Annotated in this window: 383 protein-coding genes, 1 other RNA gene and 6 pseudogenes (2 of these 390 cut by a window edge); 200 read left to right on the forward strand and 190 right to left on the reverse strand. The window is 69.2% G+C overall.

Annotated features, from left to right (window positions below):
- Positions 1 to 585, reverse strand: the 5' portion of a protein-coding gene (gene deoC, locus OZ403_RS30105) for a deoxyribose-phosphate aldolase (RefSeq protein WP_268782389.1). The gene continues 237 nt to the left of window position 1, outside the view; 585 of the gene's 822 nt are visible here — the first part of the coding sequence; its start codon is at positions 583 to 585; its stop codon lies beyond the left edge, outside the window.
- Between the two features lie 115 nt (positions 586 to 700).
- On the opposite strand from deoC, the gene OZ403_RS30110 reads away from it, so the two are divergent.
- The 3 genes from OZ403_RS30110 to OZ403_RS30120 are packed head-to-tail and all read left to right on the forward strand — an operon-like array spanning position 701 to position 3493.
- Positions 701 to 1897 (forward strand): ComEC/Rec2 family competence protein, encoded by a 1197-nt coding sequence (locus tag OZ403_RS30110; protein WP_140800790.1) that lies wholly within the window; start codon positions 701 to 703, stop codon positions 1895 to 1897.
- Positions 1894 to 3234 carry a ComEC/Rec2 family competence protein gene (locus OZ403_RS30115; protein ID WP_140794736.1) on the forward strand — a complete coding sequence of 447 codons (1341 nt, stop codon included), beginning with the start codon at positions 1894 to 1896 and terminating at the stop codon, positions 3232 to 3234. The genes OZ403_RS30110 and OZ403_RS30115 overlap by 4 nt, the downstream gene beginning before the upstream one ends.
- Positions 3235 to 3247: 13 nt before the next feature.
- Positions 3248 to 3493: a DUF3006 domain-containing protein gene (locus tag OZ403_RS30120; protein ID WP_140794737.1), complete on the forward strand. Its 246-nt coding sequence runs from the start codon at positions 3248 to 3250 to the stop codon at positions 3491 to 3493.
- Positions 3494 to 3497: 4 nt separating this feature from the next.
- Here the strand turns inward: OZ403_RS30120 and OZ403_RS30125 are convergent, their stop codons facing one another.
- Complete coding sequence (locus tag OZ403_RS30125; RefSeq protein ID WP_140794738.1) at positions 3498 to 5237, reverse strand: AgmX/PglI C-terminal domain-containing protein; 1740 nt, start codon at positions 5235 to 5237, stop codon at positions 3498 to 3500.
- A gap of 148 nt (positions 5238 to 5385) precedes the next feature.
- Between OZ403_RS30125 and OZ403_RS30130 the strand changes: the two genes are divergently transcribed.
- Positions 5386 to 5679: a TIGR02300 family protein gene (locus tag OZ403_RS30130; protein WP_140794739.1), complete on the forward strand. Its 294-nt coding sequence runs from the start codon at positions 5386 to 5388 to the stop codon at positions 5677 to 5679.
- 87 nt (positions 5680 to 5766) lie between these two features.
- Here the strand turns inward: OZ403_RS30130 and OZ403_RS30135 are convergent, their stop codons facing one another.
- Both OZ403_RS30135 and OZ403_RS30140 read right to left on the reverse strand, forming a co-directional pair.
- Positions 5767 to 5934 carry a hypothetical protein gene (locus OZ403_RS30135; RefSeq protein WP_020478388.1) on the reverse strand — a complete coding sequence of 56 codons (168 nt, stop codon included), beginning with the start codon at positions 5932 to 5934 and terminating at the stop codon, positions 5767 to 5769.
- 142 nt (positions 5935 to 6076) lie between these two features.
- The gene (locus tag OZ403_RS30140) at positions 6077 to 6901 is read right to left on the reverse strand and encodes a hypothetical protein (protein WP_140799676.1); all 825 of its coding nucleotides are present in this window, start codon (positions 6899 to 6901) and stop codon (positions 6077 to 6079) included.
- Positions 6902 to 7007: 106 nt separating this feature from the next.
- Between OZ403_RS30140 and OZ403_RS30145 the strand changes: the two genes are divergently transcribed.
- Genes OZ403_RS30145 through OZ403_RS30155 form a run of 3 tightly spaced genes read left to right on the forward strand, consistent with a single transcriptional unit; the run spans position 7008 to position 9445 of the window.
- Positions 7008 to 7739: a zinc ribbon domain-containing protein gene (locus tag OZ403_RS30145; protein ID WP_140794741.1), complete on the forward strand. Its 732-nt coding sequence runs from the start codon at positions 7008 to 7010 to the stop codon at positions 7737 to 7739.
- An 18-nt stretch (positions 7740 to 7757) separates the two neighbouring features.
- Positions 7758 to 8396: a ribonuclease HI family protein gene (locus OZ403_RS30150; RefSeq protein ID WP_268782390.1), complete on the forward strand. Its 639-nt coding sequence runs from the start codon at positions 7758 to 7760 to the stop codon at positions 8394 to 8396.
- 29 nt (positions 8397 to 8425) lie between these two features.
- Positions 8426 to 9445 carry a restriction endonuclease gene (locus OZ403_RS30155; RefSeq protein ID WP_268782391.1) on the forward strand — a complete coding sequence of 340 codons (1020 nt, stop codon included), beginning with the start codon at positions 8426 to 8428 and terminating at the stop codon, positions 9443 to 9445.
- 15 nt (positions 9446 to 9460) lie between these two features.
- Here OZ403_RS30155 and OZ403_RS30160 read toward each other — a convergent pair whose 3' ends face one another.
- On the reverse strand, positions 9461 to 10789 hold the full coding sequence (locus OZ403_RS30160; RefSeq protein ID WP_268782392.1) for a reverse transcriptase family protein: 1329 nt from the start codon (positions 10787 to 10789) through the stop codon (positions 9461 to 9463).
- 284 nt (positions 10790 to 11073) lie between these two features.
- Here OZ403_RS30160 and OZ403_RS30165 point away from each other — a divergent pair, with 284 nt between their 5' ends.
- The 3 genes from OZ403_RS30165 to OZ403_RS30175 all read left to right on the forward strand — a co-directional run bounded on the left by OZ403_RS30165 (position 11074) and on the right by OZ403_RS30175 (position 13427).
- Positions 11074 to 12354 carry an RNA polymerase sigma factor gene (locus OZ403_RS30165; RefSeq protein ID WP_268782393.1) on the forward strand — a complete coding sequence of 427 codons (1281 nt, stop codon included), beginning with the start codon at positions 11074 to 11076 and terminating at the stop codon, positions 12352 to 12354.
- 71 nt (positions 12355 to 12425) lie between these two features.
- Positions 12426 to 12821, forward strand: an RNA gene (gene rnpB / locus OZ403_RS30170) — RNase P RNA component class A.
- A gap of 99 nt (positions 12822 to 12920) precedes the next feature.
- Complete coding sequence (locus OZ403_RS30175; protein ID WP_268782394.1) at positions 12921 to 13427, forward strand: hypothetical protein; 507 nt, start codon at positions 12921 to 12923, stop codon at positions 13425 to 13427.
- A 33-nt stretch (positions 13428 to 13460) separates the two neighbouring features.
- Here OZ403_RS30175 and OZ403_RS30180 read toward each other — a convergent pair whose 3' ends face one another.
- Positions 13461 to 14018 (reverse strand): hypothetical protein, encoded by a 558-nt coding sequence (locus OZ403_RS30180; protein WP_171445472.1) that lies wholly within the window; start codon positions 14016 to 14018, stop codon positions 13461 to 13463.
- Between the two features lie 69 nt (positions 14019 to 14087).
- Between OZ403_RS30180 and ftsY the strand changes: the two genes are divergently transcribed.
- Entirely contained in the window at positions 14088 to 15653 is a 1566-nt protein-coding gene (gene ftsY, locus OZ403_RS30185) for a signal recognition particle-docking protein FtsY (protein WP_140794748.1), read from the forward strand.
- Positions 15654 to 15662: 9 nt separating this feature from the next.
- Here the strand turns inward: ftsY and OZ403_RS30190 are convergent, their stop codons facing one another.
- Entirely contained in the window at positions 15663 to 17555 is a 1893-nt protein-coding gene (locus OZ403_RS30190) for a M1 family aminopeptidase (protein ID WP_268782395.1), read from the reverse strand.
- A 53-nt stretch (positions 17556 to 17608) separates the two neighbouring features.
- Here OZ403_RS30190 and OZ403_RS30195 point away from each other — a divergent pair, with 53 nt between their 5' ends.
- A complete protein-coding gene (locus tag OZ403_RS30195) occupies positions 17609 to 18205 on the forward strand; it encodes a hypothetical protein (protein ID WP_140799680.1) in 597 nt (198 codons plus the stop codon).
- A 52-nt stretch (positions 18206 to 18257) separates the two neighbouring features.
- On the opposite strand, the gene OZ403_RS30200 is transcribed toward OZ403_RS30195, so the two are convergent.
- Complete coding sequence (locus OZ403_RS30200) at positions 18258 to 19307, reverse strand: PEGA domain-containing protein (RefSeq protein WP_140799681.1); 1050 nt, start codon at positions 19305 to 19307, stop codon at positions 18258 to 18260.
- 83 nt (positions 19308 to 19390) lie between these two features.
- Here OZ403_RS30200 and OZ403_RS30205 point away from each other — a divergent pair, with 83 nt between their 5' ends.
- Positions 19391 to 19933, forward strand: a complete 543-nt coding sequence (locus OZ403_RS30205) for a hypothetical protein (protein ID WP_268782396.1) — start codon at positions 19391 to 19393, stop codon at positions 19931 to 19933.
- 68 nt (positions 19934 to 20001) lie between these two features.
- Here the strand turns inward: OZ403_RS30205 and OZ403_RS30210 are convergent, their stop codons facing one another.
- From OZ403_RS30210 to OZ403_RS30255, 10 genes are all read right to left on the reverse strand, one after another.
- A complete protein-coding gene (locus OZ403_RS30210; protein ID WP_011555691.1) occupies positions 20002 to 21525 on the reverse strand; it encodes a cellulose synthase family protein in 1524 nt (507 codons plus the stop codon).
- 325 nt (positions 21526 to 21850) lie between these two features.
- Positions 21851 to 22831, reverse strand: a complete 981-nt coding sequence (locus OZ403_RS30215) for a D-alanine--D-alanine ligase (RefSeq protein WP_140799683.1) — start codon at positions 22829 to 22831, stop codon at positions 21851 to 21853.
- A gap of 238 nt (positions 22832 to 23069) precedes the next feature.
- On the reverse strand, positions 23070 to 23423 hold the full coding sequence (locus tag OZ403_RS30220) for a hypothetical protein (RefSeq protein WP_140794754.1): 354 nt from the start codon (positions 23421 to 23423) through the stop codon (positions 23070 to 23072).
- A 2-nt stretch (positions 23424 to 23425) separates the two neighbouring features.
- On the reverse strand, positions 23426 to 25258 hold the full coding sequence (locus tag OZ403_RS30225) for a PEGA domain-containing protein (protein WP_140799685.1): 1833 nt from the start codon (positions 25256 to 25258) through the stop codon (positions 23426 to 23428).
- 69 nt (positions 25259 to 25327) lie between these two features.
- Entirely contained in the window at positions 25328 to 26704 is a 1377-nt protein-coding gene (locus tag OZ403_RS30230; RefSeq protein ID WP_140794756.1) for a S41 family peptidase, read from the reverse strand.
- A 58-nt stretch (positions 26705 to 26762) separates the two neighbouring features.
- A complete protein-coding gene (locus tag OZ403_RS30235) occupies positions 26763 to 27623 on the reverse strand; it encodes an alpha/beta fold hydrolase (RefSeq protein ID WP_140794757.1) in 861 nt (286 codons plus the stop codon).
- Between the two features lie 69 nt (positions 27624 to 27692).
- Positions 27693 to 28826 carry a murein hydrolase activator EnvC family protein gene (locus OZ403_RS30240; protein ID WP_442929639.1) on the reverse strand — a complete coding sequence of 378 codons (1134 nt, stop codon included), beginning with the start codon at positions 28824 to 28826 and terminating at the stop codon, positions 27693 to 27695.
- Entirely contained in the window at positions 28823 to 29725 is a 903-nt protein-coding gene (locus OZ403_RS30245) for a cell division protein FtsX (RefSeq protein ID WP_140794759.1), read from the reverse strand. The genes OZ403_RS30240 and OZ403_RS30245 overlap by 4 nt, the downstream gene beginning before the upstream one ends.
- Positions 29722 to 30414: a cell division ATP-binding protein FtsE gene (ftsE, locus tag OZ403_RS30250; protein ID WP_140794760.1), complete on the reverse strand. Its 693-nt coding sequence runs from the start codon at positions 30412 to 30414 to the stop codon at positions 29722 to 29724. Before ftsE ends, OZ403_RS30245 begins: the two co-directional genes overlap by 4 nt.
- Before the next feature lie 162 nt (positions 30415 to 30576).
- The gene (locus tag OZ403_RS30255) at positions 30577 to 31143 is read right to left on the reverse strand and encodes a hypothetical protein (protein ID WP_090490308.1); all 567 of its coding nucleotides are present in this window, start codon (positions 31141 to 31143) and stop codon (positions 30577 to 30579) included.
- 226 nt (positions 31144 to 31369) lie between these two features.
- On the opposite strand from OZ403_RS30255, the gene carF reads away from it, so the two are divergent.
- Positions 31370 to 32215: a plasmanylethanolamine desaturase gene (gene carF, locus OZ403_RS30260; protein WP_140794761.1), complete on the forward strand. Its 846-nt coding sequence runs from the start codon at positions 31370 to 31372 to the stop codon at positions 32213 to 32215.
- Between the two features lie 71 nt (positions 32216 to 32286).
- Here the strand turns inward: carF and murI are convergent, their stop codons facing one another.
- Both murI and OZ403_RS30270 read right to left on the reverse strand, forming a co-directional pair.
- Positions 32287 to 33102, reverse strand: a complete 816-nt coding sequence (gene murI, locus OZ403_RS30265) for a glutamate racemase (protein ID WP_140799686.1) — start codon at positions 33100 to 33102, stop codon at positions 32287 to 32289.
- A 115-nt stretch (positions 33103 to 33217) separates the two neighbouring features.
- Positions 33218 to 34168: a hypothetical protein gene (locus tag OZ403_RS30270; RefSeq protein WP_225888078.1), complete on the reverse strand. Its 951-nt coding sequence runs from the start codon at positions 34166 to 34168 to the stop codon at positions 33218 to 33220.
- A gap of 245 nt (positions 34169 to 34413) precedes the next feature.
- Here OZ403_RS30270 and OZ403_RS30275 point away from each other — a divergent pair, with 245 nt between their 5' ends.
- The 7 genes from OZ403_RS30275 (at position 34414) to OZ403_RS30305 (ending at position 41181) form a co-directional block, all read left to right on the forward strand.
- Positions 34414 to 35124, forward strand: coding sequence for a MotA/TolQ/ExbB proton channel family protein (locus tag OZ403_RS30275; protein ID WP_011555704.1), 711 nt, complete (start codon positions 34414 to 34416; stop codon positions 35122 to 35124).
- 12 nt (positions 35125 to 35136) lie between these two features.
- On the forward strand, positions 35137 to 35604 hold the full coding sequence (tolR, locus tag OZ403_RS30280; RefSeq protein ID WP_140794764.1) for a protein TolR: 468 nt from the start codon (positions 35137 to 35139) through the stop codon (positions 35602 to 35604).
- A gap of 3 nt (positions 35605 to 35607) precedes the next feature.
- Positions 35608 to 36396: an energy transducer TonB gene (locus OZ403_RS30285; RefSeq protein WP_140799687.1), complete on the forward strand. Its 789-nt coding sequence runs from the start codon at positions 35608 to 35610 to the stop codon at positions 36394 to 36396.
- Positions 36393 to 37685, forward strand: a complete 1293-nt coding sequence (tolB, locus tag OZ403_RS30290; RefSeq protein WP_140794766.1) for a Tol-Pal system beta propeller repeat protein TolB — start codon at positions 36393 to 36395, stop codon at positions 37683 to 37685. The genes OZ403_RS30285 and tolB overlap by 4 nt, the downstream gene beginning before the upstream one ends.
- A gap of 96 nt (positions 37686 to 37781) precedes the next feature.
- Positions 37782 to 38966, forward strand: coding sequence for an aminotransferase class V-fold PLP-dependent enzyme (locus tag OZ403_RS30295; RefSeq protein WP_140794767.1), 1185 nt, complete (start codon positions 37782 to 37784; stop codon positions 38964 to 38966).
- A gap of 14 nt (positions 38967 to 38980) precedes the next feature.
- The gene (locus OZ403_RS30300) at positions 38981 to 39916 is read left to right on the forward strand and encodes a Ppx/GppA phosphatase family protein (protein ID WP_140799690.1); all 936 of its coding nucleotides are present in this window, start codon (positions 38981 to 38983) and stop codon (positions 39914 to 39916) included.
- Positions 39913 to 41181 (forward strand): spinster family MFS transporter, encoded by a 1269-nt coding sequence (locus tag OZ403_RS30305; RefSeq protein WP_140794769.1) that lies wholly within the window; start codon positions 39913 to 39915, stop codon positions 41179 to 41181. The genes OZ403_RS30300 and OZ403_RS30305 overlap by 4 nt, the downstream gene beginning before the upstream one ends.
- Here OZ403_RS30305 and OZ403_RS30310 read toward each other — a convergent pair.
- From OZ403_RS30310 to OZ403_RS30450, 29 genes are all read right to left on the reverse strand, one after another.
- The gene (locus tag OZ403_RS30310; protein WP_268782398.1) at positions 41172 to 42491 is read right to left on the reverse strand and encodes a lysophospholipid acyltransferase family protein; all 1320 of its coding nucleotides are present in this window, start codon (positions 42489 to 42491) and stop codon (positions 41172 to 41174) included. The genes OZ403_RS30305 and OZ403_RS30310 overlap by 10 nt on opposite strands.
- Before the next feature lie 22 nt (positions 42492 to 42513).
- The gene (locus OZ403_RS30315) at positions 42514 to 43029 is read right to left on the reverse strand and encodes a hypothetical protein (RefSeq protein WP_237077554.1); all 516 of its coding nucleotides are present in this window, start codon (positions 43027 to 43029) and stop codon (positions 42514 to 42516) included.
- 17 nt (positions 43030 to 43046) lie between these two features.
- Positions 43047 to 46130 carry a POTRA domain-containing protein gene (locus OZ403_RS30320; protein ID WP_268782399.1) on the reverse strand — a complete coding sequence of 1028 codons (3084 nt, stop codon included), beginning with the start codon at positions 46128 to 46130 and terminating at the stop codon, positions 43047 to 43049.
- A gap of 14 nt (positions 46131 to 46144) precedes the next feature.
- Positions 46145 to 50074, reverse strand: a complete 3930-nt coding sequence (locus tag OZ403_RS30325) for a translocation/assembly module TamB domain-containing protein (protein ID WP_268782400.1) — start codon at positions 50072 to 50074, stop codon at positions 46145 to 46147.
- 5 nt (positions 50075 to 50079) lie between these two features.
- The gene (locus tag OZ403_RS30330; RefSeq protein ID WP_140799693.1) at positions 50080 to 51024 is read right to left on the reverse strand and encodes an ExeA family protein; all 945 of its coding nucleotides are present in this window, start codon (positions 51022 to 51024) and stop codon (positions 50080 to 50082) included.
- Positions 51025 to 51051: 27 nt separating this feature from the next.
- Positions 51052 to 54222, reverse strand: a complete 3171-nt coding sequence (sgmX, locus tag OZ403_RS30335; RefSeq protein ID WP_268782401.1) for a type IV pili formation protein SgmX — start codon at positions 54220 to 54222, stop codon at positions 51052 to 51054.
- A gap of 189 nt (positions 54223 to 54411) precedes the next feature.
- Positions 54412 to 55797 carry an acetyl-CoA carboxylase biotin carboxylase subunit gene (gene accC, locus OZ403_RS30340; protein WP_140794776.1) on the reverse strand — a complete coding sequence of 462 codons (1386 nt, stop codon included), beginning with the start codon at positions 55795 to 55797 and terminating at the stop codon, positions 54412 to 54414.
- A 73-nt stretch (positions 55798 to 55870) separates the two neighbouring features.
- A complete protein-coding gene (accB, locus tag OZ403_RS30345; protein ID WP_268782402.1) occupies positions 55871 to 56464 on the reverse strand; it encodes an acetyl-CoA carboxylase biotin carboxyl carrier protein in 594 nt (197 codons plus the stop codon).
- Between the two features lie 43 nt (positions 56465 to 56507).
- Entirely contained in the window at positions 56508 to 57086 is a 579-nt protein-coding gene (gene efp / locus OZ403_RS30350; RefSeq protein ID WP_268782403.1) for an elongation factor P, read from the reverse strand.
- Positions 57087 to 57221: 135 nt separating this feature from the next.
- Positions 57222 to 57584 carry a roadblock/LC7 domain-containing protein gene (locus OZ403_RS30355; protein ID WP_140794779.1) on the reverse strand — a complete coding sequence of 121 codons (363 nt, stop codon included), beginning with the start codon at positions 57582 to 57584 and terminating at the stop codon, positions 57222 to 57224.
- 59 nt (positions 57585 to 57643) lie between these two features.
- The gene (locus tag OZ403_RS30360; RefSeq protein WP_268782404.1) at positions 57644 to 58306 is read right to left on the reverse strand and encodes a hypothetical protein; all 663 of its coding nucleotides are present in this window, start codon (positions 58304 to 58306) and stop codon (positions 57644 to 57646) included.
- A gap of 39 nt (positions 58307 to 58345) precedes the next feature.
- Positions 58346 to 61063 (reverse strand): type IV pilus secretin PilQ, encoded by a 2718-nt coding sequence (pilQ, locus tag OZ403_RS30365; protein ID WP_268782405.1) that lies wholly within the window; start codon positions 61061 to 61063, stop codon positions 58346 to 58348.
- A gap of 61 nt (positions 61064 to 61124) precedes the next feature.
- Positions 61125 to 61688 (reverse strand): pilus assembly protein PilP, encoded by a 564-nt coding sequence (locus tag OZ403_RS30370; protein WP_268782406.1) that lies wholly within the window; start codon positions 61686 to 61688, stop codon positions 61125 to 61127.
- Between the two features lie 43 nt (positions 61689 to 61731).
- Positions 61732 to 62358, reverse strand: coding sequence for a type 4a pilus biogenesis protein PilO (locus OZ403_RS30375; RefSeq protein ID WP_268782407.1), 627 nt, complete (start codon positions 62356 to 62358; stop codon positions 61732 to 61734).
- Positions 62359 to 62372: 14 nt separating this feature from the next.
- On the reverse strand, positions 62373 to 63050 hold the full coding sequence (locus OZ403_RS30380; protein ID WP_268782408.1) for a PilN domain-containing protein: 678 nt from the start codon (positions 63048 to 63050) through the stop codon (positions 62373 to 62375).
- A gap of 27 nt (positions 63051 to 63077) precedes the next feature.
- On the reverse strand, positions 63078 to 64160 hold the full coding sequence (gene pilM / locus OZ403_RS30385) for a type IV pilus assembly protein PilM (protein ID WP_090490332.1): 1083 nt from the start codon (positions 64158 to 64160) through the stop codon (positions 63078 to 63080).
- 214 nt (positions 64161 to 64374) lie between these two features.
- Positions 64375 to 65796: a sigma-54-dependent transcriptional regulator gene (locus OZ403_RS30390; RefSeq protein WP_268782409.1), complete on the reverse strand. Its 1422-nt coding sequence runs from the start codon at positions 65794 to 65796 to the stop codon at positions 64375 to 64377.
- 73 nt (positions 65797 to 65869) lie between these two features.
- Positions 65870 to 66991: a sensor histidine kinase gene (locus tag OZ403_RS30395; RefSeq protein ID WP_268782410.1), complete on the reverse strand. Its 1122-nt coding sequence runs from the start codon at positions 66989 to 66991 to the stop codon at positions 65870 to 65872.
- 16 nt (positions 66992 to 67007) lie between these two features.
- Positions 67008 to 68015, reverse strand: a complete 1008-nt coding sequence (locus tag OZ403_RS30400; protein WP_268782411.1) for a prepilin peptidase — start codon at positions 68013 to 68015, stop codon at positions 67008 to 67010.
- 23 nt (positions 68016 to 68038) lie between these two features.
- Positions 68039 to 68806: an ABC transporter permease gene (locus OZ403_RS30405; RefSeq protein WP_268782412.1), complete on the reverse strand. Its 768-nt coding sequence runs from the start codon at positions 68804 to 68806 to the stop codon at positions 68039 to 68041.
- Positions 68806 to 69786, reverse strand: coding sequence for an ABC transporter ATP-binding protein (locus OZ403_RS30410; RefSeq protein ID WP_268782413.1), 981 nt, complete (start codon positions 69784 to 69786; stop codon positions 68806 to 68808). Before OZ403_RS30410 ends, OZ403_RS30405 begins: the two co-directional genes overlap by 1 nt.
- Positions 69783 to 70694, reverse strand: a complete 912-nt coding sequence (locus tag OZ403_RS30415) for an ABC transporter (RefSeq protein WP_268782414.1) — start codon at positions 70692 to 70694, stop codon at positions 69783 to 69785. Before OZ403_RS30415 ends, OZ403_RS30410 begins: the two co-directional genes overlap by 4 nt.
- A 102-nt stretch (positions 70695 to 70796) precedes the next feature.
- Positions 70797 to 71444 carry a type IV pilin protein PilA gene (gene pilA, locus OZ403_RS30420; protein WP_268782415.1) on the reverse strand — a complete coding sequence of 216 codons (648 nt, stop codon included), beginning with the start codon at positions 71442 to 71444 and terminating at the stop codon, positions 70797 to 70799.
- A gap of 185 nt (positions 71445 to 71629) precedes the next feature.
- The gene (locus tag OZ403_RS30425; RefSeq protein ID WP_268782416.1) at positions 71630 to 73066 is read right to left on the reverse strand and encodes a sigma-54-dependent transcriptional regulator; all 1437 of its coding nucleotides are present in this window, start codon (positions 73064 to 73066) and stop codon (positions 71630 to 71632) included.
- A complete protein-coding gene (locus tag OZ403_RS30430) occupies positions 73063 to 74595 on the reverse strand; it encodes a two-component system sensor histidine kinase NtrB (protein WP_268784914.1) in 1533 nt (510 codons plus the stop codon). Before OZ403_RS30430 ends, OZ403_RS30425 begins: the two co-directional genes overlap by 4 nt.
- Positions 74596 to 74656: 61 nt before the next feature.
- Complete coding sequence (locus tag OZ403_RS30435; RefSeq protein WP_268782417.1) at positions 74657 to 75910, reverse strand: type II secretion system F family protein; 1254 nt, start codon at positions 75908 to 75910, stop codon at positions 74657 to 74659.
- 57 nt (positions 75911 to 75967) lie between these two features.
- Positions 75968 to 77086 (reverse strand): type IV pilus twitching motility protein PilT, encoded by a 1119-nt coding sequence (locus tag OZ403_RS30440; RefSeq protein WP_140794794.1) that lies wholly within the window; start codon positions 77084 to 77086, stop codon positions 75968 to 75970.
- A 43-nt stretch (positions 77087 to 77129) separates the two neighbouring features.
- Positions 77130 to 78830 (reverse strand): type IV-A pilus assembly ATPase PilB, encoded by a 1701-nt coding sequence (gene pilB / locus OZ403_RS30445; protein WP_011555739.1) that lies wholly within the window; start codon positions 78828 to 78830, stop codon positions 77130 to 77132.
- Positions 78831 to 79034: 204 nt separating this feature from the next.
- Positions 79035 to 79961, reverse strand: coding sequence for a bifunctional riboflavin kinase/FAD synthetase (locus tag OZ403_RS30450; RefSeq protein WP_140856703.1), 927 nt, complete (start codon positions 79959 to 79961; stop codon positions 79035 to 79037).
- A 75-nt stretch (positions 79962 to 80036) separates the two neighbouring features.
- Between OZ403_RS30450 and trmB the strand changes: the two genes are divergently transcribed.
- The 6 genes from trmB (at position 80037) to OZ403_RS30480 (ending at position 86981) form a co-directional block, all read left to right on the forward strand.
- Positions 80037 to 80657, forward strand: a complete 621-nt coding sequence (gene trmB, locus OZ403_RS30455; protein WP_140794796.1) for a tRNA (guanine(46)-N(7))-methyltransferase TrmB — start codon at positions 80037 to 80039, stop codon at positions 80655 to 80657.
- 111 nt (positions 80658 to 80768) lie between these two features.
- The gene (locus OZ403_RS30460) at positions 80769 to 81812 is read left to right on the forward strand and encodes a diguanylate cyclase (RefSeq protein ID WP_140794797.1); all 1044 of its coding nucleotides are present in this window, start codon (positions 80769 to 80771) and stop codon (positions 81810 to 81812) included.
- Positions 81813 to 81868: 56 nt separating this feature from the next.
- Positions 81869 to 82288, forward strand: coding sequence for a hypothetical protein (locus OZ403_RS30465; RefSeq protein WP_140794798.1), 420 nt, complete (start codon positions 81869 to 81871; stop codon positions 82286 to 82288).
- Positions 82289 to 82595: 307 nt separating this feature from the next.
- Positions 82596 to 83501 (forward strand): hypothetical protein, encoded by a 906-nt coding sequence (locus tag OZ403_RS30470; RefSeq protein ID WP_268782418.1) that lies wholly within the window; start codon positions 82596 to 82598, stop codon positions 83499 to 83501.
- Positions 83502 to 83546: 45 nt separating this feature from the next.
- Positions 83547 to 83957: a cupredoxin domain-containing protein gene (locus tag OZ403_RS30475; RefSeq protein WP_140794800.1), complete on the forward strand. Its 411-nt coding sequence runs from the start codon at positions 83547 to 83549 to the stop codon at positions 83955 to 83957.
- Positions 83958 to 84014: 57 nt separating this feature from the next.
- A complete protein-coding gene (locus OZ403_RS30480) occupies positions 84015 to 86981 on the forward strand; it encodes a helicase C-terminal domain-containing protein (protein WP_268782419.1) in 2967 nt (988 codons plus the stop codon).
- A 13-nt stretch (positions 86982 to 86994) separates the two neighbouring features.
- Here OZ403_RS30480 and OZ403_RS30485 read toward each other — a convergent pair whose 3' ends face one another.
- On the reverse strand, positions 86995 to 87732 hold the full coding sequence (locus OZ403_RS30485; protein ID WP_011555747.1) for a hypothetical protein: 738 nt from the start codon (positions 87730 to 87732) through the stop codon (positions 86995 to 86997).
- Complete coding sequence (locus OZ403_RS30490) at positions 87729 to 88478, reverse strand: HEAT repeat domain-containing protein (protein ID WP_268782420.1); 750 nt, start codon at positions 88476 to 88478, stop codon at positions 87729 to 87731. Before OZ403_RS30490 ends, OZ403_RS30485 begins: the two co-directional genes overlap by 4 nt.
- Before the next feature lie 682 nt (positions 88479 to 89160).
- Between OZ403_RS30490 and OZ403_RS30495 the strand changes: the two genes are divergently transcribed.
- The 4 genes and pseudogenes from OZ403_RS30495 to OZ403_RS30510 form a co-directional block, all read left to right on the forward strand.
- Positions 89161 to 89670: a hypothetical protein gene (locus OZ403_RS30495; RefSeq protein WP_237077558.1), complete on the forward strand. Its 510-nt coding sequence runs from the start codon at positions 89161 to 89163 to the stop codon at positions 89668 to 89670.
- Between the two features lie 858 nt (positions 89671 to 90528).
- A pseudogene (alaS, locus tag OZ403_RS30500) lies at positions 90529 to 93224 on the forward strand (alanine--tRNA ligase).
- Positions 93221 to 93874 carry a hypothetical protein gene (locus OZ403_RS30505; RefSeq protein WP_268782421.1) on the forward strand — a complete coding sequence of 218 codons (654 nt, stop codon included), beginning with the start codon at positions 93221 to 93223 and terminating at the stop codon, positions 93872 to 93874. The pseudogene alaS and the gene OZ403_RS30505 overlap by 4 nt, the downstream one beginning before the upstream one ends.
- Positions 93871 to 94119: pseudogene (locus OZ403_RS30510) on the forward strand (TIGR02266 family protein); the annotation flags it as partial. The gene OZ403_RS30505 and the pseudogene OZ403_RS30510, both read left to right, overlap by 4 nt.
- 1151 nt (positions 94120 to 95270) lie before the next feature.
- Here the strand turns inward: OZ403_RS30510 and OZ403_RS30515 are convergent.
- Entirely contained in the window at positions 95271 to 95972 is a 702-nt protein-coding gene (locus tag OZ403_RS30515; protein WP_268784937.1) for a hypothetical protein, read from the reverse strand.
- Positions 95973 to 96369: 397 nt separating this feature from the next.
- On the opposite strand from OZ403_RS30515, the gene OZ403_RS30520 reads away from it, so the two are divergent.
- A complete protein-coding gene (locus tag OZ403_RS30520) occupies positions 96370 to 98010 on the forward strand; it encodes an Hsp70 family protein (protein WP_268784915.1) in 1641 nt (546 codons plus the stop codon).
- Positions 98011 to 98128: 118 nt separating this feature from the next.
- The gene (locus OZ403_RS30525) at positions 98129 to 98797 is read left to right on the forward strand and encodes a hypothetical protein (protein ID WP_140794807.1); all 669 of its coding nucleotides are present in this window, start codon (positions 98129 to 98131) and stop codon (positions 98795 to 98797) included.
- Positions 98798 to 98809: 12 nt separating this feature from the next.
- Here OZ403_RS30525 and OZ403_RS30530 read toward each other — a convergent pair whose 3' ends face one another.
- Positions 98810 to 100147 carry a glutamate--cysteine ligase gene (locus tag OZ403_RS30530; protein ID WP_140794808.1) on the reverse strand — a complete coding sequence of 446 codons (1338 nt, stop codon included), beginning with the start codon at positions 100145 to 100147 and terminating at the stop codon, positions 98810 to 98812.
- A gap of 58 nt (positions 100148 to 100205) precedes the next feature.
- Here OZ403_RS30530 and OZ403_RS30535 point away from each other — a divergent pair, with 58 nt between their 5' ends.
- The 3 genes from OZ403_RS30535 (at position 100206) to OZ403_RS30545 (ending at position 105539) form a co-directional block, all read left to right on the forward strand.
- Positions 100206 to 101024: an EI24 domain-containing protein gene (locus OZ403_RS30535; RefSeq protein ID WP_140799708.1), complete on the forward strand. Its 819-nt coding sequence runs from the start codon at positions 100206 to 100208 to the stop codon at positions 101022 to 101024.
- Positions 101025 to 101238: 214 nt separating this feature from the next.
- Positions 101239 to 104463 (forward strand): MXAN_5808 family serine peptidase, encoded by a 3225-nt coding sequence (locus OZ403_RS30540; protein WP_140876948.1) that lies wholly within the window; start codon positions 101239 to 101241, stop codon positions 104461 to 104463.
- Between the two features lie 179 nt (positions 104464 to 104642).
- Positions 104643 to 105539, forward strand: coding sequence for a hypothetical protein (locus OZ403_RS30545; protein WP_174258932.1), 897 nt, complete (start codon positions 104643 to 104645; stop codon positions 105537 to 105539).
- Positions 105540 to 105542: 3 nt separating this feature from the next.
- Here OZ403_RS30545 and OZ403_RS30550 read toward each other — a convergent pair whose 3' ends face one another.
- Positions 105543 to 106268, reverse strand: a complete 726-nt coding sequence (locus tag OZ403_RS30550; RefSeq protein ID WP_268782422.1) for a glycerophosphodiester phosphodiesterase — start codon at positions 106266 to 106268, stop codon at positions 105543 to 105545.
- 69 nt (positions 106269 to 106337) lie between these two features.
- Here OZ403_RS30550 and OZ403_RS30555 point away from each other — a divergent pair, with 69 nt between their 5' ends.
- Positions 106338 to 106607 carry a twin-arginine translocase TatA/TatE family subunit gene (locus OZ403_RS30555; protein ID WP_011555762.1) on the forward strand — a complete coding sequence of 90 codons (270 nt, stop codon included), beginning with the start codon at positions 106338 to 106340 and terminating at the stop codon, positions 106605 to 106607.
- Between the two features lie 30 nt (positions 106608 to 106637).
- On the opposite strand, the gene OZ403_RS30560 is transcribed toward OZ403_RS30555, so the two are convergent.
- The 3 genes and pseudogenes from OZ403_RS30560 to OZ403_RS30570 form a co-directional block, all read right to left on the reverse strand.
- On the reverse strand, positions 106638 to 107432 hold the full coding sequence (locus tag OZ403_RS30560) for a hypothetical protein (protein ID WP_140876952.1): 795 nt from the start codon (positions 107430 to 107432) through the stop codon (positions 106638 to 106640).
- 6 nt (positions 107433 to 107438) lie between these two features.
- Positions 107439 to 109241: a hypothetical protein gene (locus OZ403_RS30565; protein WP_268784938.1), complete on the reverse strand. Its 1803-nt coding sequence runs from the start codon at positions 109239 to 109241 to the stop codon at positions 107439 to 107441.
- Between the two features lie 513 nt (positions 109242 to 109754).
- Positions 109755 to 109814, reverse strand: a pseudogene (locus OZ403_RS30570) (zinc-ribbon domain-containing protein); the annotation flags it as partial.
- A gap of 166 nt (positions 109815 to 109980) precedes the next feature.
- On the opposite strand from OZ403_RS30570, the gene OZ403_RS30575 reads away from it, so the two are divergent.
- Positions 109981 to 110658 carry a polyhydroxyalkanoate synthesis regulator DNA-binding domain-containing protein gene (locus tag OZ403_RS30575; protein WP_140794815.1) on the forward strand — a complete coding sequence of 226 codons (678 nt, stop codon included), beginning with the start codon at positions 109981 to 109983 and terminating at the stop codon, positions 110656 to 110658.
- 10 nt (positions 110659 to 110668) lie between these two features.
- On the opposite strand, the gene OZ403_RS30580 is transcribed toward OZ403_RS30575, so the two are convergent.
- Together OZ403_RS30580 and OZ403_RS30585 are read right to left on the reverse strand one after the other, a co-directional pair.
- Positions 110669 to 111469, reverse strand: coding sequence for a ParA family protein (locus tag OZ403_RS30580; RefSeq protein WP_140799714.1), 801 nt, complete (start codon positions 111467 to 111469; stop codon positions 110669 to 110671).
- A 50-nt stretch (positions 111470 to 111519) separates the two neighbouring features.
- Positions 111520 to 111825, reverse strand: coding sequence for a hypothetical protein (locus OZ403_RS30585; protein WP_020478456.1), 306 nt, complete (start codon positions 111823 to 111825; stop codon positions 111520 to 111522).
- A 168-nt stretch (positions 111826 to 111993) separates the two neighbouring features.
- Between OZ403_RS30585 and OZ403_RS30590 the strand changes: the two genes are divergently transcribed.
- The 4 genes from OZ403_RS30590 (at position 111994) to OZ403_RS30605 (ending at position 116664) form a co-directional block, all read left to right on the forward strand.
- Positions 111994 to 112908, forward strand: a complete 915-nt coding sequence (locus OZ403_RS30590; RefSeq protein ID WP_026113791.1) for an ArsA family ATPase — start codon at positions 111994 to 111996, stop codon at positions 112906 to 112908.
- On the forward strand, positions 112905 to 114020 hold the full coding sequence (locus tag OZ403_RS30595; RefSeq protein WP_268782423.1) for an ArsA family ATPase: 1116 nt from the start codon (positions 112905 to 112907) through the stop codon (positions 114018 to 114020). The genes OZ403_RS30590 and OZ403_RS30595 overlap by 4 nt, the downstream gene beginning before the upstream one ends.
- A 277-nt stretch (positions 114021 to 114297) precedes the next feature.
- Positions 114298 to 115410, forward strand: a complete 1113-nt coding sequence (locus OZ403_RS30600) for a tetratricopeptide repeat protein (RefSeq protein ID WP_174260661.1) — start codon at positions 114298 to 114300, stop codon at positions 115408 to 115410.
- A gap of 60 nt (positions 115411 to 115470) precedes the next feature.
- Complete coding sequence (locus OZ403_RS30605; RefSeq protein WP_268782424.1) at positions 115471 to 116664, forward strand: M48 family metalloprotease; 1194 nt, start codon at positions 115471 to 115473, stop codon at positions 116662 to 116664.
- 128 nt (positions 116665 to 116792) lie between these two features.
- Here OZ403_RS30605 and OZ403_RS30610 read toward each other — a convergent pair whose 3' ends face one another.
- A complete protein-coding gene (locus OZ403_RS30610; protein WP_140794821.1) occupies positions 116793 to 117314 on the reverse strand; it encodes a tetratricopeptide repeat protein in 522 nt (173 codons plus the stop codon).
- 6 nt (positions 117315 to 117320) lie between these two features.
- Positions 117321 to 118793, reverse strand: a complete 1473-nt coding sequence (locus tag OZ403_RS30615; protein WP_268782425.1) for a hypothetical protein — start codon at positions 118791 to 118793, stop codon at positions 117321 to 117323.
- A 202-nt stretch (positions 118794 to 118995) separates the two neighbouring features.
- On the opposite strand from OZ403_RS30615, the gene ruvX reads away from it, so the two are divergent.
- The gene (gene ruvX, locus OZ403_RS30620) at positions 118996 to 119451 is read left to right on the forward strand and encodes a Holliday junction resolvase RuvX (protein ID WP_140794823.1); all 456 of its coding nucleotides are present in this window, start codon (positions 118996 to 118998) and stop codon (positions 119449 to 119451) included.
- 31 nt (positions 119452 to 119482) lie between these two features.
- Here the strand turns inward: ruvX and OZ403_RS30625 are convergent, their stop codons facing one another.
- Together OZ403_RS30625 and OZ403_RS30630 are read right to left on the reverse strand one after the other, a co-directional pair.
- A complete protein-coding gene (locus OZ403_RS30625) occupies positions 119483 to 121069 on the reverse strand; it encodes an ArnT family glycosyltransferase (protein WP_268782426.1) in 1587 nt (528 codons plus the stop codon).
- Positions 121070 to 121149: 80 nt separating this feature from the next.
- Positions 121150 to 121995: a hypothetical protein gene (locus tag OZ403_RS30630; RefSeq protein WP_268782427.1), complete on the reverse strand. Its 846-nt coding sequence runs from the start codon at positions 121993 to 121995 to the stop codon at positions 121150 to 121152.
- An 846-nt stretch (positions 121996 to 122841) separates the two neighbouring features.
- Between OZ403_RS30630 and OZ403_RS30635 the strand changes: the two genes are divergently transcribed.
- The 4 genes from OZ403_RS30635 (at position 122842) to OZ403_RS30650 (ending at position 128962) form a co-directional block, all read left to right on the forward strand.
- Positions 122842 to 124905 carry a PrkA family serine protein kinase gene (locus tag OZ403_RS30635; protein ID WP_140794826.1) on the forward strand — a complete coding sequence of 688 codons (2064 nt, stop codon included), beginning with the start codon at positions 122842 to 122844 and terminating at the stop codon, positions 124903 to 124905.
- A gap of 22 nt (positions 124906 to 124927) precedes the next feature.
- Entirely contained in the window at positions 124928 to 126037 is a 1110-nt protein-coding gene (locus OZ403_RS30640; RefSeq protein ID WP_090490373.1) for a DUF444 family protein, read from the forward strand.
- 35 nt (positions 126038 to 126072) lie between these two features.
- Positions 126073 to 127566, forward strand: a complete 1494-nt coding sequence (locus OZ403_RS30645) for a SpoVR family protein (RefSeq protein WP_140794827.1) — start codon at positions 126073 to 126075, stop codon at positions 127564 to 127566.
- 217 nt (positions 127567 to 127783) lie between these two features.
- A complete protein-coding gene (locus OZ403_RS30650) occupies positions 127784 to 128962 on the forward strand; it encodes a M23 family metallopeptidase (protein ID WP_268782428.1) in 1179 nt (392 codons plus the stop codon).
- 39 nt (positions 128963 to 129001) lie between these two features.
- Here OZ403_RS30650 and OZ403_RS30655 read toward each other — a convergent pair whose 3' ends face one another.
- On the reverse strand, positions 129002 to 129586 hold the full coding sequence (locus OZ403_RS30655; protein WP_140794829.1) for a TIGR02265 family protein: 585 nt from the start codon (positions 129584 to 129586) through the stop codon (positions 129002 to 129004).
- A gap of 225 nt (positions 129587 to 129811) precedes the next feature.
- Between OZ403_RS30655 and OZ403_RS30660 the strand changes: the two genes are divergently transcribed.
- Both OZ403_RS30660 and OZ403_RS30665 read left to right on the forward strand, forming a co-directional pair.
- Positions 129812 to 132316: a glycogen/starch/alpha-glucan phosphorylase gene (locus OZ403_RS30660; RefSeq protein ID WP_140799720.1), complete on the forward strand. Its 2505-nt coding sequence runs from the start codon at positions 129812 to 129814 to the stop codon at positions 132314 to 132316.
- Positions 132313 to 132789, forward strand: coding sequence for a YybH family protein (locus tag OZ403_RS30665; RefSeq protein WP_268782429.1), 477 nt, complete (start codon positions 132313 to 132315; stop codon positions 132787 to 132789). The genes OZ403_RS30660 and OZ403_RS30665 overlap by 4 nt, the downstream gene beginning before the upstream one ends.
- Positions 132790 to 132807: 18 nt before the next feature.
- Here the strand turns inward: OZ403_RS30665 and OZ403_RS30670 are convergent, their stop codons facing one another.
- A complete protein-coding gene (locus OZ403_RS30670; protein WP_268782430.1) occupies positions 132808 to 133086 on the reverse strand; it encodes a hypothetical protein in 279 nt (92 codons plus the stop codon).
- A 423-nt stretch (positions 133087 to 133509) separates the two neighbouring features.
- Between OZ403_RS30670 and OZ403_RS30675 the strand changes: the two genes are divergently transcribed.
- Entirely contained in the window at positions 133510 to 134403 is an 894-nt protein-coding gene (locus tag OZ403_RS30675; RefSeq protein WP_268782431.1) for a lipase secretion chaperone, read from the forward strand.
- 15 nt (positions 134404 to 134418) lie between these two features.
- On the opposite strand, the gene OZ403_RS30680 is transcribed toward OZ403_RS30675, so the two are convergent.
- From OZ403_RS30680 to OZ403_RS30690, 3 genes are all read right to left on the reverse strand, one after another.
- Complete coding sequence (locus tag OZ403_RS30680; RefSeq protein WP_268782432.1) at positions 134419 to 136371, reverse strand: M3 family metallopeptidase; 1953 nt, start codon at positions 136369 to 136371, stop codon at positions 134419 to 134421.
- Between the two features lie 156 nt (positions 136372 to 136527).
- Positions 136528 to 142092, reverse strand: a complete 5565-nt coding sequence (locus OZ403_RS30685) for a lamin tail domain-containing protein (RefSeq protein WP_268782433.1) — start codon at positions 142090 to 142092, stop codon at positions 136528 to 136530.
- Between the two features lie 167 nt (positions 142093 to 142259).
- Entirely contained in the window at positions 142260 to 143063 is an 804-nt protein-coding gene (locus OZ403_RS30690) for an SDR family oxidoreductase (protein WP_140794836.1), read from the reverse strand.
- Between the two features lie 118 nt (positions 143064 to 143181).
- On the opposite strand from OZ403_RS30690, the gene OZ403_RS30695 reads away from it, so the two are divergent.
- Entirely contained in the window at positions 143182 to 145818 is a 2637-nt protein-coding gene (locus OZ403_RS30695; RefSeq protein ID WP_268782434.1) for a U32 family peptidase, read from the forward strand.
- An 18-nt stretch (positions 145819 to 145836) separates the two neighbouring features.
- Here OZ403_RS30695 and OZ403_RS30700 read toward each other — a convergent pair whose 3' ends face one another.
- The 3 genes from OZ403_RS30700 to dnaE all read right to left on the reverse strand — a co-directional run bounded on the left by OZ403_RS30700 (position 145837) and on the right by dnaE (position 151362).
- On the reverse strand, positions 145837 to 146874 hold the full coding sequence (locus OZ403_RS30700; protein WP_140856743.1) for a prephenate dehydrogenase/arogenate dehydrogenase family protein: 1038 nt from the start codon (positions 146872 to 146874) through the stop codon (positions 145837 to 145839).
- A gap of 81 nt (positions 146875 to 146955) precedes the next feature.
- Positions 146956 to 147783 (reverse strand): crotonase/enoyl-CoA hydratase family protein, encoded by an 828-nt coding sequence (locus tag OZ403_RS30705; protein WP_140794839.1) that lies wholly within the window; start codon positions 147781 to 147783, stop codon positions 146956 to 146958.
- Between the two features lie 21 nt (positions 147784 to 147804).
- Positions 147805 to 151362 carry a DNA polymerase III subunit alpha gene (gene dnaE, locus OZ403_RS30710; RefSeq protein WP_140794840.1) on the reverse strand — a complete coding sequence of 1186 codons (3558 nt, stop codon included), beginning with the start codon at positions 151360 to 151362 and terminating at the stop codon, positions 147805 to 147807.
- 382 nt (positions 151363 to 151744) lie between these two features.
- Here dnaE and OZ403_RS30715 point away from each other — a divergent pair, with 382 nt between their 5' ends.
- Together OZ403_RS30715 and OZ403_RS30720 are read left to right on the forward strand one after the other, a co-directional pair.
- Positions 151745 to 152188 carry a Spy/CpxP family protein refolding chaperone gene (locus tag OZ403_RS30715; protein WP_237079906.1) on the forward strand — a complete coding sequence of 148 codons (444 nt, stop codon included), beginning with the start codon at positions 151745 to 151747 and terminating at the stop codon, positions 152186 to 152188.
- Between the two features lie 93 nt (positions 152189 to 152281).
- On the forward strand, positions 152282 to 153079 hold the full coding sequence (locus OZ403_RS30720) for a M14 family metallocarboxypeptidase (protein ID WP_140794842.1): 798 nt from the start codon (positions 152282 to 152284) through the stop codon (positions 153077 to 153079).
- A gap of 27 nt (positions 153080 to 153106) precedes the next feature.
- Here the strand turns inward: OZ403_RS30720 and OZ403_RS30725 are convergent, their stop codons facing one another.
- Positions 153107 to 154312, reverse strand: a complete 1206-nt coding sequence (locus OZ403_RS30725) for a substrate-binding domain-containing protein (RefSeq protein ID WP_140799726.1) — start codon at positions 154310 to 154312, stop codon at positions 153107 to 153109.
- 169 nt (positions 154313 to 154481) lie between these two features.
- Between OZ403_RS30725 and OZ403_RS30730 the strand changes: the two genes are divergently transcribed.
- The gene (locus tag OZ403_RS30730; RefSeq protein ID WP_237077564.1) at positions 154482 to 155327 is read left to right on the forward strand and encodes a hypothetical protein; all 846 of its coding nucleotides are present in this window, start codon (positions 154482 to 154484) and stop codon (positions 155325 to 155327) included.
- A 67-nt stretch (positions 155328 to 155394) separates the two neighbouring features.
- Here OZ403_RS30730 and OZ403_RS30735 read toward each other — a convergent pair whose 3' ends face one another.
- From OZ403_RS30735 to OZ403_RS30745, 3 genes are all read right to left on the reverse strand, one after another.
- Positions 155395 to 156255 carry a WGR domain-containing protein gene (locus tag OZ403_RS30735; RefSeq protein ID WP_268782435.1) on the reverse strand — a complete coding sequence of 287 codons (861 nt, stop codon included), beginning with the start codon at positions 156253 to 156255 and terminating at the stop codon, positions 155395 to 155397.
- Between the two features lie 3 nt (positions 156256 to 156258).
- Positions 156259 to 157254, reverse strand: a complete 996-nt coding sequence (locus tag OZ403_RS30740) for an NAD-dependent epimerase/dehydratase family protein (RefSeq protein ID WP_140794846.1) — start codon at positions 157252 to 157254, stop codon at positions 156259 to 156261.
- A gap of 77 nt (positions 157255 to 157331) precedes the next feature.
- Complete coding sequence (locus OZ403_RS30745; protein WP_268782436.1) at positions 157332 to 158513, reverse strand: GNAT family N-acetyltransferase; 1182 nt, start codon at positions 158511 to 158513, stop codon at positions 157332 to 157334.
- Positions 158514 to 158753: 240 nt separating this feature from the next.
- On the opposite strand from OZ403_RS30745, the gene OZ403_RS30750 reads away from it, so the two are divergent.
- The 16 genes and pseudogenes from OZ403_RS30750 to OZ403_RS30820 all read left to right on the forward strand — a co-directional run bounded on the left by OZ403_RS30750 (position 158754) and on the right by OZ403_RS30820 (position 179053).
- Complete coding sequence (locus OZ403_RS30750) at positions 158754 to 158948, forward strand: hypothetical protein (RefSeq protein WP_140794848.1); 195 nt, start codon at positions 158754 to 158756, stop codon at positions 158946 to 158948.
- Positions 158945 to 161917: an ATP-binding protein gene (locus OZ403_RS30755; RefSeq protein WP_268782437.1), complete on the forward strand. Its 2973-nt coding sequence runs from the start codon at positions 158945 to 158947 to the stop codon at positions 161915 to 161917. The genes OZ403_RS30750 and OZ403_RS30755 overlap by 4 nt, the downstream gene beginning before the upstream one ends.
- Positions 161914 to 163296, forward strand: a complete 1383-nt coding sequence (locus OZ403_RS30760) for a sigma-54-dependent transcriptional regulator (RefSeq protein WP_268782438.1) — start codon at positions 161914 to 161916, stop codon at positions 163294 to 163296. The genes OZ403_RS30755 and OZ403_RS30760 overlap by 4 nt, the downstream gene beginning before the upstream one ends.
- Positions 163297 to 163432: 136 nt before the next feature.
- Positions 163433 to 164260 carry a hypothetical protein gene (locus OZ403_RS30765; protein ID WP_140794851.1) on the forward strand — a complete coding sequence of 276 codons (828 nt, stop codon included), beginning with the start codon at positions 163433 to 163435 and terminating at the stop codon, positions 164258 to 164260.
- 154 nt (positions 164261 to 164414) lie between these two features.
- A complete protein-coding gene (locus tag OZ403_RS30770; protein ID WP_237079908.1) occupies positions 164415 to 165521 on the forward strand; it encodes a hypothetical protein in 1107 nt (368 codons plus the stop codon).
- Positions 165522 to 165549: 28 nt separating this feature from the next.
- Positions 165550 to 167514 (forward strand): acetate--CoA ligase, encoded by a 1965-nt coding sequence (gene acs, locus OZ403_RS30775; protein WP_140856761.1) that lies wholly within the window; start codon positions 165550 to 165552, stop codon positions 167512 to 167514.
- Positions 167515 to 167530: 16 nt separating this feature from the next.
- Positions 167531 to 167815 carry a DUF485 domain-containing protein gene (locus OZ403_RS30780; RefSeq protein WP_140794854.1) on the forward strand — a complete coding sequence of 95 codons (285 nt, stop codon included), beginning with the start codon at positions 167531 to 167533 and terminating at the stop codon, positions 167813 to 167815.
- A gap of 7 nt (positions 167816 to 167822) precedes the next feature.
- On the forward strand, positions 167823 to 169457 hold the full coding sequence (locus OZ403_RS30785; protein WP_140876978.1) for a sodium:solute symporter family transporter: 1635 nt from the start codon (positions 167823 to 167825) through the stop codon (positions 169455 to 169457).
- A gap of 43 nt (positions 169458 to 169500) precedes the next feature.
- Complete coding sequence (locus OZ403_RS30790; RefSeq protein ID WP_140794856.1) at positions 169501 to 170328, forward strand: ion transporter; 828 nt, start codon at positions 169501 to 169503, stop codon at positions 170326 to 170328.
- Between the two features lie 181 nt (positions 170329 to 170509).
- Entirely contained in the window at positions 170510 to 172933 is a 2424-nt protein-coding gene (locus tag OZ403_RS30795; RefSeq protein ID WP_268782439.1) for a protein kinase domain-containing protein, read from the forward strand.
- 105 nt (positions 172934 to 173038) lie between these two features.
- Positions 173039 to 173242 (forward strand): annotated as a pseudogene (locus OZ403_RS39835) (DUF6444 domain-containing protein); the annotation flags it as partial.
- A gap of 97 nt (positions 173243 to 173339) precedes the next feature.
- A complete protein-coding gene (locus OZ403_RS30800; protein WP_268782440.1) occupies positions 173340 to 173780 on the forward strand; it encodes a transposase in 441 nt (146 codons plus the stop codon).
- A 151-nt stretch (positions 173781 to 173931) separates the two neighbouring features.
- On the forward strand, positions 173932 to 174300 hold the full coding sequence (locus OZ403_RS30805; RefSeq protein ID WP_268782441.1) for a hypothetical protein: 369 nt from the start codon (positions 173932 to 173934) through the stop codon (positions 174298 to 174300).
- Positions 174301 to 175218: 918 nt separating this feature from the next.
- Positions 175219 to 176376, forward strand: a pseudogene (locus OZ403_RS30810) (IS4 family transposase).
- Between the two features lie 438 nt (positions 176377 to 176814).
- Positions 176815 to 178383 carry an HsdM family class I SAM-dependent methyltransferase gene (locus tag OZ403_RS30815; RefSeq protein WP_268782442.1) on the forward strand — a complete coding sequence of 523 codons (1569 nt, stop codon included), beginning with the start codon at positions 176815 to 176817 and terminating at the stop codon, positions 178381 to 178383.
- A gap of 115 nt (positions 178384 to 178498) precedes the next feature.
- The gene (locus OZ403_RS30820; protein WP_268782443.1) at positions 178499 to 179053 is read left to right on the forward strand and encodes a superoxide dismutase family protein; all 555 of its coding nucleotides are present in this window, start codon (positions 178499 to 178501) and stop codon (positions 179051 to 179053) included.
- Positions 179054 to 179108: 55 nt separating this feature from the next.
- On the opposite strand, the gene OZ403_RS30825 is transcribed toward OZ403_RS30820, so the two are convergent.
- Positions 179109 to 181388 (reverse strand): glutamine amidotransferase, encoded by a 2280-nt coding sequence (locus OZ403_RS30825; protein WP_268782444.1) that lies wholly within the window; start codon positions 181386 to 181388, stop codon positions 179109 to 179111.
- Positions 181389 to 181415: 27 nt separating this feature from the next.
- Positions 181416 to 182174, reverse strand: a complete 759-nt coding sequence (locus OZ403_RS30830) for a DUF4159 domain-containing protein (protein ID WP_011555815.1) — start codon at positions 182172 to 182174, stop codon at positions 181416 to 181418.
- A gap of 57 nt (positions 182175 to 182231) precedes the next feature.
- Here OZ403_RS30830 and OZ403_RS30835 point away from each other — a divergent pair, with 57 nt between their 5' ends.
- The 4 genes from OZ403_RS30835 to OZ403_RS30850 all read left to right on the forward strand — a co-directional run bounded on the left by OZ403_RS30835 (position 182232) and on the right by OZ403_RS30850 (position 186333).
- Positions 182232 to 182495 (forward strand): molecular chaperone DnaJ, encoded by a 264-nt coding sequence (locus OZ403_RS30835; RefSeq protein WP_140799739.1) that lies wholly within the window; start codon positions 182232 to 182234, stop codon positions 182493 to 182495.
- A gap of 32 nt (positions 182496 to 182527) precedes the next feature.
- Entirely contained in the window at positions 182528 to 183232 is a 705-nt protein-coding gene (locus OZ403_RS30840; protein ID WP_140794863.1) for a hypothetical protein, read from the forward strand.
- Between the two features lie 79 nt (positions 183233 to 183311).
- Complete coding sequence (locus OZ403_RS30845) at positions 183312 to 184745, forward strand: hypothetical protein (RefSeq protein ID WP_140794864.1); 1434 nt, start codon at positions 183312 to 183314, stop codon at positions 184743 to 184745.
- A 19-nt stretch (positions 184746 to 184764) separates the two neighbouring features.
- On the forward strand, positions 184765 to 186333 hold the full coding sequence (locus tag OZ403_RS30850) for a beta-ketoacyl synthase N-terminal-like domain-containing protein (protein WP_140876987.1): 1569 nt from the start codon (positions 184765 to 184767) through the stop codon (positions 186331 to 186333).
- A 21-nt stretch (positions 186334 to 186354) separates the two neighbouring features.
- On the opposite strand, the gene OZ403_RS30855 is transcribed toward OZ403_RS30850, so the two are convergent.
- Together OZ403_RS30855 and OZ403_RS30860 are read right to left on the reverse strand one after the other, a co-directional pair.
- Positions 186355 to 186906, reverse strand: a complete 552-nt coding sequence (locus OZ403_RS30855; protein WP_140794866.1) for a hypothetical protein — start codon at positions 186904 to 186906, stop codon at positions 186355 to 186357.
- Between the two features lie 90 nt (positions 186907 to 186996).
- Complete coding sequence (locus OZ403_RS30860) at positions 186997 to 188103, reverse strand: sigma-70 family RNA polymerase sigma factor (protein WP_140799741.1); 1107 nt, start codon at positions 188101 to 188103, stop codon at positions 186997 to 186999.
- A gap of 68 nt (positions 188104 to 188171) precedes the next feature.
- On the opposite strand from OZ403_RS30860, the gene OZ403_RS30865 reads away from it, so the two are divergent.
- Positions 188172 to 190601, forward strand: coding sequence for a DEAD/DEAH box helicase (locus tag OZ403_RS30865; RefSeq protein ID WP_140799742.1), 2430 nt, complete (start codon positions 188172 to 188174; stop codon positions 190599 to 190601).
- A gap of 4 nt (positions 190602 to 190605) precedes the next feature.
- On the opposite strand, the gene OZ403_RS30870 is transcribed toward OZ403_RS30865, so the two are convergent.
- Positions 190606 to 191118 (reverse strand): helix-turn-helix domain-containing protein, encoded by a 513-nt coding sequence (locus tag OZ403_RS30870; RefSeq protein ID WP_140794869.1) that lies wholly within the window; start codon positions 191116 to 191118, stop codon positions 190606 to 190608.
- Positions 191119 to 191189: 71 nt separating this feature from the next.
- Between OZ403_RS30870 and OZ403_RS30875 the strand changes: the two genes are divergently transcribed.
- The 4 genes from OZ403_RS30875 (at position 191190) to OZ403_RS30890 (ending at position 201641) form a co-directional block, all read left to right on the forward strand.
- Complete coding sequence (locus tag OZ403_RS30875) at positions 191190 to 192419, forward strand: Glu/Leu/Phe/Val family dehydrogenase (RefSeq protein WP_140794870.1); 1230 nt, start codon at positions 191190 to 191192, stop codon at positions 192417 to 192419.
- Between the two features lie 114 nt (positions 192420 to 192533).
- Positions 192534 to 193751, forward strand: coding sequence for a threonine ammonia-lyase (ilvA, locus tag OZ403_RS30880; protein WP_140794871.1), 1218 nt, complete (start codon positions 192534 to 192536; stop codon positions 193749 to 193751).
- A gap of 58 nt (positions 193752 to 193809) precedes the next feature.
- Positions 193810 to 195201 carry a peptidase MA family metallohydrolase gene (locus tag OZ403_RS30885; RefSeq protein ID WP_174258934.1) on the forward strand — a complete coding sequence of 464 codons (1392 nt, stop codon included), beginning with the start codon at positions 193810 to 193812 and terminating at the stop codon, positions 195199 to 195201.
- Positions 195202 to 195347: 146 nt separating this feature from the next.
- Entirely contained in the window at positions 195348 to 201641 is a 6294-nt protein-coding gene (locus tag OZ403_RS30890; protein ID WP_268782445.1) for a DUF6982 domain-containing protein, read from the forward strand.
- Positions 201642 to 201747: 106 nt separating this feature from the next.
- Here OZ403_RS30890 and OZ403_RS30895 read toward each other — a convergent pair whose 3' ends face one another.
- Entirely contained in the window at positions 201748 to 202371 is a 624-nt protein-coding gene (locus OZ403_RS30895) for a YceI family protein (RefSeq protein ID WP_140794874.1), read from the reverse strand.
- Between the two features lie 31 nt (positions 202372 to 202402).
- On the reverse strand, positions 202403 to 203278 hold the full coding sequence (locus tag OZ403_RS30900; protein ID WP_140794875.1) for a dioxygenase family protein: 876 nt from the start codon (positions 203276 to 203278) through the stop codon (positions 202403 to 202405).
- A gap of 142 nt (positions 203279 to 203420) precedes the next feature.
- On the opposite strand from OZ403_RS30900, the gene OZ403_RS30905 reads away from it, so the two are divergent.
- On the forward strand, positions 203421 to 205058 hold the full coding sequence (locus OZ403_RS30905) for a sigma-54-dependent Fis family transcriptional regulator (protein ID WP_140794876.1): 1638 nt from the start codon (positions 203421 to 203423) through the stop codon (positions 205056 to 205058).
- A gap of 18 nt (positions 205059 to 205076) precedes the next feature.
- On the opposite strand, the gene OZ403_RS30910 is transcribed toward OZ403_RS30905, so the two are convergent.
- The 7 genes from OZ403_RS30910 to OZ403_RS30940 all read right to left on the reverse strand — a co-directional run bounded on the left by OZ403_RS30910 (position 205077) and on the right by OZ403_RS30940 (position 212925).
- Positions 205077 to 205805, reverse strand: coding sequence for a DUF1751 domain-containing protein (locus OZ403_RS30910; RefSeq protein WP_140794877.1), 729 nt, complete (start codon positions 205803 to 205805; stop codon positions 205077 to 205079).
- 149 nt (positions 205806 to 205954) lie between these two features.
- Entirely contained in the window at positions 205955 to 206152 is a 198-nt protein-coding gene (locus OZ403_RS30915) for a hypothetical protein (protein ID WP_013938428.1), read from the reverse strand.
- Positions 206153 to 206315: 163 nt separating this feature from the next.
- Positions 206316 to 206531, reverse strand: coding sequence for a hypothetical protein (locus OZ403_RS30920; RefSeq protein WP_013938427.1), 216 nt, complete (start codon positions 206529 to 206531; stop codon positions 206316 to 206318).
- Between the two features lie 29 nt (positions 206532 to 206560).
- A complete protein-coding gene (locus OZ403_RS30925) occupies positions 206561 to 207757 on the reverse strand; it encodes an acetyl-CoA C-acetyltransferase (protein WP_140794878.1) in 1197 nt (398 codons plus the stop codon).
- 76 nt (positions 207758 to 207833) lie between these two features.
- Positions 207834 to 208481 carry a hypothetical protein gene (locus OZ403_RS30930; protein ID WP_140794879.1) on the reverse strand — a complete coding sequence of 216 codons (648 nt, stop codon included), beginning with the start codon at positions 208479 to 208481 and terminating at the stop codon, positions 207834 to 207836.
- A 136-nt stretch (positions 208482 to 208617) separates the two neighbouring features.
- On the reverse strand, positions 208618 to 209274 hold the full coding sequence (locus tag OZ403_RS30935; RefSeq protein WP_268782446.1) for a 2-hydroxychromene-2-carboxylate isomerase: 657 nt from the start codon (positions 209272 to 209274) through the stop codon (positions 208618 to 208620).
- A gap of 66 nt (positions 209275 to 209340) precedes the next feature.
- Positions 209341 to 212925 (reverse strand): protein kinase domain-containing protein, encoded by a 3585-nt coding sequence (locus OZ403_RS30940; RefSeq protein WP_268784916.1) that lies wholly within the window; start codon positions 212923 to 212925, stop codon positions 209341 to 209343.
- A 441-nt stretch (positions 212926 to 213366) separates the two neighbouring features.
- Between OZ403_RS30940 and OZ403_RS30945 the strand changes: the two genes are divergently transcribed.
- The 4 genes from OZ403_RS30945 (at position 213367) to OZ403_RS30960 (ending at position 215536) form a co-directional block, all read left to right on the forward strand.
- Entirely contained in the window at positions 213367 to 213963 is a 597-nt protein-coding gene (locus OZ403_RS30945) for a S1 family peptidase (protein ID WP_268782447.1), read from the forward strand.
- A 119-nt stretch (positions 213964 to 214082) separates the two neighbouring features.
- Complete coding sequence (locus OZ403_RS30950) at positions 214083 to 214418, forward strand: hypothetical protein (RefSeq protein ID WP_228565456.1); 336 nt, start codon at positions 214083 to 214085, stop codon at positions 214416 to 214418.
- A 150-nt stretch (positions 214419 to 214568) separates the two neighbouring features.
- Positions 214569 to 214982: a response regulator gene (locus OZ403_RS30955; protein WP_174258935.1), complete on the forward strand. Its 414-nt coding sequence runs from the start codon at positions 214569 to 214571 to the stop codon at positions 214980 to 214982.
- 134 nt (positions 214983 to 215116) lie between these two features.
- Entirely contained in the window at positions 215117 to 215536 is a 420-nt protein-coding gene (locus OZ403_RS30960; RefSeq protein ID WP_140799747.1) for a DUF488 domain-containing protein, read from the forward strand.
- Positions 215537 to 215565: 29 nt separating this feature from the next.
- Here OZ403_RS30960 and uraH read toward each other — a convergent pair whose 3' ends face one another.
- Genes uraH through OZ403_RS30985 form a run of 5 tightly spaced genes read right to left on the reverse strand, consistent with a single transcriptional unit; the run spans position 215566 to position 220272 of the window.
- A complete protein-coding gene (gene uraH, locus OZ403_RS30965; protein ID WP_140794884.1) occupies positions 215566 to 215910 on the reverse strand; it encodes a hydroxyisourate hydrolase in 345 nt (114 codons plus the stop codon).
- Entirely contained in the window at positions 215907 to 216419 is a 513-nt protein-coding gene (gene uraD, locus OZ403_RS30970; protein WP_140794885.1) for a 2-oxo-4-hydroxy-4-carboxy-5-ureidoimidazoline decarboxylase, read from the reverse strand. The genes uraH and uraD overlap by 4 nt, the downstream gene beginning before the upstream one ends.
- Positions 216416 to 217438, reverse strand: coding sequence for an allantoicase (alc, locus tag OZ403_RS30975; RefSeq protein ID WP_140794886.1), 1023 nt, complete (start codon positions 217436 to 217438; stop codon positions 216416 to 216418). Before alc ends, uraD begins: the two co-directional genes overlap by 4 nt.
- Positions 217439 to 217459: 21 nt before the next feature.
- A complete protein-coding gene (gene allB / locus OZ403_RS30980) occupies positions 217460 to 218830 on the reverse strand; it encodes an allantoinase AllB (protein ID WP_268782448.1) in 1371 nt (456 codons plus the stop codon).
- Positions 218827 to 220272 (reverse strand): FAD/NAD(P)-binding protein, encoded by a 1446-nt coding sequence (locus OZ403_RS30985; RefSeq protein ID WP_268782449.1) that lies wholly within the window; start codon positions 220270 to 220272, stop codon positions 218827 to 218829. Before OZ403_RS30985 ends, allB begins: the two co-directional genes overlap by 4 nt.
- Positions 220273 to 220442: 170 nt before the next feature.
- Here OZ403_RS30985 and pruA point away from each other — a divergent pair, with 170 nt between their 5' ends.
- Positions 220443 to 222098 (forward strand): L-glutamate gamma-semialdehyde dehydrogenase, encoded by a 1656-nt coding sequence (pruA, locus tag OZ403_RS30990; protein WP_140794889.1) that lies wholly within the window; start codon positions 220443 to 220445, stop codon positions 222096 to 222098.
- A 7-nt stretch (positions 222099 to 222105) separates the two neighbouring features.
- Positions 222106 to 222954, forward strand: a complete 849-nt coding sequence (locus OZ403_RS30995; protein WP_268782450.1) for an aldose epimerase family protein — start codon at positions 222106 to 222108, stop codon at positions 222952 to 222954.
- A gap of 130 nt (positions 222955 to 223084) precedes the next feature.
- Here OZ403_RS30995 and OZ403_RS31000 read toward each other — a convergent pair whose 3' ends face one another.
- The gene (locus tag OZ403_RS31000) at positions 223085 to 223990 is read right to left on the reverse strand and encodes a LysR family transcriptional regulator (RefSeq protein WP_140794891.1); all 906 of its coding nucleotides are present in this window, start codon (positions 223988 to 223990) and stop codon (positions 223085 to 223087) included.
- Positions 223991 to 224049: 59 nt separating this feature from the next.
- Here OZ403_RS31000 and OZ403_RS31005 point away from each other — a divergent pair, with 59 nt between their 5' ends.
- The 4 genes from OZ403_RS31005 to OZ403_RS31020 are packed head-to-tail and all read left to right on the forward strand — an operon-like array spanning position 224050 to position 227898.
- On the forward strand, positions 224050 to 225285 hold the full coding sequence (locus OZ403_RS31005; protein ID WP_268784917.1) for an acyl-CoA dehydrogenase family protein: 1236 nt from the start codon (positions 224050 to 224052) through the stop codon (positions 225283 to 225285).
- Positions 225286 to 225290: 5 nt separating this feature from the next.
- Positions 225291 to 226115, forward strand: coding sequence for an SDR family oxidoreductase (locus tag OZ403_RS31010; protein WP_268782451.1), 825 nt, complete (start codon positions 225291 to 225293; stop codon positions 226113 to 226115).
- Positions 226116 to 226132: 17 nt separating this feature from the next.
- Complete coding sequence (locus OZ403_RS31015) at positions 226133 to 227206, forward strand: phosphotransferase family protein (protein WP_268782452.1); 1074 nt, start codon at positions 226133 to 226135, stop codon at positions 227204 to 227206.
- Positions 227206 to 227898 carry a histidine phosphatase family protein gene (locus OZ403_RS31020; RefSeq protein ID WP_140799754.1) on the forward strand — a complete coding sequence of 231 codons (693 nt, stop codon included), beginning with the start codon at positions 227206 to 227208 and terminating at the stop codon, positions 227896 to 227898. Before OZ403_RS31015 ends, OZ403_RS31020 begins: the two co-directional genes overlap by 1 nt.
- Here OZ403_RS31020 and OZ403_RS31025 read toward each other — a convergent pair.
- Entirely contained in the window at positions 227885 to 228745 is an 861-nt protein-coding gene (locus tag OZ403_RS31025) for a methylated-DNA--[protein]-cysteine S-methyltransferase (protein ID WP_268782453.1), read from the reverse strand. The two genes, OZ403_RS31020 and OZ403_RS31025, sit on opposite strands and share 14 nt — an antisense overlap.
- 166 nt (positions 228746 to 228911) lie before the next feature.
- Between OZ403_RS31025 and OZ403_RS31030 the strand changes: the two genes are divergently transcribed.
- Entirely contained in the window at positions 228912 to 229280 is a 369-nt protein-coding gene (locus OZ403_RS31030; protein WP_237077572.1) for a nuclear transport factor 2 family protein, read from the forward strand.
- A gap of 366 nt (positions 229281 to 229646) precedes the next feature.
- Positions 229647 to 230966 carry an alpha/beta fold hydrolase gene (locus OZ403_RS31035; protein WP_268782454.1) on the forward strand — a complete coding sequence of 440 codons (1320 nt, stop codon included), beginning with the start codon at positions 229647 to 229649 and terminating at the stop codon, positions 230964 to 230966.
- Here OZ403_RS31035 and OZ403_RS31040 read toward each other — a convergent pair.
- From OZ403_RS31040 to OZ403_RS31060, 5 genes are all read right to left on the reverse strand, one after another.
- The gene (locus OZ403_RS31040) at positions 230938 to 232035 is read right to left on the reverse strand and encodes a potassium channel family protein (RefSeq protein ID WP_140794898.1); all 1098 of its coding nucleotides are present in this window, start codon (positions 232033 to 232035) and stop codon (positions 230938 to 230940) included. The two genes, OZ403_RS31035 and OZ403_RS31040, sit on opposite strands and share 29 nt — an antisense overlap.
- A 13-nt stretch (positions 232036 to 232048) precedes the next feature.
- Positions 232049 to 233254 carry a twin-arginine translocase subunit TatC gene (gene tatC / locus OZ403_RS31045; protein ID WP_140794899.1) on the reverse strand — a complete coding sequence of 402 codons (1206 nt, stop codon included), beginning with the start codon at positions 233252 to 233254 and terminating at the stop codon, positions 232049 to 232051.
- A 48-nt stretch (positions 233255 to 233302) separates the two neighbouring features.
- Entirely contained in the window at positions 233303 to 233851 is a 549-nt protein-coding gene (locus OZ403_RS31050) for a Sec-independent protein translocase subunit TatA/TatB (protein ID WP_140794900.1), read from the reverse strand.
- A gap of 132 nt (positions 233852 to 233983) precedes the next feature.
- The gene (locus OZ403_RS31055; RefSeq protein ID WP_268782455.1) at positions 233984 to 235261 is read right to left on the reverse strand and encodes an MFS transporter; all 1278 of its coding nucleotides are present in this window, start codon (positions 235259 to 235261) and stop codon (positions 233984 to 233986) included.
- A 10-nt stretch (positions 235262 to 235271) separates the two neighbouring features.
- Positions 235272 to 237320, reverse strand: coding sequence for a methyl-accepting chemotaxis protein (locus OZ403_RS31060; RefSeq protein WP_140794902.1), 2049 nt, complete (start codon positions 237318 to 237320; stop codon positions 235272 to 235274).
- A 111-nt stretch (positions 237321 to 237431) separates the two neighbouring features.
- Here OZ403_RS31060 and OZ403_RS31065 point away from each other — a divergent pair, with 111 nt between their 5' ends.
- Genes OZ403_RS31065 through pyrF form a run of 3 tightly spaced genes read left to right on the forward strand, consistent with a single transcriptional unit; the run spans position 237432 to position 240167 of the window.
- A complete protein-coding gene (locus tag OZ403_RS31065; RefSeq protein ID WP_237077575.1) occupies positions 237432 to 238457 on the forward strand; it encodes a histone deacetylase family protein in 1026 nt (341 codons plus the stop codon).
- Positions 238458 to 238507: 50 nt separating this feature from the next.
- On the forward strand, positions 238508 to 239269 hold the full coding sequence (locus OZ403_RS31070) for an SDR family oxidoreductase (RefSeq protein ID WP_140794904.1): 762 nt from the start codon (positions 238508 to 238510) through the stop codon (positions 239267 to 239269).
- A 31-nt stretch (positions 239270 to 239300) separates the two neighbouring features.
- On the forward strand, positions 239301 to 240167 hold the full coding sequence (gene pyrF, locus OZ403_RS31075; RefSeq protein ID WP_140799757.1) for an orotidine-5'-phosphate decarboxylase: 867 nt from the start codon (positions 239301 to 239303) through the stop codon (positions 240165 to 240167).
- On the opposite strand, the gene OZ403_RS31080 is transcribed toward pyrF, so the two are convergent.
- Positions 240148 to 242721, reverse strand: coding sequence for a penicillin-binding protein 1A (locus OZ403_RS31080; protein WP_140794906.1), 2574 nt, complete (start codon positions 242719 to 242721; stop codon positions 240148 to 240150). The genes pyrF and OZ403_RS31080 overlap by 20 nt on opposite strands.
- Before the next feature lie 26 nt (positions 242722 to 242747).
- Positions 242748 to 243704 carry an RluA family pseudouridine synthase gene (locus tag OZ403_RS31085; protein ID WP_268782456.1) on the reverse strand — a complete coding sequence of 319 codons (957 nt, stop codon included), beginning with the start codon at positions 243702 to 243704 and terminating at the stop codon, positions 242748 to 242750.
- Between the two features lie 44 nt (positions 243705 to 243748).
- On the opposite strand from OZ403_RS31085, the gene OZ403_RS31090 reads away from it, so the two are divergent.
- The gene (locus OZ403_RS31090) at positions 243749 to 245215 is read left to right on the forward strand and encodes a pentapeptide repeat-containing protein (protein WP_174257122.1); all 1467 of its coding nucleotides are present in this window, start codon (positions 243749 to 243751) and stop codon (positions 245213 to 245215) included.
- Positions 245216 to 245312: 97 nt separating this feature from the next.
- Here OZ403_RS31090 and OZ403_RS31095 read toward each other — a convergent pair whose 3' ends face one another.
- The 4 genes from OZ403_RS31095 to OZ403_RS31110 all read right to left on the reverse strand — a co-directional run bounded on the left by OZ403_RS31095 (position 245313) and on the right by OZ403_RS31110 (position 249074).
- Entirely contained in the window at positions 245313 to 245906 is a 594-nt protein-coding gene (locus OZ403_RS31095; RefSeq protein ID WP_140794909.1) for an MOSC domain-containing protein, read from the reverse strand.
- Between the two features lie 37 nt (positions 245907 to 245943).
- Complete coding sequence (locus tag OZ403_RS31100) at positions 245944 to 246921, reverse strand: MBL fold metallo-hydrolase (protein WP_140799758.1); 978 nt, start codon at positions 246919 to 246921, stop codon at positions 245944 to 245946.
- Positions 246922 to 247040: 119 nt separating this feature from the next.
- Entirely contained in the window at positions 247041 to 248096 is a 1056-nt protein-coding gene (locus OZ403_RS31105; RefSeq protein ID WP_140877013.1) for a DMT family transporter, read from the reverse strand.
- Positions 248097 to 249074: a GNAT family N-acetyltransferase gene (locus OZ403_RS31110; protein WP_140856806.1), complete on the reverse strand. Its 978-nt coding sequence runs from the start codon at positions 249072 to 249074 to the stop codon at positions 248097 to 248099.
- A gap of 189 nt (positions 249075 to 249263) precedes the next feature.
- On the opposite strand from OZ403_RS31110, the gene OZ403_RS31115 reads away from it, so the two are divergent.
- On the forward strand, positions 249264 to 249782 hold the full coding sequence (locus OZ403_RS31115) for a cytochrome c oxidase assembly factor Coa1 family protein (RefSeq protein ID WP_237077578.1): 519 nt from the start codon (positions 249264 to 249266) through the stop codon (positions 249780 to 249782).
- A gap of 77 nt (positions 249783 to 249859) precedes the next feature.
- Here the strand turns inward: OZ403_RS31115 and OZ403_RS31120 are convergent, their stop codons facing one another.
- From OZ403_RS31120 to fsa, 4 genes are all read right to left on the reverse strand, one after another.
- Positions 249860 to 250825: an electron transfer flavoprotein subunit alpha/FixB family protein gene (locus OZ403_RS31120; protein ID WP_011555870.1), complete on the reverse strand. Its 966-nt coding sequence runs from the start codon at positions 250823 to 250825 to the stop codon at positions 249860 to 249862.
- Between the two features lie 36 nt (positions 250826 to 250861).
- On the reverse strand, positions 250862 to 251659 hold the full coding sequence (locus OZ403_RS31125; protein ID WP_011555871.1) for an electron transfer flavoprotein subunit beta/FixA family protein: 798 nt from the start codon (positions 251657 to 251659) through the stop codon (positions 250862 to 250864).
- A gap of 117 nt (positions 251660 to 251776) precedes the next feature.
- The gene (locus tag OZ403_RS31130) at positions 251777 to 252913 is read right to left on the reverse strand and encodes an acyl-CoA dehydrogenase family protein (protein WP_140799761.1); all 1137 of its coding nucleotides are present in this window, start codon (positions 252911 to 252913) and stop codon (positions 251777 to 251779) included.
- A 189-nt stretch (positions 252914 to 253102) separates the two neighbouring features.
- Entirely contained in the window at positions 253103 to 253774 is a 672-nt protein-coding gene (gene fsa, locus OZ403_RS31135) for a fructose-6-phosphate aldolase (RefSeq protein ID WP_140794915.1), read from the reverse strand.
- Between the two features lie 366 nt (positions 253775 to 254140).
- On the opposite strand from fsa, the gene OZ403_RS31140 reads away from it, so the two are divergent.
- Positions 254141 to 254965: a KpsF/GutQ family sugar-phosphate isomerase gene (locus OZ403_RS31140; RefSeq protein ID WP_442929824.1), complete on the forward strand. Its 825-nt coding sequence runs from the start codon at positions 254141 to 254143 to the stop codon at positions 254963 to 254965.
- A gap of 83 nt (positions 254966 to 255048) precedes the next feature.
- Here OZ403_RS31140 and OZ403_RS31145 read toward each other — a convergent pair whose 3' ends face one another.
- The 9 genes from OZ403_RS31145 to mutM all read right to left on the reverse strand — a co-directional run bounded on the left by OZ403_RS31145 (position 255049) and on the right by mutM (position 263679).
- Positions 255049 to 256389, reverse strand: a complete 1341-nt coding sequence (locus OZ403_RS31145; RefSeq protein WP_140799762.1) for a tetratricopeptide repeat protein — start codon at positions 256387 to 256389, stop codon at positions 255049 to 255051.
- Positions 256386 to 256910: a 2-amino-4-hydroxy-6-hydroxymethyldihydropteridine diphosphokinase gene (folK, locus tag OZ403_RS31150; protein WP_140794918.1), complete on the reverse strand. Its 525-nt coding sequence runs from the start codon at positions 256908 to 256910 to the stop codon at positions 256386 to 256388. The genes OZ403_RS31145 and folK overlap by 4 nt, the downstream gene beginning before the upstream one ends.
- Positions 256907 to 257677 carry a fumarylacetoacetate hydrolase family protein gene (locus tag OZ403_RS31155; protein WP_140799763.1) on the reverse strand — a complete coding sequence of 257 codons (771 nt, stop codon included), beginning with the start codon at positions 257675 to 257677 and terminating at the stop codon, positions 256907 to 256909. Before OZ403_RS31155 ends, folK begins: the two co-directional genes overlap by 4 nt.
- A complete protein-coding gene (dapB, locus tag OZ403_RS31160; RefSeq protein ID WP_140799764.1) occupies positions 257674 to 258489 on the reverse strand; it encodes a 4-hydroxy-tetrahydrodipicolinate reductase in 816 nt (271 codons plus the stop codon). Before dapB ends, OZ403_RS31155 begins: the two co-directional genes overlap by 4 nt.
- Before the next feature lie 39 nt (positions 258490 to 258528).
- On the reverse strand, positions 258529 to 259416 hold the full coding sequence (dapA, locus tag OZ403_RS31165; protein WP_140794921.1) for a 4-hydroxy-tetrahydrodipicolinate synthase: 888 nt from the start codon (positions 259414 to 259416) through the stop codon (positions 258529 to 258531).
- A gap of 16 nt (positions 259417 to 259432) precedes the next feature.
- Positions 259433 to 260674 (reverse strand): diaminopimelate decarboxylase, encoded by a 1242-nt coding sequence (gene lysA / locus OZ403_RS31170; protein WP_140799765.1) that lies wholly within the window; start codon positions 260672 to 260674, stop codon positions 259433 to 259435.
- Positions 260671 to 260919: an LPS translocon maturation chaperone LptM gene (gene lptM, locus OZ403_RS31175; protein ID WP_174259358.1), complete on the reverse strand. Its 249-nt coding sequence runs from the start codon at positions 260917 to 260919 to the stop codon at positions 260671 to 260673. The genes lysA and lptM overlap by 4 nt, the downstream gene beginning before the upstream one ends.
- A gap of 2 nt (positions 260920 to 260921) precedes the next feature.
- Entirely contained in the window at positions 260922 to 262730 is a 1809-nt protein-coding gene (locus OZ403_RS31180; protein WP_140799767.1) for a TIGR04551 family protein, read from the reverse strand.
- A 76-nt stretch (positions 262731 to 262806) separates the two neighbouring features.
- Positions 262807 to 263679 carry a bifunctional DNA-formamidopyrimidine glycosylase/DNA-(apurinic or apyrimidinic site) lyase gene (gene mutM / locus OZ403_RS31190; RefSeq protein WP_140794925.1) on the reverse strand — a complete coding sequence of 291 codons (873 nt, stop codon included), beginning with the start codon at positions 263677 to 263679 and terminating at the stop codon, positions 262807 to 262809.
- Positions 263680 to 263884: 205 nt separating this feature from the next.
- On the opposite strand from mutM, the gene OZ403_RS31195 reads away from it, so the two are divergent.
- Positions 263885 to 264709, forward strand: a complete 825-nt coding sequence (locus OZ403_RS31195; protein WP_140856814.1) for a M48 family metallopeptidase — start codon at positions 263885 to 263887, stop codon at positions 264707 to 264709.
- Positions 264710 to 264719: 10 nt separating this feature from the next.
- On the opposite strand, the gene OZ403_RS31200 is transcribed toward OZ403_RS31195, so the two are convergent.
- Positions 264720 to 265766: a YihY/virulence factor BrkB family protein gene (locus OZ403_RS31200; RefSeq protein WP_140856816.1), complete on the reverse strand. Its 1047-nt coding sequence runs from the start codon at positions 265764 to 265766 to the stop codon at positions 264720 to 264722.
- Between the two features lie 123 nt (positions 265767 to 265889).
- On the reverse strand, positions 265890 to 266777 hold the full coding sequence (locus tag OZ403_RS31205; protein WP_140794928.1) for an MTAP family purine nucleoside phosphorylase: 888 nt from the start codon (positions 266775 to 266777) through the stop codon (positions 265890 to 265892).
- 93 nt (positions 266778 to 266870) lie between these two features.
- Here OZ403_RS31205 and OZ403_RS31210 point away from each other — a divergent pair, with 93 nt between their 5' ends.
- Positions 266871 to 267701, forward strand: a complete 831-nt coding sequence (locus tag OZ403_RS31210) for a hypothetical protein (protein WP_140856818.1) — start codon at positions 266871 to 266873, stop codon at positions 267699 to 267701.
- Positions 267702 to 267707: 6 nt separating this feature from the next.
- Here OZ403_RS31210 and OZ403_RS31215 read toward each other — a convergent pair whose 3' ends face one another.
- The 6 genes from OZ403_RS31215 to OZ403_RS31240 all read right to left on the reverse strand — a co-directional run bounded on the left by OZ403_RS31215 (position 267708) and on the right by OZ403_RS31240 (position 272142).
- On the reverse strand, positions 267708 to 267983 hold the full coding sequence (locus OZ403_RS31215) for a hypothetical protein (protein WP_268782457.1): 276 nt from the start codon (positions 267981 to 267983) through the stop codon (positions 267708 to 267710).
- A gap of 112 nt (positions 267984 to 268095) precedes the next feature.
- The gene (gene alkB / locus OZ403_RS31220; protein ID WP_268782458.1) at positions 268096 to 268749 is read right to left on the reverse strand and encodes a DNA oxidative demethylase AlkB; all 654 of its coding nucleotides are present in this window, start codon (positions 268747 to 268749) and stop codon (positions 268096 to 268098) included.
- Between the two features lie 9 nt (positions 268750 to 268758).
- A complete protein-coding gene (locus tag OZ403_RS31225; protein ID WP_268782459.1) occupies positions 268759 to 269526 on the reverse strand; it encodes a 2OG-Fe(II) oxygenase in 768 nt (255 codons plus the stop codon).
- A gap of 81 nt (positions 269527 to 269607) precedes the next feature.
- Positions 269608 to 270576 carry a DMT family transporter gene (locus tag OZ403_RS31230; RefSeq protein WP_140856823.1) on the reverse strand — a complete coding sequence of 323 codons (969 nt, stop codon included), beginning with the start codon at positions 270574 to 270576 and terminating at the stop codon, positions 269608 to 269610.
- Entirely contained in the window at positions 270549 to 271568 is a 1020-nt protein-coding gene (queG, locus tag OZ403_RS31235) for a tRNA epoxyqueuosine(34) reductase QueG (RefSeq protein WP_268782460.1), read from the reverse strand. The genes OZ403_RS31230 and queG overlap by 28 nt, the downstream gene beginning before the upstream one ends.
- A 13-nt stretch (positions 271569 to 271581) precedes the next feature.
- The gene (locus OZ403_RS31240; protein ID WP_140794933.1) at positions 271582 to 272142 is read right to left on the reverse strand and encodes a cob(I)yrinic acid a,c-diamide adenosyltransferase; all 561 of its coding nucleotides are present in this window, start codon (positions 272140 to 272142) and stop codon (positions 271582 to 271584) included.
- Between the two features lie 130 nt (positions 272143 to 272272).
- Between OZ403_RS31240 and OZ403_RS31245 the strand changes: the two genes are divergently transcribed.
- The 7 genes from OZ403_RS31245 to OZ403_RS31275 all read left to right on the forward strand — a co-directional run bounded on the left by OZ403_RS31245 (position 272273) and on the right by OZ403_RS31275 (position 277946).
- Positions 272273 to 273067: a thymidylate synthase gene (locus tag OZ403_RS31245; protein ID WP_268782461.1), complete on the forward strand. Its 795-nt coding sequence runs from the start codon at positions 272273 to 272275 to the stop codon at positions 273065 to 273067.
- Positions 273064 to 273543 (forward strand): dihydrofolate reductase, encoded by a 480-nt coding sequence (locus OZ403_RS31250; protein WP_140877029.1) that lies wholly within the window; start codon positions 273064 to 273066, stop codon positions 273541 to 273543. The genes OZ403_RS31245 and OZ403_RS31250 overlap by 4 nt, the downstream gene beginning before the upstream one ends.
- 121 nt (positions 273544 to 273664) lie before the next feature.
- Positions 273665 to 273898, forward strand: coding sequence for a hypothetical protein (locus tag OZ403_RS31255; protein WP_268782462.1), 234 nt, complete (start codon positions 273665 to 273667; stop codon positions 273896 to 273898).
- 97 nt (positions 273899 to 273995) lie between these two features.
- Positions 273996 to 274355, forward strand: a complete 360-nt coding sequence (locus OZ403_RS31260) for a hypothetical protein (RefSeq protein ID WP_140856835.1) — start codon at positions 273996 to 273998, stop codon at positions 274353 to 274355.
- Positions 274356 to 274422: 67 nt separating this feature from the next.
- Positions 274423 to 276282 (forward strand): cytochrome c/FTR1 family iron permease, encoded by a 1860-nt coding sequence (locus OZ403_RS31265; RefSeq protein ID WP_268782463.1) that lies wholly within the window; start codon positions 274423 to 274425, stop codon positions 276280 to 276282.
- Between the two features lie 37 nt (positions 276283 to 276319).
- Positions 276320 to 277084 (forward strand): GlsB/YeaQ/YmgE family stress response membrane protein, encoded by a 765-nt coding sequence (locus tag OZ403_RS31270; protein WP_268782464.1) that lies wholly within the window; start codon positions 276320 to 276322, stop codon positions 277082 to 277084.
- Between the two features lie 181 nt (positions 277085 to 277265).
- The gene (locus OZ403_RS31275; protein ID WP_268782465.1) at positions 277266 to 277946 is read left to right on the forward strand and encodes a hypothetical protein; all 681 of its coding nucleotides are present in this window, start codon (positions 277266 to 277268) and stop codon (positions 277944 to 277946) included.
- Here the strand turns inward: OZ403_RS31275 and OZ403_RS31280 are convergent.
- Complete coding sequence (locus OZ403_RS31280; protein ID WP_268782466.1) at positions 277943 to 279472, reverse strand: MBL fold metallo-hydrolase; 1530 nt, start codon at positions 279470 to 279472, stop codon at positions 277943 to 277945. The genes OZ403_RS31275 and OZ403_RS31280 overlap by 4 nt on opposite strands.
- Positions 279469 to 280764 (reverse strand): HD domain-containing protein, encoded by a 1296-nt coding sequence (locus OZ403_RS31285; protein WP_140794942.1) that lies wholly within the window; start codon positions 280762 to 280764, stop codon positions 279469 to 279471. The genes OZ403_RS31280 and OZ403_RS31285 overlap by 4 nt, the downstream gene beginning before the upstream one ends.
- A gap of 134 nt (positions 280765 to 280898) precedes the next feature.
- Here OZ403_RS31285 and OZ403_RS31290 point away from each other — a divergent pair, with 134 nt between their 5' ends.
- The 3 genes from OZ403_RS31290 to OZ403_RS31300 all read left to right on the forward strand — a co-directional run bounded on the left by OZ403_RS31290 (position 280899) and on the right by OZ403_RS31300 (position 283920).
- The gene (locus tag OZ403_RS31290) at positions 280899 to 281978 is read left to right on the forward strand and encodes a D-alanine--D-alanine ligase family protein (protein WP_140796660.1); all 1080 of its coding nucleotides are present in this window, start codon (positions 280899 to 280901) and stop codon (positions 281976 to 281978) included.
- Positions 281890 to 282357 (forward strand): GNAT family N-acetyltransferase, encoded by a 468-nt coding sequence (locus tag OZ403_RS31295; protein WP_140794943.1) that lies wholly within the window; start codon positions 281890 to 281892, stop codon positions 282355 to 282357. The genes OZ403_RS31290 and OZ403_RS31295 overlap by 89 nt, the downstream gene beginning before the upstream one ends.
- Positions 282358 to 282420: 63 nt before the next feature.
- Positions 282421 to 283920 carry a transglutaminase-like domain-containing protein gene (locus OZ403_RS31300; RefSeq protein ID WP_268782467.1) on the forward strand — a complete coding sequence of 500 codons (1500 nt, stop codon included), beginning with the start codon at positions 282421 to 282423 and terminating at the stop codon, positions 283918 to 283920.
- A gap of 22 nt (positions 283921 to 283942) precedes the next feature.
- On the opposite strand, the gene OZ403_RS31305 is transcribed toward OZ403_RS31300, so the two are convergent.
- The gene (locus tag OZ403_RS31305; RefSeq protein WP_140799773.1) at positions 283943 to 286033 is read right to left on the reverse strand and encodes a thioredoxin domain-containing protein; all 2091 of its coding nucleotides are present in this window, start codon (positions 286031 to 286033) and stop codon (positions 283943 to 283945) included.
- A 199-nt stretch (positions 286034 to 286232) separates the two neighbouring features.
- Here OZ403_RS31305 and OZ403_RS31310 point away from each other — a divergent pair, with 199 nt between their 5' ends.
- Together OZ403_RS31310 and OZ403_RS31315 are read left to right on the forward strand one after the other, a co-directional pair.
- Positions 286233 to 287531 (forward strand): glycosyltransferase family 39 protein, encoded by a 1299-nt coding sequence (locus OZ403_RS31310; protein WP_328285555.1) that lies wholly within the window; start codon positions 286233 to 286235, stop codon positions 287529 to 287531.
- Between the two features lie 175 nt (positions 287532 to 287706).
- Entirely contained in the window at positions 287707 to 288786 is a 1080-nt protein-coding gene (locus OZ403_RS31315; protein WP_140856848.1) for an aquaporin, read from the forward strand.
- Here OZ403_RS31315 and OZ403_RS31320 read toward each other — a convergent pair.
- Genes OZ403_RS31320 through OZ403_RS31330 form a run of 3 tightly spaced genes read right to left on the reverse strand, consistent with a single transcriptional unit; the run spans position 288783 to position 291366 of the window.
- The gene (locus OZ403_RS31320; RefSeq protein ID WP_140856850.1) at positions 288783 to 289490 is read right to left on the reverse strand and encodes a TenA family transcriptional regulator; all 708 of its coding nucleotides are present in this window, start codon (positions 289488 to 289490) and stop codon (positions 288783 to 288785) included. The two genes, OZ403_RS31315 and OZ403_RS31320, sit on opposite strands and share 4 nt — an antisense overlap.
- Positions 289460 to 290380 carry a GNAT family N-acetyltransferase gene (locus OZ403_RS31325; protein WP_140856853.1) on the reverse strand — a complete coding sequence of 307 codons (921 nt, stop codon included), beginning with the start codon at positions 290378 to 290380 and terminating at the stop codon, positions 289460 to 289462. Before OZ403_RS31325 ends, OZ403_RS31320 begins: the two co-directional genes overlap by 31 nt.
- Positions 290377 to 291366: a DUF3419 family protein gene (locus tag OZ403_RS31330; RefSeq protein WP_140856855.1), complete on the reverse strand. Its 990-nt coding sequence runs from the start codon at positions 291364 to 291366 to the stop codon at positions 290377 to 290379. Before OZ403_RS31330 ends, OZ403_RS31325 begins: the two co-directional genes overlap by 4 nt.
- A gap of 25 nt (positions 291367 to 291391) precedes the next feature.
- Between OZ403_RS31330 and OZ403_RS31335 the strand changes: the two genes are divergently transcribed.
- Genes OZ403_RS31335 through OZ403_RS31360 form a run of 6 tightly spaced genes read left to right on the forward strand, consistent with a single transcriptional unit; the run spans position 291392 to position 295674 of the window.
- Positions 291392 to 292324 (forward strand): fatty acid desaturase family protein, encoded by a 933-nt coding sequence (locus OZ403_RS31335; protein WP_268782469.1) that lies wholly within the window; start codon positions 291392 to 291394, stop codon positions 292322 to 292324.
- Positions 292317 to 293198: a phosphatase PAP2 family protein gene (locus tag OZ403_RS31340; protein WP_268782470.1), complete on the forward strand. Its 882-nt coding sequence runs from the start codon at positions 292317 to 292319 to the stop codon at positions 293196 to 293198. The genes OZ403_RS31335 and OZ403_RS31340 overlap by 8 nt, the downstream gene beginning before the upstream one ends.
- A 19-nt stretch (positions 293199 to 293217) precedes the next feature.
- A complete protein-coding gene (locus OZ403_RS31345) occupies positions 293218 to 293667 on the forward strand; it encodes a S41 family peptidase (protein WP_174258577.1) in 450 nt (149 codons plus the stop codon).
- The gene (locus tag OZ403_RS31350) at positions 293606 to 294214 is read left to right on the forward strand and encodes a CAP domain-containing protein (protein WP_268782471.1); all 609 of its coding nucleotides are present in this window, start codon (positions 293606 to 293608) and stop codon (positions 294212 to 294214) included. Before OZ403_RS31345 ends, OZ403_RS31350 begins: the two co-directional genes overlap by 62 nt.
- A gap of 12 nt (positions 294215 to 294226) precedes the next feature.
- Entirely contained in the window at positions 294227 to 294817 is a 591-nt protein-coding gene (locus OZ403_RS31355) for a DUF350 domain-containing protein (RefSeq protein ID WP_140794954.1), read from the forward strand.
- Entirely contained in the window at positions 294814 to 295674 is an 861-nt protein-coding gene (locus OZ403_RS31360) for a hypothetical protein (protein ID WP_268782472.1), read from the forward strand. The genes OZ403_RS31355 and OZ403_RS31360 overlap by 4 nt, the downstream gene beginning before the upstream one ends.
- Positions 295675 to 295686: 12 nt before the next feature.
- Here OZ403_RS31360 and OZ403_RS31365 read toward each other — a convergent pair whose 3' ends face one another.
- On the reverse strand, positions 295687 to 296454 hold the full coding sequence (locus OZ403_RS31365; protein ID WP_140794956.1) for a tRNA(His) guanylyltransferase Thg1 family protein: 768 nt from the start codon (positions 296452 to 296454) through the stop codon (positions 295687 to 295689).
- Entirely contained in the window at positions 296444 to 296914 is a 471-nt protein-coding gene (locus OZ403_RS31370; protein WP_140794957.1) for an ATP-binding protein, read from the reverse strand. The genes OZ403_RS31365 and OZ403_RS31370 overlap by 11 nt, the downstream gene beginning before the upstream one ends.
- A 267-nt stretch (positions 296915 to 297181) precedes the next feature.
- Here OZ403_RS31370 and OZ403_RS31375 point away from each other — a divergent pair, with 267 nt between their 5' ends.
- Complete coding sequence (locus OZ403_RS31375; protein ID WP_140794958.1) at positions 297182 to 299488, forward strand: S8 family serine peptidase; 2307 nt, start codon at positions 297182 to 297184, stop codon at positions 299486 to 299488.
- 79 nt (positions 299489 to 299567) lie between these two features.
- Here the strand turns inward: OZ403_RS31375 and OZ403_RS31380 are convergent, their stop codons facing one another.
- Positions 299568 to 300644 carry a DNA gyrase subunit B gene (locus OZ403_RS31380; RefSeq protein WP_140799783.1) on the reverse strand — a complete coding sequence of 359 codons (1077 nt, stop codon included), beginning with the start codon at positions 300642 to 300644 and terminating at the stop codon, positions 299568 to 299570.
- A gap of 95 nt (positions 300645 to 300739) precedes the next feature.
- On the opposite strand from OZ403_RS31380, the gene OZ403_RS31385 reads away from it, so the two are divergent.
- The 5 genes from OZ403_RS31385 (at position 300740) to OZ403_RS31405 (ending at position 308497) form a co-directional block, all read left to right on the forward strand.
- On the forward strand, positions 300740 to 302659 hold the full coding sequence (locus OZ403_RS31385) for an AAA domain-containing protein (protein WP_268782473.1): 1920 nt from the start codon (positions 300740 to 300742) through the stop codon (positions 302657 to 302659).
- 213 nt (positions 302660 to 302872) lie between these two features.
- Complete coding sequence (locus OZ403_RS31390) at positions 302873 to 303052, forward strand: hypothetical protein (RefSeq protein WP_225888111.1); 180 nt, start codon at positions 302873 to 302875, stop codon at positions 303050 to 303052.
- A gap of 77 nt (positions 303053 to 303129) precedes the next feature.
- The gene (locus tag OZ403_RS31395; RefSeq protein ID WP_140794961.1) at positions 303130 to 303984 is read left to right on the forward strand and encodes an alpha/beta hydrolase; all 855 of its coding nucleotides are present in this window, start codon (positions 303130 to 303132) and stop codon (positions 303982 to 303984) included.
- 230 nt (positions 303985 to 304214) lie between these two features.
- Positions 304215 to 307211, forward strand: a complete 2997-nt coding sequence (locus OZ403_RS31400; RefSeq protein WP_140799786.1) for a choice-of-anchor D domain-containing protein — start codon at positions 304215 to 304217, stop codon at positions 307209 to 307211.
- Between the two features lie 80 nt (positions 307212 to 307291).
- Entirely contained in the window at positions 307292 to 308497 is a 1206-nt protein-coding gene (locus OZ403_RS31405; RefSeq protein WP_140799787.1) for a serine/threonine protein kinase, read from the forward strand.
- 8 nt (positions 308498 to 308505) lie between these two features.
- Here OZ403_RS31405 and OZ403_RS31410 read toward each other — a convergent pair whose 3' ends face one another.
- The 4 genes from OZ403_RS31410 to ttcA all read right to left on the reverse strand — a co-directional run bounded on the left by OZ403_RS31410 (position 308506) and on the right by ttcA (position 311427).
- The gene (locus OZ403_RS31410) at positions 308506 to 308868 is read right to left on the reverse strand and encodes a GFA family protein (protein ID WP_174258939.1); all 363 of its coding nucleotides are present in this window, start codon (positions 308866 to 308868) and stop codon (positions 308506 to 308508) included.
- A 64-nt stretch (positions 308869 to 308932) separates the two neighbouring features.
- Positions 308933 to 309757: a phosphate/phosphite/phosphonate ABC transporter substrate-binding protein gene (locus OZ403_RS31415; RefSeq protein ID WP_140794965.1), complete on the reverse strand. Its 825-nt coding sequence runs from the start codon at positions 309755 to 309757 to the stop codon at positions 308933 to 308935.
- A gap of 12 nt (positions 309758 to 309769) precedes the next feature.
- Positions 309770 to 310594, reverse strand: a complete 825-nt coding sequence (locus OZ403_RS31420) for a TerB family tellurite resistance protein (RefSeq protein WP_140794966.1) — start codon at positions 310592 to 310594, stop codon at positions 309770 to 309772.
- Complete coding sequence (gene ttcA, locus OZ403_RS31425; protein ID WP_011555929.1) at positions 310573 to 311427, reverse strand: tRNA 2-thiocytidine(32) synthetase TtcA; 855 nt, start codon at positions 311425 to 311427, stop codon at positions 310573 to 310575. Before ttcA ends, OZ403_RS31420 begins: the two co-directional genes overlap by 22 nt.
- Before the next feature lie 65 nt (positions 311428 to 311492).
- Here ttcA and OZ403_RS31430 point away from each other — a divergent pair, with 65 nt between their 5' ends.
- Positions 311493 to 312662: a ribonuclease D gene (locus OZ403_RS31430; protein ID WP_140794967.1), complete on the forward strand. Its 1170-nt coding sequence runs from the start codon at positions 311493 to 311495 to the stop codon at positions 312660 to 312662.
- 88 nt (positions 312663 to 312750) lie between these two features.
- Positions 312751 to 315483, forward strand: coding sequence for a M1 family metallopeptidase (locus OZ403_RS31435; protein ID WP_268782474.1), 2733 nt, complete (start codon positions 312751 to 312753; stop codon positions 315481 to 315483).
- A gap of 2 nt (positions 315484 to 315485) precedes the next feature.
- On the opposite strand, the gene OZ403_RS31440 is transcribed toward OZ403_RS31435, so the two are convergent.
- Complete coding sequence (locus OZ403_RS31440; protein WP_140799789.1) at positions 315486 to 316127, reverse strand: O-methyltransferase; 642 nt, start codon at positions 316125 to 316127, stop codon at positions 315486 to 315488.
- A 99-nt stretch (positions 316128 to 316226) separates the two neighbouring features.
- Between OZ403_RS31440 and OZ403_RS31445 the strand changes: the two genes are divergently transcribed.
- Positions 316227 to 316580 carry a hypothetical protein gene (locus OZ403_RS31445; RefSeq protein WP_225888113.1) on the forward strand — a complete coding sequence of 118 codons (354 nt, stop codon included), beginning with the start codon at positions 316227 to 316229 and terminating at the stop codon, positions 316578 to 316580.
- A gap of 1 nt (position 316581) precedes the next feature.
- Here the strand turns inward: OZ403_RS31445 and OZ403_RS31450 are convergent, their stop codons facing one another.
- The 5 genes from OZ403_RS31450 to OZ403_RS31470 form a co-directional block, all read right to left on the reverse strand.
- The gene (locus tag OZ403_RS31450; protein ID WP_268782475.1) at positions 316582 to 317196 is read right to left on the reverse strand and encodes a hypothetical protein; all 615 of its coding nucleotides are present in this window, start codon (positions 317194 to 317196) and stop codon (positions 316582 to 316584) included.
- A gap of 160 nt (positions 317197 to 317356) precedes the next feature.
- Positions 317357 to 319609, reverse strand: a complete 2253-nt coding sequence (locus OZ403_RS31455) for a tetratricopeptide repeat protein (protein ID WP_268782476.1) — start codon at positions 319607 to 319609, stop codon at positions 317357 to 317359.
- Positions 319610 to 319773: 164 nt separating this feature from the next.
- Complete coding sequence (locus OZ403_RS31460; protein ID WP_268782477.1) at positions 319774 to 321117, reverse strand: hypothetical protein; 1344 nt, start codon at positions 321115 to 321117, stop codon at positions 319774 to 319776.
- Between the two features lie 454 nt (positions 321118 to 321571).
- Positions 321572 to 322144: a hypothetical protein gene (locus OZ403_RS31465; RefSeq protein WP_140799793.1), complete on the reverse strand. Its 573-nt coding sequence runs from the start codon at positions 322142 to 322144 to the stop codon at positions 321572 to 321574.
- 125 nt (positions 322145 to 322269) lie between these two features.
- Entirely contained in the window at positions 322270 to 323763 is a 1494-nt protein-coding gene (locus tag OZ403_RS31470) for a carboxypeptidase M32 (RefSeq protein WP_268782478.1), read from the reverse strand.
- Positions 323764 to 323833: 70 nt separating this feature from the next.
- Here OZ403_RS31470 and OZ403_RS31475 point away from each other — a divergent pair, with 70 nt between their 5' ends.
- Entirely contained in the window at positions 323834 to 324376 is a 543-nt protein-coding gene (locus tag OZ403_RS31475) for a hypothetical protein (RefSeq protein ID WP_174258940.1), read from the forward strand.
- 10 nt (positions 324377 to 324386) lie between these two features.
- Here OZ403_RS31475 and OZ403_RS31480 read toward each other — a convergent pair whose 3' ends face one another.
- The 3 genes from OZ403_RS31480 to OZ403_RS31490 form a co-directional block, all read right to left on the reverse strand.
- Positions 324387 to 325721 (reverse strand): sensor histidine kinase, encoded by a 1335-nt coding sequence (locus OZ403_RS31480; RefSeq protein WP_268782479.1) that lies wholly within the window; start codon positions 325719 to 325721, stop codon positions 324387 to 324389.
- Positions 325718 to 326116, reverse strand: coding sequence for a hypothetical protein (locus tag OZ403_RS31485; protein WP_237078485.1), 399 nt, complete (start codon positions 326114 to 326116; stop codon positions 325718 to 325720). Before OZ403_RS31485 ends, OZ403_RS31480 begins: the two co-directional genes overlap by 4 nt.
- A 138-nt stretch (positions 326117 to 326254) precedes the next feature.
- The gene (locus tag OZ403_RS31490) at positions 326255 to 327880 is read right to left on the reverse strand and encodes a peptide chain release factor 3 (RefSeq protein ID WP_140794977.1); all 1626 of its coding nucleotides are present in this window, start codon (positions 327878 to 327880) and stop codon (positions 326255 to 326257) included.
- A 113-nt stretch (positions 327881 to 327993) separates the two neighbouring features.
- On the opposite strand from OZ403_RS31490, the gene OZ403_RS31495 reads away from it, so the two are divergent.
- The 5 genes from OZ403_RS31495 to OZ403_RS31515 all read left to right on the forward strand — a co-directional run bounded on the left by OZ403_RS31495 (position 327994) and on the right by OZ403_RS31515 (position 332563).
- Entirely contained in the window at positions 327994 to 328389 is a 396-nt protein-coding gene (locus OZ403_RS31495; protein ID WP_140794978.1) for a RidA family protein, read from the forward strand.
- 70 nt (positions 328390 to 328459) lie between these two features.
- Positions 328460 to 329422: a hypothetical protein gene (locus OZ403_RS31500; RefSeq protein WP_268782480.1), complete on the forward strand. Its 963-nt coding sequence runs from the start codon at positions 328460 to 328462 to the stop codon at positions 329420 to 329422.
- Between the two features lie 43 nt (positions 329423 to 329465).
- The gene (locus tag OZ403_RS31505; protein ID WP_237080697.1) at positions 329466 to 330155 is read left to right on the forward strand and encodes a response regulator transcription factor; all 690 of its coding nucleotides are present in this window, start codon (positions 329466 to 329468) and stop codon (positions 330153 to 330155) included.
- Positions 330152 to 331543 (forward strand): sensor histidine kinase, encoded by a 1392-nt coding sequence (locus tag OZ403_RS31510; RefSeq protein ID WP_268782481.1) that lies wholly within the window; start codon positions 330152 to 330154, stop codon positions 331541 to 331543. Before OZ403_RS31505 ends, OZ403_RS31510 begins: the two co-directional genes overlap by 4 nt.
- A gap of 117 nt (positions 331544 to 331660) precedes the next feature.
- Positions 331661 to 332563: a helix-hairpin-helix domain-containing protein gene (locus OZ403_RS31515; RefSeq protein WP_174259361.1), complete on the forward strand. Its 903-nt coding sequence runs from the start codon at positions 331661 to 331663 to the stop codon at positions 332561 to 332563.
- 12 nt (positions 332564 to 332575) lie between these two features.
- Here OZ403_RS31515 and OZ403_RS31520 read toward each other — a convergent pair whose 3' ends face one another.
- The 3 genes from OZ403_RS31520 to OZ403_RS31530 form a co-directional block, all read right to left on the reverse strand.
- A complete protein-coding gene (locus OZ403_RS31520; protein ID WP_140794982.1) occupies positions 332576 to 333691 on the reverse strand; it encodes an esterase/lipase family protein in 1116 nt (371 codons plus the stop codon).
- Positions 333692 to 333862: 171 nt separating this feature from the next.
- Positions 333863 to 335890: a kelch repeat-containing protein gene (locus OZ403_RS31525; RefSeq protein WP_268782482.1), complete on the reverse strand. Its 2028-nt coding sequence runs from the start codon at positions 335888 to 335890 to the stop codon at positions 333863 to 333865.
- 453 nt (positions 335891 to 336343) lie between these two features.
- The gene (locus OZ403_RS31530; protein ID WP_268782483.1) at positions 336344 to 336550 is read right to left on the reverse strand and encodes a hypothetical protein; all 207 of its coding nucleotides are present in this window, start codon (positions 336548 to 336550) and stop codon (positions 336344 to 336346) included.
- Between the two features lie 302 nt (positions 336551 to 336852).
- Here OZ403_RS31530 and OZ403_RS31535 point away from each other — a divergent pair, with 302 nt between their 5' ends.
- Entirely contained in the window at positions 336853 to 337809 is a 957-nt protein-coding gene (locus tag OZ403_RS31535; protein ID WP_268782484.1) for a siderophore ABC transporter substrate-binding protein, read from the forward strand.
- A 70-nt stretch (positions 337810 to 337879) separates the two neighbouring features.
- Here OZ403_RS31535 and OZ403_RS31540 read toward each other — a convergent pair whose 3' ends face one another.
- From OZ403_RS31540 to OZ403_RS31550, 3 genes are read right to left on the reverse strand one after another with little or no spacing between them, the layout of a single operon-like run.
- Entirely contained in the window at positions 337880 to 338686 is an 807-nt protein-coding gene (locus OZ403_RS31540) for an ABC transporter permease (RefSeq protein WP_140794985.1), read from the reverse strand.
- A 1-nt stretch (position 338687) separates the two neighbouring features.
- Entirely contained in the window at positions 338688 to 339491 is an 804-nt protein-coding gene (locus tag OZ403_RS31545) for an ABC transporter permease (protein WP_140794986.1), read from the reverse strand.
- Positions 339488 to 340495, reverse strand: coding sequence for an ABC transporter ATP-binding protein (locus OZ403_RS31550; RefSeq protein ID WP_140794987.1), 1008 nt, complete (start codon positions 340493 to 340495; stop codon positions 339488 to 339490). The genes OZ403_RS31545 and OZ403_RS31550 overlap by 4 nt, the downstream gene beginning before the upstream one ends.
- A 125-nt stretch (positions 340496 to 340620) precedes the next feature.
- Here OZ403_RS31550 and OZ403_RS31555 point away from each other — a divergent pair, with 125 nt between their 5' ends.
- A complete protein-coding gene (locus OZ403_RS31555) occupies positions 340621 to 341841 on the forward strand; it encodes a small ribosomal subunit Rsm22 family protein (RefSeq protein ID WP_268782485.1) in 1221 nt (406 codons plus the stop codon).
- A gap of 51 nt (positions 341842 to 341892) precedes the next feature.
- Here OZ403_RS31555 and OZ403_RS31560 read toward each other — a convergent pair whose 3' ends face one another.
- Entirely contained in the window at positions 341893 to 342081 is a 189-nt protein-coding gene (locus OZ403_RS31560; RefSeq protein ID WP_268782486.1) for a hypothetical protein, read from the reverse strand.
- 230 nt (positions 342082 to 342311) lie between these two features.
- Here OZ403_RS31560 and pip point away from each other — a divergent pair, with 230 nt between their 5' ends.
- Positions 342312 to 343280, forward strand: coding sequence for a prolyl aminopeptidase (gene pip / locus OZ403_RS31565; protein ID WP_140794990.1), 969 nt, complete (start codon positions 342312 to 342314; stop codon positions 343278 to 343280).
- Between the two features lie 7 nt (positions 343281 to 343287).
- Here pip and OZ403_RS31570 read toward each other — a convergent pair whose 3' ends face one another.
- A complete protein-coding gene (locus OZ403_RS31570) occupies positions 343288 to 344169 on the reverse strand; it encodes a YhfC family intramembrane metalloprotease (RefSeq protein ID WP_140794991.1) in 882 nt (293 codons plus the stop codon).
- Between the two features lie 148 nt (positions 344170 to 344317).
- Between OZ403_RS31570 and OZ403_RS31575 the strand changes: the two genes are divergently transcribed.
- Positions 344318 to 345856: a carbohydrate-binding protein gene (locus tag OZ403_RS31575; protein WP_268782487.1), complete on the forward strand. Its 1539-nt coding sequence runs from the start codon at positions 344318 to 344320 to the stop codon at positions 345854 to 345856.
- 44 nt (positions 345857 to 345900) lie between these two features.
- Here OZ403_RS31575 and OZ403_RS31580 read toward each other — a convergent pair whose 3' ends face one another.
- From OZ403_RS31580 to OZ403_RS31590, 3 genes are all read right to left on the reverse strand, one after another.
- Complete coding sequence (locus tag OZ403_RS31580; protein ID WP_268782488.1) at positions 345901 to 348966, reverse strand: serine/threonine-protein kinase; 3066 nt, start codon at positions 348964 to 348966, stop codon at positions 345901 to 345903.
- Entirely contained in the window at positions 348963 to 349859 is an 897-nt protein-coding gene (locus tag OZ403_RS31585; RefSeq protein WP_140856894.1) for a transcriptional regulator, read from the reverse strand. Before OZ403_RS31585 ends, OZ403_RS31580 begins: the two co-directional genes overlap by 4 nt.
- A gap of 79 nt (positions 349860 to 349938) precedes the next feature.
- Complete coding sequence (locus OZ403_RS31590; protein ID WP_268782489.1) at positions 349939 to 351339, reverse strand: M20/M25/M40 family metallo-hydrolase; 1401 nt, start codon at positions 351337 to 351339, stop codon at positions 349939 to 349941.
- A gap of 82 nt (positions 351340 to 351421) precedes the next feature.
- On the opposite strand from OZ403_RS31590, the gene OZ403_RS31595 reads away from it, so the two are divergent.
- From OZ403_RS31595 to OZ403_RS31605, 3 genes are all read left to right on the forward strand, one after another.
- On the forward strand, positions 351422 to 351796 hold the full coding sequence (locus OZ403_RS31595; RefSeq protein WP_002635842.1) for a response regulator: 375 nt from the start codon (positions 351422 to 351424) through the stop codon (positions 351794 to 351796).
- A gap of 16 nt (positions 351797 to 351812) precedes the next feature.
- Entirely contained in the window at positions 351813 to 352883 is a 1071-nt protein-coding gene (locus OZ403_RS31600) for a TIGR02266 family protein (protein WP_237079919.1), read from the forward strand.
- A 239-nt stretch (positions 352884 to 353122) separates the two neighbouring features.
- Complete coding sequence (locus tag OZ403_RS31605) at positions 353123 to 354751, forward strand: sensor histidine kinase (RefSeq protein ID WP_268782490.1); 1629 nt, start codon at positions 353123 to 353125, stop codon at positions 354749 to 354751.
- On the opposite strand, the gene OZ403_RS31610 is transcribed toward OZ403_RS31605, so the two are convergent.
- Positions 354729 to 355619 (reverse strand): oxidoreductase, encoded by an 891-nt coding sequence (locus tag OZ403_RS31610; protein WP_268782491.1) that lies wholly within the window; start codon positions 355617 to 355619, stop codon positions 354729 to 354731. The two genes, OZ403_RS31605 and OZ403_RS31610, sit on opposite strands and share 23 nt — an antisense overlap.
- Before the next feature lie 223 nt (positions 355620 to 355842).
- Here OZ403_RS31610 and OZ403_RS31615 point away from each other — a divergent pair, with 223 nt between their 5' ends.
- The 4 genes from OZ403_RS31615 to OZ403_RS31630 all read left to right on the forward strand — a co-directional run bounded on the left by OZ403_RS31615 (position 355843) and on the right by OZ403_RS31630 (position 359946).
- Complete coding sequence (locus OZ403_RS31615) at positions 355843 to 356595, forward strand: lysophospholipid acyltransferase family protein (RefSeq protein WP_268782492.1); 753 nt, start codon at positions 355843 to 355845, stop codon at positions 356593 to 356595.
- Positions 356596 to 356629: 34 nt separating this feature from the next.
- Positions 356630 to 357781 carry a THUMP domain-containing class I SAM-dependent RNA methyltransferase gene (locus OZ403_RS31620; protein WP_268782493.1) on the forward strand — a complete coding sequence of 384 codons (1152 nt, stop codon included), beginning with the start codon at positions 356630 to 356632 and terminating at the stop codon, positions 357779 to 357781.
- Positions 357782 to 358095: 314 nt separating this feature from the next.
- Positions 358096 to 358257 (forward strand): hypothetical protein, encoded by a 162-nt coding sequence (locus OZ403_RS31625; RefSeq protein ID WP_268782494.1) that lies wholly within the window; start codon positions 358096 to 358098, stop codon positions 358255 to 358257.
- A 9-nt stretch (positions 358258 to 358266) separates the two neighbouring features.
- The gene (locus tag OZ403_RS31630) at positions 358267 to 359946 is read left to right on the forward strand and encodes an RluA family pseudouridine synthase (protein WP_268782495.1); all 1680 of its coding nucleotides are present in this window, start codon (positions 358267 to 358269) and stop codon (positions 359944 to 359946) included.
- A gap of 846 nt (positions 359947 to 360792) precedes the next feature.
- On the opposite strand, the gene OZ403_RS31635 is transcribed toward OZ403_RS31630, so the two are convergent.
- Positions 360793 to 361815, reverse strand: a complete 1023-nt coding sequence (locus tag OZ403_RS31635; protein ID WP_442929648.1) for a class I SAM-dependent methyltransferase — start codon at positions 361813 to 361815, stop codon at positions 360793 to 360795.
- Complete coding sequence (locus OZ403_RS31640) at positions 361725 to 362291, reverse strand: NifU family protein (protein WP_140795003.1); 567 nt, start codon at positions 362289 to 362291, stop codon at positions 361725 to 361727. The genes OZ403_RS31635 and OZ403_RS31640 overlap by 91 nt, the downstream gene beginning before the upstream one ends.
- A 156-nt stretch (positions 362292 to 362447) precedes the next feature.
- Here OZ403_RS31640 and OZ403_RS31645 point away from each other — a divergent pair, with 156 nt between their 5' ends.
- From OZ403_RS31645 to clpA, 5 genes are all read left to right on the forward strand, one after another.
- Positions 362448 to 362984, forward strand: a complete 537-nt coding sequence (locus tag OZ403_RS31645) for a DUF2378 family protein (RefSeq protein WP_140799809.1) — start codon at positions 362448 to 362450, stop codon at positions 362982 to 362984.
- Between the two features lie 27 nt (positions 362985 to 363011).
- On the forward strand, positions 363012 to 363452 hold the full coding sequence (locus tag OZ403_RS31650) for a hypothetical protein (protein ID WP_174258945.1): 441 nt from the start codon (positions 363012 to 363014) through the stop codon (positions 363450 to 363452).
- 67 nt (positions 363453 to 363519) lie between these two features.
- Positions 363520 to 364680, forward strand: a complete 1161-nt coding sequence (locus OZ403_RS31655) for a GNAT family N-acetyltransferase (RefSeq protein WP_268782496.1) — start codon at positions 363520 to 363522, stop codon at positions 364678 to 364680.
- A gap of 40 nt (positions 364681 to 364720) precedes the next feature.
- The gene (locus tag OZ403_RS31660) at positions 364721 to 365044 is read left to right on the forward strand and encodes an ATP-dependent Clp protease adaptor ClpS (RefSeq protein ID WP_011555974.1); all 324 of its coding nucleotides are present in this window, start codon (positions 364721 to 364723) and stop codon (positions 365042 to 365044) included.
- Positions 365045 to 365047: 3 nt separating this feature from the next.
- Positions 365048 to 367345 carry an ATP-dependent Clp protease ATP-binding subunit ClpA gene (clpA, locus tag OZ403_RS31665; RefSeq protein WP_268782497.1) on the forward strand — a complete coding sequence of 766 codons (2298 nt, stop codon included), beginning with the start codon at positions 365048 to 365050 and terminating at the stop codon, positions 367343 to 367345.
- A gap of 97 nt (positions 367346 to 367442) precedes the next feature.
- Here clpA and OZ403_RS31670 read toward each other — a convergent pair whose 3' ends face one another.
- The 8 genes from OZ403_RS31670 to fabI all read right to left on the reverse strand — a co-directional run bounded on the left by OZ403_RS31670 (position 367443) and on the right by fabI (position 376349).
- Complete coding sequence (locus tag OZ403_RS31670) at positions 367443 to 369038, reverse strand: methyl-accepting chemotaxis protein (RefSeq protein ID WP_140795008.1); 1596 nt, start codon at positions 369036 to 369038, stop codon at positions 367443 to 367445.
- A 76-nt stretch (positions 369039 to 369114) separates the two neighbouring features.
- The gene (locus OZ403_RS31675) at positions 369115 to 370182 is read right to left on the reverse strand and encodes a chemotaxis protein CheB (RefSeq protein WP_268782498.1); all 1068 of its coding nucleotides are present in this window, start codon (positions 370180 to 370182) and stop codon (positions 369115 to 369117) included.
- A complete protein-coding gene (locus OZ403_RS31680; protein WP_268782499.1) occupies positions 370179 to 372323 on the reverse strand; it encodes a hybrid sensor histidine kinase/response regulator in 2145 nt (714 codons plus the stop codon). Before OZ403_RS31680 ends, OZ403_RS31675 begins: the two co-directional genes overlap by 4 nt.
- Complete coding sequence (locus OZ403_RS31685; protein WP_140795011.1) at positions 372313 to 372861, reverse strand: chemotaxis protein CheW; 549 nt, start codon at positions 372859 to 372861, stop codon at positions 372313 to 372315. The genes OZ403_RS31680 and OZ403_RS31685 overlap by 11 nt, the downstream gene beginning before the upstream one ends.
- A complete protein-coding gene (locus tag OZ403_RS31690; RefSeq protein ID WP_268782500.1) occupies positions 372858 to 374090 on the reverse strand; it encodes a CheR family methyltransferase in 1233 nt (410 codons plus the stop codon). The genes OZ403_RS31685 and OZ403_RS31690 overlap by 4 nt, the downstream gene beginning before the upstream one ends.
- Positions 374087 to 374953: a response regulator gene (locus OZ403_RS31695; RefSeq protein ID WP_140795013.1), complete on the reverse strand. Its 867-nt coding sequence runs from the start codon at positions 374951 to 374953 to the stop codon at positions 374087 to 374089. Before OZ403_RS31695 ends, OZ403_RS31690 begins: the two co-directional genes overlap by 4 nt.
- Positions 374954 to 374958: 5 nt before the next feature.
- Entirely contained in the window at positions 374959 to 375345 is a 387-nt protein-coding gene (locus tag OZ403_RS31700) for a response regulator (RefSeq protein ID WP_011555982.1), read from the reverse strand.
- 185 nt (positions 375346 to 375530) lie between these two features.
- Positions 375531 to 376349: an enoyl-ACP reductase FabI gene (gene fabI, locus OZ403_RS31705; RefSeq protein ID WP_140856904.1), complete on the reverse strand. Its 819-nt coding sequence runs from the start codon at positions 376347 to 376349 to the stop codon at positions 375531 to 375533.
- Between the two features lie 210 nt (positions 376350 to 376559).
- On the opposite strand from fabI, the gene OZ403_RS31710 reads away from it, so the two are divergent.
- From OZ403_RS31710 to OZ403_RS31720, 3 genes are all read left to right on the forward strand, one after another.
- Positions 376560 to 379448 carry a 2-oxoglutarate dehydrogenase E1 component gene (locus tag OZ403_RS31710; RefSeq protein WP_140795015.1) on the forward strand — a complete coding sequence of 963 codons (2889 nt, stop codon included), beginning with the start codon at positions 376560 to 376562 and terminating at the stop codon, positions 379446 to 379448.
- Positions 379438 to 380631, forward strand: a complete 1194-nt coding sequence (gene odhB / locus OZ403_RS31715) for a 2-oxoglutarate dehydrogenase complex dihydrolipoyllysine-residue succinyltransferase (protein ID WP_140795016.1) — start codon at positions 379438 to 379440, stop codon at positions 380629 to 380631. Before OZ403_RS31710 ends, odhB begins: the two co-directional genes overlap by 11 nt.
- A 157-nt stretch (positions 380632 to 380788) precedes the next feature.
- Positions 380789 to 380995, forward strand: a complete 207-nt coding sequence (locus OZ403_RS31720) for a cold-shock protein (protein ID WP_011555986.1) — start codon at positions 380789 to 380791, stop codon at positions 380993 to 380995.
- Between the two features lie 103 nt (positions 380996 to 381098).
- Here OZ403_RS31720 and OZ403_RS31725 read toward each other — a convergent pair whose 3' ends face one another.
- Entirely contained in the window at positions 381099 to 383303 is a 2205-nt protein-coding gene (locus OZ403_RS31725; protein WP_140795017.1) for a S9 family peptidase, read from the reverse strand.
- Between the two features lie 121 nt (positions 383304 to 383424).
- Here OZ403_RS31725 and OZ403_RS31730 point away from each other — a divergent pair, with 121 nt between their 5' ends.
- On the forward strand, positions 383425 to 384201 hold the full coding sequence (locus tag OZ403_RS31730) for a hypothetical protein (RefSeq protein ID WP_268782501.1): 777 nt from the start codon (positions 383425 to 383427) through the stop codon (positions 384199 to 384201).
- Between the two features lie 13 nt (positions 384202 to 384214).
- Here OZ403_RS31730 and OZ403_RS31735 read toward each other — a convergent pair whose 3' ends face one another.
- A complete protein-coding gene (locus tag OZ403_RS31735) occupies positions 384215 to 385999 on the reverse strand; it encodes a BamA/TamA family outer membrane protein (protein WP_268782502.1) in 1785 nt (594 codons plus the stop codon).
- A 292-nt stretch (positions 386000 to 386291) separates the two neighbouring features.
- On the opposite strand from OZ403_RS31735, the gene OZ403_RS31740 reads away from it, so the two are divergent.
- Complete coding sequence (locus OZ403_RS31740) at positions 386292 to 387398, forward strand: endonuclease (RefSeq protein WP_268782503.1); 1107 nt, start codon at positions 386292 to 386294, stop codon at positions 387396 to 387398.
- Here the strand turns inward: OZ403_RS31740 and OZ403_RS31745 are convergent.
- Positions 387395 to 388264, reverse strand: coding sequence for an ABC transporter substrate-binding protein (locus OZ403_RS31745; RefSeq protein ID WP_140795021.1), 870 nt, complete (start codon positions 388262 to 388264; stop codon positions 387395 to 387397). The two genes, OZ403_RS31740 and OZ403_RS31745, sit on opposite strands and share 4 nt — an antisense overlap.
- A gap of 269 nt (positions 388265 to 388533) precedes the next feature.
- On the opposite strand from OZ403_RS31745, the gene OZ403_RS31750 reads away from it, so the two are divergent.
- From OZ403_RS31750 to OZ403_RS31765, 4 genes are all read left to right on the forward strand, one after another.
- On the forward strand, positions 388534 to 390135 hold the full coding sequence (locus OZ403_RS31750) for a serine/threonine protein kinase (protein WP_268782504.1): 1602 nt from the start codon (positions 388534 to 388536) through the stop codon (positions 390133 to 390135).
- 38 nt (positions 390136 to 390173) lie between these two features.
- A complete protein-coding gene (locus tag OZ403_RS31755; RefSeq protein ID WP_140858552.1) occupies positions 390174 to 392648 on the forward strand; it encodes a TonB-dependent receptor domain-containing protein in 2475 nt (824 codons plus the stop codon).
- The gene (locus tag OZ403_RS31760) at positions 392645 to 393859 is read left to right on the forward strand and encodes a hypothetical protein (protein ID WP_268782505.1); all 1215 of its coding nucleotides are present in this window, start codon (positions 392645 to 392647) and stop codon (positions 393857 to 393859) included. Before OZ403_RS31755 ends, OZ403_RS31760 begins: the two co-directional genes overlap by 4 nt.
- 86 nt (positions 393860 to 393945) lie before the next feature.
- Positions 393946 to 394422: a response regulator gene (locus tag OZ403_RS31765; RefSeq protein ID WP_140795024.1), complete on the forward strand. Its 477-nt coding sequence runs from the start codon at positions 393946 to 393948 to the stop codon at positions 394420 to 394422.
- A gap of 30 nt (positions 394423 to 394452) precedes the next feature.
- Here OZ403_RS31765 and OZ403_RS31770 read toward each other — a convergent pair whose 3' ends face one another.
- The 4 genes from OZ403_RS31770 to OZ403_RS31785 form a co-directional block, all read right to left on the reverse strand.
- A complete protein-coding gene (locus OZ403_RS31770; RefSeq protein ID WP_268782506.1) occupies positions 394453 to 395079 on the reverse strand; it encodes a protein-methionine-sulfoxide reductase heme-binding subunit MsrQ in 627 nt (208 codons plus the stop codon).
- Positions 395080 to 395090: 11 nt separating this feature from the next.
- On the reverse strand, positions 395091 to 396080 hold the full coding sequence (msrP, locus tag OZ403_RS31775; protein ID WP_140795026.1) for a protein-methionine-sulfoxide reductase catalytic subunit MsrP: 990 nt from the start codon (positions 396078 to 396080) through the stop codon (positions 395091 to 395093).
- 33 nt (positions 396081 to 396113) lie between these two features.
- Positions 396114 to 396902, reverse strand: a complete 789-nt coding sequence (locus OZ403_RS31780; RefSeq protein WP_140795027.1) for a fatty acid desaturase — start codon at positions 396900 to 396902, stop codon at positions 396114 to 396116.
- A gap of 78 nt (positions 396903 to 396980) precedes the next feature.
- Positions 396981 to 398675 (reverse strand): dipeptidyl-peptidase 3 family protein, encoded by a 1695-nt coding sequence (locus tag OZ403_RS31785; protein ID WP_140795028.1) that lies wholly within the window; start codon positions 398673 to 398675, stop codon positions 396981 to 396983.
- 138 nt (positions 398676 to 398813) lie between these two features.
- On the opposite strand from OZ403_RS31785, the gene OZ403_RS31790 reads away from it, so the two are divergent.
- From OZ403_RS31790 to OZ403_RS31800, 3 genes are all read left to right on the forward strand, one after another.
- The gene (locus OZ403_RS31790; RefSeq protein ID WP_257792552.1) at positions 398814 to 398939 is read left to right on the forward strand and encodes a hypothetical protein; all 126 of its coding nucleotides are present in this window, start codon (positions 398814 to 398816) and stop codon (positions 398937 to 398939) included.
- A 98-nt stretch (positions 398940 to 399037) separates the two neighbouring features.
- Positions 399038 to 401002: a molecular chaperone HtpG gene (gene htpG / locus OZ403_RS31795; protein WP_268782507.1), complete on the forward strand. Its 1965-nt coding sequence runs from the start codon at positions 399038 to 399040 to the stop codon at positions 401000 to 401002.
- Positions 401003 to 401188: 186 nt separating this feature from the next.
- The gene (locus tag OZ403_RS31800) at positions 401189 to 402652 is read left to right on the forward strand and encodes a hypothetical protein (protein ID WP_140795030.1); all 1464 of its coding nucleotides are present in this window, start codon (positions 401189 to 401191) and stop codon (positions 402650 to 402652) included.
- Between the two features lie 114 nt (positions 402653 to 402766).
- Here OZ403_RS31800 and OZ403_RS31805 read toward each other — a convergent pair whose 3' ends face one another.
- Positions 402767 to 404143 carry a HAMP domain-containing sensor histidine kinase gene (locus tag OZ403_RS31805; RefSeq protein WP_140795031.1) on the reverse strand — a complete coding sequence of 459 codons (1377 nt, stop codon included), beginning with the start codon at positions 404141 to 404143 and terminating at the stop codon, positions 402767 to 402769.
- Positions 404144 to 404394: 251 nt separating this feature from the next.
- Here OZ403_RS31805 and OZ403_RS31810 point away from each other — a divergent pair, with 251 nt between their 5' ends.
- The 5 genes from OZ403_RS31810 (at position 404395) to OZ403_RS31830 (ending at position 409770) form a co-directional block, all read left to right on the forward strand.
- Complete coding sequence (locus OZ403_RS31810) at positions 404395 to 404862, forward strand: (2Fe-2S)-binding protein (protein WP_140795032.1); 468 nt, start codon at positions 404395 to 404397, stop codon at positions 404860 to 404862.
- Positions 404859 to 407072, forward strand: a complete 2214-nt coding sequence (locus OZ403_RS31815) for a xanthine dehydrogenase family protein molybdopterin-binding subunit (RefSeq protein WP_140795033.1) — start codon at positions 404859 to 404861, stop codon at positions 407070 to 407072. The genes OZ403_RS31810 and OZ403_RS31815 overlap by 4 nt, the downstream gene beginning before the upstream one ends.
- Before the next feature lie 173 nt (positions 407073 to 407245).
- On the forward strand, positions 407246 to 408658 hold the full coding sequence (nhaA, locus tag OZ403_RS31820; protein ID WP_140795034.1) for a Na+/H+ antiporter NhaA: 1413 nt from the start codon (positions 407246 to 407248) through the stop codon (positions 408656 to 408658).
- 37 nt (positions 408659 to 408695) lie between these two features.
- Entirely contained in the window at positions 408696 to 408818 is a 123-nt protein-coding gene (locus OZ403_RS31825; RefSeq protein WP_268782508.1) for a hypothetical protein, read from the forward strand.
- Positions 408819 to 408891: 73 nt separating this feature from the next.
- Positions 408892 to 409770 carry an alpha/beta hydrolase gene (locus tag OZ403_RS31830; RefSeq protein WP_268782509.1) on the forward strand — a complete coding sequence of 293 codons (879 nt, stop codon included), beginning with the start codon at positions 408892 to 408894 and terminating at the stop codon, positions 409768 to 409770.
- Positions 409771 to 409831: 61 nt separating this feature from the next.
- Here OZ403_RS31830 and OZ403_RS31835 read toward each other — a convergent pair whose 3' ends face one another.
- From OZ403_RS31835 to OZ403_RS31850, 4 genes are all read right to left on the reverse strand, one after another.
- The gene (locus tag OZ403_RS31835) at positions 409832 to 410251 is read right to left on the reverse strand and encodes a VOC family protein (RefSeq protein WP_140795036.1); all 420 of its coding nucleotides are present in this window, start codon (positions 410249 to 410251) and stop codon (positions 409832 to 409834) included.
- Positions 410252 to 410345: 94 nt separating this feature from the next.
- The gene (locus tag OZ403_RS31840; RefSeq protein WP_268782510.1) at positions 410346 to 411323 is read right to left on the reverse strand and encodes a sigma-70 family RNA polymerase sigma factor; all 978 of its coding nucleotides are present in this window, start codon (positions 411321 to 411323) and stop codon (positions 410346 to 410348) included.
- A 33-nt stretch (positions 411324 to 411356) separates the two neighbouring features.
- A complete protein-coding gene (locus OZ403_RS31845) occupies positions 411357 to 412013 on the reverse strand; it encodes an Isoquinoline 1-oxidoreductase subunit (RefSeq protein ID WP_140795038.1) in 657 nt (218 codons plus the stop codon).
- Positions 412010 to 413260: an NAD(P)/FAD-dependent oxidoreductase gene (locus tag OZ403_RS31850; protein WP_268782511.1), complete on the reverse strand. Its 1251-nt coding sequence runs from the start codon at positions 413258 to 413260 to the stop codon at positions 412010 to 412012. Before OZ403_RS31850 ends, OZ403_RS31845 begins: the two co-directional genes overlap by 4 nt.
- Positions 413261 to 413466: 206 nt before the next feature.
- Between OZ403_RS31850 and aroF the strand changes: the two genes are divergently transcribed.
- From aroF to OZ403_RS31900, 10 genes are all read left to right on the forward strand, one after another.
- Entirely contained in the window at positions 413467 to 414492 is a 1026-nt protein-coding gene (gene aroF / locus OZ403_RS31855; RefSeq protein WP_140795040.1) for a 3-deoxy-7-phosphoheptulonate synthase, read from the forward strand.
- A gap of 3 nt (positions 414493 to 414495) precedes the next feature.
- A complete protein-coding gene (trpD, locus tag OZ403_RS31860; protein WP_268782512.1) occupies positions 414496 to 415512 on the forward strand; it encodes an anthranilate phosphoribosyltransferase in 1017 nt (338 codons plus the stop codon).
- Entirely contained in the window at positions 415509 to 416297 is a 789-nt protein-coding gene (locus OZ403_RS31865; RefSeq protein WP_268782513.1) for an indole-3-glycerol phosphate synthase TrpC, read from the forward strand. Before trpD ends, OZ403_RS31865 begins: the two co-directional genes overlap by 4 nt.
- Positions 416294 to 416932 (forward strand): phosphoribosylanthranilate isomerase, encoded by a 639-nt coding sequence (locus OZ403_RS31870; RefSeq protein WP_268782514.1) that lies wholly within the window; start codon positions 416294 to 416296, stop codon positions 416930 to 416932. Before OZ403_RS31865 ends, OZ403_RS31870 begins: the two co-directional genes overlap by 4 nt.
- A gap of 5 nt (positions 416933 to 416937) precedes the next feature.
- Positions 416938 to 418143 (forward strand): tryptophan synthase subunit beta, encoded by a 1206-nt coding sequence (gene trpB / locus OZ403_RS31875; protein WP_268782515.1) that lies wholly within the window; start codon positions 416938 to 416940, stop codon positions 418141 to 418143.
- Positions 418140 to 418931 carry a tryptophan synthase subunit alpha gene (gene trpA / locus OZ403_RS31880; protein ID WP_140799831.1) on the forward strand — a complete coding sequence of 264 codons (792 nt, stop codon included), beginning with the start codon at positions 418140 to 418142 and terminating at the stop codon, positions 418929 to 418931. Before trpB ends, trpA begins: the two co-directional genes overlap by 4 nt.
- Positions 418932 to 419212: 281 nt before the next feature.
- Positions 419213 to 423598, forward strand: coding sequence for a CARDB domain-containing protein (locus OZ403_RS31885; RefSeq protein WP_268782516.1), 4386 nt, complete (start codon positions 419213 to 419215; stop codon positions 423596 to 423598).
- 402 nt (positions 423599 to 424000) lie between these two features.
- Positions 424001 to 425650: a DUF6923 family protein gene (locus OZ403_RS31890; protein WP_268782517.1), complete on the forward strand. Its 1650-nt coding sequence runs from the start codon at positions 424001 to 424003 to the stop codon at positions 425648 to 425650.
- 14 nt (positions 425651 to 425664) lie between these two features.
- The gene (locus OZ403_RS31895) at positions 425665 to 426195 is read left to right on the forward strand and encodes a hypothetical protein (protein ID WP_268782518.1); all 531 of its coding nucleotides are present in this window, start codon (positions 425665 to 425667) and stop codon (positions 426193 to 426195) included.
- A 62-nt stretch (positions 426196 to 426257) separates the two neighbouring features.
- Positions 426258 to 426863 (forward strand): histidine phosphatase family protein, encoded by a 606-nt coding sequence (locus OZ403_RS31900; RefSeq protein ID WP_140795049.1) that lies wholly within the window; start codon positions 426258 to 426260, stop codon positions 426861 to 426863.
- Here OZ403_RS31900 and OZ403_RS31905 read toward each other — a convergent pair whose 3' ends face one another.
- Positions 426864 to 427427: an anthranilate synthase component II gene (locus tag OZ403_RS31905; RefSeq protein ID WP_140799834.1), complete on the reverse strand. Its 564-nt coding sequence runs from the start codon at positions 427425 to 427427 to the stop codon at positions 426864 to 426866. It lies immediately after the preceding gene.
- Entirely contained in the window at positions 427424 to 428917 is a 1494-nt protein-coding gene (locus OZ403_RS31910; protein ID WP_268782519.1) for an anthranilate synthase component I family protein, read from the reverse strand. Before OZ403_RS31910 ends, OZ403_RS31905 begins: the two co-directional genes overlap by 4 nt.
- A gap of 179 nt (positions 428918 to 429096) precedes the next feature.
- On the opposite strand from OZ403_RS31910, the gene OZ403_RS31915 reads away from it, so the two are divergent.
- The 17 genes and pseudogenes from OZ403_RS31915 (at position 429097) to OZ403_RS31995 (ending at position 448583) form a co-directional block, all read left to right on the forward strand.
- The gene (locus tag OZ403_RS31915; RefSeq protein WP_442929650.1) at positions 429097 to 430149 is read left to right on the forward strand and encodes a ligase-associated DNA damage response exonuclease; all 1053 of its coding nucleotides are present in this window, start codon (positions 429097 to 429099) and stop codon (positions 430147 to 430149) included.
- 3 nt (positions 430150 to 430152) lie between these two features.
- Positions 430153 to 431748: an ATP-dependent DNA ligase gene (locus OZ403_RS31920; RefSeq protein ID WP_268782521.1), complete on the forward strand. Its 1596-nt coding sequence runs from the start codon at positions 430153 to 430155 to the stop codon at positions 431746 to 431748.
- Complete coding sequence (locus tag OZ403_RS31925) at positions 431735 to 434317, forward strand: ligase-associated DNA damage response DEXH box helicase (protein WP_268782522.1); 2583 nt, start codon at positions 431735 to 431737, stop codon at positions 434315 to 434317. Before OZ403_RS31920 ends, OZ403_RS31925 begins: the two co-directional genes overlap by 14 nt.
- Positions 434287 to 434940 carry a ligase-associated DNA damage response endonuclease PdeM gene (gene pdeM, locus OZ403_RS31930; protein ID WP_140799839.1) on the forward strand — a complete coding sequence of 218 codons (654 nt, stop codon included), beginning with the start codon at positions 434287 to 434289 and terminating at the stop codon, positions 434938 to 434940. Before OZ403_RS31925 ends, pdeM begins: the two co-directional genes overlap by 31 nt.
- A 1-nt stretch (position 434941) precedes the next feature.
- Positions 434942 to 435307 (forward strand): HNH endonuclease, encoded by a 366-nt coding sequence (locus tag OZ403_RS31935; RefSeq protein ID WP_268782523.1) that lies wholly within the window; start codon positions 434942 to 434944, stop codon positions 435305 to 435307.
- Positions 435308 to 435708: 401 nt separating this feature from the next.
- Positions 435709 to 436371, forward strand: coding sequence for a cytochrome c3 family protein (locus OZ403_RS31940; RefSeq protein WP_140795057.1), 663 nt, complete (start codon positions 435709 to 435711; stop codon positions 436369 to 436371).
- Entirely contained in the window at positions 436368 to 439562 is a 3195-nt protein-coding gene (locus OZ403_RS31945; RefSeq protein WP_140858554.1) for a TAT-variant-translocated molybdopterin oxidoreductase, read from the forward strand. Before OZ403_RS31940 ends, OZ403_RS31945 begins: the two co-directional genes overlap by 4 nt.
- A 3-nt stretch (positions 439563 to 439565) precedes the next feature.
- Positions 439566 to 441005 carry an NrfD/PsrC family molybdoenzyme membrane anchor subunit gene (nrfD, locus tag OZ403_RS31950; protein ID WP_011556029.1) on the forward strand — a complete coding sequence of 480 codons (1440 nt, stop codon included), beginning with the start codon at positions 439566 to 439568 and terminating at the stop codon, positions 441003 to 441005.
- Between the two features lie 5 nt (positions 441006 to 441010).
- Entirely contained in the window at positions 441011 to 441556 is a 546-nt protein-coding gene (locus OZ403_RS31955) for a DUF3341 domain-containing protein (protein ID WP_011556030.1), read from the forward strand.
- Positions 441553 to 442146 carry a c-type cytochrome gene (locus OZ403_RS31960; RefSeq protein ID WP_140795058.1) on the forward strand — a complete coding sequence of 198 codons (594 nt, stop codon included), beginning with the start codon at positions 441553 to 441555 and terminating at the stop codon, positions 442144 to 442146. The genes OZ403_RS31955 and OZ403_RS31960 overlap by 4 nt, the downstream gene beginning before the upstream one ends.
- Entirely contained in the window at positions 442143 to 443387 is a 1245-nt protein-coding gene (locus tag OZ403_RS31965) for a hypothetical protein (protein WP_140795059.1), read from the forward strand. The genes OZ403_RS31960 and OZ403_RS31965 overlap by 4 nt, the downstream gene beginning before the upstream one ends.
- The gene (locus tag OZ403_RS31970) at positions 443384 to 443839 is read left to right on the forward strand and encodes a hypothetical protein (RefSeq protein WP_140795060.1); all 456 of its coding nucleotides are present in this window, start codon (positions 443384 to 443386) and stop codon (positions 443837 to 443839) included. Before OZ403_RS31965 ends, OZ403_RS31970 begins: the two co-directional genes overlap by 4 nt.
- 36 nt (positions 443840 to 443875) lie before the next feature.
- Positions 443876 to 444757 (forward strand): SCO family protein, encoded by an 882-nt coding sequence (locus OZ403_RS31975; protein ID WP_268782524.1) that lies wholly within the window; start codon positions 443876 to 443878, stop codon positions 444755 to 444757.
- A pseudogene (coxB, locus tag OZ403_RS31980) lies at positions 444754 to 445801 on the forward strand (cytochrome c oxidase subunit II). Before OZ403_RS31975 ends, coxB begins: the two are co-directional and overlap by 4 nt.
- Complete coding sequence (gene ctaD / locus OZ403_RS31985) at positions 445785 to 447455, forward strand: cytochrome c oxidase subunit I (protein WP_140795063.1); 1671 nt, start codon at positions 445785 to 445787, stop codon at positions 447453 to 447455. The pseudogene coxB and the gene ctaD overlap by 17 nt, the downstream one beginning before the upstream one ends.
- Positions 447445 to 448113, forward strand: coding sequence for a cytochrome c oxidase subunit 3 family protein (locus OZ403_RS31990; RefSeq protein ID WP_140795064.1), 669 nt, complete (start codon positions 447445 to 447447; stop codon positions 448111 to 448113). The genes ctaD and OZ403_RS31990 overlap by 11 nt, the downstream gene beginning before the upstream one ends.
- 14 nt (positions 448114 to 448127) lie before the next feature.
- Positions 448128 to 448583: a cytochrome C oxidase subunit IV family protein gene (locus OZ403_RS31995; protein WP_140795065.1), complete on the forward strand. Its 456-nt coding sequence runs from the start codon at positions 448128 to 448130 to the stop codon at positions 448581 to 448583.
- A gap of 80 nt (positions 448584 to 448663) precedes the next feature.
- On the opposite strand, the gene OZ403_RS32000 is transcribed toward OZ403_RS31995, so the two are convergent.
- Entirely contained in the window at positions 448664 to 449656 is a 993-nt protein-coding gene (locus OZ403_RS32000; RefSeq protein ID WP_140795066.1) for a DUF481 domain-containing protein, read from the reverse strand.
- 249 nt (positions 449657 to 449905) lie between these two features.
- Here OZ403_RS32000 and OZ403_RS32005 point away from each other — a divergent pair, with 249 nt between their 5' ends.
- From OZ403_RS32005 to OZ403_RS32025, 5 genes are all read left to right on the forward strand, one after another.
- Complete coding sequence (locus tag OZ403_RS32005; RefSeq protein WP_140856936.1) at positions 449906 to 450184, forward strand: hypothetical protein; 279 nt, start codon at positions 449906 to 449908, stop codon at positions 450182 to 450184.
- 76 nt (positions 450185 to 450260) lie between these two features.
- Complete coding sequence (locus tag OZ403_RS32010) at positions 450261 to 451217, forward strand: N-acetyltransferase (protein ID WP_268782525.1); 957 nt, start codon at positions 450261 to 450263, stop codon at positions 451215 to 451217.
- Between the two features lie 21 nt (positions 451218 to 451238).
- Positions 451239 to 452381 carry a hypothetical protein gene (locus tag OZ403_RS32015; protein ID WP_140877147.1) on the forward strand — a complete coding sequence of 381 codons (1143 nt, stop codon included), beginning with the start codon at positions 451239 to 451241 and terminating at the stop codon, positions 452379 to 452381.
- Complete coding sequence (locus tag OZ403_RS32020; RefSeq protein WP_140795069.1) at positions 452378 to 452725, forward strand: YkgJ family cysteine cluster protein; 348 nt, start codon at positions 452378 to 452380, stop codon at positions 452723 to 452725. The genes OZ403_RS32015 and OZ403_RS32020 overlap by 4 nt, the downstream gene beginning before the upstream one ends.
- Positions 452726 to 452780: 55 nt before the next feature.
- Complete coding sequence (locus tag OZ403_RS32025; protein WP_268782526.1) at positions 452781 to 453767, forward strand: hydrolase; 987 nt, start codon at positions 452781 to 452783, stop codon at positions 453765 to 453767.
- 15 nt (positions 453768 to 453782) lie between these two features.
- On the opposite strand, the gene OZ403_RS32030 is transcribed toward OZ403_RS32025, so the two are convergent.
- The 3 genes from OZ403_RS32030 to OZ403_RS32040 all read right to left on the reverse strand — a co-directional run bounded on the left by OZ403_RS32030 (position 453783) and on the right by OZ403_RS32040 (position 456077).
- On the reverse strand, positions 453783 to 454385 hold the full coding sequence (locus tag OZ403_RS32030) for a hypothetical protein (protein WP_140795071.1): 603 nt from the start codon (positions 454383 to 454385) through the stop codon (positions 453783 to 453785).
- A gap of 821 nt (positions 454386 to 455206) precedes the next feature.
- Positions 455207 to 455614: a response regulator gene (locus OZ403_RS32035; protein ID WP_140795072.1), complete on the reverse strand. Its 408-nt coding sequence runs from the start codon at positions 455612 to 455614 to the stop codon at positions 455207 to 455209.
- Positions 455615 to 455627: 13 nt separating this feature from the next.
- Entirely contained in the window at positions 455628 to 456077 is a 450-nt protein-coding gene (locus tag OZ403_RS32040; RefSeq protein ID WP_140795073.1) for a DMT family transporter, read from the reverse strand.
- Between the two features lie 105 nt (positions 456078 to 456182).
- Here OZ403_RS32040 and OZ403_RS32045 point away from each other — a divergent pair, with 105 nt between their 5' ends.
- Both OZ403_RS32045 and OZ403_RS32050 read left to right on the forward strand, forming a co-directional pair.
- Positions 456183 to 457562, forward strand: a complete 1380-nt coding sequence (locus OZ403_RS32045; protein WP_140799845.1) for a DEAD/DEAH box helicase family protein — start codon at positions 456183 to 456185, stop codon at positions 457560 to 457562.
- Position 457563: 1 nt separating this feature from the next.
- On the forward strand, positions 457564 to 458039 hold the beginning of the coding sequence (locus tag OZ403_RS32050) for a DUF790 family protein (protein ID WP_268782527.1). Its footprint extends 730 nt past the window's final position; 476 of the gene's 1206 nt are visible here — the first part of the coding sequence; the start codon lies at positions 457564 to 457566; its stop codon lies beyond the right edge, outside the window.

Here is a 458039-nt window from a genome sequence, read left to right on the forward strand (position 1 = left end):
GGAGAGCGAGCAGGCGATGACCTTCTCCTCGTCCGTCAGCAGGGCCGTCTCCAGGATGACCTTCACCGGCACGGGCCGGCTGGCATCCACCACCGCGGCGATGTCCTGGTGCACCAGCGCGTAGTCGTGCGCCTTGAGCGCGCCGACGTTCAGCACCATGTCGATTTCCCGCGCCCCGGCGCGGATGGACTCCCGGGCCTCGAAGGCCTTGGCGGACGGCAGCGAGGCGCCCAGCGGGAAGCCCACCACGGCGATGGGCAACGTGGACGTGCCGGCCAGCACCCGCGCCGCGGTGGCCACGTGCGTGCTGTTCACGCAGACGGTGGCGAAGCCGTACTGGCGGGCCTCCTCGGCCACCTTCACCACGTCCTCGGCGCGAGCCTCGGGCTTGAGCAGCGTGTGGTCGATGTACGGCGCGAGGTCCGCGTGGGAGCGCACCGTCTCCATGGCCACCCGGGCGGTGGACGGGCCCGACGCGGGAGCACTGCCCCCGGGCGTGTGCCCCTCCTTCCACGCCTCGAGCCGGCGGCGCGCCTGGTTGGCAATGTCCTCGACGAAATGGAAGAGGTCTTCGGAGTCGGACATGCCCGGCCCCTTAGCCCACTTCCAGTCCCTCGGGAAGCGCTCGCGGGAGAAGCTCGCATCATCCGATGCCCCTGGGTGCCAGGGGGGGGGACGGAGCGGTAGAGTCCGCCTCGTGATGTCCTTTGTCCGGTGGCTCGCACTCCTCGTCCTTCTCCTCGCCTCGATTCCAGGCCTGGCGCTGGCCCAATCGGCCGGCCAGCCGCTCACGGTGCATTTCTTCGACGTGGGACAGGGGGACGCCGCGCTCATCATCTCCCCCACCGGCAAGACGGTGCTCATCGACAGCGGCCCGCCCGACGCGCGACACCGCCTGGAGCAGCGGCTGCGCGAGCTGGTGAAGGAGCCGCTGGACCTCGCCATCCTCACGCACCCCCACCTGGACCACCTGGGCGGCATGTCCACCGCGCTGCGCTCGGTGGGGGCCCGGCGCTTCATGGACCCGGGCTTCGACCACCCGAGCGAGGCGTACCGCGACCTGCTCAACGTCGTGGGTGACGAAGTGGGCCAGGTGATGACGCCCGTTCCCAATCCCCAGGACCCGCGCTCCCTGGTCACCATCGGCCTGGGGGATGGCGCGGCCCTCACCGTGCTATGGCCGCGCGTGCCGGAAGACCCCTTCCTCACGGGCACCCGCTCGGACCCGAACTCCAACTCCATCGTCGCCAAGCTGACCTACGGCAAGACGGCCTTCCTCTTCACCGGGGACGCCGAACCGGACACCGAAGCCACGCTGCTGCGCAAGCCCATCAACCTCACCTCCACCGTGCTGAAGGTGGCCCACCACGGCGGGCGGCACTCGTCCACCGCGGACTTCCTGGCCGCGGTGAAGCCCCAGGCCGCCGTCATCTCCGTGGGCGCGAAGAATGACTACGGCCACCCTACCTCCGCGGTGCTGGAGCGCCTGCGCGCGGTGAAGGCCACCGTGTTCCGCACCGACCAGGACGGCGAGGTGGTGGCGACCAGCGACGGCAACGTCGTCTCCCTGCGCGCGGAGAAGCGCGGAGGGGCGTCGGAGCTGGTTCCCGGAGGACTGAAGCCGGGCCCGGTCGCGCTCGGGCCCATCACCCGGGGAACGCGCCGGACCAGCACGCCCCGTGGGCGCGGCGCCGCGTCCGCCCCGGCGGAGGCCCCCGGCACCGACACCACGCAACGCGGCGCGGACGCGTCCCGATACTTCAGCCTCAAGGGCAGCAAGGTGTTTCACAAAGAGAGCTGCCGGACCCTGAAGCGCTCCAAGTCGGACCGCACCGCCTATTCGAGCCGCGCCGAAGCCATGCGCGAGCGCCGCCCCGCCGAGGACTGCCATCCATGAGCTTCCGCCCGCGCTTCGTCCTCGCCGTCCTGCTGGCTCTGGCGGCCTGCAAGGAACCGCCGCCACCTCCCCCGCAGCCGACGGTCACGCGCCCGGCGGAGCCCCCTCGGCGCTACTTCGGTGGCACCCCGGACGGGAAGCTCCACGTCTACTTCTTCGACGTGGGCCAGGGCGACGCCGCGCTCATCGTGTCGCCAGACGGGTATACGGCGCTGGTGGACACAGGCCCCGCTTCCGCGGCGGAGCACCTGGTGAACCGGCTGCCCGAGCTGCTCACGCAGCGGCTGGACCTGGTGGTGCTCACCCACCCGCATTCGGACCACCATGGCGCGCTGGAGCCGGTGCTGAAGCGCGTGGGCGCCAGGCAACTGCTGGAGCCGCAGCTGGGCGCCACGCCCAAGGCCTATGACGCCCTGCTCGGCGCCGTGGCCAGCCAGGGCGTGGAGTTCATCTCTCCGTCCCCCTCCCCCGCTACGCCCAACGCGCTCCAGCGGCTGCCCCTGGGCGCGGGCGTGTCCCTCACGGTACTGTGGCCGCGCGCGCCCACCGAGCCGCTGCTCGACGTGCCCGAGGCCGCGCTGGAGGCCAACTCCGTCATCCTCCGGCTCACCTATGGGGACACCGCGGTGCTCTTCATGGCGGACGCGCATGCCCGGACGGTGGACCACCTGCTGGCGCGCAATGCCCCCATGCAGGCCACGCTGCTCAAGGTGGCCGCGCACGGCACCGAAGGGCCCACCACCGCCGCCTTCCTGTCGGCGGTGGGGCCTCGCGCCGCCGTCATCTCCGCGGGCGAAGGCAACCTGATTGGCGCTCCCGCGCCGGCCACGCTCAAGCAGTTGGAGGCCACCGGCGCGCAGGTGTTCCGCACCGACCTGCACGGCGAGGTGCAGGTGGTGAGCGACGGGAAGACGCTCGTCGTCACGCCGCAGCGGCTGTCCGCCGGCGTCCCGGAAGACACGCGCTACAGCTACCTGGGCCTGGGCACGCCCATGCCCCGGGACGCCGCGCTCGCGGGGGACCCCCGGCGTTCGACGGGCCGCTCCGGCACGCGTGACGCCTCGGGCAAGCAGCCCACGGGGAAGATGTACACCCTGAGCCTCGACGACCCGACAGACGAAGGGGCTCCCTCTCGCGCGGGCTCTCGCTCGCGAAGCGGGTCCTCCGATTCAGGCGCCGTGAAGGTGGGGACCTACGTCGGCAGCGTCCGCAGCGACGTGTTCCACAGGCCCACCTGCCGCAACGTCGTGAAGATCAAGTCATCGAACCTGGTGACCTTCTCCAGCCGGGAAGAGGCCTCGCGTGGACGGCGGCCCGCCCGGGACTGCAACCCCTGAGGAGCCACGCCCCATGACGACCCGGGCCACGCTGGACCGCATCGAAGACGACATCGCCGTGTTGGTGGTGGAGGGCCGTGAGGTGACGCGCCCCCTGAGCGAGCTGCCCGAGGGCATCCGCGAGGGCGACGTGCTCGACCTCGACACCCTGGAGGTGGACCGGGAGGCCACCGAGGCCCTGCGCGAGGAGGTGCGCAGGGCCCGCGAGAAGGCGACACGCGGCAAGAAGCCGCCGCCGGCCGGGAGCTTCGACCTCTAGACGGCTACATCGACTTGGAGAGGACCAGCGGAATCTCCAGGTCCACGTCCTCGCCAGCGAAGGCGGAGAAGACCATCCCCTTCGCGCGGTCGCGGATGCAGGTGCCCACCGGGCTGTTGCGGTTCAGGTCCTTGCGGTCGAACGTGGCCGCCTTCACCGTGCCCGAGCTGCCCACGGTGGCCGTCAGCGTCACCTTGCCGCCCTTGAAGGACGGGTTCTTCCGCAGCTCGGCCTCCACGCAGTCCCGGAAGGCGGGCTGCGCCTTCGCCAGGACGCGCTCCACCTCTTCATCGGACGGGCCGCCGACGTCCTCGGTGTCGGCGGCGGCCACTTCCTCGCCGCTGCGCACCGCCGGGTCCACGTCCTTCTTGTCCGGGTCCACGTAGACGGCCTCCAGCGCCCCCTTGGACGGCGCCGCGGCGGCCTCCGGGTCCGCCACCCCGCCGGTACCGGCGGGCGCGGTGGCCGGACGATTGCCCTCCGAGGGGGGCACCGGGCGCTTGCCCTCGGCCGGCGGCTTGGAGGGCGCGGGCGGCGGCGCACGGCCCATCAGCTTGTCGCGCAGCGCGCCCACGCCTTCCGACGAGAAGACGGGCTGCTCCACCGCGTTGCCGCTGGCATCCACTGTCTGCACGCGCAGCGGCACCACGCCCAGCGTCTCTGACAGGACATACGCCAGGCCCAGCGGGACGATGAGCAGCAGCAACGCGAAGACGGCGTACTTCCAGGCGGGGTTGCGGCGCGTGACACCCGACTTCTTGGCGAAGTGGCGCGTGTCCTCCACGGCCTTGCCTTCGTCGTCGTCCTCGCCGCCGCCCAGCGCGGCCCGCGGATCCTCGGGGTACGGCACTCCGTTGTCGTCCTGGGGCTCCGCGTCGTCACCGCCGTTGCGGTTGCCCGGCAGGTCCAGGTCGGAGAACAGCGCGTCGTCCAGCGGCGCGGCTGCGGCGGCCTGGGGCTGCGGCTGCTGCGCGCGGCGGGTCACCTGGGCCTGCTGCTGGGGCTGCTGCTGCGCGCGCGGCAAGGGGTCGCCGTAATAGGTGTTGTCCGGCGCTTCGTCTTCCTCGTCCGGCCAGGGCTGCTCGGGCTCGGCGTGCCGCGGCTCGGGCTCTGGAATGAAGGCCTGCGGTTCCGGCTCCCGGCGCGCGGGCGCGCCGCGCGCGGGGCGTGCGGGCTCCGGCGGAGGCGGCGCGGCGATGGCGGGCGGCGGCGGGGGCGGCTCGGCGGCGGGCGGAGGCTCGAAGAGGCCGGCCAGTTCGGGGATGTCCGAACCGCGCTTCCAGTCCGCCATGCCCTGCTGCCAGAAGAAGCTGCGGCCATTCACGGTGTTGGTGGCCACCAGTTCGCGGAGGGCGCCCTCGTCCAGCGGGCCCTCCTGCTTGTTGCGCACCATGACGAACCAGGGCGAACCCGTGGCCTTCATGGGCGCGGCGCGCGTGGGCTCATCGTCCCAGGGCGTCTGCAAGGCGGCCGCGGGCGCCTTCGCCACCGGGGCGGCCGCGATGGGCGCGCTGATGACGGCCGCCGGGGCGGCGCTCGCTTCAGGCTCCGCCAGGGAACGCTCCTGGGCGCGGATGCGTTCCACGTCCGCCAGGGACACCACGCGGGTGTTCTCTTCCTCGGCGGGCCCTTCGACGGTGATGACGTTCTGGCAGTTCTTGCAGCGGACCTTGACCGTCTTGCCGCGGACCTTTTCGTCCGCAATGGAATACCGCTTCTGGCAATTGTCGCAGGTAAAGTTCAAGAGGGGCGTCCAGCTTCCGGGGGAAAACGCGGGCGGGATGCTACCGCTAGAAATCTCCGGCGCAAACCACAGGTTGACTCTGTCTTGCGGCCCAACTATTGAGCCGCCCTCCCCCCTGTCTTCACTCGCCTTTTACACAAGGTGGCGAATGCCGGCGAAGGACCTCGGAACAAAACACGTCTGCTTCAAGTGCCAGACGAAGTTCTACGACATGAAGAAGCCGGACCCGATCTGCCCGAAGTGTGGGGCGGATCAACGGGAGAGCCCGGCGCTCAAGCCACAGCCCGAGGGAAGGCGCGGCCGTCTCGCCGCCGCCCCGAAGGTCATTGAGCCTATCGAACCGGAGGAACCCACCGGTCGCGGCGAAGAAGAGGAGGAGGAGCTGGACTCCTTCGACGACGACGAGGCGGCGGGAGGCGAAAGCGAAGAGGACGAAATCTAGGTTCGCAAGCAACGAGGGGCTCCACGGCGCAAGCTGGGAGCCCCTTCGCTATTCAGGCCATGGCGCTCGCGCCCGGACGGCCTGGCTTCAGTTGGACGAGACGGGCGTCAGCTCCACCAGCGCACGGCGGAGCTGCTCGTACAGGGTCGGCCCCATCTCCTGCATGCCGATGGGCCGGACCGCCGCCTTGCGGGGCGCCTCCAGGCCGCGCATGCCGTTACTCGGGAATGCTTGCTTCTTTGGCTGCTGCTGCATGACTCGGCCCCCTCTTCTCGGTCGTGGCTTCTGCCGTCCGTATAACAATTTTTCCGCAGGAACGGAAACCCCAATCGATTCGCGGCTTCTCAACCTTTTAGACGTCGAGCGCCGGAATCCTTCAGGGAGACGGCCTGGCGGGCTACTTCAGGTCAGCCACCGGCCACTCCGCGTCCACCTGGACGCGCTCGCCGGCGCGAACCGTCACGGTGCGGGCTTGTTCTGGAAGCCGCTCGTGCCAGAGGACCAGGGTGTGGGTGCCCTCGGGGACCTCCAGTTGGAAGCGCCCATCCGCGCCGCTGGTCGCGAAGTACCCATGGTTGAAGATGCGCACGCGCGCGCGCATCCAGGGATGGATGTCGCAGTGGATGGGGACTTCGCCCGGCTCGGTGGGCAACTGCCGCTTCACCGTCATTCCCTCCAGCGGCATGGCCACGTTGAAGAAGGCGCGGTTGGTTCCAGAGGCGGCGCGAACGTTGTGGACCAACGGGTCCGAGTTCCGAATGACCAGGGTGCTTCCAGTGCGAGCAGCGAGCACGGGCGGGTCATAGACGCACTGCTTCTGGTCCAGCACGGGCTCCGGCGCGGCGCGGCTGGACGCGGGCAGCGCGTGGCCGTCTCTAAGGGAAACCACGGTGTGGGCCAACGCGCCCTCGCTGCCCACCACGAGCGTGCGCTCCTCCGTCTCCTCGCCGCACACGGAGACGACAGTGCCGATAGTGGGCTGGCGGGCGGGCGATGGGGGCGTGCCGGCAAGACGGACGCGCCCCTCGATGACACCCCACTTCGTGTTCGTGGCGGCGGGCGCTACGGCCGGCGCGGTGGTGGTGGCGGGCGGCGGGGACGCGGACTCCTTGCAGGCGGGAGCGAGCGCGAAGAGAACGATGACGAAGGATGGACGAAGCACGCGCTCCGGTCTAACGGGTGCGTGAAGCTGTTTCAAATGCAGCATGGCAGCAAGGGCCACGAGGGATGACTCATGGCCCATTTGGACGTTGGACCCTCATTATCCTTGTTGGTACAAGAACTAGGCCGTTGCCGTACACGGTGCGGCCCTGTGGGAGGCAGCAACTTTGCGGGAGAAATTGAAAGCGCTGGCGGAGCTGCAGAACGTGGACCTCGAGGTCGCCTCGCTCCGGAAGGCCGCGGACGTTCACCCCCGTCAGATTGCCGAGTTGGAGCGGGAACTGGGTGTGGCCCGCAGCGCCATCGAGGCGGAACGGGCACGCGTCTCCGACATGGAGAAGCAGAAGGCCCAGCTCGAACAGAACATCACGGACGAGAAGGACAAGGTGAAGAAGTGGGAGACGCGGCTCAGCGAGCAGCGTTCCACCCGCGAGTACTCCGCCCTGGCCCGTGAAATCGACATCGCCAAGAAGGCCAATCTGACGATGGCGGAGGAGCTGGCGGAGCTGACGAAGCAGCTCGGCGGCGCTCGCGAGGCCATCAAGGGCAAGGAGGCCGACTACGCGACGAAGCAGCAGGGCCTTTCCGGCCGGATGACGGAGCTGCGCGGCAAGCTGGGCGAGGCCGAGTCGCAGGTGAAGGGACTGGAAGGCCGTCGCTCGGAAGTCGCGTCGGGCGTGGATGCCACCCTGCTGCGCCGCTACGAGGCGGTGCGCAAGAAGAAGCTGCCCGCCATGGTCGGCGTGGTCGCCGGCACCTGCCAGGGCTGCAACATGAACGTGCCCCCGCAGCTCTACAACCAGCTTCGCACCGGGCTGGGCACGGACATCTGTCCTTCGTGCAACCGCATCATCTACGCGGTGGAAGCGCTGCAGGAAACCCCAGCGGCGGCGAAGTAGCGGCGCGGCTTCGTGGACATGCCCGCGCCGTCCATCATCGACATCCTCCGCCACATCGCGCGTGAGGAGCCGTTGCAAGGGACGGTGCGAGAGTTCCGGGGCCTCACCCGGGAGCACCTCGGGCAGCTCATCGAGGAGGCCGCGCAGCGGCTCGGCGGGATGCTGCCGACCTCCGCCGCGGCGACTCCGGGCTCGCAGGAAACGCCTGGGGCCGTGAGCCCGCCGGTGGATGCGGCGCCTGCTTCCGAATCGCATCCGCGGCTGCGCGTCTATTCGGACGGCGCGGCCCGGGGCAATCCAGGGCCCGCGGGCGCGGGCGCGGTGCTGATGGACCCCTCGGGCAACGTGGTGGCCCGGTTGGGGCGATTCCTGGGGCATCAGACGAACAACAGCGCGGAGTACATGGGCCTGCTGCTGGGCCTGAAGCACGCGCAGTCCCTGGGCGCGCGCGAGGTGGAAGTCTTCGCGGACAGCGAGCTGCTGATTCGTCAGCTCGGCGGGCGCTACCAGGTGAAGAGCCCGACGCTGAAGCCGCTGTATGAAGAGGCGCGGAAGCTGCTCAAGGGATTCACCAAGGTGAAGCTGCACCATGTCCCCCGCGCGCAGAACGCCGAGGCGGATGAGATGAGCAACCGCGCCATTGATGAGCGGCTGTAGTCCTTCCAGTACGGACATCAGGGGGAGTGGTGACTGCCAACAAGCGCCTGTGGTTCATCCGTGCGGGCCGCGATGCCGCGTTCTTCGATGCCTTCCGGACGGAGGGGTACGTCGGCATTGGCTGGGACAAGCTCGGCCAGCTCGCGCCGGACGTGAGCGCGGACGAGCTCGACGCCCGGTTCGCCAAGGCCTACCCGGAGGACAAGGAAGGCACTCGGAGGGTCTGGGCCGCGCAGGTCCGCCGGTTCATGCGCGATGTTGAGCAAGGCGACAGCGCGGTGACCTATGACCCGAACGAGCGCATCTACCTCCTGGGGCGCATCGAATCGAACGTCGAGAACCACGCCGGGCCGCCTCCGCTGGTCCGACGCGTTCGCTGGACGCACCACGTGCTGCGAAACCAGTTGAGCGCGGCGACTCGCAATGGCCTCGGGTCCATCGCCACATTGTTCCGGCCCAACGCGGAAGCCACCACGGAACTCTGGGCGCAAGCCGTGGAACTGGAACGTCCCGTGGCGTCCCTGCCGCCCACGTCGGCCCCCACCGTGGACAGCGACGAGGGCACCGAAGCGGTGCTCCGGGAGGAGCAGTTCGAGAAGGCGGAGCAGTTCATCGAGGACCGTATCGCGAGACTGAACTGGAGCGAGATGCAGGAACTCGTCGCAGGCATCCTCCGCGCCATGGGTTATCGCACGCGCGTCACCGCGCCTGGCGCGGACCGGGGTGTCGACATCTTCGCTTCACCCGACGGCCTGGGCCTCCAGGAACCCCGCATCTTCTGTGAGGTGAAGCACCGCGTGGGAGAGTCCATGGATTCACAATCCATTCGCGCCTTTCTCGGGGGCCGCAAGCAGGGCGACCGGTGCCTCTACGTCAGCACAGGCGGCTTTACCAAGGATGCGCGTTATGAAGCGGACCGCTCCTCGGTTCCGCTTCGACTCCTCACCCTCTCCGACCTTCGTGAGCTTCTGGTCGAGCAGTATGAGAACCTCGACGCGGAGACGCGGGCGCTGGTCCCCCTGAAGAAGCTTTACTGGCCCGTCGGGTAGTCGAAGGGCGGGGCGTCAGTCCCACGCAATCTGGTCGAAGGTAGCGCGCAGTTTCGCACCTCGGGCTGGGTGCAGGTGTGCAACCCAGGCGATGCGGCCCAGCAGGTGCGCGCGGAAGTCGGGATGCCCCTCGGTGTTCTGGCTCGCGTGGCCTCGCGTGCGGCACAGGTGGAGAATGGCCTTCAGCCGCTCGTAGTCCACACGGCGAACCGAAGGATGCTCATTCACCACCACGCCCGCGAGCCGCTGCTGGGTACTCCGGTGCATCACCCGCGTCTTCCCTGTGCGTGGCGTGAAGCCCTCCTCGCGGAGAATCTGGCTCACGTAGCGCAGCAACTTGTGCGTGCGCCGGGCCAATGCGTCACCACCCGAGAACGCCAGGTCATCCGCGTAGCGCGTGTACTTCGCGCCCATCGCAGCAGCGAGCGCCGACAGCCGGACATCGAGCCGGTACGCCGCGAGGTTGGCCAGCGCGGGTGACGTGGGCGCCCCCTGGGGCAGGTGACGCGATTCGAGCCTCCGCCCCAGACGCCAGCGCGCGCTCGCCGCGGCGAGTGAATCCGGCCGCTGCGCCTGCGACACCACCGCGCTGGGTGTACGGTTCGTGCAGAGTCCCGCGAGCGCGCTCACCACGCCGTCCGGATAGCCCGCCGTGCGGAACACCGCCCAGATTCGCGCGGGCCGCACGGAGAAGAAGAAGTCCTCAAGGTCCACCCGGACCACCACGGCCTGCCGTGCGTGGGGCTCAGCGAAGCTGCGGACACTCCGACCCGCGACGAAGCCATGCGCCGCGTCGTGCGGCGGGATGTGGGCCAGGATGCCGTGCAGCAGCTTCCGCTGAACCAGCGACAGGTCCAATCCCGGTCGTTCCAACAGGCGCTCTCCGCCGCTGCGCTTCGGAATCCAGGTGTACCGATACCGCCGCCACCGTCCTGGCGAGGACGTGCGCTCGATGCCCGGTACATCCGCCAGCCAGTCCAACTGCGCCACTGTTACGCCCAACCATGCCGCGAGATCGGCTTGAGTCGGCAGCTCTGGCACGGGCCACGGCTGCCGCGCCATCCGCGGCTCGGAAGCAATCCAGCGCACGATGCGCGCACGTGCCGAAGGCTCTGTGAAGCCCCGCACGAACGCGGGACGCGAAGCCAACAGGTCCCCGAGCAACTCCATCCGCGCATGCGGCGGACGCGGGAAGAAGATCATCGCGCTGCGAGCCAGGGACGCCACCCAGTGCGCCCGTCCTCCGACGACCTCCGTGCCCCTTTCAACGAGCCCCTTCAGCGTCCAGGGTCCCGCGAGGAACGCGGACGCGAGCGCCTGAGCCACGACACGCCGCTCGCTCATCTTCCACACTCACGCCATGCGGCGGCGTGGCCCCACCTGTCGTGTCTTGCGTGGCCCGGACCGCGGCTTGCCGCGGAGACGGCCGCGCTTGACGGTGTGCTCCTGATGAGTTGTCCCCGGGGGTGCCCCGGAGAGGCAGCGGACCGCAGCTTCACGGACCGGCTACCCGCTGGGTGTCCAAACCGCCGCATGGCCCTCCGACGGTACACGTCGCACTTTCAAAAAGAAAATGCCGTGCACGCACGCCACTTGTGCCGCGAGCGAACGGTGATTGAGTTGCGCCCGTGACGGCTTCCACCGAGACCCAGCGGACCATTCAAGCGGTCTGGAGAATCGAGTCAGCCCGCCTCATCGCGGGCCTCGCACGGATGGTGCGCGACGTGGGCCGCGCGGAGGAACTCGCACAGGACGCGCTCGTCGCCGCGCTCGAGAAATGGCCAGAGTCGGGCGTCCCGGACAACCCGGGCGCGTGGCTCATGGCCACCGCCAAGCGCCGTGCCATCGACGAACTGCGGCGGGACAAGCTCCTCGAGCGCAAGCACGAGGAACTCGGTCACGAACTGGAGTCACTGCAAGGCTCGACCGCGCCGGACCTCGACGCCGCGCTCGACGACGTCGTGGGCGATGACCTGCTGCGCTTGATGTTCGTCTCCTGCCACCCCGTGCTCTCGAAGGAGACACGGGTAGCGCTCACGCTCCGGCTGCTCGGAGGCCTGACGACCGAGGAGATTGCACGCGCCTTCCTCGTCCCCGTCCCCACCGTGGCCCAGCGCATCGTCCGGGCCAAGCGCATGCTCGCGGAGGCACACGTCCCCTTCGAAGTCCCCGAAGGCGGGGAACTGGCCGCCCGACTGTCGACCGTGCTGGAGGTCATCTACCTCGTCTTCAACGAAGGCTACGCGGCGACGGCTGGCGACGACTGGATGCGCCCCGCGCTCTGCGAGGACGCCCTGCGCCTGGGCCGAATCCTGGCGGGACTCGCACCGAAGGAGCCCGAGGTCCATGGTCTCGTCGCGTTGATGGAGATTCAGTCGTCACGCGCACGAGCGCGCGTCGGGCCGAAGGGCGAGCCCGTCCTCCTGCTGGAGCAGAACCGAGCCCTCTGGGACCATCTCCTCATCCGCCGGGGCCTCGCGGCGCTCGAACGCGCCGAGGCGCTGGGAGGCGCCCAGGGCCCCTATGCGCTCCAGGCCGCCATCGCCGCGTGCCACGGCCGCGCCCGCACGGCCGAGGCGACGGACTGGGCACGCATCGCCGCTCTCTACGACACGCTGGCGCAGGTCGTCCCCTCCCCTGTCGTGGAGCTCAATCGGGCGGTCGCCCATTCCATGGCGTTCGGCCCGGAGGCGGGACTGCCCCTCGTGGACGCGTTGACCTCGGAGCCGTCACTCCAGGGCTACCACCTGCTGCCCAGCGTCCGCGGAGACCTGCTCGGCAAGCTGGGCCGCCTCGACGAGGCCCGCGCGGAGTTCGAGCAGGCCGCCGCCCTCACGGCGAACACGCGAGAACGCGCTCTGCTCCTCGAACGGGCCGCCGCGTGCGCGCGCGGAACCGGACGTTCTTGAGGTCGGCGGACGCCCCTACCCACCTCCCGGAGTGGACCGCCCCTGCCCGGCTGTTGTAAGCGCAAGGTGCCGGAGCGGCCCGGGTGAACGCCGGTCACCGCAGTCATGGGTGGCGGGAGGAAAGTCCGAGCTCCAGAGGGCAGGGTGCTGGCTAACGGCCAGTCGAGGCGACTCGCAGGAAAGTGCCACAGAAAACAGACCGCCCGTTCCGCAAGGGGCGGGTAAGGGTGAAACGGTGCGGTAAGAGCGCACCGCGTCCGGGGTGACTCGGACGGCTCGGTAAACCCCACCTGGAGCAAGAGCCAATAGGAGCGCGTCCTCGCCGTACGGAGGACAGGGATTGCCCGTCCCATGCGTTCGGGTTGCTCGCTGATGAGGCCCCTGGGCAACCAGGGCCCTAGATGAATGTTCACCGCCCATCCCGAAAGGGGTGGGAACAGAACTCGGCTTACACGGCCGCTCCGGCGTTTTCCCTCTGAAGTCAGCGCGTGGACCCCCTCCTCGGCGTGGGAACTGCGGTTCTCCACGATGGAGGGGCTTTGCTTCACGGGCCTAGTGTCTCCGGCATGCAAATGCAAACCGGTAGGCACTGGCAACGAAGCGTCCTGGCGGCAGTCGCAGTCCTGGTCCTGTCCGCCTGCAACGTGGGCGACGAGCACGAGGAGCCCCTGGAACTGGGCAGCAGCGAAGCGGAGCTCTCCTGTCAGGTGAGCCAGCAGTGCGCGAATGGCACGTCCATCACCTGCGGCTCCGCGAGCGGCATCTGTACCTCCGGCGCTGACAACGGAGGCTGGGTGGAGTGCAACGGGAGCCGGACCTACTGTCCGACGACGACGCCGTGTACCTGCGAGAGCACGCAGCGCACATCCCAGGGCTATGCCTCCAGCTTCAACTGCCCGGCCGCATGGTCCCTGGCGGAGGAAAACGCGTTGGCCCTCGCCGAACAGGCGTGTCCACGGGGGCTCTGCAACGTCGTCACGACGCAGGGCACCTGCACCCGCGTCAACACCACCACGATGAGGGCCGGGTACACCGTCACCTACTCCTGCATGGGGCCCCCGAACTGCCAGTAGCCGGCAGCCCCCAGGTGCCCGCTCAGGCGCGACTCAACGCGCCACGGGCACCTGGCCCAGCAGGATGCGGTCCTTGCCGTCGTTGCGCACGGCGTTCGGGTTGAGGATGCGCAGCCGGGAGTCCGTGCGCGGCTCCCAGAACCCCAGCCAGATGTTCAGCGCGCGGGCCGTCGAGCCGGGCGGCACGTAGATGGGGAACTCGTCCTTCACCGTCTCGCCGGGCTTCCACTGCGACGTGGGCAGCATGCCACCCGCGGGCTTGTGGTCCACGTTGATGCGCTCGGCGCGGCCGTCCGCGTCCTCCACGTGGACGAAGATGAGGTAGTCGTCGTCCATGGGTTGGAGCACCTTGAAGTAGAGCGCCACCTTCGCCTGGTCTCCGGGCGTCAGCCGCCCGGGCTCCACCGTGGCCCCCACCAGCTCCACCTTGCCGCCCAGGTTGGCGCCGCTCTTCACGGACAGCGGGGGCACCTGGGTGACGGTGGCCGCGCGCCGCTCCTGCGCGCTGGCGCCGCCGGGCGCCTCCACGATGCAGGCGCTGCCGAGCAGCAGGAGCGACGGGAGCAGGACACAAGAGGGCTTGAGACGCATCACGACTGGGTTCTACCCGGCCACGGGCGCTGCATCCACCGGCGCGTTGGTGTATGCGAACCCGCGCACATGAAGACGCCCAACGCCCTCGACGCCCTGACCGCGCAGGTGCCGCCCGCCCCCTCTCCCGCTCCCACCCCGGGCGGGGGTTCCACGCAGCCGGGCACCGGTACGCCCCCCCCGGACAGCTCCCCCGCGGGCGACGTCGTCGGCATTGGCGCCGCCGCCCTCTTCGTCCTGCTGATGGTGCTGGCCGCCCGGAAGCTGTTCTTCCGCAAGCGCCCCGAGGAGAAGAAGCCCCCCACCGTCCCTCCCGCGGCCGAAAAGCCCGCCCTCCCCGCCGAGCAGCCCCGGCTGCGCGTGGAGCTGCCCCCCTCCGAGGCGGAGGCCGCCCGGCTCCGCGAGGCCGAGGCCGCCCACGACCGCGCCGAGGCCCTGGCCCGCCAGCGCACCGAGGCCGCCCAGGCCGCCCGCACCGCCACGGACGCCGCCGAGCGCGCCCGGCTGGAGGCGGAGGCCCGCGACCTCAAGGAGCGCGAGGAGGAAGAGAAGCGCGCCGAGTACCGCGCCAAGAAGGCCGCGGATGACGAGGCCCGGGAGCGCCGCAAGCGCGAGCAGGTCGAAGCCCAGCGGCTGATGGAGGAGGAGCGCGCCCGCGAGGCCGCCGCCGCCGAGGAAGCCCGCCGCGCCGAGGAGGCCGCCGCGCGCGCCAAGGTGGAGGCCGAGGCCGGCCGCACCCTGGCCCAGGGCCTGGACAAGACCCGGAACCAGGGCTTCATGGCCCGGCTCAATGGCCTGTTCGGCCAGCAGCGCCAGGTGGACGAGTCCGTCCTGGCGGAGCTGGAGGAAATCCTCTTCACCGCCGACATCGGCGTGCGCACCGCCAACCACCTGGTGGAGGTGGCCCGCGAGAAGCTCAAGCGCAACGAGCTGAAGGACCCAGAGCGCATCAAGGGCCTCATCCGCGACGAGGTCGCCCGCATCTGCGACTTGCCCGTGCCGCGCTCCCTGGAAGGCGGCGGACCGCCGCACGTCGTCATGGTGGTGGGCGTCAACGGCGCCGGGAAGACGACGACCATCGGCAAGCTGGCCGCGAAGCTCACCAGCGAGGGCAAGAAGGTGGTGCTCGCCGCGGGTGACACCTTCCGCGCCGCCGCCACCGAGCAGCTCGACGTGTGGGCCGAGCGCGCCCAGGCCCAGCTGGTGAAGGGCGCCGAGGGCGGAGACCCCAGCGCCGTCATCTTCGAGGCCGTCAAGAAGGCGAAGGAGGAAGGCGCGGACGTCATCATCGCGGACACCGCCGGCCGGCTCCACACCAAGGCTCCGCTGATGGAGGAGCTGAAGAAGGTGAAGCGCGTCATGGACAAGGCCCTGCCCGGCGCGCCGCACGAGGTGCTGCTGGTGCTGGACTCCACCAACGGCCAGAACGCGATTCAGCAGGCCAAGCAGTTCCACGAGGCCGTGGGCGTCAGCGCCATCGCCCTGACGAAGCTGGACGGCACCGCGAAGGGCGGCGTCGTCATCGGCATCTGCGACGAGCTGAAGCTCCCCGTCGTCTGGGTGGGCGTGGGAGAGAAGGTGGCCGACCTGCGCCGCTTCGAGCCGCGCGAGTTCGTCCGCGCCCTCTTCGACTGAGGGCCCGCGTCACTCTCCCATCAGCCCAGGGATGAGCTGCTCCAGCAGCTCCTTCGACTGGGCGTCTATCTCCTGGAAGGCCTCAAAGCCCTGCATGCCCTGGAGCGCCTCCAGGTCCATGCCGGGCAGCGACTGCAGGGCCTCCAGCCCTTCCAGTCCCTCGAAGCCGCCTAGCAGCGACTCCAGACGGGGCTTGCCCAAATCTTCGTCGCCCTTCGCCTCCCGCCACCAGCGCGTGCGCAGCCGCTCCAGCGCGCTCGCGTTGGCGGGGCTCGCCTTCGCCAGTTCCTTCGTGAAGCAGTCCTTGCACGTCCATTTGAAGCGGTACGTGTCCACGTAGGCGCGCAGGGCCTTGAGGAAGGCGGCGTCTCCCACCAGCTTCCGCGAGGCGTGGTGCAGCAGGGGCGCCTTGCCGTAGACGAGCGCGCCGTACTCCATCTCATCCGCGAAGTGGCCCGTCGGCCGGTCCGCGCGGCCGTCCTTCCCACCTGTCATCCGGTACAGGTGGTACTGCCCCACCAGCGTCTCCTGGCGCACCGACTCCGCCACCTTCTTGCCGTGCTTCCATTCGAGGTAGAGGAGCGCGGCGTACTGGGCCAGCGACTCATCCACCACGGGCTCCAGGATGGGGTCCGAGCCCACGAGCCCCGCGAAGTACTGGTGCGCCACCTCGTGCGCCACGGTGAACTCCAGCGTGCGCTCCATGGCGCCGTTCAGCTGTCCCAGCACCCCTCCTCCCCCGCCCCCGCTCTGCCCCAGCATGCCCAGCATCGCCTCCAGGTCCTCCATGCCCTGCATGCCGCCGCCCAGCAGCTCGGAGGCCCCCGCCGCGCCGCGGTACAGCTGCGTCGCGATGGTGACCAGCCCCGGGAACTCCATGCCGCCCGCGCCTCCGGACAGCGGCGCCTGCACCACGCGGAAGTGCGTGTACGGCAGCGGCCCCAGACGGCGCTCGAACTCCGCCAGCATCGACGTGGCGTACTTCAACACGCGCTCGCCCGCGGCCTGGTCCGCCGCGGCGTAGTGGCTCTCCACCGTGACGCCATTCACCGTGGCGGTGGAGCTGGCGTAGCCCCGCGACACGAAGAGGGGAAAGTCGCGCACCGCCGCGGCGGCGAAGGCGTAGCGCACCCGCCCATCCCGCTCCGGGACCTCGCCCATGGGCACGCCGGTGGCGTGCACCGCCCAGCCCGTGGGCACGGTGATGGTGGCCAGCACGTGCGCCGGCTCATAGAGGCCCAGGTCTCCAATCCCCTGCGGGCCCTCCCAGGGCCTGCCATCCTCGCCCACTGGCGGAACCTGGGGCACCACGCCCACCAGACTGATGAAGTCCGCCGTAGCGGAGAAAGCCCCGTGGTCGCCGCCCGAAGGACGCCCGCCCCCACCGCCCATCAAACCGCCGAGGAGGCCTCCCGCGGCCCCGCTCGAGGGCGCGGCGGCACGCGGCACCAGGCCCTCCACCGCGACGTCCAGCACCGCGGCGGCGCCCGGCGGCACCGGCTCGGACTCCAGGGACAGGCGGTACAGCGTGGGCTCCGGCCGCTCCAGTTTGACGGGCCGGCCGCCCAGCTTCGCGTCCGACAGCGTCACCCGGCGGCCCTGCGCGTTGGGCGTCAGCCGCAGGTACAGCTCGGTGAGCGGATGCTTCCGGGCCAGCACCTCCACCTGCACCCGGCCCTTCACCCCACGGGTCTCCGGGTCCACCTCCAACTGCACGCGGTAGAGCGGCAGCTCCTCCAGGGGCCCCAGCGCCTTCGCGGCCCGCTCACGCTCGGCGGGCTTCAGGTGCTGGAGGCACAGCTGAACCTCGGGAGAAACCAGGGGTTCCGCGGGCGCACTGCCCCACGCCGGCGTCCCGGAGAGCACACACCACAGCAGGCACCCATGGAGGAAGGTCCGCATGCGGCCATGCTAATTGACCCGGGTCACCCCTGCTCATCTACCCTGGACCTCCCATGCATTCTCGAACGCTCGTCATGGCCGCCACCCTGGGGCTGATGGCCTGTGCGCGGCAGGTGCCCGCCTCGGCCACGCCCACCTCCACCTCGACCGAGCCCCGTGCCGTTCGGCTCCTGCTGGACACGCCCGCCCGGGAGACACACACGCTGACCAAGCTGCGCGAAGACATCGAGGTGGACGCCACCGAAGGCGAGCGCACGCCGCGCGTCGTCGCCACCGGCCAGACGCCCACGATGAGCCTGGACGGACGCCGGGCCCGCCTCTACGGCGATGCGAAGGGGACGCTCGGCATCGCCGTGGACAACTTCCTGCTGCTGGAGGTGCTGGACGCCAGTGGACAGGTGACCCGGCGCACCACCGTGGGCTTCACCGAAGCGGTCCACATGGGCCGTGAGCAGGTGGACAGCGTGGGGCGCCGCGCCTTCACCTTCGAAGCGGGCGAAGTGGACATCACCCACCTGCTGCCCGACTCCGCCCCCTTCCAGGTCCGCGCGACCGCGCTGGACACCTGGGGCGTGGGACGGGTGAGCGACGTGTACCTGCTGCTCGCCCCGGACAGCCGCGGCGACAACGACGACCTGCGCGACCAGTAGAACCCGTGGCGCCGTCCCGCCCTCGACGTGGGCGGGACGATTCACGACCGCATCAGAAGCGAATCGCGCCCGCGGGCGGAGGGGCCTGAAGCCCCGCGCCACCACCGCGCACCGAGCGGATGCCGCCCAGCACGGCGTCACACCCCGCTGGACCGCACACGGCCTCGGGGCTCAGCGGGCTGGCACCACCGCCCTGCGTCGCCATCACCGCGCCCACCGTGCCGGCCGCCACCACCGCGCCAATGCCGGCCCACACGTACCAGCGGCCGTACCACGGCTTGGAGCCTTCCACCTCGGGCGTCTCCGGGTCCCCAGTGAACGACAGGCCGGGGGCCGTCTCGTCGTCGCGGTCGAGCTTGGAAGACGGCTCCAACACCGGGCTCTTCGGCACGTCGGCGGTGGCCACGGACGTGTCCAGCAGCGGCCGCAGGTTGCCCGTCACCTCGTACGTCCGTCCCGCGAACACGGTGATGTTGTGCACGTCCGGCTTGAAGCCCGGGGCCCGGAACTCAATCTCGCGTGAACCCGGGCGCAGCAACACGTTGGCCTGCGGCACGGCGCCCACCTGCTGCCCGTCCACCATCACCACCGCGTCCGCTACGTCCGCCGTCAGCGTGGCGAAGCCCATGGTGGCGTCCATGGACACCAGCACCTCCGCCTGCGTGCCCGACTTCACGTCGATGCGCCGCGTGAAGTCGGCGTAACCCTGCCGGCGCACCACCAGGTGGTGCTCGCCCGGGCGGACCTCCACCGGCACGACGGCCGAGGAGAGGACGCCGAACTCCTTCCCATCCACGAACAGCTTCGCGCCGCGCACGTTGCCCGTCATGCGGACGAGTACCTCCGTCTTCGCGGGCGTCAGCGGCGCCAGCAGCAGGTCGTCCTCGGCCGCGGGCTTCTTGCTGCCCTTCGCGGGCGCCTTCGCGCGCGCGGGCTTCTTGGCGGGTGCCTTCGCGGGCTTCTTCTTCACCACCTTGGGCTTGCCCGTGTTGGGCTTCGACGGCGTGGTGAGCGGCGCCAGGAAGTCATCCTGCGCGAGCGCGGCCGAAGGGGCGGCCAGGACAGTCACCAGGGCGAAGACGACGATGCGGTGGAGGCTCATGACGAACCGAAGGTTAGAGAGTCATCCCAAGGGAATCAAACAGAGTCCCAGGGCCTTGCGGATTGGGAGAATATCCGCCCCCCATGCACCGCGTCCTGCCCACACTGGCCCTCCACCTCAGCGTCCTCTCCCTCACCGCGTGCTCCGCGAAGGCGCCGCCCAGGACGGAGCCCGTGCCGCCCGCGCCGCCCGCGGTGAAGATTCCCGCTGGCTGCGAGCAGAACCAGGGCGGCGAGTACCACCACGCGGGGAACCCGGCCTTCCGGTACTACGGCGACGATGACGGCAGCACACTCTCACTCGCCGTCGTCCGCGCACATGACTCGGAAGCGGTGGACGCCCCGGACGCGGGCTCGCCATCCATCGTCCTGCGGCGCACACCCGCGGGCTTCGTGGGCGAAACGCGTGCCACCGGCTTCTCCGGCGCGGGGACGCCCTGCCCCGTCACCTTTCCGACAGAGGTGGTGCGGTGCACGGACGTGGGCCTGACGCTGCGCTCGGCGACCAGCACCTCCATCGACGAGGACTGCCGCACGGCCCCGGCGGGCGCCCCCAGCGTGCGGATGGAGCAGGTGCTGCTGCGGGGTCCGCCGGATGCGGGCAGCTCACCGGACGCGGGCACCTAGAAACGCGAAAGGGGTGAGGCGGCGCGGTGCCAGCCCCACCCCTGACCTTCCCGAAGGAAGGACGCCGCTCAGGCCGCGCGGCGGGGCTGCTCGTCGGCGGCGTCCACCGCGGGGGTGGACTCCACCAGCTTCATCCGGCCGGATAGGCCCTGCAGCAGGCTGGAGCTGCCCACGTACAGGAAGCCCGCCAGGAACAGGACGATGAAGGGCACCGACGTGTAGATGCGCGCATCGATGGCAAACCACAGCGCGCCGGTGAAGTACGCGGCGAACAGCAACTCCACCAGCGGCAACAGCGACTTGCTTCCCCGGTACGCCTTCTTGACGGTGACGGCCTTCTTGCCCTCGGCGCCCGTCTTCGGCGTGCGCGCGAAGCCCGACTGCTGATTGAGCAGCGCCTCGGCCACCGCCTTGGCGTTGCTGATGGCCATGCCGATCCCCAGGCTCATGAGGAACGGCAGGTACTTCACCCGCTCCCAGCCCTTCGCGCCGCGCTCGCGCTGCGCCGCCACGTAGAAGAAGCAGACACTGGCGGTGGCCGTGAGGAAGAAGGGCAGGTCCAGGAACAGCGTGCCGTACAGGCCGTGCTGGAAGCGCACCACCATGCTGATGGGCATCAGCACCGACAGCAACACCATCAACAGGTACGCCATGTTGTTGGTGAGGTGGAAGAAGGCCTCGCGCTTCACCACCAGAGGCAGGTCGCTCTTGAGGATGGTGGGCAGCAGCTTCTTCGCCGTCTGGATGGAGCCCTTGGCCCAGCGATGCTGCTGGCTCTTGAAGGCGTTCATGTCCACCGGCACCTCGGCCGGGGAGATGACCTCGGGCAGGAACACGAACTGCCAGCCCTTCAGCTGGGCGCGGTAGCTCAGGTCCAGGTCCTCGGTGAGCGTGTCGTGCTGCCAGCCGCCCGCGTCGGAAATCGTGTCACGGCGCCAGATGCCGGCGGTTCCGTTGAAGTTGAAGAAGCAGCCCGCGCGGTTGCGCGCGGTGTGCTCGATGATGAAGTGGCCGTCCAGGAAGATGCTCTGGGCCTGCGTCAGCAGCGAGAACTCGCGGTTCAGGTGCCCCCAGCGCACCTGCACCATGCCCACCTTGTCGTCCGAGAAGAACGGCACGGTGCGCATCAGGAAGTCGGGGCTGGGCACGAAGTCCGCGTCGAACACGGCCACGAACTGGCCCTTCGCCAGCTTCAGGCCGTTCTCCAACGCCCCCGCCTTGAAGCCCTGGCGGTTGACGCGGTGGATGTAGACGATGTCGTGACCCTTCTGGCGCTGGCGCTCCACGCACGCCCGGGCGATGCCACACGTCTCATCCGTCGAGTCGTCGAGGACCTGGATTTCGAGCAGGTCGCGCGGGTAGTCGATGCGGCACACCGACTCCACCAGGCGCTCCACCACGTACATCTCATTGAAGATGGGGAGCTGGATGGTGACCTTGGGCAGCGACTCCAGCGCACCCTTCGGCGTCGGCAGCTTGAACTTGTGCCGGTAGTACAGGAACGCCATCCGGTACCTGTGCGAGCCGTAGACTCCCAGCACGCACAAGAGACTGAAATAGACGCCCAGGAAGATGATCTCGACGGTGGTCATCGGTGACGCTCAACCCCTGCCACAGCCCAGAGGGCCTGCGGTCCTTCCGTGCGGGGCGGCCCGGCTGATTCCGTCTCGCGCGGACCGGCGCGAGATGGGTCGTCCAAGCCCCCACATCGTATGTACCCGAAAAGACAAGGTTTTGACCTTCGGGGAGTGATCGGCGCCGGACAATAGGAACGCGTTCAAGGCCGTGTCAAACTATTCCCCGGATTTGAACGTTCCGTTCACGGGGTCCTGACACCCTGCGTCACTCCTACCACACCCAGCTTGTGTCCCTGGCGTCGGGGTTGAAACAACGCCAGGGGTTGACCGACCTGGAGGGTCAGCTCACCGCGCGGCGAGGCGCACCCAGGCCCGGCGGGGTCTCCACGACGGGGGCCTCCAGGACACCGGCTTCGTCACGGGTGGCCAGCGCCAGGATGCGCTCCGTGAGCGCGGCGAAGTCCAGCCCGGCCCTGGCGGCGATTTTCGGCAGCAGGCTGGTGGGGGTGAAGCCCGGCAGCGTGTTCACCTCCAGCACCACGTCGTTCTCCGTGTCCGAGCACATCATGTCCACCCGCGCCTGCCCGCGGCAGCCCAGCGCGCGGTAGGCCGCCAGCGCCAGGGCCTCCACGTTGGCCACGCGCGTGGGAGACAGCCGGGGTGGGCAGAAGTACGCGGCCCCGCCCTTGTATTTGGCGTCGAAGTCGAAGCCCTCGCGCGGCGTGGCCACCTCGCAGCTGCCCAGCACCTGGCCGCCGAGGATGCCCACCGTGACTTCCCGGCCCGCCACGTAGCGCTCCACCAGGGCCTCGCCGCCGAACCGGCTGGCCTGCGCCACCGCGAACGCCAGCGCCTCCGGCTCACGCACCACGGCCAGCCCCACCGACGAGCCGCCACACGCGGGCTTCACCACGCACGGGAAGCCCAGGTCGCCGTGCAGGGCCAGGGCGCGCCACGCGTCCTCGCGCGCCACCGTGTAGCCATGGGGCGTGGCCAGGTTGTGCAGGCGGAAGAGCCGCTTGGCGAAGGGCTTGTTCATGGCCAGCGCCGACGCCAGCACGCCCGAGCCCGTGTACGGCAGCTCCAGCAGTTCCAGCAGGCCCTGCACCCGGCCGTCCTCGCCCATGCGCCCGTGGAGCGCGACGAAGGCCACGTCCAGTTCGGCCGCGCGCAGTGCCCGGTCCAGGCCCGGCCCCGCGAAGATGCGAGTCACCTGATGGCCCCGGGACTCGAGCGCCGCCACCACGGCCTCTCCCGTCTTGAGCGAAATCTCCCGCTCCTCGCCCCACCCGCCCATCAGCACTCCCACGCGCTTGCCCATGTCGATGTTGCCTCCTGGGCGGAGCACAGAGCATGGATGATGCCAGCCACGCGGCGGTGGGCGGAGCGGGACGGTCTCCCTCGGAAACCGCCTGGGTGAGGGACTTCAGCCACGCCGTGCGCGAAGAGCAGGCGTGTCCTCCGGGCCGCGGCGTGGCCGGGGCGCCACGGAGCGGGCGGCCCGCGTCAGGCGCCGCTCCGTCTCCACGCCGCGAGCCGCGGACCTCGGGTGAGGCAGGTCAGCTGGCCGGGAACTCCGGCTCCAGGACGGGGCCCGGTCCGGTGGTGCCCGCGTCGTCCGGGAGCCCGGCGTCCGGCGCTTCCGAGCCCGCGTCCGGGTCAGTGGTTCCCGAATCCGTGTTCAGGCCACCGTCGGTGTTCAGACCACCATCGGTGCCCGCATCGGTGCCGCCATCGGACGGCGCGGAGCCGTCGGGGACGCACGCGTTGTCGACGCAGGAGTAGCCCTCCAGGCACTGGTTGAGCTCATCGCAGGGCTGCCCTTCCTCGTCGAAGTCGACGAGGAGGCTGCACGCGGACAGCCCGGTGCCCAGGGCCATGAAAGCAACGAGGTTTCGCAAGGGACGGCGCATGGCTAGTAGTTCCGGAGATCGTCATCGTCGAGTGCGGGCCGCTTCTTCTTCTTCTCTTCCTCTCGCCGCCGCTCCTCCTGCCGCCGCCGCTCTTCCTGCTCGCGCTGCGCCGCGGACTCCTCCTGCTTGCGCCGCTCCTCCAACTCCTTGCGCTGGCGCTCCACCTCTTCACGGCGCTTGCGGAGCTCTTCCTCACGCTGGCGCGCCTCATCCTCCTGCGCGCGCTTGTTGGACGTGCTGGGCTCCTTCTGCGTCGAGGCCGGCACCGCCTGCGCGGGAGGCGGAGGCATGGGCAGCGGCTCCTTCGCCGCGGCGGGGGCCGCCTTCGGCGCGGGAGGCGTGTCCTGCGGCGGCGCGGCCGCGGGGACGGGCGCCGGCGCGGGGCGGCTCGCGCGGGAGGACGACTTCGAACCACCGCTGCCGCCATTGGCGAAGGCCAGGTAGCCGCCCGCGCCCGCCGACGCGAGGCCCAGGAGGATGCCGACGTCGGCCACCAGCGCGTACGACTTGCCCGTGCTCTTGAGGTCCTGGGCGCGGCTGCTGTTCTGCGCCGCGCGCTTGAAGTCATCCGACTTCGCGGAGGCCTCCATGCCGAAGTAGACGCCGCCGGCCAGCAGCGCCACGCCGGTGGCCATCAGCACGTAGCCCACGGTGCGGCGCGTGTTGCTGACGCCACCCGAGAAGTGCGTCACCGGCTTGCCGCCCTGGCGCGGCGCATCCGCCGACACCAGCTGCGCCAGCAGCGCCTGCGAACCGTCCACCAGCCCCTCCCCGCGCGGCACCGTCCCCAGCGCGTAGGCTTGGTTGTGGCCATCCGACACGTCCAGGCGCAGGCCCGTCACCTCCAGCGGCGCGGTCCCGGCACCACCGCGCACCAGGAGCGCCAGCACCTGGGACACGCCCGCGAGCGTCCCCAGCTCACGCAGGGCCGCGTCGCGCTCCTGGCTCTCCGGCTTGCGCGCCGCCTGCTCGGTGAACGTCTGCAGGCCCTTCTGCGCCGCCACGGGGGCCAGCGTCAGGCTGACCTCGCCCTCGCGCTCCCGGCGCTGCGTCAGCGCGTAGCCCGGCGCCACCACCGTCACGTAGTGGTCCGCGGCCGTGAGGTCGGCGACGTCCACCGGCGAGATGCCCCGGAACTGGCCGTCCACGAACACCTGGGCCGGCACCGGCTCGGTGCTCACGCGCAGGCTGGCCTTGGTGCCGGTGAGCACCGCCTTGCGCTCCTTCTCCACGAAGGTCATCTCCTCCGGCGGGAAGAAGTTGGGCGAGAAGCGCGCCTCCGGGTTCAGCGCCAGCGCGGTGCGAATCTCCAGCTGCGCGGCGGTGTTCTCACCGTTGGCCACCTGCGACGCGGCCTTCATCACCCGCGCGCGGCTCAGCTCGGTGAAGCGCTGGGAGAGGTCGGCGACCTCGTAGCCGCGCACCGCCTTGTCGAAGTGCTCGAGCGCCTTCTCGGTGTCGAGCTCGTCGTAGGCGCGCTGGCCCGCCTTCATCGCCTCGGCGGCCTCGGCCTCACGGGCCTGGCGCTCGCGCTGCCCGTCCGCGTCCAGCGCGTCCGACAGGCGCACCAGCTTCAGCCGCCCCGAGCGCGTCACCGCCAGCTCCGCCTCGCGCGCCAGCCGGGCCGCGTCGCCACGGGCCTCCGCGTCCAGCGCAATGGCCACCACGGTGACCGTAGCCGCATCGGCCGGCGCATCCGCCGTCGCCGCGCTCAAGGCCCGGGGCACCAGCCGCGAGGACACCGGCGTCTGCGCCGCCGCGGGTCCCACGGCCAGCAGTCCCACCAGCCATCCACTCAACGCGGCGTGAACCGCTCGCACATTCGAAGGTCGCATCTCTCGTTCACCTTTTGCTCGTTGCGCATCAAACGGACTGCACAGCGAAATGCAAGTGAGAAGGAGTCCTCAGCGACCCGCTGCCCGAGCTGGAGTACGCGCGGGAGCGGATGCCATGCCATGGAGATAGTCCAGGGCGACCCTCAAGGGATAGTCCTCCAGCTTCGCGGTGACGTCCCAGGGCTTGAGATTCTCCGGCAGGCCTCGGGGCTCCGGCGCGGCGGGCTCGGTCGCGGCCGTCGGCTCGGCGCGGAAGTGGCGCTGCAGGTCCTTCTCCCGCACCACATCGCGCGGCACCTTGCCTCCCGCTTCGTCGGGGACGAGGAAGTCCGGGGTGATGCCGCGCTCCTGGATGCTGCGGCCCTTGGGCGTGTAGTAGCGCGCGATGGTCAGCTTCAGCCCGGAGCCATCCTCCAGCTCGATGACCGTCTGGACGCTGCCCTTGCCGAAGGTGGGCGTGCCCAGGATGCTCGCGCGGCCATGGTCCTGGAGCGCGCCCGCCACGATTTCGGACGCGGAGGCACTGCCCGCGTTGACCAGCACCACGACGGGGTAGTCCTTCTCCGTGTCGCGGTCCTTGCTGCGCTCCACGGTGGCGCTTCGGCCATCCCGCCCCCGCGTGGAGACGATGGGCAGATTGCCCGGCAGGAAACGGTCGCTCACCGCCACCGCCTGGTCCAGCAGCCCGCCCGGGTTGTTGCGCAGGTCCAGCACCAGGCCGCGCAGCTCCTTGCCGCCGTTGAGCGCGCGCAGCCGGTCCAGCTCCTTGCGAAGGTACAGGTCGGTGCGGTCCTGGAAGTTCTTCACCTTCACATGGCCGATACCGCCATGCAGCGCGCCTTCCACGGACACGATGCGGATGTGGTCCCGGATGATGGCGATTTCGCGCGGCGCGCTGAAGCCCTCGCGCATGATGGTCAGCAGCACGCGTCCGCCGGCCGGGCCGCGCATCTTCTGCAGCGCGCGCCCCACGTCCATGCCCTCGGTCCGCTCACCGTCGATGCCGACCAGCTCATCGCCGGCCTTGATGCCCGCGCGCGCCGCGGGGGTGTCGTCGATGGGCGCCACCACCACGATGCGCTCGCCCTTGCGCGCGATTTCGATGCCCAGGCCGCCCCACTCGCCCGAGGTGTCGATTTTCATCTCCCGGTACACGTCGGGCGGGAGGAACACCGTGTGCGGATCCAACGTCTCCAGCATGCCCTGGATGGCGCCGTAGATGAGCCGCTGGCGGTCCGGCGACTCCACGTAGTTGTTCTCCACGTAGGAGAGCACCCGCGCGAACACCTCCAGCTGCCGGTACGTGGCGTCGTCGCGCTCGGCCTGCTCCGCGCGGCCCGCCGTCCCCGCGTCCTTCCTGGGCGGCTCCGCGGCATGCGCCCACGGAGCACTCAGGAGGAAGAAGGCGGTCAGCGCCGCGCGCCATGGCTGGGAGGAACCCGTCACGTCGGTACGTCCTTTCCCGGGGCGGCCCCGGAAGGCTCCGAACCAGTCTACCCGGCCCTCACAGCTCCGCCGAGTCGGCGAAACGCACCAGGTGCGACACCAGCTCGTCCGGGCGCTCCAACTGCGGCACGTGCCCGAAGCCATCCACCACGCGCACCTGCGCATGGGCAGGCAGGTGGGCGCGATACCAGTTCAGCGTCTCCGACGGCAGCAGCCGCTCACTGCCGCCCCACAGGAACAGCAGCGGCATGGCCAGGTTGCGCACCTGCTCCGGCTCCAGGCAGGCGCGCGTGGCCAGCGCCTCCGCGGTCAGCGCCCGCACGGTGGGTGTGTCGTAGAAGTGCCGCAGCTCGTAGGCGAACAGCAGCGCGGGCAGGGGCGGACGGTGGAACAACCGCCGCGTGAAGGCACGCGCCTCCGCGGGGGACTTCACGACGAACGAGTTGAGCAGCGCGGTGTTCTCCGCCTCCGGCAGCTGCGCGCCCGCGGGAGCCACCAGCGCCAGCGCGCGGACCCATTCGGGGTGATCCGCCGCCAGGTTCACCGCCATGGCGCCCCCCAGCGAGTTGCCCACCACGAAGGCCGGCGCCTTCACCACCTCTTCCACGTAGGCGCGCAGCACCTCGAACTGGTTGCGCACACACACCTCTCCGCCGCAGTACTCCACGGAGAAGCCGTGTCCCGGCAGGTCCGGGGCGTACACGCGGGAGAAGCGCTTCGCCATGCCGAAGAGCGTGCGCCCAAAGCCGTTCGCCGAGCCGCCCAGCCCGTGCACCAGCACCACTGGCGGCCCCTTGCCCTGCCCCGTCAACGCGTAGTGGTGCACCGTCTGGTCACCGACCTGCATTGTCGTGGACTCGACACCACGCGCCACCAGCATGTGCCGCAGCGCCTTTTGCATTCCGCCCATCAGGTCCATGCGCTCGCCTGCTCCTCGCAGAAGGGTCCCACGACAATAACAACGCGTCCGCGAACTTGCCGCAACGCGTCAGGACCCGGGCGCCAGCCACAGGGCGGGGTCGACCGCCTGCCCGCCCTTGCGCACCTCGAAGTACAGGTAGGCGCCCTTGAGGGAACCAGTGTCCCCCACCTCGCCCACCACGTCTCCGGGAAGCACCATGCCGCCCAGTTCGGGGGTGATGGAGGACAGGTGGGCCATGAGGGTGTGGTAGCCGTCGCCGTGGTCCAGGATGAGCAGGTTGCCGTAGCCGCGCAGGGCGCCGGCATAGGCGACGGTGCCCTCGGCCACGGCCCGTACCGGCGTACCCGCGGCGGCGCGGATGTCCAGGCCCTTCTGGACGGTGACGGTGTTGAAGCGCGGGTTGACGACCTTGCCGAAGCCCACCTCGACGATGCCTGACACGGGCCGGGGGAGCTTGCCGCGCAGCGCGCCGAAGCCGCTCGTCGCGGGCAGCTCCTTCAGGTCCTGCACCATCCGCGTCAGCTCCGCGTCGGCCTGCTCCAGCTCGCGCACCGCGCGCCGGGCCAGCTCCGCTTCGCCCGCGAGCGTGCCCACCACCTCCTCCAGCCCTTCTTGCTGCATGCGGGCCAGTCGCTCCTGCTCCTGGAGGAAGGCCATTCGCGCGGCGAGCGACGCCTGGAGCCGCTCCAACTCCCGCGTGGCCTGACGCTGCAGGCGCGCCACGCGCTGTACGGTGCGCAGCAGCTCCAGGTCGCCGGACATGCTGGCCTCCAGCGCCCTGGCTCGCCACACCAGCGCGGCGAAATCCTCGGCCGACAGCAGCACCTCCAGCGGGCGGCGGCGCATCAGGCGGTACAGCGTGCGCAGGCGCGGAGACAGCCGGCGCAGTTGCAGTTTCAAAGCCTCGGCCAGCACGGCCTGCTCACGCTCCGCCAGCAGCACGCGCCGGCGGAACACCGCCAGGTCGCCTTCCAGCGAGCGCACGCGCCGGCGGGAGAAGGCGGCCATCTCCTGCATCAGCTCCACGCCCTCCAGCACGGAGAGCTTCTTCGCCTCCACCAACGCCAGCGTCGCGCGCTGCGCGCTCAGCCGCTCACGCACCGCGGCCTGTTCGGCATCCTCGGCCGCCGTCGCCGGAGCCGCCGACATGGCCGTCGAGGCCCACAGCCCCAGTGCCAGCAGGAGGAGGCGCCAGCTCATACGCGGAGGAAACGCCCCACGGCGACGAAGCTGCCGCCCAGTCCCAGGCCACAGCCAGCGCACAGCAACTCCAGCGCCAGCCGGGGCTCCACCCATGGCGCCGCGACACCGGGCCCCAACAGGAAGGCGAAGAGCGCGCCCAACGTGGGCCCCAGCATCCGGCCGAAGGCCCACAGCCCCAAGAGCGCCACCGCCGCGCCGAGCACGCCCTGGAGCAGGCCCTCCAGCAGGAAAGGCGCCTTGACGAAGCGGTCCGTGGCGCCCACCAGCTTCTGGATTTCAATCTCGCCGCGCCGCGAATAGATGGCCAGTTGCAGTGTCGCCGCCACGATGACCACGGTGGCGCCCAGCACCACCGCGAAGGCCACCAGCGAGCCGAAGCGCAGCGCCCGGGCGATGGCGGACAGCCGCTGCACCGCCGCTTCACCGTAGTCCACGCCGGCCACGCCAGGCGCCGCTCGCAGCGTCTTCGCCAGCGCCAGGAGCGCGTCCGGGTTGCGCCGCTCCGGCGGCACGCGCAGTTCCAGCGACACCGGCAGCGGGTTCTCCGGCAGCTCCGCCAGCGCCTCGCCCAGGTCGCCCAACTCCGTGCGCAGCCGTGAAAGCGCGGCGTCTGGCGACACCAGCGTCACCTCGCCGCCGCTGAGCGCCAGCACGCGGGCACGCACCCCGTGGACCTCGTCCGCGTCCAGTTCGGGCGCCAGGTACACCGTCACCTCCACCTCGCCGCCGAGCGACGCCAGGAGGTTGTCCAGCACCCGCGCCGCGCCCCGGGCCATGCCCGCGGAGAACAGGGCGATGGCGATGGTCGTCACCGCGATGAAGTGCACGAAGGGCGAATGCTTCAGCCCCACCGCCGCCGAGCGGCAGAAGTACGCCACCTTCGACAGCGCGCTCATACCACCATCCGGCGCGCCGCCTTGACGCCGTCCTCGTCGGACACAATCTGCCCGCGCTCCAGGCGCACGGTGCGCTTCTGGTAGCGCGACAGCAGCGTCGCGTCGTGCGTGGCCACCATCACCGTGGTGCCGCGCACGTTGACCTGCGTGAGCAGGTCCATGATTTCGACGGTGAGCGCCGGGTCCAGGTTGCCGGTGGGCTCGTCCGCCAGGAGGATGGTGGGGTCATTGACGAGCGCTCGCGCGATGACGACGCGCTGCTGCTCTCCACCCGACAGGCGCAGGGGGTAGGAGTCCGCCTTGTGCTCCAACCCCACCAGCTTGAGCATGCGCCGCACCTTCTCGCGCGCCTCCGCGCGGGGCACGCCCAACACGTCCAGCGTGAAGGACACGTTGTCCTCCACCGTCCGGTGCGGCAGCAGCTTGAAGTCCTGGAACACCACCCCGATGTTGCGCCGCAGGTACGGCACCGCGGACTCACGGATGCGGGCGATGTTGCGGCCGCCCACGAGAATCTGCCCCTTGGTGGCCTTCTCCGCGCAGAAGATGAGCTTCAGCAGCGTCGTCTTCCCCGCGCCCGAAGGGCCCGTGAGGAACACGAACTCGCCCTTCTCCACGTTGAGGTTGATGTCCGACAACACCGGTGGGTCGCCGGGATACGCCTTATATACGTGGAAGAACTGAATCATGGCGGCGGGCGGAAGGCCGCCAACCTAGCACGCCCGGGCGGCATCCCCCACGCACGCCCCGCGAGAGGGATTCCTGCCCGTTTGCCCAGGCCGCACGAATATCTGGAGCGATGTCCGGATGGGCACGCCAGGTGCCCACATCCGGAAGACCGCGTGGGCGGGCTACTGCTCGCCTTCGCCCGCCAGGTAGCTGAGGATGACCTCGTCGAGGCTCTTCTCCGAGATGAGGTCCTCGCCGAAGAGCGTCTCCACGCCAATCTCGTTGATCTTCGGCTTCTCCTTGAGGGCGCGCGCCGCGGCGACCTCCGGAGGAACCACCACGGGCGCGGGAACCGCCACGGGCGGAGGCGGCGGAGGCGGCCGCTGCGCCATGGACTGGCCAGGCTGCAGCTTCACCTGCGCCGGGTCCGTATCCGCCGCGAGCTGACCGGGCTGGTAGCTGCGCGCGGTGGACTCGTAGCTGTCGTACACCCCGTTGATGAGGTTGCGCAGCATCTCCTTGTGCTGCTCCTCCATCAACTCACGCACGACCTCCGCGAGGTTCTCCGCGTTGAGGATGTCCGCGTAGGACGTCTTCTTCGACGCGAGGATGTTCCCGCCCACGAACAGGTGGGTGATGATGTGGGGGTTGTTGACGCCCGAGTCCTCGGTCTGGACGTGGTAGACCTTCCCCTTGTGCTTGATGTTGTGATTGAAGCCGGTGACGGCTTTTTCGAAGGTTTTCGTCATCGCCGAGGTCGCGGACCGTACCAGCCGCATCCGCACGACACAAGGTAAGCGTGACCTGCTCTCGTCCTTCGTGCTGCCACACGCACACGAGTGACTCCCTGGCCCACCAGCCGTGCAGGCCACGGCGATTGCCCGGCAGTTCCGTTGAAAAGCTGAAAGCGGCTGGGATACGTACAGGCTGACGGACGGGGTTCTCGACCCCCCCACCAACGGCGAGGACGCCCGGATGAAGACCCAAGAGATTGAAAAGAAGGTGCGCCAGCAAGACGCCCAGGTGCTGGCCCAGGGGTACTCGCCCGCCATCCGCGCGATGGAGATTGCCGCCATCGTCTCCTTCGTCTCCCTGGAGGTGGCGCTGGTGTACCGGCTGTGGGGCAACCCCTATGCGGGCACGTGGCTGCTGCTCAGCGCGGTGCTGCTGGGCTACCTCGCCGCGGACTTCGTCTCCGGCTTCGTCCACTGGATGGGCGACACGTGGGGCTCCACGGAGATGCCGCTGCTGGGCAAGGCGCTCATCCGCCCCTTCCGCGAGCACCACGTGGACGAGAAGGCCATCACCCGCCACGACTTCGTGGAGACCAACGGCAACAACTGCCTCATCTCTCTGCCGGTGGCCATCATGGCCCTGTGCATGCCCATGAGCGGCCCGGGCTGGGTGTTCTGCGCGTCCTTCCTCGGCGCGATGATTTTCTGGGTGATGGCGACCAATCAGTTCCACAAGTGGTCGCACATGGACTCGCCGCCCGCGCTCGTCGGCTTCCTCCAGCGCGTGCACCTCATCCTGCCCCCCGACCACCACCGCATCCATCACACCAAGCCGTACAACAAGTACTACTGCATCACCGTAGGCTGGATGAACAAGCCGCTGACGATGGTCCACTTCTTCCCCACCGCCGAGCGGCTCATCACCTGGGCCACGGGCCTGCTGCCGCGCCAGGACGACATCGGCGCGGAGGCGGCGCGCGCGCTGGTGGTCGCCGCGGGTGGCAGCGAGGCCCCGGTGGTCCAGGCGGCCAAGGAGCTGCTCACCCAGGCCACCGTGCAGGAGAAGCCCGCCTCAACGCGGCCGTAGTCCTCCGCCGTACCAGGACGCCCGCCCGGCCTGCCGCGGCGGGCGTTCGTGCGTCCGCGCCGCGTCACCCGTCAGAAGGTCAGGTCCACCTGCTCCGCGGCGGTGATGGGCCGGCCCAGGAAACGGGCTCCCACCTCCATGAAGCGCTCCGGCACGTCGGTGACGTAGTACGCGTGCTCCGGAGTGCCTCGCGACGCCGGCGCCAGTCCGTCCCGCTCCGACAGCAGCGCGGCCACGGCGTCCGCGGTGGCCTCCGCCGAGTCCACCAGCGCCACGTGCGGCCCCACCACCTCCGCGATGACACCCTTGAGCAGCGGGTAGTGCGTGCAGCCCAGCACCAGGGTGTCCACGCCGTCGCGGGTGAACTCGGCCAGGTAGTCGCGCGCCACCAGCAGGGGCACGTCGCCCGTGGTCCACCCCTCCTCCGCCAGCGGCACGAAGAGCGGACAGGCGCGGGCCTTCGCCCGCACCCGTGGGTCCGCGGACTCAAGGGCGCGCTGGTAGGCGCCCGATCGGATGGTGCCGGGTGTGCCGATGATACCCACCCCGCCCCCCTGCGTGCGCGCCAGCGCCGCCCGCGCGCCGGGGAGGATGACGCCCACCACCGGCACTGGCAGCGCCGCCTCCAGCGCGGGCAGCGCCACGGCCGAGGCGGTGTTGCACGCCACCACCAGCAGCTTGATGCCGCGCTCCAGGAGGAACTCCGCGTTCTTCAGCGAGTAGCGCGTCACCACCTCGCCGGACTTGGTGCCGTAGGGCACCCGCGCGGTGTCCCCCAGGTACACCGTGCTCTCGTGAGGGAGCCGGGACATGAGGGCCTTGAGGACGGTGAGCCCTCCGACGCCTGAATCGAAGACACCAATGGGACTGTGGCTGCCTTGCCGCATGGAGCGTGTCCCTATCACGTTTGATGCCAGCGCCAGCGGCAGCCCCGCTGAACGCACGAAGGGCCGGGATGCATCATCCCGGCCCTCCGCTCACTGCCCAGCCCACCTGCCGCGCTCAGTCCTCGATGAGGTACACCGGCAGCGAGGAGTTCGGGCCCGGGAACTGGTGGGCGACCACGTCGATGACGGGCGAGTTGTTCGGCGAGAAGTACTCGCGACCGTCGCGAGCGCTGGCGTACATCTCCACCACGTAACGGCCGGGCCGCAGGAACTGGTACACCACCACCGAGCTTTCATTCGGGCCATCGACGCAGTCGTGCCAGTCACCGACGTCGCCGTACACCAGTTCACCGGTGTGGATGTCGCGGAAGTTGATGCCCACGCGCTGCAGGCCGGCCTCGTAGCAGGTCTGGCGGTTCCCGTAACGCGAGCGCAGCTCCCACCGGACAGAGGCCCCGCCAATGGCCCACATCGACCCGGTGTGGGAGGTCGGCTGCCCCAACTGGGTGAGGATGTCGCCCCCGAAGTAGTACCAGGGCAGGCCATTCCTATCGACGGCGACGAGCTCCAACCCGTGGTAGCCCGGGTCCAGGTACGGCGTGCGGATCTGGTTGGCGGCGTGCCCTTCCCAGCACTCGAAGCGCGCCCAGTCACCGCCATCCACGCTCGCCTCGACGTGGGTGATCCCCGCCTGGTTGCAGTTGGGGCTGGGGCTGTAGCTGTTCGGCGGGAAGAGCCAGCTCAGGTAGGCGAAGGACGGCGGAGCGCCCGTCGGGGTCAGGTCCACGTTCACCGTCACGTTGCCGTCCACGGTGAAGGTTCCATGGGTCTCGTACAGCAACTCATTGCCGTAGCCGACGCCTTCCAGGCGGAACGAGTAGGTCCCCGGCGCGAATCGGTGGAGGACGATGCCGTCGAAGCCGTTCGCCTGGCAGTTGTAGCGGCCGTCGTTGGCCAGCACCTCGCCGGGGATGATGACGTTGACGCCATGGACCGCGCGGACATCGTCGCAGCGCTGACCACCGAAGCTCCAGCGGAAGGTCACATCCCCCTCGTAGCGGGGCACATCGCAGCACGGCTCTTCATGGACGACACAGCCAGGGAGGATCGCAAACAAGCAGAGGAATGCGACCAGCAACCGGGAGTTCATGGGGCACCTGTCGGTGGGGCAGTAAGGTGTTCGGCCCGCTTCTGCTCCATCCGACGGGCGGCGGCGGGAATTATTCACCGCCCTGGGCAATCCAGCTCAAGCAAGCAACCGTTTCCCCATTGTTTGACCCTGTCTTATCGGAGTGTTACGCGCTGCTCCCCATGACGCCCCACCTGCCCCTGGCGCTTGGCGCCATGAACTACGTGGAGATCATCCGCGACGCCTCCCTCATCGAGCTGGCAGTCCTGCTGCTCCTGATGGGCGTATCCGTGGCCTCCTGGGCCCTCATCGCCATGAAGGCGTCCCAGCTCGCCAAGGCTCGCGCACAATCTCTCACCTTCCTCGACACCTTCTGGAAGGCCTCGCGCCTGGAAGCCATCTACCAGACGGCCCAGAAGCTGGACGGCTCGCCGCTGTCGAAGGTCTTCTGCGCTGGCTATGAGGAGCTGACCAAGCTGGCGCAAGCCAAGGAGGGCGGCACCGAAGGCGCGCTGGCCGAACGGCTGGGCGGCATCGAGAACGTGGAGCGCGCGCTCCACCGGGCCTCCACGGCGCAAATCACCGAGCTGGAGAACCGGGTGTCCTTCCTGGGTACCGTGGGCGCGGCGTCGCCCTTCGTGGGCCTGTTCGGCACCGTTATCGGCATCCTGAGCGCGTTCAACCAGATTGCCGAACAGGGCAACGCGACGCTGGCCACGGTGGCCGCGCCGGTGGGCAACGCGCTCTTCGCTACCGCCGCGGGCCTGTTCGCGGCGATTCCGGCGGTGGTCGCCTACAACTCGTTCGTCAGCCGCATCAAGGTGTTCGACACGGAGATGTCGAACTTCTCCGCGGACTTCCTCAACATCATCAAGCGTCACTTCTTCCGGTAGCCGGGGGCCACCATGGGAATGGGCGGAGGAAACCGCGGCGGTGGCCGCACCACCATGAGCGAAATCAACGTCACGCCCATGGTGGACGTGATGTTGGTGCTGCTCATCATCTTCATGGTGACGGCGCCCCTCATCCAGCAGGGCGTGAAGGTGAACCTGCCGGAGACCAAGGCCGCGCCGGTGGAGGCCACGGAGAAGAAGCTGGTCCTCTCCATCGACGCGGGGCGCAAGGTCTACATCGGTGATGCGGAAGTGGCGCTGGAGGAGCTGGAGCAGAAGCTCGCCGCCAACGCCAAGGCGCAGGCCGACAAGGAAGTCTATCTCCACGCGGACCGGGACGTGCCGTACGGTGTGGTGGTGGAGGTCATGGCCGCGGCCCAGCGCGCGGGCATTGGCAACGTGGGCATGATTACGGACCCGTCGACCGGGGGTCGGACGTCCAACACTGGCAAAGGCAAGTCGAAGGAAGCGAAGCGCTAGCCCATGACGCCCTCCGCGGTAAGCCACAGCCTGCTCGTCACGCGCTCCACGCGGCTGTCGCGCTTCGTGGTGGTGTCCGTCGTGGGGCACATCCTGGTGCTGGTGGCGGCGATTGCGTACGCGCGTTACTCCGCCACGCCCAAGGTGGACCTGGACACCAAGCCCATTCGCGCCACGCTGGTGCGCCTGGGCAAGCCGCGCGACTCCAAGCTGCTGCCGCGCAAGGAGCAGCTGCCACCGCCCCCCAAGAAGGTGGACGCACCCAAGCCCGCTCCGGAGGCCCCGCCCCCGGAGCCCTCCCCCGCCAAGGTGGCGGTGCCCATCCCGGGTGTGCAGCCGGAGCCCTCCACGTCCAAGCCCACGCCGCAGAAGGGCGAGACGACCGGCGAGGACCGGCGCAAGCGGCTCTTCGGTGCCTTCGACAAGACGGCCAAGGCGGCCGAGCCCGAGGAGGCGGAGGGCGCCGAGGACGGCGACCCGGACGGCGACTCGGCCACCGCGGAAGGCGAGCGCTACTTCGGCCTGCTCCAGTCGCAGGTCCGCCGCCACTACAGCGTGGCGGACACCATCCCCGAATCCGAGCGGCTGCACCTCAAGGCCATGGTGGCGGTGCGCCTGGGCCGCACGGGTGAAGTGCTGGACGTGAATCTCACCAAGGCCAGTGGGAACGACCTCTTCGACTCGGCCGTCGTCACGGCCGTGCGCAAGGCCGCGCCCTTTTCTCCTCCGCCTGACCATCTCCGGGACGCCCTGCAGAAGAGCGGCGTCAACCTGGTGTTCAACGCCCTATGAAAGCCCTGCTCCTCTCCCTGCTGCTCCTCCCCGTCGTCGCGCTCGCGCAGGCGCCCACCATCGAAATCTCCGGCGCCAACTTCCGCCCGCTGCCCGTGGCGGTACCCGCGCCCCTGACGCAGAACGATGGCGCGAAGGCGTTGGTGGCGCCCTTCGACTCGGCCTTCAGCTTCGACCTGGCCGCCTCCGGCATCCTCCAGGTGCTGGACCGCAAGGGCTTCACGGCGGACGCGAAGGAAGGCATGGCCGCGGCCAGCATCAACTTCAGCCGCTGGGCGGACGTGGGCGCCGAAGCGCTCGTGAAGGTGTCGCTGGCGCAGGACGGCGGCGTGGTGCGCGGTGAGCTACGCCTGTTCAACGTGGGCACCGGCCGCGAGGACCTGAAGGTGTCCAAGGACGCGCCCGCCGATAATGCCTCGCTGCTGGCGCACCGCCTGGCGGACGCGCTCTACCGGCACTTCACCCGCGAGCCCAGCCCCTTCCTGTCCCGCATTACCTATGTGCGCAAGGCGGGCACCAATCGCGACGTCTACGTGGCGGACTGGGACGGCGGCAACGCCCGGGCGCTCACCAAGGGCGGCATCAACATCCTGCCCGCGCTGAGCCAGGACGGCTCGCAGGTCGCCTTCACGACGTACCGCAAGAATCGCCCGGACATCTACGTGCAGTCCCCTGGCGGTGAGGCGAAGGCCGTCATCTCCGGCGGGCAGATGGCCACCGGCGCGGCCTTCTCTCCGGACGGCAAGCGCATCGCGTACTCGCTGGCGGAGGGCGAGAGCGCCCAGGTGTACGTGGCCAACGCGGATGGCAGCGGCGCGCGCGCGCTCACCGACACGCCCTACGGCCTCAACACCAGCCCCACCTGGTCGCCGGACGGCAAGCGCCTTGCCTTCGTGTCCAACCGGGGCGGCAGCCCGCAGGTCTACATCATGAACGCGGATGGCACGGGCGTGCGCCGGCTCACCTTCCAGGGCAACTACAACCAGACGCCGGACTGGTCGCCGCGTGGGGACCTCATCGTCTTCACCGCTCGTGACGAGCGCAACGCCTTCGACCTCTTCACCGTCAGCGTGGAGACGGGCAAGGTGACGCGCCTCACGCAGGACCAGGGCAGCAACGAGGAGCCCGCCTTCTCTCCCAACGGGCGGCTCATCGTCTTCACGTCCACCCGCAATGGCGGCTCGCAGCTCTATGTCATGACGGCGGACGGCAACAACCAGCTGCCGCTGCGCGCCGAGAAGGGCGTCTACCAGACGCCGGACTGGTCGCCGCTGCCGCAGGCGCAGTAGCCGTCCCCTGGGCCTGTGGGGCGCCAGCGAGCGCCCCGCGCCCGGCACCGGGACGTCCGTTGACAGCCGGGGCGCGCTCGGGTCGAGTCCTCCCGCATGAGCGCGCCCTTCCGCAGCCACTGGAGCCTGGACCCCGAAGTCGTCTTCCTGAACCACGGTTCGTTCGGCGCCTGCCCGACAGCCGTCCTCCAGCGGCAGGCCGAGCTGCGCGCGCGCCTGGAAGCCGAGCCGGTGCGCTTCCTCCACCGCGAAATCGAGCCGCTGCTGGATGACGCCCGCGCCGCGCTCGCCACGTTCCTCGACGCGGACGCGGACGACCTGGGCTTCGTCCCCAACGCGACGGCGGGGGTGAGCACGGTGCTGCGCTCGCTGCGCTTCGCTCCCGGCGACGAGCTGCTCACCACCGACCATGAGTACAACGCCAGCCGCAACGCGCTGGACTTCGTGGCCGCCCAGTGGGGCGCCAAGGTGGTGGTGGCGAAGCTGCCCTGGCCGGTGCCGTCCGCGCAGTCCGTGGTGGACGCGGTGCTGCCCCACGTCACCCCGCGCACGCGTCTGTTCCTGGTGGACCACGTCTCCAGTCAGACGGCCCTGGTGCTGCCGCTGGCGCAGCTCGTCACCGCCCTGCGCGAGCGCGGCGTGGAGACGCTCGTGGATGGCGCGCACGGGCCGGGCATGCTGCCGCTGTCGCTGCGCACGCTGGGCGCAGGCTACTACACGGGCAACTGCCACAAGTGGCTGTGCGCCCCCAAGAGCGCCGCGTTCCTCCACGTCCGGCGCGACCTCCAGCCCGCCATCAAGCCCCTGTCCGTGAGCCACGGGCACAACTCCCGGCGGACGGACCGCTCCCGCTTCCGGCTGGACTTCGACTGGACGGGGACGCACGACCCTTCGGCCGTGCTCTGCGTGCCCGAGGTGATTCGCTTCATGGGCGGGCTGCTTCCCGGCGGCTGGCCGGAAGTCATGGCCTCGAACCGGGCCAAGGTGCTGGCGGCGCAGAACCTGCTGTGCGCGCGGCTGGGCACCCAGCCCACCTGCCCCGAGGACATGGTCGGCAGCATGGCCACGGTGACGCTGCCGGACGGCTTCCCCGAAGTCCCCCAGCCCCCGCTCTACGTGGACCCGCTCCACCTGCGCCTGTTCGACGAATACCGCATCGAGGCGCAAATCACCCCCTGGCCCCGGCCGCCGCACCGGCATGTGCGTCTGTCCGCGCAGCTCTACAACACCCCCGCCGACTACCAGGCCCTGGGCGATGCTTTGGAAGCGCTGCTGCGTTGAGTAGGCTGCCGCGCATGTCGCGTTTCGCCACCATCGACGTCGGAAGCAACTCGGTCCTCCTGCTCGTCGCGGAGCGCACCCCGGAGGGCCGTTTCGAGGCCGTGCGGGAGCGCGCGGAAATCACCCGCCTGGGCCGAGGCGTGGATGCGACGCGCAAGCTCTCCGCCGAAGGCATGGAGGCGACGCTCCAGGTGCTGGAGTCCTTCGCCCGCGAGGCACGCGACCTGGGCGCGGAAGGCATCGCAGTGTCCGCCACCAGCGCCGCGCGTGACGCGGAGAACGGCGCGGAGTTCCTCGCGGCCGCGAAGGCGCGGGCGGACGTGACAGTGGAAATCATCTCCGGCGCCATGGAGGCGGAGCTGTCCTTCGCAGCGGTGCACGCGGACTTCGCGTCGGACGCGGCGGGCCCCCTTCTGGTGCTCGACATCGGCGGCGGCTCCACGGAGTTCATCTACGGCAACCGCGGCGGCCACGTGGACTTCCGCCACAGCTTCGACGTGGGCGCGGTGCGCATGACGGAGCGCTTCGTCGGCTCGGACCCGATGACGTCCGAGGACCGCGCGCGTGTCGAAGCCCACCTGCGCGACACCTTCCGCGCCCTCCCCGCCCCGCCGCCCGGCGCGGCCCTGGTGGGCGTCGCGGGCACGGTGACGACGCTGTACGCCGTGCAGCACGCCATCCACCCCTACGTCCCGGAGCAGGTCCACGGCGGCACGCTGTCCGTGGGCCAGCTGTCCGCCCTGACGGACCGGCTGTGCGCCATGCCGCTGGAAGAGCGGCGCGCCCTGCCCGGCATGCAGCCCAAGCGCGCGGACGTCATCCCCGCGGGCGCCCTCATCCTGCTGGAGTCGGTGAAGGCGCTGGGACTGGAGGCCTGCCGCGTCAGTGACAGGGGCCTGCGCTGGGGCCTGCTCGCGCACCGCTTTGGCGCCGGAGCCACCTCTTCATGAACGCCCAACCCGCGGCCTCACCGGCCGCGTCCGCCGTGCCCGCCAGCAACGCGGGTTACGCGCTGCTCATCCTCACCCTCATCAACCTGGTCAACTACCTCGACCGCTACATCGTCGCGGTGGCGCTGCCAGGCATCCAGAAGGAATTCGGCATCAACGACACGCAGTCCGGCCTGCTGGGCACCATGTTCATCGTGGTGTTCATGCTGGCCTCGCCGCTGGGCGGGTTCCTCGGGGACCGCTACCCGCGGCGGCTGCTGGTGGCGGGCGGCGTGATTCTCTGGAGCCTGGCCACCGGGGCCAGCGGACTGGCCACCTCGTTCGGCGCGCTGCTCCTGGCCCGCGCGGTGATTGGCATCGGAGAGGCCGGCTACGGCGCGGTGGCGCCCAGCATCATCTCCGACTTGTACCCGCGCGCGCAGCGCACGCGGATGCTGGCGTTCTTCTACATCGCCATCCCCGTGGGCGCCGCGGCGGGCTACGGCCTGGGCGGGTGGCTGACGCAGGCGTACTCGTGGCACGTCGCCTTCTTCGCGGGCGGCGTGCCCGGCCTGATTCTGGGCGCCATGGCCTTCTTCATGCCGGAGCCCCAGCGCGGCGCCATGGACGGGCCGGATGCGCAGACGAAGATGCCCTTCATGGTGGGCCTGAAGGGGCTGGCGAGGAACTCGGCCTTCTGGGCGGTGACGGCCGGATACACGCTGATGACGTTCTCCATTGGAGGCCTGGGCTTCTGGATGCCCACGTACCTGGTGCGCGAGCGCGGCCTGGCGCAGGACAGCTCGGGCTTCATCTTCGGCGCGATTACGGCGGTGGCCGGCCTGCTGGGGACGGTGGCGGGCGGATGGCTTGGCGACAAGCTGGACCGCAAGCGCGAGGGCGGCGGACTGTGGATGTCCGGCATCGGCCTGATACTGGCGGCCCCGTGCATGTACCTGGCGGTGAACCTGAAGGCCGTGGGCCCCACCTTCGCGGCGATTGCCCTGGCGCAGTTCCTCATCTTCCTCAACAGCGGCCCCATCAACGCGGCCATCGTCAACTGCGTGCAGCCCGCGTTCCGCGCCTTCGCCATGGGCCTGAACGTGCTGTGCATCCACCTGCTGGGTGACGCGATTTCGCCCACGCTCATCGGCAAAATCGCGGACGCGTCCAGCCTGCATACCGCCATCGCGGTGAATGCCCTGCCCGTCCTCCTCGGCGGCTTCGCGCTGCTGCTGGGCGCCAGGCTGTTCCGTGAAGCGGTGCCCCTCGCGCGTCAGGGCTGAGCGGCGGCGTCCAGCCTCGGCCGGTACTCGTCGGCCAGGCGCTCCATCTCCAAGGCCAGCCGCTCGCCATCCGCGAGCAGCAGGCCCTTGAGGCGCGCGCGGTTGCCCAGCGTGAAGAACACGCGGATGTCGCGCTGGAGCGACTCCCAGCGCTCGGCGAAGTAGAGGGTGAACAGCGCCAGCGGCGGCACGGCGAGGAAGACGGCCACGGCCAGGAGCGCGCTCCCCCACACCGCCGCGGCGGCCGTCAGCACGCCCCACCACACCAGCGCCACCACGAAGGCGGTGAGGAACTTCACCGTGGCCTGCACATCCAGTTCGGCGTTGCGGCTGGCGAGCCGGGGCAGCTGGTAGGGCAGCCAGAACAGGCCCAGCCCCAGGGCGAACAGCGGCAGGCCCAGCACCAGCGCCAGCACGTTCTTCACCACGAAGGGCACCACGTTCCCCGGCCGGTACACGAGCGCCAGGTCCTCCGGCCCCGTCGCCTGCACCAGCGCCATGCGGTGCCGGAAGTCGGCGAGCTGCGCGCGCAGGGGCTCGAAGCGCTCCGGCTCCTCGGCGCGGAACATCTGGACGCCGCGCGCCCACAGTCGCAGGCGCTCCGCGTCGAGCGCCCCACCCTGCTTGAAGGCGAAGAGCTGCTCGGCCAACTGCGCCAGCGGGAGGTCCGCCCACTGCTCCAGGTTGAGCGTCACCGCGCGAAGCCCGCTGGCGATGCGCTCGGTGAGGGCGCGGACGGCATCGGGCTCCGCGGCGGCGTCCGCGGGCAGGAAGGCCTGCACTTCGATGGCGGGCCCCACGTCGATGAGCACCTCGCTGCGGAACACGTGCTTCTCCGCGTAGGTGAGCCCCACGGGGACGATGCGCACCGGAGCCCCGGCCTTCGCCGCGCTCAGGGCAATGCGCGCCGCGCCCGTCTTCAACTCCGCGAGCCCGGGCTCGGAGTGGCTCTTGCCCTCGGGGAAGATGGTGATGGCGCGCCCCTGCACCAGCGCGCCCTTCGCGGCATCCAGCGTGCCTTCATTGCCGCCCATCTTCGCCGGGTCATCCTGCTTCCGGTACACCGGCAGCGCGTCCAACCCCTTCAGCAGCCAGCCGATGACGGGCATCCGGAACAGCGGCGCCTTCGCCAGGAAGGTCACCTTGCGCCGCGTGAGGATGAACACCAGCGCCGGGTCGATGAGGCCATTGGGGTGGTTGCCCACGAAGAGCACGGGGCCGTCCGGCTCCAGCGCCGGGGCATTCACCTTCACCCGGTAGAAGAGTCGGAGACACAGCGCCACCACCGCACGCACGCACGCGTAGAACACGGAGGAGACTGTACTCCACGTCTCAGGGATACCGGTCCACCACCTGGATGACGCCGGTGTTGTCCTGCACCACGGAGAAGCCCTTCATCGGGCTCGGGTAGGCAATCAGGCCCTCGCCGTCCTTGTCCCAGCGCGAGTCCAGGAGGATGCCGCAAAAGGGCACCGACATCGCCCCGGACTCCGGCAGGAAGATGCGGTCATACCGGCCGAAGACGCGGTGCTTCGTCACGTACAGGCGGCCGCCGATGCGCGCGCCGGGAAGCTGCTGCTCGCCCTGCTCGCGCGGCAGCGCAATCACGAAGCTGTAGTTGTAACGCGCCGGGCCCGGGTGGTCCTGGATGGCATCCACGATGACGGGGACCTTGTCCCCGGGCTTCAGGCCCAGGCGCTCCATCTGCAGCAACGCGCCCCGAGGGCACGTCCCCTCTGGCGGCATCCACTTGGGCCGCGCCGGCCCCTGCGAGGACGCGGAGGTGGTCCGGCAGCCCGCCGCAACCAGGAGCCCCAGGCCCACCACCGTCCACCGCAGCCAGCGCATGCGCACCATCGCCTCCCTCAGAACGTCCCGATGCTGAAGTGGAACTGCGTGGTGGCCTCATTCACCGACTCGTCCGGGTCCAGGTTGAAGCCCACATCGAAGGCCAGCGGCCCCACGGGCGTCACGTAGCGCAGGCCCGCGCCCGCCGTGTAGCGCAGCCGGCCCGGGTCGAACTGCGTCCGGTCCAGCCACAGGTTGCCCGCTTCGACGAAGAGCCCCAAGTCCACGGAGGACAGGGCCGGCAGGCGCAACTCCGCCTTGCCCAGGGTGAAGAGCTCGCCGCCCTGGCTCGCCGGCACCTGCCCCGCGAGCACGGCCTTCAGCTCTGCGGAGCACCCCGACGGAGAAATCAGCGCCCGGCAGTCGCGCAGCCGCTGCTGCAACGCGCCGCGGACGTCCTCCGGCAGCACGCCGTCCTCGCGGAAGCCGCGCAGGCTCGAAGAGCCGCCCAGGTAGAACAGCTTCGAGCCAATGGCCTGGGCATCCTCCTCCAGCGGGATGATGGTGCCCGCGCGCGCGGACAGCGCCACGCTCGCCCGCCGCCCCAGGGGGATGTAACCACTGAGGCTGCCCGACAGCTTCACGCCGTCGATGGGGTACGCATCCACGCGGTTGCCCGCCACGTCCGTGGGACGCACGCTCAAGCCGCGGGTGAACTCCGCGCTGGAGACGAACACCACGCCTCGGCGAGGGTTGGCCGGGTCGTCCCGGAAGTCGAGCGTGGCGGAGGGACGCAACGAATGCAGCGCGAAGTCGCCGAACGGGTAGCGCAGCCGCTCCCGGTCGGCGCGGTTGAGCAACTCCAGCACGCCCGCGCGCGAGCGCAGCCGGTTGTTCTCCACCTCGTAGGACAGTGACAGGTTGAGCCACGTCGCCGCGGCCCAGTCCATGGCGGCCGCCGCCGCGAACCGCGAGGACACGTAGGAAGGCCGGTGCACGCGCTCGCCAATGAGGTCCAGGCGGGCGCCCACCTGCAGCGGCAGCAGGAAGAACAGCCGCGGCTGCGCCAGCGCGAGGTTGCCCCGGCCTCCCAGGCCATTGAGCCCCTGGAGCTCCACGTCACAGCCCGGAGCCGGACCACCACCGGGAACCGTCTGCTGGCAGGCGATGCGCCGGTCCCGAGACAGCGCCTCCGCGCTCCAGCCCGCGTAGTTGATCTTCCCGCGCGCCAGCAGGCTGAGCCCCAGCCCGTCCAGGTTGCGGTAGGCCGTGTCGAGCGTGATGCGGGGACCATCCACCAGGAAGTAGCCGCCAGACACCTGGCCATCCAGCCGGGGCCGCTCCTGGACCGTCACCAGCACGTCCTTGGTGTCCTCGCGCCGGGTGGGGTCCGCCAGCGCGATGACCACCTGACGGAACACGCCCAGGCGCGCCAACCGGCGCTGGCCCTCCGTCAGCTCATCCAGCGCGACGGGCTTGCCCTCCTCCACCGCGAGATTGGCCAGCACCAGGTCCGGGTCCGTGCGCGTCAGGCCCTGCACCAGAATCTTCCCGACCTTCACCTGCGGGCCCGCGTCCGCGCGGAAGATGACGGTCGCCTGCGTCCCGTCCTCGCCCACGCCCGTCTCCGTGGTAACGCGCGCGAAGAGGTAACCCTGCCGCCCCAGCTCCTGCTCCAGCGCCTGACGCGAGGACTCCACCGTGTCGAAGCTCAGCGGCGCGCCCTCGCGCATGCGCCGGCCCATGACCCAGGCCGTCAGGCCCGGTGGCACACCCTGGAAGTCCACCTTCACCAGGCGCGCCTGGGGGCCCTCCTCCACGTCGAAGTCCGCGACCGCCGTGCGCCCCACCACATCCACCGTCAGGCCCCGGAACGCCACCACCGCGGAGAGGAATCCCTGCTCGCGGTAGGCCTCGTTCATGGCCTCCACGGCCTCCAGCCACGCATCCTCCACGTACACAGTGGACGCGGGCGGCGGCGGCGCGACGCCCGGGAGCTCCGGGCCGTGACGTCCCTCGGTGTTCAGCGGGTCGTCGAGCATCCGCAGGTCCAGCTCCGGCCGCGTCATGCCCGCCAACACCCGCTCCGCGAGCAGCGCGCGCAGCGTCTCCATTGGCAGCCCGTGGTTGCCGTGGAAGCGCACGTCGGCCACGCGCAGTGGGTGCCCCTCCTCCACGTCGAACACCAGCGCCGCCACCTCGCCATCCGGACGCAGCACCTCGCGGGGACGCACGCGCACGTCGTGGAAGCCGCGGTAGCGGTAGAAGACCTCCATGCGCCGCGCGAGCCGGCCAGCGACGACCTCGTCCATGGGCTCCGAGACGTCGTGCGCCAGCACGCGCTCCAGCACGCCCGGCGGGAAGTGGCGGTTGCCGTGGAAGCGCACCACGTAGCGAGGCCCCGCCATCAGCGGCACCGCCACCGACGCGAAGCTGCCCTCCACCAGCACCGCCGGCGCTCCCACCTGCGCGCGCCAGTAGCCCTCGCCGCGCAGCAACGTGCGCAGCTCTTCCAGCGAGTTAGACAGACGCGCCCGGTCGAACACCTGCCCCGGCTGAAGCGCCAGCACCTCCAGCAGCCGGGACAGCGGCAGGCCAGGGCTGCCAGAGAAGGTCACCTGCCGCACCCGCGTGGGCAGACCTTCGTCAACGGCGAGCACCACCGCGATGCCATCCGTCACCGGCTCCTGCGTCACCGAGACTCTCGCCGAGTCGTACCCCTTGCGCTGATACGCCTGGAGCACGGACGACACCGCGCCCTGCAGCTCCTCCGCGTCCAGCGGCCCGCCCTCCAGCAAGCTGCTGGCCTCCAGCAGCTCCCCGTCCGACAGCACGGCGTTGCCTTCGAAGCGCAGCCGCGCCAGCCGCGCAACGGGCGTGAGCTGGAACATCAGCCGCACCCCGCCTCGCACCGGCTCCGTGCGCGCCACCACGTCCGTGAAGCGGCCCGTGGCCCACAGCCGCTCCACCGAGCGCCGCACCGCGCCCGGTGTCAACGTCTGCCCCTTGCGCACCGCCACCAGGTCGCTCAGCCCCTGCGCGTCGGCGCCTCCGGACAGGTGCAGCTCCACGGCGATGACTTCGGCGCCGAAGCCACTGCCGTCGTCCGCCTGCGCGCGCGCCGCGCCCGGCACGAGGACGCAGAGCACCAGCGCCAGCACCGCGAGGGCCCGGACTACTCGACCTCCCAGCTCAGCTTCAGCTCGAGCCCGAGGTTTCCAAACGAGGCTTCGTTGTTCTCGTTGTCCCACTGGGCCTGTGCGGAGAGTCGGTCATCGAAACGGTACTCGGCCCGCGCCCGCGTGCCGCGCCCGCTCACGGGTTGCGTCATACCGATTTTAAGCTGCTCGCTCAGGAACTTCGACTCCAGTTGCGCGGTGGGCTCCGCTTGCCGGGTGGCGTCGTTGTAGGTGGTCGAAATCTGCAGGGACAAATCCCTCAACACCGGATTGCTGGGCAGGAAGCGCTGGAGCTGCCGGTCCAGGCCCGACACGTTGAAGAGGGCCTCGGCCGCCAGGCCGGCGCTCGCCGAAGCCGCGGTATCCTGGTCTGACGAGGTGAAACCCAGGGTGAGAAGCGAGACGATGTCGCCCTCCACCAGCGCCGGCTCCGAGGAAAGGAGAATCTGCGGGTCTGACGGCTTGCCGAAGGCGTGCAGCTTCACCACGTACTCACGCACCTGCGTCTGGGCCTGGACCTCGAAGATGGGGTCGATTTGCGTGGGGTCCTGGAACTCGAGCTGCCCCTGACTGATGGTGAAGGGGTTGTTCCGGAAGAAGGCCTGGCTGCCCTCGGCCAGTTCCACCCGGCCCAGCAGTCCCGGCCGCAGGTCCGTCCCCGTCAGTCGCACGTCCCCCAGCAGGCGAGCCTTCGCCAGGTTGTTGTCCACGCGGACGTCGCCGAAGTGGACGTTCACGTCCCAGATGACCCAGGGCTTCGGAGGCTCACCGGACGAGGAGGACGAGCCCGCCGCCAGGTGGGTGGTGCGCTTCTGCATCGTCTTCAGCAGCGCATCCACGTCCAGCGCCTTCTGGTAGCGCATCTTCACGATGTCCATGCCACCGGTGACGGTGAATCCCTTGGGCGGACCAATCACCTGGAGCAGGCCGGAGAAGGTCGCGGGCAGGTCCTCCGTGAGCCGGTAGGGCACCTCGTCCAGTTGGATGGTGAGCCCCAGCCGCTGCGGCAGGAAGCGCTCCAGCCGCACGTCGCCGCGCGCGGACACGCGGCCTTCGTTGAGCTGGCCCTGCAGGTGCTCCACCAGCACGCGCTGGCCCGTCATCTCCACGCGCCCGGCCATGTTGCGCACCTGGACGGGCCAGTCCCGCAACGCCAACCGCATGTCGAACAGCTCCGCGGAGCCGACCACGGAGGGCTTCTCCAGCGTCCCGGAGGCCTCGGCGTCCACGGTGATGCGCCCGGAGGAGCGCTCCACCATGGCGGGCATCAACGACTCCAGCAGACGCAAATCCAACCCGCCCCGCAGCGTCACATTCAGGCCGCGCGGGCTCATCCACCCGCCCAGCGACAAGTCCACGTGCTGCCCCGTGAAGCGGAAGGGCTGCACATCCGTCCGCCCGGCCGCGTACGCCAGCACGATGGGGCCCGCGTTCTCCCCGCGCAGGTCGTCGCGGGAGAGGACCAGCCGCTCCACGGTGGCGTTCACCTGCGAGCCCGCGGGCTCCAGGAGTAGGCCCTTGGCGCTCACCGTGCCCGACAGGGCGCCGCTGACGCCCGCCCACAGTGGCGCGTCCGGCAGCAGCGGGCGAATCTCCGGCAACGAGAACGAGCCCTGGGCGTCATAGGGCCAGTTCTCCTGCACCTTCATGCGGATGCGGCCGGTGGCGTCCCGGAAGGGGTGGCCCCACACCTCGAAGTTCTTCCCCACCATGCGCCCGGTGAGGTCCATGGCGCCCAGGTTCCGCTCGGCGAAGGTGACGCGCGGCGCGCGCAGCGTGACGTCCACCACCGGCACGTCGGCGGTGCCCGACACGACGCCGTCCATCACCATCGTGCCCTGAATGCCCATGCGCTCGGCGAGCTCCGGGTCCACCGCCTCGGCCAGCGACAGGCCGTCTCCGCCGAAGCGGTAGTCCAACCCGCCCGCGAACGCGAAGGTGCCCTCCGCCCAGGTGCGGCCCAGCGGCCCCGTAAGGGTGGTGCGCTCCAGCACCATCGCCTTGCCATCCACGAAGCGCAGCCGCGCCGCGCCGTCACCCATGCGCCGCCCCAGGTACGTGGTGTCCTTGACGTCGAACGCCACCAGCCCCTCCAGCTTCTCCACGGGGCTGTCCACCTCCACGCGGCCGGTGGCCGTTCCCCCCAGCGTGCCCTGCATCACCGCGAGCGACGGACTCAGGCCCGCCACCACGTCCACCAGGTCCTCGTTGCGCCCCTGCGGGACGTTCACCTCCAGGCGCAGGTTGAGCAGCCGCCCGAAGGACACGCCCGCCTTGCCGTAGTACTGCGTGCGCCCCTTCTGGCCGGAGAAGGCGGGGAACGTGAGCAGGTTGTCCTTGTAGGCCAGTTTCCCCTGCATCACCCCCAACGACAGGTTCCAGAACTCGAAGTCGCGGAAGGACAGGCCCGCCTCCACCTTCACGTCCGCCGCGGGTCCCGTAATCGCGTACGTGGCGTGGCCCCGTCCGGCCCAGGGCAGGCCCGCGATGTGGCCGAAGTCCGCCAGGTCCACGTCGCCCTGCCCGTGGATGTCCAGGCCCAGCCCGCCCGCCAGCAGGAGCACGACATCGCCCGTCACGCGCGAGTGGCCCACCTCCGCGTTGACGTGGCTGAAGGCCACGCGGTCCGGCTGGAGCTTCACCTGCGCCTGCGCGCGGGCCTTGTCGAACTCCAGAATCGTGAGCCCGTCCTTAGGCTGCGTGTCGAACGCATGTGTGGCCAGCACGAACTTCCCGGTCCGCAGGTCCAACGGGCCCGACAGGGAGAAGCGCGGCAGCAGGTTGCCGGACAGCCGAGCGTCCAGCGTGGCCGGGAAATCCACCCAGGAACCCTTCACGCCTGCCCGGTCCAGGATGCGGCCCAACGACGCGTCCTCCGTCGTCAGCGACACCTCCAGCGGGAAGTTCGGCGTGAGGCCCAGCCGTCCCGTCGCTCGCACCTTGCCCGCGCCCACGGGCAGCGTGAGCTCCTCCAGCCGGACGTCGTCACCCGAGTACGACAGGCGCGCGTGGAGGTTCGTCGGGCCGAAGTCCCCGTAGCCCAGGCTGTTGCCCGACAGCTCCAGCGACACCGCGGGGGACGCCACCTTCCCCGCGATGGACACACGCGACCAGAGGTGCCCTGTCGCGGGGCTGGGAATCAGCCGCGCCTGGTAGAGCGCGCGCAGCGGGAGGAACACCTGCGCGTCCAAGGCCAGCCGCGGCGCGCACAGCGAATCCACGCGGCCGGACACCGTGGTGGTGATGTCGTCCAGCGACACCTCGGCGCGCTCCAGCTCCAGCAGGGCCTCGTCCGGGTCCAACGCGCCCGCGATGACCAGCTGCCCTAGCGCCAGCTCGCGTCCGTCCGGGCCCAGGCGCACCCGGCCGCGCCGGGCCTCCACGTCCAACTCGATGACACCCCACTGCTCGTCCCAGCGGACGTCCAGTTCGTCCACCTCCACGCGCCGGCCCTCGGGCAGCGCCAGGCGCAGCTCCGCGCCGGAGATGTCGAGCTTCGCCACGCGCAGGTGCTCGAGCGGCTCCAGGAAGCAGAAGTTGGATTTGGGCTCGGACGGTGCGGAGGGCTGCGACAAATCCAGCGCCACGCGCGGCCGGGACGCCTTCACCTGGGCCAGCGTCAGCCGGCCCCGAAGCGGCTGGAGGAAACCAAGCTGCACCTCCGCCCTGTCCACGGCCACCAGCGGCGAGTCCGTGCCGGGAAGGAACAGCGAGAAGCCGTGCACCACCACGCGGGAGCCCAGCGGGTCCAACTCACAGCGGCCGAGCCCCACGTCCAGGCCCAGCACGTCGGGCAGGTGCCGGCGGCCCAGCGTGCACGCCACCTCCCAGGTCTCCGGCATGCGCAACAGGAGCACGCTCCCCGACAAGACGAGGAGCACCAACAGCAGCGCCCTGCGCGCACCGTGGCGGCTCTGAGAGGACAAAGCCGCTACAGCTTACCCAGCCCTTCGAGGTAGCGGTCGATCTCCGCGAGGTCCACCTTGCTGCTCGCCGTCCTGGGGAGCGTCGACGCCGAAGCGCTCGGCCGCTCGGCCGCTTGCCCGGCGGGCGTGTTCACCCCGAGCAGGCCCAGGTTCTTCCCGATGCGATGCACCAACTCCGCGGACACCGTCTGCTCGCGCGCGAGGAAGGCCTCGAAGAGCGCGTTGTCGCACAGCGTGTTGATGACGCGGGGCGAGCCGGACGAGTGCTGGTGCACGGCCAGCAGCGCCTCCGGGCTGAAGGGCATGCGCGGGCAGCCCGCGAGCCGGAGGCGGTGCTTGACGTAGGCCTCCGTCGACTCGGCGGTGAAGGGCTCCAGCCGGTAGCGCATGGCCACGCGCTGCGCGAGCGGTGGGTCCAGCTTCAGGTTCTTTTCGATTTCCGGCAGGCCGAAGAAGACGAAGGAGATGAGCTTGCGCTCCGGCACTTCCAGGTTGAGCAGCCCCCGGAACTCCTCCATCAACTCGCGCGTCTCCAGCATCTGCGCCTCGTCGATGAGGACGACGGCCTTCTTGCCGGACTCGTAGATTTGGAGCAGCCGCTGGTAGAGCTGCGACAGCAGCGCCAGCTTCTCCTGCGCCGGATTCTCCACACCCAACTGCAGCGCGATGCGGCGCAGCAGCCAGTTGGCGGTGATGCCGGAGTGAATGATGACGAGCAGCGCGGCCTCGTACTCGGACTCCGGAAGCGAGTCGAGCATGCGGCGGGCCAGCGTCGTCTTCCCCGCGCCGATGTCACCGACGAGGATGGACAGGCCCTTCATGTAGCTCACCGCGTGCATCAGCCGGGTGAGCGCCTGCGAGTGCTGCGCCGAGTTGTAATAGAAGCGGCTGACGGGAGCGTTGGAGAAGGGCTCCTGGGTCAGCTCGAAGAAGTCCAGGTACGTAGTCATGGGCTCGCCGGACCTCGCGGGGTGCAACTACAGGTAGCCGACCTTGCGCGCCTTGGACGCGCCAGCCGCTGGTATCGGAGTGGTGGGCGCCGCGGCCCCCGCGGGTGCGGGCGGACTGCTGGTGGCCTTGGTCCCATTGCCAGAAGGAGTCGGAAGCGGATCCTCCACCGGCTCCACGGAAGCCGCAAGCCGGGACACGTGCCCGGCGACATCCCGGTACTTCCCGTCCATCGCGGCCACGCGCTGGTAGTGGAAGAGCGCCTTGCCCGCATCCCCCTGGGCCTCGTAGGCCGCCGCCAGCTCGAAGCCGAGCGCCTTGGCCGCCTCGCCCGTGGCGTGGGGGTTGCCCAAACCCTCGCGGAAGGCCTCCACGGCCGCGGAGGCGTCGCCGCGCAGCAGCTGGAGCATGCCCATCATGGTGATGCAGTCCAGCTCGCGCTTGCCGCCCGCGCTCCCCTGACGGGCCACGTCGAACTCGTGGAGCGCGTCGTCGAGCAGGCCCATTTCCTTGTACGCGATGCCCAGGTCGTAGTGCGTGTCCACGTCCTCGGGCTTCACCACCTTGGCCAGGCTCTTCTTGAACTCGGAGAAGACCTCCTCCACCGAGTACTGGAAGTCCTCTTCCGCCGGCAGCGCCGAGGCCCCGGCGTCGTCGCCGAGGTTGTCGATCTCCCCGGCCAGCTCCGCCGCGAGGTCGAACGCGTCGCGCTCGCCGGTGGTCTCCTCGGCGTCCTCGTAGCCGTCCGTGACGGGCTGCACGCTCGGAATCTGCGCCGGCTCCGCGGCCGCGTCCTCCTGTTCCGCGCCGCCTCCCGCCTCCGCCGCCTCCAGCCGCTCCATCAGCTCGGCTGCGCGCGCGTGGCCCGGGAAGGCAATCATCACCGTCTCGAGAATCTCGCGCGCCTCTTCCAGCAGGCCCTGGTCGAGGAAGAACGACGCCTCGTCGCACTCCTCCGCCGCGGGCTCCTCTTCATCGGCGGCGGCCTCGACTTCCGGCTCGGGCTCGGGTTCCGGCTCGACCGCGGGCTCCTCGTAGGCGACCGGCTCGGACAGCTCGTCCGCGGACAGGTCCGGCGCGTCTTCCACGAAGGACTCGTCGTCCACCGCCACGATGGCGTGCGAGGCCGTGGGCTCCTCGAACTCCATCGGGTCGCCCAGCGCCGGAGTCCCGAACGGGTCCTCGTCCAGGTCAGCGGCCGTCAACGGCGCGGCGCCCACGCGCGTGGGCACATCCTCCAGGTCCAGCGGCGGAGGCGCCTCGTCGTCCAGCGTAGGCACGTCCAGCGAGTCCAGCGTGGGAACCTGGAGCGTGTCCGGCGAGGCCTCGTCGAGCAGCGCCTGCGTGGGCGCGTGCATCTGCGTGGGCTGCGGCTCGTCCTGGTCCCCGAGCGACAGCGCCTCCATGGACGTGGCGGCGCCGTCGTCCACCAGCGACTCGTCGTCGAGCGAGTAAGCCGCCGCTGCCGCCAGGTCATCATCGCTGGAGGCGACGAGCGGCTCGTCGTCGGTGACGCTGAGGCCCGGCTCGTCGGTCAGCACCAGCCGGTCGTCGTCCGTCACCAGCGTCTCGTCCACCGACGCCGCCGCCAGGTCCTCTGGATCGGGCGTGCCGTACACCTCGAACTCGCCCGAGGTGATGGCCTCGCCCACCAGCGCCTCTTCGCTGATGACGGCGGAGTCGCTGTCCTCCTCGATGACCTCGTCGGAGTCACTCGAGGGCAGCGTGGTCAGCGCCAGTTCGTCACCGGGCGGGTGCAGGAGCGCGTCTTCCGGCGGCGGCGCGACGAGAATCTCGTCGTCGCTGGAGTCCACCAGGATGGCGTCCTCGCCCACCGACTCCACCACGGACACCGTCGGCGCGGCGACCACGGGCCCCGTCGTCCGCAGCACGGACAGGAACGCGGGCACCTCGGGATGGGCGGGATTCTCCTGGAGGATGGTGGCCAGGTACGGCTGCGCGCGCTGCACGTCCGCCGTGCGCGTGCACAGGCGGAGCACGTTCAGCAGCTGCTCCGACGCCTGGGCCATGTTCCCGGACGCGACGTAGATTTGGTACGCCTTCTCGTGGGCGTCGAGGTTCTCCGGCTCGACGGAGAAGACCTTGCGTAGGTGCTCCAGCGCTTTGTCGTGGAGCCCGTACTTGACGTAGACGTCCGTCTCCGTGAGCAGCTTGGAGAGCTGCTCGCGCCCCATCCCCGCCGGAGCGGGAGGTGCCACGGGCGCCGGCGCGGGTGCTGCCGCCGCGGGCTGAGGCGCGGGGCGCGGGGCGGGCTGAGGTGCCGCCGCGGGCTGGGGTGCCGCCGGAGCGGGCTCGGGCGCGCGGCGCGCGACCAGGTCCGGGTCCTCGGGGTCCAGCACTTCAATCTGCGTCCAGACAGCCTCGGCCTCGGTGACGCGGCCGCGCTCCTGATGAATCTTGGCCAGCTCCTTGTAGACGGAGATGGTCTTCGACGTCTGGCCCAGGCCCTGGAACGCCTGCGCCAGCAGCGTGAGCGTCTCCACGTCGCGGCCATCGGCCTTGAAACACACCTGCAGCTTCGCCAGCGCGCGCTTCTGGTCGCCGCGCTGCAGGTACGACGTGGCCAGCTCCTTCGACAGCGGAAGGTTGTCCGGCTCCAGCGCGGACAGCCGCTCGGCCACGCGGAGCCAGTCATCCGCGCGGCTGTTGCGCTTGAGGTACTCGGCGGCGCGCTTGAACTCCTGGGCCGCCTCGCGCGTCATGTTCTCGCGCGCATACAGCTCCGCCAGCTTGATCTTCGACGCCACGTTCTCCGGGTCGAGATCCACCATCTTCTTCAAGGTATCGAGCGACGACTTCGTGTCGCCCGCCTTGTCGTAGTGGTTGGCGACAATCTGGAAGTACGCCATCGCCTCGGACATCAGCCCGAGCTGCTGGTGAAGCTCTGCCAGCTTGAGGTTCACCTCCAGCAGGTTCGGATTGAGCTTGAGGACCTGCTTGTAGAGCGCGACGGCCTTGAGGAAGAAGCCGTCCGACGAGTAGCTCTCCGCGACCTTGGTGAAGAAATGGGCGGCCTGCGGGTTGTCGTTCTTCTTCTGGTACAGCTCCCCCATCTTCTGGAGGACCCGGATGTCCTTCGGGTCGACCTCCAGGACCTTCTGGTACTCCTTGATGGCTTTGTCGTAGGCGCCCTTCGCGACGAGCTTCGCGGCGGCTTCGATGATCTTGTTCTTGTCCATCGAGCGGTGGGCTTCCAGCAGGCCGAAACCCCTTGAACTTCGCGGGTTTCCATCCTCAGCAAGGGGGAGTGTCGGAGGCTAACGGAAAGCTCCGACGCGGGTCAAGAAACGGCCCGGCTCCCCCCGGGGCCGGATCACCTGCTCGCGTGGCGGCCCGACAAGCGGGAATCCACACCAGGTGTAGGGCTGCTACGGCGTCTCCTCGACGGCCTTCTTGAGCCGCCGGGAGCCCGTCTCGCTCGCGAGCAAGCGCTCCACGAACCGGGTGTCGTAATTGCCCTCCTGGAAGGACTCTTCCGCGAGTGCGGCCCGGTGGAACGGGATGTTGGTACGGATGCCTTCCACGACGTACTCGCCCAGGGCGCGCTGCATGCGGCGGATGGCCGTGGCCCGGTCATCCGCGTGGACGATGAGCTTCGACAGCAGGCTGTCGTAGTACGGCAGCACCGTGTAGTTCTCGTAGGCGCCCGAGTCCACGCGCACCCCATAGCCGCCCGGCACGCTGTAGCCGGTAATCTTCCCGGGCCAGGGGGCGAAGGTGATGGGGTCCTCGGCGTTCACCCGGCACTCGATGGCGTGGCCGCGAATCTGGATGTCCTCCTGCTTGAAGCGCAGGGGTTCCCCGTAGGCCAGGCGGATCTGCTCGCTCACCAGGTCCACGCCCGTGACGAGCTCCGTCACCGGGTGCTCCACCTGGATTCGCGTGTTCATCTCCATGAAGTAGAACTCGCCGCGCTCGTCGAGCAGGTACTCGATGGTGCCCACGTTGTTGTACGCGAGCCTGCGCATGGCGTTCACGGACACCTCGCCCATGCGCTTGCGCAGCTCAGGCGTCAGCGCCGGCGACGGGCTCTCCTCGATGAGCTTCTGGTGCCGGCGCTGCACCGAGCACTCACGCTCGTTGAGGTGGACGATGTTGCCGTGCTCGTCCGCGACAATCTGGATTTCGATGTGGCGAGGCTTCTCCACGTAGCGCTCGATGTAGAGGTCGCCATTGGAGAACGACGCCACGGCCTCCGCCTGCGCGGTGGAGAACGCCTGCGCCAGCGCGCCCGGCTCGCGGACGATCTTCATCCCCTTGCCGCCGCCACCAGCGGCCGCCTTGAGGATGACGGGGAAGCCAATCTCGCGGGCGAAGGCCTCCGCCTCACGCGGGTCCTTCACGGTGCCCGGGCTGCCCGGAAGCAGTGGCAGTCCCGCCTCGCGCGCGGCCTGGCGGGCACGCACCTTGTTGCCCATCAGCCGGAGCATCTCCGGCCGAGGGCCAATGAAGCGGATCTTGCAGTTCTCGCAGACCTCCGCGAACTCGGCGTTCTCCGACAGGAAGCCGTAGCCCGGGTGGATGGCGTCCGCGCGGGTGATTTCGGCGGCGGACAGCAACTGCGGGACGTTGAGGTAGCTCTCCTTGGACGCCGGCGGGCCGATGCACACCGCCTCGTCTGCGAAGCGGACATGGAGCGCGTTGGCGTCCGCCGTGGAGTGCACCGCGACCGTTGCGATGCCCAACTCCCGGCAGGCGCGGATGACCCGCAGGGCAATCTCCCCGCGGTTGGCGATCAGCACCTTCTTGAACACGTGGGTGTCTCCGTCAGGGCCGTCATGAGGAGCGGCTCGCCCGTGGGACACGGGCGGCGCGCGGGCCTCTTCGTCAGGCCACTTCGATGCGGAACAGCGCCTGGCCGAACTCCACCGGCCGGCCGTTCTCCACGAGGATCTCCGCCACCCGGCCGGAGACCTCGGACTCAATCTCGTTCATCAGCTTCATCGCTTCGATGATGCAGAGCACCTGGCCTTTCTTCACCAGGGAACCCACATCCACGAAGGGAGGCTGGTCCGGCGCCGGAGTCCGGTAGAACGTCCCCACGAAGGGGCTCGTCACCTGGTGGCCAGGCTTCTCGGCGGGCTTCTCCGCAGCCGGAGCCGCGGGAGCAGCGACCGGTGCCGGAGCGGCAACGCGAGGAGCGGCCGGGGCGGTGTATTCCACCCCGGCACTCGCGGCGACGGGAGCCGGCGCGGCGTGATGGACGATGGTCGTCTCGGGCCCCTGGCCGCGGCGGATGAAGAGCTTCTCCTCGCCGCGCTTCCAGACCAGCCGTGTGACGTCCGAGGACTCAAGAATCTCCACGATCTGCCGCAGGGCTTCCACGTCCAGGGACGTGCTCCCCGTGTCAGCGGGACCGCTCGAGGCGGCCTCCGTCCGCGCGGGCGACTGGGCCCGGGTCGACTTGCGCTTCGTTGCCATAACTCGCGTCCCCTTCCCTCCGGCGTCGCTGCCGAGCTGCGAACTAGCCCCTGGTGGCCACGCGCGTCAGGTACTTGCCGTCGCGCGTATCGATCTTCAGCACGTCTCCCTCTTCGATGAAGAGCGGGACGTTGACGGAGTAGCCGGTCTCCAGAACGGCGGGCTTCAGCGCGCCGGAGACGGTATCGCCGCGGATGCCCGGGTCACACTGGGTGACCTTGAGGTCCACGGAGTTCGGCAGCGTCACACCAATGGCCTTGCCATTGTAGAAGAGGACACTGACGTTGATGTTCTCCTTCAGGAAGTTCTTCGCATCTCCGAGCACCTTCTCACCGAGGAAGGTCTGCTCGTAGTTGCGGGTGTCCATGAAGTAGAACTCTTCACCCTGGACATAGAGGTACTGCATGTCCTTCTCCTCGATGTCGGGCTTGCCCACCTTCTCGCCGGACTTCAGCGTGGGCTGGAGCACGCGGCCCGTCAGGAGGCTGCGAATCGTGGTGCGCACGAACGCGGAGCCCTTGCCGGGCTTGACGTGCTGGAAATCGGCGATTTCAAACGGCTCACCGTCGATTTCGATCTTCAGACCCTTGCGGAACTCGGACGTATCGATGACACCGGCCATGGGGACCGACTCCTTACAGACTCGCAGCAGCGAAAGCTTGAAAAGTCCGGGGTGTCTAGCCCATGCGCCCCTTCCATGGGAAGGGGAAAGCAGCGGCGGAAACGTCGCCTGGATGACTGCTGGCCGGGCATCCGACTAGAGCTCGGCGCGCACCTTGGGTGCGGTGACGCGCAGCACGTAGCGGCCCTTGCCGAAGTTGCCATCCGCGTGAAGGGCGAGCACCAGGAAGTAGTCCGGTGACACCAGCCGCATCACGGTCAGCACTTTCTCACTGTTGACACTGACCTCGCTCACGGTGCCCGTCTTGAGGGTCTCCGCGGCGTTGCGCAGCTGGGTGAGGAGGTTGGCGTACTCCACCCACGCGCCGTTGAGGTCCAGCTCGGCGCTCTCGTCCTTCTGGAACGTGTCGACGGAGATGCCATCGAAGCCCATCACGCTGCACGCGAGGGCTCCATCGACCTGGTTGACCACCGACTCGAGGTGCGTGCGGAAGGACATGGGCAGAGGCTCTTAGAAAGACGGCTGGGGCCCGGTCAAGGGCCCCGGCGGTATGAAGACTACGTTTCCTCGGGCTCAGTGCACTCCGGCGCGAAGCGGTCCTGTCCACCGGGAAGCCCGCAGGGCCCGTTGGCTTCGAGCTGCGTTCCCACCGGGCAGGTGAAGCCCGAATAGTAGAACGTGATGGGATACGTGATCTCGTTCGACTCGGTCGACTTGCCGTTGATGGTCTTGCCGATCAGCTTCAATCGAACGATGACGCCCACGGCGTTGGTTCCCCCCCCGCCGAAATAGGCGGCGAGGTCTTCGCGGGCATTGGCACCCAGCAAATCCAGGACCACGCTACTGCTCTGCGTCGCATTCGCAGGCAGGTTGAAGTAGTTCGGGTAGACGTCATTTGTCAGCGTCGGCCCCGTACCTTGCGTTTCGTAGTTCAGCTCGACGTTGGTGACGTAGATGGAAGACTCGTCGCCTCCGCCCGTGACAGGGGCGTCACCAACGACGACCTCCTGAGATGAGAGGCTGTTCCGGACCTGAAACGCCGCCAGGTAACGGCCCGAAGTCGTGAGGTCCAGGGACCCGCCAGTACTGGCGAGCCCTGATTGATTGACCGCACAGGCGGCATCCGGAATGAACGCGTTGAAAAGCTGGATGTCCGGAGGACTGTCCACGCATCCAGTCATGGCCAGTGCCAACGGCACCGCGAGATAGAAGTTCTTCATAGGCGAACGCTCTCCTGCAAGAGGACGCGAAGGCACCCCTTACAGGGTCTGCGCGATGGTCTGCCGGTTGAGAATGCGGGGCGTGATGAAGATGAGGAGTTCCTGCCGGACATCGGACTCCGTGTTGTTCTTGAAGAGCAATCCCAGCACCGGAATCCTCGACAGGAACGGCACCGCGTTGATCTGCGTAGCGCCGCGGCGGACATAGATGCCACCAATGACCGTCGTGTCTCCATCCTTCACCAGCACCTGGGTGTTGGCCTCCTTGCGCTGAATGGAGGGCTGTCCGTTGGCGCCCGTGCTGGACGGGTCAGGCTGGTTGTTGGAGGCAAGGATGCTCATCAGGACACTGCCATCCTGGGTGATGTGAGGCGTCACTTCCAGGGACAACCGCGCTTCCACGAAGGTGGTGTTCACACCCTGCGCGGACGTCTGGCTGAAGGGAATGGACACACCCTGGCTGATGCGCGCCGTGTTGTTGTCCAACGTCGTGACCTTGGGCGCGGAGATGGTCTTCACCGTTCCCTCGTTCTCAGCTGCGGATATGCGCAAGTTGAGCTGGAGCGCGCCACCTGCCGAACCGAACGTGAAGCCCATCGCGCCACCAACACCCTGCCCAGCACCGACCGGCAGGTTCACCGCGAAGTTTGGAATATCAGGGAGACCGGGGGCTGCACCAGCCACGCCACCCGTCACGGCCAGGTTGTTCGGGAAGATAAGGCCCGTGGAGTTACCAGTGGCCTGACCCGCGCGAGCCTGCCCACCCCACTGAACACCCAGCGAGCGACTAAAGGTCGTGTTTGCTTCCACGATGCGGCTCTCGATGAGCACCTGCGGCGTCTGCGTGTCCAGGCTGCGCACTAGCGAACGGGCTCGCTCCGTGTTGGAACGCACGTCCTTGACGATGAGGACGTTCGTCCGCTGGTCCACCGTCACCGAACCTCGCTCGCTCAGGACGTCCTTCACCCGCGCCGCCATTTCACTGGCCACGGCGTAATTGACCGGGATCAGGTTGACCATCAGGTCTTCCTGCTGCTGGAGCGACTTCTTGCGCTCTTGACGAAGCCGGGCCTCCTCCTCAAGCGTCTTCAGGGGGGCGATACGGATGATGTTGCCAAACTCCTCCTTGCCCAGCGCCTTGGTGCGAAGGACGAGGTCCAGCGCCTGGTCCCAGGGAACGTTGCGCAGGCGGATGGTCACCTTGCCGCTGACGTCGTCGGCAACCACGATGTTCTTCTTGGAGATTTCCGCGATGACGCGGAGAAGGTTCTGGATGTCGATGTCCTTGAACTCGAAGGACACACGCTTCCCACGGTAGCGAGCCTGCTGGGGCGCACCCTCCGCGGCGTAGGCAGGCGCCTCGGTGGTGAAACCCGCGGTGCGCTGGGCGACAGCCACCTCTTCGGTCTTCACGCCCTTCACATCCAGGCGCCAGGACAGCGTACCTGCGCTCTGAGACACCTTTTCTTCAATGGCACCGTCGGCAGCCACCACCAGACGCACCTTGCTGCCCTCGCCCGGAACGCTGAAGGCACTGATCATCTTCACCGGCGTCTCCAACGCGCTGGTGTCGAGGCTGCGCTCCAGATTCTTGGGAAGGCGCGCATTGTCCAGCGTCAGCACCGCACTGCGCGGATCCGGCCGGTCCACCTTCCACGCCGTGGTGCCCGACACCTTCATCACGATGCTACCACCGGCGCTGCTCTCCTCGAAGCGCACGTCCTTGACCTCGACCACAGAGGAGGACTCGGACTTCACCTGCGCTGGACGCAGTGGATCAACCTCGGCCACTATAGCCACAGCTTCCCCGGACTCAGGGCCTGGAGCCGCCTTGCGCGCGACAGCCCCTCCGAGCACCACCTCAAGCCCGCGGCTGGCGCGGTGGACGCGGTAGGCGGGCATCTTCCCGCGCACATCAAGGACCAAGCGCACCTTGTCTGCGTGGGCACCCACGCGAACTTCACGGAGAGAACCCGAGTTGACGCGTGGAGCACGGGCAGCCAGGCCCACGCCGAACAGGTCCACTGCGAGCCGAGGCGGGTCGGCAAGCTCCAACACCTCGTAGCGGGCGATGTCGCCGTCCGCGCGAATGCGCAACGTGTCGTTCGCAAAGGACATGGCGGTGATGCGCTGGGCCGGATTCGGCACCTCACGCTCATCCGCCTCAGCGGCCACCACGTTTTCCGGAAGCGCCGCCTTGGAGGTCGTCACAGGCGCGGATTGCTTCACCTCGGCCTGAGCCGTAGCGGCAACGACAGGCTCGCGTGGCTTCGCCGGTGCAGTCACTCCTTCGGCCTTGGCTGCGGGCTCGGCGCGCTTCGCCTCCGCAGGCGAGCCAGCAAGCTGCGCGGAGCCATCCACGGAGATGACCACGCGGTTGCCGTCCGCGCGAACGTCGTACTGGGACGCCTTGTCCAGCGCCAGCAGCACTCGACCGACGCTCGCGCGTTCGTCCGAGAACTGTGACGCCACGACACCGGAGACCGGTCCCGAGCCGTCGTGGTGTCCCTTGATACCCGTCGCGTCCGCTGACGAGAGGTCCACCACCAGCCGCTCCGGCCCACTCAGGCGGAACACCGTAAAGGTAGGTGGCCGGGTGCCGGTCACCACCACCTGGGCGCCCGAGCCCGTGCGGGAGACATCCAGTCCCCGCAGCGTATTCAGCTCGGCGCCATGCACCCTGGCGCCCACAAGAACGACCGCCCAGGCGGCCGCCAACATCCACTTGCCCCTCGTCACAGCGCTCTCCTCGAGCATGCGTCCCCTCAACAAGTTGGAAGCGGGCCACCGCCCGCGGGAGCGAGCGCCTTGGAGGGCGCTATTCCCCGAAGTTCTTGCCCGTCATCATGTTGTAGGCGGGGTCCAGCTTCACATCGGGCTTCAGCTGCAGCAGCACCGGATTCTTGATGATTTCGCCATTGCCCGAGAACACTTCCGTCACCGTCACGGAATCACGGAGGATCTGCGTCACCTTGCCGCCCTGGCGCCCCATACGTGTGTTCCGACGCACGATGTGTCCTCGGCCCGCCGGGTCTTCGACCATGGCCATCGGGCTGGCATCGCCCGTGACGACAGCCACCAACTTCAGCTGGTCCAGGTCGAAGGCGCAGAGCGGTTCGTTACAAGAAGCGACTGGATTCGCGTTCACCGGCCCCAGGTCCTCGATGGGGCTGCGGAACGGGTCCCGCTTGCCCACCGGGTTGTACGTATAGGAATGGGTCGGAACCTGCTGGACCACGGTCTCAGCCGGGACCTCTTTCACCGGCTCTACCACCGCAGCCTTGGGCTTCGCGGCCTTGGGCGCTGGACTCGACGCCTCGTCGCAAGCAGCGAGCGCCAGGGCAAGCATCGCGGTGGTCATGGTGGCATTGAACGTCTTCATCCTCAATCCCCTTGTCGCCCTACTTCTTGAGCGGATCAAGTTTCTATTTCTTCGACTTCGCGTTCTTGGTGGTCGCATCCGCCGCGGGGGCGCTCTTCTGCTCGACGAACCGGAACGTCGTCGCCAGGAAGCTGCTTTGCAGGACGACCTTCTCGTTCTTGAGCACGGCCGAATCGAGCTTGATGTTGTTGACGTTGACGATACGGCGCATGTTCGCCATCTCCTGAAGGAAGAGGGCAATCTCGTGGTAGTTGCCGCTCACCGTCATCTTGATGGGGATGCGGGCGAAGAAGTCCCCGCCGCCGACCGTCTCCTTGTCGGGCGTCACACTGGAGATCTCCAGGCCGCTCTTCTTGCCAATGTCGTTGATCTGCGCGAGCAGCTCTTCGATGTCGCGCTGCTCGGGCAGTTCGGTCAGCGCCTCGGAGAGCTTCTGCTCCAGCACGTCCATCTCGCGCCGACGCTCGTTGAGGTTCTGAGCGATCTCGCTCTTGTCAGCCAGCTCCATGTCCAGCTTCCGTCGCTGGGATATCTGCGACTTGATGGCTTCTTCGGTCGGCTGAATGAACATGAAGAAGTTGCCGACCGTGAGTGCGCCCACGGCGAAGGCGAGTCCGCCGAACTTGATGGCCGGGGGCGCCTTGACGAATTGATCCAGGTACTTGTCCATGGCGAGCGGCTCTCTCAGATTGCGTAGTTGGAGCTCAGCGTGATCTTGAACTCGACCAGCGAAGGGGTACCTGGCTGCGTCACCTTCGTTTGCGTCGCGTTCTTCAAATCGATGTTCTTGAAGAACGGGGTGACCTGAGCCTCTGGGAACTCTTCGATGGTCGCTTCCGCGGTCAGAAGCTCCACACGCGCCGTCTTGCTCTCGCGCCGACGGTCCACCATGCGTCCCATTCCCTTCGGCGTCCACACAACGCCGGTGAGCCCCCGCATGAACTCCGCGACCTCGTCGTGACTTACGGCCGAGCCATCGATGGCCACCGCGTTGTTCACCTCAGAGAAGGTCTTCACCCACACCTTCTTCGGTGTGGCGGACGCGAGCGCGTCCATCATGCGGACGGGGCCGTTGCGGCCCTTCCGCAGCGAGTCCAGCACGGCAAGCTTCTTCTCCACCTCAGCCTTGCGGGTGTTGATGTTCTTCACCTCGCCGATGATCTTCTCCAACTCGGCGATCTTGGCCTTGGCCGCCGCGACGCCCTGCCGGTGCGTCGCGAGCTCGCTATCGCGGTTGTCGTACCAGGCGTAGTTGGCCACGGCAGCGCCAACCAGGACCACGGCGAAGAGGATCAGCACCTGCCGACCCATCTCGCGCTTCTTCACCGCCCGGACGGGCAGCAGGTTGATGCGAATCATCATGTGCGTCGTCTCCAGTGGGTGGTCCGGTCAGGCCAGCTTGTCGCCCGGGCGTCGGAGCGCCAGTCCCACGGCCACCGCAGCCATGGGTGCCACGTCCATGATGAACGCGGGGTCGAACTTCCGGTTGTCCACTTCAATCTTGCGGAAGGGGTTGAGGATCTCCACCGGCACGCCAGTGCGCGCTTCAATGGTCTTGAACAGCGCGGGAATCTTCGCCGTGCCGCCCGACAAGTAGACCTTGCTGAAGTTCGAGTCAGCGGCGGTGCCCGCGTAGAAGTCGAGCGAGCGCTGGATTTCACCGGCCACCTGCTCAGCCACGCTGGAGAGCACCCGCTCAACGTCCTGCGGCACCACGGCGTCGGCGTCCGCGCCGTTGCCACCAATCTTCAGAGCCTCAGCCTCCTCGTAGGAGACGTTCAACTGCTTCTGAATCTCCTCGGTGAACTGGTTGCCACCGATGGTGACGTCGCGCGTGAACACCGTCGCGCCGTTGGAGATGATGTTGATGTTCACCACCGAGGCGCCCGCGTTGATGAGCACCACCGTCTCGCGGTCCGGCACGTCGTAATTGACGGAGAACATGTTCTGGACGGCGAAGGCATCCACGTCCACCACCACCGGGGCCAAGCCGGCCTCGGAGACCACCGTGGTGTAGTCGTTGATCATGTCCTTCTTGGCGGCCACCAGCAGCACGTCCATCTGCCCCGTGGCGTCGTTGCCGCCGCCGTCGAGGATCTGCGTGTCGATGTTCACGTCCTTCACATCGAACGGGATGTACTGCTCCGCCTCCCACTGGATGCTCTCCTCAAGCTCGTCCTGGGACATGCGGGGCATCTGAATCTTCTTGATGATGACCGAGTGGCCGGACACGCCAATGGCCACGTCCTTGCCCTTGACCTTCAGCTCGGACATCAGGTCCTGCACGGCCTGGACAATGGCCGTGGAGTTCATCAGCGCGCCGTCGACGATGGCCTCAGGAGGCAGCGGCTTCATCCCGAAGCTCTGCAGCGCGTAGATGACCTCGCCGCGCTTGCGCTGCTCCTTGAGGAGAATCATCTTGATGGACGTCGATCCGATATCCAGGCCGAGTACCAGTTTGCCCTTCGCCATGCGTGACTCCGTCGAGAGGCAGCCAGCGTAGCACTGGCCGTCAACCCCTCCTAAAAAGTGCCTGGAACCCGCCTGCCCTCCGGACGGACGGGAGCCCCACACCATCAACAGCGCCGGGCCCCTCAACACCGTCGCGGAGGCCCGATTTTCCGGCCTCCGGCGCGTTCCGTCAAATGCCGGCCGGTGCGTCCAGTTACCGGACAGGGTTTTCGTCTCAACCCCGCTCCGCCTCGGCGTCCGGATCGATTCCGTACTCCTTGATTTTGTAGAGGAGTGCCCGGTGACTGATGTCCAGTAACTCCGCCGCCCGCGTGCGGTTTCCCTTCGTTTTTCGCAGGGCGGCCCGGATGTAGGCCTCCTCCATCTCGCGGATGGCCCGCTTGAGCGACAGGTCGCCACCGCCCTGTAGCACCTGGCCTGCCGGCGTCGCGCCCATGGGGCCGGGTGGGGGCGCGGCCCACAGCCGATCGGGCAGATTGGCCGGAAGGATGAGCGGTTCGTCCGCCAGCAGCACGGCGCGCTCCATGGCGTTCTCCAGCTCGCGCACGTTGCCCGGCCACGCGTAGGACAGCAGGAGCGACTCAGCCTCCGTGGACAAACCCGCCACGGGAGGATCGCGGTTCAGCTCGCGGTTGAAGCGGGAGATGAACGCCCGCGCCAGTAGGGGCACATCCTCGCGTCGCTCTCGCAGCGGCGGGACGCGGAGGTTCACCACGTTGAGCCGGTAGTACAGGTCCTCGCGGAACTCCCCCTTCGACACCAGCCGCGAGAGGTCTCGCAGCGTGGCGGCCACCACACGCACGTTCACCTTCTCGACGCGGTTCTCCCCCACCGGCCGGATTTCGCCTTCCTGGAGGACGCGCAGCAGCTTCACCTGGGCGGACAGCGGCAGCTCGCCCACTTCATCCAGGAAGAGGGTGCCTCCATCCGCTTCCGAGAAGAGGCCGCGCTTGGCGGTGCGCGCATCGGTGAAGGCGCCCTTCGCGTGGCCGAACAGCTCACTCTCGATGAGGCCAGACGGTATGGCGCCACAGTTGACCGCCACGAAGGACATGGGAGCCCGAGGGCTGCGCACGTGCAGTTCCCGGGCGATGAGCTCCTTGCCCGTGCCGCTCTCTCCACTGATGAGCACGGTGGTGTCCACTGGAGCGAGCCGGCTCACCTGCCGAAGGAGCGCGTGCAGCGCGGGGCTATCTCCGAGGATGTGCCCTTCAGGCGCCGAGGGCAGGCTGGTCTGCTTCAGCCGCCGGTTCTCCCGGACGAGCCGCTCCCGCTCCTCCGCCTTTCGGAGGACGAAGACAATTTCATCGGGCTTGAAGGGCTTCTGGACGTAGTCGAATGCGCCCGCGGCAACCGCTTCCAGCGCCTGCTCCTGCGAGCCATAGGCGCTCATCACCACCGCGGTCAGACCCGGATGTGCGGCCAGCGCCTCGCGAAGGACGGTGAGGCCGTCCTTCTTCGGCATGCGCACGTCGCACAGGAGCACGTCGTAGTCGCGAGCGGCCAGCTCTCGCAGGGCATCCTCTCCGTCCGCGACCGCGCGTACGTCATAGCCGCGGTCGGCGAGCACGAGCGTGAGGATGTGGCGAATGGAGGGCTCGTCGTCGGCGACGAGGATGGTGCGGAACAGGGGCATGGCCGTCTCCGGGCATCATCCCCCACCGGCGCGGGAGCCGGTAGCTCCCGGCCGCGGAAGACGCGCCTTTTCCTCAGGGTGCGGGCAAGGACACAGTGAAGCGGGCACCGCCGCCCGGAATGTTCTCCGCCTCAAGCCGGCCCCCCATGACCTGGGCCAGCCTCTGCGATACCGCCAGTCCCAGTCCCGTCCCTTCCCGCCCCTTCGTCGTGAAGAAGGGCTCGAAGAGGCGGGGCATGACGTCCGCGGGGATGCCCGTCCCGGTGTCCTCCACGGCCAGTCGGGCCTCGTTTGCCTCCCGCCGGCTGGAGACTCGCAGCGTCCCCTGCCCCCCCATAGCCTGGGCCGCATTGAGCAGCAGGTTGATGACAATCTGTGACAGCGGCCCGGCATCCGCGCGGGCAAGCAGCCCCCGCTCCAGCCCGAGCTCCACCGTCACCCCGGACAGCTCGGGCGCGGCGCGGACCAGACGCACGCACGTCTCCACCACTGCCCCCACCTCCACTGGCCCCAGCGAGGTCGACCCGGGACGCCCCAGGTCCAACAGGCCCCGGATGATGAGGTCGATGCGCTGCACCTCGTGGTCGATGCGCTCCAGGAAGTCCTTCAGCTCGGGCGTGTCCGCCTTGGACCGTGCGAGGGCCACGTAGCCGAGGATACCCGCCAGTGGGTTTCCCACCTCGTGCGCCACACCCGCGGCCAGCCGCCCCACCGTGGCCAGCCGCTCCGACGCCACCAACTCGGTCTGCGTGCGAGCCAACCGCGCATTGGACTCGCGGAGGGATTCCATCTGCGCTCGCGTAAGCGCCTGCTCCTCGCGGAGCGCCTCCGCCATGCGCTGAAGCGCACGCTGAATGCGCGACACCACGGAGCCCCCATGGGTCGGGACCAGGTGAGGGTCCAGCTCCAACCGGCCGAACTGCTCCACCACGGCCTCGGTGCGGCGCAGCGGACGGCCCACCATCAAGTCCAAGACCACGTAGGTGAGCACCGTCAACGCGACAAGGTCCAACCCCAGGACCACGGGAAGGACGCCCCGCACCCGCGACAGCAGTTCCTCTTCCGCGCTGCCCTCCGGCACCCACCGGCGGACTGCATCCAACAGCCGGAAAAGCACCGGCTGTACGGAGAGCCAGGTGAGTCCCGTCGACAGCGAGCCCAACAGGAACGCGACGCTGGCGAGACGCCACTTCATCGCATCCCTGCCCGGCTCACGGCAGGCCGCCCAGCATCATCGCGATGTCCGAAGGAAGGATTCGGGACAGCCAGGGGCCCAGCAGCAGCAACTCCAACCCCGCGAGCGCCAGCCACGGTCCGAAGGGAATGCTGGTGCGATCGGGAACCCACTCTTCCTCTTCTCCCTCCTCGTCCAGCGGCGCGTCGGGAATGGGCTGGACCAGGAGGCACACGGGCACCAGCAGCAGGCGCTTCCAGAGCGGGAGGCCGGGCTGCATGAACTCCCAGCTCATCGTGAGGGGAGGCACCTCACCTTCGGCCTCTTCCGGAGCGTTCTCCGCCCGAGGCCCGGCCCGGCCCGTCAGCAGCAGCATCATGATGCCCACCAATGCGCCCTGCATGGAGGCGAACAGGAGGACGCCCAGCAGTGAACGCCAGGTTAGGAACGCGCCCAACATGGCCACCAGATACTTGTCCCCTGCCCCCAATGCCTCTCGCTGGAAGACCTTCCAGCCAACGTATTCCATCAACCGGAAGGACAGGAAGCCCACCACCGCGCCAATCAGGGCGTCACGGACGAACTCCGTGCCCAGAGGGATGGCGAGCATGACGCCCGCAAGCATTCCCGACACCGTCATGGACAGCGGTAGAATCCAGTGGTCCAGGTCGATGAAGGCGAGCGACACCAGCAGGGACACGAGCACCAGCGCGGGCACTAGTTCGTACGTCCAGCCGAAGCGCCGCAGGCAGGCGAAGTAGAGCAGGCCAGTGAGCAATTCCACCAACGGGTAGCGCACGGAGATGGGCGTGGCGCACCCCCGGCAGCGCGCCCGCAGCGCCAGCCACGATAGCAACGGAATGTTTTCGTACCAGGCCAGCACGTGCCCGCACTTGGGGCACCGCGAACCCGGACGAACGATGCTCTGGTCCAGCGGAACCCGCGCGATGACAACGTTGAGGAAGCTGCCCACGCACAAGCCGAGCACGAACAGGAACACGGCGAACAGGGGCCCGAAGTATCCCGGCAGGGAGGAATGCGTCACAGGGGACGCATCCTACCCGAGACTCAGCGGAAGTCGCGCCGCTCGAACACGAGCACTGCCAGCACGCAGAAGAGCGCGCCCCACCCCAGGGCATAGAGGGTGGCCGTACCAAGCTCGGCCGCCGTCACCTCGATCGCGTAGGTGGCGCGTGGCCGGAAGTTCAGCCGCTCCAGGTTGGGCAGCGCGTAGTAGGTGGCCTTGCTGACCCACTGCACGAGTTCGCTCTGCGACTTCACGCCAAGGTTGTAGATGTCCGCACAAAGGTGGCCCGCGAAGTACAGGCCTGTCGTCACCAGGGCAGACACGAGCTGGCTTGCGAAGGTGGACAACAGGAACCCGGCGCTGGTGAGCACGAACAGCTCCAGGTACAGCCCCCAGAGTGCGGCCAACTGCGGCTGGGTGATAGGTGCACGATGCAGAACGAGTTCCACCCAGAACAGCAGCGTCATCGCCACCAGCAACACGCCCAGGGTGAGCATGTTGCCCGCCAGCCGCGCCAGCAGGAAGCGGCTGCGGGACAACGGCTTGGAGACCATCAGGAAAATGGTTCGCCGCTCGATTTCGCGGCTGATGAGTCCCGACGACAGATAGATGGAGAGGAAGACGAGCAGCAGACTCATCACCCCGAGGCCGAAGTCCGTCACCACCCGATCAAAGGTGCTGACGGTGACCTCGGTGACGAGCGTGGTGGCAAAGAGCAGTAGGAGCGCGAAGGCCGCGACGAGCACAGTCACCCGGTTGCGACGCGCCTCGCGGAAGCCGTTCCACGCCATGGCGGCAAAGGCACCCATCACTGAATCTCCCCGCCTACCGTCTGCCCACCCGCCTGCTTCATGGCGTCCAGGAAGAGGTCTTCCAGGGAGAAGCGCGCGGGCTGCACCCGGCTGACTCGCCCCCCCTTGGTGATGACGGCCTGAAGCAGACCGTGTGACTCGGCGTCAGGCACTCGCAGCAACACCCGGCTGTCCAACTGCTGCGCGTGCTCGTATGTGAACCCCAGGGACTGAACCTGCTCCAGTGGCAGACCGTGCACCACCATCTCCACGGAAGGCGCCTTTGCGGACACCAACTCCTGCACGCTCCCTTCCTGAACGCGCTTTCCGCCCACCAGCACAACCACCCGGTCGCAGAGCGACTCCACATCCGAGATGATGTGGGTGCAGAAGAGAATGGTCGTTCCCTTGGCGCGCTCTGCGAGGATGATGTCACGCATCTGTCGGCGCCCCAGAGGGTCCAACCCAGAGGTAGGCTCATCCAGGACCAGTAGGCGGGGGCTGCTGATGAGCGCCTGAGCCAACGCCGTGCGCTGCACCATGCCCTTGGAGTAGCGGCGAATCTGCAGGTCAGACGCGCGTCCCATACCGACCTCGCCGAGCACTCGCTCTACGCGCTGATCCAGGTCGTGGCCGCTCATTCCAAAAATGCGCCCAGCCAGCGTCACGAACTCACGCCCGGTAAGGTACTCGTAGAGCGAGGGATTCTCCGGCAGGAACCCCACCTGCCGCCGCACATGCGGCCTGTCCGGCGACTCACCAAAGAGCAGCGCCTGCCCCTCGGAGGCACGCACCAGTCCCATGAGAATCTTGATGGTCGTGGACTTACCTGCCCCGTTCGGTCCCAACAGCCCGTAGACCTGTCCTGGTGCGATTTCCAGGTCCAGGCCCTGGAGCGCCTTCACCTGCTTGTTGAGGAAGAAGCCCACCCGGTACGTCTTGGACAACCCACGAATGGACACCGGCAGGCTCACTGCGGACGAGGGAGTAGTGCTCATGGCCCATCCTCCGGCGCATCGACCTGAATGCCACCTGCTTCGAGGTCCTCGCGCAGTTCCTTCTTCTTTGCGTCGTCGTACATCTCCAACCTGTAGAGTCCGGAAGTGGAGCGAGCGCGCCCCCGTCGGTCAATGAAGAACTGGCCTTCCAGGGGGTCTTCGGGCAACGCCTTCAAATAGCCCGCGCTCACCAAGGCTGGGACTGACTGGGGACGCTCGCCTCGGTCTTTTCGGAAGGCCTCGACGGCATCGTCAATCTGCGTGAGCAGTCGTTCGCGCAAGAGTTCCTTGATGCGGTGCTCGTAAAAGGCCCGCGACTCGTCATCCTCGGCACTGTCACGCAGCATCTCCGCCATATACAGGCCTGACTCGAAGTGGCCAGCCTGCGCATACAAGCGCGTGGCCAACTGCGGCAGATATCGCGGGGTGTCCGGGAACTTCGACAGCGTCATGAGCAAGTCGGCCGCCGTCTTGTAGTCACGGTCGTAGGTCATCTTGTTGTACGCCAACTGGAACAGGAAACGGCGGTCGTCCGGGAACTCGACCAGCCCCTTGGTCAGCAGCCGGGATGACAGCTCCGTGTTCACCCATTGCTCGCGCCCAAGGTTGAACGGCGTGGTGATGGCACCCCATTCGTAGACGAACCGGAACTTCGGGTCGAGGTCGGTCGCTAGGTCCGAATAGAAGAACACATCCCGGTATTCGGTATCCGTGTTCGCGCGCCCCACCTGCTGGATGGCTTGAATCCAGTAGAAATCAGCCATCAGCGGCTTTTGCGCCGCACCCAACACTTCAAGCATCTCCCTGCGAGGGAGGATGGGGCCATCCTTCGTCCGCAAAGGTTTGGCTGGCTTGTCGGCCATCAACGCGATGGAGCAGACAGCCAGGCACAGCACCACGATCCGCATGAGCACCCAGGGGGTCCGAAATGGCGAAGGGCCGCCCTCCCCCGAGGGAAGGCGGCCCAAAGAACAGTGGTGCAACCACCGCTCATTCCGCGTCAGGCAAGACTAATCGTCGCAAGCCACGTCGTTACGCGTGTTGTACGGGGTGCCAGAGGAGACGTTGCCTTCCTCAGAGCACGGGCCCGCGACACCGGTCGCCTCGAAGCCGGCGATCACCCAGTCATCATTGGACGACTCGTTGTCCGCATTACCCGAGGCACCCGCGAAGAAGTTGCAGTTGGGGCAGTCCGCCATGGCCGGCAGAACTCCGAAGGTGGCGCTCATGCCGGCGACCGTGGTCGTGAAGGTCGCAACCTCCGGATCCGGGTTCGCGATCTGGGAGTTCGCACCGAACCGGTAGGAGTCGTTCTCGATGCAGGAAAGCGCAGTGGCCGCGACCGCGAGGGTGGCCACATCGCGGACTTCGCAGGCACCACCGGCAGACACGCGGTACGCGTAGCGGTTGCCGCGCTCCGGCGCGAAGCCGATCTCGTTGGCGAAGTTCGAGTAACGGTCCTTCTCGGAGAAGAACGACTTCTGCGCCGTGTACAACGCCTTGAGGTTCGTCTTGGCCTCGGACTGCTTCGAGCGAGCCTGGAACTTGATGAAGTTCGGGATGGCGATGGCCGCCAGGATGCCGATGATGGCGACCACGATCATGAGCTCGATGAGCGTGAAGCCACGGTTGCGGGGGTTGAATCGCGAGACGCGCATGGGGGTCCTCAAGGAAGGTTGCGGCAGGGGGCACTGCGCCCGGGACTGGCGATAGCAGGTGGCGTGCCAGTGCTGGCATCCGCGCCAACTCCGTGAATTTCCTAGACGTGAAGAATCCCGTCCTGGAGTTCAAGTCCAGGGCTGACAAAAATCGGCAGTGACGCTGACGAGAACTGTCGATCAGCCTACGCATCTGCGGGTCCCCCGGACTCCAGGTCATCGGTCAAGCCGTGCTTGGCCAGCCGATAGCGGAATGAACGAAACGAGAGGCCGAGCAGTTCCGCCGCGCGTGTCTTCACGCCTCCCGCCTGTTTCATTGCCGCCAGCAGATAGCGCCGCTCGCTGTCATCCAGATGGCGCTCCAGATTGAAGCCGGCCCCGAGTCCTGGCTCACTCCCTTCCGCAGAACGCGTAGCGGGTTCCGAATCACCCCGCATCGCTGGAGGCAGCGTCGAAGGCCCGAGCAGGTCCGAGTCGGACAATGTGGCGGCCCGCTCCACCATGTTTTGGAGTTGCCGTACGTTGCCGGGGAATGGATACCGCTCCAGCAACACTAGCGCCTCTGACGCAAACCGGAGGCCCGGTCGCCCCAGTTCCTCTGCCATTCGCGAAAGGAAGTAGCTCGCCAGCAGCGAGATATCGCCTGTGCGCTCGCGCAACGGGGGCAACTCCACCGTAATCACGTTGAGCCGGTAGAAGAGGTCTTCGCGGAAGCGCCCTGCCTTCACCTCCGCCTCGAGCCGCCGGTTCGTTGCAGCGATAACCCGCGCCTGGAAGGGAACCTCCGCCGCGCTCCCCACCGGCTTCACCTTCCGCTCCTGGAGAACGCGGAGCAGCTTCACTTGGGTGGCCAGCGGCATTTCCCCGACTTCATCCAGCATGACCGTGCCGTCCCCCGCCGCGACCAACAAACCCGAACGGTCATGGGTGGCCCCGGTAAAAGCCCCTTTCACGTGCCCAAAGAGCTCGCTCTCAAGTGTCCCCTCGTTCAGCGCGGCGCAGTTGAACGGGAGGAAGGGTCTGGCGGCCCGGCTTCCGCGCATGTGAATGGCCCGCGCCACCAACTCCTTGCCCGTACCGCTCTCCCCGGTTACCAGCACGGTGCTGCGTCCGGAGGCCACCTTCTCCACCAGTGACCACACGGCCTGCATCCGAGAGCTCTGCCCCACCGCGCCATCAAGCCCGGGAAAGAGGCGCGCACGAAGCCCGGTGTTCTCCTGTCGAAGCGAGCGCTTCTCCAACGCTTTCTGGACGAGGAGCCGCAACTCTTCGTTATCGAACGGCTTGCAGATGTAGTCGTACGCGCCCTCACGCATCGCCTCCACGGCGGCGGCGGGCGTTCCGTAGGCAGTGATGAGCACCACCTCAGGCGATGCGGGACGCGCACGTGCGGCACGAAGCACGTCGAGCCCGCTACCGGTTCCGAGCTTCAAATCGGAGATGACCAGGTCCACCCCATCCAGGGCCAGCACATCGCTCGCGGCCTTCACCCCGGCCACGCTCGTCACAGCGTACCCCTCCCGCTGGAGCAGCAGCTCTAGATACTCGCGCATGGACAGCTCGTCGTCGACCACGAGGACGTGGCCGCGAGAACCCGCCTCCCCTCCCTGTACCGCCGTCACAGCGGGAGCCCCACCACGAATTCGGTCCCCTCTTCAGGGTTGGAGCGCACACGAATGGAACCGCCATGTGCCCGAATGATGGAGTGCGCCGTGGACAGCCCCAGTCCCGTGCCTCCATCCCGCGTCGTGAAGAACGGCTCGAACAAGTGTCCCATCATCTCCTCCGTGATGCTCCCCCCCGAGTCCCAGATGCGGATTCTCGCCTCCTTCTCGGCCCGCGTCAGTGCCACTTTTACGTGGCCTCGCGGCCCTGCGGCCTGGAAGCCGTTGCGCACCAGATTGATGAGCACCTGGCGGAGCTGATCCGGGTCCACGGAGACCGCCATGGGCTCAGGTGCGGCAACTTCGACCCGCACGTCCCGCGCCAATGGGTCCACGCGGAGCATGTCCACCGTCTCCGTCAGCAAGGACGCCAGCGCTACCTGCTGTAGCACCGGCGTCGGCGGCCGCGCGAAGCGCAGAAAGTCATCCACCAGGCGCGCAAGCCGATCCGCCTCACGAATCAGGATGTTGGTGAGCTTCTGTCCCATTGCATCCTGCGCGTCCTGCGCCAGCAATTGCGCTGAGCCACGCATGGACGCGAGCGGGTTGCGCAGTTCGTGCGCGAGCTGCGCAGAGAGTGCGCCCAGGCTCGCCAACCGGTCCGCGCGCTTGAGGTCATCCTCCATCCGCCGGAGCTGAGTGAGGTCCTGGAACACCATGAGCAAGGCACCAGGCACTCCATCCAGTGGCGTGACGGACAGGCCCAGAATGCGCCGCTTCAGCCCCTTGCCCACCACCAGCTCACTCCGAGGCGAGCGGGGAGCCAACCCGAGTACACCCGGCAGGAGCGCCTCCAAGTCCGTCCCCACAACCTGGGTGGCATCCACCTGGAGAATCAGACAACCCGCGGGATTCACGTAGGTGATGCGTCGCCGCGCATCACACGTCACGAGCCCTGACGGCATGGACGACAGAATCTGCTGCTGCAGTCGCCCCAGCTTCTGGAGGTCCGCCTCGCGAGCGGAAAGGGCGCCACCGGCCACCGAGAGCTGGCGAGACAAATAGCCCGCCAACACGGCGATAAGCACCAGTGCCAGTGCGTTGCTCCCCAGGACGAACATCACCCGGGTCGGAGGCATCAGCCCCCCAGGCACACTCCCAAGGAACCGGGCTCCCATGACCAACGTGGCGAAGCACAACCCGGACGCCGCGGCGGCCCACAACGCACCACGCCGGTCCAAAACGACGGCCGCGCCAATGACCGACAAGCTATAAAGGAACGTCAGGGGCGAATCCGCGCCGCCGCTGAGGTAGACCAGTCCGGTGGCGATGACAACGTCGCCAACGACCTGCACCCAGGCATCGAGCAGCCCACCACGCCCGCGCCGCAGCCTCAGCCCCACCACCAGCGTAGAGACGTACGCGCTGACGATGACTGCGAGCGACAGGGTGTCAGCCCCGCTCGGCTCCTGAGTGGGCTGCAGGAGGAGCCGCGCAAGGGTGATGACGAGCGACAAGCTCGCGGCCACCGTACGGAACAGCACCAGCCATACGAGCCGCGACCTGAACGCGTCCCCCGCCAGGGGGCGCCCTCCTACGACCACTGCGTTACTGGATGGCGCCGGCAAGCGAGAAGATGGGGAGGTACATGCCGATGAGGAAGCCACCGACCACGCCGCCGAGGAACACCATGAGCACCGGCTCGATCATCGCCGTGAGGCTGTTGATGGCCGCGTCCACTTCGTCGTCGTAGAAGTCGGCGATCTTGTTGAGCATGGTGTCCATGGCGCCCGTCGCCTCACCGACGCCGATCATCTGGACCACCATCGACGGGAACACCTTCGTCTCGGCCAGAGGCCCCGCGATGTTCTTGCCCTCGGCGATCTTCCCGCGGACGTAGATGATGGCGTCTTCCACCGTGCGGTTACCGGCCGTCTTCGCGGTAACGTCCAGCGCGTCCAGGATGGGCACGCCCGAGGAAATCATGGTCCCCAGCGTGCGGGTGAACCGAGCCACGGCCACCTTGCGGAGCACGGGGCCGAAGACGGGCATGAACAGGAACACCTTGTCCCAGAACTTCCGGCCACGCGGCTGGCGATAGCTCCACGAGAACGACGTCACGACGACTGCAATCGAGATCACGGCATGGAAAAAGTACTCCTGTGCCATGTGTGAGAAGTTCACGATCATCTGCGTCGGCCCCGGCAACTCCGAGCCGAAGTCCGCGAACATCTTCTCGAAGACGGGCGTCACCTTCAGCAGCAGCACCGCCGTCACGCCAATGGCCACCAGGATGACGATGACCGGGTAGGTCATCGCGCTCTTGACCTTGGACTTGAGCTTCTCGTTCTTCTCCCGGTACGCCGCGAGCCGGTTGAGGATGGCGTCGAGGATACCGCCCACCTCGCCTGCGGCGCAGAGCTGGACGTAGAGTTCGTCGAAGACCTTGGGGTGCTCCTTCAGCGCATCCGCGAAGGTGCTGCCCTGCTCCACCTTGCCCTTGATGGCGAACAGCACCTTCTTGAAGGAAGGGTTGTCCATCTGGCTGGCCAGGATGTCGAGGCACTGCACCAGCGGAAGGCCGGCGTCGATCATCGTGGCGAACTGACGGGTGAAAACGAGGATGTCCTTGCCTTCGACGCCGCCCAGGCCGGGGATGGAGATGTCCCCATCCAGCAGGCCCTTTCTGCGCACCTTGACGGGGTTCAGGCCCAGGGACTTGAGGCGCGCGTTGACGGCCTCGACGTCCATCGCCTCCATCTCACCCTTTTTCGACTCCCCGCTCTTGGTCTTCGCCTCCCAGAGGAACTGGGCGGTGGCCTTCTTGGGAGTTGATGCCGACTTCACTGCTGGGGCTGCCATGAGCTGGACCTCCGCGGGTGCCGCGCCACTCTAACCGCTGATCTCCAAATCCCGGAACTAACGACCACCCGCTCCCCCGCCTGGTCGCTGCATCCCGGGCAGGGCCCCGCCGCCGCCCGTGGCCAGGATGTTGCGCAGCTCCTCCGCGTCGCTAGAGCGCCCGAAGGCCTCGTCCTGGGTGATGAGCCGCCGCAGCAGCAGCGCCGCCAGAGCCTGGTTGAAGGTCTGCATGCCGAACTTCGCCTGGCCGACCTGCATGGACGAGTAGATCTGGTGGACCTTGTCCTCGCGGATGAGGTTCCGGATTGCGGGGTTGGGCACCATCACCTCCAGCGCCAGGATGCGGCCAGGGCCGCCCGCCTTCGCGACCAGCGCCTGGCTCATCACGCCTTCCAGCACGAAGGACATCTGCGCGCGGACCTGCGGCTGCTGGTACGGCGGGAACACGTCCAGCACGCGGTTGATGGTCTGCACCGCGCTATTGGTGTGTAGCGTCGCGTAGCAGATGTGACCCGTCTCGGCGATGGTGAGCGCCGCCTCAATCGTCTCCAGGTCGCGAAGCTCACCGACGAGCACGATGTCCGGGTCCTGGCGGAGGATGTACTTGAGGGCCGTCTTGAAGTTCCGCGTGTCCGCTCCCACCTCGCGCTGATTCACGAGGCAGTTCTTGTGCGGGTGCAGGTACTCGATGGGGTCCTCGATGGTCATGATGTGCTCATGACGCTCGGTGTTGATCTTGTCGATCATCGAGGCCAGCGTGGTGGACTTGCCTGAACCCGTGGGGCCCGTCACCAGGATGAGCCCGCGCGGCTTCTTCACCAGCTCCGCCACCACCGGCGGCAGCCCCAGCTCCTGGAACGTCAGAATCTTGAAGGGAATGGTCCGGAACGCCGCGGCGACCGCGCCACGCTGCATGAAGATGTTGGCGCGGAAGCGCGACAGGCCCTTCACACCGAAGGACAAGTCCAGCTCGTTCTCCTCCTCGAACTTGTGCTTCTGGGCGTCCGTGAGGATGGAGTAGCAGAGCTGCTTCGTCTCCACCGGGGTCAGCGGCGCCGTCTTCAAGGGAACGAGCTCGCCGTCGACGCGAAGCTGCGGCGGAGAGCCGGTGGTGACGTGGAGGTCGGAAGCGCCCTTCTCGACCATCGCCTTGAGGAGCTGGTGCAGGTTGGCCACGGGGGGATGTCCTTCGGGGGGAGTGCGGTGGGAGGGAGGTTGACTAGAAGCGGTCCGGGGCGGTGTTTCCCACCACCTCTTCCAACGTGGTGGCGCCGTCCATCATCTTGCGAAGACCGCTCATGCGCAGGCTGCTCATGCCCAGGCGGATGGCCTCCTGCTTCAACTCCGCGGCGGAGGCACCGTTGATGACCAGCTCCTTGAGGCCGTCCCAGAAGGGCATGACCTCGTAGATGGCCACGCGGCCGCGGTAGCCACGGTCGTTGCAGTCGCGGCAGCCGACCTTCTCGTACATCGTGAAGGTGCCAATCTTGTCCGGCGGAACACCGGCGTCGATGAGCGCCTGCTCGTCCACGTTCTCCGCCGGCTTCTTGCAGGCCGGACACAGACGACGCGCCAGACGCTGGGCGAGGATGAGGTTCAGCGAGGCCGTCACGAGGAACGGCTCGATGCCCATGTTGAGCAGACGGCTCACCGTGCCCGGGGCGTCGTTGGTGTGCAGCGTGGAGAGCACCAAGTGGCCCGTGAGCGCCGCCTTCACGCCGATTTCCGCCGTCTCGAAGTCACGGATCTCACCAATCATGATGATGTCCGGATCCTGGCGAAGGAAGGAGCGCAGCGCCGCGGCGAAGTTCAGGCCGATGTCGTCATGCATCTGCACCTGGTTGATGCCGGCGAAGTTGAACTCGACCGGGTCCTCCGCGGTGCAGATGTTGGTGTCCAGGCCGTTGAGGCTGGAGAGCGCCGAGTACAGCGTCGTCGTCTTGCCCGAGCCCGTGGGGCCCGTCACCAGCACCATGCCGTAGGGACGGTCGATGGCCTCCTTGAACCAGGCCAGCGGCTGCGCGTCGAAGCCCAGCTTCGTCATGTCGAGCTGGAGGTTGCTCTTGTCGAGCAGACGCATCACGACCTTCTCGCCGAAGAGCGTGGGACACACGCTCACGCGGAAGTCCATCTCCTTGCCGCCGCCCATCTTGATCTTGATGCGGCCGTCCTGCGGAAGGCGCCGCTCGGAGATGTCCAGCGAGGCCATGATCTTCAGACGCGACGTAATCGCATTGCGCAGCTTCATCGGCGGGCGCATCACCTCGTACATCACGCCGTCGATGCGGAAGCGGACGCGGAAGTCCTTCTCGTAGGGCTCGACGTGGATATCGGACGCGCGCTTCTTGATGGCGTCCATGAGGATGAGGTTCACCAGCTTGACCACGGGCGCGTCGTCCGCGGCCTTGGCCATCTCATCGATGTTCTCCGTCTCTTCCTTGGTGACCTCGATGTCGTCACCGACGTCGCCGACGATGTCCTCCAGCGACGGGCCCTTCTCCGCGTAGTAACGCTCGATGGCCTCGCGGATGGAGACCTCGGAGGCGACCACCGTCTCGATGTTGTAGCCGGTGAGGAACTTCAGGTCGTCCACGGCGAAGATGTTGGACGGGTCGCACATGGCCACGATGAGCGACGGGCCCGCGCGGTTGACGGGCACCACCAGGTGCTTCTCCGCCACTTCCTTCGGCACCAGCTTGATGATGTCCGGCTCGACGTCGAAGTCCTTCAGGTTGATGGCCGGCACGCCGTACTGCTTGGAGAGGAAGTCGGTCAGCTTCGACTCCTCGATGGCACCCGTCTTGACGAGCGCGGTGCCGATGCGCGTGCCGTTCTTCTGCTGCTCTTCCTGGGCCTTGCGCAGCTGCTGCACGGAGATGAGGTTCTCGCGAACCAGCAGTTCACCGAGTCGACCGGACATTCGTTGATGCCTCTTCCTTGAAGAAGAAAGAAGCGGGCGGGGGCCCGCCTCCGAGCTCAAAGACGCTGGAGCGGTGCCCGGGTGATCCACACCCCATGGCACGGTTCCTGATTGCGAATTAGAGGGGAGCGGCGCGCGCGCGTCAAGGCGCCCTCGCCTGCTCCCCTGCTGTCACAAACCGTTGAACGGACACGGGAAAATTGCTCAGCTCTCCTCGCGCGCAATCACGGCGCGCGCGGCCTCCACGTCACGCTTGATCTGTCCCGTCAGCTCCACCACCGAACCGAAACGCTGCTCGGGGCGCAGGCGGTCGAGGAACTGCACGCGCAGCTCCTTGCCGTACAGGTCGCCGGTGAAGTCGAGCAGGTGCGCTTCGATCGTCACCTCCGTGCCGCCAAAGGTGGGCTTCACACCGATGTTCGCCGCACCGCCATGCCAGGTGCCTTTTGACTCGCCCGGCAGCTGGACGCGGATGGCATAGACGCCCGGTGCGGGGCGCAGCTCGTTCTGCGTGTCCACGTTCGCGGTGGGGAACCCGATGCCCCGCCCCCGCCCTGCGCCCGTCACCACCGTGCCGTCCAGGTCGAAGGGACGGCCCAGCAGTCGCCGCGCCGCGGACACGCGCCCCTCCAGGATGTACTCGCGCACACGTGATGACGACGCCACCACGCCATCCACCGTGACGGGCGGAACCACGTGCACCGTCGCCCCGCGCCGAGCTGCCGCCTCGCGCAGCGTCTCCACGGTGCCGCGCCGGGCAGCGCCGTAGGTGAAGTCGCTGCCCACCACAACGTGCGCGACGCCGAGCACGTCGAAGAGCGCGGCCTCGAATTCCGCAGGCGGCGTGCGCGCGTATTCGCGCGAGAAGGGCTGCACCACCGCCGCGTCCAGTCCGCACTCCTCGAACAGCTCCAGCTTGCGCGGCAGCAGCGTGATGAGCTTCGGCGCCAGCTCCGGCTGGAGCACCTTGCCCGGGTGGGGATTGAAGGTGAAGGCAGCGGCCCGCCCGTGACGACGCGCCTCCGCGAAGAGGGCCTGATGGCCCACGTGCACACCGTCGAAGTTGCCCAGCGCGAGTGCCTGTCCGGCCAGCGCCCGGCCCGCGTCCGCCACCGCAGGGAAGACCTTCATGGGCTCCCGTATACTCCAGGCCTCGCGTTTTTCCCTGGCCAAACCCGTCGCCGCCGTGGTTGGTGGCGCCCGCCCATGTCCCGTCCTCGCCTGCTCCCCGAGCCCGTCGGCCTCAAGTTCGTCACCCAGGAGACCCCGCCGGACTGGGACGCCGAATTCGGCTTCAGCGGACCGCTCGAGCTGGAAATCGGCTCCGGCGCGGGCGGCCACGCCCTGGAGTACTGCCGCCGTCACCCCGAGGTGCGCTTCGTCGCCTTCGAGTGGCGCAAGAAGTACGCGCGCGACACCCAGGACCGCGCGGACAAGGCGGGCCTGCGCAACCTGCGCGTCGTCGAATCCGACGCCCGCTTCATCGTGCCCCGCATCTTCGCACCCGGCTCGCTCGCCGCCATCCACCTCCAGTTCCCCGACCCCTGGTGGAAGCGCTCCCACGCCAAGCGCGCCGTGATTCAGCCCGCGTTCGCCGAGCTGCTGTACGGCAAGCTCGCACCGGGCGGCCTCTTCGACATGCGCACCGACGTCCAGGACCGCGGCGTGACGATGCTCGCCATCCTGGAATCCGCCGGTTTCAAGAACCCCCTGGGTTCAGGTGTTTTCCATCCCTATGACCCAGAGGAAGTGCCCTCCACGAGGGAGCGCCGCTACCTGGCCAGCGGTGAGCCCGTGTATCGGGCGCGGCTACTGAAGCCTGCCTGACGTCGGCGCCCCGGGCGCGCGCCGAGCCCCTTGCATCCCCGGTGCGGGCAGTGAGAATGGCGGGCAACCCCGCACCGCGCGCGGGACGATTGCACCGGGGGCGAGACATTCATGGCGGATGGCGAACGGAAGAGGACGCTGGAGGTCGCCCGCCGTGCCCCCCCCGCAGGGGAACTCAGTGGCCGCACGGTGCTCATCGTGGACGATGACCCGGTGCATGTCCGGCACGTGCGCGACGGCCTGGCTCCTCACGGGTACGTCTTCACCGAGGCCCATGACGGCACCCAGGCGCTGTCCGCCATCCGGGAGTCCCGCCCCGACCTCATCCTCATGGACGTGGAGATGCCGGGATTGGGCGGCGTGGAGGTGTGCCGCATCATCAAGGCGAACGCGGGTGAGGACGGCTTCGGCTTCATCCCCGTGATTCTCATGACGGCCCGGCAGGCCGCGGGAAAGGTGGAGGGGCTGGAGCTGGGGGCGGATGACTACCTGGTGAAGCCCTTCGACATGCTCGAGCTGTCGGCCCGCGTGAAGTCCATGCTGCGGCTGAAGGCGCTGCAAGACGCGCTGGTGGAGAAGAACCGGGAGCTGGACCGCGCCAACAAGGAGCTGGCGGCGCGGCGCGAAGAGCTGCTGGCGCTCACCCGCACGGATGCACTCACCGGCCTGTCGAACCGGCGCGCCTTGGAAGAGCGGCTGAACGACGAGTTCGCCCGCTCGCGACGTTACGGGGCGCCCCTGTCCCTGGTGATGCTGGACATCGACCACTTCAAGCGCATCAACGACAGCTTCGGGCACCCCTTCGGGGACCACGTGCTGAAGGCCGTGGCCCAGACGGCGCGGGCGCGGCTGCGGGAGGTGGACCTGCTGGCGCGTTACGGCGGCGAGGAGTTCATCGCCCTGCTCCCGGAGACGGGCCCCGCGGACGCGCTCCGGGTCTGCGAGCGGGTGCGCGACGCCATCGCCGCCCTGGAGCTGGAGCATGTGGGCGGGAGTGGCAAGCCGCAGTGCGTGCGGCTGACCGCGTCATTGGGCGTGGCCACGGTGCCGTCGGGCGACCTCCCGAGCGCGGAGGCGCTGCTGCGGGCTGCCGACGCCAGCCTCTATGCGGCCAAGGGAGCAGGCCGCAATCGCGTCCATCAGCACGCCGCGTGACATGTCCGAACCTCGGGCTTTCCCCCGGCGGCGCTTTGACCTAAACCCCTGTCCCCATGCGTCTCTCCGCGACGATGCCCTGGCTGGTAGCGCTGGTCCTGCTGCTGGGCCTGGGTGGCTGCAACCGGCCGCGCTTCGGCACCCCGCAGGACGCCTACACGTCCTTCCACCGGCTGGTGAAGCGAGGGGAGCTGCAGCAGGCGTGGGGCGCGCTGTCCAAGCCCACCCAGGACGCGCTGGCGCAGCGTGCACAGGTGGTGGGAGAGGCCTCCGGGGGTGAAGAAAAACCGGAGCCCATGGCCCTCTTCTTCGCGAATGTCCCTCCGCCTCCGGATGTTACGGAGGTCTCACTGGTCCGGGAGGAGGGAGACGTCGCGACAGTGCTCGTGCGCGCGGGAGAAAGCTCCCACGAGGTCCGGATGGTCCGTGAGCCGTCCGGGTGGAAGGTCGACCTTTCAGCATCCCTCCAGCCGTGAAGCCGGGCATGCCCGGAAAACTCGCATCAGGTAACGTACGACTGTGAACGACAGGAAGACACGGCGGGTGATTCCCGCGGTCGAAGTCATCCGGCGCCCGGCAACGACGCCCGGCACTGCCGCTCCGACCCCGACTCCGGCGCCCACGCCGCGCCCCACGCCTACCCCGCGCCCCACGGGCGTGGCGCCCACGCCCCGGCCAGCTGCTGGCACGGCGCCCCTGCCGACGCCTCGTCCCGCGCCCACGGGTACCGCACCGGCGGCAGCGCCAGCGACAGCGGCCCCCACGCCCCGCCCGACGACGAGCGTGACGCCTGGGGCTCGCCCGCTGGCTCCCCGCCCCTCGGGCCCTGGCACGGGTGCGCCTCCGGGCCGAGCCCCCGGCGGTGGGTTCGGCGGACGCCCCGGCGGCTTCCGGCCGTCCACGCCCCGGCCGCCCCCCACGCCCGAGCAGATTCAGGCGCTGGCGGTGCGCGAGCGCGTCCCCGCCCGCATCGCGAAGGGCGAGCTCGAAGGGAAGATGAAGTGCCGCATCTGGCGCAAGCTGCACGCCGAGGAGGCGAAGCGCTTCGACCAGGTGTACGAGCTGATGGGCCAGACGCCCAGCCTGTCCCTGGGTGACGCCTTCGGCGTGCTCCAGAGCGGCATGACGGTGGCCGAGTTCATGGCCCGCAAGGAGCGCACCCAGCGCAAGGCGGCCATCAAGCAGGCGCGCGGCGAGGTCGAAAACGCCGTGGTGGCGGACTTCCTGGCCCGGCTCATCAGCGACAAGGCAGAAGTCTCCGTGGTGCTGGCGGAGCGCTCCCTGTTGGACACGCTGCAGGTCGAGGAGCCCATCGCCTTCACGCTGGAGCGCACGGGCCGCCTGGAGAAGCTCCAGGTGGTGCTGCTGGCCCGGCGCACGGATTGGGAGCGGCTGCTGCCCGGTCTGGAGCGCGATGCCAAGCTGACGCAGAAGCCGTCCGCGGTGGCGCGTCAGCCGGACAAGCGCCCCCACTCGGACCCGCGCGCCTTCCTGGACCACATCGGGCAGACGGTGCGGATGGTGCTGCGCAACGGCATCACCCTCCAGCTTCCGCTGATTCGCGTGGGCCGGTTCGACCTGCTGCTGGGCGAGGAGGGCCACGAAGTCTTCGTCCCGCTCCACGCCCTGCTGCGCTTCGAGCCTGTCGCCTCCACCTCCGACGAGAGCGCCCCCGCGGACGAGGCCTGAGGCCCATCCCCGCGGGGGGCTCGCCCCCTCACCGCCGAGACATCCATGCGTCAGTTCATCTCCCGCATCATCAAGCCCTGGCTTGCCCTGGCCGCGACGGCCGCCATGGTGGGCATCACCCAGCAAGGGTGCGCGAAGGACGCCGACGCGGCGAAGCCGCCCGCCGTCCCGGAGAAGCGGGAGAACGGCGTACGCATCGTCGAGCTGTCCGTCACCGAGAAGGGCTACGAGCCCAGCCCTGTGAATCTCAAGAAGGGTGAGCCGGTGAAGCTGGTGGTGACGCGCAAGACGGACCACACCTGCGCCACCGAGGTCGTCATGGACGGCTACGACATCAACACGCCGCTGCCGCTCGACCAGCCGGTGGAGATTGCCTTCACGCCGAAGGAGTCCGGCAAGCTGGTGTACGGCTGCGCCATGAACAAGATGATTTCCGGCGTTTTCATGGTCGACTGACGGACGCTGGCCGATTTCTGGGCAGCGCCGCCGGGAGGAGTAGTCTCCGCGGCCTGAATGGGCGGCGCGGCGGAGCTCTTCACCCGGCATGTCTTCCTCGACCTCGAAACCACGGGGCTGGACCCGCGCGTGGACGAGGTCATCGAGCTGGGCTGCATCTTCTTCGAGAACGGGCGCGAGGTGGAACGCTTCGCTCGCATGTACTCGGCGTCGCGGCCCCTCCCCCTCACCATCCGGCGGCTGACGGGCCTGACGGACGCGGACCTCGCAGGGCATCCGCGCTTCGGCACCGACATCGCCGAGCTTCGCGAGAAGCTCTCCGGCTGGACGGTGGTGGCGCACAACGCGCCCTTTGAAAAAGGCTTCCTGCCGGACCTGCTGGGCCCCATCCGCGCCCCGGTGCTCGACTCCTGCGAGTTGATGCACTACCTGCACCCGGAGCTGCCCAGCCACTCGCTGGAGTCGCTGCTGCGCTGGGGCGGGCTCGCGTTGAGGCAGCCGCACCGCGCGGTGTCGGACTGCGAGGCGGTGTACTCGGTGCTCGTGCACGCCATGGAGCGCTGCGTCCGCGAGGGCCGTGGCGATGACGTGGTGGACCTGCTCGCCGCGTTGGACCCGCGCAAGGGCGCGGAGCTGCGCCTGGCGATGGAGGGCGTGGGCCTGAAGGACGGTGCGAGCGGCGCGTTCGACTACGAGGAATGGCCGCTGGTAGACCTGCTGTCGCGCCTGGCCGCCGCGTGCCGTGAGGAGGCCGCGCCGCTTTCGCTGGAGGCTCAGGGCTTCCTTCGCGGGAAGCCGGAGCGGCGGCGTGCCGGAGGCGCCACGGCGCTGCCCGAGCCAGAGGCGGATGCCCCCGTGCTGCCGGTGCGTCCGGATGAGGTCTCCGCGCTGCTGGGCGCGGGAGGGGCGCTGGAGCAGGCCGGTGAAGGGTTCATGAGCCGGGCCGCGCAGCTCGACGTCGCGCAGGCGGTGGCGCGGGCGCTGTCGGACGGCGGGCAACTGGCGGTGGAGGCCGGCACGGGCACGGGCAAGTCGCTGGCGTACCTGGCTCCCGCGGCGCTCTTCGCCGCGCGCAACGGATGCAAGGTCGGCGTGGCGCCGCACACCAAGACGCTCCAGGACCAGCTCCTGGAGAAGGACCTGCCTCGGCTTCACCGCGCCACGAAGGGCGCCTTCGGCTACGCCCTGCTGAAGGGCCAGACGAACTACCTGTGCCGCCGCCGCGCGCTGGAAGCCACTCGGGTGGAGCCCGGCATGGGGCACTCCGCGCGCGCGCCTCGGGCGTATCTGCGTGCGTACCTGCGTCGCAGTGGCGAAGGAGACCTGGACCGGCTGAGCCACTGGTTCCGCGAGCGCTTCCCGGTGCTGATGGCGCTGGTGCCCGCCGTGCGCTCCGAGGCGTCAACGACGCTGGGCGAGAAGTGCCCGCACTTCCACCGCTGCTTCTATCACTCGGCCGTGGCGCAGGCCCGTGAGGCGGACGTGCTGGTCATCAACCAGTCGCTCGCCTTCGCGTGGCCCGCGCGCTACCCGAAGCTGGACCACCTGGTCCTCGACGAGGCGCACGAGGTGGAAGATGTCGCCACCACCGCACTGACGCTGGAGCTGTCGGACCTGGCCTTCCTCCGCCTCACCGAACGGCTGCATGGCAGGGACGGACGGCGCGGCCTTTTCGCCGAGCTGCGCAAGGCGCTGAGCGCTTCTCGCCGGACGGAGACACGGTCGCTGATGGGCGAGGTGGAGGATGGCCTTCGCCGGTTGCTTGACGACGCGCGCGACCTCGGTGCACGCGTGACGGAGCTGTGCGAGCCCACCGCCACAGCCGTGGGCGAGGACCCGGATGAAGGTGCGTACTCTCCGGAGCTGCGCATCACCGCGACCGTGCGCACCCTGCCCGCCTGGGAGCCGGTACGCGAAGGACTGGAAGGCGTGCGCGGCGCACTCCAGGCGCTGCATGTCCTGCTGTCCGTGCGCGTGCTGGCCGCCCTTCCTGAGCTGGCGGCTCGACAACCCGCGCTGGAGCGGGAGCTGTCTGGTGCCACCACCGAGCTTGGCGAACTGGCGGTGCTCGCGGGCGAGCTGTCCGGAGAGGCCGCGCCAGGACGGTGCTACGCGGCCACCGCGGAACCGAAGCGGCAGCGGTGGAGCTTGAGCGCCCAGCCGGTGGATGTCTCCGCCTACGTGTCGAAGGACTTCGCGGAGAGCAAGCGCACGCTGGTGCTCGCATCCGCCACGCTGGGCACTGGCGACGGCTTCCCCTTCGTCCTCCGGCGCTTGGGGCTCGACGGGCGCGGAGGCCGACCCGCGCCCCGACTGGTACGCGCGGCCACGCCCTTCAAGCTGCATGAGCAGGCGCTGGTCGTGCTCGTCACCGATGCGCCTCGTGCGCACGAGGAGGCCTTCGTGGAGTGGGCCTCGCTCCGGATTTCGGGCCTGGCACAGACGATGGGAGGCCGGGTGCTGGGGCTGTTCGCGTCGACGCGCCGCATGGAGCGCGTGGGCACGAGCGTCCGCGGACGGCTGGACCCACTGGGCATCGAGGTGCTGCGGCAGTCACGCGGGCACAGCCGCTCGCTGGCGGCACGGCAGGAGAAGGACACGGGCACCGTGCTGCTGGGGACCAAGAGCTTCTGGCAGGGCGTGGACATCCCCGGTCGCGGCGTCGGCTGCGTGTTCATCGACAAGCTGCCCCTGGAGCCCGCCATGCGTCCGCTGGTGGCCGCGCGCGAGGAGCCCCTCTCTCGCAGCGGCGGCGAATACATGGGATTCCTCCACTACCGGCTCCCCCGCGCCCTGCTGCAACTGCGCCAGGGCGTGGGCCGGCTCATCCGGGCGACGACGGACCGGGGCGTGGTCATCATCTCGGACCCGGGGCACCCCAGCTACCGTGGCCACCTGATGAACGCGCTGGAGGGATATCGCGTCGAGGCGCTTCCGTGGGCCCAGGCGCGCCTGCGCATCCACGCGATGCTGAAGGAGACGGGACTCACCGTGGAGTCAGGACCCGCGCGGTCCTGGGGGTGAGCCCCCGAAGGGCTCAGTCTTCGAGCCGGGTGCGGTAGCGCGCATCCAGGGCGCGCAGCTCGTGGATGAGCTCGGGGGAGGCGCCCGAGCGCTCCGCGGCCAGGAGGACGTTCGCCAAGGTCCTCGCGTCCTCCTCGTTCTGCTCGCGGAGGCGCTGCACCATCTTCCGCGTGGCATCGAAGAGGTCCTGGAGGTCATCGCCATCCCGAAGCCCGTGCTGGGGTGGACGCAGCCGGCCGTCGTGGACCTCCTGCACCATGCGGCGGATGCGGAAGAGCGGGCCCGCCACCTTGTGCGTCACCACGATGGTCCCCAATCCCACCACCGCGATGAAGGCCACCAGAAAGCCTCCCAGCGCCCACCAGGTGAGCTTCTGCTGCCGCTCCAGCTCAGCGCGTTGGGCAACGATGGCGGCACGCTCGGCCTCGTAGGCCGCGTCGATGGCCCCTGCCTTCTCGCGGAAGCTCGCCTCGAACGTGGGGTCGTCCATCCGAGTCAGCAACTCGTTGGAGAGCGTGGCGCCGGACAGCTCGCGGCTGACCTCCGCCGCGCGGGAGCGGGCCTCCACCGCCGTCGCCGTCTCGCGCATCAGCGCCTGTGCACCTCTCACGAGGAACACGCCCAGCAGCGCCGACAGCACGAGCGTCACCGACACGATGTACGCCGTCAGCTTGAGCTGGAAGCCCGTTTCGAGAAGGAAGTTGCGCCAGCGCCGCTTGGCTGGCGTCAGGGGCGCCGTGGTCGTCGTCATGTCTCGCTGCTCCACTCGAAGGTCTCCGCCGCTTCCTCCACCGCGCGAGGTACCAGCGCCTTGAGGAGATCGCCAGGCTGAGCGCCCGTGGCATTCACTTCCACCTGCCCCATCAGCGACAGGTCCGGGTAGGTGAGGCATACCAGCGCCACCCGCAGTCCGCCGCCGTCCGTCGCATGAAGCTCCGGGGTGATGCGGTAGCCCCGCACCCGAAGCTTCTTCAGCGTGCCCTTCGCCGCCGCCTTCGTCTCCTTCGCGGGCGCGAGCTGGGCCCCGCTCCGCATCAGCCGCGAGCGCAGCCGCGCCTCCGTCGCCTTCACCAAATCGGCGGGGAGCTTGCCCGTGCGGTCCTTGACCGCATCGAGATGCACGTAGAAGCGCGGCGGGCGGGACTGGTACTCCTTCAGGGCCCCCACCGCCTCGCTCACCGCGGATTGGACCGACGCGTCCGCGTCCGCCTTGTGGGCCTGGAGGCAGTCGAGCCCGCCGGGCTCCAGCAGCTTCGCCAGCCCCTTCGCCGCGGCCGCGCGCACCAGCTCGCTCTCGTCCTTCAATCCGTTGCACAGCAGCGGCACGGCCTCCGGGTCCTCCGTGGCGCCGAGCACCAGCGCCGCCTGCGAGCGCGAGCGCGGGTCCTTGCTCTTCTGGAGCTGCTTGCCCAGGAAGGCAATACGGGAGTCACCCTGAGCCAGGGCCGCGCAAGGCGCGAGGAGCAGCAGGACGAGGGCGGAGGAAAGCAGCTGCATGCGCAGGGAAGGAGTCCGAAGAGTCTAACGCCGTCTGACGATTGGCGAACAGTTGCATGGCCTTGCACATGGAAGACAGTGGGTCATGCCCACTCCCGCCCTGAAGGGCCGTCCCCGCCTCTGTCAGTCCCGGTGTCTGTTCAGACCTGGGGATGCCGCGGGGAGGGCACGGCGCGGGGCGCCAACCCGGGCGGCATATCCACGGCACAGCGGCTCGGGCTCGGCCCCTGGAGCCCCCACAGCCGGTGCCTCCCGCCCCCTCCACGGCAGCAGGACTGGCAGGAATCGAGCCATCCGCTCGGGGATGTGGCCTTCATGCGGTAATGTGCGCGTCTCCAGGAGGGCTCACCAGGTGTCTTTCACGTCCCGGTTGGAAGGTCTGCTCCAGAACGTGGGGTTGGGCGGTATCGTGGGTGAGGTGCGCGCGCGCCTCGGGCTCAAAGAGCCTCGAGACGCATCCGTGCCCCGGGCCTCGGACTTCCCTTCACCGCCTCCCCGTGGCGCCACGCAGCAGACCGTGGTCGAGCGCACGCCGCGTCCCAGGCAAGTCGTCTCCCAGCCGTCCGACGCGCCACCGCCGGAGCCGACCGTGGCAGAGCGCACTCCGCTACGTAGTGCGGTAACCACCGACGCTGTCGCACCTTCGGCTGCCCAGTCCGCTACGCCTGAGCCATCCCGAAAGGTGACGGCGAAGGCGCCTCGCACCGGGGCGAAAAAGAAGAAGCCCGCAGCACGGCAGGCTCAGAGCAGCACGGGAACCAAGTCGGAGAAGCGGACGGCCCGCCCGACTACGAAGGTCAAGAAGCGAGCGCGCCCCGCGAAGGAGGCCGCTTCGCGCGCGACCGGGAATGGCAGCACGGCTGTGGACCAGTTGCTGTCCGCGCTGCGCAGCCATCCGCGGCAGCAGGATCTCATCTCGGCAGGCAAGCAGAAGGACCAGCTCGTGCGGTCGCTCATCCCCCTCTATCTCGCACGCTCGCTCAACGCGGAGCTGGAGGTGACGTCTGGAACAACGTCGCGATTCTGGGGGGAGCTCGGTGTCACCTACGCCGCGCCGAACGCGGCCAAGGCGCTCCGCCTGCACGGTGGTTACGCACAGGACACCCAGAAGGGCAAAGCCATCACGGCTCGGGGCGTCCAGTACGTGGAAGAAATGCTGAGTCGTTTCGGGAACGCCTCCTCGGGTACTTGAACGACGAGCAGCCGCGATGGGCCATAGGGCGCGGGGCGCCCCGTCCTCGCCTCACCCCATCGCGAGCAGACACTTCGTTGAGGCCACCATCACTCGGTTTGAACCGTCCCTGGTGTATCGGCAATCGCCCATGCGCGAGAGTGAACGCCATACTGGACCCAAGCCTGATCCATCGCCCAAGCATCTGCCAGAGCCACCCCAGACAAACAACAGGTAGGCTCCGTCCTCTTCTTCGGCAATCTCAAGCGACACCGTCTGCCCGAGTTCCCTATGCAGCGACGACTCATGTGTCGCCGAATCAGACAATGAGGTCACACGCGAGCACGGAATCTGGGCAACAAACCTCGGTCCCATCGAAGTCACCTTGCCCTCCGAAAACGTCCTGCCTCACTCCAGTGGCAGTCCCTGTACTCGACTGACTACACGAGCCCTCCGGGCATTCACGGCGCCTGCATCCCTCACCCGTGGATTCCGTCACGCAGTGAACGAGGGTAGGCCACGCGAATCGAAGCACCGAGCCGCCAGTACGCCAATGACTCACGACGAGAGGGCTGGGCAAAGCCGAGCGCCATCCGTGGCCCGTGAAGGCGGTACGGCTTCACCTGCCGCTCAAGCGCATGCCGGTCAGGTCGCCCGCCTGGCGAGAATCCTTGGAGCCGAAACAGCGAGGGCGATGCTGGTGCCCACGTCTCACACCTGATGTTCCGCCGGTATCCCCCTGACTCCCAAAGCCCGCGTCCCGCTGGCCCCCGCCCGGGCCACCAACCGGGTCAGTCCGGGGTTCCCGGGGTCGTCCGGCACCTCATGCAACCTCCAAGAACTCCTGCGAAGCCGCCTCTTGTGGCATATACCCACACCATGCCTTCCGCCCTGACCGCCTCCGAGATCCGCGAGGCGTTCCTCAAGTTCTTCGAGGAGCGCGGCCACCGCCGTGTGGCGTCCTCCTCCCTGGTGCCCGCCAACGACCCGACGCTGATGTTCACCAACGCGGGCATGGTGCAGTTCAAGGACGTCTTCACCGGCCGTGAGACGCGCGACTATCGCCGCGCCACCACGTCGCAGAAGTGCGTGCGCGCCGGCGGCAAGCACAACGACCTCGACAACGTCGGCTTCACCGCCCGGCACCACACGTTCTTCGAGATGCTCGGGAACTTCTCCTTCGGCGACTACTTCAAGGCCGACGCCATCGCGTATGGCTGGGAGTTCGTCACCCGGACGCTCGGCCTGTCCACCGACCGGCTCGCCGTCACCGTGTTCAACGGCGAGGGCGGCACCCCCTGGGACGAAGAGGCCTACGAGCTGTGGAAGAAGCAGGGCGTCCCCGCCGAGCGCCTCTACAAGCTCGGCCTCAAGGACAACTTCTGGGCCATGGGCGACACCGGCCCCTGCGGCCCCTGCTCCGAAATCCACTACCACCAGGGCGACGACATCCCCTGTGTCGAAGAGGCCGAGGGCAAGAAGTGTCAGGGCGTCGCCTGTGACTGCGACCGGTGGCTCGAAATCTGGAACCTCGTGTTCATGCAGTTCGAGCGCAAGGAGAAGGACGGGCCCCTCATCCCCCTGCCGAAGCCGTCCATCGACACCGGCGCGGGCCTGGAGCGCATCGCCTCCGTCGTCCAGGGCAAGCGGTCCAACTACGAGACCGACCTCTTCCAGAACATCCTCGCCACCGTCAGCGAGCTGTGCGGCAAGCCCTACTCGCAGGAGTCCGGCGCGTCCCAGCGCGTGGTCGCGGACCACAGCCGCGCGGCGGCGTTCCTCATCTCGGACGGCGTCCAGCCCTCCAACGAGGGCCGCGGCTACGTCCTGCGCCGCATCATGCGCCGCGCCATCCGGCACGGCACCCAGCAGTTGGGCCTGGAGGACGTCTTCTTCTTCAAGGTCGTCGACCGCGTCATCGAGCTGATGGGCGACGCCTACCCCGAGCTCCGGGAGAGCCGCACCTTCGTCCTGGAGGTCTGCCGGCACGAGGAGACGAGCTTCCGCCAGACGCTCAGCCGCGGCCTCAAGCTCATCGAGGAGGAGCTGTCCGAGCTGCAGAAAGCCGGCGGCAAGCAGCTCTCCGGCGACGTCGTCTTCCTGCTCCACGGCACCTACGGCTTCCCGTGGGACCTCACGCAGATCATCGCCGTGAGCGCGGCCTCGACGTGGACCTGGTCCGCTTCGAGGAGCGCCTCAAGGAAGAGGCGGACAAGAACAAGTTCGCGGGCTCTGGCGACAAGGCCACGGGCGAGGTCTACCTGAAGCTGGCGGAGCGGCTTGGGACGACGGAGTTCCTCGGCTACGAGGGCGAGGGGCACGAAGGCGAAGGCAGCATCCGGGCCATCGTCAAGGACGGCGCCGAAGTCACGCAGGCCACGCAAGGCGACACGGTGGAGCTGGTCCTGGACCGCACGCCCTTCTACGGCGAGTCCGGCGGCCAGATGGGCGACACCGGCCGCATCGTCGGCCACGGTGGCAAGGCGGTGGCGAAGGTCACCGACGCGCAGCGCCCCGTGCCGGGCCTCGTGGTCCACTCGGTAGAAGTCTCCGAGGGCACCTTCAAGGTCGGCGACATGGTCCAAGCCGGTGTGGACTCGGAGCGCCGCAAATCCATCCGTGCGAACCACTCCGCGACGCACCTGCTCCACAAGGCGCTCAAGCTCGTGCTCGGTGAGCACGTGAAGCAGGCGGGTTCTGTCGTAGCGCCGGACTACCTGCGCTTCGACTTCGCGCACTTCTCGCCCGCCACGTCCGCGCAGCTCGAGCAGGTCGAGGACCTGGTCAACGGCTGGATTCGCGACAACGCTGGGGCCGAGACGCGCGTCATGAGCCTGGAGGACGCGAAGAAGTCCGGCGCCGTCGCCATGTTCGGCGAGAAGTACGGCGAGACGGTTCGCGTCGTCACCGTGCACCCCGAGTCCACCGAGCTGTGCGGCGGCACCCACGTGCGCCGCAGCGGTGACATCGGCCTGTTCAAGATTGCCAGCGAGAGCGGCGTGGCGTCCGGCGTGCGCCGCATCGTCGCGCTGACGGGCATCGGCGCGCTCCAGTACGTCCGCGAACAGGAGCACGAGCTGCGCAAGGTGGCCGAGCTGTTCAAGTCGAGCCCGAAGGAAGTCTCCAAGCGCGTCGAGGCGACCCAGAAGCGCGTGAAGGAGCTGGAGCGCAAGGTCGAGGAAGTGGCCGTCAAGGCGCAGACGGCCAGCAGCAAGGACCTGCTGGAGCAGGCTCGCGACGTGAATGGCATGAAGGTCCTGGCCACCCAGGTGGACGCGGCGGACGACAACGTCCTGCGCGGCATGGCGGACCAGCTTCGTGACCGCATCCGCTCGGGCGTGGTCGCCATCGGCGGCGAGAAGGACGGCCGGGCCATCATCCTGGTCGCGGCCACCAAGGACGTCGTGGCCAAGGGCATCAACGCCGGCGCGCTGGTGCGCGAGATGGCCAAGGAAGTCGGCGGCAAGGGCGGCGGCAAGGCGGAGATGGCCCAGGCCGGCGGCCCGGATGCCTCGAAGCTCCCCGCGGCACTGGAGAAGCTGTACGAACTCGTGAAGGGCATGGGCACCGCGTGATGAACCACCGGGCCTCCGCTTCCGTGGCGCTCCTGGCGGCCACCCTCGTTCTGGGTGGTTGCAAGGAGGAGTCCGTGCCTGACTACGCGGGTACGGGTGATGACCGGACGCTTCAGAAGCTCCGCCAGGAAGTGGACCGGGTGAACCAGGGGGGCCGCCCCTCCCAGGGCCCCGAGGCCACGCGCGGAGACCCGAACGCGAACCTCGCGGGCCTGGCCGCGGGCATCAACGTCCCCACCGAGCGCGAATGGGAGCTTCCCTCCCCCAACAACGTCGTGCGCCTGGAGACCCTGTCCGTGAAGCTCACCGGACTGGAGGCGTCGCACTCGGTGAATGGCTCGGGGAAGGTGAGCCTGACCTCCGAGGACCTGTTCTTCCGCGTGCAGCTCATGACGCAGAACGTGGGCGGCGCGCCGCTCACCCTGGACCTGGACGGGGCGAAGCTCTTCGGGGCTGAAGGCCAGTCGTACGCCGTGGCCCGGGATGCACAGGTCGTCGGGGGCACCCGCCCCCTTCGGCGCACCTGGGCCCCGGACGAGCGCACCGACGTGGTCCTCCTGTTCGAGCTTCCTCCGGAGGCCCTTCGGGATGACGGGCTGCACCTGTTGCTTCAGGGCTCCGGGGGGGATGTGCGGATTCCCTTGAAATGAGCGGGACCGCGTCCAAGCTCCTCCCGCTTCGCATCCGCCTCCCGTACACGACGGAGGAGGAGTTCATCGACAAGTACGGCTCGAACGTGGCGCGCGGCGGCGTGTTCGTCGCCACGCGCGCCATGAAGCCCGAAGGCACCGGGCTGGCGTTCGAGTTCGTCCTGGCCGATGGGACACGGCTGCTTCGCGGCGAGGGCGTCGTCGTGAAAGCCCAGGTGGACGCGGTGGGCGGGCGTACCGGCATGACCGTGCGCTTCGTGAAGCTGGACGCAGCAAGCAAGGCGCTCATTGACCGGGTGGTGGCGAAACGTACCGGAAGCGTGGAGCCACAAGCTCCCGCCCAGGTCACGCTCCCTCCTCCGGTCCCTGCGCCCGCGCCACCTCCGGGACTCGTTCGCCGCACACCCGGCGCGAAGGCTTCGAATGCGGTGCGTGCCTCGATTCCACCCCACGAGCCCTCGCGGGAGAATGCGCGCGTCGAAGGCACGACGGCTGGAGTTCCTGACGCGGTGGCTGCCAACGGAGCCGCTCTCGCGAGCGCGGTGGCGGCTCCGGAACCCACGCCCATTTCCGATACTGCTACGGCAGATGATGGTGCGCGCGCGGAAGTGCCGGACTCCGGTACGGCTGCTCCGTTCTCCGAGTCCGAGCAAGTGCTGGATGAGCCTGCGTCCAGCACGGACGCGCATGAGGTGTCCGGTGAGGCGGACACGGGCTCACTCGATGCCTCTGACGCGTTCGGCGGGAGTGCATTCACTGATTCAGGGGCTCCGAGAACACAAGAGGCGGACGCGCGTCCGGGACCTGTCGCCTTTGAAGCTGATTCGAGTGACGGGCTCGACTTCGCCATCACCGCAAGCCTCGCGGCGTCCGAGGATGAAGGCGACAATGCGAATGCCATAGCCGCGCGACACGGCCTCGGTGAGCCCGCCAAAGCGCCACTCGTCCCGGAGGACTCGTCAACCGACGCCGGCACTGCGCCGACAGCTACCGCGACTCCGGACCTGACGGCGGAAACCTTCGACGCGCTGACTTTGAGCGAGCCAGTGGAGGCGCCTCGAACGCTGCTTCGTGTCCCGCCCGCACTCCACGCATCCCCGCCTGGTCCTGGTGGACCCGCGCCCGCTGAACTCGACGAAGCCGTCGGTGACGAAACTTCCACCCCGGCATTGCCTGCGCCTGACGAGTCCAAGCCCATACATGGAACGGGTGACGACTCGGCGAGTGACAAGCAGACCGGAGCAACAGCGAGCGATGGACCGGCCTCGACAACGGGGCCGATCGCGGCAGGAGCAGTTGCCTCGACGAAGCACGACGAACCAGCGCCGCGCCTGCATGCGACCTCCGCTCCGGCGACGAATGCAGATGCAGCGGCCCCCCATGGAGCATCTGTCCCTCAGGCGAGCACCCCAATCGTCGCGGAAGCTGGCACTTCCGCAACGAGGGAACCCTCCGCGACGATTCCGGCTACGGGCACCGCTCCCGCCAACGAAGCAGCCACGGAATCCTCCGCGACATCTGCGACCACGAGTGCCGAGCCCACCGCCAAGGGCAGCGATACATCCACGATTCGAGCAGCCGCAGAGGCATCGACCACAAGCGTCGAGCCCGACACTGACGCGGGCAACGAAGCAGGCCCGACACCCTCGGGAACGGTTGCCCCCGCGAGCGAAAAGCGCGATGCCAAAGCAGGCGACGCATCACCAACTGAAGCGCCAACTGCCACTTCGACCACAAGCGTCGAGCCCACCACCAAGGCAGGCCACGTAGCAGCCCCGGAGGCTTCCGCGACGGCCGCGCTCCCTCGTGCAAAGCACGACGCCGAAGCAGGCAACGCATCATCCATCACGAAGCCCTCCGCCGCGACGTCACCACTGAGCGATGCGCCCGTCGCCGAGGCAAGCAACGAGGCAGCTACCGAACCCGAAGCAGCAGCACCGAACACCGAAGAAAGTGGTTCGGTTGTCGCATCCGAATCCACGACGACGACCAACACGGATGACCAAATCGGTAGTGCTCCGGGCGAGGAAGCATCCCCGCCGAACACCGAAAAAAGTGGCCTGGGTGTCGCGTCCGAATCCACGACGACAACCAGCACGGATGACCCGTCCGGCAGTGCTCCCGGCGAGGCACCATCCACACAGGCGGTGGCCGCGCTCCCGAGCGCACCTGACGTCGCCAAGGCGGCGCCCGACGCTCCAGGGGCAAGGTCCGCTGAGCGATCGCAGGACGCCTCCGCATCAGGTGACACATCGCCCCAGGTGTCAGTCAGTGCAGCCCCCGCGGCCGAGTCGAGCCGACCAGAGCCGACACACGCGACCACTGAGCCCAAAGGGCACACCGCCGCTTCCGAAAGCGCGCCCCCAAGCGCGGCCTCGGATGAAGCTTCTCTGCCCAACACGGAAGCAGGCTCCGCACCTGCAGTGGCTGCCACGGGAGCAGCCCCAGCCCGTACCGAATCCGAGCCCACGCCCCCCGTCCCTCAGGACGCGGACGTGCCACGCAACCGCCGCCGTGCCCTGCTCGAAGTCCCCCTTCCCCAGCCGGCCTCGACGCCCGCGCTCCCCGAGGTGGTGCTGGGCATCGACCTGGGCACCTCCCATGCGCGCGTCGCCATAGTCCAGGACGGGACACCCAAGCTCATTCCCCTCCCCGGCACCAACACCACGGACCTCCCCGCGCTCATCGCGGTGAATGGCACCGGAGACCTCGTCGTCGGCGCCGCGGCCCAGACAGAAGGCCAACGCGCTCCCCGCCGTGCCATCTCCGGCCTCAAGCGGCTGCTGGGCCTGAAGCCGCGTTCTCCACAGCTCCGCTGGCTCGCCCCGCTGCTCCCCTTCCCCGTCACCACGGACACGAATGGGGACTCCGCCGTGGAGGTCCGTGGCCGCGTCATCTCGCCCACCCTCTTCACGGCCATGCTGCTTCGCGAGCTGAAGCATGCCGCCGCGACGCACCTGGGCCGCAAGGCGACCCGCGCCGTCATCTGTGCCCCCACGCACTTCACCGACCGCCAGTGCGCGGCCCTTCGCGAAGCCGCCACGCTCGCGGGGCTCGATGCCCAGCGCATCCTCATCGCCCCCGCGGCGGCGGCGCTCGCGTATGCGCATGGCCGAGGGCTCGCGCGAAAGCGGGTGCTCGTCGTGGACCTGGGCGGCGGCGGTCTCCAGGTCTGCGTGGTGCAAGTCACAGGTGACGACCTCGAGGTCATCACCACCGGGGGCGACGCCACCCTCGGCGGCATGGACTTCGATGCACGCATCGCCGAGGCCATCGCCAGCGACCTCTCCGAACAAGGCGTGCCCAAGCCGGACCATCCCCTCGACTGGGCCCCCCTGCGCACCGCCGCCGAGTCCACGAAAGTGGCCCTCTCCAGCCGGGAGCAGGTGGACGTCACCCTCCCCTCGGGAACCGTGCCCCCCATCAACCGGGAGCGCGTGGAAGCCCTCACCGCCGACCTCGCCCAGCGCGTCACCACCGTGGTCCGCGACGTGCTCGAATCCAATGCGCTCTCCCCCCAGGGGCTGGACGCGGTGCTCCTCGTCGGCGGGCAGAGTGCCGCGCCCCTGGTCCGCCGCCGGCTCGAAGAGAGCCTGGGCGTGAGCGTGCGTGACGACGTGGACGCGCGAGGCAGCGTGGCCCTGGGCGCTGCGCTGCTCGGACAGGGACTCCTCCTCGCCAAGGCCGGCAAGCCTGCGGCCACTGTCTCCGAGGTGCTCTCCTCACCGCTCGCGGTTGCCGAGCGCGGTGGCACCCTGCGCCGCGTCCTCGAACGGAACACCCGCCTGCCCGCCACCAAGACGCTGGTGCTTCCCACTGTACCGGGTCCACTTGAGCTGGCCCTCTTCCAGGGAGCCACCACACAGGCATCCGACGCCGAGTACCTCGGCCGGCTCACCCTCAACGTGGAGCGCGCGGGTGAGGTGGAACTGCACCTCGCGCTCTCCGTCGATGGGGCCCTTTCGCTCGAAGCCACCCTGCCCGGCGTGAAGCGGCACGCGGTGTCACTGGCCACGGAGTACCTGGACGACGCGGCCTTCGATGCGCTCATCGCCCGTTCGCCGCTCATCCCTGAGCCGGAGCGGCGCCCGGGTGGCGTGCTGTCCGGACTGAAGAAGCTCTTCGGCCGCCGCTGAGCCCCTCCCCGCACGTCCGCGCACAAGGCACGGCGTCCTTCGCCCCGTGGGCCGATGCGCTGGCGGCCATCCAGGCCACCGTGCGTCCCTGCGGCTCTCTCTGTAACCGTGGCGACAGATGGCCAGCTTTCCGGTGACTGATTTCCCGGGGAGGAATGCGATGCGACGTTCGATTGTGGGTGGAGTCGCCACGGCGGCGCTGGGCATGGCGGGACCGGCCTTCGCCATCGAGGCACAGCAGGTGGGCGAGCGACTTCGCGTCGAGGAGCGGCCGCTGGTGGGCATCGACGTCCGGCTGGGCCTCGGCAACTTCACCGGAGACCTCGGCAGCAACACCAAGGTGGGCCCGCTGCTGGGCATCAACGCCAGCGCCTATCCCTGGCAGTACGGCGGCGTCGAGGTCGGCTACGAAGGCCAGCGCTTCCCCATCGACGACTCGCGCCTGCGCGACAACGGCGATGGCGAAGGCGTCTGGCGCCACAACGCCACCCTGCTCGCCAAGGCGGGACCGCTCATCGACGAGAAGTGGCGCCCCTTCGTCGGCGCGGGCGTCGGCCTGAGCTACCTCAACCCCTCGGACGGCGCGGACCGCTTCTACAACAATGACTGGCAGACGGAGCTCCCGCTGGCCGCGGGCCTGGACTACCGCTTCGGCAACCTGGTGGCCGGCGCGCGCGCCACGTACCGCTTCGTCGGCGGGGAGGGCCTCCTCCGAAACCCCGTCACCAACGCCGACGAGAAAGGCAGTCTCTTCAACGGCAACGTGATGATTGGCGGGCAGTTCTAGCCCGCCCCCACGTCACAGGCCGAAGCCGTCCAGCAGCGCCTCGGGGCGGGGATTCTTCTCCCACGCCTCGAGCACCGCCACCGCGGGCGAGCGCCCCGACGCGGCCACCGCGTCCAGCGCGTCCAACAGGGGCGCATCCTGCGCATCCAGCCGCATCAGGCCCCGACGGGAGATGGCCAGCATCTCCGCCGCCAGGCGGTGCAGTTCCTGCGAACCCAGCCGGCCGCCGAGTCCCTCGCGCCGCGCCGTGTCATGGAAGGCCAGGTGCTCGGCGTAGGTCAGCTTCGGCAACAGGCGCTCGGCCTCATCCAGCGCGGTGGCATCGTACAGGATGCCGCGCCAGAGGGCGGCTAGCGCTCCCGTCATCGCGGGGTTCACACAGTCCGCGCCGCGCACCTCGATCACCGTCTTCAGCCGCACCTCGGGGAAGAGCGTGGACAGGTGGTCGGTCCAGTCGTTCAGGTCGGGCGGTTTGCCCTCGAAGCCCTCCTTCATCAACTGCCGGAAGGTCAGCTTCGGGTACAGGTACTCGTTGTTGCGCCGCAGGAAGAGCAGCGGCGCGTCCAGCGCCCACTCCACATAGGCGCGATACGAGAACGAGCCGTCGAAGAACGCGGGCAGGTAACCACATCGCGTGGGGTCCACCTCGTCCCAAACGCGGTTGCGGAAAGACAGGTAACCCGACGGTTTGCCCTCCACGATGGGGCTGTTGGCGTACAACGCATTCATCAGCGGGGCGAGCCGCGCCACCACCACCGTCTTGCGGACACAGTCCGCCTCGTCCGCCCAGTCCAGGGACACCTGGCCGGTGGACGTCATCAACATCATGTTCAGCGCCAGCCGGCCGCGCTCCGGCAGCGTGCGACGCATGATGAGGTAGCGCGTCTTCGGCATCCACGGCATCTGCGCCGTCGTGCCAAACGGGCGGTAGCCCAGGAAGACGAGCCGCAAACCCAGCTCCTTTGCGGCGGCGGACACCTCCGACAGGTGCGTCAGGTTCTCCGCATGCGCCTCGCGCGCGGTGACGAAGGGGCTTCCGGACAGCTCCACCTGGCCGCCGGGCTCCAGGGAGATGGTGGCTCCGCCGCGCTGCAGCGCGATGACAGGCGACTCCGGTGTCTCCCGGAACGGCGTGTAGCCCGCCGAGGCCACCCGGTTCAGCAGCGCGCCGACGCCCCGCTCACCGTCATAGGTCGGAGGCTCCGCGGCGCCCACCGGGTAGAGGAACTTCTCATGCTCGAGCCCCAGACGGTGCGCACCGCGGGGCTTCTCGGCGGCTCGGAATCCAGCCAACAGCATGTCGACGGAGGAGATGGGCTCTGAGGCCGCGCGCTTGAGGTCGAGTGACATGGGCGCGCCCTATATAACCTAGACCTTTCGACCCGCCCGGATTTGCGCACTGGCCTTTATGAGCCCACATTCCACCCTCCCCACCATCTCCCCCCAGCCCCGCCTGTCCGATTTCTTCCAGGGGATGGGGCTCCTCGGCCGGGCCTTCTCCCTCATCCTGCGCGACCGCCGGCTGTTCCTGCTGTCCGCCCTCTGTGCCGCCGTCACCGCCGCCGCCCTCGTGGGGCTCGTCTGGCTGCTGTGGCGCTACGCCCCCGGTGCCCTGGAATCCGTCTGGACCCGCCCGGAGAGCTGGTACGGCCAGGCCGCTTGGACCACGGTGCTGGTGTTGTCCGGCCTGGTGCTCTGGGTCGTGGGCGCCAACGTGCTGCCGCCCCTGTTGCTGGCCCCGCTCCAGGATCCACTGTCCGAGCTGACCGAAGAGGCCTGTGGCGGCGGCCCGGGAACCTCTTTCACCGTGGCGGGTTTCGTCCGGGGGCTCGTCACCGGCATCGCCCATACGCTCGCGCGGCTGTTCTTCCTCCTCGCGGGCCTGGCTGTGCTCCTGCCCCTCCACCTGATACCGGGGGTGGGCAGCGTGCTGTGGACGCTCCTCGCCAGCCTGTACACCATGACGTGGATGGCGGGCGAGTACCTGGCCGCCCCCATGACGCGTCACCTGTATCCCTTCGCCGAGGTGCGCCGGATGCTGCGCGAGCGCCGGGCGCTCTGCCTGGGCCTGGGCGCGGGCATCTACGTGCTGCTCTGGGTCCCCATCCTCAACGCCTTCTTCCTCCCGGTGGCCATCGTCGCCGGCACCCTGCTTTATGGCGGGCTGCGCGAGGCCCGGCTGCTGGCGCCCCCTCCTGGGGAGTCCACTACCGCTGCGTTGAAATAAACGCCCGAGCCGGGTGTCCAACCCGGGGAACCGGGAACGCAATGCCCGCCAGGGACGTTCTGCTCCACCAGCAGAGAGGCGATGCCTTGAAGCACCAGGAGCCCGTGATTAGGCTTGCCCGGCCGCTTACAGTGTTCGCCTACTCGGTATAAACGGTCGAAATCTCAAGGCTTCTCGCCACACCCGGGGTGCCGGACAGCGCGCCCCAGCTTGGATGAACCAAATGCCGCGTTTCCTCCGCCGAATCACAGCCGTTGCCGTGCTCCTCGGCGCCTGGGCCCTGGTGGGCAGTGACCGGGCTCCCTTGCCGCTGACCATGGGTGCAGCCGAGGCCGGGCAAGGCTCGTGGGACGGCAGTCTTCCTGCCGTCAAAGGCGAGAAGGCCCCGCACGACCTCAACAGCCTGCGCGTCCTGACGAAGGTCATCCTCTACGTGAAGGAGAACTACGTCGACCCCAAGCGGGTGAAGCCGAAGGAGATGATGATCGCCTCGCTGGAGTACGTCGAGAAGAGCGTTCCCGACGTGCTCGTGGACGGCAACGCGGAGACGGGCAAGCTCAACGTCAACGTGAACGGCAAGCAGCGCGAGTTCGACATCGCCCACGTGGACTCGCTGTGGAAGATGTCCTTCGCGCTCAAGGACGTCTTCGACTTCCTGTCGAAGAACATGCGGCCCATCGAGGACACGCGCGACGTGGAGTACGCGGCCGTCAACGGCATGCTGTCCACGTTGGATCCGCACTCGGTGCTGCTGCGCCCGGAGCTGTACCGGGAGATGAAGCTGTCCACCAAGGGTGAGTTCGGCGGCCTGGGCTTCGTCATCCAGATGCGCGAGGGCAACCTCACCGTGGTCAAGGTGATCCCGAAGACGCCCGCGCACCGCTCCGGCATCCAGAAGGACGACCGCATCAAGAAGATTGGCGAGGAGTCCACCGTCAACATGGACCTCAACGAGGCCGTGTCGAAGCTGCGCGGCCCGGTGGACAGCCGCATCACCATCACCGTGGAGCGCGACGGCTGGGACAAGCCCCGCATCATGACGCTCTCGCGCGCCATGATTTCCATCGAGAGCGTGCAGCACAAGATGCTCTCCAACAACGTGGGCTACATCCGGCTGAAGAACTTCCAGGGCAACACCACCCGCGACCTCGAGGCGGCGCTGACGCAGCTGCGCAAGCAGGCGGACGCGAAGGGCGGCTTCAAGGGCCTGGTGCTCGACATGCGCGGCAACCCGGGCGGCCTCTTGGAGCAGGCCATCCAGGTGTCCGACACGTTCCTGTCCAGCGGCACCATCGTCGCGACGGTGGGCCTGTCCGACAAGCTGCGCGAGGAGAAGCGCGCGCGCGCTACGGATGGTGAGGACAGCTACCCCATCGCCGTGCTGGTGAACGCCGGCAGCGCCTCCGCGTCCGAAATCGTCGCCGGCGCGCTGAAGAACCTCGACCGCGCGACCATCATCGGCCGTCAGACGTTCGGCAAGGGCAGCGTGCAGGTGCTGTACGACTTCCCGGATGACAGCGCGCTGAAGCTGACCATCGCCAAGTACCTGACCCCGGGCGACGTCTCCATCCAGGAGGTCGGTATCGTCCCGGACATCCAACTGGTCCCCACCCGCGCCACCGATGAGCGCGTGGACGTGTTCGCGCCGCGCCGCTCCATGGGCGAGGCCGACCTGGACCAGCACTTCGGCAACCCGGACTCCAGCACCGTCGCCAAGAAGCGCGAGGACGTGCTCGACCGCGAGAAGCCGCTGGAGAGCCTCAAGTACCTGAAGGTGGACGAGAAGCAGGCCCAGGCCACCGCCAAGAAGGAAGAGAGCAAGGCCGCGCCGAAGACGGCCGCCAACGCCAAGAAGCACGGGGACAAGGACCCGCTGCTGGACGTGGACGTGGCCGGCATGGGTGAGGACCTGGACGACCAGCTCGACGCCGAGGCCCAGGAGGAGATCAAGGAGGACTTCGAGGTCCAGTTCGCCCGCGACTTCGTGCTGCGCGCTCCGGCCACCACGCGCAAGGAGCAGCTCAAGCAGGGCAAGGCGTTCATCGACCAGAAGCGCGCCGAGGAGGAGTCCCGCATCAACGCCGCCATCGCCGCGCTGGGCGTGGACTGGAGCGCGGGTCCCACGCCGAAGAACGTGCAGATGGCCGTGTCGCTGACGCCGGGCCCGGACGCGAAGATTCTGGCGGGCGAGGTGATGGAGATGGCGCTGACCGCGGAGAACCGTGGCACCGAGCCGCTCAAGCGCGTGCGCGCCTGGACGGAGAGCGACAACGCCTTCCTGGACCGCCGCGAGTTCCTGTTCGGCGCGCTGGCGCCGGGTGAGAAGAAGACGTGGAAGGTGAAGGTGCGCCTGCCCAAGGACCTCACCAGCCGCCGCGACGACGTGACGGTGCGCTTCTTCGATGACCACGGCGCCCTGCCTGAGACGCGGGTGGCCGAGCTCAACTTCGTGGAGCTGCCCCGCCCCGCCTTCGCCTTCAACTGGCAGGTCATCGACGACTGCGCCACCTGCAACGGCGACGGCACCGTGCAGCGTGGGGAGACTGTCTCCGTGCTGCTGGACGTGACGAACGCGGGCACCGGCACGGCGCTCGACTCCTTCACGCAGATCAAGAATGGCGGCGACGCCAACATCTTCATCGAGAAGGGCCGCTTCAAACTGGGCGAGCTGAAGCCCGGTGAGACGAAGACGGCGCGCTTCCAACTGGAGGTGAAGAAGGGCTTCAAGGGCAACACCTTCCCGCTGAAGCTGGCCATCATCGACGAGCCGCTCGAGGAGTTCGTGATGGAGAAGCTGGAGCTCCCCGTCACCGACGCCGCGATCGCCACGATGGAGCCGAAGAAGGGCTTCGTCCGCGTGGGCGACAAGGTGGACCTGTATGGCGCTCCCGCGCAGGGCGCGCGCGCGGTGGCGAAGCTGAGCGGGACGACGGTGCTACCCGCCGAGGCGGTCACCAAGGGCTACTACCGCGTGGAGCTGGAGAAGGACCGCTTCGCCTTCGTGCGCAGCCAGGACGCGAAGGAGCTGAAGACGGGCAAGGCCACCGCGCCAAAGGCCACGCTGGTCACCAACCACCGGCCGCCCGACATCCGCCTGGACGTGGATCCGGCCGCTGGCGGCCTGGTGGCCAACGGGGACAAGTTCACGCTCTCCGGCGTGGTGACGGACCCCCACGGGCTCCTGGACGTCTACGTGCTGGTGAACGACCAGAAGGTCTACTTCAAGGGCGTGGACCCCAAGGGCTCCGAGCCGAACACGCTGAAGTTCTCCACGGAGTTCGCGCTGAAGGAGGGCAACAACAACGTGCTGGTGGTGGCGCGCGAGGACAATGACTTCGCCAGCCGCCGCACGCTGGTCATCCGCCGCCGCCCGGCCGAGGTCGCCCAGAAGATGGCGTCCCCCACCGGGAGCCCCTCCAGCAAGCCGCAGCCGCAGTAGGCGCCCCGCGCCCACCTGGCCCGCCGCCTCCTTCCGGGCGGCCTTTCCAGCGGGACTCCCTGAGAGGAGACCGCGGGAGGGGTCGCCCGTTTTGTTGACGCTCCTCGCGAGCAGGCGTTAGCGTCCGGCGCGGTGGGCGCCTTACCGGCCGGTCGCGCGCCCTGGAGGCGGTGACTCGAATGCGGACGTTCAGTCGGTGGGTGGCCCTCGCGGCCTGGGCGTCAGGCGCGTCCGTTGTCGCGGCGCCCAATGACCTGCAGATCGCGCGGTTCGGCAACCCCACGGGCGACAACCCTGTGGCGTCCGCCGACGCGGATTTCCAGGCCTTCGCCCGCATCATGGGCGCGGCCATCACCTCCGTGAACCTGATGCCCCCGGAGACGACGGGCCACTCGGCCTGGGCCATCAACGCGGAGCTCTCCGTGGTGTCGCTGCCCGGCAGCGTGAACATCCCCACGCAGAACGAGCAGCCCTCCACGGTGCTCATCCCCTCCTTCCACGCGCGCAAGGGCCTGCCCTTCTCGCTGGAGCTGGGTGGGCGCGTGGGCTGGGTGGAGAAGAGCAGCCAGGTGGTGGCCACCGGCGAGCTGAAGTGGGCCGCCAACGAGGGCTTCACCTACCTGCCCGACTTCGGCGTGCGCGGACACGTGACGAAGCTGTTCGGCGCCCGGGATTTGGGCCTCACCGTCATGGGCCTGGACTTCGGCGTGGGCAAGCAGTTCCCGCTGGGCGGCATGGTGACGCTGACGCCCTACGGCGGCCTGGACCTGGGCTTCGTCGGCGCGACGTCCAGCCGCATCGACTTCAACCCGGACCGCAGCTTCGATGACACGACGGGGGACGACTCGCGCGTGGCGCTGACGGATACCGCCGCGTACCGGAAGGTGTCCTTCGGCAGCAACATCAACCAGCGCATCTACGGCGGCGTCCGCTTCATCGGCGGCGTGCTCCAACTGGGCGCGGAGCTGTCGCTGACGCGCACGGGCAGCGTCTCCTACGAGGAGAACGGCAGCACCGTGGACCGGGGCCTGCCGGCCGTCTTCGCCTTCAACACCACGCTCGGCCTGGACTTCTGAGCGCTACGCGGCGGGGTGCAGGGCCTGACGGACCGCCCCCGGCCGGTTGGTGATGAGGTAGCTGACCCCCATCCGCTCCAGGACATGGGCGCGCTGGGGGTCATCCACCGTCCACGCCGCCACGCTCATCCCGGCCGCGCGCCATGCGGCCACCCGCTCCGGGGTGCAGGCCTCGTGGAAGGGGTGGACCGAGTGTGACGACACGAGCGGGCTCACCCCGTAGGCCTGCATGGCCCAGGACTTGTCCGGGTCGATGAGCAGCCCCCGGCGCAGCTCCGGCGCCGCGGCCGCCAGGCGGAAGAGACACAGCGGGTTGAAGCTGGAGATGACGACCCGGCCCGCCAGCCCGCGCCGACGCACCAGCCGCGCCACCTGCTCCGCCAGGCCTCCGTCGTCGGCGCGCTCGCACTTGAGCTCGATGTTGGCCAGGAACTGAGGTGGCAGGGCCTCCAGCACCTCTTCCAACAGCGGGATTCGGGCGGGGGCGAAGCCCAGCGGCGAGCCGACGTCCGCCCGCTGGAGCTTCCACCACGGGGTGAGGCGAACCTCCCACGGCAGCCGCGCGAGGCGCTCCAGGCGCTCGTCGTGACAGACGACGACCTCGCCCGAGCCACAGAGCATCGCGTCCAGTTCCACACCATCCGCGCCTTGGCGGACCGCCTCGGCGAAGGCTTCCAGGGTGTTCTCGGGGGCATCGGCGCTGGCGCCACGGTGGGCAAGCAGGAGCATGCCCTCCAGTCTGCGCGGGTGGCCGCCGCCGTGCATCAGAAGTCCAACCGGGCGTGCGGCGGTGGACGCATGGCTTGCCTCCCCCCGCCCTTTGCTGCACTGTGCTCCATCATGCTGGGCCTCGGCCTCGGAGAAATCATCGTCCTCGGCTTCATCCTGCTGGTGGTCTTCTCGGCCGCCCGCATGGGTCAGCTCGGCAATGCCGTGGGCAAGTTCGTGTACTCGTTCCGCAAGGCGTCGCGCGGCGAGGACCTGGTGGATGCGAAGCCGCTGCCTCCGGGCCGCCGCAGCACCACGGACGCCGAGTTCACGGAGCCCGAGCAGCCGCGCCGCCGCTAGGCCCCTCCCCTCCCCAGGATGCGAAGCCCGTCAGTCGTGCCCGCGATGCCCGGGGATGAGTGACGCGGCCGCGGGCCCTGTCCCATGGCCTTCGGCGAGCAGCCGGGAGGCCTGTGCCCGCAAGGCGGGATGCAGGGCGGCGTTCGAGACAAGCTCCCTCAAGTCCGCCGTGTTGAGCAGCGGGACGATTTTCGCGCCCGTCTCCGGCGGCAGGTAGGGGTTGAAGACGAGCGCGCGCCGGATGGCATGGCGCACGGACCAGCGGGGTGACTTCCAGATTTCGATGAGCGGCTCGGGTCGGGCCGGGCGGCGCGCGGCGATGCGGACCACCAGCTCCTCGGTGAGCCGGGGGTTGATGAGCACGTTGCGCAGGACGGTGGGATTGCTGACGGTGGCCAGGCGAGACAGGGTGTCCGGGTCCCTCGTGAGGCGGGCCTGCTGCTTCAGGTGCCCGAGCGACTGGGAGAAGGCGTTGGCGTCCGCACGGGCAGCGGCGTCCGCGTCCATCTCCAGCTTCGCGGGGCCTTGGGCGAACAGGTCCGCCACGGTGTCGAGCGATTGGACGTACGCGAGCCGCCGCAGCGACTCCACGTGGGGGATGTGCTCGGCCTCCTGCTCGAGCGCGGCCATGAAGTCCGACAACGCGCAGGAGGCGGGCCCCCACCCCGCGCGCGAGAGGGCGATGAGGTGGCCCACCAGTTCGTTGGAGTCGAGCGGATCCCTCCAGGCGAGCTCACGGGCGGCGGCCTTGCGACGGACCTCCGCCCCCCCGCTCAAGGCATGGATGAAGCGCGCGACGGTCCGGGCATCCTCCTGCGTGGGCATGGTGGCTCACTCCGGCCGGGGGGCGGCCTCCGCCGCCTTGGAACGCTCGGGCTCCAGTGTCAGCTCCAACCGGAAGCCCCCCGGGTCCACGGGGTGCTCGGGAAAGATGACGACGAAGGGGGCCTTGGCGCCGGGCGCCACGGAGACGGCAGCCTCGTCGACGCGCTGGCGCAGGGCCACGGCCGCGTCGAGTGAGCCCACGGCGTAGAGTTCCTCGGGCGTGGGGACCCCGCCCACGAGCGCCTCGGCGGAGGCCACACGCTGGCTGCCGTCATACAGCGCGGCGCGCACGCGGATGCGGGCAGCGGTGTCCGAATGGTTCGCCGCGTCCCCTCGGACGTAGAAGAGCGACCGGCCCTCGCGCGTCTCGTACAGCCCATTCGTCACATCCACGGCCACGAGCGGCTTCGGCGCGGGCACGAAGAGCGCGCGCAGGGAGTCCAGCGACAGGGCCGACACATCCAGGCGCCCCTCGCTCAGGTACACCCGGCCGACCGTGCCCAGCACGGCCACCAGGGCCGCGGCCAACACGAAGTTGACGGTGAAGCCCAACGCCTTGCGAAGCCGGCTCGACGGGCGGCTCTGCGGGATGCCCACGTCCTCGGGACGCGCGGTGGGCTTGGCCACGGTGACCACGGGCTTCGACGGCAGCCCGTCCATGTCCAGCACCTCGCGCTGGACGCCGCTGGGTGCCCCGACCCGGCCCAGGGTGACGCCAAAGGCCTCCGCGTCATCCACGGCGGAGGGGACATCGCCAAGCAGGGAGGCGTCGGAGGCATCCGAGGTCCCGAACAGCGCGGCGCGGCCCGTGTCCGTGGGCAGCAGGCCGGAATCCTCGCCGTGCCCGCCCACGTCCGAGCCAAGGTCGAACAAGTCCCGGGGATTCGCGGAAGGCTGTATCGCGGCCGGAGGGTCGGCGTGGAGGTCGACGGCCGCGAACGGGTCACTCCCGCCTGGAACAGGCCCACTGCCGGACGCGGCGGAAGCGTCAGCGTGGATGTCGATAGAGGCGAACGGGTCGCTCCCGGCAGGCGGCGGCGCTGCCTTCCGAGTCGACGCGGCAGGTGCCCGCAGGTCAATGGCGGCGAAGGGGTCGTTGCCGCCCGCAGCGGCCGGCGACGACGCATGGAGGTCGACCGCCGAGAGAGGACCACTTCCTACTGAAGGCGACGCGGCCTTGGAGGGCTTCGCGGGCCTCGCGGCGTGAATGTCGGCCGCCGCGAGAGGACCGCTTCCGACTGAAGGTGACGCAGCCCTAGGGGACTTCGCGGGCCCCGCCGCATGGATGTCGATGGACGCGAACGGGTCGCTCCCCACGGGCCGAGGCAGCCCGGGAGCCGCCGACGGAACCGCCGCATCGTCGATGCTGAAGGACGCGAACGGGTCGCTCCCCACGGGCCGAGGCAGCCCGGGAGCCGCTGACGGAACCGTCGCATCGTCGATGTCGATGGATGCGAACGGGTCGTTCTCCACCGGTGGCGGCGCCCCCGTGGCCGTCGATGGCATCGCTGCCGCATCGTCGATGTCGATGGACGCGAACGGGTCGTCCCCACCATAAGCGGGCGGAGCAGCGGGAGGCGGAGCCGCGCCCGGGCGCATCGTCCCGAGCGCCACGGCGCCCGCGGGCGCGCCCCCCGGAGGCGGCGTCACCGCGCTTCGGCGGAGCGCATTCGTGGCCGCAGCCGACGGCTCGGCAGGCGAAGACGGCCCCAAGAGCTCCGAGAACGGGTCGGCCACCGGCGGCGCGGCGTTTCGGCGAGCACTGGCCGGGGACACAGAGGGCCCAGCGGACTCGGGGACGGGAGGCACGGAGCGGTCCTCCATGCCAGCGGAGCCACCCGCCCCTCGGGCCCCCGCCGCTCGCGCAGGTGCGCTTCCCGGACCAGGGGGCGCAGGCACTGCGGCGGGTGGACGCCCCGAACGCTCAGGGCCTGGAACCACGAAAGCGCCCGGCGGTGGCGCGCGGCCAACCGGCGCATCGGGCGGACGCGCGGCGGGAGGCAGCGGCAGCGACGTAATTCGCGTGGGCTCCCGGAAAACACCGTCTTCCAAGCCCAGGTCCCCGTCCATGCTGTTCCAGTTCGACGCGGGGGCACTGGGGCGAGCAGGCATCGGCTTGCTCGCCTCGACGCCCAGCTCGAAGTAGCCCGGCTTGGTGACGTCCACTGACGTGGGGTCTGGCGCGACCCCAAATTGGGCGAAAGGGTCCACCTGCCCGTCCGAGGAGGGGGCTGGCGGCTCGCCCGGAGCGCCGACAGCGGCCTCGCGGGTGACCCGGAACGTGTTCTGACATTTGGTGCAGCGGACCTTGACCCCCTTCTCGGTCACCTTCTCGTCGGGGATCTTGAACCGCGTCTGGCACCGTTCACACTTGACGATCATTCAGCAGGCCCGGCTGGAAGCACGAGTATAGGACGACGGGGTAGGCACGGCGAGCCGGGTTCACGTTGCTTGCTCGCCCCCACCCCCTCTGCTACGAGAAACGCCCCTGCGAGACTCAGGCGGGGCACGTGGCTTGATGTCGAGCCCAAAAGGGGCGGAGAGACACATGAGCGAGGCTGAGCAAGCAGGCGCTCCGAGCAAGGAGCCGAAGATCATCAAGCGGTACACGAACCGGAAGCTCTACGACACCGTGGAGAGCCGATACGTCACCCTTGATGAGATCGCAGCGATGATCAAGGAGGGCACCGAGGTACGGATTGTCGATAATCGTACCAAGGAGGACCTGACCTCCGTCACCCTCGCGCAGATCATCTTCGAAGAGGAGAAGAAGAAGAACCAGATGCCGCTGTCGGTGCTGCGGGAAATCATCCGCCACCCCGGCGAGTCCATCTCCGGGTTCATCCAGAAGGAGGTCTCCCCGCGAGTCGCCTCCATCCGCGAGGAGGCCGAGTCCCGTCTCGACAAGCTCCTGCGCCGGGACGAGAACGCCCCCCGGGCAGAGGGAGAGCCCGAAGCCCCCGTCGCCCCCCCTGAGGACACCACCGCCGCGGACAACGCCGCGGCAGCTGGGCTCAGCCCGGCCGACCTCCTCAAGGCCAGCCAGCGCGCCTTCGAGGAGTGGCAGCGGCGAATCGACGAGCGCGTGAAGCACGTCGTGGAGAACCTCACCGGCAACCTGCCCGCGCTTGGCCGCGACATGGCTTCGCTCACCCAGCGCCTCGAGGAGCTGGAGAAGAAGCTGGAGCAGGCCGAGCAGCAGAAGGGCCCGCCGAAGCAGGAGTAACCGCGCGGCTTCAGGCCTTCTGTGAGGCCCGCCTCCGCTTGGGGGCGGGCTCTCCGTGCAACTCCGCGGCGATGGCGGCCAGCATCTGTGCGCCCCGGCTGCGCGGCGCGTACTCCCAAATGGTCTGCCCGTGGCTCTGGGCCTCGTCGACCTTCACGTCGTAGCCCAGCGGCGTGGCCGCCAGCGCGTCCGGGAAGTAGGCCTTCAGGCGCTCCAGAATCGCCGTGGCCAGCGCCGTCTTCCGGTACAGCGTGGGCACCACCTTCGTGACGCGAAGGTCCGGCCGCCCTTCCGCCTCGCCCACCTGGCGCACGGTATCCGCCACCTCCGCGCAGCCATCCAGCGCCAGGTACGTCAGCGCCACCGGCACCACCACCTCGGTGGCGGCCACCAGGATGTTGCGCGTGGTGGTCCCCATGGAGGGCGGCGCGTCGAAGACGATGGCGTCATAGCCCGCCGCTTCCGCCGCGCGCAGGCGGTCCGCCAGCCGGTGGGCCCGGCGTTCATCCGCGGCCACCACGATGGGAAAGTCCGCCATCTCCTTGTAGGCGGGCAACACATCCAGGCCCTCGAGAGCCGAGCGCTGGACCACGTCCTCGAAGCGCACCGACGAGTCCGTCAGCAGGTGAAACACGTTGCGCGGCAAGGTGCGCACGTCCACGCCCAGGGCCTTGCCCGCGTGGCCCTGCGTGTCCAGGTCCACCAGCAGCACCCGCAGGCCGCGCTCCTTGGCCAGCCAGGCGGCGGTGTTCACCGCCAGGGTCGTCTTGCAGGTCCCGCCCTTCTCATTGATGAACGCGATGCGCCTCATGACTGGGCACTCCTCATCCACCGAGAAGGTGGCGGCTTCCGACGTGCGGACTACTTCTTCGGGGACTTCGCCGCCAGCAGCGTGTCGACCTTGCCCTCGACGGACGAGAGCAGACGCTCCAGGTCGTCCACCTTCGAACGAAGCTGCTCCAGGTCCGCGGTGGACGGCAGGTTCGCGGCGGACAGGGCCGTGCGCAGGGCGCTGTCCAAGGTGCCCTTCGCCGCCAGGGAGCGCGACACCAGCGTCTGCACCGCCGCCACGAACTTCTCGTTCGAGAGCAGCTGCTGCGCCAGCTTGCCGATGCGCTCCTCGCCCGTCTCCACGAGCTTCTTCATCACCGGGTTGTTCTTGAGCATGAAAACGCGCGTCCTCGCGAGCAAAGCCCTACCGGGCCGTCTGGAAGTCTTGAAGAAAACGCCGCACTCTGCGAGGGGGCAACGCGACGTGTCAAGCAGAGCAACAAGCCGAGGCCAAACGCGTTGACTCCTGTGAACACGATTCCTACGGTTCGCCGCTCTCATTCTATGGCCGGACTACTCGACAAGCGCCTGTGGATCGTCTCCGGCAAGGGCGGAGTCGGCAAAAGCACCGTTGCAGCGGCCCTGGCCCTGCGCTCGGCGCGCGCGGGCAAGCGCACCCTGGTGTGCGAAGTGAACACCCAGGAGCGCGTCAGCCGCTTCCTGGAGCGCCCCGAAGCCGGGCCCGAAGTGGCCCAGTTGGAGCAGAACCTCTGGGCCGTCAACGTGCGCCCCCAGGAGGCCATGCGCGAGTACGGCCTCATGGTCCTCCGCTTCGAGACCCTCTACAAGACGGTCTTCGAGAACCGGCTGGTGCGCCAGTTCCTCCGCTTCATCCCGTCCCTGCAGGAGCTGGTGCTGCTGGGAAAAATCATGTTCCACCTGCAGGAGAAGCTCCCGGACGGGCGCTGGCGGTTCGACACCGTCATCATGGACGCGCCGGCCACGGGCCACGCCATCTCCTTCCTCAGCGTGCCGCAGGTGCTGATTCAAACGGTGCCGCCGGGGCCCATGGCCCGCGAGGCCCAGAAGATGCGCGACCTCCTGGTGGACCCGGCGGTGACGGCCGCCGTGCTGGTGGCGCTCCCCGAGGAGATGCCGGTGAACGAGGCGCTGGAGCTGCACGCGGCGCTGCGGGACAAGGTGAGCCTGCGCACGCACGCGGCGGTGCTCAACCAATCCTTTCCGGAGCGCTTCACCGAAGCGGACCTGGAGGCCCTGGGGGGCCATCCGGAGCTGCTCGCCGTGGCCCAGGCGCACCACGACCGCGCGGCGCAGGCGGTGCTCGCCGGGACGAAGCTGGAGCGCAACCTGCACGCGCCCGTCTACCCCGTCCCCCGGCTCTTCACGCCCGAGTTCGGGCGCAAGGCGATTGAACAGGTCATGGAGCACCTCGAACCTCTCGTGACGGGGGCGGCGTGAGCACGACGGCCCTGTCGCCCGCGCTTGCGGGCAAGCGCGTCCTCATCTGCGTGGGCTCCGGCGGCGTGGGCAAGACGACGGCGGCGGCCGCATTGGCCCTGCGCGCGTCGGTGGATGGGCGCTCCAGCATGGTGTGCACCATCGACCCGGCGCGGCGGCTGGCCAACTCGCTGGGCCTCACGGCGCTGGGCAACGCGGAGACGCGCGTCCCCGCCACCGCGCTGGAGCCACTGGGCGTCCATCCCCGCGCGTCGCTGTACGCGATGATGCTGGACATGAAGCAGACGTGGGACGAGCTCATCACCCGCGTCGCTCCGCCCGAGCAGCGCGAGCGCATCCTGTCCAACCGCTTCTACCAGTCGCTCTCCACGGCCCTGGCGGGCAGCCAGGAGTACATCTCCATGGAGAAGCTGTGGGAGCTGCGCCGCAGCAGCAACTACGAGCTCATCGTCCTGGACACGCCGCCCACCGCGCACGCGCTGGACTTCCTGGATGCGCCCAACCGCGTGCTGGACTTCCTGGACAATGACGCGGCGAAGTGGCTCCTCACCCCGGCGCTCAAGGCCGGCAAGCTGGGGATGTCCCTGTTCAACCGCGGCGGCTATGTCATGCGGGGCCTGGCCAAGTTCACCGGCACGGAGATGCTCCAGGAGCTCTCCAACTTCATGCTCGCCATCTCCTCGCTCAACGAGGGCTTTCGCGAGCGCGCCCGGGGCGTGCGCCAGCTGCTGGAGGACCCGAACACCGGCTTCGTGCTGGTGACGAGCCCCCACCCCGAGCGAATGGACGAAGCCATCCACTTCCACAAGATGCTCAAGCAGCACCGCATGGAAGTGGTGTCGCTGGTGGTCAACCGTGTGCACCCCATGCCCACGGAGGCGCTGTGGGCGGACGCGGCCACGCTGACGCCCAGCCGCCGCGCCAAGGTGGAAGAGACGCTGCGCGACCAGCAAATCATGGCTGAGCAGGACCGCACCGGCATCGCCCAGCTCCAGGCCGCTTGTCCGGGTGTCCCCATCGTCCAGGTGCCCCGCTTCGCGATGGATGTGCACGATATCTCCGCCCTTTGGCGTACCGGACGCTACCTGGTGGGCGACGAGACACTCGGCTGACACGGCCTGGGGCCCACACGCTTCGGGTCCACCGCCGCGTTTCCCGGTTTCGCACGGTGCTTGTGTGAAACCGCCGCACTTCTTCAGTCCAGCCGTCCGCGGGAAGCAGGCGGCCGGGGAGGCGCGCACGGGTCGGGCGCATTAAGCTGGCGGACCCGGTGACGGTGGTGGGAACCCCGCGGTGCCCGGTGCTGTCCGGGAGGGGGAGCCGGTCCAGGAGGATGATGTGGTGAACGGGAGAACGCTGAAGCAGAAGCCTGTCAGCCGGTGGTGGTGGATGGCCGCGCTGGGCGTCGTTGTGTCCGGGTGTCGGACGACGGGCTCCGCCGCGCGGGAGGAGCCGCGGGCGACCGCGCCCAAACAGGAGCTCCACTTCGACGCGGTGACGGTGACGGCGGACCTGGAGCTGGACAAGCTCAACGACGAGGAGCTCTTCGCGGGCGGCACGTCGGCCTTCGCCGCGAACGACTTCCAGCAGGCGGCGCGCTACTTCGGCCGGCTCGTGGACTTCTTCCCCGACAGCCGCCACCGCCGCGCGGCGCTCTACAACGCGGGCCTTGCCCACCAGCGCCTCAAGGAGTGGGAAGAGGCCGGCCACCGTTTCTCCGAGCTGTCGGACCCGGCCAAGGGCCAGGGGGACGCGTTGGACGCGGCCTTCCGCGTGGCGGAGGTGGACTACCACCTGGAGCGCTTTGAACAGGCCTCGAAGCTGCTGGGCATCATCGCCGCGCGCGAGGACCTCCCCCTCAACCGCCGCCTCGAAGCGCAGGTGCAGCAGGGCATCTGCCAGTTGGAGAGCGGCTCACCGGAAACCGCCGAGGTCACCCTGCGCAAGGCGCTCTCCACCTATGACGCCCTGGAGGACAAGGGCGAGGTGGACGACTACTTCCCCGCCCAGGCCCACTTCTTCATCGGTGAGCTGTACCGCCTCCACTACGACGGTGTGAAGCTGGACCCGGCGAAGGGCGCGGACAAGCTCGCCCAGGACCTCAACTACAAAGCCGAGCTGCTCCTGTCCGCGCAGGGCCACTACCTGCGCTCCATCCGCGTGGGCAACGGCTACTGGGCCACCGCTGCGGGTACGCAGATTGGTTCGCTGTACGAGAACCTCTACGAGCACATGGTGAACTCGCCCGCCCCCGCGGAGCTGGATGCCAGCGAGGCGGAAATCTACCGGCAGGAGCTGCGGAAGAAGATTCGGGTGCTGCTCACCAAATCCATCAACATCTACGAGCGCACGTTGGAGACGGCCGAGCGCATCGGCTCGCAGAGCACCTTCGTGGACCGCACGCGTGAGAGCCTGGCCAAGGTGAAGGCCCTGCTGCTGGCGGACGCGGAGGGCGAGCCCGCGTCGGCGGCGCCTTCCTCCGAGAGAGAGCCGCATACCTGAGCGCAGCAGTAACGCCCCTGGCTGGGCAGGTCGGGGCGCACGGCGTAGCCTGGGGCTTCCATGGAGCCCCTCTTCACGCCCGAGCAACTGGCGGAGATTCACGCCTTCCACCAGCCCTATTACATCCGGGCCGCGGTGGGGCCTTTCGCCAACCTGGCCCTGATGCTGCTCATGTTGGGCGTACTCGTCCAACCGCTCCACCGTCTGGCCGTGGCGGCCGCCGCGGGCCTGGAGCGGCGGCTCGGCTTCCTTCGGGCGGCGCCGGTCAGCCGCGCCTTCTTCCGCGCCATGGACCGGCTGTGGGGCGAGCCCGGCTGGGGCGCGGCGGTGCTCTTCGCCCTCTTCACGGACCTGTTCGTGTCGCTCGTCTACCTGCCGGTGGACGTCTGGTTCAGCTACACGCTGGAGCACCGGCACGGCATGTCCACGCAGACGCCCGCCACCTTCGCCTATGACATGGTCAAGGCCCAACTGCTGGCGGCCTTCGCCATTTCCGCGCTCGTCATCGGCATGTTCGGCCTGGCGCGCAAGCTGCGCCAATGGTGGCTGGTGCTGGGCGTGCCCGTGGCGCTGCTGCTCCTCGTCTCCGGGGCACTGGACCCGTATCGCAGCAGGCTCTTCTTCAACCAGAAACCGCTGCCCGAGGGGCCCCTGCGAACCCGCATCGTGGACCTCATGGAGCAGGCGGACATCGCCTTCGCCGACGTCCTCGTGGAGGAGACCTCCGTCGCCTCGCGCCGGCTGCAAGCCTACTTCGCCGGGCAGGGCCCCACGCGCACCATCGTCCTCAACGACATCATCCTCAAGGAACTCTCGGAGGACGAAGTGCTGGCCGCGGTGGCACACGAAGCGGGCCATGTGAACGAGTCGAAGTGGCCCGCCCGCATCGCTTCATCGCTGATGCTGGTGGCCCTGCTCTTCGCGCTCGACCGCCTCTTGCGCCTGTCCGCGTCGCGGGGCTGGTTCGGCGCCACCCACTTCGCGGACATCCACAACCTGCCCCTCATCTCCCTGCTCTTCTTCCTCCTCGTGCTGACGGCCAAGCCCCTCTCGGGCGCCTTCTCCCGGGAACGTGAGCGTGAAGCGGACCGCTATGCCCTGCGGCTCACGGGTGACGTGGACGCCTTCCGGCGCATGCTGGTGAAGGCCGCGCGCGTCAACAAGATGGACCCCGAGCCCCCCCGCTGGGTCGTCCTCAAGGGCATGAGCCATCCGCCCATCGGCGAACGGATTGCGTCGCTTCCCACGCCCTGAAACAGCGGTCGACAGGTGGGCTCCCCCCTCCCCTTCCGGCCACGCCTCTTCCCCGAGCCCACCCGCCGACTGCCTCCACCCGGCCGCTCCCCGACAGCCGGGTGGCCCCACTCCCCCCGACTCCGGCACTACGGCTGCGAGTTCTCCTTCAGCTTCTCCACCGCCACCAAGGTGATGGCCTTCACCAGCGCCCGCGCCCGGCGGCCTCCCGCCGTCTCGCCATGCGGGTCCGCCTCCACCGCGTTCGCCAGGTCGGTGAAGCCCTGACGCTCTCCCTTGCGGAGGTAGAGCTCGCCACGGTTCGCCAACGCCACCGGGTTGTCGGGCTCGCGCTCCAGCGCGGCGCTGTACTCGGCGATGGCGTCTTCCAGCTTGCCCAGCTTCTGGTACACGGTGCCCAGCGCCGCCCGCGCCGCCGCGTCCTTCGGGTTTCCCTCCACCAGGCCTTCGAAGAGGATGCGGGCTTCCTCCAGACGACCCGCCGCCGCCAGGTCACACCCCACCTGGGCAATGGCCTTCGCTTCCTCGAAGGTCATCCCCTCCACTTCGGCCCACGTCGCCTCTCCCCGGGCGAACGCCTTCAAGCCCTGCACCGCGCCGCGCTGCATCCGCATGGCCACCGCTCCCTCGTGTTTGATGATGCGTCCCATGGCGGCTCAGGCGCTCCGCAGGTTGGAGATGGCCGTCTTCGCCATCTCGTGGAACTTCGAGGACATGTTGCTCATCAGGTCGAACATCGCCTTGCGCTTCTCCACCAGCCGCTGAAGGCGCAGCTCCAGCTCCTGCATGCTGCTCTCCAGCTTCGCGCCCGCCTTCCGGTCCGACTCACCGGTGCCCAGCGAGGCGCGCTGATCGCGCACGTTCGCCATCTGCTCCATCACGTCGAGAATCTCCTCGTCCGTGTCGCTGGAGATGGACATCAAGATGGCTTGAATCTTGTCCTCGATGCTCATGTTGGGGTTGTCGACGATGCTCCGCACATTCGACGAAGCGCCGCCCACTGGCCGGCTTCCGCCGGAGCCATTCGTGGACGACGTTCCGGATGACGCCAGCGCCGCGTCCGCCTGGCGCAGCGCGGCCGTGACATCGGGCCGGCCCACGATGCCGTCCCGAGGCCCCACGCCCGCGGCCATCTCCAGCCGGTCGTAGTAGGCGGGGTGGTCCTTGAAGAACTGCGCGGCGCGCTTCAGCGTCGACGACGCGGCCGGGCTGTTCAGGATGGCATCCAGGTTGTCGCGCGTGAGCACGTTGTCCCGGGCCCCCACCGCGGTATCGAAGGTGTCCCAGTTCGCGTTCAGCACGCGCAATGCGTCGTGGTACTCGTGGAAGTCCGGGTCCAGCGGGCTCGCCGTCGAAGTCGGCGGGCTGCCCGGTACAGGCGCGGAGCCACCGCCGCCGGACGTGCCGCCCGTCCCCGGCGCCGTCGTGCCACCACCGCCGGGCGTGCATCCCGTCCCGGGAGGCGTCGTGCCACCGCTTCCAGGGCGCACGGGCCGGCCATACCGCGCGAACTCCGCATCCACCGACTTGAGCTCGCGCTGCAGGTCCTTCACCGAGAAGGTGTCGAGGTTGTACAGCGGAGAGAAGACGCCAATCCTCGCCAGCGGCCCCTGCCGGTCGAGCCGCTCGAAGAGGGCCGTGTTGTCCACCATGAAGCGGGCCGCGTCCCGCAACTGAGGTGACAGGCTGGAGTCCGTGGAGATGCGCTGCAGGTCCTTCTTCGACAGCGAGCCGCTCTTCGTGCCATCCAGCAGGTCCAGCTGCTGGAAGTTCGCCTCCAGCACCTTCAGGGCGTCCGAGTAGTCGAGCATCTTCGGATCCAACGGGCTGCTGCCCGGATTCAGGATGGGCGACGAGGACGCGGAGGGCGCGTAGCCGCTGTCGGCCTTCGAGTTGCCCGAGGAGGACGAGTGGTACTCCGTCTTCGCGGGCGGGTTCTTCGACAGCTCCTGCGCCACGCCCATGGCGCCACTGGCCGCCAGCATGACGTTGCCCGTCGCAACCCCCGCCGCGGTCTTGATGGAGTTGGTGATGAGCGGCGGCAATCCCAGCGCGTTGCCCGCGAAATCCACCGCGGTGGACATGGGGCCAGCCAGCAGGTTGGCCGCACCTTTGAGGAAGTCGAGCATGAACCCTCTCGCGCGACGGGGTTGAAGTAGACGCCGCGCAGTCGTCCTTCGGACGGGACCGCTGGATTGCAGCGGCGGTGCCGTCCGTGGGCGTGGGAGGCCCCCAGCGAATTCCTGCGGTTAGCACTCACCGAAGCAGGGGCACGTCCCCAGGCGCGGACGGAGCGGTCCACGACGAAGGATTGCGGTTAAGTTCCGCGGCATGCGCACCATGGGCCTGGACCTGGGCACCAAAACCATTGGAGTGGCCGTCTCGGACGGCCTGGGCCTCACGGCCCAAGGCGTCACCACCGTTCGCCGCACGTCGCTCAAGGCGGACCTCGCGGCGCTGGCCACCGTCGCGAGCGAACATGAGGTGACCCACGTCGTGCTGGGCCTGCCGCTCAACATGGACGGCAGCGAGGGCCCGCGCGCCGAGGCGTCCCGGAAGTTCGCGGACACCCTGACCCAGTCGCTGGGGGTGACGGTGGAGCTATGGGACGAGCGGCTTTCGACCGTGGCCGCCACACGGACCCTGCTCGAGGCGGACGTCAGCCGGGCCCGTCGCCGGGAGGTCATCGACCAGGTGGCCGCGCAGTTCATCCTCCAAGGATGGCTGGACGCCCACCGGCCGCCTGATACCGACTACCACCCCGACGACTACGACTCGGAGCCCTGAGGGGGCTTGAGGGCTCCTCCAAGCACCCGTGCTACGGCTGACGCCTGTACACGTGAAGCGGCGCGGTGAAGCCATCCAGCTTCTGGTAGGCCACGCCGTCCAGCAGCAGCGAGCGCTCCTCCAGCTTCACGCCCGCCTCCTTCGCCAGCGCTCCACCGTCGAAGCGGACCAGCACGTCCGGCCGGGCCTCCTGCATGCGCTGGCGGAAGGTGTCCCAGCGCACGCGCGCCAGCCGCTCCTCGGGAAGGCCGGAGAAGAAGGCCAGCTGCAGGTCCATGTAGTTCGGGTCGATGTCGAGCGCGGCGGCCCCACCCTTGGCGGCGACTTCCACCTTCAGGAACTTCGCCACCTGCATCAGCGCCACGGGATTCGTGGACGTGGGGCTGATGGGGCGCATCGTGGTCTGCAGCGGCCCGTCGGCACGGAACGTATAGATGCCCATCGCCACCGGCACGGCCACGGCGACCAGCACCGTCACGCCCGCCAGGGCCTTGCGCAGCACGGGCCCTCCACGCGCTCCCACCAGCCCGGCGAAGCCGAAGGCCACGAAGACGGGGACCAGCGCGACCTGTGTCACCGTGAAGCGGCCCAGCGGAACGAAGGTCAGCAGCACCGCCGCCCGGAAGGTGAAGTAGGCAGCGGGAAGCACCGCCGCGGCCACCAGCCAGCGCGTGTCCGGACGCGAGCGCCACGCGCGGACCATGCCCGCCATGCCCAGGAGCGCCACGAGGGGCGACAGCGTGAGCATGGCGATGCCGGGCCAGAACCCCAGTTGCTGCAGCCGCCAGAGCACGTTCGACCCCGAGCCCAGGGACGACTTCACCCAGTTGTGGTGGAAGTCCTCCACCGCCGCCACCGGGAAGAACGGGTTGCCGTGCATCAGCTCATTTCCCTGCATCCACAACAGGGGGAACGGCAGGCACACCAGGCCAAAGCCCACGGCCCGGGTCAGCGACACCACCTTGTCCTGGCTGCTGAAGCACAACGCCCCCGTGAGCAGCGGGATGTACATCCACGCGTCATAGCGAAGCGCGCACGCCAGGTTGAGCATCAACGCCGCCTGGAACAGGGGCAGGAAGCGGTTGTCATCCACGCCTTCCGCGTACAGGGCGAAGGTGGCCAGCATGAAGAAGAGGGACACCGCCTCGCTGCAGGCCGTGGTGGAGAACTGCATGTGCATGCCCCACGCCGCGAAGGACAGGCCAGCCACCACGCCCGCGCGCCAGCCGAAGAGCCTGCGCGTCAGCGCGAACAGCGGCACCACCGACAGCACGCCGAACAGCAGGCTCACCACGCGGCCCGCGACCTCCCGGTCGAACACCGACAGCGCCGCGCCCACCAGGTACATATGCAACGGACCGAACTGGTAGGCCCCGTCCCCATAGGCGGTGATGATGTGCGGCGCCCGCAACCAGCGCTCCGCCAGCTCCGTGCGCACCACCGCGTCACCGAAGAGGTTCTCATTGACGAAGAACACGCCCAGCCGCGGCACCAGCGCCGCCACCAGCAACAGCCCGACGAGCAGCCAGGTGCCTGGCTCGTGCTGAGGGGCAGGCACCGCCGACAGGCCAGGTGCGTGGGGAGGCGAAACGGAGAGGGGGGCGGGGGCGGTGGCCATGACGCGCGGCAGGATACGCAGGCACGGCCCAAAGCCAAGCCAACGCCCATTGTTCCCTTGCTCGGGGAGCGCGGCCGATTTCACGGTGCGCGAACCTGCTCCCCTTCCGATATCCAGGGGGCTGCAATCATTTCAGGGTGCGCCGGGGCCAAGGGGCTGCCGGACTCCAGCGTCACCCGCGTGCGGCGGACCACCTCCAGCCGCCGGGCGCCCTGCGTCCCCAGCTCGGCGCGCGACGTGTAACTGATCTCCAGCCGCTCGGGAAACGGGCGGCTCAGGTCGAAACGCAGCTCGCCCTCGGCCCTGGGGGTTGGAGGGCCGTCCGCGCCCTGGGACAGAAGAAGGAAGCGCACCCGGCCGCGGGCGCCATCCAGCTCCACCAACTCGTATGTGACGACGGCCAGCCCTCCCTCCATGGCCCGCGCCACGACCCAGCGCCCTCCTGCTCCCACGGGCTCTTCTGGAAACCGCGGGGTGACGAGCCAGTCCGAGGACAGCGCCGCCCGCACCAGGGTGCTCAATGCCGCGGAAGCCCCGGGCCCCAGTTGCAGCCATGCCTGAACCGGCGTCCCCCGGTCGGAGAGCACCACGACTCCATCCCGGCCACTCACCGCGCCCAGCTCCTCCGCCAACCGCCACGCTGGCTCCATCCCCTCATCGTCCACGGCGCGGACCTCGGGACGCCCCACCCGCACGTGGTAATGCGCCTGTCCCCTCCCCGCCCCCGCCTGCCATTCCATGTAGAGCGGCACCGAGACCTCGGGGCCATACTCCGTTCGCGACTCGCGGCCGGCCCCCACTCCCAGCACCGTCTCAACCTCGGGAGAGACTGACACCACCATGCCCTGGCTCCACCCTGGCCGCTGCGCCAGCCGCAGCGCGCGGCGGGGTGCGCGCCCCGCATCGAGCAGCGCCGTCGCCACCACGTCTCCCTCCGCAGGAGGGACTGTTGCTTGAACCCATGCGCCAAGAAGACAGGTTGCGACGAGCAGGACGGGCACCAGGAGGCTCCACGGAAGGACAGGCGCCGAGCCCCGTTGCACACGCCATGCTCAGAGGCCTTCCTCTCGTGCACTCCCGATGAGCCGTCCAGGATGGGAGACCCTTCGAGTGAAGCATGGGCTGCACCGCGCCGACGCGGATGAGCCGTGTCGCGTTTCATTCACGGCAAAGCACGCCAACGACGGGCCCCCTTCCCGCGTGCCCGATACCTGGCATGGCATGAAGCGATGTCCGTCGCGCCTCATCGTGACGTGAGCGACGCATCATCCCGTTGTCGCCTCGCGGACGCGTGTCCGGCGCTCAACGCTCACTCGGCACCCGATGCCCATCCCGCACGACCGCTCGTCTGCTTTCATTCATGCGACGCCAGCCTCGCCCGTGAAGGCTCCGCGCCGACATGTGGAGTGAACGGACACGCTGCCCCACAACCCACACGAGCATTGCTGCTGCCGGGCGCTGGGGAAATGACCGTTCAGGCGTTCACTACCCCTCGTGCAGCCGGTGTGCGCCTACCCCCGTGGGCGAGGGCCCTTATAATCAAGATGCCTTTTCACCCCGTGAAGGGGGTGCGCCTTCGGGCGTTCCACCCCTGACACGAGCGTAACGCGCGGTCCCACTCCGCGGCGGGGTCCCGAAGGGGCAGCAGGGCTGTCGTGCCTGGGACCTCGTCGGGGTGGGTGTGGAATGGCAGTCATGCCCTCCAGGTTGACCATTTTGGCCCCCCTGTCGGCGCGGCTTTCCGCGTCCCCGGGTGGCTCCGAGGGAGAGACATGAAGGACGCTGAGAAGGGTTCGTGGGTCTCCAGAATCGCCGCGTTGCAGGACGTGAAGACCTACGCGGAGCTCAACTGGGAAGGCTCGTTCGAGGAGTACCTCGAAATCGTCCGGCAGAACCCCAAGGTCACCCGCACCGCCTTCCAGAGGATCTACGACATGATCCTCAGCCACGGAAAGACGGAGTACATCGACAACAAGAAGAAGCTCATCCGCTACCACTTCTTCAGTGACGAGAAGTTCGGCGGCCGTGACGCCATCTTCGGGCTCGATGTCCCGCTCATGAAGCTGGTCAACGTCTTCAAGTCCGCCGCCCAGGGCTACGGCACCGAGAAGCGCGTCATCCTCCTCCACGGCCCCGTGGGCTCGTCCAAGTCCACCATCGCTCGCCTGCTGAAGAAGGGCACCGAGGACTACTCGAAGACGCCGGAGGGCGCCGCGTACACCTTCTCCTGGCTCACCGACAAGAAGGGCGCCGACGGCGCCCCGGTGAAGGAGAAGATGAAGTGCCCGATGAACGAGGAGCCACTCAACCTCATCCCCCGGGAGTGGCGCTCCAAGGTCTACGCCGAGGTGTCCCCGCCCGAGTCCGGCTACACCATTCCGGACGGCTCCGAGCTGTGCCCCGCCTGCCGCTTCGTCTTCAAGGAACTGATGACGCAGTACCAGGGCGACTTCGCCAAGGTCATGGGCCACATCCGCGTCAACCGGCTCGTCTTCAGCGAGAAGGACCGCGTGGGCATCGGCACCTTCCAGCCCAAGGACGAGAAGAACCAGGACTCCACCGAACTCACCGGTGACATCAACTACCGGAAGATCGCCGAGTACGGCTCCGACTCCGACCCGCGCGCCTTCAACTTCGATGGCGAGTTCAACATCGCCAACCGCGGCATCATTGAGTTCGTCGAGGTGCTGAAGCTGGACGTCGCGTTCCTCTACGACCTGCTCGGCGCGTCGCAGGAGCACAAGATCAAGCCGAAGAAGTTCCCGCAGACGGACATCGACGAGGTCATCCTCGGCCACACCAACGAGCCCGAGTACAAGAAGCTCGAGAACAACGAGTTCATGGAGGCCCTGAGAGACCGCACGGTGAAGATTGACGTCCCGTACATCACCAAGCTGTCCGAAGAGGTGAAGATCTACGAGAAGGACTTCAACTCCCGCGCCATCAAGGGCAAGCACATCGCTCCGCACACGCTGGAGATGGCCGCCATGTGGGCCGTCCTCACGCGCCTGGAGGAGCCCAAGAAGCACAACCTGTCGCTGCTCCAGAAGCTCAAGCTCTACAACGGCAAGACGCTCCCGAACTTCACCGAGGACAACATCAAGGAGCTGCGCAAGGAGAGCAACCGCGAGGGCCTGGAGGGCATCTCCCCGCGCTACATCCAGGACAAGATCTCCAACGCCCTGGTGAGCGACAAGGGCGAGGGCTGCATCAACCCCTTCATGGTCCTCAACGAGTTGGAGGCCGGCCTCAAGACGCACTCCCTCATCAACAACGAGGACACGCGCAAGGGGATGAAGGAGCTGCTCACGTCCGTGAAGCAGGAGTACGAGGACATCGTCAAGAACGAGGTCCAGCGCGCCATCTCCGCGGACGAGGACGCCATCGCCAAGCTGTGCGGCAACTACATCGACAACATCAAGGCCTACACCCAGAAGGAGAAGGTCAAGAACAAGTACACCGGCCTCTACGAGGAGCCCGATGAGCGGCTGATGCGGTCCATCGAGGAGAAGATCGACATCCCCGATACCCGCAAGGACGACTTCCGCCGCGAAATCATGAACTACATCGGCGCGCTCGCGGTGGAGGGGAAGACCTTCAACTACCGGACCAACGAGCGGCTCCACAAGTCGCTGGAGCTGAAGCTGTTCGAGGACCAGAAGGACAGCATCAAGCTCAAGAACCTGGTGTCCTCCGTCGTCGACAAGGAGACGCAGGAGAAGATCGACCTGGTGAAGGACCGGATGATGAAGAACTACGGCTACTGCGAGATCTGCTCCACGGACGTGCTGAACTTCGTGGCCAGCATCTTCGCCCGCGGCGACGCGAAGGAGTAACACCAGAGAGGGGCGAGCCGTCGTGACCTTGAAGATCCACCAGGACCACTCCCGCTTCAAACAGATCGTCCGGGGGAAGATCAAAGCCAACCTGCGCAAGTACGTGCAGAAGGGCGAGATGATTGGGAAGAAGGGGAAGGACGCCATCTCCATCCCCATCCCCTTCATCGACATCCCCCGCTTCAAGTACGGCCACAAGGAACAGGGTGGCGTCGGACAGGGTGACGGCGAGGTCGGCCAGCAGCTCGGCCCCGGGGCGGTGGAGCCCGGGGAGGGCAAGCAGGCCGGCCAGGGCGAAGGCGACCACGCCATGGAGGTGGACGTCACGCTCGACGAGCTCGCTCAGATTCTGGGCGAGGAGCTGCAGCTGCCCAACATCGAGCGGCGGCAGAACGAGCGCATCATCACCCAGAAGATCCGCTACACCGGCGTCAACACCACCGGCCCGGAGTCGCTGCGGCACTTCAAGCGGACCTTCAAGCAGGCCCTGCGGCGGCAGATTGCCGCTGGCACATATGACCCGGCGCGGCCCGTCATCATCCCCACGCGCGAGGACCGCCGCTACCGCAGCTACAAGCTCCAGGACCTGCCCGAAACGAACGCGGTCATCATCTACATGATGGACGTGTCCGGCTCCATGGGTGACGAGCAGAAGGAGATCGTCCGCATCGAGAGCTTCTGGCTCGATACGTGGCTGCGCCACCAATACAAGGGCCTGGAGGCGCGCTACATCATCCACGACGCGGTGGCGCGCGAGGTGGACCGCGACACGTTCTTCCACACCCGCGAGTCCGGCGGGACGATGATCTCCAGCGCCTACAAGCTCTGCCGGGACATCATCCTGGCGGACTACCCGAAGAGCGCTTGGAACATCTACCCGTTCCACTTCAGCGACGGGGACAACTGGAGCGCGGACGACACGCGGCAGTGCATTGAAATGCTGCGCAACGACGTGCTGCCCAACGTCAACCAGTTCGCCTACGGCCAGGTGGAGTCACCCTACGGCAGCGGCCAGTTCATCAAGGATTTGCGCGAGGCGGTGGGGGACACGCCCAACGTCGCGCTGAGCGAAATCGCGGACAAGGACGCCATCTACGCGTCCATCAAGGACTTCCTCGGCAAGGGCCGCTGACTTCAGCGGTCCTTTCCCACCGGAGCGACTGCCCGATGCCCAAGAGCCTCACCCCTCGCCTCGCCGCGCTCCGGGACGAAATCCATGGCTACGCCAAGGAGTTCGGCCTGGACTTCTTCGACACGCGCTTCGAGATGGTGTCCTACGACGAGATGAACATGGTGGCCGCCTACGGCGGCTTCCCCACCCGCTATCCCCACTGGCGCTGGGGCATGGAGTACGAGCAGCTCGCCAAGGGCTACGAGTACGGGCTGAGTAAAATCTACGAGCTCGTCATCAACAACGACCCTTGCTACGCCTACTTGATGGAGAGCAACCCGGAGGTGGACCAGAAGCTCGTCATGGCCCACGTCTACGGCCACTGCGACTTCTTCAAGAACAACTTCTCCTTCCGGCACACCAACCGCCGGATGATTGATGAGATGGCCAACCACGCCACGCGGGTGCGGCGCTGGGTGGACAAGATTGGCGTGGAGAAGGTCGAGGACTTCATCGACCGGACGCTGAGCCTGGAGAACCTCATCGACCAGCACGCGCCGCACATCCGGCGCAACCCGGACCCGAAGAAGGCCGAGGACGAGCTCAAGGCCAACGAGCGCGTGGAGGGCTTCAAGGTGGGCCGCGAGTACATGCGCGGCTACATCAACCCGTCCGAGTTTCTCGACTCGCAGCGCAAGAAGGTGGAGGACGAGAAGCAGCGCGCCAAGAAGTTCCCCGAGCGCCCGCAGCGCGACGTGCTGCTCTTCCTGCTGGAGGAGGCGCCGCTGGAGCCGTGGGAAGCGGACATCCTCGCGATTCTGCGCGACGAGGCCTACTACTTCGCGCCCCAGGGCCAGACGAAGATCATGAACGAGGGGTGGGCCAGCTACTGGCACTCCACCATCATGACGCGCCGGGCCCTCAAGGACGACGAAATCATCGACTACGCGGACCACCACTCCGGCACCATGGGGACCCGCCCTGGCGCCATCAACCCATACAAGCTGGGCATCGAGCTGTGGCGGGACATCGAGGAGCGGTGGAACAAGGGCCGCTTCGGCAAGGAGTGGGACGAGTGCGATGATTTGCGCGCGCGCCGCGCCTGGGACAAGAAGCTGGGCGCCGGCCGCGAGAAGATTTTCGAGGTCCGCAAGCACTACAACGACATCACCTTCATCGACACGTTCCTGACGCCCGAGTTCGCGATGGAGCAGAAGCTCTTCGTGTACGGCTTCAACGACAAGCGCAACTCGTGGGAGATCCTCGACCGCGAGTTCCGGAAGGTGAAGAACAAGCTCCTCCAGGGGCTCACCAACTTCGGCCAGCCCATCATCGAAGTGGTGGACGGCAACTTCGAGAACCGCAGCGAGCTGCTGCTGGCGCACCGCCACGACGGTCAAGACCTCAAGGGCGACTACGCGCGCGAGACGCTGCGCAACCTCCAGTCCCTGTGGCGCCGGCCCGTCAACATCCTCACGCGGTATGACAACAAGGGCGCCATGCTGCGCTTCGACGGGCAGAGCCACTCCGAGCGGAAGGTGGAACTCTGAGCGGCCCTGCCCGGCCCCGGGCGGTGCGTCAGAGGTTCACCGACGGCATCGCCTGTTCGAGGTAGCGCGGGCCCGCGGACACAGCCTCGTCGATGCGCCGGAGGCCGGGCCAGGCGCTCCTCGGTGGCTTCAAGCAGCCAGGCAGCCGAGCCCGGAAATTTCCCGGCCCTTCGCTGGGCGAGCGCCAGGGTGTCCACTACACTCGGCCGCCGCCCCCATGAGAATCGCTCCCCTGCTCTGCCTGGCCGCCGCGCTGCTGGCTTCGACGTCCGAAGCCGCGGTCCGTCACGTCATCAAGAACCGCCGTATCGAGCCGCGCCAGACGCTCGCGCAGGCGTTGCACGACGCGCAGCTCCCGGACGCGCAGGTGGCCGCCGTCATCTCCGCGCTGGAGGGCGTGTTCGACTTTCGCAAGTCGCGCGTGGGTGACCAGCTGCGGCTCGTCATGCGCGACGGGGAGTTGGACTTCTTCGACTACCGCCAGAGCATGGTGGACGAGTGGCAGGTCCGCCGCGACGGCGAGAAGTACGTGGGCAGCAAGCGCGCCATCGAAGTGGAGAAGCAGGTCGCCGTCGTGGCGCTGGAAATCCAGTCGTCGCTGTACGAGGCGGCGGTGGCCGCCGGTGAGGACCCGGCCATCGGCATGGTGCTGGCGGACGTGTTCGCCTGGGACATCGACTTCTACCGTGACGTGCGCAAGGGCGACACGGCGCGCGCGCTGGTGGAGAAGTTCGTTTCCAAGGGCCGCCTGCTGCGCTACGGCGACGTGCTGGCGGCGACGTATGCGGGCGGCCTGGTGGGCAACAAGAAGGTGTACCGCTACGTGCTCCCGGACGGGCAGCCCAACTACTTCAACGAGGAGGGCGCCAGCGCGAAGAAGACCTTCCTCAAGACGCCCCTGAAGTACGCCAACGTCACCAGCCGCTTCGGCTCGCGCTTCCACCCGGTGCTCAAGTACCTCAAGGCCCACAACGGCGTGGACTACGGCACCCCCATTGGAACCCCGGTGTGGGCGGTGGCGGACGGCACGGTGACGCAGGCGGGCTACTCGGGCGCCGCAGGCAACATGGTGGTCATCCGCCACGCCAACGGCTTCGAGACGCAGTACATGCACCTGTCGCGCTTCGGCGAAGACATCCGCGCGGGCACCCGCGTGCGGCAGAAGCAGGTCATCGCCTACTCCGGCAACACCGGCCGCTCCACCGGGCCGCACCTGCACTTCGGCCTCAAGCGCAACGGCCAGTACACCAACCCGCTCAACCAGCAGTTCCCCCGTGCGGACCCGCTGCCCAAGGAGCTGCTGCCGGACTTCCTCGCCAAGGCACAGGAGCTGACGGGGCAGATGGAGGCCGTGTCCATGGCCGCCGTCGCCGGGCAGGCTGCGGCCATGCCGTGACGCCGTGCGCGTCCCATCCCTGGGACGCGCGCCGCGGGCCTACTCCCAGGTGATGACGTAGTCAGCGCCCGTCACGCCGCGAGGCGTGCCCACCACCCGGCTCTTGCAGCCGACGACGCTCAGCGCCTCCTGCAAGACGCCCTCGTGGTACTGCACCGGCTGCATGTCCCCGTGGAAGGCCAGGCGCACCTGCTTGTCTCCCAGCACGGCGAATTCGCGCCGGCCGTAGCTCACCAGCGTCGAGTACGCGGTGGGCGCGTGGGAGAGGAGCCGCTTGGGGTCGCCCTTGCCGATGAGCCGGTTGAGCGTCTGCCCCACCGTGGACTGGAAGAAGTGCGTGACGGCCGCGGCGCCGCAGGCCCGCACCGCGTCCTCCCTGGAGCCATAGACGGGCGTCAACGCCTCCGAGGTCGCGTACAAGAGGCGCAGGGCATCCACGGCCGGGTAGGAGAAGAAGTCCACCGGGGAGCGCTTGAAGAAGGGCTCACGCAGGCGCGTGGCCGCCTCCGCGCCCAGCTTCCTCTCCGCCAGGTTGAACACCGCGTTGAAGACGAGCCCGCGCACCGTGTCGTCGGGACGGATGACGGCCAATCGTTGTTCGAGGTCGTTCTGCAGAAAGCCCATGGCGGATGGATTTCTACATCAATCCGTCTCCGGGTTGGCGCGCCATCCACCGACAGGCAGTCTGCCGCCCTTCCAGGTGAGCTGTCCCGAGGGGCTGGGACGCGCTTTACCGGTGCGATGCGAGACACGGCTGCGCTAGCCTGACGCACCTTCGCGTACCCGGGAAACCCCGGGGCCCGCGAAACCATGAACCCGCAGCAACTCCGTCCAGAGATACCCAGCGACATGGCCCCTCCTGCCTCCGCCTCCCAGCAGCCCCGCCCCGCCCAGCCGGCCACGACCGACGACAGCGGGCTCGGGCATGACGCGGCCAGCTTGCGCCGTTCCTTCCTCGACCACGTCCGCTATTCGCGCGGAAAGAACTACGAGTCGTCCACCCCTCACGACCGCTTCATGGCGCTGTCGCTCGCGGTGCGTGACAGGCTGGCGGACCGGTGGGTGAAGACGTCGCGCACGTATTACGAGAAGGACGTCAAGCGCGCCTACTACCTGTCCGCCGAGTACCTGCTGGGTCGGGCCCTGGGCAACAACCTGCTGAACCTGGGGATGTACGAAGCGGCCGCCGAGTCGATGCAGGAGGTGGGGGTGGACCTCACCAACCTGCTGGAGATGGAGCCGGACGCGGGCCTGGGCAACGGCGGCCTGGGCCGCCTGGCCGCGTGTTTCATGGAGTCGCTGGCCACGCTGGCCTACCCCGGCATGGGGTACGGCATCCGCTACGAGTTCGGCATCTTCACGCAGGACATCGTCGACGGGTACCAGGTGGAGCGCGCCGACGAGTGGCTCAAGTTCGGCAACCCGTGGGAAATCGTCCGGCCGGAGAAGGCGGTGCCGGTGCGCTTCTTCGGGCGCGTGGAGCACCACCAGGGCCCGGATGGCCGTCCCGTGGCGCGCTGGGTGGGCGGCAAGACGGTGGTGGGCGTTCCGTATGACACGCCCATCGCCGGGTACCACAACAACACCGTCAACACGCTGCGGCTGTGGCAGGCGCGCGCCTCCGAGGAGTTCGACCTGCTGCTGTTCAACGCGGGCGACTACGAGCGCTCGGTGGTGGAGAAGAACGACTCGGAGGTCATCTCCAAGGTCCTCTACCCCAACGACGCGTTCCAGGCCGGCAAGGAGCTGCGGCTCAAGCAGCAGTACTTCTTCGTCGCGTGCTCCATCGCGGACATCGTCCGGCGCTATCTGAAGAACCACACGGACTTCAAGGACTTCTCCCGCAAGGCGGCCATCCAGCTCAACGACACGCACCCGGCCATTGGCGTGGCGGAGCTGATGCGCGTGCTGGTGGACGAGAAGCGCCTGCTCTGGGACGAGGCGTGGACGATTACCCAGGAGACGTTCGGCTACACCAACCACACGCTGCTGGCCGAGGCGATGGAGAAGTGGCCGGCGACGCTCTTCGAGCGGCTGCTGCCCCGCCACCTGGAAATCATCTACGAAATCAACTCGCGCTTCCTGCGGCAGGTGCAGATTCGCTACCCGTACGACCAGGAGAAGATGCAGCGGATGAGCCTGGTGGAGGAAGGGGCCGAGAAGAAGATTCGCATGGCCCACCTCGCCGTCGTCGGCAGCCACAGCGTCAACGGCGTGGCCGCGCTGCACACCGACCTGCTGCGCCGGGACGTGCTGACGGACTTCGCGGCCATGAACCCGGAGCGGTTCAACAACAAGACGAACGGCGTGACGCCGCGCCGCTGGCTGGCGTGGTGCAACCCCCGCCTGTCCAAGCTGATTACGTCCCGCATCGGCGAGGGCTGGGCCACGGACCTGGACAAGCTCACCCAGTTGGAGGCGCACGCGGAGGACCCGGAGTTCCGCAAGGCCTTCCGCGACGTGAAGCGCGCCAACAAGGAAGACCTGGCCCGGCACATCCGTGACTTGCGCTGGGTGCAGCTCAATCCGGACGCCATCTTCGACGTGCAGATCAAGCGCCTGCACGAGTACAAGCGCCAGCTCCTCAACGCGCTGCACATCGTGGCGCTGTGGATGAAGGCGCGCAGGGATCCGTCCACCATCATCCACCCGCGGGCGTTCATCTTCGGCGCCAAGGCGGCGCCGGGCTACCACCTGGCGAAGCTGACCATCCGGCTCATCAACGGCATCGCCGAGGTGGTGAACAGCGACGCGGGCACCACGGGCCTGCAGGTGGTCTTCGCCCCCAACTACCGGGTGAGCCTGGCCGAGCGCATCATCCCCGCCGCGGACGTGTCCGAGCAGATCTCCACCGCGGGCATGGAGGCGTCCGGCACCGGCAACATGAAGCTGATGCTCAACGGCGCGCTGACGCTGGGCACGCTGGACGGCGCCAACGTGGAGATTCGCGACGCGGTGGGCGACGAGAACTTCTTCCTCTTCGGCCTCACGGCGGACGAGGTGATTGCCCGCAAGCGCGAGGGCTACCGCCCGCGCGACGAGTACAACCAGCACCAGGAGCTCCGCGAGGCGCTGGACCTGATTTCCACCGGCTTCTTCTCGCCGGAGGACAAGCACCTCTTCAAGCCGCTGGTGGACAGCCTCCTGGAGGAGGACCGCTACCTCATGCTGGCGGACTTCCCGTCGTACATGGCGAAGCAAGAGGACGTCGCGCACGCCTACAAAGACGCCGACGGCTGGGCGCGCAAGTGCATCATCAACGTGGCGCGCGGCGGCATCTTCTCCTCGGACCGGACCATCAAGCAGTACGCCGAGGAGATCTGGCGCATCCAGCCGACGCCGGTGGATCCGTGAGCACAGGGCCCGCATCCCCTTCCCTCCCGGACGGTGACGACACCGGCCGGAGGGCGCTGGAAGAGGTGGTGCGGGCCTTCACCGACGCCTTCAACCGCGACGATTTGGACGCGGTGATGGCGTACTTCACGCCGGACGCGCTGTACGAGACGTACGACGGGAAGCTGTGCCGGGGCCTCGCGCAGGTACGCGAGGCCTTCGCCGCGCAGTTTCGCGGTGACTTCGGGCGCATCCGATTCCTCACCGAGGACATGGTGGTGGATGCGCCCGCGGGCAAGGTGGTGTTGCGCTGGCGCTGTCAGCACGAGGTATCCGCGCGCCGCGGCCCGCGCCAGCTCATGTACCGGCTGCTGTACGGCCAGCACTTCGGCTGGTACGGGCTGGACGTCCTGCACTGGGAAGCAGGACGTCTGCGCGAGAAGCGGACGTATGCCCAGGCCGGGCTGCCCCTGGTGCGACGTGGGAGGCCCTGAGGTCAGGCCGGGACGGGCTCAGCGGCTCCAGCAGGCGCCGTAGGCCGTGTGCCCGCATCTGGAGTTCGCCACGTCCTGACAGTCGCCCCAGGCGACGCCACCGACGAATTTCCACTCAGACGCGCTGGTGCACTTGTAGGTACACACCGCACCCGGGCCGTAGCCCTCACAGATAGCCTGCTCCGCCGTGGTCAGCGTCGAGCCGTCGGCATCGACCTCTTCCATCTCCGGCCCTCCGCACGCACTGACGAGGAACCCGAGCGAAACGCTGGCAAACAAAGTCATCGCCTTCTTCATGGTGTCTTCCCCTTTTGATTGCCAGACATCAGGACTGGCTCTCGGGGTTATACATCATCCAGCCTGGAAGAATCAGAAAATCACTAAAAACATGCATACAACACCTTCCAGGCCTACGCGCTGCGTTGTGCGGAACACATCCACGGTGGTCCGCTGCGCTTCAGCGGACATCCGAGGCCCCCGACTCCGCTCGAAGGACTGGGAGGCGATTGGCATTGGAGCCGTCACGTCCGAGGACCTGGCGGCATGAGCCTGCAAGCCAAACGAGTGCTGGGAACGAGTGCTGCCATCCTGGGCCTGCTCGTGGGCTGGCGACTCCTCCCCGCTGGACATACGTCCGGCGCACCTCCCTCCCCTGGCACCACGAGTCCCCGCGACCGCGCCCTTCCTACGCTTGTGGGCGCCCCGGCGAGCCGTCTGCCCATGCCAGGCATCGTCAGCGCAGCAGCCCCGGCGGCAGAGTCCCTGGCCTTGGAGTTGGAGGTGCTGCGCCTCTCGCTGCTCGAGCGCTTCGGCTCGCGCCTGCACGAACCGGCCGTCCAGCTCCGGATGTTGGAGCAGCTCATGCGGTATTTCCAGACGCGCTCACCGGACCGGTGGAGAGAAGAACTCCAGACATTCCTCCGCAGAGCCTTTCCCAGCCAGTACGAAGCGCTGGCCACCCTGCTGCGCGACCGTCTGGACTACGAGAAGTGGGTAAAGGACAACGACGCCTACCTGCGAGGGTTGGACTCGAAGCAGCGCCGTGCCGCCGTTTGGGATGCGCGCAACCGCCTCTTCGGGAAGGAGACGGCACAGCGCCTCTGGGCCTCGGAGCTGAAGCATCAGGCGCTGGTGGACGCACTCCATGTGATTGATGCGAGGCAGGACCTGCCCCTCTCGGAGAAGCTGTCTGCCTACAAGGCGCGGCTGGGCGAGGTCTACGGAGACGGGGCACCAGCGCAGCTCTCCCGGCATCCGCAGGAGACGATGAACCGCTTCCTGGCGCTGCCCTCCGTCCAACGTGAACTGACGGGCATGACGCCGGCCGAACGCGCGCGCAGCCTGTGGGCCGTGCGCCAGGAGATGGGGCTGAATGACGAAGCGCTGCGGCGATGGGACTCGCTGGACCAGACACGGGATGCCCGCTGGGAAGCGGGCCTCCGGTACATGGCGGAGCGCGCGACCCTGGCACGGACGCTCTCCGGCGATGCGCTGGAGGCCCGGCTCCAGGAGGTGCGCGCCCGCTACTTCGGCACCGAGGCGGAGGTCATCGCCCAGGAGGAGGCCAGTGGCCTCTTCCGCTTCACGCGCCCCCGGCAGTGGGGGCGCAACTGAAACGCGGACGGGACGTCACGCCGCCTGATTGAGCCATTCCTCGTACGCACGGAAGTCGTAGTCGCGCCCCAGGAAGGCATTCACCAGCCGGGCCGCATCGTCGGAACCACCCGGCTCCAGCACCGCGCGCCGGTAGGCCTGAGCGGGCTCCGGGGACAGCATCCCCTTCTGCTGGAACACCGTGAACAGGTCCTTCGCGATGACGAGCGACCACATGTACGTGTAGTAGTTGGACGAGTACCCGTCGAGGTGGCCGAAGGAGAGGTGGAAGTAGGTGCCCTCCACGTACGGGAAGGGCGTGAACCTCCCCTGGAGCTCACGCACGAGCGACACCGCGTCCACGCCCTCCGGCTTGCGCCGGTACAGTTCCAGGCTGAGCGCCGCGTAGAACATCTGCTGGCGCACCCACAGGCCCTTGCCGAACTCCTCCGCGCGGCGCATGCGCTCCACCACATCCGCGGGGATGGGCTCGTTCGTCTGGTAGTGCTTCGCGAACGTCTGGAGACTGGCGGTGTCACGCGCCCACTCCTCCAACATCTGCGACGGCGCCTCCACGAAGTCCCACTCCGTGCGCACGCCGGACACGCCTGCCCAGCGAGTGTGGCCGCCGAAGATGTGGTGCAGCAGGTGGCCGAACTCGTGGAAGAAGGTCTCCACGTCGCTGTGCTGGAGCAGCGCGGGCTCCGCGCCAGGACGAGGGAAGTTGCAGACCAGCACCCCTTCCGGCAGCCGCCGGCCCGACTTCCCGCTGGTCAGCGTGAACTGGGCCGCGTGCTTGTACTTGTCGTCGCGCGGGTGCATGTCCAGGTAGAAGCGCCCGCGCAGCGTGGTGCCCTCGAACACGTCGTAGGCCTCCACGTCCGGGTGCCACACCGGGGCGTCCGCGACGCGGCGGTAGGTGACGCCGAACAGGCGCGCCGTCAGGTCGAGCACGCCCTGCTTCACGCGCGAGTACTCGTAATAGGGCCGCACCACCTGCGAGTCGAAGGCGTACTGCTCCGCCTTCACGCGGTCCTCCAGGTAGGCCTGGTCCCACGGGTTGACGCGCTCGGCGCCAGGAACGTCGCGGCGCTTGCGCTCCAGCAGCGTGGCGTAGTCGCGCTCCATGCGCGCGCCGGACGCGGCGGCGATCTTCTCGATGAAGTCCGAGGCGGCCCCCTCATCCCGAATCATCTTGTCCTCGGTCGCGTAGGCCGCCCAGTTCCGGTAGCCCAGCAGCGTGGCCAGCTCGTTCCGGCGGGACACCATGCGCTGCAGGACGTCCGCGTTGGCGGGATGGCCGCGCTGGCGGAAGACGCGCCACATCTGCTCGCGGGCCTGAGCATCACGCGAGTACGTCATGAAGGGGACGATGTCCGGGTAGTCCGTGGTGATGCGCACCTTGCCGTCCGGCCCGGGCGGGTGGGCGCGCACGTAGTCGTCGGGCAGGCCCTCCAGCGCGGACGGCGGCAGCGCCTCCGTGCGCGTGTCCTGGCGGATGTTGCGGCTGAACTCCTGGCCGATGCGGACCAACTCCTCCTGGAGCGCCTTCACCCGGGCGCGGGTGGCGTCATCCCGGTCCACGCCCGCACGGCGGAACTCGCGCAGCACCTTCTCCATCCACTTGCGCGTGGCGGCGTCCTCGCCGGACAAGTCCAGCGCGGCCAGCACGTCATAGACGCCCCGGTCCATGCGGATGTCATTGCTGAGCGTCTCCAGGGCCTGCTCGGCGGCCTCGGCGGCCTCGCGCATGGCGGCGTCCGGGTGCGCATGACGGGCAACGCTGGCACGGGCTCCCGCGTCGTCGAGCGCGGCCGTGGCCTCGTCGTATATCTCCAGCACCTCGCGCGTGACGTAAGGGGGACGGAGGGCCTTGAGTTGGGCGATTCCCTCTCGGGCGGCGGCCATGGCCTCCTCACCGGCGCGCGTGAATTCGGCCGGTGGGCAGGTGACGAGGCGGGCGGCGTCGGGGACTTGGCTCTCTGACACAGTCTGCTCCTGAGCGTGGTGACGGCGAAGGTACGGCCGCAAAGGTAATGCGCCGGACGCCGGGGAGCAGCAGGGATTGGCGGCGGAAATGCGAGAGGCCGCCCGGCGCATGCACGCCCGGCGGCCTCCGTGGGAAACGCGGTGCTTCCAGCCCGGCTACGGCTGTTCCGTCAGGCTCAGGGAGTTCTGTGGCTGACGGATGGCCCGGGTGACGAAGTCCGCGTTGTTGTTGTCCGAGTCCCGGCCGTTGCCGAAGTCCTCGTCACTGCTGCCCGCGGACATGGTGGCGGAGGTCGAGGTGGACAGGGCCTTCCGCTCCAGACTGCCACCCGACGCGGGGTGAAAGGGCGCCACCGTGCCTTCGGGCGAGTTCCCTGTGCCCCACGCCACCTTGTCCACCGCCACGTCATTGACGTTGGTCGTCAGCCCAGGACCGATGCGGACATGGCCTCCGGCCGTCGGTGACGCCGAGATGTCGAACACCGTGCCGTAGTTCAGGTCTCGCGCCACGGGACCGGTATAGCCATTGTGCCCCAGCAGGAAGTACCCATGAGCCCGGATGAAAGTCCCCGCGGGAATGGTGTAGCTGCCGCTGTACGAGCCCCCCGTCGCGGACTTGTACTGGAGCCGCCAGCCGCTGATGTCGACGTCCGCATCCGTCGGGTTGTGGAGCTCCACGAACTCGTTCGTCGCCGAGTTCGAAAGGCCGCCGCTCACCTCGCTGATGACGACGTGGTTGGCCACGGCCGGCGCCGGTACCACCGTCACCGTGCCGTAGTTGCCCGTGCTCGCCTGCGCGACGACGCCGTCCTGGTCGCAGTAAACCCACTCCTGGGCCACCTCGGGCCCCTGGGTGAAGCGGTAGCGGAAGCCGTAGATGTAGCTGCCCGGCGCCGCGATGTTCAGCGGGGCCACCAGCTCATCGTTGTTGCCCGGCGTGGCGAAGCCCGCGTTCGCCTGCGCTGGCCCCCACGTCCACGAGTCCGGTGACGCGGCGTCAGTCCCATAGCCCAGCTCGGCCACCAGGTGCGGGAAGCCGTCGTTGCCATTCTGGTTCCTGGTGCTCACCTGGGACTCGTAGAACTGGCTGAAGACGGACTCCGCGCGGCCCGCCCGGATGGGCGTGGCGAAGGACTTCGGATACTGGATGGCGCAGTAGTCCACCGGGCCGGTGATCTCCACGCCGCAGGACGCGTTGGCGCCGCCCGGCGTGCCCTGTCCACCGCCAGGAAGTGACGCCTCCGAGTCACACCAGTACCAGGCGTGCTGACTGGCCCGCGAGCCCACCACCACGGATGACAGGTTCATCGAGCGCCCCGTCGTCTGCGGGAACGAGGCCGAGTACGCCACGTCATCCACCACGGTGGCGCCCATCTCGACGAAGAGGTGCCCCGAGTGTCCGAGTTCGAAGAGCGTGCTCCCGTAGCCATACTGCGCCGCCACGCCGCCGTTGGTGGCGGCATCCGCGTTGTTCGCGAGGACGAAGGTGCCCCGCCCCGGGACGATGAGGGGCCGGTCCCCGGCCGTCAGCACGCTGAAGTCCGTCTCGCCGCCCGCGCCATTGTCGAAGCGGATGCGCAGGTTCGTGATGTCCCGCGGTCCGTCGACGATGCTGGTCAGCTCCACGTATTCGGTGGTGTTCGCATCCGGGCGGTGCATGACCTCGCTGATGACCAACTCCCCTGCCCCGGGCGCGGGCGCCGTGTCACAGGCGCCCTCGATGCAGACACCGTCCTGGCCCGGGCAGACCTCCGAAGCGGGCGTGTACTCGCACTCCGCCAGGCCCGCCGTCACCACGCACGCCTCCGCGTAGGTCACACGCTGTACTCCGTCCGCGTCGCACTCCGGCGCGCGCGGCGTGCAGACGACATCACCGCAGGGCCCCGGCACTTCGATGGAGGCGAAAACCACGGTGCTACCATTGTTCGCGCTGTCGAAGACGCGGAGCGCGAAGTACCAGGTGGCCGCCTGGGACGGCGGCAGGGCGTGAATCACTTCCTCCGCCTGTCCCGGCGCCCGTGGCGCCGCCGTGGGCACCTCGCTGGCCAGCGCGAAGCTCTGCGGGTCAATCGGCCCCGCGCTGTAGCGCAGCTCGTAGCGAGCGGCGTTGCCCACGCCGCCGTTGTCTCCCGTGGCCAGCCACGTCAGGCGAACCGTCGTGTTGTCCACCAGGCTTGCGCTCATCACGGGCGCGGCGGGCGCGACGTCGTCGGTGATGGTGACCATCGTGTCAACGGTAGGCAGCGCCGGGTTCTCCGTGGTCGCGGAGAGGACGAAGCTACCCGCCTGATCCACCGTGAGGTCGTTGAAGACGGCCACGCCCGCAACCGGCGCCACCGTCAAGGTGCCGCCCAGCGTCACCCCGACCGCCCCCACCAACTGGAGCGTCACGGACGGCGCCGTGGCGTTCGAGACGTTGCCGAACGCATCCTGCAAGGCCACCCGCGTCTCGGACAGCGGCTCCAGGACGGTGCCCGGCTCCGGAGGCGCGACGAACGCGAGCTGCACGGGCGCGCCCGCTTCCACGGTGAAGTCGGACGTACTGGACACCGCGGCATCGCCGTCCGTGAACGTCACCGACTGCGCTCCCGCCGTCTCGAAGGTGATTGTGAAGGTGTGCTCACCCTGGTCCGCCGCGGTGTACGTGAAGGTCGACAGCGGCGCGGCCTCCGGGTCCGTGGACGTGAGGTCCACCGCTCCCTCGTATGCCGTCAGCACGTTGCCGAAGCGGTCACGCGCGGAGACGGTGAAGGACTGCGGCTCGCCCGCGACGATGGACTCCGCCGGCCCCTCCACGGACAACGCCGTGAGGAGCCCGGGCTGCACCGACAGGGTGGCGGTCCCCGTCAGCGTCGCCGTCGTGGTGTCCGTGACGACGAGCTGACCGCTGCCCACCGCGGCGAACGTCACATTGAAGAGGCGCTGGCCAGCGTCCGACTCGGTGAAGGTGTAGTCCGAAGGCACGGTGGCCTGGACGTCTCCCGGAATCTCGAAGTGGACGGTGCCCCGGTAGCCCGAGGCGAGGTTGCCGTGTGCATCCCGCACCGACACGGTGGCCGCCACGGGCTCGCCCGCGAGGGTCGTCGCGGAGGCCAACTGCACCGTCAACTGCACGGCGGGGCCAGACAGGACCTGGGTGCTCACCGTCGCCGTCAGCCCCGCGTTGCCCGCATCCCGCACCGTCACCGAACGTGCCCCGGAAGTCACCAGTGCCACCGAGAACGTGTGCTGCCCCGCGTCCTGTCCGGGAACGAAGGTGTAGTCCGCGGGCAGCGTCGCCTCCGGGTCATCCGACTCGAAGCGCACCGTGCCAGTGTAGCCCGTGACGATGTTTCCGAAGCCGTCGCGCGCGGTGACGGTGAGGCTCTGCGCCTCGCCGGCCGCCACTGCCGCGGGAAGCGCGCTCAGCTCCAACTCCGCGGCCGCACCGGTGCTCACCTCCACCTCGAGCGTGTCGGTCAGCACCGGCCGCGCCGTGTCCACCACGGTGACGCCCTGGGTCCCCGACGTCAGCAGCATCACGCCGCTGAAGGTCCGCCGGCCCGCATCCGCCACGGTGAACGTGTAGTCACCAGGCAGTTCCGCCTCGGCGTCGGTGGACGTGAAGCGCACCGCACCGGTGTAGCCCGTGGCCTCGTTGTCGAAGGCGTCATGGGCCGTCACCACCACGCTGCCCTCGGCGCCCGCGGCCACGGGTGAAACAAGGCCCGTGAGCGCCAGACGGACAGCGTCGCCCGGCTCGACGGTGAACGTGTCGCTAGGCTCCGGGCCCAACCCCGTGGCCGCCGCGATGAAGCGGTGCGTACCCGCCTGCTCCACCACCACGCCCGAGAAGGTCGCCACGCCCGCGACCGCCGCTACCTGCAACGGCGTGAAGCCGGGCTCATCCTCCAGCGTCAGCGTCACCGGCGACGTGGCCGTGGTGACGACCTGTCCGTCGCCATCCAGCAGCGAGACGCGGATGTCCGGCTGCGTGTCGCCCGCGTCACCATCCACGGGCTGCTGGGAGAAGACGAGCCGCGTGACGCCCTGTACCTGCGTCTGCACCATCAAGCTGGCGGAGCGGACCGCGTTGCCCTGGTTGTCCGCCACGCGCAGCGCCACGTGGTAGTTCGTGCCAGGCTGAAGGCCCGTGAGGACGGCGGACTCCTGCGTGCCAGCCTCCGCGGGCTCGCCCAGGCCGCCCACCGGCGTCGCCTGGTTGAAGTCCGCATCCGTCTCAATCGGGTTCAGCGAGTAATGCAGGGCATGCGACGCGGCCTGCCCCTGGTCGCCGTCATCACCCACCGCCGTCCAGGACACCGTGACGCTGTCGGGCGTGGCCGTGGTCGCGGCGAGGACAGGGACGGAGGGGAACACATTGTCGATGATGTCGATGTCCGTGCTCGTGGCGGGCGTCAGTCCATCCGCGGTGGCCTGAAGCTGGAAGCGGCCCTCCGTGTCCACGTGCACGCTGGAGAACGACGCCAGCCCCTCCACGGGCGCCACCTCGGTGACACCACGCAGTGGCACGCCACCCGCCGGCACCAGGGACAGCGTCACCGAAGGTGCGCCCACGGGCGTCCGGTTGCCATGCGCATCCTGGAGCACCACCTCCACGGCGGTCAGCGCGGCGCGAACGGACGCATGCGAAGGCACGCGCGCGAAAGCCAATGCCGCGGTCCGGTCCGCCGAGACGCGCACGTCCTGGCGCCCCGCCAGGCCCGCTTGCGCGGCGTCCTGCACGTCGACGCGCTGGGTGCCCGCCCGCCGCAGGGTGATGCCCGTGAAACGGAAGCGGCCCGCGTTCACCTCCGTGAAGGTGTGCCCGCCCGGCAGCGTGGCCGTGGCGTCGGAGGACTGCACGCTCAGCGTGCCGCGATAGCCACTGGCGACGTTGCCGAACGCGTCACGCACCGTCACCTCCGCATCATGCGTGGAGCCCGCGATGGCGGTCTGCGGCAGCCCCGTCACCTCGACGGTGGCGGCGGCGGCCGGCGTCACGTCGAACGAAGGGCTGACCGCGCCCTCGACGCCGGTGGCCTCGGCCTTGAGCTGATAGCCCAGGCCCGCGCGCGTCAGCACCACTTCCTGGAAGCGGGCGACGCCGTCCACGGCCTGAGCCCGGAGCGTGCCTCCCAGGGAAGCCCCACCCGGGCCAGCGGCCAGCGAGAGCGTCACCTCCCCCGTGACGGACGGAACCGGGCGGCCATCAGCGTCCCGGAACTCGACGTCCAGCCCGCCAATGGGTGCACCGGCTCGGGCCGACAGCGAGGCCGCTGCGAAGGCCAGCCTCGAGGCCCGCAGCACGGTGAAGCCGACGACGGGACGCGAACCCAACACCACCGCGCCTCCCTCGGCATCCACCGAGGCCGTCACCCGCTTCGAGCCGCCTCGCGTGGACACCACGGACGCGGTGGCCACGCCCTGGGCATTCGTCCGGTCCGCAGGCTGCGTCACGGTGTTCCCGTCGCCGGAGACCTCCACCCGCACCGTGCGGCCCGCCATGGGCGAGCCGTCCTTCTGCCGCACCGTCACGGTGATGGCGACCCGGTCCACGCCGTCCGCCAGCACCTGCTCCGCCCGGTCCACCTGCACCGTGGAGAGCGCCGCGTCGGGCAGGGACTTCGCTGGCGGCGGGAGCGGCGACGTGGCGCTGTCACCACACCCCACCAGCACAACGCCGAGGCACAGCACGCCCAACCCCAGCAACCGGGTGAGCGCGAGAGGACAACGGGACATGAGCGGCTCCGGGAACGAACGGACCCCGCACGGAAGAGAGCACTCGCGAGGTCCCAGTGCCTTCTACCAGACAACTCCCGTCACCACGTAGACCTCCACCAGAGCTTTGCATCCCGGGTGGAACCCACGGGGCTATCGTGACCCATGCCCCGTTGAGTGCGTCCCCGTTACATGCCGAGCGCGGCCATGAGCGCGCCGCCGCCCATCAGGGACTGGCCACCGTCGCAGACCATGATGGAGCCAGTGATGTAGGACGAGCCTTCCGACGCCAGGAAGAGCGCGAGCTGGGCGATGTCCTGCTTCTTCCCGAAACGCTGGAGCGGCAGGGCCTGGGCGAGCTTGTCGCGGCCCTCGTCGCTGGGGGCCAGCCGGCGCATGCCTTCCGTGTCGTCGATGGGGCCGGGGGTAATCGAATTGACGCGCACGCCGGAGCCACCCCACTCGATGGCCAGCACGCGGGTGAGCATGTCCACGCCGGCCTTGGCGGCACAGACGTGAGCCTGCATGGCCATGGGGAGATAGGCCTGGGGCGCGGAGATGTTGATGAGGGACGCGCCCGGCTTGCGCAGGTGCTCGAAGGCGGCGCGACTGATGTTGAAGGTGCCCAGCACGTCGATGTCCATGACGGCCTTGAAGCCGTTGGAGGACATGCCCAGCGCGGGCGCGGGGAAGTTGCCAGCGGCGCCGCACACGACGACGTCCAGCTCACCGTAGGCCTCGCGCACCGTCTGGAGGGCCTTCTCCACGGCGGCATAGTCCCGGACGTCGGCCGCCACGCCCATGGCGGTGCCGTGCGCCTGAAGCCCCTTCACCGCGGCCTCGAGCTTCTCCACGTTGCGGCCGTTGATGGCCACCTTGGCGCCCGCCTTCACGAAGGACTCGGCGATGCCGAGGTTGATGCCACTGCTGCCGCCAGAAATGAACGCCACCTTGCCCGCGAGCAGCCCGTCCCGGAACACGCCATCAGCCATTTGGACCCGTCTCCTGTGGAAGCAACCGGGCAGGGACTTGAACAAACCTGCCGCACTGCGTCCATGACGTTCGCCGGGCGGACAGCGGAACCAGGGGCCGTGTGTTAGAGGTCGCGCCATGACCCGCCGCCGCCCCGAAATCCTCGCCCCCGCAGGGGACCTCGACTCGATGAAGGCCGCGCTCGCCAGTGGCGCGGACGCCATCTATTTCGGACTGGACGAAGGGTTCAACGCACGCGCACGCGCGGAGAACTTCTCGCTCGCCACCCTGCCCGGAACGCTGGCGCTCGTGCACCGCGCCGGCGCCCGCGCCTATCTGACGCTGAACACCCTGGTCTTCGAGCCCGAGCTCCCGGTGGTGGAGAACATCCTGCGCCGCATCGCCGAAGCTGGCGTGGACGCGCTCATCGTCCAGGACCCGGCGATTGCGCTGGTGGCCCGCGCGGTGTGTCCGCAGATGGAGGTCCATGCCTCCACGCAGATGACGATTTCGAGCGCGGAAGGCGCGCGCTTCGCGAAGGGCCTGGGCGCCACGCGCGTGGTGGTGCCGCGCGAGCTGTCCGTGGCGGAGATTCGCCGGCTGGCGTCGGAGACGGACGTGGAGCTGGAGGTCTTCATCCACGGCGCGCTCTGCATGTCGTGGAGCGGTCAGTGCCTCACCAGCGAGGCGTGGGGTGGACGCTCCGCCAACCGGGGACAGTGCGCGCAGTCGTGCCGGCTTCCGTACGACCTGGTGGTGGATGGCCAGACGCGGGAGCTGGGCGACGTGCAGTACCTGCTCAGCCCCAAGGACCTCGCGGGTGTGATGGCGGTGCCGCAGTTGGTGGAGATTGGCGTCCACTCGCTGAAGATTGAAGGCCGGCAGAAGGGGCCGCAGTACGTCGCCACGGCGGTACAGGGTTACCGGCGCTGGGTGGATGGCGTGTCCGCGGGGACGCCGGACACGGGTGCGCTGCGCAAGGACCTGGCGGACATGACGCTGTCGTACAGCCGGGGCTTCTCGCACGGCTTCTTCGCGGGCTCGGACCACCAGACGCTGGTGGAGGGGCGCTTCCCGAAGCACCGGGGCGCGTACCTGGGCCGCGTGGAGTCCGTGCACGGTCGTGACGTGCGCGTGGTGGACGACACGGAGGGCCGTCCCTGGACGGGCGGGCTGGGCCAGGACAACGAGAAGGCGCGCCCGGATGCGCCCGTGGGCAAGGTGTCCTCTCCGCTGGAGACGGCGACACCGGTGGCGGCCGAGGTGTCGCCCCGGCCCGGCATGGGCGTGGTGTTCGACGACGGGCACCCCGAGGACAAGCACGAGCCCGGCGGCCCGCTGTTCCGCGTGGAGCGCAAGGGCCGTGGGTGGGTGCTGGGCTTCGGCAATCCCGGTCCGGACATGGGCCGGGTGAAGCCGGGCCAGCGCGTCTGGATGACGAGCGACCCGGCCCTGGCGAAGCGCACGGAGGAACTGCTGGGGCGCGGCGAGCCCGAAGGCCGCGTGCCCTTGGCGCTGACCGTGACCGGCGCCGCCGGTTCGCCGCTGACGGTGCTGGGCCGGGCGCGCGGTGGACACGTCTACTCGGTGTCCAGCGAGGTGCCGCTGGCCGAGGCGCGCGGTGGTGGCCTCGACGAAGCGCTGCTGCGCGACAAGCTGGCGGCGCTGGGCGGAACGCCTTTCACGCTGACGGGGCTGGATACGTCCGGACTGGCGGCGGGGCTGCATCTGCCAGTGTCGGAGATGAAGGCGCTGCGTCGCCGCCTGGTGGCGGAGCTGTCGGAAGCCGTGGCGCGCGGTCCGGTGCGGACCGTGAACGAGGGCTCCACGTTGGAGCCCCTGCGCGCGTCGCTGCGCGAGCGGGTGCAGCCTGCGCCCCGGGCGGTGGAGGACGCGCGCTTGCTGCCCCTGTGCCGCACGGACGAGCAGCTCGAAGCGGTGATTGCCGCGGGCCTGCCCGAGGTGGAGCTGGATTGGATGGAGCTGGTGGGCCTGCAGCGCGCGGTGGAGCGTGCGCGCGCGGCGGGGCTGCGCGTGACGATTGCCACGGTGCGCGTGCAGAAGCCGGGCGAGGAAGGCTACGACGCCCGCATCGCGAAGCTGAAGCCGGACGCGGTGCTCGTGCGACACTGGGGCGCGATGATGCACTTCCTGGAGCGGCCGCCCGCGCCCGGGGAGGCGCGCCCTGCCCTGCACGCGGACTTCTCACTCAACGTCACCAACTCCGTGACGGCGCTGCACCTGCTGGGGCTCGGGCTGGACACGCTGACGTTCGCGCATGACCTGGACGCGGTGCAGCTCGGGGCCATGCTGGAGCACCTGCCCGCGGAGCGCTTCACGGTGACGGTGCACCACCACATCTCCACGTTCCACACCGAGCACTGCGTGTATTCCCACACGCTGTCCCACGGGCGTGACTACCGGAGCTGTGGACGGCCGTGCGAGAAGCACCGTGTGTCCTTGAGAGACCACAAGGGGCTGGAGCATCCGGTGGTGGTGGACGTGGGGTGCCGGAACACGGTGTTCAACGCGCAGGCGCAGAGCGCGGCGTCGCTCGTGCCGTCGCTGCTCGCGCGGGGCGTGCGGCGCTTCCGGGTGGAGTTCGTGCGCGAGTCTCGCGAGGAGGCTTCGCGCGTGCTCTCCGCGTATCAGGAGCTGCTGGCCGGCCGCATCTCCCCCGCCGAGACCGTGCGCCGCGCGGCGGTGCATGAACAGTTCGGTGTGACGAAGGGAACGATGAAGGTGCTCAACCCCACGTTCACCGTGCAGCGCTGACACTGAAGCCCGCTGCGTTCAACGGGAGCGCGTGGGCACGGCACGGCGTGAGAAGCGCAGGACGGCACGGAACACGTCTTCCGTGTCGTCCGCGTCCATCCCCTGCTCCGCGGCCCACTGACGCCGGGTCTCCAGCAAGCTCGCCTCGCGCTCCGCGTCTGGCAGCGGGAGTCCATGCCCGGCCTTCAGGTGTGCCGCCTGCTGGATGAGCTGGGCGCGACGATTCAGCAGTTGCACCAGCTCGCGGTCCAACGCATCCACGCGCTCCCGGACGTCCGTCAGCCCAGGCGGCGCGGCGACAGGCTCCGGCGCGCCCGAGCGCCCTGATTCACAACCCAGGTGAAGCCGCGTGAGGGCATCCAGCAGCCGCACCCGTGCGTCCCGCGCGTAGGGATTCTCCGACTGCACGACGCCGAAGAGATGGGGCACCTCCAGCCGTGCGTACTCCTCCAGGCGGGCCACGGGCTGGAAGCTGGGCGGCGCGAAGGGCAGGTCCTTTCCGGCCTCCGCCTTGAGCAGTCCGTGAGCCAGGAAGAAGGTGAGCACGTGCGTGCGCGCCATCAGCGCGTCGTGCGCATCCGGCGACAACTCCGTCACTTCACAGCCGATGCGTTCGAACAGTACCCGGGCCTTGCGCACGGCCTCCGGGTGCAGCTCGTTCGGGCACACCACCGTGCGGCGAGGCAGGTCGCCCCTCGCCAGACTGGCCGGGCCGAACAGCGGATGCGTGCCCACCCAGGGGATGTCCCGCCCCAGCACGGAGGCCAGCACCTGCACGGGCCGCACCTTGACGCTTCCGACGTCGAGCACCGTCTGCGCGGGCGACAGGCGCGGGCGAAGCGCCTCCAGCACCGAGCGCATTCCAGACACGGGCATGGCGAGCACCACCAACTCCGCGCCCTCGACGGCCTCCGCGAGCGTCGGTGCCCTCAGCGCGTCGGGCACGTCGTCCTGGCGCGGCTCGAACACCCGATGCGAGATGCCCGCTTCCAGCAGGAGGCCAGACAGGGCACGGCCAAAGCGGCCGTACCCCAGCAGCGCGATGCTTTCCGTCATGTCGCCGGACTCCGAATCCAAGCTGTTCCTGGAATTCTCGCATCGGCAACACGCGGGACGAAAGCCCCTACGGCCGGGGGCTCAGCGCCCCTGAAAGTGAGGGGGTCGGCGTTCCACGAATGCGGAAAAGGCTTCGGCCAGGTCATGGGACTGGAGGAACGCGGAGTTCCATACCGCCACATAACGCAGGCCATCCGCGATGGATTTGTCCGCGCAGTACTCCATGACCTGCTTGGCGCCCTGGACGACAAGCGGGGCATTTTCGGAGATGCGTTTCGCGGTCGCCCGGGCCTCCTCCAGCAGGGCCTCCGGCGAGGGGAACACCTCGTTCACGAGCCCCATGCGCAAGGCACGCGCCGCGTCCACGTCGCCACCGGTGTAGGCCAGCTCACGCGTGTGGCCCTCGCCGATGATGCGAGGCAGGCGCTGGAGCGCGCCCAGGTCGGCGACGATGCCCACCTTCACCTCGCGCAGGGAGAACTTCGCGTCCTGGGAGCAGTACCGGAAATCACACGCGGCGATGAGGTCCATGCCGCCACCGATGCACCAACCGTGCACGGCGGCGATGACGGGCTTGCGACAGCGGGCCATGCCCTCGGTGGCCTGCTGCATGTCGCCAATCAGCGACAGCAGCTTCAAGCGCTCCAGGGCCAGGTTGCCGTCGCCGGTGAGCAGCGGCCCCAGGGATTCCATCATCCCCATGAGGTCCAGGCCGAAGGTGAAGTGCTTGCCCTCGCCGCGAACCAGCACGACGCGGACGGAGTCATCCGCATCCAGCGCGCGGATGGCCTCGGGCATTTCCCGCCAGAAGTCGGGCCCCATGGCGTTGCCCTTGCCGGGGCCGGTCAGCACCAGCTCGGCGACGCCTTCGTTCTTCTCGATGCGCAGCGACTTGTAGGTCCCGTCCATTCAGGCCTCCGATTCAAGACGTCAGCCGAACTCCACCACCCGCATGCCGAACAGGCGGTCCACCGCGAGCAGCAGGTCGTCATTCACCTGCACCTTGATGGACGTGTTGCCGATGAGCGCCTCGCCCTCGCCCTTGAAGAGCACACTCACCGCCACGGGCGTGGCGCCGGCGTACTTCTTCGCCAGTTCGTGCAGCTTCGCCACCCGCTCCTCCGTGAGCAGGTCCGCCGGCACGCGCAACTCCAGGCGCTTGGTGCGCTTCTCACGCACCGCCTTGAGGCTCTGGATGTCGTCGACGATGAGCTCCGGCGTCGGCGAGTCCTCGTCACGCTGGCTGATCTGCACCGTGCCGGACACCAGGATGGGGTCGTCCGACTTGAGCAGGTGCTCCCAGTTCTCGAACCCCGGCTTGGGCCCCTGCTTCGCCCACTTGCCGTCCCGGCCCATCACGTTGCGCGTGCCGTCCTTGCCCGGGAAGCACACCAGCTCGATGGAGCCGGACAAGTCCTCAATCGTCACCCACGCCATGCGCTTGCCCGTCTTCGTGGGCCGCTCGCGCAGCACCGTGACGATGCCCGCCACCGTGAGCTTGTCGTCCTTGCGCGCGCGCTGCACCGCCGTAATCGGCCGCGCGTAGCGCTTCAGCTCCTTGTCGTACTGGTGCAGCGGATGGCCGGATACGTAGAAGCCAATGGCCTCCTTCTCCAGCGACAGCCGCTCCTTCTCCGACCAGTCCTCCACCTCGACGTAGTCGTCCTTCAGCCCGCCGCCCCCCCCATCCGTGGACGGGCCGGCCAGCATGCCGAACAGCGAGCTCTGCCCGGCCGCCTTGTCCTTCTGGCTGGCCGAGCCACGGTTCATCGCCTTCTCGATGGTGTCGAAAATCTGCCGGCGTGAGCGCTTCTCGAAGTCGAAGGAGCCCGCCTTCACCAGCGCTTCCATCACCTTCCGGTTCACCTTGCGGCTGTCCACGCGCTCGCAGAAGTCGAACAGGCTCTTGAAGGGGCCGTCCTTGCGCGCCTCCAGGATGGACTCGATGGCGCCCTCGCCCACGCCCTTGATGGCGCCCAGGCCGAAGCGAATCTTCCCGCTCACCGCGCCGAATTCCATGTCGGACTGATTCACGTCCGGCGGCAGCACCTCAAGGCCCGACTCGCGCGCCTCGCCGATGTGCTTCACCACCTTGTCCGTGTTGTCCTTCTCACTGGAGAGAAGGGCCGCCATGAACTCGCAGGGGAAGTGCGCCTTCAGCCAGGCCGTGTGGATGGTGACCAGGCCGTAGGCCGCCGAGTGGCTCTTGTTGAAGCCGTACTCGGCGAACTTCTCCATCAGGTCGAAGATTTCACCGGCGACCTTGAGGTCGACGTTGTTCTTCGCGCAGCCCTCGAGGAAGCCGGCCCGTTCGGCCTGCATGACCTCGGCCTTCTTCTTGCCCATGGCGCGGCGAAGCAGGTCCGCGCGGCCCAGGGTGTAGCCACCCAGGACCTGCGAAATCTGCATCACCTGCTCCTGGTACACGATGACGCCGTAGGTGTCCTTGAGCACCGGCTCCAGCGCGGGGTGCGGGTACGACACCTTCTCCCGGCCGTGCTTGCGGTTGATGAAGACGTCCACCATGCCGGAGTCCAGCGGACCCGGGCGGTAGAGCGCGCCGGCGGCGATGACGTCTTCGAAGCAGTTCGGCTTGAGCTTCACGACCATTTCCGTGAAGCCGCTGGACTCCATCTGGAAGACGCCGGCCGTGTCGCCCTTGGCCATCAGCTCCCAGGTCTTCTCGTCGTTGAGCGGGATCTCGTGCCGCGGGATGTCCTTGTCGTGGTTGCGCTTCACCAGGTCCAGCGCGTGCTGAATCACCGTGAGCGTCTTCAGACCGAGGAAGTCGAACTTCACCAGGCCGGCCGCTTCCACCTCGTCCTTGGCGAACTGGGTGATGAGCGTCTTCTCACCCGGCGGCTGGTAGACGGGCACGAACTCCCACAGCGGCTTGTCGGCAATCACCACGCCCGCGGCGTGCATGCCGGGCTGGCGGTGCAGGCCCTCCAGCGCGAGCGCGATTTCGAGCACGTCCTTCGTGGTGACGGGCTTGCCTTCCACCTCACCGATGTTGGAGGGCGTCTCCATCATCTCCTTGAGGCGAGGCTCCATCTCGATGGCCTCCTTCAAGGTGATGTTGAGCACCTCCGGGACCAGCTTCGCGATGCGGTCACCTTCACTGAAGGGCAGCGCGAACACGCGGCACACGTCGCGCAGCACGCTCTTCGCCTTCAACGAACCGAAGGTGATGATCTGCCCCACGTTCATCTCGCCGTACTTGCGGCCGACGTACTGGATGACCTCGTCCCGGCGGTCCTGACAGAAGTCGATATCGAAGTCGGGCATCGACACGCGTTCCGGGTTGAGGAAGCGCTCGAACAGGAGGTTGTACGGGATGGGGTCCACGTCGGTGATGCGCAGCGCGTAGGCGACGAGGCTGCCGGCGCCGGAGCCACGGCCGGGGCCCACGGGGATGTTCATCTTCTTCGCCCAGTTGATGAAGTCCTGGACGATGAGGAAGTAGCCGCAGAACCCCATCTTCTGGATGACGCCAATCTCCAGCGCCAGCCGCGCCTGGTACTGCTCGCGGTCGATGGGATAGGTGACAGTGGCCGCCAGCTCCTTGAAGCGCTCGCGCAGGCCCTCATACGCCAGCTCCGCCATGTAGCTGTCCGGCGTGTGGCTGTCGGGCACCTTGAAGGTGGGCAGCATGGGCTTGCCCAGCTTGAGCTCCAGGTTGCACTGCTCGGCGATGCGCTGGGTGTTGTGGACCGCCTCGGGCGTGTCCTTGAAGAACTCCAGCATCTCCGTGGGACTGGTGACGTAGAGCTTGTCCGTGGAGTGCTTCATGCGCTTGCCATCCGCCAGCGTCTTGCCGCTGGCGATGCACATGAGCAGCTCGTGGGCGCGCGCGTCCTCGCGCTTGATGTAGTGCGCGTCCGCGGTGGCGCACAGCGGGATGTCCAGGTCGCGCGAGAGCTGCTTGAGGTTCTCGTTCGCCTTGTCCTGCTCCGGCATCCCGTTGGACTGCACCTCCAGGAAGAAGTGCCCCGGGTCGAAGATGTCCTTGTACTCCTGCGCCGCGCGCCGGGCGTGGTCCATGTCGCCGCGGAAGCACGCGCTGGTGACTTCACCCCCCAGGCACGCGGTGAGCGCGAACAGGCCCTTGCTGTGCTCGGCGAGCACCTTCTTGTCGATGCGCGGGTGGTAATAGAACCCGTGCATGTACGCCGTGGAGGAGAGGTAGCGCAGGTTGGCGTAGCCCTCCGCGTTCTTCGCCACCAGGATGAGGTGGTGGGAGACCTTCTCGGAGCGGTCCTCACGCCCCTTCGGTCCGGCGACGTAGGCCTCCATGCCCAGAATCGGCTTGATGCCGGCGTCCTTCGCCTTCTTGTAGAAGTCGATGGCGCCGAACATGTTGCCGTGGTCCGTCACGGCGACGCTGCTCATCCCCTTCTCCTTCACCGTCTTGATGAGGTCCTTCATCCGGATCGCCCCATCGAGGAGCGAGTAGAGGGTGTGCAGGTGGAGGTGGGTAAAGGACATAAGCGCGTTCCGCTCCTGGAGGCCGGGGTGCCGCCGAACACTAGGGCCGTGCTCCCCTGCTCGCCAGTCCAGTGTTGCCCCTGGCGGAGAAGCGCGGGCGAGGCCGGAAAATCGGCCTCTTGCGGCGTTCCGCCACGAGCGGAAGCCCTGGACGGAAGGCTAACGGCCCGCCCTTCCCACCGCCCGTCTCCGTGGAAGTCACGATGCGTCCAAGCCTCGGGCGCCGGGACGTGGCCCCTGGCCCGGTGAGCGTACGGGCGGCTTCATACTTCTTCACGCCTCGTACAAATCCCAGCAACGGCGGGCCGGCACATTGCCCACCGTCGCCGCGAGTGGTGGCGACTTCACGTGGAGCCGTCCGCGCTCCACCCAGGAGAGAGCCATGATGAAGAGGTTCGCCGTGGTCGGTTCCGCGATGCTCGCCGTCGCGCTGCTCAGCGGCTTCGCGCTGCGGGGAGGCCCCCGCTGGGGCAAGGACCCGGAGCGCGTGAAGCAACTGGTGACGTGGAAGCTCGACGACAAGCTGGACACGCTGGACGCCACCGAGTCCCAGCGCCAGTCCATCCACGCGGTGAAGGACCGCCTGTTCTCCGACGGGGTGCAGCTGATGCAGGAGCACCGCGCGGTGCGCGAGGAGGCCTTCCAACAGCTCGCGTCGGACACGCCGGACCGGCAGAAGCTCCACGCACTGGTGGACGCGCGCATCGAGGCCATGCGCGCCTTCGCTCACCAGGCGACAGACGCCGCCCTGGAGGTCCACGGCACGCTGACGCCGCAGCAGCGCAAGGAGCTGGCCGAACAGTTCCGCGAACACGTAGGACCGTAGTCCACGCGCACGCCACCGTGGCGTCAGGACAGGTGGGGTGTGTGCTTGCGGGAAAGGGTGGGCGGGGCGGCGGAGCACGGCTAGTTTAGGTGCGTGAATTACACCGACTACGCAAAGCGGATCCGCGCCCACGCTCAGGTCGCGGACGTCTCCGAATACGGCCGCGTGACGGAAGGGGACCAGGACTACCCCCTCTTCCGGCTCGTCGTCCCGGGAGAGCGTTGGCTGGTCATCACCTCCGGTTTCCACGGGGAGGAACCCGCCGGTCCCCTCACCCTGGCCGAGCACTTCCCGGCGGTGGCGGCGTACGCGGTGGAGCGCGGCGTGGGGCTGCGCGTCTACCCCTGCATCAACCCGTCCGGCTTCGAGGCGGGTACCCGGTACAACCGCAGCGGCGAGAAGCCCAACAACGACTTCCTCCGCTACGAAGTCGCCCCCGGGGAGTGGGTGGGCGAGCTGAACGTCGCGCGGCCCATCCTCCGCTGGGCGCTGTATGACGGCGGCCCCAAGGAGACGCGCGCGATACGCAGCGAGCTGGCGCGCTATGCCGCTCCGGCCGCCGCGCTCGACATCCACCAGGATGACTACCTGGGCGGCGCGTCGACGTACGCGTACACCTTCGGAGACAAGGCCGCCTACCGCCCGCTGGTGGAGGCCAGCGCGAAGCACGTCGCGGTGGTGCGCAGCCAGAAGGTGGACGACCACAGCGTCACCGACGCGGACGGCCTCATCGAGTACCACGACGGCAGCGTCACCGACTGGTACTCACGCCAGGGCGTGCCCTACACGGCCGCGCTGGAGACGACGACGCCGACACCACGTGACATCTGCGACGCCGTGAATCTCATCTGGATTCGCGGCTTCATCGACCTGGTGGCGCGCGGCGGCTGACGGCGGCGCACCGGGCGAAGCGGCCGGCTACGGCGACCGCGCGTTGCCCACCCGCCGCGACCACAGCGTGAGGAGGTTGCGGACCACCGCGCCCTCGGGGACCTCCGCGCCGTCTGGCACGTCCACCTGGAGACCGCGCGCGGCCAGCGGGGGGAAGGGGCTGTCCTCGCCGGGTGACGTCAGCGGCACGGAGGCATCCGCGGGGCGGAAGCCGAAGGCCAGCGCGCGCTGCTGCACCGGCCGGCTGTGCAGATAGCGCAGCCACTCCAGCGCGGCCTCACGCTGGCGGGGCAGCACCCAGTCCCCTTCCAGCACCGCCGCCGGATGGTCGCTCCAGGACGTGAGCGTCGGATACAGGACCTTCAGCGCCCCCCAGTTCCCCGGCGGCTGGGAGAGCTGGGCGATGGCCAGGTTCTCGTACACCACGGCGATGTCGTAGCGGGCCGGGCCGAAGCGGACCATGTCCGCCATCAGCGCGCCCGTGGACTGCTCGAAGCGGCCCGTGCCCCGCTCCAACTGGCTCAGCCACGTCTGGAACCGCGGCTCCAGCAGGTCGGCCACCGTCAGTCCGCTCTGCTTGCCGTAGAACTCCAGCGACGCCAGCAGCAGCGCCTGGAGCCCGGAGTTGGAGCGCGTGGGGTCCGTGTGGCCCAGCTTCACGAAGCCCCACTCCGGCTGGCCGCCCACCGCGGGCCAGCCCTGGTCGCTGGCCACCGCGTCGTGGATGACCTTCCAGGACACCGCGCCCCCACCACTGGCGCGCTGGAGCACCTCCGCCCGGTCCTCCCACGCCACGAAGACGAGCGGCGTCTTCACCAACGGCCGCGGCGCCGCTTCGCCCTCCGAGGCGAACAGCGGCTCGCGCGTGGCGTCCGTGGCCCAGTCCGACTCCAGCATCCGCAGCACCGCGCTGTCGGCGGGGCTCCACACGGTGGGCCGCTCACGGCCTTCGAGGATGGCCTGCGCGGCCTCCAGTGAGCCCCGGCCCACCAGGTTCACCCGGATGAGCGGATGCGCCTTCTGGAAGTCCGCCGCCGCCTCCTCCACCCACGCCTTCTTCTCCGAGCTGTAGAGGAACGTGATTTCCGTCCGCACCGCGCGGGTGGACACGGGCGCCTGCGCCGCGGGACGTGCCTCCCCCGCGCCGCGCTCCGCGGCGCGCCGCGAGGACAGGTAGAGGGCCCCACCCAACGCCGTGAGCACCCCGATGATGATGAGGACCGCGGGCTTCATGTACCGGCTCGCCCTTCTGGGAACGGGTGCTCTGCGCCTGAGCAGTCTTGTAGGCAACCTCCGCGACGCCGTACAGGGGCGGCACGTCCGCCTCGGAATCCGGGCCTGGCCCCGAAGCGTCCGATTTCGCACGTTTGTTTGAACACAAATGACATGTCAGAATGGGCGGATGACGGCAATCATTCGGCAGCTCGTGCTCGCGGGCCTGGGCACGGCGCTGAGCGCGTGCGCGACCAGGCCCGCTCCTCCGGTGGAGCATTATTCGCTCGGCATGTCCCGAGCGGACTACCGGGACTACAAGAAGGCGAAGGCGGACCCCTGTGCGTCCTCGGAGCCGCGGTGGCTGGCGGACGAGCTGACGACGGTGAATGGAACGATGGCCCGCTTCCTCCGGGAGACGGAGAACCTCTCCAAGCTGGACGCGCCGGACCACGCCCAGCAAATGGCGATGATGCGGGAGGCCACCGAGTCCCTTCCTCCCCTCATGGAGGTGCACCGCTACACGCTCAACCGGCTGAAGGAGTGCGGCTTCCGCAACACCGGGGCCTTCCCGGAGATTGCCCGTCGGGGCCACGAGCTGCTGACGGAGGTGGATGCCCGGCTGGAAGAAGGGCCCAAGGTGCTGGCGGAGGTGGCGCTGAAGAATGCCCGCCGGCAGTGGCGCGCGGAGACGCCCGAGCGGGAGGAGGCCGCCCGCCGCACGTGGTGCCCGCCCAATCCCCAGGTGGGGCAGCCGGACCTGTACTACGCCCGGCAGGAGGTGGACGGCCGCAAGCTGTGGCGCTTCTGCGACGGCCACGTGGTGGAGCAGCGCGCCGAGGGTGAGCCCGTGCTCGTGCAGCCCGACAACCTGACGTCGCGCATGCGCCGGCGCATCAAACCCCAGTCCTACCTGGAAGCCGCGCGCGACTACCCGACGGCGGAGATGGACCGTCAGCCCGACAGCGTCTCCTCCTCGGGCCAGGGCGCCGCCAAGAAGTCGTCCGCGCCCGTCGGCAACGGCGGCCCGGGCTAGCCCACCGTTTCCCCTGGAGCGCGTGGGGCCCGCCCACGCGCGCCCAGCAGCCAGCGACGCCGGCGCTTCACGCCTGCAGCCGAGCCAACCGGCTGGCCAGGTGCGCGTCCTTCGCGGCATCGACGGACTGCGCCCAGGTGGCCAACGAGCCACCGCTGGAGGACAGCTGCTCCTCCACGTGCGGCCGCAGATGCGTCCACCGCTTGCTCCACCCTTCCTCAGAAGGCGCGCCCGCCTGACCGGGGCGTTCCGCCAGCAGCATGCCCATGCGCAGCGCCAGCTCGGGCTGCCCCAGCGCCGACGCCTGCCGGGCCACGGTCGTCGCGGCGGGGACGGCGTCCGGCGCGGCGAGCCACACCTCGGCCGCGCGGGTGAATGCAGCCACGTCCAGTTCGCCCAGCAACGCCAGCGCGTGCCGCAGCGGGAGCCGGCCATCCTTCCTGGGAGCGACGACGCGCTCCATCAGCGCGGTGAAGGTGCCCGCCAGCTCCGCGTGGGCCGCGGGGTCCACGCCGCCCAGGGCCCGCAGCGCGCGCTTCGCACGCCGGGCCCGCGACGTCACCTCCCAGCTCCGCCACCCCAGCCGAGCCCGGAGCGCGGCCAGGGCCTCGGCGGCGGCCTTCAGCGCCTCGGGTGTGGGCGTGGCCGCGGGCACGCGACGGGGCAACTCCGCCTTCTTCGGCGCGGACGGCGGCGCGGGCGCGGCCTCGGGGGCGCCGCCCTCCGTCACCTCGCGGTACCCCTCGCGCAGCTTCTCAGCGACCTTCTTCTCGTATTCCTTCCGGGCGCCGGCTTCGTCCGCGAAAGCCTTCTCCCGCCGCTGACCGGCGGTGCCGATGCGGCCGAAGGTGACGATGAAGGTGTTGCCCTTGAACTCCGGCTCCCAGAACTTGGAGCTGGAGCCTTCCACGAACTCGAACCTTCGCATGCCTCAGAGCATACGCGACGCCGTGCCCTGATGCTCCGCCTTCATCTCGCGGAGCCCTTCTTCACGGGAGCGGCGGCCCTCGTACCCCAGCTCCCGGCGGGCCTTGTCGTCCCGCACCGTCACCTCGCGCCCCATGAGCAGCACCTCGGTGCGGGTGAGCGGAGGCCTGCCGCCCAGGCCGAAGGTGCCCCACAGCAAGTCCCCCACCGTGGCCACCGTCGCGGCCACGCCATATGGCAGGGTGCGCTCGCCCGCGTCCACGCCCTGCGTCGCGAGCATGGCGGTGATGAAGCCTCGGAACTCCACGGGTTCCCCGTCGGTGAGGAAATAGGCCTCGCCGCCGCGGCCCTTCTCCGCCGCCAGCAGCATGCCCTCCACGCAGTTGGCCACGTGGCAGGTGGACGTCAGGTAACGGCCGCCGCCGAACCACCGGAAGCGCCCGGTCCGCACCGCCTCCTGGAACTGCGGCAGCAGCGACGTGTCACCGGCGCCCCAGATGAAGCGGGGACGCACCGCCACGGTGGCGAAATCCGGGGCATTCACGCTGAGCACCCGGCGCTCCGCCTCGCCCTTGGTGGAGGGGTAGTCGCCAATGGGGCGCTCGGGCAGGGGCATCGTCTCATCCACCCGCTCCAGGGGCGAGCCATCCGCCAGCACCGCCTCCGTGCTGACGTGGACCAACCGCTTGACGCCCGCGGCGCGCGCCGCCTCCAGCACCCGCTCCGTGCCGCGCACGTTCGTCTCGTAGAACTCGCTGCGCGCGCCCCAGCCCTTCACCACCGCGGCGCAATGAAAGACGGTGTCACAGCCCTCCATGCCCGCCTTCAGCTTCTCCACGTCCGACAGGTCGCCCTCGAAGGGCTCGGCGCCGGCCTCCGTCACCGAGGCCAGCGCCGCGGCGGAGCGCGCCAGGGCCCGAGCGGGCGTCCCGCGCACCTTCAGCGCGGTGAGGAGGTGCCTTCCCACGAAGCCTGAACCACCGGTGACGAATGCCCGCATTGCCCGCACGCTCCTGGGAAGGACTGCTCGCGCTCCTAGCACTCCCGCGCCGGGCCCGATAGAGCGCCCGGCCCGGTTCAGAACATGTCGCGCAGGGAGGGCGGCGGCCCGGCGAAGAGACTGTTCGCCGCGCGCACCGAGGCATCATCGCCCTCCAGCGCGCCCATGGCCCGCAGCGACTCCGCGGACAGGTGACCGGTGTACAGCGGCGCCAACTGCCGCACGTGCAGCCGCAGACCTCCGTCGCCGCCACGGCGGACGCGCGCCTGACCGTCCGAGACCTCCAACACGAAGCGGCCCTGGTTCTCCGGAAAGAGGTCGTCCTCGACGTCCAGATGGAGGGTACCCGTGAGCCCCTCCGGCCAGCCGCGTGCCTCCAGCGCGGAGGCCACGTCCAGAACCCGCACCATCCAGTGCATGTACAGCTTCACCGAGTACGTCTGCTCGCGCAGCAGCAGGAGCAGCGGATCGTCCACGCCGCCGTACCAGAAGGCGTCCGTGGCCAGGGAGCGGTGGTCCCCCAGGAAGCTCAGAATCCTCCGCGCCGCCGCGGGCGTATGGGCCACGACGTCAGCGAGGAACAGCTCCTGCTTGAAGTCCTTGAGCGGCCGGCGGATGACGTAGAGGTAGCCCTCCACACCGGCGCGGCCCTCCACCAGGTAGCCATGTGCCACCTCGCCACGCATGTTGCGGACGCGGCCCCATGAGAAGTCCCCACGGTCCAGCCAGCCCGGCCGGTGACGCGCGTGGCGCTGGTAGCTCAGGACGATGGCCTGCGTGTCCTTCTCCTCGATGGGCCGGAGCGACAACGTCCGCTCACTGAAGTCCAGCGATGGGACCTGGATGCGAATCTCCTGCCGCGTGCCCGCGTGCTCGTAACCCACGCGCCGGTAGAGCGGCTGCGTCGCGGGATAGAGCACCGACAGCGGGGCGCCCGTCGCGCGGGCCTCGCGCAGCAGGTGCTGCATCAGTCGCGTGGCGGTGCCGCGCCCCCGGTGGACGGGAGACACGCCCACGCCGCCCACGCCGATGACGGGCACGCTTCGCCCGCCGTACCACTGCCCCATGCGGATGAGCACGAGCGTGGCCGCCACCTCGCCGCCCTCGCGCAACAACCGCAGGTCCGGCCGCGACGCCCGCTGCACCCAGGCGGCGCTGTCGGCGGGGGACATGGCATACGACTGCATCATGATGTCCGCGACGGCGGCCATCTCACGTTCGTCTCGCGGCGGTCCGAAGTCGCCAGGCTGCGTCTCCACGCGCATCTCCGTTCACCGATGGCGCACGCAGGCGCCTCTCGGCCGCCCACATTCTCACGACGGCCCGGCCTGCCTGTCGAGCCACAATCCACGGCCAGGCAGGCCCGTGCGCCCGCGTCCGGACAGCAGGTGCGCCGTGAGGCTGCTCCTCCCGCGCCCGGCGAACCGGCCCACCGCTTCCACACGACGCACGTGGCGGCCTCGTCACCCGAAGGCGACACGGCTGGTATCCTCGCCGCCATGAAGCGCCCTACCGAGCCCGACGCCCCCGTGATGCCGTCGCTGCTCGTCTTCGCCGTCGCGGTGCTCCTCTTCGGCTCCCCCCTGCGCCGGCTCTGGCTGGCGGAGGGCGCGCCGGGGTACCTGCCCTTCGCGGTGTGGCTGGGCGTCATCCTCCTGGGCGGCTGGGCGGCGCGCCGGAGTCGTGGCCCATGACGCTCGAGCTCGGCTCGCTCGTCGCCGCGTCCGTCGCCTACCTGCTGGTGCTCTTCCTGGTGGCCTATGCGGCGGAGCGAGGCGCCATCCCCGCGCGCATCACCCAGCATCCGCTCGTCTACGCGCTGGCCCTGGGCGTGTACGCCACGTCGTGGTCCTACTTCGGCAGCGTGGGCTACGCGGCCCGGCATGGCTTCCGCTACCTGGGCATCTACCTGGGCGTCACCCTGGCGTGCCTGCTGATTCCCGTGCTGTGGCGCCCGCTGCTGCGCCTGTCCCGCGAGCTGCAACTCACCTCGCTGGCGGACGTGCTGGCCTTCCGCTACCCGGGGCAGTCCACCGGCACGGCGGTGACGCTGTTCCTGCTGGCGGGCAGCCTGCCCTATCTGGCGCTCCAGGTGCGGGCCGTCGTGGAGTCCGCGCGCGTGCTCAGTCCCTCCGCGTCTCCCACGCTGGTGGGCCTCGGCTTCTGCGCGGTCCTCACCGTCTTCTCCGTCCTCTTCGGCGCACGGCACCTCACCCCGCGCGAGCGGCACGAAGGCCTGATGCTGGCCATCGCCTTCGAGTCCGCGGTGAAGCTCGTCGCCCTGGTGGCCGTGGGCGTCTGGGCGGTCTCCAACGTGTTCGGCGGCGTGGACGGGCTGCTGGCCTGGGTGGACGCGCATCCAGAGGCCATCGAAGGGCTCCAGCGCCCGGCGCGGGATGCCTCCTGGTCACCGCTGCTGGTGCTCTCTTGCGCGGCCGCGTTCCTCACGCCTCGCAGCTACCACGTGGCCTTCACCGAGGCCCCGGAGCGAGAGGGACTGGCCACCGCCACCTGGGCCTTCCCGCTCCTGTTGCTGGTGATGAACCTGGTGGTCCCCGTGGTGCTCTGGAGCGGCGAGGCGCTGGGGCTGCCCTGGCCCGCGGACTTCCACGTGCTGGCGGTGCCCGCGTCGCGCGGCGCCACGTGGTTGGCGCTGGGCGCGTTCCTGGGCGGCGTCTCCGCGGCCAGCGCCATGGTCATCGTCACCACGCTGGCCCTGGCGCCCATGTGCCTCACGCACCTGGTGCTGCCGCTGGGCTACGCACGCGGGCAGCCGCATCTCTACGGCTGGCTGCTGTGGGCGCGCCGGCTGCTCATCGGCATCATCATCCTGGCCGGCTACGGCTTCCACTGGCTGCTGAACATCCGCGGCACGGGGCTGGTGGACCTGGGGCTGGTGTCCTTCGTCGCGGTGGCGCAGTTCATCCCGGGCGTGCTGGGGCTGCTGTTCTGGAAGCGAGGCACGCGCGCCGGGCTGCTGACGGGCCTGGCGGTGGGCGCCAGCCTGTGGTTCCTGACGCTGGTGGTGCCCCTGTGGGCGTCGCCGGGCGTCGTCGCGTGGACGCACCGCATGGCGGCGCTGCTCGGGTTCTCCGACAGTGAGCCCTGGGGCTTCGCCACCTTCGCATCGCTCACGCTCAACGGGCTGGCCTTCATCGGCGTGTCGCTGGCGACGCGCCAGTCCGCCGAGGAAGCGGAGGCCGCGCGGGCCTGCACACGCGAGGAGGCCGCGCCCGCCGCGGGTGGCGTGGTGGCGGGCTCGCCCGACGAGTTCCGTCGCAAGCTGGCCCCGCTGCTGGGTGAGGAGGCCGCGACGGCGGAGGTGGACCGGGCGCTGAAGTCCCTGTCGCTGCCGCAGGACGAGCGCCGGCCCTCCGAGCTGCGCCGCCTGCGCGACGGCGTGGAGCGAAACCTGTCGGGCCTGCTGGGCCCCGTGCTCGCGCGGATGACGGTGGAGGAGGCGCTGCGGCTGGAGCCCGGCGCGCGCACGGCCCTGGCCGAACAACTCCGCTTCGTCGAGGAGCGCCTTCGCGACGCGAGGGGACTGCAAGGCCCGGTGCCCGCACTGGAGGCCGTGCGCCGCTACCTGCGCCGCATCCTGGAGGACCTTCCGGTGGGCGTCTGCGCCGTGGGGCCGGATGGTGAGGTCGTCATCTGGAACGCGACGCTCGAGCAGCTCTCCGGCGTGCCAGTGGACACAGTGCGTGGCCATCCCCTGGAGGCCCTGCCCGCGCCCTGGGGCCCGCTGCTGTCCGGTTTCGCCAGCGGTGTGGACGGAGACACGGAGACGCGTGTCACCGTGGCGGCCGTCGAGCGCATCCTCCGGCTGCACCGCTCGCGGCTCTCTCCCGCGGAGCAGGGCACGGGCACGTCCGAGGGCATGGCCCTCCTGGTGGAGGACTTCACGGCACGAAAGGCCGTTGACGCGCGCATGGCGCATCAGGACCGGCTGGCCTCGCTGGGGCGCGTGGCCGCGGGCGTGGCCCATGAGATTGGCAACCCGCTGACGGCCATCGCCAGCCTGACGCAGAACCTCAAGTACGAGCTGGAGGACCCGGCGGCGGTGCAGGAGCGCGCGGGGCTCATCCTCCAGCAGTGCCGACGCATCGACGCCATCGTCCGGACGCTGGTGGGCTTCAGCCACGAAGGCACGGTGGGCGGACAGGCGCGGCCCTTCACGCGCGTCGCCGTGGCGCCACTGCTGAGCGAAGCCGTGCAACTGGCGCGGCTGGCGCGCAAGCAGCATGGGGTGAGCTTCGAGCATCGCTGTCCAGAGGGCCTGGAGGTGCAAGGCGACGCGCAGCGGCTGGAGCAGGTGCTCGTCAACCTGCTGACCAACGCGATGGACGCCTCACCCGAGCACGGCGTGGTGGAGCTGGAAGCGGACACCGACGGTGGCGCGGTGCGCCTGCGCGTCATGGACCGGGGACACGGGATTCCCACCGAGCTGGCGCAGCGCGTGTTCGAGCCCTTCTTCACCACGAAGGGCCCCGGCGAGGGAACGGGCCTGGGCCTGGCGCTCGCGGCGGGCATCGTCCGAGAGCACGGTGGAACGATGCAGGTGGACAAGCGGCAGGGGGGAGGGACTAGCGTCGTGGTGAGCCTTCCGGAGCCACGCCGGATGGAAGCCAGCGTGAACCCCGAGCGGGAGTCCCCGGCATGAGCCGCATCCTGGTCATCGAAGACGAGCCCATCATCCGCACGGAGCTGCGCCGGCTGCTCGTGCGCGCGGGGCATGACGTGTCCGAGGCGGGCTCGGTCCAGGAGGCGTCGAGCGACTACCCGTTGGACTCGTTCGACCTGGTGCTGTCGGACCTGCGCCTGCCGGGCGCCCCGGGGACGGACATCATCTCCATGTGTCCGGGTGTGCCGGTGCTCATCATGACCAGCTACGCCACCGTGAAGTCGGCGGTGGACGCGATGAAGCTGGGCGCGGTGGACTACATCGCCAAGCCCTTCGACCACGACGAGCTGCTGATGCAGGTGGAGCGGGTGCTGCGCGAAGGCCTGCTGACGCGGCAGAACGCGGCGCTCAAGCGCGAGGTGGAGCAGGCCCACCCCGTCAGCGGCATGGTGGGCAACAGCGCCGCGATGCGCGAGGTCTTCGAGCGCGTCCGCAAGGTGGCGCCCTCCCCCGCCACCGTGCTGGTGCTGGGCGAATCCGGCACGGGCAAGGAGCTGGTGGCGCGGGCCCTCCACGCCCAGAGCCCCCGGGCGGACGGGCCGCTGGTGGCGGTGAACTGCGCGGCCATTCCCGAAGGCCTGCTGGAGAGCGAGCTGTTCGGCCACGAGAAGGGCGCCTTCACCGGCGCGCAGGCCGCGCACCCGGGGCTCGTGGAGGCGGCGCACGGCGGCACGCTCTTCCTGGACGAGATTGGCGAGCTGCCCGCGCCCGCCCAGGCGCGCCTGTTGCGCATGCTCCAGGACGGCGAAGTGCGGCGAGTGGGCGCGACGCGGCCCCGAAAGGTGGACGTGCGCATCGTCGCGGCGACCCACCGGGACCTGCCCCGCCGGGTGCAGGAGGGGTCCTTCCGTCAGGACCTCTACTTCCGCCTGCGCGTGGTGGAGATTCGCCTGCCGCCGCTGCGGGAGCGCCCGGAGGACGTGCCCGCGCTGGCCAGACACCTGCTGGAGAAGGCCAGCCGCAAGGTCGGCCGTCCCACGGCGAGCCTGTCTCCCGAGGCCCTGGAAGCGCTCACCTCCCATCCCTGGCCGGGCAACGTGCGCGAGCTGGAGAACGCCCTGGAGCGCGCCGTCATCCTCGCGGATGGCCCGGTGGTGACAGCGGGACTCCTGGCGCTGGAGCTGCCCGACACGGCGGACAGCATCGGAGCGTCCACCGAGTCCACCGACACAAGCCCTGCCGCCGCCGAGGAAGCCAGCGGCGCCTCACCGGACTCCATGGAGGAGTACTTCCGCCGCTTCGTCATGGAGCACCAGGAGCACATGGGCGAGACGGAGCTGGCGAAGCGCCTGGGCATCAGCCGCAAGGCTTTGTGGGAGAAGCGCCAGAAGCTGGGCATCCCTCGCACGCGCGCCTGAGGCACGGCGCCCGCGCGCCTGTCCACTGCCCCCCGGTGCTGGAAGCCCGTCCGCCATGGGCGCCGCCCCGGCACGGCGGAACGCCCGCCGCGCCCCATCGCTAGGATTCCCGCCAACACACCCCAGGGGGGAACTCATGGCAGACAGCGTGCCTGTGATTGGCAGTGGGGCTGGCAATCGCGCGGGGGAAGTCGTTGGCGTCATTCCTCGCGCGGAGTACGGGCGGATGGTGGTGCTCACCACGGTCATGCCCATGGCCGTCCTCACCACGACGTGGTTCCTGCCTCCGGGATGGAACCTGCTCGGAACGGCCGCCATGCTCACCGGCTTCCTGCTGGTGTTGGGCAAGGCCATCGCGGGCGTACCGCTGGCGCTTCTCATCAGTGAGCGCAACCTGATGAGCCTCTCCCGCTTCCAGGCGCTCGTGTGGACCGTGGTGGTGATGGCGGGCTACCTGACGATGACGCTCTCCCGCGCGAAGTCAGGCGCGTCCAACGCCGTGGGGGTCGACATCCCCCAGGAACTCTGGATTGCCATGGGCATCTCCACCACGTCCCTGCTGGGCACACCGCTGGTGCTGGGCGGCAAGCGCGCGCGCAGCCCGGACGAGAAGTTGGTGCAGAACACCTCCGTCCAGCTCGCGGAGGCGACCGAGGACATCGACGCTCACCGCCAGGGCGTGCTCTACGCCAACGCGAACATGACGGACGCGCGCATGGCGGACATGTTCCAGGGAGACGAGGTGGGCAACACCGCGCACATCGACCTGGCCAAGGTGCAGATGTTCTATTTCACGCTCATCGCCGCGGTGGGCTACTTCATGGACGTGGCCATGTCGGTGGCGCGCGGGATGACCAGCGCGATGCCCGCCCTGTCGCAAGGCATGCTCGCCCTGCTGGCCATCAGCCATGGTGGATACCTGCTAGGAAAGACAGGCGACCACTCGAACTCCAAGCAGACCTGACGCCGCGCGCGAAGCGTTACGACGCAGCGCACGAAGCGTTACCGCGGTAACGCGAACGTCACCTTCGGTAACGTCCTGACGCGCCGAGCCAACCTGCAACGTCTTGAATCTCCGAGCGCGGGGCGTTGGCAGACACGTTGCTCTGTGCTGGAGCATGCGCACTGCCCCCGCACGCATGCTGTCGTTCATGGCCGCGCTCGCGGTCCTGCTGTCAGCCACTCCGTCGAGCGCATTCAAGATTCCCCTCAGCGAGGAGTCCTACCTCAACGTCGCCATCCTCCTGCAGCCGCAGCTCCAGATTGTCGACAAAGGCGCGCCGTCCGGCGGCCCCAGCTCCGACATGTTCCTGCGGCGCACGCGCCTGCTCGTCTTCGGCAACATCACCCAGAAACTGTCGTTCTTCGCCGAAACGGACCAGCCCAACTACGGCAAGAACGGCGACTGGAACGTCGCCTTCTTCATCCAGGACGCGTTCATCTCCTACGAGGTGGCGGAGAAAGTCTGGATTGACGTGGGCATGCTGCTGCCGCCGCTGACGCGCCATGTCCTCCAGGGCGCCATCGCGTTGCAGGCAGTGGACTACCACTCCAACCTGGTCCGCTGGGCACCTGGCGTGGGCAAGGTGTGGCGGGACATCGGCGTGCAGGTCCGCGGCTTCGCCGGCCCCTTGGGCTTCCGGGCCGCCATCTTCAATGGCGTCAACGGCAAGACGACCCCGGATGGCACCGTGCTCAACCCGGACGATTTGCCTCGCGTCACGGCGATGGCGCGCTGGAACTTCTTCACGCGCGAGGAGGACCTCTTCTTCCAAGGCATCTACTTCGCCTCCGAGCCGCGCTTGTCGGTGGGCATCGGCGCCGACTACCAGCCCAAAGCAGTGGCCACGGAGTCCGGTCTCCATGACTCGTTGGGCACGGCCGCGGACGTGTTCCTCGACGTGCCCCTGGCGAACGACCAGGAGTTCGTCTTCAACGCCACCCTCTTCCACTACCGCCAGGGCCTGGACAACCCACAGAGCGGCACGGGCTTCTACGCGGAGACGGGCTGGCGCTTCGGCAAGCTCCAGCCGCTCATCTCCGGCGAGTACTTCAAGGCGCGCGTGGACGGCCAGGACCTGCTCGCGCTCAAGCCCGGCTTCAACATCTGGTTCCAGAAGCACACGCTCAACCTCCGGACAGAGGTCGCCGTCGCGTGGACGGGCGACATCTCCCAGGCGCGTGCCTCCGTGACGGGCACGAGCCAGCTACAGCTCTTCTACTAACCCTCCTCCACTCCCAAGGATGCCGACGATGGCCCAGACGCAGGACGCGCTCATTCCCACGAAGGACGCCTTCAGCCGCAAAGCCCACGTGAAGAGCCTGGAGGACTACCAGCGCCTCTACCAGCGCAGCATCCAGCAGCCCGAGGCCTTCTGGGGTGAGATGGCCGAACAGCTCACCTGGTTCCACAAGCCAGACGCCATCATGGACCTGGACGCCGAACAGGTGGACTTCTCCTGGTTCGGCGGCGGCAAGCTCAACGCGGCCTACAACTGCATCGACCGGCACGCCAAGGAGCGCCCTGGCAAGGTCGCCATCATCTGGGCGAAGAACGAGCCGGGCGAATACGAATCCATCACCTACCGCGACCTCCAGCACCACGTGGGCCGCGTGGCCAACGTGCTGAAGGCGCACGGCGTGCGCAAGGGCGACCGCGTCTGCATCTACCTGCCCATGGTGCCGGAGCTCGCCTACACCATGCTCGCGTGCGCGCGCATCGGCGCGGTGCACTCCGTGGTGTTCGCCGGCTTCTCATCGGAGGCCCTGCGCGAGCGGATTCTCGACTCCGGCGCCAAGGTGCTCATCACCGCCAACGAAGGTCCGCGAGGCCCCAAGTTCGTGGCCACCAAGGCCATCGCAGACGAGGCCGTGGAGGGCCTGTCCCTGGTGGAGTCCATCCTCGTGGTGCGCCGCACGGGCAAGGATGTGCCCATGCTCGCCGGCCGCGACTACTGGCTGGACGCGGAGATGGCGAAGCACCGCGGCGTCTGTCCCGCGGAGTGGATGGACTCCGAGGACCCGCTCTTCATCCTCTATACGTCCGGCTCCACGGGGAAGCCCAAGGGCGTGCTGCACACCACGGGCGGCTACCTCGTCTACGCGGCCACCACGTTCCGCTACGTCTTCGACATCCAGCCGGAGGACGTCTACTTCTGCGCGGCGGACCTGGGCTGGGTCACCGGCCACAGCTACATCCTCTACGGGCCGCTGATGAACGGCACCACCACGGTGATGTTCGAGTCCACGCCCACCTTCCCGGACGCGGGGCGGCTGTGGCGCGTGGTGGACGACCTCAAGGCCACCATCCTCTACACCGCGCCCACCGCGCTGCGCTCGCTCATCAAGGAGGGCGACGCGTGGGTGAAGAAGTCCTCGCGCCAGTCGCTGCGCCTCCTGGGCAGCGTGGGCGAGCCCATCAACCCGGAGGTGTGGCGCTGGTACCACGACGTCGTGGGCGAAGGCCGCTGCCCGGTGGTGGACACGTGGTGGCAGACGGAGACGGGCGGCATCCTGATTGCGCCGCTGCCGGGGGCCACGCCCACCAAGCCGGGCTCCGCCACCCTGCCCTTCTTCGGCGTGGAGCCGGTGCTGGTGGACGACGAGGGCCGCGTCATCGAAGGCAACGGCGTCAGCGGCAACCTGTGCCTGGCGCGCTCGTGGCCGGGGCAGGCCCGCACGCTGTACGGCCACCACCAGCGCTTCAAGGAGACGTACTACGCGCGCTTCCCCAACCTGTACTTCACCGGTGACGGGTGCCGCCGCGACGAGGACGGGTACTACTGGATTACCGGCCGCGTGGATGACGTGCTCAACGTCTCCGGGCACCGCCTGGGCACCGCCGAGGTGGAGAGCGCGCTGGTGGCCCATGAGGCCGTCGCCGAGGCCGCGGTGGTGGGCTTCCCGCACGACCTCAAGGGCACGGGCGTGTGCGCGTTCGTCACGGTGAAGCCGGACTGGCAGGAGTCCAGCTCCGAGCAAATGGTGGGCGCGCTCAAGGAGCAGGTCCGGCATGTCATTGGCCCCATCGCCACGCCGGACCGGGTGGTGCTGGTCAACGGCCTGCCGAAGACGCGCTCCGGGAAGATTCTGCGCCGCATGCTCCGCAAGATTGCCTCGGGCGAGGTGGAGAACCTGGGTGACGCCAGCACCCTGGCGGACCCGGCGGTGCTCGACGAACTGCTCGCGAAGGCCACCCCCCCACAGGCGAAGCGCTGACCGGAGAAGAAACCACATGTCCACGAATCCGAATGAGGAAGCGCTGGAAGCACTCGCGGCGGCGCGCTGGCGCGTGGCCGGCGTGCTCACCATGACGACGCTGGTGGCGTACCTGGGCTTCATCCTCCTGGTGGCGTTCAACAAGCCGCTCATGGGGCAGCAGCTCGTCCCCGGCCTGTCCATTGGCATCCTGCTGGGCGCGCTGGTCATCGTCGCGGCCTGGGCGCTGACGGGCATCTACATGCTGTGGGCGAACGGGAAGTACGACCGCGCCCTGCACCAACTCCGCGGTGGGAAGTGAGGCAGGCATGAACCCGGCAGAAACGACGACGCAGCTCGGCCAGCCGAACGCGACGGCCATCCTGTTCTTCCTCATCTTCGTCGGCATCACCCTGGCGATTACGTACTGGGCGGCACGCAAGACGAAGACGACCTCGGAGTTCTTCGCCGCGGGCGGCGGCGTGAGCGCGGCGCAGAACGGCTTCGCGCTCGCGGGCGACTACATGAGCGCCGCCAGCTTCCTGGGCATCGCGGGCCTGGTGGCGACGTCCGGCTTCGACGGGCTCATCTACTCCGTGGGCTGGCTGGTGGGCTGGCCGGTCGTGACGTTCCTCATCGCCGAGCCCCTGCGCAACCTGGGCAAGTACACCTTCGCGGACGTGGTGGCCTACCGGCTGAAGCAGACCCCGGTGCGGCTGTCGGCCGCAGTGGGCACGCTCACCGTGGTCAGCTTCTATCTGATTGCGCAGATGGTGGGCGCCGGCAATCTCATCCACCTGCTGTTCGGCCTATCCTACGAGATGGCGGTCATCATCGTGGGCGCGGTGATGATTCTCTACGTGCTCTTCGGCGGGATGATTGCCACCACGTGGGTGCAGATCGTCAAGGCGGTGCTGCTGCTGGCGGGCGCCACGGGGCTCGCGGGCATGGTGCTGTCCAAGTTCGGCTTCAGCCCGCTGCGGCTCTTCAACGAGGCCGCCACCCAATACGGCGCGGAGGTGCTGGCACCTGGGAAGCTGGTGAACAACCCGCTGGAGGCCATCTCCCTGGGCGTGGCGCTGATGTTCGGCACCGCGGGCCTGCCGCACATCCTGATGCGCTTCTACACGGTGCCGGACGCAAAGGCGGCGCGCAGCAGCGTCTTCTACGCCACGGGGCTCATCGGCTACTTCTACCTGGTGACGTTCATCCTGGGCTTCGGCGCGTCCGTGCTGGTGGGCCGTCAGGCGATTACCGGCGTGGACAAGGGCGGCAACATGGCGGCGCCCATGCTCGCCGAGGTCGTGGGTGGCACGGGCTTCCTGGGCTTCATCTCCGCCGTCGCCTTCGCCACGATTCTGGCGGTGGTGGCCGGCCTGACGCTGTCCGGCGCAGCGGCGCTGTCCCATGACTTGTGGTCCAGCGTGGTGCGCAAGGGTCAGGCCCCCGAGGCGGAGCAGCTCAAGGTGGCCCGGCTGGCCAGCCTCTTCCTGGGCGTCCTGGCCATCATCCTGGGCGTGGTCTTCAAGGGGCAGAACGTGGCCTTCATGGTGGGCCTGGCCTTCGCCATCGCGGCGAGCGCCAACTTCCCGGCGCTGCTCCTGTCCATGGCCTGGAAGAAGTTCACCACGAATGGCGCGGTGGCCAGCATGCTGACGGGCGCCATCAGCTCGGTGCTCTTCATCTTCCTGTCCCCCACGGTGCAGGTGGACCTCTTGGGCAACACGTCCGCACTGTTCCCCCTGCGCAACCCGGGCGTCATCACCATTCCCCTGGCGTTCATCGTCGGCGCGGTGGTGTCGCTGCTCTTCCCCGAGCACGAGTCCGCCTCCCGTTTCGCCGAGGTGAAGCACCGGATGCACGTGGGGGTGCCCCAGCCGGCCCCCGCGGTGGCGTCGGTGGCATCGAAGCCGGCCGCGGAGCAGTCCCGCCCCGCCGCCACGGGCAGCGAAGCCAAGGCCTGAGGACGGGCATTCCCCTGGGACACGGGTCGCCTACACTGGGCCCGTGTCCAACGCCTCAGAGCAGGGCCCCACCGAGGGCCTCCGCGGTCGGTTGCACGAAATCATCTTCGAGGCGGAGACGCCCGCGGGCCGGGCATTCGACGTCGGCCTCCTGTGGGCCATCCTCTTCAGCATCATCGCGGTGATGCTGGAGAGCGTCGCCTCGGTGCGGGCCCAGTACGGGAGCGTGCTGCTCGGCGTCGAGTGGTTCTTCACGGGCCTGTTCACCCTGGAGTACCTGCTCCGGCTCTTCTCCGTCAGCAAGCCGCTGCGTTACGCCCGCAGCTTCTTCGGGCTGGTGGATTTGCTGGCGATCCTGCCCACCTTCCTGAGCGTGCTGATTCCCGGGGCGCAGTCCCTGCTGGCGATTCGAGTGCTGCGGCTGCTGCGCGTCTTCCGCGTGCTCAAGCTGACGCACCTGCTCGGCCAGGCGGAGGTGCTGCTCACCGCGCTGCGCGCCAGCCGCCCGAAAATCACCGTCTTCCTGGGTACCGTGCTGACCATCGTCGTCATCATGGGCGCGCTGATGTACGTGGTGGAGGGCCAGGAGAACGGCTTCGACAGCATCCCGCGCGCCATGTACTGGGCCATCGTCACCGTGACGACGGTCGGCTTTGGCGACATCACCCCCAAGACGGCACCTGGGCAGTTCATCGCCTCCATCCTGATGGTGATGGGCTACGGCATCATCGCGGTGCCCACGGGCATCGTCTCCGTGGAGCTGGCCGCCGCCACGCGGCACGCGGTAGACAACCGGGCGTGCCCCGCCTGTGGCCAGCAGGGGCATGACTTGGATGCGCATTTCTGCAAGCACTGCGGCCACGGGCTGTAGCAGGCGATTGAGAAAATCTGCACTGGGGGCATGGCGGACGCCTCCCAGCACTCTCGACTACCTTGAGTGGTAGCCCGCGGTGACGGGCCGCCCCGGCGGTATATGCGACCGCCAGCCGCGCCATCCTCAGCAGGCTGTTGGTGTAGCCCCACCTTCCCGAAGGGGGGATTCCCGGTGTTCAATGCAGGCCGTGGAGTCTATTTCCCTCGAAGCCGATGCCGCATCCTCGCGAGAACTCCCGAGGGTCTTCTGGGTCAACCAGGGTTTCACCTACGACAAAGAACGAGAGGGTGGCTATGTCCGTGCCCCCCAGAAGAGCTCCAGTGGTGGTGAGTTCTCGCACTGGACGAGGGTGAGTAAACTCAAGCCAGGAGATCTGCTCGTCCACTACGCCAAGAGGATCCGGGCATTGGGGCGCGTGACGGCGGAAGCCTTCGTTACGGAGAACAGCGAATGGCAGGCCGCCGTCGAGTACTTCCCCTTGAAGGCGCCCATCGATCTTGAAGTAGCATTGGCCGACTGCTTGAGGATGCTGCAGCCATCCTCAGGCCCCATCACCATCAAACGTGCGGTGAAGCAAGGATATCTGTGGGACTTCGACGTAGACGGACTCGCCCTCTTGAGGAACGTGTCACAAGAGCAGTGGCCTAGGTGGGCAGAAGTCCCTGCACAGGATCCGCGGGCACAACAGCGGATCAAGGGATTTATGGGGACGGCGAGCCCAAGTCTCTATTCAGCCCAGCCACCGCTTCACACTGACCAGGAGTCCTCCCCTGCATCTGGCTTGGACGTCGCCATCGTGACGGTCATCCAGCCGGAGCTCTTCGCAGTACTCGAAACGCTCGACATCCCCGAGTCGCAGCGGGAAAAAGACGCACGAGGGACGGTGTACTTCCGCGGCTCGCTCCGGTCTCAGATAACCAGACGGGACTATCGGCTCGTAGTGACATGTATTGGTGGTCCTGGCAACTACGACGCTTCCGCAGCGGCATATGACGTGATCGCACACCATCGACCGCGCGTGCTGATTCTCATGGGAATTGCCGCTGGAATCGAGGGCAAGGTCCAGATCGGAGACGTTGTCCTTTCTGAGCGCGTCGTTGCTTATGAGCCAGGGGCAATCGTTTCGCCTGGAGATGGAGGCGCATCAACTTTTGAGCACCGTCCTGAGATTGATCGACTCCCGCACTCGATGAATCAGGATGTCATCACCTATCGACCCGATTCTTCCCGGCTCAACGCGCGATTTCTCGACGTGGGCGGCAAGCTCCCTACAGCATCACCGGGAAAAGAGGAGGAGTACCGAAGCCGTGTCGCCTCGACTCTCACTGCGCGTGCCGCAACGATCGCTAGTGGAGAAAAGCTCTTGCGCGATCCTGCAAAACTCCGGGCTGTCAGGAGGGAGCAACACGGCAAGGTTGAAGTCGGTGAGATGGAGGCCGCAGGATTGGTTGCCGCATGCCGCCGCGCCAACATCCCCTGGCTGGTCATCAGAGGGATCTCGGACTTTGGTGACAAATTCAAGGATGACCAATTCCATCAGTTTGCCTCCCGCACCGCCGCGGTAGTGCTCGCGGATTTCCTGGCCTATGGGCTTGTCCTTCCTGAGAACGTTTTCTCAGGTAGCGCATCGGCGAAGTCTGCGATCACCCCCCAATATCCCGATGAGCAAACCCGCTATCTGGTCGGCCAGATCGAGGGGGCAAGGGCACGGAAGCAGCGCCTCCAATCCTCTGGGGCAAACACTTCCCAGGTGGAGCAAGAGATCCTAGCGCTTCGCCGCCAGCTCCGCGAGGGAGGGCAACTGCGAGCGGGTGGCTGGCTGGGCAATGGTGACCGTTACTTGTTGATTGAGCCCATTGGCCGTGGGGGCTTTGGCACCATCTGGAAAGCACTTGATCAGACGACTCAGACAGTCATTGCAATTAAGGTGCTGCATGCAAACCTGGCTGGCGATCAGGATCGGAGGGACCGGTTCTTCCGCGGAGCACGCCGAATGGATGAACTTCAGCATGCAGCCGTGGTCCGGGTCCTAGCTCAACACGGTGAAGATGGTGGATTTCACTACTTTGTCATGGAGTACGTAGCAGGGGGGAATCTCCATAAGGCAGTGCTCCAGCGTGTCGTCACGCCGGACCAGATTGTTCCCATCGTCCTCCGTATCGGAGAGGCCCTTGCACTGGCGCACTCGAAGGGGATCATCCACCGAGATGTGAAGCCTGCAAACATTCTCTTGGACGAGCAGGTACGTCCACTTCTCACCGACTTCGATCTTGTGGGTGCAGCCGACACGACGGGCGGCACCCGAACAGGCGCCTTGGGGACCCTCGTATATGCAGCACCGGAGTGCCTTGAACGCCCTCAAGACGCAGATGCGAGGGCGGACGTCTATGGACTAGGCATGACGGCCATCTTCGGTTTTCACGGAGCCGAGCTCCCCTTCCACCAACTGATGAGGAGCCCCGAACGCTTTCTTAATCAGCTCTCTTGTCCCCCGCACATCAAGGATGTCCTACGTCGCGCAACCAGCTTGGAACGCGGTGAACGCTACGCGGATGCGGGTGAGTTCATCGCTGATCTGGAACGTGCACAGAACGCTCCTTAGCGTACCCGTTCAGAGGTCTGAGGTTGGCTGAGGGGGAGTTGGGGCCCAGCCGGCGAGCAGGCTGGCGCTCGACGTGGGACAAGGAGACGTGGAAGACGGCGATGCGTGGCAGGCCCCGACGCCAAGCATACACGCATCGCGCAGTTGGAGGCGGCGGTCGCCGCGCGCGCCGCGCTCATCGAGCAGTTGCGGGCGGAACTCGCCGCTCTGCGGGCGGAAGTCGCGGAGCTGAAGTCGCGGCTGAATGCGACCAGCACCAACAGCAGCAAGCCGCCCAGCAGCGACGGCCCCGGGGTGAAGCGTAAGGCGCGCGAGGGCAAGGGGCGCAAGCGAGGCGGGAAGCCCAGGCACAAGAGGACGCGGCGAGAGCTGCTTCCCACCGAGGCGCGCGACAAAGGTGGTGCCGGTGACGCCGGGCCCCTGCGCTGGGTGCGGTGGCCCGGTGCGGGTGAAACCGGGCGCCTCGCCCGTGCTGCGGCATCAGGTGTGGGAGGTGCCGGAGGTGGTGGAGTACCAGTTGCACGCTGACTGCTGCGGCGGGTGTGGGCAGTGGCACGTGGCGCAGTTGCCCGAGGGCGTCCCGTCGGGGATGCTCGGCCCCAGGCTGGTGGCGTTGACGGCCTACCTGACGGGGGCCATGCGCCTGTCGAAGCGACTGGTGAAGTCCTTCTTCGCGGACGTGCTGCGGGTGTCGGTAGGGTTGGGGCAGGTACCGCGCCTGGAGGCCCAGATGGCCTCGGCGCTGCAAGCCCCGGTGGAGGAGGCGCACCGGCACGTGTGCGCGCAGCAGCTGGCGCATGGAGACGAGACGCCCTGGCAGCAGGAGGGCCGACTGGCCTGGCTGTGAGTGGTGGCCACCTCGCTGATGTGATGGAAGGAGCACGGGATGTCCGCAAACGAGGAGAGGCCGAAGAAGCCCAGGAGGCCGCGCCGAGAGTTCTCGCCGGAGCTCAAGGCCGGGGCGGTGAAGCTGGTGCTGGTGGAGGACAACTCCCACCTTGGGAGAGTCTATTGGAAAAGGGCGCGCTCAAGACAAGCACAACAAAGAGCTCGATGAAATTGACATTGAAAGGGAGGACCTTCCTCAGTTCATTGACGATATAGTTCAAGCAACCAAGGAGACCGAGGGAGGAGTCATTGCCTTAAGCGGCAATCAAACTGCATTCACTGCCCCTGACACTGGAACTATTGTAGTCCACGATCCAAACCACCCTGACCTGGACACCGTCTTCAGGCCGAGGCCCCCGGACACCGGCGCATCCACTCTCAAACAATACATCGAGAACTTTCAAAATCAACCGAAGCAACTGGACGCATCCGAAATTCATCCATACTGCGAAGATGCTGTCACCTGTGTGTATTCATGAGCATTCAGCCGCGATGTTCCGAAGCCGAACTTGCAGTTCTGAAGGAGATGACCGCGTACATGCGGGCCCACGTCTGGGTGGGGCGCGGTCATCCAGTCGGGCACAGCCTCGCACTTTGGCAGGATCTGGCATACACCCTTGGCGAATACACGGGCGGGATTGACGACTACATATATTCTCTGCACTCCCGGGATACGCTTGAGGCCACCATCAAAAGACTCCCAGGGCCTCACAGCGAGCTGCTGCAGAGGTTGGTCAACGAAGCCGATGAGACGTTTCGCAAGGCCACCCGAGACGATGGGGGCCGAAGCCTGTCAGAATTCCTCATGCCGAAAGCGAACAGAGGTTGGTGGTACAGCCGTCGCCCGATCATCGGCCCACTGAGTACTTATCTGGATGTGGTTGAAGCATAGCCACGAAGGATAGGAGTTTGGATCTGTGGTTTCCGTGCGTTGCGGAAGCGCGAGGCGCAGTCCCGGCGAACGCAGCCGCGAATGAGGCCTCGCTCGTAGTCGACTCTCCGATGACTCATCCGCGCGCTGTCCCTGCCCGCACCGCCCTGCCGGTGCTCATGAACGCGCGAGGATGCTCGCGTGCGGCCGCCGGGTAAGAATTCACCCCACCAGCGGACCTCGTTTCTTCCTGATTCCTTCAGGGCGGCGGGGGCGCCGCCCTCCAACTACGCAACGCGCTCCGCTTGGCCGCACGCCGCGACGAACAGCTTCGGTGACCCCGCTGCGATCCACTACCCCGGCCCATGACTGTTGGGCGGCTTCTCACTACAAGAACCGCCCACTGGCTCCTTGGGCTCATTATCCCCCTCACCTGAGCGATCCCCTCATTTCAGCGAGCTGCTCACCAGCCGCCTGCCAGCCGGCTCCGTGCGAGGTGGGGTGGTGGGAGGCAGGAGGAGAGGCCATGCTGGTACGCAAGGTGGCCATCAACGAAGAGCAGGTGCGGACGTTCCTGTCGAACTTGTTCGAGGAGGACCTGCACGCCAAGCGGGTGTTGTCGCTGTCGCACGCGACGTTGGGCGTGGTGCACGCGGCCTCCTTGTCGGTGCACGCCATTGGCCAAGCGCTGGCATGGGCACGGGGCGGCGTGCAGAAGCACGGCATCAAGCAGGTGGACCGGCTGCTGTCCAACGAAGCCGTGGACGTGTGGAAGTTGGCGGCCGCATGGGTGCCGTACGTGCTGGCCGAGCGCGACGAGGCGCTGGTGGCGCTGGACTGGACGGACTTCGACGCCGATGACCACACCAGCCTGGTGGCCAGCCTCCTCACCTCGCATGGGCGCGCCACGCCCTTGTTGTGGCTGACGCTTCAGAAGAGCGCCCTGGCGGGCAACCGGGCCCAGGCGGAGGATGAGCTGCTGCGGCGGCTCAAGGAGTGCGTGCCCGACGGGGTGAAGGTGACGGTGCTGGCGGACCGGGGCTTCGCGGACCAGCGGCTGTACGCCCTCTTGGCGCAAGCGGGCTTCGAGTACGTGGTGCGTTTTCGCAAGAACGTGCAGGTGGAGGTAGCCGGCGGCTCTCGGTGTCCGGCGGTCGAGTGGATGCCCACCAGCGGGCACGCGAAGAAGCTGACGAATGTGCACGTCACGGCGGACCGGATGCCGGTGCCGGCGGTGGTGCTGGTGCACCAGAAGGGCATGAAGGAGCCGTGGTGTCTGGCCACCAGCCTGGGCAGTGCCAGCGCGCGCCAGGTGGTGGACCTCTACTCCCGACGCTTCTCGTGTGAGTAGACGTTCCGGGACGTCAAGGATTTGAGATTCGGCATGGGGCTGTCCGCGGTGCGCGTGAAGAGTCCCGAGCGGCGCGACAGGCTGCTGCTGGTGAGCGCACTGGCTCAGGTCCTGCTGACACTGCTGGGCGCCGCAGGAGAGAGCCTTGGCATGGAGAAGGGATTGAAGGCCAACACGGCCAAGACGCGCACCTACTCACTCTTCCGTCAGGGCTGCATGTATTACCAGGCCATCCCCATGATGAGGGAGGAGCGACTGCTTCCGCTCGTCGAGCGCTTCGCCGAACTCCTTCACCGCCACCCCGTCTTCCAGGAAACTCTCGGCTTCATATGAGGGGATGGCTCAGCCCCCTCACCCACGCCACAAGCGCTCAAGGCAACCAAGACCAACACCCGAGCGACCCTTGCCCACATCATGTTCGTGCCTCTCTCCCGAACACAATCGATAGGCCCATGACATTGGCATGAGCTGCTGCGTACCGAATCCCAAAGAACTGCCCACGGCATGAGGCAGCGGCTCCCGCCGCAGGGAATGGCCCATGCGCGTCCCGTGTAAGCCCCGCGCCGACGCGATGCATGCCAACCTGTGCCAGCGCCACAACGGGGCGCTTCATCTCGGTCTCATCAGAGCCAAGGACTCGCACCGAAAGCAGCCGCCATCTGCGACTCCAGGGCAGGTCTGTTGATGCCAAGCGCACAACTCGATGAAACACCCGCCAGAAAGCAGGCCCCCGACGTTCACTCCGCACCACGCTGGGTAGGATGCGGTTCCATGCCACGCACCGCGCATAGGCCGCTGGAAGTGGATGAGGAGAAGCTCGTCCTTCAATTCCCCAGCCTGGACCGTAAGGCCGTGGGTGCTTTCTTCACGCCTGCACCGCTGGCGGAACGCACCCTCGCGCTCGCGCTCCAGCACGTAGGCGGAGGCCCCCTCACCGTCGTGGACCCCTCGTGCGGCGCGGGCGCCTTCCTCACCGCCGCTTCGCGGCTGCGGCCCGGCGTCCGGCTCTGCGGCCTCGAGTTGGACCCCGAGGTCGCCCGCCTCTGCCAGGCCCGCGTGCCCGAGGCCACCGTGCGCGCGGGAGACGCGCTGCGAGACGGACTGGAGCCCCTGCTCGCCACCACTCCGCCGGAGCACCAGGAGTTGTGGGTGGGCAACCCGCCCTACAACGGCACCTCCTCCGTGCTCAAGGACCCGAGCACCTACGCCCGGCTGCGCGCCCTGCTCCCGCTGGCCCTGATGCCCGGCACCAGCCTGCGTGACGACTTCGCCTTCTTCCTCCTGGTGGCCGCGCACCGGCTGGCCACCCGGCCCGGCGCGCTCGCCTTCATCACCCCGGCGAGCTTCCTCGACGCCTTCATGTACGCGCCGCTGCGCCAGTCGCTGCTGGAGACGCTCTCCCTGCGCGAGGTGGTGGACCTGGGCCCCGGCGCCTTCGCGGGCACGCAGGTGCGGACCTGCATCACCGTGTGGAGCTCCCTCCCGGGCCCCCACCCCGCCCCGCGCTTCGAGCGCCGGGGCATCGGAACTCACTTCACCCCCGAGCCCCCCGAGTGGCGGCTCGCGCCCACCGCGCCCGAAGCCTCCGCCCTGGACGCCCGCTGGCGACAGAGCGGAGAGCCCCTGACACGGCTCGTCCCCGTCAGCCTCCCCGGCGTGAAGACACGCTTCGACGAATTGCTGGTGGACGCGGACCCGGAGCGGCTCCTCACGCGCGTGAAGGACTTCGCGGCCACGCCGGAAGAAGCCCTGCCCGAGTTCGCGAAGGCGCACGGCCTGCCAGAGGAGTTGATGCCCAAGCTGCGCGCATTGAAGGCCGGGCCACCGCTGGAGGTGGACGCCAGCTACGTGCGGCCCTTCTATCGCTACGGCGGCGCGCGCCACCGCGGCAGCGTTCCCCCCGAGGCCCGCGCCTACTGCTACCTGGACCGGCGGCTCGTCCCCCGTGGCGACCACCGGCTGCGCGGCCCCTATGACCCGCACCTGGGCGCGGTGAAGCTGCTCTTCAACGTGCGCGAGCTGCCCCTGTCGGCAGCGCTGCTGGAGGACGAAGGCTGCGTGCATGACCACCGCCACGCGCGCTTCGCCCCGCTCTATGTGCCGCAGCGCCTGCGCGACGAGGGCCTGGGCCTCACCCGGTCCGTGAAGACACGGGACGAACTGGGCCCGCTGGTGCCCAACCTCTCTCCCCAGGGCCTGGCGTGGGCCGAACGCCTGGGCGGCCCCCTGCCCGCCTTCCAGGCACTGGTCCGATTCCTCAACGGGCCGGAAGTCCAAGGCATCTGGGCGCCCGCCTTCGGCGCCTCTCGCGTGGTGCCCGTGCCCCTCACGGAGGAGTGAGCGCTACAGGGCAGATGGCTCGCGTGCCCGCTTGCTTTCCCCAGCGGCGGGCACGAGCAACCGCTAGTGTCCATCTTCGCTCCGTAGCGCACGTCCCCAGGAGGAAGACACACTCATGAAGATTCGAGCCCTGCTCACCGCCGCCGCACTGACCGCCGCCCTCCCCGCCCTGGCGAAGGAGGCCGCGGGCACGCCGCCGCCGGCGGACAAGAAGACGCAGCCCAAGGGCCAGACGGCCAAGGCCCAGGTGAAGGACTCCGAGGGCAAGGACGTGGGCGAAATCACCCTCGAGCAGACCCAGCAAGGCGTCCTCATCAAGGGCAAGCTGAGCAACCTGCCGCCGGGCCAGCACGCCTTCCACATCCACGAGGTGGGCAAGTGCGAGGGGCCCGCCTTCACCACGGCTGGCGGCCACTTCAACCCCAGCAAGAAGGCCCACGGCCTGCTGGCGCCCAAGGGCAAGCACCAAGGCGACCTGCCCAACCTCTACGTGGCGAGCGACGGCACGGTGCAGTTCGACATCTTTTCGCAGAACGGTCTCACCCTGAAGTCGCTGTTCGACAAGGACGGCTCCGCGGTGGTGGTGCACGCCAAGGAGGACGACTACCACACCGACCCGACGGGCGACGCGGGCGGCCGCATCGCCTGCGGCGTGGTGGAGAAGTCGTAGTCCGCCCCACGCGAGAAGCAACCGGGCCTCTCCCTCGCCCTGGGAGAGGCCGCTGTCACACGTAGCCGAAGCGCCGGCGGGCGAACCACTCCGCGCCCAGCAGCGCGATGAGCGCCACCAGGTAGTACCAGCGGTCCCACAGCGGCTGGTCCCTGGCGCGGCCCACCTCCACCACCGGCGGATCCAACAGCGGCACATCCGGAAGGCCGTCCTGCGGCAGCTTGTACGACTTGCCGCCCGTCTCCTTCGCGAGCTGCGCCATCAACTCCGGCCGCACGGACGCGTCCGACAACTCGGGCCCCACGGCGCGCACGGCCACCGCGTCCTCGCCCTTGCCCAGGTCCGTCTCGCCCTTCTTCGCGGAGGCCAGCAGCTTGTAGGGCCCGGGCGCGGGGGGCTCGAACTCCAGCCGCACCACGCCGTCCGTCCCCGTGGTGCCCGTCTGCACCGCCACCGGCTTCTGCGTGGCGACGGAGAAGAGCTCCACCCGCACCTGCGCGTCCTGCGCCGGCTGGTAGTCCGCCATCCGCGCCTGCACCACCACACCCACGGGCCGGCCCGGCTCCACGGACGGCGGGTCCGCCGTCACCTTCAGGGTCGTCAGGTCCGGGTCTCTCACCAGCCACCGGAGCGCATTGCCCCAAAAGCGGTCATACGCGCGGCTGGGCGAGCCATCCTTGTGCGCCGCGAAGGCCCAGTACCAGGAGGCGTCCGTGGCCATCACCAGCGAGCGGCCGCGGCCGTAGTCCCACACGGCCACCAGCGGCGCGTTCTTCCCGCCCACTGTCTGGTGCGGGTGGTCCAGCAGCACCGTGGCCCCCGGACGCGCCTGCGTCATGTTGGCGCCAGGGATGGGCGGCAGCTCCGCCCACGCGGCCTCCGTGCTGGCGGCGCCCATGCCAATGCCCGTCACCGGGTGGCGCAGGCCCTCGGGCGTCAGACGCGGCTTGAAGGCGTCCAGGTTGGCGGGGCCCGCGGCCGCCACCGGCAGCGCCTCCATCAGCGTGGGCATGGTGGCGCGGCCTTCGCCCAGCACACTGTCGCCGCCAATCATCACGAAGGCGCCGCCGTTGTGGACGTAGCGCTCCAGGTTGCGCTCGTACTCGGCGATGGAGAGCGACGGGTCCGAGTGCCCGAAGTTCTGGAAGATGACGACGTCGAAGGTGTCCAGCTTCGTGTCGAAAATCTCCTCCATGGGGAACGGGATGAGGGACAGCTCGCGCTGGTCGTTCACCACGCCCGGGTCGTCCGACAGCGTGCGCAGGATGTAGAAGGACACCAGGTCCACGTTGGCGTCCTGGCGCAAGAGGCCACGCAGGTAGCGCTCGTCCCAGGAGGGCCGTCCCACCACCAGCAGCACGCGCACGCGGTCCCGAATCACCTTCAGCGTGAAGGAGCGCGTGTTGTTGTCCGCCACGGCCTCGCCCGGGAAGGTGGGCACCGTCACCGTGTAGACGAAGCGCCCCGTCTGGTCCGGGGTGAAGGTGAAGGCCACGGGCTTCACGTCGTCCGCGGACTCCATCCGCACCACCTTGCTGGCGACCGTCTTGCCTTCCTGGCTGAGCACCACGGGGATGTCCTGCCCCGCGAAGCCGCGGCCGTGAATCTCCACCTCCACGGTGAGCGAGTTGCGCACGAAGGCGAAGTCATCCACCTTCAGCCCCTCCACGGCGACGTCCTTCAGCGTCTCCTGCCCCACGGTGAAGGTGGAGACGGGGACGTTCAGGTCCGCCAGCGCCGCGCGCGCCCGGCCCACCACGCCCGCCTTGAGCTCGGTGTTGTCCGCGCCGTCGCTGAAGAGCAGCACCCCGGACAGCTTGCGCGAGCCCTGCCCCGCCCCCGCCGCGGCACGCACCGCCGCGAGCAGGTCCGTGGTGCCCGCGCGCGCGGGCGTCTTCAGCGCCTCAGGCGTCACTGGCGCCAGCTCCGGGTCGAAGCCATACAGCTCCACCGTGAAGCGGTCCTGCAGCTCCGCCAGGCGCGGCGCCGCCCGTTCCAGGAAGTCGGCCACTTCTTCGGAGCGCGTGCGTCCGCCCACCTCCGCGGGGAAGCTCATGGACGCGGAGCGGTCCACCAGCACCGCGACGCGGTTCTTCATGCGCGCCACCTGCAGGTGACGGATGCCGGGCTCCAGCAGGAAGAAGAGCGCGGCCAGGCCGGCTCCGACGCGCAGGGCCCAGAGCAGGACCCGGCGCCCGCGCGAGGGCTCACGGCGCACGCCCCAGGCGGCCAGCGCCACGCCCAGCACCAGCCCCAGGGCGAGCAGGACCAACGCCCACGGTGGCAATGGCGAGAGGGTGACGAGCTTCCAGGCGTTGAACGTGGGGGAATTCATCCAGGCTTTCGGCGGAGGGCCGGTGCTTCAGCGCCGCTTGTTGAGGATGAGCGGCAGGTGGACGGCATCGTCCTTGTAGTCCAGGCAGAGGGCATACATGCAGACGTTGATGCCCAGCCGTACCGCCAGCTCGCGCTGGGGCTCGCCACCCGGCGAGACGTCGAACTCGTAGTCACCCGACTCGTTGCGGCTCCACGCCCCGGCCAGGTCGTTCTGCGAGTACAGCACCGCGGCGCGCTTACCCAGGTTGCAGCCCATCAACTGGGGCTTGTTGAGCACCCGCCCGGGCGCCGCGTCCAGCAGGAAGAAGGACTTGAACACCACGTGCTTCGACGGCACCTCGGCCAGCGGGCTCTGCGGCAGCACCCGCGCCATCTCCCGGCGGAAGGACGCATCGAAGCCGGCGCCGTCGCTGGCGTCGTTGGCGTCCGCGAGCATGAAGCCGCCGTACGTCAGGTAGCGGCGCAGGTTGGCCACCTCCGCCTCCTCCAGCGGGGGGAACTCCCCCTCGCCGCCGAAGTAGAGGAACGGGTATTCGAAGAGGTCCGGTGAGCTGAGCGGAAACGGGCGCGCGTCCGGCACGACTTCCACGGAGGTGCGGCGCTGGAGCTCCCAGGCGATGCGGCGCAGCCCGGACAGCCGTGTATCCCAGCGGCCCTTGTGACGGGCCACGGCGGGGATGAAGCGGTTCTTCTCACCGAAGGCATGCGCCCGCCGGGCCAGCAGTGGGGCGAGCGCGGCGGTGCCGAGCAAGAGGTTTCGACGGGTCAGACGCCGCGCGGACATAGGGCGTATCTATATACCGTCGACGGGTATGCGCATTCCCCGGTATAGAACGGCGTCATGGCGAAAGGCGGACAGACGCCCCCGGCGCCCGGCTCGGCGGAGGCACATGCCGCCTGGGCCCGGAAGGAGGCGGGCGACGTGGCTGGTGCACGGCGCGACGCCGAGCGAATCCTCGCGGGCAGTCCGTCCGCCGAGGACCGCGCGGAGGCGGAGGAGTTGCTGCGGCGCACCGCCACCCCGCGCGCCCTCTACGGCTTCGCCCTGCTCGCCGCCACCGTCTTCGTGCTCCTGCTCGTACTCGCAATCGTCCGATACGCGTAAGCTTCGGCGGACCGCATCAAGGAGAATCTGCCATGGAAGGCCTCCTCCAGGCCCTCGGGGCTTACCAGACGTTCAATCCAACCGGCTGGGTGGCCATCTACCGGATGCTGCCCATGTGGGCCGGCATCGTGTGCTGTGTCGCCGGCGTGACGTTGCTCGTCGCCGGTGGGGGCAAGCTGTTCCGCGTGCTCGCGGGCCCCATTGGCGCGGTGCTGGGCCTGCTGTGGACGCCCGTGCTCGTCATGAAACTGGGCCTGCCGGACGTGACGAAGATGGCCACCATCGCCGCCGCGGTGCTGATGGCGCTGGGCTTCCTGCTCCCCACGGCCATCACCTTCCTGGGCGTGGGGGTGCCGCTGGGCCTGCTGGCCGGGCAGATCGCCGGGCAGCAGGACTTCCTGCTGGGCTTCGTGCCGGGCTTCATCATCGGCGGGCTGGTGGGCGCGATGCTGCAACGCCCAGTGGCAGTGATGGTGGCTTCCGCGGTGGGTGCGTGGATGCTCGTCATCGGCGCGCTCGCGGCGCTCCATCAGGTGGGCGGCGTGGTGCAGGCGGTGGCCAGCAAGCCCTGGGGCGTCATCATCGCCGCGGGCCTCTTCGCCGTGGCCGGCGCGGTGTACCAGCTGGCCGTCCGGCCCTCTCCCGAGGAGGCGGACAAGCTTCGCGCGGAGCGTGAGCGGCTCAAGGTGCGGCAGGCGGAGCAACATGCGCTCGAAAAACGGTGGGGGGTCAAGTAGCCCCCAGAGACTGGTGGCCGTGCTTTACGTCCACCTGCCCGGGGCGTAGATTCCGCCGCCTTTCCCCCCGGAAGGATTGATGGGCCAGGCCAGGCGTCAGGAGAAGCAGCACGAGTCCCCCACGGAGCCCGCTCCCCGGCAGGAGCCTCCCGCGAGCACCGCGTGGGTGAAGCCGACGGGACTGACTCGCAAGGGGTGGGCCGTGCTCGTCGGCCTCATCCTGGTCATCCAGTTCCCGCTCATCCACTACGCGCTGCTGCGCGGACAGGCGGAGGTGACGGCGAAGCTGCCCTACACGCAGGACTTCTCCGACCCGGGCGTGGTGGAGCGCGACTTCTTCTCCACGGGTGGCTACTGGCGCGTGCTGCAGGGCGAACTGCTCGCTCCCGGCGTGAAGAACAACCCGCTGTGGCTGCAGGCCCCGCTGCCGGATGACGTCGCCGTGGAATTCGACGTTCGCTCGGAGCTGCCCGCCGGTGACATCCGGGTGGAGCTCTTCGGCAACGGCGTGGACCCGGCCTCCGGCTACATCCTGGTGCAGGGCGGGTGGAACAACTCCACGTCCGTCATTGGCCGGCGCGACATGAACGCGCCCTCCCTGGACGCCCTCCGGCGCCGCGCCGCTCGCGGAGGCCAGGAGAACGTGGACCTGAAGGCCAGCGGCTATTTCAAGGAGAACACCAAGGTCCGGGTGGAGCTGCGAGGCCAGCCGGTGCAGGCGGGGCGCACGTACCACTGGCGCATCGAGCGCCGGGGCTCGCTGCTGCGCTGGTTCGTCGACGGCGAGCTGATGCTGGAGCTGGACGACCCCTTCCCACTCAAGGGCCCAGGGCAGGACCGGCTGGGCCTGTCCGGCTTCGAGTCCCAGATTTTCTACGACAACCTGCGCGTGGACACGCCGGACCGGCTGCCCTTCACGGCGGCGCCGCGCGCGCCCACGCCGCCCCCCGGCCCCTACGCGGACGACTTCAACCGCGACACGCTGGGTGACGCGTGGAACGCCACCAACCCCTCCGCGGTGAAACTGGTGGATGGGGCGCTGGTGGTGGAGCTGATGCACAACCGGCCGGTGTGGCTGAAGCAGCCCATTCCCACCAACGCAACCATTGAATTCGACGCCTGGACGGACAACCCGGAGGGCGACATCAAGGTGGAGGTGTGGGGCGACGGGCGCTCGTTCTACGCGGGCGACCTGCGGCTGCAGTACACCGCCACCGGGTACGTCATCATCTTCGGTGGCTGGCGCAACACCCAGTCCGCCATCGCCCGGCAGAACGAGCACACGAATGATCGGGCGGTGCGCGATGGCGCCGCGGTGGTGCCCGGCAAGCGCCACCACATCAAGATTACCCGCAACGGCGGCACCCTGGCGTGGGAGCTGGATGGCCAGCCCTACCTGACGCTCAAGGACCCCGTCCCGCTGGAGGGCCCACGCAATCAGTACTTCGGCTTCTCCGGTTGGAAGAACCGGGTTCACTTCGACAACTTGAAGATTCAGCCGCTCGCCCCCTAGCGGCGAAGGACAATCACACGTGCGCAGAGTAGGCATCTTCGGCTGGGGCGTCGTCGCCCCCCGGTCCAGGAACATCGAGGCGTTCGAGCGCAACCTCTCGTCGTCCGAAAGCTGGCTGTCCCCCTTCAATGGCTTCGGCCCCGACAACTTCCTCGTCGGCATGCCGGAGTTCGACCTGGCCGACTACAAGCCGTGGATTGACGCGCGCTTCCCGGGCAGCCGCTTCTCGCAGCTCGAGCGGAAGATGGGCCAGCCGACCCAGTTCGCCATTGGCGCCTTCATCCAGTCCCTGGCGCAGAACCCGGGCCTGGAGCAGGAGCTGCAGGCGCTGGGGCCCCGCGCGCACGTCTACGTGGGCACCGGCCTGGGCGACCTGCCCACCATCCGCTCCATCTCCCTGGACCTGTACCGCGCCCAGCGCCGGTGGGACCGCTTCTGGTCCGCGCCGGAGCGCAACGGCGCCCTGCGGAAGTGGCGTGAGACGCAGGAGCCACTGCCCGGCCTTCCGCCGGAGCCGTCCACGGTGGACGAGGCCACGCGCGACGAGGCCGAGGACGCGTGGTGGCACTTCTGGGCGGGCCGCTCGCCGGAGCTGCGCGAGTACCTGGACGAGCTGCGCGAAATCGAAGCCATTGGCGTGCCCGAGGACGGCGACGTGGAGTCCGCCAAGCTGGCCGTCATCAAGGAGAAGCGCACGCGCAACGCCCGGCTCCAGAAGAAGTGGATGTCGCCGGAGCCGCCGTGGAACGCCGTGTCCTCCAACGTGCTGTGGAACATCCACAACACGCCGGCCTCGCAGATTTCGATGATGGGCCGCATCACCGGCATGACGTTCGCCCCGGTGGCCGCGTGCTCGTCGTTCGGCTACGGCCTGCGGCTGGCCATCAACGCGATTCAACTGGGCCAGGCGAAGGCCGTCGTCATGGGCATGACGGACCCGCCGCCGATGCCGCTCACGGTGGGCGGCTTCTACAACGCCCGCGTCATCTCCGCGGACGCCGCCATCTCCAAGCCCCTCACCGCGCTGCGCGGGACGCACATCGCGGGCGGCTCGGTGGTGTGGGTGCTGGGTGACTTGGAGCACTTCACGGCCAAGGGCTTCAAGCCGCTGGGCATGGAGCCCATCGCGGTGGGCGTCACCGCGGACGCCGACCACATCATCACCCCGTCCAAGGAAGGCCCCACGCTGGCCATCCGCGAGGCCCTGGCCGCGGCTGGCTGCGCCCCGGAGGACGTGGGCAGCTGGGACTTGCACGCCACCGCCACCCCGGGTGACTACCTGGAGGTCCAGAACCTGCGCGACGTGCTGCCCGAGCAGGTGCTGATTACGGCGCGCAAGGGCACCTTCGGCCACGGCATGTCCGCCGGCGGCGGCTGGGAGCTGACGGCGCAGTACCTGGGCTACGGCCAGGGCAAGGTGTTCCCCACGCCGCTGAAGGAAGCGGAGCTCAACAAGCAGATTTCCCGCGTGCACGGCCGCTTCGTCTTCGACGAAGCCGTCGAGGCGCCCGCGGGCTGCGCGGGCAAGCTGTCCATGGGCGTGGGCGGCATCAACGCCTGCGTCATCTCCCGCCCCTGGTCGAAGTAGGGGCGGGGTCCGCCGCGAGACTCAGGGGTGTGCGGCCAGCGCGTCCGCGTCGAAGCGCGCGGCCGCCTCCGGGTCACTGCGACGGAGAATCTCCAGCTCGATTTCCAGGTCCCGGAAGTAGTTCTGCCGGGTGGGGAGGACGCCGCTGGCCTGGCTGCTGTTGACGGCCTGGGCGTAGTCCTCGTCCGTCTTGATTTCCTTGTCCACGTAACCGACGCCAATGGACTGGGTGATGCGGTCTCCGCGCATCACCCGCAGGGCCGTGCCGCCGCTGGTGAGCACGATGCCCTGGACCAGGAAGCGAGACGCCGTGCCTGGGCCCAGGCTGCCGCCGCCGGAGTCCAGCCACTCCGTCTCCAGGACGTAGCGGCCCGGCATCTCCTTCCACGAGTAGCCGTGGCCCCGCAGCACCTCCTGGACGTGGGGCCACAGCTGCGCCAACTCCTGGCGGTAGACGTGGCTGGCCGCCTTGTCACGCACGTAGTTCTTGCGCATCGAGCCGGAACAACCCGTGAGCGCCAGCAACGTGGCGACGACGAGACACACTCCCGAGAGGCGGGTGGAGCGGTGCATGAGGGGGTCCCCTGGAGGTGCGAGGAGAACGGCCGGGCGCCCCCAGCATATCGCCAGTGCCCGGCCGGATGCCTCGCCCCTCCCCCGCCGTCAGGCCTTGGGACTGGCCACCAGGTCGAAGTCCGGGATGTGCTCACGCATGAACTCACGCATCCGGTTGATGAGGGCCGCTTCAATCTGCCGGGCCCGCTCCCGGCTGACGCCGTACTTGTCGCCGATGTCCTGGAGCGTCAGGGGCTCGTCGGAGACGAGGCGGCTCTCGAAGATGAAGCGCTCCTTGCCCTCCAGCGTCCGGGCGAACTCGGACAGCTTCTCCCGGAAGAGGGCCTTGAGCTGCTCGGCGCCCAGGCGCTCGTCCGCCGGCATCGAGTTGGACGGCAGGTAGCGGTCCGCCCGGGTGGTCCGCGAGTCGTCGTCGTTGCCCAGGGGCGCGTCGATGGACATCTCGTCGTGTCCCAGCCGCTGGTCCATCTCCACCACGTCCTGCTCGGTGACGTTCAACCGCTCGGCGAGCAGCTTGGGGCTGGCCTCGAAGCCCTGGGCGATGAGCTTCTCCTGCTCCTGGCGCAACTTGAAGAAGAGCTTCCGCTGGGCCTCGGTGGTCCCCAGCTTCACCATCTTCCAGTTGTCCATGATGTAGCGAAGGATGTACGCGCGAATCCACCAGGCGGCGTAGCTGCTCAGCTTCACGCCGCGCTCGGGGTCGTACTTCTTCACCGCCTGCATCAGCCCGATGTTGCCCTCCTGGACCAAGTCCAGCAGGGACAACGGGTTGCGGTGGTACTCATGGGCCAGCTTGACGACCAGGCGCAGGTTGGACGCCACCAGCCGGTAGGCGGCGTTCACATCCCCGGATTCCTTGTAGTGCCGGGCCAGCTGGAGCTCTTCCTCCCGCGTCAGGAGCGGATGGCGCTGCACCTCGGCCATGTAGGCCTGGAGGGGGTCCCTGGGCGTGAGTCCCGTCTCCGCCGAGCGGACGAGCGCCCGGGGGGGCACCACGGGGGTGTCCAGCTCGGCCTCCGGTTCGACCTCCGCCAGCTCCGCCGCGTCCGGCTCCAGGGAATCCGGGTCCGATTGAGCCTCGACTTCCGCCCCCTCCACCTCGGCGTCCACGACGTCGCCAGCCCCGGGCGAGGCCGGCCGTTTCACGCGGGGTCGGGGGGACGTACCTTTGGTTCTTTTCCTCCCATTCGCCATGGGGGCTCCATACAGCAAAGTGCCGCGATTGTTGCCACAGGGTAATGCAGGGGCTATGCCCATGCCTGATGAGCGACATCCAAGAGCCAAACGTGCCGGGGAGTCCGGCGCCTGACGAAGCCCCGACGCGTCCCGCCGAGTACATCGCGGACATCGGCTTCGACGACATGAACCTGTCAGAACCCATCCGCCTCGCCCTGGCGGAGCGCGGTTATACCAACCCCACCCCTGTCCAGGCCCGCGCCTTCCGGCCCGCCATGGAGGGAAAAGACCTCATCGTTCGCAGCAAGACGGGCACCGGTAAGACGGCCGCTTTCGGCCTACCCCTGCTCGAGAAGATTCCCGCCGATGAGCGCCGCGTCCGAGCGCTCATCCTATGCCCCACTCGCGAGCTCGCCCTCCAGGTGGCGGACGAGCTGAAGATGCTCGCCAAGCACAAGGGGCTGAAAATCGCGGCCATCTACGGCGGCGCCTCCATGAAGCAGCAGGAGGACGCGCTGGAGGAAGGCACCCCCATCATCGTCGGCACGCCGGGACGCGTGTTCGACCACATCAACCGCGGCAACCTGAAGCTCGACGCGTGCGACCACGCCGTCCTGGATGAAGCGGATGAGATGCTGAACCAGGGCTTCTACGAGGAAGTCACGCGCATCCTCGACCGCCTTCCGAAGACGCGCCAGGTGCTGCTCTTCAGCGCCACCGTCCCCACGGACATCCAGAACCTCATCGCGCGCTACACGACGAACGCGGAGACGCTGCTGCTGTCCGGCGACGTCTTCACGGTGGAGCACATCCACCACATCCGCTACGACGTGTCGGACGCCTTCCCCAAGCCGCGCAACCTCATCTACGTGCTGGAGAAGGAAGAGCCGCAGAACGCCATCATCTTCTGCAACACGCGGGATGACACGGCGCTGGTGACGGCGGTGCTCAACCGCAACGGCTTCGACGCGGAGCTGCTCAATGGCGACCTGCCGCAGAAGGAGCGCGAGCGGGTCATGGGCAAGGTGAAGCGCGGCGAGGTGGCCTTCATGGTCGCCACGGACATCGCGGCGCGCGGCATCGACATCTCCGGCCTGGAGTACGTCATCAACTACTCGCTGCCGGAGGACCCGGCGGTGTACCTGCACCGCGTGGGCCGCACCGGCCGCATCGGCAACAAGGGCACCGCCATCAACCTCTTCTCCGGGCGCGAGCTGGCCACGTACACCGCGCTGGAGAAGAAGTACGGCATCAAGTTCGACAAGCGCGAGATGCCGGCCCCGGAAGAGGCCATGCGCCTGTGGACGGAGCGCCACGTGCGCGAAATCCAGGAGGCCGCGGGCGGCTCCGTCTTCGAGGGCTTCCTGCCGCTGGCCGCGCAGCTCAAGCCCCGCGCGGACGCCGACGACCTCATCGCCTTCCTGCTGAAGTACTTCTTCAGCCACCTGCGCATGGAGAAGGCCGCCGCGGCGATGGCGGCGGAGGGGCGTGAGCCTCCGCAGGAGCGCAAGTTCGAGAGCCGCGAGGGCGGCCGGCGCGAGCGCGGCGAGCGCAAGGAGCGTGGCGGTGAGCGCCGCGACCGGGAGCGCGACGACCGGCGCGAGAAGCGTGGCGAGTCCTCCGAGCGCGAGCGCGAGCGCCGGCCCCGCCGTGACGACGCGCGGCGCGAGCGCGGCGGCGAGAGTGGCCGCGGCGCGGCGGCGCTGGAGGCGGGTCCGGGCGAAGCCAAGCTGTGGGTGAACCTGGGGACCGCGGATGGCCTGGGGCCGGGCAGCATCGCCACGGCGCTGGAAGACGCGGGCGCCCCGGTGGGCAAGGTGGTGCGCGCCGAGCTGCGCCCCACCTTCGCCTATGTCTTCGTGGCGGAGGAGGACGCCGCCGCCTTCGAGACCATCAACGGCAAGCAGCACGGCACCAAGACGCTGCGCGTGGAGAAGAGCAAGCCGCGCACGGAGCGTGACGCCACGCCCCGCCCGCCCCCGTCTCCGGACGCGGGCCCCGGCGAGGCGAAGCTGTGGATCAACCTGGGCATGGACGACGGCATGGACGAGGCGAAGCTGCCCGCCGCGCTGGAGGCCGCGGGCGCTCCGGCCGGCAAGGTGCTGCGCACCCTGCTGCGCCCCACCTACGGCTACGCCTACGTGGCCGAGGAGGACGCGCCCGGCTTCGAGGCCGTCAACGGCAAGCCCCACGGCGAGAAGGCGCTGAAGGTGGAGCGTCACCGTCCGCGTGGCGCGCGCACGGAGCGCCGTCCCCGCACGGAGGCCCTGCCGGAGGTTCCCGGCCAGACGCGTCTGTGGGTGGGCCTGGGCAAGCAGGACGGGCTAGACGAGGCGGGCGTCGCCGCCGCGCTGGAGGCCGCGGGCGCTCCGGCTGGCAAGGTGCTGCGCACGGACCTGCGCCCCACCTACGCGTATGTCTTCGTCGCCGACGAGGACGTGGCGGCCTTCGAGACCACGCACGGCAAGCCCCACGGCGAGCGCACGCTCAAGGTGGAGCAGGCCAAGCGGAAGTAGTCCCTCAGGTGCCGCCGGTCCCTGGACTGGCGGCCTTCCTGCGCCGCTCACGGTGGTAGTGGGCGGCGCACAGGCTCCGGGCGAGCACCGGCTTCTCACAGCCGGGCTCGCCGCAGCGGGCGGGCTCCGGCCGGACGGCCTGGATGTCCTCCGTTGCCCACGTGGGCTCGTCGAACATCACCTCCGCCACCGACAGCAACCGGTCCACGTCCGCGCGAGCCAGGCCGCGCCCCCGGACGAAGGCCTCCAGCCGGTGGCCACCCGCGTCCTGCGTGTCCTCCAGCCGCAAGAGTTCCCACAGTGGGAGATGGAGCGCGGCGGCCACCTGGAGCAGCGTCTCGTAGCTGGGGCTGCGCTCGCCCCGCTCCAGCAGGGACGCGAAGGACACGGAGATGCCGCAGCGGGCGGCGAAGTCCTCCTGGGTGAGTCCCCGTCGCTCCCGCAGTGTCCGGATGCGCCGGGCCAGTCCCTGGAGGTGTCCGCTCACGGTGGAAGCGTCCGGCGGTTCGGGCGGCATGGCAGTTTCCTATGGTAGCGCACCCCTTCTGTTAAGGTCTCGCGCGCCGCCATCCAGGAGTTTGCCGACACATGAGCGCCGTCGAGGGTACCAACTACTACTTCCGCAAAGCCGCGCGGATCATGGACGTGGGCACCCCCATCGAAACGCTGCTCGCCACGCCCCTGCGCGAGGTGAAGGTCCAGGTCTCCATCGAGATGGACTCCGGGGAGATTCGCACCTTCCTCGGCTACCGGATTCAGCACGACAACAGCCGCGGCCCCATGAAGGGCGGCCTGCGCTACCACCCGATGCTGGACCAGGACGAGTGCGCGTCGCTCGCCTCGCTGATGACGTGGAAGACGGCCGTGGTGAATGTCCCCTATGGCGGCGCCAAGGGCGGCATCGCCTGCGACCCGTCCCAGCTGAGCATCAAGGAGCTGGAGCGCCTCACCCGGAAGTTCGTGGACCAGGTGCAGGACGTCATCGGCCCCACGCGCGACATCCCCGCCCCCGACGTCAACACCAACCCCCAGGTGATGGCGTGGATCATGGACCAGTATTCGCGCTACCACGGCCACTCGCCCGCGGTGGTGACGGGCAAGCCGCTGGAACTCTACGGCTCCAAGGGCCGCGAGGCCGCCACCGGCCGCGGGCTGCTCTACGTGGCGCGTGAAATCCTGCGTGATTTGGGCCTGCCGGTGAAGGGCACGCGCTTCGCGCTCCAGGGCTTCGGCAACGTGGGCGGCCACACCGCGCAGCTCCTCTGGGAGGACGGCGGCGTGGTGGTGGCGGTGGCGGACGCGCTGGGCGGCGTGCGCAACCCGCAGGGCCTGGACATCCCGTCCCTCTTCGAGCACGTGAAGCGCACCGGCACGGTGGCGGGCTTCAGCGGTGGTGCTTCGTGCAGCAACGATGACGTGCTGGGCGCGGACTGTGAGGTCCTCATCCCCGCGGCGCTGGGCCACGTGCTCACCCGGGAGAATGCCCACGCGGTGCGCGCCAAGCTCATCATCGAAGGCGCCAACGGCCCCACCCAGCCGGAGGCCGACGAAATCTTCGAGAAGCGCGGCATCTTCGTGGTGCCGGACGTGCTCGCCAGCGCCGGCGGCGTGACGGTGAGCTACTTCGAGTGGGTGCAGAACCTCCAGCACCTGTCGTGGGAGGAGGACCGCGTCAACGCGGAGCTGGAGAAGTCCATGAAGGAGGCCTACGAGCGCGTGGCGCAGGTGGCGCGCTCCCGGAAGGTCTCCATGCGGACTGCCGCGTACATCCTGGCGATTGGCCGGGTGGGCAAGGCCACCGTGCTGCGCGGCATCTGACGCGTCCCGCCGTGTCACGCGCTGGACGTAGCGCGGCGCGGCAGGCAGCCAGCGGAGCACGCTCTTTCCTCGTGTCGCTTCCGCCCGGGGCTCGCATCCGATAGAGGCGCGCCCATGGTCACCCTCGAGGACATCCAGGCCGCGCGCGAGCGCCTTCGCTCGGCCATCCGCCCCACGCCGTGCCCGCAGTCGGACTACTTCACGGAGCGGACGGAGTGCGCCGCGGTGTTCTTCAAGCTGGAGAACCTCCAGCGCACCGGGGCATTCAAGGAGCGCGGCGCCCTCAACAAGCTGCTGACGCTGACCGAGGACGAGCGGCGCCGGGGCGTCATCGCCGCGTCCGCCGGCAACCACGCGCAGGGCGTGGCGTACCACGCGCGTCGGCTGGGCGTGAGCGCCACCATCGTCATGCCGGAGCGCACCCCGCTCATCAAGGTGTCGCGCACGCGGGATGACTACGGCGCGCGCGTGGTGCTCAAGGGCACCAACTACGACGAGGCCTACGCGGAGGCGCTGCGCATCCAGAAGGCGGAGGACCGCGTCTTCATCCACCCCTTCAATGACGCGCACGTCATCGCCGGCCAGGGCACCATCGGCCTGGAGCTGCTGGAGCAGTGCCCCGACCTGGAGGTGGTGCTCGTCCCCATTGGCGGTGGCGGGCTCATCTCCGGCATCGCGTGCGCGCTGAAGGAGACGCGGCCCGACATCCGCGTGGTGGGCGTGCAGGCGGAGACCATCGCCAGCATGAAGGCGTCGGTGGAGGCGGGCGAGCGCGTGCTGCTGGCCGCCGCGGGCACCACCATCGCGGACGGCATCGCCGTCAAGCGCGTGGGCGACCTCACCTTCCCCATGGTGCAGAAGTACGTGGACGAGGTGGTGGCGGTGGACGAGGAGGAGATTGCCGCCGCCATCCTCACCCTCCTGGAGCAGGAGAAGAGCGTGGTGGAGGGCGCCGGCGCGGTGGGCCTGGCGGCGCTGCTCAGCGGTGACGTTCCCTCCGCGCGGGGCCGGCGCACCGCCATCATCTTGAGCGGTGGCAACATCGACATGAACGTCATCAGCCGCATCATCGAGCGCGGCCTGGTGAAGGCCGGTCGTCTGGTGCAACTGGAGGTCCGGCTGCCGGACCGGCCCGGCATGCTGGCGAAGCTCACCACGCAGGTGGCCGACCTGCGCGCCAATGTCGTGGAGATCCACCACGAGCGCGCCTTCTCCAAGGCGGGCCTGGGGGAGGCCATGGTGGAGGTGACGCTGGAGACCACCGGGCCCGCGCAAATCGAGGAGCTGGAGCGCGCGCTCCACCGGCTGGGCTGGCAGGTGGCCCGCAAGTAACACCCATCCGGGGGCAGGGCCTTGCGCCCGTGCGCCCGTGTCCGGCGATACTCAGGGCATGAGCCCCGCCGCCCTGCTCTCCGCCCTGCTGCTGACCGCCGCCCCTTCTTCTCCCGGACAGAAGGCGAAGTCGCTCGCCGCCAGCCGCGCCTGGGAGGAGCTCTATCTGGCCTTCTCGGCCGGAGAGGCATCGGACGTGCCCGCCCCGCAGCGGGGCACCGTCGCCACGGCGCTCCAGAAGGGCTGCGAGGCACTGAAGGACGAGGACCCGGTGATGGCGTACTCACTGGGCGAGCGCGCCACCGTCTACGAGGAGTCCGCGGGCGCGCTGCGGTGCCTGGCCCGGGCCGCGCGGAAGACGGACCAGCGGGCCACCGCGGAAGCCGCCCTGCGCAAGGGGCTGGCCCAGTACCCCAAGGACGGCGCCTTCGGCCTGGAGTTGGGGCGGCTGCTGATGGAGGAACAGGACGCGGCGGGCGCCGTGGCGGCGCTGGAGAAGGTGCCGGCGAAGTCGAAGGAGGCCACGGAAGCGAAGCGGCTGCTCGTGCAGGCCCGCGCCAAGACGACGGAGGAGACCGCCGCGCGGCGGGAGGCGGAGCGCCTGGAGCTGCGGATGAATGGAGCCACGAGCGGGCGGCCCACCGTCACGGCCGAAGCCCAGCCCGCGGTGGCCGGCCAGGGCCGGGGCTCCACGCGCTCGGCCAGCCTCAACTACGAGTCGGGCACCGGCGCGGACGGCATGCGGACGCGCTCCAACAGCCGCTTCGTCATCAAGTACTTCAACAACCAGCGCGACTTCGGCCAGCGCGCGGAGTACGAGGGACGAATCGTCGCCGCGCTGGACGAGGCCTACGACTTCACCCGCAGCATGCTGGGCGAGGTGCGACAGGCGCCGGTGGACATCATCCTGTACACACTCGCGGAGTTCCAGACGCACTTCGGCGCGGCGAAGGCGCGAGCGGTGGCCGGGCTCTATTCCGACAACGCCATCCGCATCAACGACGCCGCGGAGCTCACGCAGCAGACCAAGGCCACCCTGGTCCACGAGTACGTACACGCCGCGCTGGATGACTTCTGCGACGGCGACGGCAACAACCTCCCCGTCTGGCTCAACGAGGGCCTGGCCGAGTACGTCGAGTGGCGCTACCTGGGAGGCGAGGACCCCGAGCGGTCGGTCCGGAACTACATGGCCCAGGCCGCCAAGGCGAACTCCCTGCCCAAGCTGGCGCAGATGGAGGGCGCGTCCCTCATCATGCAGCGGAACCCGACGGTCGCCTATGCCACCTCCGCCGTGGCGGTCCGCGAGCTGGTCAAGCGGGGCGGCACGGGCCGATTCCTCACGATGGTCCGCGAGGTGGGACGGGGAAGACCCATCGACGAGGCCCTGTCGGACCACTACGGCAAGACGCGGGCGAGCCTCGACGAGGACGTCCGGGCCGCTCTCCAGTAGGGGAGGCTGGCAGCCGGGCCCGGGCCAATTGGTTTACCCGTTCCCGGGAGTCCCCTAGACTCGCAGCCCCTCTATTTACGCTGCGACAGAGGCTCGGCTGTACGCTGTCCGCAGCAAGGTGACGGATGTCGGACACGCGCGCAGCGATGAGAGAATTCCGCTTTCTCGACGAGAAGCGGAAGCTGGGAAGCCTGTCTCCGGTGGAGGAGGCTCGCTGGAACGAGCTGCGCGCACAACTGGGCGTGGATGACGCGCCAGCCGCGGACGCCGCCGCCTGGCAGCAGCAGGCCGCGCCCCAGGGCTACTACGCCGCTGACGGCCAGTGGTACCCCTACCCCGCCGGCTACGAGCAGCAGCCCCAGGGCTACTACGCCGACGACGGCCAGTGGTACCCCTACCCCGCCGGCTACGAGCAGCAACCCCAGGGCTACTACGCCGACGACGGCCAGTGGTACCCCTACCCCGCCGGCTACGACCCGAACCAAGGGTACGATCCGAACGCGCAGGCATACGCGCAGCAGGGCTACGACCCGAACGCTCAGGCGTATGACCCGAATGCGCAGGCGTACGCGCAGCAGGGTTACGACCCGAACGCTCAGGCCTACGCACAGCAAGGCTACGACCCGAACGCTCAGGCATATGCGCAGCAGGGTTACGACCCGAATGCGCAGGCGTATGCGCAGCAGGCGTATGATCCGAATGCGGGCTACGCCCAGGGCACTGCCGAAGCGTGGCAGGCGGATCCGCAGGCCTATGCCGCGGAGTCCGTGCAGCAGCAGCCCTACCCCACCGCTCCCGAACCCCAGCCGGCTGTCGAGCCGGACAACCTCAGCCTTTCGGACGACATCGACATTCCCGCGCTGAGCGAGCCCGCGCCGTGGATGACGCCGGGCGCCGGTGGACAGGCGCAGAATGCACTGAGCGCTGAGCAGGAACCCGACATCGAGGCGATGCCCGCCGACGAGGAACCGGCCGCGGCGGATGACCCGTCTGCGTCGTTCGCGGACGTCACCGCGGACCTCCAGCAGGATGCGCAGCCCGTGTCCGAGGAGGCGCAGCCGGAAGCCCTGAGCGTTGCGGAGGATGACTTCTCCGAAGTGGGGTCGGACACCCCGGCGGTGGCCGCCAGCGCCGAGCCCGAGCCTTCCCTGGAGGCGTCGTTCGCCGACCTGTCGATGGAGGTCGAGTCGGCACCGGATGCGCCGGTGGCGCCCGCGGGCGACGCCCTGGCCTCGACGGAAGTGGAGGTCCCTTCCTCCGAGGTCGAGTTGCTGGACGGCACCGCCGACAGCGAGCCTGTCCTGGCCCACGAGCAGTCTCCCGCCCCCATCGATGATGCGTGGGCCTCCGCGCCGCTCGCCGTCGAGCCTGAGCACGTGGACGTCGCCGATGCGGGCGACATCATCGATGTTGCCGCCATGGCGGAGCCGGAGGCGGCCTCGCAGGTTGCGGATTCCGAAATCGCGCTCGATGCCTCCGACATGGTCGAAGCGTCGGCTGCGGATACGACGGATGCGTGGGACGCGGGTGCGACGACCGACGTGACGGCTGATGCCATTGCGACGGCCGACCACGGCGCGACGGATTTCATCGCGGCCAGCGCGGGCGATACGTACGAGGCACAGCCCGCCGAATTTGCACTCGACACCGCGGATGTGGCTTCGGCCGAAGCCGAGCCCACCGAGATTGCGCTCGATGCAGCCGACGTGAGCGATGCGGCGGTTGAGCACGCCTCGGAGATGGCGTTCGACGCGTCTGCCGAAATCGCGCTCGACACTTCCGATGTCGCCGTGGCGGAGACCTATCCCGAGACGGCCCTCACGGCGTCTGACGCCAGCGATGCCTCGACGGCGGAAGCCTACCCCGCTGCCGACTTCGCGACGGCAGAGGCTTACCCTGCGACGGACTTCGCGACGGCGGAGGCCTACCCCGCGACGGACTTCGCGACGGCCGACGTCAGCGAGGCCGCGACGGCGGAGGCTTATCCCGAGGCGACGCTGACTGCCTTCGAGGCAAGTGATTCGACCGCAGCCGCTCCCGAGTTCGCGCTCGCGGCGTCGGATGTCATCGAAACGTCTGTTCCCGAGCCGGAGCTGGCGGCCGCGGATTCCAGCAGCGAAGTTGTCGCCGAGGCCTCCCCCTACGGCAGCGCAGCAGCCTCGTTCGAGCCCTTCGCCGAGACTGCCTTCAGCGAAGGCGATGCAACCGCCGCTGGCGAACCGTACACCGAAGCGGTGCTCGACGCCGCAGAGGTCAGCGACACGGCAGTGAGCGAGCACGCTTTCGCGACGTCCGAAGCGAGCGAGTCCGCCACTGCCGAGGCGTATCCGGAAGTAGCGCTCGACACCGCCGATGTGAGTGACGCGGCCACGATGGAGTTGGACTCGGCGACGACCGCTGCCGAAGCCACCTCCGACACGGCGCTCGCATCCAGCGAATGGGACAGCACGGACGCGGCCGAGGAGTTTGCCACTACGGCGCATGCGGCCTCCGACGTCAGCGAATTGGCTGCCTTCGAGACTGCGCCCGAGACGGCTCACAGCACCTACGACCACTCGAGTGAGACCTCCGCCGGGAACGAGCTCGTCCTCGACGCGACCGAGATGAGCGAGCCCGAAATCGCTCTCGATGCGTCCGACGTCGCCGAATCACCTTCCGCCCAGTCGCCCTCCGAAATCACGCTCGACGCCACGGACGTCGCCGAGTCCGCTCCGATTGAGCCGGCCGCGGAGATTTCCCTGGAGGCCTCCGACGTCGCCGAGCCGCAGTCGGCTGAAATCACCCTCGATGCCTCGGAGGTGAGCGAAGAGTCTCCCGCGCAGCAGGGAAGCGTCCCGACGCTGGAGCTCAACGCGGCCGAGGTGTCGTCCGACGAGCCCTCGCTCGATGTCATCGATGTCGAGTCCGCGCCCGGACACGCCGGGGACGAGGCATCGTTCCAGGCCGCTGACGCCGGGAGCGAGCAGCCCACGCTCGAGGTTATCGAAGTCGGTACGGAGGCCACCGCTTCGGAAGTGGACTTCCCGCAGGGGGCTGCGCCCTTCGCGTCGTCGGATGTCCCATCGCTCGAGATCCGGCCGGTCCAGGCGGGTCCGGACCTCCACGCGGAAACGATCGAGGTGGTGGGAGATCCGCCGCATTCGTCCGCACGGCACTCCGCGCGCACGCCTTCCGCCGAGGAGATGTTCGACCTGAGCGGGAACCCCGAAGAGGCCGTGCCTCTCGTGGCAGCGAACGAGTTCCTGGCCCACGGCCACTTCGCGCCGACCGATGAGCGCAGTGTGGCGATGGCGGAGGGTGACGCGGGCGCCATCGAACTGCAGCCTGAATGGGCTTCCACTTCCGAGCAGCCCGCTGCGGAAGCGGCTCAGACGGACTGGGCCACTTCCGGTGAGCAGGCCACTTCCAGCGATGCGTATGCAGGCTGGGAGGATCCTGTTTCGGAAACAGTCGACCTCCAGGCGGAGTGGACAGAGCCTGTCACCGCTTCCGAGTGGACGACCTCCGAGCACACGGCGCCTGCCACGAGCCACGCGGCGTGGGCGGCTTCCGATGCAGGCATCGCCTCCGAGGCTGGCCAGGCCGAGTGGACCGACTCCACCACCGAGCTCCAGCCCGAATGGGTTGCGGCCGAAGACGCGGCAGCCACTGAAGCTCAACCCGAGTGGGCCACCACCGCGGAGCAGACGCCCACCGAAGCGCAGGCGCAGTGGACCGAGACCGCCGCGCACGCCGCCCCCGGCAGCGAGCAGACGGAATGGGCTGCGAACACGCCAGACGCCACGCTCGAGGCGGCCCAGGCCGACTGGGCGTCAACCTCCTCCGAGGCCGCGCCCGTCGAACCCCAAGCGGAGTGGGCTGAACCGACCGCCGAGGACGGCCAGGCCCAGTGGGCCACGGCTGAAGCGTCCCCAGGCGAGGGCTGGAACACGGCGTCGACTGAGGCAGCGCCCGTGGAAGTCCAGGCCGAGTGGGCCGAGTCTTCTGAGGCCGCGCCCACTGAGGTTCAGGCCGACTGGTCGGCCCCTACGCCCGACGCGGCGCCGGTGGAAGTGCAAGCCGAGTGGGCCGCCCCCGCCCAACAGGATGGAGCCGCCCTGACGGCTGAACCTGCGGCGACGGAGGCCCAGGCCGGATGGGCTGCGCCAGAAACCGCTGACGCCACCACGGATGCCCAGGCAGGTTGGACGACGCCGGGAGCCGACACCGCTCAGTCGGAATGGACTGCCGCTTCGGAAAACGGGTGGGCGACCGCCGAGGCCGCGCAGCCCGAGTGGGCCACGCCCGTCGAGGAAGTCCAGACCGAATGGACTGCGCCTGCGACCGAAGCCGCCGCGCAGCCCGAGTGGGCCACGCCTGCGACCGAAGCCGTGCCCGGCGAAGGTGCTCAGCCCGAGTGGGCTTCGCCTGCGACCGAGGAAGTCCAGGCCGAGTGGGCGACGCCCGCAGCCGAAGCCGCCACATCGTCGGAGTGGGCTTCGCCTGAGACCGAGGGAGCCCAGTCCGAGTGGGCCACTCCCGCTGCCGATGCCGCGCAGGCCGGCTGGGCCGCAGCGCCCCTGGAAGCCGCGCAGCCGGAGTGGGCTTCGCCTGCGGCTGAAGAGGCGCAAGGCGAGTGGGCCACTCCCGCTGCCGAAGCCGCCGCTCCGTCGGAGTGGGCTTCGCCTGCGACGGAAGAGGCGCAAGGCGAGTGGGCCACTCCCGCAGCCGATGCCGCCGCTCCGTCGGAATGGGCTTCGCCTGCGACGGAAGAGGCGCAAGGCGAGTGGGCGAATCCCGCTGCCGAGGAAGCTCAGGCCGAGTGGGTAACGCCCGCGGAAGGCGCTGCGCCGTCGTCGGAGTGGGCTTCGCCTGCGACCGAGGAAGTCCAGGCTGAGTGGGCGACGCCCGCCGAAGGCGCTGCACCAGCATCGGAGTGGGCTTCGCCCGCGACGGAGGAAGTCCAGGCTGAGTGGGCGGCGCCTGCGACCGATGCCGCTGCAACGGCGTCGGAATGGGCTTCGCCCGCCACCGAGGAAATCCAGGCCGAGTGGGCCACGCCCACCACCGAAACCGCTGCCCAGCCGGAGTGGGCCTCGCCTGCGCCCGAAGCCGCCCAGCCCGCCTGGGCCGCCCCCACGGAAGGCGCGCAGGCAGAGTGGGCCACCCCCGAGGCAGAAGAAGTCCAGGGCGAGTGGGCCGCCGCTCCGGCGGAGGGCGCTCAGCAGGAGTGGGCAACGCCCACGGAAGCCCCCCACGCCGAGTGGTCCACGCCCGCCACCGAGGAAGTCCAGGCCGAATGGGCCGACCCCATCGAGGAAGCCGCTCCGGCCGCCGAATGGGCCTCAACGAGCGCGCCTGCTGCCTCGCAGTGGGACACGCCCGCGGACAACGCCCCCGCGGCCTCGGAATGGAACGCGCCCTCAGGTGACGTGCCTGCCAACGCGTGGGCCTCCCCCACGCCGGACACGACACCTGCGGCGAGCGCGGAATGGTCCGCGACCAGCCACGACACCAGCGCGACCTGGGACGCCTCCGCCACCACCGAGTGGTCCTCGGAGCAGACGGCGAACTGGAACGAAGCGCCCGCTGAAGAGGTCTCCCTCGCGGACACGGCCACGCCTGCCTCCACGGAGTGGAATGATGCCTCCGTGGACGTGGAGCCCGTCATGGAGGAGGCCGAGCCCATCGAAGAGGCGTCCGTGTGGGAAGCCGAGCCCATCCAGGACAGCGCGCCCGTGACGTCGCAGTGGGCCGCCGCCAGCACGGACAGCCCCTTCGGCGCGGAGGCACAGGACTTCACCGAGGCCACGCCCATCGAGGAAGAAGAAGTCTCGATGGAGCTCGAGCAGGAGGTCTCCGAAATCGACGTCGAGGAAGAAGCCGTGGTGCCGCCGCCCGCGCCCATCGCCGCCTTCCCCGTCATCGCGCCGGCGCCCGCGCACTTCGCTCAAGCTGCCTCACTGGCCACCGCCGCGCAGCCGCAGCACACCGCCGTCGTCATGCCGGCCGCGCCCGCCAACAGCATCGCCGTGGAGCGTGAGCCGCTCTTCGACGACACCGCCATCGTCGGAGGCACGGCCCTCACCTCCTTCGTGGAAGGCGAGCACCGCGTCATCATCCACACCGTCGAAGGCCAGGTGAAGCGCGGCACCATCCGCGACGCGGACCTGCTCGACGAGGTCATCTCCCTGGAGCAGCAGAGCGGCTTCGCCGCCGAGCAGATTCCGGGCAAGCGCGTGAAGGCCATCTTCTTCATGCTCGCCGCCGGCGCGCGTCAGCCGCAGGTGGAGGGTCAGAAGATCCGGGTCACCTTCAACGACGGACGTCAGGTCGCGGGCTTCTCCCAGGACTTCCAGGGCAGCACGCCGGGCTTCTTCGTCATCCCCGCCGACCAGCGCACCAACACCGCGCGCATCTTCATCTACCGCTCCAGCGTGCAGGCGGTGGCCGAGGGCTGAGCGGGCGCGTCCCCGAAGGACGGGCGGGGCCACCGTGCCCCGCAAATGAAAGAGGGGCCCCCACCACCGTGGGAGGCCCCTCCGTCATTTCAGAAGCAGCGAAGGCTTACTTCTTGTCCGTCGCGGCCGGGGCGCCGGCGTCGGCCTGCTTCACCAGCGACAGCTCCAGGTTCACGGTGACTTCCTCACCCACCGCGACGCCGCCCGCCTCCAGCGCCTGGTTGTAGGCCAGGCCGAAGTCCTTGCGGTTCAGCTTGGTGGTCGCCGTCACGCCCGTGCGGGTGTTGCCCCAGGGGTCCTTGGACTCCTTCGACGGGCCCGTGACGTCCAGGACGACCGGCTTGGTGACGCCGTGCATGGTCAGGTCGCCGGTGACCTTCAGCTTGCCCTGGCCCGCCTTCTGGACCTTGGTGGACTTGAAGGTGATCTCCGGGAACTTGGCCGTGTCGAAGAAGTCAGGGGCCCGCAGGTGCTCGTCGCGCTTGGCGTTGCCGGTGTTGACGGTGGACGCGTCCAGCACGGCCTCGACCTTGGACTTGGTGACGTCCTTGTCATCCAGGTTCACCGTGCCGCTCTTCACGTTGAACGAGCCGGTGACGTTCGACACCATCATGTGACGGACGGAAAAGCCGGCGCTGGAGTGCGAGTCATCCACCTTCCAGGTGGAGGCCAGCGCAATGGACGGGAGGGCGAAAAACAGGGCAACGGCGCTCTTCATGGACGTCTTCATAGGAAGTGTACTCCTTGGGGATACGGCGAAGTCAGGCGCGCAGCGCGAAGCTGCGCATGGACAAGGTTCCGTGATGGAAGCCCTCGAATACGGGGGTGAGACGGTCCTCGGGGAGGGCAGCTCCGAGGACGAAATAGAGCGGCATCAAATGTTCGGCCCTTGGATGCGCGAGCCGCGCGTTCGGTGCATCCAACCATGCTTGAAGGCCGGTGAAGTCTCGCGCCTCCAGCTTCTGCGCAATCCACGCATCAAAGGCCGCGGCCCACGGCTCGACGGACGCCGCCTTCTCGTGGAAATTCAGCCGGCGCAGGTTGTGGACGATGCCGCCGCTGCCCATCAACAGCACGCCCTGTGCGCGCAGCGGCCGGAGGAGCTCGCCCATCCGCGCGATGTCCGCGGGGCTCGCGCCCAGCGGCATGGAGACCTGGACGACGGGGAGCTTCGCCTCCGGAAAGGCATGCAGCAGCGGCACCCACGCGCCGTGGTCCCACCCGCGCTCCGCGTCAGCCACGGTGGGCAACCCGCCCGCCTTCAACCGGGCGACCACGTCCTCGGCCAGGGACGGCGCACCCGGCGCGCCGTAGCGCAGGCGGTAGAGCGGCTCGGGAAAGCCATAGAAGTCATGGATGAGTGACGGCTGCGCGCTGGCGGTGACGCGAATCTCGCCGGGCGTCTCCCAATGGGCGGACACCACCACCAGGGCCCGCGCCTGGGCCTCGCCGCCGAAGCGCCGCAGTGCCTGCGGGTAGGCATCCGCGTCCAGGGCCACCATCGGTGAGCCGTGAGAGATGAACGCCGCGGGGGCCACGGCCTGGCCGCCGCCAGGGCCACCCGCCCCCAGCACGCCCGCCACCCCGGCCGCCGCCACGCCTTGAAGCACCACGCGTCTGTCGAGTTCGTCGCCCATGACGGCCGCCTTCTAATGCAACCGGAAGACCACGACACCCAAAACCCCAACCTATTGAATTTGCTCCACTCCATAAACCTCCCGTGCAACCAGCCTCTCAAAACGATAGAGACTCAACTCATTCTGGAAGGAGTCGTACAGCGTGGGTGGCCGTTTCGAGCTGGACTTGAGTGAGCTGCTGTCCTTCGAGCCGGGGGGCGGGCTCATCCACTTCGGGGGACAGCGCGTGCTGCTGATGGACCCAGTGGCGCTGGGGCTGCTTCGCAAGGAGCTCATCAAGCTGATGGGGATGACGGCGGCGCGCGGCACCTTCACGCGCCTGGGCTACGCGCACGGCTGGCGCACGGCCGAAGCGATGAAGGGCGCGGTTCCCTGGAAGGACGAGTCCCTGTGGCGCCGTGCCGGTGGGCGGCTGCACACCCTCCAGGGACAGGTCCGGGTGGAGCCCGTCCAGCGCCGCGCGGACGAAGGCCCGGAGCCCTTCGCCGAGGCGCAGTGGCGCGACTCCTATGAAGCCGAGCAGCACCTGCTGCACCTGGGCCAGTCCGATCAGCCGGTGTGCTGGAGCCTCACCGGCTTCGCGTCCGGCTACATGAGCTACGTCAACGGCAAGCCCATCTACGGCACGGAGCTGCGCTGCGTGGGCAAGGGCGACGCGGCATGCCACTACGTGGGCCGGCCCGCCGAGGAGTGGAGCACCGAGTGCACGGAGGTGCTGCGCCTCTACGAGACTCAGTGCATGGAAGGCATGCTGGCGCAGGTGACGGAGGCGCTGCGGCAGGCGGAGCGCAAGCTGCGCGCAAAGCGGCAGTCGCTGGCGCGCGCGGGCGTGACGGAGGACCCCGCGGGCATGGTGGCGCGCTCGGAGGAGATGCAGCGGGTCATCAACCTGGCGCGCAGGGCGGCGAAGGTGGACTCCACGGTGCTCGTCACGGGTGAAAGCGGCGTGGGCAAGGAGCGCATCGCCCGTCTCATCCATGACGAGTCAGGCCGCGCGCACAAGGCCTTCGTCGCAGTCAACTGCGCCGCTGTCACGGAGAGCCTGCTGGAGAGCGAGCTGTTCGGCCACGCGCGCGGCGCCTTCACCGGCGCCACCCACGACAGGGCCGGCCTCTTCGAAGCGGCCCATGGCGGCACCCTCTTCCTGGATGAAGTGGGCGAGGTGCCCCCGTCCATGCAGGCCAAGCTGCTGCGCGTGCTGCAGGAGCGCGAGGTGCGCCGCGTGGGCGAGAATGCCAGCCGCAAGGTGGACGTGCGGCTGGTGGCCGCCACCAACCGCGACCTCGCGGAGGAGGTCCGCCAGGGACGCTTCCGCCAGGACCTCTACTACCGGCTGCGCGTCATCGAGCTGAAGATTCCGCCGCTGCGTGAGCGCCGCGACGACGTGCTCCCCCTGGCGCGGCTGCTGCTCGCCGAGGCCGCGGAGCGCCTGGGCCGCAGGGTGTCTGGCCTGTCCCCGGACGCGGCGGACCAGTTGCTGCGCTATGCGTGGCCCGGCAACGTGCGTGAGTTGGGAAACGCCGTGGAGCGCGCGGTGGCGCTGTGCGAGGGCACTCGGGTGGAACGGGAGGACCTGCCGGAGGAGGTCCGCGCCGCGCCCCCCAGCCTGGTGCCCACCGGCAATCCGCAGCGGCTGGAGGACATGGAGAAGCACTACATCCTGGCGGTGCTGGCGCAGAACGGCGGCAACCGCGCGCGCACCGCCGAGCAGCTCGACATCGGCGTGGCGACGCTCTACCGCAAGCTCAAGCAGTACGGCCACCCGGAGGCGGCCCACTGAGTCGCGAAGGGCCCGGCGTCAGTTGAGGTACTGGTCCCGGTCCGGCCGGTCCTGCCGCACCACCTGCAGGTGCTTGGAGCGGCCCTTCAACTGACGCTGCAGCCGCCAGTGCTGCAGGTGCAGCCACAGCTTGCGCGGGTTGGCGCCACGCACGTAGGCGAACGCCATGCAGAGGCCCAGCAGGTCCGGCACCTGCGTCTGCCAGCCACTGGTGACGGCCGACAGCACGACGAAGCCCGCGCCAATGCCCGCCAGGGCGTTGCCCGACAGCGGCAGGCCCCAGAAGTTCGTCTGCCCCCGGCCAATGGTGAGTCCGTAGGACACCCACAGCACCGACGTCATGACGTTGCCGCCCGCGTACGCCTGCACCGTCGCGCCGGGCACCAGCATGGCCAGCAGCGAGGTGATGAGGCCCGCGCTCACCGCGATGCCCAGCACCACCATCAACAGGCGCCTGCCGCCCCAGACGGACTCCAGGTAGCCGCCAATGGACCAGGTGATGATGGCGCCGAAGATGATGCCAATGGGGCTGGACTCGATGAAGGCGTACGTCAGCGGCTGCCACAGGAAGAGCTTCCCGAACACCAGGTCCGGGAACAGCAACAGCAAGCCACCCGACTGCGACTTCGTGAGGTGAAACATCACGGAGCCAGCCACCAGCGCCACCGCCAACTTGGACGCCGTGGTCTCCAGGCCGGGCAGACCCATGCCGCCGCCCCCGCCTCCGAAGCTCCTCATCGGTCGCATTCAGTACACCATCCTCTCGTTGCTCAGAGCCGTCCAAAGGTGGTGGAACACCGCTCGCTTCGCAACCCCAAATGACGAAGGGCGCCCATCCCCGACACCGGGGAGAGCGCCCTCGAACACCCACGCCTCGTCAACTGCCTCGCGGCCGTTCAAGCCTTCGGCTTGTAGAAGAGCGTGATGGTCAAACAGTGGAACTCCTTGTCGGAGGACTGCGTCACCACCCTGTCGACCACCTCGAGGTTGGAGTTCTCCTTGAGCCACTTGGTGATGTTCTCACCCATGTTCTCGCGGTCACGCGCGAGCGTGGTGGAGAACACCTTGACGCCCGTGAAGCTGATAACGCCCATTCCGACCCTCGTCATAAACCAGAGATTCTGGACGTTTACCCCGAGACGATTCCGCCATCAAGAATCGGGCCCGACAATCCGGCCCTTGCGCGTCCTGGGCATCCCACCCGGGAGGTGGGCTCCCGGGCCTCGCACGGAGCGCGCGGGCCCGGGGGCTGGGACTTCACCGGCCGCTGGCGGCCTTGCGCGACAGGCAGGTGACCTCGTCCTTGCAGGCCGGGCCAATGCCCTCGGGGTGTGCCGTCAGGGGCGTCTTGTCGCTCTCCTCCACGCCACACACCACGCACTTGCGCTTGCGGTTGCGACGCTCGGCGCGGCGCTGCTCCGCGATGGCCTTGGCCCGCTCACGCGCCGTCTTCGCGTCCACCTCGTTGCTCATCTCGCGTCCTGGTTGGAAGTCCTGTGCCATCAGAGCGCCTCGACGAGCACCGCGATGCCCTGGCCGCCACCGATGCAGGCGGACCCGATACCATAGCGGGCGCCGCGACGCTTCAGCTCGTACACCAGCGTGGTGGTGATGCGCGCGCCGGAAGCCCCCAGCGGGTGCCCCACGGCGATGGCGCCGCCGTTGACGTTGGTGCGCTCGCGGGGCAGCCCCAGCTCCTTCTCCACCGCCAGGTACTGCGGCGCGAAGGCCTCGTTGACCTCGAAGAGGTCGATGTCCGACAGCTGACACTGGGCGCGCTCCAGCAGCTGGCGGATGGCCGGCGCCGGGCCGATGCCCATGATTTTCGGATCGCACCCGGAGACGCCCCAGTTGACGAGCCGGCCAATGGGCTGCAGGCCGTGCTTCTTCACGAAGCTGCCGGTGGCCATCACCATGGAGCCGGCGCCGTCGCAGATGCCGCTGGCCGCGCCCGCGTGCACCACGCCGTCCTTCTTGAAGACCTTGGGCAGCTTGCGCAGGCTCTCCACCGTCGTCTCCGGGCGGTTGTGCTCGTCCCGGGACACCACCGTCTCGCCCTTCTTCGTCTTCAGCGTGACGGGGGCGATTTCATCCTGGAAGCGGCCCGCCTCCTGCGCGGCGGCGAAGCGCTTCTGGGTGAGGACGGCGTACTCGTCCACCTGCTCCTGCGTGAGCGAGTAGTCCACCGCGAGTTGCTCGGCGGTGAGCGCCATGGCCTGGCCGGTGTAGCTGTCGGTGAGGGCCGTCCACAGCATGTCCTCCAGGCTGCCCTTGCCCAGCGGCAGGCCCCAGCGGGCGCCGCGGATGACGTGGGGCGCCTGGCTCATGGACTCGGTGCCACCGGCCAGCACGACGGAGGCCTGCTCGGTGAGCATCAGCTCCGCCGCCGTGACGAAGGCCTGGAAGCCGGAGCCACACAGCCGGTTGACGCCCAGCGCGGGCACGGGGACGGGGACGCCGGTGCGCAGGCCCACGTGGCGCGGCAGGTAGATGGCATCCGCGCTGGTCTGCACCACGTTGCCGTAGACGACGTGCTGGACGTCCTCCGGAGACACCTTCGCCTGGGCCAGCGCGGCCTTCGCCGACTCCACGGCGAGGTCGGTGGCGCTGAGGTCCTTCAGGCTTCCCCCGTAGGTACCGAACGGGGTGCGCTTGCCGGACAGGAAGTAGATTTCCTCGTTCTTGGACACGCTCTTCATGGTGGTCGTCTACCTACTCTCATGGGGCGCGCGGTGCACGCGCGCCGTGACGTCGTGACGTGTGGGACGGGCGGGCCTAGGGCGCGCGCGGCCCGAAAAAGGCGCTGGCGACGATGGCAAGCGCGATGACGGTCCACAACAAACCTTGAAGGTTCTGTCTCCGGATTTCCTTGCGGCCGAGCCCCTGGTACCAGGAACGCCCGGCGGCCACCCGGCCTTCCCAGGTGAAATCCCCGGCGGGCTGCAACCCGTCCAGGCGGCGCAGGTGCGCGCGCAGCAGGCGGTCGGGCGGAGCGTCCTCCAGTGAACCCGTCAGGTAGACGCCGGGGACCTCCAGCGCAGGGCGCCGGTAGTCCGCGGTGATGACGAAGCCCCCGGAGGCCAGGGGGGTGAGGAGGTACAGCCGGGGCACGCCGCCCTGCCCCGCATGGAGCGTGGCGAAGACGCGCTCACCCGGGTGGGCCCAATCGTAGGAGCGCGTGGCGCGCTGGAGGCGCGGCTTCTCCTCGTGGCTGCCCAGCGGCACGAACCCCAGCGCCTGGAGCTGGTTGGCGCGCCCCGACAGCTCCAGGGGCAAATCCATCTGGTCCGCGGGTGCCTCGGGCTCCACCCGCACGCTGGACGGGAAGAGGAAGAGGATGCTGCGCCACAGATTCATGGACAGCAGCACGAGCGCCAGCACCAGGCCGGCGACGACGATGCCCAGTTCGGCGAGGACGTTCATGAAGGGAGGACCTCCAGGTGCATCGCCCCCCACGCCATGGGCGCGAGGAGCCGAATGAGGGAGGTCAACAAGGCGGGCCGACCGGAGACCATGGCTCCGGGACCCTAGCGGAAAGCGGCGCCCGCGTGCGCTGGCTTCAGCGCCGGGACGCGCTGGCCGGCAGCGTGCTCCAGCGCTCGACGTCCGCCAGGGTGAGCGGGTCCTCGCCGCGAAGGAACTGCTCCAGGTGCCCCAGCGAGTCCACGCCGAAGAACAGCTCGTCGTCCGCCAGGTAGGTGGGCACGCCAAAGGCCCCGGCGGCCACCGCCGCCTCGGTGTTCCGCCAGACCCGGTCCTTCACCTCCTGCGTCTGGGCCGCCGCGAGCAGCGCCTGGGCGTCCAGCCCCGCGGCCTGAATCGCCGCGCCCACGGCCTCGGGCGACTCCGCCCCCTTCCCGCCGCCCCAGGCGGAGGCATACAGGGCGCTCACCAGCCGGCTCCGGGCCTCCACGTCATCCACGGCGGCCGTCACGCGCAGCGCGAGCAGCGGATTGAAGGGATGCGTCGGCGGCGGCGCGAAGGGCACGCCGAAGTCATGGGCGATGCGGAAGGTCTGCTTGAAGATATAGCTCCGCTTGGGCACGACCTCCGCGGGACCGATGTTTCCCGTCGCGTTGAGCACCCCCGCCAGCAGCACGGGCACCGGCTCCACGGTGCGGCCATGGCGCGCGGCGAGCGCCGGCAGGCGCGTCCAGGCCAGGTAGGCATACGGCGAGATGAAATCCAGCAAGAACCGCAGTGGGGTGTGGGCCATGGCCCGAGTCTAACGCCCCACGTCCGGGCTGTGAGGACACAGTCCCGTCGACTTTCCAGCGTCACATCAGGCGCTCTGACGCAGCTCCCCGGCCCGGCGCTGGAGCGCACCCCGCAGGGAGCTGGCCAGGGCCAGCAGGCTGGAGGCCCGGGCATCCGTGAAGGCCGCCTCGGCCGCCTCCAGCGCCACCACCGACGACTCCGCGTCCCGCGCGCGCTCCGCGAGCGACAGGCGCACCAGCCCCACCTGGAGCACGTTGCCCGTCAGCTCCGCCAGCGCGAGCGCCCGGCGCAGGTGCACCAGTCCCTCCTCACCGGGCAGCAGCGCCGCCAGCGCCCGGCGGGAGAGGATTTCATCCCACGGGTTGGCCAGCACCGGGTCCGTGGCCCGCGCCAGCGCCGCCTCCGCCGCGTCCTGCGCCGCCACCAGGTTGCCCTGCTCCCGTTCGAAGCGGGACTGGTAGACGCGCAGCAGCGTCTCCATGCGGACGCCGCCCTCGCGCGCGGCGGCCAGGGCCGCGGGAAGTGACCGGCGCGCCGCACCCGCATCCTCGAAGAGCACGTCGCGGCAGGCCTGGTACACCCGCAGGTGACACTGGAGCCACCGGTCCTCCGGCAGCACCCGCGCCAGCGCCTCGGCGCGGGCCACCACCGCGGCCACGTGCTCGTGCTCGCCGCGCTCCAGGTAGTACGGCGGCGTGAAGAGGGCCAGGTTGCGCTCCATCAACCGGGGGTTGCCCAGCCGCCGCACCAGCTCCGTCTTCTCCGTGAAGGCCGGGACGAACGCCGCGCCGTCGCCCGTGAAGGCCGCGCGCGTCACCACCGAGAACAGATGGAAGCCGCGCACGTCCGTGAACCCCTGGGCCTCCGCCACGGCGTACCCGTCGCGGAGCGCCTGCGCGTCCAGCGGCTCGCCGCGCAGCGCCAGGTTCATGTTCATCGTGAAGCCGCCCATGCCCAGCGCCCACGCCAGGCGCTTGGGCAGACGGCCCATCACCTCGCACAGCCCGCGAAGCCGCTTCAGTTGCTCGTACTGCGTCTCCAGCACGCCGGCGAAGCGGCCCGTGTAGGCACACAACTGAGCGGGCGCCAGCTGCGTCGCGGCGCGATAGGGCGACACCTCCGGCTGCTCGGCCCGCACGCGCTCCAGCAGCGCCGCCAACTCGTCCGTGCGCCCCACGCTGGCCAGCGCCATGGCCTGGAGGATGCGCAGCTCGGCCTGCTTCCAGAAGACGTCCGAGGAGCTGGCGAACGCATCCGCCTCGCGCTCGCGGAACAGCGCCTTCAGGCGCGCGGGACGCTCTGCTTCGGGCGCGGCGCACGCGGCCTCCAGCGCGGCCACCGCCTGCGTCCGCCCGTCCACCAGGTCCACCGTGGAGGCCCAGTGGTCGCTCAGCTTCCGCGCGAAGACGAGCGAGGTGGGCGGGTCGCTCGAATAGCCCACCTCCACCATCGTCACCCAGATGCGCAGCAGCAGCCTGTCACGGCCCGGGAAGTCCGGCGCGGCCTCCAGCAGCATCGCCGCTTCCTTCAGCAGCAGCGTGGCCTCCAGCAGCGCCTGCGCCTCGATGGCGGCCCGGCCCGCGTCCAGCAGCGGGCCAATGGCCAGCTCCGGCTCCGACGAGCGCAGGTAGTGCCACCCCACCGTGCGAGACAGCTCCGGCCGCGACGAGTGCAGCGTCTGGAGCGCCAGCGCCACGCGGCCGTGCGCCACGCGCCGCGCCTCCTCGGGCGTGCTGTCGTAGACGGCCTGGTGCACGGTGTCGTGCGTGAAGACGTAGCGGCCCTCCACCTCCTGGAGGAACTGCCGCTCCACGATGCCGTCCAGCACCGCGAACAGCTCGGACTCGGGCAGCTCCGCCAGCGCGCGGAGCATGGGCAGCTCCAGGCTGCGGCCCGCGGGCGCCAGCTGGCGCAGCAGCGACACCTGCTCCGCGGGAGCACTGCCCAGACGCGCGAGCACCGCGTCGTGGATGCTGGCGGGCAGCGGCCGTGTGTCCAGTCCCTCGACGGCGTTCCACCGGCCGCCCACCCGCGTCAGCGCGCCTTCCTCCACCAGCGCGCGCAGGCACTCGGTGGCGAAGAAGGCGTTGCCGCCCGTGGTCTCATGCAACCGCGTGACGAAGGCCTCGGGCACGGCCAGCCCCGGCAGCGCCAGCTCCACCAGCGTGCGCACGTGCTCGGCGGCCAGCGGCTCCAGGTCCATGCGGGTGGTGATTTTCTCGTCCACCGTCTGGAAGGCCAGGCTCAGGCGGCTCAGCTCGCCGTTCCGGAACGTGCCCACCACCATGCCACGCGTGCCGTACAGCGCGCGGATGAGGACGTTGAGCACCTCCAGCGTGGCGCTGTCGGCCCACTGCAGGTCCTCGAAGCACAGCACCAGCGTCATCCGCCGGCCCAGCGCCTGCACCCACTCCGCCAGCGCGCCGAAGAAGGCCAGCTTCTCCTCGCCCGCCACCGGGCGCACTTCGCCCGCGTCCGGCGTCAGGCCCGGGAGCAGCTGCCGCAGCTTCGGCCCGAGGCGCTCCATCATCTCCGCGGGCGTGAGCGGCACCAGACACCGCACCGCCTGGACGATGGGCGTCAGCGGTGCCTGCCCCTCCGCGCGGCACTGGCCCCGCCCGAAGGGCAGCTCCGCCAGCTTCGCCTGGAGTTCGAACTCCTGGAGCAGCCGCGTCTTGCCCACGCCCGCGGGCGCGCCGATGAGCACCGCGCGGGACTGGCCCCAGTCCGCCTCGGCCAGGCCGTTCATCAGCGCTTCCAGCTCCGCGGCGCGGCCCACCACTTCCGGCACGTGCAGGTAGCTGGCGCGCGCCGACAGCGGCTCCTCCGGCATCGGCTCGCCGCTGGCGTGGCAGAGCGCCTCCATCAGCTCGCTGGCGTCCTGGAAGCGCTCGCGCGGATCCTTCGCCAACAGCAGGAGGATGATCTCCTCCAGCTGCGGATCCACCGGGCAAATCGTGGACGGCTTCGGCGGCGGCCGCGTCAGGTGGTCCGCCAGGAGCGCCGCCGGGGTGTTGCGCTTGAAGGGCAGCCGACGCGTGACCAGGTAGTAGGCCATGACGCCCAGCGAATAGAGGTCCGCGCGCCCGTCGATGCTCGCGCCGCGCTGCCACTCTGGCGCCAGGTACTCCAGCGTGCCCTTGAGGCGGCCGGGGCTGGGTGTGCCCAGTTGGTGCATGACGCCGAAGTCCATCAGCTTCACCGCGCCCGCGCTGGTGATGCGGATGTTGCTGGCCTTGATGTCGCAGTGCACGTACAGCCGCGAGTGCAGGAAGGCCAGGACCTGGGACATCTGGATGAGCACGCGGTACAGCGTGCGCGTGTCCAGCGGCGACTCACGCCCCAGCGAGCTCAGGTCCTGCCCGTCCACCACCTCCATGGTGATGAAGCGGTTGCCGGCCTCCGTCATGCCCCAGTCGAAGACCTTGAGCGTGCCGGGGTGCTGGAGCTTCTTCATGGCGAAGAACTCGTGCCGGAACATCAGCACCAGCTCCTCCGTCTTGCCCGCCGTCAGGCCCGCGGGGACCTGCATCTCCTTGAGCGCCACCCGGCGGTGCTCGTGCAGGTCCGTGGCCAGCCAGATGCGGCCCATGCCGCCTTCGCCCAGCAGCCCTTCCACCCGATAGCGCCCCGTCACCACCATGCCCACGGCCAACGAGCGGCGCTCCCCGGCGCGCGCTCCCGGCAGGGTGATGGGCGTGCGGATGCGGTCCCCCCACGAACTTGGAGGACGGCTGCGCTCGTCCAGGACTGCTGTCTTCTCCTCGTCGCTCACGAAGGGGAACCGGCGGGGTCAGCGAAATGCAGAAGTTAATGGGATATCACGTTTCCTTGCGGCAGGCACACATCATCAGTGCCGTGTCGGCGTTGAGTGTCGCACCGCGCGTGCCGTCCCAGGCGACAAGCACCTGACAACACGGGCCCCGGCTGGACGGCTGCCCAGCAGCCCTGCCCGAAGCCCTGGACGCGTGGGTGCACATCCTCCCTCGGAAGGCGCCGGCCGGATGAGCGGGCCACGAGGGTGACGGATGAGCAACGCGGGCTGGAGGGCGTGGCTGGGGGCGGGCGTGGGGGCGTTGCTGCTGACGGCATGCCACACGTCGGAGGAGGAGACACCGCCGGACCTCGACGACGTGGCGGCGGCGACGGTGACGCTGGAGCCGGGCCACTGGGCGTGGTGGTGGAAGACGGCCGGCACGTCCTCACCGCCGCGCACTGCCTCCGGAATGAGGACACGGGGGTGCCCTTGTCCTTCCTGGACGGACGCCGGATGGACGGCAGCGCCGTGCACGTGGACCGGGGCCGGGACATCGCCATCCTCCGCCTGGACGCGCCGGCGCCGGTGCGCCCGCTGGACGTCGCCCAGGCCCTGCCCGCTCCGGGCGAGCCGCTGGTGTTCGCGGGCCGCAATGACCGTCCCGACGAGCATCAGCAGGCCGTGCTGGAGCGGCTGGGCCCCTGCCCTTCGCTTCCCGAGGTGCCCGCCGCGCTCTTCACCACCATCCGGGGCCGGCCGGGAGATTCCGGCGCGCCGTTGGTGGACGCGCGCATGCGGGTGGTGGGGCTGGTCCACGGCGGGGCCGCCTGCCGCATCGCCGCGCCCACCGCGGGGCTCGCGGAGGTGGTGGCGCAGCTGTCGCGAAGGGGGCCGGCCCTGGCGCGGCAGGCGCCGCCTCCGCCTCGCTAGGCGGCCCTCCCGTCAGTGGGCCCTGGCGTCGTTGCCCCAGGGGCCGCCCGCTCCGAACTTGAAACTCGAGGCGAACGGGGCGGACCCCTCACGCTCGCCCTACCCACGGAGACGGCACCATGGCTGGCAAGAAGGACAAGGGGCCCCAGGACGCGCGGCCCAGGGACATTGGCGATGACCAGCAGGCGGGCTTCCACGCCGGGGAGAATTTCCAACCGCGCAACCGCGGGCAGGTGGCGGACGCGCAGGACCGTGGCGCGGCGGACGCCTCCCGGCACCTCGCCCACGAGCACGGCGACGCGGCGCCCCACGCCGACACACCGTGGGAGGCGCGCGTGGAGCGCGGCGAGGAGTGGACATCCCAAGATGTCCCGGAGAGGGAGGCACGAGGCGACGAGGAGCCGGACTCCGCCGTCTCACGTCAGGGCCTCGTGAGCCCCCCTCCCGAGGAGTAGGCGCCGCGCCACGCACCCCACGGACCCCAGGGGTGCTGGGCACCCCCTCTTGCCCCGGCTGGCGCGTGGGGTGATGCTGGGCCTTTCGCCGGGGGAGAGCGTGTGCACCGGGCACCGCCGGGCGGCTGCCTCCCTGAGAGTCGGGGTGTCGTGAAGCCGAAGGTCCTCATCGTCGAGAATTCGTGGACGATGCGGGAGACGCTCCGTCTCCTGCTCTCCGGCGAGTTTGACTGCACCACGGCGGCCGACGGCGAGTCGGGGCTTCAGCAGGCCCTGGCGCACCCGCCTAATGTGCTCATCTCCGATGTGAACATGGACGGAATGGACGGCTACGCGCTCTGTGGCCACTTCCGCTCCGAGCCCACGCTCAAGCACATCCCCGTCGTCTTCGTCAGCGGCTATGCGCCTCGCACGGAAGGGCCCGCGGACCAGCCCGTCCCGGACGCGTACCTGGTCAAGCCGGTGAAGCCGCCCGTGCTCATCGCCCAGATTCACGCGCTGCTGGCTCGCGCGGAGGCCGTCACCCCGGCCGCGCCCACCATCCAGCCCGCGTGGAAGAGCTGAGGCCGCCCACCCCGAAGCACCCGGCACGGCGCGTCGCGAGTGAGAAGACGGGCGCCGGCCACGCTGGCGCGCGGGACGGTCGCATGGCGCCCGGGCGTTGCCACCAACGAACGGGTGACACGCGGGGTGGTCCGGTGACGATTCGACTCAAGCGGGCGTACGAAGCAGCAAGCCGCACGGATGGGCGGCGCTTCCTGGTGGAACGGCTGTGGCCGCGAGGCGTACGGAAGACAGCGCTTCCCATCGAAGCCTGGCTGAAGGACGCGGCCCCCAGCACCGAGCTGCGGAAGTGGTTTGCACACGACCCCGACCGCTGGTCCGAGTTCTGCCGAAGATACACCGCCGAGCTCGCGGCGAATCCCGCGGCATGGCAGCCCCTGCTCGAGGCCGCGCGCCACGGCACGGTGACGCTCGTCTACAGCGCCCATGACACCGAGCACAACAACGCGGCGGCCCTCCAACAATTCCTCGAAGAGGCGTCCGGCGGCGCCGCTCCGAAGAAGCCTCCATGCGCCTCGCGGCGAGGCCGGGGCCGCTCGACGCGACACACCTAACGTGCCGCCAAAGGAAAGCGCGCCGTGGCTCAACTCCCCCGGTACGTGGAGTAGCCGAAGGGGCTCAGCAGCAGCGGGACGTGGTAGTGCTCGTCTGGCGCCGTGAGTTCGAACACCACCGTCACCGACGGGTAGAAGCCGCGCACGCCGAGCGCCCGGAAGTACGCCCCGGTGTCGAAGGCCATCCGGTAGACGCCCGGCTCCACGCGCGCCCCCTGGGGCAGGAAGTCGCGCACGCGGCCGTCCTCATTGGTGACGCCGCGAGCCAGCTGCTTCCATTCGCCCGAGTCGCCTTGCAGCTCCAGGGTGATGGGAACACCGGACGCCGGCCGGCCCCGGTGCGTGTCGAGGACGTGAGTGGACAGGGTGCTCATGGCGCCAGCAGCTTCTCCAGTCGGATGCGGGTGATTTTCGCCTGCTCACCGGCCGCGATGCGCAGCTCCTCGTCCGGTGCGTTGTCCAGCCGCTCGCGCAAGAGCTCCAGCATCTCCGCCGCGCTCTTGCCCGTGGCGCACACCAGGAAGATGAAACCGAAGCGTTGCTCGTAGGCGGCATTGCCCTCCGCCAGCGCTTGCAGCACCGCCTCGTCCGCGCCCTGCACCCCACCCTGCTCCTGTGAGGACCACGAGGCGGTGGACGCGAACTTCGCGCGCAACTGGGACACGTCACCGATGCGCGGATGATGCGTCATGGCCTCGCGCCAGTCGTCCGGCCCCGTCTGCTTCCAGAGCCACGCCGACTCCGAGAACAGGTGCTCCGCGTCGCGGAAGGGCCGCGAGCGAACCATGCCGTCCGCCCAGCGGGACGCGCCACAGCAGCGCATCAGCTCCGCGCGCGCCTCCGACGGCAACAGCGAGTTGAGTCGAGTCAGTCCGCTGCTCATGCTGGCCGCCCGTGGACCCGCAGCCGGCTGACGCCGCCGTCGGGATAGATTTTCAGGCGCACGTGGGTGAAGGGCCCCTTCGCCGCCAGCTCGGACTCGTAGAAGTGGCGGTGGTGCGCTTGGAGCTTCGTGCGCGGCAGCAGCTCCGTCCACGCGATGTCATGCGCGTTGGCGAAGTCCACCACCGGCTCGCGCAGGTAGCAGCCTTCGATGGAGCACGTGTCCGGGTAGTTGCCCTTGAAGAAGGCCGTATCCACCTCCACGCGCTGCACGGTGCCCGGGACGGCGAGCTTCACCACAATCCAGTCGAAGCCCGGCAGCACGCGCTTGCGCCGCGTCTCCCAGCCCTCGCCCATGTTGGCGGCGCGCCCCGGGAGGATGAGGTTGTCCTTGGGGCCGAAGAAGGAGTCATTGCACGCCACCACCGTGCCGCCATTCTCCGCCGCCGCCAGGTCCACCGCACCGCCGGCGTGGGACAGGCGCTCGAAGTCCGGCCGCACCTCGCCATGGACGCGGAAGCGGGCCACGCCGCCATCCGGGAAGATGTTGAGCCGCAGGTGCGTCCAGCGCTTGTCGCTGGCGATGGGGAACAGGTTGCGCGTGCCGCCCTGCAGCTTGAGCTGCGGGAGGATGGGCGTCCAGGTGGCCTCGGCCAGGGCCTCGGGCGTGGGCGAGCCCTCCACCTCCAGCGCATCCACCGAGGCGTACTCGGGGAAGTTGCCGAGGAAGTGGTTGGTGTCGATGTCCACGCCGCGCACCACGCCCGGCAGGCCGAGCTTGAGGATGCACCAGTCATGGCCCGGCACGCGCTTGCGGCGCGACTCCCAGCCGTCCATCCACTTGCCATTCTCGGTGAACTTGCCGGGGATGAAGACGCCCCGGCCGGGCTTCAGCAGGTTCTCCTTCCCCGCGAAGAACTCATCGCTGGCCAGCAGCGCCTGACCGCCCACGTTCTCCGCGGCCAGGTCGATGAATTCCGTGAAGGCAATCCGCAGCTTTCCCTCTTCGGGTGCGTGCATGGTGTGTGTCTCCCAAGTGCTTCAAGCAGCGGCGCGCGTCCCCACGGGGCGGCGCACCCAGAGTCCCGACGGGCGCGGCATCGGCTGGCCGCGCTCGAAAACCTTCGTCCCTCGCAGGAACGTCATCTCCACCACGCCCGTCAACGTCCGGCCCGCGTACGGTGTTATCGGATGACGGTGTAGCAGGCGCTGTGGCTCCACGGCGAATGAAGCGTCCGGGTCGAACACCACCAGGTCCGCGTCCGCGCCGGGCGCCAGCGTCCCCTTGATACCCGCGAGGCCCACCAGCCGCGCGGGAGCTTCGCACATCCAGCGCACCAGCGACTCCAGCCCCAGGCCGCGCCGCTTCGCCTCTGTCCACACCGCCGGCAGGCTGAGCTGCAACGACGCGATGCCGCCCCAGGCCGCGCCGAAGTCGCCGCGCTCCAGGTGCTTCAGCGCGGGCGTGCACGGCGAGTGGTCCGACACCACCAGCTCGATGTCCCCCTGCGCCAGCCCGGCCCACAGCCGCTCGCGGTTCTCCGCCTCGCGGATGGGTGGCGCGCACTTGAAGTGAGTAGCGCCGTCCTCAATCTCCTCCGCCGTGAAGCTCAGGTAGTGCGGGCACGTCTCCACCGACACATCCAGGCCCTCGCGCCGGGCCTCGCGCAGCACGGGCAGCGCCTCCGCGGAGGACAGGTGGACGATGTGCACGCGGCAGCGGTGCGCGCGCGCCAGCCCCACCATCATCCGGATGGCCTCGTTCTCCCAGCGCTTCGGACGGGACTCCAGGTAGCCGCGATACGTGCGCGCGTCCCCACCGGCGACCAGCCCCTCCACCGGGGACTCCAGCTCCGCGTGGACGATGAGCGGGACACCCCGGCGCGCGAGGATGGGCATCGCCACATCCAGCACCTCGCGCGTCGCATGCGGGAACTCGTCCACACCGGAGGGGCACAGGAAGCACTTGAAGCCGGAGATGCCCGCGTCGATGAGCGCCTCCAACTCCCCCGCGTTGCCCGGGATGACGCCGCCCCAGAAGGCGTGGTCCACCTGACAACGGCCCTGGGCCGCCTCGGCCTTCAGCTTCAGCGCCGCCAGCGTGGTGGTGGGTGGCAGCGAGTTGAGCGGCATGTCCACCACCGTGGTGATGCCTCCCGCCGCCGCCGCGCGTGTGGCCGTCTCGAAGCCCTCCCATTCCGTGCGGCCGGGCTCGTTGATGTGCGCGTGGCTGTCCACCACACCTGGCATCACCACCTTGTCGCCCACGTCCACCACTGGCAGTCCGGAGGGAGTCTCCGCGTGAGACACCACCGCGGCCACCTTGCCGCCACGCACCACGACCGCCGCCTCGCGCACGCCTTCGCCCGTGACCACGCGCCGGCCGCGCACCACGAACTGCTCTCCACTCATGGCTCGAATTCCTTCTCGTCGTAACCCGCAAGGGACTCGAAGAACGCGTCCCGGTCATCCACGTAGAGCTGCCGCGTCACCCCGGACACGAGCCGGGGCAGGCCGTACTTCATGCCGGAGATGCTCGCGCCCCCGAAGCCCAGCGAGAGCAGGCAGCCAAAGGTGAAGTTGAAGATGCCCTGGAGCCATGGCGCCTGCCCCGGTTGCTTCTCCTGAAGCTCGAAGTGCGCGCCCAGGTACGGGTGCCGCAGCAGGTCCGCGTGCGACTGCCCCTCGGGCGGCGTGTACCGGTCCTTCCACAGGGCGATGTCGCCGTGGAGGCCCGCCAGTTCCGGACGCAGCGACAGGTCCGTCACCGTGCCACTTCCGATGATGAGCTTGTCGAACACGAACTGCCCATGAGGCGTGGTGACGCGCGCCTGTCCGCCCACCTCTTCCGCGCCGAGCCAGGGACTGCCGCCGTGCAGGTGGAACTGGGGAAAGGCACGCGCCCGGCTGAAAGTGTCCGACGGTGGCAACTGCCCCATCTCGATGATGCGGTGGATGAAACGCCAGCGGTCCGCGTCCGGCAGGTCCGCGTGGTGCTTGAGAAAGCCCACGAACTCCGCCCAGCGGTAGGGATTCACGTTGGGCAGCGTCTTGCGCCGGTAGAAGAGGTGGACCTCGGCCGCGCCGTGCTCCAGCGCAACGGAGGCATTGTCGAACGCGGAGGCCCCGGCGCCGAGCACCCCCACGCGCTTGCCACGCAGGGCCTCGAAGTCGATGGCGTCGCGCGTGTGGGCGTACAGCTCGCGCCGCAGCCCGGCCACCACGGACGGCACCTCCCAGCAACCGGAGCCGTCAATGCCCATGGCCAGCACCACCTTGCGCGCATGCGCCATGTCCGTGGTGCCCTTGCGCGTGTCGACGAGTGGAACGGAGAAGCAGCCCTCCTCCGCGCCCCAGGCGATGGCCCCCGCGCGCGTGCCACACCGCACGGGGATGGCGAGCGTGCGGCGATACCAGTCGAGGTAGTCCGCCCACAGCTCCTTGGGGATTCGGACCATCGCCTCCCACGAACCTTCGCCGTGCTGCGCCTCGTACCAGGACTGGAAGCAGAGGTTGGGCAGGTTGTGGTCCGGGCCCGTCAGGTGCTTGGGTGTCCGCAGCGTGTGCATGCGGGCGAAGGTCTTCCACGGTCCGGCGAGGCCCTGCTCGCAGTCATCCACCACGAGCAGGTTCGTGACGCGCTCACGCATCAGCCCGAAGGCGGCGGTGAGCCCGCTCTGCCCACCACCGATGACGAGCACGTCCAACACGGTCCGTCCGTCCCGCGTACGGCGCGGCAGCACCCACGGTCTGCGTGGGTACTCCAACTGCTCCAGGTCCTTCCGGATTCGAGTTTCCAGCGCGGCGAGAGCAGAGGCGGAAGGCAGCTCGGCGGGGCTCGAGGGGACGCGCATGGGCCTCATCGTACCCGCGCACCGCGTCAGTGAGCCAAGACGCCCCGGAATGACAGGGAATTGTCCAAAACCTCAAAGGTTCATTGGAGATTACGCCACCTTCAACGCTTCCCCCACTGGGCTGCTTGGCTATGCTGCGCGCCCTTCGTTTCCGCCCGAGGTGAATCCGCGTGATCAACGCCAATACCCGCGTCCCGCCGCCGAAGAACGAGCCTGTCCTCTCCTATGCGCCCGGCACGACCGAGCGCCGGGAGGTGCAGGCCGAGCTGAAGCGCATGGCCGGTGAGCAGATCGACATCCCCGTCATCATCGGCGGCAAGCACATCCGCACCGGCAAGACGGACACCGTGCGCATGCCGCACAACCACTCGCACGTGCTGGCCACGCTGCACGAGGCGGATGCCAGCCACGCGGAGCAGGCCATCCAGGCCGCCCTGGCCGTCAAGGACGACTGGGCTCGCATGCCCTTCCAGTCGCGCGCCGCCATCTTCCTGCGCGCCGCGGAGCTGCTGGCCTCGCGCTACCGCCCCATCCTCAATGCCGCCACCATGCTGGGGCAGTCCAAGACGGCCCACCAGGCGGAGATTGACGCGACGTGCGAGGCCGTGGACTTCCTGCGCTACAACGTCCACTTCGCCGAGCAGATTCTCGGCTGGCAGCCGGAGGCCGCGCACCAGACGTGGAACATGACGGACTACCGTCCGCTGGACGGCTTCGTCTTCGCGGTGGCGCCGTTCAACTTCACGGCCATTGCCCTCAACCTGGCCACCGCGCCAGCCATCATGGGCAACGTGGTGCTCTTCAAGCCGTCGTCCACCGCGGCCCTGAGCGCCTGGTACATCATGGAGCTGCTGCGCGAGGCGGGCCTGCCCGACGGCGTCATCAACATGCTCCCGGGTGACGGCCCCACGGTGGGCAACCCGGTGCTGGCCAGCCCGCACCTGGGCGGCATCCACTTCACCGGCTCCACGCCGACGTTCAACGCCATGTGGCGCACGGTGGGAGAGAACATCTCCCGCTACAAGCAGTACCCCCGCATCGTCGGCGAGACGGGCGGCAAGGACTTCATCGTCGCCCACCCGTCCGCGGCGGACGACCTGGAGGCGCTCGCGGTGGCCATCGTCCGCGGCGGCTTCGAGTACCAGGGCCAGAAGTGCTCCGCGGCCAGCCGCGTCTTCATCCCCGAATCCCTGTGGCCCAAGCTGAAGCCGCGCCTCCAGGCACTCATCAGCGAGGTTCGCATGGGCGACGTGTCGGACTTCCGCAACTTCATGGGCGCCGTCATCGACGAGAAGTCCTTCAAGAAGGTCTCCTCGTACATCGACCTGGCCAAGAGCGACAGCGGGGCCAGCATCGTGGCCGGTGGTGACGTGGACCGGAAGCAGGGCTGGTTCGTGAAGCCCACGCTGGTGCAGCTCGACAGCCCCACCCACCGAATCCTCCGCGAGGAGATCTTCGCGCCGCTGGTGGGCCTGCACGTCTACCCGGATGCGAAGTACGAGGAGACGCTGCGTGAGGTCGACCAGGCCGCGTCCTACGCCCTCACCGGCGCGGTGTTCGCGCGCGACCGGAAGGCCATCGACACGGCGCTGCGCGAGCTGCGCCACGCGGCGGGCAACTTCTACATCAACGACAAGCCCACCGGCGCTGTCGTGGGCCAGCAGCCCTTCGGCGGTGGCCGCGCGTCCGGCACCAACGACAAGGCGGGCTCGGCGCTCAACCTGGTGCGGTGGACCAGCCCCCGCACCATCAAGGAGACCTTCGTCCCGCCCGTGAAGGTGCCCTACCCCTTCATGGACAACGACCCGAACGAAGGCGCCATCTGAGACACGTATGAACGGTCCGTTCCCCGGCATCGCAGGACTGGACACGTACGCGCTGGTGGACGGCTGGTGCCGCGTGGAGGTCATTCCTTCACGCGGGGCCCTCGTCAGCCGGATGTGCGTGGACGGCGACGAGTGGCTGTACCTCGACGAGGCCACCGTCGCGGACCCGGCGAAGAACGTGCGCGGGGGCATCCCCGTGCTGTTCCCCAACGCCGGGCCGCTGCCGGGGGACACCTACTCCGTGGACCGTCAGCAATACACGCTGCAGCAGCACGGCTTCGCGCGGAAGCTGCCGTGGAAGGTGCGGCAGGCGGACGCGTCACGGCTGGTGGTGGAGCTGTCTTCCAACGAGGAGACGCTGCGCCACTTCCCGTGGCGGTTCGACGCACGGCTCACCTTCTCGCTGGCCGGCCAACGGCTCACGCTGGAGAGCGAGTTCGAGAACCAGGACACGCGGCCCATGCCGCTGCACCTGGGCTTCCATCCGTACTTCCGCGTGCCGGACGCGGCGAAGGCCCAAGCGGGCGTGGACACGGACGCCACGCGCGCGTGGGACAACTGGCGCAAGCAGGACGTGGCCGTCACCGGGCTGAACCTCACCGAGGAGGAAGTGGACCTTCACTTGAAGGACCACTCGAAGCCGGGAACGACGCTGGCGCGGGGCCCCGGGCTCAAGCCCATCCGCCTGTCGTGGAGCCCGGAGTACCGCGTCCTCGTCGTGTGGACACTGCGCGGGAAGGACTTCGTCTGCGTGGAGCCGTGGACGGCCGCGAAGGGTGCGCTGGCCACGGGCGAAGGGCTGCCTCACGTGCAGCCCGGGGCGCGGACGTCGCTTCGCTTCGATATCCAAGGCTGAGCGGCAGGGCCCGGAGCCTCCCGGGGCGACTCCTGCACCTTGCTGTTCGGAAATGTCGGGACATTTGCCGCGGCGAAATCTCCAGACATTTCCGAACAGCGAGCGCATGGTCCCCCTCCGGGCCGGGCTCCTACCCCGTCAGCGCGAGCAACTCGCCTCGCAACCAGCGGTTGCGCGGGTCCGCGTCCGTCTGTCGGTGCCAGTAGACATGAAGCTCCAGCGGGGGCAGTGACAGTGGCATCGGCAGGAGGTGGTTGCCCAGCAGCGCGTGCAACTCCGCCGCGCGCCGCCTCGGCATCGTCAGCAGCAAATCGGAGTCCGCGACGAGTTTGAACGCGGCCTCGTAGTGCTGGCAGCGGACGACGACGTCACGCTGGTAGCCCAGGCGGCTGAGCACCAGGTCCTCCACGGCCAGCCCGGTGCGGCGCGAGGACACGGTGACGTGCCGGGCCGCCATGTACTTCGCCACGTCCAGCTTGCGCCTGCGTTGGCTCACCACGCAGAAGGTGTCTTGCAACAGGGCCGCGCGCTTCAGCTCCGCGCCGGTCTGCTGCTCCACGTCGATGGAGAGGTCGAGCCGCCCCGACGCGAGGTCCCGCTCCAGCCGCGCCCGGTCGAGCCGGACACTGGAGATGCGGACCTCCGGCGCGTGTGCCCGTAACCGAGCCACGAGCAGCGGGAGAATCGACGGCTCCAGCACGTCGTTCATCGCCACCGTGAACTGGCTTACGTCCCGGCGAGGGTCGAAGCCGCGTCCGCGATGAACCGCCTGTTCGAACAGCGCCAGCGCCTCCCGAATCTCCGGCGCCAGGCGCTCCGCGAACGCCGTGGGCGCCACACCGCGCCCCTCCCGGACGAACAGCGGCGCTCCCAGCTGCTCACGCAGGCGGGCCAGCGCATGGCTCACGGCTGACTGGCTGAGGAACAGGACCTCCGCCGCGCGCGTCAGGTTCCGCTCCCGGAGCACCACGTCGAACACGCGGAAGAGGTTGAGGTCCAGCCGGGCGAGCCGTGCCGAATCCTGAACAGGGTTCATGGTTACACATGACCAACATTCACTGGATGCATCAAGGCCCCATGCGCAGGATGAAGGCCATGGACTTCGAGCCCAGTGAGCGAGCCAAGGACTACCTGGAGCGCGTGAAGCGCTTCATGAGCGAGCACATCCTCCCTGCGGAAAACCGCTACCACGAGGAACTGCGAGCCACGGCCCAGGGCGGCGACTGGAAGACGTGGCGTGTGCCCCCCGTCATGGAGGAGCTCAAGGCCAAGGCGAAGGCCCATGGCCTGTGGAACCTGTTCCTCCCGGACGAGAAGCTCGGCGCAGGGCTCAGCACGCTCGAATACGCCCCCATCGCCGAGGAGACGGGCCGCAGCTTCATCGCCCCCGAGGTCTTCAACTGCAGCGCCCCGGACACCGGCAACATGGAGGTGCTCTGGAAGTACGGCTCCGAGACGCAGCAGGAGCGCTGGCTGAAGCCGCTGCTGGCCGGGGACATCCGCTCGGTGTTCTGCATGACGGAGCCGGACGTGGCCTCGTCGGATGCCACCAACATGGCGGCCACCGCCATCGTCGACGGCGACGAGGTGGTCCTCAATGGCACCAAGTGGTGGTCCAGCGGCCTGGGACACCCCAACGCGCAGGTGGTCATCTTCATGGCCCGCACGCCCGACACCGGTGGGGACCGCCACCACCAGCACTCCATGGTGCTGGTGCCGATGGACGCGCCGGGCGTGAGCATCCGCCGCATGCTTCCCGTGTACGGCGACTACGACGCGCCCCACGGCCACGGCGAGGTGCATTTCGACAACGTGCGGGTGCCACGCGACAACATCATCGCCGGAGCGGGGATGGGCTTCGAGATTGCCCAGGGCCGGCTCGGGCCGGGGCGCATCCACCACTGCATGCGCTGCATCGGCGCGGCGGAGCGCTCCTTGGAGCTGATGATTGACCGGGGCATGAAGCGCACGGCCTTCGGAAAGCCGCTCCTCAACCTGGGCGGCAACCGCGAGAAGGTGGCGGAGGCGCGCATCGCCATCGACCAGGCGCGGCTCTTGACGCTCTACGCGGCCTGGAAGATGGACCAAGTGGGGGCGCTTGGAGCCATGACCGAGATTTCCGCCATCAAGGTCGTCGCGCCAAGTGTCCTCCAGAAGGTGGTGGATGACGCCATCCAGCTTCACGGCGGCGCGGGCGTATCCCAAGATACGCCGCTGGCGGGCTTCTTCGCCCAGGCGCGCAGCCTGCGCCTCGCGGATGGCCCGGACGAAGTGCACAAGGGTCTCATCGCCCGCATCGAGCTGTCGAAGCGGGGCTTCTCCCGGAGCTGACGGCCATGGCAACTCAACGCATCTTCATTACCGGTGGTGCCAGCGGACTTGGTAAGGCCATCGCCGTGCGCTTCGCTCGCGCTGGCTGGAAGGTCTGCATCGGCGACGTCAACGACGCACGAGGCGAGGAGGCCTTGAAGGAACTCTCCGCGCTGGCGTCCCAGGCCCATTACCTGCGCTGTGACGTGCGGCGCGAGGCGGACCTGCGCGAGGCCCTGGACTGGCTCACGGACCAGTGGGGCGGCGTGGACGTGGTCATCAACAACGCCGGTGTCGCACAGGCGGGCGCCATCGAGGACGTGTCGATTGACGACTGGCAGTGGATCATCGACATCAACCTGCTGGGCGTCGTGCGCGGGTGCAAGGTATTCACCCCCGCCTTCAAGAAGCAGGGCCACGGCCACATCGTCAACGTCGCGTCCATGGCGGGCCTGCTCGATGTGCCGCTGATGAGCAGCTACAACGCGACCAAGGCCGCCGTGGTGTCGCTGTCCGAGACGCTGCACAACGAACTGGCGGAGCACGGCATCGGCGTCAGCGTCGTGTGTCCGTCCTTCTTCAAGACGAACCTGGGTGACTCGCTGCGCACCACGGACCCTCGGCTGGGGGCCACCATGGCGCGGCTGCTGGAGCGCTCCGCCATCACCGCGGATGACATCGCCAACGACGTCTTCGACGCGGTGGCCGAGCGCGGTTTCTACATCCTGCCCCACGCGGACGGCCGCAGGGCCTGGCGGATGAAGCGCCTGCTGCCACGCGAACTCTACGCGTGGGTCATGCGCCGGAACACGCGGGGCATGCGCCCTGGCGCGCATCCAAAGGCCGGCTGAACAAGGGGCCATCACGCATGCCACCGACCGCGACCATCGACCCCGCTGGCACCGTGCGCCCGGGCGAGGAGCTGAACCTCCCCGCCGTGGATGCCTGGCTCAAGGCCCAGGTGCCCACGCTGGAGGGCTCGCCGGAAGTCACGCAGTACGCGGGCGGCGCCTCCAACTGGACGTACCGGCTGAAGTACGCCAACCGGGACCTCATCCTGCGCCGGCCTCCCGCGGGGACAAAGGCGAAGTCCGCGCACGACATGTCCCGTGAGTTCACGGTGCAGCAAGCGCTGAAGCCGGCCTATCCCGTCGTCCCCACCATGGTGGGCCTGTGCCAGGACCCGGCCGTGCTGGGCTCCGACTTCTACGTCATGGAGCGCATCGAGGGGCTCATCCCGCGCAAGCACCTGCCCCGGGGCCTGACGCTGGACGCGAAGCAGACGCGGACGCTGTGCCTCAACGTCATCTCCAAGCTCGTGGAGTTGCACGCCGTGGACCCGGCGGCGGTGGGCCTGACGTCACTGGGCAAGGGGCCGGGCTATCCCACGCGGCAGGTGGAGGGCTGGTCGGCGCGCTACGAGAAGGCACAGACGTGGAACGTCGCCAGCTTCCGCTACGTGCGTGACTGGCTCAAGGCGAACACACCCGCGGACATCGCCACCTGCGTCATCCACAACGACTGGCGCTTCGACAACGTGGTGCTCGCCCCGGAGGAGCCCACGCGCATCATCGGCGTGCTCGACTGGGAGATGGCCACCCTGGGTGACCCGCTGATGGACCTGGGCAGCGCGCTGGCCTACTGGGTCCATGCCGATGACGACTTCCTCCTACGCTCCACGCGGCGCCAGCCCACGCACCTGCCCGGCATGCTCCGGCGCGAAGAGGTGGTGGAGTACTACCTGGACCAGACGAAGCTGAAGCCCGCCAACTGGACCTTCTACGAGGTGTTCGGCCTCTTCCGGCTCGCCGTCATCGCCCAGCAGATCTACTACCGGTACCACCACAAGCAGACGCGCAACCCCGCGTTCAGGAACTTCTGGGTGCTGGTCAACTACCTGGGCTGGCGCTGCCACCGGCTCATCCGCAAGGGGGCGCGCTGATGGGCGTGGTGTATCTGGTCCGGCACGGTCAGGCCTCGTTCGGCGCGGCGAACTACGACCAGCTCTCGGAGACGGGCCTCGTGCAGGCCCGGGTGCTTGGTGAGGCCCTTCGCGAGCGGCTGCCCCGCGTGGACGCCGTCGTCACCGGCACCATGGCGCGGCACCAGCAGACGGCGGAGGCGTGTCTCGCCGCGCTCGGCTGCGGCACCGTGGCCGTGCAGACTGCGGGCTTCAACGAGTTCGACCACGAGGAAATCGTCGCCCGGCACACGCCGCGCTACGCGGACCCGGACGTGCTGCGAGCGGAGCTGTCTCAAACGGAGTCGCCCTGGCGCGCCTACCAGGCGCTCTTCACCGACGCTGTGGCCCGCTGGGTGGCCGGCCAGCACGACGCCGAGTACACCGAGCCCTGGTCCGCCTTCGGCAAGCGGTGCCTCCGCGCGATGGATGCCCTCATCCAGGAGATGGGCGCGTCGAAGAACGCGCTCGTCTTCACCTCCGGGGGCACCATCACCGCCATCTGCCAGGAGCTGCTCCGCATCCCCGACGAGCACGCCTTCCGACTCAACCTGACGCTGGCGAACTGCGGCCTCACCAAGGTCATCTACAGCGAGCGCGGCCGTTACCTGTCCACGCTCAACGAGCACAGCCACTTCGAAGGCGCCCAGCGCGCGCTGCTCACATACCGCTGAGCGGCGCACCGTCGTACCGCAAGTCCTCCCACGCCAGCATCGCCCGCTTGCGTGAGGCGCCCCAGCGGTACTCCCCGAAGACGCCCGTCTTGCGCAGCACGCGGTGGCAGGGAATCAAGAGCCCCACGGGATTCTCGCCTACCGCCGAACCCACCGCGCGCATCGCCTTGGGCTTGCCAATGGCGCGCGCGAGGTCCTCGTACGTCGTCACCTCGCCCGACGGCACACGCAGCAGCGCCTGCCACACCTGCACCTGGAAGGGCGTGCCCCGCACCAGCACCGCCAAGGGGCTCGACTCCGAGCCGCCGTGCTCCGCCTGGAAGATGCGCTCCATCCATGGGGCCGTGTCCTCGGCGGACGCCACGAACGTGGCGCGCGGCCACTGCTTGCGCAGCGAGGCGAGCGCCTCCTCCTCGGATTCGCCCGTGAGGAAGTGCAGGCCACAGATGCCACGCTCGCAGACCGCGAGCAGACACGCGCCAAACGGAGACAGGTGGACGCCATGGCGCACGGTGAGCCCTTCGCCGCCCAGCTTGTATTCCCCTGGCGTCATCGACGTCAGCGTCACGAAGAGTTCGTGCAGCCGGCCGCTGCCCGACAAGCCCACCTCCAGCGACGTCTCCAGCACGCTGCGACGCTCGTCGAGCAGGCGCCGGGCCGAGCTCAGCGTGTGCACCTGGACGAAGCGCTTGGGGCTGATGCCCGCCCAGCGCGAGAAGAGCCGCTGGAAGTGGAAGGTGCTCAGCCCCACATACGCGGCCACGTCGTCCAGGGACGGCTGCTCGCGGGCATGTGCGTCGAGATAGAGGATGGCTTGTTCGATGCGGGCGTAGTCGCTGGATGCCATGCCGATGCTCCTGGGATGCGCTTCGCGAAAACGTATGTCCGCCAACACATGGTGGAGCAACCCGGTTCTTGCGCTGTCCTCGCGCGCCGGGCGTGCGTTGACATGAGGTGTCATTGTGCAACAACGGGAAGGCCCACCCCGCACATCGCCTCAGGCAAGGAGCGCCATGCTTCCAGAGGAAGACTTCCTGGCCGCGGAGGAGGCGCTCAGACAGGCCATGCTCTCGAGCGATGTCACCGCGCTCGACGCCCTCCTCTCCGACGACCTCATCTTCGTCAGCCACACCGGCCGCGTCCTCGACAAGGAAGCCGACCTGGAATCGCATCGCTCGGGAGCCCTGCGCCTCACACGGGTGGACTTCACCGACACACACTTCCGCTACCTTTCCGCGGGCGCCGTGGTCGTCGTTCATGCCGCGCTATCCGGTGAGTTCCAGGGAGCCCACTTCGAAGGAAACTTCCGCTACACGCGCGTGTGGCAGGTCGTGGACGACGCGCCGCAGGTCGTCGCGGCCCAGTGCACGGCGATGGGTTGACTTGACTCCTGAGAGGCGAGCGCTTATCCGTTACCGCCAATGACGTCGCTAAGCGCCATGTGTCGAATGTCGATGCCGGGTGGGCTCTCGCCCTCCAGGTTCGGCTGATGTCCGTCCGACCCTGGTGAGCCACCGAGCCCATCCACCCGCGAGGGTTGGTGGGCTCCGTCGTTTCTGGACGCGCGCTGCCCTCGCACTTTCCCACCGAGGCGCCGCGCTCCATGAGCACGCCGAACCAACGTCCTCTGCATTTCAACTTGCCGCGCGGCCTGTTCCCGGTGCGCGACTGCCCCTGACGGCACGCCGTCTTCTCCCAGCCCTCCGCGTCCAGGAGGGCCGTTCCCGCATCACTCCCGGAGAATCTCCGTGCCCACCACCCACCTTCCCGCTCCACGCCTCTTCGACGTCTCCCTGCCCGACCTGACGCTGGAGGCGGGCGCCCGCATCACGAACCACCTCGTCCGCGGCTGGTGGTGGGGCCCCTCGGAGGACGTCCCCTGGCTCGAGTCGCGCGCACGCGTTCTCTCCGAGGACGAAGCCCAGGCGAGCGCGCTGCGCGTCGTCCGCCGCACCGTGGCCGAACAGCAGGCGCTCTTGGCGGAAGCCCGTCACCGAGGCCCGGCCCGGGCCCCCACGTCCGTCCCCACGGTGCTGCTGGTCCACGCGCTCACCGGCGACATGCGCGCGGGCGGCAAGGGCGGCTGGTGGGAGCCGCTCATCGGCCCGCGGCGCGCGCTGGACCCGTCCCGCGTGCGGCTCCTGTGCTTCAACAACCTGGGCTCCTGCTACGGCACCACGGGCCCCGCCGACGAGGGCTTCCCGCTGCGGACGGACGACGCGCGCTTCGGTCCGCCGTTGCCACTGCCCAAGGGCGACCTGCGCCAGGACGAACAGCGCCTGCCCGCCACCGTCACGCCGTGGGACCAGGCCCGGAGCATCCTGCTGGCCATGGACGCGCTGGGACTGGACGAAGTGGAGCTCGTCACTGGCGGCTCGCTGGGCGGCATGGTGGTGCTCTGCCTCGCGGCGCTGGCGCCAGAGCGCTTCGCGCGGCTCTTCCCCATCGCCACCACGGAGTCCGCCACCGCGTGGGTGGTGGGCCTCAACCACGTGGCGAGGCAGGCCCTGCTGATGGACCCGGGCTTCCCCGAGTCCCCCCGCCGGGGCCTGGAACTGGCCCGGCAGCTCGCGATGCTCACCTACCGCGCGGAGCCCGGCCTGGACGCGCACCAGGGCCGCCCCGACGAGTGGTCCTCACGCGCGCTGCACCCCATGCACAGCTACCTGGAGTACCAGGGCCAGAAGCTGGAGAGCCGCTTCGACGCGCGCGCTTACCTGGCGCAGCTGGGCGCCATGGACCACCACGACTTGTCACGCTTCCCGGGAGGCGGCCTGGCCCGCATCCGCGCGAGCGCGCTGTGCGTGGGCATCGACACCGACCAGCTCTTCTTCCCCAGCCACATGGCGACGCTGGCGCGGCGGCTGCGCGAGCACGGCCTCCACGCCGAGCACGCCACGCTGTCCAGTCAGCACGGGCACGACGGCTTCCTGCTGGAGTGGGACGCCATGGCCGTCCTGCTCGCGCGGGCGCTCGCCCTGCCTACCGCCAGGAGTCCGGTGCACGCCTTCCCGCACTGGCCGGAAGCGCGCCCCGCCCTCAGCTCACCTTGCGGGACGAAGGCGTGACCACGGCCACCGGCTCGTGGTGGGACCACAGGGGCGGCTCGGCCTCGTGAGTGAAGGCGCGCAGCCGCCGGTACTCCGGATAGGACGCCTGGAGCGACAGCACGTCTCCAGGCCGGATGACCTCATCCCCCTGCGGGTGGAGCCGCTCCTCGCCACTGCGTTGCAGCGACAGCGCCAGGCAGCCGAACCGGTCCCGCACCTCGGAGATGGTGAGACCCGGCAGGCCCAGGCGCGCCTCGAACAGGGAGACGACCATCAGGTGCTTCGCCAGGTGGAACGAGTGGACGATGCGCGGGTCCATGGCCGCCAGCGCCATGGCCGGGGCCGCCAGCGACGAGCTGGAGAGCGCTTCCGCCTTGAACGTCTCGCGCACCTTGCCGCTCAAGTCGTCATCGAAGAGGCGGATGACCACGCGAATGTCCGGGTTGAGCTTGCGCGCGTCCAGGGCGATGTTGAGGTTCGCCAGGTCGTCGTCCGTCGCGCAGACGATGGCGGACGCGTCCTTCACGTTGGTGCGAGGCAGGCACAGCGGGCTGCGCGTGTCGTCGATGAGCAGCGGCACCAGCTCGTCGCGCAGCGCGGACACGAAGGCCGCGTCCTCGCGCTTCTCCACCACCACCACGTCCTTGCCCATCTCCCGCAGCTGCGTCACCACGCGGTAGCCCACCCGCCCCGCTCCACACACCACGACGTGGCCCTTCATCGTCTCGGAGACCACTTCGATCCACTCCTTGTCGTTCTTGTGCCGGGCGAAGAAGAGGTACGCGAAGCGCACCACACCATCCGCGACCAGCGCAATGCCTGATGGCGGAATCACCAGGTTGAGCATCTCCACCAGCCAGTCGTCCACATAGGGCAGCGACGGCTGGCCGTAGAGCAGGAAGTAGGTGTGGTGCAGCGCCTCGCCGAAGTCGATGCGATCGCCACCCGGTCCCCGGAAGCGCCAGTGGAAGAGCAGCGGCGCTCCCAGGAACAGCACGGCGGACAGCATCAGCGTGGTGCGAAAGCGCCGCACCAGCGCCCGCAGGTAGCGCAGATTGGCCCGGAAGTGCCTGCGGGACTGCTTCATGGAGGCTCCTCGACTACGACGCCGGGGTGATGCCCGTTTCCGCCGAGTTCCGCGCGCGACGCCGCTCCACCATCCACACCAGCAGCACGCCCAGCTCGTAGCAGAGCAGCATGGGGCCGGCCATCAGCGACAGGTTCACCACGTCTCCCGTGGGGGTGATGATGGCCGCCGCGATGAGGCACACCACGAAGGCGTGGCGCTGATACCTGAAGAGCCAGGACGACTTCACCACGCCCACCACGCCCAGCAGGGCCATGACGAGCGGCAGCTCGAAGATGATGCCGAAGGCGAGGATGAGCAGCAGCACCAGCGAGAGCTGCTCGTGCATGGACAACATGGGCCGCGTCCAGCGCGCCGCCTCATGTGCCGCGTGCGCCGTGGCCAGCTCCTTCTCCAGCCGCCACAGCCCCGCCAGCTCCTCGGTGCGCGTGGGGGCGATGCCCGCCAGCAGGCTCGCCGAGCCGTCCATGGCCGCCGCCGCCGCCGCGAAGTCCTTCTTCTCGTAGGCCGTCACGGCCTCCACGCGCTTCTCCACCGCCTGCCGAAGCACGCCGCGGGACTGCGCGCCGTAGCCCACCGACGCCGCGTCCAAGAGCCGCCCCAGGCCATCCAGCCGCCCCGTCATCTCCACGCTGGCGGCGGGCGCGACCTCCGGCGCGGGCGCCTGCCCCTCGCCCTCCGCGCGCAGTTGGGTGCTCGTCTCCTTCGCGATGCGCCCCGCTTCCTCCGCTTCACCCAGGCGCAGGAAGCGCAAGGCGTCGTCCGCGCGCAGCCGGGCCGTGTCCAGGCGCTGCTCCAGCGCGAGCGTCTCCTCCTCGTTGAGGAGGAAGGTGAACATGGAGGGCAGCACCGCGAAGTAGCAGAAGGCGGCGCCGAGGAGGAAGGCGATGGAGCCGAACGCCACGAAGGGCGCGGCGAAGCGGCGCTCCTCCGGATACAGGCCGGGCGAGACGAAGCCCCAGATCTGCATCAGGATGACGGGCGTGGTGAGGAAGATGCCGCAGTACACGCCCACCTTCATCAGGACGTTCAGCTCTTCGATGCCGGACGTGTAGATGAGCGAGCGATTCTCGGGCGGCAGCGCATCCAGCACCGGCTGCATCAGCAGGCCGAAAATCGGCTTGGCGAAGACGAGCGAAATCGTCCCCAGGACGAGCACCGCGATGGTGCACCGCATGAGGCGCGAGCGGAGCTCCGTCAGGTGGTCCGCCAGACTCATGCGCAGCTCGGAGTCGGCACCGGGGTTGATGGGCGGGGGGCTCAGGGCTCAGCTCCGTTTCGGGGCGTTGCGCGCCACCGTCCCCGGGATGGGAGACAGCGTGGGCGAGGTGGCGGAGGAAGCAGTGGGCTCGGGAGACGCCTCGGCGGTGGGCTCCGCGCCCGGCTCCGCGGCCACGGCGTCCTGCGCGGGCGTCTCCCCGGCATGCACGTCCGCGGCGGACACGTCACGAGGCCCCTGCGCGTCCATTTCCAGCACCTGCGTGGGCGACGAGGGCTGAGGGGACGCCGCATCGGCCGGAGGCGGCGCGCCGTCCGTGGCGGGAGGCAGGGTGGCCTCGGGCCCACCCACGGCCTGCGGCGGCTGGGGCGCGAAGCGCGTCCCGGGCCTCACGGGCGCGGTGGGAGGCTCTCCGATTTCCTGGTCCATGGCGTAGAACTCACGCTCCACGACGTTGCGGACCTCATCCGTCTGGCGGCGGAATTCGCGCAGGAACTTGCCGATGCCGCGCGCGAGCTCGGGCAACCGCTGCGGCCCGAGAATGAGCAGCGCGGCCACCAGGATGAACACCATTTCGCCTGCGCCGATGTTGAACATTTTTCCTGACGCGCTCCCCGGAGCAGCCCGGTTTATCGCGCCCCAGGGAGACAGGCGCAACCGTTCGTCTCGCCAAAGCATCCGCCCGCCACCCGGAATGGGCGGCAGGCAACCCGAAGGCGCCCTTTCATACTACGCGTGAGAATCCGCCCCGGGCGAGAGCGGAACCGCCATTCCTTGCGAGGGAGCCACCGCCAGCGCCCGTGCCTGCTCCCTGCTGTGCACCCGCCGCTCCACCACCCACAGCAAGGCGGGCAGCAACAGCGTCAGGACCATGGACACTCCGGCCATCCGGGGGATGCCGCCCAGGGTCCCGTCTGGCAGGTCCGTCAGCAGCCGGGCGCTGAGGAAGGCCCCCACGGCGGCGGCCATGTGCTGGACGGCGGACTGAAGGGACATGAAGCGCGCACGCACCGGGTTGTCCGGCACCCGTGACGTCAGCGTGTTGTACGCGACGTTGCGCGTCCCCATGGCCACCATGAAGAGCGTGAAGATGACGGGCACGGGCATCCAGCGCGGCAGGTGGACGAAGCCCACATACGTGGACAGCAGCACCAGCATGGAGCCCACCGTGCCCACCGCGAAGGAGCCGTACCGGTCCACCATGGGTCCCGCCACCCGGAGCGTCGCGAAGCTGGCGATGCCGCCAATGAAGTACGGCAGCCAGAGCAGCTCCCGCGGGTAGCCCACGTTCTGCTGCAGATAGGCGGACAGGTTGGGGATGAGGACGAAGCCCGCCATCATCACCAACGCCGTCATCACGTACGACAATTGGATGTCCCGGTGGCCCAGCAGATCGAGCACGCCGGCCTGTTGGCGGGGCCCCGCGTCCAGATGGCCGCGCACGGGTGGCAGGTAGAAGATGGCGCCCATCACCACCAGCAGGCCCATGGCGGCCACCGCGAAGAAGGGCACGCGCCAGCCTCCGAACTCGGCCAGCTTCAGCGCCATGGGCACGCCCGCCACCGAGGCCACGGAGAAGGCGCCCATCACCGCGCCCAGCGCGCGTCCGCGCCGCTCCACTGGGACCAGGTCCGCGATGATGGACAGCGACAGCGACGTGGCCGGCCCGCCGAAGATGCCCGCCACCACGCGCGCCAGCAGCAGCGTGGACATCCCCGTGGCGAAGCCACCCGCCGCGGTGGCCACCACCAGGCCCAGCATGGACACCGCCAGCGCCTTGCGGCGGTCGAAGCGGTCCAGGAAGTAGCCACCGGCCAGCCCCGCCACGCTGGCGGCAGCCGTGTACGCGCCGCCAATGATGCCGATGTGCGACGACGCGATGCCCAGCCCCTGCGCGAAGTCCGGGCCCAGCGGCATCACCATCACGAAGTCCAGGATGTTGACGAACTGGACCGCGCCGATGAGCGCCACCACAGCGCGCTCGGAGACCTGTCGTTGATTCGGCATGAAGACGTGTCTACACCCGGAAGCGGCGAACCTCCGCACGGAGGATTTCCGCCTGACGCTGGAGGTTGTCGATGGCCTCCTCCAGCTGCTTCACGGAGCGTGTCTGGTGCTCGGACACCCCCTTGATGGTCTCCACCGCCTTGAGCACCTGCTCGCTGCCCTTCGTCTGCTCCTTCTGGGCGCGGTTCAGGTGGGTGACCATCTCGTTGATGCTCTCGATGGAGCGGGTGATCTGCTTGCTTCCGTGCGCCTGCTCCTGGCTGCTGCGCTGCACATGGGCGGTGAGCGCCTTCATCTTCTCCGCGCTCTTCATGATCTGCTCGCCGCCGCGGGCCTGCTCGTTGGAGGCCTTGGAAATCTGCTGCACCGTCTCGCTGATGCGGTGGATGGAGGCCGTCACCTGCTTGCTGCCGCGCGCCTGCTCCACGGTGGCCCGGGCAATGGCCTTCACCATCTGCGTGGACTTCTGGGTGCTGTCGTTGATTTTCCGCAGCGCCCCTTCCGCCTCCCGGCCCAGTTGCACGCCCTCCTCCACGCTGCGCACGCCCTGGTTCATCACCACCACGGCGTTGCGGCTCTCCTCCTGGATGCTGCGGATGAGCTCGGCAATCTCCTTCGTGGACGCGCCGGTGCGCTCGGCCAGGTCCTTGATTTCCTCCGCCACCACCGCGAAGCCCTTGCCGTGCTCACCCGCCTGCGCGGCGATGATGGCCGCGTTGAGCGCCAGCAGGTTCGTCTGCTCCGCCACGTCGTCGATGACGTTGAGGATGTTGCCAATCTCGGAGATGCGCCGGCCCAGGCTCTCGATGACGTGGGCCGCGCTGCGGCTGGTCTCCTTGATGCGGTCGATGCCACTGAGCGTCTTGCGCAGCGACTCCACGCCCGTCTGCGCGTCGTCGAAGACCTGCTCGGACAGCCGGGCCGTCTCCTTCGCGTTGGCCTCCACCTGACCGATGGCGGCGTCCATCTGGCTGATGGCCGAGGACGTCTCCTCCGTGGAGGCGGACAGCTCCTGGATGTTGGTGGCCACCTCCTTGATGGAGAACGTCATCTCCTCGATGGCGCTGGTGGTCTCCTCCACGCTGGCGGCCATGGCCTGGACGTTCTCCGCCACCTCGTCGTTGGTAGCGGCCATCTCCATGATGGAGGAGCTGCTCTCCTCGGCGCTCTGGTAGAGGACCTCCACGTTCTCCGCGATGCCACGCAGCGAGGCCATCATCTCCACCATGGAGGAGGACGTCTCCTCCACGCGCGCCTGCACCGTGCCCGCGCCGGACGACACCGTGGTGCCGGTGCGGTGAATCTGCTCCACCACGCCCGCCACCACGTCCGACACGCCGCGCACCCGGCCCAGCGTGTCGCGCCAGCTCTGGGCGATGCGGTTGAGCGCCTCGGCGAGCTGGCCCAACTCGTCCCGCGTCCCCACGTCCACGCGGCCGGTGAGGTCCGCCTCCGCCAGCCGCCGCGCCATGCCCATCATCGCGTCCAGCGGCACCAGGATGAAGGCGCGGGAGATGAAGAAGGCCACCAGCAGGAACAGCGTCAGGCCGATGCCGAATGCGAGCATCACGACGCGCTGGAGTTCGGTGACGACCGCGTCCAGCCCGGAGTTGTCGAGCACCAGCAGCGCCTGCCCCACCACGCCGCCCGACAGCGTCACCGAGCGCGCCACGGAGCGGTCGCCGTTGGCGAAGCGGAAGCCATCCAGCGGCTGGCCCTGCCGGGCCTTCAGCTCCGCATGGAACCACGCGGGCGGCTCGGCCGGGTGGGTGGCCAGCACCTGTCCCTCGCTGGAGAGGACGGCCAGCACCTTGAAGTCGTCGTCGCCCGTGCGCAGCCGCTCCAGGCTGTCGGGCAGGGCCGCGGCGGGTTGGGCCGTGAGCATGCTGACGGCCTGGCTGGCACGGGCCTCACCCCGCTTCTGCAGGCGCTGCTCCAAGTGGGCTTCCACGCGCGAAGGGACGACGAAGAAGAGCGTCCCCAGGATGAGGGCGAGGACGAGCGCGAAGGAGCCCAGCAGCAGGCTGCGCAGGCCGGGTTTCTTGAACCGGAGAGCCAAGACGAGGCACTGTAGGGAGGGAAACACCGGCAGGGCAAGAACAGGGCGCCAACGCGGCCTGTCCTCCGGGGGCGCTGACTTCCCGCCTGGCGGATGCGTAAGGTCTTTCCGATGTCCTCCACCCTGCTACTGACGGACCCGCTCTTCTTCCAGCACGACCCCGGGCAGGGCCACCCCGAGTCGCCCTCCCGGCTGCGCCGCATCCTCGGGGTGCTGGCCAGCACGCCGGTGAAGGGCACGGTGATGACCGCCCCGCGCTCCGCCACGGAGGCGGAGCTGGCGTCGGTCCACACGCCGGAGCTGCTGGCGTACCTCCAGCGCATCAACGGGCACCGCGCGCAAATCGACCCGGACACCCAGGTGTCCCCCGACAGCGTGGACGCGGCGCGGCTGGCCGCGGGCGCCTCCGTGCAGGCGGTGGAGGCGGTGATGAAGGGCGAGGCCCGCAACGCCTTCGCGCTGGTGCGTCCGCCCGGGCACCATGCCGAGCCCGACAAGGCCATGGGCTTCTGCCTGTACAACAACGCGGCCATCGCCGCGGAGGCTGGCCGGAAGCTGGGCGCCGAGCGCGTGCTGGTGCTCGACTGGGACGTGCACCACGGCAACGGCACGCAAGCGGCGTTCTGGTCTCGCCGGGACGTCATGTACCAGTCGGTGCACCAGTTCCCCTACTTCCCGGGCACCGGCGCCGCGCCGGAGGTGGGCGTTGGCGCGGGCGAGGGCTACACCGTCAACGTGGGCCTGCCGGGCGGCAACTCGGACGCGGACTACGGGATGATTTTCGAGGAGCTGCTGCTGCCCGTGGCGGAGGCGTACCGGCCCCAGCTCATCCTCGTCTCCGCGGGCTTCGACTCGCACCAGCACGACCCGATTGGCGGCATGGACGTCAGCGAGCGCGGCTTCGCGGCCATGTGCTCGGCGATGAAGTCCCTGGCCGACAGCGTGTGCCAGGGCCGGCTGGTGCTGCTGCTGGAGGGCGGCTACTCGCTGGAGGGCCTGTCCCAATCCGTGCATGCCTGCGTGGAGGTGCTCGCCGGGCGCAAGGACAGCTTCCCCACGGGTGACACTCACGCGGACGCGAAGGACGCGCTGCGGATGAGCCGCGAGGCGATGCGGCATTACTGGCCTCGCGTGTAGACGTTGGCAGGACGGCGTGCCAGAAGCCCGGCAGCACACGGGAGGACTGCATGGCGGAGATGAACTACCGGACGGCGTTGGTGACGGGTGCATCCAGCGGCCTGGGACGCGGGCTGGCGCTGTGGCTCGCCAAGCGGGGCGTCCGCGTGTTCGCCGCCGGACGCCGCCTGCCGCAGCTGCACGCCCTGCGGGACGAGGCCCAGGCGGCCGGCGTCACCGTGGAGCCCGTGGAGTTGGACGTCACGAAGGCGGACGCCACCCTGGAGCGCATCCGCGCGTTGGATGCGGAAGCGGGCGGGCTGGACCTGGTGGTGGCCAACGCGGGCGTGGGCGGAACCACGAATGCGAAGCGCCTCCCATGGGAGCGCGTGCGCGGCATCATCGACACCAACGTCACCGGCGCCGCGGCCACGCTGAGCGCCGTGCTGCCCCAGATGGTGGAGCGCAAGCGCGGGCACCTGGTGGGGGTCTCCAGCCTCGCGGGCTTCCGAGGGCTGGCCGGCCACGCGGCCTACTCCGCGTCCAAGGCCTTCCTGTCCACCTTCATGGAGAGCCTGCGCGTGGACCTGCGCGGCACCGGCGTGCGCGTCACCTGCATCTATCCCGGCTTCGTGAAGAGCGAGCTGACGGCCACCAACAACTTCCCCATGCCCTTCCTCATGGAGACGCATGACGCGGTGGAGCTGATGGGCAATGGCATCGTCCGGGGCGACGCGGAGGTGTCCTTCCCCTGGCAGCTCGCGGTGCCCACGCGCCTGGCGAAGGTGCTGCCCAACCCCCTCTTCGACGCGGCCGCGCGGCGGCTGCGCTGACGTTCCCCTTCCCCTTTCCCGGAGACGCCCGGTGACGACGCCACAGCCCTTCGCCCACCGTTTCAGTCAGCTGGCCGAGCAGCGCTCGCCGTTCTGCCTTGGCATCGACCCGTCGAGAGACTTGCTGACGCGTTGGGGCCTGCCCGACAACGCACAGGGACTGCGCGACTTCTGCGAGCGCGTGGCCGACGCGGCGGGGAACTCCGTCGCGGTGGTGAAGCCGCAAAGCGCCTTCTTCGAGCGCCACGGCCCCGCGGGCCTCCAGGTCCTCCAAGAGCTGATGCGGCGCTTCAAGTCCGTGGGCACCCTCACGCTGCTGGACGTGAAGCGCGGGGACATCGGCTCCACCATGGAGGCCTACGCCGAGACTGTCTTCGGCGAGGGCAGCGCCTACGAAGCGGACGCGGCCACCTTCACCGCCTACCTGGGCCTGGGCGCGCTGCTGAAGACGCTGGAGCGGGCGCGCGCGTCCGGCGCCGCCGCCTTCCTGGTGGTGCGCTCCTCCAACCCGGAGGGCACGTCACTCCAGATGTCACGCGGCGACGACGGCCGCACCGTGGCGGAGGCCCTGGCGGACGGCCTGCGCGCCTTCAACGAGAAGCCCGGCCAGGACGCGGCGCCGGTGGCGGGCGCCGTCATGGGCGCCACCCTCCCCGACACGGACCGCGGCGTCATCGAGCGGCTCGGCGGCGCGTTGCTGCTCACGCCCGGCATCGGCGCGCAGGGCGCCGGCTTCGACGACTTGAAGCGCCTGTTCGCCGGGCGCGAGGCGCAGGTCATCCCCACCGCCACGCGCTCGGTGCTGGAGGCGGGGCCGGACACCGCCGCCCTGCGCCAGGCGCTGGAGCGGCACCTGGCGCCCGCCCGCGCCTTCCGGGCTACTGCGCGCCCATCATGAACTGATCCACGTCGACCGTGTTCTTGTCGGGCACCGCGTCCTTCGGCTCGGTGCCCTTCTTGAAGAACATCAGCTCCGAATCCCTGGAGCCCGCGGGGGCAATCTTCCCCGTCTTCTTGTCGATGTGAAGCCGCACCAGGTCCATGGACTGCCACGGGTAGAACTCGGACTGAGGCCGGCCCTCCAGCGCGCTCTTCATGTAGTTGAGCCAGATGGGGAGCGCGGCGCGGCCGCCCGTCTCGTAGCGACCCAGCGGATGCGGGTTCAAGTCGTAGCCCACCCACGCCACCGTCACCAGGTCGCGGGAGTAGCCGGCGAACCACGCGTCGAAGGAGTCGTTGGTGGTGCCCGTCTTTCCCGCCGCCGGCTTGCCCAGGCGCTGCGCCGGGCCACCGGTGCCCTGGAGCACCACGCCACGCAGCAGGTGCGTGAGGATGAAGCCAGCCTCCGGGCTCATCACCTGCTCGCCCGGCTCGAAGAGGCGCGCGTAGCCGGCGGCCACGCGGTCCTGCAGGGGCGCCCACGCGTCGTCAAAGGCCGTGTGGTCTTCCAGCGTGCGGCCCCAGCGGTCCTCAATCTTGCGGATGAAGAACGTGGGCTTCTTGCGGCCGTAGCGGTTGAAGGTGGCGTAGGCGTTGGCCAGGTCCACCGGGTACACGCACGAGGAGCCGAGCGCCGCGGAGAAGTCCATGTTCATGGGCGTGGTGATGCCGAGCTTCGTGCTCCACGCGGCCATGTTCTTCACGCCCACCGCGCCGAACGTCTTCACCGCGGGCACGTTCAGTGAGTTGACCAGCGCCGTGCGCAGCAGCACCTCGCCTTCGAACTTGTCGCTGTAGTTGGCCGGCTTCCACGACACCTTGGTGTCCGGGTCGTGCTCCACAATCGGCGAGTCCACCAGGACGGTGGCCTGCGTCCAGTTCAGCTGCTCCAGCGCCGCCGAGTACACGAAGGGCTTGAAGGAGCTGCCGGGCTGACGGCACGCCTGGAAGGCGCGGTTGAACTCGTTGTCGTCGAAGTCGTAGCCGCCCACCATCGCGGTGAGGTACTGGCGGTGGGGGTCGATGGAGACGAGCGCGCTCTGTGCTTCGGGCGTCTGCTCCAGGCGGAAGAGCTTCACGCCCTCGCTGGGGATTTCGTCCGCGAGCTTCTTGTCCCACTGCTCCTTGTCGTCCGTCAGGTCCTTCTTCGTGACGTGGCGCACCACGATGACGTCGCCCTCGGAGATGGCCTTCTTCACCGAGGTAATCATCATCGCCGGGTAGTAGCCCTCGGGGTTCACCTTGCGCGCCCAGCGCATGCCCAGGAGCGGCAGCCGGCCGGTGTGCCCGCCCACCTGTACGTCCGCGCCCTTGCCGTCCCCGTCAATGGACGTGACGACGGCGACGTAGAGCCGGTTCTCCACCAGCTCCTTCGCGCCCATGAGCTTCTTCGAGCGGTCGATGAAGGCGCGGATGGCCTCCTTCGACGCGAGCTGCTCCACCGGACCGCGCCAGCCCTGGCGCTTGTCCACCGACAGCAGGCCGTGGAGCACCGCGTCCTGCGCGGCGCGCTGACGCTCGCTGTCCATGGTGGTGAAGACCTTGAGGCCGGCCTTGAGCAGCACGGGGTTGCCGTACCGGTCCACCACGTCCTTGCGCACCTGCTCCACGAAGTACGGCGCGAACTCGTGGAACACGTCCTCCACCGGGTACACCTTCACCTCTTCGGCGTTGGCGGCGTCGTGCTCCTCCTGCGAAATCATGCCCTCCACCAGCATGCGGCGCAGCACGTAGGAGCGGCGCTTGCGGGCCGCCTCCGGGCGCAGGAAGGGCGAGTAGCGGCTGGGCGCCTGCGGAAGGCCCGCGATGAGCGTCATCTCGCCCAGCGTCAGGTCGCGCACGTCCTTGCGGTAGTAGTTCTCCGCCGCGCTCTGCACGCCGTAGCTGTGGTGCCCGAGGAAGACGTTGTTGAGGTAGAGGTAGAGAATCTCCTCCTTCGTCAGCGACTCCTCCAGGCGCCGGGCGAGGATGGCCTCGCGAATCTTGCGGGTGAGCGTCTTGGCGGTGGCGGACTTGTAGCCCTCCGCGGAGATGAGCACCGCCTTCGCGGTCTGCTGCGTCAGCGTGGAGCCGCCCTGGATGCCGCCCGAGCGCAGGCCCAGCTTGGAGCTCACCGTCTTGAAGCCGGCGCGCGCGGTGCCCAGCACGTCCACGCCGAAGTGGTCGAAGAAGCTGGAGTCCTCCGACGCGATGAAGGCCTGCACCAGGCGCTTCGGAATCCGCTCGTAGGGCACCACCTTGCGGCGCTCTTCGTAGAACTCGCCGGCCAGCACCGCGTCATCCGTGTAGACCTCGGTGACGATGGGCGGCCAGTACTCGTCCACCTTGGGGATGGCGGGCAGTCCATCCGCGTACACGTAGTACACGGCCGTCACGGCAATCACGGCGGCCGTGGCCCCGGTCAGCGAAAGCCATCCCGCGGTCTTCAGGAGGAACTTCCACCAGCGCTTGGAGGGGACGCCGTCGAGCACCAGCTTCGAGCGGCTGCGGTCAGCGGATTTAGGGTCGGACATACGCGTTTCTTTGTGCCTCGCGGGCGTCAGGGCACCAATGCGGCCCGCTTGAGCACATCTCGGAGCTCGACGGCGAGGGGAGCCTCGACGACCACCTTCGCGCCGCCTTCGGGATGCGGGAATTCGATGCGCTCGGCGTGCAGGAACAACCTTTTGAGCCCCCAGCGCGCCCGCACGTCGCGGTTGAAGGCGAAGTCACCGTACTTCTTGTCCCCAGCCACCGGATGTCCGATGGCGGCCAGATGCCTTCTTATCTGATGCGTGCGCCCGGTCTCGATGGCGCAGGACAGGAGCGCCGCCTCGCTCGACTGCTTCACGACCTTCCACCGGGTGACGGCCGCCTGCATGTTCACCCCTCGACGGGCCTTGGATTCGGCCGTCTGTTGGTGTTCTGACAGGGGCAGTTCGATGACCCCGGAGTCCCGGGGCATCTTTCCCTTCACCAGGGTGAGGTAGCGCTTGCGGGACAGGCCGTGGGTGAAGACCTCGGTGAAATGCACCATGGCCGGGCGCCGCTTGGCCACCAGGATGACGCCGGAGGTCTCCCGGTCCAGCCGGTGTGCGGGCGAGGCCGCGAAGTCGTTGCGGACGGCCTTGGGCCCCAGGTAGGCGCGCACGTAGTCCACCAGCGTTCCGCCGGTGATGCCACTGCCGGTATGGACGGCCATTCCGCTGGGCTTGTCCACGGCCATGAGCCAGTCGTCCTCTCGAAGGATGACCAACCGGCTGGGGTCCACCGGTGGCGGAGGCGGGTCCACTTTCGGACGTTCCGCCCCCACGAGCTGCTGCTCGTCGCCGCGGATGGTGAGCACGTCTCCTTCGGACAGCAACTGCTCGGGTTGCGCACGCTTCCCGTTCACCCGCACCTTCTTGGTGCGAATCATCTTGAAGAGGTGGCTCACCGGAACATTGGGGAGCCGTTTGCGCAGGTGCTTGTCCAGCCGCATCCCGGCGGTGTCGGCTTCGATTCGATACTCGATCATTTGTGCTGGCGCATGGACCAGACCATACGAATAATCCCGGGTCCATGGCGAAAGCCCAGAGTATCGAGAAGCTTCTTCAGAGTGGCTCGGCGGAATGGAACCGGATGCGTAAGTCCGGCCAGGTCGCCACCGACCATACCGGCGCCACCTTCACTCAACTGTTCTCCGCCAACACGGACCTGTCCGGACTGGGCCTCATCGGCTCGGAGTGGGACCGGTGCGACCTGTCCAAGGTCAACTTCCGGGACGCGGACCTTTCCAATGCCTACTTCCACGGCGGCCGGCTCCAGGACTGCGACTTCCGGGGTGCGAACCTCGAAGGCGCGACGTTCGAAAAGCTGAAGCTGCTGCGGTGCGACTTCACGGGCGCCAAGGGGCTCGACGACATCGAGATGGACGACGTGGACATGGACCGCGTCGTCGGTCTGGACGGCGAGGAGGCCCCGCCGCCTCCTCCGCCCCCCGCCCAGGGCATCACCGCCTTCACCCGTGAGCAACGGGAGAAGGCGCTGGGCGTACAGGCCGCCGCGGCGCTCCAGGGTGAGCCCGTTGGCGACGAGCTGCCCCCCTTCCGGCCCCAGGACCCTCCAGGCTCGCTCTTCTTCCGGGCGCTGAAGCGGATGGGCGTGCCCCCGCTGTGGGTGCTGGACGTGCCGGGCCTGCGCCCGCTCCTGCCGCAGCGGCTGCCTCCGGGCAGCTCGCTGGAGACGCTCTACCGCGAGGCGGTGAAGACGCGGCTGGAGAACAAGAAGCCCGCGGCGGACCCGGCGGTGGTGGACCGCGCGCAGAAGGCGCTCCGCATGGGCGCCAAGGACGCCCCGGTGGCGGCCATGTACCTGCGCGAGGTGGGCGTGCTGCCCCTGTTCCGCTTCTCCGCGGCGCAGGTGCTGAAGGGTGCGCTGCGGGAAGAGGTGGAGGTGGATGACCTGACGGGCTCCATCGACCCGCGCACCACGGGCGCGCTCCTGGAGCTGCGCTTGACGCACGAAGTCGTGGAGCACCTGCAGGAGGCGCGGCGCCGGCTGGCGGCCACGCAGCTCTACACGTCGCTCTTGGAGGCGGGCTTCAACCCGGAGAACAACTGGGACGAGGCGCTGGAGTCGAGCGACGCGTCGATGGAGCTGGCGCAGTTGGCCACGGGTGAGGACCGCAATGCCCTGCTGGAGGGCTTCCAGGTCTTCGCGGCGCTGCCGGACGAGGCCCGGCTGCGGCGGCTGGCCTACCTGGCCGAGTCCGTCACCAACCTGGAGCTGGTGAGCCGGCTGCCGGAGGGCATGGAGCCGTCGTGGCTCACGGGCCCCGAGACGCGCGAGTGCCACGAGCGGGAGATGACGTACGTCCAGTCGCTGAAGGCGGAGGAGATTCCCGCCAAGGTGGCGGCGCTGGCGAAGGAAGAGCTGGGCGTGCCCGAGGGTGAAGTTCCCGAGGAGAGCGACGGCGACCTCTTCGTCCACCTGCGCTGTGACGTGTGTGGCAAGGAGAAGCTCATCGTCCAATCACCGGAGGAGTAGCCGTCCGGTGCAGGTCGAGGCCCGCGGGGCCGCGGGGTCCGGGATACGTTCCGGACCTGGCGGCCCCGTGGTGTTTCTGGAGTAAGGGCTCGCGGTGCTACACGCCGGACGAAGGCAGCATGTACGTCACTGGCCTGGGCAGCAGCACCTTCACGGTGTCCCCCGCCCGGATGATGCCGGGGCGCTCCACCCAGGCCACCAGTCCCCGGCGCTGCCACGCCGCCTTCACGAAGCGACTCGCCAGCTTCTGCACGTCTGGATGATGCGCCTCGATGACGCGTCCCGGGCCCGTGCAGGGCTCGTTCTCCCCTTCCACCACCAGCGTCGCGTCCTCGGGGAAGAACAGGCGCGTGCCCGGAGGCAGGTGCGTCAGCCGCGGCACGCCCGCCACTTCCAGGTTCGCGCCCAGCCATGACGCCAGCACGCGCGGAATGCCGAGCGCCTGCGCGACCTGCGCCAGCTCCTCGCTCGACACCAGTGAGAACTGCCGCGTGTTGCGGATGGGCGTCCCCTTGGGGAACCACGGCGTGCGCACGTCCGCCGCTCGCGTCAGGCCCGCGTGGCGGTCGCCCTCCAAGCCCTCGAAGGACACCCGCGCCTCGGGCAGCTCCTTCGTGACGAAGCTCTTGCGCTCGGTGCACACGAGGACGTGCACGATGCGTCCTTCCAGCTGCGGTGTCTTGCGGGCCATCGCCATCCTTCTACCGAACCCGGCCTCCCGCCGCCTGTCAGAACAGCCCGAGCTGCTGCGGCTTCCCGCCCAGCGGGCGCGCGTCCATCCCCGCGTCGCGCAGCGCCTGCGCCAACTCCTCCGCGAAGCCGTGGCATGTCAGCACCTCCCGCGCCCCCGTGGCCTTCGCGTAGGACACCAGCCCGGGGAAGTCCGCGTGGTCCGACAGTGGGAAGGCCACGTCCGCGCCGTAACGCCGCACCGCGCCCCGGTCCACCGCCCACCCCGTCAACACCGCCGTCGCCCGAGGCCACAGCGGCGCCAGTGCACCGCCCCGCGCGTGGTGCGGCGGGAAGAAGAGCACCTCCCCCGGCTCCACCTTCCCGTCGTAGCAGCGCAGATTTTCAATCGGTACGCCCAGCTCCGCGTAGAGCTGCGCCACCTCGTAGATGGAGGAATGCGCCACCAGTGGGAAGCCGCGTCCCGCCAGGTGCTTCATCGCCTCCTGGCTCTTGCCCAGCGGATAGCCCAGCAGCACCGGCACCGCGCCACGCTCCAACTGCATCCGCAGCCACTGCTCCACCTGCCCCAGCACCTCCGGACGCGGCGGGAAGCGGTAGCGCGGATGACCGAAGGTGGACTCGATGACGAGCGTGTCGCACTCCGCCACCTCCGTCGCCTCGGCGGTGAGCGACGGCGCCACGTTGAGGTCCCCGGTGTAGACGATGCGGCGCCCATCCGGCCGCGTCACGCGAAGCTGCGCGCTGCCCAGGATGTGACCCGCCGGTAGCAACTCCAGCACCAGCGGCCCCAGCTCGAAGGGCTGCCGGAAGGGCACCTCGCGCGGCTCACGCACCGGCCCCAGGCGATGCGTCATGAAACGCAGCGTCGCCGCCGTGGCGATGGTGCTCTCGTGCCGGGCAATGTGGTCCGAATGCCCGTGACTCACGAAGCACAGCGGCGACTTGCGCTTCGCATCCAGGGACAGAGGGGTGCCCGTCAGGTGCATCCCGTTTCGCCGCAGCTCCACACTCATGGGAAGGGCCCCGGGTATAGCGCGTCCACCCGCCGGTGGCCGCCTTCACTTCACCGCCCTGCCCGCCCGGCTGGTGGACAGGCCCGATTTGGCTTCACGCATGCCCCGCGACAGGGCCGCTACCGCGCTGGTGCCCTCGCGCGCCACCACCCCCAGGCCGCCGCGCCCACCTCCGACATCAACACGCCCGACAGGATGAGCGCGCCGCCCAGCCACTCGCGAGGCCCGAGCGTCTCGTAGCCCAGCAACACCGAGTACAGCGCGGCGAACACCGACTCCAGCGAGTAGATGAGCGCCGCGCGCACCGCCGTGGTGCGCGCCTGCCCCCACGTCTGGAGGCTGATGGCCAGCGCGCTGGCGAACACCCCGCAGACGAGCACCGCCCCCACGAAGGACGGATGCCACACCACGCGCCGTTCCACGAAGGGCAGGCACAGCGCGGACAGCAGCGCCACCGTCCAGAGCTGCACCGCCACCAGCCCCAGCACGCCCTGCTTCGGCGCATGTCGCTCCGTCATGAGGATGTGGCACGCGTAAGCCACCGCGCAGCCCAGCGACAGCACATCTCCGGACGACAGGCCGCCACTGCCAAGCCCCGCGTCGGGCTGCGTGAAGAGGTAGAGCCCCACCGCCGCGACGCCCACCCCCAGCAGCGAGGTGAACTTCGGCGCCTTCCGGTAGAGCACCATCGACAGCAGCGGCACCAGCAGCACGCACAGCCCGGTGATGAACGCCGAGCGCGAAGGCGTGGTGGTGGTGAGCCCCACCGTCTGCAGCGAGAACCCCAGGAAGAGAAAGGTCCCCAGCATCGTGCCACTGCGCAGGTTGCGCGCCGTCAGCACCTGCCGCCCCGCCAGGGCGCTCAACACCACCGCGCCCACGATGAAGCGCAGCGTGAGGAAGCTGAACGGGTCGCCATGCCCGAGCGCGTCCTTCACCACCACGAAGGTGATGCCCCAGAACGAAGTGATGAGCGCCAGCGCCCCATCCGCACGGAGTCGCTGCGACCGCGACGGGGTCTCCGTGGCGCCCCCCAGCATGTCGGATGTCGAGGTGCTCATAGCGCGCAGTCCATCGGAGAGGATGACGCCGGGCTCGCCACGTGACGTCACGGCGGCCACGGCCGCGGGCTTTTTGACGCAGCCAGGGCGGCCGCGCAACCTCCGGAGGCGCACCTACAGGGTGCGCTCGACGACGACCAGCCGCTTGGAGCGGCCCGTGGCGTCCCAGGCCTCGTTGGCCTGCTGGGTCAGCGTCGCGTCCGCTCGCCGGAACGCCAGCCGCTCGAACGTGCGCAGCGACGCCGTGTTGTCGTCGTCCACGTCCGCGAAGACGTGCGACTGCCCCTGGCGTCGGGCCTCCTCCATCAGGCACTCCAGCAGCCCCGTGGCCACGCCCATGCGCCGCACGCGGGGCGCCACCACCAGGGAGCGCACCCAGACGCCCTCCAGTTGCAAGCCCTCCTGCCGGTAGGAGTCCACCCAGGCGAAGCCGTGCATCCGTCCCTGGGCGTCGAAGGCGCCCGCCGCGGCCCCCCGGCGCCCCGCGTCCGGCAGACCCCAGCGGTCGCGGAGCTGACGGCGCAGGAAACCCGGAGACACCACCAGCCGCTCACTGGCGAAGGCCAGGAGCGGGTCCAGGTCACCGGCCGTCAGGAGCCGCACCTCCAACGGCCCCACCAGGCGGCGACGAAGCGGCAGCGACCATCCGGCGAAGAGGAAGTCCCACACGCCCCGAGACACTATCCGGGTCCGGGGCCAGGCCCACGCCGTGGACGCGGCCTGCTGCGCCAGCCGCAGCGCCGGACGCAGCGGTCTGGGCAGCGGAACCACCCAACGGCCCCTGCGGATGGCCACCACCCGGCCCAGCGTCACGCCGCCCGGGGCGTCCTGGGGCCCCAGCAGCGAGGCCGTCCGCCACGGCTGCGTGGACACCACCACGTGCGCCACCAGTTCGCGCCCCTGCCGCATCAGCGCGACGTCCCCGGTCGCCAGCGAGCCCGGGCCACAGCGCATCACCCGCACCGAGTCCCCGGCCCGCAGCAGCGGAAACAGGCTTCGCCCCGCGCCACGCACCCACAGCCGGTGCCCCGGAGGCAGTGCCTCCAGCACGTCCAACAACACCTCTGCGGAGGAGGATCTGCGCGAAGGCATGCACCCAGCCTCACGTGCTCCCCGGCCCTTGGGAGCACTCGCGAAATCTACCTGTTGCCCGGTACACACACCAACCGCTGGCGGTGCCGGACGGCTTCCACGCGTTCCCCGCGAGCCTCGGGAGCGAATAAGAGGAAGCCGCGCGCGAAGTGGGAGGAGGTGGCCATGGACACAGCACAGGAAGGTTCAATGGCGCCTCGGCCTGGCTGGTGGAGCCGCCATTGGCGCTGGGTCCTTCCGCTGGGATGCCTGGGGCTCCTCGCCTCGTGTATCGGCCTGGGCGTGCTCGCCACGTACCTGGGCTTCTCCTCCCTGGGGCAGTCCGACGCGCACCGGGAAGCCGTGGCCATCGCCAGCGGCGACGCGCTGGTGCAGCGCGCTCTGGGGACGCCCATCGAAAGTGGCCTGCCCCGGCGCAGCTCCGTGCAGAGCCGCAACGGTGTCTCTCGCGCGCAGTTCTCCCTCCCGCTTGAGGGGCCCGACGGCAAGGGCACGCTGCACGCGCAGGGTGAGAAACGCGGAGACGGCCCCTGGCAGTTCAACAACCTCATCGTCGCCCTGAGCGACGGCACGCTCATCGACCTGCTCCGAGCCGAACCACTCAAGCGCCCTGAGCTGCCACTGCCCGCCGAGCCGCCTTACGCGGACCAGGCCCCGGAGCCCGGAAAAGTGGCGCCGCGCGACGCGGGCCGCGACATCGAGCTGTGAGGTGAAAATGCGAAGGGGCGGCGCGGGGAGGTCCCCACGTCGCCCCTTGCGTCAGGACACATCCGTGCCCTTTGGAACTACTTCAGCTTCGCCAGCTCCGCGCGCAGCTCGGGCAGCACCTTGAAGAGGTCCGCCACCATGCCGTAGTCCGCCACCTGGAAGATGGGGGCCTCGGGGTCCTTGTTGATGGCGACGATGGTCTTCGAGCTCTTCATGCCCGCCAGGTGCTGGATGGCGCCGCTGATGCCCGCTGCGATGTAGAGCGCCGGAGCCACCACCTTGCCCGTCTGGCCGACCTGCAGGTCGTTGGGAACCCAACCCGCGTCGCACACCGCGCGGGACGCGCCCACCGCGGCGCCCAGGTCGTCCGCCAGGCCTTCAATCTCCTTGAAGTCGCCCTTGGTGCCGCGACCACCGGAGATGACGACGCGAGCCTCGGTCAGCTCGGGACGCGCGCTCTTCACTTCCTTGAAGTCGACGAACTTCGTCTTGGAGGCCTCGACCTTCGGGCTGAAGGTCTTCACCTCGGCGGCGCCCTGACCGCCAGCGGCGGCGGGGAATTCGGTGGCGCGCAGGGTGAGCACCTTCACCGGCGTGGTGAGCTTCACGTCGGCGAAGACGTTACCGGCCCACATGGGACGGGTGAAGGTGATGTCCGCGCCGCTGCCGTTGATGGCCATGACGTCGGTGGCCATGGCGGCGCGCAGACGGCCTGCCACGCGCGGCAGCAGGTCCTTGCCCTGCGCGGTGGACGCCATGCCGATGTAGTCCGCCTTCAGCTCCTGGGCCAGGGCGGCGATGGCGGGCGCGTAGGTCTCCGCGAGGTAGTGCTCCAGCTCGGCGGCGGCGCCCAGGTGGACGGCCTTCGCGCCGTAACCCTTGAGCTCATCAGCGACCTTCGAGGGGTCCTTGCCCACCAGGGCAATGTGAAGCTCACCACCGGCCTTCTCCGCGAGCTGCTTACCGGCGGAGATGGCGTTGAGGGTGGCCTTGCGGAGGTTCCCGTCCGGCTGCTGCTCGGCGACAATGAGAACGATAGGCATTTGGATGACTCCGTAGAGAGTGTGCGGAAGGGCCGCTCAGACGACCTTCGCCTCGTTGTGCAGCTTCTCGACCAGGGCAGGGACGTCCGCGACCTTGATGCCGGCCTTGCGCGCCGGGGGAGCGGACATCTTCAGGACCTGGATGGCGGGGGTGACATCCACGCTCAGCTTGGCCGGCGTCAGCTCCTCGATGGGCTTGCTCTTCGCCTTCATGATGCCCGGGAGGCTGGCGTAGCGCGGCTGGTTGAGCCGCAGGTCCGTGGTGACGACGGCGGGCAGCTGGCACTCCACCGTGGCGAGCCCGTTGTCGACCTCGCGAATCACCTGCACGCTCTTCTTGTCGGCGGAGACGACGATGGCGGGGACCTTGTTCTTCTCCTGCTCGCTCTCCATGGACTCCACCTTGGAGGCGAACGTGGCCTGGCCCCAGCCGAGGAACTCGGCGAGGTACTGGCCCACCTGGTTCTGGTCATCGTCGATGGACTGCTTGCCGAGGATGACGAGGTCCGGCTGCTCCTTCTCAACGACCTTCTGGAGCAGGGCCGCGATGCCGAGCTGGTCCACCGGACCGGTGTGGTTCACCCACACGGCGCGGTGCGCACCCATGGCCAGGGCGTGCCGGAGCTGCTCCTGCACTTCCTTGCCGCCGATGGACACCACGACGACCTCGCCCTGGTGCTTCGCGACGAGCCGAAGTCCTTCTTCGACGCCGATTTCATCGAAGGGGTTGATCTTGTACTTCAGCCCCTCCTGAACGATGCCCGAGCCATCCGGCTTGACCTTGATCTTCGACTCGGGGTCTTCCACGCGCTTGGCGGTGACGAGGATCTTCACGGCGGTGCTTCTCCTTACGGGGAGGAGTTTGGAATCTGGAAAAAACGGTCTGGGTTAATAGGCATTGGCGCGTCGCGGCGGCAATGGGAAACGGCCGCCGGACGCGGTGCCGCGGCGCTACTTGAACAGTTCCCGCGCGATGACGAGCCGCTGAACCTGGCTGGTGCCCTCGTAGACCTGGATGAGCTTGGCGTCGCGCATCAGCTTCTCCACGGGGTACTCCTTGATGTAGCCGTAGCCGCCGTACACCTGGACGGCGTCGGTGGCGACCTTCATGGCCATGTCCGCGGCGAAGCACTTCGCGTAGCTGGACTGGAGGGAGTTGCGCTTGCCCTCGTCCAAGAGCCACGCGCTCTCGTAGGTGAGCATGCGCGCCGCGTGGGTGTTCATGGCCATGTCGGCAATCATGAACTGGATGGCCTGGTGCTCGATGATGGGCTTGCCGAAGGTGCGGCGCTGCGTGGAGTACTCCATGGAGTGCTCCAGCGCGGCGCGGGCGATGCCCACGGAGAACATGGCCGTCAGCGGGCGGCTGTTGTCCAGCGTGGCCATGGCGATGGCGAAGCCCTGCCCCTCTTCGCCAATGCGGTTGGCCACCGGGACGCGCACGTCCTCGAACGTCAGCGACACCGTCTCGCTGGCACGCTGGCCCATCTTGTTCTCGTGCTTGCTGACGGAGAGCCCTTCGGGGCGGCCCTCCACCACGAAGCAGGTGATGCCCTTGTGCTTCCTGCCCTTATCCACCGTGGCGAACACCGTGTACTGGCTCGCCTGGCCGCCGTTGGTGATGAAGCACTTGGCGCCGTTGAGAACGTAGTGGTCTCCGTCCAGCCGCGCCGTGGTCTGCATGTTGGCCACGTCGCTGCCGGCCTCGGGCTCCGTGAGACAGAACGAGGAGAACTTCAGCTTCTCCGTGAAGGGCGTGAGCAGCCGCTTCTTCTGCTCCTCGGTCGCGTGGAGGATGATGGGAAGGTTGGCCAGGTCGTTGGCGATGATGGACGTCGCCACGCCCGCACAGCCCCAGCTCAGCTCCTCCGCGACGATGGTCTGGTCCAGGTGGGACAGGCCCACGCCGCCGTACTCGGCGGGTATCGCCATGTTGAGCAGCCCCAGCTCCCACGCGGTCGTCAGCAAATCGAGTGGGAAGGTGGCCGTCTCGTCGTAGTGGGCGGCCTTCGGACGCACCACTTCGCGGGCGAACTTGCGTGCCGCGTCCTGCAGCGCGCGCTGGGCGTCGGTGAGCTGGAATTCCATGGGGACCTCGTGACGGGTTCGGCTCGTTGACTCGGGAGTCAACGAATACATGCCGCGGCGCGAAATCGCCAGTGCAACCCACCGGGAACCGGAGGAGGACGGGCTCCATTTTTCTCAAAAAAACAGGCCCCAACCCCGCAGAGGGATTGGAGCCAAGAAAACCAACGTTAGTCTGTATTTCCGGAGGGTCTATTTGGACGCGGGCGGCTTGGCGGCCTTGGGGACCTTCTCCCAGTCGGCCAGGAACTTCTTGATGCCGGCGTCGGTGAGCGGGTGGTTCGCCAGCTGGGTGATGACGTTGTAGGGCAGCGTGGCCACGTCCGCGCCCAGACGGGCGGCCTGGAGCACGTGCACGGGGTTGCGCACGCTGGCCACCAGCACCTGCGTGTTGAAGTGCTCGTAGTTCCGGTAGATTTCCAGGATGTGGGAGATGAGCTCCATGCCGTCCTGGGAGATGTCATCCAACCGGCCCACGAAGGGCGACACGTAGGTGGCGCCGGCCTTGGCGCACAGCAGTGCCTGGTTGGCGGAGAAACACAGCGTGACGTTGGTGCGGATGCCCTCGGCGGTCAGCGCCTTGGTGGCCTTCATGCCCTCCACGCCCATGGGAATCTTCACCACGACGTTGTCGTGGATCTTCGCCAGGGAGCGGCCTTCCTTGATGAGCTCGTCCGCTTCCATGGACACACATTCGGCGCTGATGGGGCCATCCACGATGGAGCAGATTTCGCGGATGGTCTCCTCCAGGCCCCGGCCCACCTTGGCGAGCAAGGACGGGTTGGTCGTCACTCCGTCCACGCAGCCCATGGCGTGGGCCTTGCGAATCTCCTCCACGTCGGCGCTGTCGATGAAGAACTTCATCTCGTCCCTCTCTTGAAGGTGGAATGTGCCCCGGCCAAAGGAGGCCGGGCGAGCAGGCGCGTAACCGATGCCCCCCCATGCGTCAAGGGTGGCCACCGCGGGGGGGCGGAGGTAGAAGGCCGGACACTGAACATGGCCCGCCCTTCCCGCTCCGCCGCCAAGAAGCCCCGCCTTCGCGCCCTCCCCGGCCGTCCCGCACAGGCACCTGCCGTCCTCCCCGACGCGGAGGCCACGCTCGCCTATGCGCGCAGCGTGCTGGAGGCCGAGGCCCGCGCCATCCTCGGCGTGACGGAACGTCTGGGAGACGACTTCCTGCGCGCCGTGCAGTTGGTGCGCGACTGCCGGGGCCAGGTCATCGTCACCGGCATGGGCAAGGCCGGCCACATCGGCCAGAAGCTGTCCGCCACCCTGGCCTCCACGGGCATCCGCTCCGTGTACCTCCACCCCGCCGAGGCCGTGCACGGGGATTTGGGCCGCGTGGGCCGGGGCGACGTCATCCTCGCGCTGTCCAACAGTGGCTCCACTGAAGAGCTGATTCGCCTGCTCCCCTCCTTCAAGCGGATGGAGACGCCCGTCATCGCCCTCACCGGCGACGCGAAGAGCCCGCTGGGCCGCGGCGCGGACGTGGTGCTGGACATCGGCGCCATCGCGGAGGCCTGCCCCATGGGCCTCGTGCCCACGGCCTCCACCGCCGCGCTGCACGCGATTGGCGACGCGCTGGCCATGACGGTGCTGCGCTCGCGGCCCTTCGGTACGGAGGATTACGCGCTGCTGCACCCGGGCGGGAAGCTGGGGCGCTCCGTGCAGCGCGTCTTCGAGCTGATGCGCACCGGCAACGCCAACCCGCTGGTGCGCGACACATCCCCCCTGTCCGCGGTGGTGGCGGTGATGACGAAGACGCCCGGCCGTCCGGGCGCCGCGTGCGTGGTGGACAAGGCGGGGAAGCTGGTGGGCATCTTCACCGACGGCGACTTGCGCCGCCGCGTGGAGGCGGGCCTCACCGACTTCACCGTGCCCGTGCGCGAGCTGATGGGGAAGAACCCTCGCTGCGTGACGCCGGAGACACTGGTGCTGGCCGCGGCCACGCAGATGCGCGAGCTGCGGGTGGACCAGCTCCCCGTGGTGGACGTGGAGGGCCGCGCCGTGGGCCTGCTCGACGTGCAGGACCTGCTGGCCGCGAAGTTCGTCTGATGCGAGGGCCGCGGAGGGCCGCCGCGCGGTCCTGCTGAACGTGCAGGACCCGCTGGCCGCGAAGCACTTCTAGCGCGCGGACACTACTTGCCCAGCTTCGCCTGCAGACTCGCCTTGTTGGGATAGTCCGGCGCGTCGGTGGCGAGCTTCTCCCAGAGCGCCTTCGCGCCCTTGTCGTCGCCCTTGGCCTTGAGCGCGTCGCCCAGCTTCTCCACGGAGAGCGGGTCGGTCTGCACGGCCACGCCCCACACGCGCGCCGCCATGGGGCGCTCCAGGCTCACCAGGGACCAGGCCATGCCCGCCTTCGCGCGCCCGTTCTCCGGCTGGAAGGGAACCACGCGCGTGTAGTTCGCGAGCGCTTCCTGGTACTGGCCCTTCGCCAGGAGCTCCTCGCCCTCGTCCACCAGCTTCGCCAGGCCCTGCTCCAGCTCCGGCGTGCGCTCGGTGTTCTTCACCGCGTCCACCATCTCCTGCGACAGCGGCCGAGGCGCATCCGGCGTGGCGGCAGCGGGTGCCTGCGACAGGCGGATGCGGCGGTCCTCCGCGCGCGAGGCCAGCAGTTGCTTGCGGCCCCCCGCCTTCACCGTCTCCTCCACCAGCGCCACCATCCGCTTCGCCATGGGCGCGCGGAACGAATCGGGGTACGTGGTAGCGACCGCCTCGAAGCCCTCGCCCGCCTTCTTCAGCGCCGCCACGTCGTCGCCCTTCGTCTCGAAGAGCAGCGCCGCGCGCGCGTAGAGGGCGTCCTCGTGCAGGGGCTCCACCTCCAGCACGGCGTCGTAGGCCACCAGCGCCTTGCCACTGTCGTTGGACAGGTAGAGCGCGTTGGCCTGCATCACCGCCACGTCCAGCACCGGCGCCAGTGCCGCGCGAGCACAGGCCGCCGCGCCCGCGGCGTCACCCTTCTTCGCGCGCGCCTGCGCGGCGGCGCCCATGTCCTCCACCGGCATGTTCGGGGTGAAGCCGCAGCCCGCCGCCTCCGGGGTGGGCACCACGGCCTTGCCCAGCTTCTTGCGCTGCGCCAGGAACAGCTCCCGCGTGGGCTTCGCGCGCTCCAGCGCCTGCTGGAGGTAGGTGCTGGCCTCCGCGTTGCGGCCATTCACGTAGTACAGGCGGCCCAGCGACGCGGCGATTTCGAAGGTCTTCTCCCGGTCCGCCAGCCCCTCCGTGGAGTCGAGCTGGCGCAGCAGCTCCTCCGCGGACGGCGGCGCCCGGCCCGTGCCCGACATGGGCGGGTGGCCCGGGGGCAGCTGCTCCGGGTTGATGCTGGGAGCCACGCCCCCCGTCGGCGGGTGGCCCTCCGGCATGCCAGAGGTGGCGGGCGAGGCCGTGGTCCCCGGCGGGATGACCGGGTGACCGGGAGGCAACGTCGAGGGCTCGGCGGTCAGCAGCGCCGCGGTGGCCAGGGCAAGGGGCAGGTTCATGTGTCGTTGCTCGAGTAGCTCGCTTCGGGCCACCACGTGGCCTCGCTCCTGCGGACATCCTGCGGGGCGAGTTTCCCGAGGAGCTCCTTCACCGACATCCCCAGTACCGGATGACGCAGGTGAGGCGCCAGTTCCACGAGCGGCTCCAGGGCGAAGCGGCGCTTGTGCAGCTCCAGGTGGGGCACCTGGAGCGAGGGGTCGGCCACCACCTGTCCCTCCCAGAAGAGGATGTCCAGGTCGATGGTGCGCGGGCCCCAGCGCACATCCCGCCTGCGGCCCAGGTCCTTCTCAATCTGCTGAAGGATGCAGAGCAGCCGCTGCGGCGGCAGGCCACACTCCAGGGCCACCACCGCGTTGAGGAAGCGCGGCTGCGGCGGCCCCACGGGGGCGCTGTCGAAAAGCGAGGAGCAGTGGAGCACCGCCACCGCGTCGATGCGGGACAGCGCGGACAGGGCGGCGACGAGGTGATTCTCGCGCTCCCCCTCGTTGGAACCCAACCCGACGTAGACGGTGTCGCTCACGGCTCCATCTCAACAGGGTTCACCAGGGTTCCGATTCCCTCCAGCTCCACCTCCACCGTGTCCCCGGCCGACAGCTTCCCCACACCCGACGGCGTCCCGGTGCTGACGATGTCCCCGGGCAGCAGCGTCATGATGTGGGAGATGAACGACACCAGGCGCGCGGGACTGAAAATCATGTCGGACGTGCGGCTGTCCTGGCGCACCTGCCCGTTCACCCGGCACACAATGTGGAGGTCGTCGGGGGACAGGCCCGTCACCGCCCACGGCCCCGCGCACGCGAAGGTGTCGTAGCCCTTGGCGCGGGTGTGCTGAATCTCGCGGCGCTGGACGTCGCGCGCCGTCACGTCGTTGAAGCAGGTGAGGCCCCAGATGGCGCGCGCGGCGGTGGACTCGTCGGCGTTCTTCAGCTTCTCGCCGATGACGAGCGCCAGCTCCGCCTCGTAGTGGACCTCCTGGCTCGCCTTGGGGATGCGGATGGGCGAGCCCGTGCCGTTGAGCGCCGTGGAGGGCTTGGTGAAGATGAGCGGCTCGGGCGGCACCGGCTTACCCATCTCCTCCGCGTGCTTGCGGTAGTTCTGACCGATACACACGACCTTGGACGCGTCCGACGGCACCAGCAGCGTCAGCGAGGACAGCGAGCGGTGGATGCCCGTCTCCTTCGCGCCGGCCCAGGGTGCGGCGGTGAGGACCGCCACCTCGGAGCCTTCCACCCGGCCGTGGTGCGCACGGCCCTCGTGCAGGAAGCGGCAGTAGCGCGCGGTCGTCATGAAGTCCTCTGGAAGCCGAGCACGTCGGCCATGTCATGGAGACCAGGCGCGCGCCCCGCCACCCAGCGCGCGGCCCTCAGCGCGCCAGCAGCGAACTGGTCTCGGTTGGTGGCGCGGTGCGTGAGTTCGATGCGCTCACCCTCGCCAAGGAAGTACACGGTGTGCTCGCCCACCACGTCGCCGCCCCGGAGCGTCTGCACACCAATCTCGCGCGCGGGCCGCGCGCCAATCTGCCCATGCCGCGCGAAGGTGAGGTCCTCCTGGGTGCGCCCCAGGGCCTCCGCCAGCACGTCCGCCAGCCGCAGCGCGGTGCCGCTGGGCGCGTCCTTCTTCATGCGATGGTGCGCCTCCAGCACCTCCACGTCGAAGCCCGGCCCCAGCACCCGCGCCAGCTCCGCGGCCATGCGGATGACCAGGTTGACGCCCACCGACATGTTCGGCGCGGCGACGATGGGCACCGTCTTCGCGCTCTCCGCCAGCGACGCGGACGCCTCCGGCGTGAAGCCGGTGGAGCCCACCACCAGGGCCACGCCGCGCGCGGCACACACCTTCGCGTGCGCCACGCTCAGCTCCGCGCTGGTGAAGTCGATGACGACGTCCGCCTGCGCGGCGTCCAGCGCCCGCTCCAGGCTGTCCACCACCGTCACGTCCACCGGGCCCAGCCGTGTGGCCACCCCGGCGTCCTGGCCCACCGAGGCGCTGCCCGGCCGCGCCGTGCCTCCCACCACCCGCAGGTCTCCCGAGTCGCGCGCCAGGCGGAGCAACGTGCTGCCCATGCGGCCGGTGATGCCGGTGATGACGGTGCGAATCATGTCTGCCGCGCTCCAGGTAACGGCGGGATGAGGGAAAGCTCAGCCCGTGAGCAGGCCCAGCTGGCGCAGGGTGTCGCGAAGCTTCGCGGCGTTGGGCTCGGTCATCTGCACCAGGGGCAACCGCACTTCGGGCCCGAACAATCCCATCACGTGCAATCCCCACTTCACGGGTGTGGGGCTGGACTCGATGAAGAGCAGGCGGTGCAGCTCGTTCATCCGCACCTGGAGGTCGCGCGCCACCGCGATATTCCCCGCGCGCGCCGCCGCCACCAGGTCCGCCATCATCCGCGGCGCCACGTTGGACGACACGGAGATGACGCCCTTGCCGCCGCAGGCGATGAAGGGCAGCACGGTGAAGTCGTCACCGGACAAGAGCGTCATCCGGTCGCCGCACTTCTCCAGGATGTCGATGGCCCGCGGCATGCTCCCGGTGGCCTCCTTGAGCGCCACCACCTCGGGGATGTCGCACAGCCGCAGCACGGTGTCGGGCAGCAGGTCCACGCCCGTCCGGCCCGGCACGTTGTAGGCGATGATGGGGAAGCCCGGGTGCGCCTTGGCCACCGCGCGGTAGTGCTCCAGCAAGCCCGCCTGCGTGGGCTTGTTGTAGTAGGGCGTGACGATGAGCGTGCCGTCCGCGCCCGCGTCGCGCACGCGGCGCACGCCTTCAATGGTCTCCGCGGTGCTGTTGGAGCCGGCGCCGCCCACCACCGTCACGCGGCCCTTCGCCTCCTCCACCACCACCTTCACCGCGCGGGCCCGCTCATCGGCCGTCATCGTCACGGCTTCACCGGTGGTGCCCATGGGGACCAGCACGCTGGTGCCCCCTTCAATCTGCTGGCGCACCAGCGCCCGGTAGGCGGGCTCATCGAGCGCTCCGTTGCGAAACGGAGTGGCCAGCGCCGTCATGGAGCCTTCGAAGGTCTTCATGCCGGCGCTTATACGTTCAGGCCCGCTCGCCGCGCCAGAGATCCTCGACGCGCTCCCGCTCCCGGACCACGCGCCACGCCTCACCGTCCACCAGCACTTCGGCCGGGCGCGGCCGGGAATTATAAGTGGACGACATACTCATGCCGTATGCGCCCGCGCTCATGATGGCGAACAACTCGCCTGCCTGCGGAAGCACCAGGGGCCGTGCCTTCGCCAGCACGTCGGTGGATTCACACACCGGCCCCACCACGTCTACCTCCACCGCCTTGCCCCTCCGCTTCATGAGGGGTTGCAAGCCGTGGTGCGCCTCGTAGAGCGCAGGGCGCAGCAAGTCATTCATGCCCGCGTCCACCACCACGAAGTGCCGCGCCGGCGTCTTCTTCCGGTACAGCACGCGCGTGAGCAGCACGCCCGCGTTGCCCATCAGCGCCCGGCCCGGCTCCAGGATGAGCGTGGCCCCAGTGGCTCCAGCCGCGGCCATCACGGTGCGGGCGTACTCGTCCGGAGACGGCGGCGTCTCGTCCGAATAGGTGATGCCCAGCCCGCCGCCCACGTCCAGGTAGGCCAGCGGATGGCCCTTCTCCTTGAGCGCGGAGTACAGGCCCGCGACCTTGGACAAGGCCGCGCGAATGGGCGCCGTCTGGGTGAGCTGCGAACCGATGTGGCAATCCAACCCGGCGGCCAGCAGGCCCTTCATCTTCTTCGCGCGCGCGTAGAGGGCCACCGCCTCCTCGAACGGCACGCCGAACTTCGACGTCTTCAGGCCGGTGGAGATGTAACGGTGCGTGCGCGCATCCACGTCCGGATTCACTCGCAGGGCGAATGGCGCGCGGCGCCCCAGGCGGCGGCCCACGGCGTCCAGCGCCTCCAACTCCTCGGCGCTCTCCACGTTGAAGAGGAGGATGCCCGCGGCCAGCGCCGCCTCCATCTCCTCCTGCGTCTTGCCCACGCCAGCGAACACCGTCTTCGCCGTGTCCCCGCCCACATGCCGCACCCGGGCCAGCTCGCCGCCGGAGACGATGTCAAACCCACCGCCCCGCTCGGCGATGAGCCGGAGGATGGCCAGGTTCGAGTTGGCCTTCACCGAGTAGCAGATGAGGTGCGGCCGGTCTCCGAAGGCCTCCGTTACCACCCGGACGTGCCGGGTGAGCGTGGCGGTGGAGTACACGTAGGTGGGCGTGCCCACGGACTCGGCGATGGCCGCCAGCGGCACATCCTCCGCGTGGAGCACGCCCTTGCGGTAGGCGAAGTGATTCACGGGACTCCCGCGTCCTCGGACTCCGGCGGTGACAGCGGCGTCTCCACCCCGGTCTCCGGCGTGGGAGACAGGGTGGGCCCCGACGGCTCCAGGGGCCCTCGCTCCGACTCAGGGGGCGGCGGCTGCGTCTGGGTCGCGGGCGCTGGCGGCGGCCCGGGCGGCCTCGGGGGCCCCTTGATGCCACACGCCGCCAGCGTCAGTGACACGCTGGCGGCCACGCACAGCCGCGCGAGGACCTGGCGCATGGCTAGAACTGCATCCCCAGCCACGCGCGGATGGTCTGCGGCGTGTCCAGGTCGGTGGGCACCGTCGCGTTGAACTCCCGCAGGCCGCTCATCGGGAACAGGATGCCGTAGGCGATGCCGGCGATGAACCCATCCTCCGTCTTGTAGTCCGCGCCCACGTTGACCTCGAGACCCAGCGCCTTGTTCGTGAAGGACGGCGTGGACTGCGCGTACATGGCCTGCGAGTAGATGACGCGGCCGTAGATGTCGAAGCCCTCGGTGATGGTGTACTTCGCCGACGGGCGAACGTAGAACGCGTCCGTCACCCCGACCAGCAGCTCGCGCCATAGGATGAGGTCGATGCGGTAGTCGCGGTTGAAGCGGAAGTTGCGGATGGCGTTGTCCCTGCAGCCGCCCGTGCCGCAGTCGTACTGCGGGCCCTCGAAGTCACCCGGCTCCGTCCGACCGTTGGTGCCCGAACCCGGACGGCTCGGCTGGTTGCCGAAGCCCGGCGCCTTGTCGCCGGAGGCGAAGCCCAGCTCCATGTTCAGCGACAGCTTCTGGTTCAGCAGCCGCAGCTCACCCTGCGCCACGCCGCCGAACTGGGCCACGGTGAGGCTCTGGTTGAGCGTGGGGTCGTTGATGCCGCCCACGTCCAGCGCGCGGTTGCCGATGCGGCCCAACTGGGCGGCGGCCTCGAACTCCAGCCGCCAGTTCTTCTCCTCGTACTTCAGCCACAGGTCCGGCACGAACAGCGACGCGTCGCGCGGGATGAAGCCGGTGTTCTGGCCGTTCGTGGTGGAGCCGTCGTACTCCCACTTCTGGGTGCGGTAGGTGAAGTGCAGGCCGTACTGGAGCACGCCCTGGTTGTTGTCCAGCTTGGAGCGGATGACCTGGTCGGTGTCCCGGCGCGCGATGGCAATCACCCAGCTGTGCGCGTCATCGGACTGGGTCAGGTCGATGGGCTCGCCCACGGTGCCGCGCGTGTCGGTGACGCCCTCCGAGTTGAAGTCCAGCATCGGCGTCACGTACCAGCCCTCGAAGGGGTTGGTGACGAACTGGACGCGGTCCACGGTGTCGCCGAAGTCGCAGTCGAAGCAGGTGCCGTCGTTGCGCAGCATGCCCAGGCCCCACTGGCTGCCCATGCGGCCGAAGCGCAGGATGCCCACCGGCGTCTTCACTTCGCCGTAGGCGCGGCGCAGCTTGATGGAGTCCTGGAGCGCGTCCGCCAGCGGGTCCTGGCTCTCGGAGAAGATGCCAAAGAGGTTGCGCGTGTTGCCGGGCAGCAGCGTGTCCGGCATGGCGCCCATGATGAAGTTGTCCAGGCCGAGGACCTCCATCTTCAACGCCACCTGCTCGGAGATGTTGAAGGTGGGCGCCAGGCGCACGCGCATGGTGGCGAAGGACTGGGTGTTCTCCTGCGCGCTGCGAGGCGAGCGCGGGAAGAGCTCCTTGCCGGGCGCCTTGCCCAGGTCGAACTTGTAGAAGAGCGTGGGGCGGACGCGGAAGTAGCCGTCGAGCGTGAAGACCTCGAGCTTGCGCTTCTCCTCCGGGAACTCCTCGGCCCACTCGTCCGTGGCGCCAATGGACTGCTTGGCGGCCTCGGCGCGAATCTCCTCGCGCAGCTCCTCCTTCAGCGCTTCCAGGTCGTCACGGCTGACGCCCTCGCGAGTGGAGGACACAGGCGCGGTCTCCGCGGAAACAGACTCCGCGGGGGCGGGAGCAGCGGGTGCGGCTTCCGCGGGCGCGGGCGGGCTACCCTCCGGCACCGGCGTCTGAGCGGTGGCCGTGGACGAAGCGACGAGTAGCGCCGCCAGCAGGGCGTGAGACATGGGCAACGATCTCCAGGGCCACCTGGGGCGGCCGGGTCTGAAAGGCGGGCGATTCAAGCGACGGGACCAAGGGGTGTCAACGCTTACCAGGGCGGGCCTTCGCGCCGTCAACGGCCGGCGCCCCCGCCTCACTTCGGCGTCCGTCCCCCGGCTGGCACCGGGGGCAGTAGTGGGTGGTACGGCCTCCCTGGGTGAAGGACTCGACCCGGGTGCCACACTGGGAGCATGGGCTCCCCGCGCGGCCGTACACCCTGAATGGATTCTCCGAGCGCCCCTCCTCCAGGTACACCGGCTCCTCCCCCTCCTGCTCCTTGAGGCCGAAGTCGATGGAGGCGCGGATGGCCTGGACCAGGCGTTTCCACTCGTCCGGCGTCAGGGAGCCGGGCTGGCGCGAGGGGTGAAGGCCCGCGCGGAAGAGCGCCTCGGCGGCGTGGATGTTGCCCAGGCCGGAGATGCGCTCCTGGTCCATCAGCGCCACCTTCAGCTCCTTCCGGGAGGAGCCCACGGCCTGCTGGAGCTGCCCCGCGGTGAGGCCATCCGCCAGCGGATCCCTCCCCAGGATTCGCACCGCCTCCAGCTCCCGCAGGCGCGCGGCTGGCGCCGGCTCCAGGCGGCCGAACATTCGTGGATCGGAAAAGTGGATGACATGGCCGTCGTCCAGATGAAACCGGGCGCGGCTGTAGGGCGCCACCTGCCCCTCGGTGCGGCGGACGAACTTGCCCGTCATCCCCAGGTGCCCCATCAGCCCCTTGCCGCCCTCGAAGGCGAAGAGCAGGTACTTGCCCCGGCGGACCAGCGACTCCAACCGGCCCGTCAGCGTGTCGAACTGCTGGCGCTCGGCGCCTCGGAAGATGCGGGTGTTCTCCGACTCGGCACGCACGAGGCGCCGGTCGCTGAACCAGCGCACCAGGTTGCGCCGCGCGATTTCGACTTCGGGTAGCTCTGGCATCCTGCCGGGGCACATACACCGGCGGGCGTCCCCACGCACCGCCTACCTGCCGGGCAGCGAACACGGGTGTGGTGGCGGCGCGAAAGCCGGATGCCTGGATGCTTGCACCACGCGGCCCTTGAAGGCAGGTGCCGATGTGGGCCAGCGTCGCGCCTCCCGCGGAGCGACGCGGCGTAGACCTCTGGAAAGAAAGGCAGCACTCGTCATGCAGCGCATCCTCGTGGCGGTACTGGGAGTCACCCTGGCATTGGGCCTGTCGACGGGCTGCACCAAGCAGCGCATCTCCGCCGAGAAAGCCGTGGCCCGCACCCTCATCTCCGACGAGCAGGAGGAGCAGCTCGGCAAGCAGGTCAAGGCGGAGTTGGAGACGAAGGAGAAGATCAAGTACGTGCAGAACGCGGCCGTCGTCGACTACGTGCGCGGCATCTCCGCCAGCATCCTGAACCAGGCCTCCAAGGACCGGCCCGGGGTGAAGTGGAAGATCAACGTCATCGACGACCCGAAGACGGTCAACGCGTTCGCCACGCCCGGCGGCTACCTGTACGTCTACACGGGCCTCATCCTGGCCGCGGACACCGAGGCGGAGCTGGCCGGCGTCATGGCGCACGAGGCGGGCCACGTGGTGGGCCGTCACTCGGCGCGCGCCATGGTGAGCCAGATGGGCCTGCAGGCCATCACCCAGGCGGCGCTGGGACAGAACCCGGGCACGGTGGCGCAGATCGCCGCGTCGCTGGTGAGCGGCGGCACGCTGCTGGCGCACGGCCGCGGCGAGGAGATTGAAGCCGACGAGTACGGCGCCCGCTACGCCTCCGGCGCGGGCTATGACCCGCGGGGGCTCATCACCTTCTTCGAGAAGCTCCAGAAGGAGCAGGGCGACACGCCCGCGCTGATGAAGTGGCTGAGCACGCACCCCACCAACCGGGACCGCATCGCGAACATCCAGAAGATCATCTCGCAGAAGAACCTGCGGGGCAGCAACAACGGCCCGGGTGGGCTTCCCGCCATCAAGCAGGCCCTGGGCGGCAAGTAGTCCCCGGCCCTCAGTGCACCGTGGAGGAGCGAGGGTCCTGCTCCTCCACGGTGGGCTCGGGCTCCTGGCCCCGGGCCACGCGCCGCCGCCATCGGAAGCGCGCCAGCTTCGACCGCATGGCGCTGCTGGCGCTCTTGGCCGCGCCGGGCGTCTTCAGGGGCGGCTCCAGCGGCGCGGGCTCCCCGAAGCCGCGGGCGCCCTTCGACTTCCCCTCCACCGAAGCGTGCTCGAGGATGGCGTTGATTTCGCCTCCGACGATGAAGATGAGCCCGGAGAGGTAGAGCCACAGCAGCAGCACCATCACGCCACCAATGGAGCCGTAGGTGACGTTGTACTTGCCGAAGTGCTCCACGTACTGCGTGAAGCCCCAGGTGCTCGTCAGCCACAGGCCCGTGCCCAGGACGGAACCAGGGGTGATGTACTTGAAGCGCTGCCTCACGTCGGGCAACAGGTAGTAGCAGAGCGCCAGCACCAGCATCACCAGTGACGCGGTGAAGGGCCAGCGCAGCCAGGACCACACGAGGTGGAAGGCGTCCACGAGTTGCAGCTTCCCCGCCAGCCACAGCCCCAGCCGCCCGCCGAGCAGGAACACGGCGAAGGACAGCGGGATGAGCAGCGAGCCCATCAGCGTCACCAGCATCGCCAGGCCCTGCGTCTTCCAGAGGGGCCGGGATTCAGAGACGTCGTAGGCCAGGTTGAGCGCGGTGCGCAGCGCATTCACGCCGCGCGACGCGGACCACAGCGTGATGACCAGACCGGCCGTCAGCAGCTTGGGCTGGGGCTGGTTGACCAGGGACTGCAGGTGGCCGGTGATGAGCCCCAACGCGTCACCCGGCACCAAGGGGCGGATGCGGTCCAACATCGCGTCCACCGCGCCCGGGGCGAACGGCAGGTACGCCACCAGCGTGACGAGGAAGAAGAGGAAGGGGAACAGCGAGAACAGCAGGTAGTACGACAGTTGCGCCGCGATGTCGGTGACGCTGTCCTCCTGGAATTCCTTCACGAAGCGCCGGCTGAACTCGCGCCAGGACAGGTGCTTGAGTCTGGGCAACCGCATGCTCGCCTCCTCGCTCCGAGTCGTACCGGGGCTCAGAAGGTGAAAACGGAAGCGCGCTTTGGCAGCAGACGGCCAGGCGAGCGCACGGCGTGTGGCCCGGCCGAATGACCTGGTGCGGTGTCGTCAGGCGACGTTGGGCGGGAGGTATCTGCCCAGCAGTGGACGGAGGCGGCCGCGCACCTCGTCGGGGATGCGGCTGCGCTCGGTGCCGATGGCCAGGGCCAGCGCGGTGTCGCAGCGGCAGGTGGCGCGGGCTTCGCCGATGCGAGGCAACGCGCGGCGGATGAGCGCGGCGCCGCTGGCGGTGACGGCCTTCCGGTTGTGGGAGATCTGCGCCAGCAGGTCGTCATGCTCCTGCCCTGGCGCGCGCGGCTGCCACGAATCGTAGTCGGTGGGCAGGGCCACCATGGCGTAGTGGAGCTCCGCCTCGCGGGCGAGCCGGGCCTCGGGCATGCCCGTCATGCCCACCAGGTCTCCTCCCCACGTGCGGTAGAGCATGCTCTCCGCGCGAGTGCTGAGGGACGGGCCTTCGATGCAGACGTAGGTGGCCTCGGTGTGCACGGTCGGCCCCAGCGGGTCCCTGGCGTGCTCGAGCACCTGGCGCAGGGTGCCGCAGAAGGGGTTGCCCAGGTCCACGTGGACGGCGACGTCGTCGAAGAAGGTGCAGGGACGGCGGTAGGTGCGGTCGATGACCTGGTCCGGCAGGGCGAGGTGGAGCGGATGGATGTGCTCGCGCAGGCTGCCCACGGTGCCGGTGGAGAGGACGTGGGTGACGCCCAGGACCTTCAGCGCGTAGAGGTTGGCGCGGTAGGGCGCGCGGGTGGCGTTGTAGACGTGGCCGGTGCCATGGCGGGCGACGAAGGTGACGGAGACGCCGTCGAGCTCGGTGGTGACGATGGGGCCCGCGTGAGGACCGAAGGGCGTCTCCAAGATGTGGGACTCGCCCTTCCCGGGGATGCCCAGTGCCTGGGCCAACCCGGGGCTCCCGATGATGCCCACCCTGACAGCCATGTGCCTCCTCATGGCGCGACCATCGCGCCAGGGGACCATAACGCGCCCCCCTGGCGCCGGAACCCCAGAAGACTGGTAGTTTTCGTAATCGCCATGCGAGCCCTTCTGATTCTTGGCCTGACCCTCGCCGCCGGCCCCGCCGCGGCCGCCGTCCCTTCTGGCTGCCAGGAGGACTACGCGACCTGCAAGGAGGACTGCTCCATCCAGTACGGAGGCAGTGGACGCACCATCAAGCAGCTCACGCACTGTCTGGCCGAATGTCAGGAGGGCGTGGGCCTGTGCGCGGACCGGCACTCGTCGCTGAAGGGCCTGCCCGCCGGCGTCGTGGCGGATCCGCCGAAGAGGCGGAAGGGGAAGAAGCTGACCCGCGAGGAGGACCCGTTCGGCGACGGTGATGCGCAGCCCTCGCGCAAGCGCAACAGCCGCGAAGAGGACCCGTTCGGGGATGAGAAGCCCTCGGGCCGGAGAGACGGCTACCGCGCGTCGGAGTCCTCCGCCGCGGCGGAGCCTTCGCGCCGCGCGCCGGAGCCTGTTCCTCCGCCGCCTCCGTCCTCCGGTGTCGCGGTGGAGGCCACGCGGACGGGCGTGTACCGGGCGAGTGAATCGGACCCACCTCCGTCCCCTACCCCCGCATCGGCCCCCGCCGACCCGACGTCCCTGGGCGACCTGGACTCTCCGGATGATGAGCCCGCGGTGATGGCGGCGCCAGAGCCCGCGCCCGCGCCGGCCGCGCCCGAGCCGGTGAAGCCTGCTCCGCCTGCTGTCTCCGCGAGCCCGGCGAAGAAGGACCCGCTGCTCGACGAAGACGTGTCCGACGCTCCGCCTCCGGTGGTGAAGAAGCCCGCGCCCAGCAAGTCCAGCAAGCCGCCGCTGCCGCCCGAGCCCAAGTACGACATCTCCGAGTGGGACCCGAACGGGGACTGAGGCGCGCTAGGCCGCTCCGGTTCCGCGCTCGACGTCCAGGATGGCCTGCCAGAGCGCGAACGGGGAAAGGATGCCCGCTTCCGCCAACTCGCGGTAGCGCTCGGCGTAGTCGTTCCAGACGCCGGCCCTGGCCACGACCTCCATGGACTCAGGCAGCACGTACGGACGGCGGCATGCGAAGAAGCGGTCGAAGGCGAAGTCGTAGATGCCTTGCCCGGTCGGCGCGGACAAAAGCCACAGCCGCTTTTCCACCTGAAGCAGGTCCTCACCCGGACGAAGCATGGACGCATTCTACGGCGTTCACCGCCGTCCACCCTGTCCAACCGGCGGCCCATCAAGGCCCGTCCTCATCGCGAGACTGAAGCACAGGGAGGCCCCAGCCCTGCTCCGGACATCAACGCGCCTTCCGGAACGTCAGGTTGATGCGATGCCCACCCACCTGCGGATGGTGGCCCGGCTTGAGCGGCGTGACGCCGTGGTAGCGCAGGCGGGCTGGCCCGCCCCAGACGACCACGTCGCCATGGCTCAACCGTACTCGCGCCGGCCTGTCCGCTCGCTCCGCGCCACCGAAGAGGAAGACCGCCGGGAGCCCCAGTGAAACGGAGACGATGGGCGCGGTGAAATCACGCTCGTCCTTGTCCTGGTGCAGCGACATCTTCGCACCGGGCTCGTAGCGATTCACCAGGCACGCATCAGGGATGAACCCTTCGAAGCCGGCCTTCGCGGCGGCCAACTGCGCGAGCCGCGGGAAGACCGCCGGCATCTGCGGCCAGGGCTGCCCCCGCACCGGGTCCACCGCGTCGTAGCGATACCCCGTCCGGTCCGTCACCCAGCCCCACGAACCGCAGCTCGTCATCGCCACCGACATGCGGAAGCCGCCCGGCGTCTCCATGTGGCGGAAGGGTGAAGCGAGCGCGACATCCTCGACCGCGCTCAGCAACTCCGCGTCGTGAGCCAGCACGAAGCCTCGAAGCACCATGGCACCCGGGCCCAGCGATTCCTCGCGAGGACCCGTGCCACCCAGGCCGTCGAACAAGTCCATCGTCATTCGCGCGCCTCAAGCCGCATCATGGAAGATGACGCCGACTGTGTGGCGCTGTCCCGAGCGGATGCGGCTGACGCCATGCCGGAGGTTGACGCGGTACACGCCTCGCGTGCCCTGCACCGGGCGGTGGTGGACGGCGAACACCACCGCGTCTCCCTGGCGCAGCGGAACCACTTCCGCCCGCGACTGCATGCGCGGACGCTGCTCGGAGAGGACGAACTCGCCTCCCGTGAAGTCCCGTCCGGGCTCTGACAACAGAATCGCCACCTGGAGCGGGAAGACATGCTCTCCATAGAGGTCCTGGTGCAGGCAGTTGTAGTCGTCCGTCTCGTACCGCAACAGCAGCGGCGTCGGCCGCACCTGCCCCGCCGCGTGGCAGCGTTCGAGGTACGCCCCATGCGCCTCCGGGTACCGCACCTCGATGCCCATGGCCGTGTTCCAGCGGTTCGCAATCGGCGCGAGCCGGGGGTACAGCGCCTCGCGCAGCCCGGTGACCACGTCCGGCAGCGGGTACTCGAAGTACTTGTACTCGCCCCGCCCGAAGCCGTGGCGCGCCATCACCACGCGGCCGCGGAACACGGCGTCTTCCGGATACAGCGCCGTCAGGGCATCACACTCGGCCGGCGTGACGAGCCGCTCCAACGTCGCGCAACCTCGCGCGTCCAACTCCTCCGAGACTCGTGCCCAGTCGACATCGGCCACCCGCTCCGGGACATGATTCACGGAACCTGCGGCGCTGGACGAACGGGCCTTTCGCGCCGTCACCTTCTGCGTGGACACGGTGTCTGCCTCCCTCCAGGAAACCTTGCGGCCATGACTGGACGCTAAAGGGCGAAGGCAGGCACGGCACTCCGAGTCTTGCTACCCGATGCGCGGCGAGGCCTGCGAAGGCGCGGGCGCCACGGCGGGCGACCGGACGTGCGCCGCCTGCGTCAGTCGCACGCCCAGGAGCACGAGCACGCCGCCCACCGCAATCTCCCAGTGCAGCGCCTCGTCCAGGATGGCCCAGGCGGCCAGCGCGGTCGCCGCGGGCTGGAGGTTGGAGAACACGGCCACCTTCGACGCCGGCACCCTCGACAGCGCGAAATACCAGAGCAGATACGCCACCACCGACGTGAGCAGGCTCAGGTAGACGATGGAGTAACGGGCCGCGGGGCTCGCCGCGAGCACCGCCTCCGGCTTCGCGAAGAACGGCGCCATCAGCAGCATCATGAACGTGGAGGCCACCATGCTCCACGACGTCGCGCGAATCGGTCCGTGGATGGCGACGAACGGCTTGCCCTCCGTCGTGTACACCACCCACGACATCACCGCGCCCAGGATGAGCAGGTCTCCCATCAACGAGCCGCTCGCATCCGCCAGCCCGCGCCCCAACAGCAACACCACCACGCCCGCGAACGCCGTGATGATGCCTCCCATCGCCCGGAGCGAGGCCCGCTCATGGCCCCGTCCCAGGCTGAGCAGGTACACGCCCAGCGGCGTCAGCGCGTAGAGCAGCGCCGCGTGCGCCGCCGTCGACTGGGACAGGCCATAGAAGAAGAACACCTGGTTCACCGGCCCCGCCAGCAGGCCCAGCAGCAGCACCCGCCCCCACTCGTTGCGCGGCGGCAGCCGGGGCCCGGGCAGGAAACACAGCAGCAGCACGAACACCGAGCCACTCAACACGAAACGCCACAACACCACCGTGAGCGGCGCCAGCTCCGCCATCGCGCGCTTGCCCGCCAGGTACGTTCCCGCGCTGATGAGGACCTGGAGGATGAGCCCGGCGTAGACAGGGCCCAATGACTGCGGAGAGGTGGACGTCAGGGGTCGAGCTGAAGGAGCGCCCATTGCGCGGCGGTACGTACCAATTCGCTCGAATCGCCGCTGAGCTTTTCCAGTAACGGTTTCGCGTCCGCCTGCTTCGCCACACCCAACGCATACACGGCGTTGCGGCGCAGCCCGTCGTAGCGTGCGCGCGCCAGCGCGGTGCCAGGTATTAGGTGCTCATACTGTTCCACGGTGAGTCCCGCGAGCTCGCGCACGCCCAACTCCGCCACCGCCCGGGGCGCGAAGCGCGGGTGCTCTGCGAACACCGGACGGCGGTTCAGCGGACACACCTGCTGGCAGATGTCGCAGCCGAAAATCAGGTTGTCGAACTTGAACCGGAACGCCTCCGGCACCTGCTGCTCGCGGTTCTCGATGGTCTGGTAGGACAGGCACGCGCGCGCGTCCACGCGCCCGTTGCCCACCAGCGCGCCCGTGGGGCAGGACATGAGGCAGCGGCGGCACGCACCACACCGGTCCGCCGCCGGGCCGTTGCCATAGTCGTCGACCTCGGCATCCACCACGAGCGTGGCCAGCAGCACCCACGAGCCATAGGGCTCGGTGATGAAGCAGCCATTCTTCCCCACGTAGCCGAGCCCCGCGCGCGCCGCCCACACCTTCTCCATCAGCGGGCCACTGTCCACGCCGCCGTAGGTGCCCAGCCCCGGGTACATCACGTTGAGCGCCTTGCGGAACGCCTTCATCCGGTCGCGCAGCGTGGAGTGGTAGTCGCGTCCGCGGGCATAACGCGCGATGGGGGAGTCCACCGTCTCCGCGTCGTCGCGCCAGTAGTTGTTCGCGAAGGAGATGACCGTCTTCGCGCCCGGCAGCAGGAGCGAGACGTCCAGCCGCTCGGCGGCCCGCTCGCCCATCCAGTCCATGTCCGCCGCGTAGCCCGCCGCCACCCACGACATCAGGAAGTCGGGTGGAATGGGCTCGGCGCGGGCGAACCCCACCAGGTCGAAGCCAACCGAGCTGGCGAGGTCACGCAGATGGGCGGTGGGCAGCACGTTCACGGGGCGCGTCCGACTACTTGGAGGGCTTCGCCGGAATCCACTTCACGTCTTCCACGCTCGCCCGGTGGTTGACCACGCGCGCCAGGACGAAGAGCAGGTCGGAGAGCCTGTTGAGATAGACGACCACCGCCTGCGGAATCTTCCCTTCGCGCAACAGCGGCACCGTGCGGCGCTCGGCGCGGCGGCAGACGGTACGCGCCAGGTGCAGTGCGCTCGCGGCCCGCGTGCCTCCAGGCAGGATGAAGTGGGTCATCTGCGGCAGCTCCGCCTCGAAGCCATCGATGGCGCGCTCCATGTCCTCGGCCCACTCAGGCTTCAGCTCGGGAATGTGCGCCGACGCCTTGGTGCCTTCGGGCGTGGCCAGCACCGCGCCCACCGTGAAGAGCTGGTCCTGGAGCCGGTGGAGCAGCGCGTCCACATCCGTGGGCCCCTCGAAGCTCCGCACAAGGCCGAGGGTCGCGTTCAGCTCGTCCACTTCCCCATACGCGTCCACACGCACGTCGTCCTTCGAGACGCGTCCGCCACCGAACAGACCGGTCTCTCCCGCATCACCCGTCTTCGTATAGAGTTTCATGCCCCGGCTTCTAACGGTGCGTGACGACTGGCGTCCATGAGAAGCCGCACCACGACGTACAGCCCTGTACGGAGTTCACCGCTGGCACGAGCCCCTTGTATCCAGGCGGGGCGCGATCGTACATGGCCCCATGCAGCCCTATCTGTCCCTGCTCGACCACGTCCTGCACCACGGGGTGAAGAAGGGCGACCGGACCGGCACGGGGACGCTCAGCGTCTTCGGACCCCAGCTCCGGTTCGACCTCACGCAAGGCTTCCCGCTCCTCACCACGAAGAAGGTGCACACGAAGTCCATCCTCCATGAGCTGCTGTGGATGCTCGCGGGGGACACCAACGTGCGCACGCTCCAGGCCCAGGGCGTCACCATCTGGGACGAATGGGCCAACGCCGACGGCAGCCTCGGCCCCGTGTACGGGCACCAGTGGCGCTCGTGGACGGCGCCCGATGGTGGGCACATCGACCAGATGAAGGCGCTGGTGGAGGGGCTGAAGAAGAACCCCGACTCGCGCCGCCACATCATCAGCGCGTGGAACGTGGCGGACCTGCCGTCCATGAAGCTGCCGCCCTGCCACGTCCTCTTCCAGTTCTACGTGGCCAACGGGCGGCTGTCCTGCCAGCTCTATCAGCGCAGCGCGGACCTCTTCCTGGGGCTGCCCTTCAACATCGCCTCGTACTCATTGCTGACGATGATGGTGGCGCAGGTGACGGGGCTGCAGGCGCACGAGTTCATCCACACCGTGGGTGACGCGCACCTGTACCTGAACCACGTCGAGCAGGCGAAGACGCAACTGTCGCGCGAGCCGCGCGCCCTGCCTCGCATGCGCATCAACCCCGAGGTGACGGACCTCTTCGCCTTCAAGTACGAGGACTTCACGCTCGAAGGCTACGACCCGCACCCCGCCATCAAGGCGCCCGTGGCCGTATGAAGCTGTCCGCCATCGTCGCCATGGCGGCGAACCGTGTCATCGGCGCCGGCAACCAGCTCCCGTGGCGGCTGCCTGCGGACCTCGCGCGCTTCAAGCGCATCACCATGGGCCACACCCTGGTGATGGGGCGCAAGACGTACGAGTCCATCGGCCGCCCGCTGCCGGGCCGCACCTTCATCGTCGTCACCCGCCAGCGTGACTTCGCGCCCCCGGGCGTCCAGGTGGCGCACTCCGTGGACGAAGCGCTCTCCGTGGCGGAAGCCAGCGGTGACTCGGAGGTCTTCATCGCCGGAGGCGCGGACCTCTACGCCCAGACGATGGACCGCGTGCGGCGCCTCTACCTCACGCGCATCGCCCGGGACTTCCCTGGCGACACCTGGTTTCCCGACGTGGACCTGTCGGGCTGGACATGCGTCGAAGAGGAAGCACATCCCGACGCCGAGCCACCCCATATCTTCCTCACCTACGAGCGCTGACGCACCCCTTCGCCCGGCGGCGTCTACATGCATGCCCGGGCGAGGGCGCGCGCCCACATTCCCTCCTTCAAACGTTAAGCGCACAATCCAGACCTCACCCGTCAGTCCCAAGGAGCTCCGGATGCACAAGACGTGGATGCGAGGACTTGGATTGGTTGCGGCGGCGGTGATGCTGGCCTGTGGTGGCCCCGTGGAGGAGGCCCCCGTGGACGAAACGGGCAGCGCCGAGCAGGAGCTGCGCCGGTGTGACCTGCAGGGGCGCTGTGCCGCCAACGAGGTCTGCGTGGGCGGCCCCGATGGCACCTGCTACCCGTGCAACCGCTTCCCGCAGTACTGCGACATCGTCATCGAGTAGCTCGAAGGCGAAGCACGAGGCGCCCGGCCATCCATCCGACCGGGGGCCTCCCGTCCTGATGCGTGGCACCTCCCGACGCCATGCACACCTCCACGGGATGCAGACCACCCTCCTCTCTCGTCCCATCGAAGTGCCGTGGCGGACCGCGGCCCTCTCCAGCGCCGCCGTACTCACGGCGTCCAACGTGGCCGCGCTCGTGGCCAGCCTCCGGCTTGCTCCCTTGCTGCGCTACCGGCTGAGGCCGCGGCCTCGGGCCCTGCCCGCCCTGGCCGTGGGAGCCACCGCGCTGGGAGCGCTCGCCATCGGCGCGCTCAGCATCGGCACCCTGGCCATCCGAGCGCTGTCCATTGGCAAGCTGCGGGGTGACGACTGGCAGGTGGACTCACTCCGCGTGGGCTCGCTCCAGGTCGTGGAGACGATTGGACCCACGGGCCTGTCCGACGTGGGCGCGACCTGATGTCGGCTGATTTTGAAGTTGCCTCGCAAGATTGAAAGGTCACCACCCCGCTGGTAGAGGGGGTGGCATGACTCGCGCCGCCTCGCTGCTGCTGTTCCTCCTGCTTGCCCTGCCTATCGCGTCCCGCGCGGACGACGGCGCCTCCGAGGAACGCACGTGGCACCGGCTCATCGGCATCCTCCAGTACCTGGAGGCGGACTATCCGCTCGCCATCGAGTCGCAGTCCGCGTTCGAGTTGGCGGAGCAGAAGAGCTTCGCGGCGGAGGCGGTGGACGCGGCGCGCGGCCTGGGTCCCGCCGCCGCGGCCTTCCTGCCGCGCGTACAGGACATCCAGGCCCGCGTGGACAAGGGCGAGGACCCTGACGGCGTCAGCCGCGACTGCGGTGAGCTGGTGGAGAACCTCGTCACGGCCGGAGGGTTGGCCCGCAGCCCACGCCGCCCGCCGGACCTGGCGCTGGGCCAGTCACTGTTCGCCACCAACTGCGCCGCGTGCCATGGCGCCGACGGCAGCGCGAACGTGGCCATCGCCGCCAACATGGAGCCGGCGCCCGCCAACTTCCAGGACGCGGAGCTGATGGAAGGCCTCACGCCGTACAAGGCATTCAACACCACCAGCTTTGGTGTGCCGGGCACCGCGATGCCGGCCTACCCCACCCTGTCCGAGGAGGAGCGCTGGTCGCTGGCCTTCTACGTCTTCACCATGCGCCTGCCCGAGTGCGAGGGCACGCCGCCGCGCGTCTCCCTGGAGCGGCTCGCCAACGCCACCGACGCGGACCTGGTGAAGGAGTTCGGCCAGGAGAACCTCGCCTGTCTGCGCCGGAAGATGCTGGACGCGGACGAGGAGCGCTCGCTGCTCGCCGCCCGGGAGAACGTGCAGCAGGCCATGCGCCTGGGCGCCGCGGGTGACATCGCGGGCGCGAAGGCGGCCCTGCTGGACGGCTACCTCAACGGCGTGGAGCCGGTGGAGCCCAAGCTCAGCGCGCGCGACTCGGCGCTGACGCTGAAAATCGAGCAGGGATTCCTCAAGGCCCGCATGGCGGCGGAGCGCGGCAGCCCGCACCTCCAGGACGAAGGCCGTGAGCTGCTGGCGCTGCTGGACCAGGCGCGGCGTGACTCGGGCACCACCGCGAGCCTGCTGTCCACGATGTGGCTGACGCTGCTCATCCTGCTGCGCGAGGGCTTCGAGGCGACCATCATCGTCGCGGCGCTGCTGGCCGCGCTGCGGAAGATGAAGGCCACCGAGCACGCCCGCGTGGTGCACTTCGGATGGGTTTCCGCGCTGATTGTCGGTGCGCTGTCCTACGTGCTCGGCCGCCACCTGCTGGCCGGTGCCCAGCGCGAGTGGATGGAAGGCATCGCCGCGCTCGTGGCGGTGGCCATGCTGCTGTACGCGGCGATGTGGCTCAACGCCCGCTCCAACATCAGCCAATTCATGGGCGAGCTGCGCGAGAAGATGCAGGGCGCGCTGGGCCGCGGCAGCATGCTGGGCCTGTTCCTCATCGCCTTCACCGCCGTGCTGCGCGAGAGCTTCGAGACGGCCATCTTCCTCCAGGGGCTCGCGCTGGACTCGCCGGAGGGCGTGGCCTGGGGCGCGCTCGCGGGCGCGGTGGCCATGGCGGTGATGGTCCTCTTCATCAACCGGCTGGGTTACCGCCTGCCGATGAAGACGCTCTTCAACGCATCCACCGTCATCCTGGTCCTCACCGCGGTGATGCTGCTGGGCAAGGGCCTGCACTCGCTGCAGGAAGTCGGTGCGCTGCCGCTCGAGCCCCTGCCCTTCCCCTTCATCACCGTGGACATGCTGGGCATCTATCCGGACGCGCTCTCGCTCGTTCCCCAGCTCCTGCTGGGCGGCATTCCTCTGGCCCTTGTCCTGCTCCGCCGAAAGGGCCGTGCCCAGCCTGTTTCCGAGGCCTCCGCGGGTTAGGGCGACGCGCGCCCGTCGTTGCGGTAGCGTGTCCCAGGTGAAGGTTTCGCGAGCGCACTCCATCGGGTTGGCCATGCTGGTCCTCTCCTCGGGCCAGAACGCCGCCTGGGCGCAGGAGCCCCCCGCGAGCGAGCCCGCCCGGGCGCCCGCCTCCGAGCTGACGCCGCCGCCCCTGGTTCCAGCCCCCGGCGGCTGGGACGCGCCGACGCGCCGCGATGAAGACGCCGGGGACGACTCCCGCCCGAGTCAGGAGACGGAAGGCACGACCTCCGTCAACGAACAGGCCCTTCCCAGCAAGGCCCACGCCCGCCCCGCGGACCCCGTGCCAAGGGTGGCGGTGGAGTTCCTGGCCGGCGCCGGTGGCGGCATCATCGCGGGCTCCGTGGGAATGCTCACCGGATTCATCGTGGGTGCGTCCACGGTGGGCTGCGACGAGTGCGGCATCGTCGCGGGCGTCGGTGGCATCACCGGCGTGGTGGTGGGAATCCCCGCTGGGACGTGGATGGGCGGCAAGCTCATGGGCGGCCAGGGCACCTTCCTCGCCACCGCGGGGGGCAGCCTCGTGGGCTGGGGTGGCGCGCTGATCGGCTCCGCGCTGCTGGGCATCGGAGACAACGAACCCGGCGGAGCGGTGTTCCTGCTGCTGCTTCCCGTGGTGGGCGCCGTCGCGGGCTATGAGCTGTCATCGCCGGGAGAAGAGCGCCCCGCGCTCACCCGCAAGGCCCCGAGCACGTTCCATGTGGTCCCCGTCGCCGGGATGGGCGAACGCGGGCCGCGCCTGGGCCTCGCCGGAAGATTCTGAGGCAAAGCCCCCCGGGCTGTTGCGATGACCGGTTGAAAGCGCCGCCCAAAACCCCCGACATTTCCAAACAGCACACCACGGGACTCGCACCCGACCCGCGCCGTCCGTTCAGCGCGAAACCCATCACGGAGGCGATGGCATCCGAGCCCGCGCCGTGCTCTCACTACGAGCATCAGCGCCCATGCTCTCCCATCCGAATCGCCCCATCCTGCTGACGCTCCTGCTGCCCGCCCTCGCGCTCGCCCAGCCAACGGATGACGCACCGCGGATGCCAGAGCCCGTGACGCCCGCGCGGCAACGGCCCGTGGTGGATCGGCCATCACCGGCCTCCAGGCCACCGGTCTCTCCCCAGTTGCATCCGTCCCAGGATGCGCCGTTTCCGCTGGGCGCGCGCCTCGTGGGCGAAACGGTGGGCGGCGCGCTGATTGGCGCCTCCAGCCTCGCGGTGACCTTCCTCGGAGGTGTCCTCGTGTCGGACCGGGTGTCCTGCGGCTACAGCGAGTGCCGCTCCGGGAGGAACCTCAGCCTCATCAGCGCTTCGATTGGGATGGGGCTCGGCGCGGCGTCAGGCGTGTACCTGGGAGGCTCGCTGATGGATGCACGCGGCGGATTCCTGCCCACGCTGCTGGGCGGACTGGTGGGAACGGCCGCGCCATTGACCGTCGTGGCGCTGTCGGACGAAGCGTCCTGGGCGGTCCTCACCGCCACCTTCGCCGTACCCGTGGCGACGTCCATCCTCGCGTTCGAGCTGCCCCATGGCGCCTACGAGCGGCGACGCCAGCAGGAGCGCCCCGTGGAGATGGTGCCCACGGTGAGCCTGGCCCCGGGAGGAGGGGCGCTCGGACTCGCCGGCCGCTTCTAGGCGCGGAAGTACTGGAGCGACTCCTCACGCACGAGGCCCTCCTCCACCAGCTTCTCCAGGGTGGCCAGCGCGCTGCGCTCCGCGATGGGGTGCATCAGCGGCGGCGTGTCCGCGTAGGCCAGGGACACCACCTGCGCCAGCGTGGCGCCGTTGGGTGGCACGGACTGGAGGATGAGCGCCTCCCGCGCCGCCCGGTGGTCCAGGTACTCCTGGAGCTTCGCGGGCCCGTCCGGAATCGGCGAGCCGTGCGCCGGGTACAGCGTGCTCACGGGCCAGTCCCGCAGCCGCGCGAGCTGAGACAGGTAGTCCCGCATGTGCCCTTCCGGCGGGTCGATGACGATGGTCCCCACGCCGGCCACCATGTCCCCCACCACCGCCGAGCGGCTGCGCTCGTCCACGAGGCACACGTGCCCCTGCGCATGCCCCGGCGTGTGCAACACGCGCCAGCGCTGCGGAACCGCACCCGCCAGCTCCAGCACGTCGCCATCCTCGAGCAACCGCTCCACGGGGAAGTCCAGCCGGTCCGCCGTGCGCGCATGGCACCACAGCGGGATGCCCAGGCGCTCCTTCACCGCGCGCGCGCCGCCCACGTGGTCACCGTGATGGTGGGTGAGCACCACCGCCACTGGCCGCAGCCCCTCCGCCTTCAGGCCGGACACCAGCGACAGCAGCTTCGCGTACTGCTTCACGTCCGCGGCGCCCGGGTCCACGATGAGCAGCTCGCCGTTGCCCAGCACATACGCGTTGGTATGCGCGGCCGGCGGCAGCGTGGGCGTCTCCAGCGCCACCACGCGCACGCCCTGCTGGAATTCGATGCGCTGCGAGACGTAACCCGGGCAGAACGGAGGCGTCGCCAGGCGCGCCAGGACGTCGGACGCATCCGTGAAGGCGCCCAGCACCTGGAAGGCATGCACCGCGGGCGGGTGCAGCAGCGCCGTGCCATCTCCCCACCGCGCCAGGGCATCAGCGGGCTTCACCCAGGCGCCCTCCGCGAGCTCGCCGGGCCACCACTCCGCGCGCGCGTGGGCGGGCATCTCCACCAGGTAGAAGCGCGTATCGAAGCGCACGGGCAACGACGGCGGCGTCACCCACCGGCCCGCGGCCCGGAAGTCATCCGCGTTCAGCGACAACCCCTCCGCCTTCAACAAAGCGCCCCACCCCAGCGTCCCGTCCAGGAGCGCCTTGCGCAGCGACTCCACCTTCGCGGCGGACAGCGCCTCGGCGCCGCTGGCCACTAGTACACCCGTCTCCTCGAAGAGCTCGCGCGCCGCGGCCGAGCGCAGCGCCGCCTCCTCCCCGCTGGCGCCCGCCACCGGAACGTCCGCGTCCGCCACGTCCAGCTTGCCTCCGGGAAAGGCATAGAAGCCGCCCGCGAAGCGAAGCGCCTTGCCGCGCTTCACCCAGAAGACCTCCACGCCCTCCCCCGCGCGCCGGTACAGCAGCGCCACGGAAGAAGGGCGGGCCTCCACCGGACTGTGGGTCAGCAGGTCCAGGCCCAGGCCCAGACTGGGAAGACGCTCGCTCATGATTCCACCGCCTGGCCAAGTACCCGGCCCATCAACGCATGTGCCTTGTCCGCCTGGTCTGGCCGGACGTACAGCCGGACGAGCCGCACCGCGCCACTGTAGCGTTGGTACAGCGGCGTGTAGCGCGCCACCTCGGTCAGCCGGCCGGTGGAGGCGTCGATGATGTACAGGCTCGGCCCACGGCCAGACGGCCCGGAGGTGTACTTGCTGAGCACGTTCTGGGACTCGACGACGTAGTGGTCGAACTTGTGGGACACCAGCGCGCTGCGCAGCACGTCCAGGTCGTAGCCCGTGTCCCGCTCCGTGAACTGCGCCAGCAGCTTGTAGCCCTGCCGCCGGCTGATGCGCTGGGCCCACGGATTCTTGGAGCGGCGCAGCGTGTACCAGAGCGCCGAATCGTCACAGAGCAGGAACTCTTCCGGATCCGAAGGAATCTCGAACTCGCCGGGCGACTCCTCGTAGTAGCGCCGCAGCATGTAGTCGAAGTTCACCGAGGTGTGGTGCAGGTACACCGACACGAACATGTGATAGCGGCTGAGGAGGAAGTCCTCGAAGGCGAAGGCCGCCGCCCGGCTGAGGGCGAGGTAGGCCCGCCCGTCCTTCATCGCGGGATTGAGGTTGCTGACAATCCAATCCATGTCGTACCGGCCATAGTTGACTCCTGTGTAGAAGGAGTCGCGCAGCAGGTAGTCCATGCGGTCCGCGTCCAGCTCGCCGGAGACGATGGCGCGTAGCAGCGGCGTCCAGTCCACGCCCTGGTGCGTGAAGCCCGGGTCCTTCGGCGGCTTCGCTCCCGACACCAGCGCCACCGCCGCCATGGGCGTAATCCCCATGCCGCCGAAGTGCTTCTCGATGATGGGCGTCAGCGAGCTGTCGAGGAGGATTTTCGCCGTGTAGTCCTCGTGCGTGGCCAGCTCGCCCTCCGCGGTGCCGTCCAGCCAGGATGGCAGGCGCAGGAGCGAGCGCTTCGGAGCGATGCGCTCCGAGGCATGCGACAGCGGCATGTGCCCCAGGTCATGGCAGAGGACCGCCAGACGCACCGCCGCGCAGAAGCGCTCCCGCACGTCCTCCGGCAGCGATGAGCGAGCAGCCACCGCGCCGAACACGCGCGAGGCGACATGCATGGCGCCCAGGGAATGGATGTGGCGCGTGTGCGTGGCCCCGGGAAAGGCTAGGTCCCCGAAGCCAAGCTGTCGGACATATCGCAGCCGCTGGTAGTGCCGGCTGTCGATGACGGCCTTCTCGGGGTCGCTGACCGGGATGGTGCCGTGGATGGGGTCACGGATGCGCATGATTCCCTTTCCATACTCCTGGATACCCCCTCGGGAGGTCATCAAACGTACCGCGAACCTTTCCGGGGGGCAGCCGACCTCGCGTGTGGACTGTGATGGAGGCAGGGGACGTGGTAACCCTCCCGCACCACCGAATGCACATCATCCTGCTGCACAACCGCGACCACGACCTCCTCGAGGACGACCCTGGGCGGGAGGCCCGGGAGGATGTGGTCCGTGTCGTCTCCTCCATGGCGGACGCCCTCAACCGGGGCGATACCCTGGTCGAACCGCTCGCCATCGAAGGTGACCGGTTCGACTTCGTGGACACCCTGCGCCGGCGCCAGCCGGACCTGGTCGTCAACCTCTGCGAATCGTTGGCGGCCGACAGCCGGGGCGAGATGGCCGTCCCCTGCCTGCTGGACGCGCTGGGGCTGGCCTACACGGGCTCGAGCGCGCTGTCCCTGGGCCTGGCGCTGCACAAGCCCAAGGCGAAGGAAGTCCTCGCCGCGCGCGGCGTGTCCACCCCGCCCTTCCGCGTGGTGGAGCGACTGGAGGATGCGCTGGCGGTGGACCTGCCCTGGCCGCTCATCGTCAAGCCCGCGCGCGAAGACGCCAGCATGGGCGTGACGTCGGAGTCCGTGGTGCACGAGCGCGCCGCGCTGGTCCGCGCCTGTGACGCGGTGCTCCGCGAGTTTCATCAGCCGGCCCTGGTGGAGCAGTTCATCCCCGGGCGGGAAATCTATGTGCCGCTACTCGGCAACCGGCCGCGCCAGGCGCTGCCCCTGACGGAAATCGTCTTCGGTCGTACGTTCGAGGACAGACCCAACATCGTCTCCTACAACGCCAAGTGGGAGGCGGCGTCGGCGGAGTATCGGGACACCACCAGCGGATTGTGCCGGCTGGACGCGAACCTGGAGTCCCGTTGCGTGCAGGTTGCGCTGGAAGCCTTTGCAGCACTGGACTGTCAGGACTATGGACGGGTCGACCTCCGGGTATCCCCGGAGGGCGTGCCCTACGTCATCGACATCAACCCCAACTGCGACCTTCATCCGAGCGCGGGGTTCGCCAAGGCCGCCCTGGCCGCCGGAATGGACTATCCGGCCCTGGCGTCCCGGCTCGTGGAGGTCGCGCTCGAGAGAGCACATGGACATCCGTCCCATCGAAGAAAAGGATCGGGCGCCAATCGCCGCCCTGATTCGAAAGATCGAAACCTTCTCGCCGCAGGAGGTTGAGGTCGCCATCGAGCTGGCGAACACCACGCTCACGCCGGGCAACACGGACTACGCCATCATCGTCGCGGACCGCGGCGGCGAGCTCGTGGGCTACGTCTGCTACGGCCCCACGCCGATGACGGAGGACACCTATGACTTGTACTGGATTGCGTCCGCACCGGAAGTTCGCGGTCAGGGCGTAGGCGCGGCGCTGGTCTCCGCCATGGAGGGCGACCTGCGCCGCCGCAACGGACGCCTCATCCGCGTGGAGACGAGCGCCACCGAGGCCTACGGCCCCACGCGCGGCTTCTACGCCTCCATGAAGTACGGCGAGGAGGCCCGCATCCGGGACTTCTACAAGGTGGGGGACGACCTCATCATCCTCACCAAGCGGCTGTAGTCCCCGCGCCGCCAGGCCGGGCGGGTGAAGACAACGGCCCCTTCCCTCGTTAGAAGGGGCACGATGACTCGCACGCACCGACCGACCTTGCTGGCCCTCGTGCCCCTGTGCGCCCTGCTGGTGGGCGCACCGTCCGCGCTCGCGAGGGCGCCCGCCCCGGCGGCCAAGGCCGCTGCCACCCAGGCTCCCGTCTCCGACGTGGTGAAGGCCGCCCGGCCCAAGGGCGGCGAGTACTTCGGCCTGTACCTCATGGACAAGAAGGTCGGCTGGCTCTTCACCGACCTGGAAGTCCTGCCGGGCCAGCCCGCACGGGTGAAGACGACCAACCAGCTCGTCTTCAAGGCCATGGTGGGCTCGCGCGTGTCGGAGCGCATGCATGACGAGGAGCGCATCTACGAGGCGAAGCCCAGTGGGCGCCTGCTGTCCTTCGTCGTGAAGCAGACGGGTGATGGCGGCACGCAGACGCTGGAGGGCACGGCCACCGCGAACGGCTTCCAGGTGGTGCGCAAGCGCCCGGGCCGCCCCGACGAGACGCTGCCCAAGCTGCCGCCGACGAAGGAGCGAGTGGAGGACGCCGACCCGCCGCGTGTGGCGCTGCTGCGCAAGGCGAAGGTGACGGGCTTCTCGTTGGATGGAATGGACCTGGAGTCCTACGGCCTCTCCACCACCGTGGAGCCCGAGGAGCAGCGGACCATCAACGGCGTGCAGGTGAAGCTGGGCAAGGCCGTCACCGTGTCGGAGAAGGAGAAGGTCCCCGTCGTCTCGTACATCACCCAGCGCGGGGAGATGGTGCTGGTGGACTACGGCACGACGATGCAGGCCCGGAAGGAGACGGAGGCCGTCGCGAAGCGGCTGGACCTGGTGGAAGTCTTCGGCCTCACCCGCGTGGTGCTGCCCAAGCCGCTGCCCGAGTCCGCGCGCACCGTGCCCGGCAACGTCACGCTGGTGGTGCAGGGCCTGCCCGCGAAGTTCCAGGAGCAGACGTACCGCCAGCAGTTCAAGCCGCAGCCGGACGGCAGCGTGGAAGTGACGCTGTCCGCCGCCGCGCCCAAGGCGCGCAAGCCCCTGCCGCTGAAGGACCCGGAGGGCGGAGAGAATCTCAAGTCCACCCTCGTCGTGGAGAGCGAAGCGCCGGCCATCCGCGAGCTGGCGAAGCAGCTTGTGGGGACGGAGAAGGACGCGTACCGCATCGCCCAGAAGGTGAACACCTGGGTGTACTCCAACCTGGAGAAGGACTACGGCGCCAGCGCGGACCGGGCCACGGACGTGCTGAGCCAGAAGAAGGGCGACTGCACGGAGCACTCGCTCCTGTCGGTGGCGCTGCTGCGCGCGGCGGGAGTGCCCGCCCGGCGCGTGGACGGCGTCATCTACATGGTGAACCAGGACGGCGTGCCCGCCCTCTACTGGCACGAATGGGTGGAGGCCTTCGTGGGCGAGTGGACCCAACTGGACCCCACCTTCAACCAGGTGGTGGCGGACGCGACCCACTTCGCCTTCGGCAAGGAAGGCAACGCCGAAATCACGCCGCTCATCGGCGCGCTGAAGGTGACGGCCGTCAAGTAACGCAGGCCGCGCCGGCCCCTGCTCAGGGGCCGGTGAGCGCCGCCAGCCGCTGGGCCAACACGTCCGGCTCGGTGACGGGCAGCTCGCAGACGAAGCCCCGGCACAGGTAGGCGGCGGCCCGTCCCTTCACGGGCTCACGTCCTTCGAAAGTCCCTTGCAGCAACGCAGGCACGGGCTGCCCGGGTGCCTTCCAGGCCAGCGCCACCGTGGGCGCGAAGGCACGGTCCATGGCGGCCCGCAGCGGCGCCACGTCGTCGGACGCGCCCGCGACGGTGACGGACGCCGCGCCCTCCAGCAGCGCATCCGCCGCCAGGCCCAGGTAGCCGTAGCCCATGGCGTTTCGCACGAGCCCGTCGTGCATCCGCGCCACGTAGCGCTCCGGCAGCTCCAGGTGCTGCTTGTCACCCGTGAGCGCCGCCAGCTCCACCTGCGCCTCCGTCAGCGTGGAGGCGCCGGACGGGAAGGCGTTGTCGAAGAGGCCATACGTCGCCACCACCAGGTCCTTCTGTCCCCGGGGCGCGGTGAGGTACGCCGCCTTCTCCGAATCCCAGAAGAGGTCCACGGCCCGGCGCACCAGCGCGTCCGCCGCCTCCAGGTACTTCACGTCGAAGGTGGCCTGGTAGAGCGCGGTGAGGCCCGAGGCCAGGTCGCCGTAGTCTTCCAGGAAGCCGTCGATGCGCGCCTGTCCCTCCTGGTACGAGCGCGCCAGCCGCGTCCCGTCCCACGCCTTCTCCAGCACGAAGTCCGCGGCGTCCGCCGCCCACTTCGCCCACTCCGGCTTGCCGAAGACACGTGAGGCCAACGCGAGCCCGCGAATCATGAGCCCGTTCCATCCCGACAGCAGCTTGTCATCCCGGCCCGGCTTCACCCGCCGCTCCCGCACGTCGAAGAGCGTCTGCTTCGCCGCGGCCAGCTCGCGCTCCACGGCGTCTTCGGAGACGCCGCGCTCCCGCGCCAGCTCCGACACGGGCACCACCACCTCCAGCACCGTGGCGCCGTGCTCGAAGTTGCCGCCGGGCTTGATGCCGAAGTGGCGCAGCACCAGCTCCGCCTGCCCTTCCGGCAAGGCCGCGCGGACCTCCTCCGGGCGCCAGACGAAGAACTTCCCCTCCTCGCCCTCGCTGTCAGCGTCTTGCGCCGCGTAGAAGCCGCCACCCACGTCGGTCATCTCGCGGCGCACGTAGGCCACCGTCTCCTCCACCACCTTGCGCCACAGCGGGCGCGGCTCCACCTGCTGCGCCTGCGCGTAGAGGTGCAGGAGCTGCGCGTTGTCGTAGAGCATCTTCTCGAAGTGGGGCACCAGCCAGCGCTCGTCCACCGAGTACCGGTGGAAGCCGCCTCCCAGCTGGTCATAGATGCCGCCCAGGGCCATGCGCTCCAACGTCAGGAACACCGCGTCCTTCAACGGCGCGCCCCCGCCTCTTCGCCATGCGCGCAGCATCAGCGCGAAGTTCATCGGGTTGGGGAACTTGGGCGCGCCGCCGAAGCCTCCGTGGACCGCGTCCACCTGCTTCGCCATGCGCTGGCCCATGCCCACCACGTCCGCCGCCGTCAGCACGGCGGGCGCGGCCTCCAGCCCGTAGGTGGCCAGCTCCCCGAGCCCCTCCTCGAACTGGGCCGACTGCCGCTGCACCTCGTCCTGCTTGTTCTCCCACGCGTCCCGCAGCGCCATCAGCAGCCGGGGGAAGCCCGGGCGGCCATAGCGGTCCTGCGGCGGGAAGTAGGTGCCGCCGTAGAAGGGCTTCAGGTCTGGCGTGAGGAACACCGTGAGCGGCCAGCCGCCCCCCTGCCCCATGAGCTGCACCACGCCTTGATAAATCTGGTCCAGGTCTGGCCGCTCCTCGCGGTCCACCTTGATGTTGATGAAACCCTCGTTCATCAGCCGGGCCGTCTCGGGTGACTCGAACGACTCGTGCGCCATGACGTGGCACCAGTGACAGGCGGAGTAGCCCACGGACAGCAGGATGGGCTTGTTCTCCGCCTTCGCCTTCGCGAGCGCCTCTTCCCCCCAGGGAAACCAGTCCACGGGGTTGTGTGCGTGTTGGCGCAGATACGGAGAGGGTTCCCGGGCCAGACGATTGGAAGTGTCAGCTGACGGAGGGGGCGTGGCCATCGGGACTCCAGGAAGAGGAATTGCTGTCGAGATACGAACCTGCGTGAGGGCGGGCAAGCCGAAAGCACTGGAGGGATGGTGGTCAACAGAGGGGCGGACGGAGTAGGTCGCCACCGTGTCTCCGCCGTCTCCCGCCGTCCAACGTCCCGCCTCGACGGGACTCAGTCTGAAGACCTGCGTGGCGCTGCTCGGCGTGGCGATGGGGGCGCGGCTCGCCCTGGTGCTGGGCACGGATGTCTACTTCGACACCGCCTATTACTGGCAATGGGCCCGCAAGCTCGACTGGGGCTACTTCGACCACCCACCCTTGGTGGCATGGCACATCGCCCTGCTGGGCATCGAGGGCACGGCGATGCTGTGCGGCGTGGGGACGGTGGCCGCGGTGTGGCGGCTGGCACGCGACGTCCATGGTGACACGGCGACAGCCTGGCGAGCGGCGGCGCTGTGGAGCGCCGTCCCCGCGGGCGCCGTGGCGGGCGTATGGCCCACGCCTGACTCCCCCCTGCTCCTGTTCTGGACGCTGACCCTGTGGGCCCTGTGGCGGGAGCGATGGATCCTGGCGGGACTGGTTGGAGGGTGCGCCCTGCTGTCGAAGTACCCGGCCGTGCTGCTGGGCGTGGCGTTCCTCATCACCGCGGTGCGAGCGCGGCGCATGCCCTGGGGCGCGTGGCGCACGGCGACGCTGGCGGGCGCCGTCTTCGCGCCGGTGGTGTTCTGGAACGCGGGCCATGACTGGGTGGGCTTCGCCTTCCAGCTCAGCCATGGCCTGGGACGCGATTGGCGCAGCAGCTGGCACACCTTCGGCGAGTTCCTCGCGGGCCAGCTCGCCCTGGGAGGACCGGTGCTCTTTCCCCTCGCGCTGGTGTACGGCGTGCGCGGTCCGCGCGAGCACTTCCTGCTGCGCATGACGGCCTGCGTCCCCCTGCTCTTCTTCGGCTACGCGTCGCTGCGCACAAGGGGGGAGGCCAACTGGCCGTCCGCGGCGTACATCGCGGCCTGCGTGGGCGTGGCGGGCATGCGGCCGCTCTGGCAGCGCGCGGCGGCGTTCAGCGGGCTGGCGGTGGTGCTGGTGATGGGCTCGCACCTGCTCTTCCCCTTGCTCCACTTCCGCCGGGATACGGCGCTATGGCGGACGCACGGATGGAGCGTGCTGCGCGAGCTGGCCACAGCGCAGCGGCTGTTCCCGGACCTGTCGCCCGACGGCGTGGCCGCCGTGTATGCGCCCAACTACCAACTGGCGTCCCAGGTGGCCTACTACGCGCGGCGGCTCACGAAGACAGGGGCTCCGGCCCGCTTCAGTCAGTACGACCTCTGGTCCGCCCCGGACGTGACGCCCGGACACGACGTGCTGTGGGTGAGCGAGGGCGGGCCTCAGCCTCCCGAGGACCTGGCCTCTCGCTTCACCGCGCTGGAAGGCCCCGTGGAGCTCTTCGGCGACTTCCGTGGACGCCGGTTGCACACCTTCCAGGTGTGGCGGCTGCGAGCGCGCAAGCCCTGAGCGTCGACTCCGGGAACCTCCGTGTCCCAGCCAACGGGCCTTGTTCACCGACGGGCAGTCTGGTCCCCTGCCTTTGACGGTGCCACGGGTGAGCCATAGGTTGCCGGCTCCAGGTGCGTTGGTGGAGCCGGTCTCTCCCAGGGGCCCGCGGACCTGCTTCCAGGAGGGGCTTGCCGTGACGCACGCATTCCAATCCCCTGCCGCGCCGGATGACGTGGCCCGGATGAACCGCTCCCGGCGGCTCGTGGTGGAGGCGCTAGGGTGTGGCCTGCTCGTGGTGGCCCTGGAGGGTGCCCACCACGGCGCCGAGCACCTGGGCGTGAGCGCCACGGATGGACGTCTCTTCATGTCCCTGGCGGCGGGCGCGGTACTGGCATGCCTGGCCTTCGTGCTTCAGCCGCTCACGGGCGCGCACTTCAATCCCGCGCTCACCTTCGCGGATGCGCTCGAAGACGGCACCCCGTGGCGTGACGTTCCCCTGTACGTGCTGGCCCAGGTGGGAGGCGCCGTCGCGGGCCGGTTGGTGGCCCACGTCATGTGCCATGAACCGATGCTCGTCGCCGCGCGTGAGCCCGCGGCCAGCTCGGCGCAGTTCGTCACGGAGCTGGTGTCCACCTTCGGGTTGCTCGTCATGGTGCGCGGCTGCGTGCGGAATCGCCCCGCTGCGATTCCTCTGGTGGTCGCCGGCTATCTGGCCGCCACCGTCTGGTTCACCGACTCCCGTGCCCTGGCGAATCCGGCGCTCATCCTCGCCCGGGCGTTCAGCACCCGCCCCAGCGCCATGCACCCCATGGATGTGGAGTCCATCATCGCCGCGCAGTTGCTGGGCGCCGCGCTCGCGGTGCTGCTCTTCCGCTGGTTGCAGCGGGCGCCGCGAATGAAGCAGGCCCGCGTCTGGTCCATCGTCTTCGAATGCTCACAGCCGGAGGTCGCGCAACAGGCCGTGGGCATCTTCAACCACCTGGCCTCGCCCCAGCGCGCACGGGCCACGGCGCAATGGCGCGCCAGCGAGGACACGGACCTGCCACCGCTCATCATCCGGCTGGTGCTCGCGGGAGAATCCCCCGTGCCATCGCAGCTCGGCGGTGTCTCCTGGCAACTGCCAGTCTCCGCCGACGCGGTGACCACCGAGGAACCCCGGCTCCGCGCGGAGCTCCGAGCCCCCATCCACCAACTCCTCCGAAACCGGGGATGGCTGCGGCTCTACGCTGTCGGCGACGCGGCGCGGGAAGGTCCGGGCGGGCCGCGGCCCTAAGCCAGCCGGCGGTGACGCGCCCGGAACAGGCCGTCGTACAGGCCCAGGAAGAGGTGCCCGCCCAGCGCCAGGCCCTGCTCAATCTCGGCCGCCCCCGCCTCCGTCTCGTAGGGCACATCGAGCTGCCGGTAGAAGCCTTCCGCGTGCTCCTCGTCGAGGTCCGCGTGCGTGGGGTAGTGCACCACCTCGCCATGCTGGAGCCAGCCCCGCGCGACGATGCCGCGTCCCAGCTCCAGGGAGATGCCACTGAACAGGTCCTCGATGATGCCGAACACGGCCAGCCCGGTGAGCGGCCCCTCGAACGCGGCGATGCCCGTGAGTGCGACGTTGAAGGCACGCACCTCCGGCCATGCCCCATGTCGCTCCGCGCGAGCCGTCTCAACTCCCAGGCGCGCGAGGAGCAAGTGGAACGTGCGTTCGTGGCCGTGAGCCAACGTGCCGCGGCCGTGCTCGTCGAAGATGTTCTCCACCAGCGGCAACCGCTGGTTGGGATGTGGCAGACGGCTGACGAGCATCGCCATGGGCCTGGAGAAGTGCGCCACCGCGGAGAAGAACTGGAGCTGCGTCTCGACGAAGTCCTCCCGCGCGAAGGTGCCGTCTCTCAGCGCACACAGGTAGGGCGCGTCCAACGCGTTCCACGCCGCCTTGAGTCCGGCGATGTACTGACGCAGCTTCAGATTTCGGACGAGGGAAGGTGCACCCATGCTGGCGCTCTGACTGGAAAGGAGAGGTCGAGAGAATAGACGGTGCACACCGAATCCTGGGCGATGCCCACCTCACGCAGCCAGCGGACATGGTCCTCCAGCCGCTCGTCGATGCTGAAACAGGTGAGCGCCTCGCCCCCGCGCGCCGCCAACTCCACACCGCAGGTACGAAGGTACTCGCCCCAGCCGTGCGTCCAGGCTTCGGGCGGTGCCGCCAGGTGGACCAGCGGCCACGGGCGTCCCGTGGACAGCCGCTGAAGGTCCTTGGCCCCCGCCGTGGTGCACCACCCCGCCCCTTCCAGCGTCCTGGCGGGCGCGGGTCCCAGGCGAAGCCCCGCTCCCGTGGGACGCGGGGGCGCACGCCGGGTATCCAACGCCTTGAGCCGCGAGGGCGGTACGAAGTAGAGCGCGAGCCGGCTCGCCGGACGTCCCATGCGCAGCGGGTTCCAGCCTCGGGCGATGCGCATCACGTCGCCCTGGGCGCCGCGCATGGCCGCGCCGTAGAGGAAACGAATCCGGCGCAGCGGGGGAATGAGGAAGAGGTGCTTGAGGCCCTGAAGCAGGAGCTTCGTGGAGAGCCCGGAGCCCCGCGCGTGCTTCGCCAGCTTGAGGTCGCAGATGTAGAGCGCGTCCACCTTCCGCGACCCGTGCCACACCGGACGCAAGACCCCCGTCACGGAACCGAGCAAGTCGTCGCCACGGAGCGCCAGCAGGAAGTACGCCTCTCCCATGGAGGAGAAGAACGGGTGGTACCCGGGCCCATGGTCGATGAAGAAGTGGTCGGCCCCATCCGCGAGCGGATAGAGGATTTCACGCTCCAGCAGGCGCAGCCGCTCGACGTAGGGCCCGAGCGAGTCGGGCCGGGCAACGATGAAGCGCACGTCACTCATGGGCTGTCTGGCACGCGGAAGCCGACCTCGATGCGCTCGTAGAACAGGCTCCTGTCCCTGGCAAGCAACTCCGCGCCGAGCGCGTCATCGAACTCGAAGGCAGGCTGGAAGAAGCGGCGAAGGTCCCGGCGGTTGTTGAGCTGACGGATGAGGACGGCGCAACCGGGCCGCGCCTCACGCGCGAGCAAACCTGCCCACTCCGCCACCAGCGCGTCTTCCGACCAGTCGAAGATGTTGGAGAGCGAGATGACGTCGAAGCGGTCCAGGCGCGGCACATCCGGCAACGAGCCCTGGACGAGCGTCAGCGCCAGCGGGCCTTCGGCCCGGAGATACTCGGGGGCATCCTCACGCAGGTACCTGCCGAGCAGCACGTGCTGGAGGAAGGGATTTCGAGGCGCATCCTCGCGCTGGAGCCCGCGTTCGAAGACCGCCTGGAAATAGCCAGGATACGAGCCGGGCTCGGCATGTTGTGTCGCCGCGGGACCGAACATGGTGTTCAGCAGCGGCGCCGCCAGGGCCAGCTCGAAGGCCACGGGCCAGTAGCGCGAAGCGAACCAGCGGGCACAGGCCTCCCGGCGTTGTGAGGCCGTGGTGGCCGGCGCGAAGAAGGCGGCGAGTTCATGCGCGGGCGCGACGAACTCCTCGATGAACCGGCGGAGCGTGCGGAAGAGCCCCTCGAATTCGCCGCGCTGATTCAGAGCCGTGGTGTCCTCCTCTTCCACGCTGTAGCGCGCCAGCGGAAGGCGACCGAGCCCCTCCGCCTTCTCCCGGACATGCGCGAGCTGACGCGGGTTGAAATCGAAGCCCACCAGTTCGAGCGCTGGATGGCGCCGCGCCAGGGTGAGGAGTGTGCAACCTCCCGAGGCCACCGTGAGCACGGCCCGTGCCCGCGTGCGCTCGACGAGCGCCAGTTCCAGCGCGGCATCCTCCCGGACAACGGCGAACTTCAAGCGAAGGGGCGGCGTCGAAACCAAGCCAGGTTCCATGGCATGGTTCTACCTCGGAACCCCCATGCCGCTCGCGACAGAATCCCTCACCCCTTCGCAGTTGCGTGAATTGGAGCAGGTCGATGCGCGGCACGTTCCGCGGCTCGCCGTGTTCCTCCTGTTCTACCTGGGCGCGGCGGCGCTGTCCGTGGTGCTCGCGGCGCGGGACGCGGCCTGGACAGACTGGCTCGCTCGCGCCCCGCTGTACCTCATCGCCGCGGCGTCGTTGCATGGCATCAGCCTGTTCACCCACGAGGCCGTCCACGGTGGCCTCGCGCGGCGGCCCTGGTTGAACCGGCTGGGTGGCATCGCCTGCGCGCTCCCGGTGTTGCAGAACTACGCGGCCTACAAGGTGCTGCACCTGAAGCACCATGCCGACCTGGGCGGCGGGAAGGACCCGGACCACTACGCCAACTACACGGGTCGGCGCTGGCTGGAGCTGTTGATGCATGTGGGCCGGCTGCTGCTCGGTTACCCCGCGTACATCACGATGATTCCCATCCTGGGCTGGCGGCAGGGGACGGCCGCCGAGCGGCGATGGGTGCTGTTCGAGGTGGCGCTGGCCGTCGCGGGCCTGACGGCCGCGGTCATCTTCATCCCCGGACAGGTGCTGCTCCATGCATGGGCGATTCCGATGCTCCTCCTCAACACCCTGGTCAACGTCCGGGGCATGAGCCAGCACACCTTCCTGCCAGAGAGCACGCACCCGGTCCGAGGCTCCCGGACCATCCTGTCGAACCCGGTGACGCGCTTCTTCATGTGCAACGAGAACTACCACCTGGAGCACCACCTGTATCCCCGCGTGCCCTGGTACAATCTGCCCGACCTGCACCGGACGCTGCGCGCGGACCTCGTCGCGCAGGGGGCCCCCTTCATCCCGTCCTACTTCTCGTTCGTGCGCGGCGTCCTCTCCGGTTCGCTCATCCGAGGGGCGAAACCTGCCACGCCCGATGCCTGAGCGGCTGTACCCGCACGAAGTCCTGCTGGCGGCGTTCGGCATCACCCTCTCGACGGCGCTGGTGTTCGTCGCGGGAGTCTCCGCGGCCGTCACCGTGCAAGCGGTTGGCGGCACGGTGATGTTCATGGGCAGCGTGGCGCTGCTGGCGCGACTGGACGCAGTGGCCCATGTCTTCCGGGCACGGCTGCTGCTCGCCTACCTCGCGACGTTCTTCTTCTATGCCTCCGTGAAGCAGGCCGTCCCCGCGCTGGGGCTTGTGACGCGTGACGCGTGGCTCCTGTCCGCTGACGTGTTCCTGTTCGGCATCACCCCGGCCGCATGGCTCCAGCGGTGGAGCACGCCCTGGGTCAACGAGTTCTTCAGTGCCAGCTATCTGGCGTTCCACGGCTACCTGCACCTCGCCATGGCCTGGGCGCTGGTGGGGCCGCGTGCGCGGGCGGAGCGCTTCTTCATCGACGTCTTCTCCGCCTATGTCCCGGGCATCGCCGGCTACTACCTGATGCCCGCCATCGGGCCCGTGGCCGCCTGGCCGGAGCTGTTCACCCTCCCCATTGAAGGTGGCTGGTTCACACAACTGAATGCCGCCGTCGTGGCGAGTGGCTCGTCCACCTACGACCTCTTCCCCAGCCTGCACACGTACATCACGCTGGTGCTGCTCGAACACGACCGGCGTCAGCACCCGTGGCGATTCCGTCTGATGGTGCCCGTCGCCGTGGCCATCCTCATGTCCACGCTGGTGCTGCGTTATCACTATGCCGTGGACCTGCTGGCGGGCGCCGTGTGGTTCATGGTGTTTCGCGCCTGCTTCCCCCGGCTCCAGGCGCGCTGGGAGGCGCGGACGGCGCTATCGAACCTGGCCCAGGCAGGACAGTGATTGGCCAGACGCCCCGCCCGTGAAAGATTTCAAATCCTCTCAGGAGAACTTCTCCACCATGCTGGTCGGCGCGAACCGCGTCCGGGTGGTGGGGCAGCGCAGCGCGGGCACCAACGGCAACATCACCAAGCTGGTGCTCCCGGACGGCTTCCGGTTCATGTACACCGGGATGGAAGTTCTTCGTCCCGACCGCCCCACATTCCATGGCGTGGGAATTGTCCCGGATGAAGAGATTGTGCCCACCACGGAAGACTTCGCGACGGGCAGAGACGCAGCGCTTTTGAAGGCCATCGACGTGCTCCAAGCACGCGAGCAGGCGCTTGCCGGAGTGAGTGCGAGCGGCGCCTTTCGATGCGGGCGTGTGCAGCGGCAGGATGGCGCTCCACACCCCGTGGAAAGGAGCAGTCATGAACTCACGTTTTCTTGCTGTCGCTGTCCTGGGTGCCGCGATGTTCACCGGCTGTGGTGAGCCGGAGACCACCCCTGAGACACCCGCCGGTGAAGGCGTCATCATCCCCTCAGCGGAGACGCAGGGAAGGTCCGCCACCGTCACTGCCGCCGCGTACTGCGACGACGTGACGACGTGGAATTCCGCGTGGGTGGCCCTGGAAGACCAGGTGCTCGTGCTCGTCAACGAGCACCGCGCCGCCGGAGCCGTCTGTGGCGGCGTGGCCAAGCCTCCCGCGCCCCCACTCAGCAACAACGCCCAGCTGCGGTGTGCGGCGCGCAAGCACTCCAAGGACATGGGCACCAACAACTTCATGAGCCACACGGGCTCGGACGGCTCCACGCCCTGGCAGCGGATGAACTGGGCGGGCTACACGTACCGCAACGCCGCGGAGAACGTCGCGGCCGGCTACTCCACGGCCCTGGCCGTGGTGAATGGCTGGATGACCAGCACCGGGCACTGCAACAACATCATGAACCCGGCGCTGCTGGAGATGGGCGTCGGCTACTTCAACGCGCCGAGCAGCACGTACCGGCACTACTGGACGCAGGCCTTCGGCCGGCAGTAACACCGGGATAGAATGCGCGGCCGGGCGCTCATCCAGGGCGCCCGGCTCGCCTCGCTCGTCATGGACCTCGTCCTGCTATTCGTCGGTCTCATCAAGGTGGTGTTCGGCGGCCTCGTCGCCGCGCTGGGCATCTGGCTCGCGCTGCGTGGACTGAGCCGCATCCTCGGCGCCAACCCCGTGGAGGAGCTGCGCCAGGGCAACGTCGCCGCCTGCCTCGTCCACGCCTCCAGCATGGTGTCACTGGGGCTGCTGGTGCAGCACGCGGTGCAGGCCACGTCGGACGCGCTGGACCTCACCGTGCAGAATCCGCCCCTGCATCTGCTGGTCGTCGGCCGCCTGGTCGCGGTGGCCGTCCTGCACGTGGGGCTGTCACTGGGCGTGGGCGTCACGGTGCTCGGCACGGGTGTGCTGCTGTTCGACCGGATGACGCCGGGCATCGACGAGCTGGCGGAAGTGCGCAAGGGCAACGTCGCGGCGGCGCTCATCCTCTCCGCCATCCTGCTGGTCCTGGCGCTGCTGACCGCCCCGGGCCTCCAGGCGGCGCTCAACGGGCTCATCCCCTTCCCCCAGCTCCCTGAAGGGACGCTGCGCGCGCCCGCGTGAAGACGTTCTTCAAGTGGATGCTCGGCGTGGTGGGCCTCGCCAGCTGCTTCTGCTGCTGCGGCCTGGGCACGCTGGGCCATCTGGCGGGCATGGACATCGCGCCACCGGAGCCCGGCCATCCCAGCGGCGCCCGCGCGGTGGATTTGGGACTGGTGCTGCTCCCGCCGGGCACCTCACCGCAGCGGGCCCGTGACTACGACTGGCGAGCGGACAGCATCCAGCCCCCCGAGCACCACGTCTCCTACGGCCTGGGGACGGCGCTGGCCCAGACGCTGGCGGATGAACACGCGGCGCTGGGCCGCCGGCTGAACTACCGCTCATTAGGCAGGGAGCGCTTCTCGTTCAACGCACCGCCCGGCTGTAGCGCCGACATGCGCTGCATCTACGAGGAATTGATGCGCACCAACGCCGAGCCCGTGCGGAGGCTGGGTGACACGTTCGTCGCCTCCATCCGCGAGCGGAGGCTGGATGCCGCGCAGGCCACGCAGCTCATCGTCGGCTTCGTGCAGCGCATCGACTACGAACTGCCCGAGCACGAGGCCTTCGGCATCGTCCCACCGGCGCTGGTCCCCGCCGAGAATCGCGGCGACTGCGACTCCAAGGCGGTGCTCGCGGTGATGCTGCTGCGGCAGGCGGGAATCGACGCGGTGGTGCTGTACTCCGACCCGCTGTCCCACGCGGCGGTGGGCGTGGGGCTGCCCGGCAAGGGCACGGCGCTGCGCTACGCCGGGCGCAGCTACCAGTACGCGGAGGTCACCGCCCAGGGCTGGCCGCTGGGCATGATTCCGCCCCAATACGACAAGCCCCGGCTGTGGAAGGTGCTGCCCTTGAACGGGGGGCCGGACACGGCGGGCTGACGCCCCTGGGCCTCAGTCCGCCTCGGCGCCTGGCGCCGCGAGCAGGCCCTGCACCAGGTGCTCGTAGGCCTCCTTCATCGGCAGCTCGGAGTCGACCTTGAGCCGCCGCCGGAGTGTCTGGGTCCGCCGGCCATCCCGTGGGTCCACGCCCTCCTTCTGGTACGCCTCCCACCACACCCCGCTTCCACGCCGTTGCCACAGGGGCACGTCGTTGAAGTTGATGCCTCGCTGGAAGAGCAGCTCGTTCTTGTAGCTCACGGGCTTGCCGTCCAGCTCACGGGTGGCCTGCGCCGCGCTCCGGCCCTCCTTGCGCAGCGTCCAGTAGCACCAGCCATGCAGCGAACACCGGCTGCCGTCCGCCTGTCGCCAGAGGAAGTAGTCCAGCACCGCGCGCTCCGAGGCGCCCAGCCATGCCCGGCCGTCGAACACCGCCGGGACACCCGCCGCATGCGTGAAGGTTGCGCTGGCCAGGCCCGCCGCCAGGGACACGACCTTCTCGACGGAGCGGTCGAAGAGCGCCCAGTCCGGCCGGAAGAGCACGGAGATTTCGTCGCTCTGCGTGTAGGCATAGACGCCTTGGAGTTCCTCCAGCATCACGCTGGCGGTGCGCACCATGAACTGGTGGAACACCGGGTCGAAGGGCTTCTCGTAGCGGGCCTCGGTGAAGCGCGAGAAGCCCCGCCCATCCACGCGCAGCACCACCCAGGCGCCCGGCAGCATGCGCTGGCCGTGGAACACCTCGCCCTGCCTTGCTCGCGCCGCCAGTTCCTCAGGGTCCATCGGGTTCCTCCATCCAGGGTTGGACGCGAATGCCACCGTCGGCGGCCAGCGTCACGTAGAACAGTGCGTTGAAGCCCTCCTCGAGCCGGGGCCGCTCGAGCTGCTTCACGGTGGCGCGCAACGCCACCTCCGGCACCCGGGCACGCCCTTCACGCAAGGCATTGCGCGCCAGGCAGTCCTCCAGCTTCGACGCGAAGTAGTAGCCAATGATTCGGGCCTGGTACTCGCGCCCCAGGGCGATGAGGGGCGCGCGCACGTCCGCGGAGGGATTGGTGTTGTCCACCACCACCGGCCGGCCCGCCGCCAGCGCCTCCGCGATGTAGCGGCGCTGGCGGGCCTCCTTGCGAACGGCGTGAGGCCACAAGTCCTTGCTGACGTGCACGTGCGTGGCCGCGAAACGCTGCCGGTAGAGGCTGCTCTTGCCCGAGCCCTGCAAGCCAACGAAGAGAACCAGGTCCATGACGTGCGGCTCCGGACGCCTCCGCTTGAGAGGGCCAGACAGCGACGGCCCCAGCCATAACGCTGCCACGCGAAAAAGACAGTCAACCCGACGAATCTCTCGCGTCCGCAGTGTCATCCCAACGTCACGAATGCCTGTCATTCCAATGAATTCCCAGACTTGGGCATGCATTGACACATTCCGCTTAAGCAGACTAACAAGCACGTCTCGTTTTTCGAGGATTCAAGCGTCGTGCAGCACGGAAGTCCCTCTCAAGGAGACACCGCCATGCGTATGCCGTCCTCGTTGTCCCCGCTGTCCCTCCTGGCCCTCGGTTGGGGCTTGTCCGCGCCAGTCACGGCGCTCGCCGCGAACACGCCGGACCTGCGCCCCGGCGTCATCCGGAGCACCGCGGCGCTGGGCCCCGCCCGGGTCCTCACCGGTGCCGAGGCGGAGAAGGCTCGCCTCGTCACGGGCATCGACCGTGCGGCGAGCGGCACGTATGCCCTTGCCACGGGCGCCGGGCATGTCTTCCACCGGACGGCCCAGCCCATCCATGCGTTGAAGACGCTCGACGTGCCGCGTGCGTCGGTCCAGCTCCACACCTGGCAGGAAGAGACGGCGGACGGCAGGCGCCAGGACTTCTTCGCCTACAGTCAGGGCGGCGTGGCGTTGCTGGGCCGCGTGCAGCCGACCGAGTACCTGGTGCGGCTGGAGCACGCGCGCTTCGACCCGCTGAAGGGCGCACAGCCCCTGGTCGCCGGCCTGCTCACCGCGGACGCAAGCAACACCCTGCACCTGGTGCAGTTCCAAGCCACGCCCCTGCCGGAGTACCGCGACGCCATCAAGGCCGCGGGGGGCAAGGTGCTGCGCTTCCTCACGGACCACACCTTCCTCGTGGAGATGAACGCCAGCACGCACAAGCGCGTCGCCGGGCTGCCCTATGTCCGCTGGGTGGGCGCGTACCATCCGGAGTACCGGGTGGAAGGCGTGCTGCGCGAGTCCCTCCAGGGCCGCGCGTTGAAGCTGGAGCCGCAGCGTTACTCCATCATGGTGGGCGAGCGCGGCGCGGCGCGACAGGGCGAGGTCGCCTCGCTGGTCCGCACGCTGGGCGGCACGGTGGAGCTCATCGAGGCGGGCGGCCTGCGCGTGGAGGCCACCCTCACCCAGTCCCAGTTGGAGCGGCTGGTGCGCTCCAATGCCGTGCAGTACGTCGACCGCTGGGGCGGGCCGGGTGAGCTCGACAACAACAACGTCCGCGACGTGGGCGGCGCGACCTACCTTGAAGGCGTGGAGGGATTCACGGGTCAGGGCGTCCGCGGCGAGATATTCGACACCGAGCTACGCACCACGCACCAGGAGTGGGCAACCCCGCCGCTCATCCACAGCACGTCCACCACGGGCAGCTTCCACGGCACCGCCTGCTACAGCATCAACTTCGCCCGAGGCGTGGACGCGAACGCACGCGGCCTGATTCCGTCCGGACAGGGCATCTTCTACCGCTACAACGAGTCCTCCCAGTTCGGCGGCCCCAAGTCCCGCTACGACATCAACCGGGAGCTCATCGACCCAGCCGGGCCGTACCGCGCCGTGTTCCAGACATCCAGCGTGGGCAGTGCGCAGGTGACGGGCTACACCACCATCTCCGCGGAGGTGGATGACTACCTGTTCCAGTACCCCATCCTCAGCACGCAGTCGCAGAGCAACACCGGCAACCAGAACTCGCGGCCACAGGCGTGGGCGAAGAACATCGTGTCCGTGGGTGGCATGTACCACTACGACGACGCCAGCCGCGGGAATGACCGGTGGAACGGCGGCGCCAGCGTGGGCCCGGCGGCGGACGGCCGCCTCAAGCCGGACCTGTCGTACTACTACGACCTCATCCGCTCCGCGTCGAACACCAGCAACACGTCCTACACCAACTTCGGTGGTACCAGCGCGGCCACGCCGCAGACGTCGGGGCACTTCGGCCTGCTGTTCCAGATGTGGCACGAGGGCGTCTGGGCGGGCTTCGGTGGTGGCGCGGATGTCTTCGCCAGCCGTCCGAAGATGGCCACGGCGAAGGCGCTGATGATCAACATGGCGCATCGCTACAACTGGCTCGCGGGTGGCTCCAACGGCGACCTGACGCGCGCGCGGCAGGGCTGGGGCACCGCGGACGTGAGGCGCCTGTATGACCGCGCCGCCGTGACGAGCATCATCAACGAGACGGACACCCTGCTCCCGCTCGGCACGAACACGTACAACGTCACCGTGGCTCCCGGGGAGACGGAGCTCAACGTCACCATGGTCTACACCGACCCCGCCGGCACGGTGGGCGCGGCGCACGCCCGAATCAACGACCTGTCGCTGCGCGTGACGTCCCCCACCGGCGTCGTCTACTGGGGCAACAACGGCCTGACGGCGAGCAACGTCTCCACGCCGGGCGGTGTGTCGAACACGGTGGATACGGTGGAGAACGTGTTCCTCGCCACCCCCGCCGCCGGCACGTGGACCGTGGAGGTGATTGGTGACGAAATCATCGAGGACACGAATCTGGCGACTCGCGTGCTGGACGCGACCTACGCGCTGGTCGTGAGCGGCGGCAAGATTTAGTAGGCCAGGGTTGAGCTGACGCAGGCGCCGGGCCGGTGTTCCCTTCGTGGGAGTGCCGGCCCGGACTGTTTCTGGAGGGCTACCGCGAGCCGCTCGTACGCCGTGCCAGAAGTTTCGGCGTCACAGGGTGCTCGCGGAGGAGTTCGATGAGCAGGGGCTGGAGCTGCTTGCGGATGGCCTCTTCCAGTCCTGGGATGGCCAGCAACTCCTTGGTGGGGCCCGCGAACGCCATCTGCCTCCGGGGTCCACTCACGGCGACGATAGCCGTCAGTCCCTGCGCCACCCGATCCCAGGGGAATGCCCCCCGCGTCTCACCTGAGAGCTTCGCCAGTGCACCCCGGAGCGCCTGAGTGACGCCCTTCACGTGTGCGCCATGCCGCACGGTCCGCACGGCGTTGGCAAATGACAGCAACGTGCTGCCCTCGTCTTCGCACCACTGCAATGCACACTGGACACGCAGTCCGTCCCACGTGAAATCGAAGGCGATCGGCTCGGGGTGGAGACGCGTCCTCGCCTCCGTGAGGACGTGAGCCCACTGCGCCACACCGCCAGGCAAGTGCCACAGCGTGCGCTCCTCCCGCTGGAGGTCCACGAAAGCAACGCGCAGCCCGGGAGCGAGCGCCGCCAGCTCGCTACAGCGCCGGGAAAGGCGCTCCCGGTCGAAGGCGAGCACCTCGAAGATGGTGGCGTCTGGAACGAAGTGGAGACGTATTCCTCTTTCCGCGGAGACGGGCATCGGCGCCATCGGCGTCACCTCAGACACGTCTCCCTGAGGACGGCCATGCTCGCCCATCAAGCGCCACTGACGCCCCTCCGCCCAGATGTCCACCTGGTAGCGTGACGACAGGGCGAGAGATACGACGAGCATGCTGTCCCAGAACAGCCCCACTTCCAGTGGCTGCCCCAAGAATCGCTTCCCTTCCACCACGGGGACCACATCACCGATAGGTACCGTACGGCTGGTAGAGAAGAGGGCAATGGAGTTGTCCCCGCCCAGCTCCAACACCACGTCTCCGCACTGCCCAAGGATCGCCTCTTCGAGAACCGACTCCAGGAGGAAATAGACGAGGTGATGCAGCCCGAGTTCGCCCGTGTCGCCGCAGTACATGCCAGGACGCTTGCGCATCGCATCGAGGATGTCGGTGGGTGGCACCATCCCGACACTCTACTCTGGCCTCGATTGCCCATCCCGTGGACACGAGAGTCCTCGTCCCACTGGCTCCGGCCCCGCCCCAATGGCATGACAGGCCCATGGCCCGTGACGTCTCCTTCTTCGACCAGCTCGGCTCGCTCCTCGCCCAGGAACGAGAGGCCGAGAAAGCCCGCCTGGCCGCGCTCGCCCAGAGCCTCACGCTGCATGAGCGCGAGGAGCACGGCCTGTCCGTCCTGGACCTGGAGTCCATCGAGGAAGAGGTCGGCCTGGGAGGCCGCTTCCTCGTCACCCTGGGCCGCGCGGACCGCCGCCCCTTGCCCACCCGCCTGCACAACGGTGACCTGGTGGCCGTGCTGCCCCGCCGCGCGGAGGTGAAGGAGCCCGCCCGCGCCCTCATCTCCCGTGCCACCGCCACGCGCATCCAGCTCGCCTTTGACCGCTCCCCGCCGCCCTACGTCCACGAGGGCCTCCTGCGCCTGGACGTCGTCCCCAACGACGTCACCTATGACCGGCTGCGCGCCGGGCTCCAGCGCATCAAGGCCCTGGACAAGGGCGCCGAGCGGCACAAGCGCGAGGTCGTCCTGGGCAACGAGCCGCCCCGCTTCGACAAGCCCCGCGAGTTCGAGCCCACCCGCCCCCTCAACCCCGAACAACAGGACGCCACCGCCCGCGCGCTCGCCGCCGAGGACTTCTTCCTGGTCCACGGCCCCCCGGGCACCGGCAAGTCCACCGTGCTGGCCGAGGTCGCCGCCCAGGCCGTGGCGGACGGCAAGCGCCTGTTGTGCACCGCCGCCAGCAACGCCGCCGTGGACCACCTGTTGGACTTGTGCCTGGACAAGGGCCTGCGCGCCATCCGCGTGGGTCACCCCGCCCGCGTGGCCGCGCGGCTCCAGGAGCACACCCTGGACATCGTCGTGGAGTCCCACCCGGACCGCGCCGTCTCCCGCGACCTCTTCGACGAGGCCTTCTCCCTGCTGGGCTACGCGCGCCGCCAGCGCAACCAGGGTCGCAGCCGCGAGCGCTTCGCCAACGCCCGCGCGTCCACCTCGGAAGCCAAGGGCATGCTCGACGAGGCCCGCGCCCTGGAGCGCAAGGCCGTGAAGTCCGTGCTCGCCAACGCGGACGTCATCTGCGTGACGCTCTCCAGCCTCGACTCCGGCGTGCTCTCTGGACAGCAGTTCGACCTGGCGCTGCTCGATGAAGCCACCCAGGCCACCGAGCCTTTGGCGCTGCTCGGCTTCCTGCGCGCGCCCCGCGTCATCCTCGCCGGCGACCCGCAGCAGCTTCCGCCCACCGTCCTCTCCCAGGAGGCCGCGAAGGCCGGCCTGGGCGTGAGCCTCTTCGAGCGCTTGCTCAAGGACCACGGCGAGGGCGTCAAACGCATGCTGCGCGAGCAGTACCGGATGAACGCGCGCATCATGGACTTCCCCTCGCGGGAGATGTACGGCGGCGAGCTTCGCGCCCACCCCTCCATCGCGGACCGCACGCTGGACGCCGTCCTCACGCCCGGCGCGGACGTGGATGCGCCCCCCGTGCTCTACCTGGACACCGCGGGCAAGGGCTTCGACGAAGAAGTCGAGCCCACCACGCGAAGCCTCTTCAACCCCGGCGAGGCTGGACTGGTGGAGGCCCGCGTGCGCGCCCTGCTCGCCGCCGGACTGGCGCCCCGAGAGCTGGCGGTGATTACCCCCTACAGCGCCCAGGCCCATCAGCTCCGCGAGCGCATCGAGGCGCTCAGCCCGGAGGTGGAGGTCGACACCGTCGACGCGTTCCAGGGCCGGGAGAAGGACGCCATCATCGTCTCCCTCACCCGCTCCAACAGCGAGGGGCAGCTCGGCTTCCTCACGGACCTGCGCCGCATGAACGTGGCCCTCACCCGCGCCCGCCGCCACCTCTTCGTCGTGGGCGACTCCGCCACCCTCAGCGGGCACCCCTTCTACGCGCGCTTCGTCGAGGGCACCCAGGCCAGCGGCGGCTACCGCTCCGCCTGGGAATGGCCCGACGCCCAGGACACCTGACACCTCGGGTTGTAACAGGGTAAAGGCAGACCCGCCCTGGGGCACTACGCAATCTATGCGAGGCTTTCCGGCCAAAATTGTCGCAACTGTGCACAATTTTTGTCACCCCGCTCGACAGGCGAGGCGGTGCAGTGCCGGAAATTCGGGCCTTTGAGGCCTCTCTCCTGTGCGGCATGAAACATGCTCTTCCCCGCGGCGGGGAGGAACCGCCACATGTCCCAGCAGGCGAATGTTACGAAGGAAAACGATGTCTGGGTTCTCCGTATCGAGAAGGACAACGGCAAGCAGCAGGAGTACCGCTGCGCCACCGAGAATCAGGCGCGCCAGCTCGCGATGATTCTCTCCCGGCCCGACACGGGTGGGCCGCCGCGGCAACCCGCCGGGCCCCGCTGAACGCGCGCCGCGCCCGGGCGTGGATGACGGTTCTCCCGGGCGCGTGAACCGGGTAAGGCACGGGGCAGGAGGCTCCCGTGTCCGACGCGCTCGAATCCCTCACTGTTGATGCCGAAGGCCTGGCGCTGCATGTCCGGCAGCGCCCCGCGCCCAACGCGCCCGCCGTGCTGTTCCTGCACGGATGGCTGGACCATTCCCACAGCTTCGATGCCCTCATCCCGCACCTGCCCCAGACATGGCGGCTGGTGCTGCTCGACTTCCGGGGCATGGGCCGCAGCGCCCACGTGGGCCCCGGCGCCACCTACCAGTTCAGCGACTACGCGCTCGACGTGGAGGCCACGTTGGACGGGCTGGGCCTGGACGCGGTGCACCTGGTGGGGCACTCGCTGGGCGGCATCGTCTCACAGGCCTACGCCGCCGCCCGCCCGGGGCGCGTGAAGAGCGTGACGCTCATCGAAAGCCTGGGCCCCGCTGGCGGACCCGCGGAAGGCGCCCTGGGCCGGCTGCGCAGCGCCCTGGATGACGCGCGCCGCCCGCCCAACCGCAAGCGCTACCCCACCGTGGAGGCCGCCGCGGCACGGCTGCTGGAGAACAGCCCCACGCTGACGCAGGACGCGGCGCTGTACCTCGCCCGGCACGGGACGGAGCCCTACGAGGGCGGCTTCGCCTTCACCTTCGACCCGCGCCACCGCCGCCGCTTCGGCATGGGTTATGACGAGGCCCAGTGGATGGCGCTCCAGGCCGGCGTCACCTGCCCGCTGCAGCTCATCCTCGCCACCGGCGGGCTGCGCCACGATGAAGCCCTCATGCGCAACCGTACGCAGGCGCTCCAAACCCTCGCCCATCCACCGCTGCACCTCCCCGGCGGGCACCACGTCCACATGGAGCAGCCCGAAATGGTCGCGGAGGCGCTCATTCGCCTCGCCTCCTGATACTCACCTACACTTCCTCACCGACAGAAGGACGGGAAAGTCTTTCACCCTCCAGAGTATCGCCCTTCCTCTTTGCCAACCTGATGACACCCACATCACGCCAACTTCCTGAAATCAGGGAGACTCCCCCTCGCTCCCTGGGTTGGTACGCAAATTGATGGAGGTGCAGGGGGCGGATCACTCACCGGGCACGGGCCGGTGGGTGTGGGGAGAAGGGTGGGGAGCGGGCAATGAGGATGGGGCTGACAGGGCGTGGACTCACACTGGCGTTGCTCGTAACCGTCGGGACGGCGTGCCACGAGGGGATGGAGACCCGCGCGGTGCAGGCCACCGCGGTGGTGGACACGGACCTCCTCGACTTTGGCGATGTGCCCGTGGGCGAGTGGCGGGAGCGGAAGGTCCGCATCCGCAACGTCGGGTACGTGCCCTTCTCCGCCCTGGACGCGCTGGGTCTGGCCAACAACCCCTCCTATCAAGTGGAGCTGGGCGAAGGCGCCGAGCGGGTGCTGCCGGGCGAGTCCCACGTGGTGCACGTCCGCTTCCACCCGCTCACCGAAGGCCTGGCGACGGAGACGGTGCACGTCAAGACGGACGCCAACCAGGGCGCGGAAGCCCAGGTGCAGGTGATGGGCATGGGCACGCCCACCCCAATCGGCGTGGAGCCGTCCTTCCTGGACTACGAGACGCTCGAGGTGGACAGCGAGCGCACGCTGGAGGTCACGGTGACGAATCCCGTGGACCTGCCGCTGACGCTGACGGTGGTGGGCACGCACCCGGACCCTTTCTCCGCGGACACCCTCACCATCCCTCCACTGTCGTCGCGCAAGGTGAGCACCAGGTACCTGCCCCGCGCGCTGGGGAACATGGGCGCGCGCATGGAGATTCTCTCCTGTGAGGGCTGCACACCGTCCACCGTGGAGCTGAAGGGCAACTCGGTGGCCTCCGCCTTCGTGTTCGACCCGGCGCCCGTCCCCTTCGATTTGATTCCGGTGCATGAGCGCACGCAGTCGTACACACGCGCGCGCAACATCACCTGGCGCCCCGTCACCATCGAGCGGCTGGTGACCAGCGACCATGCCTTCGTGCCGATTTCCCGGCCGGAGGGCTCCCTCGTCGGCCCGGGCGAAGTCGTCGAGATGCAGATGGAGTTCGCGGCGCGCTTCTCCGGTCCCAACGTGGGCGACCTCACGGTGCACTACACGTCCGACAAGGCGCGCAATTCGCAAGTGATTCTGGACGCGCGCGGCGGCCGGCCCACGCTGGCGGTGACGCCGGTGTCGCTGGACTTCGGCGAGGTGCCGGTGGGCGGCAAGGTGGAGCGCGTCATCCGCATCTCCAACGCGGGCACCAACGGCCCCCTCCAGTTCATCGGCGTGGCGGCGGGCGGCGACAGTCCGCAGTTCAGCGTGGACGTGCCCACGCGCGGCACCGAGGCCTATCCGTGGAGCGGCGGCGTCTGGCCCGTGCTGGAGGCGACGCCTGGGCTGCCCATTGCCCCCGGCACCGACGCGCTGGAGCTGAAGGTCTACTTCGAGCCCACCGCGGCGGGCACGTGGACGGCCGCGCTGCGCGTGCGCTCGGATGACCTGTTCAACCCGGAGCGCGAAATCATCCTCACCGGCCGCTCGCGCCCCACCGCGCCGTGCGTGTACGAGTTGACGCCGCAGCCGGTGATGGACTTCGGCAACGTGACGCCGGGCCGGGGCGCGGTGCAGGGCTTCCACTTCCGCAACCCGGGCAGCGCCGAGTGCGCCGTGAAGAACATCCACATCAGCAACGATGGCGGCGGCGTCTTCTTCATGCCGGGCGGCCGGCTCACGGGTGGCGTGGTGCCGTACGACTCGGGCTTCAGCGCCATGGTGGCCTTCCGGCCGCAGGCGGAGGGTGACTTCACCGGCGAGCTGCAGTTGACGGTGAGCAACCCGGCCGCGCCCATGGTGCGCCTGCCCCTCAAGGGCGTGTCCCGGCAGAGCTGCCTGGTGGCGACGCCGTCCTTCGTGGACTTCGGCCCCATCCGCTACGACTGCGCCGCGGCGCCCCGGAAGACGTACGTGGCCAACCGGTGCGGCAGCCCCGTCACTGTGACGGGCGCGGACATCGGCAACGGCACCAGCCACCAGTTCTCGCTGGTGATGCCCATGACGGCGCCCGTCACGCTGGCGCCGGGCGCGGGCTTCGAGCTGGAGGTCGGCTACGCGCGCAACGTGCACGGCCAGCACTTCAGCCCGCTGTACCTGCGCACGCCCAATGAGCCTTCACCCTTGCTCGTGCCGCTGCTGGCGGAGACGAACCACGAGGGCATCCAGGTGGACCGCTTCACGCAGGGCGCCGACAGCCAACTGGACGTCCTCTTCGTGGTGTCCAACACCACCACCATGCAGCAGTACCAGGACCGGCTGAAGGCGGCGATTCCTCAGTGGCTGCAGGCGGCCCAGACGAACGGCGTGGACGTGCGCGTGGGCGTCACCAGCACGGGCCTGGTGGCCCGGGGTCCGCAGTGCGGCGGCGGCGCCAACGGCGGCGAGGCCGGGCGCCTCTTCCCGGTGGATGGCAGCCGGCCTCGCGTGGTCTCCGGCTCCAGCGCCACCGCGGCCGCGGCCATCCAGGCCAACCTGGGCGTGGGCATGTGCCACAACCTGGTGCAGGGCCTGGAGACGATGCGCCAGGCACTCTCCGCGCCCCTGTCCGAGCACATGGATGACCCGCGCACCCCGCAACCCAATGACGGCAACTCCGGCTTCGTCCGCGCGGCGGCCCGCATGGCGGTGGTGGTCCTGGCCGACGAGGACGACAACTCCGGCTTCGGTCCAGAGAGCTACATCCAGTTCCTCCAGACGATGAAGGGGACGGGCATGTCCCACCGCAGCCGGCTCTACGGGCTGGTGCCCACCGACGCCGGCTGCGCGACCGCGGGCAGTGGCTCGGCCCGCTTCACCGCCGTGGCCAACGGCACGGGGGGACAGGTGGCCAACATCTGCGGACAAAACTACGGCGGGCTGCTGGAGCAGGTCATCCAGGGCGCCGGGGAGCCGCAGGCGGACTTCCCGCTCACCGCGGCGCCCACGGGCCTGGGGGAGATGGGCGTGCGCGTCCAGGGCCAGCCGGTGCCCGCGACGCAGTGGGTCTACGACGCGGAGCAGAACGCCATCGTCTTCCAGCCGGGGGCCATCCCCCTGGCCGGCCAGTCGGTGGAGGTCCGCTACCGCAGCCTCTGCGCGGTCCCGTAGGCCCGGCAGGGAGGTCCGGGTCACCCCGGCCAAGACGGGGAAGTCGCGGTGTTACAGGAAATGATGCACCGTGGACTTCCGTGTTCCCACCCGGCGCGGCTATCGTGGCGGACGTCGTGGAAACATTCGGCCGCTACGAGCTGCTTCGGAAACTCGCCATCGGCGGCATGGGCGCCGTCTACCTCGCCCGGCAGAAGGGGCCGGTGGGGTTCCAGAAGCTGCTGGTGGTGAAGCGGCTCCTGCCCCACCTGTCCGAGGACGACGAGTTCATCGACATGTTCCTGGACGAGGGGCGCATCGCCGCGCACCTCAACCACCCCAACATCGCGCAGATCTACGACTTGGGAGACGTGGACGGGCAGTACTTCATCGCCATGGAGTACGTGCATGGCGAGGCCGTGGGCCCCCTGGGCGCCCGGGCCCAGCAGCACGGCATCACCATCCCGCTGGGGCTCAAGTGCCGCATCATCGCGGACGCCGCCGCGGGCCTGGACGCGGCCCACAACGCGCGCAGCCCTTCGGGCCGGAAGCTGGCGTTGATCCACCGCGACGTGTCCCCACAGAACGTGCTGGTGGGCTTCAACGGCGGCGTGAAGCTCATCGACTTCGGCGTGGCCAAGGCGTCCGGGAAGCTGTCCCAGACGATTGTCGGCACCATCAAGGGCAAGCACGCGTACATGTCCCCGGAGCAGGCCCGCGGTGAGCCGCTGGACTCGCGCTCGGACGTGTTCGGCCTGGGGACGGTGTTCTACGAGTTGCTGACGCAGCAGCGCCTCTTCAAGCGAGAGACGGAGCTGGCCACGCTCAAGGCGGTGGTGGGCACGAAGATTGTCCCTCCGTCGGAGGTGGTGCCGGAGATTCCCAAGGCGCTGGACGCCATCGTCTTCAAGGCGCTGGCGCGCAAGCGGGACGAGCGCTTCTCCACGGCCGGTGAGCTGCAGCTCGCGTTGGAGGAGTTCCTCCTCACCCAGAAGCTGCACGCGACGACGGCGCACCTGGCGGCCTTCATGCGGGACATGTACGCGGAGGAGCTGGAAGAGGACCGCTTCGCCACCGAGCCCACCGTCATCAACTTCGACCCGCGTCAGGCGGCGAGGGCCCAGTCCCCCCGGCCTCCTGCTCGCGCCAGCGGTGGGTCCTCCCCCGCGGCGGCGCCTGTACCCGCCGGACAGGCGCGGCCCGCCGCCACTGCCCGTCCGCCGGCCGCCGCGCCGGGTGCGAAACCCGCCCCAGCGAAGCGGCCCCCACCGAAGGGCCCCGGCGGACAGGGCGACGGCGGCAAGTAGCCCGCGGACTAGAAGTTCTTTCCGTCCACCTTCATCACCGGCAGGCCGTCCAGCTCGACGCCGTCCAGGCAGCGGACGTTGATGGCGCGCATCTCCTTGCCATCCGGCATCGTGCCCTTCCCGAACGAGCGGACCCCACACGTGCCACAGAACAGGTGGTGGATGCTCTTCTTGCCGAACTGGTAGTCGGTGATGTGCTCGGCCCCCTTCTGGAGGTTGAACTGCTCCGCGGGGGCGAAGCCCAGCAGCATGCCCGTCTTGAGACAGATGGAACAGTTGCAGGACACCAGCGGCTGGCTCAGGTCCAGGCTCACGTCGTAACGGACCAGACCACAGTGGCAACCACCCTCGTAGCGCTTGGATTCGGACATGCGCGCATCCTGCCCCAACGCGCACGGAAAGAGCGGCACGAAACGATGACGCCTGGCGGTGCGGCTACAGGCTGGCCAGCGCCACGCGGTACAGCGCGCGGTAGCCCATGCGCGGCGCGGATTCGAAGCGCTCCGCGTTGAAGATGTCCTTCAGCAGCGCCTGCCCATCCGGCGACGACTGGAGGCTCAGCAGCGTGGACTCCAGCGAGGTCACCAGCTGCGGTGGCAGCCCCATGGCCACCGGGACACCGTCGTTGGGCGCCTCGTCGGTGTACGCAATCAGCTCGAAGCGCCGGCCGGCGCCCGCGCCCAGCACGTCCTCCACGCCGGTGGCGAACGTCAGCCCCGTGGACGCAGGCGGACAGAAGACGCTGGTGACGTCCGCCTTGCCGTCCAGCACCGCCTCCAGCGCGCCCTGGTACGAGCCCGCGAAGTGCTGCGCGAAGAAGGCCCGCGTCGGCTCCAGGCCCTGCGTCTTGAGGTAGGCGGTGGGCAGCAGGTAGCCCGCCACCGAATCCCGGTCCACCCACGCGGCGGTGGTGCCCTTCAGCCGCTCCACCGTCAGCCCCGCGCCCGCCCGGCACACCAGGGCGGAGCGGTAGGACGACATGCCCCGGCGAACGCCGCGCACCACCACACGCACGCCCATGGCTTCCATGCGCGCGCAGACGAAGGGCGGGGCCCAGGCCGCGTCCGCGCGGCCAGAGAGCAAGTCCTTGGCGAGCGTCTCGTAGCTGGACGCGACGCTCACCTCCACCAGCTTGCCCAGCGCGCGCTGGAGGAACGAGGCAAGTCGGTCTGCGCGCTCTCGCGCCGTTTCGCTGCCCAGCGAAGGGGGCAGGCCGAACCGGAAGGAATGCCGGGGCGTCGAGGGGGCTTGCAGGGTCATACGCCCCCCTAACTACCCCTCCCTGCCCAGGCGCGCCACTTCATCGTCGGCCAGGCCGAACGTGGCCTGGAGCATATCCAGGATTCGCTGCTCGGGATGGCTCGGGGCGCCCCCCGCGTGGGCAATCTTGATGGCCAGCCGGAAGGCCTTCACCCGCTGGGCGTGCGTCGTCAGGCCGTGGGCCAGCACATGGAGTCGCTGGGGCAGGCCCTCGGCGGCCAGGGCCGACACGGACTCACTGACGAAGCTCTGCGCGCGCTCGGGGCTGACGTTCTCGAAGAGGGGGTCGGCCGCGAAGCTCTCCACCAGCGCCCGGGCCTCGGCCTCCTGGAGCTTCCCGTCCGCGGCGCTCACCAGCACCATGACCTCCGCGAACAGGCGCTCCAGCGGCTCGCCCAGCGCCTCCGCCAGGCTGCCGCCGTTCTCGATGACGTCGATGATTTGCGCCACCTCGTCCTCGGAGATGCCCAGCGCGGCCTGGAACGTCTTGAGCAGGCCCAGCTCGTCCCGCGTGGCGCGCTGGTCCGCCAGGGCCACCGCCGCCGCCAGCCCGAAGGCCAGCATCCGGTTCTTGTGGTCCGGCAGCCGGCGCCGCAGCGACGCGAGCACGTCCTCCAGATTCTTCGCCTCCGACAGCCGCTCGGCGCTGGTCTCCACCAGGGCGTTGAGCTCGTCCGGGCGGGTGCCCTCGAACTCCGGGCGCTCCAGCACGCGGCTGAGGAGCGTCTGCATCTCCCGCTGCGAGACGCGCCCGTCGGCCATCGCGGCCAGCAGCATCGCCTCCACCAGTGCGCCGTTGCGGTCGTTCCGCGCCTTCACTGCCTGCTCTCGAGCCATGGGCTGGCGCTCCCTTGCGTGTCCTTCGGTTCGGTCGTCGTGGCCCCTTCCTCGCTGGCGTGCAGCGGGTCGGGGTTGAGCGTCTTGTCCAGCAGGTGACTCGGCCGCACGTTCGCCATGGCGTTGAGGACGCTCTGGCGGACGTTGGGAATTTCCTTGCCCAGCTCCTCCATCAGCCGCTGCATCCGCTTGCGCTGGAGGTTCTCCTGCGTGCCACACAAGTCGCACGGGATGATGGGGAAGGCCATCAACTCCGCGAACTTCGCGATGTCCTTCTCCGGCGCGTAGCACAGCGGGCGGATGACCACGTTGCGCCCGTCGTCGCTGCGCAAGAGCGGCGGCATCGCCTTGATGGAGCCGGCGAAGAAGAGGTTGAGCAGCAGCGTGTGGATGAGGTCATCGCGGTGGTGGCCCAGGGCAATCTTGGTGCACCCCAGCTCCACCGCCGCCGTGTAGAGGATGCCGCGCCGCATGCGCGAGCACACCGAGCACTGCGTCTTCCCCGGAGGCGTCTTCTCCAGGACGATGCTGTAGGTGTCCTCCTTCAGCAGCTTGTACGGGTAGCCCTCCCGCTGGAAGTACGCCTCAAGCTTGTCCGCTGGGAAGCCGGGGTGGCCCTGGTCCAGGTTCACCGCCAGCAATTCGAACTTCACGGGAGCGCGACGCTGGAGCTCCCGCAGGAGGTGCAGCATCGTGTAGGAGTCCTTGCCTCCGGACACGCCCACCATGATGCGGTCCCCGTCCTCAATGAGGCGGTGGTCCGCGATGGCTCGGCCCATGTGGCCAAGCAGACTCTTTTCCAGGCGCTGGACGTCGTTCATCGGCGCGGCCATCCTAGCGGCGGCCCGGGAAAAAACACCTCAATCCCAAGGTCCGGTCCGCTAGCCTGCCCCCCGCAATGCCGACCTACCCGCAAGGTGCCGTTGACGTAGTAGATGCCTCAGGTGAAGAGAGCGCGACCCGCACGCTGGAAGCCGCGCGCGAAATCGCCGTGGACCTGGAAGCGGACTCGATGCACGCCTTCCGCGCCCGGCTGTGCTTCCTTCAGCTCGCCACCGACGACCAGGTCTTCCTGTTGGACACGCTCCAGCCGGGCGTGGTGCCGGGCATGCTCGCCCCGCTGATGGCCGACCCGGCGCGCACCAAGTTCTTCCACGCCGCCCAGGGCGACCTCCAGTTCCTCGCCGAGGTGGGCGTCCGGGTGCGGGGCCTCTTCGACACCCACCGGGCGGCCACCCTGCTGGGGTGGCCCAAGGTGGGCCTGGCCGACCTCGCCCGGGAACGGCTGGGCGTGGAGCTGCCGAAGGAGCACCAGCAGTCGGACTTCTCCATCCGCCCCCTGCCCCCGGGCATGAGGGAGTACATCGCCAATGACGTGCGCTACCTGTGCGAGCTGGGCCGCCAGGTGCGCGACGCCTGCCGCGAGGCCGACATCCTGGAGGAGGTCCTCCTGGACTGCGTCCGCCTGTGTGACGAGGCCGCGGCGCGCCCCGACGTGGGCGCGGACTTCAAGCCCAAGCTGCCCCGCGCCGGGCTGAATCCCACGCAGATGACGCTGGCCCACGCCATTGCCCACGCCCTGCACCGCAAGCGGCTGGAGTGGGCGGAGAAGGACAACGTCCCCATGGGGCGGATGCTCTCCAACATGGCGATGGGTGACATCGCGGTGAAGCTGCCCACCAACCCCAAGGAGCTGGCGCGCATGGCCGGCGTGCGGGGCTCCTTCATCCGCACGCACGGGGAGGAGCTCCTGGCCGTGGTGCGCGAACTGCTAGAGAAGTCGCGCCGGGGCGAACTGGCGCCGGAGCGCGAGCCCAAGGGGCCCAAGGACGCCAACAAGCGCAAGCGCGAGGAGGCCCTCAAGGCCTTCCGCGTGGAGAAGGCCACCGAGCGCAAGGTGACGCCCAGCGTGGTGCTGACCAACCCGTTGATGGACGCGCTGGCCTCGCAGCCCCCGAAGGACGTGGAGGCGCTGGCGCAGGTGCCGTACCTCGGCGAGAAGCGGGTGCGGCTGTACGGCCCCGCGCTCCTGGAGCTGCTGGCCGCCTACCCCGTCCTCAACGCCTGAAGTGAAGGGGGGGCCGCGACCTGCTCGCGGCCCTGGCGCCAGTCATGGAGAATGTCCGCCCGCGCGCCCCTTCCCGCCGCGGATGGAGATGCTCCCGGTGCGGTGCCGACACTTCATCCTTCCGCTGCTCGTCCTCTGCCTCGGCGCCTGTGCGGGCTCGCGGCCCCAGCCCGCCCCCACTCCGTCAGCCTCCGCTCGCCCCGTCACGCATGCCGTGACGCCCGAGGAGGAGGCCCCCGTCCTCACCCCGCCGGGCCTGCGGCTGTCTCCGGCCGTGCGGCCCGTGCGGCAGACGGTGACGCTGGAGCTGGACCCGCGGCGGGAGATGTTCAGCGGGACGACGGACATCGAAATCGAGCTGCCCCAGGCCACGCACGAGGTGTGGCTGCACGGGGAGGAGCTCTCCGTGAAGGACGCGGCCTTCATCGTGGCGGGCGCACGGGTGAAGACATCCACGCTGCCCCTGGGCGACACGCTCGTCTTCCTCCCACGTGAGGCGGTGGGCCCCGGCACCGTCATCCTGCGCGTGGCGTACACGGGCCGGGCGCGTGCCCGGGAGAGCTCGGGCGTCTACCGCGAGCAGGACGCGGGACGCTGGTACACGATGACGCAGTTCCAGCCGATGGCCGCGCGGCGCGCCTTCCCCTGCTTCGACGAACCCGCCTTCAAGATTCCCTGGCGGCTCACCTTGCGCGTACGTGAGGAGGACGGCGCCTTCGCCAATTCACCGGTGGAGGCGGAGACGCACGGCCCGGATGGATGGAAGACGGTGCGATTCCAGACGACGCCCCCGCTGCCCTCGTACCTGGTCGCCTTCGCGGTGGGACCCTTCCAGGTCGTGGACGCGGGCGTCGCGGGCCAACACCGCGTGCCGGTGCGGATGCTGGTGCCGCAGGGCCGCGCCGCGGAGACGGCCTGGGCCGCGCAGACCACGCCCCCGCTGCTGGAGGCGTTGGAGTCCTGGTTCGGCACGCCCTACCCCTACGCGAAGCTGGACGTGCTGGCCCTGCCCGGCACGCAGGGTGGCGCCATGGAGCACCCGGGCCTCATCACCTTCAGCGCCCCGCTCATGCTGGGCCCCGTGCAGGGGGACTCCCTGTGGCGCCAGCGCTACTTCGCGCTGACGCAAGCACACGAGCTGGCCCACCAGTGGTTCGGCAACCTCGTGACGCCCGCGTGGTGGGACGACCTCTGGCTCAACGAGTCCTTCGCGGACTGGCTCGCCTACAAAGTCGTGACGCAGTGGAAGGCCGAATGGCGCGGTGACGTGCGCCGCGTGGAGGCGCGGGGTGATGCCCTGGTGGAGGACCGGCTCGTCAGCGCGCGCAGTGTCCGGCAGCCCATCGAAGCGCCGGGAGACATCCACTCCGCCTTCGACGGCATCACCTACAACAAGGGCGCCGCGGTGCTGGCCATGTTCGAGTCCTGGGTGGGCCCCGACGCCTTCCAGCAAGGCGTGCGGCACTACCTGGACACCCACGCGAGGGGCACCGCCACCACCGCGGACTTCTTCGAAGCCCTCACCCAAGCCACCGGCAAGGACGTGGCGCCCGCCTTCTCCTCCTTCCTGGACCAGCCGGGCGCGCCGCGCGTCGCCATGACGCTGGAGTGCCCCAAGGAAGGACCGCCCCGGTTGGCCCTGGAGCAGCGGCGCTATCTCCCTCTGGGCTCGCCGGGCGGACGCGGCGAGGAACAGGCGTGGCAGGTGCCGGTGTGCGTGCGCTACGCCGCCGGGGGCACGGAGGGCCGCGCCTGCACGGTGCTCTCGGAGTCCAAGGGCACGCTGTCCCTGGATGGCGCGAAGGCCTGCCCGGACTGGGTCCACCCCAACGCGGAAGGCCGCGGCTACTACCACGCGTTGCTGCGCGGTGACGCGCTGGAGCGGCTGACGCGGCAGGGAGGCCGGGGGCTCAGCATCGCCGAGCGCCGCGTCCTGCTGGATGACGCCGAGGCCCTGGTGGCCAGCGGCGACCTGGACGTGGCCCAGGCCCTCACACTGGCCACGCGTCTGCTGCGTGCGGACGACCCGGACCTCGTCATGGGCGCGGCGGCCCTGGTCGCCAGCGTTCGGGATGACTTCGTCCCGCGAGCCGCGTGGCCGAACCGGGCGCGCTTCGTCCGTGGCCTCTTTGGCGGTCAGGCTCGCCAGTTAGGCTTCGTGCCGCGCCCGGACGAAAGCGACGACGTGCGCATGCTGCGGCCCCGGCTGGTGTGGATGGTGGCCCAGTCCGGCGAGGACGCCCTCCTGCGAACGGAGGCCCGGAAGCTCGCGCTGCGCTGGCTGGACGACCGGCGCGCCCTGTCCATGGACGCGGCGCAGGGCGTGCTGGGCGCCGCCGCGGTCTCGGGGGATGCCGTCCTCCACCAGCGCATGCTCGAAGCCCTGCGCACCACCACGGAGAGCCGCGAGCGCGACCTGCTCTTCACCGCCCTGGGAGGCTTCCAGGATGCCGCGCTCGCCAGCGCCAGCCGGGCCCTGCTGCTGGCGCCGGACGTGGACACGCGCGAGGCCCTGCCCATCCTCTTCCGGCAGTTGGAGGAGCAGCCCACCCGCGCGGGTGCGTTCGACTTCCTGCGCGAGCACTTCGAGACGCTCCGGGAGCGGCTGCCGCGCGACATCGCGCCCTGGCTGCTGGGCACCGGCGGATTCTTCTGCGACGCCGAACACCGCGCGCGGTTCGCGGCCTTCTTCGCGCCCTACGCGCCCACCTTCGAAGGGGGTGAGCGCGCCCTGGCGCAGGCGCTGGAGCGCGTGGACTTGTGCATCGCCCAGCGCGAAGCCCTGCGCCCCGGACTGGAACGCTTCCTGCGCCGCTACTGACGTCAGCGCTTGCGCGCGAGCATCATCCCGTCACGCACGGTGAGCAGCACGTGCTCCACGCGAGGGTCCGCCGCCACCTTCGCGTTGAAGTCGACAATCGCATGGTCACTGGGGCCCTCCGGCTGGAGCACCCGGCCCGACCACAGCACGTTGTCCGCGATGATGAGCCCGCCCGGCCGCAGCAGCGGCAACACCGCGTCCCAGTAGGCGGCGTAGCTCGGCTTGTCCGCGTCGATGAACGCCAGGTCGAATGGCCCCTGGAGCGTCTTCAGGGTGTCCAGCGCCGGACCCATGCGCAGGTCGATTTTCCGTCCATGCGGACTGCGCAGGAAGAAGGCGCGCGCCACGTCGGTGGCCTCGGGGTTGATGTCGCAGGTGATGAGCGACCCGTCATCCGGCAGCGCTTCCGCCATCATCAAGGCCGAGTACCCGGTGAAGGTCCCGATTTCCAACACCCGCCGCGCACCCGTCAGGGCGACTAGCATGCGCAGGAAGGTGCCTTCCACGGACCCGACCTGCATGTTGGGGGAGGACATCCGCGCATACGTGACATCACGGAGTTCATCGAAGAGGGGCGCGGGTGCCGTGGTGTGAGCGTCCGCGTACGCCTCGATTTCGGGAGGAACGAGGGTGAGCTTGGGCATGTCCCATCGATTAGCACGTACCGCGGGGCCCCCCACTTCAGGTTGCCGTCAGACGCCTCGTGCATAACTTTGTCGTCGCTCTGGATGGAGGAGGTCTCGATGCTGGCAGCCAGAATTGGTGGTGCGCACGCGGATGTGTCCCGGTGCATCGCCGCGAGCCTCCAGTGTCAGGTTTCCTGCGAAGAGGGCATGGCCCGCCGGGTCGCCCGAGGGGAGCCGCTGTCCGGCGAGGTGGTACGCCTGCTTCGCCAGTGTGCCGAACTGTGCGAACTGAATGCACGAGCGCTCCAGAAGGAGAGCCGGCTGGCCCGCCGCACCGCGAGCCTGTGCTTCGACCTGGCCAACCTGGTGGCCCGGACCGCGTGGCTGGACGCGGAGGACCGCGATTCGTACACGCTCGCGCGGGACGCGCTGCAATTGGCCCGCGCGTGCAGGCCCCTGCTGTTCGCCTGAGTCAGAAGCGCAGGTGCGGACTGAACACCAGCGTGGGGCCCGCGCCTGTACAGATGTTGTCCGCAGGCTCCTTGTTGATGTCGCAGCGCTGATAGTAGCCACTCAGGGTGACGCCCAGCGGCCCATGGATGCGGACGTCCATGCCGGCCCCCGCGGCCAGTGCGAGATGCGAACCGGTGTACAGGCGCGGAACAAAGGCATCTGTATCGATATTGGTGGAGGTGCTTCGCCCCACGCGAAGCGCCACCCAGGGTGACACACGCCGGTCCCGCAGGAAGCGGTAGCGCGCCTCCGCGGCAATGCCCCGGAAGGCGCCCCAAGGATGCTGTCGGATTTCCATGTTCCCAGGAGGCTTGGCGTCCAGATCCGCGGCAGGGGACGTGTTGAAGGTCCGGCCCCACTGCAACGCGAGGCCGACTTCCAAATCGAGGGGAGTCACCAGGAGCAGGTGGGCGCTCAGGAGCCCGCCTCGATTGGCGCTGTTTCTACCTGCGAAGAGTCCTCCGCCGCCGGAGAGCAAGACGCCCCACCTCGGCGACGACGGTGTCTCTGACCTCGCAATGCCAGGCAGCAACAGGCTGAACAGCAGAACAGACATCATCAGGCGCGCAGACATCAATACCATCCTCACGGGCGCACGCGCCGACCCGAGTGCTGTCGCGAGTATAGTGACCGGCGCAGCCAATAGGCAAACATTCGTGGGGGAGCCCCATGGACGTCCGCCCTCTGGCTGCTCGACTTCTCAATACCGTCGCCCGCGCGCAGTCGCGGGGCGCTCACGCCGCCCGCTGGACGGGAATCTCAGACAGCATCTCGTTGAGCGCGTCGACCTGTTGCTGCTCGTGGCCCGGCTGAGCCTGGACGATGTCGATGGCGCGCTGGAGCACGCGCCGCGCCGCTTTGGGAGCGTCATGTTGGACGTGGAGGCGGGCCAACTCCACGAGCTGCGGCACCAGATATGGGTCCTGCGCTCCCGCCGCCTGCTCCAACCGCACCAGGGACTCCTGGAGCAGTGAATACGCATCCGTGTGGTTGCGCTCCTTCAAATCGAACGCGGAGCTCTGCAGGACGATGGCGCTCGCGAGCCGGTCCTGCTCCTCGTCCGTCGCGGCCAGGGGCGTCGGCGCCTCGTACCCTCGCGCTTTGAGTGTGCTGTCGAGCTCCTCCAGGACCTTGCCTCCCAGTTCGGCGGCGAGCGCCGCGGGGTCCGCGAACAGGCTCAGCGCCGGCTCGCGCTCCTCGGGACGCTGCCCCGGAATGCCCGCGACCCGTGCGACGCGCTCCGTCGGAGGTGGATGCGAGTCATAGGCATCCACGGGCCGGGAAAACAGCTCCTCCCGGATGAGCGACTGGAGCACCGGGGGCGTGTTCAGCGCGACCGAGTCCACGGTGCGGAACAGGTCCCGCGTGGGCCGGCCGGCCTCGCGAAGCCGGAGCGCGACGACGATGCCCCGGTCATAGGCGTCGCTGTTCTCCACCACTTTCGACAGCGCCGCGCCGAAGGCGTCGCCGCCGTACGCGAGCGCGGAGACACGGTCCGCGAGCAACTCCCGGCGGCGCCCATGGCCGGCGGTGATGCGCAGGTAGACAAAGAAGTAGGCGCGCAGGAACCAGCCCACCGGATTGAGGTTGCCTCCTCCCATGGAAAAGATGCTCTGGATGACCTGGATGACCTGCGTCTGGATGCGCGAGATGATGGGCGTCAGGCGCGTCTCGCCGTGCGAGAAGTGCCCGTACTCGTGCGCGAGAATGGACTTCAGCTCCGTCACCGTGAGGCCGCGCATCGCACCAAGCCCCAGATGCAGGATGCGCTCGCCACGTCCCATCAGCACACGGAACCGGCCGCCCGCCTCCCGCACGCCAATCCCCGTGCCCGCGTCGACCAGGACGCGGTCCACCTTGCGAGACTTCGCGACGTCCGCCACCTCCTCCAGGGCCTTGAACAAGGCGGGAGCCTCCGAGACGGCGAGCTCCCGGCCCTCCTCGCCCTGCTCGGGGCTGGTGAACACGCCGCGAAGGATGGCGAACAAGCCGCCCAGGCCAATCACCCCGATGACGATGAGCAGCTTCACGGGGACGACGGGCATCATGAACACCAGCAGCAACACGCCGCCAGCGATGGCCACCGTCAGCACCAGCATCATCGGCACGGACACGTAGAACAGGAGCGACGCGAACCACAGGACGGCGGCATAGAGCCGGTCCACCCGGCGCTCCTGGTGCGTCTGCTCCGCGCGCAGCAAGTGGAGATTGTCCGACTGGAGCTGGCCCAGTTGCAGCTTCGAGAGCGCGAGCCCCGCGCCCCACGAGAACAGCAGCGCGCCGCCCAGGAACAGCGCCATCCCCAACGGGATCTGCCAGATGCGATGCATCCAGCGCTGCCGCGACACCTCTTCCTCGATGGCGGACATGAACGGGCTGGGCTCCGCTCCCAGCTCCTTCGCACGCTCGACCGCCTCCAGCGCCTCTTCCAGCGCTCCCGTTTCCGCCAATGCCGCACTCAGCGCCATGTGCGACATGGGCGCGTCCGGCGCGAGTTCCACCAACCGTCGCGCGTGTCTCAGCGCGACGGAAACCTGCTGGCGCTTCATGTAGAGCAGCCACAACTGGTGGTGCGCCACGACATCATCGGGCCAGATTTCGAGGGCGGCGTTCAGGAGTTCCTGCGCCTCGACAGGCCGTTCCTTCCGAAGCTTGATGGCCCCCATGGCGCTCAGGACATCTCCCCGGCGCGGTCCGTCGATTCCCTGTTCCAGGGCGAGCTTCAAGTACCTCTCGGCATCGTCGAGCTGCCCGAGGTTGAAGTAGTACCTTCCCGCGAGCCGGGAGACGCGAGGATTGTCTGCGGCCTCTTTCAGGAGCCGCTCGATGGCTGGCCCTGCATCGGCGGGAGACGCGCTCTGCGCGACCTCGAACGCCGAGTCATAGACAGTCTCGAGTTCCTCACTAAATGGGAAGAGTTCGGGCGCCTTCTGCTCCGTGCCGGGAGCCTGGAAGGCGAAGAACAGGGCCAGTACGAGCGCGTGCATGCAACCCCCGATGATGTTTCGCGTTCTAGCACGACGGGCAACAGCGCCACCGATGCCCCTCCCGGGCTCGATGCGCGCCCAGCGCCATGCACATGGGGCGCGAGAGGACTGATTCTGCTCCCGCGCCCCGGTATCACGTTCCAGCGGTCAAGATGACGCCGGGACTACAGGTCCAGCAGACGCGCCTGGAAGCCGCTGCTCCCCGTCGCCGTGAGCAACACCAGTTGATCGTTGTGGACGAAGACCCGCTGGGCCTTGCCCGGGTAGTACGCCGCCGAGAGGATGTCGAACTGGTGGTTGAGCACCCGAAGCTGCGTCCTGTCTCCCACCGTGTCGATGAGGTAGAGCCGCTCACCGTGGAAGGCGATGTCCACGAACGACAGGCCGATGCTGGTGCGGTACGTCAGGTCCGCCGTGTTGAAGAGGAGGCCACTCCCCGTCACGACCGCGGAGCCATCCGGCCACAGCCGCAGCGGCGCCCTCAGGTTGTAGGCACCATGGTAGGGCGAGTCGATTTCAGCGCCCAGCGTGCCCGCCTCCATGTCCACCTGCACCCGGTTCAGGTCCTGTGGCGAGACGCCGCTATCGGCGAAGTAGATGGTGTTGTTCGCCTCCGAGAACAGCAGGTTCACCGCCGTATCCCGCCAGTCCACCGCTGCGACCCGCGCCCCCGTGGACCGCTGATAGAGCGCGTGCGTATCCCAGGCCCCGGAACCATCGATGGTGAACAGGAAGCGGTCAGCCACCACCATGTTCGACACCGACTCAGGCGCCGCTGCGAAGAAGCGCCCCGCGCCGCCCTCCGTCGGAGCGAAGGCGTCAATGCGTCCCCCTGTGTAGGACAGGTACGTGGCCTGACCATCCGGAGCGACCGCCATCGCGGTCACATCCCCCGTACCGATGTAGGCGGGCAGGAAGCGCCGGGACGACAGATCGAACCGCCGGATCTGATCCGCATTGCCGTCCAGGAAGTGGATGACGCCATCATGCGTCAGCGTTGCATCCTGGTAGGCGAAGGCAAACGCGGCCCCGCCCAGCACCACGCCAGCATCCGGGTCCACGCCGCCATCACTGCCACCATCCGGAGTGGGCTCACCGGTCTCCAGTTCGCCCGTGATGTCGATGCCACCGTTGGTCGTACCCGGGCAGTTGATGGGGTTGCGATGCAGCACGAGGCTCGCCGAAACCACCTCCCCTGCCACGACATCGACCTGGGAACTACCCGCGTAGACCTCCAACATGGACGCGTTGTACGCAATCACCCGCACGGTCCGGCTCGTGCCCGCGGGCACTTCTGACACCTGCCCCCGGATGGCCGTGCCGTCCACTTGAAGCGGAACAGGCCCGATGACCGACATGCCCAGGCCGGAAACAACGGCATCGGCGGACACGACGCCGCAGACATCCCCCGCCAGGGAGATTTCCATTCGGACGGATTCGGTTTCACCTGCGTTCTCGGACAGCCCCTCGCTGTTGCACGCCGCCACCAGCGCACAGGCCGCCCACATCAGCCCAACTCGACTCGGAATTCTCATGAATGTTCCCCCTCCGCGCGGGTCCACTACGACAAGTGCGGTTCCCGTGCCATGCGTTGCAAACGTGGACTCGGAACTCCCGAGCCCACGGCCACGCAATGACGGCAGACCCTGCAAAGCCTGACACACCCACTGAATTCGCGGCGACCGCCGATGCACTGGGACGCAAGAAAGCGTGTCACGCATTAGCGATGGGTTACGACGACCTCATGCATTCCTTGATGCAAGGCCACTTCGGACATTGCCCATGCACGTCTATGAATGCGATTCGCGTCACAACCCCTGGCACATGCCTGTCTGCGGCAGGAGCCCCTGATCCATCGCTCCTCCCGCCGCTACAGTCGCTTCGAACGGCGGCGGACACTGAAACGGCGACGCCACGGCCCGCTCCGGCAAGAGCGGGCACGTCTGGTGTGCCCATACCGGCCTATTCCCACTGCTTCGCGATGTCCTTCTGAGTCGGCTGCGCAGGCGGCGGAACGTAATAGCGCGCCGGGTGGTAATCCCTGTCCGACCAGGTCACCTTCTTCCCGAACTCGCCCACCGCGCCGCGAACCTGGCCGACCGGATACTGACGCTCACGCCCGTCCGTGAAGGCCTCGGCGACGCGCCCATCCTTGAAGACAGCCCGGTAGATGAGCGTCTCCTCATGGCACCGGATGCCCGTGTAGATGGGCTCGTAGCGGACACCGTCGGCACGGAGCAGGTGGTACTCCAGCTTGTTGTACTTCTGGTTGGGCTCGAAGCGCCCCTTGCTGCACCGGGCCACCACCTCGGAGACTTCCTTCAGGAACGCCCGCGAATTGGCCGCCGCTTCCGGAATCAGCCCCGGGGAATGCGTGGGATTCATCCTCGCGATGGCCGCGTCGATGCTCTCATTGAGCAGCTTCGCCAGCGTCGGACTCGAGATGTTCCCTGGCTCCGCGGGTGGCGACAGGTACGGGGTCAAGAAGAAGTAGACGCCCACGCCGATGGCACCCGCGCCCCAGCCCAGCAGCATTGTTTTTCCAGGTTTGATTTGCATCCCCCTTTACAGTGTTGCTCCTCAGCTATCACAGAACGGACAGCCCAGGTACGAGGCGGCATGAATGCCACCTCCTGACTGACGCACGCTCTCTCAACCTCTCAAAGCGAGACACCGTAGAGCGCGCCGTACTTCTCCTTCAGGTACGCCAGGAAGTCCGTGTCGGTGAGCCCCTGCCCCGTCACCTGCTTCACGCGCTCCTCCGCGGAGTGGCGGAAGCCATGCTGGTGCACATGCGTGCGCAGCCAGTCACGCAGGGGCAGCAACTCACCCCGGCCCAGGTGCTCCTCCAACTCCGGCAGGTCGCACTTCGCGGCGCGGTAGAGCGACGCCGCGTACAGGTTGCCCAGCGAATACGTGGGAAAGTAGCCCAGCTCGCCCCAGGCCCAGTGGATGTCCTGGAGCACGCCTTGCGTGTCATCCGGCGGAGTGACGCCCAGGTACTTCTCCATGCGTGCGTTCCACGCGGCGGGCAGGTCCTCCACCGGCAGCTCGTCGCGCACCAGCAGCAGCTCCAACTCGTAGCGCAGCGCGATGTGCAGGTTGTACGTCACCTCGTCCGACTCGATGCGGATGAGCGACGGCCCCACCGCATTCACCGCGGCGTGGAAGGTCTCCACGTCGGTGCCGGACAGCGCCTCCGGGAAGGCGGCGCGCAGCACAGGGAAGTAGTGCCGCCAGAACGGCAGGCCGCGTCCCACCATGTTCTCCCACAGGCGTGACTGCGACTCGTGCAGTCCCATGGAAGGCGCGGCGGCCAGTGGTGTGCGGTAGAGCTCGGGAGCGAAGCCCTGCTCATACAGGCCGTGGCCGGCTTCGTGGATGGTGCTGAAGATGGACGGGAACGGCGTGGCCGTATCCACGTGCGTGGTGAGCCGCACGTCCAATGGGTGCGTGCCCCCGGTGAAGGGGTGGATGCTCAGGTCCTGCCGGCCCGCGTCCAGGTCGAACCCGATGTCCTTCAACAACCGCAGGGTGAAGGCCCACTGCGCGTCCTTGTCGTAGTGACGGCCCATCAGGAAGGGCGCCACCGGCCGGCTCACCGCAGTGAGCTTGCCCACCATGGGGATGAGGTGCTCGCGCAGCGCCGACAGGACCGGCGTCAGGCGCGCCACGCGCATGCCCGGCTCATGACCTTCCAGCAGCGCGACATAACGCTCCCCGTCATGGCCATACGCGTCCGCCTGCTCCCGGCGCAGCGACAGCAGGCGATGGAGCGCGGGCTGGAAGACGGTGAAGCGCCTTGCCTGCCGGGCTTCCCGCCAGGCATGGATGGCGTCGCTGATGGCTCCCGCGAGCGCCCGTACCAGGGGCGCGGGGACGCGCACCTCCCGCTCCCGCTCCCGCGTCAGCACCGTCACCATGGCCCGGGCGTCGTCGGACAGGTCCGCCTGAGCGGCAGCCTGGGCCAGGGCGTCCCCAAGCCGGGGGTCCACCAGGCGCTCGTGGTGCAGCCCCTGCAGGGTGGAGAGCTGATGGGAGCGGGCGGGGCCGGCCTTGGCGGGCAGGTACGTCTCCATGTCCCACGTGGCCAGGCCGATGAGGCCCTGAAGGTCGCGAAGCTCCTGCATCCGGGTCAGCAGCCAGGTATCCATGCCCGGATTCATAGCCCGCTTCGCGGCGCACTATCGCGAAAGACGCACTCGGGAGTATGAGGGCTGCGCGATGGCCAACGTCATTCAGTTCTTCATGTCCCCCGACGACGAACTCGCCTTCTTCCGCTTCCTGGAGCGCTTCGTCCTGGAGGTGTACCCCCGGCGCGTCCCACAGGATTGGGAGACCTTCCGCGCGAACACGGAGAACCTGGAGCGGCTGCCCCCAGAGGACCTCTACATGGTGGCCTCCGAGCTGGGCGCGGCCATCGTCGACAAGGTGAAGCGGGGCCCGGACAAGGGCTACTGGCGCATCGACGAGGTGCGCTCGCCCGTCATCTTCATGGAGCGCTGCCGCCCCAACGAAGAGGGCGAGCTGCTCAGCGGCAAGATGTGGGCGGAGCTGGACATCACCGCGCAGACGGGCCGGAAGAACGCGGCGCCCGACAAGTTCCGGAGCCTGTTCCTCGAGGTCGAGGAGTACATCAAGAAGACGTACCGCAAGGGCGATCCCAAGGGCTTCTTCGTGGGCCCCAAGACGGCGCGGCTCTGCAAGGAAGGGCTCGTGCTGCGCGACTCCGCCTTCCGCGGCGGCACGGTGTCTCCCTACAAGTAGCCGCGGCGCCTCAGGGCAGGGCCACGGGCAGGGTGAAGGAGAAGGTGCTCCCCTGCCCTTCGTGGCTCTCCACGTTGAGCGTCCCGCCGTGCGCGGCCACCAGACTCCAGGCGATGCTCAGCCCCAGCCCCGTGCCGCGTCCCGGTGAATGGCTGGCCCGCCAGAAGCGCTCGAAGAGGTGCGGCGCGTCCTCGGCGGGGATGCCGGGTCCGGAGTCCTTCACGAAGACGCCCACCTTCGACCCCTCCACCAGGCGGGCCTGCACCTCAATGGCGCCGCCGGGGGGCGTGAACTTGATGGCGTTGCTCACCAGGTTGGCCAGCACCTGGAGGATGCGCTCGCGGTCAGCGAGCACCGGCGGCAGCTCTGGCGCCAGCGCCACCGTCAGGACCTGCCCCTTCTCCAGCGCGAGCGGCCGGAGCACCTCCAGCGCCTGCGCCAGCAAGGCGTCCACTGGAAGGGGCTGGAGCGTCAGGGGAATGGGCATACCGCGCAGGCGCGCCCGGTCCAGCAGGTTGCCGATGAGGCTGCTCATCTGCTGCTCGGCGAGGACGATGTTCTCCAGGTAGCGGCGCCGGCGGTGCTCCTTCTCCGGCGCCGTGCCCGCATTCAGAATCATCTCCGCGTTCATCCGCACCGCGAGCAGCGGCGTCTTGATGTCATGGGAGACGACGGTGAGCAGCTCGTCGCGCCAGCGCACGGCCTCCTGGGCCTGAAAGAACAGCGCCTCCGCGCGCTCACGCAGGCGAACTTCGCGGCGCAGGACATGCTCCTTCGCCAGGGCCACGGCCAGAAGGTTCGCCACCGCGTCCAGCAGCGACAGCCCGTCCTCCCCCAGCCCCACCGACTCCACGTGGAGCACGCCCAGGACGCCTTCCTTCGCCACCAGCGGCAGGGTGACCGTCCCGGGAACCCGGGCCGGTCCCGTCTTGAACACGCCCTCGATGGTGTCACGCCCTGGCGGGGTTACGCGCTCCAGGCCCACGAGGTACGCGTACGCGGCGGCGGCATGCGCCACGGCCTGGGACGGAGGGGACTCCATGCCCACGGACGAATGCCACGCCACCAGACAGGGCCGCTCCGGAACGGGCACTCCGGACGCATCCACCCCCTCCATCAGGAGCGCGACGCGGACCGGCAGCCATCGGGAAAGGCGGTCCACCAGCGAGGGAAAGCTGGCCGCGACGCCATCGGAAGCGCAGAGCAGCTGGCCGACCTCATGGAGCCGCGCCAGATGGCGGCGGGCCTGCCCCTGCTTTCGCCAGGCGCGACGGGGCCACCGGCGGGAGGCTGGGACGTCCGGGTGGGCGGAGTCATCCCCCGCTGGGCTGCGCGGCGCCTTCACCGGGGGTGCCTCGTCCCTTCCACCGCCGGGCGTTCCACGGCCAGCAGCTCCTCACGGAGCGCGGCGGAGAGGACCTCGCCCGTCAGCGCCCCGAGGACGCGCAGCCACTCCTCGACCAGGACCACCAGCGACTCCTCCAGCCGCTCCGGGTCCAATTCAGCCACGACCGGATGCAGCCCCTCGAAGCGAAGCCCCTCCGATGTGACGGCGAGCGCCGACAAGTGAGGATGGGCCTGGACCACCCGCTGGAGCACCCGCTCCAGGATGACCACCAGGGTGACCTCCCCCAGGGCCGAACGGCCACGGCGCCACAGCGCCTGGAAGCCACGCTCGAACAAGTCCAACAGCGCGGGAGGAGATGGGTGCGGCAGCTGGCGTTGACGCCAGGCACGCACGACCTCGTGAGGTGGAAGGTGCCGCTCTGACATGCAGTGGGCCGGCTGCGGTGCGTCGCGAAAAAGCCCCCGTCGCTTAATGAAGCCCCTGGCGAAAGTCCACTCGCCCAGGGGCTGGTACAACCCGGCCGGCGGGCCTCAGCTGCCCGAGGCCACGGTGGTGGCCTGCCGCAACTGCGGGGCCTCCGAGACGAACTTCAGCTCCGGGTGCTTGTCCTCGGCGTGCTGGAGCGCCCAGTCATCCCGGAAGAGCACCAGGGGCAATCCGTCCCGGTCCTGCACCGTCTGACGGTTGCCTTCCCAGTCGAACGCCTTCGGGTCGAAGTTGGCGCCCACCACCCAGCGCGCATGGCTGAAGGGCAGCCGGTCGAGCGCGATCTTCGCGCCGTACTCGTGCTCCAGGCGGTACTGGAGGACCTCGAACTGGAGCGCGCCCACCACGCCGACGATGGGGTCCTTCATGCCCATCTGCAGCTGCTGGAAGATTTGCACCGTGCCCTCCTCAGAGAGCTGCTCCAGGCCCTTCTCCATCTGCTTGCGGCGGAGCGGATCCCGGCTGCGGACGACGGCGAAGAACTCCGGACTGAAGCGCGGCACGCCCTCGAACTCCACGCCGGTGCCCTCCGCCAGCGTGTCGCCGATGCGGTACAGCCCCGGGTCGAACAGGCCGATGACGTCCCCAGGCCACGCGTCCTCGATGGAGGTGCGCTCGGCGGCCATGAACTGGCTCGGCTTGGCCAGACGGACGTCCTTGCCCAGGCGCGAGTGGAAGGCGCTCATGCCCTTCACGTACCGGCCGCTCACCACGCGCATGAAGGCGATGCGGTCGCGGTGCGCGGGGTCCATGTTCGCCTGGATCTTGAAGACGAAGCCGGCGAACTTCGGGTGGGTGGGCTCGCGCGGCCCCTGCGTCGTCAGGCGCGACGTGGGCGCTGGGGCCAGGTCCAGGAAGGCATCCAGGAACGGGCGCACGCCGAAGTTGGTCATCGCGCTGCCGAAGAACATGGGCGTGAGCTGCCCCGCATCGCTCTTCTCGCGGGTGAACTCGTCGCCGCCAATGTCCAGCAGCTCGATCTCCTCGTGCAGCTTCGCCAGCTCCGTCTCGGTGAGGACCGTCTTGATTTCATCCGAGTCGATGGAGACCGAGCGCTCGCTCACCTCGGACTCGCCGTGGGAACCCTCGGTGGAGAAGACGTGGACGACGCGGGCCTGCCGGTCATAGACGCCGCGGAAGTCCGGGCCCATGCCGATGGGCCAGTTCATCGGATAGGAGCGGATGCCGAGCACCTGCTCCAGCTCGTTCATCAACTCCAACGGCTCGCGGCCGTAGCGGTCCAGCTTGTTGACGAAGGTGAAGATGGGGATGCCCCGCAGGCGGCAGACCTTGAAGAGCTTCTTGGTCTGCGGCTCCACGCCCTTGGCGGCGTCGATGAGCATCACCGCCGCGTCCGCCGCGGCCAGGGTGCGGTAGGTGTCCTCGGAGAAGTCCTGGTGGCCCGGCGTGTCTAGCAGGTTCACCGAGTGGTCGCGGTAGCTGAACTGGAGGACGGACGAGGTGACGGAGATGCCGCGCTCCTTCTCCAGCTCCATCCAGTCGGACGTGGCATGCCGCCGCGCCCGCTTGGCCTTCACACTTCCGGCCAGATGGATGGCGCCGCCGTAGAGCAGCAGCTTCTCGGTGAGGGTCGTCTTGCCCGCGTCGGGGTGGGAGATGATCGCGAAGGTGCGCCGCCGGGCGACCTCCCTTTGGAGCTCGTTCGTCATGACCCGGGGCCAACTATCACGGGCGGTGTTTCCTTGCAGCTTGCAAGCGGCGCTTGCCGGCCGGCCGGGGGCCCATGCAAGGCTGCCGACCCACACCTACCTTCGGAGACCGAATGAAGCGCACCCAGCATTCCACTGGAACCCCGTGGGAGCCCCAAGTGGGCTACTCGCGTGCCGTGCGTGTGGGCCCCTTCGTCTCCGTGTCCGGGACGACGGCCACCGATGCCCAGGGAAACATCGTGGGCGTGGGGGACGCCTACCTGCAGGCCCGGCAGACGCTCCAGAACATCCAATCCGCCCTGGAGGCCCTGGGCGCCCGGTTGGAGGACGTGGTGCGCACGCGCATGTACGTCGTGGACATCCAGCAGTGGGAAGCGGTCGGCCGGGCGCATGGCGAGTTCTTCGCCCACATCCGCCCCGCCACGTCGATGGTGGAGGTCAGCCGCCTCATCTCCCCCGAAATCCTGGTGGAGATTGAAGCGGACGCCGTCGTCGCGGACGACCGCTGAAGGCGCGCTCCACAGTCCCTCAACACTTCTCCCGCATCGTGGGCCCCTCAACTCAGCAGGGGGTACCCACGTGTCGAGCCTCAGCAAGTCGTTCAAGAAGGCGGTGAAGAAGGTCAAGAAGACGGCGAAGAAGGCGGGTAACACGGTGGTGGACACCGCCAACAAGGCGGCCGATACCGTCACAGGGACTGCCGGCACGGTCTCCAACCAGGTGAGCCGCGAGGCCGAGCAGCTCGCCCGGGAAGTGGACACACTCACTCGCGACACCGCGAAGCTGGCGGAGCAGGCGTATGCGGAGTCCCTGGCTGCTGGGGAAGCCGCGTGGAACGAGGTGGTGGAGCTGTCCACCCGCTTCCTCACGGACGCGCTGAGCGACGTCGCCGAGGCGCTGGCCGAGGACGTCTACCGCAAGCACCTGGCCCTCCTCGAGAGCATGGCCGAGACGGGCTACGCGCTGCTGACGAATCCCACCCGCCGCAAGGAGGTGGACTTCCTCGTGGGCCAGTCCTCCCAGAAGAAGAAGGACGAGGACACGAACAAGACGGTCAGCTCGCTGTCTCAGGACGAGTCGGTCCAGCGCACCGGTAACGAGGCCCGGAGCAAGGGGCTCGGAACCCTCTCCATCGGCAGCGGCGGCGGCGGGACCTTCGGCGCGGGCCTCGAGGGCAGCGTCGGCGTCGCCTTCGACCACCCGGGGCAGACGCAACTCCGGGGCTTCTTCGGCATCGGGGGCGTCGCGGGCATCACCAAGGGTGTGTCGATGACCTTCCAGTTTGGCGTGTGGGCCGACATGCCCTCCAAGCTCGCCGGCCCCGTGCTCACGGTCAGCCTCGGCGCCGGCGCCGGCAAGTTTTGCGGTAGCACCCAGGTCATCTTCAAGATGCCCGTCACCGAGAAGGAATGGACGGCCTTCGCCACGAGTGGCAGGCTCGACCTCGCGGGCCTCGTCATGTGCCTCGGCGCGGAAGTCAGCACCTTCGCAGAAGACGGCGTGAGCGCCACTGTCGGCTGCGGCTACACCTGGGTGTACTGAGCGACAGCGCTGACACGACGAGACCCACCTGGGGACCGTGTCCATGAACCCATCGGCGCGCATCCTGGTCGTTGAGGACGACGCCCCCATCGCCGCGGGCATCGTTCGTGGATTGAAGCTCGCCGGATTCCAGGTGGTGCTCGCCACGGATGGCGTGCTCGCGCTCGAGATGGCCGAGCGCGATCACCCCGACCTGGTGGTGTTGGACCTCAACCTGCCCGGACAGGACGGCTTCGAGTTGCTGGAAGCCTGGCGCTTCCGGCTCCGTGTCCCCGTCATCGTCCTCACCGCGAGACAGGAACTGGAGGCCCGGCTGCGCTCCTTCGGCCTGGGGGCGGTGGACTACCTCCCCAAGCCCTTCTGGATGGAGGAGCTGGTCGCCCGCATCCGCGCGCGCCTCCTTCTCCAGGAGGAGCGCCCGCGACGCGTGCTGCACTGGGACGACGTGAGCCTGGACCTCGACGCCCGCGAGGCGAGCCGCGAAGGCACCGGCGCCCTGCCCTTCACGCGCCACGAGTTCGACGTGCTCGCCTATCTCGCGGAGCGCCCGGGACGGGCCCTGACACGCGCCCAGATTGCCCAGCACGCGCTGCCGCCCAGCGAGGAGCGCGATGACCGGACCGTGGACTCTCACATCGCGCGCATCCGCAAGAAGCTGGGGCCGGCGGGCGCGCGCATCCAGACGTCCTGGGGAATTGGCTACCGGTTCGTCCCCGACGAGGAGCCCCGGTGAGGCTGCGCAATCGCCTGGCCCAGCGCATCCTCGTGGCCTCGGCGCTCCTGGGCCTGCTGGGCACGCTGGGCGCGTCCGTCCTCGCGATTGTCCTGGGCGTGGATGCCGCGCTGACGCATGGCGTACGGATGTCCGCCGCGCTCGTGCTTGCGCCCCAGGCTTCGGAGTGCCGGACGACGCCGGGATGGCACTTCCGGAGCCCGGACGGTGTGGAGGTGGAGGCGTATGACCTTGCCCAGGTGGGGGCGGGCTCGCCCGGCGCACGTCCGGACCCCAGGCTTCTCGCACGGCTCGCGCAAGGCGAGCGTGAGCCCTCCATCTTCTACCTCCCACTCTTCCGTCCGGACTCCGCGTGGGCGGGGGCCTCGCTGCTGAAGCTCGCGGAGTCCGGTCCCTGCAGCCTCCTGGAGTTCCGCTGGCCGCGCATGCGCGAGCGCGCCACGGTGGGCTCGTGGGTCCTCGTGTCCGCCGTCCTCTTCACGATGCTCGCGGCGACGCTGTCCACCTTCGCCGTCGTCCACCCCCTCCTCCAGCGCCTCCGCCGTCTGCACCGGGCGGCGGGGATGCTCGGGGCGACCCGGTATCACTCCGCGGCGGATGGCCAGGACGATGAGCTGGGCGAGCTGTCACGGGTGCTCGACACCACCCATGCCCGTGTCCAGGAGGACGCCACCCGCATCGAGGCCCAGAAACACGCGTTGGAGCGACACCTGGCGGACGTCGCGCACGATTTGAAGACACCCCTCGCCTCGCTCCAATTGTCGCTGGAGCTGGCCTCGACGACGCCCACCGAGCCGACCGCGGCGCTCCTCCGCCAGGGCATCGAGGACACCGTCTACCTCACCTCCCTGGTGGACAACCTCCACCTCGCCTGCCAGCTCGGAGAGGGCATCGACCCGACGGCGGGCGACCCGCGCGTGGAGCTGGGGCAGACAGTGGAGCGCGTGGTGCGCAGGCTCCAGCAGCTCGCGCGGCTGCTTGGGCTGACCGTGGAGTGCTCTCGACCCGACGAGGCGCTCTGGGTGCGCTGCAATCCCACGATGCTGGAGCAGGCCCTGGGCAACCTGCTCCACAACGCCGTCACGCATGGTGAGGCGGGGGGCCACGTCGTGGCTGTCCTGGAGGATGCGGAACCCGGACGCTTCCGGCTCACCGTGCTCGACGACGGCCCAGGACTCTCTGCGGAGGAGCTCGAGCGCCTGGGCGAACGCGGGTTCCGCACGCAGGCCACGCGGCGGCGAGCGACCCGGGGCAGCGGGCTTGGCCTGTCCATCGTCCGCGAGCTGTGCCACCGCGTCGGCTTCTCACTCGCCTTCGCGCCCAACCCGCCGCGCGGCCTGAAGGTCGTCATTGAAGGACCTCGCGCCTCCGCGAGCGAGCCGGGCTGAGCGCCTCGGTCGTGAGAGCGGGCTGCAAGTCGGCCGCCCGCCGAGCCCGGTGCCACGGCGCGACCTCAGCGACAGGGGTGGCCATCGTCTTCGACGCGCCCCACCTTGAAGGCAGCCATGGGCGTTTCCTGGAAGGACAACATCGACGTCGCGGATGCGCTGGAGCGCGTCGCGGACCTGCTGGAGGAGCAGGACGCGATGCCCTTCCGGGTCGGCGCCTACCGGAAGGCCGCGGACACCATCGCGCAGTGGCCTCAGCCCGTGGCGGAGCTGCTGGCCGAGGAAGGTGAAGCAGGGCTGCGCAAGCTCCCGGGCGTGGGGAAGAGCATCGCCGCGGCGATGGCGGAGCTGATTCGCACAGGACAGCTTTCCCTGCTCCAGCGGCTGGAGACAGACCACTCTCCGGAGCAACTCCTGGCCAGCGTGCCGGGCATCGGCGCGGGGCTGGCGCGCCGCATCCATGACGAGCTGAGCGTGCGGACGCTGGAGGAGCTGGAGCAGGCCGCACACGACGGACGGCTGGAGCGCGTGGAGGGCTTCGGCCCCCGGCGCAGCGAACAGGTGCGCGAGCTGCTGGGCGCACGGCTGGGCAGGGAGCGGCGCGGCGCCGCGCGCCGGAGCGAAGGACGGGATGAAGGCCCCCGGCCGGACGTGGGCGTGCTGCTCCAGGTGGACGAGGAGTACCGGCGGCGCGCGGACGCAGGCGAGCTGCGCCGGATTGCGCCGCGCCGGTTCAACCCCTCTGGCGAAGCATGGCTGCCTGTGCTCAGCAAGAAGCTGGAGGGATGGAACTTCCGCGCGCTCTTCTCCAACACCGCGCTGGCCCACCAGCAGAATGCCACCCATGACTGGGTGGTGCTCTACTTCGACCAGGAAGGCGACGAGGGCCAATGCACCATCGTCACCGCGCATGGCGGTCCGCTCGACGGCCGGCGTGTGGTGCGCGGACGCGAGGTGGAGTGCCTCGCGTACTACGGCGTGGAGTCCGAGGAGGTCGAAGCCCCGCAGCCCGGGGCCTGACGCGCCAGCACGTCAATCATGCAGTGAGATGTAATGGATGAGGGCGGCGTAGAACTCCGGCTCATCGAAGGCGTCCGGCCCGACCCCCACCACATCCACATGGTCCTGAGGCACCACGCTGGACATGGACGTGCTCTGCGGACGCGATGGCGCGTTCAAATCATTGAGCGCGGGAATGGACGCGTCGTCCGTCACCGAGTCGAAGCCGAAGAAGGCGTCGTGGTAGCGCAGCCGACGCCCCATCTGCTGAGAGTTGATGCCCACCATGCCATCGTCATCCGCCTCGTTGCGCACGCCGTCGCCGCAGCCGGCCGCGCCGTCGTTGTCCCCATCCCCCGCGCAGTAGCCGTTGCCGTCGATGTCGAAGAGGAACTCCTTCAACAGGTACAGCGCCGGATTCACATTCCCCCCGAACTGCGCGGTGATGAGTGACACGTAGCGCTCCGCGTAGTTGCTGCTCACCGGATACTTCTCGTTGAAGGCCTTCATGCCCGTGACGACACCGTCCGAGGATGAATAGTCATTGAAGACGAGCTGCTTCGCCGCGGCGTAGGCATCATTGCCCGGCGCGTAGACGGAGTCGCCGTAGTAGCGCGCCAGCGCCGCGATGACGCTGGTGACGCCCGGTTTCTGGTCGAGGATGTACTTCGCCACCGGCGAGCCCCGGTGCGGCGAAGACACACTGGCCAGCACCGCCACCGACGTGGCGCCCCTTCGCTCCCGCAGCACGCGCGCCGCCTTCCGCGCGTCGATGCCCCCTTGAGAGTGGCCAATGATGCTCACCTTCGAGGCCCCCGTCGTCGCCATGAAGCCCTCGATGTCGTCCGCCAGGTCCAACCCGCGAACCTCCGAGGACTGGAACGCCGCCACCTGTGCAACGAAGGCGCGCTGTCCCGGGTCGAGGTCGCTGTTGCAGTTCGTGTCGAAGCGCGATTCACAGGCCTCGCCCACGAAGGTGCCGAAGTCGTTCCCCCAGTAGTCGTAGCCGAGCAGGTCATCGAACCCGCCCATGCCGTGCGCGAACACCACGGGGTATTGCGTCTTCGCCGCGCCGGCCCAGGACGCAGGAGCCCCTCCCAGCACTCCGGCGAACAACCCCGTCATGACCACCCTTTGAATCCGATTCATGCGTCCCCCCTCGAATGCACCGCTGGGAGGATTGGAGCAGTGGATACGCGGCTCAAGTCACCCGAAAGCGAGCCGCCATCACCCAGGCGACACCCCAGCCCTCGAGCTGTCTTGCGGGCCGCATCCGAAAGCCCGCCCCGGTGACACAAGCCCCCGGGGCGGGACGTGGACTCAGGGCGCAGGCGAATACAATCCGGCGGAGGACAGCGAGCCGCTGGGGCCCAGACCTCCCGACACCAGCACGCGGCCAGAGCCCACCAGCGTCACCACGCTCGCGCTGGTGAGCGCCGTGGGCAGCGTTCCGGCGCCGTGCCATTGACCACTGGCCGGGTCATACACCTCGGACGAGGCCAACAAGCCCACGGTGCCTCCTCCGTCACCGCCCAACACCAGCACGCGGCCGGAGGGCAGCAGCGCGGACATCGGCCCGTAGCGGGAGTGCTGCATGGACGTGAGCGAGGTCCAGGTGCCCGTCGCCGGGTCGTAGAGCTCAGCCGTGGCGAGCGCCCCCCGCGAGCCCCAGCCTCCGGCCACCAGCACCTTGCCCGACGGCAGCGCCACCGCCGTGTGTCCATAACGCGTCCCGGACAGGGAGCCGGTGAGCGTCCACTGCCCCGTGGACACGTCATAGAGCTCCGCCGAGGACGTGTCTCCGTCCTGCGTGTTGCCTCCCACCACCAGCACCTTGCCGGACGGCAGTGACGTCGCGGTGTGGTACTGCCGACGGCGGCTCATCACCCCGGTGGCGGTCCACGTCCCGGTCGCCGCGTCATACAGCTCCGCGGTGGCCAGCATGCCGGAGAAGCTGGAGCTCATCCGGCCTCCCGCCACCAGCACCTTGCCATTGGGCAGCAGCGTCGCGGTGTGGCGCGCACGCGGCGCAGCCAGCGCACCCGTGGAAGTCCACGTGCCCGTGGCCGCGTCATAGAGCTCCGCCGAGGGCAGATAGCTGGACGACGTGCCCTGGCCTCCCGTGGCCAGCACCTTGCCATTGGGCAGCAACGTCGCGGTGTGGAGATAGCGCGCGGTGAGCAACGTGCCCGCTTGCAGCCAGTGGCCCGTGGCCTCGGAGTAGCGCTCCGCGCCCGTCAAAGCCGTGCTGCCATTCGCGGTGCCACCCGCCGCGAGGACCTCGCCCGAAGACAACACCGTCAATGAATGGTGATACCGCGCGGACAGCATGACGTTCGCCGCGCGCCAGGGGAGCGTGGGCGGGACGTAGCGCTCGGCGGAAGCCGTGCGCAGGACGCCGTCCGGGCTGCCGCCCGCGACCAGCACATCCCCCGTTCCCAGCAGCGCGGCGGTATGGCCCAGCCGGCTGGTGCCCATCGAAACAGTGGAGGTCCAGAGCGCGTTGACAGGGTCATACAATGCAGCGCTCTGGAGGTAGGGCTCGCTGCCGTCCGAGCCACCGGTGATGAACACCTCGCCGGAGTGCAGCACCGTCGCGGTGTGGTGCGCGCGCTCGACGGGCATCAGGTTCCCCGCGGAACCCCAGACACCTGTCTCCACGGTGTACAGCTCCGTGCTGCGCGTCGCGGTGATGTCATCCACCAGTCCGCCGGACACCAGCACCTTGCCATTCAGCAGCGCCGTCGAAGCATGCCCCGTGCGCGGCGAGCTCATGGCAGCGGTGGAGGACCAGGTTCCCGTGGCGGGGTCATAGAGCTCCGCGGTCCGGAGGACGGTGCCCCACGAGCTGGAGCGCCCGCCCGACACCAGGACCTTGCCATTGGGCAGCAGCGTCGCCGCGTGTCCCATGCGCGGGACGGTCATGCTGTGGGTGGCGCTCCAGGTCCCCGTGTCGGTGTCATACAGGCGCGCCGTCCTCAACGCGGTTCCCGTGCCGTCCTCGCCGCCCATCACCATCACTTTGCCGTCGAGCAGCAACGTGGCGGTGTGTCCCGAGCGAAGGGAGTCCAGGCTGCCGGTGGAAGACCAGGTCCCGGTGGCCACGTCGTACAGCTCCGCGGTGCCGGTGGTCGCGGCGGCGACGTCACCGCCCACCACGAGCACCTTGCCAGTGGGCAGCAGCGTCGCGGTGTGGCGCCGGCGGATGACATTCATGCTCCCCGCGCTGAGCCACCGCGCGGTCGCCACGTCGTATTGCTCGGCGCTCGTGGAGGACTGGCCACCAGCGACCAGCACGCGGCCATTGGGCAGCACCGTGGCCGTATGGTCCAGCCGCTGAGTGGACATGCTGGGGGTGCCTACCCAACTGACGGAAGCGAGCTCGGCGTCCTGAGTCCATGGCTCATTCAGCGCGTCTGCAAAATCCTCGTGTGAGCATCCTGCGAACACGAGCGTCATCAAGAGCGCGGCCTTTCGGCCGAACCCGACAGGTTCAAACATGAGTGGGGGTCCTTTGTGTGACGGGGGGATGCGCGGAGGGACCGCGCCCGGCGCCTTTACCCCAGCCCTGCACGGGCGGACCATCGCACCACCCAAAACTGAACACATTCAACACATGGGGCCTTGGGCACCCACCCGTGCGGGGTGAAAGCCAAAGGCTGCCGCGCCAGGCCATGCAATTCGCGCAATTAAAGAATTGCCAGCCATGCGAACGACGACTTGCATTGAGACGCAGCCTGGGGCAATGAGCACCCATCCCGCCGTCGCGCCACGAACCGCCGTCCTTCTCCGCACGGGCATTCACCAAGGGATGAGACTGCGCTCGCGGCGCTCGTGCTCGCCGCCGCATCTCCCCGCCCGCTCGCACCGCTCCACCAGGCCCCAGGACTGGAGGCCCTTCGCGGGCTCGCCATTCTGCTGGTGCGCTTCTTCCACCGCCGCCTCCTTCGAATCCTCCCGGCTTGTTTCGTAGGGCTGACTGTCTACGCGCTTGTCCCAGGCGCGCATGAACAGAGCACCCTGGCGCCGCTCTGGCGGTTCCTCGCCTTCACGATGAACCTGAGCCTGGAGGGCAGGACGTTCTCCCATGCCGTGCAAGTCCGCCCTACGTGAAGGACAGGAACGCTCGGAGGGGCGCAGCGGCGACAAACGCGCGGCACTTATCGACAATGCAAACTAATCTCAAAATGAAAATATGAACCATCCAGAGCTCCTTGACTCGGACGGTGCCGCTGTCGACCCGCGGAGCGACGTGGCATATCCGCCGGAACGTCCCTCGGTTTTCGCGGTCACGTTTCGGAGAACTTCCCATGCGCCGTTTCCATCGCCCGCTCGTCGCGGCACTGTTCGCCTCCGGTCTGGCTACCGCTCTTCCCGCCGCTGCTTTCGAGCTGAAGCATGAGACTGGCACGCTGAGCGTGCCAGCCACGCCGTCCCGCCTCGCCGTCTATGACCTCGGCGTGCTCGACACGCTGAACGCGCTCGGCATCCGTGCCGTGGCCGTGCCGAAGTCCACCTTCCCGGCCACGCTGTCCGCCTACAACGGCAATGGCGTGACCCAGGCCGGCAGCCTGTTCGAGCCCGACACCAAGGTCCTCGCGGAGCTGCAGCCGGACCTCATCGTGGTGGGTGGCCGCTCGTGGAAGCAGGCCGAAGCCCTGAGCGCGCTTGCGCCCACCGTGAACATGTCCGTTCGCGCCGACCACTTCGTGGAGGACGTGACGGGCCAGACGCTGGCGCTGGGCAAGTCCTTCGGCAAGCAGAAGGAAGCCGACACGCTGGTGAAGAGCTTCGAGAAGGAGCGGGCGGCGCTGAAGAAGCTGACGGGCGGCAAGTCCGCCGTGATGCTGTTCACCCTGAATGGCAACGTCATGGTGCACGCGCCCGGCGACCGCTTCGGTTATCTCCACGAGCTGACGGGCTTCAACGCCGTGGTCCCGAAGGCGGAGGGCAGCAACGACGGCCCGCGCCCGCAGGCCGGGTCGCCCGAAGCGAAGGCCCGTCAGGAAGCCGCGGCCGCCCTGCTGAAGAAGACCGTGGCCGCCAACCCGGAGTGGCTGGTGGTGCTGGACCGCGGCGCCGCGACCGGCGGGGGTGAGAACAAGGCCCTGGAGACGCTGGCCAAGCACCCGGAGCTCAGCCAGACCCGCGCCTTCAAGCAGGGCCAGGTCATCGTGGTCGACGCCCCGAGCTGGTACATCGTCGGTGGCGGTATCGCGAACGTGACCAAGATCGTCCAGGACATGGCCCGCGGCCTGAAGAAGTAGGCCCTGGCGGTCAGCCTCTCCCCAGGGCGACGCGAGTCACCGCGCTGGGGAGCGGCGTTTCACGCCCCCGTCAACTGCTCGCCGACGTGTACCGGCGGATGGAGCGCAGCCACACCTGACGCGAGCCCCAGGCGAAGAGCCCCGCTCCCACTACCGCGCCCACGAGCGACTGGGGCGGCAGCCGGCCCAGCATGGCCTGCGCCGGGAAGGTCGTCATCAGCGCCAGCGGGATGACGTACGTGAAGACCATCGTCAGCGCGCCGCGCCCCACGCCCTGGAATACCGAGGACGGCCAGCGCGCGAAGTCGAAGATGGACGTGAACAGGTACGTCAGGTTGTCCACCCGCACGACGAAGAACGCCGCGCTCACCGTCAGAATCCACAGCGAGTAGAGCAGGAGCGTGCTCGTCCCCAGCAGCAGCACGGAGGCCAGCAGCCCCGTCACCGACGGCCACCGTCCCAGCAGCGTGAAGGCGTAGGCGAACAACCCGATTCCCGTCAGCACGTTGAAGGCCCGCCACGGTTGGAAGCGCTGCGTGGACACCAGGAACTGCGCGTCCGCCGGCTTGAGCAACACGAAGTCCAGCGTGCCCTTGCGGATGTGCTCCACCACCCCCGTGAGGCTGGGGTTGATGGCGCCCTCCAGGATGCCCTGCAGCAGCGTGAACCAGCCCACCACCAGCAAGGCCTCGCCGAAGCTCCAGCCCTCAATGTTGGGCCGCTCGCTGTAGACGACGAACAGCGGCGCCAGCGCCGTGAAGGTCCAGAAGAGGGACGTCAGCCCCTCCGTGAAGAAGTCCGCGCGGTACTGCAGGGACAGCAGCCCCGACGCCTTGAGTTGAATGCCCAGCAGCCGCAGATAGCGCTTCACCTTCACTTCAGCCCCCGAACGCCGCGAAGCGCCGCACGCCCTGCTTCCACGTCACCGCCGCCAACACGCCCAGCACCGCCACCCAGGCCCACTGGGCCGCAAGCAGCCGCAGGGACTCCTCCCAGCCGTAGGCCCCCGTCAGCATCTCCACCGGGACGCCAATCTGATAGCGGAAGGGCAACCAGTCGATGATGGTGCGCAGCGTGGGCGGCAGCAGCTCCACCGGGTACATGTAGCCGGAGCACACGAAGAAGAGCACCAGCCACACCTCCAGCACCTTCTGGCTGCTCTCCAGGAAGAAGCACAGCGCGCCAATGGCCACGTTGGCCAGGAAGGCCACGGCCCACCCGCCAATCACCGCCAGCACGACGAAGCCCCACTGCCACGCGTGCTGGGGCACCGCCTTCTGCCCCACCAGCGCCACGCTCAGCAGAATCACCGGCACCGCGACCATCAACCGCATGGGGAAGGCGGCGATGCTCTCCACCGCGTAGGCCCACAGCGGGGAGATGGGACGAAGCAGGCGCATGGCCAGCGTCCCCTGCTTCACCTCCCAGTTGATGAGCCACGCCGCCCACGACGTGGCGAGCTGCCGCACCGCGAAGGTGGCCAGGAAGTAGCTGATGAAGTCCGCCTCGCCGAAGCGGCCCACGGGCGCCTCGCGTGACACCGCCATCCACAGCACCATGTTGACCAGCGGCATGGTGGTGGACAGCACCCAGATGAGCATCTCCGCGCGGTAGGCCACCGCCTCCGCGAACCCCACCCGTAGCAGCGTGGGAAAGGCGCGCAGTGTGGTCCGGGCGCTCATGCGGACACCGGCTCCGACGCCGCCGCCCGGCGCGCCTTCGACTCCGCGAACAGCTCGCTCATCACCTCTTCCAGCGGCGCGTTCTCCACCGTGAGGTCCATCACCGGCAACGTGGACAGCGCGCGGGTGATGGTGGCGTTGACCGCCTCCTGCTGGACCTGGAGCACCGCGGTACCGGGCTCATGCGTCACCACCCGGCCCAGCGGAGACAGGCGCTCGGCGTCCACTTCTGCCGACAGGCGCAGCACCACGCGCTTCTCCGGCCGCACCCGCTGCACCAGCGCGTCCAGGCCGCCGTCGTACGACAGGAGGCCCTTGTCGATGACGATGACGCGGGGGCACAGCGCCGCCACGTCGTCCATGTAGTGGCTGGTGAGGATGAGCGTGGCGCCGTACTTCTCGTTGTACTCCTTGATGAACGTCCGCATGGTGGCCTGCATGGCCACGTCCAGCCCGATGGTCGGCTCGTCCAGGAAGAGCACCCGCGGCTGATGGATGAGCGCCGCGGCCAGCTCGCACTTCATCCGCTCCCCCAGCGACAGCTGACGGGTGGGCTTGCCGATGAGGTCCCCGATTTCCAGGAGCTCAATCAGGTCCGACATCGTCTTCTTGTACTGGGCCTGGGGCACGTCGTAGATGGCGCGGTTGAGTTCGAACGTCTCCGCCGGAGGCAGGTCCCACAGGAGCTGCTGTTTCTGCCCCATGACGAGCATGATTTTCTTGAGGAAGGCCTCCTCCCGCTTCTGCGGGACATGGCCGTCCACCGTCACCTCGCCGTCGGAGGGATAGAGCAGGCCGGAGAGGACCTTGAGCGTCGTCGTCTTCCCGGCGCCATTGGGGCCCAGGAAGCCCACCCGCTCCCCGGGGCGGATGTCGAAGGAAATCCCATCCACGGCCTTCACCGTGGTGTAGCTACGGTGGACGAGCGAGCGGAGGGCCGCCTTCAAGCCCGGCGGGCGCTTATGGACTTTGTAGTGCTTGCGAAGGCCGCGAACGGAAATCATGTGCGACCAGGATTTAACGCGGTCTCCCCCTCCATGGCGATCTCGCCGTTGACGGCTTGGCGGGACGACAATGGTTTGGCAACGGCCGCGGAGGGACGCGGCCCCACAGGTGAAGGCTGGGTTCGATGAGCAACGCATACAGCAAGGACCTGGAGCGATGGATGCCGCGGCTCATCGCCGTCTGGCGCGCGTCACGCGGCCGGGGCGGTGGCGGCGTCCCGGAGACGCGCCTGACGCCCCAGGAGGTGAAGGAGGTGGCCGCGGGTGTCCGCCAGCTCTCCCTGGGCCTCACCCGGGAGCGGCAACTCGCCGGCGCGCGGTACATGGACGACCCGAAGCTCCTGGGCGCCTATCTCCTCTTCTACTGGCCGGTGTCCTATGCGCAGGCCCGGCAGGTGCTCGGCGAGCTGCCGAACCGCCCCCGGCAGGTGCTGGACCTGGGCAGCGGTCCGGGCCCGGTGGCCTTCGCCGCCCTGGACGCGGGCGGGGGCCAGGTCACCGCCGCCGACCGCAGCAAGGCCGCCCTCACCCTGGCGCGGAACCTGGCCGCCGAGGCCGGTGAGGCCCTGGCCACCCGAGACTGGGACCCGACGAAGAAGGGCGCCACGCTGCCCGAAGGCCAGTTCGACCTGATTACGATGGGCCACGTCGTCAACGAGCTGTACGGCACGGGAGACGCGGCCACTGCCCCCCGCGCCGCACTGCTGGAGACGATTCTGGCGAAGGTGAAGCGCGGCGGCAGCCTGCTGGTGATGGAGCCCGCGCTGCGCGAGACGAGCCGCGGCCTGCTGCACGTGCGCGACGCCATGGTGGCCAAGGGCTACGCCGTCCGCGCGCCCTGCATGTACCGCGGCCCCTGCCCCGCCCTGGTGAAGGAGACGGACTGGTGCCACGCCGAGCGCGCCTGGCCCATGCCTCGCGTGGTGGAGGAGCTGGCGCGCGCGGCGAGCCTGCACAAGGAATCGCTGAAGATGAGCTACCTGGTGCTGGCCCCCAAGGACGAGGCGTGGCCGGAGCTGACGCCTGGGCGACTGTTCCGCATCGTCTCCGAGCCCCTGGAGGGCAAGGGCCGGCACCGCTACATCGGCTGTGGCCCCGAGGGCCGCGTGGGCCTGGCGATGCAGGAGCGCCACCGCAACGAGCGCAACGAGCGCTTCCTCAAGCTGAACCGGGGCGACGTCATCTCCGTGACGGAGACGGAGCCCAAGGGTGACGGGCTCGCGCTCGACGAGCGCACCGAGGTGCGGGTGGTGGCTCCCGCGGGCAAGGGCGTGCCGCCCCCGCCTCCGAAGGAGGACGCGCCCTCGAGCCCGGGAACCGGCCCACGCCCGGGCGCGCCCTCCTGAGTGAAGCACCCGGCCCCTGACTCCCCGGGGCCGGAAGACGCATGGCCTGGCTCAGTGCCGGGCCTGGGCATCGCCTCCCGTAAGGACGTCGCACATGTGGCGCAAGGCCTTCACGCCGTCCTTCATGGCGCCCACCGCGCCCTGCGCGAGGACGGTGGACTGCACGCGAACCAGCCGCAGCCGGCGCGGCGCGGGCATGTGAGGCGAAGTCGAAGGACGGATGAGCGAAGCGATGTTCATGGCGTGCTCCGTGGGGTGTGGGAGACAGCCGGCAGTCTCCATGCCGTCCGCGAAGCCCGCGTTGCGGCGCGGTGAACTCGCCGTCACATCGTCCGTGGCATGCCTGACAGAGCGCCCTCCGGGCAGGAAGCCCGCCGCACATTCCAGACCACCTGCCCCCGGCGGACGGAAGGCCCACGGCGGGGCCCCTGTTAGGGTCAGCCGCTCCCACCGCTACGGAAGGCCTGCCCGTGTCCGTGTCCCACCGGCCGCTGCGTTCGCTGTACCCGCCCCTGGAGCCCTACCGCACCGGACGCCTGCGCGTCTCCGGTGGGCATGAGGTGTACTTCGAGGAGAGTGGCAATCCGGAGGGCAAGCCGGTGCTCTTCGTCCACGGGGGGCCCGGCGGAGGAACGGACCCGCGCCAGCGCCGCTTCTTCGACCCGACCGCGTACCGCATCATCCTGTTCGACCAGCGTGGCTGCGGACGCAGCACCCCGCACGCGAGCCTGGAGGAGAACACCACCTGGGACCTGGTGGCCGACATGGAGCGGCTGCGCGAGTTCCTGGACATCTCCCGGTGGCAGCTCTTCGGCGGCTCATGGGGCAGCACCCTGTCCCTGGCCTATGCCCAGACACATCCCGAGCGCGTCTCGGAGCTGGTGCTGCGCGGCATCTTCCTGCTGCGCAAGCAGGAGATTGACTGGTTCTACCAGCGAGGCGCCAGCGCCCTCTTCCCGGATGCCTGGGAGTACTACCTGGAGCCCATCCCCCCCGAGGAGCGCGGGGACCTGCTGGCGGCCTACCACCGCCGGCTGATGGGTTCCGACGTGAGGGCGCAGCAGGAGGCCGCGCGCGCGTGGAGCGTGTGGGAAGGACGCACCAGCTGCCTGTACCCCAACGCGGAGCTGGTGGCGCGCAACAGCGGGGACACCTTCGCGCTCGCCTTCGCCCGCATCGAATGCCACTACTTCGTCAACCGGGGCTTCCTGCGCGGCGACACCCAGTTGCTCGACGACGTGCACCGCATCCGCAACATCCCCGCCGTCATCGTCCAGGGGCGCTATGACGTGGTGTGCCCGCCAGAGAGCGCCTGGGCCCTGCACAAGGCCTGGCCAGAGGCGGAGTTCGTCATGGTGTCCGACGCGGGGCACTCCGCGAACGAGCCGGGCAATACCTCCGCGCTGGTGGAAGCCACGGACCGCTTCCGCGGGCGCTAGCGCCGGCTCACGTCAGCGCCGGAACCGCCGCCGTGTCGCGCTCCGCGTCCACGCGGCGGAAATAGAGGATGACCCACAGGCCCACCAGCGCGGCCACCGTCACCATGGCTTCGCCCGCGAACGCCCCTGCCTGCTTTCCCCACGCCGCGGTGGCCTGCTTCCCCACCACCACCGTCAGCGCGTTGAAGAAGGCGTGGGCGCCCACCGCGAGCCAGTACCACTTCACCTCGTCGCGGATGAAGCGCTGGAGCACCACCACCGACAGCGCGATGTGCACCACCATGGAGCCCAGCCGCTCGTAGGCCCCCAGCAGTGGCATCCACCAGTCCAGCGCGGCGATGGTGGCCTTGGCCTCCACCACCTGCGCCACCTGCTCCGGCTTCAGCGGCAAGGTGGAGGGGTCCAACGCTGACAGTGCGATGACGTTGACGAGCCCCAGCGCCGACAGCCCGCCCACCAGCAGCGCCGACTCCAGGCCACCGTGGCCCACGCCGAAGCCCACCGCGTCGCGCCAACGGCGGAAGTCCTTCAGCGGCTTGCGGAAGGTCCACAGCCGCGCCGTCTCCTCGAAGAGGCCCGCGGTGAGGGACAGCACGACAATCCAGACGCCCAGAAGCACCGAGGACGTCTTCAGCGCGTCGCGCATGAAGTACTGCGCCACCTGCACCAGGGGCAGCCGGGTGAGCAACTGCGACAGCGCGAACGCCGCCGCGCCCCAGCCCACCACCTTCCAGGCCACGCCCAGCCGCCGGCGCGCCCACAGCACCATGCCCACCGGCATCAGCACGTCGAAGGCGATGGCGACCGCGTAACTGGTGACCAGCCTCGTATCCACAGCGTCCACGCGGCCTCTCCCCTCCAGGAAGCACAGGTTCCTGACGCCCAGCATCGAGGACACCAGCGAAGCGCCGCCCGAATCCAGGGGAAAGTGCCGGCCTCCAAGACTTAACGGCTTTGACCCGAAAAACAGGCGGGGCCGCTCTCTGCGGGGTGGAGCCTCCGGGCCCGCCATTCCCCCAGCAGAAAAGGCAGACGCCATGCAGCTTCCAGGACACCTCCACCGGACGGGCCTCGCGGCCCTGGTGGTCCTCACCACCCTGCTCAGCTTCCTGCTCCCCGCGCATGTCCTGGCGGCGGACCGGGGCGCGTGGGCACCCAACATCCCGTACACCGTGGGCGACATCGTCTCCCATGGAGGCAAGGGCTACGACTGCCGCCAGTCGCATCACTCCATCGTCGGCTGGGAGCCCCCCAACACACCGGCACTCTGGCTGGAACGTACGGGGAACCCACCACCGGACACCCAGGCTCCTTCCGCTCCACCTTCGCTCACGTCGACCGCGAAGACGCATGAGAGCGTGTCGCTGTCCTGGGGCGCCGCCACGGACAACGTGGGCGTCACCGGCTACGAGGTCTTCACCAACGGGGGCACGGCCGCGTCCGCGACCACCTCGGGCGCCACCACCGTCACGGTGACGGGCCTGGCCGCGAACACGACCTACTCCTTCACCGCGAAGGCGCGGGATGCCGCGGGCAACCGCTCGGCGGTGAGCAACAGCGTCTCCGCGACGACGGGGACGCCGCCCGCGGGGAACAAAATCATCGTGGGCTACTGGCACAACTTCGACAACGGCTCGACGAACATCCGGCTGCGGGACGTCTCCGCGAAGTACAACGTCATCCAGGTCGCCTTCGCCGAGCCCGTGGGTGGCCCAGGCTCCGGCCGCATGGCCTTCGCGCCGTACAACTCGAGCATCGCGGACTTCAAGGCGGACGTCGCCCTGCTCAAGAGCCAGGGCCGCAAGGTGCTCATCTCCATCGGCGGCGCGAATGGCACCGTCCACCTGGATGACGCCACCACGCGGCAGGACTTCGTCACCAGCATGCAGGCCCTCATCGACACCTACGGCTTCGACGGGTTGGATTTGGACCTGGAGGGCAGCTCGCTGTCTCTCAATGGCGGCGACACCGACTTCCGCAACCCCACCACGCCGCGAATCGTCAACGTCATCCAGGCCACGCGCCAGCTCCTCAACCAGAACGGCCCGGGCTTCATCCTCACCATGGCGCCCGAGACGGCCTACGTCCAAGGCGGCATGGCCGCGTACGGCGGCCCCTGGGGCGCGTACCTGCCGGTCATCCACGCGCTCCGAGACAGACTGACGTACCTGCACGTGCAGCACTACAACACCGGCACCGTCATGGCGCTCGACGGCCGGGCCTACGCGCAGAGCACGCCGGACTTCCACGTGGCCATGGCGGAGATGATGCTCCAGGGGTTCCCCGTCGGCGGCAATCCCCAGGCGATGTTCCCAGCGCTGCGGCCGGACCAGGTGCTCATCGGCCTGCCGTCGTCACCGCAGGCGGCGGGCGGCGGGTACACGACGCCGGCCAACGTGCACAAGGCGCTCGACTATCTGCTCAAGGGCCAGCCCTTCGGCGGAACCTACGTGCTGCGCAATCCCGCCGGCTACCCCGGCTTCAAGGGCCTGATGACCTGGTCCATCAACTGGGACGCGTTCACGAACTTCGAGTTCTCCAACAGCCATCGCGCGTACCTGGACACCTCTCCCTAGAGAGCCCCGGCGCGAGGGTGGCGGTCGCTGGATGACAGCGGCCGCTACCCGCGACAGTGCCCCAGCTCGGCCCGCGCCTCCGCCGTCTCCTGGACATAGGCCGTGCGCCACACGGACAGCTCCTCCCAGGCGCGGCGGGCCTCTCCGCAGGCCTCTTCCACCGCGCCCGTCAACCGAAGCGCCCGCGCGAGCCGGCGGCGCAGCCTGGGAACGCGGGCGGAGACCACCTGCCGGGCCATGAGGTCCGCCAGCGCGGTCCGCAGTGGAGCCAGGGCCTCGGCGGGCTGACCTCGCGCGAGATGGACGTCCCCCAGCAGCAGGAGCGCCTCGATGCGCTCGGACGACGAAGGCCCCAGGTCCCGCTCCATGGCCACGAGCGCCTGGTCCACGTGACGACGGGCCTCGTCCACCTGCCCTAAAAAGAGGAGGGCATCCGCCAGGTAGCGCAGTCCCGAGCCGTCCACCTCCCCCTTGTCGGCCAGGGGCCGCTGGAGCGAGACGCCGCGAGCGTGGAAGCCGCGGGCCTCGTCCGGACGCCCCAGGAGACGCAGCAGCCGGCCCACCTCGTGCGCATCCAGCGCCACCTCCGGGTGGGTGGCGCCATAGGCACGCTCGCGATGCGCCAGGAGGCCTCGGGCATACTCCAGCTCCGGCAAACGCTCGCCCTGCTCGCCCAGCACCCCCAGCCGATTGGACTTCACCCCTATCAACACCGGGCTGTCGGCAGCCACGCTCTTGAGCGCCACGGCCCAGCTCTCCTCCGCGGCCTCCCGCGCCTGGGCCCCATGCCCCCGCTCGAAGTAGACGAGGGCCAGGTTGGACAAGGTCCGGGCCACCGACAGGTTCTCCGCACCCAGCGTCTGGCGAAGGATGCCCAGCGCCCGCTTGAGGACGGCCTCGGCGCTCGATAGCTCCCCCAGGAGGGCCAGCGTGCCCCCCAGGTTCGACAGGGCCCGTCCCGTGTCCCGGTGCGCCAGCCCGTGGTGCTTCTCATGGACGCGCAGCGCTTCCTCCTGCCAACGCTTCGCCTCCAGCAACCGCCCCTGTTGCCGGGCCAGCAATCCCAGCCGGCCGTTCAGCTCCGCGCGCGCGAACGTCTGGCCCCGGGCGCTGGCGGTTTCCAGCGAGGCACGTAGCAGCGACTCGGCCTCCGAGAAGCGGCCCTCCTGCTCCAGGAGCTCCGCCTGCACCTGGTCCAGCAGGGTGTCCAGCTCGGCGTCTCGCAGCGTCTCCGCCAATGCCCGGGCGCGATGGAGGAAGGGCCACGCCTCCTGGGGCCGTCCCATTCCGTACCCATGCAGCCAGGCCTGGAAGTGCAGCACCCGCGCGAGCACGCCCAGATGCCGCCCTGCCTCGGCCGCCAGAGAGCCCTGGACCAGGGACTCGCGCGCGTCCTCGAACGCCCCCGCGTCCTCCTGCAATCGCGAGCAGAGAAGATGCGCCTCGGCTTCCAGCGGCCGATGATGGGTGGCGAGCGCGCGCTCCCGGGCGGCCAGCGCGATTCGCAGCGCCTCGGGGGTATGCCCCGCGAGCCTCTCCGCGTTCGCCCGCGCGAGCTCCGCGCGCACCGCGTCCACCTCCGCACGCGCCTTCGGGTCCTCCGGCGGAGACACGGCCTCCTGCAACGTGCGCACGTCCGCGCACCCGCCCACGCCCCCGAGCGAGGCCCCCAGCCCGAAGCCCCGCTCCACCGTCCGCGCGTCCGCGCCCTGGAGCGCCACCGTCAGCCGCGACAGCTCTCCCAGCCGTTGGTCCAGGCACGTCATCCGCAGCCCCAGCGCCGCTTCCGACTGCTCGCCGAAGACACGCGTCGCCTCGCACGCGGACTGATGCGCGCGCGTCCAGTCCTGCGTCCACTGCTCCAGCGTGGAGGCCACGGCCTGGAACGAGGCCTCGGCCGCGGGGGCTCCCGTCCCCAGGAAGGCCTGACGCGTGGCCTCACGCACGGACGCGTCCCAGATGCCCTCGAGGTGCCGCTCACTGCCCTGGCAGGCTTCGCTCGGCGCCGCCGCGGAAGGCCCCAGCACGAGGAACCCCAGGCCCACCAGTCCTCCCGCGAGCACCGCCGTGGCCGCACTGCGCTTCCAGGCCCCCACCTCCCGCGCGAGGCGGGCTCGCAGCACCTGCATGGACTCGAAGCGCCGCGACGGGTCCACGGAGAGGCCCCGCCGCACCACGGCCTTGAGCCACGAGGGCACGCCCCGCTGCTCCGGACGCACCTCCTGGCGCTGCATGGACGCCAGGAGCTCCTCGCGCGTGGCACCCGCGAAGGGCCGCTGCCCGTTGAGCGCCTCGTAGAGCGCGACGCAGAAGGCGAACTGGTCCGAACGGGCATCCCCCCGCTCTCCGCGAAGCTGCTCCGGCGCGCCGTAGGCGGGGGTCCCCAGGAAGGTCCCCGTGACGGTGAGCGGCGCCTCGCCGGAGTCGATGGCCGAATCCTCCCGAGGAGGCCCCAGTCCCACCGCGGCGTTGGCCAGGCCAAAGTCGGTGATGCGCACCTGACCGTCGCGCGTCAGCAGGACGTTGTCGGGCTTGAAGTCGCGGTGGATGATGCCCAGCGCGTGCGTGGCCGCGAGCCCATCCGCCGCCTGGATGAAGCGCGCCAGGATTTCCCGGCGCGTGCGCGGCTTCTCCGCCAGCCACCGCCGGAGCGTGCCGCCCTCGACGAGCTCCATCACCAGGAAGAGCTGTCCCTGGAACTCGCCCACGTCATGCAGCCGGGCGACATGGGGATGCGACAGGCGGGCCATCGTGCGGGCCTCGCGCTCCAATCGCTGACGCGCCTGGGCCAGCGAGTCCTCCCCGAGCCTCGCGAGGTTCAGCAGCTTGAGCGCCACCTTGCGGTCCAGCTCCGGGTCATAGGCGGCATGGACGCGCCCCATGCCACCTTCGCCGAGCAGCCCGAGCACCACGTACCGTCCCACCCGCGCACCGGAGACGAGCAGCCCCGTGTCGACCAACGGGGGAGGATTCTCCAGCCCCCCCAGCGCGGCGAGCACGCTCCGGCACTCCGAGCAGCCGGAGACATGCTGGCGCACCGTCGTCATGCCATCCGGGTCCAACGCGCCGTTCGCAAACCCCGACAGTGCGTTCTCATCCGGGCAGCTCATTCGCGCCCCTCCAGCAGGCCCGAGAGGCTCAAGTCCAGCCGCCCATGGATGGCGCGCATCACGCTGTCCACTTCCGGCTCGGGCAACGACAGGCGTTCAGCGAGCGCGCGCCGCGTCCGTTTCTCCAGCAGCGACTGCACCGCGGTGAGCCGGCGTGACAGGGTGGACTTGTGCAGGTCGAACAGGGCGCCCATGCGCTCCAGGGAGAGGCGCTCGACGAAGTGCAGCCGCAGCAACTCCCGGTCCTCATCGTCCAGCGAGGCCACCGCCCGGACGAAGGCCGCACGCACATGCCCCCGGGCCTCCTCCCGCACGAAGCCCAGCTCCAGGCCGCCCGGCGCGGGGTGTGCGGCGAGCACCTCGGCCTCGACGTGGGACTCTTCTCCCAGCGCCTTGCGCATCCGCAGCGCGAGCCGCGTCGCGGAGATGCTCACCCAGTGCAGCAGCGGGCCCGCGCCCGCGTACCCGAGCAACCGGGACGGAGCCTCCGCGCGAGGCATCAGGAGGTTGGCCCGGAGCGCTTGCAACACCTCGTCCGTGAACACCGGCGAGGGGTGGATGCGCGACAGGGGAACGCGCAGCTTGAGGAGGACCTCCTGCTCCAGGAGCGCACGGGCCGCTGGCAGTCCCTGTGCGCAGGAGAGCGCGAGCGCGACGTCCCTGGCATGCAGTCGCTCCAGCGCGAGCACCGGGTCCACCGCTCGCGACAGCAGCGCCCCCAGGTGTTGGGCGAAGGCCTTGGACTCGGGCGCGGCGGCGTGGAGGGCCGTGGCCAGGGAGACGGCGCGGTCCACGGCCTCCCTGGCACTCGGCGCCGCACGGAGGCGAGCGGAGGACGGCTCGCCGGCGGACTGCAACACCCACTCGAAGAACTCCGCGTTCGCCCCATGCATCCCAAGCGCTCCTGACATCACGCTGACGATACATCAAGCCCACGATTCAACGAGACCAGGGCCCGGAGTCACCGGGTGCTCAAACCTTCCGCGCGCTCAGGGCCTCGGCCAGCTCCGCGTAGAGGTGGATGGCGCTGCGGATGGACTTCTCCCAGTCGCCCAGGTGCAGGCTTTCATTCTCCGAATGGGCATAGGTGTACGGGTCCTCCACGCCGATGAGCAGCGCGGGCACGCCGCCCAGCTCCTTCGCGAAGGGCTCCACGAAGGGAATGGAGGCGCCGCAGCCAATGGCGACCGCCTTCGTGCCGTAGCCCTTCTCCAGCGCGCGGAAGGCCGCCTGGAACGCGGGATGAGACGGGTCCGTGTACCACCAGCCGGACGCGCCCTCCGTGTCGAAGTGGACCTCCAACCCCCACGGGCACACCTTGCGCAGGTGCTCCTTCAGGCGCTGCTCCACGTCGCGCGCCTCCAGGTCCGGGACGATGCGGATGCCCACCCGCGCCCAGGCCGAATCACAGATGATGTTGCGCGCGTCCTTGCGGCTGCTGGCCTGGATGGCATTGATGGCGATGCTCGGCTGACGCCAGTTCATCTCCCACGGATGCGCCCCGCCTCCCAGCACCTGCGCGCCCGGCAGCAGGCCCGACTGCGCGCGGAAGTGCGCCTCGTCTCCGGGCAGGGACTGGATGCTCTGGCGCTCCGCGTCCGTCAGCGGCTTCACGCGCTCACGGATGCCTTCAATGGCGATGGAGCCATCCTCGTGCGTCAGCGTGGCCAGCATGCGGCACAGCGCCATGACGGGGTCCGGCACCGGCCCGCCCCACATGCCCGAGTGCACCGCCTGCCGCAGCGCCCGCACCTCCACGTCCACCGTGACGAGCCCGCGCAGCGCGGTGGTGATGGACGGCAGGCCGGTGTCGAAGTTGGACGTGTCGGTGAGGACGATGGCGTCCGCCTTCAGGAGCGCCGCGTGCTCCTGGAGGAAGGCGCCCAGGAAGTTGCTGCCAATCTCCTCCTCGCCCTCGATGATGACCTTCACGTTGAGCGGCAACGCGCCCGCGCCCTTCAGCCACGACTCCACCGCGGACGTGTGCACGACGATGCCCGCCTTGTCGTCCGCCGAGCCGCGGCCGTACAGCCGGCCGTCGCGCTCCACCGGCTCGAACGGAGGGCTCTTCCACGCGGCCTCGTCGCCCGCGGGCTGCACGTCATGGTGCGCGTAGAGCAGCAGCGTGGGCTTGCCCGGCGCCTTGAGCACATCGCCATAGACGTAGGGGTGCGTGCCCTCGATTTCGAGTAGCTGAACGTTTTCAAAACCACGGTCTTTCAACAGCCGTGCAGTCGCTTCCGCGCTGCGTCGTACCTGCGTCGCATCGAAGCCAGGAAATGAGACACTGGGAATCCGGACGAGGGACTTGAGGTCCTCCAGGTACGTCTGCTTCTTCGACTCGAAGTGTGAGAGAGCGTTGTCGGTGGACATGCTCACCCCTTAACCCAAAAAGGCGGGCAGGCGTGCCATGTCCCCGCGCGGATGTTGCGCGGTCCAAGTATCATCCAGGGCCATGTCCGACACCCCGACCCTGCTGCTCGTCGATGACGACAGTTTCGTGCGCCGTATCCTCAAGGACGTCATCGCCGACACGGGCATCGAGCTGCGGCTGCTCGAGGCCGCGGACGGCGAGGAAGGCCTGGCCGTGGCCGCGCGGGAGAAGCCCGCGGTGATGTTCCTGGACCTGTTCATGCCGAAGAAGAGTGGACTGGAGGTCCTGGGCGCCATCAAGACGGTGTCGCCCACCACGCGTGTGTTGGTCATCAGCAGCATGGACGCGGAGCCCGTCGTGGAGCAGGCCATGGCGGCAGGCGCCGTGGGCTTCGTGGGCAAGCCCTTCCATCCGCTCGAGATCGCCTCGGCAGTGCGCCAGGCGCTGGCTCACTGACCCCAGGGGTGTCTGCGTGTCGTCTTCTGCTGTCGGTTACTGGGTCGCGGACAATCTCGGACGTGTGCTGGGGCCCCTGGCGCTCCAGGCCCTCCGGGAACTGATTTCCTCCGGACGCTTGAAGGCCGCGGTGCGCGCCTCGCGGGATGGGACGAACTGGGTCGCCCTGCCGGAGCTGCCCGAGCTGAGCGACTTGTTCGCCAGCGCGCGGCCCTCGCCCTCCCTGGAGCTGCAGCAAGCCGAGCGCCTGCGCGCGCAGATGCGCGCCATGCAGAGCCTGCCGGCCCACGAAGTCTTCGGCCTCAAGCCCACCGCCAACCTGGACGAGCTGCGTCTGGCCTACTTCCGCATGGCCAAGCGCTTCACGCCGGACCACGTATCCCCGGACACGCACCCGGAGCTGAAGAAGGTGTCGGCGGAGATCTTCGACTTCCTGTCGCGCCGCATGCGCGACGCGGAGGCCACCTGGACGCAGGCGGCGCAGGCCCCCCGCCCTCCGCCGCCCGTCGTGCCGGCCGCGCCGCCCCGGCCCCCGCCGGTGGTGCACGCGGCCCCCGCGGCGGTGCGCGCGCCCGTCGTGTCCGCCGCGCCCCCGCCGCGCCCCGTGCAGGCCGCGCCGGTGATGGCGCGGGCACCCATTGCCCCGCCGCCGCCCGCTCCGCCGCCGTCCGCGCCTCCACCGCCCGCCCCGGCCATGCGCCGGGCCGCGGCGGCGCCCACCTATTCCAGCGCGGAGTTCGTCGGCCTGGAGCGGCGTTCGGACGACCGCATCCACGCGGACGTGAAGGTGACGCTGCAGAACGCGGGCATCTTCACCGACCACCGCATCATCAACCTGTCATCGGGCGGACTGTTCATCGCCACGGACAAGCCGCTGCGGCTGGGGACGCTGGTGGAGCTCACCTTGCGCTTCGATGAGCCGTCCCGGGTGCTGACGCTCCGCAGCTCCGTCATCTGGGAGAACTCGCTGGAGGACGGAAAGAACCCGCGCGGCTACGGGTTGCGTCTGAGCCACCTTCGCCCGGAGGAGAAGGAATTCGTTCAGAAGTATCTGGCTCGCGCAAAGGACCTGAAAAAGAAGCCCTGAGGCCAGGCGCTACAGCATCTGTCCCAGGAAGACGGCGCCCGTCATCACGAAGGCCGCCATCACGGCCATGACAGCCTTCAGCTCCAGGTCATCGCGGTCCATCAGGTTCATGAAGTTCATCGTCGTGCCCTCCGAGTGTTGCCCCTCGCCCTTCCATACGGGGTGCGGGAAAACCCATTGCGTCCGCCGCCGCCGGCTCCGCTGAAGTTCCCTTGCGGACGGGGCGGTGGACCCAGAGGATGACCGCCGTGTCCACCGCCTCCGCCGAATACCGGCTGCTCGAAGCGATGCCCCTCCCCACCGCCCTCATCCGCGGTGAGCAGGTGCTACGGGTCAACGCGGCGCTCGCTACCCTGCTGGGCGTTCCGGCGGCGGAGCTGGAAGCCCTGTCACTCTCCGAAAGCATCCGCCGCTTCGTCCCCGCGGAGCGCGGCTGGGTGGAGCCGCTGTACGAATCCCTCGTCCGGGGTGGGCCGCTGCCCGAAGGGCCCGTGTGGGTGCGCGTGCAGCCGGCGAGGGGCCCCCAGCGCACGCTGGCCCTGAGGCATGCGCCCGGAGCGCACCCGGACGAGCTGGTGGTGGTGCTGCTGGAGGCGGAAGCGGAGGACTCCGTGCGGCGCCTCTCGGAGGCGTTGGTGGCGGCCGCCGCGACGATGCTGCGCTGCCGCGACGAGCGGTCGGTGCTGGAGACGGCCGTGGACGCCATCTACCGCCAGGGCTTCTCCGTGTCCGTCATCCACGTGGACGGCGACGCCTTCCGGTACGGGCCCCTGCGGCAGAACCCCTTCATCGTCGCCGAGGCCGAGCAGCTCTACGGCATGCCCCTGGCGGACGTGCGCATTCCGAATGCCGCGCTGCCGCACTTCCTGGAGGTGCTCGAGCGGCGCAAGGCGGCCTTCCACCACGACATGCTTGGCGTGGCGCGCTTCCCGTCTTCCACCCACGGGGGGAGCCCCGTGTGCCAGCTGCATCCGCCAGACATGCGCGGGCTGGACGCGCCCATCCTCGTGGACGGGCATCCGTTCGGCGTGCTCTCCGTGCAGGGTCCCGCCCTCACCCCCGCGGGCGCCAGCACCCTGGAGCTGTTCGCGCAGCTGGTGGGCGGCGCGCTGGAGAACGTGCGCCATCACCAGACGTCCGCGGTGCGGCTGGAGGAGGTGTCCCGGCTCCAGGACGAGCTGGTGGCGCGCGAGCGGCTGGAGGTGCTGGGCGAGGCCGCGGGCGTCGTGGCCCACGAGGTGCGCAATCCCCTGGGCGCCATCCTCAACGCCGTGGCGGTGCTGCGCCGCGAGGCCCACCTGGGGCCCACGGGCCAGGCCGCGGTGGGCATGCTGGAGGAGGAGGCCATCCGGCTGGAGGACATCGTCCGGGACCTGCTGGACGTGGTGCGCCCGTTGGAGCCGCGCCCCCGCCCCGTGCAGTTGGGCGAGCTGGTGCGCCGCGCGCTGGGGCAGATGCATGGCCCGCCGGACGCCCCCACGCTGCGCTTCAACGTGGACGAGGCCGCGGAGACGCCTCCACTCGAAGGTGACGAGACGCTGCTCCAGCTGGCGGTGACGCACCTGGTGCGCAACGCCGTGCAGGCCTCACCCGCGGGCGGCAAGGTGCGCATGACGGTGGAGCCCGCGGACGGCGGCGTGCGCCTGGTGGTGGAGGACGAAGGGCCCGGCATTCCCGACGTGGACCCGCAGCGCGTCTTCCAGCCCTTCTTCCTCACCCGCGCCAATGGACGGGGGCTGGGGCTGGCCATTGTCCGGCGCGTGGTGCTGGCACACGAGGGCAGCGTGCGCGCCAGCAGCCGGCCTCGCGGCGGTGCTCGCTTCGAGCTGTGGCTGCCGCGAGCGCCTAGCCGTATGTCTCCCGTTTGATGCGCTTGTCCTCGATGCCCAGCGCGTGGAGGTGGCCCAGCACCGTCTCCATGAAACGCGGCGTGGAGGGCGTGCGCGTCTCCAGCGCCTTGCGCCGGTCCCACGGCGTAATCGCCGGGCCGCAGGCGTACACCAGGCACGTGTCCCGGTCCTGAATCAGCTCCTCCAGCAGGGACTGGTGGATGCGGCCCTTCCGCACGGCGGCGCCGAAGCGCGACTCGTCCGTCTCACGGGTGAGCGTGTGCACCACGCGCACGCGGTCCGGGTGCTGGCGCTCCAGGGCGGCCAGCTCTTCGCCGTACAGCACGTCCCCCCACGTCTTGTTGGAGAAGAGGAAGGTGTGGCGCAGCTTCAGCCCCCGGTGGAGCGCGTCCTTGAGGATGGCGAAGTTGGGCACCGCGCCGGAACCGGCCACCAGGTGGACGACGTGCCCGGTGCGCTCCTCCACGTCCTCCGGCAGCACGTAGGGCCCCATGAAGGCCATCACCTTCATCCGCGCGCCGGTGAGCCGGCCATGCACGAGGTAGGGCGACAAGAGCGGCGGATAGCGGGTGAGGCCGGGGATGAACTCCTCGTCCTTCACGGTGATGGCCACCAGCGGCTCGTGCGGCGCGGAGGCGAGCGAGTAGGAACGCTGCGGCTCCTTCCGCCCCTTCTGCTCCTGGAGGTAGGCCGACAGGCGGCCCACTGCAGGGAACTGGTGCGGGTCGATGTTGAGGAACTGCCCGGCCTTGTAATCCAGCGGGACTCCGCCGAAATCCAGGAACAGCGTCGCCGTGTCGTGCGTGTCCATCCGCACGTGGTCGACGGTGACCTCGTATTCCACGGGCTTCCTGGCGCGCGACGCGCGGGCTTCGACCAGACTCATGCGCCCTCCCATAGCCAACCCGCATGGAGGGTGGGAAGAGGGGAAGGAAAAACCGTCCCGCCCCCCAGTCCCACATGAGCGTTGGCTGTACGACGGCCCGCCCGGCAGGCGAGGCGCCGGGACAGGAGGGGTGCTGACGCGCGACACTTGCCGGAACTACATCTGCGGGTGGAGCGTTGAGGGCCTGGGACGACTGCCCCCCTGAGCTAGAGGCGACCGATACGTGCTGCGCATTCTCTTCTTCCTGATGTCGAAGCTGCCAGAAGGCGCCCGCCAGCAGGTGGTCCGCGCCCTGATGGACGGCGTCTGGGACACCCTGGCGAACGAGAAGGTCCTGGGGCGGGAGAACATCCCGGACCAACCCTGCCTCTTTCTCTGCAACCACCTGTCCAACGCGGACGGCTTCACGCTGGACCGGGCCTTCCGGCCGCGCAAGGTCGTCTTCCTGGCCGGAGTGAAGCTGAAGAGCACGGTGATGACGCGCCTGGCGGCGGAGACGATGGAGACCATCGCCATCAAGCCCAACTCGCCCGACATCGAGGCGATGCGGCGGGCGCTGGAGACCATCAAGGCCGGCAAGTCGGTGCTCATCTTCCCGGAAGGCGCGCGCAGCCGCACGGGCACCCTCACCCAGGCGAAGAAGGGACTGTCGCTGATTGCGAAGCGCGCGGGCGTGCCCGTGGTGCCAGTGGCGTTGCAGGGCACGGAGAAGCTGATGCCCATCAACGACTCGGACATGGGCGGCGAGCGGCTCTTCAACGCCGACGTCTTCGTGCGCTTCGGCCCGCCCTTCCGCGTGGAGGCGCTGGAGGCCGAGGTAGCGGGCGCCGAGGACCCGCGCCAGGCCCTGGTGGATGCGATGATGCGCCGGGTGGCGGAGCTGCTGCCGCCCGAGTACCGCGGCTTCTACGCGGCTCCCCCCGCTCCCGCGGCTCCGGCCCCGGACTGGGAGCGGCCTTCCGCCCCCGCGCCCTGAATGAAGCATTGCGGCGCGCGCCGGGACGCGGACAATGGACGCTCCCGTGACACGCGCCCGCACCGACGAACAGCTCTTTGTCTCCACCCTCCCCGGCCTGGAGCCCGCCCTGGAGGCAGAAGCCTCCGCGCTGGGCTGGAAGCCCCGCCGCGTGGACGGCGGCGTGGAGCTGGAGGGCCCGGCCGGCCTGCACCAGGACGCCAACCTGCGCCTTCGCTGCGCCAGCCGGGTGCTGCTGCGCGTGGGCCACTTCCGCGCGGGAGACTCCGACACCCTTTCCGACCGGCTGGCCGAGTTGGACCTGTCTCACGTCTGGGATGGCCGCTCGCCACCGAAGCTGTCGGTGAGCCTGAACCGCTCCCGCGTGCCAGGACCCGACGTGGTGTTCTCCGCGGCGGCGTATGCGTGGAACGTGCCCTCGGTGGAGCGCGCGGGGCCGCTCGATGAAGAGGGCGGAGGCCCCGGCCTGACGTTGCTGGTGCGGGTGGATGGCGACGCGTTCACCGTGAGCGCCGACACCAGCGGGGATGCGCTGCACCGCCGGGGCTACCGCCAGGAGGTGAGCCGCGCGCCCCTGCGCGAGACGCTGGCGGCGGGCATCCTCCGGCTGGCGGGCTACGACGGCACGCAACCCCTGGTGGACCCGATGTGCGGCTCGGGCACCTTCCTGGTGGAGGCCGCGTGGATGGCCATGCGCCGGGCGCCAGGACTGCTGCGCGCCTTTGCCTTTGAATCCTTCCCCTCCTTCGATGCTCAGACCTGGGCTGGGCGCAAGGCGCGCGCGGAGGCGGACGCCCTGCCCGTGCCAGGGGCGGCGATTCATGGCTACGACATCAACGCGGGCTCGCTGGGGACGGCGCGGCGCAATGCCCGGCGCGCGGGGGTGACGCTCACGCTGGAGCGGCAGGACGCGCGGACGCTGAAGGCGCCCGTGGAAGGCCCGGGGTTGGTGGTGGTGAATCCGCCCTATGGCAAGCGCGTGGGCGAAGCCGAAGACCTGCCCGCGCTGTACCGGGCGCTGGGGAACACGCTGCGCCAGGGCTTCGCGGGGTGGCGCGCGGCGGTCATCCTTCCGGATGAGGCGCCGCTGATGAAGGCGCTGGGACTGGCGGGGGCGACGAGCCTTCCAGTGCGAAACGGCGGGCTGCGGTGCCGGCTGCTGCTGTCAGGACCGGGGGTGACGTGAGGCCCCGGCCGCCGCGGCGTGAGGGATGCGAGCCCCGAGCCGCTGCTGCATCGGCGCGAGCGGCACGAGGCTCGGAGCCGCTGCCACCTCGGAACGAGGTGCGCTGACCTGAACGCGCGGCCCCCTGGCCTCCAGGAAGAGGCCAGGCCACAGGGCCCCGGCAAATACGCCACCGTGAGCGGCGAGGCACCCGAACCGGCAACAACCTGGACTGGTACCTGGAACGACGCGGCGGGAACTCGGACCACACCTTCATCATCACCCAAGGACTGGCTCCGGATGCCATCACGGCGAAGTACGGCGCGCCCCGGGACGTGCTCCACTGCGATGCGTTCGAGGTCTTCCTCCACGGCAAGGACCTGGATGCGCCGATGCGCGCCGGCTTCGCGGCCGAGACAGCCGAGCGAGACGGCACCCGCGCCGGCCCCCCCATGAAGACGGCCGTCCGGATGCGCCGTGCCGCCGTGCCGTGGTAACGCGGGCATGTGGAAACCTGGTTCACGCCCTTCGAGCCGAAGCCCCTCGCGGACGAACTCCCCGGGCAATTCCCAAACCCCTTCGACGAGGGCGCGCCCCACGCGCTGGCGCGCCGGGCGGCGGAATGGCTCCAGGGGGAACTCCGGGAAGGCCATCTCGCGCCTGGACTTGCGGCCTCGTGCCTCGACACGTCCGAGGGTGGAAAGATGTTCGGCATCCTCGTGGTCCAGGCGCCTGACGGACGTGTCGGATTCCTCCGCGCCTTCTCGGGCATGCTTGCTGGCCGATGGGACCTCCCCGGATTCGTGCCTCCCCTCTTCGCCCGTGACGAGCGCGAGCGACTGGAACCCGCGGGCGACGCCCTGGTGAAGCGCCTGATGGCCCGTGAGGCGTCCTTCCGCCAGTCCCCCGAGCGTGCCGCCGTCCTGACCGCGCACGACGCGCTGCAAGCACGCCAGACCGAGGCCCGCGCGGCGCTGCGCGCTACACACGACGCTCGGAAGAAGCAGCGCCATGCGAGGCGCACGGACGTCATGGCCTCTGACTCGCTGAGTGAGGAGGCGAAGCGAGCGGCACTGCATGCGCTCGACCAGGAAAGCCGGGGGGACAAGGCGGAATTGCGGAGACTGGAGGCGGAACACGACGAGGCGCAGCGGGCGCTCGCGCCCCAGCGGGCCCGCATGGAGCGGCGGCTTCGCGCCATGGCGCGACTGCGGCGCATCGTCTGCCGTGCGCTGATGAAGCGCCTGCACGACACCTACGTGGTGCCCAATGCACGAGGAGAACACCGTCACCTGCGCGGCCTCTACGCCAGAGGCGAGCCCCCATCGGGCGCGGCGGACTGCGCCGGGCCCAAGCTCCTGGCACATGCCCTCAGCCAGGGCTTCCGTCCGCTCGCGCTCGCCGAGTTCTGGTGGGGTGCTCCTCCTCCCGCGGGAGGCCGGGCCGCCGGCGCGTACTACCCCGCTTGCAAGGACAAGTGCGGGCCGCTGCTGCCGTACATGCTGGACGGTCTCCCTGTCTCCGCGCCCCGGCCCTTCGCGGTGCCCGTGCTGCCGTCACGAGGGCTGGACATCGTCTTCGAGGACGAATGGCTCGTGGTGGTGGACAAGCCGGAGGGCCTGCTCTCCGTGCCCGCGAAGGACGTCTCGGTGGAGGACTCCGTGCTGGCCCGGCTGCGCGCGCGATCTCCGGAAGCGACGGGGACGATGCCCGCGCACCGGCTCGACCTGGACACGTCGGGGCTGCTCGTCGCGGCGAAGGACGCGCGCACCTACGCGGCCTTGCAACGCCAGTTCGCCGGGCGCGAGGTGCACAAGCGCTACGTCGCATGGGTCGAAGGAAACGTCCGGGGCGAGCGCGGCACCATCGACTTTCCCATGCGCGTGGACCTGGACGACCGGCCCCGGCAGATTCATGACCCCGTGCACGGCAAGCCCGCGGTGACGGAGTGGCACGTGCTTGAACGCAGCCACGGCCGCACGAAGGTGGCCCTCTTTCCGCTCACCGGGAGGACGCACCAGTTGCGCGTTCACGCGGCCCATCCGCTCGGCCTTGGCGCGCCCATCGTTGGCGACCGCCTCTATGGCCACCCGGGTCCCCGATTGCATCTGCATGCGGAGGCCCTGTCGTTCCAGCACCCTGTCACGGGACAGCGCATCACGCTGGAGCGGCCGGCGCCCTTCTGACCTCGCGTATCTCGACCGCCAGCCTGCGCCGCACGAGGGCGCCGCGACGCCCGGAGCACCATCGACGCGGGCCCTGGGTGAGAGGTCCCGACCTCGCTGTTCGAACGCGACGCCCCCTCTGCGCATCCACCGTTCCCGGGCACGCGGAGCAGAGCCCCTCCCTGGGGACGCCCCCCTCAAAGGCGGTGACTTCAATGAGGCGTGCGTCCCTGTCACTGCCCCGGTGGGGCCCCCGCTATCAGCGCGAAGACCAGCACCTGGCAACCGCAGCAGGCACGGCATGCGTCCTGACCAGCGCCGCGACAAGCCGCGTCGCCATTACAAGCGCCGCTTTCGGCGTGAGCCCCGCTCCGAGAAGCCACAACTGGCGCTGTATGGGGCCTGACCAGCGAGGTGCCAGGCCGCATCGCTATTACAGGCGCCCGCATTCATCCCGGGCCGCGCACCTGGACACCACAGGTGGCGATGTGCGGGGCCTGGCGCCGCGACAGGCCGCATCGCCATTGCAGGCCGTGAGACAGGCCACGCGGTCCGGCCCACAGAACGAGGGACACGCCTCGAGCGGCCTCGATGCCGCGCGCTCCGCGGACGCGGAGGCGACACAGAGAGGGTCGCCTCCCATGGCCGCATCCACGGCCTCACGCTGCGAGGTCAGGGTGACACCCGCAACCGCCAGGAACAGCAACGCGACAGACACGCCCTTCCTGTTGCGCATGGGAGCCTCTTCCGGCTTGGCACCGCGAACACGCGCCCCGCCCGTCCAGGCGCGAGGCGCGCGCATGACGATGCCAAGCCCCTCATGCGCTGCCAATCCAGGCCGGGCGTACGCCCGCGACGCAGGGCGGCTCACGCCTCTGAAGTGGAAGAAGACACCTCCGGCGCGGAGGCATCTTCGGAGGCATCCGGCTCCGGCGCGGAGACAGTCTCCACCACGGCCGACACCGCCGGCTTCACGCCCAGCTCACGCGTCAGCTTGGGATTCACCCCGGTCTCCGCCAACAACCGCTCCAGCTGCATGCGCGCGCGCCGGTTCTCCCGGTGTACGCGGCGCCCCAGAATCAGCTCGTTCTTCAGCGAGTGCTCCCAGCCCGTCAGCTCCGTCACCGTCACCTGGTAGCCGAAAGCCTCCAGCGTCAGCGCGCGGATGACGTTCGTCAGGTGCGAGCCGAACTCGCGCCGGTGCCACGCATGCGCGTACAGCAGCGACATGCTACCGCTGCTGGCCACGACGGGGCGCTTCTCCTTGAGCTGCGCGGACACCTCCGCCTGGCAGCACGGCACCACCGCCACGTGGTCCGCGCCATGGCGGATGGCCGCGACGAGCGCATCATCCGTGGCCGTGTCACACGCGTGCAGCGCCATCAGCAGATGGATGCGCTCCGGGTACTGCGCCGTATCGATGTGCGCCGTCTGGAACTGCATCCGCGTGAAGCCCAGCCGTTGAGCGCGGCCCTGGGCCCGCTCCGTCAGGTCCGGCCGGCCTTCGATGGACAGCAGCGTGCCGCTGGCGGCGCCCTTGAGGAACAGCTCGTAGAGGACGAAGCCCAGGTAGGCGTTGCCACTGCCCGCGTCCACCATCACCGCGTTCGGGTGGCGCGCCTGGACATCCTCCACGGCGGGACGCAGCAGGCCCATCAGGTGGTTCACCTGCTTGAGCTTGCGCAGCGCGTCCGCGTTGAGGTGCCCCTCGCGCGTGAGCAGGTGCAGCTCGCGCAGCAGCGCGGGGGACTGGTCCGGCAGCAGCTCCCGCCGGACCTGCGAGGCTTTGACGTTGCGCCTCAGACGGACACCACCTCGAGGACCTCGGGAATCATTTCCCGCAGGCGACCCTCGATGCCCATCTTCAGCGTCGCCGTGGACGACGGGCATCCCGCGCACGAGCCCTTCATGTGCAGGTAGACGATGCCGTCCTCGAAGCGGTCCAGGGTGATGTCACCACCGTCCATGGCCACCGCCGGGCGGATTTCGCTGTCCAGGATGTCCTGGATGCGCCCTTCCACCGTGCCACCACCGGCCTGTCCCGCCGCCTCGCGGGCCGCCGCCAGCGCCGCCTCGTCCACCACCGGCTCATTCGCCGTCAGGTGGGTGTCCAGCGTGGACATGACCTCGTCATTGAGTTCGTCCCACTCGCCCTCTTCCCCCTTCGTCACCGTCACGAAGTTGGTGCCAATCATCACCGCCGTGACGCCGCGCACGTCCATCAGCTTGCGCGCCAGCGGGGACTTCGCCTGGGCCTCCTCGGGGTTCGTGAAGTTCACCGCCCCGCCCGCCAACAACCGCCGGTCCACCACGTACTTCAGCGTGCTGGGGTTTGGGGTCCACTCGAGCTGGATGTTCACCGACATTCAAATCTCCTTGGACGACTCCTCTAAGGCGCTCGCGGCCCCATAGCAACCCGGCTCGCGGGCTGGCAATCGCCCCTCGCCCCCCCTTCGCTCCGGCACCAACCGGTAATCCCAGAAAAATATGAACTCGCAGTGGATTTTGCGTAGACTGGGGGCATGCCCCCGCCACCGCCCCGCGTGCCCGCCAGCGTGTTCGAGGGGTTGTTCGTGCGGGGTCTCCAGGCCGAGGGCCGGCTGGCCCAGGAACTGGAGGCGCTGGGGTACGACAGCCGAAAGCCGGAGTTGGACTACCCCATTTCTCTCTGGCAGCGGGCAGTGGCCCTGGCACGGCGGGAGCGCTACTCGGAGCTCGGTGACGAGGACGCCTACCGGCAGCTGGGCCGCCAGGGCGTCTTCGGCTTCGCGCAGACGCTGGTAGGCCGCGTGGCCGCAGTGGCCCTGCCCATGATTGGGCCTGCGCGGGCTCTGGAGCGGGTGCCTCGCTACCTGGCGATGATGGGCCGCTCGGATGTGGACGTCTCGATGTCCTCCGAAGGCGAGCGCGGCCGCCGCCTCTCCCTGTCGGACCGCTACAACCGGCCCGAGCTGATGGCGGGGGGCCTGGAGGGAATGTTGGAGATGGCCAACGCCCGGCCTCGAATCTCCGTGGAGGAGCGCAGCAGCGGGGGGTACCGTCTGTTCGTGCGCTGGTAGCCCGCCAGCCCCACCCTGGAGCCCCGCGTGTCCTACCCGCCCAGACTCGCCCATCTCGCCACCCGCGCCGTGGTGGTGGCGAAGCTCGTCCCCACCTACGCGCAGGCCCACCACATCGACGAGGAAGAAGCAGCGCAGCGGCTGTCCAGCGCGCTCTCCGGACGGATGCTGCCCACGCTGCTGGATGTCGCGTGGACCGCCATGCGCGGCAAGGCGAAGCGGCTCACCGACGACGGGCTGGTGGAGAAGGTGGCCGCCACCTTGAGTGAGCGGCCCCTGCGGCCGGGACGCATCGCCCCCGTGGGTCCGGCGCTCAGCGCGTTCTTCATCCTGGTGGACCTGGAGGTGGGCACCGCGGGTGACGCCGCGCGGCGGGTCATGGAATCGGACGAGGGACGCCGCCGGGGGGAGGAAGGACTGGCGGAAGCCGGACGCTTCCTCGCCGCGGAGCTGACTCGCGGGAAGTAGCGCCCGGACAGTCGTGGCAGCAGCGGGTACGCATCGTTATAGGCTCGCCCTGGCCCAGGCTCCGACGATGTCGACACCGCTCCCCACCACGCTGCGCATCCTGCGCTCCCTCACCGACGTCCCCCGTGCCACGTGGGATGCGCTGGTGGACGCCCGGGCCACGCCGTTCCTGGAGTGGACCTTCCTCACCACGCTGGAGGAGAGCGGCTGCGCGGTGCCGGCGCGGGGCTGGCACCCCCGGCACCTGACGCTCTGGCGCGGCTCGCGTCTGGTGGCCGCCGCGCCCGCCTATCTCAAGGACGACAGCGACGGGGAGTTCGTCTTCGACAGCCCCTGGGCCACCGCCGCCGAGCGCGCGGGCCTGCGCTACTACCCGAAGCTCGTGCTCGCCGTCCCCTTCACCCCCGCCACGGGGCGCCGCGTGCTGGTGGCCCCGGGCGAGGACCGCGCCGCGCGCGAGGCGGAGCTGTACGCCGCCGCCCAGGAGTTCGCCCGGGCCGAGCGCCTGTCCGGCATCCACGTCCTCTTCTCCACCGAGGAGGAGCTGCCCGTCCTGGAGGCCCAGGGCTTCGCCGTGCGGCTGGGCGTGCAGTATCACTGGCGCAACCAGGGCTACCGGACGCTGGAGGACTTCCTCGCCCGCTTCCACGCCAAGCGCCGCAACCAGCTCCGCCGGGAGCTGCGCGCCCTGACCGAGCGCGGCATCGAGGTCCGCACCCTGCGCGGGGACGCGCTGGCGGACGTGGACGCGGACACCGTCTACCGCCTGTACGCCACCACGGTGGACAAGTACCCGTGGGGCCAGCGCTTCCTCACCCCGGACTTCTTCGCTCGCGTGCTCGCCCGCTTCCAGCACCGCTGCGAGTGGGTGGAGGCCCGCCGGGAAGGCCGACTGGTGGCCGGTGCGTTCAACTTCACCGGTGCCAACGTTCTGTATGGCCGTTACTGGGGCTGCTTCGAGGAGCACCCCTTCCTTCACTTCAACGTCTGCCTGTACCACCCCGTCTCGGAGGGCATCACCTCCGGGCTGGAGCGCTTCGAGCCGGGCGCGGGGGGAGAGCACAAGCTCACCCGGGGATTCGAGCCGCACCTCACGTACAGTGCGCACCTGCTCCTCCACCCGGGCATGGACAGGGCCGTGCGCGGCTTCCTGGCCCACGAGCGGGCAGCCGTCGAAGGAGGCCTGCCCCAGTGGCGGGCGGAGACTGGTTTCAAGGAGGGGGACTGAAAATCCCCCGCCCGTTCAGCAAAGGGAGTCCGAACGACTTATGGCGCAGAAGCATGAGCACGACACCTCCGTCATCACGGAGTCCGCCCCCAAGCAGAAGCTCAAGAAACCGCCGCTCTACAAGGTGCTCCTGCACAACGACAACTACACGACCCGGGAGTTCGTCGTGGCGGTGCTCAAGGAGGTCTTCCACAAGTCGGAGACGGATGCCGTGCAGATCATGCTGCACGTTCATTACAACGGTGTCGGGGTGGCCGGCGTTTATACGTACGACGTCGCCGAAACGAAGATTCAGACGGTGGAGGCCGCGGCGCAGGAGAACGACATGCCGCTGCGACTCTCCATGGAACCCGAGGAAGGTTGAAACGTGGCAGGACCGCTGATTGCCAAAGAGTTGCAGGCCAGCTTCCGCACCGCCCTGGACGAGGCGCGGAAGATGCGCCACGAGTACCTGACGCTGGAACACCTGCTCCTGGCGCTCACCCGGGACGCGCGCACGCGCGAAGTCTTGAAGGGGTGCGGCGCCAACGTGAAGCAACTCCAGGAGCGCCTGGTCTCCTTCCTGGAGGAGACGGTTGAACGCCTGCCGGAGGGCGTGGACGCCGAGCCGCAGCAGACCATCGGCGTGGAGCGGGTGCTCCACCGCGCCGCCATGCACGCGCTGTCCGCCGAGCAGAAGCTCATCGACGGTGGGGACGTGCTGGTGGCCCTCTTCCGCGAGGACGAGAGCCACGCGCTCTACCTGCTCCAGCAGGAGGGCGTCACCCGGTTGGATTTGCTCAACTACATCTCCCACGGCGTCACCAAGGACGGCGAGGGTGAGGGTGAAGGCGAGGAGAGCGCCGGCCACGCCGCCCCCGCGGGCGACGACGACGAGGGCGAGTCCCCGAAGAAGAGCCCGCTCGAGGCCTACACGGTGCAGCTCAACATCGAGGCCAAGGAGGGGCGCATCGACCCGCTCATCGGCCGCGAGAAGGAGCTGGAGCGCACCATCCAGGTGCTCTGCCGCCGCCGGAAGAACAACCCGCTCTACGTAGGTGAGGCGGGCGTGGGCAAGACGGCCATCGCCGAAGGCCTGGCGCTGCACATCCACGAAGGCCGAGTGCCGGAGGTGCTGAAGGACGCCGTCGTCTACTCGCTGGACATGGGCGCGCTGCTCGCGGGCACCAAGTTCCGCGGCCAGTTCGAGGAGCGGCTCAAGGGTGTGCTCAAGGCCCTGAAGGAGCAGCCGAACGCCATCCTCTTCATCGACGAAATCCACACCATCGTCGGCGCGGGCGCCACCAGCGGCGGCTCCATGGACGCGTCCAACCTGCTCAAGCCGGCGCTGGCCAGCGGGCGGCTGCGCTGCATCGGCTCGACGACGTACCAGGAGTACAAGTCCGCCTTCGAGCGGGACCGGGCCCTGTCACGCCGCTTCCAGAAGATTGAGGTGGGTGAGCCCTCCGTCGAGGACACCATCCTCATCCTGGAAGGGCTGAAGAGCCGCTACGAGGAGCACCACGGGGTGAAGTACCAGCCCGAGGCCATCCGCGCGGCGGCGGAGCTGTCCGCCAAGCACATCAACGACCGGTTCCTGCCGGACAAGGCCATCGACGTCATCGACGAGACGGGCTCGGCCGAGCGGCTCAAGCCGGAGGGCCAGCGCTCCAACACCGTCAGCGGCACGGACGTGGAGGCCGTCGTCGCGAAGATGGCGCGCATCCCCGCCAAGAGCGTGTCCGCCAGCGAGGGCGTGCAGCTGCAGAATCTGGAGAAGGACCTCCAGGGCGTCATCTTCGGGCAGGACCCGGCCATCAAGGACCTGGTCAGCGCCATCATGCTGGCCCGCTCCGGCCTGCGCGCGCCGGAGAAGCCCATTGGCTCGTTCCTCTTCTCCGGCCCCACGGGCGTGGGCAAGACGGAGCTGGCCAAGCAGCTGGCGCAGTCGCTGGGCGTGGAGTTCCTGCGCTACGACATGAGCGAGTACTCGGAGAAGCACACGGTGAGCCGGCTCATCGGCGCGCCGCCGGGCTACGTCGGCTTCGACCAGGGCGGCCTGCTCACGGACGCCGTGCGCAAGCACCCCTACGCGGTGGTGGTGCTGGATGAAATCGAGAAGGCCCACCCGGACCTCTTCAACATCCTGCTCCAGGTGATGGACCACGCGACGCTGACGGACAACAACGGCCGCAAGGCCGACTTCCGCAACATCGTCCTCATCCTCACCACCAACGCGGGTGCCCAGGAGATGAGCACCAAGGCCATTGGCTTCGGGGACCTCGCGAAGCCGGTGGACGCCACCCGCGCGAAGAAGGCGATTGAGCGCACCTTCACGCCGGAGTTCCGCAACCGCCTGGACGGGTGGATTCTCTTCTCCGGCCTGCCGCCCGAGGTCATCCTCAAGGTGGTGGACAAGGAAGTGCGCCTCCTCCAGAAGATGCTGGACGAGAAGAAGGTGAAGCTGGCGCTGACGCCCGCCGCCCGCGCATGGCTGGCCGAGCACGGCTACGACCCGGCCTTCGGCGCACGCCCCATGGCCCGGCTGGTGGACAACTCGCTGAAGAAGCCGCTCGCCCAGGCGCTCCTCTTCGGGGACCTCAAGAACGGAGGCACCGCCCACTACGACGTGGAGGATGACAGCCTCAAGCTGCGCACGGAGCCCGCCACCGCCGAGGTGGCGTAGTCCCCTGCCCGCGCTGGCCGTGGACATGACAAGGCCCCGGTCCCCTTCCCTGGGAGCCGGGGCCTTCGTCTGTCCGCCCGTGACAGCGGGCGAGCGACTACTCGACGCGGTAGCTCTTCACCGCGCTGGAGAGCTGCTCGGAGATGATTTGCAGCGTGGTGGCGGCCTCGCCGGTGGAGCCGATGCGGGCCACCGTCTCATCCATCATCTTGGACAAGTCATTCACCGCCAGGGTGATTTGATTGATGCCCACGTTCTGCTGGCTGACGGCGGCGGCAATCTGACGGACGGCGGCGGCGTTGTCCTGGACGATGGAGGACAGCTCGCGCAGGTTCTGCCCGCTGGTGCGCACCTGGGCCAGGCCCGACTCCATGCGCTCGGCGCCGCGCTCCGTGATTCGCACCGCCAACGTCACCTGGCTGGCGATGTCGTCCAGCAGCTCACGCACGCGCGTGGTGGCTTCGATGGACTGGTCCGCCAGGGCGCGGATTTCGCGCGCCACCACGCCGAAGCCCTTGCCGTGCTCGCCGGAGCGGACGGACTCGATGGCGGCGTTGAGCGCCAGCATGTTGGACTGGTCCGCCAGGTCCTTCACCGTCTGGGTGATGCCGCCAATCTGCTGCGTGCGCTCGCCCAGCTCGACGATTTTCTGGGCAATCTCCCCCACCTGGGCGCGGATGTCGTTGAGCCCCGCCATGGTGAGCTCGATGGAGGCCTCGCCGGACTTGGCCAGCGCGTCGGCGCGCTCGGCCACCGACAGCACGCTCTCCGCCTTCTGCGCGGCCAGCATGGAGGTCTGCTTGATTTCCTGCGCCGTCACCTGCGTCTCCTGCAGCGCCGCGGCCTGCCGGGAGATGGTCTGCGCCTGCTCCGTGGAGGACGAATTCAGGTGCTCGGTGGACTGGGTGAGCGCCACGGCCGCCTGCTGGAGGTTGAGCGTCACCTCGCGCAGCCGCTCCACCATCTGCGAGAAGGAGTTGGCCAGCCGGCCCACCTCGTCACCGCTCTTCACCTGGATGGGGCGCGTCAGGTCACCGGACTCCACGATGTGGCCGGCCACCTCCGTCAGGCTCTTCAGCGGGCCGACGATGCTGCGGCCGAACAGCGCGGACACCGCCACGCCCAGGGCCACCAGCAGCGCCGCGAAGCCCACCATCCGCACGCGCAGCGCGGACACCAGCTCGTCGATGTGGTCCCGGGACACGCCTACGTGCACGGAGCCCAGGCGGCCACCGGCCACCGGCGCCACCACGTCCATGGCGCGCAGGCGGAGGCCCCCGGCGTCCGCTTCCAGCACCGAGCCCGCGCCCGCGGTGGCGACCGCCTCCTTCAGCGCGTCCGGGAAGCCGTCCGGGAAGGTGTGGGCCACCACGTTGCCAGCCGAGTCTTGAATGAAGGCATAAGCCAGGTCCGAATGGCCCACGCTGGCGTCCAGCATGGGCTGGAGCGCGCTGGCCCCCGCCGACACCCCCTGCTCCGCCGCCACCGCCAGCCCGCGGGCCACGTGCCGCCCCGCGCCCAGGTAGCTGTCCGCCAGGTCGCTCTCCAGCCGCCGCGTGGCGACACCGGTGAGCAGGGTGGCCGCCGTCGCGCTGATGAGCGCGGTGACGAGCACGAACTTCGGCGCCAGCCCCAGCGACTGGCGGAACTGCTGCGACAACTGGGAGGCGAAGGATTGTTGCGGGAGGCTCACGGAATCACCGCCGGGGAAACGACGTCAGCACGGCACCCGCGCGGAGGCGGGCAGGTGAAACAGGCACAGGAGGAGCTCACCGGGTGGGTCCTCCCTCGGGGCGTCCGCCCCGGAAGGGGGCGAAGGTACAGCTCTGGAGGATGAGCTCCGGCATGGAAGCCAGGGGCACGCCCTGGTCGGTGGCCTTCACATCCAGCGCGGCGCGAGGCATGCCGAAGACGACCGACGACGCCTCGTCCTGGGAGAAGGTGACGCCGCCCGCCCTGCGGATGGCCAGCAGGCCGCGTGCGCCGTCCTCGCCCATGCCGGTGAGCACCACCCCGCCGCTGCGCCGGCCAAAGGCGGCGGCCAGCGACGTCAGCATCACATCCCCGCTGGGGCACGGTCCGCCCCGGCTGGGCTGCAGGCGCGCCAGTCCGGCCGCGTCCACCAGCAGGTCATGCCCGTCCAGCGGGAAGTACACGCGGCCCGGCTCCAGCCGCTCGCCGTCCTTGGCGATGGCCACCGGCAGCGGCGTCACCTGGGACAACCAGCGCACCATGCCCTGGGTGAAGCCCACGGTGATGTGCTGGGCGATGAGCAGCGGCACCGGCAGCGAGCGAGGCAGCTTGGACAGCACGTCCGCCAGCGCGGGCGGCCCCCCCGTGGAGGCCACCACGCCGAAGATGTCCACCCGCGCGCCAGTGGGCGGCGGCGGCGCGGTGGCCGCACGCGGCCGGCGGGAGATGACGGGCACCTCCGCCATGAGGCACACCGAGTGCGCCAGCTCCTTGCCCCAGCGGCGCAGCTCCTCCGCGTTCGTCACGTTGGGCTTGCCGATGAGCTCCAGCGCACCGGCGCTCATCGCCTGGAAGCCCAGGTCCACGCCGCGCTGCTCCGCCACCGCGCTCACCACGAGGATGCGCGCGGGGGACTGGGACATGATGGCGGCGATGGCCCCCGGTCCATCCAGGCCGGGCAAGAGCAGGTCCATGGTGATGACATCGGGGCGCAGCAGGCGCGCCAGCTGCACGGCGCGGTTGCCGTCTCCCGCCCGGCCCACGACTTCGATGCGCGGCTCCTCCGTGAGGAGGGCCGTCAGCATGTTCGCCATGGTGGGCGAATCGTCCACCACGAGGACCCGAATGGGCCGCATGACGCTCACGCGCGACTCCCCCGGCGGCTCATGACGTCCAGCACCTCTGCCAGCAGACGGCCCGCGGCGCACTCGCGCTTGCTGAGGTAGCCGTCCGCGCCCGCCTTCAGGCCCCGCTCGCGCGCCACCGAGCTGTCGTGCGCGGAGACCAGGATGACGGGCAGCGACGCCGTCTCCGGGCGCTCACGCAGCTTCGCGATGAGCTGGATGCCGTCCATCTCCTCCATGTCCAGGTCGCAGATGACGACGTCGTAGGTGTCCGACTGGAGCCGGTCCAGGGCCCGGGCCCCGCTGGCCGCCAGGTGCACCGTGAAGCCGCCCGCCTCCAGCATGGCCCGGTGCAGCGCCCGCGCGGTGAGCGAGTCGTCCACCACCAGCGCCCGCCGCTGCGCCGACACCTGCACCTGCACCGTCTCCGTCACCAGCCAGTCCGGGCGGCAGATGAGCAGCAGCTCGCCACGGCTGAGCGTGGCCGCGCCCTGCCAGGCCGGCACGTCGCGTACTTCCGACGGCAGCGGGCGGATGACCAGATCCCGGTCCCCCACCACCGCGTCCACCACCAGCGCCACGCGCTTGCCACCGCTCTGGACAATCAGCAGCGGCTGCCCTTCGGCCGGCGGCGCCAGGGCGCGCAGGCCCAGCCGCGCCCCCAGGTCCACCACCGACAACAGCTGCCCCTGGTACTCCAAATGCGCCCGGCGCTTGCCCAGGCGCAGCGACTCCGCGCGCGCCAGCTGCGTGGCCTCCACCGCCAGCATGGGCAGGCCCACCAGCTGCTCCAGCACGCGCACCACCAGCACCGGCGAGCTGCCCAGGTCCGTGGGCAGCGTCAGCATGAAGCGCGTGCCCTGCCCCGGCGTGCTCGCGACCTCGATGCGGCCCTGCAGTGCCTCCACCGACGCGCGCACCGCGTCTAGGCCCACGCCGCGGCCGGACGTGTCCGTCACGTCCGTGCGGGTGCTGAAGCCGGACCGGAAGATGAGGTCCCGCAGCTGGTTTTCGTTGAAGCGCGCCGTCTCCTCCGCGGTGACGACGCCGCGCTGCTCGGCCAGGCGTCGCACCACCTCCACGTCGATGCCGGCGCCGTCGTCGGACGCCTCCAGGTAGAGCAGGTTGCCCTGCTGCTCCACGCGCAGGGTGAGCGCGCCCTCGTGGTGCTTGCCCGCGCGCTCACGGTCCGCCGGCAGCTCCAGCCCGTGGTCCACGGCGTTGCGCAGCAGGTGCACCAGCGAGCCCTGCAGCTTCTCCAGCAGGCGCCGGTCCAGCGACACCTCCGAGCCCACCACCGACAGCCGCGCTTCCTTGCCCAGCTGACGGGACAAATCACGCACCATGCGCTGGAGCGGATCCAGGATGGTGCGCACCGGGCGCGTGGTGATGGCCTTGAGGCCATCCTCCAGCGCGTCGACGATGTCACTCGTCTCCTCACCGTCGGTGCGCAGCGAGCGCGCGGTGCCCGACAGCGCCGTACGCGCCTCCGCCGTCTCCGCCAGCAGCCCCTGCTTCGCCAGCAGCACGGCCACCCGCTCCAGTTCGCGGCCCCGCTCCTCCACGCGCAGGCGCACCTCGCGCAGGCGCTCCACCTCGCGCATCAGCGCCGTCACCTGCCACGACGACACGCGCCAGCCTGCGTCCGCGGACTCCGGCAGCGCGTCCGGCACGGACACGGGCTCCGCGGACGGAGCCGGCGCGGCGACGGCGGCCAGGCCCCCGGAGGCGGCGACCATGGCCGCGGCCTCTTCGGGCGGCGGCGCATCCGCCACCAGCTGCGCCAGGGCGGCCGCCGGGTCCGGAAGCGCGTCCCCGCGCCCGTCCGCGTGGGCCTGCGCGCGCAGCAGGAAGAGGTCCAGGCCGTGGAGCAGGATGTCCACCACTGGCCGCGGCATCTTCTGAGGGTTGGCCTTCAGTGGGGCGAGCGCGTCCTCCAGCTTGTGGGCGATGTCGCTCAGGTCCTGCATGCCCAGCGAGGCGGCGCTGCCCTTCAGGGTGTGCAGGTGGCGGCCCAGCCGGACGTAGAGCCTGGTGAGGGCGTCCGTCTCCAGGCCCTCGCGCTCCAGCTCCAGCAGGTCCATGGTGACCTTCTGGACCACTTCCTGGGCCTCGACGGCGAAGCCCGCGACGAGCCCCTGCAGCATCGGATCAACGGGCATGACGGGCTCCCGTGCCGCGCGTGGCGGAGAACAGCCGCTTCAGGTCGATGAGGTGGATGAGCTGCCGGTCCTGCGTGAAGACCTCCATCACCGCCCCCTCCGCGCGCACCCGCGCGGCTTCCACCGCGCTCATGGGCAGCGTGGTGGGGCGGGGAATGGCCTCGCAGTCCAGCGCGCACAGCTCGCCGTCACCGCGGTCCACCACCAGCAGCACCGCCGGGTCCTGCCGCCAGCCGTGGCCACCCAGCAGCGACGCCAGGCTGAGCGCGGCCAGCACCTGGCCCTGGAAGCGCAGCACCCCGACGACGTGCGGCGCCGACAGCGGCACCGGCGACACCATCTTCAGGGGCAGCGCGGCGCGCAGCGCCTCCAGGGAGAGCGCGTAGCGCTCCTCACCGAGCGGGAACTCGGCAATCCAGTGGACCGCCTCCTCGACGGTGTTCTCCCCCTGCTCTCGCAGGCGGGACGCGCGCCGCTCCAACAGCTCGCGCGCCTCGGCCTCCTGGGCCTCTTCCAACGTCCGCGGGGTGACCTTCATTCGAGCGCCCCCTGGTTGAGGTAGGCGTCAGCGGACGCCTGGTAGAAACGCGCGGGCAGGGCCTCTGGCCCCTCCACGAGCTGGTCGGGTGGAAGCCGCTCGGCGCGCGAGCGCAAGGCGCGCATCAGCGGCACCGCGCCTTCCCGCGCCCCGGAGCGCTCCCGCAGCAGGGCCAGCTCCAGCAGCCCCGGCAGATAGTCCGGCGCCTGGCGGACCAGGGCCTCCAGCACGGAGGACGCGCCCACCTCGTCGCCTTCCTCGATGCGCTCCAGCGCATTCAGGTGCAGCCGCGTGGGCGGCGGCGGAGGCGCCACGGGCGCCGGAGCGGGCATCAGCGGCGCCACCGGACGGCGGACCGGCGCCGCCACTGGACGGGCACGGGCGGCGGCGCGGGACGCGGCGGCGGCGCGGGCGTTCAGCTCTTCCGGCGTGAGGAGGCGGAAGGCCTGCAGCTCCGGCGGCCCCTCGCGGACCATGCCCGCGGGGACCCGGTCCACCTCCACGGCGCCCAGGAACAACCAGCCGCCGGGGTTGAGCGTGCGCGACAGGAGGGAGATGGCCGCGTCACGCGCGGCGGGAGTGAAATAGGTGAGCACGTTGCGGCAGAGGATGAAGTCGAAGCGGCCGAAGCGCTCGGGCAGCGGCGCCAGCAGGTTCGCCTGGGCGAAGGTGGTGATGCGGCGGACGGGGGGAAGGATGGAGACCTCGCGCTCGCCCGTCTCCGAGTAGAGCGGGAAGAGGCGCGGCGCGGACTCGCGGCGGGACCACGTCCCGTAGGTGGCGCGGCGGGCCGCCTCCAGGCTGGCCTCGTGGATGTCCGTGCCCAGCACCTCCACCGGAAAGCCGTGCGGCAGCGACGCCTGGAGGCACGCGGCCAGCGAATACGCCTCCTCGCCAGACGCGCAGCCCGCGCTCCAGCCCCGCAGGGCCAGGGCACCACGCTGGAGCGCCGCGGGCACGGCCTCGTGGGAGATGAAGCGGAAGTGCTCCGGGTGGCGGAAGAAGTACGTCTCCCCCACCAGGATGGCCTTCACCAGCGCGGTGGCCAGGTGGGAGACGGGATGGAGCAGCTCGCCCAGCAAGTCGGGCGCGGTGCGCCCGCGGGCCAGCTCCGCGCGAACAACGCGGTCCACCGCCTCGGAGGCGATGGCGTCATTGCGAAAGCCAGTGATGCTGGCCACCACTTCCCGCGCGCGGGCCAGCAGCCGCGGGTCGAGCGCTCCGCTCATGCGTTCCGCCCGGCCTCCGCGGCCTCGAGCATCGCGGGCAGCTCCCGCAGGAGCCCCCGCGCGATGAATACCCGCGGGTCCAGGATGGGCAGCGAACGCCCTCCCGACCGCAGCATGCCGATGAGCCCATCGCGCAGCGGGCCATGGTCGGCGCCGCCCACGCGCTCACGCCGGTCGATGTCCGCCGACGCGTACTCCTCGGGGTCCTTCACCGTGTCCACGGCGAGCGCCAGCGACACGCCGTCCGCTTCGATGACGACGAGCATGCGCTCCACGCGCGTCAGCTTGTGCTCCACGCCCAGCCGGCGCGCCACGTCCAGCACGCACAGCGCCGCGCCCCGCACCTCCACGTATTCGCGCAGGTACGCCGGCCCGGTGGGCAGCGGCCGGGTCGCCGGATGCAGCAGGACCTCCCGCACCGCGTCCAGCGGAATGGCGAACTCCAGCTCGCCCACCGTCACGCGAAGCACCAACAGCGAGCCCGTGCGCGCCCGCTGCCGCGCGCTCGTCATGGCCTCGCCCACCGTCTGCAGCAGCTCGTCCGCGCGGAACGGCTTGGCCAGGAAGGCCTCCGCGCCCAGGCCCAGGCACGCCTCCGCGCGCGACTTCTCCGAGGAGATGATGATGACGGGGATGTCGGCCGTGGCCGGATCCGCCTTCATCCGCTGGAGGACCTCGTCGCCGTCCATCTCCGGCATGGACAAATCGAGCAACACCGCCGCCGGACGCAGGCGCCCCACCTTCTCCAGGGCCTCGCGGCCGTTGCTGGCGGTGTGGATGGTGTAGTGGCCGGAGAGGATGGCCCGCTCCAGCGCGAGAATCGCGTCGCTGTCGTCGACGAGCAGCAGGGACGGCAGGCTCACGGCGGTCAGGCCTTGGTGAGGAACTGACGGACCGTTTCCGTCAGCTCGTGGTGGGACACCGGTTTCTGGATGAAGGCGTTGGCGCCGGCCTCGGTGCCGCGCTGACGCAGGTCCACGTTCTTCTCCGCCGTCAGCAGCAGGATGGGCACCGAGCGGACCTGCGGCATCGCGCTGGCGCGCACCTCCTTGACGAAGGTGATGCCGTCCATCCCCGGCATGTTGATGTCCGCGATGACCAGACTCACCGGCACCAGCCGGAGAATCTGCAGCCCCCGGGTCGCATCGTCGGCCTCGACGGTCGAGACCTTGAGGTTCATCAGGTAGATCTTGACGATGTTGCGAACCGTCGGGCTGTCGTCCACCAGCAAGACGTTGGTGCTGTGGGTGCTCACTGTGCGGCGGCTCCTGCGCAGGCCCCGCGACGCGCGGAGAATCCTGCGAAACGTTCACGACTCTAGCGTGAGGGCTCTCACGTGAGAACAGGGGGCGGTCCGACCCGGCATCCGTGCGGGCAGGCAGGTGTCGGATGACCTCAGAGGCGGCGCCCCCGGGTCCAGATGGTCCCGGGGGAAAGGGCTTACTCTCCGGCGGGCTTGGGGGGGAGCTCGTCCGCGTCCGGCGTCACCGGAGGCGCGCCAATGGCGTGGTAGCCACCGTCCACGTGGATCATTTCGCCGGTGGTGGAGGGCAGCCAGTCCGACAGCAGGGCACACGCGGTGCGGGCCACCATGTCGTGGCTGTCCTTGGCGCTCCAGCCCAGCGGCGCCTGCGCCCCCCAGCCGCGCTCCAGGGCCTTGAAGCCCGGTATTCCCTTCGCGGCGATGGTGGACAGCGGCCCGGCGGCCAGCGCGTTGACGCGGATGCCCTTGGGGCCCAAATCCCGCGCCAGGTAGCGCACCGTGGACTCCAGCGCCGCCTTGCACACCCCCATCCAATCGTAGATGGGCCACGCGACGCGGTTGTCGAAGTCCAACGTGACGATGGAGCCGCCCTGCGTCATCAGCGGCAGGCACGCCACCGACAGCTCCTTCAGCGAGAACGTCGAGATGCGGAACGCCGTCTGCACGCTCTCCCACGGGGTGTTGAGAAAGTTGCCACCCAAAGCATCTTCGGGCGCGAAGGCGATGGAATGCAACACACCGTCCACCCGGTCCCAGCGCTGGCGCAAGGCGTCCGTGAGCGCGAGGAAGTGGGCGGAGTTGGTGACGTCCAGTTCCAGCACCTCCATCCCCGGCTTGAGGCGCTTGGCGCTCCGCTCGGTGAGGGACTTGGCCCGGCCGAAGCCAGTGAGGAGGACCTCGGCCCCCTGAGCCAGCGCGTGCTCGGCGATGCCGTAGGCCAGGGACTGAGGCGTGAGCACCCCGGTGATGAGCAGCTTCTTGCCTTGGAGCAGCATGGAGACAGCCTCGTTGCGGAAGGGGAAAGACAGGAAACGCGTTCTCTACCATTCCTTCTGGGCGGAACGGTTGAAGTTGCACTCACCCGGGGCATGAATCCACCTGCTCCACGGCAACAGGTGCGGCTTATCGGCCAGCGGCCGGGCGCTACAAAAGTTGCTGCGAAAACCCCCCAACGGGGCGCCCATCCAGTAAAAGACGACACCGCCATGGCGAATTTCCAGGACACGTTCCTTTCCGGCGCCAACATCGACTTCATCGAGGGCCTCTACGCCCTTTATCTGGAGGACCCCGCCAGCGTGGATGCAAGCTGGCGAGAGGTCTTCGACCGCAGCAACGGCGCCGGCCGACCCATCTTCAGCACCAGGCTGCTGGAGCCGGTAGCGGCTCCAGCGGCGGCCAAGGGAGGCAAGGGCGCCGCGCCCAAGGCCCCGGCGGCGCCGCAGGCCGCACCGGTGGCCGCGCCCGTGCCCGGGCAGACCGTCCAGGACATCTCGCTGCAGGCGCGCGTGGATCACGTCATCTTCGCGTTCCGCCTGCGTGGCCACCTGCGCGCGAAGCTGGATCCGCTCGGCCGTCCGCGCCCGGCGCTGGAGCACGTGGCGGACGTGGCCCTGGTGGATGACAGCCACTTCACCGACGCCGAGGCCCAGCAGCTCGTGGAGACCAACGGCGTGTTCGGCGAGCAGCGCGTGCGCCTGGCGGACCTGCTGGCGCGCCTGCGCCGCACGTACACGGACACCATCGGCGTCGAGTACATGCACATGCTCGACAGCCAGCGCCGCCGCTGGCTGATGCACCGGATGGAGTCGAACGAGAACCGCACCGACTTCTCCCCGGACGAGTGCCGGCACATCCTCACCAAGCTGTCCTACGCGGAGGGCTTCGAGCACTTCCTCCACACCAAGTACGTGGGCGCCAAGCGCTTCAGCCTGGACGGCGGCGAGGCGCTCATCCCCATGCTGGACGCGCTGGGCGAAGTGGCCACCGGCATGGGCCTGAAGGAGATCGTCATCGGCATGGCCCACCGCGGCCGCCTCAACGTGCTGACGAACATCCTGGGCAAGCAGCCGGATCAGATCTTCAGCGAGTTCGACGGTCCCCGGAACCCGCAGGCCTACCTGGGCCGCGGCGACGTGAAGTACCACATGGGTTTCTCGTCGGACCACACCACGCGCCAGGGCCGCAAGCTGCACCTGTCGCTGGCCTTCAACCCCAGCCACCTGGAAGCGGTGGATCCGGTGGTGGAGGGCCGCGTGCGCGCCAAGCAGGACCGCGGCGGCGACACCGAGCGCACCGGCGTGATGCCGCTGCTCATCCACGGCGACGCGGCCTTCATCGGCCAGGGCGTGGTGCCGGAGACGCTCAACCTGTCCGGCCTCAAGGGCTACACCACGGGCGGCACGGTCCACGTCGTCATCAACAACCAGGTCGGCTTCACCACCGACCCGCACGACTCGCGCTCGTCCCTCTACTCCACCGCCATCGCGCAGATGCTGGACATCCCCATCTTCCATGTGAACGGGGATGATCCGGAGGCCTGCGTCCACATCGCGCAGCTGGTGGCGGAGTACCGCCAGACGTTCAAGACGGACGTCGTCATCGACCTGGTCTGCTACCGCCGCTACGGCCACAACGAGGGTGACGAGCCCTCGTTCACGCAGCCGGCGATGTACGACATCATCCGCAAGCACCCGACGGTGCGCACGCTCTACGCGGCGAAGCTGGCGGCGCAGAACAAGATTCCGGCCGAGGAGTCGGAGGCCATCAAGCAGCGCTGCCAGCAGGAGTTCGACGCGGCGCTCACCCGCGCGCGCCAGGAGAGCCAGTTCAAGGAGCCCAGCGCGCTGGAGGGCCTGTGGAAGCCCTACCAGGGCGGCTCGCTGAAGAGCGCGCCGGACGTGTCCACCGCGGTGGACAAGCAGGTGCTGTGCGATGCGCTGCGCAAGCTGTCCACGCTGCCGGAGGGCTTCAACGTCCACCGCGACGTGGAGCGCACCGTCATCAAGAAGCGCCTGGGCATGCTGGACAGCGGCGAGCTGCAGTGGAGCGAGGGCGAGTCGCTGGCCTACGCCACGCTGCTCTCCGAGGGCTACAACATCCGCATCACCGGCCAGGACAGCGAGCGCGGCACGTTCAGCCACCGCCACGCGGTGTTGCACGACGTGAAGACGGGCGAGAAGTTCGTCCCGCTGCGCCAGTTCGTCAGCGGCAAGGGCAAGAACGGCTTCCACGTCTACAACAGCCCGCTGTCGGAGATGGGCGTGCTCGGCTTCGAGTACGGCTACAGCCTGGACGTGCCGGACGGTCTGACGGCCTGGGAAGCGCAGTTCGGCGACTTCGGCAACGGCGCGCAGATCATCATCGACCAGTTCATCGCCGCCGGTGAGAGCAAGTGGCGCCGCCTCAGCGGCCTCACCCTGCTGCTGCCGCACGGCTACGAAGGCCAGGGCCCGGAGCACTCCAGCGCGCGTCTGGAGCGCTTCCTGGACCTGTGCGCCGAGGACAACATCCAGGTCTGCTACCCCACCACGCCCGCGCAGATCTTCCACCTGCTGCGCCGCCAGGTGCTGCGCCCGGTGCGCAAGCCGCTGGTCATCATGTCGCCCAAGAGCCTGCTGCGCCGGCCGGAGGCCACCAGCAAGGTGGACGAGCTGGCCACCGGCACCTTCCAGGAAGTCATCATGGACCGGGTGGACCCGGCGGGCGTGACGCGGCTGCTGCTGTGCAGCGGCAAGGTGTACTACGACCTGGTGAAGGCGCGGGACGAGCGCAAGGACGAGAGCATCGCCATCGTCCGGCTGGAGCAGCTCTACCCGTTCTCCTCCGACGTGCTGGCGGGGCTCATCGCGAAGATGCCGAAGCTCGCCGAGCTCCTGTGGGTGCAGGAAGAGCCGCGCAACGCCGGCGCGTGGCACTTCATGTTCCCCCGCCTGCACGACCTGGCCTCCACGCAGTCGAAGCAGCAGGTGAAGATCGGTTACATCGGTCGCGCCGAAGCCGCCAGCCCCGCCACGGGCTTCCCCAAGACACACGAATACGAGCAGCAGCTCATCATCGAGGAAGCCATCCTCCGAGGGACCAAGAATGGCCGTTGAAATCAAAGTGCCGCCCCTGGGCGAATCCATCACCGAAGCCGTGGTCGGCAAGTGGAACAAGAAGCCGGGTGACGCCGTCACCGCCGACGAGCCGCTCGTCGTCCTGGAGACCGACAAGGTCACCATCGACGTGCCGGCCCCGTCCGCGGGCTCGCTGTCCAGCATCGCCTTCAAGGAGGGCGACAAGGTCCGCGTGGGCGAGGTGCTCGGCCTCCTCGATGCGGGTGCCGGTGCGCCCGCCGCCAAGCCCGCCGCCGCGGCTCCGGCCGCCGCGCCCGCTCCCGCCGCCGAGGCGCCCGCCGCGTCCGACGCGCGCTCCACGCCCACCGCGCGCAAGGTGGCCGAGGAGAACCGGGTGGACATCTCCCAGGTGAAGGGCAGCGGCGCTGGTGGCCGCGTGCACAAGGACGACGTGCTGGGTCAGCTCAACCGCCCGGCCGCCCCCGCCGCCCCGGCGCAGCCCACCGGCCCCCGCCCGAACGCCGCCCGCGAGGAGCGCGTGCGGATGACGCCGCTGCGCAAGCGCGTGGCCGAGCGCCTCATCCAGGCCCAGTCCACCGCCGCCATGCTCACCACCTTCAACGAGGTGGACATGGGCGAGGTGATGGCCCTGCGCAAGAAGTACAACGACAAGTTCCAGCAGAAGCACGGCGTGAAGCTCGGCTTCATGAGCTTCTTCATCCGTGCCTCCGTCGAGGCCCTCAAGGCCTTCCCGCAAATCAACGCGGAGATCGACGGTGAGGACGTCATCTTCAAGCACTACTACGACATCGGCGTGGCCGTCAGCGGCAGCCGCGGTCTGGTGGTGCCGGTGGTGCGCAACGCGGACAAGCAGGGCCTGGCGGAGCTGGAGAAGTCCGTGGGCGAGCTGGGCACCAAGGCGCGCAATGACAAGCTGGCCCTGTCCGACCTCCAGGGTGGCACCTTCACCATCACCAACGGCGGCATCTTCGGCTCCATGCTGTCCACGCCCATCCTCAACCCGCCGCAGACGGGCATCCTGGGCATGCACAACATCGTCGATCGCCCCGTGGCCCGCGACGGCCAGGTCGTGATTCGGCCCATCATGTTCATCGCGCTCACCTACGACCACCGGCTGGTCGACGGCCGCGAGGCCGTGCAGTTCCTGGTGCGCGTGAAGGAGTGCATCGAGGACCCGGAGCGGCTGCTCCTGGACGTCTGACTTCAGGCCCGGCATCCGGGCAAGACTTGCATTCCGGGCGGCCGGCTGGACTTCCAGCCGGCCGTTTCACTACAACTGGGAGTGTCTCCCGGTTGTCGGGGGGCGGGAAGAACGGGCGGCTCTCCTCGCGCCGCCCCGCAAGACTGAAGGACGTGCAATGGCAACCGGTACCGTGAAGTGGTTCAACGACGCGAAGGGCTTTGGCTTCATCACCCAGGACGGCGGCGGTGAAGACGTGTTCTGCCACCACACCGCCATCAACATGGACGGTTTCCGCACCCTGGCCGAAGGCCAGAAGGTGGAGTTCGAAGTCACCCGTGGCCCCAAGGGCCTCCAGGCGCAGAACGTCCGCGCCGCCGGCTAACGCGTCCGTCAGCCACTCCCTCCGGACTGGCCGATGACAAGAGGCCCGGCCCCACCACCTGGGGACCGGGCCTCTGGTTTTTCAAGCCCTGGGGCCGCGCGGCCTACAGGTTGCGCTTGAAGTGGTCCATGACGCGCTCCCACTGGCGCTCGGTGACGAGCGGGTCGGGCACCATGTGCGTCAGGCCGCTCAGCGGCAGCAGGTCGTGCGGCTTGCCGGCGCGGAAGAGCGCGTCACTCAGCTTCAGCGTGTGGAAGAAGTAGACGTTGTCGTCCGCGGTGCCGTGGATGAGCAGCAGCTTGCCCATGGGCTTGTCCTGCTTCGCGTACGTCAAGAGCGAGCTCTTCTCGTAGGCCTCCGGGCTCTGCTGCGGCACCCCCAGGTAGCGCTCGGTGTAGTGGGTGTCGTAGTCCAGCCAGTCCACCACCGGGGCGCCGGCCACGCCGGCCTTGAAGACGTCCGGACGCTTGAGCACGGCCAGGGCGGCCATGTAGCCGCCGAAGCTCCAGCCGGAGATGCCCACGCGGGACAAATCAATCTCCGGGACTTCCTTCGCCAGCGCCTGGATGGCGGCGGCCTGGTCATCAATCGTGACGCCGGCGAAGTCGCCCTTCACCTCGCGCTCCCACTTCGCGCCGCGCAGCGGGGTGCCCCGGCCGTCAATCTTCACCACGAGGAAGCCCTGGTCCGCCACCCACTGCGACATCAGGTGCGCGGCCATGCTCTTGTGGACCACGGTGGTGGTGGGGCCGCCGTACACCTCGACGATGACGGGCAGCTTCTGGCCGGGCTTGAAGTTGCGCGGGCGCACCAGGGACGTCCAGAAGCGCTCGGGGCCCACCTGCCGCTGCTCCACGTTGGGCGTGTAGGGCGGCTCCTGCGCCACCGAGGGCAGCTCGCCCACGCGGGTGCCGTCGCCGCGCACCACCTGCACCTTGGGCATGGACTTCAGGCCCTGGCCGTTCATCACCACCAGCCCGCCACTCTTGGACACCGAGCCCGACTCGATGTCGAGCCCCGTCGTCACCTTCTCCGGCGCGCCACCGGCCTTCACGCGCCACAGGTGGCTCTGCGTGGGGTTGGGGCCACCATTGAAGTAGAGCGTGTCATCCTTCTGGATGTAGCGCGCCAGCGAGCGGAAGCCCGCGTCCGGCTTCACCACGGTGCGCGCCAGCGAGCCATCCGCCTTGCGCAGCTCCACCTCCGGGCCGCCGTTGCGCTCGGTGTACCAGAGGAAGCCGCTGCCATCCTCCAGCCACAGCGGGAAGGCCTGCTCCAGGTTGAGCCAGGCGTCGTCCTTCTCCGTGAGCAACTCCCGCGACTTGCCCGTGCGCGGGTCCACCGCGAGCAGCTTCTGCTCGGTCTGCTCGCGGTTCTGCACCAGCACGGTGAGCGGGCCGCCCTTGGGCCACGTCACGGTGGCCAGGTACGGGTACTTCGCCGCGTCCCACTGCGCCCACACGGTGCGTCCGCCGGTGACGGGGGTGATGCCCAGGCGCACCTTGGCGTTGGCCTTGCCAGGGCGCGGGTATGCGAACTCCTCGCCGCCGCGCTCGGGGTGCATGACGTCGACGATGGTGAGCTTCTCCACGTCCGACGTGTCCGACTCCGTGTAGGCGACGGACTTCGCGTCCGGGCTCCACCAGTACCCGGTGAAGCGGCCCATCTCCTCCTGTGCGACGAACTCGGCCACTCCGTGCGACTTCGTCTCGGTGCCGCCCTTGGTGACGCGCTGCTCGCGGTTGGCGGCGACGTCGATGCGGTACACGTCGTTGTCCCGCACGTAGGCCACCTGCTTGCCGTCCGGCGAGAAGCGCGGGTCCAGCGTCCCCGGCCCCGTCTTCAGCTCCGTTACCTTGCCGTTGGCGCGGTCCACCACGTAGAGGCGGCCGGACAGGGGCACCAACAGCCGGTTGCCATCCTCGGACACCTGGAAGCTGGTGAAGCCCCGGGCGCTGACGCGCATGCGCTCACGGCGGGCCTTCTCCTCGGGGGTGAGCGTCTCCTCGGCGCCCTTGAGGATGGCCTCGGGCGTGAGCAGCTCACGCGTCTGCCCGCTCTCCACGTCGAACGCGTAGAGCGTCTGCACGTTGGACGTGGGCTGGGTGCGCAGGAAGAGGATGCTCTTCTCGTCGGGCGAAATGCGCACGCCGCCGGGCCGGCCGCTCATGAAGCGGCGCGTCTCCGAGAACTGGCGCAGGAAGGGGTCTTGCGACCGCTGCGTCTTGGACATGGTCAGGGGCTTCTGCTCCTGGGCGAAGGACGAAGCGCTCGCAAACAGGAGCGCGGCGGTGAGGACGTGGCGCATGCGTCGTCGAATCCCCGCGCGGAAGGGCGGGGCTCCTTTCGTGGAAAGGTGCGGAGCAGCCTACACTCGGCGGCCTCGCGGCCGGAGCAAACGCCTGGCGTGCTGGAGGATTCCCGACGCAATGGAAACGGAAGACGACGCTCCGCGGCACCTGCGCCTGGCCGGCATCATCCGCCTGGGCCTGGGCGGAGGACGCGGCCCCCAAGACGCCTACGTGTTCGACCCGCACCGGCTCGCCCTCCCCGCCTGGGCCTGCGCCCTGGCTGACACGGAGGGCCCCGCCCTGCTGGTGACGCTGGACCGGCACCTGGACACCGTGGTGCCCCGGGCTCCCGCGGCCGTGCCGGACCGCACGGCCGGGCTGCGCGCGCTGGATGAACATGCCCGCTGGTCCCTGGACGTCCGCAACTACGACCACATCCTCGCGGCCATGGAGGCCGGGCTGGTGGGAGACGCCCTGCTGATTGCACGCACCCGCCCCCGCGGCGCCTTCGCGGGCGACACCTACGTGGACACGCGGGGCCGCGCGCACCGGCTGGTGGCCATCCCCACCGTGGACCGCGCCGCCGAGGCCTACAGCCGCCCTGCCCCCGGCGACGCCGTGCGCGACGTGCTGGACGCGGCCGGACGGGTGCTGCTGGACGTGGACCTGGACTGCTTCACCTCCCTGAGCGACGCGGACCCGACGACGGTGCTCCCCTGGCCACAGCAGGTGATTCGCGAGTTCCTGCTTCCGGAGGACTCGGAGCCCTTCTGGGACGCGGTGCTGCGCAAGACAGTGGCGCTGACGCTGGCGCGCGAGCCCCACCACTGCGGCGGGCTGCTCGCGTCCGGGGACCTGTTCCAGGACGCGGCCCAGGTGCTGTTCCGGGAGCTCTTGCGCACCGAGCCCCCGTGAGCCACGCCGCGCGCTACAGCGGCGTCTCCATGAAGTTGGGCCGCACGTCCGTCATCTGCCCGCCCGCGAAGGAGAAGCGGCTGCCCACCGGCGGCCGGGCGTCGTTGAGCACGTAGCCGAAGTCCACGCGGAAGGGCAGGACGTTGAACTGCGGGAAGAGCAGCCGCAGGCCCATGCCCACCGTGTGCACCATGGCGGGCCGGTCATTGAAGGCGCTGCCCGAGTCCCAGAAGAGCACGCCGCCCAGGTGCACCGTCTTCACGACGATGGGCCGGCTGCGGTACTCCAGGTTGAAGAGCAAGAGCCGCCGGCCGGAGTAAGCATCCGCGCCCGCGCCGCGCAGGCCGTTGGCGCCGCCCAGCAGGTGGATGCGGTCGAACAAGTCATCGATATTCACGTCCAGCAGCCCGCGCGCCACGAAGCGCCCGCCCAGCACCTTGGGCGACACTTCAATCAGCTCCGCCGCCCAGCGCCGATTGGTCCACGCGCCCCCCGGCCCCAGCGGCCGGCGGATGGCGCCCGACATGGACGCGGTGGTGAGCGTGTCCCCCAGCCGCAGGCGGTAGCGCAGCGCCAGCCCGCCTTCGACGAAGTGGCTTTGCTCGCCGAACACCGGCGGCGCGTAGCGCAGGGTGGCCGCCACCCAGTGCCCCATCTGGAAGTCCTCGGCCAGGACGTACGAGTCCACGTCCCGCAGCACCTCGTAGCGCGCGTCGAAGGCGCGCAGGCTCAGCCCGACGTAGCCCGCGTCCTCGGCGCGCGGCAGGTAGTTGCGGTTGAACCACTCCGACTGCTCCGGCGAGAGGCCGGATGCCAGCGGCGCGCCGTAGGCGTAATGGTAGGCCCCCACCGTGCCGCCCACGTTCCACTTGTAGCGGGTGCCATGCGAGCGCGTGTACGAGAAGCCGCCCACCACCTCTTCGGTCCGGTAGACGTAGGGCACCGCGGGCCCGCCCGGGAATGGCAGCTGCCAGATGGACGCGCCCCGGTAGACGCGGTTGGTCTCCACGTTCCAGGACACGGAGGCGCTGGCGCTCCACGGCGTGGACAGCGAGTACAAGGGCCGGCTCACCGCGAGGCTGCCGCGCGAGCCCTCCGTCTTGCCCGTCTCCCGGCCCTGGATGACGGCGATGGACTCACTCAGGGACCAGCGGCTGCCCAGCACACGCGGGTCGGTGTAGCTCTGCCCCAGGCTGAGGGTGTCCTGCCGCAGCACGAAGTCCACGGCGATGCGCTTGCCGCGCCCCAGGAAGTTCTGCTCCGTGCCCTGCAGCTTCAGGTACTGGAGCAGCGAGCCCACCGCCGCGAAGTCACTGTTGAGCCGCAGCGACCAGATGTCCTTGGTGACGGCCATCAGCGCCACCGAGTCCGGCGTGCGGCCCTTCACCGCCACCAGGCGGACCATGGAGAACAGGCGCAGCCCGCGCAGGTTGCGCGCCGTCTCCTGGGCGAGCGCGTCCGAGTACGGCGCCCCCACCTGGAGCAGCACCTCGCGCCGGACGACGTCGTCCCGCGTCCGGGCATGGAAGATGTTGAGGAAGTCCGGGAAGGGGTCGATTTCGGCCACCACGTCCTCGGTGTCCACCAACACCTCTTCCAGAATCTTGCCCTCCGGCGCAGGCTCCAGCACCCGTCCGTGCCGGGCCAGGGCCTCGTCAATCAGCGCGTCCTCGTAGTTGTCGATGGCCGACGCGAGCCCCTGCGCCGGCGCGTCAGACGACGCTTCCGACGTGGAAGGCGCGGCCGCGAGAGACGTGGCGACGAGCAACGCAGGCAGCAAAAGCGGCACGCAAGGCATCCTGTCATGAGCCGCGGCATTGCCCCCTGGACAATGCCGCACTCTGTTACATCGGGGGATTTCCCGCTTTCACGGTCGCGTCAAAAATATACATGGGGGAAGCAACCGCGAAGCCCACTGGGTGGATAATGACGGCATGACCAGCGTCGTCGGCCCCCGCCGCTCGCCCCTCCTCGCTCGCCCGACCACCGAAACCGCCCGTGAGACGACGTCCTCCCCCCGGACGACCTCCTCCGCGGCCACCAGCTCGTTCCAGCCCGCGCGGCCGGGACTCGAGGGCACAACGCCTTCGATGCTGACGAAGCTCGGCGCGGTCTTCGTTCCCCAGACGCCCACTGCGACGCAGGCGGCGGCCTCCCACCTGAAGGCCACGGTCGGCACACGGGCGGCGGCGCTGGTCCACAGCACGACGCCCAACGCCGACATCAAGGACCACACCACCATCGAGAGCACCATCGACGTCCCCGAGGACGCCACGGTGGAGTCGCTCAAGCTCAACCTGGACATCGAGCACACCTACCGGGGCGACCTGAAGGTGACGCTGACCTCGCCGTCCGGCAAGAGCGCGGTGGTGTCGGACCGCAAGGGCGGTTCGGCGGATGGCCTGACCGGCGCCTTCGACCTGTCCGCGTTCAAGGGCGAGCCCACGAAGGGCACCTGGATGCTGGAGGTGCAGGACGCGGCGCGCGGCGACACCGGCACGCTGAAGTCGTGGGGCCTGGACATCGCCCCGCAGACGCCAGTGACGGAGCCCGAGGCGCCGGAAGAGCCCGAAGGTGGCCTCTTCGAGGGCCTGCGCGACGGCGCGCTGCTGGACGCGCTCCAGGACTACTCGTCCGGCAAGAAGGTGGTCAGCTACAACGAGGCCCGCCGGCTGATGTTCTCCAGCCTGGATGTGAATGAGAACGGCAACGTCGTCTGCGTCTACACGGGCGCCGAAGTCAAAGGCGGCAAGATTCCCAACAACTCGGTGATGAACACCGAGCACACCTGGCCCCAGTCGAAGGGCGCCACGGGCGCGGCGAAGAGCGACCTGCACCACCTCTACCCCACCGACAGCAAGGCCAACTCCCGGCGCAGCAGCTTCCCGTTCGGCGAAGTGGTCAACGTGCGGTGGAGCCAGAACGGCGCCAAGCTGGGCACCGACGCGCGCGGCAACATGGTCTTCGAGCCGCCCGACTCCCACAAGGGCAACGTGGCGCGCGCGATGTTCTACTTCTCCGCCACCTACAACAAGCCCATCTCCAGCGACGAGGAGGCGGCGCTCAAGGCGTGGAACAAGCTCGACACGGTGGACGCCGCCGAAATCGAGCGCAACCGCCGCATCGCCACCATCCAGGGCAACTCCAACGCCTTCGTCGAGGACGCGGCGCTGGCCGACCGCATCAAGGACTTCTAGGCCCCCGCAGAGCGCAGCTCCCCATCGCGCAGGGGCGGCAGCTTCTCGCCCCGCGCCACCGCCGCGACGATTTTCGCCAGCCGGTCCACGCCGTCCGACAGGGCGGCCGGCCCCGGCTGGAGGATGAGCGAGCTCTTCACCTCGTAGAGCTGGTCATCCACCACCGCCCGGACCCCGGTCCACCCGGGGCGGGCGACGATTTTCTCCCGCTTCGCCTTGCGCCCGCACCAGCTGGCGATGACGCCCTCCGGGTCGCGCCGCGCCACCTCCTCCGGCGCGAAGATGCGGCCCTGCGCCCCCTGCGACGCGCGCGACTCCCGGCACACGTCCACGCCGCCCACCAGCTCCACCAGCTCCGAACACCAGCGGATGCCGGAGATGAGCGGCTCATGCCACTCCTCGAAGAAGATGCGTGGCCGGCGTGGAAGCGACTCCGCGGCGTCCGCGTGCCGCTCCAGGTTCGCGGTGAGCTCGGCGGCCAGCGCCTCCGCGGCCTCGGGCCGCCCCACCAGCGCGCCCGTCAGCCGCACCGACTGGAGGATTTCGGCGATGGAGCGCTGGTTGAACAGGTAGACGGGCACGCCCCGCTTCGCCAGCTCGCGGCCGATGTCCGCCTGCAAGTCGGAGAAGCCCAGCACCAGGTCCGGCTTCAGCTCCAGGATGCGCTCGAAGTTCGCGTCCAGGAATGAGCTGACACGCGGCTTCTTGCGCGCCTGGGGTGGACGCACGGTGAAGCCGGACACGCCCACCACCAGGTCCTCCGCGCCCAGGCGGTAGAGCACCTCCGTCGTCTCCTCGGTGAGACACACGACGCGGCGGGGATAGGGCGGCGCACCGGAGAGCAGCTCGGACAGGCGGGCATTCATGCGGGGCCACACCCTAACGCGGCCACCGCCGCGCTACGTGTCCGTAGCATTCGTCCGTGCGCATGGACCGGGCTTTCACCGCACTCCCAGTCACGACACGTCCCAGGTGTGTCACCTGTGAAACGTTGTCGCGCCCGAGCCGGATTCTCGGCCGGTGGCGCACTGCGCCAACCCGGCAGGTCGCTTGGGAGGTGGACGATTGCAGTGTTAGCATCTGCCTTCATGTTCGACCGGCGTGTCACGTGCCTCACCGGTCGGTGGGGGCAGTCATGATGGAAAGCAACGCCCCGACGAATGGCGCCCCACCCGACGTCGCGGACCCCATGCTGGGCCGGGTCCTGAACGAGCGCTTCCGCATCCTGGAGACGCTTGGCGCCGGAGGCATGGGCCGCGTCTACAAGGCCGTGCAGTCACCGCTGGACCGGCTGGTGGCGCTCAAGGTGCTCAACCCGCAGTACGGCGAGGGCAAGGACCCCGGCTTCCAGAAGCGCTTCTTCCTGGAGGCCAGCGTCACCGCGAAGCTGCGCCACCCGAACACCGTCACCGTCATCGACTACGGCAAGACGGAAGACGGCATCTACTACATCGCCATGGAGTACCTGGAGGGGCTGACGCTGGGCCAGCTCCTCACTCAGATGGGCCCGCTGCCGTGGCCGCGCGCGCTCAACATCACCCAGCAGATCGCCCGCTCGCTGCGCGAGGCGCACAAGGTCGGCCTCATCCACCGCGACCTCAAGCCCGCCAACGTCATGGTCCTCAATCAGGAGACGGACCACGACGTGGTGAAGGTGCTCGACTTCGGCCTGGTGAAGTCCTTCATCGGCGACGCGGCGCCCGTGCCACAGGACACGTCCATCACGCAGGCGGGCATCATCCTGGGCTCGCCGCAGTACATGGCGCCGGAGCAGGCGCGCAACATCGCCGACCCGCGCAGTGACGTGTACAGCATGGGCGTGGTGCTCTATCAGATGCTGATGGGACGGCCGCCCTTCCTGGCCGCGCAGAGCATTGACGTCATCGTCAAACACATCAACGAGCTGCCGCCCGCCTTCGGCTCGCTCTACCCCAACCATGGCATCCCCGGAGAGGTGGAGGCCCTGGTGATGAAGTGCCTGGCCAAGACGCCACCGGAACGCTACCAGTCCATGGACGAGGTGATGGAGGCCATGCGCCGCACCATGTCCACGGTGGGCGTCAGCGGCGCCTTCAGTGGCGCGCGCTTCGCGGGCGCTGGCGTCGGTGGCAGCGGCCCCATCAGCGGCCCCCACGGCAGCGGTCCCCACGGCGCGGCCGGCTCCGGTCCCGCCACCGTGGCGCTGGACATCTCCGTGGAGGAGGCGCCGGTCAAAGGCGGCCGCAAGCCGCTGGGCCTGCTCCTCGGTGGCGGCGCGCTGCTGGTGGGCCTTGGCGCGGCCCTGGTGGTGGCGATGCGCCCCAACCCGCCCGCCGAGCCCATCGTCACACCGCCACCGCCCGCCACCGCCCAGACCGCGCCCGAGGCCGCCAGCCCGCCCGCGGAGTCCGCGGTGGGTGAGTCCGACGAGGAGCTGGCCCTGGCGCCGCTGACGCGGCCCACCGTGGAGCCGGTGCGCTTCCTCATCGTCAGCGACCCCATGGGTGCGCGGGTGACGTACCAGGGGAAGGACTTGGGCGAGACGCCCCTGAACCTCGAGGTGGCTCCGGATGCCAGCGGCGTCGCGGAAGCGGCGCTGACCTTCACCCTGGACGGCTACCAGCGCGCCCGCGCCGTCGCCAAGGGCGCGGGCCCCGAAGAGCGCTTCACGCTGAAGCTCCAGCCCAAGAAGAAGGCGAGCACGCGGCCTGGAAAGGCCCCAGACTCGTCGCCCTACAAGGACGACCCGTACAATTGAAAACCCTGACAGCCCTCAAACGAGCGGGCCTCCTCGCGATGTGTCTGTGCGCGGGGGAGGCCCTGGCGGACGCCCGCCTTGAGGCCCGCCGCCACTTCCGCAGCGGCATGAGCCTCATCGCCCAGAAGCAGTACGACGCGGGCATCGCCGAGCTCGAAGCCGCCTACGCCATCAAGCCGCACCCCAACGTCCTCTTCAACATCGCCCGCGCCTACCAGGACTCGGGCAGGTCGAAGGAGGCGCTGGAGGTGTACCAGCGCTACCTCACCAGCAATCCGCCGGACGCGGCGTCCGTGATGCCCATGGTGGCCGCGCTGGAGGAGAAGCTGAAGGCCGAGGGAGCACAGGCCGCCGCGCAGGACCCGTCGTCGCTGCCCATGCCGCCGCCCCCCGCGGGCATGCAGTCGCAGCAGCTGAGCGCGTTGCTGGAGCGGCTGGAGAAGGCCATTGAACGGGCCGAGGCCATGCCCGTGGGGAGCGCCACCATTCCCGGCCTGACGCCCACCGGCGTCGCCCCCGCCAGCACGGACGACTCGGCCGGCGGCGTGGACCTGGGCGCGGTGCCCTACGAAGAGCGCGTGGTGACGGCGAGCCGCCGCGCGCAGTCCTCGCTGGACGCGCCCAACGCCACCACCGTCATCACCGCCGAGGACATCCGCCTGTCGGGCGCCACGTCGCTGCCGGAGCTGCTGCGGCGCGTGCCCGGCGCGGACGTCATGGCCCTGGGCGTGGGCAGCGCCAACGTGTCGCTGCGCGGCTTCAACCAGCGCATCGCCAACAAGGTGCTGGTGCTGGTGGACGGCCGCACGGAGTACCAGGACTTCCTGGGCCTCACCATCTGGTCCTCCATCCCCATCGGCCTGGAGGAGATTGAGCGCATCGAGGTCATCCGCGGCCCGGGCAGCGCGCTGTACGGCGCCAACGCCATGCTCGGCGTGGTCAACATCATCACCCGCGCGCCTGGCACCGGACCGCGCGCGCAGTTCAACGTCACCGGCGGCACCGGCAACACCGCCGCGGGCTCCTTCGTCAGCCACGGCGGCTCAGGCGCGATGCGCTACCGGGCGGCGGCGGGCTATTCGCAGACGGACAAGTGGAGCCGGGACTACGCCAGCGGCCTGCCGGACGTGACGCTGCGCGGCCCCGACCCGGACCTGGGTGCTCGCGGCGCGCGCGCGTCGCTGTCCGCCGTGTACACCTTCGCCGAAGGGCGCCAGGTGGGCCTGTCCGGCGGCGTGAATCGCTTCACCACGGAAATCTATCCGCCGGGCCTGCTGCGCAACTACTTCATCGACGGCGTCAACGCCTTCGCCAAGGGCGACGTGGAGCTGGGGCCCCTGAAGCTGAAGACGTTCTGGAACCACATCTCCAGCGACGCGGGTCCCCAGTATGAAGCCACGGGCCAGCGCTCGCTGGTGACGTCCCTCAACTCCAACCTCTTCAACGCCGAGCTGCTCTTCGCGCGCGACTTCGAGCTCGCGGGCACGCACCAGCTCAACATTGGCGTGGAGGGCCGCATCAAGCGCGTGGACTGGGGAGACTACCTGGGGCCGCTGCGCGAGCAGGTGCACGCGGCCTTCTTCGTCCAGGACGAGTGGCGCATCGTGGAGCCGCTGGCGCTGGTGGCCAGCTACCGCGTGGACCGGCACCCGCTGCTCAACCTGGGCAGCCCGGGACTGGCGCACTCGCCGCGCATCTCCGCGCTGTTCAAGCCTTTCGAAAACCACGCCTTCCGCGCGAGCGCGGCCTCCGCCTTCCGCGAGCCGACGTTCCTGGAGAGCTACACGCAGCTGACGGTGCCCGTGCCGGGCATCAACGGCGTCAGCACGCTCACCACCGGCAATCAGCAACTGCGCCCCGAGCGCCTCACCGCCTTCGAGCTGGGCTGGCGCGGCGAGGCCCCGGAGCTGGGCATCGACCTGGACGTGGCCGTGTACCAGAACACGGTGAGAGACCTCATCGGTCTGTCCGGGGTGTCGCGGCTGCCGCCGGGCCAGTCGTATGACCCGGGCACCGGTTCGTACCTGCTGGGCAGTTCGTCCTTCCAGAACGAGGACGCCATCTACACCGCGCGCGGCGCCGAAGCGGGCGTCACCCTGGCGCCGGTGGACGGCCTGGGCCTGAAGCTGAGCGCGTCGCTGCAGGACGTGACGTCGGACCGCGAGTCGGCGGCCGAGTGCGGCCCGTGCAACCAGGCGCCGCAGTTCCGGCTGTACGGCGGCCTCACCTACCGCTCGCGCGCGGACCTGGAGTTCGGCGTGGACGCGGCCTACACCTCCGCGTCCACCTGGATTGAGCGCGAGCCCGCCGCAGCGGACCCCACGCGCATCGAACTGGTGTCCAACCCGCTGCGCGCCTACACCGTGGTGAACGCGCGCGTGGGCTACATGGCCGTCAAGGACACCGTCACCGTCGCGCTGGTGGGCAGCCACCTGGGCGGCGCGCATTCCCAGCACCCCTTTGGCAATCGCATCGAGCGGCGCGTCTACGCGACCCTGACGGTGACTCCATGAGCCGCCCCACCCTGTCCTCCTGGAAGCGGGCCGCAGGTGGCCTCGCCCTCGCGTCCGTGCTCGGACTCGGCTGCGATTCACCACCCGTGGTGCCCACCGCCGACGTGCGGCAGAACACGCGCACCGCGCGCATCGACGGCAACCTGGTGGTGCAGTCACGCGCGCGTGGCAACGCGGTGGTGTTCCTCTACGACGCGGACCGGCCCCCGCCGCCGCAGGGCACCGGCCGCCCCATCACCTTCACCGTCGTCCCCGCCGAGCAGCTCTTCGGCCCGGCGCTGGCGGGTGACACGCCCGGCCCCTTCGTCGCGCCCTTCAGCTTCAGCCTGGTGCCCGCGGGCCGCTACATGCTCCGCGGCTTCATCGACGCGAACGGCTGCGGCTCGGACGCGGGCGCGGACTGCCGCCGGTCCGACTTCAACCCCTGGTACGGCGTCACCAGCGAGCCCAACGCGGGTGACGTGGGTGGCGCGGCGGTGGACGCGACCGGAAGACCGCTCACGGTGGAAGTCGTGGCGGACGCGGACGGCCAGCCGCAGCCCCTCACCGGCGTGGCGGTGAGCTTCTCCGACACCGCGCGCGTGCTGAGGGACCGGCCCACGTTCCAGGTGGTGCAGGGAGACGGGCAGATGGGCAGCTCGCAGAAGCAGCTGCGCCTCCAGCCGCTGTCCCTCCACGACGGCGCGGTGGACCAGCGCCCGGACGGCTTCGCCGTCAGCTACGTGGACGCCGACAACGACGGCACCCCCGATGGCTTCTGGCCGCGCGTGGTGGTGCGCAAGCTGGCGGACCACGCCAGCAACCTGGTGGACGAGAACGACCTGGACCGCGATGGCGTCCCGGATGACACCGGCGTGGACTACGCCCGCGCCGATGGTTCCCAGGACGGCGTACCGGATGTCGTCGTGCTCAACGCGCGCCTGGTGCCAGACAGCATCATCGCCGCGCTCACCGACGAGAACGGCAACCCTCGCATGGAAGGCGCCGTCGTTCCGGAGCTGGTGGTGGAAGTGCGACCCCAGGCACTGGATGCCCGGGTACCTACCAACCCCGTGCCGCTGCGTGAGCTGCCCCGAGGTCGCTACGCGGTGGTGTTGATCCAACCCAGTGGACAAACATGGCGTGTGCCCAATGAACTGGCACCCGCCCTCGCGTCTGGACTGGGGCTTCCCGCCGTGGAAAGTCAGGCTTTCTTCCTGGAGGTTCCCTGAGTGGCGGTGCTTTGACTTCGGACGCTCCATCCGCCAACATGATCGCCGTTCCCCGGGGAACTGCCCCAATTGAGGTTGATGATCCGATGAAGGCCGGAACCCTCCCCGAGCCCCTCCCCCTCCGCACCACGACGGAGACGACCCGCCCCCTGGGCGCGCGCCCCGTCACGGGCACGGCTCCGCAGCGCGTGCTGTTGGTGGATGACAGCCGCTCCATCCGCACGCTGCTGAAGATCTACCTGATGGCCCGCAACTTCGAGTTCCTCGAAGCGGAGTCCGCCGAGGAAGGCCTCAAGGTGTCGGAAGCGGAGCCGGTGGACCTGGTCCTCACGGACTTCCACATGGATGGGATGAACGGCGCGGACTTCGCCGCGCAGATTCGTGCCAGCGCCAACCCGCGGCTGGCCAAGGTGCCCATCCTGATGATGACGGGCGACCCGAACGTGGCGGAGGTGCGCGCGCTGGGTCAGAAGGCCGGCATCAGCGCCTTCGTCCGCAAGCCGGTGAGCTGCGCGCAGCTCATGACGCTGGTGGACACCATCCTCCCGCTGCCGCGCAAGTAGCGCGCCGCGCCCCTCTGGGCGCCGCTTCACTCACGCCGGGTTCCGGGCCGCTGCAGCGGCGCGGGCCCGGCGTTTTCGCATGGCTTCACCCACGCGGATGGCCATCAGCAGCGCCAGCACCGCGCCGTAGATGAGCGGCTCGGTGATGTCCTTCTTCACGCGCCACACGAAGTGCACCACGCCCAGCGCCGCGGCCACGTAGGCCAGCCGGTGCAGCCGCTGCCAGCGCGGAAAGCCCAGCCGCCTCACCCACCGGTTCGTCGACGTCACGGCCAGGGGCACCAGCAGCACCAGCGCGGCGAAGCCCACGGTGATGAAGGGGCGCTCGGTGACGTCCGCCCACAGCGCGCCCCACGCCAGCCCCTGGTCCAGCACCGCGTACACGAGGAAGTGCGCCACCGCGTAGCTGAAGGCCAGCAGGCCCAGGGTGCGGCGCACGCGCGCGGGCCACGTCCACCCCGCCACCAGCCGCAGCGGCGTGCACGCCAGCGAGGCCAGCAGCAGCACCAGCGCCAGCAGCCCCGTCTGGTGGAGCGCGGCTTCAATCGCGTTGGGCCCCAGCTCGCCCCGCGGGCCCTGGACGGCGAGCATCAGCAGCGGCGACAGGCCCCCCACGACGAGCGCGGGGTTGAGCCAGGGATACGGAGACGAGGCCATGGCGCGGGGACTCAGTAGAACCGGCGCAGGTCCATGCCGGTGTAGAGGTGGGCCACCTGCTCCGCGTAGCCATTGAAGGGCAGCGTGGGGCGGCGCTCGAAGTCACCGATGCGGCGCTCGCTGGCCTGGCTCCAGCGCGGATGGGGCACGGAAGGATTCACGTTGGCGTAGAAGCCGTACTCGCGCGGCGCGGACAGCCGCCACGTCGTCATGGGCTCCTCCCGCGTGAGGCTGATGCGGACAATGGACTTGATGCCCTTGAATCCATACTTCCACGGCACCACGAGCCGCAGCGGCGCGCCGTTCTGGTTGGGTAACTGCCGGCCGTAGAGCCCCGTGGCCAGCAGCGTGAGCGGGTTCATCGCCTCGTCCAGGCGCAGCCCTTCCGTGTACGGCCAATCCAATAGGGCGCGGCGCTGGCCCGGCATCTGCTCCGGGTCCAGCAGCGTGGTGAAGGCGACGTACTTCGCGTGGCTGGTCGGCTCCACGCGCTGGAGCAGCGCCGCCAGCGGGAAGCCCAGCCACGGAATCACCATGGACCAGGCCTCCACGCAACGCATGCGGTAGACACGCTCCTCCAAAGAAAACCAGGACGTGAGCTGCTCCACGTCCACCGTCCGCGGCTTGTGCACCTCGCCGTCGATGACGACGCTCCACGGCTTCGGCTTCAGCGTGTGCGCGAAGCGGGCCGGGTCGTTCTTGTCGAAACCGAACTCGTAGAAGTTGTTGTAGGTGGTGACGTCCTCGTAGGGCGTGCGCGGCTCGTCCGTGTCGTAGGGGCCCATCGCCTTCGCCACCGGTTGTTCCACCAGGCCCGCGTCCGGGACGAAGCGGTCCATGGGGCGCGTCTGCTTGCGGCCCAGCAGGTGCAGCCCTCCGGCGACGGCGACGGCCGTGCCCGCGAAGAGGCCCGCGTTCTTCAGCAGCTCGCGCCGGCGCAGGTACGTCTTCTCGGAGGTGACTTCGGAGCTGGGCGGCTCGGCGGGCGGCTTGTCACGCATGGCCCCTGTATAACGGCCCTGGTCGCCCGCGCGTTACCGGGCAGTGCCTTCCTGTCCCGGGAGCGTCCCAGCGCTCTGCGTCAGCGCGGTCTCACGGGCACGGGCGTCCTTCAGGCGCCACAGCCGCCACCAGGGCGTGCCTGGGGACTCGTGGTGCTCCCAGTGGTAGCCGAAGAAGAAGCACGACAGCAGGGCCCACAGATGATTGCGCGGCAGCGTGCGCGCGTGGTGCGGGGCCATGTCCGGCGTCTCCGGGCGCCGGTGCGGCAGGTAGGTGCCGAAGTAGAAGAGCTGCAACGTGCCCAGCACCGAGGGCAGCACCCAGAAGACGAGGATGTGCGGCTGGGAGACGCCCAGGAAGAGCAGCACGTTGAACTTGGCCGCCATCACCCCAATCTGGGGCAACGTGGTGTAGCGGGCCATGAAGGTGCCCAGCCACGGCCAGAAGGACTGGCTGTGAGTGGAAAAGTCCGGGTCCTCCTCACTCGTGGGCCGGGCATGGTGGGCACGGTGGTTCACCACCAGCCGCCGGTAGGACAGCCCCGCGAAGAGGAAGCAGGCGACCGTGCCCACGGCCTCGTTCACCCAGCGCCGGCCAGACACCGTGCCGTGCATGGCGTCGTGGCCGGTGATGAAGAGGCCCGTGCACAGCCAGGCCTGGAGGGCGACGTGCAGCCAGGTGAGCGGCTCCACCCACGGCAGCTCCGCGCGTGTCAGCGCCCAGGCAAGGTGCCCGCCCCACGCGCCCATGACGACGAGCGCGATGACAACGCCCCAGGGACCGGGCGGCGCTGGACGGAGTTGGCGGGCGGAAGTCTCCATCTCTCCTGCTTTCTGGCCATCGCCGGCCCGCCGCGCATGGGAAATGCCCAGGCGGCGGGGCGGGCAATGGACCGGTGGCTACTTCTTCACATCACGTACCAGTTCCTCCGCGGTGACGTAGCGCGGCTCGATGTCCACCGGCACGTCCTTGAGGCGCTCCAACACGCGCTGCACGGGCGGGCGCACCACGCCGTGCTTCGCCAGCAGCGCCTCGGCGGCCTTCCGGTCACCGCGGCCCTGAATCTCCATGAGCTGCTTCGTCAGCGAGGTGACGGCCTGCTTCATCTTCGCCGGCACCACGGAGAAGGTGCCGTCCGCGTTCACCTTCACCGCGCCGGTGTCCAGGAAGTAGTTGAGCTGCACGGCGATGCCCTTGCCGTGCGCCTCGTCCACGCCGAAGCGGATGGAGCGGAAGGCGGAGGCCAGGAACGTCGTGTACATGGTGCGCTCCAGCGACTTGTCGATGACGCCGGTGTCCACCAGGCGCTGGAGCGCCCACAGGCCGGAGATGTCCGCCTTCGCCTCTTCGATGGCGCTGGAGGCCGCCTGGAGTTCCTTGCGCACGGTGGTGGCCTTGCCACCCACGGTGATGTTGCTAGGCCCCAGTCCGTGCATCAGCTCGTGCATCAGGATGTGCGTGAAGAAGGCATCGAAGGAGACGTCCTTCTGGTCCGCCGGGGTGAGGGCCACCTTGGCGATGGGCAGCAGCACGCGCTCGAACTTGGCCTCCTGCACGTTCTTCAGCATCACGCGCTTGGAGCCCATCTTCTCCGACACCCGCTCGTCGTTGGGCAGGTTGAAGGCGGCCGTCTGCACGCCCCGGTTGCCGTCACCGGAGGAGAACAGGCTGTTGATGACGCGGATGGGCGCCAGCGCGCCCAGCTTCGGGTTGCGCAGCTTCGGGTCGATGGGGAGGTTGTTCTCCAGCCCCTGGAGCTGCCCGCTGAACTTCGCCAGCTTCTGCGTCTCCGCGTCGTCGCGCAGGCCCACGAAGGCCTCGAAGGCGGCCTTGTAGTTGAACCACTCGTCCTCGTAGACCTCGTAGGGCCCGATGGTGGGCTCGATGCTGGCGTCCAGCTCCATCCACGCCACCTCGCTGGCGTAGTAGTCGTTGGACAGGAACGCGTCCGCGCGCGAGGTGAGGAACGCCTTCAGCGTGGGCTGCTGGGTGAGCGCGGCGGCCTCGCGCAGCAACGCGGCGGCCTGGGCCAGCTCGCCCTGGTACTCCACACTGTAGGGCACCGTGATGAAGCGGCCATCCGTGCCGCGGCGGATGGTGGTGTAGAAGCCGGTGGCCTCCTTCTGCTGCGCCTCGGGCAGCGACTTCACCCACGCCTCCACCTCCGCCTGGGTGGCGCCAGCCGGATAGAAGTTCGCGGACGCGGGCTTGGCCGGCACGCCCGGGATGAAGGGCCGCGCCTCGTCGAGGCTGTTCCAGGGCCCCTTGTCCAACAGGAACGCCTGCAGCCGCGCGCGGCCCAGCGGCGTCGAGTCCTGGACCAGGTCCAGCAGCAGCGGCTCGTTGCCCGCCCACCGCTGACGCAGGAAGAGCGCGTCCATCAGCTTCGAGGCCTGGACGATGCGGGCCAGGGCGCGGCGCTCGGACTCCGGCAGCGCCTTCAGGTCCACCCGGAGCTCCACCGGGGCGAAGCGCGCCGTCAGGCGCTGGAGCTCCGCGGCATCCGGGAAACGGGCAGGGGGCGTCTTCTCCGCGGCGGTGGCGGCGCCCGACAGCATCGCCGCGCCGAGCAGGGACAGGAGGGTACGGTTCATGTCCCCTTCCCTACTCCAACCCAGCCCCCCCTCCCAGCGGTCCTCACATCTGAAAACCCAACGTCCCACATTTCCCCCTCATTCGCGCACACTCGGAAGTCGGGGGAGCCCATGCCACCATGCGCGCCGGCAGTAGCCGTGCTCCCGCCCTCCTTCGAGGCCCTCGATGACGCCCGCGTCCCGCGCCCCGTGCGCTACGGGGTCGCCGGCCAGACGTACTGGGACACCCACTTCGGCGTGGACCACCAGCACAGCCGCCCCTGAGCGGGCGAGCGGACGGTCCGGACTCGACAAGCGGTTTTCCATGGTTAAGGGAAAGCGACGCTGGCGCCCCACCGGGCGCCCCGGAGGCCCCTGTCACCATGACCGTCGAAAACGCCCCCCAGCGGGAGACCCACGCCTTCCAGGCGGAAATCAATCAGCTCCTCAGCCTGGTCATCAATTCGCTCTACAGCCACAAGGAGATTTTTCTCCGCGAGCTGGTGTCCAACGCGTCCGACGCGCTCGACAAGCTCCGATTCCGCGCGATTACGGAGCCGGAGCTGCTGGCGGACGAGCCGGCCCTGGAGCTGCGCCTCATCCCGGACGAGGCGAAGGGCACCCTCACCATCGAGGACACCGGCATCGGCATGTCGCATGACGAGCTGGTGAAGAACCTGGGCACCATCGCCCACTCCGGCTCGCGCGAGTTCATCGAGGCGCTGGCGCAGAAGGGCCAGCAGAAGGACATGCAGCTCATCGGCCAGTTCGGCGTGGGCTTCTACAGCGCCTATCTGGTCGCGGACCGCGTGGAGGTGGTCAGCCGCGCCGCCGGCCAGGGCCAGTCCGCCTGGCGGTGGACGTCGGAAGCCAAGGGCTCCTTCACGGTGGAGCCCGCCGAGCGCGCCGCGCGCGGCACCTCCATCACCCTGCACCTGAAGGAGGACCAGAAGGAGTTCCTGGGCGAGTGGCGGCTGCGGTCGCTCATCACGCAGTACTCCGACTACGTGGGCCACCCCATCAAGCTCCAGGTGAGCAAGACGACGGGGACGGGCGACGAGGCGAAGACGGAGACGTCGTTGGAGGTGGTCAACAAGGCCAGCGCCCTGTGGCAGCGCTCCAAGTCCGAAATCACGGACGAGCAGTACCAGGAGTTCTACAAGCACCTGACGCACGACTGGGAAGCGCCGCTGGCGTGGACGCACTTCAAGGCGGACGGCAACACCCAGTTCACCGGCCTGCTCTTCGTGCCCAAGCAGCCTCCGTTCGATTTGGACGCGCAGCAGCAGCGCGGGGTGCGGCTGTTCGTCAAGCGCGTGTTCATCATGGACCGCTGCGAGGAGCTGGTGCCTCAGTGGCTGCGCTTCGTGCGCGGCGTCATCGATTCGGATGACCTGCCGCTGAACGTGTCGCGCGAGCTGCTCCAGGACTCGCAGGTGGTGCGCGCCATCCGCAAGCACGTGGTGAAGAAGTCGGTGGACCTGCTGGAGAAGCTGGCCAAGGACAAGCCGGACGACTACCTCACCTTCTGGAAGGCCTTCGGCACGGTGCTGAAGGAAGGCCTGGCCACGGAGGCCGAGCAGAAGGACAAGCTGGGCGGCCTGCTGCGCTACGAGAGCTCGCGCGAGGAGGGCCTGACGTCCCTCACCGACTACGTGGGCCGCATGAAGGAAGGCCAGGAGGCCATCTATTACGTCTACGGCGAGTCCCGGAAGGCGGTGGCGGACAGCCCCCACCTGGAGGCGCTGAAGCAGCGCGGCTTCGAGGTCCTCTACATGACGGACCCGGTGGACGAGTGGGCCGCGCAGGGCCTGCGCGAGTTCCAGGGCAAGCCGCTGGTGTCCGCGCTCCAGGCGGACCTGAAGCTCCAGTCCACGGACGAGCAGAAGAAGGAGCAGGAGCAGCACGCCGAAGGCCTGAAGACGCTCACCACGAAGATGAAGGACGTGCTCCAGGAGTCGGTGCGCGAGGTGCGCGTGTCGGACCGCCTGACGGACTCGCCCGTGTGCCTCGTCGTGCCGGAGGGCGGCTCGCCGGCCTACCTGGAGCGCCTGCTCCAGCAGCGCGGCCGGGGCGCGGGCATGCCGCGCGTGAAGCGCATCCTGGAAGTGAATCCGAAGCACCCCGTCATCGAGCACCTGAAGGCCGTGCATGACCGAGACCCGGCCGCGGCCCAGGTGGCGGAGTGGATTGAGCTACTCCACGACCAGGCGCTGCTCACCGAGGGCAGCACCATCGCCGACCCCAACCGCTTCGCTCGCCGCATGACGGGGCTGTTGACGCAGGTGGCGGCCCTGGCAGCGGCGCCCGCTCCAGCGCAGGCCCCCGCCTCGTCGACGGCGAGCTGAAACGCCGTCACCCACGCCCCCTCTCGCTTCGAGAGGGGGCGCCCGCAGCCCGAGCGAGCGCATGGTGCGCCTGGCTGCTTCAGGGAGGCCCTGGACAAGGGGCATTGCCGACCCGGGACGGGGGTATCGGCTTCCCCGGGGCGCGTCGGCTATCGTCCCTCGGAATATCGAGGGGAGTCCGACGACATGAAGCGAGTGGTTCTGGGGTTGTTCGCAGCCGTGGTCCTCAGTGCGTGCGCAGCGCACGAAAAGACGGGAGACCGCGCCGCGGCCGTGGGGGATTGGAAGGCCGCGTATGCGTCCTACCGGCAGGCGCTGGCCAGCGAGCCGGACAGCCCCGAAATCAAACTCAAGTTCGACACGGCCCGCAGCAAGGCGCTCCAGGATGCGCGGCAACGGGCGCAGACGTGCGCGCAGGTGAATGACTGGGGCTGTGCGCTCGCCGAGTCCGACTTCGCCCTGTCCGTGGAGCCGGGCAACGCGGAGATCGCCTCGTTCCGCGCGCACGCGGCGCAGCAGGTGGCGATGACGCAGTTGGACACGGCCGTCGAGCAGGCGCAGCGGGGGCAGTACGCGGAGGCCGCCTCGCTGATGGACCGGGCGCTGCAGCTGTCCCCGGTGCCCGAGGTCAAGACGCACGCGGAGGACGTGCGGCGCATCATCACCACCCAGGGGCGTGCCCAGGCAGACCGGTACCTGCTCGAGGGCCACTTCATCGCGGCCCACGAGCTGGCGCAGCTGGTGCTGCGGCTGGACGCCTCCGCCTCGGCGTGGGCGCAGAACATCGCCGCGGAGTATGAGCACTTCATCACCGAGGAGGTCGAGCGGCTGTCGCGCGAGGGTGACGCCGCGCGGGCGCAGCATGACTGGGGGCGCGCGCAGCAGAGCTACGGCGCCGCGCTGAGCCTGCGGCAGGGTGGCCGGGCCGCGCCGCTGGAGGAGTACGTGCGCCACATGGCCCTCGCCGACCAGCGGATCGCGGGCCGCGACTGGAACGGGGCGGCGGATGCCTACCATGTGGCGCTGCGCACGGGTCAGGACGACGGCTTCGCCACCCACCAGTTGGAGCGGGTGCAGCTGCGGCCCTACCGCTTCGTCCTGCACTCGGTGCTGGTGACGCCAGGCCGGCCGGATGGAAGGGCGTGGGTGGGCGCGTCGAACGACATCTTCATGCGGCTGGCCAACCGGGTGACCCAGATGGTCCGGCAGCGCGGCATGACGGACCTGGTGAAGGACCTGGCCATGAGCATCCCGCACGAGAACCGCCCGCGGCTGCGCATCGAGGTCCACCACCCGGATGGCATGCACCTGACGACGCAGGGGCGTAACGGCATCTACACGGACTACGACGCCGAGTTCGTCGCCGTCGCCAATGCCTTCGACGGCCGGCGGGTCGGCTTCCAGGTGTACATGGACGGGCCGCACGGCAGCGAGCTGCTGGGCTCGGTGGACGTGCCCGTGAACGAGTTGGTGGAACGCCGCGACGTGTCGCTGGAGAGCGCCGCCATCCTCTCGATGCGGCTGAGCACCGTGAGTGACGGCCGTCAGCCGGGCCCCTACGGTGGCATGGCGCACGTGGTGCCCGCGCCGCCGCCCGGTGCGCGGCCGCCGCCGCCGGGCCGCGGCCACGTCGCCTCACCGACTCACTGACGTCCCGCGAGGCCGGAAGCATGGCTTCCGGCCTCCAGACACGGTGTCACACGCCCGGAGCATCGTCCCGGGCGTGGGCAACGAGCAGATGCACACCCGCGCCCTGAACGCCCCTTAGCGCGGCAGGCGGAGCCGGAACGTAGAGCCCGTGCCGACGACGCTCTCCACCTCGATGTCCCCCCCGTGCGCCCGGGCAATCCGGCGGGACACGGAGAGCCCCAGGCCCACGCCGGGGATGTCCTTCGCCGCGGTCCGGCTGCGCGTGAACGGCTCGAAGAGGGTGCCCAGGTCGCCGGGCGGAATCCCCACGCCTTCATCCGTCACGGACACCGACACGTCGCGCTCCGAGGACTCCAGCCGCAGCGACACCACCCCACCCTCGGGCGAGTACTTGATGGCGTTGCTCACCAGGTTGGTGAGCACCTGCGACAGCCGCGTCGAATCACACCGCCAGGGCACGGGCGAGTCCGGCACGGAGTACTCCAGCCGGTGCTGCTCGCTGGACGGCCGGTGGAGTTCCACCACCTCCTCCACCAACCCGCGCAAGTCGCACTCCTCCAGCCGCAGCTCCAGGTTCCCCGCCTCGATGCGCGTCCGGTCCAGCAGGTCGCCCACCATGCGCTCCAACCGGTCCACCTGGTTGGAGATGCGCACCAGCGAATCCCGCACCTTCTCCGGCGGAGGCGCCGTCTTGGCCCGTAGCAGCATCTGCGCCGACAGCTTCAGTGCGTTGAGCGGCGTGCGCAGGTCGTGCGCCACGCCCGCGAGGAACTGGAGTTGCCGCGCGTCCTGACTGGTGACGGTCTCCGCCATGTCGTTGAACTCCGCGCCAATCTCCTGGAGCTCTGGCGGCCCCGCGCGCGCCACCCGGGATTCACGCCGGCCTGACTTGAACGCACTCAACGCGCGGCGGATGGCCACCAGCGGCCGGTAGATGCTCGTCTGCGCGATGGTGAGGAACAGCACCACGCCCGTCAGCACCGACACCGCGAGCAACGTGCCAAGGAGCCGCCCCGTTCTCCGCACGGCGGTCGCCTCGTCGCGAGCCGTGCGCGCCCGCGCGATGCTGGAGTCCATCACCGCCCGCGTCGCATCCACTGCCTGCGCCAACCGGCGCCGCCGGTCCGGCTCCGGCGCATTGAGATAGGCCTCGACGCTCGCGCGGGAAGCCGCCACCAGCCCGCGCTCCGCCTCCGTCTCCGTGTACATCTCGACATGGGCCAGCCGCTCCGGCACCTCGCGCACCAGCGCGTCCACCCCGACGCGCGGCCCGATGTCCGTGGGCCCGATACCTTCCACTTCGTGAGCGTACTGGAGCAGCAGCAAGGTGATTTCCAGCTCGGCCGCCGCGCGCACCCGTTCCGCGGCGTCGATGAGGCTGGTGGTCTGCCGCTGCAGCAGGGTGGTCATCCAGAAGAGCCCACCCGCGGACCCCAGCCCCAGAACCGCAAGGAGTACCGCTCCAAGGGTGAGGAAGGTCCGCAACCGCATCACGCCCTCCTGGGGAAAGCCCCACCCTATCCGATACGTGGCGCGAACGGGCATCCCAACCCACCCTCCCGCGAACGGCATCCACCAGCAGCCATTACCCGTGCTGTACCCACCCTCACCGGGATGTGCACTGCTTCACGGCATGGCAACCCGGTGGCGGGATATCGCCGCGCCAGGCCACATCTCCTCCGGGCCAGGACATGCGTGGCATACGCTGCGGAGTCCACCGTCTTCCGGGAGGAGCCGGCGCCATGAGCTTCACCTTGAACGTCAACGGCCGGGAGCACGCCGTCGATGCGCCCGAGGACACGCCCCTCCTCTACATCCTGCGCGATGAACTGGGACTTCACGGAGCCCGGTATGGCTGCGGCGTGGGCCAGTGCGGCGCATGTACGGTGCTGAGCAATGGCTCACCGCTGCGCGCCTGCGTCGTGCCGGCGGCCACGCTGAGCGGCCGGAACGTCACCACCGTGGAGGGCTTGCGCGCGCCGGATGGGACACCGCACCCGCTCCACAACGCCTTCGTGGCCGAGCAGGCCGGCCAGTGCGCCTACTGCATCCCCGGCATGGTGGTGACGGCGGCGGCCCTGCTGAAGGAGAAGCCCCGGCCCACCGAGGCGGAGATTCGCGCGGCGCTGGATGCCAACCTGTGCCGGTGCGGTTCACACAACCGCATCGTCCGAGCCATTCAGCGCGCCGCGGAGGAACTGGCGCGATGAGCCTCCGCCTGAGCCGCCGCGAGGTGCTCCAAGGCTCGCTGGTGCTGGCCTTCGCCCTCACGGGCCCACGCGCATTGGGCGCGGCACTGGAAGAGGCCGGGCTTCCCGGGAGCCTGCGGCGCACCCGCGACCTCGACGCGTGGCTGCGCATCGGCGCGGACGGCGTCGTCACGCTGAAGACGGGGAAGGTGGAGCTGGGCCAGGGCATCCTGACGGCGCTCGGGCAGCTCTGCGCGGACGAACTGGACGTCAGCATCTCGCGGCTGACCTTCATCTCCGGCGACACCGAGCTGTCGCCGTACGAAGGCACCACCGCCGGCAGCAACTCCGTCTCCCAGGGCGGCACCGCGGTGCGCTACGCGTCCGCCGAGGTTCGCGCCATCCTCCTGGCCATGGCCAGCAAGCAACTGGGCATCCCGGTGGAGCATCTGCGCGTCCGGGACGGCACCATCCGGGCTGGCGGCGGGAAGGGTGCCTCCATCTCGTACTGGAGCCTCGTCGGCGGGAAGGCACTGAACAGGAAGGCGACGGGCACGGTGAAGCCCAAGCCTCCCATCGAGCGCCATCATGCGGGTCGCTCGGTTCCGCGCGTGGACCTGCCGGGCAAGATTTCCGGCGAGGCGAGCTTCGTGCACGATTACCGGCCCGCCAACCTGGTGCACGGCCGCGTCATCCGCGCGCCGTCCCAAGGCGCCTCGCTCACGGAGGTGGACGCCGCGCCGGTGGAGCAGATGCCCGGCGTGCGGAAGGTGGTGCGTGACGGCGACTTCCTGGGCGTCCTCGCCACGAAGGAGTGGCAGGCCATCCAGGCCGCGGCGGCGCTCGCGAGCAGCGCCCGCTGGCGCGAACAGGCCACCCTGCCCCCGGACCCGTACACCTGGCTGCTGGAGCAACCCAGCCAGGACAGCGTCATCGAGGACACGGTGCGGCCCACCGACGTCGCGCCCACGCACACCATCGAGGCGCGTTACCTGCGGCCGTACCAGATGCACGGTGCCATTGGCCCGTCCTGCGCGGTGGCGGAGTGGGACGGCGAGCGCCTCACGGTGCACACCCACAGCCAGAGCGTCTTCGACACCAGCGCGGCCATCGCGAGGATGCTCCGCGTCCCGGTGGACCGGGTCCACGGCAAGCACCTGCCCGGCTCCGGCTGCTACGGCCACAACGGCGCGGACGACGTCGCCGCCGATGCCGCGCTGCTCGCGCGCGCCCTCCCCGGCCACGCGGTGCGCGTGCAGTGGTCCCGCGAGGACGAGCACGCCTGCGAGCCCTATGGCTCCGCGATGGTGATGAAGGTGCGCGCGGGCGTGGACGCGGAAGGCAACGTGCTGGACTGGGACTATGCGCTGTGGTCCACGCCGCACAGCACCCGGCCTGGAGGCCACCCGGGAAATCTGCTGGCGGGGCGTTCGCTCGCGTCGCCCTTCTCCATGCCCATGCCCCGGAATGGCGGACCGCCGAACTACGCCGCGGACCGGAACGCCATTCCGCTCTACGGCTTCCCGGGCCGGAAGGTGACGACCCATCTCGTCACGCGAATGCCCTTGCGCGTCTCCTCGCTTCGAGGCCTGGGGGCCTACGGCAACATCTTCGCCATCGAGTCCTTCATGGATGAGCTGGCCCACGCCGCGAAGGTGGACCCGGTGGCCTTCCGGCTCCGGCAGCTCCACGACGCGCGCGCGAAGGCGGTCATCCAGAAAGCAGCGGAGCGCTTCGGCTGGACCACCGCCCCCAGGCCCCAGGGCCATGGGCGCGGCATCGGCTTCGCGCGCTACAAGAACCTCGCGAGCTACTGCGCCGTCTGCATCGAAGTGCGCGTCGACCCTCGGACCCACGCCATCCAGCTGCTGCGCGCGGTCCTGGCCGCCGATGCGGGCGAGGTCGTCAATCCGGATGGGCTCGCCAACCAGCTCGAGGGCGGGCTCATCCAGTCGCTGAGCTGGAGCCTGAAGGAGGCGGTCCGCTACGACGCCCAGCGCGTCACCTCGCGAGACTGGCGCACGTACCCCATCCTCACCTTCTCGGAAGTCCCGCCCATCGAGGTCGCGCTCATCGAGCGTCCTGGAGAGCCCCTCCTGGGTGTGGGTGAAGCATCCCAGGGCCCCACTTCGGCTGCGCTGGCCAATGCCATCTTCGACGCCACGGGGGCCCGGCTGAGGGAGCTGCCGCTGACGCCGGAGCGGCTGGCGGCGGCGCTCCAGACACGATGAGGCGGCACCGAGGGGGCAAGCCCATGGCCCGCGCTCACGTCGACAACACTCGACGGAGGCCGCGCGCCATGTGAATCTGCGCTCGAAGTGGAAGGGTGCGGCGATGAACGCCGCAGGAACTCGGATGGTCGGGCCGCCATCCCAGCCGGCAACGCAGCCGGCGGGAACAGCGTATGTCGACGACCACGCCACCGGGGCAGCCTCCCCTTCCGCCCGAGGCCTGGGCCCCACTGCTTCGCCTCTCCAAGCTCGCGAGGTGGCCGCTAGAGCGCTTCCTCCACATCGAGGCAGCCAGCGGCATCCTGCTCCTCGTGGCGGCGGCGCTTGCGCTCCTATGGGCGAACTCTCCCTGGGCGGAGAGCTACGCGAGCTTCTGGCACACGCCGCTCGGGCTCCGCGTCGGTGACTTCACCTTCGAGCGCAGCCTCGAATGGGTCGTCAACGACGGCCTGATGGCCATCTTCTTCTTCGTCGTGGGAATGGAGATTCGTCGCGAGGTCCACCAGGGCGAACTGTCCGAGTGGCGGCGTGCCGCGCTCCCCGCCGCGGCGGCGCTGGGGGGCATGCTCGCGCCAGCGGGCATCTACCTCCTCCTGGCGGACGCTCCGGCCACGCGGTCGGGATGGGGCGTTCCCATGGCAACGGACATCGCGTTCGCGGTGGGCATTCTCACGCTCCTCGCGAGCCGAGTCCCGCCGGCCCTGCGCGTGCTCCTGCTGGCGCTCGCGGTCATCGACGACCTGGGCGCCATCATCGTCATCGCGGTGTTCTACTCATCGGGCGTGGCCGTCACCGGGCTGCTCGTCGCGGCGCTGGGAATCGTGGGTGTCTTCGCGATGCAGCGGTTTGGCGTGCGCTCGAAGTGGGCCTACGTCGTTCCAGCGTTCGTCGCCTGGGCGGGCGTCTACTCCGCGGGGATTCATCCGACGATCGCGGGCGTCATCATCGGGCTCATCACGCCGGTGCGCACCTGGCTCGGTCCGGAAGGATTCGTCACCGGCGCCCGGACCGAACTCGAACACATCGCCCAGGCGCAGCCGGGCGAGCTGTCCTCCCATCACCTCTCGGAGACCTTGCGCCGGGTCGATGCCGCGCGCCGTGAGGCCATGTCCCCTTCGGAGAGCCTGATTGCCACGCTGCATCCGTGGGTGGCGTTCGGCATCATGCCGGTGTTCGCGCTCGCGAACGCGGGGGTGTCGATTTCCAGTGAGCCGCTCGATGCCGCGTCGTGGACCGTGGCCCTCGCGACGGCCACCGGGCTCCTGGTGGGCAAGCCCCTGGGCGTGATTGGGGCCTGCTGGCTGGCACTGCGCCTGCGGCTCGCGACGTTGCCGAAGGGCCTGGGCATGCGGGAGCTGCTGGTGCTGGGAAGCACCGCGGGCATCGGCTTCACCATGGCCCTGTTCATCGCGCAGCTGGCCTTCACGGAGACGAAGCTGCTCGCCGCCGGGAAGCTGGGGGTGCTGGCCGCGAGCGGGGCCGCCGCTGTCCTCTCGCTCGTCCTGGGACGGTGGCTGCTCACCGCTTCGGCGCGGCCCGGCGCCGCGAGGTCCGCGGACGAGGCGGAGCGTTCGACGGCGCTGTAACACCGCCCAGCTCGACAGCAGCCGGGCCCTGTCGCGGGTGCTGCCAGACGACCCGCTGTTCAACGCGGCTCCCATCGACGACGCGAAGACCGCGCCCGCGCTGGGGAACCTCGGACGCCTGCCGATGCCTCACGGCGCGCACCACATCGAGGTGCGCTGACCCGAGCTCGCGCACGTGGACGCCTCCTGGCGACGCATCCAGGGCTCGGGCACTATCCCGGTCACGAGCCTCGATGGCTCGTCGAACACTGCGGGAGCAAGTGATGCGGACATCGATGAAGTGCGTGGGGCTGTTGTTGCTCGTACTGGGGGGCGCGTGTGCGAGCACCCGGCCCGCGGTGACTGAGCCCGTGCCTCCCCACCAGACGTTCACCATCGAGTCCGCGAAGCTGAAGGAGCCCCGCCACATCACCGTCTATCTTCCGCCGGGCTACACGACGTCGGCGGAGGGCCGCTTCCCGGTGCTCTACATGCCCGACGGTGGCCTGAAGGAGGACTTCCCGCACCTGGCCACCACCGTCGACACGGCCATCCGCGCGGGTGAGCTGCGGCCCCTCATCATCGTGGGAATCGAAAACACCGTGCGGCGGCGGGACATGACGGGCCCGACCACGGTGGCGTCGGACCTGGAGGTCGCCCCCGTCACGGGAGGCTCGGCGACGTTCCGAGCCTTCATCCACGAAGAGCTGCTGCCGGAGGTGGAGCGCCGCTACCGGGTGACGCAGGAGCGGGCCATCATCGGCGAGTCGCTCGCGGGCTACTTCATCGTGGAGACGTTCTTCCTCCAGCCGGACCTGTTCGACACCTACCTCGCGCTGAGCCCCAGCCTGTGGTGGAACGCGGAGTCGTTGGTGAAGGGGGCGGGTGAATGGTTCGCGGCACGGCCGGACCTGCGCGCGGGACTTTATGTGTCCTCCGCCAATGAAACGGACGACATCGTCCCCGCCGTGGCGAGGCTCCAGGACGTCCTCCGAACCAGCGCGCCCGCGGGCCTGAAGTGGGAAGTCGAACCCCGGCCCGACTTGCGTCACGACAACATCTACCGGAAGAGCTCGCCTGGCGTGCTGCGCAAGTGGCTGCCTCCCGTGGTGGCCGCCGAAAGCGCGCCCTGACGAAGCGCCCGCGCGCCGCGCGGAAGCCCTGGGCATCCACGCGGCACGCCACGTCCGCTGACTACTGCGGAGGCATCTGGTTCGGGTCCATCCAGGCCACCTCCCAGTGGTGACCGTCCGGGTCGTAGAAGCTCCCGCCGTACATGAAGCCCATGTCCATGGCGTCCGCAGCGGGCGAACCGCCGTTCGCCAGCGCGGTCTTCACCAGCTCATTGACATCCTCGCGGCTGGTCGCGGACAGCGCATAGGTGCCCGCGGTGGTCTGGTGCGCGTCGTGCAGTGGCTTCTTGATGAAGTCCTTGAAGCGGGTGTGCGTGAGGAGCATCACGAACGCGTCCTCGCCCACCACCATGCAGGTGGCGTGCTCGTCGGTGAAGTCCTTGTTGAACTCGAAGCCCAGCTTCGTGAAGAAGTCCACCGACCGCTTCAGGTCGGCCACGGGCAGGTTGAGGAAGAGCTTACGGGGACGGCTGACCTTCATGTTCGCCTCCAGGGCGGGTGGGTTACGAAGGCTTTGACTCCAGAGGCGGACCGAAATCATCGGTCCTTTTTCAGAGAGATTCTCCGCGCCCCGCCTACCTAGGGAGTTCCTTGGGGAGGCCGAACCGCGGGAACAACGCCTCTGTATCGAGGAAGTGGGTCATCGCCGCGATGCGTCCACCGGACAGCTCCAGGACGATGAGCGACCACGGCATGAAGGGCCCGCCGTCACTGCTCGCGTGGTACTGGCCATAGGCGGGTGAGCCACAGGCCTCGGTCCGCACCAGCCGGGAGTCCTTGCAGACCGCCCCCCGCCCGAGGAACCAGCCGCGAATGGGCTCGTGCCCCTGGAGCCACAGCGTGTAGGGGGGCATGGACAAGGTGACCTCCTCGTGGAGAATCGCGGTGAAGGCGTCCATGTCGTAGCGCTCGAACGCATCCACGTAACGATTCAGCAACGCCGCCTGCGCGTCGGACTGAGGCACCCGGAACTCGGAGTCCTCCAGTCCCAGGTCCGACACAGTCGCCCGGGCACGCTGGAGCGCGCTGTTGACCGAGGCCACCGACGTCTCCAGCGTCTCGGCGATCTCCGTGGCCGGCCAGCCCAGGACCTCGGCCAGCAGCAGCACCGCGCGCTGCTTGGGGGGCAGGTGTTGGAGCGCCGCGAGGAACGCGAGCCGAATGCTCTGACGCAGCGACACCTGCTCGGAGGGGTCCACGTCCGACGGCACCGCCAGCGCGTCCGGGATGGGCTCAATCCAGCTGTTCGCCGGCAGCGGCGTCAGCGGCCCGTCGATGGAGTATGCGGGCCCCAGCTCCATCGGCCGCGCCCGGCGCCCGCTCGCCGACAAGGCGTCCAGGCACACGCGAGTGGCGATGGAGTACAGCCAGGTCCGTGGAGACGCACGGCCCTCGAACCGGTCCAGCGCGCGCCAGGCGCGCACCATCGTCTCCTGGACGGCGTCGTCCGCCTCCGAGACAGAACCCAGCATGCGATAGCAATGGCCGATGAGCGCCGAGCGGTGCTCCTCAAAGGCGAATGCCTGCTTCCCAGAATCCGGAAGGTCCTTCATCGATGAGCTGTCTATCAGGCCCATCAGGTCATGTCAGGGGCTCGGACAGGCAGCCCCCGTGTCAATCCAAGCGCGGATGAGCTCACCAAATGCACGCTGAGTGCCTGGCACGGGCTCCAGGCCAGGACCTGGGTCCCAACCCCACCCCACCAGGACGTCCTCGGCCATGTGGTGATGCAGCGCGTCCAGGGACTTTCCGCCGTTTCGCGCGGGGTCCTTGAGCTGCTCGCAAATCTTCCCCAGGGGGACGCCCACCCACGCCATCTCCGCTGGCGCCAGTGCCCACTTCGGATTGCCAGGCACGCTCCGCAGCGTCGTGCCCACCAATGGCGTGTTCCGCGCCTGGTGGCACGAGGAGCAAGGCAGTCCGGGAGTGCCATGTCCCGTGGGCCCGCCCGTCACGGCGGGCACGTGCCGACGCCGGTCCATGCCCTGCCGGGGTACGCCATCGGCCGGGTGGCAGTTGACGCAGCGAGGGTGCGTTATCACACGCCCCGCCTCGACGAAGAGCGCGGCGGAGCGCTGCTTCTCATCCGTGATGGCGGCGAACGCGGACACGGGCTGGAGTGACAGCCCCACATCCTGCGCCGCCTGCGTTCCCGCGGCATCCGGTGCGCTCTTGGTGGACTTGCAGCCCACCCCCGAGATGACGGCGCCCAACACGATGATGGAGAGCCCCCGGTGTCTCATTCGCGCTCCAACTCTCTCAGGACGGCCTCCGCGGCGCGGCGGCCCGACACCAGCGCGCCGTCGATGGAGGCATTGTCCCGGTGGTCTCCACACACGAACAGTCCCGGTGACAGCCGCACCGGCCGGCGAGGCGGCTCCAACACCTCCGGAGGCTGCGCGGGCAGCGCGAGCGGAATCGCATAGGTGCGCAGGTGCCGCCATGCGGACACGGCCGGACCGAACCAGTCCGTCAACTCCGCGAGCACCTCGGCTTGCAGCGTGTCCAGGTCCGGCGTGGCGCCGACAACGGACACGGACACGAGCGCCTGTCCCCGAGGCGCATACGCCGGTGACACCTCGCTCATCACCGCCACGTTGTTCACCCGGCCCCGCCCCTCGCCATTGAGCAGCAGCCACGGCCCTTCCACGGGCGGCTCCGGCGCGGCGAAGTAGAGGCACGTCACCCGGTTCATCACCGGTGGCACCATGCCCGGCAGCAGCCCCACCGCGCTCGCCGGGTCCGTGGCCACCACCACCGCCTTGGCGCCAATCAGCTCTCCGTCCGCCAGGCGCACGCGGTGTCCCCACACGTCCGCCACCGGCGCGCGCATCCGCAGCAGGCCCGGAGGAAGGCGCGCCGACAGTTGCTCTGGAATGGCGCCCATCCCCGACTCCGGCACCGCCGCGTATCCGGATGAGAACATGCGGAAGACGAACTCCAGGAAGCGGCTGGACGTGGTCAGCTCCCGCTCCAGGAAGATGCCGGCGAAGAAGGGGCGCAGGAACGACTCACGCAGAGCCTCCGTGAAGCCCAGCTCGTCCAGGTAGCGCCGCGTCGTGCGTGACGGCCGCTGCCACACGTCCTCCACTTCACCGGAGAGCGCCAGCTGCCGCAGTTCCAGGATGCGCAGCTTGTCCCCGAACGTCCCCACGGGAGCGAACAGGTGCCCGAGCGCCTCCACGGGGCGGCGCAGCGGGTCCACGACCGTGTGCAACCTGCCCCCCCGCCACACCTTCGCGCCGGGGACGAACCTGCGCAACGACAGCGCCTCCAGGTCCAACGTGCGCCGGCCCTCCGGATACGCGGACAGGTACACCTGGAAGCCTCTGTCTAGCAGGAAGCCCTCATGGACATCCGTGCGAACCCTGCCCCCCGGTGCGTCACTTCCCTCTAGCAGCAACACCTTCACCCGTGACGCGACGAGCGCCCGCGCGCACGCCAACCCCGCGAGCCCCGCCCCGACGACGATGACCTCCGGATACGACACGCGCGCTCCTCCACACGTCCTGCTCAAGAAAAGCGCCCACGCTCGCTTGATAAGCGTGGGAGGCGCAAGGGAGACTCGGATGCGGTTGCGGGCAACCGACACTTGATGCAGAAACACCGGCTGTTGCCCGTCACACCTGTGCAACCCGGCGCCGGAATGCTCCCGGCCCACAACACCCCTCGGAGCGAGAGAAAGCAGGTAGCCCCATGTTGATCGTGATGCGACCCGACGCGACGGCCCAGGACATCGAGCGTGTGAACGACGAGATCCGCCGCCGTGGCTGGCAACCGCACGCGATTCCAGGGGGCACTCGCACGGCCGTTGGCATCACCGGAAACCCGGGCGCGGTGGAACCGGAGCCCTTCCGCGTGCTCCCTGGCGTCGCTGACGCCGTGGCCATCTCCCAGCCGTTCAAGCTCGTCAGCCGAGAGGTGAAGCCGGACGACACGCAGCTGCGCATCGGCGACCTGACGATTGGCGGCTCGGCCTTCCACGTCATCGCCGGCCCGTGCTCGGTGGAGTCGCGCGAGCAGATTCTCTCCACCGCCCACGCGGTGAAGAAGGCGGGCGCCACCATGCTGCGTGGTGGAGCGTTCAAGCCGCGCACCAGCCCCTATGAGTTCCAGGGCCTCAAGGGTGACGGCCTGGCGCTGCTGGCCGAGGCGCGCCAGGAGACGGGCCTGCTCGTCACCACCGAGGTGAAGGACACCGCGACGCTCCAGGCCGTCGCCGACGCCACGGACATCCTCCAGATTGGCGCGCGCAACATGCAGAACTTCAGCCTGCTGGAGGCCGTGGGTGAGCTGCGCAAGCCCGTGATGCTCAAGCGTGGCATGAGCGCCACCATCAAGGAACTGCTGATGGCGGCCGAGTACATCGTCGCCCGCGGCAACACGCAGGTCATCCTCTGCGAGCGAGGCATCCGCACCTTCGAGACGATGACGCGCAACACGCTGGACCTCAACGCGGTGCCCATGCTGAAGGCGCTCTCGCACCTGCCCGTCTTCGTGGACCCGTCGCACGGCATCGGCGTGCGCAAGGCGGTGCCGGCGATGATGCGCGCGGCGACGGCGGTGGGGGCGGACGGCATCATCGTCGAGGTGCACCCCGACCCGCCGCGCGCGAAGTCGGACGGTGCCCAGTCGCTGGACTTCTCCGAGTTCGAGAAGTCCATGAACGAGGTCCGCGCCATCGCCCAGGCGATGGGCCGCGAAGTGGTCAGGCTGGGATAGGCCATGACACTCAAGGAAGCGCTGGGCAAGGTGGTGGGCCGGCGCGACCTCACCCGCGAGGAGATGACCCGCGTCATGGGTCTGATGCTCGCCGGGGAGGCTTCGCCTGCCCAGGTTGGCGCGCTGGCGACAGCGCTGAAGATGAAGGGTGAGACGGAGGATGAAATCCTCGGCGCGGCGGAGGCCATGCGGGCCTGCGCGGCGAAGCTGTCCCCGCGTGCCGACGTGGTGCTCGACACCTGCGGCACCGGCGGCGACGGCGCGCACACCTTCAACATCTCCACCGCGGTGGCCTTCGTAGCCGCCGGGGCCGGAGTGACGGTGGCCAAGCACGGCAACCGCGCGGTCTCCAGCCGCTGTGGCAGCGCGGACGTGCTGGCGGCGCTGGGCGTCTCCATGGAGCGTCCACATGAGCGCGTGGCGCGGGACATCGACGAGCACGGCGTGGGCTTCCTCTTCGCGCCGTCCCACCATGGGGCCCTGCGGCACGTGGCGCAGGCGCGGCGGGACATGGGGTTCCACAGCGTGTTCAACCTGCTGGGGCCGCTGACGAACCCGGCGGGCGCGCGCTACCAGCTCCTGGGGACGTTCGACGGCAAGCGCGTGGAGCAGACGGCGCGCGTGCTGGGCCGGCTCGGCAGCCGCCGCGCGTGGGTGGTGCACGGCCATGACGGGCTGGATGAAATCTCCCCGTGCAGCGCCACGGAGGTCGCGGAGCTGCGCGAGGACGGCACGGTCCACACCTTCACGGTGTCGCCCCAGGACGCGGGGCTGGACGTGGTGCCTCGCCAGGCCATCGCGGGTGGCGACGCGGACGAGAACGCCCAGCGGCTGCGCGCGCTGCTGGATGGCGAGCGCTCGGGGCTGCGCACGGCGGTGCTGCTCAACGCGGCGGCGGCGCTCGTCGTCGTGGGACTGGCGGCGGACCTGCGTGACGGCGTGCGGAAGGCGGAGCAGGCCATCGACTCGGGCGCGGCCCGGAACAAGCTGTCGGCCCTCATCGAGGGGGCCTTGTCATGAGCACGACAGGAACGTTGGACCGCATCATGGCGCGCAAACGCCAGGAGCTGGCGGCGCGGCCTCCCATGGCGCCTCGCACCCGGCCCACGCCCCGCGACTTCGCCCAGGGGCTGGTGACCCACCGCTCCGGGCGGCGACTGAGCGTCATCGCGGAAGTGAAGCGCAAGAGCCCTTCAGGCGGGGAGTTTCCCCACGCCGACGTGGTGGCGGTGGCCCGGGCCTATGAGGCCGCGGGCGCCAGCGCCATCAGCGTGCTGACGGATGGGCCGGACTTCGGCGGCGGCCTGGAGGACCTCGTGGCCGTGCGGGCGGCGGTGTCGCTGCCCGTGCTGCGCAAGGACTTCCTCGTGGCGGCGCGCGAGGTGGAGGAGAGCGCGATGTGGGGCGCGGACGCGGTGCTGCTCATCGCCGACGCGCTGGAGGATGGCGAGCTGCGGGAGATGGTCGCCACGGCGAAAGCGGTGGGCGTGGCCGCGCTGGTGGAGGCCCACACGGAGGCGCACGCCGAGCGCGCGCTGGCCGCGGGCGCGAAGCTGGTGGGCATCAACAACCGCAACCTCGCCACGCTGAAGACGGACACGGGCACGGCCCTGCGGGTGATGCCGAAGCTGCGCACCCGGGCCCGGGTGCTGGTGGCGGAGAGTGGCCTCAAGTCCCTGGCGGACCTGATGGCGGCGCAGGAAGCGGGAGCGGACGCCGTCCTGGTGGGCGAGTCCCTGCTTCGAGAGCCCGACCCCGGACACGCGCTGCAGCGGCTGCTCGGGGTGAAGGACGCGGCGCCATGAGTGTCCGTGTGAAGGTGTGCGGCGTCACGCGCCTGTCCGACGCGGTGGCCGCGTGGGAAGCAGGCGTGGACGCGCTGGGCCTCAACTTCTACCCGAAGTCGCCCCGCTATCTGGACCTCCCCACGGCGGCGGCCCTGGCACGTACGCGGCCGCCCCTGGGCACGGTGCTGGGCGTGTTCGTCAACGCGGCGCCGGACACCATCCGGGAGACGGTGCGCGCTTGTGGCCTCACGGCCGTGCAGCTCCATGGGGACGAGCCCCCGGAGGCCTGTTCGGGGTACGGCGTGCCCGTCATCAAGGCGCTGCGTGTCCTGGGTCCGGAAGACGTGGCCCGGGCTCGGACGTATGTGGGCGTAGGAGACGTCGCGGGGCTGCTGCTGGACGGCGCGGCCCCGGGATATGGCGGCGGCGGCGTGGGCTTCGACTGGTCGCTCGTCGCGGGGCTGGCGGGAAGTGGCGTGCCCGTGCTGGTGGCGGGAGGCCTGCGGCCCTCCAACGTGGCCGATGCGGTGCGCGCGACGCGGCCGTACGGCGTGGATGTGGCCAGCGGCGTGGAATCCGCCCCTGGCATCAAGGACGTGGAAGCGGTGCGCGCCTTCGTGCGCGCCGCGAAGTCCATCAACCTCTGGGAGTGACAGACATGACGACGGAGACTGTCGCCGGCCGCTTCGGGCGCTACGGCGGACGCTACGTTCCGGAGACGCTGGTTCCCGCGCTGCAGGAGCTGGAAGAGGCCTATGCCGCGGCGAGCGCGGACCCGGCCTTCCGCGAAGAGGTCGCCCGCGTGCTGCGCGAGTACGTGGGCCGCCCCACCACGCTGACGCCCGCCCGGAGGCTCACGGAGGCCTGGGGCGGCGCGAATGTGTGGCTCAAGCGCGAGGATCTGGCGCACACCGGCGCACACAAAATCAACAACACCGTGGGTCAGGTGCTGCTCGCCAGGCGGATGGGCAAGAAGCGCATCATCGCGGAGACGGGCGCGGGCCAGCACGGCGTCGCCACCGCCACCGCGTGCGCGCTCTTCGGCCTGCCCTGCGAGGTGTACATGGGCGCGCTGGACGTGGAGCGGCAGGCGCTCAACGTCTTCCGCATGCGCGCGCTGGGCGCGGTGGTGCGGCCGGTGGAGTCCGGCTCGCGCACGCTGAAGGACGCGATGAACGAGGCCATGCGCGCCTGGGTGTCGCAGGTGTCGGACACGCACTACGTCATCGGCAGCGCGGCGGGGCCGCATCCGTATCCGACGGTGGTGCGCGACTTCCAGGCCGTCATCGGCCGCGAGCTGCGGACGCAGGCCCAGGCGGCGTTTGGCGGCCTGCCGGACGCCATCATCGCGTGCGTGGGGGGCGGCTCGAATGCCATTGGCGTGCTGCACCCGTTCATCGGTGACGCCAGCGTGCGGCTGGTGGGCGTGGAGGCGGGAGGTCTCGGCCTGGACTCGAAGCAGCACGGCGCCTCGCTGACGCTGGGGACGGAGGGCGTGCTGCACGGCTCGCGCTCGCTGGTGCTCCAGGACGAGGACGGCCAGATTCAGGAGGCGCACAGCATCTCCGCGGGTCTGGACTATCCCGGCGTGGGCCCGGAGCTGGCACACCTGGCGAAGACGGGCCGCATGGAGGTCCGCATCGCCACGGACGACGAGGCGCTGGCGGCCTTCTACGAGGTGGCGCGCCTGGAGGGCATCCTCCCCGCGCTGGAGACGTCCCACGCCTTCGCGCGCGGCCGGGAGCTGGCGCGCGAGTTGGGGGCGGGCAAGCACCTGGTCATCAATTGCTCGGGCCGCGGAGACAAGGACGTGGCCACGATTTCCGCGCGGGGCGTGCCTCCGCCGGTGGGGGTGAAGGCGTGAGCGGCGAGATTGCACAGGCTTTCGCCCAGGCGAAGGCGCGGGGCGAAGGCGTACTGGTGACCTATGCCATGGCGGGCGACCCGGACCTGCCCCGCTCGGTGGACGTGTTCGCCGCGCTGGTCGAGGGCGGCGCGGACGTGCTGGAGATTGGCGTGGCGTTCAGCGACCCCATCGCCGACGGCCCCGTCATCCAGGGCGCGGCGGAGCGGGCGCTCAAGGCCGGCTCCACGCTCAAGCGCGTGCTGGACGAAGTGGTGCCGGCGGTACGCAAGCGATGTCCCCAGACGCCGCTGGTCATCATGACGTACGTCAACCTCATCATGGCCATGGGCGAGGCGCGCTATGCGAAGCTCGCGCGCGAGCGCGGCGTGTCTGGAACCATCCTCCCCGACCTGCCGCCCGAGGAGAGCGCGAGCCTGCGCGCCACGTTCGACGCGGAGGGCCTGGACTTGATTCCCCTGTGCGCCCCCACCACGCCCCCGGCGCGGGCGCAGGCCATCGCGAAGGAAGGCCGTGGCTTTGTCTATTGCGTGTCCGTGTCGGGCGTGACGGGCATGCGCGCAGAGCTGCCGCCGGACCTTTCACAGCGATTGGATTTGGTGCGCAAGGCCGCGACCGTGCCCGTGGTGGCAGGCTTTGGCATCTCCACGGCGGAACAGGCACGCATGCTGTCTGCCCATGCGGATGGCGTCGTGGTGGGCAGCGTACTGGTGCACGCCGCGCACACCGAGGGCCCCGAGGCGGCGAAGGCGCTCTGCGCCGACATCAAGCGCGGGCTGCGGCGCTGAGGCACGGCTGCAAACGCTCTCTTCAAGCTGAAAACTCAGGGATAATCCCACACCCCGTATAAGCACTCCGGCTCTCCGCATGTGCCCGCATCAGGCGGGCATTTGCGCGAGGACATTCCTCCGGAGGCAATATGCAGCAACGGCGAAGGCCGTCTTGGAGCAGTACATTCCTGCTGACAGCGGGTCTGTTGGCAGGAGCGGGATGTGGGGGCAACGCGGCTCCCACCGAGCCCGAGCAACTCAGGAGTCAGTCGCAAAGCCGGGGCTTTGGCCCCGACCTCGTGATTCGAGAGCTACGAGGCCCCAGCAGTATTCGGTTCGGTGAGCCCTTCACGACCATCGTGAAGGTCTGCAACGAAGGCACAGCGCCCGCGCAGAGCCCCGTAGGTCCCATCCAGATGGACTTGTACCTGTCCACGGATGACACGCTCTCCTGGCCCGACCCGAACTTGCCACCCCCGACGGACCAGGTGTTCCTCGCCACGCTGGACGTCAGCGCGCTGGAGGCCGGCCGCTGCGAGACGCGAGCCATCACCAGTTCCGCCACGCCGCCTGGCCCCCAAACGGACGGCACCTACTACCTGGGAGCCATCACCGACGTACACCAGACCCTCGTCGAACTGGACGAGGCCAACAACACCGCGGTGACCGCGCTGGGCATCGGAAACCGGCCGGACCTTGTCGTCACGGAGCTTCGTGGCCCCACGAGCGTCACGGACAGCGGGACGGTCGCGTCGACCCTCAAGGTGTGCAACCAGGGCACCAACCTGTCGGACGCCACCATCGTGGAGATGTACCTCTCCACGAACGGCACGCTGACACCGCCAACGACGGGCGGGCCTCCGCCCACGCATCAGGCCTCACTGGGAACGGTGGAGGTGCCCGACCTGGTCCCGGGCCACTGTGCCATCCGCCACGCTTCTTTCCCGGTGATATTGCCGCCCGACGCGACACCCGGTCAGCCGCTCTACCTGGGCGCCATCGCCGATACGCCCGAGTTCTCCACGGAACTGAACGAGGACAACAACGTCTTCGTGGGGGACCTCGTCGCCATGGGAGCGGGACCGGACCTCGTCGTCACCTCGGTGCACGGCCCCACCAGCATCCAGAGCGGTGACCTGATTGGCGCCTCCGTGAGGGTTTGCAACCACGGCACGCTGCCCGCGAATCCCAGCTCGCTCGAGCTGTACCTCTCCGTGGATGGCAACGTCACCATGCCAGGTGGCGGCAGCCCACCGCCGCCTGGACAGGAAATGGTAGGCCAGACGGATGTGCCCCTCCTGAACCCTGGCATTTGCATCACTCGCAACGTCCAGGGCGCCGCGACGTTCCCAACTGGCGCGCCCCAGGATGGCGCCCTCTTCCTGGCCGCCATCATCGATTCCACGCAAGACATCCCTGAACTGCGCGAGGACAACAACGCCTTCACCCAGGGGCTCATCGGCGCGGGGGCGCGCCCGGACCTCGTCGTGACCGCGATTCGCGCTCCAGCCAGCGTGCCCCCTTCGGCATCTTGGGCCCCTGTCAGCGTCACCATTTGCAACGTGGGGACCGTCTATGCCCAGGCGGCCGCGGTGGATATCTACCTTTCCATGGTGCCGACGCTGGACTCGCCCGCCATGGAGGGACCGCTGCACGGGACCCAGTTCAAGGTCGGCGGTTTCGGCCTCTCCGGCGTGGAAGCAGGGCGTTGCGTCACGCGCGAGGAGCCCATCACCCTGGCCCGTCCCCAGGGTGCGCCACCCCAACTCCAAGCATTCTACGTGGGCGCCATTGTCGACCCCGGGTCGAACATCGTGGAGCTTCGCGAGGACAACAATGTCTTTGTCGGTGAGCAAATGGGTCTCGGCAACAGGCCGGACCTGGCCATCACCTCAGTGAAGGGCCCCGCCAGCAGCATGCCTGGCGACGTGCCTGTCACCGCCCGCATCTGCAACCAGGGCACCGTGGCCTCACAGAACACCCAGGTGGAGTTCTACCTGGCCGCGCATGCCTTCCTGAATGCCCCGATTCAGGGGGGCTCGCCTTACAACGCCGACCCGCATACGGCGTTCTCCATTGGGATGCACCAGGTGCCATCGTTGGATGTGGGCGAGTGCAGGACGATCTCCGCCCTTGCTACGGCGATGAGCTTCCCCGCGGAGTACATCGACAGGGCGTTCAATCTTGGAGCCATCATCGACCCACACGCGCAGGACGAGGAACTCCGCGAAGACAACAACACCTTCGTCGGAGACTTCATGGGCCTGGGCAACCGTCCTGACCTGGTCGTCACTGCCATTGATGGTCCCGCCAGCGTGCGCAACAGCGCCCTCTTCGCGACCACCCTGACCGTCTGCAACCAGGGCACCTATTCCTCCGGGCCCACGATGGCGCAGGTGTATCTGTCCACCGAACCCCACCTGGTACTTCCAGATTGGAGCGGGCAAGGAACTCCGTTCCCATGGAGTCAAACGCCCGTGGGCGACGTGAGCATCCCCACCCTGCACGTCGGGCACTGCTTCACAGGGCAAGTGACTGGCGCGGCCTACATCCCGCCCGGCGCGCACGGCGCGGCCATCTACCTGGGCGCCATCATCGATGCGAACGACTCCATCGAAGAGCTTCGCGAGGAGAACAACGCCTTTGTGCGCGGCCGCATCGGCGTAGGAAACAAAGCGGACCTCGTCGTCACCGCCATCAACGCTCCGACGAGCGCGCGAATCCACAGTGCCTTCACCGCCACCGTGACGGTCTGCAACCAGGGCACCGACTACGCGAGTTCCTCGGACCTGGAACTGCACTTCTCGACCCTGCCCACGTTGGAAATGCCACGGTGGTCCGGTTCGGGCTCCCCCCTGCCCGTCACCCAGACCCCCATCGGCAACATCTCAGTGCCACATCTGGACGCGGGCCACTGCATTTCCCAATCCATCCAGGCCTCTACACAGTTGCCACCCGACGCACTGTTTGCCCAGCCCCTGTACCTGGGCGCCATCATCGACGGGTGGGGCAACGTCGAGGAACTGCGCGAGGACAACAACACCTTCGTGAGCGGAATCATGGGCGTCGGTGACGGCCCTGACCTTGTCATCACCGCGGTGCAGGCGCCCCCGAATGTCGGGCCGTTCGCGACGTTCCACCCGACCGTCACGGTTTGCAATCAGGGGACAGCGCACTCGGACAGCACCCTCGTGGAGTTCCACCTCTCCACGGAAGAGGCGCTCGTCATGCCGCGCTGGAATGGACCGGGCAATCCACTGCCACCGACACAGCAGCCCATTGGCGAGCTGAGTGTCCCCTTCCTGAATCCAGGGAGGTGCTTCACGGGAAGCGCTGTCGCAACACTGGCGCCGCCGCCCGCGACAGCCCCTGACCAGAAACTCTACCTGGGTGCCCTGGTCGATGGGCTTCAATCCCAGGAGGAGCTGCGTGAAGACAACAACATCTTCATAAGCGGTCGCATGGGCGTGGGCCATGCGTCCGACCTGGTCATCACGTCACTCACGGGCCCCGCGAGCGTCGAAGCCAACACCGCGTTCACCGCCACGGTCACCGTCTGCAATCAAGGCACGTATGAGTCCTATCCCACGGAACTGGAGGTCCACCTCTCCACCGAAGCAAGCATGGCCATGCCCGAATGGTACGGCCCGGGAATCCCGATACCCGCCAGCCAGGTGTACGCCGGCGCGCTCGGAGTCCCCGCCCTGGATGTCGACGATTGCGTCACGCTTCAGGTGCCCTCCTGGTCGAGCCTTCCTTTCCTGGCTCAGCCCGAACAGCCATTGTATCTCGGCGCGGCCATCAATCCCGACCTGCTCGCCGGTGAGCTGCGCGAGGACAACAACACCTTCGTCGGTGACCTCATGGGTGTTGGCGCCGGTCCCGACCTGATTGTCACCGCGGTGCAAGCGCCCGTCAGCGTGGAACTCAACGGCAACTTCACTGCCTCGGTGACGGTCTGCAATCAGGGCACCCAGACCTCGGGCAGCGTGCTGTTGGACCTGTACTTCTCCACCCGGGCCCACGTCGTGATGCCTCAGTGGAATTCACCAGGTGCCCCCTACCCGCGCACGCAAGAGCTCATCGGATCCTGGAACGTGCAGCCCCTGAATCCGGGACAATGCATCACAGAGCCCGTCCCCGCGTGGGTCGCCCGGCCCGAGGAGGCCGAACCCCATCACCCGCTGTATCTGGGCGCGATCATTGACTCGAACCAGATGCAGGCCGAGCTGCGCGAAGACAACAACATCTTCGTCAGCGGACTCATGGGTGTGGGCAACCGGCCAGACCTGGTCGTCACCTCTGTCTCCGGCCCCACCTCCGTGAGAACGAGCAGCACCTTCACCGCCACCGTGCGGGTCTGCAACCAGGGCACCACGCCCACCCACGGCTCCACGGAAGTGACGCTGTACCTGTCGAGCAACAACACGCTCGAATTCCCCTATCAAGGCTGGCCGGGCGCCCCCCCCGACAGTCAGAGCCAGATTGGAGTGATGACCGTGCAATCTCTGGACGCCGGTCAGTGCGTCACACGCAACACGCAGGTGACGGCCAACACGCCTCCGGATTCGGGCCCCACGGGGTTCTTCTACCTGGGCGCCATCGTGGACCCGTGGATGAACAGGGACGAACTGCGCGAGGACAACAACATTCTCGCGGACCGGCTCATCATGGTGACGCCGTAGTCGCTGGCTGAGAACGGGCCCGGCCGAGCGCAACGACGTTCGGCCGGGCCTTGTTTCGAGTTCGAACGAGAGGGCCCTTCCCGTCCTGCGGGCATGCATCCCTGAAAGAATGCCAGCCTCCCGCCTGCAACTCTTACACGCCCGCGTTGCAGCGTACCGCCCTCGGCGTCAGCGCCTCCTACCGTCACGTGCCCCTCCGGCTGGGAATTCCAGACAAGAACAAGCCCCCGGGGCCATCCTCCCGCCGGCACCAAGACATTCCCAAACAACACCATTCGACATCCGGTCGCCCGCCGGGGCATGCGTATCAACCCCCGAGAATAACAACACACAAGAAAACAATTGGTACATCGGCTGCAGCCGTCCCTTGTCCCTCCAGCAATGACGGACGAGGAGACATCCATGATGGGTAGGAAGTGGCTCGGGCTCCTGTTCATCGGCGCCGTCTGGGCCTCGAACGCCTGGGCCAACGACTTCCGAGCCGAGAAGCTCGTGAACGGGCTCAAGCAATACACGGTCGACACCTACCCGGAGACGCTGCGCTTCACGTTCACCGTCTCCAACATCGACCCGACGCTCCCCTCCGAGCTGCTCTCCGCGACCGCGCCCCTGCTGAAGTCCTGCACGCTCTCGCCCACGTCACCCCTCGTGGTTCCAGCGGGAGGCCACGTCACGTATCAGTGCGAAATCGAGCTGGAGAGCTACGACGCGTGTCTCACATTGGGGATGCACGATGCGAACCCCGTGACGCCCAACCCCGAGGTCTCCTTCACCAGCACCTTCAGCATCAGCTGGGACGCAGGCGCCAGCCAGGCGGGGACCAACGTGCTCTGCCTTCCTCAGCCCAACCTGCTCTGCGACGACACCGTCTACCTCTCCACGGCCTCGCCCTCCCCGGAAGGACGGCCCGCGGCCCCCTCACGGCTCTACATCTTCGACCCCGCCACCGGCACGCTGACGCTGCAGGGTGAAGCCGCACTTCCCTACAACGCGCTGGCGTACAACCACTACGACAACATCCTGTACGCCATCGCCTCGGACGGCGTCAGCGCTCCCAGCTTCATCCGCGTCGACGCCACCGGCTCTTCGAGCATCATCGCCCCGCTGGACACCACGGCACCTCGCTCGGCCATCTGGACCGCGGGAGCCGTTCTCAAGGATGGCTCCTACGTCGGCTTCGAGCACAGCACCTATCGCCTCATCCGCGTCAACCCCAGCACCGGTGAGACTCTCTCCGAGCAAGTGGTGACCGTCCTGGGAGGCTTCCAGATGGCGGACTTCGCGATGAGTCCCCGGGACGGCCAGCTCTACGCCTTCAACAACGCCACCCAGCGGCTGACCCGCATCGACCCGCTCACGGGCGTGGCCACGGACCATCCCGAGCCCGCGCGGATTGACGGCAGGTCCGCGGAGAACCCCGTCATGAGCGCCGCCGTCTTCACACGCGACGGCGAGTTCTTCCTCTACGGAACCAGCGGCCCCGACACCCGCAGGGTCAGCGGCTTCCATGCCGTGGACGTGACGACGGGAAACCTGACCACCCTCCTCACGCGGCCGGTGCCCCAGCTCGCGAACGGCGCGATGTGTGGCGTCTACCTCTGGGGCTCGTCTCGTCCGCAGCCGACGACGCGGGACCGCGGATTCTTCGGCGCCAGCGAGAGCGCCCTCTTGGAGTGCCTGGCATACGGCCCCATCTCCCTCGGTGCTCTCGGCGAAGTCTCCACCCTCCCAAGTGCCCTGGGCATCCTCTGGGCCAACCCCGCCATCGCCTCGAACAACGCGCGTCGCACGGCCCTGGAGTCCTTGAAGGTCCGGACGGCGCGCGAGGCGCTGACGGCGGCCTGCAACGAGCGCGTCTTCAACACGCGCGCGCCTACCCTGTCCGCGCTGGAGAACCCGGACTCGCTCGACCCCGTCCGCATGGAAGAGCTGCGTCAGCGGCTGGAGCGGCACAACCACTCTGGCAAGCGGACCGCCATCCCGCTGCGAAAGCGAATCTTCGCGGTGGACCCGCTGCGAGCCATGGAGCGCGCCGAGGAGCCTCGGTTCTGAGAGGGAGCGTGGTCATGAAGATTCCATCCCAATCCAGGTGGGTTCCGGGCCTGCTCGTGGTGCTGGGAACAGGTGCCTGTGACAGCAGCGAAGACGATTTGATGCGGGCGTTGGGCGACCCCGTGCTGGACGCCTTCGAAATCCGCCTGCGGGGCCAGGACGCGGCCCAGTACGAGAAGGTCCTGCTGGGCATGGGACAGGTCGATGTCACATCCTTCGGCGAGCCCGTCCGCTTCGAGCCCTCGCCGAACGCACGCGCCATGGACCTGTCGAACACGGACCACGCCCACCTGCTGGGGCGCTTCTTCCTGCCCAGGTACGTGAAGCAGGTGGACATCACCGTGCGCTTGGACGACGTGGGAGCGTTCAAGGAAGACAGCCTGGCGGGTCTCATCAACGCCCACGCCGGAACCATCCAGTTCTCGACCACGCGCAGCGCCCTGGAGCAACGCTCACGCGTCGTCATCCACCTGCACCTGAAGGACAGCCTCTTCGACGGCAGAGGCGAAAAGACGCTCCTGCCGTCGACATACATCGCCCACTGAAAGTCCCGGCGCCCCCAGGGCCCTCTGGCTTCCACCTGCGCGCGAGCCCGGGCCCTGCCAGAATGCGCGCCATGAAGAACCCCGGGAAACAGGTGGTACTCGTCCGGCACGGAGAGACGGAGTGGAGCATCAACGGCCGGCACACAGGGCGAACGGACATTCCGCTCCTGGACTCCGGAAGGGAGATGGGCCGCCTTCTCGGCGCGCCGCTGAAGGCCTGGCGCTTCGATGCCGTCTACACCAGCCCGCTGAGCCGCGCGGCGGAGACGTGCGCCCTGGCCGGCTATGGGGACTACGCCCAGCCGCGCGAGGACCTCATGGAGTGGGACTACGGCGACTACGAGGGACGCACCGGCGCGGAGATTCGGGCGGAGCGGCCCGACTGGACCATCTGGAAGAACGGCGTCCCCAACGGGGAGACCGCGGCGCAGGTGGCCACTCGCGTGGACAGCGTCATCTCCGATGCACTCCGGACGGACGGAGACGTGCTCATCTTCGCCCACGGGCACCTGCTTCGCGTGCTCGCGGCGCGGTGGCTGGGACTGCCCCCGTGGGAAGGCCGCCTCTTCCTGCTGAGCACCGCGTCCATCAGCGTGCTCGGCCATGACGGCGACAGGCGCCGCCCGGCCATCGTGTCGTGGAACGACACCACGCACCTGCGCGCGTAGCTACAGCCGCCCCTCCAGGAAGTTGCGCACCAGCAAGGGGCCTTCGGGTGTGAGCACGCTCTCCGGATGGAACTGCACGCCCACCACCGGCCGCTCACGGTGGCGCAGCGCCATGATGAGGCCGTCCTGGCTCCACGCGGTGGCCTCCAGGCCGGCCGGCAGTGACGGCGCCTCCACGATGAGCGAGTGGTAGCGCGCCGCCGAGAAGCCCTCGCTGAGCCCGGCGAAGAGCCCCGTGCCGCCATGCCGGATGTGCGCCGCCTTGCCATGCACCGGCTCTGGCGCGCGCACCACCTTGCCTCCGAAGGCCGCGCCAATGGACTGGTGCCCCAGACACACGCCCAGCACCGGCACACGTGACTGGGCAATGGCCGCCACGCTGACGCCCGCCTCGTGCGGCGTGCAGGGCCCCGGCGAAATCACCAGGTGGGACGCGCCCGAGGCCGCGACACCTTCGGCATCCAGGTCGTCGTTGCGCACCACCTTCACCTCGGCCCCCAGCGTGTACAGGAGCTGCACGAGGTTGAAGGTGAAGGAGTCGTAGTTGTCGATGACCAGAATCACCGGCCACCTCCCTCGCGCGCCAGCCGCAGCGCGGCGGCCATGGCGCCCGCCTTGGCTTCCGTCTCGTCCGCTTCCTTCGACGGCACCGAGTCCGCGACCACTCCCGCGCCCGAGGTCCACATCGTCCGGTCTCCGTCCACGAAGAAGGTGCGCAGCGCAATCGCCACGTCCAGCGTGCCGCAGAAGGACAGGTAGCCCACCGCGCCCGAGTAGGGCCCGCGCCGCTGGACCTCCAACTCGTCGATGATTTGCATCGCGCGAATCTTGGGCGCGCCCGACACCGTGCCCGCGGGGAAGGTGCTGGCCAGCGCGTCCAGCGCGTCGTACTTCGCGTCGAGCTTGCCGCGCACCTGCGACACGATGTGCATCACGTGGCTGTAGCGCTCGATGAGCATCATGTCCTCGACGCGCACCGAGCCAGGCGCCGCCACGCGGCCCACGTCGTTGCGCCCCAGGTCCACCAGCATGATGTGCTCGGCGCGCTCCTTCTCGTCCGCGAGCAGCTCCTTCTCCAGGGCCAGGTCCTCGGCCTCGGACGCGCCACGGCGACGGGTGCCGGCGATGGGCCGCACCACCACGTCTCCGTCGCGCACCTGCACCAGCAACTCCGGCGATGCGCCCACCAATGCGCGGGCCTCGCCCAGCTCCACGAGGAAGAGGTACGGCGACGGATTCACCCGCCGCAGCGCGCGGTAGAGCGACAGCGGCGGCGGCGCGCCCCGGGATTCGAAGCGGCGCGCGAGCACGACCTGGAAGATGTCTCCGGCGCGGATGTACTCCTGCGCCTGAGCCACCGCCGCCTCATACCCCGCGCGGTCCCAGCACGCGGTAGGCGCCACGTCCCCGCGCATGCGCGGCGCGGGCGCGTAGGCCTCCGGAGGCAGTGGCTTCAGCAGCCGGTCCGCCATGGCCTGCGCGCGCGCCTCCGCGTCCTTCAGCGCGGCGGCCACGCTGCCGTGCAGCGACGGCCGGGCAATGGCGGTGGCCTTGAGCGTCCCGGTGCGGGTGTCGTGCGTGACGAAGTCCTCGCACACCAGCCATTCCGAGTCCGGGAAGGAGATGTCGCTGGGGTGCCGGTCCGGCACCGTGGGCTCCAGCCACGAGAAGCAGTTGTAGCTCATGTACCCCACGAGCCCGCCCAGGAAGGGCGCTTCACCGGGGAGCCGGGCCACGGCCAGCTCGCGCCAGAGCTGGCGCAGCACGTCCAGGGGCTTGCCGTCCCGACGCTCCTCGTGCGAGCCGCGCCACAAGGTGGCGCCACCGCGGTCCAGCCGCACGCGGCCCGCGGGCTCCGCGCCAATGTGGCTGTAGCGGCCGAACCGCTCGCCGCCGTAGCACGACTCGAGGATGAAGCCGCGCGAACCACCGCCCAGCTTCAGGTAGGCCGACAGCGGGGTGTCGAGGTCCGCCGGCAGCTCCACCGACACCGGCACCGCCTCTCCCTGCTCCGCGCGCTGCCGGTAGGCTGACTTCCGCTCCTGTGCATCCATCGTCTCTGACTCACTTCCCACCGCGCATCACGGCAGGGGAAATGGGGTTATCCCCCGTCCAGGGGAGTCCTCCAAGCGGTCCGATATTCCTCTGCGTGCGTCGCGCAAGCCCCCGGGCCAGCGGGTGCCCGGGGAGCAGCCCGGAGAGCTCCCGCCGGTGAGGCGAAGTCCCACCCCGGGTGGTCCGGCTCCAGACCCCTCGCTATCTGAATGGGACTTTGAGTGCCGCTCCTTCCGCTCCATTGATGACGGTGACGCCTCAGGGGCTCTACTGCGTTCCCGGCGGCTTCCACGTCGACCCCTGGCGTCCGGTGGACCGGGCGCTCATCACCCACGCGCATGGTGACCACGCACGCAGTGGCAGCCGCCACTACCTGGGCGCCCGGGCAGGCAAGGGACTGCTGCACCGGAGATTGGGCGCGGACGCAACCATCGACACGCTCGACTACGGCGAACGGTTGAGCATCAACGGGGTCACCGTCAGCTTCCATCCCGCGGGCCACGTGCTGGGCAGCGCGCAGCTGCGCGTGGAGCACGGCGGTGAGACATGGGTCGTGTCCGGTGACTACAAGCGCGCGCCGGACCCCACGTGCGCGCCCTTCGAGGTCGTCCCCTGCCACACCTTCATCACCGAGGCGACGTTCGGCCTGCCCATCTTCCGCTGGGACGCGACGGAGCAGGTGGCCGAGGACATCCTGCGTTGGTGGGACGCCAACCGCGCGCTGGGCCGCGCGGTGGTGCTGTTCTGCTACGCGCTGGGCAAGGCGCAGCGGCTGCTCGCGGAGCTGGCGAAGCTGACCGACCGCACCGTGTTCGTCCACGGCGCCCTGCACTCCCTGGTGGACGTGTACCGGGACGCGGGCGTCCGCATGCTGCCCACGCAATGGGTGTCCGAGGTGGAGAAGGGCACCTCGTTCGCGGGAGCCCTGGTGCTGGCGCCGCCGAGCGCGAGCGGCTCCACGTGGATGCGCCGCTTCGGTGATTACGAAACCGGCTTCGCGTCCGGCTGGATGCGCGTTCGAGGCAACCGTCGTCGCCGGGGCTTCGACCGCGGCTTCGTGCTGTCGGACCACGCGGACTGGCCGGACCTGCTGCGCACGGTGAAGGACACCCAGGCGGAGCGCGTGCTGGTGACGCACGGCTACACCGAGCCGCTGGCCCACTACCTGCGCGAGCAGGGCGTGGACGCCGCGCCCCTGGCCACGCCCTTCGAAGGCGAAGCGGAGGACTGACGCGTGCGGCGACTGGCGGACCTCTACGAAACGCTGGACCAGACCACGTCCACCAACGCCAAGGTGGAAGCGCTCGCGCGCTACTTCAAGGAAGCGCCCCCGGAGGACGCGGCGTGGGCGCTCTACTTCCTCACGGGGCAGAAGCTGAAGCGGCTGATTCCCACGAAGCTGCTGGTGGAGTGGACGCAGGAGCTGACCAGCATCCCCAGTTGGCTCTTCGAGGAGGTCTACGCCTCCGTGGGTGACCTGGCGGAGGTGATTGCCCTGCTGCTGGACGCCCGCGAGCGCCCGGCGCGGACCGAGGAGCTGCCCCTGTCCGTCTGGCTGGAGCAACGCCTGTTGCCGCTGCGTCAACTGGATGCCGCCGGGCAACGCGAGCAGGTGGTGTCCTGGTGGCACGCCATGCCCCGGCGTGAATTGTTCCTGCTCAACAAGATGCTCACCGGTGAGCTGCGGGTGGGCGTGTCCTCCACGCTGGTGGTCCGCGCGGTGGCGCAGGTGGCGGGCCTGCCCGCGCCCAGCGTAGCGCACCGGCTGATGGGGACGTGGACGCCCTCGCCCACCTTCTTCCGGCAGCTCGTGTCCCTGGACGTGTCGGACGGCGACAGCTCCCGGCCCTACCCCTTCTATCTCGCGTCGCCGCTGGAGCAGCCACCAGGGGACCTGGGCGACCGGGCGGAATGGCAGGTGGAGTGGAAATGGGACGGCATCCGGGGCCAGCTCATCCGCCGCAAGGGCAGCGTGCACCTGTGGAGCCGCGGCGAGGAGCTCATCACCGAGCGCTTCCCCGAAATCGCGGACGCCGCCGCCGCGCTACCCGAGGGCACTGTGCTGGACGGCGAGGTGTTGGCCTACGCGGAGGGAAAGCCCCTGCCCTTCGCCATGCTCCAGCGGCGCATCGGCCGGCAGAAGCTGACGCCCACGGTGCTGGCCGAAGCCCCCGCGGCCTTCATCGCCTACGACATGCTGGAGCTGGGAGGCGAGGACCTCCGGGGCCAGCCGCTGCGCGAACGGCGCGCGAAGCTGGAGGCGCTGCTGAAGGACCTGCCTCGGCTTCCCGTCTCCCCCGTCGTGCAAGCGGCGACCTGGGAGGACCTGGCCACCGCGCGGGGCGAAGCGCGAGCGCGCAACGTCGAGGGCTTCATGCTCAAGCGCCTGGAATCGCCGTACCTCACCGGGCGCAAGCGGGGCGACTGGTGGAAGTGGAAGATTGACCCGTTCACGGTGGACGCGGTGTTGCTGTACGCGCATCCGGGGCACGGCCGACGCTCGTCGCTGTACACCGACTACACCTTCGCGGTGTGGAACGGCGCGGAGCTCCAGCCAGTGACGAAGGCGTACTCCGGCCTGACGGACGCGGAGATTGGCCGGCTGGACCGGTGGATTCGCGCGCACACGCGGGAGAAGTACGGCCCCGTGCGCTCGGTGGAGCCCGAACAGGTCTTCGAGCTGCACTTCGAGGGCATCCAGCCCTCGCCGCGTCACAAGTCGGGCGTCGCGCTGCGCTTCCCCCGAATCGCCCGCTGGCGGACGGACAAGAAGCCGCAGGACGCGGACACGCTGGACTCACTCAAGGAGCTGCTCCATGCCAGCGGGTAGACCCCGCTCGCTGCGGGCGCAGATTGCCGCCAGTCGCAAGGCCCTGCGCGCCACCACCGAGCCTCCGGACGCAGAGGCGCCGCGCAAGCCCAGGCGACCTCGCATCCAGCGCGCATCGACTCGAGCTCAAACGAATGAACCACCCCTGGAGCGGCTGCGCGGCTGGTTCCACGCGAAGGGGTGGACGCCCTATCCGTTTCAAGAAGAAGCCTGGGCCGCCCATGCGCGCGGCGAAAGCGGGCTCATCCACGTCCCCACCGGCGCGGGCAAGACGTACGCGGCCTACCTGGGCCCGCTCGCGGAGGTGGCGGCGCATGGACAGCCAGGGCTTCAACTCCTCTACGTGACACCGCTGCGCGCGGTGTCCCGGGACGTGGAGAAGGCGTTGAGGGAGCCCCTCGCAGTGCTGGACGCGGACATCACCGTGGAGAGCCGCACCGGCGACACGTCCTCCTCGGTGCGCCAGCGTCAGCGGGAGCGCCTGCCGCGGGTGCTCATCACCACGCCGGAGTCGCTGTGCGTCCTGCTCACGCATGAACGGGCCCCGGAGCTGTTCGCGTCTCTGCGCTCCGTCATCGTGGATGAATGGCACGAACTTCTCGGCTCCAAGCGGGGTTCGCAGTTGGAGCTGGCGCTGGCCCGCCTGCGCCACTTCGCGCCGGGCCTGCGCACCTGGGCGCTGTCCGCCACGCTGGCCAATCTGGAAGAGGCCGCCCGTCACGCCGTGGGCACCGGCCAGACGCCCACGATTGTGAGCGCGGCGTTGGAGCGGCCCGTCGTTGTTGAGACACTGCTGCCCGAGTCCGTGGATGCATTCCCCTGGGCGGGCCACCTGGGCTTCTCCATGCTGGCCCGCGTGGGCGCGTGGCTGGACGCGGAGCGCTCCACGCTCATCTTCACCAATACGCGCTCCCAGGCCGAGCGCTGGTTCGAAGGCCTGCGCTTCGCCCGTCCGGAGTGGGAGCACCTCATCGCGCTCCACCATGGCTCCATCGCGCGCGAGGAGCGCGAGCGCGTGGAGAGCGGCCTCAAGGAAGGCTCGCTGCGCATCGTGGTGTGCACCTCGTCGCTGGACCTGGGCGTGGACTTCGGCCCGGTGGAGCGCGTGGTGCAGGTGGGCAGCCCCAAGGGCATTGGCCGGACGATGCAGCGCGCGGGCCGCAGCGCCCACCGCCCGGGCGCCACCTGTCACATCCTCTTCGTCCCCACGCACGCGCTGGAGCTGGTGGAGATGGCCGCAGCCAAGGACGCGCTCCTGCGCCGCGAGGTAGAGGCCCGCACGCCTCCGGACAAGCCGCTGGACGTCCTGGCGCAGCACCTGGTGACGTGCGCGTTGGGCGGCGGCTTCACGCCCGACGCCCTGCGAGACGAGGTGCGCACCGCGGCGGCCTTCGCCGGCCTCACCGACGAGGAGTTCGGGTGGACTTTATCCCTGGTCCGCGAAGGCAGCCCGACGCTGCGCGCCTACCCGGAGTTCCGGCGCGTGGTGGAGCACGAGGGCCACTGCGTCGTCGCGGACGCGCGCGTGGCCCGCATGCACCGCCTCAACATCGGCACCATCACCTCCGACGCGGTGGTGCAACTGCGCTACTGGAGCGGAGGGCGCCTGGGCAGCGTGGAGGAGTCCTACGTCAGCCGCCTCAAGCCGGGCGACACCTTCATCTTCGCGGGGAAGAAGCTGGAGTTCAGCCGCATCCAGGACATGACCGCCTACGTGCGGCCCGCGAAGACGAAGGTCACCCAGACGCCGCGCTGGGGCGGCAGCCGCCTGCCCTTGTCCAGCTCACTGGCCGCCGCCGTTCGGCGCACGCTGGACACCGCGCGCCACGGCGACGTCACGTCGGACGAACTGGCCGCGGCCTGGCCCGTGCTGGACGCGCAGGCCCGCCTGTCCCGCATCCCCGCGGCGGACATCCTGCTGGCGGAGACGTGCCAGACGCGCGACGGGCACCTTCTCTTCCTCTATCCCTTTGAAGGGCGGTTGGTGCACGAAGGACTGGCGGCGCTGCTGGCACTGCGGCTGACGCGCCTGCGCAAGGCCACCTTCACCCTGTCGGTGAATGACTACGGCCTGGAGCTGCTCACGCCCACGCCCTTCCCCTTCGAGGAGGCGCTGCACCCCGCGCTCTTCACCCGCGAGCGTCTGGAGGCGGACGTCCTGGAGAGCGTCAACGTCGGCGAGCTGTCAAAGCGCCAGTTCCGCGACATCGCCCGCATCGCGGGGCTGGTGCTGCCGGGCCTGCCCGGCGCGCGCAAGTCCTCGCGGCAGGTCCAGGCCAGCGCGTCGCTGCTGCACGACGTCTTCATCAAATACGACCCGGACAACCTCCTGCTCGTCCAGGCCCGCCGGGAAGTGCTGGAGCAACAATTCGAGGAGGGGCGCCTGGAACGGACCCTGGAGCGGCTTCAGGCCGCGCCGCTGGAGCTCATCCATGTCCGCCGTCCCACGCCTCTGGGCTTCCCGCTCGTCGTCGAGCGCATCAGCGCGAGCCTGTCGAGCGAGTCCCTGCTGGAGCGGGTGGAGCGATTGAAGGAGCGATGGACGCGCGAAGATGCCAGGTCCACATAGAGGGCACCCTGCTGGAGCTGCGCCCGGAGCGCGCCCTGTACTGGCCCGACACCGGCACCCTGGCCGTGGCGGACCTGCACTGGGGCAAGACGGAGAGCTTCCAGCAGCACGGCATCCCCCTGCCCACGGGCGTGCTGGAGGACGACCTGGCCCGCCTGTCCGCGGCGCTCACCACCACCGGCGCCCGCCGCCTGCTCCTGCTGGGTGACCTCATCCACTCACGCCAGGGCCTCACCCCCGCCGTCGTGGAGCGGCTGGCGGTGTGGCGCGAGTCCCACGCGTCGGTGGAGTGCGTCCTGGTGCGGGGCAACCATGACCGGCATGTGAAGACGCTGCCCGACCGCTGGCGCCTGGACGTCCGCGAGTCCTCCATCGACGAAGGCCCCTTCCACTTCGCCCACCACCCGGAGCCCGTGTCAGGCCGCTATGTATGGGCAGGTCACCTCCACCCCATGGTGCGGCTGGGCGGAAGGAGCGACACACTGCGCCTTCCCTGCTTCCAGGTGGGACGCGGCGTGGGCGTACTTCCGGCCTTCAGCGCCTTCACGGGTGGACTCAACGTCTCCCGCCGCGCGGGCGATCGCATCTTCGCCGTCGCCGGCCCCGCAGTCGTCGAGGTGTAGGATGAGCTACGCCAAGCGCCGCAAGATACTGGGTATCATCGAAACAGATAATACCTTCGAGCGCGCCGACCACCGGGGCCGCGAGGCGTGGCTCGGCAAGTGCTTGCACTGCAACGCGCACTTATGGGTCGGCCTGGATGGCGAGCCGATCAGCCGCGCCACCATCGAGCACATCCTCCCGAAGACGGCCGGGGGCACCGAGGCGCTGACCAACCTGGGCCTGGCCTGCGCCCGGTGCAATCAGGGCAAGGGCACCCGGCATGACGCCCGTTATCACCGGGACGCACGCGCCCGGGAGCTGGTGGAACGGCTTCTGGGCCGGCGCCTCGCGCGCTGGCGGAAGCCGGAGACCGACGAAGAGCCGTGAAACACCCGGAGTGATCCACCCCGGCGGGTGCTTTGCTCAATCGTCCCTACCTCCCGCCAGAAGAGAGATTCATCACCGCGCGACCGCGACTTTCCGCCCTCGCGCGAGGAAGTGGTATCCCCGTGCCGCCACATCTGAATGGTTGACACTGCCGTGTCGATGCCCGATGGTCCCGCGCCGCATTAGGGCAGGGAGAGTAGGAGGGCCCCGCCCACGGCATTACTAATAGAGGTTTCGTTGGACGTGTCCGCTTCGCCTTCAGTGCGCCAGGAGCCACCGCCCACCCGCCCCGTTGGGGCCGGGAACGCCCCTCCGCTCCCCGTGCCCGGTAACGCCCACGCCTCGCCTTTCGTTCCCTTCACGAGTGCTGTTGTCGAAGCCCCCTTGCCCATGGTCCAGGTATGAGCGGCCCTCTCTTCCCACGTTGGACGAACACGGTGTCGCGGCTGTCCGCCGCGGCGCTCCTTGCCGTGCCCGCCATCGGCATCGGCGGTCTCATGGCCTACGTGCGCTCGCCGTACGTCACTGGCCAGCAGCGGCCCGTTGAACAGCCGATCGAGTTCGATCACCGCCACCACGCGGGTGATGAGCAGATTGACTGTCGGTACTGCCACTGGTCGGTCGAGGATTCGCCCTCCGCGGGCATCCCCTCCACCACGGTGTGCATGTCCTGCCACGCACAGGTCTGGAACAAGAGCCCGTACCTCACCGAGGTCCGCAAGGCGTTCTTCTCCGACCAGCCCATCCCCTGGGTCCGCGTGCACAACCTGCCGGACTTCGTCTACTTCAACCACTCCATCCACGTGGCCAAGGGCGTTGGCTGCGCCACCTGCCACGGCCGCGTCGACCAGATGGCCGCCGTGGAGCAGGCCGCGCCGCTCACCATGGCCTGGTGCCTGGATTGCCACCGCAATCCGGAGCCCCACCTGCGTCCGGCGGAGTTCATCACGTCCATGACGTGGACCCCGCCTGAAGACAAGGCCAAGGCCGCTGAGCTTGGCCGCCAGTTGGCAGAAGCGTACGACGTCCACTCGCGCGAGAGCTGCTCCACATGCCACCGATGAACACGAAGCGCGACGGCGCCCCGTCGCAGGATACCCCCTCCTCCTTCGCGCTCCCGGTCGTCACGGACCGGCCTGCCGCCAAGTCCGACGTTGTCGGCGAGGCGCTTGAGCACGCAGCCGCCAACGCCGCCCCCTCCGAGCCCGGCTATGGCCAGACGTACTGGCGCAGCCTGGAGGAGAAGCTCGGCACGCCCGACTACCTGGAGGAGACGCGTCCGGAGTTCCCCGTCGGCGCGGACCTGGCTCCCACCGGCTTCGCCCGCCGCGAGTTCATGCACCTGCTGGGTGCCTCGCTGGCGCTGGCCGGCGCCACCGCGTGCAGCACGCGCCCGGTGGATGAGCGCCTCCTGCCGTACACCAAGACGCCTCCCGAGCTCGTCCCGGGCAACCCGCTCCACTACGCGTCCGGTATGACGCTGGCCGGTCACACCTCCGGTCTGCTCATCACCGCCCGCGAGGGTCGCCCCGTGAAGATCGAGGGCAACCCGGACCACCCGGTCAACCAGGGCGCCGCCGGCCCCTGGGAGCAGGCGTTCCTGCTGTCCCTGTATGACCCGAGCCGCGCCCGCGTGCTCCGTCAGGGCAAGAGCCCCCGCGCCCTCCGCGCCCTGCGCGAGGAACTGGTCAACCGCGCCAACAAGGCCTCCGCCGGTGACGGTGGCAGCCGCGTGCGCTTCCTGTCCGAGCCCGGCAACTCGCCGCTGACCGGCGACCTGCGCAACCGCATCCTGAAGAAGCTGCCGAACGCGCGCTTCCACAGCTACACCGCGCAGACGCACGACACGCAGGACGAGGCGGCCCGCGCGCTCTTCGGCGGCCAGGCTGTTTCGGCCATCTACGACTTCGCCCAGGCGGACATCGTCCTGTCGCTGGACGCGGACTTCCTGGAGAGCCGCCCGGAGAACCTGGGCTACGCGCGCCAGTTCGCCAACCGCCGCGACCCGAACAACGGTCCGCTCAACCGGCTCTACGTGGCCGAGGCCCGCTTCTCCATCACCGGCGGCATGGCCGACCACCGCCTGCGCGTGAAGTCGCAGGACGTGCTCGCGGTCGCCGCCGCCGTGGCCCAGGCCGTGGGTGGCCCCGCCGCTTCGCTGGCTGGCGCCGCCGCCAACAAGGCGTCGCTGAAGTCGGACCACAACGCCTGGGTTCAGGCGGTCGTCGCGGACCTGCGCGCCGCGCGTCCGGGCCGCACCCTGGTGGTCGCGGGTGAGCGTCAGCCGGCGGCGGTCCACGCGCTGGCCCACGCCATCAACGCCGCGCTGGGCAACACCGGCACCACGGTGAAGTACGTGCAGTCGTCCATCGCGGAGCAGGAGGGCCTGAGCCAGGTCCGCGCGCTGGTGGAGGACATCACGGCGGGCCGCGTGGACACGCTGGTCATCACCAGCTGGAACCCGGTGTTCTCGGTTCCGGCGGACACGGGTCTTAAGGAGCTGCTGGACCCGGCGACCAACTCCAACCGTGGCAACCTCACCGTTCTCTACACGGGCCTCTACGAGGACGAGACCAGCCAGTACGCCGACTGGTTCGTCCCCGCGACGCACCCGCTGGAGACGTGGAGCGACGGCCGTTCGTTCGACGGCACCGTGGCCATTGCCCAGCCGCTCATCCAGCCGCTCTACAACGGCGTGCCGGAGTCCGAGCTGCTGGCGATGTTCCTCGACGAGCCCTACCGCCCCGCGTACCAGATGCTGCGCGACTACTGGCAGGGTCGGGCCGAGGGCCAGGGTGACTTCGAGGCCCGCTGGGAGAGCTGGGTGTCGGACGGTGCCATCCCCGGCACGCAGGCCGCTCCGGCGCAGGGCGCCCCGGACTTCGGCGCCGCCTCCGCGTTGGTGACGGGCTACACGGCCCCCGCCACGAGCGAGCTCGAGATCAACTTCGTCTACGACTACAAGATCTTCGACGGCCGCTTCGGCAACAACTCCTGGCTGCAGGAGCTCCCGGACCCCATCACCAAGATGACCTGGGACAACGCCGCGCTGCTGAGCCCGGAGACCGCCAAGAGGCTGAGCCTCGAGCCCGGTGACCTGGCGGAGCTGACCTACGGCGGCCGCAAGCTGACGGTGCCGGTCTGGATTACGCCGGGCCACGCCGACGACACCGTGACGATGTCGCTGGGCTACGGCCGTGACGGCCTGCACGAACAGGTGGCCAAGGCGGTGGGCTTCAACGCCAACGCGGTGCGCACCGTGAAGGCCCCCTGGTTCGACGGCGGCGCCACGCTCACCAAGGTGCGCGGCAGCTACAAGTTCAGCCTGACCCAGACGCACTGGCGGATGGAGAACCGCCCGCTGGCGCTGGACATGCCGCTGTCCGAGCTGAAGAACCCGTCCATCGCGACGCAGCACACGCTCCACCGCGTCAAGAGCGAGCTGAAGTTCGGCGTCCAGGACAACCTGCCGGCCTTCGACTACAACAAGGGCCCCAGCAACCCCCAGGGCTACAAGTGGGGCATGGCCATTGACCTGTCCCGCTGCACCGGTTGCAGCGCGTGCGTGATTGCCTGCCAGGCGGAGAACAACATCCCCGTCGTGGGCAAGCAGCAGGTCTCCGTCAGCCGTGAGATGCAGTGGCTGCGCATCGACCGCTACTTCGAGGGCAGCGAGAGCGACCCCCGGATGGTCATGCAGCCGGTGATGTGCGTGCACTGCGAGAAGGCCCCCTGCGAGTACGTCTGCCCGGTGAACGCCACCGTGCACTCGGACGAGGGCCTCAACGACATGGTGTACAACCGCTGCGTCGGCACCCGGTACTGCTCGAACAACTGCCCGTACAAGGTGCGCCGGTTCAACTACCTGCACTACACGGCGGACAAGACGGCCACCGAGAAGATGCTGATGAACCCGGACGTCACCGTCCGCAACCGCGGCGTGATGGAGAAGTGCACGTACTGCGTCCAGCGCATCGAGCGAGTGCGCATCGACGCCCGCGTCGAGAAGCGCGTCATCAATGAGAAGGAGCTGCAGACGGCCTGCCAGCAGACCTGCCCCACGCAGGCCATCACCTTCGGCTCCCTCAACGACCCGCAGCAGCGCGTCACGCAGCTCCATGAGGACGAGCGCGCGTACAAGCTGCTCCACGAGCTGGGCACCCGCCCGCGCACCGCGCACCTCATCCGCGTCCGCAATCCCAACCCCGCCCTCGAGCCCGCCGCGCCCGCCGCTGCGAACCAAGGGAGCCACTAAGCCATGGCTGAAACTGCTTCCACCACGTATCACGACCCGCTCGAGCCACGACCCCTCGTCGCGCCGCACCATGACGACGCGACCCTGAACGAGACGCTGCTGGACCATGTCTGGCGCAAGCCGGGCAAGGGCTGGTTCATGCTCTTCGGCCTGTCGCTCAGCGCCCTGGGCCTGCTCGTCATCGGTGTCACCTACACGCTGGCCCGCGGTATCGGCGTGTGGGGTAACAACCAGCCTGTCGGCTGGGCGTTCGACATCATCAACTTCGTCTGGTGGGTCGGTATCGGCCACGCCGGTACGCTCATCTCCGCCATCCTCCTGCTCTTCCAGCAGAAGTGGCGCACGAGCATCAACCGGTTCGCGGAAGCCATGACGCTGTTCGCCGTCATGTGCGCCGGTCTGTTCCCGCTGCTGCACACCGGCCGTCCCTGGTTCGCCTTCTGGCTGTTCCCCTACCCCAGCACCCTGGGCGCGTGGCCGCAGTTCCGCTCGCCGCTGGTGTGGGACGTGTTCGCCATCTCGACCTACCTCACGGTGTCCGCGCTCTTCTGGTTCGTGGGCCTCATCCCGGACCTGGCGGCGCTGCGTGATTCGTCCAAGACGAAGCTCCAGCGGACCATCTACGGCCTGTTCGCGCTCGGTTGGCGCGGCTCCGGTCGGCACTGGCACAACTACAAGATTGCGTACCTGCTGCTGGCCGGCCTCTCCACGCCGCTCGTCGTGTCCGTGCACACCATCGTTTCGTTCGACTTCGCCGTCTCCCTGCTGCCCGGCTGGCACGCCACCATCTTCCCGCCCTACTTCGTGGCCGGCGCCGTGTTCAGCGGCTTCGCGATGGTGATCACGCTCATCATCCCGGCGCGCAAGTACCTGGGTCTGCGGGACGTCATCACGGACCGCCACCTGGAGAACATGAACAAGGTCATCCTGGCGACGGGCCTGCTCGTCTCCTACGGGTACCTGATGGAGCACTTCGTCGCCTGGTACTCGCAGAACCAGTACGAGCTCTGGACCTTCTACGTGAACCGCGCCACGGGCCCCTACGCCGGCGTGTACTGGCTGATGATCGCCTGCAACGTCATCACCCCGAACATCTTCTGGTTCAAGAAGTGCCGCACCAACATCGCCATCATGTGGGTGGCGTCCATCGCGGTGAACATCGGCATGTGGTGCGAGCGGTTCATCATCATCGTCACCTCGCTGAGCCAGGACTTCCTGCCGTCCTCCTGGGGCATCTACACCCCGACGTGGGTGGACTGGTCCATCTACATCGGCACGCTGGGCCTGTTCGGCACCCTGTTCCTCCTGTTCCTCAAGTTCGTGCCCGCGGTCGCCATCAGCGAGGTGAAGGAGCTCCAGCTCGAGCTCAAGCACGCCGCTCACCAGCACGGCTCTGATGATGCGCTTGCCGGCGCCGGCACCCTCACCCACGGAGCTCACTAAGAGCCATGGAAGCCACCGTTCTCGATTCCTGGGTCCTGGCGGAGTTCTCGACGCCGGACGCCCTCGTGACCGCCACCCGCCAGATGCGGGAGAAGGGCTTCGAGGGAATGGACACCTACTCTCCGTACCCGCTGCACGGCGGGTCGGAGGCCCTGGGGCTGCCGCCCTCGCGCGTGCCCTTCATCGCCCTGTGCGGCGGTCTGACGGGCGTGGCCACAGCGCTGGCCATGCAGACGTGGATGAACACCATCGACTACCCGCTCAACATCGGTGGTCGCCCGCTGCTGTCGCTGCCGGCGTGGGTGCCCATCACGTTCGAGCTGGGGGTGCTGTTCGCCGCCTTCGGCATCTTCTTCGGTCTGCTGGGGCTCAGCCGCCTGCCCCAGCCGTACCACCCCGTCTTCGAGTCCGAGGAGTTCCGCACCGCCTCCACGCACGGCTACTGGCTGAGCGTGCCCCAGGCGACGGGCACGGACGCGGCGCCGGTCATGGATCAGCTCAAGGCCCTGGGCGCGACCCAGGTGACCCTCGTCACGGGAGAGAAGGAATGAGGTGGCTCATCCCCGCCGCCGGACTCGCCACGCTCACGGGCTGCAACGTCAGCTCGGAGTTCCTCCAGCGCATGGAGCACCAGGCGAAGTACGAGTACTACGAGGCGTCCGACTTCTGGGCGGACGGTCGCGCCATGCGCACGCCTCCCGTGGGCACGGTTCCGCGTGAGCGCTTCGACAAGCTCCCCGAGCTCAAGGACCCCACCCAGCGCCAGGTGGCCCTCACCGGCCGCAGCGCCGGCCAGCCGGTGGCCCACGTGCCCATCACGGTGGACCAGAACCTGCTGACCCTGGGTCAGAAGAAGTACAACATCGTCTGCTCGCAGTGTCACGGCGTGCTCGGCGATGGAAACAGCATCGTCGCGGAGAACATGGCCCTGCGCCTGCCTCCCTCGCTGCTGGACCTGGAGAGCAAGTCGGACGGCCACTTCTACGTGGCCATCAACGAGGGCTACGGCGTGATGCCGTCCTTCTCCGGTGAGCTCGACCTGCGCGAGCGCTGGGCCGTGGTCGCCTACGTCCGCGCACTCCAGACGGCCCGCAATACCCGCACGGACGGCCAGCAGCCCGTTCCGCAGGAGAACCGATGAGTCCCCCCGTCACCAACTCGCACACCAGCTTCGGGCCGTACACCGGCACGCCGAAGCTCATGGTGCCCGCGTTCGCCGTGGGCATTCTCTGCCTCCTGGCCACGCTGGGTGGCTTCTTCGCCACTGACGCCAAGGGTGAGACGGCGCACGCCTATTTGATTGGCTTCACCTACTGGGTGGGCATCAGCGTCGCCTTCCTCATCATGCAGGCCATCTTCCACACGGCGAAGGCCAAGTGGCTCATCGTGCTGCGCCGGACGATGGAGACGGCCTCCGCGGTGATTCCGGTGTTCTTCGTGCTGGCCCTGCCGCTGCTGGCCATGGCCGCCTACCTCTACCCCTGGTGGGAAGGCTCCGCGCTGACCAAGGGCTACTCCAGCCTGGAGCTGGAGCACCTGAGCCACAAGCAGCATGGCTACCTGAACAACCACCTCTCCTTCCCCCCCGGCGTAGGCATTCGCCACATCATCTACTTCGGCGTGTGGAGCTTCGCGGCCTGGCGGCTGCGGTCGTGGAGCCTGAAGCAGGACACCGAGGGTGGACTCGACTTCACGGTGAAGCAGCGCAAGTTCTCTCCGGGTGTGCTGCCTTTCCTTGCCCTCACCATCACGTTCGCTTCTTTCGACTGGCTGATGAGCCTCACGCCGCTCTGGCAGTCGACCATCTTCGGCGTCTATTACTTCGCCGGAAGCTTCCTGGCGGCCTTCTGCATCCTGACCATCGTCACGGTGAACGCCCAGGGCAAGGACCTCTACGGCAGCGTCGTGAAGCCGGACCACTTCCACAACCTCGGCAAGCTGATGCTCGCCTTCACCGCGTTCTGGGCCTACATCGCCTTCTCCCAGTTCATGCTGGTGTGGATCGCGAACATCCCGGAAGAGGCGCCCTGGTACGGCCTGCGCATGTTCGGCCCGTGGCGGCCGATGTCCATCGCCCTGTTCTTCCTCCACTTCCTGCTGCCCTTCGGCATCCTGCTGTCGCGCAAGCTGAAGCTGCAGCCTCGGAAGCTGGCCGTGGTGGCCATGTACCTGCTCATCATCCACGCGGTGGACCTGTACTGGCTGGTGTGGCCGGCGCTGACCGGTGACGCGGGCCCGACGTTCCACTGGTCGCTGCTCACGGCCTTCTTCGGCGTGGGCGGTATCGCGGTGGGCTTCGCCCTCTTCCTGGCGCGTGGCCACTACACGCTCACGGTGAAGGACCCCTACATCGCCGAGTCCTTGAGGTACGTGCAGCCATGAAGAAGACCCAGGTTGAGCTCGAGTCGCGCGTCATCGTCGGCGCGCACGGCGTGGCGGCGGAAGAAGACCACCTGGTCATGGGCAAGGTGGTGGGTATCGGCGTGGGTTCGCTCCTCATCTTCGGGGTGGGTATCGTCTGGGCCTGGTGGATTCAGGTCCAGACCATGGCCGACATCCAACCGGAGGGTCCGCCGCCGCGTCCCGCGGCGATGGGCCAGTACGAGGTGGGCATCGTCAACCAGCGCCTGTTCGAGCAGGACTGGCACGCCGAGGACAAGATCAGCGGCCAGGACCGGGCACTGCGCGCCGGCTGGGGTGACCAGCCGGGGGTGAAGCAGCACCCCGGCATCGACGCCGCGATGAAGACGGTCATCGAGCAGAAGCGCAACCCGCCCCCCACGCCCGCCCCGGAGACCGCTCCCGGGCAGACGCCTCCGGCACCGCAGCAGTAGCCTTCACCGCTCCCCTGTCGTAAGAGCCGTCCTGCAATGATGTCCACCCGCTCCTACATCCTTCCGCGCGCCTGCCGCGCGGGCTTCCTCGCCGCGGCGGCGCTGGTGCTGGCCGTCGCGGTGCCGGCCTTGGCCATGCCAGGTGCCGGGAAGACGCCCCGGGCCATCCTGGAGGCACAGCAGGACCTGCCGCCCCCCATTCAAGGTGTGGACGTGCAGGAGCATCTGGGGGAGCTGGTGCCCATGGACACCCGCTTCCTCGACGCCTCCGGGCGCGATGTGCGCCTGGGCGACGTGGTGCCGAAGGCGCGACCCACCCTGCTGACGCTCGTCTATTACAACTGTCCCATGCTCTGTAACCTGGTGCTCAACGCCCAGGTACAGTCCATGAAGGAGCTCGGGCTCGAGCTGGGCAAGGACTACGAAGCCGTCACCGTCAGCATCGACCCTGACGACACGCCTGCCCAGAGCCTGGAGCGGCGGCGGCGGCACCTGCAGTCCATGGGCAAGCCGGAGACGGCCCCCTGGCACTTCCTGACCGGCACGGACGCGGAAATCCGCCGGCTCGCGGACGCCCTTGGCTTCAAGTACACCTACGACGAGAGCACGAAGCAGTACGCCCACGCGGCCGTAGTGCACGTGCTCACGCCGGAAGGCAGCATCTCCCGGTATCTCTACGGGACGACGTTTCCCCCCTCGGACATGAAGCTGGCGTTGCTGGAGGCGGCCAATGGCCGCGTGGGTACCAGCTTCGATCAGATCATCCTGTCCTGCTTCAAGTATGACACCGCCAGTCGGCGGTATGGCTTCTACATCTTCGGGTTCATCCGCCTGGGCGGCATAGCCGTGTTCTCCGTCCTGGCGACGATGCTGATCTACTTCTGGAGGCGCGAGCTGAAGAAAGGCGCGGCGGCATGAGCGAGCTTCTCAACAATATCCTGTTCCTCCCGGAGGCCGCGTCCACGTTCGCGGAGCGCATCGACACGCTGCATCACTTCGTCGTGGGTACGACGATGGTGATGTCAACGGCGGTCGGTATGGCGGCCCTGTTCTTCTTCTTCCGTTACCGCCGCCGCCTCCCGGCGCAGGCGACGGAGTACATCGTCCCCACCCTGAAGACGGAGTTCCTCTTCGTCTCCGTTCCCCTCGTGTTCTTCCTGACCTGGTTCGGTATCGGGTTCCGGGACTTCACGTGGGTCACCACGCCGCCCAAGGACTCGATGGATGTCTACGTCATGGGCAAGCAGTGGATGTGGAAGTTCTCCTACCCGGAGGGCCCCAACGGGGGTGAACGTGCTGCACGTGCCGGCGAACCGTCCGGTGCGTCTGCTCATCACCTCGCGTGACGTGCTGCACTCCTTCTACGTGCCGGCCTTCCGCATCAAGATGGATGCGCTCCCGGGCCGCTACACGCAGATCTGGTTCGAGGCGACCAAGCCGGGCACGTACCAGGTGCTGTGCACCGAGTACTGCGGCCTGTCGCACTCGAAGATGCTGGCCGAGGTCGTCGTGCTCCCGCAGGAGGAGTACGAAAACTGGATCCAGGAGCAGCGCCGCGGCCGTCTGCAGGACCGTCAGGACGCGCTGGCGGACAACTCCCTGGTGCCGCCGGTGGCGCGCATGGTGGAGCAGGGCCAGGTGCTCGCGGGCACGCAGGGCTGCCTCAAGTGCCACTCGGTGGACGGCTCGCAGCACATCGGCCCGACCTTCCTGGGCATGTACGACCGCGTGGAGCAGCTCGAGGACGGGCAGACCATCCGCGTGGACGAGGCCTATATCACCCAGTCGATGATGGACCCGGGCGCCCACCTGGTGGCGGGCTACCAGAACGTGATGCCGACCTACCAGGGCAAGCTGCAGGGCCCGGAGACGGCCGCCATCGTCGAGTACATCAAGTCGCTTCGCACTCCGAACGTCCGTGAGGGCGCCTCCGAGGGACCCGCCTATGACGCCATCCAGTAGCATCGCAGCCCCGGGCGCCACCCCCGCGCCCGAGGAGCATCACGACCACCACCCGAGCTACCTGGTCGACGGCACCACCATCAAATCGTGGCTGCTGACGGTCGACCACAAGCGCATCGGGCTCATGTTCCTGTTCTGGGTCCTGCTGTTCTTCCTCGTGGGCGGCATCTTCGCGCTGCTCATCCGGGTAGAGCTGCTGACGCCGGGCCCGACCATCATGGACGCGATGACGTACAACCGTACGTTCACGCTCCATGGCCTGGTCATGATCTTCCTGTTCATGATTCCGGCCATCCCCGCCGTCTTCGGCAACTTCATGTTGCCGCTGATGCTGGGTGCCAAGGACGTGGCCTTCCCCCGGCTGAACCTGCTGTCACTCTACATCTACCTGGCCGGCGCGGTGTTGGCGCTGTGGGGCATGCTCAACGGCGGCCTGGACACGGGCTGGACGTTCTACACCCCGTACAGCGCGCACACGACGACCACGGTGGCGCCGGTGCTGTTCGGCGCGTTCATCATCGGGTTCAGCTCCATCGTCACGGGCATCAACTTCATCGTGACGACCCACACCATGCGCGCGCCGGGCATCACCTGGTTCAAGATGCCGCTGTTCGTGTGGGCCATCTACGCCACCAGCTGCATCCAGGTGCTGGCCACGCCGGTCATCGGCCTGCTGCTGGTCCTGGTGACGGTGGAGAACCTGTTCGGGTTCGGCATGTTCGACCCGGCGCGCGGCGGCGACCCGGTGCTCTTCCAGCACCTGTTCTGGTTCTACAGCCACCCGGCCGTGTACATCATGGTGCTGCCGTCCTTCGGCGTGATGAGCGAGATCGTCGCGACCTACAGCCGCAAGAACATCTTCGGCTACCGCGCGGTGGCGTACTCCAGCCTGGGCATCGCCTTCGTGGGCTTCTTCGCCTGGGGCCACCACATGTTCGTGTCCGGCCAGTCCACCTTCGCGGGCGGCCTGTTCGGCGTGCTGACCATGCTGGTGGGCGTGTTCACCGCCATCAAGGTCTTCAACTGGGTGGGCACCGTCTACAAGGGCGCGGTCGAGTTCAAGACGCCCTTCGCCTACTTCTGCGGCTTCCTGTTCTTCACCGTGTTCGGTGGCATGACGGGCATCGCGCTGGGCACGGTGTCGCTGGACGTCGCCTGGCACGACACCTACTTCGTGGTGGCGCACTTCCACTTCATCATGGTGGGCGCGACCATCATGGCCTTCCTGGCCGCCCTCCACTACTGGTTCCCGAAGATGTTCGGGCGCACGTACCACGAGGGTTGGGGTCTGGTGTCCGCGGCGCTCATCATCCTGGGCTTCAACGCCACGTTCATTCCCCAGTTCCTGCTGGGCAACAACGGCATGCCGCGCCGCTACTATGAGTACCCGGAGCGCTTCCAGGCGCTGAACGTGGCCTCCACGGCCGGCGCGACGCTGCTGGCGTTCGGGTTCATCATCATCGCCATGTACCTGACGTACGCCCTTATCTACGGCAAGGCGTCCGGCAAGAACCCATGGCGCAGCAAGGGCTACGAGTGGCTGTCCGAGTCTCCGCCGCCGACCCACAACTTCGTGGGGCCGCAGCCGGTGTTCCCGGAGGAGCCCCACTTCTACGTGGACCCCAAGAAGGCCGAGGTGCCCGATGCAGTCTAGTTCTCACGCCGCCGGGGGCGCCGCCGTGCCCGTCCCCCGGCTCGCCGGCCACTTCGCCTCGCTCGAGGTGCAGAACCACGCCGCGCGCCTGGGCATGTGGCTGTTCCTGGCGACGGAAATCCTGCTCTTCGCCGGCCTCTTCATCTGCTACGGCGTCTACCGCTTCCTCTTCCCGGAGGCGTGGGCCGCCGCCAGCCGCAGCCTGGACCTGACGCTGGGCACCATCAACACGGTGGTGCTCATCACCTCCTCGCTCACCGCGGCGCTCGCGGTGCACTACGCGAAGGAGGGGAAGAACAAGATGGTCGCGGTGCAGATTGCCCTCACCCTGGTGATGGCCGTCGGCTTCCTCGTCATCAAGTACTTCGAGTACCACCACAAGTTCGAGATTGGCACGCTGCCGGGCCGCTTCTACTCGTACGAGGGCATCCAGCTTCCGGGCGTGCCCCTGTACTTCACGGTCTACTTCTGCGCGACGGCCCTGCACGGTATCCACGTCGTCATCGGCATGATCGTGCTGGCCTTCTCCATGGTCCGCGCGCTGAAGAAGGCTGACTTCGGGCCGAACAACTACACGATGGTCGAGCTGGGCAGCATGTACTGGCACCTCGTCGACCTGGTGTGGATCTTCCTCTTCCCGATGCTGTACCTCGTTTGAAGGGTTCCTCCACCATGGGCATTGCCAACGAATCCCGGCAAGAAGAACAGAACATGCGCGAGGAGCACCACGGAGCGGGCCGTTACTGGCTCATCTGGGGCCTGCTGCTGGTGCTGACGTTTGTCACGGTTGCCACCGGCGGCATCCACATCCCGACGTGGGGCCTGGTGCTGGCGCTTGTCATCGCCTCCACCAAGGGCGCGCTGGTGCTGCTCTACTTCATGCACCTGATTGACCACCGCGGCGCCAACCGACTGGTGTTCGCCGTCTCCATCATCTTCGTGGTGCTGATGCTCGCCATTCCGCTGGTGGACCTGGGCACCCGCTTCCGCGGCGCCACGCCTCCGGGTTCGACGTACAGCGACCTGCAGGCGATCGACATCGGCGCGGACGCCGAGGAAGGCCGCTACGGCGGCGGCATCCGCAAGGAAGGGAAGATGGGCGAGGAGTCCGGCGCGCCCAAGCAGTAAGGCGGTCGGGGCGGCCACCGCCCCACTCCACCAGCACGCGGCGCCGAGGGACATCCCCGGCGCCGCTTTGCTATTGCGGGCTACAGCATCACTTCGAAGTTCAGCGCCAGCGCGGTGTCCGTAGACACCTTGCCCGGAGGCGGCGCGCTGTCGTGCTTCACCAGGAAGCTGGTGCCCAGCGACAGCTGCTTGGTGAGCCCCACGGACAGCTGCGTCTGGCTGTTGAAGAGCATGCGCGAGTCGCCGATGACGCTCACTAGCACCTCCACGTCCTCCTTGAAGGTGACGTTCTGCGCCAGGCCGTAGCGGAACACCGCGCCGAAGCGGGGACCGCCCAGGTCCACGTCCGGCAGGTTCAACCGCGTGGGGTAGTACTGGAAGCGCGTCTCGTTGGCGTAACGGAAGGCGGCGTCCGTGCGGAGGTAGGACTCGCGGCCCTTCTCCTTCTTCTCGTCCCACCACAGCACGCCCAGACCGCCTTCGCCGAAGGTGCGTGACTCCACGCTCTTCACATGGTCCGTCTCCGCGCCCGCCAGCAGGTAGCCGCTGATGACCTCGGTGAAGCGCCGGTCACCGCGCAGCTCCAGGCCCGCGTTGAACGCCACCACCTGGGACACGGCCTCCTCGCCCGTGACTTCGGGCGGACGGCTGCGGCCATAGGAGCCGTAGGACTTGATGGCGTAGATCCAGTTGTCCGTCGTGCGCTGGGCGCTGGCCAGGCCGCTCACCGTCAGGGTGGAGGCGTTACCCGTCAGCGAGATGAGGCCCAGGCCGACGGTGACGTCCCACTCGCCCTGCTTCTTGTCGGTGGCGGGGGCAGCCTCGGGCGCGGAGGCCGGGGGCGGAGCCGTGACGGCGGCGGCGCGCTCGGCGGCCTCGGCGGCGCGGACGCTGGCCTCGGCGGCGCGCTCAGCGGCGATGGCGGCGCGCTCGGCGGCGGCGGCGGCGCGCTCCTCCACGCTGAGGGGCGCGGCGGCCGCGGTCTCGGCGGCGGGAGCCGGCGGCGTGGAGGGAGCGGGCGCAGGCGTCTGGGCCTGCAGGGACGTGGCAATCAAGAAGGCAGCGGAAAGCATCGGGTCTCCAGGTCAACGACGCCGGCAAAAAAGCCTGAGTCCGGGTGCGGAAGTCCTGTGTTCCCCCCCGATGCCGACGCAGCCCCCTTCCTGCTTCAAAGGCCCGCCACGCTTCAATGCCTTAATGGTCGAATTCGGACACGCCCCGCGCCGCCGCACCGGGTGGGTCCGTTCCAACCGCTTCGCAGGCGGCTCTTGAAAGAAAAGGCGCGAAGAATTCCAGTCTCCGGGACGCCCTCGAGGAAGCCCATGCCCCTGCGCCCCGCTCCGCTCCTGCTGCTCTGCGCCCTGCTCGCCCCCGCCGCGGCCTCCGCCCAGCAAGTCACCGTCCCGGTGGAGGTGGGCATCGACCTGGAACTCCAGCTCTCCAAGAGCTTCCTGTTGGGCGTGGGCTGGGAGTCCGCGTTCTACGTCCCGCAGGAACTGGGAGGACTGGGCCTGCCCGAGCGCCTGCGCGACGGCATCTTCCACGTGGGACAGGCCTACCTTCAGCTCCACTTCCGCGTCCCCTACGCCGTGCGCTTGTAAGGCGGAAGGCAGGCAGGCCTCAAGAACCCTCCAGCGCTGCTGCGAAGCGTCGCGCGCGCGACTACCCTGCCCCGCCATGCATCTGGTCGTCGCCAACGAAGCACAGAAAGCCGACAGGGACCGCCACACCTATACGGCCTGGGGCTCGCCCCTCACCGTCGAGCAGTTTCTCGAGCGGGAGCAGCGGCTGCGCGCCCATGCGTGGAGCCAGGACACCATGCGCACCTGGCTGCTGTGCGACGACGCCGGCCGCGTGCTCACCTCGTGCGAGACGTTCCGCACCCCCAGCTACCTGCGCGGCCCCGACTGTCAGACGACACGCGGCGACAGCTTCGTCATCGCCAGCGTCTACACCGAGGCGGCCCTGCGCGGACACGGCCACGCCACGCGGCTGATGGACCAGGTGGCCGCGGAACTGGAGCGCACGGAGCCGGACGCCCAGGCCGCCGTGCTCTACTCCGACGTGGGCGCCCGCATCTACCGGCGCTCCGGCTACCAGGAGGTCCCCGCATGGGACTGGCACCTGCCGGTGGGCAATGGGCCCGTGATTCGCAAGGTGGACGCGCTGTTGGAAGACGCGGACGTGCCCTCGGCGCTCGAGCGGATGCGGCGGCCAGAGGTGCCCTTCTACCTGTGGCCGGACGCCACGCAGGTGGACTGGCACCTGGAGCGCGAGCGCATCTACGCGGAGCTGCTGCGCCGCCCCCGCCCCCGGGCCTGCGGCGCGGTGGTGGGCGCGTCCACGGCGCTGTGGGCGATGATGGCCCGCCAAGGAGAGCTGGTGGTGCTGATGCTGGACGCGCGCTCCGAGGACGACGCCGCCGCGCTGCTGGAGGCCGCGGGGGCCCAGGCCCACAAGGCCGGGCTGTCCAAGGTGGTGCTGTGGGAGGAGCCGGGCAACATGCCGTGGGTGGCCCGGCTTCCCGAAGCCAGCCGCGAGGCGCGGGATGGCTCGTTGCCCATGGTGCGCCCCCTGCGCGCGGGCCTGCCCGCCGCCGCGGACATCCCCTTCGCTCGCGCGCTGTGGGCGTGAGCGTCCGGCTAGGATGCGCGCATGGCCCGCAGAACCCGCATCATCGAGGGCACGTGGAACTGCACCTCGTGTGACACGACGTCGATTCGCGCCCGGCACAAGCGCTGCCCCCAGTGCAACAACCCGCGCGAGCTGACGGGCAAGGAGTCGGAGTTCGACTTCGGCGGCGTGGACCCGGCCAGCGGGAAGTCGCTGCGCGAGGGTGTCACCGACGCGGCGGTGTTGGAGCTGGCCAAGGCGGGAGAGGACTGGTTCTGCGCCTTCTGCGGCGCGGCCACGCGGGGGGACACGACGCGCTGCAAGCACTGCGGCGCCGAGCGCACCGACGACGCGAAGGCCGCCCCACGCCAGGCGTTCGACGAGCCCCCACCACTGCCGCCGCCACGTCCCGCGAAGCCGAAGCGCAAGGCACCGGTGCTCCTGGCATTGGGCTCGCTGTTCCTCTGCTGTCTCGGGTCCGGCGTCTTCGGCCTGTGGGCCAACAAGACGCATGAGTTTCCCGGCGAGGTGACGGGCACGGCCTGGAAGCGCACCGTGGTGCAGGAGCGCTTCACCCGGGTGACGAAGCAGGGCTGGCGCAACGAGTTGCGCGCCGTCACGCCCCGCCTGCCCGTTGACGGCACCGGCGAGGTGGCGGGCGTGGCCAACATCCGCGACTGCGTGTCCATCCAGCGGGGCACCCGCCGCGTCCCCGACGGCACGGAGCGGGTGTGCCGGACGAAGTCGCGCAAGGTGGCCTGCGGCTCGGAGGAGAAGTGCCGCCGCAAGGACATGGGCAATGGCTTCATGGAAGAGGTGTGCGAGGACGTGACGAAGTACTGCCGCGAGTCCTACGAGGACTGCCAGAACGAGACGCGCTACCGCCGGGAGCCCGTGTATGCCGACCAGTGCACCTACGACACCCATGAGTGGAAGCCGCTGACGCGCCGGGAGGCGTCCGGCACCGACGATGCGCCGCGCTGGCCCGAACTGGCCGTGGGCGCCGCGGACCGGCTGCGCCGCGAGGAGACATACACGGTGCGGCTGCGCTACGAGGACGACGGCGCCCACGAGCACGTGCTGGAGCCGGAGGACGAACGGACGTTTCTCGTCTGGAAGAAGGGCCAGGGCGCGCGCCTCACCGTGACGAACCTGGGCACGGTGGAGAAGGTCGTGCCCCTGTGAGTGCCCCCCACCCCAAGCCCGTGGAGTGCACGCGCTGCGGCGCCTGCTGCGTGGCGCCCGACATCGCCGCGCTGGACAAGCCGCTGGGCCTGCGCTGCCCGCACCTGCAGGAGGACAACCTCTGCGGCGTGTACGAGGAGCGGCCCGCCATCTGCCGTGACTACCAGGCGGACGAAATCTGCACCCTCATCGAGGCGCCCACGCTGGAGGAACGCGTGGAGAAGTACCTGGGCCTCTTCGGGCTCCAGTCAGAGGCCCGGGCGCTACGCGAGCAGGGCTGTGCTTCCATGCGCATGGCCCGCCGCCTGGCCGCCCTGCCCCGCCCTGGAGGCGCCAAGGACTAGGCGCCTGGCGGCAAGAGCGCTTGTCGTCCCCGCGCACGGGCGTTATCCCCCGGCCGTGCGATTCCAGCCCACCCAGCCCTTCGTGCCCGCGCCCGGCCTGGCGAACGAGCATGCGCAGACCATCTACGCCTCGCTCGTGCGCCCCACCCGGGCCCCCACGCTGCGACGCGAGCGCCTGGAGCTGCCGGACGGCGACTTCGTCGACCTGGACACCTTCGACGGCGCGGCGGGCGCGCCACACGTCGTGGCACTGCACGGCCTGGAGGGTTCGTCCCGCGCGGGCTACGTCACCGCCATCCTGCGAGGTGCGCAGACGCGGGGCTGGGGCGCCACCGCGCTCAACTTCCGCTCATGCAGTGGCGAGCCCAACCGGCTGGCGCGCTCGTACCACTCGGGCGACATCGATGACGCGCTCCGGGTGCTGAACGAGACGCGCGCCCGCGTCACCGGCCCGCTGTTCGCGGTGGGCTTCTCCCTGGGCGCCAACGTGCTGTGCCGGACGCTGGAGACACTGGGCGACGACGCGCCCGTGGAGGCCGCCGCGTCCGTCAGCGCGCCGTATGACTTGAGCGCCTGCTGCCGCAAGCTCGACGCGGGTGGCCCCTTCCACCGGCTGTACCGCGAGCGCTTCCTGCGGACGCTGAAGCAGAAGGCGCGCGACAAGCTGCGCCACTTCCCGGAGTCCTTCGACGGCCGGGCCATGGAGGCGGCGCGCACCATCCGCGCCTTCGACGACGCCGTCACGTCCGCGCTGCACGGCTTCCGCGACGCCGCCCACTACTACGCGGAGTCCTCCGCCGGCCCACGGCTGCACGCCATCCGCCGGCCCACGCTGCTGCTGAGCGCCGCGGACGACCCGATGCTGGAGACGCCCGTCATCCCGCCCGCCGCCGCCGACAATCCCCACCTGAGCATCGTGGTGACGGAGCGCGGTGGACACGTCGGCTTCGTCGGCGGCCACGTGCACCGGCCCCACTTCTGGGCCGAGGCGCAAGTGCTGGCCTTCTTCGACGCGGTGCTGGCCCATCCGCGCACGGCCTGAGGCAGCGGCCTCGACTCAGCCGAAGGACAACAGGATGCCGAGCTTCGCGGTGGGCTCGATGTTGCTCAGGCTCCAGCCGTGGAAGTTCGCGGGCTCCAGCGCGTCGCGGAACTGCTCGTCCACGCCGACGATGCCAGGGCTGTAGAGCCGCATGATGCTGAAGCCGCCGCGCACGAAGAAGGTCAGCCGCTTCGGGGCCTGCCATTCGAAGCCCAGCAGGGCGCTCGCGTAGGAGTAGCCCACACGCTCCAGAGAATGGATGGGCATCTGCGTGCGGTCCACGATGCGCCGCTCCAGGCCTTCACCATTCGCGGGACGCGCATGACCGGCCTCCAGCGTCAGCGCGGGCGTCAGGCGGCCCTTCCAGGGCAGCAACGTGAGCCCCACGCGCGCTCCGGGACGGACACCATTGTGCGTGCCGCCCACGTGGAGCCGGAGCATTCGCGTGGGCCGGAAGGAGAGTGACAGGCCCGCGCCCTCGGGTGCGCTGGCGTCCAGCATCAAGCCGAAAGGAGCCATCCGCTCCGGGTCCTGGGTCCGCCGCTGGGGCCCCGAAGCTGACGCTGTCTGTGTCGTCAGCAGCACCCCTACCGCCGCCAGCGCGGATACCACCCCCATGCCCGGCCTCCCTTGACGCATGCCCCGTCCCGCCCGTCCTCCCACCCCGCCGCTACGACTGGCCTCTCGGGTGATGCTACTGCTCACTCGCCACCCTGCATTCGCGTCCCGGGAGTACCCTGACTGCCCGCCTGGTCAGCGCCGGGCGGGAGCCTTGCTCCACCGCCGCACCTGAACCGCGAGCGAGGGAAAAGACGCGACGGGTTCCGGGAAGCCCCCACCTCACCGGAACCCGCGCCCCTTTTCGCCATGCCGTCGAGCCCACGCGGCGCTCCGCCCCCACGAAGCACCGCGGCCCCATCCGTCACGCCCCCCGTCCTGCTCCCCCAGAATCCGTCATGCCCCGCCCTGCTGGCGCGAACCCGCCGCGCTCCGCCCCCACGAAGCGCGGCAGGGTCCGCCCATCCGCCGACCTGTTCCCTGTCCCACCGCGAGCCAGGCCCTGCCGCCACGTCCGCCGCCGCCCTCGTCCCCAACGAAGCGCCGCCATGCCGCGCCGTCCTTCTCCCCCATCCCACCGAGGCCCGCCTCCCCACTCCAGGCGCCGCCCCAGTTCCGTCCCCGCTCCTGCAACCCGCACCGGCTTCCCACACCCGCCAACCATCCCCATCCGCCGGCCCGCGTCGCACCGTGCCCAACGCCATAGCATTCGCCGTGCCGTGCCAGCCGGAGCACGGAATACGAATCATTTCAGCCACTTACGAAGGCATGGAACCCAGGGGCGGACGCGAAGCTGGACGGCGGCCGGAAAAAACTACGTTCGCGGGCCGAACGGCCTGTCCCGGCGTACCGGTCTACTGTCGAAGCGACGACGAAGCCCTTCAGGCGCGCCCGACAGGTGGGCGCCACAGCCGGAGCGAGTCCTGGGCAAGCAGCTCGTGCATGGCCTGCTGAAGCGAGACGAGCATCTGATGGAGTGACTCGGCGGTGTCACCGTGGGCTTCGAGCACCCGCTCGTGCCGCCCATCGAAGATGCGCAGCCTGCCAGGGACGAGCGCGATGACGGGGAGCGTCGGGTGACGTTTGCGGAGCAAGCCCAGGAAGAGCGGGTGGTCCTCATCCGGGCGGCGCACGTCCACCACCACCAGCGCGGGAGGACGGGAGGTCAGCGAGGAGAAGGCGTCGTCCGCATCCCCGGTGACGGAGATGGCCAGGTCCGGCGCCTCGAGGATACGGCGCAACAGCTCGCGCGAAGGAGCATGAGGACTGACGATGAGGACTCGGCGCATCTTGCAGCTGAATCTAGCCCTTCCAGACGGCGATGGCGGCCCCCATGAAGGCGAGCCCGGAGCCCAGCACCCGGGGGAACGTCGCGGGGCGGCCTTCCACCATCGCATCCCACACGAGGCTGGTGAGGAGCTGCGCCGCCATCAGCAGCAGGACGGACTGCACCGCGCCCAGGCGGCTCAAGGCCCAGGGCATGCCCAGGACGATGATGACGCCACACAGGCCCGGCAACAGGTGCCAGGGCGTGAAGCCACTCAAGCGACCCTGGCCCGCCGCGGCCTCCGGCCAGAGCCCCGGCACCGTGCGCACGACGAGGTACACCACGAAGGTGGCCATTGTCGCCACCACCATGTTCAGGAGCACGGCGCTCATCAGGCCCCACTGGCCCGCGAAGCGACGGTTGAGACCGGCCTGAGCCACGACCGCCAGGCCACACAGCATGGGAACGAGCGAGATGAAACGCATGCGGCGCGCTGGGTACCGTGAACAGCGCCTACCTGCAAGCCTACCCTCCACGTCTTCGATGAGACTGGCGAAACCCTGGATGACCGGCTAGGTCCCTACACGCCGATGCCGTCGCCCACCGAGCTCCACTTCGACTGCGGCACCCTGGTCGCGCCCACGCTGCCGGAGGATGCCCGCCTGCGGGCCCTCTTCCAGAAGGACGGGCGCACCGGCGTCTACCGCGCGCCCGCGTGGCATTACCGCGAGGCGGTGCTGCGGCTGCGGGAGCTGGGCATCCCCTACGAGGACAAGGCGAAGCGCTTCGAGCCGCTGGAGCTGCCGCTCACCTCGCCCATCCAACCCTTTCCGCATCAGCAACAGGCGCTGGAGGCGTGGACGCGCGCGGGCGGACGTGGCCTGGTGGAGCTGCCCACGGGCGCGGGCAAGACGCTGCTGGCGGTGCTCGCCATCGCCCACGTGAAGCGGCCCGCGCTGGTGGTGGTGCCCACGCTGGACCTGATGACGCAGTGGCAGGGCGTGCTGGCGCGCCACTTCTCCGTACCGGTGGGCCTGCTGGGCGGCGGCGTGAATGACCGGCAGCCGCTGACGGTGACGACGTACGACTCCGCGGCGATGCAGACGGAGTTCCACGGCAACCGCTTCGGCCTGCTGGTGTGCGACGAGTGCCATCACCTGCCCGCGCCCAGCTACCGCTTCATCGCGGAGGGCTCGCTGGCGCCGTACCGGCTGGGCCTCACCGCGACGCTGGAGCGCGCCGATGGCGGCGAGCGCGTCTGCGAGGAGCTGCTGGGCCCCCGCGTGCACCGCTCGGACATCCGGGAGCTGCAGGGTGAATACCTGGCGCCCTACGAAGTGAAGCGGGTGGAAGTCCCGCTGACGCCCGACGAGAAGTCGCGCTACGACACGGCGCGCGCGCTGTACCTGGGCTTCGTGCGCAGGCTGGGCGTGCCGCTCTCCGCGCCGGACGGGTGGGCGCGCTTCCTGGCGCAGAGCCAGCGCAGCGACGAGGGCCGCGCGGCGTACCGCGCCTACCGCGAGCAGCGGCGGATTGCGCTCACGTCCAGCGGCAAGCAGGAGGTGATGTGGCGCATCCTCCTGGAGCACCGGGACGACCGTGTCCTCGTGTTCACCGACGACAACGAGACGGTGTACACGCTGGCGCGCCGCTTCCTGCTGCCCGCGCTGACGCACCACACGCCCGTGCCCGAGCGCAAGGCGTTGCTGGCGGCCTTCGCCTCCGGGGAACTGCCAGTGCTGCTGACCTCGCGCGTGCTGAACGAAGGCGTGGACGTGCCCGAGGCGCGCGTGGGCGTGGTGCTCAGCGGAAGCGCCAGCGTGCGCGAGCACGTGCAGCGGCTGGGGCGCATCCTGCGCAAACGGCCGGGGAAGCGCGCGCTGCTGTACGAGGTGTGCTCCGCGCAGACGGCGGAGAGCAGCATCAGCGAGCGGCGACGCCAGCACGGCGCCTATCAGGAGGGCGGCTGAGATGCTGACACGCGAGCTGCTCAACTTCCGCGTGCGCCAGGGCGTCCTGCGCCCCGTCTTCGTCAAGCGCGATGACGCGGAATTGCTGACCTTCGCCCAGGACCTGCGCGCGGAGGTAGCAGCGTCGCACGGCGGCCAGCGCGACGACATCGAGGAGTCGCTGGGCTTGAAGGCCGGCGCCTTCACCAAGCCCAAGGTGGCACGCGGCCTGGTGAAGCTGGTGCTGGACCGGCTCCTCTTCGACGAGCCCGCGCCCGGCGTGACGGAAGCCCGCTGGGAGCGAATCAAAGCGGCGGGGCAGGTCCTGCGCGCCCTGCCGCCCGACGCCTCGGTGGAGGACTTCGAGGCACGGCTGGCCCAGACGCTCCCCGTCCCCCTGGCCGAGGCCCGCGAGGCGCTGTACTCGGACCTGCCCGGCCACCGCCGGCTGGTGGGCTGGGACGGCGAGGCACTGGACGCCCAGGACCTGCTGGACCG

The sequence above is a fragment of the Myxococcus sp. NMCA1 genome (assembly GCF_026810205.1).
GTDB classification, from domain to species: Bacteria; Myxococcota; Myxococcia; order Myxococcales; family Myxococcaceae; genus Myxococcus; species Myxococcus xanthus_A.

Bases quoted from the DNA above. Each gene is read 5' to 3' on its own strand.
- OZ403_RS30930 (WP_140794879.1), bottom strand. From the start codon at position 208,481: ATGAACGTCCTCGCCGAACTGGGCATCGTCGTCGCCGGCCTGGTGCTG.
- OZ403_RS31605 (WP_268782490.1), top strand. From the start codon at position 353,123: ATGACCGCCGTGTCCACCGCCTCCGCCGAATACCGGCTGCTCGAAGCG.
- OZ403_RS31865 (WP_268782513.1), top strand. From the start codon at position 415,509: ATGAGCACGACAGGAACGTTGGACCGCATCATGGCGCGCAAACGCCAG.
- OZ403_RS31745 (WP_140795021.1), bottom strand. From the start codon at position 388,264: ATGAATGCCCGCCTGTCCGAGCTGCTCTCCGGTGCGCCGCCCTATCCC.
- OZ403_RS30535 (WP_140799708.1), top strand. From the start codon at position 100,206: ATGAGCCCACATTCCACCCTCCCCACCATCTCCCCCCAGCCCCGCCTG.
- OZ403_RS31870 (WP_268782514.1), top strand. From the start codon at position 416,294: ATGAGTGTCCGTGTGAAGGTGTGCGGCGTCACGCGCCTGTCCGACGCG.
- OZ403_RS31470 (WP_268782478.1), bottom strand. From the start codon at position 323,763: ATGGATACCTGGCTGCTGACCCGGATGCAGGAGCTTCGCGACCTTCAG.
- OZ403_RS31285 (WP_140794942.1), bottom strand. From the start codon at position 280,764: ATGCGCATCCGTGACCCCATCCACGGCACCATCCCGGTCAGCGACCCC.
- OZ403_RS31010 (WP_268782451.1), top strand. From the start codon at position 225,291: ATGGCAACTCAACGCATCTTCATTACCGGTGGTGCCAGCGGACTTGGT.
- ruvX (WP_140794823.1), top strand. From the start codon at position 118,996: ATGCGCACCATGGGCCTGGACCTGGGCACCAAAACCATTGGAGTGGCC.
- OZ403_RS30835 (WP_140799739.1), top strand. From the start codon at position 182,232: ATGGCGAAAGGCGGACAGACGCCCCCGGCGCCCGGCTCGGCGGAGGCA.
- dapA (WP_140794921.1), bottom strand. From the start codon at position 259,416: ATGAAGACCTTCGAAGGCTCCATGACGGCGCTGGCCACTCCGTTTCGC.
- tolB (WP_140794766.1), top strand. From the start codon at position 36,393: ATGAAAGCCCTGCTCCTCTCCCTGCTGCTCCTCCCCGTCGTCGCGCTC.
- OZ403_RS30645 (WP_140794827.1), top strand. From the start codon at position 126,073: ATGCCCAAGAGCCTCACCCCTCGCCTCGCCGCGCTCCGGGACGAAATC.
- OZ403_RS30370 (WP_268782406.1), bottom strand. From the start codon at position 61,688: ATGAAGACGTTCAATGCCACCATGACCACCGCGATGCTTGCCCTGGCG.
- OZ403_RS31445 (WP_225888113.1), top strand. From the start codon at position 316,227: ATGCTGGCAGCCAGAATTGGTGGTGCGCACGCGGATGTGTCCCGGTGC.
- OZ403_RS31110 (WP_140856806.1), bottom strand. From the start codon at position 249,074: ATGCCTTCGCGCAGATCCTCCTCCGCAGAGGTGTTGTTGGACGTGCTG.
- OZ403_RS31420 (WP_140794966.1), bottom strand. From the start codon at position 310,594: ATGGCTCGAGAGCAGGCAGTGAAGGCGCGGAACGACCGCAACGGCGCA.
- OZ403_RS31730 (WP_268782501.1), top strand. From the start codon at position 383,425: ATGGAAACGGAAGACGACGCTCCGCGGCACCTGCGCCTGGCCGGCATC.
- OZ403_RS31800 (WP_140795030.1), top strand. From the start codon at position 401,189: ATGAAGCGAGTGGTTCTGGGGTTGTTCGCAGCCGTGGTCCTCAGTGCG.
- OZ403_RS30555 (WP_011555762.1), top strand. From the start codon at position 106,338: ATGGCTTGCCTCCCCCCGCCCTTTGCTGCACTGTGCTCCATCATGCTG.
- OZ403_RS31890 (WP_268782517.1), top strand. From the start codon at position 424,001: ATGATGGGTAGGAAGTGGCTCGGGCTCCTGTTCATCGGCGCCGTCTGG.
- acs (WP_140856761.1), top strand. From the start codon at position 165,550: ATGGCCCAGACGCAGGACGCGCTCATTCCCACGAAGGACGCCTTCAGC.
- OZ403_RS30405 (WP_268782412.1), bottom strand. From the start codon at position 68,806: ATGGGTGCCTTTGCCGCCATGGCGTGGAACGGCTTCCGCGAGGCGCGT.
- OZ403_RS31620 (WP_268782493.1), top strand. From the start codon at position 356,630: ATGGACGCTCCCGTGACACGCGCCCGCACCGACGAACAGCTCTTTGTC.
- OZ403_RS30530 (WP_140794808.1), bottom strand. From the start codon at position 100,147: ATGTCACTCGACCTCAAGCGCGCGGCCTCAGAGCCCATCTCCTCCGTC.
- OZ403_RS30885 (WP_174258934.1), top strand. From the start codon at position 193,810: ATGAGCCCCGCCGCCCTGCTCTCCGCCCTGCTGCTGACCGCCGCCCCT.
- OZ403_RS30830 (WP_011555815.1), bottom strand. From the start codon at position 182,174: ATGTCCGCGCGGCGTCTGACCCGTCGAAACCTCTTGCTCGGCACCGCC.
- OZ403_RS31975 (WP_268782524.1), top strand. From the start codon at position 443,876: ATGATGTCCACCCGCTCCTACATCCTTCCGCGCGCCTGCCGCGCGGGC.
- OZ403_RS31280 (WP_268782466.1), bottom strand. From the start codon at position 279,472: ATGAGCGAGCGTCTTCCCAGTCTGGGCCTGGGCCTGGACCTGCTGACC.
- OZ403_RS31095 (WP_140794909.1), bottom strand. From the start codon at position 245,906: ATGGCCCGCAAGACACCGCAGCTGGAAGGACGCATCGTGCACGTCCTC.
- OZ403_RS31810 (WP_140795032.1), top strand. From the start codon at position 404,395: ATGAGCTTCACCTTGAACGTCAACGGCCGGGAGCACGCCGTCGATGCG.
- alc (WP_140794886.1), bottom strand. From the start codon at position 217,438: ATGCACGCACCCGAAGAGGGAAAGCTGCGGATTGCCTTCACGGAATTC.
- OZ403_RS30685 (WP_268782433.1), bottom strand. From the start codon at position 142,092: ATGTCCCGTTGTCCTCTCGCGCTCACCCGGTTGCTGGGGTTGGGCGTG.
- mutM (WP_140794925.1), bottom strand. From the start codon at position 263,679: ATGCCAGAGCTACCCGAAGTCGAAATCGCGCGGCGCAACCTGGTGCGC.
- OZ403_RS31725 (WP_140795017.1), bottom strand. From the start codon at position 383,303: ATGCGCCACGTCCTCACCGCCGCGCTCCTGTTTGCGAGCGCTTCGTCC.
- OZ403_RS30735 (WP_268782435.1), bottom strand. From the start codon at position 156,255: ATGCGAAGGTTCGAGTTCGTGGAAGGCTCCAGCTCCAAGTTCTGGGAG.
- OZ403_RS31765 (WP_140795024.1), top strand. From the start codon at position 393,946: ATGAAGGCCGGAACCCTCCCCGAGCCCCTCCCCCTCCGCACCACGACG.
- OZ403_RS30130 (WP_140794739.1), top strand. From the start codon at position 5,386: ATGCCGGCGAAGGACCTCGGAACAAAACACGTCTGCTTCAAGTGCCAG.
- OZ403_RS31520 (WP_140794982.1), bottom strand. From the start codon at position 333,691: ATGAATCGGATTCAAAGGGTGGTCATGACGGGGTTGTTCGCCGGAGTG.
- OZ403_RS31025 (WP_268782453.1), bottom strand. From the start codon at position 228,745: ATGGCATCCAGCGACTACGCCCGCATCGAACAAGCCATCCTCTATCTC.
- OZ403_RS30890 (WP_268782445.1), top strand. From the start codon at position 195,348: ATGAGAGAATTCCGCTTTCTCGACGAGAAGCGGAAGCTGGGAAGCCTG.
- OZ403_RS30950 (WP_228565456.1), top strand. From the start codon at position 214,083: ATGGCTGGCAAGAAGGACAAGGGGCCCCAGGACGCGCGGCCCAGGGAC.
- carF (WP_140794761.1), top strand. From the start codon at position 31,370: ATGAAGACCCAAGAGATTGAAAAGAAGGTGCGCCAGCAAGACGCCCAG.
- OZ403_RS30910 (WP_140794877.1), bottom strand. From the start codon at position 205,805: ATGCGACCGATGAGGAGCTTCGGAGGCGGGGGCGGCGGCATGGGTCTG.
- OZ403_RS30855 (WP_140794866.1), bottom strand. From the start codon at position 186,906: ATGCACCGCTCCACCCGCCTCTCGGGAGTGTGTCTCGTCGTCGCCACG.
- OZ403_RS30180 (WP_171445472.1), bottom strand. From the start codon at position 14,018: ATGCGTCTCAAGCCCTCTTGTGTCCTGCTCCCGTCGCTCCTGCTGCTC.
- pilB (WP_011555739.1), bottom strand. From the start codon at position 78,830: ATGTCCGGTCGACTCGGTGAACTGCTGGTTCGCGAGAACCTCATCTCC.
- OZ403_RS31380 (WP_140799783.1), bottom strand. From the start codon at position 300,644: ATGGTGCCACCCACCGACATCCTCGATGCGATGCGCAAGCGTCCTGGC.
- OZ403_RS31545 (WP_140794986.1), bottom strand. From the start codon at position 339,491: ATGAGCGCCCGGACCACACTGCGCGCCTTTCCCACGCTGCTACGGGTG.
- OZ403_RS30815 (WP_268782442.1), top strand. From the start codon at position 176,815: ATGCCACGCACCGCGCATAGGCCGCTGGAAGTGGATGAGGAGAAGCTC.
- OZ403_RS31515 (WP_174259361.1), top strand. From the start codon at position 331,661: ATGGGCGTTTCCTGGAAGGACAACATCGACGTCGCGGATGCGCTGGAG.
- OZ403_RS31535 (WP_268782484.1), top strand. From the start codon at position 336,853: ATGCGCCGTTTCCATCGCCCGCTCGTCGCGGCACTGTTCGCCTCCGGT.
- OZ403_RS31120 (WP_011555870.1), bottom strand. From the start codon at position 250,825: ATGCCTATCGTTCTCATTGTCGCCGAGCAGCAGCCGGACGGGAACCTC.
- OZ403_RS31530 (WP_268782483.1), bottom strand. From the start codon at position 336,550: ATGCGCGCCTGGGACAAGCGCGTAGACAGTCAGCCCTACGAAACAAGC.
- OZ403_RS31065 (WP_237077575.1), top strand. From the start codon at position 237,432: ATGTCCTCCACCCTGCTACTGACGGACCCGCTCTTCTTCCAGCACGAC.
- OZ403_RS32015 (WP_140877147.1), top strand. From the start codon at position 451,239: ATGGCCCGCAGAACCCGCATCATCGAGGGCACGTGGAACTGCACCTCG.
- OZ403_RS31400 (WP_140799786.1), top strand. From the start codon at position 304,215: ATGAGGATGGGGCTGACAGGGCGTGGACTCACACTGGCGTTGCTCGTA.
- OZ403_RS31525 (WP_268782482.1), bottom strand. From the start codon at position 335,890: ATGTCCACTCAGCGGCTGGACCATACGGCCACGGTGCTGCCCAATGGC.
- OZ403_RS31410 (WP_174258939.1), bottom strand. From the start codon at position 308,868: ATGTCCGAATCCAAGCGCTACGAGGGTGGTTGCCACTGTGGTCTGGTC.
- OZ403_RS30705 (WP_140794839.1), bottom strand. From the start codon at position 147,783: ATGGACGGGACCTACAAGTCGCTGCGCATCGAGAAGAACGAAGGCGTC.
- OZ403_RS30300 (WP_140799690.1), top strand. From the start codon at position 38,981: ATGTCGCGTTTCGCCACCATCGACGTCGGAAGCAACTCGGTCCTCCTG.
- OZ403_RS31015 (WP_268782452.1), top strand. From the start codon at position 226,133: ATGCCACCGACCGCGACCATCGACCCCGCTGGCACCGTGCGCCCGGGC.
- OZ403_RS31250 (WP_140877029.1), top strand. From the start codon at position 273,064: ATGAAGCTGTCCGCCATCGTCGCCATGGCGGCGAACCGTGTCATCGGC.
- OZ403_RS30845 (WP_140794864.1), top strand. From the start codon at position 183,312: ATGGGCCAGGCCAGGCGTCAGGAGAAGCAGCACGAGTCCCCCACGGAG.
- ftsE (WP_140794760.1), bottom strand. From the start codon at position 30,414: ATGATTCAGTTCTTCCACGTATATAAGGCGTATCCCGGCGACCCACCG.
- OZ403_RS31440 (WP_140799789.1), bottom strand. From the start codon at position 316,127: ATGCCCAAGCTCACCCTCGTTCCTCCCGAAATCGAGGCGTACGCGGAC.
- OZ403_RS31945 (WP_140858554.1), top strand. From the start codon at position 436,368: ATGAACACGAAGCGCGACGGCGCCCCGTCGCAGGATACCCCCTCCTCC.
- OZ403_RS32030 (WP_140795071.1), bottom strand. From the start codon at position 454,385: ATGGGGGTGGTATCCGCGCTGGCGGCGGTAGGGGTGCTGCTGACGACA.
- murI (WP_140799686.1), bottom strand. From the start codon at position 33,102: ATGCGGCAAGGCAGCCACAGTCCCATTGGTGTCTTCGATTCAGGCGTC.
- OZ403_RS31050 (WP_140794900.1), bottom strand. From the start codon at position 233,851: ATGTTCAACATCGGCGCAGGCGAAATGGTGTTCATCCTGGTGGCCGCG.
- OZ403_RS31580 (WP_268782488.1), bottom strand. From the start codon at position 348,966: ATGAGCTGCCCGGATGAGAACGCACTGTCGGGGTTTGCGAACGGCGCG.
- OZ403_RS30255 (WP_090490308.1), bottom strand. From the start codon at position 31,143: ATGACGAAAACCTTCGAAAAAGCCGTCACCGGCTTCAATCACAACATC.
- nrfD (WP_011556029.1), top strand. From the start codon at position 439,566: ATGGCTGAAACTGCTTCCACCACGTATCACGACCCGCTCGAGCCACGA.
- OZ403_RS31640 (WP_140795003.1), bottom strand. From the start codon at position 362,291: ATGTCGGTGAACATCCAGCTCGAGTGGACCCCAAACCCCAGCACGCTG.
- OZ403_RS30540 (WP_140876948.1), top strand. From the start codon at position 101,239: ATGAACCAAATGCCGCGTTTCCTCCGCCGAATCACAGCCGTTGCCGTG.
- odhB (WP_140795016.1), top strand. From the start codon at position 379,438: ATGGCCGTTGAAATCAAAGTGCCGCCCCTGGGCGAATCCATCACCGAA.
- alkB (WP_268782458.1), bottom strand. From the start codon at position 268,749: ATGACGATGGACTTGTTCGACGGCCTGGGTGGCACGGGTCCTCGCGAG.
- OZ403_RS30600 (WP_174260661.1), top strand. From the start codon at position 114,298: ATGGCCGCGCTGGGCGTCGTTGTGTCCGGGTGTCGGACGACGGGCTCC.
- OZ403_RS31305 (WP_140799773.1), bottom strand. From the start codon at position 286,033: ATGGCCACGCCCCCTCCGTCAGCTGACACTTCCAATCGTCTGGCCCGG.
- OZ403_RS30840 (WP_140794863.1), top strand. From the start codon at position 182,528: ATGGAAGGCCTCCTCCAGGCCCTCGGGGCTTACCAGACGTTCAATCCA.
- OZ403_RS31585 (WP_140856894.1), bottom strand. From the start codon at position 349,859: ATGCATGGGGCGAACGCGGAGTTCTTCGAGTGGGTGTTGCAGTCCGCC.
- OZ403_RS30860 (WP_140799741.1), bottom strand. From the start codon at position 188,103: ATGGCGAATGGGAGGAAAAGAACCAAAGGTACGTCCCCCCGACCCCGC.
- OZ403_RS30920 (WP_013938427.1), bottom strand. From the start codon at position 206,531: ATGAGCAACGAGGTGGACGCGAAGACGGCGCGTGAGCGGGCCAAGGCC.
- OZ403_RS31550 (WP_140794987.1), bottom strand. From the start codon at position 340,495: ATGATTTCCGTTCGCGGCCTTCGCAAGCACTACAAAGTCCATAAGCGC.
- OZ403_RS30585 (WP_020478456.1), bottom strand. From the start codon at position 111,825: ATGCTCAAGAACAACCCGGTGATGAAGAAGCTCGTGGAGACGGGCGAG.
- OZ403_RS30120 (WP_140794737.1), top strand. From the start codon at position 3,248: ATGACGACCCGGGCCACGCTGGACCGCATCGAAGACGACATCGCCGTG.
- OZ403_RS30675 (WP_268782431.1), top strand. From the start codon at position 133,510: ATGCCAGGCATCGTCAGCGCAGCAGCCCCGGCGGCAGAGTCCCTGGCC.
- OZ403_RS32040 (WP_140795073.1), bottom strand. From the start codon at position 456,077: ATGCGTTTCATCTCGCTCGTTCCCATGCTGTGTGGCCTGGCGGTCGTG.
- OZ403_RS31815 (WP_140795033.1), top strand. From the start codon at position 404,859: ATGAGCCTCCGCCTGAGCCGCCGCGAGGTGCTCCAAGGCTCGCTGGTG.
- OZ403_RS30375 (WP_268782407.1), bottom strand. From the start codon at position 62,358: ATGGACAAGTACCTGGATCAATTCGTCAAGGCGCCCCCGGCCATCAAG.
- OZ403_RS31685 (WP_140795011.1), bottom strand. From the start codon at position 372,861: ATGAAGGTCACCCCGCGGACGTTGGAAGAGGCCCAGGAGGCCGAGGCG.
- OZ403_RS31895 (WP_268782518.1), top strand. From the start codon at position 425,665: ATGAAGATTCCATCCCAATCCAGGTGGGTTCCGGGCCTGCTCGTGGTG.
- OZ403_RS31230 (WP_140856823.1), bottom strand. From the start codon at position 270,576: ATGGGCGCTCCTTCAGCTCGACCCCTGACGTCCACCTCTCCGCAGTCA.
- OZ403_RS30560 (WP_140876952.1), bottom strand. From the start codon at position 107,432: ATGCCCACGCAGGAGGATGCCCGGACCGTCGCGCGCTTCATCCATGCC.
- OZ403_RS31785 (WP_140795028.1), bottom strand. From the start codon at position 398,675: ATGAACCGTACCCTCCTGTCCCTGCTCGGCGCGGCGATGCTGTCGGGC.
- OZ403_RS31085 (WP_268782456.1), bottom strand. From the start codon at position 243,704: ATGATCGAGTATCGAATCGAAGCCGACACCGCCGGGATGCGGCTGGAC.
- pdeM (WP_140799839.1), top strand. From the start codon at position 434,287: ATGGACGCGCGAAGATGCCAGGTCCACATAGAGGGCACCCTGCTGGAG.
- OZ403_RS31365 (WP_140794956.1), bottom strand. From the start codon at position 296,454: ATGGACCCTGAGGAACTGGCGGCGCGAGCAAGGCAGGGCGAGGTGTTC.
- OZ403_RS30725 (WP_140799726.1), bottom strand. From the start codon at position 154,312: ATGAAGCCCGCGGTCCTCATCATCATCGGGGTGCTCACGGCGTTGGGT.
- OZ403_RS31320 (WP_140856850.1), bottom strand. From the start codon at position 289,490: ATGGGTGCACCTTCCCTCGTCCGAAATCTGAAGCTGCGTCAGTACATC.
- OZ403_RS31475 (WP_174258940.1), top strand. From the start codon at position 323,834: ATGGCCAACGTCATTCAGTTCTTCATGTCCCCCGACGACGAACTCGCC.
- OZ403_RS30785 (WP_140876978.1), top strand. From the start codon at position 167,823: ATGAACCCGGCAGAAACGACGACGCAGCTCGGCCAGCCGAACGCGACG.
- OZ403_RS30795 (WP_268782439.1), top strand. From the start codon at position 170,510: ATGCAGGCCGTGGAGTCTATTTCCCTCGAAGCCGATGCCGCATCCTCG.
- OZ403_RS30450 (WP_140856703.1), bottom strand. From the start codon at position 79,961: ATGAAGGTCTTCCCTGCGGTGGCGGACGCGGGCCGGGCGCTGGCCGGA.
- OZ403_RS31925 (WP_268782522.1), top strand. From the start codon at position 431,735: ATGCCAGCGGGTAGACCCCGCTCGCTGCGGGCGCAGATTGCCGCCAGT.
- OZ403_RS30485 (WP_011555747.1), bottom strand. From the start codon at position 87,732: ATGACGACGACCACGGCGCCCCTGACGCCAGCCAAGCGGCGCTGGCGC.
- OZ403_RS31955 (WP_011556030.1), top strand. From the start codon at position 441,011: ATGGAAGCCACCGTTCTCGATTCCTGGGTCCTGGCGGAGTTCTCGACG.
- OZ403_RS31655 (WP_268782496.1), top strand. From the start codon at position 363,520: ATGTCGACACCGCTCCCCACCACGCTGCGCATCCTGCGCTCCCTCACC.
- OZ403_RS30215 (WP_140799683.1), bottom strand. From the start codon at position 22,831: ATGGGCAAGCGCGTGGGAGTGCTGATGGGCGGGTGGGGCGAGGAGCGG.
- OZ403_RS31055 (WP_268782455.1), bottom strand. From the start codon at position 235,261: ATGCCGAATCAACGACAGGTCTCCGAGCGCGCTGTGGTGGCGCTCATC.
- OZ403_RS30225 (WP_140799685.1), bottom strand. From the start codon at position 25,258: ATGCGACCTTCGAATGTGCGAGCGGTTCACGCCGCGTTGAGTGGATGG.
- OZ403_RS31965 (WP_140795059.1), top strand. From the start codon at position 442,143: ATGAGTCCCCCCGTCACCAACTCGCACACCAGCTTCGGGCCGTACACC.
- OZ403_RS30150 (WP_268782390.1), top strand. From the start codon at position 7,758: ATGCCCGCGCCGTCCATCATCGACATCCTCCGCCACATCGCGCGTGAG.
- OZ403_RS31505 (WP_237080697.1), top strand. From the start codon at position 329,466: ATGAACCCATCGGCGCGCATCCTGGTCGTTGAGGACGACGCCCCCATC.
- OZ403_RS31595 (WP_002635842.1), top strand. From the start codon at position 351,422: ATGTCCGACACCCCGACCCTGCTGCTCGTCGATGACGACAGTTTCGTG.
- OZ403_RS31375 (WP_140794958.1), top strand. From the start codon at position 297,182: ATGCGTATGCCGTCCTCGTTGTCCCCGCTGTCCCTCCTGGCCCTCGGT.
- OZ403_RS30765 (WP_140794851.1), top strand. From the start codon at position 163,433: ATGGCAGACAGCGTGCCTGTGATTGGCAGTGGGGCTGGCAATCGCGCG.
- OZ403_RS31840 (WP_268782510.1), bottom strand. From the start codon at position 411,323: ATGAAGGACCTTCCGGATTCTGGGAAGCAGGCATTCGCCTTTGAGGAG.
- OZ403_RS30695 (WP_268782434.1), top strand. From the start codon at position 143,182: ATGACCCGCCGCCGCCCCGAAATCCTCGCCCCCGCAGGGGACCTCGAC.
- OZ403_RS31005 (WP_268784917.1), top strand. From the start codon at position 224,050: ATGGACTTCGAGCCCAGTGAGCGAGCCAAGGACTACCTGGAGCGCGTG.
- OZ403_RS30690 (WP_140794836.1), bottom strand. From the start codon at position 143,063: ATGGCTGATGGCGTGTTCCGGGACGGGCTGCTCGCGGGCAAGGTGGCG.
- OZ403_RS30670 (WP_268782430.1), bottom strand. From the start codon at position 133,086: ATGAAGAAGGCGATGACTTTGTTTGCCAGCGTTTCGCTCGGGTTCCTC.
- OZ403_RS31720 (WP_011555986.1), top strand. From the start codon at position 380,789: ATGGCAACCGGTACCGTGAAGTGGTTCAACGACGCGAAGGGCTTTGGC.
- OZ403_RS31195 (WP_140856814.1), top strand. From the start codon at position 263,885: ATGCAGCGCATCCTCGTGGCGGTACTGGGAGTCACCCTGGCATTGGGC.
- OZ403_RS31830 (WP_268782509.1), top strand. From the start codon at position 408,892: ATGGCTCGTCGAACACTGCGGGAGCAAGTGATGCGGACATCGATGAAG.
- fsa (WP_140794915.1), bottom strand. From the start codon at position 253,774: ATGAAGTTCTTCATCGACAGCGCCGACGTGGAGGAGATTCGCAAGGCC.
- OZ403_RS31735 (WP_268782502.1), bottom strand. From the start codon at position 385,999: ATGCCTTGCGTGCCGCTTTTGCTGCCTGCGTTGCTCGTCGCCACGTCT.
- OZ403_RS31635 (WP_442929648.1), bottom strand. From the start codon at position 361,815: ATGCCCGTCGTCCACGGCGACGCTGAAGATGGGCATCGAGGGTCGCCT.
- OZ403_RS31415 (WP_140794965.1), bottom strand. From the start codon at position 309,757: ATGACCCTGCAAGCCCCCTCGACGCCCCGGCATTCCTTCCGGTTCGGC.
- nhaA (WP_140795034.1), top strand. From the start codon at position 407,246: ATGTCGACGACCACGCCACCGGGGCAGCCTCCCCTTCCGCCCGAGGCC.
- OZ403_RS31645 (WP_140799809.1), top strand. From the start codon at position 362,448: ATGCCCCCGCCACCGCCCCGCGTGCCCGCCAGCGTGTTCGAGGGGTTG.
- OZ403_RS30525 (WP_140794807.1), top strand. From the start codon at position 98,129: ATGGCCAGCTTTCCGGTGACTGATTTCCCGGGGAGGAATGCGATGCGA.
- efp (WP_268782403.1), bottom strand. From the start codon at position 57,086: ATGGCCGGTGTCATCGATACGTCCGAGTTCCGCAAGGGTCTGAAGATC.
- OZ403_RS31370 (WP_140794957.1), bottom strand. From the start codon at position 296,914: ATGGACCTGGTTCTCTTCGTTGGCTTGCAGGGCTCGGGCAAGAGCAGC.
- OZ403_RS30480 (WP_268782419.1), top strand. From the start codon at position 84,015: ATGGGCGGCGCGGCGGAGCTCTTCACCCGGCATGTCTTCCTCGACCTC.
- OZ403_RS31155 (WP_140799763.1), bottom strand. From the start codon at position 257,677: ATGACGACCGCGCGCTACTGCCGCTTCCTGCACGAGGGCCGTGCGCAC.
- OZ403_RS31390 (WP_225888111.1), top strand. From the start codon at position 302,873: ATGTCCCAGCAGGCGAATGTTACGAAGGAAAACGATGTCTGGGTTCTC.
- dapB (WP_140799764.1), bottom strand. From the start codon at position 258,489: ATGATTCGCACCGTCATCACCGGCATCACCGGCCGCATGGGCAGCACG.
- trmB (WP_140794796.1), top strand. From the start codon at position 80,037: ATGTCCCGTCCTCGCCTGCTCCCCGAGCCCGTCGGCCTCAAGTTCGTC.
- OZ403_RS30235 (WP_140794757.1), bottom strand. From the start codon at position 27,623: ATGGACCTGATGGGCGGAATGCAAAAGGCGCTGCGGCACATGCTGGTG.
- OZ403_RS30715 (WP_237079906.1), top strand. From the start codon at position 151,745: ATGATGAAGAGGTTCGCCGTGGTCGGTTCCGCGATGCTCGCCGTCGCG.
- tatC (WP_140794899.1), bottom strand. From the start codon at position 233,254: ATGAGTCTGGCGGACCACCTGACGGAGCTCCGCTCGCGCCTCATGCGG.
- accB (WP_268782402.1), bottom strand. From the start codon at position 56,464: ATGGCAACGAAGCGCAAGTCGACCCGGGCCCAGTCGCCCGCGCGGACG.
- OZ403_RS30115 (WP_140794736.1), top strand. From the start codon at position 1,894: ATGAGCTTCCGCCCGCGCTTCGTCCTCGCCGTCCTGCTGGCTCTGGCG.
- OZ403_RS31210 (WP_140856818.1), top strand. From the start codon at position 266,871: ATGCGAGCCCTTCTGATTCTTGGCCTGACCCTCGCCGCCGGCCCCGCC.
- ftsY (WP_140794748.1), top strand. From the start codon at position 14,088: ATGAAGACGCCCAACGCCCTCGACGCCCTGACCGCGCAGGTGCCGCCC.
- OZ403_RS31100 (WP_140799758.1), bottom strand. From the start codon at position 246,921: ATGAGTGTGGAGCTGCGGCGAAACGGGATGCACCTGACGGGCACCCCT.
- OZ403_RS30435 (WP_268782417.1), bottom strand. From the start codon at position 75,910: ATGGCAGCCCCAGCAGTGAAGTCGGCATCAACTCCCAAGAAGGCCACC.
- OZ403_RS30580 (WP_140799714.1), bottom strand. From the start codon at position 111,469: ATGAGGCGCATCGCGTTCATCAATGAGAAGGGCGGGACCTGCAAGACG.
- OZ403_RS31330 (WP_140856855.1), bottom strand. From the start codon at position 291,366: ATGGAACCTGGCTTGGTTTCGACGCCGCCCCTTCGCTTGAAGTTCGCC.
- OZ403_RS31710 (WP_140795015.1), top strand. From the start codon at position 376,560: ATGGCGAATTTCCAGGACACGTTCCTTTCCGGCGCCAACATCGACTTC.
- OZ403_RS31910 (WP_268782519.1), bottom strand. From the start codon at position 428,917: ATGGATGCACAGGAGCGGAAGTCAGCCTACCGGCAGCGCGCGGAGCAG.
- OZ403_RS30410 (WP_268782413.1), bottom strand. From the start codon at position 69,786: ATGAGCACTACTCCCTCGTCCGCAGTGAGCCTGCCGGTGTCCATTCGT.
- OZ403_RS30870 (WP_140794869.1), bottom strand. From the start codon at position 191,118: ATGCCGCCCGAACCGCCGGACGCTTCCACCGTGAGCGGACACCTCCAG.
- OZ403_RS31610 (WP_268782491.1), bottom strand. From the start codon at position 355,619: ATGAGTCTGGTCGAAGCCCGCGCGTCGCGCGCCAGGAAGCCCGTGGAA.
- trpD (WP_268782512.1), top strand. From the start codon at position 414,496: ATGACACTCAAGGAAGCGCTGGGCAAGGTGGTGGGCCGGCGCGACCTC.
- pilQ (WP_268782405.1), bottom strand. From the start codon at position 61,063: ATGCTCGAGGAGAGCGCTGTGACGAGGGGCAAGTGGATGTTGGCGGCC.
- fabI (WP_140856904.1), bottom strand. From the start codon at position 376,349: ATGCTGCTCCAAGGCAAGAAGCTGCTCATCACCGGGGTGCTCACGCCT.
- lptM (WP_174259358.1), bottom strand. From the start codon at position 260,919: ATGCGCCAGGTCCTCGCGCGGCTGTGCGTGGCCGCCAGCGTGTCACTG.
- OZ403_RS31145 (WP_140799762.1), bottom strand. From the start codon at position 256,389: ATGAACCTGCCCCTTGCCCTGGCCACCGCGGCGCTGCTGACCGCCGAG.
- OZ403_RS31845 (WP_140795038.1), bottom strand. From the start codon at position 412,013: ATGAGACACCGGGGGCTCTCCATCATCGTGTTGGGCGCCGTCATCTCG.
- OZ403_RS30205 (WP_268782396.1), top strand. From the start codon at position 19,391: ATGCACCGCGTCCTGCCCACACTGGCCCTCCACCTCAGCGTCCTCTCC.
- uraD (WP_140794885.1), bottom strand. From the start codon at position 216,419: ATGAGCAGCGGACTGACTCGACTCAACTCGCTGTTGCCGTCGGAGGCG.
- OZ403_RS31255 (WP_268782462.1), top strand. From the start codon at position 273,665: ATGCACAAGACGTGGATGCGAGGACTTGGATTGGTTGCGGCGGCGGTG.
- OZ403_RS31115 (WP_237077578.1), top strand. From the start codon at position 249,264: ATGGCGCCTCGGCCTGGCTGGTGGAGCCGCCATTGGCGCTGGGTCCTT.
- OZ403_RS31990 (WP_140795064.1), top strand. From the start codon at position 447,445: ATGCAGTCTAGTTCTCACGCCGCCGGGGGCGCCGCCGTGCCCGTCCCC.
- OZ403_RS30360 (WP_268782404.1), bottom strand. From the start codon at position 58,306: ATGAAGAACTTCTATCTCGCGGTGCCGTTGGCACTGGCCATGACTGGA.
- OZ403_RS30305 (WP_140794769.1), top strand. From the start codon at position 39,913: ATGAACGCCCAACCCGCGGCCTCACCGGCCGCGTCCGCCGTGCCCGCC.
- OZ403_RS30865 (WP_140799742.1), top strand. From the start codon at position 188,172: ATGAGCGACATCCAAGAGCCAAACGTGCCGGGGAGTCCGGCGCCTGAC.
- OZ403_RS31325 (WP_140856853.1), bottom strand. From the start codon at position 290,380: ATGAGTGACGTGCGCTTCATCGTTGCCCGGCCCGACTCGCTCGGGCCC.
- OZ403_RS30760 (WP_268782438.1), top strand. From the start codon at position 161,914: ATGAGCCGCATCCTGGTCATCGAAGACGAGCCCATCATCCGCACGGAG.
- OZ403_RS32045 (WP_140799845.1), top strand. From the start codon at position 456,183: ATGCCGTCGCCCACCGAGCTCCACTTCGACTGCGGCACCCTGGTCGCG.
- OZ403_RS30110 (WP_140800790.1), top strand. From the start codon at position 701: ATGTCCTTTGTCCGGTGGCTCGCACTCCTCGTCCTTCTCCTCGCCTCG.
- OZ403_RS31290 (WP_140796660.1), top strand. From the start codon at position 280,899: ATGCACATCATCCTGCTGCACAACCGCGACCACGACCTCCTCGAGGAC.
- OZ403_RS31455 (WP_268782476.1), bottom strand. From the start codon at position 319,609: ATGCACGCGCTCGTACTGGCCCTGTTCTTCGCCTTCCAGGCTCCCGGC.
- OZ403_RS31080 (WP_140794906.1), bottom strand. From the start codon at position 242,721: ATGTCCGACCCTAAATCCGCTGACCGCAGCCGCTCGAAGCTGGTGCTC.
- OZ403_RS31335 (WP_268782469.1), top strand. From the start codon at position 291,392: ATGCCGCTCGCGACAGAATCCCTCACCCCTTCGCAGTTGCGTGAATTG.
- OZ403_RS31780 (WP_140795027.1), bottom strand. From the start codon at position 396,902: ATGGAGACTTCCGCCCGCCAACTCCGTCCAGCGCCGCCCGGTCCCTGG.
- OZ403_RS31760 (WP_268782505.1), top strand. From the start codon at position 392,645: ATGAGCCGCCCCACCCTGTCCTCCTGGAAGCGGGCCGCAGGTGGCCTC.
- OZ403_RS30275 (WP_011555704.1), top strand. From the start codon at position 34,414: ATGACGCCCCACCTGCCCCTGGCGCTTGGCGCCATGAACTACGTGGAG.
- OZ403_RS30755 (WP_268782437.1), top strand. From the start codon at position 158,945: ATGACGCTCGAGCTCGGCTCGCTCGTCGCCGCGTCCGTCGCCTACCTG.
- htpG (WP_268782507.1), top strand. From the start codon at position 399,038: ATGACCGTCGAAAACGCCCCCCAGCGGGAGACCCACGCCTTCCAGGCG.
- OZ403_RS31680 (WP_268782499.1), bottom strand. From the start codon at position 372,323: ATGCCCGTTGATCCGATGCTGCAGGGGCTCGTCGCGGGCTTCGCCGTC.
- OZ403_RS30605 (WP_268782424.1), top strand. From the start codon at position 115,471: ATGGAGCCCCTCTTCACGCCCGAGCAACTGGCGGAGATTCACGCCTTC.
- pilA (WP_268782415.1), bottom strand. From the start codon at position 71,444: ATGCGCGTCTCGCGATTCAACCCCCGCAACCGTGGCTTCACGCTCATC.
- OZ403_RS31970 (WP_140795060.1), top strand. From the start codon at position 443,384: ATGAAGAAGACCCAGGTTGAGCTCGAGTCGCGCGTCATCGTCGGCGCG.
- OZ403_RS31265 (WP_268782463.1), top strand. From the start codon at position 274,423: ATGACTCGCGCCGCCTCGCTGCTGCTGTTCCTCCTGCTTGCCCTGCCT.
- OZ403_RS31900 (WP_140795049.1), top strand. From the start codon at position 426,258: ATGCGCGCCATGAAGAACCCCGGGAAACAGGTGGTACTCGTCCGGCAC.
- OZ403_RS31275 (WP_268782465.1), top strand. From the start codon at position 277,266: ATGCTCTCCCATCCGAATCGCCCCATCCTGCTGACGCTCCTGCTGCCC.
- OZ403_RS31180 (WP_140799767.1), bottom strand. From the start codon at position 262,730: ATGTCTCACGCCCTGCTGGCGGCGCTACTCGTCGCTTCGTCCACGGCC.
- OZ403_RS30415 (WP_268782414.1), bottom strand. From the start codon at position 70,694: ATGCGGATCGTGGTGCTGTGCCTGGCTGTCTGCTCCATCGCGTTGATG.
- OZ403_RS30995 (WP_268782450.1), top strand. From the start codon at position 222,106: ATGAACGGTCCGTTCCCCGGCATCGCAGGACTGGACACGTACGCGCTG.
- OZ403_RS30770 (WP_237079908.1), top strand. From the start codon at position 164,415: ATGCGCACTGCCCCCGCACGCATGCTGTCGTTCATGGCCGCGCTCGCG.
- uraH (WP_140794884.1), bottom strand. From the start codon at position 215,910: ATGAGCACCCTGTCCACTCACGTCCTCGACACGCACCGGGGCCGGCCG.
- OZ403_RS31560 (WP_268782486.1), bottom strand. From the start codon at position 342,081: ATGAACATCGCTTCGCTCATCCGTCCTTCGACTTCGCCTCACATGCCC.
- OZ403_RS31960 (WP_140795058.1), top strand. From the start codon at position 441,553: ATGAGGTGGCTCATCCCCGCCGCCGGACTCGCCACGCTCACGGGCTGC.
- OZ403_RS30615 (WP_268782425.1), bottom strand. From the start codon at position 118,793: ATGCTCGACTTCCTCAAAGGTGCGGCCAACCTGCTGGCTGGCCCCATG.
- OZ403_RS30575 (WP_140794815.1), top strand. From the start codon at position 109,981: ATGAGCGAGGCTGAGCAAGCAGGCGCTCCGAGCAAGGAGCCGAAGATC.
- OZ403_RS30730 (WP_237077564.1), top strand. From the start codon at position 154,482: ATGACGGCAATCATTCGGCAGCTCGTGCTCGCGGGCCTGGGCACGGCG.
- OZ403_RS31555 (WP_268782485.1), top strand. From the start codon at position 340,621: ATGAGCAACGCATACAGCAAGGACCTGGAGCGATGGATGCCGCGGCTC.
- OZ403_RS30610 (WP_140794821.1), bottom strand. From the start codon at position 117,314: ATGGGACGCATCATCAAACACGAGGGAGCGGTGGCCATGCGGATGCAG.
- OZ403_RS31490 (WP_140794977.1), bottom strand. From the start codon at position 327,880: ATGACGAACGAGCTCCAAAGGGAGGTCGCCCGGCGGCGCACCTTCGCG.
- OZ403_RS30175 (WP_268782394.1), top strand. From the start codon at position 12,921: ATGCAAATGCAAACCGGTAGGCACTGGCAACGAAGCGTCCTGGCGGCA.
- OZ403_RS30295 (WP_140794767.1), top strand. From the start codon at position 37,782: ATGAGCGCGCCCTTCCGCAGCCACTGGAGCCTGGACCCCGAAGTCGTC.
- OZ403_RS30925 (WP_140794878.1), bottom strand. From the start codon at position 207,757: ATGAAGAGCGTGTCCAAGAACGAGGAAATCTACTTCCTGTCCGGCAAG.
- OZ403_RS30820 (WP_268782443.1), top strand. From the start codon at position 178,499: ATGAAGATTCGAGCCCTGCTCACCGCCGCCGCACTGACCGCCGCCCTC.
- OZ403_RS31750 (WP_268782504.1), top strand. From the start codon at position 388,534: ATGATGGAAAGCAACGCCCCGACGAATGGCGCCCCACCCGACGTCGCG.
- OZ403_RS30475 (WP_140794800.1), top strand. From the start codon at position 83,547: ATGCGTCAGTTCATCTCCCGCATCATCAAGCCCTGGCTTGCCCTGGCC.
- OZ403_RS30465 (WP_140794798.1), top strand. From the start codon at position 81,869: ATGCGTCTCTCCGCGACGATGCCCTGGCTGGTAGCGCTGGTCCTGCTG.
- sgmX (WP_268782401.1), bottom strand. From the start codon at position 54,222: ATGGACAAGAACAAGATCATCGAAGCCGCCGCGAAGCTCGTCGCGAAG.
- OZ403_RS31770 (WP_268782506.1), bottom strand. From the start codon at position 395,079: ATGGCCTCGTCTCCGTATCCCTGGCTCAACCCCGCGCTCGTCGTGGGG.
- OZ403_RS31690 (WP_268782500.1), bottom strand. From the start codon at position 374,090: ATGAGCGGAGCGCTCGACCCGCGGCTGCTGGCCCGCGCGCGGGAAGTG.
- OZ403_RS31465 (WP_140799793.1), bottom strand. From the start codon at position 322,144: ATGCTGCTGGGCTGGGGCGCGGGTGCCATCGGCGTGGGCGTCTACTTC.
- OZ403_RS31310 (WP_328285555.1), top strand. From the start codon at position 286,233: ATGGGGGCGCGGCTCGCCCTGGTGCTGGGCACGGATGTCTACTTCGAC.
- trpB (WP_268782515.1), top strand. From the start codon at position 416,938: ATGACGACGGAGACTGTCGCCGGCCGCTTCGGGCGCTACGGCGGACGC.
- OZ403_RS31300 (WP_268782467.1), top strand. From the start codon at position 282,421: ATGACTCGCACGCACCGACCGACCTTGCTGGCCCTCGTGCCCCTGTGC.
- OZ403_RS30825 (WP_268782444.1), bottom strand. From the start codon at position 181,388: ATGAATTCCCCCACGTTCAACGCCTGGAAGCTCGTCACCCTCTCGCCA.
- OZ403_RS31435 (WP_268782474.1), top strand. From the start codon at position 312,751: ATGCTCCCGGTGCGGTGCCGACACTTCATCCTTCCGCTGCTCGTCCTC.
- OZ403_RS30945 (WP_268782447.1), top strand. From the start codon at position 213,367: ATGCCACACGTCGGAGGAGGAGACACCGCCGGACCTCGACGACGTGGC.
- OZ403_RS30550 (WP_268782422.1), bottom strand. From the start codon at position 106,268: ATGCTCCTGCTTGCCCACCGTGGCGCCAGCGCCGATGCCCCCGAGAAC.
- OZ403_RS32000 (WP_140795066.1), bottom strand. From the start codon at position 449,656: ATGCTTTCCGCTGCCTTCTTGATTGCCACGTCCCTGCAGGCCCAGACG.
- OZ403_RS31205 (WP_140794928.1), bottom strand. From the start codon at position 266,777: ATGGCTGTCAGGGTGGGCATCATCGGGAGCCCCGGGTTGGCCCAGGCA.
- OZ403_RS31835 (WP_140795036.1), bottom strand. From the start codon at position 410,251: ATGAAGGTCAGCCGTCCCCGTAAGCTCTTCCTCAACCTGCCCGTGGCC.
- OZ403_RS31660 (WP_011555974.1), top strand. From the start codon at position 364,721: ATGGCGCAGAAGCATGAGCACGACACCTCCGTCATCACGGAGTCCGCC.
- OZ403_RS30380 (WP_268782408.1), bottom strand. From the start codon at position 63,050: ATGATGATTCGCATCAACCTGCTGCCCGTCCGGGCGGTGAAGAAGCGC.
- OZ403_RS31350 (WP_268782471.1), top strand. From the start codon at position 293,606: ATGAACTCACGTTTTCTTGCTGTCGCTGTCCTGGGTGCCGCGATGTTC.
- OZ403_RS30625 (WP_268782426.1), bottom strand. From the start codon at position 121,069: ATGGCCACCGCCCCCGCCCCCCTCTCCGTTTCGCCTCCCCACGCACCT.
- dnaE (WP_140794840.1), bottom strand. From the start codon at position 151,362: ATGTCCTTTACCCACCTCCACCTGCACACCCTCTACTCGCTCCTCGAT.
- ctaD (WP_140795063.1), top strand. From the start codon at position 445,785: ATGACGCCATCCAGTAGCATCGCAGCCCCGGGCGCCACCCCCGCGCCC.
- aroF (WP_140795040.1), top strand. From the start codon at position 413,467: ATGTTGATCGTGATGCGACCCGACGCGACGGCCCAGGACATCGAGCGT.
- OZ403_RS30650 (WP_268782428.1), top strand. From the start codon at position 127,784: ATGAGAATCGCTCCCCTGCTCTGCCTGGCCGCCGCGCTGCTGGCTTCG.
- OZ403_RS32010 (WP_268782525.1), top strand. From the start codon at position 450,261: ATGCATCTGGTCGTCGCCAACGAAGCACAGAAAGCCGACAGGGACCGC.
- OZ403_RS31740 (WP_268782503.1), top strand. From the start codon at position 386,292: ATGCTGACGAAGCTCGGCGCGGTCTTCGTTCCCCAGACGCCCACTGCG.
- OZ403_RS31140 (WP_442929824.1), top strand. From the start codon at position 254,141: ATGGGCAAGGCCGGCCACATCGGCCAGAAGCTGTCCGCCACCCTGGCC.
- OZ403_RS30780 (WP_140794854.1), top strand. From the start codon at position 167,531: ATGTCCACGAATCCGAATGAGGAAGCGCTGGAAGCACTCGCGGCGGCG.
- OZ403_RS31090 (WP_174257122.1), top strand. From the start codon at position 243,749: ATGGCGAAAGCCCAGAGTATCGAGAAGCTTCTTCAGAGTGGCTCGGCG.
- OZ403_RS30245 (WP_140794759.1), bottom strand. From the start codon at position 29,725: ATGAGCGCGCTGTCGAAGGTGGCGTACTTCTGCCGCTCGGCGGCGGTG.
- OZ403_RS30390 (WP_268782409.1), bottom strand. From the start codon at position 65,796: ATGCCCCTGTTCCGCACCATCCTCGTCGCCGACGACGAGCCCTCCATT.
- OZ403_RS30590 (WP_026113791.1), top strand. From the start codon at position 111,994: ATGGCCGGACTACTCGACAAGCGCCTGTGGATCGTCTCCGGCAAGGGC.
- msrP (WP_140795026.1), bottom strand. From the start codon at position 396,080: ATGCGTGACAAGCCGCCCGCCGAGCCGCCCAGCTCCGAAGTCACCTCC.
- OZ403_RS31260 (WP_140856835.1), top strand. From the start codon at position 273,996: ATGCAGACCACCCTCCTCTCTCGTCCCATCGAAGTGCCGTGGCGGACC.
- OZ403_RS31200 (WP_140856816.1), bottom strand. From the start codon at position 265,766: ATGCGGTTGCCCAGACTCAAGCACCTGTCCTGGCGCGAGTTCAGCCGG.
- OZ403_RS30220 (WP_140794754.1), bottom strand. From the start codon at position 23,423: ATGCGCCGTCCCTTGCGAAACCTCGTTGCTTTCATGGCCCTGGGCACC.
- OZ403_RS30160 (WP_268782392.1), bottom strand. From the start codon at position 10,789: ATGAGCGAGCGGCGTGTCGTGGCTCAGGCGCTCGCGTCCGCGTTCCTC.
- OZ403_RS30740 (WP_140794846.1), bottom strand. From the start codon at position 157,254: ATGCGGGCATTCGTCACCGGTGGTTCAGGCTTCGTGGGAAGGCACCTC.
- OZ403_RS30900 (WP_140794875.1), bottom strand. From the start codon at position 203,278: ATGGGCGACGAACTCGACAGACGCGTGGTGCTTCAAGGCGTGGCGGCG.
- OZ403_RS31295 (WP_140794943.1), top strand. From the start codon at position 281,890: ATGGACATCCGTCCCATCGAAGAAAAGGATCGGGCGCCAATCGCCGCC.
- OZ403_RS30460 (WP_140794797.1), top strand. From the start codon at position 80,769: ATGGCGGATGGCGAACGGAAGAGGACGCTGGAGGTCGCCCGCCGTGCC.
- OZ403_RS31040 (WP_140794898.1), bottom strand. From the start codon at position 232,035: ATGAAGCAGTCCCGCAGGCACTTCCGGGCCAATCTGCGCTACCTGCGG.
- OZ403_RS30750 (WP_140794848.1), top strand. From the start codon at position 158,754: ATGAAGCGCCCTACCGAGCCCGACGCCCCCGTGATGCCGTCGCTGCTC.
- OZ403_RS30490 (WP_268782420.1), bottom strand. From the start codon at position 88,478: ATGCAGCTGCTTTCCTCCGCCCTCGTCCTGCTGCTCCTCGCGCCTTGC.
- OZ403_RS31355 (WP_140794954.1), top strand. From the start codon at position 294,227: ATGCGCGGCCGGGCGCTCATCCAGGGCGCCCGGCTCGCCTCGCTCGTC.
- OZ403_RS32035 (WP_140795072.1), bottom strand. From the start codon at position 455,614: ATGCGCCGAGTCCTCATCGTCAGTCCTCATGCTCCTTCGCGCGAGCTG.
- OZ403_RS30660 (WP_140799720.1), top strand. From the start codon at position 129,812: ATGGCCCCTCCTGCCTCCGCCTCCCAGCAGCCCCGCCCCGCCCAGCCG.
- OZ403_RS31070 (WP_140794904.1), top strand. From the start codon at position 238,508: ATGGCGGAGATGAACTACCGGACGGCGTTGGTGACGGGTGCATCCAGC.
- OZ403_RS30330 (WP_140799693.1), bottom strand. From the start codon at position 51,024: ATGACTACGTACCTGGACTTCTTCGAGCTGACCCAGGAGCCCTTCTCC.
- OZ403_RS30875 (WP_140794870.1), top strand. From the start codon at position 191,190: ATGAGCGCCGTCGAGGGTACCAACTACTACTTCCGCAAAGCCGCGCGG.
- pilM (WP_090490332.1), bottom strand. From the start codon at position 64,160: ATGGCGAAGGGCAAACTGGTACTCGGCCTGGATATCGGATCGACGTCC.
- OZ403_RS31495 (WP_140794978.1), top strand. From the start codon at position 327,994: ATGAAGCGCACCCAGCATTCCACTGGAACCCCGTGGGAGCCCCAAGTG.
- OZ403_RS31340 (WP_268782470.1), top strand. From the start codon at position 292,317: ATGCCTGAGCGGCTGTACCCGCACGAAGTCCTGCTGGCGGCGTTCGGC.
- OZ403_RS30985 (WP_268782449.1), bottom strand. From the start codon at position 220,272: ATGCGCGTCCCCTCGAGCCCCGCCGAGCTGCCTTCCGCCTCTGCTCTC.
- tolR (WP_140794764.1), top strand. From the start codon at position 35,137: ATGGGAATGGGCGGAGGAAACCGCGGCGGTGGCCGCACCACCATGAGC.
- OZ403_RS30210 (WP_011555691.1), bottom strand. From the start codon at position 21,525: ATGACCACCGTCGAGATCATCTTCCTGGGCGTCTATTTCAGTCTCTTG.
- OZ403_RS30895 (WP_140794874.1), bottom strand. From the start codon at position 202,371: ATGAAGACGTCCATGAAGAGCGCCGTTGCCCTGTTTTTCGCCCTCCCG.
- OZ403_RS31995 (WP_140795065.1), top strand. From the start codon at position 448,128: ATGGGCATTGCCAACGAATCCCGGCAAGAAGAACAGAACATGCGCGAG.
- OZ403_RS30195 (WP_140799680.1), top strand. From the start codon at position 17,609: ATGCATTCTCGAACGCTCGTCATGGCCGCCACCCTGGGGCTGATGGCC.
- OZ403_RS30545 (WP_174258932.1), top strand. From the start codon at position 104,643: ATGCGGACGTTCAGTCGGTGGGTGGCCCTCGCGGCCTGGGCGTCAGGC.
- OZ403_RS31575 (WP_268782487.1), top strand. From the start codon at position 344,318: ATGCAGCTTCCAGGACACCTCCACCGGACGGGCCTCGCGGCCCTGGTG.
- OZ403_RS31940 (WP_140795057.1), top strand. From the start codon at position 435,709: ATGAGCGGCCCTCTCTTCCCACGTTGGACGAACACGGTGTCGCGGCTG.
- OZ403_RS31590 (WP_268782489.1), bottom strand. From the start codon at position 351,339: ATGTCCACCGACAACGCTCTCTCACACTTCGAGTCGAAGAAGCAGACG.
- OZ403_RS30190 (WP_268782395.1), bottom strand. From the start codon at position 17,555: ATGCGGACCTTCCTCCATGGGTGCCTGCTGTGGTGTGTGCTCTCCGGG.
- OZ403_RS31030 (WP_237077572.1), top strand. From the start codon at position 228,912: ATGCTTCCAGAGGAAGACTTCCTGGCCGCGGAGGAGGCGCTCAGACAG.
- OZ403_RS31020 (WP_140799754.1), top strand. From the start codon at position 227,206: ATGGGCGTGGTGTATCTGGTCCGGCACGGTCAGGCCTCGTTCGGCGCG.
- OZ403_RS31130 (WP_140799761.1), bottom strand. From the start codon at position 252,913: ATGGAATTCCAGCTCACCGACGCCCAGCGCGCGCTGCAGGACGCGGCA.
- OZ403_RS31460 (WP_268782477.1), bottom strand. From the start codon at position 321,117: ATGTGGGCGGCCTGTGCGCTGGTGGCGGCGTGCAACAGCGAGGGGCTG.
- OZ403_RS30135 (WP_020478388.1), bottom strand. From the start codon at position 5,934: ATGCAGCAGCAGCCAAAGAAGCAAGCATTCCCGAGTAACGGCATGCGC.
- OZ403_RS31245 (WP_268782461.1), top strand. From the start codon at position 272,273: ATGCAGCCCTATCTGTCCCTGCTCGACCACGTCCTGCACCACGGGGTG.
- OZ403_RS32005 (WP_140856936.1), top strand. From the start codon at position 449,906: ATGCCCCTGCGCCCCGCTCCGCTCCTGCTGCTCTGCGCCCTGCTCGCC.
- OZ403_RS30635 (WP_140794826.1), top strand. From the start codon at position 122,842: ATGAAGGACGCTGAGAAGGGTTCGTGGGTCTCCAGAATCGCCGCGTTG.
- allB (WP_268782448.1), bottom strand. From the start codon at position 218,830: ATGAGTGGAGAGCAGTTCGTGGTGCGCGGCCGGCGCGTGGTCACGGGC.
- ilvA (WP_140794871.1), top strand. From the start codon at position 192,534: ATGGTCACCCTCGAGGACATCCAGGCCGCGCGCGAGCGCCTTCGCTCG.
- OZ403_RS30935 (WP_268782446.1), bottom strand. From the start codon at position 209,274: ATGGCCCACACCCCACTGCGGTTCTTGCTGGATTTCATCTCGCCGTAT.
- OZ403_RS31570 (WP_140794991.1), bottom strand. From the start codon at position 344,169: ATGCTGGGCGTCAGGAACCTGTGCTTCCTGGAGGGGAGAGGCCGCGTG.
- OZ403_RS30655 (WP_140794829.1), bottom strand. From the start codon at position 129,586: ATGGGCTTTCTGCAGAACGACCTCGAACAACGATTGGCCGTCATCCGT.
- OZ403_RS31430 (WP_140794967.1), top strand. From the start codon at position 311,493: ATGCCGACCTACCCGCAAGGTGCCGTTGACGTAGTAGATGCCTCAGGT.
- OZ403_RS31385 (WP_268782473.1), top strand. From the start codon at position 300,740: ATGGCCCGTGACGTCTCCTTCTTCGACCAGCTCGGCTCGCTCCTCGCC.
- OZ403_RS30700 (WP_140856743.1), bottom strand. From the start codon at position 146,874: ATGACGGAAAGCATCGCGCTGCTGGGGTACGGCCGCTTTGGCCGTGCC.
- OZ403_RS30315 (WP_237077554.1), bottom strand. From the start codon at position 43,029: ATGCGCTGGCTGCGGTGGACGGTGGTGGGCCTGGGGCTCCTGGTTGCG.
- OZ403_RS30200 (WP_140799681.1), bottom strand. From the start codon at position 19,307: ATGAGCCTCCACCGCATCGTCGTCTTCGCCCTGGTGACTGTCCTGGCC.
- OZ403_RS31450 (WP_268782475.1), bottom strand. From the start codon at position 317,196: ATGTCTGCGCGCCTGATGATGTCTGTTCTGCTGTTCAGCCTGTTGCTG.
- OZ403_RS31000 (WP_140794891.1), bottom strand. From the start codon at position 223,990: ATGAACCCTGTTCAGGATTCGGCACGGCTCGCCCGGCTGGACCTCAAC.
- ttcA (WP_011555929.1), bottom strand. From the start codon at position 311,427: ATGGCCGCGCCGATGAACGACGTCCAGCGCCTGGAAAAGAGTCTGCTT.
- OZ403_RS30915 (WP_013938428.1), bottom strand. From the start codon at position 206,152: ATGGGCGTTATCAGCTTCACGGGCGTCAAGGTGTTCTCCACCACGCTC.
- OZ403_RS30355 (WP_140794779.1), bottom strand. From the start codon at position 57,584: ATGTCCTTCCGCACGCACCTCGAGTCGGTGGTCAACCAGGTCGATGGA.
- OZ403_RS31805 (WP_140795031.1), bottom strand. From the start codon at position 404,143: ATGCGGTTGCGGACCTTCCTCACCCTTGGAGCGGTACTCCTTGCGGTT.
- OZ403_RS30285 (WP_140799687.1), top strand. From the start codon at position 35,608: ATGACGCCCTCCGCGGTAAGCCACAGCCTGCTCGTCACGCGCTCCACG.
- OZ403_RS30395 (WP_268782410.1), bottom strand. From the start codon at position 66,991: ATGAAGTGGCGTCTCGCCAGCGTCGCGTTCCTGTTGGGCTCGCTGTCG.
- OZ403_RS31240 (WP_140794933.1), bottom strand. From the start codon at position 272,142: ATGAAACTCTATACGAAGACGGGTGATGCGGGAGAGACCGGTCTGTTC.
- OZ403_RS30240 (WP_442929639.1), bottom strand. From the start codon at position 28,826: ATGAGCTGGCGCCTCCTCCTGCTGGCACTGGGGCTGTGGGCCTCGACG.
- OZ403_RS31755 (WP_140858552.1), top strand. From the start codon at position 390,174: ATGTGTCTGTGCGCGGGGGAGGCCCTGGCGGACGCCCGCCTTGAGGCC.
- OZ403_RS31935 (WP_268782523.1), top strand. From the start codon at position 434,942: ATGAGCTACGCCAAGCGCCGCAAGATACTGGGTATCATCGAAACAGAT.
- OZ403_RS31215 (WP_268782457.1), bottom strand. From the start codon at position 267,983: ATGCTTCGTCCGGGTGAGGACCTGCTTCAGGTGGAAAAGCGGCTGTGG.